At 60.0% G+C, this 447,973-nt stretch carries 439 protein-coding genes, 17 tRNA genes, 6 rRNA genes, 1 other RNA gene, 2 pseudogenes and 1 riboswitch; of the genes and pseudogenes, 202 read left to right on the top strand and 263 right to left on the bottom strand.

All coding sequences use genetic code 11. The features are described from left to right. Position 1: 1 nt before the first annotated feature. The 6 genes from SynRS9902_RS00310 to tig form a co-directional block, all read right to left on the bottom strand. A complete protein-coding gene (locus SynRS9902_RS00310) occupies positions 2–1,525 on the bottom strand; it encodes a VCBS domain-containing protein (RefSeq protein ID WP_186509549.1) in 1,524 nt (507 codons plus the stop codon). Between the two features lie 30 nt (positions 1,526–1,555). Then, positions 1,556–3,526, bottom strand: a complete 1,971-nt coding sequence (locus SynRS9902_RS00315) for a DNA polymerase III subunit gamma/tau (RefSeq protein ID WP_186509550.1) — start codon at positions 3,524–3,526, stop codon at positions 1,556–1,558. A 23-nt stretch (positions 3,527–3,549) separates the two neighbouring features. After that, the gene (locus SynRS9902_RS00320; protein ID WP_186509551.1) at positions 3,550–4,188 is read right to left on the bottom strand and encodes a lecithin retinol acyltransferase family protein; all 639 of its coding nucleotides are present in this window, start codon (positions 4,186–4,188) and stop codon (positions 3,550–3,552) included. Between the two features lie 4 nt (positions 4,189–4,192). Next, the gene (gene clpX, locus SynRS9902_RS00325; RefSeq protein WP_186509552.1) at positions 4,193–5,542 is read right to left on the bottom strand and encodes an ATP-dependent protease ATP-binding subunit ClpX; all 1,350 of its coding nucleotides are present in this window, start codon (positions 5,540–5,542) and stop codon (positions 4,193–4,195) included. A 90-nt stretch (positions 5,543–5,632) separates the two neighbouring features. After that, on the bottom strand, positions 5,633–6,307 hold the full coding sequence (gene clpP, locus SynRS9902_RS00330) for an ATP-dependent Clp endopeptidase proteolytic subunit ClpP (RefSeq protein WP_186494226.1): 675 nt from the start codon (positions 6,305–6,307) through the stop codon (positions 5,633–5,635). Positions 6,308–6,348: 41 nt separating this feature from the next. Beyond that, entirely contained in the window at positions 6,349–7,758 is a 1,410-nt protein-coding gene (gene tig / locus SynRS9902_RS00335; RefSeq protein ID WP_186509553.1) for a trigger factor, read from the bottom strand. A gap of 157 nt (positions 7,759–7,915) precedes the next feature. Between tig and SynRS9902_RS00340 the strand changes: the two genes are divergently transcribed. The 3 genes from SynRS9902_RS00340 to SynRS9902_RS00350 are packed head-to-tail and all read left to right on the top strand — an operon-like array spanning position 7,916 to position 11,934. Then, positions 7,916–8,938 carry an aspartate-semialdehyde dehydrogenase gene (locus SynRS9902_RS00340; protein WP_186509554.1) on the top strand — a complete coding sequence of 341 codons (1,023 nt, stop codon included), beginning with the start codon at positions 7,916–7,918 and terminating at the stop codon, positions 8,936–8,938. Next, on the top strand, positions 8,938–9,846 hold the full coding sequence (gene dapA, locus SynRS9902_RS00345; protein ID WP_186509555.1) for a 4-hydroxy-tetrahydrodipicolinate synthase: 909 nt from the start codon (positions 8,938–8,940) through the stop codon (positions 9,844–9,846). The genes SynRS9902_RS00340 and dapA overlap by 1 nt, the downstream gene beginning before the upstream one ends. Before the next feature lie 51 nt (positions 9,847–9,897). After that, positions 9,898–11,934, top strand: coding sequence for a ribonuclease J (locus tag SynRS9902_RS00350; protein WP_186509556.1), 2,037 nt, complete (start codon positions 9,898–9,900; stop codon positions 11,932–11,934). Here the strand turns inward: SynRS9902_RS00350 and SynRS9902_RS00355 are convergent. From SynRS9902_RS00355 to holA, 3 genes are read right to left on the bottom strand one after another with little or no spacing between them, the layout of a single operon-like run. Beyond that, positions 11,920–12,705 (bottom strand): hypothetical protein, encoded by a 786-nt coding sequence (locus SynRS9902_RS00355; RefSeq protein ID WP_186509557.1) that lies wholly within the window; start codon positions 12,703–12,705, stop codon positions 11,920–11,922. The genes SynRS9902_RS00350 and SynRS9902_RS00355 overlap by 15 nt on opposite strands. Before the next feature lie 33 nt (positions 12,706–12,738). After that, positions 12,739–14,544, bottom strand: coding sequence for an aspartate kinase (locus tag SynRS9902_RS00360; RefSeq protein WP_186509558.1), 1,806 nt, complete (start codon positions 14,542–14,544; stop codon positions 12,739–12,741). A 47-nt stretch (positions 14,545–14,591) separates the two neighbouring features. Beyond that, the gene (gene holA / locus SynRS9902_RS00365; protein ID WP_114988869.1) at positions 14,592–15,557 is read right to left on the bottom strand and encodes a DNA polymerase III subunit delta; all 966 of its coding nucleotides are present in this window, start codon (positions 15,555–15,557) and stop codon (positions 14,592–14,594) included. A gap of 9 nt (positions 15,558–15,566) precedes the next feature. On the opposite strand from holA, the gene SynRS9902_RS00370 reads away from it, so the two are divergent. After that, the gene (locus tag SynRS9902_RS00370) at positions 15,567–16,214 is read left to right on the top strand and encodes a precorrin-8X methylmutase (protein WP_186510462.1); all 648 of its coding nucleotides are present in this window, start codon (positions 15,567–15,569) and stop codon (positions 16,212–16,214) included. Here SynRS9902_RS00370 and tilS read toward each other — a convergent pair. Beyond that, positions 16,162–17,166, bottom strand: a complete 1,005-nt coding sequence (gene tilS / locus SynRS9902_RS00375) for a tRNA lysidine(34) synthetase TilS (RefSeq protein ID WP_255446157.1) — start codon at positions 17,164–17,166, stop codon at positions 16,162–16,164. The two genes, SynRS9902_RS00370 and tilS, sit on opposite strands and share 53 nt — an antisense overlap. A gap of 35 nt (positions 17,167–17,201) precedes the next feature. Between tilS and SynRS9902_RS00380 the strand changes: the two genes are divergently transcribed. From SynRS9902_RS00380 to ribH, 3 genes are all read left to right on the top strand, one after another. Further along, the gene (locus tag SynRS9902_RS00380; protein WP_186509559.1) at positions 17,202–17,960 is read left to right on the top strand and encodes a DUF561 domain-containing protein; all 759 of its coding nucleotides are present in this window, start codon (positions 17,202–17,204) and stop codon (positions 17,958–17,960) included. A 113-nt stretch (positions 17,961–18,073) separates the two neighbouring features. After that, positions 18,074–18,262, top strand: a complete 189-nt coding sequence (gene psbZ, locus SynRS9902_RS00385) for a photosystem II reaction center protein PsbZ (RefSeq protein WP_006850156.1) — start codon at positions 18,074–18,076, stop codon at positions 18,260–18,262. Positions 18,263–18,325: 63 nt separating this feature from the next. After that, positions 18,326–18,808 carry a 6,7-dimethyl-8-ribityllumazine synthase gene (gene ribH / locus SynRS9902_RS00390; RefSeq protein ID WP_115009674.1) on the top strand — a complete coding sequence of 161 codons (483 nt, stop codon included), beginning with the start codon at positions 18,326–18,328 and terminating at the stop codon, positions 18,806–18,808. Between the two features lie 4 nt (positions 18,809–18,812). On the opposite strand, the gene mutS is transcribed toward ribH, so the two are convergent. Further along, positions 18,813–21,518 (bottom strand): DNA mismatch repair protein MutS, encoded by a 2,706-nt coding sequence (mutS, locus tag SynRS9902_RS00395; RefSeq protein ID WP_186509560.1) that lies wholly within the window; start codon positions 21,516–21,518, stop codon positions 18,813–18,815. A 52-nt stretch (positions 21,519–21,570) separates the two neighbouring features. Then, positions 21,571–22,026, bottom strand: a complete 456-nt coding sequence (locus SynRS9902_RS00400) for a GNAT family N-acetyltransferase (protein ID WP_115009672.1) — start codon at positions 22,024–22,026, stop codon at positions 21,571–21,573. Positions 22,027–22,097: 71 nt separating this feature from the next. Between SynRS9902_RS00400 and uvrB the strand changes: the two genes are divergently transcribed. From uvrB to SynRS9902_RS00420, 4 genes are all read left to right on the top strand, one after another. Then, complete coding sequence (uvrB, locus tag SynRS9902_RS00405; protein WP_186509561.1) at positions 22,098–24,137, top strand: excinuclease ABC subunit UvrB; 2,040 nt, start codon at positions 22,098–22,100, stop codon at positions 24,135–24,137. A gap of 91 nt (positions 24,138–24,228) precedes the next feature. Next, positions 24,229–24,300, top strand: a tRNA-Gly gene (locus SynRS9902_RS00410). 78 nt (positions 24,301–24,378) lie between these two features. Further along, the gene (gene secA / locus SynRS9902_RS00415; protein WP_186509562.1) at positions 24,379–27,195 is read left to right on the top strand and encodes a preprotein translocase subunit SecA; all 2,817 of its coding nucleotides are present in this window, start codon (positions 24,379–24,381) and stop codon (positions 27,193–27,195) included. Positions 27,196–27,233: 38 nt separating this feature from the next. Next, a complete protein-coding gene (locus SynRS9902_RS00420) occupies positions 27,234–28,115 on the top strand; it encodes a glycosyltransferase family 2 protein (RefSeq protein ID WP_222929470.1) in 882 nt (293 codons plus the stop codon). Positions 28,116–28,352: 237 nt separating this feature from the next. On the opposite strand, the gene cysE is transcribed toward SynRS9902_RS00420, so the two are convergent. Further along, on the bottom strand, positions 28,353–29,105 hold the full coding sequence (cysE, locus tag SynRS9902_RS00425) for a serine O-acetyltransferase (protein ID WP_186509564.1): 753 nt from the start codon (positions 29,103–29,105) through the stop codon (positions 28,353–28,355). Between the two features lie 10 nt (positions 29,106–29,115). Further along, entirely contained in the window at positions 29,116–30,117 is a 1,002-nt protein-coding gene (locus SynRS9902_RS00430; RefSeq protein WP_115081444.1) for a GntR family transcriptional regulator, read from the bottom strand. Positions 30,118–30,334: 217 nt separating this feature from the next. On the opposite strand from SynRS9902_RS00430, the gene SynRS9902_RS00435 reads away from it, so the two are divergent. Continuing rightward, complete coding sequence (locus SynRS9902_RS00435; protein WP_370586312.1) at positions 30,335–30,964, top strand: dienelactone hydrolase family protein; 630 nt, start codon at positions 30,335–30,337, stop codon at positions 30,962–30,964. On the opposite strand, the gene infC is transcribed toward SynRS9902_RS00435, so the two are convergent. Both infC and miaA read right to left on the bottom strand, forming a co-directional pair. Beyond that, positions 30,961–31,614 carry a translation initiation factor IF-3 gene (infC, locus tag SynRS9902_RS00440; RefSeq protein ID WP_011363124.1) on the bottom strand — a complete coding sequence of 218 codons (654 nt, stop codon included), beginning with the start codon at positions 31,612–31,614 and terminating at the stop codon, positions 30,961–30,963. The genes SynRS9902_RS00435 and infC overlap by 4 nt on opposite strands. Before the next feature lie 57 nt (positions 31,615–31,671). Beyond that, entirely contained in the window at positions 31,672–32,571 is a 900-nt protein-coding gene (miaA, locus tag SynRS9902_RS00445; protein WP_186509566.1) for a tRNA (adenosine(37)-N6)-dimethylallyltransferase MiaA, read from the bottom strand. A gap of 152 nt (positions 32,572–32,723) precedes the next feature. Here miaA and gyrB point away from each other — a divergent pair, with 152 nt between their 5' ends. Genes gyrB through SynRS9902_RS00465 form a run of 4 tightly spaced genes read left to right on the top strand, consistent with a single transcriptional unit; the run spans position 32,724 to position 35,763 of the window. Continuing rightward, entirely contained in the window at positions 32,724–34,691 is a 1,968-nt protein-coding gene (gyrB, locus tag SynRS9902_RS00450; protein ID WP_186509567.1) for a DNA topoisomerase (ATP-hydrolyzing) subunit B, read from the top strand. Further along, entirely contained in the window at positions 34,691–35,011 is a 321-nt protein-coding gene (locus SynRS9902_RS00455) for an SH3 domain-containing protein (protein ID WP_186509568.1), read from the top strand. The genes gyrB and SynRS9902_RS00455 overlap by 1 nt, the downstream gene beginning before the upstream one ends. Further along, positions 34,992–35,372 (top strand): CrcB family protein, encoded by a 381-nt coding sequence (locus tag SynRS9902_RS00460; RefSeq protein WP_186509569.1) that lies wholly within the window; start codon positions 34,992–34,994, stop codon positions 35,370–35,372. Before SynRS9902_RS00455 ends, SynRS9902_RS00460 begins: the two co-directional genes overlap by 20 nt. Continuing rightward, the gene (locus tag SynRS9902_RS00465) at positions 35,365–35,763 is read left to right on the top strand and encodes a CrcB family protein (protein WP_186509570.1); all 399 of its coding nucleotides are present in this window, start codon (positions 35,365–35,367) and stop codon (positions 35,761–35,763) included. The genes SynRS9902_RS00460 and SynRS9902_RS00465 overlap by 8 nt, the downstream gene beginning before the upstream one ends. Here SynRS9902_RS00465 and SynRS9902_RS00470 read toward each other — a convergent pair. After that, a complete protein-coding gene (locus tag SynRS9902_RS00470; RefSeq protein ID WP_186509571.1) occupies positions 35,729–36,202 on the bottom strand; it encodes a glutathione peroxidase in 474 nt (157 codons plus the stop codon). The genes SynRS9902_RS00465 and SynRS9902_RS00470 overlap by 35 nt on opposite strands. Before the next feature lie 72 nt (positions 36,203–36,274). Between SynRS9902_RS00470 and mgtE the strand changes: the two genes are divergently transcribed. After that, positions 36,275–37,735: a magnesium transporter gene (mgtE, locus tag SynRS9902_RS00475; protein ID WP_115081452.1), complete on the top strand. Its 1,461-nt coding sequence runs from the start codon at positions 36,275–36,277 to the stop codon at positions 37,733–37,735. A 54-nt stretch (positions 37,736–37,789) separates the two neighbouring features. Then, positions 37,790–38,797 carry an RpoD/SigA family RNA polymerase sigma factor gene (locus tag SynRS9902_RS00480; protein ID WP_115081453.1) on the top strand — a complete coding sequence of 336 codons (1,008 nt, stop codon included), beginning with the start codon at positions 37,790–37,792 and terminating at the stop codon, positions 38,795–38,797. On the opposite strand, the gene SynRS9902_RS00485 is transcribed toward SynRS9902_RS00480, so the two are convergent. Next, entirely contained in the window at positions 38,782–39,645 is an 864-nt protein-coding gene (locus tag SynRS9902_RS00485; RefSeq protein ID WP_186510464.1) for an alpha/beta fold hydrolase, read from the bottom strand. The two genes, SynRS9902_RS00480 and SynRS9902_RS00485, sit on opposite strands and share 16 nt — an antisense overlap. 159 nt (positions 39,646–39,804) lie before the next feature. Between SynRS9902_RS00485 and mutT the strand changes: the two genes are divergently transcribed. Both mutT and SynRS9902_RS00495 read left to right on the top strand, forming a co-directional pair. Next, positions 39,805–40,923 carry an 8-oxo-dGTP diphosphatase MutT gene (gene mutT / locus SynRS9902_RS00490; protein ID WP_186509572.1) on the top strand — a complete coding sequence of 373 codons (1,119 nt, stop codon included), beginning with the start codon at positions 39,805–39,807 and terminating at the stop codon, positions 40,921–40,923. Positions 40,924–40,944: 21 nt separating this feature from the next. Then, positions 40,945–41,901: a carbohydrate kinase gene (locus SynRS9902_RS00495; RefSeq protein WP_186509573.1), complete on the top strand. Its 957-nt coding sequence runs from the start codon at positions 40,945–40,947 to the stop codon at positions 41,899–41,901. On the opposite strand, the gene tsaE is transcribed toward SynRS9902_RS00495, so the two are convergent. Further along, a complete protein-coding gene (tsaE, locus tag SynRS9902_RS00500; protein WP_186510465.1) occupies positions 41,868–42,383 on the bottom strand; it encodes a tRNA (adenosine(37)-N6)-threonylcarbamoyltransferase complex ATPase subunit type 1 TsaE in 516 nt (171 codons plus the stop codon). The two genes, SynRS9902_RS00495 and tsaE, sit on opposite strands and share 34 nt — an antisense overlap. Before the next feature lie 7 nt (positions 42,384–42,390). Here tsaE and ahcY point away from each other — a divergent pair, with 7 nt between their 5' ends. Beyond that, positions 42,391–43,821, top strand: coding sequence for an adenosylhomocysteinase (ahcY, locus tag SynRS9902_RS00505; RefSeq protein WP_186509574.1), 1,431 nt, complete (start codon positions 42,391–42,393; stop codon positions 43,819–43,821). 71 nt (positions 43,822–43,892) lie between these two features. Continuing rightward, positions 43,893–44,552, top strand: a complete 660-nt coding sequence (locus tag SynRS9902_RS00510) for a DedA family protein (RefSeq protein WP_186509575.1) — start codon at positions 43,893–43,895, stop codon at positions 44,550–44,552. A 34-nt stretch (positions 44,553–44,586) separates the two neighbouring features. Here the strand turns inward: SynRS9902_RS00510 and SynRS9902_RS00515 are convergent, their stop codons facing one another. Then, on the bottom strand, positions 44,587–44,964 hold the full coding sequence (locus SynRS9902_RS00515; RefSeq protein ID WP_114988041.1) for a single-stranded DNA-binding protein: 378 nt from the start codon (positions 44,962–44,964) through the stop codon (positions 44,587–44,589). Between the two features lie 142 nt (positions 44,965–45,106). Here SynRS9902_RS00515 and SynRS9902_RS00520 point away from each other — a divergent pair, with 142 nt between their 5' ends. The 7 genes from SynRS9902_RS00520 to SynRS9902_RS00550 all read left to right on the top strand — a co-directional run bounded on the left by SynRS9902_RS00520 (position 45,107) and on the right by SynRS9902_RS00550 (position 51,436). Continuing rightward, complete coding sequence (locus tag SynRS9902_RS00520; RefSeq protein ID WP_186510466.1) at positions 45,107–46,159, top strand: rod shape-determining protein; 1,053 nt, start codon at positions 45,107–45,109, stop codon at positions 46,157–46,159. Between the two features lie 4 nt (positions 46,160–46,163). Beyond that, positions 46,164–46,910, top strand: a complete 747-nt coding sequence (mreC, locus tag SynRS9902_RS00525) for a rod shape-determining protein MreC (RefSeq protein WP_186509576.1) — start codon at positions 46,164–46,166, stop codon at positions 46,908–46,910. A 14-nt stretch (positions 46,911–46,924) separates the two neighbouring features. Then, positions 46,925–47,434, top strand: coding sequence for a rod shape-determining protein MreD (locus SynRS9902_RS00530; protein WP_186509577.1), 510 nt, complete (start codon positions 46,925–46,927; stop codon positions 47,432–47,434). Then, on the top strand, positions 47,431–48,738 hold the full coding sequence (locus SynRS9902_RS00535; protein WP_186509578.1) for an ABC transporter substrate-binding protein: 1,308 nt from the start codon (positions 47,431–47,433) through the stop codon (positions 48,736–48,738). Before SynRS9902_RS00530 ends, SynRS9902_RS00535 begins: the two co-directional genes overlap by 4 nt. A 92-nt stretch (positions 48,739–48,830) precedes the next feature. Further along, a complete protein-coding gene (gene rpaB, locus SynRS9902_RS00540; RefSeq protein WP_186510467.1) occupies positions 48,831–49,592 on the top strand; it encodes a response regulator transcription factor RpaB in 762 nt (253 codons plus the stop codon). Positions 49,593–49,636: 44 nt separating this feature from the next. Continuing rightward, positions 49,637–51,145 (top strand): lysine--tRNA ligase, encoded by a 1,509-nt coding sequence (lysS, locus tag SynRS9902_RS00545; RefSeq protein ID WP_186509579.1) that lies wholly within the window; start codon positions 49,637–49,639, stop codon positions 51,143–51,145. Positions 51,146–51,172: 27 nt separating this feature from the next. Beyond that, positions 51,173–51,436, top strand: coding sequence for a hypothetical protein (locus SynRS9902_RS00550; protein ID WP_186509580.1), 264 nt, complete (start codon positions 51,173–51,175; stop codon positions 51,434–51,436). A gap of 1 nt (position 51,437) precedes the next feature. Here the strand turns inward: SynRS9902_RS00550 and SynRS9902_RS00555 are convergent, their stop codons facing one another. Beyond that, the gene (locus SynRS9902_RS00555) at positions 51,438–51,917 is read right to left on the bottom strand and encodes a hercynine metabolism protein (RefSeq protein ID WP_186509581.1); all 480 of its coding nucleotides are present in this window, start codon (positions 51,915–51,917) and stop codon (positions 51,438–51,440) included. Then, on the bottom strand, positions 51,914–52,147 hold the full coding sequence (locus SynRS9902_RS00560) for a hercynine metabolism small protein (protein WP_114988048.1): 234 nt from the start codon (positions 52,145–52,147) through the stop codon (positions 51,914–51,916). Before SynRS9902_RS00560 ends, SynRS9902_RS00555 begins: the two co-directional genes overlap by 4 nt. 112 nt (positions 52,148–52,259) lie before the next feature. Here SynRS9902_RS00560 and SynRS9902_RS00565 point away from each other — a divergent pair, with 112 nt between their 5' ends. After that, positions 52,260–53,921 carry a serine/threonine protein kinase gene (locus SynRS9902_RS00565; protein WP_255446158.1) on the top strand — a complete coding sequence of 554 codons (1,662 nt, stop codon included), beginning with the start codon at positions 52,260–52,262 and terminating at the stop codon, positions 53,919–53,921. On the opposite strand, the gene smpB is transcribed toward SynRS9902_RS00565, so the two are convergent. After that, positions 53,915–54,415 carry an SsrA-binding protein SmpB gene (gene smpB, locus SynRS9902_RS00570; RefSeq protein ID WP_186509583.1) on the bottom strand — a complete coding sequence of 167 codons (501 nt, stop codon included), beginning with the start codon at positions 54,413–54,415 and terminating at the stop codon, positions 53,915–53,917. The two genes, SynRS9902_RS00565 and smpB, sit on opposite strands and share 7 nt — an antisense overlap. A gap of 50 nt (positions 54,416–54,465) precedes the next feature. Between smpB and ruvB the strand changes: the two genes are divergently transcribed. The 6 genes from ruvB to thiC all read left to right on the top strand — a co-directional run bounded on the left by ruvB (position 54,466) and on the right by thiC (position 59,878). Beyond that, a complete protein-coding gene (ruvB, locus tag SynRS9902_RS00575) occupies positions 54,466–55,512 on the top strand; it encodes a Holliday junction branch migration DNA helicase RuvB (RefSeq protein ID WP_186509584.1) in 1,047 nt (348 codons plus the stop codon). Further along, the gene (locus SynRS9902_RS00580; RefSeq protein WP_186509585.1) at positions 55,509–56,273 is read left to right on the top strand and encodes a tetratricopeptide repeat protein; all 765 of its coding nucleotides are present in this window, start codon (positions 55,509–55,511) and stop codon (positions 56,271–56,273) included. The genes ruvB and SynRS9902_RS00580 overlap by 4 nt, the downstream gene beginning before the upstream one ends. A gap of 1 nt (position 56,274) precedes the next feature. Next, the gene (locus SynRS9902_RS00585) at positions 56,275–57,456 is read left to right on the top strand and encodes an amidohydrolase (protein WP_186509586.1); all 1,182 of its coding nucleotides are present in this window, start codon (positions 56,275–56,277) and stop codon (positions 57,454–57,456) included. Then, positions 57,453–57,680, top strand: a complete 228-nt coding sequence (locus tag SynRS9902_RS00590) for a DUF3188 domain-containing protein (RefSeq protein WP_186509587.1) — start codon at positions 57,453–57,455, stop codon at positions 57,678–57,680. Before SynRS9902_RS00585 ends, SynRS9902_RS00590 begins: the two co-directional genes overlap by 4 nt. Next, positions 57,677–58,291 carry a HEAT repeat domain-containing protein gene (locus tag SynRS9902_RS00595; protein WP_186509588.1) on the top strand — a complete coding sequence of 205 codons (615 nt, stop codon included), beginning with the start codon at positions 57,677–57,679 and terminating at the stop codon, positions 58,289–58,291. The genes SynRS9902_RS00590 and SynRS9902_RS00595 overlap by 4 nt, the downstream gene beginning before the upstream one ends. 31 nt (positions 58,292–58,322) lie before the next feature. Then, positions 58,323–58,429, top strand: a riboswitch (TPP riboswitch). A 45-nt stretch (positions 58,430–58,474) separates the two neighbouring features. Next, on the top strand, positions 58,475–59,878 hold the full coding sequence (gene thiC, locus SynRS9902_RS00600; RefSeq protein WP_186509589.1) for a phosphomethylpyrimidine synthase ThiC: 1,404 nt from the start codon (positions 58,475–58,477) through the stop codon (positions 59,876–59,878). A 283-nt stretch (positions 59,879–60,161) separates the two neighbouring features. Here the strand turns inward: thiC and SynRS9902_RS00605 are convergent, their stop codons facing one another. Further along, positions 60,162–60,881 (bottom strand): hypothetical protein, encoded by a 720-nt coding sequence (locus SynRS9902_RS00605; protein WP_186509590.1) that lies wholly within the window; start codon positions 60,879–60,881, stop codon positions 60,162–60,164. A 197-nt stretch (positions 60,882–61,078) separates the two neighbouring features. On the opposite strand from SynRS9902_RS00605, the pseudogene SynRS9902_RS00610 reads away from it, so the two are divergent. Continuing rightward, positions 61,079–61,564, top strand: a pseudogene (locus SynRS9902_RS00610) (phosphomethylpyrimidine synthase ThiC); the annotation flags it as partial. Positions 61,565–61,701: 137 nt separating this feature from the next. Here the strand turns inward: SynRS9902_RS00610 and tkt are convergent. From tkt to acpP, 3 genes are read right to left on the bottom strand one after another with little or no spacing between them, the layout of a single operon-like run. Beyond that, positions 61,702–63,711: a transketolase gene (tkt, locus tag SynRS9902_RS00615; RefSeq protein ID WP_186509591.1), complete on the bottom strand. Its 2,010-nt coding sequence runs from the start codon at positions 63,709–63,711 to the stop codon at positions 61,702–61,704. Between the two features lie 54 nt (positions 63,712–63,765). Continuing rightward, on the bottom strand, positions 63,766–65,013 hold the full coding sequence (fabF, locus tag SynRS9902_RS00620; RefSeq protein WP_186509592.1) for a beta-ketoacyl-ACP synthase II: 1,248 nt from the start codon (positions 65,011–65,013) through the stop codon (positions 63,766–63,768). 8 nt (positions 65,014–65,021) lie between these two features. After that, positions 65,022–65,264 carry an acyl carrier protein gene (gene acpP, locus SynRS9902_RS00625; RefSeq protein WP_186510468.1) on the bottom strand — a complete coding sequence of 81 codons (243 nt, stop codon included), beginning with the start codon at positions 65,262–65,264 and terminating at the stop codon, positions 65,022–65,024. Between the two features lie 146 nt (positions 65,265–65,410). On the opposite strand from acpP, the gene psaC reads away from it, so the two are divergent. Together psaC and glmS are read left to right on the top strand one after the other, a co-directional pair. After that, positions 65,411–65,656: a photosystem I iron-sulfur center protein PsaC gene (gene psaC, locus SynRS9902_RS00630; protein WP_006850103.1), complete on the top strand. Its 246-nt coding sequence runs from the start codon at positions 65,411–65,413 to the stop codon at positions 65,654–65,656. 54 nt (positions 65,657–65,710) lie between these two features. After that, positions 65,711–67,600: a glutamine--fructose-6-phosphate transaminase (isomerizing) gene (glmS, locus tag SynRS9902_RS00635; protein ID WP_186509593.1), complete on the top strand. Its 1,890-nt coding sequence runs from the start codon at positions 65,711–65,713 to the stop codon at positions 67,598–67,600. Between the two features lie 3 nt (positions 67,601–67,603). On the opposite strand, the gene SynRS9902_RS00640 is transcribed toward glmS, so the two are convergent. Together SynRS9902_RS00640 and rimM are read right to left on the bottom strand one after the other, a co-directional pair. Next, on the bottom strand, positions 67,604–69,064 hold the full coding sequence (locus tag SynRS9902_RS00640; protein ID WP_186509594.1) for a mannose-1-phosphate guanylyltransferase/mannose-6-phosphate isomerase: 1,461 nt from the start codon (positions 69,062–69,064) through the stop codon (positions 67,604–67,606). A 70-nt stretch (positions 69,065–69,134) separates the two neighbouring features. Further along, a complete protein-coding gene (rimM, locus tag SynRS9902_RS00645) occupies positions 69,135–69,668 on the bottom strand; it encodes a ribosome maturation factor RimM (protein ID WP_186510469.1) in 534 nt (177 codons plus the stop codon). A 55-nt stretch (positions 69,669–69,723) separates the two neighbouring features. Here rimM and SynRS9902_RS00650 point away from each other — a divergent pair, with 55 nt between their 5' ends. Next, complete coding sequence (locus SynRS9902_RS00650; protein WP_114988059.1) at positions 69,724–69,909, top strand: NAD(P)H dehydrogenase subunit NdhS; 186 nt, start codon at positions 69,724–69,726, stop codon at positions 69,907–69,909. Between the two features lie 4 nt (positions 69,910–69,913). Then, entirely contained in the window at positions 69,914–70,741 is an 828-nt protein-coding gene (locus SynRS9902_RS00655) for an ion transporter (protein WP_186509595.1), read from the top strand. Here the strand turns inward: SynRS9902_RS00655 and rnc are convergent. Both rnc and rnpB read right to left on the bottom strand, forming a co-directional pair. Next, the gene (gene rnc, locus SynRS9902_RS00660) at positions 70,699–71,424 is read right to left on the bottom strand and encodes a ribonuclease III (RefSeq protein WP_186509596.1); all 726 of its coding nucleotides are present in this window, start codon (positions 71,422–71,424) and stop codon (positions 70,699–70,701) included. The two genes, SynRS9902_RS00655 and rnc, sit on opposite strands and share 43 nt — an antisense overlap. A 27-nt stretch (positions 71,425–71,451) precedes the next feature. Next, an RNA gene (rnpB, locus tag SynRS9902_RS00665) (RNase P RNA component class A) lies at positions 71,452–71,842 on the bottom strand. A 38-nt stretch (positions 71,843–71,880) separates the two neighbouring features. Here rnpB and SynRS9902_RS00670 point away from each other — a divergent pair. The 3 genes from SynRS9902_RS00670 (at position 71,881) to SynRS9902_RS00680 (ending at position 72,879) form a co-directional block, all read left to right on the top strand. Further along, a tRNA-Arg gene (locus SynRS9902_RS00670) sits at positions 71,881–71,954 on the top strand. 93 nt (positions 71,955–72,047) lie between these two features. Then, a complete protein-coding gene (locus tag SynRS9902_RS00675) occupies positions 72,048–72,374 on the top strand; it encodes a hypothetical protein (RefSeq protein ID WP_025362017.1) in 327 nt (108 codons plus the stop codon). Between the two features lie 37 nt (positions 72,375–72,411). Beyond that, on the top strand, positions 72,412–72,879 hold the full coding sequence (locus tag SynRS9902_RS00680) for a hypothetical protein (protein WP_186509597.1): 468 nt from the start codon (positions 72,412–72,414) through the stop codon (positions 72,877–72,879). A gap of 60 nt (positions 72,880–72,939) precedes the next feature. Here the strand turns inward: SynRS9902_RS00680 and SynRS9902_RS00685 are convergent, their stop codons facing one another. Next, positions 72,940–75,462, bottom strand: a complete 2,523-nt coding sequence (locus SynRS9902_RS00685) for a glycogen/starch/alpha-glucan phosphorylase (RefSeq protein WP_186509598.1) — start codon at positions 75,460–75,462, stop codon at positions 72,940–72,942. Positions 75,463–75,673: 211 nt separating this feature from the next. On the opposite strand from SynRS9902_RS00685, the gene SynRS9902_RS00690 reads away from it, so the two are divergent. Beyond that, positions 75,674–77,050: a cation:proton antiporter gene (locus SynRS9902_RS00690; protein WP_186509599.1), complete on the top strand. Its 1,377-nt coding sequence runs from the start codon at positions 75,674–75,676 to the stop codon at positions 77,048–77,050. A gap of 1 nt (position 77,051) precedes the next feature. Here SynRS9902_RS00690 and SynRS9902_RS00695 read toward each other — a convergent pair whose 3' ends face one another. After that, positions 77,052–77,402, bottom strand: a complete 351-nt coding sequence (locus SynRS9902_RS00695; protein ID WP_186509600.1) for a hypothetical protein — start codon at positions 77,400–77,402, stop codon at positions 77,052–77,054. 20 nt (positions 77,403–77,422) lie between these two features. Here SynRS9902_RS00695 and SynRS9902_RS00700 point away from each other — a divergent pair, with 20 nt between their 5' ends. Both SynRS9902_RS00700 and SynRS9902_RS00705 read left to right on the top strand, forming a co-directional pair. After that, positions 77,423–78,334, top strand: coding sequence for an alpha/beta fold hydrolase (locus SynRS9902_RS00700; protein WP_186509601.1), 912 nt, complete (start codon positions 77,423–77,425; stop codon positions 78,332–78,334). 26 nt (positions 78,335–78,360) lie between these two features. Continuing rightward, the gene (locus SynRS9902_RS00705; protein WP_186509602.1) at positions 78,361–79,215 is read left to right on the top strand and encodes a galactose mutarotase; all 855 of its coding nucleotides are present in this window, start codon (positions 78,361–78,363) and stop codon (positions 79,213–79,215) included. On the opposite strand, the gene SynRS9902_RS00710 is transcribed toward SynRS9902_RS00705, so the two are convergent. Continuing rightward, on the bottom strand, positions 79,200–80,351 hold the full coding sequence (locus SynRS9902_RS00710; RefSeq protein WP_186509603.1) for an FAD-binding oxidoreductase: 1,152 nt from the start codon (positions 80,349–80,351) through the stop codon (positions 79,200–79,202). The genes SynRS9902_RS00705 and SynRS9902_RS00710 overlap by 16 nt on opposite strands. 14 nt (positions 80,352–80,365) lie before the next feature. On the opposite strand from SynRS9902_RS00710, the gene SynRS9902_RS00715 reads away from it, so the two are divergent. Then, positions 80,366–81,712: a four-carbon acid sugar kinase family protein gene (locus SynRS9902_RS00715; protein ID WP_186509604.1), complete on the top strand. Its 1,347-nt coding sequence runs from the start codon at positions 80,366–80,368 to the stop codon at positions 81,710–81,712. Here SynRS9902_RS00715 and SynRS9902_RS00720 read toward each other — a convergent pair. From SynRS9902_RS00720 to SynRS9902_RS00730, 3 genes are all read right to left on the bottom strand, one after another. Beyond that, positions 81,611–82,990: a (Fe-S)-binding protein gene (locus SynRS9902_RS00720; RefSeq protein WP_186509605.1), complete on the bottom strand. Its 1,380-nt coding sequence runs from the start codon at positions 82,988–82,990 to the stop codon at positions 81,611–81,613. The two genes, SynRS9902_RS00715 and SynRS9902_RS00720, sit on opposite strands and share 102 nt — an antisense overlap. Before the next feature lie 106 nt (positions 82,991–83,096). After that, positions 83,097–83,819, bottom strand: a complete 723-nt coding sequence (locus SynRS9902_RS00725) for a sulfotransferase family 2 domain-containing protein (RefSeq protein ID WP_186509606.1) — start codon at positions 83,817–83,819, stop codon at positions 83,097–83,099. Between the two features lie 21 nt (positions 83,820–83,840). Continuing rightward, a complete protein-coding gene (locus SynRS9902_RS00730; protein WP_186509607.1) occupies positions 83,841–85,265 on the bottom strand; it encodes an NADP-dependent isocitrate dehydrogenase in 1,425 nt (474 codons plus the stop codon). A gap of 82 nt (positions 85,266–85,347) precedes the next feature. Between SynRS9902_RS00730 and SynRS9902_RS00735 the strand changes: the two genes are divergently transcribed. Beyond that, positions 85,348–86,298 (top strand): glycosyltransferase family 2 protein, encoded by a 951-nt coding sequence (locus SynRS9902_RS00735; protein WP_186509608.1) that lies wholly within the window; start codon positions 85,348–85,350, stop codon positions 86,296–86,298. Here SynRS9902_RS00735 and SynRS9902_RS00740 read toward each other — a convergent pair. Next, the gene (locus tag SynRS9902_RS00740) at positions 86,281–87,486 is read right to left on the bottom strand and encodes a ChbG/HpnK family deacetylase (RefSeq protein WP_370586313.1); all 1,206 of its coding nucleotides are present in this window, start codon (positions 87,484–87,486) and stop codon (positions 86,281–86,283) included. The genes SynRS9902_RS00735 and SynRS9902_RS00740 overlap by 18 nt on opposite strands. Continuing rightward, entirely contained in the window at positions 87,486–88,241 is a 756-nt protein-coding gene (locus SynRS9902_RS00745) for a 5'-methylthioadenosine/adenosylhomocysteine nucleosidase (RefSeq protein ID WP_186509609.1), read from the bottom strand. The genes SynRS9902_RS00740 and SynRS9902_RS00745 overlap by 1 nt, the downstream gene beginning before the upstream one ends. Before the next feature lie 113 nt (positions 88,242–88,354). On the opposite strand from SynRS9902_RS00745, the gene SynRS9902_RS00750 reads away from it, so the two are divergent. The 10 genes from SynRS9902_RS00750 (at position 88,355) to SynRS9902_RS00795 (ending at position 99,240) form a co-directional block, all read left to right on the top strand. Further along, the gene (locus tag SynRS9902_RS00750) at positions 88,355–88,762 is read left to right on the top strand and encodes a hypothetical protein (RefSeq protein ID WP_186509610.1); all 408 of its coding nucleotides are present in this window, start codon (positions 88,355–88,357) and stop codon (positions 88,760–88,762) included. Positions 88,763–88,834: 72 nt separating this feature from the next. After that, positions 88,835–89,548 (top strand): heme oxygenase (biliverdin-producing), encoded by a 714-nt coding sequence (locus SynRS9902_RS00755; protein WP_186509611.1) that lies wholly within the window; start codon positions 88,835–88,837, stop codon positions 89,546–89,548. A 17-nt stretch (positions 89,549–89,565) separates the two neighbouring features. Continuing rightward, complete coding sequence (locus tag SynRS9902_RS00760) at positions 89,566–90,603, top strand: glycosyltransferase (protein ID WP_186509612.1); 1,038 nt, start codon at positions 89,566–89,568, stop codon at positions 90,601–90,603. Between the two features lie 66 nt (positions 90,604–90,669). Then, the gene (locus tag SynRS9902_RS00765) at positions 90,670–92,508 is read left to right on the top strand and encodes an ABC transporter ATP-binding protein (RefSeq protein ID WP_186509613.1); all 1,839 of its coding nucleotides are present in this window, start codon (positions 90,670–90,672) and stop codon (positions 92,506–92,508) included. After that, positions 92,508–93,695 (top strand): glycosyltransferase, encoded by a 1,188-nt coding sequence (locus SynRS9902_RS00770; protein ID WP_186509614.1) that lies wholly within the window; start codon positions 92,508–92,510, stop codon positions 93,693–93,695. The genes SynRS9902_RS00765 and SynRS9902_RS00770 overlap by 1 nt, the downstream gene beginning before the upstream one ends. A gap of 221 nt (positions 93,696–93,916) precedes the next feature. Then, positions 93,917–94,864 (top strand): hypothetical protein, encoded by a 948-nt coding sequence (locus SynRS9902_RS00775; RefSeq protein ID WP_186509615.1) that lies wholly within the window; start codon positions 93,917–93,919, stop codon positions 94,862–94,864. Further along, the gene (locus SynRS9902_RS00780) at positions 94,861–96,000 is read left to right on the top strand and encodes a glycosyltransferase (RefSeq protein WP_186509616.1); all 1,140 of its coding nucleotides are present in this window, start codon (positions 94,861–94,863) and stop codon (positions 95,998–96,000) included. The genes SynRS9902_RS00775 and SynRS9902_RS00780 overlap by 4 nt, the downstream gene beginning before the upstream one ends. Beyond that, positions 96,000–97,262 carry a glycosyltransferase gene (locus SynRS9902_RS00785; protein WP_186509617.1) on the top strand — a complete coding sequence of 421 codons (1,263 nt, stop codon included), beginning with the start codon at positions 96,000–96,002 and terminating at the stop codon, positions 97,260–97,262. The genes SynRS9902_RS00780 and SynRS9902_RS00785 overlap by 1 nt, the downstream gene beginning before the upstream one ends. Continuing rightward, positions 97,259–98,383, top strand: coding sequence for a glycosyltransferase (locus SynRS9902_RS00790; protein ID WP_186509618.1), 1,125 nt, complete (start codon positions 97,259–97,261; stop codon positions 98,381–98,383). Before SynRS9902_RS00785 ends, SynRS9902_RS00790 begins: the two co-directional genes overlap by 4 nt. After that, entirely contained in the window at positions 98,380–99,240 is an 861-nt protein-coding gene (locus SynRS9902_RS00795; protein WP_186509619.1) for a sulfotransferase, read from the top strand. Before SynRS9902_RS00790 ends, SynRS9902_RS00795 begins: the two co-directional genes overlap by 4 nt. A gap of 5 nt (positions 99,241–99,245) precedes the next feature. Here SynRS9902_RS00795 and SynRS9902_RS00800 read toward each other — a convergent pair whose 3' ends face one another. From SynRS9902_RS00800 to SynRS9902_RS00810, 3 genes are all read right to left on the bottom strand, one after another. After that, a complete protein-coding gene (locus SynRS9902_RS00800) occupies positions 99,246–100,076 on the bottom strand; it encodes a sulfotransferase family protein (protein ID WP_186509620.1) in 831 nt (276 codons plus the stop codon). A 24-nt stretch (positions 100,077–100,100) separates the two neighbouring features. After that, positions 100,101–100,949: a 3-deoxy-8-phosphooctulonate synthase gene (gene kdsA / locus SynRS9902_RS00805; protein WP_186509621.1), complete on the bottom strand. Its 849-nt coding sequence runs from the start codon at positions 100,947–100,949 to the stop codon at positions 100,101–100,103. 65 nt (positions 100,950–101,014) lie between these two features. Then, positions 101,015–102,823, bottom strand: coding sequence for a hypothetical protein (locus SynRS9902_RS00810; protein WP_186509622.1), 1,809 nt, complete (start codon positions 102,821–102,823; stop codon positions 101,015–101,017). A gap of 103 nt (positions 102,824–102,926) precedes the next feature. Here SynRS9902_RS00810 and SynRS9902_RS00815 point away from each other — a divergent pair, with 103 nt between their 5' ends. The 3 genes from SynRS9902_RS00815 to kdsB are packed head-to-tail and all read left to right on the top strand — an operon-like array spanning position 102,927 to position 106,832. Next, entirely contained in the window at positions 102,927–105,317 is a 2,391-nt protein-coding gene (locus SynRS9902_RS00815) for a UvrD-helicase domain-containing protein (RefSeq protein ID WP_186509623.1), read from the top strand. Positions 105,318–105,342: 25 nt separating this feature from the next. Continuing rightward, positions 105,343–106,053, top strand: coding sequence for a hypothetical protein (locus SynRS9902_RS00820; protein ID WP_186509624.1), 711 nt, complete (start codon positions 105,343–105,345; stop codon positions 106,051–106,053). Then, positions 106,053–106,832: a 3-deoxy-manno-octulosonate cytidylyltransferase gene (kdsB, locus tag SynRS9902_RS00825; protein WP_186509625.1), complete on the top strand. Its 780-nt coding sequence runs from the start codon at positions 106,053–106,055 to the stop codon at positions 106,830–106,832. Before SynRS9902_RS00820 ends, kdsB begins: the two co-directional genes overlap by 1 nt. Positions 106,833–106,834: 2 nt before the next feature. On the opposite strand, the gene SynRS9902_RS00830 is transcribed toward kdsB, so the two are convergent. Both SynRS9902_RS00830 and SynRS9902_RS00835 read right to left on the bottom strand, forming a co-directional pair. Further along, positions 106,835–107,386: an HAD family hydrolase gene (locus tag SynRS9902_RS00830; RefSeq protein ID WP_186509626.1), complete on the bottom strand. Its 552-nt coding sequence runs from the start codon at positions 107,384–107,386 to the stop codon at positions 106,835–106,837. Further along, the gene (locus SynRS9902_RS00835; protein ID WP_186509627.1) at positions 107,383–108,396 is read right to left on the bottom strand and encodes an SIS domain-containing protein; all 1,014 of its coding nucleotides are present in this window, start codon (positions 108,394–108,396) and stop codon (positions 107,383–107,385) included. The genes SynRS9902_RS00830 and SynRS9902_RS00835 overlap by 4 nt, the downstream gene beginning before the upstream one ends. An 18-nt stretch (positions 108,397–108,414) precedes the next feature. On the opposite strand from SynRS9902_RS00835, the gene SynRS9902_RS00840 reads away from it, so the two are divergent. Together SynRS9902_RS00840 and SynRS9902_RS00845 are read left to right on the top strand one after the other, a co-directional pair. Further along, positions 108,415–109,626: a CCA tRNA nucleotidyltransferase gene (locus SynRS9902_RS00840; RefSeq protein ID WP_186509628.1), complete on the top strand. Its 1,212-nt coding sequence runs from the start codon at positions 108,415–108,417 to the stop codon at positions 109,624–109,626. Then, a complete protein-coding gene (locus SynRS9902_RS00845) occupies positions 109,623–111,050 on the top strand; it encodes a hypothetical protein (RefSeq protein ID WP_186509629.1) in 1,428 nt (475 codons plus the stop codon). Before SynRS9902_RS00840 ends, SynRS9902_RS00845 begins: the two co-directional genes overlap by 4 nt. On the opposite strand, the gene selD is transcribed toward SynRS9902_RS00845, so the two are convergent. Together selD and galE are read right to left on the bottom strand one after the other, a co-directional pair. After that, complete coding sequence (gene selD / locus SynRS9902_RS00850) at positions 110,995–113,022, bottom strand: selenide, water dikinase SelD (RefSeq protein WP_186509630.1); 2,028 nt, start codon at positions 113,020–113,022, stop codon at positions 110,995–110,997. The genes SynRS9902_RS00845 and selD overlap by 56 nt on opposite strands. After that, entirely contained in the window at positions 113,019–114,053 is a 1,035-nt protein-coding gene (galE, locus tag SynRS9902_RS00855) for a UDP-glucose 4-epimerase GalE (protein WP_186509631.1), read from the bottom strand. Before galE ends, selD begins: the two co-directional genes overlap by 4 nt. A 101-nt stretch (positions 114,054–114,154) precedes the next feature. Here galE and SynRS9902_RS00860 point away from each other — a divergent pair, with 101 nt between their 5' ends. From SynRS9902_RS00860 to SynRS9902_RS00895, 8 genes are read left to right on the top strand one after another with little or no spacing between them, the layout of a single operon-like run. Further along, positions 114,155–114,937, top strand: a complete 783-nt coding sequence (locus tag SynRS9902_RS00860) for a peptidylprolyl isomerase (protein WP_186509632.1) — start codon at positions 114,155–114,157, stop codon at positions 114,935–114,937. After that, positions 114,937–117,867: a peptidase domain-containing ABC transporter gene (locus SynRS9902_RS00865; RefSeq protein ID WP_186509633.1), complete on the top strand. Its 2,931-nt coding sequence runs from the start codon at positions 114,937–114,939 to the stop codon at positions 117,865–117,867. Before SynRS9902_RS00860 ends, SynRS9902_RS00865 begins: the two co-directional genes overlap by 1 nt. Next, entirely contained in the window at positions 117,867–119,120 is a 1,254-nt protein-coding gene (locus SynRS9902_RS00870) for an HlyD family secretion protein (protein WP_186509634.1), read from the top strand. The genes SynRS9902_RS00865 and SynRS9902_RS00870 overlap by 1 nt, the downstream gene beginning before the upstream one ends. A 4-nt stretch (positions 119,121–119,124) precedes the next feature. After that, positions 119,125–120,375 (top strand): glycosyltransferase family 4 protein, encoded by a 1,251-nt coding sequence (locus tag SynRS9902_RS00875; RefSeq protein ID WP_186509635.1) that lies wholly within the window; start codon positions 119,125–119,127, stop codon positions 120,373–120,375. 41 nt (positions 120,376–120,416) lie between these two features. Continuing rightward, the gene (hisS, locus tag SynRS9902_RS00880; RefSeq protein ID WP_186509636.1) at positions 120,417–121,709 is read left to right on the top strand and encodes a histidine--tRNA ligase; all 1,293 of its coding nucleotides are present in this window, start codon (positions 120,417–120,419) and stop codon (positions 121,707–121,709) included. A gap of 2 nt (positions 121,710–121,711) precedes the next feature. Continuing rightward, positions 121,712–122,662, top strand: a complete 951-nt coding sequence (locus SynRS9902_RS00885; RefSeq protein WP_186509637.1) for a UDP-glucuronic acid decarboxylase family protein — start codon at positions 121,712–121,714, stop codon at positions 122,660–122,662. Further along, positions 122,659–124,062, top strand: a complete 1,404-nt coding sequence (locus SynRS9902_RS00890; RefSeq protein WP_186509638.1) for a nucleotide sugar dehydrogenase — start codon at positions 122,659–122,661, stop codon at positions 124,060–124,062. Before SynRS9902_RS00885 ends, SynRS9902_RS00890 begins: the two co-directional genes overlap by 4 nt. Continuing rightward, positions 124,062–125,084 (top strand): NAD-dependent epimerase, encoded by a 1,023-nt coding sequence (locus SynRS9902_RS00895; protein WP_186509639.1) that lies wholly within the window; start codon positions 124,062–124,064, stop codon positions 125,082–125,084. The genes SynRS9902_RS00890 and SynRS9902_RS00895 overlap by 1 nt, the downstream gene beginning before the upstream one ends. Positions 125,085–125,170: 86 nt before the next feature. Here the strand turns inward: SynRS9902_RS00895 and SynRS9902_RS00900 are convergent, their stop codons facing one another. The 6 genes from SynRS9902_RS00900 to SynRS9902_RS00925 all read right to left on the bottom strand — a co-directional run bounded on the left by SynRS9902_RS00900 (position 125,171) and on the right by SynRS9902_RS00925 (position 127,383). Then, on the bottom strand, positions 125,171–125,371 hold the full coding sequence (locus SynRS9902_RS00900; RefSeq protein ID WP_011363231.1) for a photosystem II reaction center protein J: 201 nt from the start codon (positions 125,369–125,371) through the stop codon (positions 125,171–125,173). A gap of 10 nt (positions 125,372–125,381) precedes the next feature. Then, positions 125,382–125,501, bottom strand: coding sequence for a photosystem II reaction center protein L (locus SynRS9902_RS00905; protein ID WP_006852026.1), 120 nt, complete (start codon positions 125,499–125,501; stop codon positions 125,382–125,384). A gap of 8 nt (positions 125,502–125,509) precedes the next feature. Continuing rightward, positions 125,510–125,650 carry a cytochrome b559 subunit beta gene (psbF, locus tag SynRS9902_RS00910; RefSeq protein ID WP_186509640.1) on the bottom strand — a complete coding sequence of 47 codons (141 nt, stop codon included), beginning with the start codon at positions 125,648–125,650 and terminating at the stop codon, positions 125,510–125,512. A gap of 3 nt (positions 125,651–125,653) precedes the next feature. Beyond that, positions 125,654–125,902, bottom strand: a complete 249-nt coding sequence (gene psbE, locus SynRS9902_RS00915; protein WP_006850675.1) for a cytochrome b559 subunit alpha — start codon at positions 125,900–125,902, stop codon at positions 125,654–125,656. Positions 125,903–125,973: 71 nt separating this feature from the next. Beyond that, complete coding sequence (locus tag SynRS9902_RS00920; RefSeq protein ID WP_186509641.1) at positions 125,974–126,975, bottom strand: photosynthesis system II assembly factor Ycf48; 1,002 nt, start codon at positions 126,973–126,975, stop codon at positions 125,974–125,976. A gap of 9 nt (positions 126,976–126,984) precedes the next feature. Further along, complete coding sequence (locus SynRS9902_RS00925) at positions 126,985–127,383, bottom strand: rubredoxin (RefSeq protein ID WP_186509642.1); 399 nt, start codon at positions 127,381–127,383, stop codon at positions 126,985–126,987. Between the two features lie 83 nt (positions 127,384–127,466). Here SynRS9902_RS00925 and SynRS9902_RS00930 point away from each other — a divergent pair, with 83 nt between their 5' ends. The 3 genes from SynRS9902_RS00930 to SynRS9902_RS00940 are packed head-to-tail and all read left to right on the top strand — an operon-like array spanning position 127,467 to position 129,135. Next, positions 127,467–127,829, top strand: a complete 363-nt coding sequence (locus SynRS9902_RS00930) for an NAD(P)H-quinone oxidoreductase subunit 3 (RefSeq protein WP_038551549.1) — start codon at positions 127,467–127,469, stop codon at positions 127,827–127,829. Between the two features lie 2 nt (positions 127,830–127,831). Further along, positions 127,832–128,572 carry an NADH dehydrogenase subunit K gene (locus tag SynRS9902_RS00935; protein WP_115131570.1) on the top strand — a complete coding sequence of 247 codons (741 nt, stop codon included), beginning with the start codon at positions 127,832–127,834 and terminating at the stop codon, positions 128,570–128,572. Beyond that, entirely contained in the window at positions 128,569–129,135 is a 567-nt protein-coding gene (locus SynRS9902_RS00940; RefSeq protein ID WP_186509643.1) for an NAD(P)H-quinone oxidoreductase subunit J, read from the top strand. Before SynRS9902_RS00935 ends, SynRS9902_RS00940 begins: the two co-directional genes overlap by 4 nt. Here SynRS9902_RS00940 and yvcK read toward each other — a convergent pair. Further along, positions 129,129–130,484, bottom strand: coding sequence for a gluconeogenesis factor YvcK family protein (gene yvcK / locus SynRS9902_RS00945; RefSeq protein WP_186509644.1), 1,356 nt, complete (start codon positions 130,482–130,484; stop codon positions 129,129–129,131). The genes SynRS9902_RS00940 and yvcK overlap by 7 nt on opposite strands. A gap of 149 nt (positions 130,485–130,633) precedes the next feature. On the opposite strand from yvcK, the gene SynRS9902_RS00950 reads away from it, so the two are divergent. Together SynRS9902_RS00950 and SynRS9902_RS00955 are read left to right on the top strand one after the other, a co-directional pair. Continuing rightward, entirely contained in the window at positions 130,634–131,392 is a 759-nt protein-coding gene (locus SynRS9902_RS00950; protein WP_186510471.1) for an ABC transporter ATP-binding protein, read from the top strand. A 5-nt stretch (positions 131,393–131,397) separates the two neighbouring features. Beyond that, positions 131,398–132,258, top strand: coding sequence for an MlaD family protein (locus tag SynRS9902_RS00955; RefSeq protein ID WP_186509645.1), 861 nt, complete (start codon positions 131,398–131,400; stop codon positions 132,256–132,258). Between the two features lie 50 nt (positions 132,259–132,308). On the opposite strand, the gene SynRS9902_RS00960 is transcribed toward SynRS9902_RS00955, so the two are convergent. After that, a complete protein-coding gene (locus SynRS9902_RS00960; RefSeq protein ID WP_186509646.1) occupies positions 132,309–134,417 on the bottom strand; it encodes a magnesium chelatase subunit D family protein in 2,109 nt (702 codons plus the stop codon). Between the two features lie 38 nt (positions 134,418–134,455). Between SynRS9902_RS00960 and folK the strand changes: the two genes are divergently transcribed. Continuing rightward, a complete protein-coding gene (folK, locus tag SynRS9902_RS00965; RefSeq protein ID WP_186509647.1) occupies positions 134,456–134,941 on the top strand; it encodes a 2-amino-4-hydroxy-6-hydroxymethyldihydropteridine diphosphokinase in 486 nt (161 codons plus the stop codon). Here the strand turns inward: folK and SynRS9902_RS00970 are convergent. Further along, positions 134,883–136,613, bottom strand: a complete 1,731-nt coding sequence (locus tag SynRS9902_RS00970) for an ATP-binding cassette domain-containing protein (RefSeq protein WP_255446160.1) — start codon at positions 136,611–136,613, stop codon at positions 134,883–134,885. The genes folK and SynRS9902_RS00970 overlap by 59 nt on opposite strands. 61 nt (positions 136,614–136,674) lie before the next feature. On the opposite strand from SynRS9902_RS00970, the gene SynRS9902_RS00975 reads away from it, so the two are divergent. Both SynRS9902_RS00975 and SynRS9902_RS00980 read left to right on the top strand, forming a co-directional pair. After that, on the top strand, positions 136,675–137,235 hold the full coding sequence (locus SynRS9902_RS00975) for an NUDIX hydrolase (protein ID WP_186509649.1): 561 nt from the start codon (positions 136,675–136,677) through the stop codon (positions 137,233–137,235). Next, complete coding sequence (locus SynRS9902_RS00980) at positions 137,235–138,671, top strand: FAD-binding domain-containing protein (protein ID WP_186509650.1); 1,437 nt, start codon at positions 137,235–137,237, stop codon at positions 138,669–138,671. Before SynRS9902_RS00975 ends, SynRS9902_RS00980 begins: the two co-directional genes overlap by 1 nt. A 3-nt stretch (positions 138,672–138,674) precedes the next feature. Here SynRS9902_RS00980 and SynRS9902_RS00985 read toward each other — a convergent pair whose 3' ends face one another. From SynRS9902_RS00985 to SynRS9902_RS01005, 5 genes are all read right to left on the bottom strand, one after another. Continuing rightward, positions 138,675–149,258: a PA14 domain-containing protein gene (locus SynRS9902_RS00985; RefSeq protein WP_186509651.1), complete on the bottom strand. Its 10,584-nt coding sequence runs from the start codon at positions 149,256–149,258 to the stop codon at positions 138,675–138,677. 233 nt (positions 149,259–149,491) lie between these two features. Then, positions 149,492–150,970, bottom strand: coding sequence for a tetratricopeptide repeat protein (locus SynRS9902_RS00990; protein ID WP_186509652.1), 1,479 nt, complete (start codon positions 150,968–150,970; stop codon positions 149,492–149,494). 15 nt (positions 150,971–150,985) lie between these two features. After that, positions 150,986–151,576, bottom strand: a complete 591-nt coding sequence (locus SynRS9902_RS00995; RefSeq protein WP_186509653.1) for a 2OG-Fe(II) oxygenase — start codon at positions 151,574–151,576, stop codon at positions 150,986–150,988. A gap of 189 nt (positions 151,577–151,765) precedes the next feature. Beyond that, complete coding sequence (locus SynRS9902_RS01000; RefSeq protein WP_186509654.1) at positions 151,766–153,007, bottom strand: DegT/DnrJ/EryC1/StrS aminotransferase family protein; 1,242 nt, start codon at positions 153,005–153,007, stop codon at positions 151,766–151,768. Positions 153,008–153,026: 19 nt separating this feature from the next. Beyond that, complete coding sequence (locus tag SynRS9902_RS01005) at positions 153,027–153,611, bottom strand: thioredoxin family protein (protein WP_186509655.1); 585 nt, start codon at positions 153,609–153,611, stop codon at positions 153,027–153,029. A 57-nt stretch (positions 153,612–153,668) separates the two neighbouring features. Here SynRS9902_RS01005 and SynRS9902_RS01010 point away from each other — a divergent pair, with 57 nt between their 5' ends. After that, entirely contained in the window at positions 153,669–154,187 is a 519-nt protein-coding gene (locus SynRS9902_RS01010) for a hypothetical protein (protein ID WP_186509656.1), read from the top strand. On the opposite strand, the gene SynRS9902_RS01015 is transcribed toward SynRS9902_RS01010, so the two are convergent. Continuing rightward, complete coding sequence (locus SynRS9902_RS01015; RefSeq protein ID WP_186509657.1) at positions 154,169–154,609, bottom strand: hypothetical protein; 441 nt, start codon at positions 154,607–154,609, stop codon at positions 154,169–154,171. The two genes, SynRS9902_RS01010 and SynRS9902_RS01015, sit on opposite strands and share 19 nt — an antisense overlap. A 14-nt stretch (positions 154,610–154,623) precedes the next feature. Further along, positions 154,624–155,535 (bottom strand): FAD-binding domain-containing protein, encoded by a 912-nt coding sequence (locus tag SynRS9902_RS01020; protein ID WP_186509658.1) that lies wholly within the window; start codon positions 155,533–155,535, stop codon positions 154,624–154,626. An 83-nt stretch (positions 155,536–155,618) separates the two neighbouring features. On the opposite strand from SynRS9902_RS01020, the gene fabI reads away from it, so the two are divergent. From fabI to SynRS9902_RS01035, 3 genes are read left to right on the top strand one after another with little or no spacing between them, the layout of a single operon-like run. Then, positions 155,619–156,401 (top strand): enoyl-ACP reductase FabI, encoded by a 783-nt coding sequence (gene fabI / locus SynRS9902_RS01025; RefSeq protein WP_025362030.1) that lies wholly within the window; start codon positions 155,619–155,621, stop codon positions 156,399–156,401. Positions 156,402–156,430: 29 nt separating this feature from the next. Continuing rightward, positions 156,431–157,039, top strand: coding sequence for an imidazoleglycerol-phosphate dehydratase HisB (gene hisB, locus SynRS9902_RS01030; RefSeq protein WP_186509659.1), 609 nt, complete (start codon positions 156,431–156,433; stop codon positions 157,037–157,039). Between the two features lie 60 nt (positions 157,040–157,099). Then, positions 157,100–158,566 (top strand): carotenoid oxygenase family protein, encoded by a 1,467-nt coding sequence (locus tag SynRS9902_RS01035; protein ID WP_186509660.1) that lies wholly within the window; start codon positions 157,100–157,102, stop codon positions 158,564–158,566. A 474-nt stretch (positions 158,567–159,040) separates the two neighbouring features. Here the strand turns inward: SynRS9902_RS01035 and SynRS9902_RS01040 are convergent, their stop codons facing one another. Both SynRS9902_RS01040 and SynRS9902_RS01045 read right to left on the bottom strand, forming a co-directional pair. Further along, positions 159,041–159,583 carry a toxin-activating lysine-acyltransferase gene (locus tag SynRS9902_RS01040; RefSeq protein WP_186509661.1) on the bottom strand — a complete coding sequence of 181 codons (543 nt, stop codon included), beginning with the start codon at positions 159,581–159,583 and terminating at the stop codon, positions 159,041–159,043. An 11-nt stretch (positions 159,584–159,594) separates the two neighbouring features. Continuing rightward, complete coding sequence (locus tag SynRS9902_RS01045; protein WP_186509662.1) at positions 159,595–169,335, bottom strand: Ig-like domain-containing protein; 9,741 nt, start codon at positions 169,333–169,335, stop codon at positions 159,595–159,597. Positions 169,336–169,989: 654 nt separating this feature from the next. On the opposite strand from SynRS9902_RS01045, the gene SynRS9902_RS01050 reads away from it, so the two are divergent. Next, the gene (locus SynRS9902_RS01050) at positions 169,990–171,051 is read left to right on the top strand and encodes a hypothetical protein (protein WP_186509663.1); all 1,062 of its coding nucleotides are present in this window, start codon (positions 169,990–169,992) and stop codon (positions 171,049–171,051) included. A gap of 30 nt (positions 171,052–171,081) precedes the next feature. Here the strand turns inward: SynRS9902_RS01050 and SynRS9902_RS13555 are convergent, their stop codons facing one another. After that, positions 171,082–171,363 (bottom strand): hypothetical protein, encoded by a 282-nt coding sequence (locus SynRS9902_RS13555; RefSeq protein ID WP_255446288.1) that lies wholly within the window; start codon positions 171,361–171,363, stop codon positions 171,082–171,084. On the opposite strand from SynRS9902_RS13555, the gene SynRS9902_RS01055 reads away from it, so the two are divergent. Then, positions 171,298–171,873, top strand: a complete 576-nt coding sequence (locus SynRS9902_RS01055) for an SIMPL domain-containing protein (RefSeq protein ID WP_255446256.1) — start codon at positions 171,298–171,300, stop codon at positions 171,871–171,873. The two genes, SynRS9902_RS13555 and SynRS9902_RS01055, sit on opposite strands and share 66 nt — an antisense overlap. A 12-nt stretch (positions 171,874–171,885) precedes the next feature. Here the strand turns inward: SynRS9902_RS01055 and SynRS9902_RS01060 are convergent, their stop codons facing one another. From SynRS9902_RS01060 to SynRS9902_RS01085, 6 genes are all read right to left on the bottom strand, one after another. Further along, positions 171,886–173,439: a BCCT family transporter gene (locus tag SynRS9902_RS01060; protein WP_186509665.1), complete on the bottom strand. Its 1,554-nt coding sequence runs from the start codon at positions 173,437–173,439 to the stop codon at positions 171,886–171,888. An 18-nt stretch (positions 173,440–173,457) separates the two neighbouring features. Beyond that, positions 173,458–174,648, bottom strand: coding sequence for an FAD-dependent oxidoreductase (locus tag SynRS9902_RS01065; RefSeq protein WP_186509666.1), 1,191 nt, complete (start codon positions 174,646–174,648; stop codon positions 173,458–173,460). After that, positions 174,645–175,700 carry a Glu/Leu/Phe/Val dehydrogenase dimerization domain-containing protein gene (locus SynRS9902_RS01070; RefSeq protein ID WP_186509667.1) on the bottom strand — a complete coding sequence of 352 codons (1,056 nt, stop codon included), beginning with the start codon at positions 175,698–175,700 and terminating at the stop codon, positions 174,645–174,647. The genes SynRS9902_RS01065 and SynRS9902_RS01070 overlap by 4 nt, the downstream gene beginning before the upstream one ends. Next, entirely contained in the window at positions 175,700–176,737 is a 1,038-nt protein-coding gene (locus SynRS9902_RS01075) for an SAM-dependent methyltransferase (RefSeq protein ID WP_186509668.1), read from the bottom strand. The genes SynRS9902_RS01070 and SynRS9902_RS01075 overlap by 1 nt, the downstream gene beginning before the upstream one ends. Before the next feature lie 69 nt (positions 176,738–176,806). Continuing rightward, the gene (rdgB, locus tag SynRS9902_RS01080) at positions 176,807–177,388 is read right to left on the bottom strand and encodes an RdgB/HAM1 family non-canonical purine NTP pyrophosphatase (RefSeq protein ID WP_186509669.1); all 582 of its coding nucleotides are present in this window, start codon (positions 177,386–177,388) and stop codon (positions 176,807–176,809) included. Continuing rightward, a complete protein-coding gene (locus SynRS9902_RS01085) occupies positions 177,385–178,848 on the bottom strand; it encodes a phosphoglucomutase/phosphomannomutase family protein (protein WP_186509670.1) in 1,464 nt (487 codons plus the stop codon). Before SynRS9902_RS01085 ends, rdgB begins: the two co-directional genes overlap by 4 nt. 53 nt (positions 178,849–178,901) lie before the next feature. On the opposite strand from SynRS9902_RS01085, the gene SynRS9902_RS01090 reads away from it, so the two are divergent. After that, positions 178,902–180,377 carry a TM0106 family RecB-like putative nuclease gene (locus SynRS9902_RS01090; RefSeq protein ID WP_186509671.1) on the top strand — a complete coding sequence of 492 codons (1,476 nt, stop codon included), beginning with the start codon at positions 178,902–178,904 and terminating at the stop codon, positions 180,375–180,377. Here the strand turns inward: SynRS9902_RS01090 and SynRS9902_RS01095 are convergent. Both SynRS9902_RS01095 and pyrE read right to left on the bottom strand, forming a co-directional pair. Next, positions 180,359–181,153: a glycine cleavage T-protein gene (locus SynRS9902_RS01095; RefSeq protein ID WP_186509672.1), complete on the bottom strand. Its 795-nt coding sequence runs from the start codon at positions 181,151–181,153 to the stop codon at positions 180,359–180,361. The two genes, SynRS9902_RS01090 and SynRS9902_RS01095, sit on opposite strands and share 19 nt — an antisense overlap. Further along, a complete protein-coding gene (gene pyrE / locus SynRS9902_RS01100; RefSeq protein ID WP_186509673.1) occupies positions 181,150–181,722 on the bottom strand; it encodes an orotate phosphoribosyltransferase in 573 nt (190 codons plus the stop codon). Before pyrE ends, SynRS9902_RS01095 begins: the two co-directional genes overlap by 4 nt. A gap of 56 nt (positions 181,723–181,778) precedes the next feature. Between pyrE and SynRS9902_RS01105 the strand changes: the two genes are divergently transcribed. The 4 genes from SynRS9902_RS01105 to SynRS9902_RS01120 all read left to right on the top strand — a co-directional run bounded on the left by SynRS9902_RS01105 (position 181,779) and on the right by SynRS9902_RS01120 (position 184,706). Further along, a complete protein-coding gene (locus tag SynRS9902_RS01105; protein ID WP_255446161.1) occupies positions 181,779–182,279 on the top strand; it encodes a hypothetical protein in 501 nt (166 codons plus the stop codon). Positions 182,280–182,291: 12 nt separating this feature from the next. After that, a tRNA-Ile gene (locus tag SynRS9902_RS01110) sits at positions 182,292–182,364 on the top strand. A 13-nt stretch (positions 182,365–182,377) separates the two neighbouring features. Further along, positions 182,378–183,661 (top strand): hemolysin family protein, encoded by a 1,284-nt coding sequence (locus SynRS9902_RS01115; RefSeq protein ID WP_186509675.1) that lies wholly within the window; start codon positions 182,378–182,380, stop codon positions 183,659–183,661. Positions 183,662–183,698: 37 nt separating this feature from the next. Beyond that, positions 183,699–184,706 (top strand): Gfo/Idh/MocA family protein, encoded by a 1,008-nt coding sequence (locus tag SynRS9902_RS01120; RefSeq protein ID WP_186509676.1) that lies wholly within the window; start codon positions 183,699–183,701, stop codon positions 184,704–184,706. Between the two features lie 15 nt (positions 184,707–184,721). On the opposite strand, the gene SynRS9902_RS01125 is transcribed toward SynRS9902_RS01120, so the two are convergent. Continuing rightward, on the bottom strand, positions 184,722–187,910 hold the full coding sequence (locus SynRS9902_RS01125) for a glycoside hydrolase family 15 protein (protein WP_186509677.1): 3,189 nt from the start codon (positions 187,908–187,910) through the stop codon (positions 184,722–184,724). Positions 187,911–187,946: 36 nt separating this feature from the next. Between SynRS9902_RS01125 and SynRS9902_RS01130 the strand changes: the two genes are divergently transcribed. Further along, a complete protein-coding gene (locus tag SynRS9902_RS01130) occupies positions 187,947–188,681 on the top strand; it encodes a WecB/TagA/CpsF family glycosyltransferase (protein WP_186509678.1) in 735 nt (244 codons plus the stop codon). A 4-nt stretch (positions 188,682–188,685) separates the two neighbouring features. Here the strand turns inward: SynRS9902_RS01130 and SynRS9902_RS01135 are convergent, their stop codons facing one another. Both SynRS9902_RS01135 and tgt read right to left on the bottom strand, forming a co-directional pair. Beyond that, positions 188,686–188,829, bottom strand: coding sequence for a photosystem II reaction center protein K (locus SynRS9902_RS01135; protein WP_025362038.1), 144 nt, complete (start codon positions 188,827–188,829; stop codon positions 188,686–188,688). Between the two features lie 31 nt (positions 188,830–188,860). Further along, on the bottom strand, positions 188,861–189,979 hold the full coding sequence (tgt, locus tag SynRS9902_RS01140; protein WP_186509679.1) for a tRNA guanosine(34) transglycosylase Tgt: 1,119 nt from the start codon (positions 189,977–189,979) through the stop codon (positions 188,861–188,863). Between the two features lie 29 nt (positions 189,980–190,008). Here tgt and cobS point away from each other — a divergent pair, with 29 nt between their 5' ends. Next, positions 190,009–190,779 carry an adenosylcobinamide-GDP ribazoletransferase gene (gene cobS / locus SynRS9902_RS01145; protein WP_186509680.1) on the top strand — a complete coding sequence of 257 codons (771 nt, stop codon included), beginning with the start codon at positions 190,009–190,011 and terminating at the stop codon, positions 190,777–190,779. On the opposite strand, the gene SynRS9902_RS01150 is transcribed toward cobS, so the two are convergent. Then, positions 190,739–191,860, bottom strand: coding sequence for a sensor histidine kinase KdpD (locus SynRS9902_RS01150; protein WP_186509681.1), 1,122 nt, complete (start codon positions 191,858–191,860; stop codon positions 190,739–190,741). The two genes, cobS and SynRS9902_RS01150, sit on opposite strands and share 41 nt — an antisense overlap. A gap of 340 nt (positions 191,861–192,200) precedes the next feature. Between SynRS9902_RS01150 and SynRS9902_RS01155 the strand changes: the two genes are divergently transcribed. Then, complete coding sequence (locus tag SynRS9902_RS01155) at positions 192,201–192,569, top strand: DUF3155 domain-containing protein (RefSeq protein ID WP_011363271.1); 369 nt, start codon at positions 192,201–192,203, stop codon at positions 192,567–192,569. Here the strand turns inward: SynRS9902_RS01155 and SynRS9902_RS01160 are convergent, their stop codons facing one another. Further along, entirely contained in the window at positions 192,570–193,142 is a 573-nt protein-coding gene (locus tag SynRS9902_RS01160) for an alpha/beta hydrolase (protein ID WP_186509682.1), read from the bottom strand. Positions 193,143–193,198: 56 nt separating this feature from the next. Here SynRS9902_RS01160 and purH point away from each other — a divergent pair, with 56 nt between their 5' ends. Together purH and SynRS9902_RS01170 are read left to right on the top strand one after the other, a co-directional pair. After that, positions 193,199–194,761 carry a bifunctional phosphoribosylaminoimidazolecarboxamide formyltransferase/IMP cyclohydrolase gene (gene purH / locus SynRS9902_RS01165; RefSeq protein ID WP_186509683.1) on the top strand — a complete coding sequence of 521 codons (1,563 nt, stop codon included), beginning with the start codon at positions 193,199–193,201 and terminating at the stop codon, positions 194,759–194,761. A 54-nt stretch (positions 194,762–194,815) separates the two neighbouring features. Next, a complete protein-coding gene (locus SynRS9902_RS01170; protein WP_186509684.1) occupies positions 194,816–195,274 on the top strand; it encodes a DUF4079 domain-containing protein in 459 nt (152 codons plus the stop codon). Positions 195,275–195,281: 7 nt separating this feature from the next. Here the strand turns inward: SynRS9902_RS01170 and SynRS9902_RS01175 are convergent, their stop codons facing one another. The 4 genes from SynRS9902_RS01175 to sfsA all read right to left on the bottom strand — a co-directional run bounded on the left by SynRS9902_RS01175 (position 195,282) and on the right by sfsA (position 199,601). Next, positions 195,282–195,890 (bottom strand): DUF1997 domain-containing protein, encoded by a 609-nt coding sequence (locus SynRS9902_RS01175; protein ID WP_186509685.1) that lies wholly within the window; start codon positions 195,888–195,890, stop codon positions 195,282–195,284. Positions 195,891–195,951: 61 nt separating this feature from the next. After that, on the bottom strand, positions 195,952–197,151 hold the full coding sequence (locus SynRS9902_RS01180) for a 4-hydroxy-3-methylbut-2-enyl diphosphate reductase (RefSeq protein WP_186509686.1): 1,200 nt from the start codon (positions 197,149–197,151) through the stop codon (positions 195,952–195,954). A gap of 110 nt (positions 197,152–197,261) precedes the next feature. Next, the gene (locus SynRS9902_RS01185; RefSeq protein WP_186509687.1) at positions 197,262–198,734 is read right to left on the bottom strand and encodes an ammonium transporter; all 1,473 of its coding nucleotides are present in this window, start codon (positions 198,732–198,734) and stop codon (positions 197,262–197,264) included. 102 nt (positions 198,735–198,836) lie between these two features. Then, positions 198,837–199,601, bottom strand: coding sequence for a DNA/RNA nuclease SfsA (sfsA, locus tag SynRS9902_RS01190; protein ID WP_186509688.1), 765 nt, complete (start codon positions 199,599–199,601; stop codon positions 198,837–198,839). Between the two features lie 68 nt (positions 199,602–199,669). Here sfsA and murJ point away from each other — a divergent pair, with 68 nt between their 5' ends. Continuing rightward, a complete protein-coding gene (murJ, locus tag SynRS9902_RS01195; protein ID WP_186509689.1) occupies positions 199,670–201,277 on the top strand; it encodes a murein biosynthesis integral membrane protein MurJ in 1,608 nt (535 codons plus the stop codon). Here the strand turns inward: murJ and SynRS9902_RS01200 are convergent. Genes SynRS9902_RS01200 through SynRS9902_RS01210 form a run of 3 tightly spaced genes read right to left on the bottom strand, consistent with a single transcriptional unit; the run spans position 201,264 to position 202,133 of the window. Beyond that, positions 201,264–201,527 carry a hypothetical protein gene (locus SynRS9902_RS01200; protein ID WP_011363280.1) on the bottom strand — a complete coding sequence of 88 codons (264 nt, stop codon included), beginning with the start codon at positions 201,525–201,527 and terminating at the stop codon, positions 201,264–201,266. The genes murJ and SynRS9902_RS01200 overlap by 14 nt on opposite strands. Before the next feature lie 27 nt (positions 201,528–201,554). Continuing rightward, a complete protein-coding gene (locus tag SynRS9902_RS01205; RefSeq protein WP_011363281.1) occupies positions 201,555–201,845 on the bottom strand; it encodes a DUF3181 family protein in 291 nt (96 codons plus the stop codon). Between the two features lie 42 nt (positions 201,846–201,887). Beyond that, positions 201,888–202,133 (bottom strand): hypothetical protein, encoded by a 246-nt coding sequence (locus SynRS9902_RS01210; protein ID WP_186509690.1) that lies wholly within the window; start codon positions 202,131–202,133, stop codon positions 201,888–201,890. An 88-nt stretch (positions 202,134–202,221) separates the two neighbouring features. Between SynRS9902_RS01210 and SynRS9902_RS01215 the strand changes: the two genes are divergently transcribed. The 7 genes from SynRS9902_RS01215 (at position 202,222) to SynRS9902_RS01245 (ending at position 208,757) form a co-directional block, all read left to right on the top strand. Further along, positions 202,222–202,295, top strand: a tRNA-Arg gene (locus SynRS9902_RS01215). 95 nt (positions 202,296–202,390) lie between these two features. Next, positions 202,391–203,680, top strand: coding sequence for a serine hydroxymethyltransferase (glyA, locus tag SynRS9902_RS01220; protein WP_255446162.1), 1,290 nt, complete (start codon positions 202,391–202,393; stop codon positions 203,678–203,680). Positions 203,681–203,796: 116 nt separating this feature from the next. Continuing rightward, positions 203,797–204,939, top strand: a complete 1,143-nt coding sequence (locus SynRS9902_RS01225; protein WP_186509691.1) for a glycosyltransferase family 4 protein — start codon at positions 203,797–203,799, stop codon at positions 204,937–204,939. Continuing rightward, positions 204,932–206,191 (top strand): competence/damage-inducible protein A, encoded by a 1,260-nt coding sequence (locus tag SynRS9902_RS01230; RefSeq protein WP_186510473.1) that lies wholly within the window; start codon positions 204,932–204,934, stop codon positions 206,189–206,191. The genes SynRS9902_RS01225 and SynRS9902_RS01230 overlap by 8 nt, the downstream gene beginning before the upstream one ends. A gap of 26 nt (positions 206,192–206,217) precedes the next feature. Continuing rightward, entirely contained in the window at positions 206,218–207,636 is a 1,419-nt protein-coding gene (leuC, locus tag SynRS9902_RS01235) for a 3-isopropylmalate dehydratase large subunit (protein ID WP_186509692.1), read from the top strand. Beyond that, positions 207,636–208,250, top strand: a complete 615-nt coding sequence (gene leuD / locus SynRS9902_RS01240; RefSeq protein WP_186509693.1) for a 3-isopropylmalate dehydratase small subunit — start codon at positions 207,636–207,638, stop codon at positions 208,248–208,250. The genes leuC and leuD overlap by 1 nt, the downstream gene beginning before the upstream one ends. A 63-nt stretch (positions 208,251–208,313) precedes the next feature. Next, positions 208,314–208,757: a pentapeptide repeat-containing protein gene (locus SynRS9902_RS01245; RefSeq protein ID WP_186509694.1), complete on the top strand. Its 444-nt coding sequence runs from the start codon at positions 208,314–208,316 to the stop codon at positions 208,755–208,757. On the opposite strand, the gene SynRS9902_RS01250 is transcribed toward SynRS9902_RS01245, so the two are convergent. Together SynRS9902_RS01250 and SynRS9902_RS01255 are read right to left on the bottom strand one after the other, a co-directional pair. Further along, positions 208,758–211,628 (bottom strand): DUF3769 domain-containing protein, encoded by a 2,871-nt coding sequence (locus SynRS9902_RS01250; protein WP_255446163.1) that lies wholly within the window; start codon positions 211,626–211,628, stop codon positions 208,758–208,760. It lies immediately after the preceding gene. Between the two features lie 74 nt (positions 211,629–211,702). After that, positions 211,703–211,822 carry a photosystem II reaction center protein I gene (locus tag SynRS9902_RS01255; RefSeq protein ID WP_006042333.1) on the bottom strand — a complete coding sequence of 40 codons (120 nt, stop codon included), beginning with the start codon at positions 211,820–211,822 and terminating at the stop codon, positions 211,703–211,705. Between the two features lie 64 nt (positions 211,823–211,886). On the opposite strand from SynRS9902_RS01255, the gene SynRS9902_RS01260 reads away from it, so the two are divergent. Then, complete coding sequence (locus SynRS9902_RS01260) at positions 211,887–214,826, top strand: glycoside hydrolase family 38 C-terminal domain-containing protein (RefSeq protein WP_255446164.1); 2,940 nt, start codon at positions 211,887–211,889, stop codon at positions 214,824–214,826. Here SynRS9902_RS01260 and psbN read toward each other — a convergent pair. Beyond that, positions 214,814–214,954, bottom strand: a complete 141-nt coding sequence (gene psbN / locus SynRS9902_RS01265; protein WP_011363291.1) for a photosystem II reaction center protein PsbN — start codon at positions 214,952–214,954, stop codon at positions 214,814–214,816. The genes SynRS9902_RS01260 and psbN overlap by 13 nt on opposite strands. A gap of 84 nt (positions 214,955–215,038) precedes the next feature. Between psbN and psbH the strand changes: the two genes are divergently transcribed. From psbH to SynRS9902_RS01285, 4 genes are read left to right on the top strand one after another with little or no spacing between them, the layout of a single operon-like run. Beyond that, entirely contained in the window at positions 215,039–215,239 is a 201-nt protein-coding gene (psbH, locus tag SynRS9902_RS01270) for a photosystem II reaction center phosphoprotein PsbH (RefSeq protein ID WP_186509696.1), read from the top strand. A gap of 9 nt (positions 215,240–215,248) precedes the next feature. Beyond that, positions 215,249–215,479, top strand: coding sequence for a TatA/E family twin arginine-targeting protein translocase (locus SynRS9902_RS01275; protein WP_186509697.1), 231 nt, complete (start codon positions 215,249–215,251; stop codon positions 215,477–215,479). Between the two features lie 14 nt (positions 215,480–215,493). Next, positions 215,494–216,111: an aminoacyl-tRNA hydrolase gene (gene pth, locus SynRS9902_RS01280; protein WP_186509698.1), complete on the top strand. Its 618-nt coding sequence runs from the start codon at positions 215,494–215,496 to the stop codon at positions 216,109–216,111. After that, a complete protein-coding gene (locus SynRS9902_RS01285) occupies positions 216,111–216,368 on the top strand; it encodes a DUF3146 family protein (RefSeq protein ID WP_011363294.1) in 258 nt (85 codons plus the stop codon). Before pth ends, SynRS9902_RS01285 begins: the two co-directional genes overlap by 1 nt. Here SynRS9902_RS01285 and SynRS9902_RS01290 read toward each other — a convergent pair. The 4 genes from SynRS9902_RS01290 to rph are packed head-to-tail and all read right to left on the bottom strand — an operon-like array spanning position 216,346 to position 219,486. Then, positions 216,346–216,792 (bottom strand): resolvase, encoded by a 447-nt coding sequence (locus SynRS9902_RS01290; protein ID WP_186509699.1) that lies wholly within the window; start codon positions 216,790–216,792, stop codon positions 216,346–216,348. The genes SynRS9902_RS01285 and SynRS9902_RS01290 overlap by 23 nt on opposite strands. Next, positions 216,789–217,940, bottom strand: coding sequence for a DUF3084 domain-containing protein (locus SynRS9902_RS01295; protein WP_186509700.1), 1,152 nt, complete (start codon positions 217,938–217,940; stop codon positions 216,789–216,791). The genes SynRS9902_RS01290 and SynRS9902_RS01295 overlap by 4 nt, the downstream gene beginning before the upstream one ends. Before the next feature lie 27 nt (positions 217,941–217,967). After that, on the bottom strand, positions 217,968–218,684 hold the full coding sequence (gene ntcA / locus SynRS9902_RS01300; protein WP_186509701.1) for a global nitrogen regulator NtcA: 717 nt from the start codon (positions 218,682–218,684) through the stop codon (positions 217,968–217,970). Positions 218,685–218,742: 58 nt separating this feature from the next. Beyond that, the gene (gene rph / locus SynRS9902_RS01305) at positions 218,743–219,486 is read right to left on the bottom strand and encodes a ribonuclease PH (RefSeq protein ID WP_186509702.1); all 744 of its coding nucleotides are present in this window, start codon (positions 219,484–219,486) and stop codon (positions 218,743–218,745) included. Positions 219,487–219,631: 145 nt separating this feature from the next. Here rph and SynRS9902_RS01310 point away from each other — a divergent pair, with 145 nt between their 5' ends. Continuing rightward, a complete protein-coding gene (locus SynRS9902_RS01310; protein WP_186509703.1) occupies positions 219,632–220,231 on the top strand; it encodes a cob(I)yrinic acid a,c-diamide adenosyltransferase in 600 nt (199 codons plus the stop codon). Continuing rightward, on the top strand, positions 220,231–220,824 hold the full coding sequence (gene dcd, locus SynRS9902_RS01315) for a dCTP deaminase (RefSeq protein WP_186509704.1): 594 nt from the start codon (positions 220,231–220,233) through the stop codon (positions 220,822–220,824). Before SynRS9902_RS01310 ends, dcd begins: the two co-directional genes overlap by 1 nt. 11 nt (positions 220,825–220,835) lie before the next feature. On the opposite strand, the gene thyX is transcribed toward dcd, so the two are convergent. Next, positions 220,836–221,558, bottom strand: a complete 723-nt coding sequence (gene thyX / locus SynRS9902_RS01320; protein WP_186509705.1) for an FAD-dependent thymidylate synthase — start codon at positions 221,556–221,558, stop codon at positions 220,836–220,838. Between the two features lie 44 nt (positions 221,559–221,602). Beyond that, entirely contained in the window at positions 221,603–222,178 is a 576-nt protein-coding gene (locus tag SynRS9902_RS01325; RefSeq protein ID WP_186509706.1) for a thioredoxin domain-containing protein, read from the bottom strand. 63 nt (positions 222,179–222,241) lie between these two features. On the opposite strand from SynRS9902_RS01325, the gene SynRS9902_RS13560 reads away from it, so the two are divergent. Beyond that, positions 222,242–222,745: a hypothetical protein gene (locus SynRS9902_RS13560; protein WP_255446165.1), complete on the top strand. Its 504-nt coding sequence runs from the start codon at positions 222,242–222,244 to the stop codon at positions 222,743–222,745. Positions 222,746–222,832: 87 nt separating this feature from the next. Here SynRS9902_RS13560 and SynRS9902_RS01330 read toward each other — a convergent pair. After that, a pseudogene (locus SynRS9902_RS01330) lies at positions 222,833–224,512 on the bottom strand (transglycosylase SLT domain-containing protein); the annotation flags it as partial. Positions 224,513–224,860: 348 nt separating this feature from the next. Here SynRS9902_RS01330 and glmM point away from each other — a divergent pair. Next, a complete protein-coding gene (gene glmM / locus SynRS9902_RS01335; protein ID WP_186509707.1) occupies positions 224,861–226,255 on the top strand; it encodes a phosphoglucosamine mutase in 1,395 nt (464 codons plus the stop codon). Here the strand turns inward: glmM and SynRS9902_RS01340 are convergent. The 4 genes from SynRS9902_RS01340 to SynRS9902_RS01355 are packed head-to-tail and all read right to left on the bottom strand — an operon-like array spanning position 226,242 to position 230,542. Beyond that, positions 226,242–227,195, bottom strand: a complete 954-nt coding sequence (locus SynRS9902_RS01340) for a BadF/BadG/BcrA/BcrD ATPase family protein (RefSeq protein ID WP_186509708.1) — start codon at positions 227,193–227,195, stop codon at positions 226,242–226,244. The two genes, glmM and SynRS9902_RS01340, sit on opposite strands and share 14 nt — an antisense overlap. Continuing rightward, the gene (locus tag SynRS9902_RS01345) at positions 227,192–228,508 is read right to left on the bottom strand and encodes an IctB family putative bicarbonate transporter (protein WP_186509709.1); all 1,317 of its coding nucleotides are present in this window, start codon (positions 228,506–228,508) and stop codon (positions 227,192–227,194) included. The genes SynRS9902_RS01340 and SynRS9902_RS01345 overlap by 4 nt, the downstream gene beginning before the upstream one ends. Before the next feature lie 9 nt (positions 228,509–228,517). Continuing rightward, positions 228,518–229,222 (bottom strand): tRNA (guanosine(46)-N7)-methyltransferase TrmB, encoded by a 705-nt coding sequence (trmB, locus tag SynRS9902_RS01350; protein WP_186509710.1) that lies wholly within the window; start codon positions 229,220–229,222, stop codon positions 228,518–228,520. A 24-nt stretch (positions 229,223–229,246) separates the two neighbouring features. Further along, positions 229,247–230,542: an FIST N-terminal domain-containing protein gene (locus SynRS9902_RS01355; protein ID WP_186509711.1), complete on the bottom strand. Its 1,296-nt coding sequence runs from the start codon at positions 230,540–230,542 to the stop codon at positions 229,247–229,249. A gap of 69 nt (positions 230,543–230,611) precedes the next feature. Here SynRS9902_RS01355 and SynRS9902_RS01360 point away from each other — a divergent pair, with 69 nt between their 5' ends. Together SynRS9902_RS01360 and SynRS9902_RS01365 are read left to right on the top strand one after the other, a co-directional pair. After that, positions 230,612–231,223 carry a DUF3177 family protein gene (locus tag SynRS9902_RS01360; protein WP_186509712.1) on the top strand — a complete coding sequence of 204 codons (612 nt, stop codon included), beginning with the start codon at positions 230,612–230,614 and terminating at the stop codon, positions 231,221–231,223. Beyond that, positions 231,223–231,516, top strand: coding sequence for a hypothetical protein (locus SynRS9902_RS01365; protein ID WP_186509713.1), 294 nt, complete (start codon positions 231,223–231,225; stop codon positions 231,514–231,516). Before SynRS9902_RS01360 ends, SynRS9902_RS01365 begins: the two co-directional genes overlap by 1 nt. Here the strand turns inward: SynRS9902_RS01365 and ileS are convergent. Both ileS and SynRS9902_RS01375 read right to left on the bottom strand, forming a co-directional pair. Then, positions 231,501–234,425, bottom strand: coding sequence for an isoleucine--tRNA ligase (gene ileS / locus SynRS9902_RS01370; RefSeq protein ID WP_186509714.1), 2,925 nt, complete (start codon positions 234,423–234,425; stop codon positions 231,501–231,503). The genes SynRS9902_RS01365 and ileS overlap by 16 nt on opposite strands. Positions 234,426–234,452: 27 nt before the next feature. Next, the gene (locus SynRS9902_RS01375) at positions 234,453–234,947 is read right to left on the bottom strand and encodes a Ycf66 family protein (protein ID WP_186509715.1); all 495 of its coding nucleotides are present in this window, start codon (positions 234,945–234,947) and stop codon (positions 234,453–234,455) included. A 54-nt stretch (positions 234,948–235,001) separates the two neighbouring features. Between SynRS9902_RS01375 and SynRS9902_RS01380 the strand changes: the two genes are divergently transcribed. Together SynRS9902_RS01380 and crtR are read left to right on the top strand one after the other, a co-directional pair. Continuing rightward, a tRNA-Leu gene (locus tag SynRS9902_RS01380) sits at positions 235,002–235,083 on the top strand. A 54-nt stretch (positions 235,084–235,137) separates the two neighbouring features. Next, positions 235,138–236,169, top strand: coding sequence for a beta-carotene hydroxylase (gene crtR / locus SynRS9902_RS01385; protein ID WP_186510476.1), 1,032 nt, complete (start codon positions 235,138–235,140; stop codon positions 236,167–236,169). A gap of 7 nt (positions 236,170–236,176) precedes the next feature. On the opposite strand, the gene gatC is transcribed toward crtR, so the two are convergent. From gatC to SynRS9902_RS01405, 4 genes are read right to left on the bottom strand one after another with little or no spacing between them, the layout of a single operon-like run. Continuing rightward, positions 236,177–236,470: an Asp-tRNA(Asn)/Glu-tRNA(Gln) amidotransferase subunit GatC gene (gatC, locus tag SynRS9902_RS01390; protein WP_114988151.1), complete on the bottom strand. Its 294-nt coding sequence runs from the start codon at positions 236,468–236,470 to the stop codon at positions 236,177–236,179. Further along, the gene (locus SynRS9902_RS01395; protein WP_115081579.1) at positions 236,467–237,255 is read right to left on the bottom strand and encodes a creatininase family protein; all 789 of its coding nucleotides are present in this window, start codon (positions 237,253–237,255) and stop codon (positions 236,467–236,469) included. The genes gatC and SynRS9902_RS01395 overlap by 4 nt, the downstream gene beginning before the upstream one ends. Before the next feature lie 43 nt (positions 237,256–237,298). Further along, entirely contained in the window at positions 237,299–237,442 is a 144-nt protein-coding gene (locus SynRS9902_RS01400) for a hypothetical protein (protein WP_170950905.1), read from the bottom strand. A 14-nt stretch (positions 237,443–237,456) separates the two neighbouring features. Beyond that, complete coding sequence (locus tag SynRS9902_RS01405) at positions 237,457–238,215, bottom strand: queuosine precursor transporter (RefSeq protein ID WP_186509716.1); 759 nt, start codon at positions 238,213–238,215, stop codon at positions 237,457–237,459. A gap of 28 nt (positions 238,216–238,243) precedes the next feature. Here SynRS9902_RS01405 and SynRS9902_RS01410 point away from each other — a divergent pair, with 28 nt between their 5' ends. Both SynRS9902_RS01410 and SynRS9902_RS01415 read left to right on the top strand, forming a co-directional pair. After that, positions 238,244–238,885, top strand: a complete 642-nt coding sequence (locus SynRS9902_RS01410; protein ID WP_186509717.1) for a DNA-3-methyladenine glycosylase — start codon at positions 238,244–238,246, stop codon at positions 238,883–238,885. Beyond that, positions 238,882–239,931, top strand: coding sequence for an aspartate carbamoyltransferase catalytic subunit (locus SynRS9902_RS01415; RefSeq protein WP_115009533.1), 1,050 nt, complete (start codon positions 238,882–238,884; stop codon positions 239,929–239,931). The genes SynRS9902_RS01410 and SynRS9902_RS01415 overlap by 4 nt, the downstream gene beginning before the upstream one ends. On the opposite strand, the gene SynRS9902_RS01420 is transcribed toward SynRS9902_RS01415, so the two are convergent. The 5 genes from SynRS9902_RS01420 to SynRS9902_RS01440 form a co-directional block, all read right to left on the bottom strand. Beyond that, positions 239,871–241,385 carry an NAD(P)/FAD-dependent oxidoreductase gene (locus SynRS9902_RS01420; protein WP_186509718.1) on the bottom strand — a complete coding sequence of 505 codons (1,515 nt, stop codon included), beginning with the start codon at positions 241,383–241,385 and terminating at the stop codon, positions 239,871–239,873. The two genes, SynRS9902_RS01415 and SynRS9902_RS01420, sit on opposite strands and share 61 nt — an antisense overlap. Positions 241,386–241,456: 71 nt before the next feature. Continuing rightward, positions 241,457–241,837 (bottom strand): DUF565 domain-containing protein, encoded by a 381-nt coding sequence (locus SynRS9902_RS01425; RefSeq protein ID WP_186509719.1) that lies wholly within the window; start codon positions 241,835–241,837, stop codon positions 241,457–241,459. A 176-nt stretch (positions 241,838–242,013) separates the two neighbouring features. Next, positions 242,014–242,214: a hypothetical protein gene (locus SynRS9902_RS01430; protein WP_011363323.1), complete on the bottom strand. Its 201-nt coding sequence runs from the start codon at positions 242,212–242,214 to the stop codon at positions 242,014–242,016. Positions 242,215–242,256: 42 nt separating this feature from the next. Continuing rightward, positions 242,257–242,394, bottom strand: coding sequence for a hypothetical protein (locus SynRS9902_RS01435; RefSeq protein WP_186510688.1), 138 nt, complete (start codon positions 242,392–242,394; stop codon positions 242,257–242,259). An 8-nt stretch (positions 242,395–242,402) separates the two neighbouring features. Then, positions 242,403–242,475 (bottom strand) — tRNA-Ala (locus tag SynRS9902_RS01440). A gap of 45 nt (positions 242,476–242,520) precedes the next feature. On the opposite strand from SynRS9902_RS01440, the gene SynRS9902_RS01445 reads away from it, so the two are divergent. Together SynRS9902_RS01445 and coaBC are read left to right on the top strand one after the other, a co-directional pair. Further along, a complete protein-coding gene (locus SynRS9902_RS01445) occupies positions 242,521–242,742 on the top strand; it encodes a DUF2555 domain-containing protein (protein WP_114988156.1) in 222 nt (73 codons plus the stop codon). Continuing rightward, positions 242,732–244,030: a bifunctional phosphopantothenoylcysteine decarboxylase/phosphopantothenate--cysteine ligase CoaBC gene (gene coaBC / locus SynRS9902_RS01450; protein WP_186509720.1), complete on the top strand. Its 1,299-nt coding sequence runs from the start codon at positions 242,732–242,734 to the stop codon at positions 244,028–244,030. The genes SynRS9902_RS01445 and coaBC overlap by 11 nt, the downstream gene beginning before the upstream one ends. Here coaBC and SynRS9902_RS01455 read toward each other — a convergent pair. Next, positions 244,003–244,308 carry a hypothetical protein gene (locus SynRS9902_RS01455; RefSeq protein WP_186509721.1) on the bottom strand — a complete coding sequence of 102 codons (306 nt, stop codon included), beginning with the start codon at positions 244,306–244,308 and terminating at the stop codon, positions 244,003–244,005. The genes coaBC and SynRS9902_RS01455 overlap by 28 nt on opposite strands. 120 nt (positions 244,309–244,428) lie before the next feature. Between SynRS9902_RS01455 and SynRS9902_RS01460 the strand changes: the two genes are divergently transcribed. The 5 genes from SynRS9902_RS01460 (at position 244,429) to SynRS9902_RS01480 (ending at position 249,636) form a co-directional block, all read left to right on the top strand. After that, positions 244,429–245,259 carry a photosystem II manganese-stabilizing polypeptide gene (locus SynRS9902_RS01460; RefSeq protein ID WP_186496953.1) on the top strand — a complete coding sequence of 277 codons (831 nt, stop codon included), beginning with the start codon at positions 244,429–244,431 and terminating at the stop codon, positions 245,257–245,259. Positions 245,260–245,365: 106 nt separating this feature from the next. Beyond that, complete coding sequence (sat, locus tag SynRS9902_RS01465; RefSeq protein WP_186509722.1) at positions 245,366–246,538, top strand: sulfate adenylyltransferase; 1,173 nt, start codon at positions 245,366–245,368, stop codon at positions 246,536–246,538. Between the two features lie 44 nt (positions 246,539–246,582). Beyond that, positions 246,583–248,433 (top strand): ATP-dependent zinc metalloprotease FtsH, encoded by a 1,851-nt coding sequence (gene ftsH, locus SynRS9902_RS01470; protein ID WP_186509723.1) that lies wholly within the window; start codon positions 246,583–246,585, stop codon positions 248,431–248,433. Positions 248,434–248,461: 28 nt separating this feature from the next. Beyond that, entirely contained in the window at positions 248,462–249,106 is a 645-nt protein-coding gene (locus SynRS9902_RS01475; protein ID WP_255446167.1) for a bifunctional 4-hydroxy-2-oxoglutarate aldolase/2-dehydro-3-deoxy-phosphogluconate aldolase, read from the top strand. A 62-nt stretch (positions 249,107–249,168) separates the two neighbouring features. After that, a complete protein-coding gene (locus SynRS9902_RS01480; RefSeq protein ID WP_186509725.1) occupies positions 249,169–249,636 on the top strand; it encodes a hypothetical protein in 468 nt (155 codons plus the stop codon). Between the two features lie 19 nt (positions 249,637–249,655). On the opposite strand, the gene aroC is transcribed toward SynRS9902_RS01480, so the two are convergent. From aroC to psbA, 3 genes are all read right to left on the bottom strand, one after another. Next, on the bottom strand, positions 249,656–250,750 hold the full coding sequence (aroC, locus tag SynRS9902_RS01485) for a chorismate synthase (RefSeq protein ID WP_186509726.1): 1,095 nt from the start codon (positions 250,748–250,750) through the stop codon (positions 249,656–249,658). A gap of 39 nt (positions 250,751–250,789) precedes the next feature. Beyond that, complete coding sequence (locus SynRS9902_RS01490) at positions 250,790–251,248, bottom strand: cupin domain-containing protein (RefSeq protein WP_186509727.1); 459 nt, start codon at positions 251,246–251,248, stop codon at positions 250,790–250,792. A 332-nt stretch (positions 251,249–251,580) separates the two neighbouring features. Then, complete coding sequence (gene psbA, locus SynRS9902_RS01495) at positions 251,581–252,660, bottom strand: photosystem II q(b) protein (protein ID WP_006850357.1); 1,080 nt, start codon at positions 252,658–252,660, stop codon at positions 251,581–251,583. Between the two features lie 171 nt (positions 252,661–252,831). Between psbA and SynRS9902_RS01500 the strand changes: the two genes are divergently transcribed. Then, positions 252,832–254,421 carry a photosystem II high light acclimation radical SAM protein gene (locus SynRS9902_RS01500; RefSeq protein WP_186509728.1) on the top strand — a complete coding sequence of 530 codons (1,590 nt, stop codon included), beginning with the start codon at positions 252,832–252,834 and terminating at the stop codon, positions 254,419–254,421. On the opposite strand, the gene SynRS9902_RS01505 is transcribed toward SynRS9902_RS01500, so the two are convergent. From SynRS9902_RS01505 to SynRS9902_RS01515, 3 genes are read right to left on the bottom strand one after another with little or no spacing between them, the layout of a single operon-like run. Beyond that, positions 254,361–255,233, bottom strand: a complete 873-nt coding sequence (locus SynRS9902_RS01505) for a CPBP family intramembrane glutamic endopeptidase (protein WP_186509729.1) — start codon at positions 255,231–255,233, stop codon at positions 254,361–254,363. The two genes, SynRS9902_RS01500 and SynRS9902_RS01505, sit on opposite strands and share 61 nt — an antisense overlap. Before the next feature lie 4 nt (positions 255,234–255,237). After that, positions 255,238–255,558, bottom strand: coding sequence for an ATP-dependent Clp protease adapter ClpS (gene clpS / locus SynRS9902_RS01510; RefSeq protein ID WP_186510477.1), 321 nt, complete (start codon positions 255,556–255,558; stop codon positions 255,238–255,240). Positions 255,559–255,605: 47 nt separating this feature from the next. Next, on the bottom strand, positions 255,606–256,832 hold the full coding sequence (locus tag SynRS9902_RS01515) for an LL-diaminopimelate aminotransferase (protein WP_186509730.1): 1,227 nt from the start codon (positions 256,830–256,832) through the stop codon (positions 255,606–255,608). Between the two features lie 53 nt (positions 256,833–256,885). Between SynRS9902_RS01515 and SynRS9902_RS01520 the strand changes: the two genes are divergently transcribed. The 3 genes from SynRS9902_RS01520 (at position 256,886) to SynRS9902_RS01530 (ending at position 262,351) form a co-directional block, all read left to right on the top strand. After that, on the top strand, positions 256,886–259,549 hold the full coding sequence (locus tag SynRS9902_RS01520) for a TIGR03960 family B12-binding radical SAM protein (RefSeq protein WP_186509731.1): 2,664 nt from the start codon (positions 256,886–256,888) through the stop codon (positions 259,547–259,549). A gap of 256 nt (positions 259,550–259,805) precedes the next feature. Continuing rightward, positions 259,806–261,746, top strand: coding sequence for an Rne/Rng family ribonuclease (locus SynRS9902_RS01525; protein WP_186509732.1), 1,941 nt, complete (start codon positions 259,806–259,808; stop codon positions 261,744–261,746). Positions 261,747–261,751: 5 nt separating this feature from the next. Then, positions 261,752–262,351, top strand: a complete 600-nt coding sequence (locus tag SynRS9902_RS01530; protein ID WP_186509733.1) for a ribonuclease HII — start codon at positions 261,752–261,754, stop codon at positions 262,349–262,351. Here SynRS9902_RS01530 and SynRS9902_RS01535 read toward each other — a convergent pair. Then, a complete protein-coding gene (locus tag SynRS9902_RS01535; protein ID WP_186509734.1) occupies positions 262,298–262,894 on the bottom strand; it encodes a DUF1997 domain-containing protein in 597 nt (198 codons plus the stop codon). The two genes, SynRS9902_RS01530 and SynRS9902_RS01535, sit on opposite strands and share 54 nt — an antisense overlap. A gap of 31 nt (positions 262,895–262,925) precedes the next feature. Between SynRS9902_RS01535 and pheA the strand changes: the two genes are divergently transcribed. Continuing rightward, complete coding sequence (pheA, locus tag SynRS9902_RS01540; RefSeq protein ID WP_186509735.1) at positions 262,926–263,768, top strand: prephenate dehydratase; 843 nt, start codon at positions 262,926–262,928, stop codon at positions 263,766–263,768. A gap of 3 nt (positions 263,769–263,771) precedes the next feature. On the opposite strand, the gene SynRS9902_RS01545 is transcribed toward pheA, so the two are convergent. The 9 genes from SynRS9902_RS01545 to SynRS9902_RS01585 form a co-directional block, all read right to left on the bottom strand. Beyond that, entirely contained in the window at positions 263,772–264,704 is a 933-nt protein-coding gene (locus tag SynRS9902_RS01545; RefSeq protein ID WP_186509736.1) for a methyltransferase domain-containing protein, read from the bottom strand. After that, the gene (locus SynRS9902_RS01550; protein WP_114987187.1) at positions 264,704–265,339 is read right to left on the bottom strand and encodes an LON peptidase substrate-binding domain-containing protein; all 636 of its coding nucleotides are present in this window, start codon (positions 265,337–265,339) and stop codon (positions 264,704–264,706) included. The genes SynRS9902_RS01545 and SynRS9902_RS01550 overlap by 1 nt, the downstream gene beginning before the upstream one ends. 56 nt (positions 265,340–265,395) lie before the next feature. Next, on the bottom strand, positions 265,396–265,716 hold the full coding sequence (gene rpsJ / locus SynRS9902_RS01555) for a 30S ribosomal protein S10 (protein ID WP_011363346.1): 321 nt from the start codon (positions 265,714–265,716) through the stop codon (positions 265,396–265,398). A 121-nt stretch (positions 265,717–265,837) separates the two neighbouring features. Beyond that, the gene (gene tuf, locus SynRS9902_RS01560; protein ID WP_186509737.1) at positions 265,838–267,037 is read right to left on the bottom strand and encodes an elongation factor Tu; all 1,200 of its coding nucleotides are present in this window, start codon (positions 267,035–267,037) and stop codon (positions 265,838–265,840) included. A gap of 44 nt (positions 267,038–267,081) precedes the next feature. Next, positions 267,082–269,157 carry an elongation factor G gene (gene fusA, locus SynRS9902_RS01565; protein ID WP_186509738.1) on the bottom strand — a complete coding sequence of 692 codons (2,076 nt, stop codon included), beginning with the start codon at positions 269,155–269,157 and terminating at the stop codon, positions 267,082–267,084. Between the two features lie 89 nt (positions 269,158–269,246). Beyond that, positions 269,247–269,717, bottom strand: a complete 471-nt coding sequence (rpsG, locus tag SynRS9902_RS01570; protein WP_006849937.1) for a 30S ribosomal protein S7 — start codon at positions 269,715–269,717, stop codon at positions 269,247–269,249. A gap of 41 nt (positions 269,718–269,758) precedes the next feature. Beyond that, positions 269,759–270,133 (bottom strand): 30S ribosomal protein S12, encoded by a 375-nt coding sequence (gene rpsL, locus SynRS9902_RS01575; RefSeq protein ID WP_006850614.1) that lies wholly within the window; start codon positions 270,131–270,133, stop codon positions 269,759–269,761. Between the two features lie 72 nt (positions 270,134–270,205). Beyond that, positions 270,206–270,532, bottom strand: a complete 327-nt coding sequence (locus SynRS9902_RS01580) for an AIR synthase (RefSeq protein WP_186509739.1) — start codon at positions 270,530–270,532, stop codon at positions 270,206–270,208. A 34-nt stretch (positions 270,533–270,566) separates the two neighbouring features. Beyond that, positions 270,567–272,252, bottom strand: a complete 1,686-nt coding sequence (locus SynRS9902_RS01585; RefSeq protein WP_186509740.1) for a phosphodiester glycosidase family protein — start codon at positions 272,250–272,252, stop codon at positions 270,567–270,569. Positions 272,253–272,354: 102 nt separating this feature from the next. Here SynRS9902_RS01585 and gltB point away from each other — a divergent pair, with 102 nt between their 5' ends. Then, the gene (gene gltB / locus SynRS9902_RS01590; RefSeq protein ID WP_186509741.1) at positions 272,355–276,956 is read left to right on the top strand and encodes a glutamate synthase large subunit; all 4,602 of its coding nucleotides are present in this window, start codon (positions 272,355–272,357) and stop codon (positions 276,954–276,956) included. A gap of 15 nt (positions 276,957–276,971) precedes the next feature. Beyond that, entirely contained in the window at positions 276,972–277,280 is a 309-nt protein-coding gene (locus SynRS9902_RS01595; RefSeq protein WP_114987204.1) for a YciI family protein, read from the top strand. Here SynRS9902_RS01595 and lipA read toward each other — a convergent pair. After that, positions 277,258–278,127, bottom strand: a complete 870-nt coding sequence (gene lipA / locus SynRS9902_RS01600) for a lipoyl synthase (RefSeq protein ID WP_114987206.1) — start codon at positions 278,125–278,127, stop codon at positions 277,258–277,260. The genes SynRS9902_RS01595 and lipA overlap by 23 nt on opposite strands. An 86-nt stretch (positions 278,128–278,213) precedes the next feature. On the opposite strand from lipA, the gene SynRS9902_RS01605 reads away from it, so the two are divergent. After that, positions 278,214–278,287, top strand: a tRNA-Pro gene (locus SynRS9902_RS01605). A gap of 67 nt (positions 278,288–278,354) precedes the next feature. Here SynRS9902_RS01605 and cobJ read toward each other — a convergent pair. Then, on the bottom strand, positions 278,355–280,094 hold the full coding sequence (gene cobJ / locus SynRS9902_RS01610) for a precorrin-3B C(17)-methyltransferase (protein ID WP_186509742.1): 1,740 nt from the start codon (positions 280,092–280,094) through the stop codon (positions 278,355–278,357). A gap of 69 nt (positions 280,095–280,163) precedes the next feature. Further along, positions 280,164–281,522 carry a hypothetical protein gene (locus SynRS9902_RS01615; RefSeq protein ID WP_186509743.1) on the bottom strand — a complete coding sequence of 453 codons (1,359 nt, stop codon included), beginning with the start codon at positions 281,520–281,522 and terminating at the stop codon, positions 280,164–280,166. A 404-nt stretch (positions 281,523–281,926) separates the two neighbouring features. Here SynRS9902_RS01615 and psaA point away from each other — a divergent pair, with 404 nt between their 5' ends. The 3 genes from psaA (at position 281,927) to SynRS9902_RS01630 (ending at position 287,363) form a co-directional block, all read left to right on the top strand. Further along, positions 281,927–284,230, top strand: a complete 2,304-nt coding sequence (gene psaA, locus SynRS9902_RS01620; protein ID WP_186510478.1) for a photosystem I core protein PsaA — start codon at positions 281,927–281,929, stop codon at positions 284,228–284,230. A 22-nt stretch (positions 284,231–284,252) separates the two neighbouring features. Continuing rightward, positions 284,253–286,466: a photosystem I core protein PsaB gene (gene psaB / locus SynRS9902_RS01625; RefSeq protein ID WP_114987216.1), complete on the top strand. Its 2,214-nt coding sequence runs from the start codon at positions 284,253–284,255 to the stop codon at positions 286,464–286,466. Positions 286,467–286,643: 177 nt separating this feature from the next. Further along, positions 286,644–287,363 carry a DUF3598 family protein gene (locus SynRS9902_RS01630; protein WP_255446170.1) on the top strand — a complete coding sequence of 240 codons (720 nt, stop codon included), beginning with the start codon at positions 286,644–286,646 and terminating at the stop codon, positions 287,361–287,363. Between the two features lie 11 nt (positions 287,364–287,374). Here SynRS9902_RS01630 and SynRS9902_RS01635 read toward each other — a convergent pair whose 3' ends face one another. The 4 genes from SynRS9902_RS01635 to SynRS9902_RS01650 form a co-directional block, all read right to left on the bottom strand. Further along, positions 287,375–288,355 carry a cupin gene (locus SynRS9902_RS01635; RefSeq protein WP_255446171.1) on the bottom strand — a complete coding sequence of 327 codons (981 nt, stop codon included), beginning with the start codon at positions 288,353–288,355 and terminating at the stop codon, positions 287,375–287,377. A gap of 17 nt (positions 288,356–288,372) precedes the next feature. After that, positions 288,373–291,489 (bottom strand): efflux RND transporter permease subunit, encoded by a 3,117-nt coding sequence (locus SynRS9902_RS01640; RefSeq protein WP_186509744.1) that lies wholly within the window; start codon positions 291,487–291,489, stop codon positions 288,373–288,375. A 108-nt stretch (positions 291,490–291,597) separates the two neighbouring features. Beyond that, positions 291,598–292,089, bottom strand: a complete 492-nt coding sequence (locus tag SynRS9902_RS01645; RefSeq protein ID WP_011363361.1) for a photosystem I reaction center protein subunit XI — start codon at positions 292,087–292,089, stop codon at positions 291,598–291,600. 43 nt (positions 292,090–292,132) lie between these two features. Then, complete coding sequence (locus SynRS9902_RS01650; protein WP_006851672.1) at positions 292,133–292,249, bottom strand: photosystem I reaction center subunit VIII; 117 nt, start codon at positions 292,247–292,249, stop codon at positions 292,133–292,135. 90 nt (positions 292,250–292,339) lie between these two features. Here SynRS9902_RS01650 and SynRS9902_RS01655 point away from each other — a divergent pair, with 90 nt between their 5' ends. Next, positions 292,340–292,807: a HEAT repeat domain-containing protein gene (locus SynRS9902_RS01655; RefSeq protein ID WP_186509745.1), complete on the top strand. Its 468-nt coding sequence runs from the start codon at positions 292,340–292,342 to the stop codon at positions 292,805–292,807. On the opposite strand, the gene SynRS9902_RS01660 is transcribed toward SynRS9902_RS01655, so the two are convergent. Together SynRS9902_RS01660 and SynRS9902_RS01665 are read right to left on the bottom strand one after the other, a co-directional pair. Then, positions 292,765–293,727 (bottom strand): glycosyltransferase family 2 protein, encoded by a 963-nt coding sequence (locus tag SynRS9902_RS01660; RefSeq protein WP_186509746.1) that lies wholly within the window; start codon positions 293,725–293,727, stop codon positions 292,765–292,767. The genes SynRS9902_RS01655 and SynRS9902_RS01660 overlap by 43 nt on opposite strands. A 60-nt stretch (positions 293,728–293,787) precedes the next feature. After that, on the bottom strand, positions 293,788–294,516 hold the full coding sequence (locus SynRS9902_RS01665; protein ID WP_186509747.1) for a C40 family peptidase: 729 nt from the start codon (positions 294,514–294,516) through the stop codon (positions 293,788–293,790). A 17-nt stretch (positions 294,517–294,533) separates the two neighbouring features. Here SynRS9902_RS01665 and SynRS9902_RS01670 point away from each other — a divergent pair, with 17 nt between their 5' ends. Then, entirely contained in the window at positions 294,534–295,418 is an 885-nt protein-coding gene (locus tag SynRS9902_RS01670; protein WP_186509748.1) for a serine hydrolase, read from the top strand. 46 nt (positions 295,419–295,464) lie between these two features. Here SynRS9902_RS01670 and SynRS9902_RS01675 read toward each other — a convergent pair. Then, a tRNA-Ser gene (locus SynRS9902_RS01675) sits at positions 295,465–295,553 on the bottom strand. Between the two features lie 37 nt (positions 295,554–295,590). Then, positions 295,591–296,721, bottom strand: a complete 1,131-nt coding sequence (alr, locus tag SynRS9902_RS01680; RefSeq protein WP_186509749.1) for an alanine racemase — start codon at positions 296,719–296,721, stop codon at positions 295,591–295,593. 69 nt (positions 296,722–296,790) lie between these two features. Here alr and SynRS9902_RS01685 point away from each other — a divergent pair, with 69 nt between their 5' ends. Further along, a complete protein-coding gene (locus SynRS9902_RS01685) occupies positions 296,791–297,291 on the top strand; it encodes an HNH endonuclease (RefSeq protein WP_114987236.1) in 501 nt (166 codons plus the stop codon). Between the two features lie 3 nt (positions 297,292–297,294). Here SynRS9902_RS01685 and prfA read toward each other — a convergent pair whose 3' ends face one another. From prfA to rplC, 30 genes are all read right to left on the bottom strand, one after another. Beyond that, positions 297,295–298,392, bottom strand: coding sequence for a peptide chain release factor 1 (prfA, locus tag SynRS9902_RS01690; protein WP_186509750.1), 1,098 nt, complete (start codon positions 298,390–298,392; stop codon positions 297,295–297,297). Between the two features lie 15 nt (positions 298,393–298,407). Further along, positions 298,408–298,659 (bottom strand): 50S ribosomal protein L31, encoded by a 252-nt coding sequence (gene rpmE, locus SynRS9902_RS01695; RefSeq protein ID WP_006851595.1) that lies wholly within the window; start codon positions 298,657–298,659, stop codon positions 298,408–298,410. A gap of 11 nt (positions 298,660–298,670) precedes the next feature. Next, entirely contained in the window at positions 298,671–299,072 is a 402-nt protein-coding gene (rpsI, locus tag SynRS9902_RS01700; protein WP_006849745.1) for a 30S ribosomal protein S9, read from the bottom strand. Then, entirely contained in the window at positions 299,069–299,521 is a 453-nt protein-coding gene (gene rplM / locus SynRS9902_RS01705) for a 50S ribosomal protein L13 (protein ID WP_114987243.1), read from the bottom strand. The genes rpsI and rplM overlap by 4 nt, the downstream gene beginning before the upstream one ends. 155 nt (positions 299,522–299,676) lie before the next feature. Beyond that, positions 299,677–300,558, bottom strand: coding sequence for a tRNA pseudouridine(38-40) synthase TruA (gene truA, locus SynRS9902_RS01710; RefSeq protein WP_186509751.1), 882 nt, complete (start codon positions 300,556–300,558; stop codon positions 299,677–299,679). 25 nt (positions 300,559–300,583) lie between these two features. After that, on the bottom strand, positions 300,584–300,934 hold the full coding sequence (gene rplQ, locus SynRS9902_RS01715; RefSeq protein ID WP_006851925.1) for a 50S ribosomal protein L17: 351 nt from the start codon (positions 300,932–300,934) through the stop codon (positions 300,584–300,586). Between the two features lie 49 nt (positions 300,935–300,983). After that, positions 300,984–301,922 (bottom strand): DNA-directed RNA polymerase subunit alpha, encoded by a 939-nt coding sequence (locus tag SynRS9902_RS01720; RefSeq protein WP_114987249.1) that lies wholly within the window; start codon positions 301,920–301,922, stop codon positions 300,984–300,986. A 47-nt stretch (positions 301,923–301,969) separates the two neighbouring features. Then, complete coding sequence (rpsK, locus tag SynRS9902_RS01725; RefSeq protein ID WP_006850182.1) at positions 301,970–302,362, bottom strand: 30S ribosomal protein S11; 393 nt, start codon at positions 302,360–302,362, stop codon at positions 301,970–301,972. Positions 302,363–302,396: 34 nt separating this feature from the next. Beyond that, positions 302,397–302,762 (bottom strand): 30S ribosomal protein S13, encoded by a 366-nt coding sequence (gene rpsM / locus SynRS9902_RS01730; RefSeq protein ID WP_006850466.1) that lies wholly within the window; start codon positions 302,760–302,762, stop codon positions 302,397–302,399. A gap of 71 nt (positions 302,763–302,833) precedes the next feature. Continuing rightward, positions 302,834–302,947 carry a 50S ribosomal protein L36 gene (rpmJ, locus tag SynRS9902_RS01735; RefSeq protein WP_006850859.1) on the bottom strand — a complete coding sequence of 38 codons (114 nt, stop codon included), beginning with the start codon at positions 302,945–302,947 and terminating at the stop codon, positions 302,834–302,836. A 46-nt stretch (positions 302,948–302,993) separates the two neighbouring features. Then, a complete protein-coding gene (locus SynRS9902_RS01740; protein WP_186509752.1) occupies positions 302,994–303,545 on the bottom strand; it encodes an adenylate kinase in 552 nt (183 codons plus the stop codon). A gap of 52 nt (positions 303,546–303,597) precedes the next feature. Beyond that, the gene (gene secY, locus SynRS9902_RS01745) at positions 303,598–304,917 is read right to left on the bottom strand and encodes a preprotein translocase subunit SecY (protein WP_186509753.1); all 1,320 of its coding nucleotides are present in this window, start codon (positions 304,915–304,917) and stop codon (positions 303,598–303,600) included. Positions 304,918–305,021: 104 nt separating this feature from the next. Continuing rightward, on the bottom strand, positions 305,022–305,477 hold the full coding sequence (gene rplO, locus SynRS9902_RS01750) for a 50S ribosomal protein L15 (RefSeq protein WP_186509754.1): 456 nt from the start codon (positions 305,475–305,477) through the stop codon (positions 305,022–305,024). Positions 305,478–305,483: 6 nt separating this feature from the next. After that, positions 305,484–306,128, bottom strand: a complete 645-nt coding sequence (rpsE, locus tag SynRS9902_RS01755; protein ID WP_186509755.1) for a 30S ribosomal protein S5 — start codon at positions 306,126–306,128, stop codon at positions 305,484–305,486. Between the two features lie 14 nt (positions 306,129–306,142). Then, positions 306,143–306,511 (bottom strand): 50S ribosomal protein L18, encoded by a 369-nt coding sequence (rplR, locus tag SynRS9902_RS01760; protein ID WP_114987264.1) that lies wholly within the window; start codon positions 306,509–306,511, stop codon positions 306,143–306,145. Between the two features lie 33 nt (positions 306,512–306,544). Next, positions 306,545–307,084, bottom strand: coding sequence for a 50S ribosomal protein L6 (rplF, locus tag SynRS9902_RS01765; protein ID WP_186509756.1), 540 nt, complete (start codon positions 307,082–307,084; stop codon positions 306,545–306,547). A gap of 14 nt (positions 307,085–307,098) precedes the next feature. Further along, a complete protein-coding gene (gene rpsH, locus SynRS9902_RS01770) occupies positions 307,099–307,500 on the bottom strand; it encodes a 30S ribosomal protein S8 (protein ID WP_006850769.1) in 402 nt (133 codons plus the stop codon). 19 nt (positions 307,501–307,519) lie between these two features. Next, positions 307,520–308,059: a 50S ribosomal protein L5 gene (gene rplE, locus SynRS9902_RS01775; protein WP_006851706.1), complete on the bottom strand. Its 540-nt coding sequence runs from the start codon at positions 308,057–308,059 to the stop codon at positions 307,520–307,522. A 40-nt stretch (positions 308,060–308,099) separates the two neighbouring features. Further along, positions 308,100–308,456, bottom strand: coding sequence for a 50S ribosomal protein L24 (gene rplX, locus SynRS9902_RS01780; RefSeq protein ID WP_186509757.1), 357 nt, complete (start codon positions 308,454–308,456; stop codon positions 308,100–308,102). 2 nt (positions 308,457–308,458) lie between these two features. Further along, positions 308,459–308,824: a 50S ribosomal protein L14 gene (gene rplN / locus SynRS9902_RS01785; protein ID WP_006851211.1), complete on the bottom strand. Its 366-nt coding sequence runs from the start codon at positions 308,822–308,824 to the stop codon at positions 308,459–308,461. After that, on the bottom strand, positions 308,821–309,117 hold the full coding sequence (rpsQ, locus tag SynRS9902_RS01790) for a 30S ribosomal protein S17 (RefSeq protein WP_006850241.1): 297 nt from the start codon (positions 309,115–309,117) through the stop codon (positions 308,821–308,823). The genes rplN and rpsQ overlap by 4 nt, the downstream gene beginning before the upstream one ends. A 17-nt stretch (positions 309,118–309,134) precedes the next feature. After that, positions 309,135–309,344 (bottom strand): 50S ribosomal protein L29, encoded by a 210-nt coding sequence (rpmC, locus tag SynRS9902_RS01795; protein ID WP_115010469.1) that lies wholly within the window; start codon positions 309,342–309,344, stop codon positions 309,135–309,137. Between the two features lie 2 nt (positions 309,345–309,346). Further along, complete coding sequence (gene rplP, locus SynRS9902_RS01800) at positions 309,347–309,823, bottom strand: 50S ribosomal protein L16 (RefSeq protein WP_006851743.1); 477 nt, start codon at positions 309,821–309,823, stop codon at positions 309,347–309,349. A 16-nt stretch (positions 309,824–309,839) separates the two neighbouring features. Then, positions 309,840–310,568 (bottom strand): 30S ribosomal protein S3, encoded by a 729-nt coding sequence (rpsC, locus tag SynRS9902_RS01805; RefSeq protein WP_186509758.1) that lies wholly within the window; start codon positions 310,566–310,568, stop codon positions 309,840–309,842. A gap of 20 nt (positions 310,569–310,588) precedes the next feature. Beyond that, positions 310,589–310,954 carry a 50S ribosomal protein L22 gene (rplV, locus tag SynRS9902_RS01810; RefSeq protein ID WP_011363387.1) on the bottom strand — a complete coding sequence of 122 codons (366 nt, stop codon included), beginning with the start codon at positions 310,952–310,954 and terminating at the stop codon, positions 310,589–310,591. A gap of 3 nt (positions 310,955–310,957) precedes the next feature. Next, entirely contained in the window at positions 310,958–311,233 is a 276-nt protein-coding gene (rpsS, locus tag SynRS9902_RS01815; protein WP_006849645.1) for a 30S ribosomal protein S19, read from the bottom strand. 35 nt (positions 311,234–311,268) lie between these two features. Beyond that, positions 311,269–312,132 (bottom strand): 50S ribosomal protein L2, encoded by an 864-nt coding sequence (rplB, locus tag SynRS9902_RS01820; RefSeq protein WP_006851794.1) that lies wholly within the window; start codon positions 312,130–312,132, stop codon positions 311,269–311,271. 15 nt (positions 312,133–312,147) lie between these two features. Beyond that, on the bottom strand, positions 312,148–312,450 hold the full coding sequence (locus SynRS9902_RS01825; RefSeq protein ID WP_006850625.1) for a 50S ribosomal protein L23: 303 nt from the start codon (positions 312,448–312,450) through the stop codon (positions 312,148–312,150). Beyond that, positions 312,443–313,078, bottom strand: a complete 636-nt coding sequence (gene rplD, locus SynRS9902_RS01830; RefSeq protein ID WP_114987276.1) for a 50S ribosomal protein L4 — start codon at positions 313,076–313,078, stop codon at positions 312,443–312,445. Before rplD ends, SynRS9902_RS01825 begins: the two co-directional genes overlap by 8 nt. Next, positions 313,078–313,734, bottom strand: a complete 657-nt coding sequence (gene rplC / locus SynRS9902_RS01835; RefSeq protein ID WP_115010470.1) for a 50S ribosomal protein L3 — start codon at positions 313,732–313,734, stop codon at positions 313,078–313,080. The genes rplD and rplC overlap by 1 nt, the downstream gene beginning before the upstream one ends. A 381-nt stretch (positions 313,735–314,115) precedes the next feature. Between rplC and ndhN the strand changes: the two genes are divergently transcribed. The 6 genes from ndhN to recA all read left to right on the top strand — a co-directional run bounded on the left by ndhN (position 314,116) and on the right by recA (position 319,379). Further along, complete coding sequence (gene ndhN / locus SynRS9902_RS01840; RefSeq protein WP_186509759.1) at positions 314,116–314,577, top strand: NAD(P)H-quinone oxidoreductase subunit N; 462 nt, start codon at positions 314,116–314,118, stop codon at positions 314,575–314,577. After that, complete coding sequence (locus tag SynRS9902_RS01845; protein ID WP_186509760.1) at positions 314,544–315,575, top strand: LdpA C-terminal domain-containing domain; 1,032 nt, start codon at positions 314,544–314,546, stop codon at positions 315,573–315,575. The genes ndhN and SynRS9902_RS01845 overlap by 34 nt, the downstream gene beginning before the upstream one ends. Positions 315,576–315,597: 22 nt before the next feature. Further along, a complete protein-coding gene (locus SynRS9902_RS01850) occupies positions 315,598–317,238 on the top strand; it encodes an AAA family ATPase (protein WP_186509761.1) in 1,641 nt (546 codons plus the stop codon). 102 nt (positions 317,239–317,340) lie between these two features. Beyond that, positions 317,341–317,412 (top strand) — tRNA-Gln (locus SynRS9902_RS01855). Between the two features lie 9 nt (positions 317,413–317,421). Further along, positions 317,422–318,171 (top strand): HAD family hydrolase, encoded by a 750-nt coding sequence (locus SynRS9902_RS01860; protein WP_186509762.1) that lies wholly within the window; start codon positions 317,422–317,424, stop codon positions 318,169–318,171. Between the two features lie 86 nt (positions 318,172–318,257). Continuing rightward, entirely contained in the window at positions 318,258–319,379 is a 1,122-nt protein-coding gene (gene recA / locus SynRS9902_RS01865) for a recombinase RecA (RefSeq protein WP_186509763.1), read from the top strand. A gap of 2 nt (positions 319,380–319,381) precedes the next feature. On the opposite strand, the gene SynRS9902_RS01870 is transcribed toward recA, so the two are convergent. The 3 genes from SynRS9902_RS01870 to SynRS9902_RS01880 form a co-directional block, all read right to left on the bottom strand. After that, positions 319,382–319,726 (bottom strand): DUF1815 family protein, encoded by a 345-nt coding sequence (locus SynRS9902_RS01870; RefSeq protein WP_186509764.1) that lies wholly within the window; start codon positions 319,724–319,726, stop codon positions 319,382–319,384. Positions 319,727–319,796: 70 nt separating this feature from the next. Beyond that, entirely contained in the window at positions 319,797–320,045 is a 249-nt protein-coding gene (locus tag SynRS9902_RS01875) for a DUF2839 domain-containing protein (protein WP_115080391.1), read from the bottom strand. Between the two features lie 35 nt (positions 320,046–320,080). Continuing rightward, positions 320,081–321,526 carry a helicase gene (locus SynRS9902_RS01880; RefSeq protein WP_186509765.1) on the bottom strand — a complete coding sequence of 482 codons (1,446 nt, stop codon included), beginning with the start codon at positions 321,524–321,526 and terminating at the stop codon, positions 320,081–320,083. Positions 321,527–321,609: 83 nt separating this feature from the next. Here SynRS9902_RS01880 and SynRS9902_RS01885 point away from each other — a divergent pair, with 83 nt between their 5' ends. Beyond that, the gene (locus tag SynRS9902_RS01885) at positions 321,610–322,491 is read left to right on the top strand and encodes a prephenate/arogenate dehydrogenase (protein ID WP_186509766.1); all 882 of its coding nucleotides are present in this window, start codon (positions 321,610–321,612) and stop codon (positions 322,489–322,491) included. On the opposite strand, the gene crtD is transcribed toward SynRS9902_RS01885, so the two are convergent. Further along, positions 322,475–323,977, bottom strand: coding sequence for a C-3',4' desaturase CrtD (gene crtD / locus SynRS9902_RS01890; protein WP_186509767.1), 1,503 nt, complete (start codon positions 323,975–323,977; stop codon positions 322,475–322,477). The two genes, SynRS9902_RS01885 and crtD, sit on opposite strands and share 17 nt — an antisense overlap. A 50-nt stretch (positions 323,978–324,027) precedes the next feature. On the opposite strand from crtD, the gene SynRS9902_RS01895 reads away from it, so the two are divergent. Next, positions 324,028–324,915 carry a fructosamine kinase family protein gene (locus SynRS9902_RS01895; RefSeq protein WP_186509768.1) on the top strand — a complete coding sequence of 296 codons (888 nt, stop codon included), beginning with the start codon at positions 324,028–324,030 and terminating at the stop codon, positions 324,913–324,915. 3 nt (positions 324,916–324,918) lie between these two features. Here SynRS9902_RS01895 and SynRS9902_RS01900 read toward each other — a convergent pair whose 3' ends face one another. Next, the gene (locus SynRS9902_RS01900) at positions 324,919–325,305 is read right to left on the bottom strand and encodes a CAAD domain-containing protein (protein ID WP_114987298.1); all 387 of its coding nucleotides are present in this window, start codon (positions 325,303–325,305) and stop codon (positions 324,919–324,921) included. A 55-nt stretch (positions 325,306–325,360) separates the two neighbouring features. Here SynRS9902_RS01900 and SynRS9902_RS01905 point away from each other — a divergent pair, with 55 nt between their 5' ends. Further along, positions 325,361–325,822, top strand: a complete 462-nt coding sequence (locus tag SynRS9902_RS01905; protein WP_255446172.1) for a M67 family metallopeptidase — start codon at positions 325,361–325,363, stop codon at positions 325,820–325,822. After that, complete coding sequence (moeB, locus tag SynRS9902_RS01910) at positions 325,815–326,951, top strand: molybdopterin-synthase adenylyltransferase MoeB (RefSeq protein ID WP_186509770.1); 1,137 nt, start codon at positions 325,815–325,817, stop codon at positions 326,949–326,951. The genes SynRS9902_RS01905 and moeB overlap by 8 nt, the downstream gene beginning before the upstream one ends. Before the next feature lie 9 nt (positions 326,952–326,960). Here moeB and SynRS9902_RS01915 read toward each other — a convergent pair whose 3' ends face one another. Further along, positions 326,961–328,109 (bottom strand): cob(I)yrinic acid a,c-diamide adenosyltransferase, encoded by a 1,149-nt coding sequence (locus SynRS9902_RS01915; RefSeq protein ID WP_115160560.1) that lies wholly within the window; start codon positions 328,107–328,109, stop codon positions 326,961–326,963. A gap of 53 nt (positions 328,110–328,162) precedes the next feature. On the opposite strand from SynRS9902_RS01915, the gene larE reads away from it, so the two are divergent. Beyond that, the gene (larE, locus tag SynRS9902_RS01920) at positions 328,163–328,990 is read left to right on the top strand and encodes an ATP-dependent sacrificial sulfur transferase LarE (protein ID WP_186509771.1); all 828 of its coding nucleotides are present in this window, start codon (positions 328,163–328,165) and stop codon (positions 328,988–328,990) included. A gap of 16 nt (positions 328,991–329,006) precedes the next feature. Here the strand turns inward: larE and speD are convergent, their stop codons facing one another. Together speD and recF are read right to left on the bottom strand one after the other, a co-directional pair. Further along, complete coding sequence (gene speD / locus SynRS9902_RS01925; RefSeq protein WP_186510481.1) at positions 329,007–329,474, bottom strand: adenosylmethionine decarboxylase; 468 nt, start codon at positions 329,472–329,474, stop codon at positions 329,007–329,009. 31 nt (positions 329,475–329,505) lie between these two features. Next, positions 329,506–330,600 carry a DNA replication/repair protein RecF gene (gene recF, locus SynRS9902_RS01930; RefSeq protein WP_255446257.1) on the bottom strand — a complete coding sequence of 365 codons (1,095 nt, stop codon included), beginning with the start codon at positions 330,598–330,600 and terminating at the stop codon, positions 329,506–329,508. A gap of 103 nt (positions 330,601–330,703) precedes the next feature. Between recF and SynRS9902_RS01935 the strand changes: the two genes are divergently transcribed. Next, a tRNA-Arg gene (locus SynRS9902_RS01935) sits at positions 330,704–330,777 on the top strand. A gap of 17 nt (positions 330,778–330,794) precedes the next feature. On the opposite strand, the gene SynRS9902_RS01940 is transcribed toward SynRS9902_RS01935, so the two are convergent. From SynRS9902_RS01940 to SynRS9902_RS01975, 8 genes are all read right to left on the bottom strand, one after another. Continuing rightward, positions 330,795–331,250 carry an N-acetyltransferase gene (locus SynRS9902_RS01940; RefSeq protein WP_186509772.1) on the bottom strand — a complete coding sequence of 152 codons (456 nt, stop codon included), beginning with the start codon at positions 331,248–331,250 and terminating at the stop codon, positions 330,795–330,797. A 6-nt stretch (positions 331,251–331,256) separates the two neighbouring features. Continuing rightward, positions 331,257–334,286 (bottom strand): phosphoenolpyruvate carboxylase, encoded by a 3,030-nt coding sequence (gene ppc, locus SynRS9902_RS01945; protein WP_370586316.1) that lies wholly within the window; start codon positions 334,284–334,286, stop codon positions 331,257–331,259. After that, positions 334,283–335,425, bottom strand: a complete 1,143-nt coding sequence (gene gshA / locus SynRS9902_RS01950; protein ID WP_186509773.1) for a glutamate--cysteine ligase — start codon at positions 335,423–335,425, stop codon at positions 334,283–334,285. Before gshA ends, ppc begins: the two co-directional genes overlap by 4 nt. Continuing rightward, positions 335,422–336,939, bottom strand: coding sequence for an anthranilate synthase component I family protein (locus SynRS9902_RS01955; RefSeq protein WP_186509774.1), 1,518 nt, complete (start codon positions 336,937–336,939; stop codon positions 335,422–335,424). Before SynRS9902_RS01955 ends, gshA begins: the two co-directional genes overlap by 4 nt. Before the next feature lie 60 nt (positions 336,940–336,999). Then, positions 337,000–337,431, bottom strand: coding sequence for a photosystem I reaction center subunit II PsaD (locus tag SynRS9902_RS01960; protein WP_186509775.1), 432 nt, complete (start codon positions 337,429–337,431; stop codon positions 337,000–337,002). 102 nt (positions 337,432–337,533) lie between these two features. Next, the gene (locus SynRS9902_RS01965; protein WP_186509776.1) at positions 337,534–338,883 is read right to left on the bottom strand and encodes a sensor histidine kinase KdpD; all 1,350 of its coding nucleotides are present in this window, start codon (positions 338,881–338,883) and stop codon (positions 337,534–337,536) included. Next, positions 338,880–340,118 carry a rod shape-determining protein RodA gene (gene rodA, locus SynRS9902_RS01970; RefSeq protein WP_186509777.1) on the bottom strand — a complete coding sequence of 413 codons (1,239 nt, stop codon included), beginning with the start codon at positions 340,116–340,118 and terminating at the stop codon, positions 338,880–338,882. Before rodA ends, SynRS9902_RS01965 begins: the two co-directional genes overlap by 4 nt. 2 nt (positions 340,119–340,120) lie before the next feature. Continuing rightward, positions 340,121–341,197: an Mrp/NBP35 family ATP-binding protein gene (locus SynRS9902_RS01975; RefSeq protein ID WP_186509778.1), complete on the bottom strand. Its 1,077-nt coding sequence runs from the start codon at positions 341,195–341,197 to the stop codon at positions 340,121–340,123. A gap of 115 nt (positions 341,198–341,312) precedes the next feature. Between SynRS9902_RS01975 and hemF the strand changes: the two genes are divergently transcribed. Then, complete coding sequence (gene hemF, locus SynRS9902_RS01980; protein WP_186509779.1) at positions 341,313–342,401, top strand: oxygen-dependent coproporphyrinogen oxidase; 1,089 nt, start codon at positions 341,313–341,315, stop codon at positions 342,399–342,401. On the opposite strand, the gene SynRS9902_RS01985 is transcribed toward hemF, so the two are convergent. The 3 genes from SynRS9902_RS01985 to SynRS9902_RS01995 are packed head-to-tail and all read right to left on the bottom strand — an operon-like array spanning position 342,398 to position 344,235. Next, on the bottom strand, positions 342,398–343,243 hold the full coding sequence (locus SynRS9902_RS01985) for an N-acetylmuramoyl-L-alanine amidase (RefSeq protein ID WP_186509780.1): 846 nt from the start codon (positions 343,241–343,243) through the stop codon (positions 342,398–342,400). The two genes, hemF and SynRS9902_RS01985, sit on opposite strands and share 4 nt — an antisense overlap. A gap of 3 nt (positions 343,244–343,246) precedes the next feature. Then, on the bottom strand, positions 343,247–343,801 hold the full coding sequence (locus tag SynRS9902_RS01990; RefSeq protein ID WP_186509781.1) for a cofactor assembly of complex C subunit B: 555 nt from the start codon (positions 343,799–343,801) through the stop codon (positions 343,247–343,249). Between the two features lie 50 nt (positions 343,802–343,851). Then, positions 343,852–344,235, bottom strand: coding sequence for a helix-turn-helix transcriptional regulator (locus tag SynRS9902_RS01995; RefSeq protein ID WP_186509782.1), 384 nt, complete (start codon positions 344,233–344,235; stop codon positions 343,852–343,854). Between the two features lie 115 nt (positions 344,236–344,350). On the opposite strand from SynRS9902_RS01995, the gene SynRS9902_RS02000 reads away from it, so the two are divergent. After that, positions 344,351–344,995, top strand: a complete 645-nt coding sequence (locus SynRS9902_RS02000) for a ribonuclease D (protein WP_115160574.1) — start codon at positions 344,351–344,353, stop codon at positions 344,993–344,995. 9 nt (positions 344,996–345,004) lie between these two features. Here SynRS9902_RS02000 and SynRS9902_RS02005 read toward each other — a convergent pair whose 3' ends face one another. Both SynRS9902_RS02005 and SynRS9902_RS02010 read right to left on the bottom strand, forming a co-directional pair. Further along, a complete protein-coding gene (locus tag SynRS9902_RS02005) occupies positions 345,005–345,262 on the bottom strand; it encodes a hypothetical protein (protein ID WP_186509783.1) in 258 nt (85 codons plus the stop codon). A gap of 19 nt (positions 345,263–345,281) precedes the next feature. Beyond that, positions 345,282–346,502, bottom strand: a complete 1,221-nt coding sequence (locus tag SynRS9902_RS02010) for a lipid-A-disaccharide synthase-related protein (RefSeq protein ID WP_186510484.1) — start codon at positions 346,500–346,502, stop codon at positions 345,282–345,284. A 54-nt stretch (positions 346,503–346,556) separates the two neighbouring features. Between SynRS9902_RS02010 and SynRS9902_RS02015 the strand changes: the two genes are divergently transcribed. Next, a tRNA-Cys gene (locus SynRS9902_RS02015) sits at positions 346,557–346,627 on the top strand. A gap of 11 nt (positions 346,628–346,638) precedes the next feature. Here SynRS9902_RS02015 and SynRS9902_RS02020 read toward each other — a convergent pair. After that, complete coding sequence (locus SynRS9902_RS02020; protein WP_186509784.1) at positions 346,639–347,097, bottom strand: hypothetical protein; 459 nt, start codon at positions 347,095–347,097, stop codon at positions 346,639–346,641. 14 nt (positions 347,098–347,111) lie between these two features. After that, positions 347,112–347,270, bottom strand: coding sequence for a hypothetical protein (locus SynRS9902_RS02025; protein ID WP_186509785.1), 159 nt, complete (start codon positions 347,268–347,270; stop codon positions 347,112–347,114). On the opposite strand from SynRS9902_RS02025, the gene SynRS9902_RS02030 reads away from it, so the two are divergent. Further along, the gene (locus tag SynRS9902_RS02030) at positions 347,269–348,285 is read left to right on the top strand and encodes an aldo/keto reductase (protein ID WP_186509786.1); all 1,017 of its coding nucleotides are present in this window, start codon (positions 347,269–347,271) and stop codon (positions 348,283–348,285) included. The two genes, SynRS9902_RS02025 and SynRS9902_RS02030, sit on opposite strands and share 2 nt — an antisense overlap. A gap of 9 nt (positions 348,286–348,294) precedes the next feature. Here SynRS9902_RS02030 and SynRS9902_RS02035 read toward each other — a convergent pair whose 3' ends face one another. Further along, the gene (locus SynRS9902_RS02035; RefSeq protein ID WP_186509787.1) at positions 348,295–348,927 is read right to left on the bottom strand and encodes a histidine phosphotransferase; all 633 of its coding nucleotides are present in this window, start codon (positions 348,925–348,927) and stop codon (positions 348,295–348,297) included. Between the two features lie 120 nt (positions 348,928–349,047). After that, positions 349,048–350,085 carry a phosphoribosylformylglycinamidine cyclo-ligase gene (purM, locus tag SynRS9902_RS02040; protein ID WP_186509788.1) on the bottom strand — a complete coding sequence of 346 codons (1,038 nt, stop codon included), beginning with the start codon at positions 350,083–350,085 and terminating at the stop codon, positions 349,048–349,050. Positions 350,086–350,405: 320 nt separating this feature from the next. On the opposite strand from purM, the gene SynRS9902_RS02045 reads away from it, so the two are divergent. Next, positions 350,406–350,945 carry a septal ring lytic transglycosylase RlpA family protein gene (locus tag SynRS9902_RS02045; RefSeq protein WP_186509789.1) on the top strand — a complete coding sequence of 180 codons (540 nt, stop codon included), beginning with the start codon at positions 350,406–350,408 and terminating at the stop codon, positions 350,943–350,945. Further along, on the top strand, positions 350,942–352,459 hold the full coding sequence (locus tag SynRS9902_RS02050) for a bifunctional pantoate--beta-alanine ligase/(d)CMP kinase (protein WP_186510485.1): 1,518 nt from the start codon (positions 350,942–350,944) through the stop codon (positions 352,457–352,459). The genes SynRS9902_RS02045 and SynRS9902_RS02050 overlap by 4 nt, the downstream gene beginning before the upstream one ends. Here the strand turns inward: SynRS9902_RS02050 and SynRS9902_RS02055 are convergent. From SynRS9902_RS02055 to SynRS9902_RS02100, 10 genes are all read right to left on the bottom strand, one after another. After that, entirely contained in the window at positions 352,443–352,922 is a 480-nt protein-coding gene (locus tag SynRS9902_RS02055; protein ID WP_186509790.1) for a low molecular weight protein-tyrosine-phosphatase, read from the bottom strand. The two genes, SynRS9902_RS02050 and SynRS9902_RS02055, sit on opposite strands and share 17 nt — an antisense overlap. Further along, a complete protein-coding gene (locus SynRS9902_RS02060) occupies positions 352,919–353,551 on the bottom strand; it encodes a HEAT repeat domain-containing protein (protein ID WP_186509791.1) in 633 nt (210 codons plus the stop codon). Before SynRS9902_RS02060 ends, SynRS9902_RS02055 begins: the two co-directional genes overlap by 4 nt. Then, positions 353,551–354,324, bottom strand: a complete 774-nt coding sequence (locus tag SynRS9902_RS02065; protein WP_186509792.1) for a HEAT repeat domain-containing protein — start codon at positions 354,322–354,324, stop codon at positions 353,551–353,553. The genes SynRS9902_RS02060 and SynRS9902_RS02065 overlap by 1 nt, the downstream gene beginning before the upstream one ends. Next, positions 354,324–354,917 carry a chromophore lyase CpcT/CpeT gene (locus tag SynRS9902_RS02070; protein ID WP_186509793.1) on the bottom strand — a complete coding sequence of 198 codons (594 nt, stop codon included), beginning with the start codon at positions 354,915–354,917 and terminating at the stop codon, positions 354,324–354,326. The genes SynRS9902_RS02065 and SynRS9902_RS02070 overlap by 1 nt, the downstream gene beginning before the upstream one ends. A 74-nt stretch (positions 354,918–354,991) precedes the next feature. Next, on the bottom strand, positions 354,992–355,480 hold the full coding sequence (gene cpcA / locus SynRS9902_RS02075; RefSeq protein WP_115080337.1) for a phycocyanin subunit alpha: 489 nt from the start codon (positions 355,478–355,480) through the stop codon (positions 354,992–354,994). A 37-nt stretch (positions 355,481–355,517) separates the two neighbouring features. After that, on the bottom strand, positions 355,518–356,036 hold the full coding sequence (locus SynRS9902_RS02080) for a phycocyanin subunit beta (RefSeq protein ID WP_038551074.1): 519 nt from the start codon (positions 356,034–356,036) through the stop codon (positions 355,518–355,520). A 136-nt stretch (positions 356,037–356,172) separates the two neighbouring features. After that, the gene (locus SynRS9902_RS02085) at positions 356,173–356,988 is read right to left on the bottom strand and encodes a phycoerythrobilin:ferredoxin oxidoreductase (RefSeq protein ID WP_186509794.1); all 816 of its coding nucleotides are present in this window, start codon (positions 356,986–356,988) and stop codon (positions 356,173–356,175) included. Next, positions 356,985–357,692 (bottom strand): 15,16-dihydrobiliverdin:ferredoxin oxidoreductase, encoded by a 708-nt coding sequence (locus SynRS9902_RS02090; protein ID WP_186509795.1) that lies wholly within the window; start codon positions 357,690–357,692, stop codon positions 356,985–356,987. Before SynRS9902_RS02090 ends, SynRS9902_RS02085 begins: the two co-directional genes overlap by 4 nt. Positions 357,693–357,697: 5 nt before the next feature. Then, positions 357,698–358,309: a phycobiliprotein lyase gene (locus SynRS9902_RS02095; protein WP_186509796.1), complete on the bottom strand. Its 612-nt coding sequence runs from the start codon at positions 358,307–358,309 to the stop codon at positions 357,698–357,700. Positions 358,310–358,371: 62 nt separating this feature from the next. Continuing rightward, entirely contained in the window at positions 358,372–358,605 is a 234-nt protein-coding gene (locus tag SynRS9902_RS02100) for a hypothetical protein (RefSeq protein ID WP_115080475.1), read from the bottom strand. Positions 358,606–358,914: 309 nt separating this feature from the next. Between SynRS9902_RS02100 and cpeB the strand changes: the two genes are divergently transcribed. From cpeB to SynRS9902_RS02125, 5 genes are all read left to right on the top strand, one after another. Further along, positions 358,915–359,469 (top strand): class 1 C-phycoerythrin subunit beta, encoded by a 555-nt coding sequence (cpeB, locus tag SynRS9902_RS02105; RefSeq protein ID WP_006850931.1) that lies wholly within the window; start codon positions 358,915–358,917, stop codon positions 359,467–359,469. A gap of 61 nt (positions 359,470–359,530) precedes the next feature. Then, complete coding sequence (cpeA, locus tag SynRS9902_RS02110) at positions 359,531–360,025, top strand: class 1 C-phycoerythrin subunit alpha (RefSeq protein ID WP_006851808.1); 495 nt, start codon at positions 359,531–359,533, stop codon at positions 360,023–360,025. Positions 360,026–360,159: 134 nt separating this feature from the next. Beyond that, on the top strand, positions 360,160–360,594 hold the full coding sequence (locus SynRS9902_RS02115) for a DUF2656 family protein (RefSeq protein WP_186509797.1): 435 nt from the start codon (positions 360,160–360,162) through the stop codon (positions 360,592–360,594). Between the two features lie 498 nt (positions 360,595–361,092). After that, positions 361,093–362,418, top strand: a complete 1,326-nt coding sequence (locus SynRS9902_RS02120; RefSeq protein WP_186509798.1) for a HEAT repeat domain-containing protein — start codon at positions 361,093–361,095, stop codon at positions 362,416–362,418. 69 nt (positions 362,419–362,487) lie between these two features. Beyond that, complete coding sequence (locus SynRS9902_RS02125; RefSeq protein WP_186509799.1) at positions 362,488–363,126, top strand: HEAT repeat domain-containing protein; 639 nt, start codon at positions 362,488–362,490, stop codon at positions 363,124–363,126. Here SynRS9902_RS02125 and SynRS9902_RS02130 read toward each other — a convergent pair. The 6 genes from SynRS9902_RS02130 to SynRS9902_RS02155 form a co-directional block, all read right to left on the bottom strand. Continuing rightward, entirely contained in the window at positions 363,123–363,479 is a 357-nt protein-coding gene (locus SynRS9902_RS02130; protein WP_186509800.1) for a Nif11-like leader peptide family natural product precursor, read from the bottom strand. The genes SynRS9902_RS02125 and SynRS9902_RS02130 overlap by 4 nt on opposite strands. Positions 363,480–363,586: 107 nt before the next feature. Then, a complete protein-coding gene (locus tag SynRS9902_RS02135) occupies positions 363,587–364,486 on the bottom strand; it encodes a HEAT repeat domain-containing protein (protein WP_186509801.1) in 900 nt (299 codons plus the stop codon). Between the two features lie 137 nt (positions 364,487–364,623). Continuing rightward, positions 364,624–365,490: a phycobilisome rod-core linker polypeptide gene (locus SynRS9902_RS02140; protein ID WP_186509802.1), complete on the bottom strand. Its 867-nt coding sequence runs from the start codon at positions 365,488–365,490 to the stop codon at positions 364,624–364,626. Positions 365,491–365,829: 339 nt separating this feature from the next. After that, the gene (gene mpeA, locus SynRS9902_RS02145) at positions 365,830–366,327 is read right to left on the bottom strand and encodes a class 2 C-phycoerythrin subunit alpha (RefSeq protein WP_006850994.1); all 498 of its coding nucleotides are present in this window, start codon (positions 366,325–366,327) and stop codon (positions 365,830–365,832) included. Positions 366,328–366,373: 46 nt separating this feature from the next. Further along, complete coding sequence (locus SynRS9902_RS02150) at positions 366,374–366,910, bottom strand: bleomycin hydrolase (RefSeq protein ID WP_186509803.1); 537 nt, start codon at positions 366,908–366,910, stop codon at positions 366,374–366,376. A 180-nt stretch (positions 366,911–367,090) separates the two neighbouring features. After that, positions 367,091–368,287, bottom strand: coding sequence for a HEAT repeat domain-containing protein (locus SynRS9902_RS02155; RefSeq protein WP_186509804.1), 1,197 nt, complete (start codon positions 368,285–368,287; stop codon positions 367,091–367,093). A gap of 248 nt (positions 368,288–368,535) precedes the next feature. Here SynRS9902_RS02155 and SynRS9902_RS02160 point away from each other — a divergent pair, with 248 nt between their 5' ends. From SynRS9902_RS02160 to SynRS9902_RS02170, 3 genes are all read left to right on the top strand, one after another. Next, the gene (locus tag SynRS9902_RS02160) at positions 368,536–368,856 is read left to right on the top strand and encodes a hypothetical protein (RefSeq protein WP_186509805.1); all 321 of its coding nucleotides are present in this window, start codon (positions 368,536–368,538) and stop codon (positions 368,854–368,856) included. Continuing rightward, the gene (locus tag SynRS9902_RS02165) at positions 368,856–369,140 is read left to right on the top strand and encodes a Nif11-like leader peptide family natural product precursor (protein ID WP_186509806.1); all 285 of its coding nucleotides are present in this window, start codon (positions 368,856–368,858) and stop codon (positions 369,138–369,140) included. The genes SynRS9902_RS02160 and SynRS9902_RS02165 overlap by 1 nt, the downstream gene beginning before the upstream one ends. Positions 369,141–369,201: 61 nt before the next feature. After that, positions 369,202–369,435, top strand: a complete 234-nt coding sequence (locus SynRS9902_RS02170) for a Nif11-like leader peptide family natural product precursor (protein WP_186509807.1) — start codon at positions 369,202–369,204, stop codon at positions 369,433–369,435. A gap of 8 nt (positions 369,436–369,443) precedes the next feature. Here SynRS9902_RS02170 and SynRS9902_RS02175 read toward each other — a convergent pair whose 3' ends face one another. The 11 genes from SynRS9902_RS02175 to SynRS9902_RS02225 all read right to left on the bottom strand — a co-directional run bounded on the left by SynRS9902_RS02175 (position 369,444) and on the right by SynRS9902_RS02225 (position 378,085). Further along, entirely contained in the window at positions 369,444–369,749 is a 306-nt protein-coding gene (locus SynRS9902_RS02175; protein ID WP_071823038.1) for a CpeR family transcriptional regulator, read from the bottom strand. Between the two features lies 1 nt (position 369,750). Continuing rightward, positions 369,751–370,365, bottom strand: coding sequence for a chromophore lyase CpcT/CpeT (locus tag SynRS9902_RS02180; protein ID WP_186509808.1), 615 nt, complete (start codon positions 370,363–370,365; stop codon positions 369,751–369,753). A 9-nt stretch (positions 370,366–370,374) separates the two neighbouring features. Next, positions 370,375–370,917 carry a phycobiliprotein lyase gene (locus tag SynRS9902_RS02185; protein WP_186510486.1) on the bottom strand — a complete coding sequence of 181 codons (543 nt, stop codon included), beginning with the start codon at positions 370,915–370,917 and terminating at the stop codon, positions 370,375–370,377. Positions 370,918–371,205: 288 nt separating this feature from the next. After that, positions 371,206–371,940 carry a phycobilisome rod-core linker polypeptide gene (locus SynRS9902_RS02190; protein WP_186509809.1) on the bottom strand — a complete coding sequence of 245 codons (735 nt, stop codon included), beginning with the start codon at positions 371,938–371,940 and terminating at the stop codon, positions 371,206–371,208. Between the two features lie 75 nt (positions 371,941–372,015). Next, entirely contained in the window at positions 372,016–373,665 is a 1,650-nt protein-coding gene (locus tag SynRS9902_RS02195; RefSeq protein WP_186509810.1) for a phycobilisome rod-core linker polypeptide, read from the bottom strand. Between the two features lie 48 nt (positions 373,666–373,713). After that, on the bottom strand, positions 373,714–374,598 hold the full coding sequence (locus SynRS9902_RS02200) for a phycobilisome linker polypeptide (RefSeq protein WP_115080295.1): 885 nt from the start codon (positions 374,596–374,598) through the stop codon (positions 373,714–373,716). 172 nt (positions 374,599–374,770) lie between these two features. Next, positions 374,771–375,490, bottom strand: coding sequence for a pentapeptide repeat-containing protein (locus SynRS9902_RS02205; protein WP_186509811.1), 720 nt, complete (start codon positions 375,488–375,490; stop codon positions 374,771–374,773). Position 375,491: 1 nt separating this feature from the next. Continuing rightward, complete coding sequence (locus SynRS9902_RS02210) at positions 375,492–376,250, bottom strand: phycobilisome rod-core linker polypeptide (protein ID WP_186509812.1); 759 nt, start codon at positions 376,248–376,250, stop codon at positions 375,492–375,494. Between the two features lie 71 nt (positions 376,251–376,321). Next, the gene (locus SynRS9902_RS02215) at positions 376,322–376,897 is read right to left on the bottom strand and encodes a phycobilisome polypeptide (protein ID WP_186509813.1); all 576 of its coding nucleotides are present in this window, start codon (positions 376,895–376,897) and stop codon (positions 376,322–376,324) included. Continuing rightward, on the bottom strand, positions 376,894–377,319 hold the full coding sequence (locus SynRS9902_RS02220) for a hypothetical protein (protein WP_186509814.1): 426 nt from the start codon (positions 377,317–377,319) through the stop codon (positions 376,894–376,896). Before SynRS9902_RS02220 ends, SynRS9902_RS02215 begins: the two co-directional genes overlap by 4 nt. A gap of 109 nt (positions 377,320–377,428) precedes the next feature. Beyond that, entirely contained in the window at positions 377,429–378,085 is a 657-nt protein-coding gene (locus SynRS9902_RS02225; protein WP_186509815.1) for a TVP38/TMEM64 family protein, read from the bottom strand. A 119-nt stretch (positions 378,086–378,204) separates the two neighbouring features. Here SynRS9902_RS02225 and SynRS9902_RS02230 point away from each other — a divergent pair, with 119 nt between their 5' ends. Continuing rightward, on the top strand, positions 378,205–378,642 hold the full coding sequence (locus SynRS9902_RS02230; RefSeq protein ID WP_255446173.1) for a hypothetical protein: 438 nt from the start codon (positions 378,205–378,207) through the stop codon (positions 378,640–378,642). Here the strand turns inward: SynRS9902_RS02230 and SynRS9902_RS02235 are convergent, their stop codons facing one another. Beyond that, the gene (locus SynRS9902_RS02235) at positions 378,643–378,882 is read right to left on the bottom strand and encodes a hypothetical protein (protein ID WP_186509817.1); all 240 of its coding nucleotides are present in this window, start codon (positions 378,880–378,882) and stop codon (positions 378,643–378,645) included. It abuts the gene before it with no gap. 215 nt (positions 378,883–379,097) lie between these two features. On the opposite strand from SynRS9902_RS02235, the gene SynRS9902_RS02240 reads away from it, so the two are divergent. Further along, the gene (locus tag SynRS9902_RS02240) at positions 379,098–380,531 is read left to right on the top strand and encodes a hypothetical protein (RefSeq protein ID WP_186509818.1); all 1,434 of its coding nucleotides are present in this window, start codon (positions 379,098–379,100) and stop codon (positions 380,529–380,531) included. A 96-nt stretch (positions 380,532–380,627) separates the two neighbouring features. Here SynRS9902_RS02240 and SynRS9902_RS02245 read toward each other — a convergent pair whose 3' ends face one another. Continuing rightward, the gene (locus SynRS9902_RS02245) at positions 380,628–380,912 is read right to left on the bottom strand and encodes a hypothetical protein (RefSeq protein ID WP_222929472.1); all 285 of its coding nucleotides are present in this window, start codon (positions 380,910–380,912) and stop codon (positions 380,628–380,630) included. A 747-nt stretch (positions 380,913–381,659) separates the two neighbouring features. Between SynRS9902_RS02245 and SynRS9902_RS02250 the strand changes: the two genes are divergently transcribed. Beyond that, positions 381,660–381,929: a hypothetical protein gene (locus SynRS9902_RS02250; RefSeq protein WP_186509820.1), complete on the top strand. Its 270-nt coding sequence runs from the start codon at positions 381,660–381,662 to the stop codon at positions 381,927–381,929. Positions 381,930–381,978: 49 nt separating this feature from the next. Here SynRS9902_RS02250 and SynRS9902_RS02255 read toward each other — a convergent pair whose 3' ends face one another. Beyond that, positions 381,979–382,161: a hypothetical protein gene (locus tag SynRS9902_RS02255; RefSeq protein ID WP_186509821.1), complete on the bottom strand. Its 183-nt coding sequence runs from the start codon at positions 382,159–382,161 to the stop codon at positions 381,979–381,981. Next, positions 382,155–382,754 carry a recombinase family protein gene (locus SynRS9902_RS02260; RefSeq protein ID WP_186509822.1) on the bottom strand — a complete coding sequence of 200 codons (600 nt, stop codon included), beginning with the start codon at positions 382,752–382,754 and terminating at the stop codon, positions 382,155–382,157. The genes SynRS9902_RS02255 and SynRS9902_RS02260 overlap by 7 nt, the downstream gene beginning before the upstream one ends. Before the next feature lie 221 nt (positions 382,755–382,975). On the opposite strand from SynRS9902_RS02260, the gene SynRS9902_RS02265 reads away from it, so the two are divergent. The 6 genes from SynRS9902_RS02265 (at position 382,976) to SynRS9902_RS02290 (ending at position 391,761) form a co-directional block, all read left to right on the top strand. Next, positions 382,976–384,859 (top strand): type I restriction-modification system subunit M, encoded by a 1,884-nt coding sequence (locus SynRS9902_RS02265; RefSeq protein WP_222929473.1) that lies wholly within the window; start codon positions 382,976–382,978, stop codon positions 384,857–384,859. After that, the gene (locus SynRS9902_RS02270; protein ID WP_186509823.1) at positions 384,852–386,045 is read left to right on the top strand and encodes a restriction endonuclease subunit S; all 1,194 of its coding nucleotides are present in this window, start codon (positions 384,852–384,854) and stop codon (positions 386,043–386,045) included. The genes SynRS9902_RS02265 and SynRS9902_RS02270 overlap by 8 nt, the downstream gene beginning before the upstream one ends. Then, on the top strand, positions 386,045–389,017 hold the full coding sequence (locus tag SynRS9902_RS02275) for a type I restriction endonuclease subunit R (protein WP_186509824.1): 2,973 nt from the start codon (positions 386,045–386,047) through the stop codon (positions 389,015–389,017). The genes SynRS9902_RS02270 and SynRS9902_RS02275 overlap by 1 nt, the downstream gene beginning before the upstream one ends. Further along, complete coding sequence (locus tag SynRS9902_RS02280; RefSeq protein ID WP_186509825.1) at positions 389,014–389,721, top strand: M48 family metallopeptidase; 708 nt, start codon at positions 389,014–389,016, stop codon at positions 389,719–389,721. The genes SynRS9902_RS02275 and SynRS9902_RS02280 overlap by 4 nt, the downstream gene beginning before the upstream one ends. A 306-nt stretch (positions 389,722–390,027) precedes the next feature. Beyond that, positions 390,028–390,276, top strand: coding sequence for a DUF1651 domain-containing protein (locus SynRS9902_RS02285; RefSeq protein WP_186509826.1), 249 nt, complete (start codon positions 390,028–390,030; stop codon positions 390,274–390,276). A gap of 552 nt (positions 390,277–390,828) precedes the next feature. Continuing rightward, on the top strand, positions 390,829–391,761 hold the full coding sequence (locus tag SynRS9902_RS02290; protein ID WP_186509827.1) for an HNH endonuclease: 933 nt from the start codon (positions 390,829–390,831) through the stop codon (positions 391,759–391,761). 222 nt (positions 391,762–391,983) lie between these two features. Here SynRS9902_RS02290 and SynRS9902_RS02295 read toward each other — a convergent pair. From SynRS9902_RS02295 to psbB, 10 genes are all read right to left on the bottom strand, one after another. Then, positions 391,984–392,056 (bottom strand) — tRNA-Phe (locus SynRS9902_RS02295). Positions 392,057–392,086: 30 nt separating this feature from the next. Next, positions 392,087–392,731: a ComF family protein gene (locus tag SynRS9902_RS02300; protein ID WP_255446175.1), complete on the bottom strand. Its 645-nt coding sequence runs from the start codon at positions 392,729–392,731 to the stop codon at positions 392,087–392,089. A 54-nt stretch (positions 392,732–392,785) separates the two neighbouring features. Continuing rightward, a complete protein-coding gene (locus SynRS9902_RS02305; protein ID WP_186509828.1) occupies positions 392,786–393,061 on the bottom strand; it encodes a DUF2470 domain-containing protein in 276 nt (91 codons plus the stop codon). Positions 393,062–393,241: 180 nt separating this feature from the next. Further along, a complete protein-coding gene (locus tag SynRS9902_RS02310; protein ID WP_186509829.1) occupies positions 393,242–394,480 on the bottom strand; it encodes an FGGY-family carbohydrate kinase in 1,239 nt (412 codons plus the stop codon). Positions 394,481–394,484: 4 nt separating this feature from the next. Then, complete coding sequence (gene metK / locus SynRS9902_RS02315; RefSeq protein WP_114987395.1) at positions 394,485–395,720, bottom strand: methionine adenosyltransferase; 1,236 nt, start codon at positions 395,718–395,720, stop codon at positions 394,485–394,487. A gap of 23 nt (positions 395,721–395,743) precedes the next feature. Then, positions 395,744–396,517 (bottom strand): HAD family hydrolase, encoded by a 774-nt coding sequence (locus SynRS9902_RS02320; protein ID WP_186509830.1) that lies wholly within the window; start codon positions 396,515–396,517, stop codon positions 395,744–395,746. 5 nt (positions 396,518–396,522) lie between these two features. Beyond that, positions 396,523–397,614 carry a 30S ribosomal protein S1 gene (locus tag SynRS9902_RS02325; RefSeq protein WP_115010536.1) on the bottom strand — a complete coding sequence of 364 codons (1,092 nt, stop codon included), beginning with the start codon at positions 397,612–397,614 and terminating at the stop codon, positions 396,523–396,525. A gap of 172 nt (positions 397,615–397,786) precedes the next feature. Then, positions 397,787–398,269 carry a transcriptional regulator NrdR gene (nrdR, locus tag SynRS9902_RS02330; RefSeq protein ID WP_186510489.1) on the bottom strand — a complete coding sequence of 161 codons (483 nt, stop codon included), beginning with the start codon at positions 398,267–398,269 and terminating at the stop codon, positions 397,787–397,789. A 213-nt stretch (positions 398,270–398,482) separates the two neighbouring features. Beyond that, positions 398,483–398,578: a photosystem II reaction center protein T gene (locus SynRS9902_RS02335; protein ID WP_011128841.1), complete on the bottom strand. Its 96-nt coding sequence runs from the start codon at positions 398,576–398,578 to the stop codon at positions 398,483–398,485. Positions 398,579–398,599: 21 nt separating this feature from the next. After that, a complete protein-coding gene (gene psbB, locus SynRS9902_RS02340) occupies positions 398,600–400,159 on the bottom strand; it encodes a photosystem II chlorophyll-binding protein CP47 (protein WP_114987403.1) in 1,560 nt (519 codons plus the stop codon). Positions 400,160–400,341: 182 nt separating this feature from the next. Here psbB and SynRS9902_RS02345 point away from each other — a divergent pair, with 182 nt between their 5' ends. Beyond that, positions 400,342–400,818 carry a 2Fe-2S iron-sulfur cluster-binding protein gene (locus SynRS9902_RS02345; protein ID WP_186509831.1) on the top strand — a complete coding sequence of 159 codons (477 nt, stop codon included), beginning with the start codon at positions 400,342–400,344 and terminating at the stop codon, positions 400,816–400,818. Positions 400,819–400,877: 59 nt separating this feature from the next. Then, positions 400,878–400,982 carry a photosystem II reaction center protein PsbM gene (gene psbM, locus SynRS9902_RS02350; protein ID WP_025362091.1) on the top strand — a complete coding sequence of 35 codons (105 nt, stop codon included), beginning with the start codon at positions 400,878–400,880 and terminating at the stop codon, positions 400,980–400,982. 1 nt (position 400,983) lies between these two features. Here psbM and SynRS9902_RS02355 read toward each other — a convergent pair whose 3' ends face one another. Then, positions 400,984–401,832 carry a universal stress protein gene (locus SynRS9902_RS02355; RefSeq protein ID WP_186509832.1) on the bottom strand — a complete coding sequence of 283 codons (849 nt, stop codon included), beginning with the start codon at positions 401,830–401,832 and terminating at the stop codon, positions 400,984–400,986. A gap of 82 nt (positions 401,833–401,914) precedes the next feature. Between SynRS9902_RS02355 and SynRS9902_RS02360 the strand changes: the two genes are divergently transcribed. The 5 genes from SynRS9902_RS02360 to SynRS9902_RS02380 are packed head-to-tail and all read left to right on the top strand — an operon-like array spanning position 401,915 to position 405,127. Then, positions 401,915–402,319: a thioesterase family protein gene (locus tag SynRS9902_RS02360; protein ID WP_186509833.1), complete on the top strand. Its 405-nt coding sequence runs from the start codon at positions 401,915–401,917 to the stop codon at positions 402,317–402,319. 55 nt (positions 402,320–402,374) lie between these two features. Then, a complete protein-coding gene (locus tag SynRS9902_RS02365) occupies positions 402,375–403,445 on the top strand; it encodes a DNA-processing protein DprA (protein WP_370586317.1) in 1,071 nt (356 codons plus the stop codon). Further along, positions 403,442–404,329: a peptide chain release factor N(5)-glutamine methyltransferase gene (prmC, locus tag SynRS9902_RS02370; RefSeq protein WP_255446176.1), complete on the top strand. Its 888-nt coding sequence runs from the start codon at positions 403,442–403,444 to the stop codon at positions 404,327–404,329. Before SynRS9902_RS02365 ends, prmC begins: the two co-directional genes overlap by 4 nt. Positions 404,330–404,357: 28 nt before the next feature. Then, entirely contained in the window at positions 404,358–404,957 is a 600-nt protein-coding gene (locus SynRS9902_RS02375; RefSeq protein WP_186509835.1) for an L-threonylcarbamoyladenylate synthase, read from the top strand. After that, positions 404,954–405,127 carry a hypothetical protein gene (locus SynRS9902_RS02380; RefSeq protein ID WP_186509836.1) on the top strand — a complete coding sequence of 58 codons (174 nt, stop codon included), beginning with the start codon at positions 404,954–404,956 and terminating at the stop codon, positions 405,125–405,127. Before SynRS9902_RS02375 ends, SynRS9902_RS02380 begins: the two co-directional genes overlap by 4 nt. 9 nt (positions 405,128–405,136) lie before the next feature. On the opposite strand, the gene SynRS9902_RS02385 is transcribed toward SynRS9902_RS02380, so the two are convergent. The 7 genes from SynRS9902_RS02385 to ctpZ all read right to left on the bottom strand — a co-directional run bounded on the left by SynRS9902_RS02385 (position 405,137) and on the right by ctpZ (position 409,817). Beyond that, positions 405,137–405,208 (bottom strand) — tRNA-Thr (locus SynRS9902_RS02385). Further along, positions 405,199–405,453 (bottom strand): helix-turn-helix transcriptional regulator, encoded by a 255-nt coding sequence (locus SynRS9902_RS02390; protein ID WP_186509837.1) that lies wholly within the window; start codon positions 405,451–405,453, stop codon positions 405,199–405,201. Before SynRS9902_RS02390 ends, SynRS9902_RS02385 begins: the two co-directional genes overlap by 10 nt. After that, the gene (minE, locus tag SynRS9902_RS02395; RefSeq protein ID WP_006851856.1) at positions 405,450–405,758 is read right to left on the bottom strand and encodes a cell division topological specificity factor MinE; all 309 of its coding nucleotides are present in this window, start codon (positions 405,756–405,758) and stop codon (positions 405,450–405,452) included. The genes SynRS9902_RS02390 and minE overlap by 4 nt, the downstream gene beginning before the upstream one ends. Positions 405,759–405,762: 4 nt before the next feature. Further along, positions 405,763–406,575: a septum site-determining protein MinD gene (gene minD, locus SynRS9902_RS02400; protein ID WP_006849989.1), complete on the bottom strand. Its 813-nt coding sequence runs from the start codon at positions 406,573–406,575 to the stop codon at positions 405,763–405,765. Positions 406,576–406,631: 56 nt separating this feature from the next. Further along, a complete protein-coding gene (gene minC, locus SynRS9902_RS02405) occupies positions 406,632–407,270 on the bottom strand; it encodes a septum site-determining protein MinC (protein ID WP_186510491.1) in 639 nt (212 codons plus the stop codon). A 7-nt stretch (positions 407,271–407,277) separates the two neighbouring features. Then, positions 407,278–408,543, bottom strand: coding sequence for an HD domain-containing protein (locus tag SynRS9902_RS02410; protein WP_186509838.1), 1,266 nt, complete (start codon positions 408,541–408,543; stop codon positions 407,278–407,280). Next, positions 408,540–409,817, bottom strand: coding sequence for a carboxyl-terminal processing protease CtpZ (gene ctpZ, locus SynRS9902_RS02415; protein ID WP_186509839.1), 1,278 nt, complete (start codon positions 409,815–409,817; stop codon positions 408,540–408,542). Before ctpZ ends, SynRS9902_RS02410 begins: the two co-directional genes overlap by 4 nt. A 67-nt stretch (positions 409,818–409,884) precedes the next feature. Between ctpZ and petB the strand changes: the two genes are divergently transcribed. Together petB and petD are read left to right on the top strand one after the other, a co-directional pair. Continuing rightward, positions 409,885–410,541, top strand: a complete 657-nt coding sequence (petB, locus tag SynRS9902_RS02420; protein ID WP_011363493.1) for a cytochrome b6 — start codon at positions 409,885–409,887, stop codon at positions 410,539–410,541. A 39-nt stretch (positions 410,542–410,580) separates the two neighbouring features. Further along, complete coding sequence (gene petD, locus SynRS9902_RS02425) at positions 410,581–411,063, top strand: cytochrome b6-f complex subunit IV (RefSeq protein ID WP_006851144.1); 483 nt, start codon at positions 410,581–410,583, stop codon at positions 411,061–411,063. Positions 411,064–411,139: 76 nt separating this feature from the next. Here petD and SynRS9902_RS02430 read toward each other — a convergent pair whose 3' ends face one another. Next, positions 411,140–412,597, bottom strand: coding sequence for a glycoside hydrolase 100 family protein (locus tag SynRS9902_RS02430; protein ID WP_186509840.1), 1,458 nt, complete (start codon positions 412,595–412,597; stop codon positions 411,140–411,142). A 681-nt stretch (positions 412,598–413,278) separates the two neighbouring features. On the opposite strand from SynRS9902_RS02430, the gene SynRS9902_RS02435 reads away from it, so the two are divergent. From SynRS9902_RS02435 to rrf (SynRS9902_RS02455), 5 genes are all read left to right on the top strand, one after another. Then, positions 413,279–414,764 (top strand): 16S ribosomal RNA (locus SynRS9902_RS02435). Positions 414,765–414,948: 184 nt separating this feature from the next. Continuing rightward, a tRNA-Ile gene (locus tag SynRS9902_RS02440) sits at positions 414,949–415,022 on the top strand. A gap of 9 nt (positions 415,023–415,031) precedes the next feature. Next, a tRNA-Ala gene (locus SynRS9902_RS02445) sits at positions 415,032–415,104 on the top strand. A 435-nt stretch (positions 415,105–415,539) separates the two neighbouring features. Further along, positions 415,540–418,407: ribosomal RNA gene (locus tag SynRS9902_RS02450) — 23S ribosomal RNA — on the top strand. 110 nt (positions 418,408–418,517) lie between these two features. After that, positions 418,518–418,634, top strand: a 5S ribosomal RNA gene (gene rrf / locus SynRS9902_RS02455). A gap of 176 nt (positions 418,635–418,810) precedes the next feature. Here rrf (SynRS9902_RS02455) and SynRS9902_RS02460 read toward each other — a convergent pair. Continuing rightward, on the bottom strand, positions 418,811–419,206 hold the full coding sequence (locus SynRS9902_RS02460; protein WP_186509841.1) for a nuclear transport factor 2 family protein: 396 nt from the start codon (positions 419,204–419,206) through the stop codon (positions 418,811–418,813). Positions 419,207–420,143: 937 nt separating this feature from the next. Between SynRS9902_RS02460 and SynRS9902_RS02465 the strand changes: the two genes are divergently transcribed. From SynRS9902_RS02465 to SynRS9902_RS02495, 7 genes are all read left to right on the top strand, one after another. Beyond that, a 16S ribosomal RNA gene (locus tag SynRS9902_RS02465) occupies positions 420,144–421,629 on the top strand. A 184-nt stretch (positions 421,630–421,813) separates the two neighbouring features. Then, a tRNA-Ile gene (locus SynRS9902_RS02470) sits at positions 421,814–421,887 on the top strand. Between the two features lie 9 nt (positions 421,888–421,896). Beyond that, positions 421,897–421,969 (top strand) — tRNA-Ala (locus SynRS9902_RS02475). A gap of 435 nt (positions 421,970–422,404) precedes the next feature. Next, positions 422,405–425,272 (top strand): 23S ribosomal RNA (locus tag SynRS9902_RS02480). A 110-nt stretch (positions 425,273–425,382) separates the two neighbouring features. Then, positions 425,383–425,499 (top strand): 5S ribosomal RNA (gene rrf, locus SynRS9902_RS02485). The 16S, 23S and 5S rRNA genes sit together here with 4 tRNA genes alongside, the layout of an rRNA operon. A 130-nt stretch (positions 425,500–425,629) precedes the next feature. Further along, entirely contained in the window at positions 425,630–426,562 is a 933-nt protein-coding gene (locus SynRS9902_RS02490; RefSeq protein ID WP_186509842.1) for a YihY/virulence factor BrkB family protein, read from the top strand. 53 nt (positions 426,563–426,615) lie between these two features. Further along, positions 426,616–426,966 (top strand): hypothetical protein, encoded by a 351-nt coding sequence (locus SynRS9902_RS02495; RefSeq protein ID WP_186509843.1) that lies wholly within the window; start codon positions 426,616–426,618, stop codon positions 426,964–426,966. Here SynRS9902_RS02495 and SynRS9902_RS02500 read toward each other — a convergent pair. The 8 genes from SynRS9902_RS02500 to SynRS9902_RS02535 all read right to left on the bottom strand — a co-directional run bounded on the left by SynRS9902_RS02500 (position 426,942) and on the right by SynRS9902_RS02535 (position 432,644). Further along, positions 426,942–427,295, bottom strand: a complete 354-nt coding sequence (locus SynRS9902_RS02500) for a DUF2834 domain-containing protein (protein ID WP_115009326.1) — start codon at positions 427,293–427,295, stop codon at positions 426,942–426,944. The genes SynRS9902_RS02495 and SynRS9902_RS02500 overlap by 25 nt on opposite strands. After that, positions 427,288–427,557 (bottom strand): exodeoxyribonuclease VII small subunit, encoded by a 270-nt coding sequence (xseB, locus tag SynRS9902_RS02505; protein ID WP_186509844.1) that lies wholly within the window; start codon positions 427,555–427,557, stop codon positions 427,288–427,290. Before xseB ends, SynRS9902_RS02500 begins: the two co-directional genes overlap by 8 nt. Further along, positions 427,557–428,720, bottom strand: a complete 1,164-nt coding sequence (gene xseA, locus SynRS9902_RS02510; RefSeq protein WP_186509845.1) for an exodeoxyribonuclease VII large subunit — start codon at positions 428,718–428,720, stop codon at positions 427,557–427,559. The genes xseB and xseA overlap by 1 nt, the downstream gene beginning before the upstream one ends. Then, positions 428,710–428,886: a hypothetical protein gene (locus SynRS9902_RS02515; RefSeq protein ID WP_186509846.1), complete on the bottom strand. Its 177-nt coding sequence runs from the start codon at positions 428,884–428,886 to the stop codon at positions 428,710–428,712. The genes xseA and SynRS9902_RS02515 overlap by 11 nt, the downstream gene beginning before the upstream one ends. Positions 428,887–428,999: 113 nt before the next feature. Then, a complete protein-coding gene (locus SynRS9902_RS02520; RefSeq protein ID WP_011365253.1) occupies positions 429,000–429,140 on the bottom strand; it encodes a chlorophyll a/b-binding protein in 141 nt (46 codons plus the stop codon). 87 nt (positions 429,141–429,227) lie between these two features. Next, a complete protein-coding gene (gene hrpB, locus SynRS9902_RS02525) occupies positions 429,228–431,732 on the bottom strand; it encodes an ATP-dependent helicase HrpB (RefSeq protein ID WP_186509847.1) in 2,505 nt (834 codons plus the stop codon). Between the two features lie 222 nt (positions 431,733–431,954). Next, entirely contained in the window at positions 431,955–432,338 is a 384-nt protein-coding gene (locus SynRS9902_RS02530; protein WP_006851931.1) for a hypothetical protein, read from the bottom strand. A 33-nt stretch (positions 432,339–432,371) separates the two neighbouring features. Further along, the gene (locus SynRS9902_RS02535) at positions 432,372–432,644 is read right to left on the bottom strand and encodes a DUF2973 domain-containing protein (RefSeq protein ID WP_186509848.1); all 273 of its coding nucleotides are present in this window, start codon (positions 432,642–432,644) and stop codon (positions 432,372–432,374) included. Between the two features lie 204 nt (positions 432,645–432,848). On the opposite strand from SynRS9902_RS02535, the gene SynRS9902_RS02540 reads away from it, so the two are divergent. Next, complete coding sequence (locus SynRS9902_RS02540; protein WP_370586330.1) at positions 432,849–433,919, top strand: trypsin-like peptidase domain-containing protein; 1,071 nt, start codon at positions 432,849–432,851, stop codon at positions 433,917–433,919. A gap of 10 nt (positions 433,920–433,929) precedes the next feature. Here the strand turns inward: SynRS9902_RS02540 and SynRS9902_RS02545 are convergent, their stop codons facing one another. Both SynRS9902_RS02545 and abc-f read right to left on the bottom strand, forming a co-directional pair. Next, entirely contained in the window at positions 433,930–434,118 is a 189-nt protein-coding gene (locus tag SynRS9902_RS02545) for a hypothetical protein (RefSeq protein ID WP_006849805.1), read from the bottom strand. Positions 434,119–434,232: 114 nt separating this feature from the next. After that, a complete protein-coding gene (abc-f, locus tag SynRS9902_RS02550) occupies positions 434,233–435,957 on the bottom strand; it encodes a ribosomal protection-like ABC-F family protein (RefSeq protein WP_186509849.1) in 1,725 nt (574 codons plus the stop codon). Between the two features lie 70 nt (positions 435,958–436,027). Between abc-f and SynRS9902_RS02555 the strand changes: the two genes are divergently transcribed. Continuing rightward, entirely contained in the window at positions 436,028–436,204 is a 177-nt protein-coding gene (locus tag SynRS9902_RS02555; RefSeq protein WP_186509850.1) for a hypothetical protein, read from the top strand. Here SynRS9902_RS02555 and SynRS9902_RS02560 read toward each other — a convergent pair. Together SynRS9902_RS02560 and SynRS9902_RS02565 are read right to left on the bottom strand one after the other, a co-directional pair. Next, positions 436,182–436,412 (bottom strand): hypothetical protein, encoded by a 231-nt coding sequence (locus SynRS9902_RS02560; protein WP_186509851.1) that lies wholly within the window; start codon positions 436,410–436,412, stop codon positions 436,182–436,184. The genes SynRS9902_RS02555 and SynRS9902_RS02560 overlap by 23 nt on opposite strands. A gap of 47 nt (positions 436,413–436,459) precedes the next feature. Next, positions 436,460–436,759: a hypothetical protein gene (locus tag SynRS9902_RS02565; RefSeq protein WP_186509852.1), complete on the bottom strand. Its 300-nt coding sequence runs from the start codon at positions 436,757–436,759 to the stop codon at positions 436,460–436,462. A 105-nt stretch (positions 436,760–436,864) separates the two neighbouring features. Between SynRS9902_RS02565 and SynRS9902_RS02570 the strand changes: the two genes are divergently transcribed. After that, entirely contained in the window at positions 436,865–437,158 is a 294-nt protein-coding gene (locus SynRS9902_RS02570; RefSeq protein ID WP_115160740.1) for a hypothetical protein, read from the top strand. Here SynRS9902_RS02570 and SynRS9902_RS02575 read toward each other — a convergent pair. From SynRS9902_RS02575 to SynRS9902_RS02600, 6 genes are read right to left on the bottom strand one after another with little or no spacing between them, the layout of a single operon-like run. Continuing rightward, positions 437,155–438,294 (bottom strand): anhydro-N-acetylmuramic acid kinase, encoded by a 1,140-nt coding sequence (locus SynRS9902_RS02575; protein ID WP_186509853.1) that lies wholly within the window; start codon positions 438,292–438,294, stop codon positions 437,155–437,157. The genes SynRS9902_RS02570 and SynRS9902_RS02575 overlap by 4 nt on opposite strands. Positions 438,295–438,298: 4 nt before the next feature. Continuing rightward, positions 438,299–439,003 (bottom strand): TrkA family potassium uptake protein, encoded by a 705-nt coding sequence (locus SynRS9902_RS02580; RefSeq protein ID WP_186509854.1) that lies wholly within the window; start codon positions 439,001–439,003, stop codon positions 438,299–438,301. Positions 439,004–439,027: 24 nt separating this feature from the next. After that, complete coding sequence (locus SynRS9902_RS02585) at positions 439,028–440,443, bottom strand: TrkH family potassium uptake protein (protein WP_186509855.1); 1,416 nt, start codon at positions 440,441–440,443, stop codon at positions 439,028–439,030. 29 nt (positions 440,444–440,472) lie between these two features. Next, positions 440,473–442,290, bottom strand: a complete 1,818-nt coding sequence (locus SynRS9902_RS02590; RefSeq protein WP_186509856.1) for an SLC13 family permease — start codon at positions 442,288–442,290, stop codon at positions 440,473–440,475. Next, positions 442,278–443,954 carry a GTPase HflX gene (hflX, locus tag SynRS9902_RS02595; RefSeq protein ID WP_186509857.1) on the bottom strand — a complete coding sequence of 559 codons (1,677 nt, stop codon included), beginning with the start codon at positions 443,952–443,954 and terminating at the stop codon, positions 442,278–442,280. Before hflX ends, SynRS9902_RS02590 begins: the two co-directional genes overlap by 13 nt. Further along, on the bottom strand, positions 443,951–445,096 hold the full coding sequence (locus tag SynRS9902_RS02600; RefSeq protein ID WP_186509858.1) for an NAD(P)/FAD-dependent oxidoreductase: 1,146 nt from the start codon (positions 445,094–445,096) through the stop codon (positions 443,951–443,953). The genes hflX and SynRS9902_RS02600 overlap by 4 nt, the downstream gene beginning before the upstream one ends. Before the next feature lie 67 nt (positions 445,097–445,163). Between SynRS9902_RS02600 and SynRS9902_RS02605 the strand changes: the two genes are divergently transcribed. Together SynRS9902_RS02605 and SynRS9902_RS02610 are read left to right on the top strand one after the other, a co-directional pair. Then, the gene (locus SynRS9902_RS02605) at positions 445,164–445,931 is read left to right on the top strand and encodes a phosphoadenylyl-sulfate reductase (protein ID WP_186509859.1); all 768 of its coding nucleotides are present in this window, start codon (positions 445,164–445,166) and stop codon (positions 445,929–445,931) included. Beyond that, on the top strand, positions 445,932–446,657 hold the full coding sequence (locus SynRS9902_RS02610; protein WP_186509860.1) for a type III pantothenate kinase: 726 nt from the start codon (positions 445,932–445,934) through the stop codon (positions 446,655–446,657). Here the strand turns inward: SynRS9902_RS02610 and bcp are convergent. Beyond that, positions 446,635–447,102 carry a thioredoxin-dependent thiol peroxidase gene (gene bcp / locus SynRS9902_RS02615; protein ID WP_186509861.1) on the bottom strand — a complete coding sequence of 156 codons (468 nt, stop codon included), beginning with the start codon at positions 447,100–447,102 and terminating at the stop codon, positions 446,635–446,637. The genes SynRS9902_RS02610 and bcp overlap by 23 nt on opposite strands. Positions 447,103–447,194: 92 nt before the next feature. Here bcp and SynRS9902_RS02620 point away from each other — a divergent pair, with 92 nt between their 5' ends. Further along, positions 447,195–447,698, top strand: a complete 504-nt coding sequence (locus SynRS9902_RS02620) for a thymidylate synthase (RefSeq protein ID WP_186509862.1) — start codon at positions 447,195–447,197, stop codon at positions 447,696–447,698. Positions 447,699–447,973 lie beyond the last annotated feature (275 nt).

Here is a 447,973-nt window from a genome sequence, read left to right on the forward strand (position 1 = left end):
TTTATGCAAGTTGTGGATTATGCGCAATGATTGTCTCAAGATCTGTGTTCAGAAGGGTCGTATGAATTGAATTCGATTTGTTGATCAAAATGATATTTTTGCCAGTATCTGTGATCGATAGTTCAAGATGTTTAGGGAAAACAAGTTTGTCGCCTTCGGTTGGATTGTAGTCAGTAATTGAATCTTTTCCTGCGGAAATTTCAAATCGATCGGCTCCCTTTTCGCCGCTGAGGATGTCCCTGCCGGGGCCACCATTAAGTCTGTCGTTGCCTTCTCCTCCCCGCAAGCGGTCCTTTCCGCGCTCTCCCCTGAGGATGTCGTTGTGTGCGCCGCCGAAGAGTCGTTCCTTGCCACTGTCGCCGATCAGGGTGTCACTGCCATCGGCTCCGCGTAGAGCATCGTGACCGCGCCCTCCTATTAGCAAATCGCGATTCGCGCCTCCGTTCAATCGGTCCTTGCCCTTGCCGCCTTGGAGGCGGTCATCGCCCTTACCACCAAAAATCGAGTCGTGACCTTCACCACCGATGAGGAGGTCATCGCCTGCAGCGGATCCGATGGTGTCATTGCCCCCCCCACCATCGAGGGTGTCATCGTCTTCTCCGAGCACGATGAGTTGTTCGGAATTATCCCCGATTACAACGTTGCTGCCCGTGCCACCTGTGATCACCGCTGGTCCGACGATGACGGCGAGATCGATGTTGTGAAGCTCCAACTGCGTGGTTGTAGTCAAGGGCATCTGGGTGAGATCGATCACGAACGCGTCTTTCTGGGTGTTGCTTTCGCTATTGCTGTTGGATCCTGAACCGGTGCCTGTTGGTTGAGCGGTGGTTCCTGAGATGACGATGGGTTGTCCCGGCGTTGTGGATACAGAGGTGGGGATGATGGTCCTTACATCGATATTGGAGGTGCTGGGCAGGCTGTTGATGAAGCTTTCCACCCCTTGGATCAGGCCTTCTGCTTCAGCTGCGGAGGTGTCTCGCATGCTGATGGCTTGAACAAGGGACTCCTCTGCCTCGTTTGTGGATTGAGTCTCTGCCGATCCCTCTGATGTGATTGACACACCAGAGGGAAGCGTGGCGGTCACAACGTTGCCGTTGTTGCCGGAGTTTTCAACGAGTGGGGCAGAGCCGCTTTTGCTGGAGGACGTGTTGGAGATGGTCTGGGAGGCATCACTGGTTGCTGTAGGAGTGGGGGTGATGACGATGAAGCCCTCGTCAGCGCCAGTGAGGTTGACGGTGTAGGTGGCTGAAGTTGTTTCAGTGCCGTCAGAGGCGGTGACGGTGAAGGAATCGGCGACGGAATCGCCGTCATCGAGAGCTTCTACGGCGTCGGAGTTTGGTGTGTAGGAGTAAGCGCCGGTGGAGGTGTTGAGGGAGAGGGAGTCGTAGGAACCAGCGAGTGTGGATGTTCCATCAGTGGTGGAGCCGCCCGTGATGGCGAAGGAGAGTGTGTCTCCATCGGCATCGGAAAGGATTGATTGCTTGTTAATAGCTGCTAATTGTGCTTGCTCTGCAGCCGCAAACATCCCCCTTGCACCGTTGGGCCTGGCGTTCTGTTATCGCAGCTGCTCAGGATTTTTTTCTTCGCTTTGTTGTTTATTGGTTCCTGTTCCAACTTCTTCAACGGCCAGAACCTCCCCGTTGAAGAAGTTGGCCAGAGTTTTCGCATGGCGGTCAATATCAGTAGCTGCGGTGGGTGGTGCCTGAGGCTCTGGCTTGGGCCTTTCTTCGCTTGGCCGGGCGATTGGCTGTTCACGTTGAGGCGCTTTCGCTTCAACCGCTGGCTTGGGAGATGCAACTGCTCCTGCGACTCGAGCTGGTGGCGGAACCGGGTCAGCCTCTGGGTTGGGCTGAGGCTTTGGTGGGTTGGTTGCCGCTGTTGGTGTTGCAGGGGGCGCGATTGGTGGAATCACAGGAGGCGTGACCGGTTTCGGAGTGGGAGGAGACACCACAGGGGCAGGCGCCACTGATCCGCTGCTGGCTTCCAGCACCAATTGCCGATTGCCGCCCAGGGCTTTGGCCACCGCTTGTTCCAAGAGGTTGGAGCGGGTTTGCACCATGCTCATCCAGTTGCCCGCCACCTGCACCACGGCACGGTTGGCATCGAGCCGCACCAACTGCGCCTGCTGCGACAGCAGCATCCGTGTCGATGGCAGTTCGAGGCTGCCGAGGATCTGTTGCCAGAGTTCCGCCAGATTGACCTCACCTCCTGAGAGGTTGGGCAGTTGCGGTGAGGCTGCTGCAGGTTCTTGGGCGGCCTGCGGAGATGCCGGCGCTTTTGTGTGGGCTGGGGGCGGTGGAGGAGTCTCGGCCTGTGCAGTGACCGGAGGAGTGACTGCTGGCGCTGCTGCCACTGGTGGCTGTGCTGCTGGCGCTGCAACCCCCTGGTTTGGACGGGGGGCAGCGGTTGTGGATGCTGCTGCGGTCGTGGTTGGTTCCGCCAGCAACCCCAAAAGCAGCACTTCCAGCCACAGGCGCGGCTGCACGCTTTGGCGCAGTTGTTGCTCGGTGCCGCGCAGTTGGGCCTGCCATTGCAGCAAGTGGGCCCGGCCGATGGCCTTGGCGAGGGCGGGCAGCTGCTCGCGGAACTGGGGCGAAACGCTGGTGAGTTCCAGTCGGTCTGGAGCGGCCGCCATCAACACCAGATCCCGCAGCATTCCGGCCAGACCCTGCAGCACGGCCCCGGGATCCCGCCCCCGGTCCAGCAGGTTGCGGGTGGCCTCCAGCAGTTGCACAGGTTCGGCGCTGCTCATGGCCCCCACCAGTTCCAAAAGCTCCTGTTCGGGCACGGCCCCCAGCAGATCCCACACCGCAGCGGCTTCGATGGGCGGCGGCAGCAGGCTCAGCTGATCCAGCAGGCTTTCCGCATCCCGCAGGCCTCCCTGGGACCGCTGGGCCACCACATGAATGGCCTCAGGCTTGATTTCGATCGCTTCCTGTTCGGCGATCCAGCTGAGATGTTTGTTGAGGGCATCCAGAGGAATGCGCCTGAAATCAAAGCGTTGACAACGGCTCAGGATCGTCGGCAGCACCCGTTGCGGGTCGGTGGTGGCGAGCACGAACACCACCTGCGGCGGTGGCTCCTCCAGGGTTTTCAGCAGGGCGTTGAACGCTGCGGTGGAGAGCATGTGGCACTCGTCCACCACGTACACCTTCCAGCGGGCCTGCACCGGGGCGAAGCGGGAGCGTTCGATCAGTTCGCGGATGTTGTCGACGCCCGTGTTGGAGGCGGCGTCGATCTCGATTACATCCAGGGCTGTGCCTGCGGCGATCGTGGTGCAGAGCTCGCAGGTGCCGCAGGGTTCCGGTGTGGGTCCGTTGCTGTTCAGGCAGTTGAGCGAGCGGGCCAGGATTCGCGCGCTCGAGGTTTTGCCCGTGCCCCGGGGCCCACTGAACAGATAGGCCGGCGCAATGCGGTTGGTGGTCAGGGCATGGCTGAGGGTGGCGGCGATCGCCTCCTGCCCCACCAGCTGATCAAAGCGCTGGGGCCGATATTTGTGATGCAGCGGCTGGTAGGCCGAACTCATGCGCCGCGAGCGTTGAGAGGAGATTACTCAGAGGAATCGGAGCCTGGAAGGGCGGGGTGCTGCTGGAGCAGGGCATCAATCCGTTGTTTCAGATCTTCGACGGCGGTCAGTTCATCGGCCAGGCTCTGGCCGGTGAGCAACAGCCGGCGATCCGTTCCCTCTCCTGCCCGTTCCAGCAGACCCTCCAACTTGTGCAGCAGCGAGAAGCGCAGGCGTTCCAGCTTCTCCACCCCCCGCCTGGCCATGGCGCGGGCGTCGTCATCGAGCAGGCCCCGTTGCACCAGGAGCTCCAGGCCCCGCATCAGCGCCGAAGGCATCAGCCCGCTCCAGTGACGGGCCCGCTCCAGCACGGAATCCACCTGGGCACTGCGATGACGTCCGGTTTTGCACCAGGTGGCGAAGTGCTCGCAGTTGTTGAACAGCAGGTTGTAGTCCTGTTCCCCCAGACGCCCCATGGCCCGGCGCAGGGTCACACCCTGCGGAGACGCCTCGACGTAGTGGATCACCCGCAGCGGTTGCCCCTGGCTGAACTCCTCCAAGGGGCTGCGCAGGATTTCACGCCCTTCCAGATAGTGGGCGACGGTTCCGTCGCCGAGGTCGATGCCGTGGTGGTTGAACAGGCCGTGCTGACGCGGCACCTCCAGGTGGTCAGCGGCAGCCAAGATTTCAGGCGGTCTTCTGTTGTTCCGTGCCAGGCAGGGGGAGCACCTTGCCGCCCGTGTGTTCCTCCACCATTGCCCGGGTAACGGTGAACTCCTTCACCGATGTCTGCGATGGCAGGTCGTACATCAGGTCCAGCATCAGCTCCTCAACGATGCCGCGCAGGGCGCGGGCACCGGTCTTGCGCCGGTGAGCCTCCTGGGCAATCGCCTCGATGGCGTCATCGGCGAACTGCAGCTGCACGTTGTCCATGCTCAGCAGGGTGCGGAACTGCTTCACCAGGGCATCGCGGGGCTCGGTGAGGATCGATTGCAGGGCGCTTTCGTCCAGGGGCTCCAGCACGGCACTCACCGGCATCCTGCCGATGAATTCGGGGATCAGGCCATAGCGCACCAGATCATCCGGCTCCAGGTGCCGCAACACCTGGGCGGCCTGAAGGTCGCGGTTGGCGCGGCTGCGTCCACGGCCGTCGCTGGGCATGAAGCCGATGGCATTGCGGCCCATGCGTTTCTGCACCACGTCTTCCAGGCCGACGAAGGCACCACCGCAGATGAACAGAATCTGGCTGGTGTCGATCTGGATGCAGTCCTGATAGGGGTGCTTGCGCCCGCCCTGTGGCGGCACGTTGGCCACCGTGCCCTCCAGCATTTTCAGCAGGGCCTGCTGCACACCTTCGCCGGACACATCCCTCGTGATCGAGGGGTTCTCGCTCTTGCGGGCGATCTTGTCGATTTCATCGATGTAGATGATCCCCCGTTGGGCCTGGTCGACATCCATGTCGGCCTTCTGCAGCAGCCGCAGCAGGATGTTTTCCACGTCCTCACCCACGTAGCCCGCTTCGGTGAGGGTGGTGGCATCGGCCACGGCGAAGGGCACGTCCAGCATCTCGGCCAGGGTCTGGGCCAACAGCGTCTTGCCGCAGCCAGTGGGTCCGATCAGCAGGATGTTGCTCTTGTGCAACCGGGTCGCCGTTTCCTCGGTCTCGACCTGGCCGTCCCCCTGCCAGGCCAGACGTTTGTAGTGGTTGTAGACCGCTACAGACATCACCTTCTTGGCCGCGTCCTGGCCGACCACCTGCTGATCCAGGAAGCTCTTGATGTCCTGAGGCCTTGGAATGGAGGCCAGGGTCGGGGCCGGTTTGCTGCTTTTGCGAGCAGCGGGTGTGGCCTTCCGGCTCGGCTCATGGCTGTGGCGGGGGTTGCCCTGGCCATCCACCAGCTCCTCATCCAGGATCTCGTTGCAGAGATCGATGCATTCGTCGCAGATGTAAACGCCAGGTCCGGCGATCAGCTTGCGCACCTGGTCCTGGGATTTCCCACAGAACGAGCACTTCAGATGGGCGTCGAACTTGGCCATCGAACGCTGGGCACCAAACAGGAGAACAATTCAGGAATCAACCGATGGGGTCTCCCTGAACACACAGGATCGAGAACGGAAGGGCGTCTGTCAGCCCTCCGTAATGATTCCTCCGTCCCCGGAACTGTCCACCACGCGATCGATCAGGCCGTATTCAACCGCTTCTGCCGGAGAAAGGAAGTAGTCGCGGTCGGTGTCTTCCGAGATCTTGTCGAGCGGTTGGCCGGTGTGCTCCGCCATCAGCCCATTCAGGGTTTCCTTGAGGTAGAGGATTTCCTTGGCTTGGATCTCGATGTCCACCGCCTGCCCCTGGGCGCCACCGAGGGGTTGGTGAATCATGATCCGGGCATTGGGCAGGGCGAGACGCTTGCCTTTAGTGCCTCCGGAGAGCAGGAAGGCACCCATGCTGGCGGCGAGGCCGTAGCAGATGGTCACCACATCTGGAGCCACCTGCTGCATCGTGTCGTAGATCGCCAGACCAGCGGTGACCGAACCGCCTGGTGAGTTGATGTAGATCTGAATGTCCTTTTCGGGATCCTCGGCTTCGAGGAACAGCATCTGCGCCACCAGGGCATCAGCAACCGCGTCATCCACACCAGTGCCGAGGAAGATGATCCGTTCCCGCAGCAGACGGGAATAGATGTCGAAGGCACGGTCGCCGCGACCGGACTGTTCCACAACCGTTGGCAGAGGCCCCGGCGCCGAGACGGGCATGGCGGCCCGCCAGCGGTTCTGGATGGGGTGGTGACTGCGGGCGTCGATCACGCGATCCGGGCGGTGAAGTTGGGCCAATCTATGGGCGTTGCTCAGTCCTTGGCGTCCGCCTTGGACTTGCTTTTGGTCGGGGCCTTCTTGGCGGTGGGCTTTTTCTTGGCTTCAGCCTTGCTGTCGTCCGCGGCCGGGGCCTTTTCGGTGAGGGTGCTGTTCTCCTCGAGCCAGCCCATCAGGCGGTCCTGCATCAGGTCGTCCATCACGGCCTGGCGCAGGCGCTCGGGAGCGATCTTGGCGTCGGCGGAGAGCTCCTTCTTCACCTCCCTGATTTTGGCGTCCACGTCCTTGTCGTCGAGCTTGATGTCTTCCGCTTCAGCCAGGGCGGTGAGGGCAAAACTGCGGCGCAGACGCTCTTCGGCCTCGGGGCGGGAGTTCTGCATCAGGTTGCGCACCAGGTCGGGCGTAAACAGCGACTTCACATCCATGCCCTGTTGAGCGAACTGGGCTGCGGTCTGCTCCAGCAGGTTGCGGCTTTCCTGTTGGATCAGGGCTTCCGGCAGCTCCACCTCGAGCTGCTCCACCAGCGCAGCGACGAGGGCATCGCGGCGGTTGCTGGTCTGACGGCGTTCGGCGTCGTCCTTGAGGCGCTGCTCCAGGTCCTTGCGCAGGTCCGCCAGGGTCTCCTGTTCGCTGGCCTGCTTGGCGAAGGCGTCGTCCAGCTCGGGCAGTTCGCGGGTCTTGAGGTCCTTCAGTTCGATCGCGAAGGCGGCCTTGCGTCCCCGGGCGTCCTCCTTTGGGTAGTCGTCGGGGAACTGGCAATCCACGGTTTTGGTCTCGCCGACCTTCATGCCGATGACCCCTTCGATGAAGCCGGGGATCATGCGGCCGTTCTCCAGGTCCACATCCATCGAATCGGCACTGCCGCCCTCGATCTCGCTGCCGTCATCGCTGTAGGTGCCCTTGAAGCCGAGCACAGCGATGTCGCCGTTCTGGGCGGCGCGACCTTCCACGGGGACCACCGTGGCCATCTGTTTGCGGGAGTCTTCGAGCATCGCGTCGACCCGGGAGGCGTCGTAGGCGACGGTTTCGAATTCCGCTTTCAGGCCCTTGGTGGTTTTCAGCTTCGGCGTGGGGGCGACGTCGGCTTCCAGGGTGAAGGTGAGTTCCTTACCGGGCTCAAAGCTCTCCAGCAGCCCATCGAAACCACTGCTCAGATCAGGCTGACTGATTGGTTCCAGCGATTCCTGCTGGATGGCGTCACGCCAGGCGTTATCGATCAGCTTTTCCAGGGCCGTGGCTTTGATCCGCACGCCTCCCAGCTGTTGCACCAGCACCGTGCGCGGCACCTTGCCCTTGCGGAAGCCCGGCAGGTTGATGCTGCGGCTCAGGCTGGTGATGGCGTCTTCGTAACTCGTCTTGCAGCGCTCCCCGGGAACGGTGACCGTCACCGCCAGGCGGCTGCTGGGGCGGGCTTCGGTGGTCACCTTCAGGGCTGCAGCGCTCATGGGGGAAGGGAAAGGGCAGCCCAGCACTTTATGCAACGGGTGAATTCAGGCTGGATCGGTAAGCTGAGCGCGTCGCTAGGTCGGCATCACGTTCTCTACGCAGTGATGTCGGATTCGAGAAACGACGGGTTTTCGTTCAGATCGTTCACTCCACCGCTTGTCTTCGACCCTTCCCAATCGCCCTCTCAACGTTGCTGTTCTTGGTGCCAGCGGTGCTGTTGGCCAGGAACTGCTGCTGCTGCTTGAAGAGCGCCGTTTCCCCGTTGGCGAGCTGAAGCTGCTGGCGTCGCCCCGTTCGGCCGGCCAGACCCAAACCTGGAACGGCCGCACCCTCACGGTGGAAGAGGTTTCGGCCCAATCCTTTGAAGGGGTCGATCTGGTGCTGGCCTCAGCCGGTGGTTCTGTTTCAAAGCAGTGGCGCGAGGCGATCACCGCTGCCGGTGCGGTGATGGTGGACAACTCCAGCGCCTTCCGAATGGAAGACGGTGTGCCGCTTGTGGTGCCTGAGGTGAATCCCGATGCGGCCCTTACCCACAAGGGCGTGATCGCGAACCCGAATTGCACCACGATCCTGCTCACCCTGGCTTTGGCTCCTCTGGCGGCCAAGCGGGCGATGCGCCGGGTGGTGGTGAGCACCTACCAGTCCGCCAGTGGTGCCGGTGCTCGGGCCATGGAGGAGCTGAAAAACCTGTCGCAGACGGTGCTGGATGGCGGCACTCCGAAGGGAGAGGTGCTGCCTTACTCCCTGGCGTTCAACCTCTTTCTGCACAACTCTCCCCTGCAGGCCAACAGCTACTGCGAGGAAGAAATGAAGATGGTCAACGAGACCCGCAAGATCATGGGTCTGCCGGATCTGCGCTTCACCGCCACCTGCGTGCGGGTGCCCGTGCTGCGGGCCCATTCGGAAGCGGTGAACATCGAGTTCGAGTCCCCCTTCCCGGTGGAGGAAGCACGTGAGCTGCTCGCGGCTGCACCCGGTGTGGAGTTGATTGACGACCCGGCAGCGAACCGTTTCCCGATGCCGACGGATGTGACCGGTCGCGACCCGGTGGCGATCGGCCGGATCCGTCAGGACATTAGTGATGCCAATGCTCTGGAACTCTGGCTGTGTGGGGACCAGATCCGTAAGGGAGCGGCGCTTAATGCTGTTCAGATCGCTGAACTGTTGATTCAGAAGTGATGACCCAGGCCGCCACCCTCTCGCCAACGCCCTTCGGTCGTGTGGTCACCGCGATGGTGACCCCCTTTGATGCCAGCGGTGCTGTGGATCTCAGCGTTGCCGCAAACCTGGCCCGGCACCTCGTGGAACAGGGCTCCGATGGATTGCTGGTGTGCGGCACCACCGGTGAATCGCCGACCCTCAGCTGGGACGAGCAGTTGCAACTGCTGCAGGCAGTGCGTGATGCTGTAGGCGATAACGCCAAGGTGTTGGCGGGCACGGGCAGCAACTCCACAGCGGAAGCGGTGGAGGCCACCAAGGAAGCGTCGGCGGCCGGCGCCGATGGCGCTCTCGTGGTTGTGCCCTACTACAACAAGCCTCCCCAGGAGGGGCTGGAGGCCCATTTCCGAGCCATCGCTGAAGCGGCACCTGAGCTGCCGTTGATGCTTTACAACATCCCCGGGCGCACCGGCTGCAGCATCGCCCCGGCCACCGTGGCCCGGCTGATGGACTGCCCCAACGTGGTGAGTTTCAAGGCCGCCAGCGGCACCACGGAAGAGGTCACGGCCTTGCGGCTGGCCTGTGGTCCGCAGTTGGCGATCTACAGCGGTGACGACGGCCTCACCCTGCCGATGCTTGCGGTGGGTGCCGTGGGCGTGGTGAGTGTGGGCAGCCATGTGGCGGGCCCTGAGATCCGCGCCATGATCGAGGCCTATCTGAACGGCGATGGTGCCTCCGCACTCGCCCTGCACGACGCGTTGATTCCTCTGTTCAAGGCCCTGTTCGCCACCACCAATCCGATTCCTGTCAAGGCTGCCCTGGAACTCAATGGCTGGTCTGTCGGTGCACCCCGTCCGCCCCTGTGCCCCCTCTCTGACGACATGAAACGTTCGCTTTCCAACGCCATGGCCGCCCTCCGTCAGACCTAGTTCGGTCCGGCTTATCGGCTTACGCAACCCGTTCTTTTACACATCGTTTTCATGGCCAACAACGCACGATCCAGCAAGGGTCAGGAGCCCTGCCTTCGGGTGATCCCCCTGGGTGGCCTGCACGAGATCGGCAAGAACACCTGTGTGTTCGAGTACGGCGATGACCTGATGCTGGTGGATGCCGGTCTGGCCTTCCCCAGCGACGGCATGCACGGGGTGAATGTGGTGCTGCCCGACACCAGCTTCCTGCGCGAGAACCAGAAGCGGATCCGCGGCATGATCGTCACCCATGGTCATGAAGACCACATCGGTGGCATCGCCCATCACCTCAAGCACTTCAACATTCCGGTGATCTACGGCCCGCGGCTGGCCCTCTCGATGCTCACCGGCAAGATGGATGAGGCCGGTGTCCGCGACCGCACCACCCTGCAGACCGTCGGTCCGCGCGATGTGGTGAAGGTGGGTCAGCACTTCTCTGTGGAGTTCATCCGCAACACCCACTCGATGGCCGACAGCTTCTCGCTGGCCATCTCCACACCGGTGGGAACCGTGATTTTTACGGGTGACTTCAAGTTCGACCACACCCCGGTCGACGGCGAAAACTTCGACATGGCCCGCCTTGCCCACCACGGCGACAAGGGCGTTCTCTGTCTGTTCAGCGATTCCACCAACTCCGAGGTTCCTGGCTTCTGCCCGCCGGAGCGCTCGGTGTTCCCCAACCTGGATCGCCACATCGCCAATGCCGAAGGGCGGGTGATCGTCACCACCTTCGCCAGCTCGATTCATCGCGTGTCGATGATTCTGGAGCTGGCCCTGAAGAACGGCCGCAAGGTGGGGCTGCTGGGCCGCTCGATGCTCAACGTGATCGCCAAGGCGCGGGAACTGGGCTACATGCGCGCGCCGGATGAACTGTTTGTGCCGATCAAGCAGATCAACGATGTGCCCGATCGCGAAACCCTGCTGCTGATGACCGGTAGCCAGGGTGAGCCGCTGGCTGCCCTGAGCCGCATTTCCCGCGGTGAGCATCCCCAGGTGAAGGTGAAGACCACCGACACGATCATCTTCTCGGCCAGTCCGATCCCCGGAAACACCATCTCCGTGGTGAACACCATCGACAAGCTGATGATGCTGGGCGCCAAGGTCGTGTACGGCAAGGGCGAAGGCATTCACGTTTCCGGCCATGGCTTCCAGGAAGACCAGAAACTGATGCTGGCCCTCACCCGGCCCAAGTTCTTCGTGCCGGTGCACGGTGAGCACCGGATGCTGGTGCAGCACTCCCGCACCGGTCATTCGATGGGGGTTCCGGTCGATAACACCCTGATCATCGATAACGGTGATGTGGTGGAGCTCACCCCGGATTCGATCCGTAAGGGCGATGCGGTGAAGGCAGGCATTGAGCTGCTGGATCAATCCCGCAACGGCATCGTCGATGCCCGGGTGCTGAAGGAACGCCAGCAGCTGGCGGAAGACGGCGTGGTGACGATCCTCGCTGCCATCAGCACCGATGGCGCCATGGTGGCTCCGCCGCGGGTGAATCTGCGGGGTGTGGTCACCACAGCCGATGCCCGCAAGATGTCGTTGTGGGTGGAGCGCGAAATCAAGTGGGTGCTTGAAAACCGCTGGAAGCAGCTCTGCCGCAACACCGGTGGCAAGGCACCGGAGGTGGACTGGATGGGTGTGCAGCGTGAAGTGGAGGTGGGCCTTGGTCGCCGGATGCGCCGTGAACTGCAGGTGGAGCCCCTGATCCTCTGTCTGGTGCAGCCTGCCCCTGGTGGCACACCGGTCTACAAGGGCCGTGCCGATGCTGAGCCCGATGACCGTCCGGCTCCCCGCGGTCGCGGTGGCCGTGGCGGTGGCTCTCCCTATGGCCGTCGCAACGGCGGTGGCGGTGGAACCCCCGCTCCGGTGCGGAACAATCAGGGCAATGGTCGCTCTGGCTCGGCCACCCCTGCCCCTGTGCGTGCAGTGGCGGCCACCGCAGTGGTGGAGAAAGTGGCTCCTCAACCGGTGGCTGAAAAGGCAGCCCCTGCCCCGGAGCCAGAGATGCCTGCAGGCCGCACCCGTCGTCGTCGTTCAGCGGCCAGCTGAGCGGGCGAAGACCCCTTTGATCCTTTCGATCAGTCCCATCGGCTCCACGGAGTTGGTGGGGCTTTTGGTTTCAGGCTGGAGTTGAACGCGGAGCCATGAGTGTTCCAAAAGCTTGGTGCCTGCAGGCTCCTGGGGTTGGGGCGCTGGCTCGATGGTGTCGAGGGGTGGTTCTTCTGCAGTGGGTTCTGGTTCCTGGTTTGCCATTGCCACGTCTGAATTGGCTTCTGGGGTGAGCGTTGGCTCTGGGCTTTGCACAGGAGCCGGGAGAGGAGTCAGAGGAGCAGAGGGATCCGGAGTCGGCATGGCCCGGGGTTCCGCATCACCGGACAACCACGGCATCGCGGTGATCGCATCAACTGGTGCTGGCCTGGTTTGATCGGGATCGTTGCTCAGGAAGGGATCCTTGAGCAGATCTGAGATGGCGCCACTGGTTGCGGGCGTCGAACCTGCTTCGCTGGCCATGTCTTCTGATCGGCAGCGCTGCAGCCCCTGTTCCGCGAGGGCTGCGATGGTGGCGTCCACGTCACCCAGCAGCACCCGTTCGTAGGAGATGGCGGCTTGCTCCGGTTGCTGGAGCCCATGCAGCTGGATGTGACCCAGGAGCAGCGACACCACCGCCCGCCAGCCCAAGACAAGGCTTGGGTCGTGCTTGTCTGATGCGCTTTCGAGTTGATCGCACAACGCTGAGGCGAGGGCGTGGGCCTCGGCGTAGTCCCCAAGGCCATAGGCCCGTTCCGCGGCTTGGTAGTGCTGCTCGAAATCGGCGTCCACGCGTTGGGGGGCCAGTCCCCCCGTTGTAGACCGTTAGTCGGGGTCGTGCGGTGAAGCGGTGCCTTGGGCGGTGTGACGTTCTTCACCTCCCAGTCCGAATCCGGCGTGCACCACCTGGAGTGCCTGAACGCCAGCATCTTCGGCCACCACACAGCTGGTTCTGATTTCGCTGGTAGCGATCAGGCCGATGTTGATGCCTGCATCCGCCAGCGCACGGAACATGCGCCCTGCCGTCCCTGGCGTTGCCGGCATCCCAGCGCCGACGGCACTCACCCGGGCAATAGCCTCGCCGTCTTCAAGGGCGGCACCGGTCCACTGGGCCAGCAGGGGGGCCAGGGCCACATCGGCGCGGGTACGGTCGTCCTTGCGCAGGATGAAGGTGATGTCCCGCGATCCGTCGCTGTGCTGACGTTCCGATTGAACGATCGCATCGAGGCTGATGCTGTTGTCTGCCAGGGCTGAACACAGCGCCGCTGCGGTGCCGGGTCGATCGGGCACGTGGCGAACACTCAGTTGCACCTGGTCGCGGTCGAGGGCGACGCCGCGCACTTCTGGTTCCCCGCTGCCGTTGTCGGTGGGATTGATGCGGATTTGCGAGTCCTCCAGGGCGAAGGCCTCTTGCACGGCTTGAACCGCCTTGCTGCCGGCGCCGGAGTCGATCACGCAGCTCACCTTCACCTCACTGGTGGCGATCAGGCGCAGATTGATGCCCTGCTGACACAGGCAGTTGAACAGGCCGGCGGCAATGCCAGGGCGCCCCATGATTCCGGCCCCGCTGATACTCAGCTTCGTCAGCCCTGCTTCGGATGCCAGATCGCCGCCCAGTTGATCCAGAACCTTCTGGCTTACAGCGCGGGCCAGCTCGAGATCCGCTTCCGCCACCGTGAAGGTGATGTCGTTGCTGTTGCCCTCATGGGTGGCCTGAATGATCAGGTCCACATTGATTCCGGCCTCGGAGAGGGTTTCAAACAGGCGTGCGGCAATCCCAGGCTGATCGGGAATCTGGGAGAGGGCGACCACGGCCTGTCCGTCCACTTCCTCCATCCCATCCACAGGGCTGCCGAGCTCGAGGCCACTGCTGCTGATCGGACGGGCTGAACGGCTGGTGATCCGGGTGCCGGGGGCATCGCTCCAACTGGAGCGCACCACAAGGTTTACGCCGTAGTTGCGGGCGATCTCAACGGCCCTGGGATGCAGCACGGAGGCCCCAAGGCTGGCGAGTTCCAGCATTTCGTCGCAGCTGATCGTCTCCATCAGCTGGGCATCGGACACCTTGCGCGGATCGGTGCTGAGCACACCTGGAACGTCGGTGTAGATCTCGCAGGCATCGGCACCCAGGGCCGCCGCCAGGGCGACAGCGGAGGTGTCGGAGCCCCCGCGCCCGAGGGTGGTGATTTCGTTGAGGCCATCGCTGCTGGTGGTGGTGCCCTGGAAACCGGCCACCACCACCACCTGGCCAGCCGCGAGGCGGTTGCGGATTCGGTCGGTGCGAATCCCGAGGATTCGGGCCCGGCCATGGGTGGATTCCGTGGCGATGCCCACCTGTGGACCGGTCATCGACGTCGCACTGACCCCCTGGGCGTTCAAGGCCATCGCCAGCAAGGCGATCGACACCTGTTCGCCACTGGCCAGCAGCATGTCCATCTCCCGCTGGGTGGGAGCGGAGGTGATGGCGTTGGCCAGACCGGTCAATTCATCGGTGGTGTGGCCCATGGCGGAGACCACCACAACCACGTCGTGCCCCTCCTCCCGGCAACGTCCGATCCGATCAGCCACCGCCTTGATGCGTTCCACGCTGCCGACGGAGGTGCCCCCGAATTTCTGCACCAGGAGGGCCATGGACCGGGCTTCAGCAACGCTGGATTTTCTCACCTGGCGGGCAGCGATCAGCCCAGCAGGCCGTCGCGGAAGGCGTCGCCCGGTTGAGCGCCGCGTTTCAGTCGGGCTTCCACCTCCAGGAGACGGCCGAGCAGCGAGAGAAAGCGCTTGGGCGGACGACCCTGCAGCTGCTTCCGCATCACGTAGATGCGTTTGGGGTTACCGATCCCAGCGGCTTTGGCGATCACCGCCACATCCCGTTCCCCCTGCTGTTCCAGCAGGCTCACCCAGAGCCAGCCGCGGATCTGACCGGTGAGGGTGGCCACAATGCGCAGGGCTGGTTCCCCGGCTTCTATCAGGGCATCCCAGCGGGCGATCGCCTCGCCGGGGTTGCCCTCCAGCAGGGCGTCGCCCACGGCCAGGGCGTTGGTGGAGCGTCCTCCCACCAGCTCCTGCACCCGTGCGGCGGAAATGCTGGTGTCCCGCAGGGAAAGCTTGCGCAGTTCCGATTCCAACCGGGCGCTGTCGGTGCCGATGGCCTCCACCAGGGCATCGATGGCATCCGGCTCCACCTTCAGGCCCAGGGCTTCGGCCGTGCGTTGCACCAGCTGGCGCTGGCCGTTGCCATCCCAGGCGGCCGGTAGTGGAAAGCTCTGCTCCTGATCGAGCCCGCTTTTGATCCGTTTCTGCAGGGCTTTGGTGGTGCGCAGGCGACCATCGGGTTTGGCCGGGTTCACCAGCACCAGGTGGCTGCTGTCGGGGATGAGCTCGAGGGCGGCCTCAAACCGGTCGGCCAGCTCGCTTGGGCAGCCATTGCAGAACGGACTGCGCTGCAGCAGCACCAGCCGTTCGCCCGTGGCGAAGGGAGGGGTGCGGGCCTCCTCGAGGGCCTGCAGGGCCTGACCAGCGTCGGCCCCATCCAGGCGGCTGAGGTTGAGGCTGCTCCAGCTGGGGTCGACAACCTTGCCGATAAGGGCATCGATGGCCCGGTCCCGCGCAGCGGCGTCATCACCCCAGAGCAGATGGATCGGCATGGGTCGATGATGGCGTGGATGGCCCAGGACCACCCGATCTTCACCGAAAGCATCCGGCGGATCCGGGCGGCACTGGGGGACACGGGCCTGCCGCCGCTGCAACAGCAGGTGCTGGAACGGCTGGTGCACAGCAGCGGTGATCTCTCGTTGGGAACACTGCTGCGGTTCAGCGAGGGGGCCTGTGAGCAGGGTTTGGCAGCGCTGAAGCAGGGGGCGCCGATCCTGACGGACACCGCGATGGCGGCGGCGGCGGTGGCCCCGATGGCCCAACGCACCCTCGGCAGTGCGGTGCACACGGTGCTGGAGTGGGCACCTAAGGCGGCGCCGGCGGGTTCAACGCGCACGGCGGCGGGCATGGAGCAGGCCTGGCGCGCGCTCGCGGCGGCGTCACCGGCTCCGGTGGTGCTGATCGGCAGTGCGCCAACCGCCCTTGAGGTGCTGTTGCAGCAGGTGGCCGCCGGTGCTCCAGCCCCCAGCCTGGTGATCGGCATGCCGGTGGGTTTTGTGGGGGTTGCCGAAAGCAAGAAGCATCTGGCGGCCAGTGGCCTGGCCCAGATCCGTTTGGAGAGCAGCAGAGGTGGAGCGGGTCTGGTGGCCGCGGCGGTCAACGCTCTGCTGCGCGCTGCTGCAGCACCAGTTCACCCGCCCTCCAGCTGAGTTGCCAGCCCCCGGCAAGGTCGGCCGCACCGCCGGGGGCACCCCCTTCCAGTCGCCTGCTGAGCTCGTCCAGCTGGCTGGCCGGCAGGGCTGGCACCCCCTGCTGTTGCAGCCACTGCGCCAGCAGCAGGCGGCGGCTGGCTGAGCTCAACGCCCCCAGGCCGCGGCGGTCCAGGCCGGCAGCGGTTTGCAGAAGCTCCAGCGCCATCTGGCTGAGTTCCGTCTGACTGTCCCGCACCTGGGACACCCGTTCGGCCAGATCGCTCATTCGCTGCGTGCTGCCTGGATGCAACGCCTCCAGCACCGGCAGCACCTCCTGGCGGATCCGGTTGCGGGCGAACTCGGGGGATTGGTTGCTGGGGTCCTCCCAGATCGGCAGGGCCAGGTCCCGGCAGATCTGGAGGGTGTCGTGGCGCTGCAGGTGCAGCAGCGGCCGGCGCAGGAGGGGCCCTTCCGGGCTGAGGCGGCGGACGCTGGGCAGGGCCGCCAGGCCGGCCAGGTCGCTGCCGCGGGCCAGCTGCAGCAACATCGTTTCGGCCCGGTCGCTGGCGGTGTGGCCCGTCACCACATCGGCGCCTGCTTGGCGGCCCCGTTGTTCCAGTCGTTCGTAACGCCACTGCCGGGCCTTGGCTTCGCTGGGCACGTCTCCAGCCGCTGCCTGGTCCACCAGCAGGGGGAGCTGCCGCTGCTGGCACCAGCTGCTCAGTTCCGCGGCGATTCGGCTGGAGTTGTCGTGCCAGCGGTGGTCGCCGTGCCAGAGGCTCAGGATCCAGCCATGCAAGGGCGCCAGATCCTGCAGCAACGCCAGCAGAGCCATGGAGTCCTGTCCGCCGGACACCGCCAGCAGCAGGGAGCTGCCCTGGGGCAGCAGCTGCGGCTGCATCAGCAGGCGCCGGTGCAGGCGGTCATGCCAGGACGTCCAGCCCAAAAAGGAGGGGTGCGTTTCCCCCACGGTGTGAGAATCAGGGGATCGCTGTCCAGTCCCCCATGACCCGTCTTCAGCAGCTGCCCGTTTCTCTGCAGCGCAGCCTTGACCAGCGCTCTGCGCTCAAGGTGATCGCTGGCCTGATGAATTTCGATGCCGCCAGTGTGGAGCGGGTCGCCCGTGCCGCCGGGCGTGGCGGTGCTGATCTGATCGACGTGGCCTGTGACCCCGCCCTGGTGCGTCTGGCGATCGAGGCCTCCGGTGGTGTGCCCGTGTGCGTGTCGTCGGTGGAGCCTGAGCAGTTCCCCGCGGCGGTGGAAGCCGGTGCGCTGATGGTGGAGATCGGCAACTACGACGCCTTCTATCCCGAGGGCCGGATCTTTGATGAGGCTGAGGTGCTGGAGCTCACCCGCCGCACCCGCCAACTGCTGCCCAACGTGGTCTTGAGCGTCACCGTGCCCCACGTGTTGCCGATGGATGAGCAGGAGCAGCTGGCCATCGATCTGGTGGCTGCCGGTGCGGATCTGATCCAAACCGAGGGCGGCACCAGTGCCAAGCCCTTCAGTGCTGGCCACCTGGGCCTGATTGAGAAGGCTGCCCCCACCCTGGCGGCCGCCCACAGCATCAGCCGCGCTGTCGATGTGCCGGTTCTCTGTGCTTCGGGTCTGTCGGCGGTGACGCTGCCGATGGCCATCGCTGCCGGTGCGGCCGGTGTGGGCGTCGGTTCAGCCGTGAACCGCCTCCAGGATGAGCTGGCGATGCTGGCCGTTGTTCGTGGTCTGCGTGATGCCCTCGGCAGCGCTGTCGCGACCCGCGTTTGAACCTGAATCTCCGCTGAGCGGAGGCCTCTTCCCCTTCATGGTGTGAAGAGTGCTCCGCTCGCTCGCGGGAGCAACAGCTCTCGTGTGAAAATCGACTCCTGACTTCCAGCTCCATGCAGTTCATCAACACGCTGACCGTTCTGGCCCTGGTGGTGGCGTCCTTCGCTTTGATCGTTGCGGTGCCGGTGCTGTATGCCTCCAGTGAGGACAGCGGCCGCTCCAACCGTCTGATCCTGTTGGGCAGTGCTGTGTGGGTGGCACTGGTGCTGCTGAACTGGGGTGTGAGCTTCTTCGTCGTCTGAGCTCAGCCTCAGGCAGAACCTGGCGGGTGCCACGATGGCTGAGATTCAGTCGGCACCTTCCCAATGGCCACGTTTGAAGGACGTTTCTCTGACGCAGCCGGACTGCGCGTCGGTATCGTCGTGGCCCGTTTCAATGATCTGGTCACCGCCAAGCTGCTGAGCGGTTGTCTCGACTGCCTCAAGCGTCACGGCGTGGATGTGTCGGAGACCAGCTCCCAGCTGGACGTGGCCTGGGTGCCGGGTTCGTTCGAACTGCCGATCGTGGCCCAGCAGATGGCCCGCTCTGGTCAGTACCAGGTGCTGATCACCCTGGGTGCTGTGATCCGCGGCGACACGCCCCATTTCGATGTGGTGGTGGCGGAGGCCAGCAAGGGCGTGGCTGCGGTGGCGCGCGACACGTCCGTACCGGTGATCTTCGGCGTGTTGACCACCGACACGATGCAGCAGGCCCTGGAGCGGGCGGGCATCAAGAGCAATCTCGGCTGGAGCTACGGGCTGGAAGCCCTGGAGATGGGCAGCCTGATGCGGGCTTTGCCGTCGGCTTGAGGCTTCAGGCCGCCAACTGATCGAGCACCTGACGGGCCCGTTGAACCACGGGCTTGGGAACGCCGGCCAGGCGTGCCGCTTCGATGCCGTAGCTGCGGCTGGCGCCGCCGGCCTGCACCTGATGGAGGAAGACCAGATCTTCACCGGTCTCCTCCACCAGCACCTGGAAGTTGGCCACGTTGTCGCGTTCGGCGGCTAGGTTGTTGAGCTCGTGATAGTGGGTGGCGAACACCGTGCGGCTGCCCAGGTCGCCCGCCAGGTGCTCGCTCACGGCCCAGGCGATCGAGAGACCATCGAAGGTGGCGGTGCCCCGCCCGATCTCATCGAGCAGCACCAGGGAACGATCGCTGGCGTGGTGAAGGATGTTGGCGGTTTCGGCCATCTCCACCATGAAGGTGGACTGGCCGGCGGCCAGATCATCCACGGCACCCACCCGGGTGAAGATCCGATCGGCGATGCCGACTGTGGCGGAGCGGGCCGGCACCCAGCTGCCGATTTGAGCCATCAACTGGATCAGGCCGATCTGGCGCAGATAGCAGCTTTTGCCACTGGCGTTGGGGCCTGTGAGCACCACCAGGTCGGTGCCCGCACCCAGCTGCACATCATTGGGGGTGAAGGCGGTTTCCACCAGCCGCTGCTCCACCACCGGATGACGGCTGGCCTCCAGCTGCAGCCCCCGGCCGTCGATGATGGTTGGTGCGCAGTAGCCACCGCTGGCGGCCACATCGGCCAGGCCGGTGAGGGCATCGAGGGCAGCAACGGCGCGGGCCGCCTGGCGGATTGGGGCGGCCATGGCCCCCACCTGCTCGCGCAGTTGGCAGAACAGCTCGTATTCCCGCTGGCAAGCCCGGGCCCGCAGCTGGAAGATGCGACCCTCCCGCTCCTTGAGATCGGGGGTGATGAACCGTTCTTCGTTGGCCAGGGTCTGGCGCCGGATCCAGTGGTCCGGCACGGCGGTGGCCTTGGCTTTGCTCACCGCCAGGAAGTAGCCGAAGGTGCGGTGGTGCTGCAGCTTCAAGGTGCTGATGCCACTGCGTTGGCGCTCCTGCTGCTCCTGGTGGCTGAGCCAGGCGTCCTGATCGTCCAGCTGGTTGCGCAGCCCATCCAGCAGCGGGTCGACGCCGTCATGGATCAGGTCGCCCTCGGAGAGGGAGAGCGGTGGGGCCTCCACCAGCTTGTGGCGAATCGTTTGGGCCAGCTCCGCCAGGGCTGGATCGGGGCTGAGCAACTGCTGCAACCACTCCGGCCCTGCGCTGATCGCAGAGCCCAGCCGAGCGGTGAGCTGGGGTAAGCGTTCCAGGCCATCGGCGATGGCCACCAGATCGCGGGCACCGGCATGGCCCGCTCCGGCCCGGCCAGCGAGTCGCTCCAGGTCGCCCATCGGCCGCAACAGCTGGCGGATCGCCAGCCGCAGGCTGCGTTCACCCACCAGGTTGCTCACCAGATCCTGGCGCTGCTCAATCGCCTGACGGTCCATCAACGGTGCTTCCAGCCAGCGGCGAAGGCAACGGCCGCCCATGGCGGTGAGGGTGCGATCGATCGCCCAGAGCAACGATCCCTGCAACTGGTTGTCCCGCTGGGTGGCGGTGAGCTCGAGGTTGCGGCGGGTCTGAGCATCCAGCACCAGGGCATCGCCGCGGTGCACGATCGTTGGCACCTCCAGGGGAATGCGGGTGTCCTCCTCCAGGGGTTGGGTGTCCTGCAGGTAGCGCAGCAGGCCACCGAGGGCCTGCAGGGCCAGGGGGTGCTCCGGCAGGCCGAGGCCATCCAGGCTGCTGAGGCCGTAGTGCTGCTGCAGGGTGCGCTCCGCCTCTGCTGGGCTGAAGGGGGTGCTGGCCATTGGCGTCAGCCGCAGCCGTTCAGGACACCAGGCCGGCCGCTCAGCATCGAGAGCGGCCGCCCAGAGCAGTTCGGAGGCCTCCTGCTGGGCCAGCTGCTGGTGCAAGTCGCTGCTGTCTTCCCGTTGCATCACCTGCACCTCGCCGGTGCTCACATCGGCGCTGGCCAGGCCCCAGCGCAGCGGTTGTTTTCCCTGGGCCGGCTCCACCACCACAGCCGCCAGCCAGTTGTTGCGGCGGGCGCTGAGCATGCCCTCCTCCAACACGGTGCCGGGGGTCAGCACCCGGGTGATGTCCCGCTTGAGCAGGGCGCCCTTGGTGGGGGTGGTCTCGAGTTGATCGCAAAGGGCCACGCTGTAGCCCTGCTTGATCAGTTCAGCGCAGTAGCGCTCGGCGGCGTGGTGAGGGATGCCCGCCATCGGTACCCGCCCAATCGCCTTGCCGCCTTCCTTGCCGGTGAGGGTGAGCTCCAGCACCCGGGAGAGTTCGATCGCGTCTTCGAAGAAGCACTCGAAGAAGTCGCCCAGGCGGTAGAGCAGCACCCGCTCGGGATGGGCGGCCTTGAGCTCCACGTAGTGGCGCAGCATCGGTGTGAGCTGCAGCGGGTCCAGCTGGCTGTGGTGGGCCCAGGCCGGTGCGTCGCTGCTGGGTTCGGAATCGTTTGCAGCCGGGGAGTCGCTGCTGGCCTCGCTTGCCGTGGCCTGTCGCTGGCGGGGCCTGGCGGCGGCATCGGCGCCGAGCTCGTCGTCGCTGAGATCGTGGCTGGCCGCCTCAGGTTCGCTGGTGGGTGCAGTCGGTGCGGCCGGCTCAGGCGCCCCGAACAGATTGCCCTGCAGGGCGTCGTCAGGGGACTGGGACGCGGACCGGGGCATCGGCTGATCTGACGGATCCGGATCGTACCGGGCCTGACCGGATTGAGATGCCTCAGCGGCGCAGCACCATCAGCTGCTGGGGGTTCGCATCCTGGAAGCCCAGTTGCCGGTAGAAGCCGGCGCTCTTGGTGGTCATCAGATACACCCGTTCCACGCCCACCACAGGCGGGGTGTGGAGCAGTTCTTCGATCACCCGGCGGCCGAGGCCATGGCCCTGCAGATCGCCGGCCACCACGATGTCCCAGAGCACAGCTCGGCTGAAGCCATCGGAGGTGGCTCGGCCGAAGCCCACCAGCCGCTTGCCGCGCCAGAGGCTCACCACGGCATCGCTACCGGCCAGCAACCTCCGCAGCTGAGCAAAGCTGCGGCCGCGGGCCCAGAAGGCGTGGCGATCGAACAGCCGTTGCAGCTTGAGCAGGGCCCGACTGGGGCGCAGATCCGGCCCGAGGCCCAGCCAACGCAGGCCGGGGGCACCGGGGGCATGGTGAACCAGCCGGATCGGGGTCACGGGTTGGGGAGCCGCAGCACTTCATCTTGCTCCCCGGCGATAATTGATGGCCGCCGTCTGGCCCCGCACCCATGCCCGCCTACGACCTCACGGCTCCGTATTCGCCGAAGGGTGATCAGCCGACGGCGATCAAGCAGCTGGTGGCGGGGGTGAATAGCGGAGAGCGCTATCAGACGCTGCTGGGGGCGACGGGAACGGGCAAGACGTTCACGATGGCCAACGTCATCGCCCAGACCGGCCGGCCGGCACTGGTGCTGGCCCACAACAAAACCCTGGCGGCCCAGCTCTGCAACGAGCTGCGGGAGTTCTTCCCGGAGAACGCCGTTGAGTACTTCATCTCCTATTACGACTACTACCAACCGGAGGCCTACGTTCCGGTCAGCGACACCTACATCGCCAAGACGGCGTCGATCAACGAGGAGATCGACATGCTGCGCCACTCGGCGACGCGGTCGTTGTTTGAACGGCGCGACGTGATCGTGGTGGCCTCGATCAGCTGCATCTACGGCTTGGGGATTCCGAGTGAGTACCTCAAGGCGGCGGTGAAGTTCGAGGTGGGCGAGACCCTCAACATCCGTAGCCAGCTGCGGGAGTTGGTGAACAACCAGTACAGCCGCAACGACACCGAAATCGCCCGCGGCCGTTTCCGGATGAAGGGAGATGTGCTGGAGATCGGCCCCGCCTACGAAGATCGCTTGGTGCGGATTGAGCTGTTCGGCGATGAGGTGGAGGCAATCCGCTACGTCGACCCCACCACCGGCGAGATCCTGCAGAGCATGGACACGGTGAACATCTACCCGGCCAAGCATTTTGTGACGCCCAAAGACCGGCTGGATTCCGCCATCAGCGCCATCCGCTCAGAACTGCGGGAGCGGCTGGATGTGCTCAATGGCGAAGGCAAGTTGCTGGAAGCGCAGCGGCTGGAGCAGCGCACCAAGTACGACCTGGAGATGCTGGGCCAGGTGGGCTACTGCAACGGGGTCGAGAACTACGCCCGCCATCTGGCCGGCCGTGAGGAGGGCACGCCGCCGGAGTGCCTGATTGATTACTTCCCGGACGACTGGCTGCTGATCGTGGACGAGAGCCACGTCACCTGCTCGCAGTTGCAGGCGATGTACAACGGCGACCAGGCCCGCAAGAAGGTGCTGATCGAGCACGGCTTCCGCCTGCCCAGCGCAGCGGATAACCGGCCGTTGAAGGGGGCCGAGTTCTGGGAGAAGGCGCGGCAAACAGTGTTCGTCTCCGCCACACCGGGGGATTGGGAGATGGAGGTGAGCGGCGGAGAGGTGGCTGAGCAGGTGATTCGCCCCACCGGGGTGCTCGATCCGGTGGTGGAGGTGCGGCCCACCACGGGCCAAGTGGACGATCTGCTGGGGGAAATCCGTGACCGGGCCGCCAAGAACCAGCGGGTGCTGGTCACCACGCTCACCAAGCGGATGGCGGAAGACCTCACCGATTACCTGGCAGAGAACGAGGTGCGGGTGCGCTACCTCCACTCGGAGATCCATTCGATCGAGCGGATCGAGATCATCCAGGATCTGCGCCTGGGGGAATACGACGTGCTGGTGGGGGTGAACCTGCTGCGGGAGGGTCTCGACCTGCCGGAGGTGAGCCTGGTGGCGATCCTCGATGCCGACAAAGAAGGCTTCCTGCGGGCTGAGCGCTCCCTGATCCAGACCATCGGCCGGGCCGCCCGCCATGTGGAGGGGGTGGCGCTGCTCTATGCCGACAACATGACCGACTCGATGGCCAAGGCCATCTCCGAGACCGAACGACGCCGGGCGATTCAGCAGACCTACAACGAGAAGAACGGGGTGGTGCCTACGGCGGCGGGCAAGAAGGCCAGCAACTCGATCCTCAGCTTCCTGGAGTTGAGCCGCAAGTTGAAGCAAGACGGCCCGGACGCGGATCTGGTGGAGGTGGTCGGCAAGGCCGCTAAGGCCCTGGAGAACGATCCCGATGCCGGCTTGGCGCTGGAGGCGCTGCCGGAGTTGATCGATCAGCTCGAAGCCAAGATGAAGGAGGCGGCCAAGAAGCTCGACTTCGAGGAAGCCGCCAACCTGCGGGATCGGGTGAAGCAGCTGCGTCAGAAGATGGCCGGCTCCTGTTGAAATTCACGGTGGGAACCCTTGGCAATTGACCATTGGTCCCTCCGTAAGGCAGAGTCTCCAAGTCGTCAGGGACACGCCCGCGTCGACACCTGCGGATGTAGCTCAGTGGTAGAGCATCTCCTTGCCAAGGAGAGGGTCGAGAGTTCGAATCTCTTCATCCGCTTGATTGAGAACCCAGTCCAGAAGGGCCTTCTGCGAGTGAGCCTCCATTAGGCTGAACCCGATTCGGTTGCTGCTTTCCATGCTCAAGCTCCTGCTGGGTGATCCCAATGCCCGCAAGCTGAAGCGTTACCAGCCGATCGTTTCGGATATTCAGCTGCTTGAAGAGGAGATCGCTCCGCTCTCCGACGACGAGTTACGTGGCAAAACCGCTGCCTTCCAGGAGCGTTTGGCCAATGCCGGCAGTCTGGCGAACCAGCGGCCGATCCTCGACGAGATCCTGCCTGAGGCCTTTGCCGTTGTTCGTGAAGCCGGCAAGCGTGTGCTGGGCATGCGTCATTTCGATGTCCAGCTGATTGGCGGCATGGTGCTGCATGAAGGTCAGATCGCCGAGATGAAAACCGGCGAAGGCAAAACCCTGGTTGCCACCCTTCCGAGCTATCTCAATGCCCTCACTGGAAGGGGCGTTCACGTCGTGACGGTGAACGACTACCTGGCTCGTCGTGATGCCGAATGGATGGGCCAGGTGCATCGTTTTCTTGGTTTGTCTGTCGGTTTGATTCAGCAGGACATGCGTCCTGAGGAGCGCCGGCGTAACTACAACTGCGATATCACCTACGCCACCAACTCAGAGCTGGGCTTCGATTATCTGCGCGACAACATGGCCGCCGATATCTCGGAGGTGGTGCAGCGGGAGTTTCAGTACTGCGTGATCGACGAGGTGGATTCGATCCTGATCGACGAAGCCCGAACTCCACTGATCATTTCTGGTCAGGTGGAACGTCCTCAGGAGAAATACCAACAGGCTGCCGAGGTGGCCAATGCTTTGGCTCGCGCCGCTGAGTTGGGCAAAGACGGCATTGATCCAGAAGGTGATTACGAGGTCGATGAAAAGCAGCGCAGCTGCACACTTACCGATGAAGGCTTTGCCAAAGCCGAGCAGATGTTGGGGGTGGCGGATCTGTTTAACCCTCAGGACCCCTGGGCTCACTACATCACCAACGCCCTCAAGGCCAAGGAGCTGTTCGTCAAGGATGTGAACTACATCGTGCGCGACGGCGAAGCGGTGATTGTGGATGAGTTCACCGGTCGGGTGATGCCGGGTCGCCGTTGGAGTGACGGCCAGCATCAAGCCATCGAGGCCAAGGAGGCCCTGCAGATCCAACCGGAAACACAGACTCTCGCTTCGATCACGTATCAGAACTTTTTCCTGCTCTATCCGCGCTTGGCCGGTATGACCGGCACGGCAAAAACTGAAGAGGTCGAATTCGAGAAGACCTACAAACTCGAAACCACAATCGTCCCCACCAACCGGGTCCGGGCGCGTCAGGACTGGGCCGATCAGGTGTACAAAACCGAGGCTGCCAAATGGCGCGCTGTGGCCAACGAAACAGCTGAGATCCACAAGAACGGACGGCCTGTGCTCGTGGGCACCACCTCGGTGGAGAAAAGCGAACTGCTGAGTTCGCTGCTGGCGGAGCAGGAGATCCCCCACAACCTGCTCAACGCCAAGCCGGAGAACGTGGAGCGCGAATCGGAGATCGTCGCTCAGGCCGGTCGGGCTGGCGCCGTGACCATCGCCACCAACATGGCGGGCCGTGGCACCGACATCATCCTTGGCGGCAACAGCGACTACATGGCCCGCTTGAAGTTGCGGGAGGTGCTGCTGGGCCGTCTTGTGAAACCGGAGGAAGATCACAAGCCGCCCGTCCCTTTGCAGCGCAGTGCTCCGGGCGGGTTCGCTGATGCTGCGGCGCCTTCGCTGCCCCGCAGCGGTGAGAGCCTCTATCCCTGCCCCCTCACTGATGACACTGATCAAGTCCTCGGCCAGTTGGCGCGTGATCTGGTCAAGGCCTGGGGCGACCGTGCCCTCACGGTGATTGAGCTGGAGGAGCGCATCGCCACTGCTGCGGAGAAAGCTCCCACTGAGGATCCCCAGATTCAGGCGTTGCGCGAGGCGATCGCCCGGGTGAAGGGTGAATACGACGCCGTGGTGAAGCAGGAGGAAAGCCGCGTTCGCGAGGCCGGTGGCCTGCATGTGATCGGCACGGAACGGCATGAGTCCCGCCGTGTCGATAACCAACTGCGTGGCCGTGCCGGCCGCCAGGGCGACCCCGGTTCCACCCGCTTCTTCCTCTCTTTAGGAGACAACCTGCTGCGGATCTTTGGCGGTGACCGTGTTGCCGGTTTGATGAATGCCTTCCGCGTGGAGGAGGACATGCCGATTGAGTCCGGCATGCTTACCCGCTCGCTGGAGGGGGCCCAGAAGAAGGTGGAGACCTACTACTACGACATCCGCAAGCAGGTGTTCGAGTACGACGAGGTGATGAACAACCAGCGGCGTGCGGTGTATTCCGAACGCCGCCGGGTGCTCGATGGCCGTGCCCTCAAGAAGCAGGTGATCGGCTACGGCGAACGCACCATGGGCGAAATCGTTGAGGCCTATGTGAATCCGGATCTGCCGCCGGAGGAATGGGATCTGGGCCAGCTGGTGGGCAAGGTGAAGGAATTCATCTACCTCCTGGAGGATCTCACCCCTGATCAGGTGCAGGGCCTTGGCATGGAGGAACTCAAGGCATTCCTTCAGGAGCAACTGCGCAACGCCTACGACCTCAAAGAAGGCCAGGTCGAACAGCAACGTCCGGGGCTGATGCGGGAGGCCGAGCGCTTCTTCATCCTTCAGCAGATCGATACCCTCTGGCGGGAGCACCTTCAGGCGATGGATGCCCTGCGTGAATCGGTGGGTCTGCGTGGCTACGGTCAGAAAGACCCTCTCATTGAATACAAGAACGAGGGCTACGACATGTTCCTTGAAATGATGACCAATATGCGTCGCAATGTGATCTATTCAATGTTCATGTTCCAGCCAGCTGCACCACAGCAGTCAGGGTCCACTTGATTGACATTGGTGTGATCTGAATGTCTACTCGTGTGGTGATGACTCTTCTCGTTCGTAACGAGGAGGATGTTATTGCTGAAAACATCCTATTTCACTATGCCCAGGGTGTTGAGTCTTTTTTGGTGATGGATAATCTGTCTACGGATGCAACGTCTGCGATCTTGCGGCGGTTAGCCCGTTTTGTTCCTATTACTTATATCCAGCAGACATCTGATACGTATGATCAAGCACAGTGGGTTACGGAAATGGCCCGCTCTGCTTATCAAGATCATGGGGCTGATTGGGTCATCAATAATGATGCTGATGAGTTTTGGTTGTTCCCCGATGGAGATGCGCCATCCTTTTTGGATTCTGTTGCTCCAGGCATAGCTGGGTTGTTTGTTCAGCGTTTTAATGCTGTTCTCCCAGAGAGTGGTCGGCGTCGTGATGGTTTGGCTCACCCTTCACAGAGTTGTTTCTTCTGGCGTGAAAGTGTTAATGCGCTTCACCGTCCTTTGCCTCCTAAGTGCATGCATCGTGCCTTTGCTGATGTAACTGTTGATCAAGGCAATCATGAGATTTTTGGTCATCAGGGGTCACTTGAGTTCAGTGATCAGGTATCCATCTTTCACTTTCCGTACAGGCGTTTTTCCTCCTACCAATCAAAAATTCGACTTGGCGGTGCTGCCTACCAACGCAACAAAGGTCTTCCTCGAACTTGGGGCGATGCTTGGCGACAGCAACGCCGGCTTTTGCGTCGTGATGGTCTTTGGGAATTCTGGCGTGGCTTGCAGACAACCCCCGAGGCCCTTGCTCAAGGTTTGAAAGAAGGCAACATTTTTGAGGATGCTCGGCTTTTCGTTGCTGTGAAGTCTTTGCGGGCCAAGCACCGCTGGTTCTGGTTGAAGTGTCGAATCTCTCGTTGGCTGAGTTGTAAATAGTCTCATGTATTTGCTAGATTTTTTGAATTTTTGAGGTCAATAATCAATGCAGTCATGCTCCTTGTGGTTTGTAGGGTGCGGCGTTGAGAATGCCTGTTTTTGGATGCGTTAATGCTGATGTTGGTGTTACCGCTTTGAGTTCATTTATTCGCAATTGGGTTCATTGCTTTTAAAAAGCAATTTTTGTTGCGCTGATTAAAGTTGAAGATTTGCCGTTCAATCAATTTCAGATCTTGGTCAACCCTCGCTGGAGGTCTCGCCGAGGAACTCCAGGATTTCCCGGTCTTTGAGATTCTGAGCTTCGCCAGCGCATTCATCAAGCAACTGTCGCCCTGCCGCAACTTCTTGCAGGCAGCGCTTGAGGTTCGTCACCGTGTTCTCAAGATGGTCGATCCGTTCCATCAGGTTGCGGATCACGTTGGCCTCGGCGTCCGGCAGAGCGGAGTGGGCCAGGGGGTTGATTCGCACGCCGCTCTGGTGGATCACCCGGCCTGGGATGCCCACAACGGTGCAGTCGCTCTCCACATCGCGGACCACCACGGATCCAGCGCCAATGCGGGTGTTGGTCCCGATCGTGATCGCACCCAACACCTTGGCGCCTGCACCCACCACCACATTCTCCGCCAGGGTTGGGTGGCGCTTGCCGTGTTCCTTGCCTGTGCCTCCCAGGGTGACGCCTTGATACAGCAGGCAACGGTGGCCGATTTCGGCGGTCTCGCCGATCACCACTCCCATGCCATGGTCAATGAACACGCTGTGGCCGATCCTGGCGCCGGGGTGGATCTCGATGCCGGTGAGGGCGCGGCTGACTTGGCTGAGGCAGCGGGCAGCCAGCTTCAGGGGCAGACGGCAGGTCCAGAGGCGATGGCTAATCCGGTGCAGGCTGATCGCCTGGAAGCCGGGATAGCAGCACACAATCTCCAACCAGCCACGAGCAGCCGGATCACGCTCGCGAATGATCGCGAGGTCGGCACGGATGTGATCAAACATCGCAGGAGAATTAGCTGGCGGCGGCCGGAATTTGCAGACCAATCTCCTTACGGAGCAAATCGATCGTATCGGTGCTGAGGTAGCTCTCGGCGCAATGCACCTGGGGCATGCGCATCAGCTGGGAGCGATTCTGGCGCAGGCTCTGTTCCACCAGGGGAAGGCTGGGTCGATCGCAGAGCACGTGGCTTGAGGCCCGTAGAAGGGCCAGCAGGCGGCTGCCCACATCCGGTGTGGCGGTCATCAGCAGCAATTCATTGCCACGCATTGAGTGGAGAATCACTTCCGCGGCCCGCAAAATGCCGGGGCTGATGCTCACCAGGCCCACGCAGCTGCCGGGGCGCAGTTCCTTGAGCATGGCCAGTTCCTGGCGGAAGTCGTTGAGGTCAACCGCCACGGCCCGGACGCTGTGTTTCTTGGCCAGCTCCTCCACTGGTTGGAGGAAATAACGGCTGGTCACCACGGTGCCATTGCTGGAGTTCTCCAGCACGCTTTCCAGCTCTTCCAGCGGCACCACTTCCACCGGTACATCCAGGCAGGGTTCCAATTCCTCTGCGATCAGCATCGAGGCGCCGATGTCTTCCCGGGGTGTGCTGACCAGCACGCGGGCGCCGCAACGCAGCCGCCAGTCGATCTCACGGGTCAGTAATTCGCGGGTTTGCTGCAGGGTGCATCCTGCATTGAGCAGGCCATCCACGCACTTGCGCACTTCCCGGTCGAGGTCGGTGACGCCCCGGTTGCGGATGTGCGGAGGCGTTTTGATTTCCCGGGGTTTCTGCTGGTCGCGCACGTAGATGCCAGAGCCGGCCATGGCCTCCACCACGCCATCGGTTTCCAGTTGGCGGTACACCTTGCTGATCGTGTTGCGGTGCAACCCCGTTTGCATGGCCAACTGGCGGGTGCTCGGCAAGCGATGTCCCGGCGGGTAATGCCGCGCTGCGATGGCAAAACAGATCTGGTTGTAGAGCTGCGTCGATGCCGGAATGTCACTTTCCTGTTGGATATGGAATCGCACGCCGGTGGGACAGGTCTGAATGCGGCCACCATACGGACCGATTCCTTTGGTGACAATTGCCTGTGTGTCCTATGCAGTTATGGAAAGTTCTGAGTCCACCTGGGGCTTTTGGGTTGAAGTTCGGAATGGCTCGGTTTGCTTGCGTTGCTGGCGGGCAGAACCGCAACGCAGTGCGAACGATATTGACTCAAGAGCGTGCATAAATCGTGTCTATATCGTGCTGCCTGAGGTGTTTGGGGTGAACGCTTGGGTGCGCAGCGTGGCGGATCGCTTGGCCGCCCAGGGGCATCCGGCCCTGGCGGTGCCGTTGTTCTCCCGCACGGCTCCTGATCTGGAGTTGGCCTACGACGCCTCCGATCTGGCTGAAGGGCGCCGCCACAAGGACGCCACCACCAGCGAGCAAATCCTTGCTGATGTCGCGGCTGCAGTCAGCTGGTTCAGGGCTCGCTACCCGCAGGCCGCCATCCATGTGGTGGGCTTCTGCTTCGGGGGGCATGCCGCTTTTCTGGCGGCCACGTTGCCCGGGGTTGAGCACGCCTTTGATTTTTACGGTGCCGGTGTGAGCCGAATGCGGCCTGGTGGTGGTGAACCTTCGTTGGCCCTGCTGCCTGAAATCAAGGCGCGACTCACCTGTGTCTTCGGCACGGCCGATCCCTTGATCCCCGCCGAGGATCGCGAGGCGATCGTGGCAGCCCTGCAAAAGGCTGACCAAGCAGGCGAGCGCTTGCGTTCCGTGGAGATTGCCGGCGCAGATCACGGCTTCATGTGCGACGCCCGCAGCAGCTACAACTCCCAGGCCGCAGCCCGGGGATGGCGGCTTCTGCTTGGTTGCGACCCTGTGATTTAGCCCTGGGGGCTGGCCACCTTGGCGGCGGTGGGCCGGGGCGGTGCCGGGATGGTGCGCACGGCCTTGTTGGCGGCCTGCTCCTTTTCCTCTTTCTTCACCAGCGGCGTTTTGCGCGGGGTGAGGAACATGATCATGTTCCGGCCTTCCCTCTTGGGCGCCTGCTGGATCTCGGCTTTTTCCTCCAGATCTTTGGCCATCCGCCGCAGCAGGGTTTCTGCCAGAGCGGTGTGCTGAATCTCGCGGCCGCGGAAGATCACGGTGCACTTCACCTTGTCGCCTGCCTTGAGGAAGCGCTGTGCCTGACCGATGCGCACGTCGTAGTCATGCTGATCAATCTTGTAGCGCATCTTGACCTCTTTGACTTCGGTCTGATGCGACTTCTTCTTGGCCTCTTTGGCTTTCTTTTCCTGCTCGAATTTGAACTTGCCGTAGTCCATGATCCGGCAGACCGGCGGGTCGGCCTTCTCGCTCACCAGCACCAGATCCAGTTCCCGATCGCGGGCCACATCGAGAGCTTCTTCCCGGCTGATCACGCCCAGCTGAGCGCCGTCTGAGTCGACCACCCTCAATTGGGGGTAGTTGATCCGGTCGTTGATGTTGGGCAGCTCCCGAACCGGGGCACGACGGTCAAAACGGGGACGTGGGGGCATTCAGGCGGTGACGGGGACAGGTGCAGACAACTTCAGTGAATACAACGTCTGCATCCTTCACCTTAGATGTTGCTCGATCAACGTCATCGCATCCGTCAGCGTTGCCTGGTCGGGCAGCCAGTGGGGGTTGTGCTGACGGCGGAACCAGGTGCGTTGGCGTTTGGCGAACTGGCGGGTGCGCTGACTGGTGATCCGCACTGCCTCTGCTGGGGTGAGGCTGCTAGCGATCACCTGCAGCGCTTCGCCGTAGCCGATGGTTTGCAGCAGGGGCAGATCAGCGCCGTAGCGCTCGCTCAGGCGTCGGGTCTCGTCCACCAGCCCATCGCGGTAGAGCTGCTCGGTCCGCTGCTGGATGCGCTGGCGCAGGTTGGCGGGATTGAGGCCCAGTTCCAACACCCGCCAGGGCGGAGGGGTGGCCGTGGCCTGACGACTCATCGGTTGCCCGGAGGCATAGAGCACCTCCAGGGCTCGCTGGGTGCGCACCGCATCGGCCGGGGCGATTTTGGTGGCGGCCTCGGGGTCGGCGGCCCGCAGCATCGGATGGCAGATGCCCTGGCCTAGGGCTGTCAGCTGCTGGCGCAGCTGCGGCTGGGGGGGCACCGCCGGAGGCTGCAGTCCGCTAGTGAGGGCCTTCAGATAGAGGCCACTGCCGCCCACCAGCAGGGCGACGCCCCACTGCTCCAGCTCACGGTTGATGCAGGGATTGGCCTCCGCCTGGAACTCCTGCAACGTGATCGGCTGGTCTGGTGTGCGTAGGTCCAGCAGATGGTGCGGCACCCGTGCCTGTTGCTCCGCCGTCGGCTTGGCGGTGCCCAGATCCATCTCTCTGTAGAGCTGGCGGGAATCCACGTTGATCACCGGCAGATCCAGCCGTTCGGCGATGTCCAGCGCCAGGGCGGTCTTGCCGCTGGCGGTGGGCCCGAGCAGGGTGATCACCAGGGGATGGGAGCTGTTCAAAAGGGTGAGGGGGTGCAGCCCGGCTTGAAATGGGCCCTCAGAGGCCTCTGCAAGCCTCTATAGACAGCCGGTGGTAAATTGACATTGTCAGGTCGAGGTTTAGAGCCGTTGCGCCCGCCCATGACCCGGTTTCCTGGCTTGAGACTTTCTGAATGAGCGACGCTTCCAAGGTCCAGAACGCCTACGGCGCTGAGCAGATTCAGGTGCTGGAGGGGCTTGAGCCCGTTCGCAAGCGCCCCGGCATGTACATCGGCTCTACGGGGCCGCGGGGCTTGCACCACCTGGTGTACGAAGTCGTTGATAACTCGGTTGATGAGGCGCTAGCGGGCCATTGCGACCGCATTGTTGTTGTGCTCGGTGAAGACGGCTCCGCCTCGGTGAGCGACAACGGTCGCGGCATTCCCACGGATGTGCACCCCCGCACCGGCAAGAGTGCCCTGGAGACGGTGCTCACCGTGCTGCACGCTGGTGGCAAATTCGGCGCCGGTGGTTACAAGGTGTCCGGCGGTCTGCACGGCGTTGGCGTGTCGGTGGTGAACGCCCTAAGTGAATGGGTGCAGGTGACGGTGCGCCGTCAGGGTCAGATTCATCGCCAACGTTTTGAGCGCGGTGCTGCCATCGGGTCGCTGGCTTCCGAGTCCCAGCCTTCAGCGGAGTCCGGCGAGACCGGCACCACCGTCTGTTTCAAGCCCGATCTGGAGATCTTCACCGGCGGCATCGTTTTTGATTACGCCACTCTCTCGGCCCGGCTTAGGGAACTGGCTTATCTCAACGGCGGTGTGCGGATCGTCTTCCGTGATGAGCGGGAGTCGGCCCGGGATGAGGAGGGCAACCCCCATGAGGAGACCTACTTCTACGAAGGCGGCATTAAGGAATACGTCGCATATATGAACAAGGAGAAGGACGCCCTTCATCCGGACATCATTTATGTGAATTCGGAGAAGGATGGCGTTCAGGTGGAGGCCGCCCTGCAGTGGTGCTCCGATGCCTACTCCGACAGCATCCTTGGCTTCGCCAACAACATCCGCACCGTGGATGGCGGTACCCACATCGAAGGCCTGAAGACGGTGCTGACCCGCACCCTTAATGCCTTCGCCAAGAAACTGGGCAAACGCAAGGAATCTGATTCCAACCTGGCCGGGGAAAACATCCGTGAGGGCTTGACTGCAGTGCTTTCGGTGAAGGTGCCGGAACCGGAATTTGAAGGTCAGACCAAGACCAAGCTCGGCAACACCGAGGTGCGCGGCATCGTCGACAACCTGGTGGGTGAAGCCCTGAGCCAGTTCCTCGAGTTCAATCCTTCCGTGATCGGCCTGATCCTCGAGAAGGCAATCCAGGCGTTCAATGCCGCTGAAGCGGCTCGCCGGGCTCGGGAACTGGTGCGCCGCAAGAGCGTGCTGGAGAGCTCAACCCTGCCTGGAAAACTGGCCGACTGCAGTTCCCGCGATCCCGGCGAATCCGAGATCTACATCGTGGAGGGTGACTCCGCTGGTGGCTCTGCCAAGCAGGGCCGGGACCGTCGCTTCCAGGCGATCCTGCCGTTGCGGGGCAAGATCCTCAATATCGAGAAGACCGACGACGCCAAGATCTACAAGAACACCGAGATCCAGGCGCTGATCACCGCCCTGGGCCTGGGGATCAAGGGGGAGGACTTCGACGTGAAGAACCTCCGCTACCACCGGGTTGTGATCATGACCGATGCCGACGTGGACGGCGCCCACATCCGCACCCTGCTGCTCACCTTCTTCTACCGCTACCAGAAGGAGCTGGTGGAGGGTGGCTACATCTACATCGCCTGCCCGCCGCTCTACAAAGTTGAGCGCGGTAAGAACCACACCTATTGCTACAACGAGGGCGATCTGCAGAAGACTCTGGAAGGCTTCGGCGAGAAGGCCAATTACACGATCCAGCGCTTCAAGGGCCTTGGCGAAATGATGCCCAAGCAGCTTTGGGAAACCACCATGGATCCCACTACGCGCACGATGAAGCGGGTGGAGATCGAGGATGCCCTCGAGGCCGATCGCATCTTCACGATCCTGATGGGCGACAAGGTGGCTCCCCGCCGGGAATTCATCGAAACCCACAGCGCCGAGCTGGACATGGCAGCCCTCGACATTTGATGAAGGCTGTTTCGACGAGCAATGTTCTGCGTTGGAGTTGGCTGTTGGGGGTGGCCCTGATGGCTCCAGCTGCCCTGCCGGCCGGTGGTGCCGACCGGCGTCAACCGCAGCCCCGGCGTCGCGCGGCCTCCGGGCCCCTGCACATAAGTTCCGATCAACCTCTTCGCCTCAGTCCGCTGGCCATCGCTCCACGCCTGAGCACCCTCAAGGCGGGATCCTCCCTGCGTCTGCTGCGGCGTTGGTCTGCCGCCGACGGCCAAGACTGGCTGCACGTGCAAACTCTCTCTGGAGATCAACGCCGTGGCTGGCTCCGCGTCTGAGGCTCTGTTGGTTGGGCTCGGGGCGATCCCCGGAGCCTGGCTGCGCTTGAAGGTGGTGAACCACTTTCAGCCGATGGTGCCCAAGAAGCACTGGGGCACCTTTCTCGTGAATGTGGTGGCCTGTTTTGCTCTTGGGCTCGTGCTGGCCCTCAATGAAACCTGTGCTGCCAGCACCGGCATTGCCTTGCTGATGGGTGTGGGCTTTTTCGGCAGCCTCAGCACCTTTTCCACTTTCGCCGTGGAGCTGCTGAACGAGCTCCGGGCCGGCCAAACGCTCACGGCTGTGGTGCTGGCGCTGGCCTCGATCGGGGCGGGCTTGCTGGCCTCGGCAGTGGGTTATGGACTGGGGATCCATGCCTGAAACCCAACCAAGCCTGCAACTGGAACTTCAGGAGCTCCTGCTTGTTGGCGTGGGCGCTGTGCCCGGAGCCTTGCTGCGCTGGCAATTGGCCCTGCATCTGGGGGACCAGAACGTGCTGGTGAATGGTCTCGGGGCAGCCCTCCTGGGCTTGTTGGCCGGGCTCCCGGCGGCCCCACGGCGACAGTTGCTGCTGGGCATTGGCTTCTGCGGTTCGCTCACCACCTTCAGCAGCTGGATGCTGGCGGCCATGAAGCACCTGAGTTCCGGTGACGGGGCCGCCGCATTGGGCTTGATCGGGCTGACCCTCGGGCTGGGACTGGGTGCCGCAGCCCTGGGGTTCAGCCTGGGGCGACGGCTCAAGCCGCCAGCGCCGCCTCAATCGCCGACTTGAGGTCTTCAGGGGCGATGCCGCTCTTGAAGCGGGCGATCACGGTGCCGTCCTTGCCCACCAGGAATTTCTCGAAGTTCCACTCCACATCACCTGCGGGATCCATCTGATTGAGCGTGGTGTATGGCTCTGTGGTGCTCCCCTTGGCGTGCACCTTGTCGAACAGTTCGAAGTCGGCGCCGTAGGTGGTGGAGCAGAAGCTCTTGATCTCGTCCAGGGTGCCGGGCTCCTGGGCGCCGAAGTCGTTGCAGGGGAAACCCAGCACCGCCAGCCCCTTGGCGGCGTAGGCCTCGTTCAGGGCCTGCAGCCCGGCGTACTGCTTGGTGAAGCCACAGCGGCTGGCCACGTTCACGATCAGCAGCACCTTGCCGGCGTAGTCGCCCAGGGATTTGCTGCTGCCGTCAGGGGTGGTGACGGAGACGGAGCTGACGCTGATCGCCATGGTGAAACAGGGAATGAGCGCAGAGGTTAACCGGCTCTAACGGCCATACACTGGGCTCCCGGCCGGAGGGGCATGACGGAGGCATCGGGGCTGAGCAGTGCTGGCGTGAGCGTCGAACCCGACTTGCTAGCCGAAGCGGTCTCCCAGGAACTCGCCGCGATGCTTCAGGCGGGCAATTACGACGCCGTGAAACTGCTGCTGGAACCGGTGCAGCCGGTGGACATCGCCGAGGCGATCGGCAGTCTTCCGGCCAATCTGCAGGCGATTGCCTTTCGCCTGCTCAGCAAGGATGAAGCCATCAGTGTTTACGAATACCTCGACACCGCCACGCAGCAAAGCCTGCTGAGCCTGCTGCGCTCTGGCGAGATGCGGGAGGTGATGGAGGAGATGTCGCCGGATGATCGCGCCCGATTGTTCGAGGAGTTGCCGGCCAAGGTGGTGCGGCAGTTGTTGAGCGAGCTCAGCCCGGATGAACGCAAGGTGACCGCTGAGTTGCTGGGCTACCGCTCCGAAACGGCCGGTCGTTTGATGACGACCGAATACATCGCGTTCAAGGAAAACCAAACCGCCGCAGTGGCGCTGGAGATCGTGCGGCGCCGTGCTCGCGACACTGAGACGATTTATTCCCTCTACGTGACGGACGCCGAGCGACGCCTCACCGGCATCCTTTCGCTGCGGGATCTGGTCACAGCAGACCCCCAGGCCCGTATCGGTGATGTGATGACGGAGGAGGTGCTCAGCGTCAGCACTGACACGGATCAGGAGAAGGTGGCCCGCACGATTCAGCGCTACGACTTCCTCGCTGTTCCCGTTGTGGATCTGGAGCAGCGTCTTGTAGGCATCGTCACGGTGGATGACGTGATCGACGTGATTGAGCAGGAGGCCACCCGTGATCTCTACGCGGCCGGCGCGGTGCAGGCCGGCGATGACGACGATTACTTCAGCAGCAATCTGTTCACCGTCGCTCGCCGCCGTGTGGTGTGGCTGGCGGTGCTGGTGCTGGCCAGCTTTTTCACCTCAGAGGTGATCGCCGCCAATGAAGATGTGCTGCAACGGGTGGTTTTGCTGGCGGCGTTCATCCCCTTGCTCGGTGGCACTGGCGGCAACGTGGGGGCCCAGAGTTCCACGGTGGTGATCCGTGGTTTGAGCACCCAGAGCATCTCCAGTCTCGGCCCCCTGCGGGCGATTGGCCGGGAAGCCATGGCGGGGGCGTTGCTGGGGGTGTTGATGATGCTTCTGGTGGTTCCCTTCGCCTGGTGGCGCGGCGAAAGCGCACTGGTGGGCCTCTCGGTGGGGATGAGCCTGCTCGCGATCACCACCCTGGCGGCTACGGCCGGTGCAGCGTTCCCACTGCTGTTTGACCGCATGGGCCTGGATCCTGCGTTGATGTCCACACCCTTCATCACCACCTGCACGGATGTGGCGGGAACGCTGATCTACTTGAAGACGGCGGGGTGGCTGCTGATCCACCTGCCGCAGCTGGTGCAAGCCGCAGGTATTTCTACCCATTTCTTTGTTTTCGGGGTTTTCTGAGAGCTTGTTTACGTTTCTTAGGAGTACTCTTCACATAACTCAAAGAAGCGCCCCATGGCTCCGGCTGCGACCGCTGCTTCCAAGCCCAAAACCGCTGCCAAAGCTGCGAAAACCATTACGGCAGACGTCGATCTGGTTCGTTCTTATTTACGAGACATCGGCCGGGTCCCTCTGCTGACCCACGAGCAGGAAATCACCTTGGGTCGCCAGGTGCAGGAACTGATGGATCTGGAATCGCTCGAGTCTGAGCTGGAGAGCAAGGCTGGTGAAAAGCCCAGTCGTGACCAGCTGGCCAAGGCATCAGGTCTGTCCTCGATGCAGCTCAAGCGCAAGCTGCAGCATGGTCGCCGCGCCAAGGAGCGGATGGTGGCCGCCAACCTCCGGCTGGTGGTGAGCGTGGCCAAGAAGTACACCAAGCGGAACATGGAGCTCCTGGACCTGATTCAGGAGGGAACCATTGGATTGGTGCGTGGTGTTGAGAAGTTCGACCCCACTCGGGGCTACAAGTTTTCCACCTACGCCTATTGGTGGATCCGCCAGGGCATCACGCGGGCCATTGCTGAGAAGAGCCGCACGATTCGGCTGCCGATTCACATCACGGAGATGTTGAACAAGCTCAAAAAGGGCCAACGGGAGTTGAGCCAGGAGCTGGGACGCACCCCCACGGTGACCGAGTTGGCTGAGTTCGTTGAGCTGCCGGAAGACGACGTCAAAGATCTGATGTGTCGTGCTCGTCAGCCCGTCAGCCTTGAAATGAAGGTGGGTGATGGTGATGACACCGAACTGCTGGAGCTGCTCTCCGGCGATGGCGATCTGCCCAGCGATCAGGTGGAAGAGGATTGCTTGAAGGGTGATCTGCGCAGTCTCCTGGGACAGCTGCCCCATCTGCAGGAGCAGGTGTTGCGGATGCGCTACGGCATGGATGGAGAAGATCCGATGAGCCTTACGGGCATCGGCCGGATCCTGGGGATGAGCCGTGACCGTGTTCGTAACCTCGAGCGTGATGGTTTGGCCGGCCTGCGCCGGGTCAGTGATCAGGTGGAGGCTTACGTCGCCTGCTGAATTGATTTTTTGTTGATCAGCTTTTGCAGCACCGGATTGACCTGATCCGGGGCTTCGTCGTGAGGACAGTGGCCTGCGTTTTGAATCACTGAGAGGGATTGAACGCAGTTCAGTTTTTGGGCCCAGCGCTCTGCTTCAGCAATTGGCTCCCAGGGATCCTGCTCACCCCAGATCAGATCCACAGGAAGGCTCAGCTCTTCCATCAACTGTGGGGCGAGATAGTCGTCGAACAGGTTGATGAATCCGCGGAATGCCTCGGCGGCACCGTCGCGTTGCGTGGGTTGAAACAGCAGATCCACCAGGTCGTCGTCGATGTTGCTGCCACTGGGGTAAGCCTGCTTCAACACGCTGAGGATCACGCCGGGCCGTGCGGCATTGCGGAACAGTGCGGTGCTGAGCCAGCGCTGCCGCACCATTGTTTTCAGTAGTGGCCGGATCCAGGTCATCCAAGCCGGTTGTGTGGCCAGTTGCTTGTCGTCCATCAAGCGCTGGGCGCAGTCGATCAGCACCACGCCACGGCAGCGCTTGCCAAGCAGTTGTGCGGCTCGCAGGGCAACAACCCCGCCGATCGAGTTGCCCACCAGTCGCACCGGGCGATCGATGACTTGGCGGCAGAAGTCAGCCACCTGTTGGCCCCACAGATCAAAGCCGTAATGAACGGCATCGGCAGAAACGGGTTCATCCTTCAAGCGAGCCCGAGGCTGATCGCTGCGCCCGAAACCGAGCAGATCGATGGCGTAGGTGGGCATCAGTTCGGCCAGCACCGGTTGGTTGAAACGCCAGTGGTTGGTGTTGGCCCCGAAACCATGAATCAGCAGCACGGCCTCTTCGGCATTGGGGTCGCCCATCAGGCTCCAACCGATTGTTCGCTGGTTCCAGCTCCAGAGGCTGTTGCTTGGGCTCACGCCTTGGCTTGCTGCGCCAGTGCATCCTGGCGAGCGAAGCACTTGGATGGACGGTCGTTGCACGGGTCCTGTTCTGACACCAATCGCGAACCAATCGATGCGTTGACCGAGGCCAAAGCTGCTCCTCTATCGACAGCCTTGCTGGTTTGGTGGGAGCGCCATGGCCGCGGCGGACTCCCGTGGAAGCTGTTGTCTGGTGGTGTGCCTCCAGCGCCGGATGATCAGCTCGATCCATACGGCATCTGGATTGCTGAGGTGATGCTGCAGCAGACCCAGTTGGCCGTGGCGCTCCCCTACTGGACGCGCTGGATGGCGGCATTTCCCACTGTGGAGGCCCTGGCCGCGGCGTCTCTGGATGAGGTGCGGTTGCAGTGGCAGGGCCTGGGGTATTACTCGCGGGCGCGTCGGCTGCATGAGGCAGCGCAGCTGCTGGTGGGCCACCCGTGGCCGCACAGCTTGGAGGGTTGGATGGCCTTGCCGGGCATTGGCCGTACCACCGCCGGCAGCATCCTTTCCAGTGCCTTCAATGTCCCGTTGCCGATCCTGGATGGCAACGTCAAACGGGTGCTGGCGCGCTTGATGGCCCATCCGCTCCCGCCAGCCCGCGACGACGCCCTCTTCTGGAGCTGGAGCGAGGCCCTGCTTGATCCGCTGCGGCCTCGTGACACCAACCAGGCCTTGATGGATCTGGGGGCCACGCTTTGCACCCCCCGCCAGCCGGACTGCCCCCGCTGCCCCTGGCAATCCCACTGCGCTGCTTACGCTGCCGGCGACCCCCGCCGCTGGCCCGTGACCGACTCCCCAAAGCCCTTGCCCTTTCAGGTGATCGGTGTGGGGGTCGTGCTCAACTCGGCAGGAGAGGTGTTGATTGACCAGCGCCTGGAGCAAGGCTTGCTGGGGGGCATGTGGGAGTTTCCCGGTGGGAAACAGGAGCAGGGCGAAACAATCGAAACCTGCATCGCCCGCGAGCTCAAGGAGGAGCTCGGCATTGCAGTGACGGTCGGGGCTGAACTGATCACTGTGGATCACGCCTACAGCCACAAGAAGCTGCGCTTTGTGGTCCATCTCTGCAACTGGGGCTCGGGAGAGCCGCAGCCCCTTGCCAGTCAGCAGGTGCGTTGGGTGCGCCCGGATGACCTAGGGAACTACGCCTTTCCAGCCGCCAATGCGCGGATCATTGAGGCGTTGCTTGGCAGGTTGGGCTGCTCTGCCCACCCTTAAGCAAGGTTCTGCTGCGATCGGATGACGCTTGGTTCCGTTGTCGTCTGTCTTGGTGAAGCCCTGATTGATCGGCTCGGCCCGCCTGGAGGTGACCCGGCGGTCGATCAGCCGGTGGACGATCGTCTGGGCGGTGCGCCCGCGAATGTGGCCTGTGGCTTGGCCCGCTTGGGCACCCCCGTTGCTTTTGCCGGACGACTTGGCCAGGACGCCATTGGTGAGGCGTTTTCAAAATTGTTTGTTGAGCGTGGGGTTGAGACTGCGTTGTTGCAGCGGGATGCCGTGCGTCCCAGTCGCATCGTGCTGGTCCGTCGTTCGCTGGAGGGTGAACGGCAGTTTCAGGGTTTTGCTGGGGATGAAGGGGCTGGCTTCGCGGATCAGGCTCTAGAGCTGGCTGCGTTGCCTCAGGCCCGATGGTTGCTGATTGGCACCCTTCCGTTGGCAGCCCCAACGTCGGCTGAAGCTTTGTTGTCGGCTGTGCGCCAGGCCCGGAGCCAAGGAACGGCGGTTGCCCTCGACGTGAATTGGCGTCCCACGTTCTGGGATCCCGTGGCTGATCCCGCGGCGGGACCGTCGGCTGCGGCGAAGGCTGCGATCCAACCGCTTCTGGATCAGGCGGCTCTGATCAAGCTGGCGCGGGAAGAAGCCCTTTGGTTCTTCAATACCGATGATCCTGGCGCGATCCAGCAGGTCTTGCTCCAGCGGCCGGACGTGGTGGTGACCGATGGCGCGGCCCCAGTGCGCTGGCAGTTGGCTGAGGAATCGGGCCAGCAGATCGCCCTTCAGCCTCCCACTATTTTGGACACCACCGGTGCTGGCGATGCCTTTACCGCCGGTTTGCTGCACCGCTGGTCGGCGCCGCCTGGCGAACGGGTTCGATTTGCGGCCGCCTGCGGGGCCCTGGTCTGCGGCGGGGCCGGTGGGATTGATCCGCAGCCCAGCGAAGCTCAGGTGGAGCAGTTCCTTGGTGGGGTGAGCTGAGCCAGTCGCCCTTCGTCTTGATGGCGCAGCTCCAGGTGCCAGGCCTCGGCCAGATCGAGCCCCAGCCGTTCCGGCCACTCCACGGCCATCAACGCTCCGGTGGCGCGGGCTTCCTCCTCCTCCTGAAGAAACAGTTCGTCGGCAGAGGCCGGTTGCTCCAAGCGGTAGAGATCAAGGTGCACCAGTTGTGGCTCCCCCTGGGGGTAGTGCTGCGCCAACGCGAAGGTGGGGCTGGTGATCGCTTCGCTGATCCCGAGGCCTTCGGCCAGGCCCTGCACCAGCGATGTTTTGCCGGCCCCAAGGGGGCCGCTCAACAGCAGGATTGCTCCCGTCGGAAGCTCGCGCGCCAGCAATCGGCCTAGGCCCCGGGTCGTCTCAAGGGTCTCAAGGGACCAGACATGCCCTGTAGAGTTAGGTTCTGGCGAGCCCGAAGCCTCGGCGTCTCTGCAGAGATTCAACTCCAAGATTGCTTTAGGGAGCATTAGATCCATGGTGGCAGCGCCCACGTCCCCGGCTGAGCTGAAGCTCGGCGTTGATTGCGTCATCGCCGACATCAATCAGGCCGACTTCGGCCGCAAGGAACTCGACATCGCCGAGACCGAGATGCCCGGTCTGATGGCGTTGCGCGAGAAGTACGGCAGTGAGAAGCCGTTGAAAGGAGCCCGTATCGCTGGCTCCCTGCACATGACGATTCAGACCGCTGTTCTGATCGAGACCTTGGTGGAACTCGGGGCCGAAGTGCGCTGGGCCTCCTGCAACATTTTTTCGACCCAGGATCACGCTGCTGCGGCGATCGCCGCTCAGAGCATCCCCGTGTTCGCCGTCAAAGGTGAAACCCTCGAGGAGTACTGGGAATACACCCACCGCATTCTTGAGTGGGGTGACGGCGGTTCCCCCAACATGATCCTGGATGACGGTGGCGATGCCACCGGTCTGGTGATGCTGGGCAGCAAGGCCGAGCAGGACATCACGGTTCTCGACAACCCCGGCAACGAGGAGGAGACCTTCCTGTTCGCCTCGATCAAGAAGAAGCTGGCTCAGGATCCCAGCTTCTACAGCCGCACCAAGGCGCAGATCCAGGGTGTGACCGAGGAGACCACCACGGGTGTGGCACGTCTCTACAAGATGCAGAAGAGCGGTGAGTTGCCTTTCCCCGCCATCAACGTCAACGACTCGGTCACGAAGAGCAAGTTCGACAACCTCTACGGCTGCCGTGAGTCGCTGGTGGACAGCATCAAGCGAGCCACCGATGTGATGGTGGCGGGCAAGCAGGCCCTGGTCATCGGCTACGGCGATGTGGGCAAGGGTTCGGCCCAGTCCCTGCGCGGCCTCGGTGCCACCGTCTGCATTGCGGAAGTGGACCCGATTTGCGCGCTGCAGGCGGCCATGGAGGGCTACCGCGTCGTCCGTCTCGAAGACGTGGTCGAGGAGATGGACATCTTCGTCACGGCCACCGGCAACTACCAGGTGATCCGCAATGAGCACCTGGTGAAGATGAAGGACGAAGCCATCGTCTGCAACATCGGCCACTTCGATAACGAGATCGATGTCGCCTCTCTCAAGGAGTACGAGTGGGAGAACATCAAGCCGCAGGTGGACCACATCACCCTGCCCAGCGGCAACAAAATCATCCTGCTGGCGGAAGGCCGCCTGGTGAACCTGGGCTGCGCCACTGGCCACCCCAGCTTTGTGATGAGCAACTCCTTCACCAACCAGGTGTTGGCTCAGATCGAGCTGTTCACCAAGGGTGATGAGTACGCCAAGGAGGTGTATGTGCTGCCCAAGCATCTCGATGAGATGGTGGCTCGTCTACATCTCGGTCGCATTGGCGCCAAGCTCACCGAGCTCAGCAAGGACCAGGCCGACTACATCAATGTGCCTGTGGAAGGTCCCTACAAGCCGGACCACTACCGCTACTGATCACGATCCAGTGGATCGGAACCTGATCCTTACGGCCCCATGGAAGACTTGCGCGTTCAAGCGCAGTCTCCATGGGGCTTTCTGATCTGATCACACAACTGCCGGAGTTGATCGGCCAGGCGGTGGAGGCGAATCAGTGGCTGGGTTACATCGCGATCTTCGCGGCGATGTTTCTTGAGAATCTCTTCCCGCCGATTCCGTCCGAGCTGATCATGCCCCTCGGGGGGTTCTATGTGCAGCAGGGTCAGCTGGATCTGGTCCCCGTTGTGCTGGCGGGTTTGCTGGGCACGGTGCTCGGTGCCCTGCCCTGGTACGGGGTCGGTCGCTTGATCAACGAGGAACGCATCGAAGCCTGGTTGCAACGCCACGGTCGTTGGATCGGCATCAGTGCCGATGAGTTGGCCCGCAGCCGCCGCTGGTTCAGCCGCTACGGCACAGCCCTGGTGTTCTGGGGGCGCTTGGTGCCTGGCATTCGCACGCTGATCTCGGTCCCAGCGGGCATTGAAATGATGCCGATGGCGCCGTTTCTGGTCTGGACCACCGCCGGCAGCCTGATCTGGACGGCCCTGCTCACCGTGGCCGGCATGGTGCTTGGAGAGGGCTACAGCAACGTTGAGCTCTGGATTGACCCTGTTTCCAAGGCTGTAAAGGTGTTGCTGGTCGTGGCGGTGCTGGCGGGCGCGATCTGGTTGGGTCTGCGCATCTGGCGCCGGCGTCAGTCGTCCGACTGAGCACCGGCGCTGGGGGGGTGGCTGGGATGGAGGCTCAGAAGGGGATGTCCTCATCGGAGGCCTGGCCGCCAAAGCTGCCGGCGGCCTCCTGGTTGTCCCGTTTGGATCCGAGCAGTTCGAGCCGATCCACACGGACCACAGGCTTGCTGCGCTCTTCCCCGCTGGCACGGTCGGTCCAGCGGTCCAGCTTGAAGCTGCCGATGATCCCGAGCAAGGAGCCCTTCTTCACGTAATCCGCAGCAACCTGTGCCTGCTTGCCCCAGATCTCGAGGTTGAACCAGTCGGGTTCATCGTCGCGGCTGCGACGGTTCACCGCCATGGTGAGGTTGGCCACCATGCTGCCGGACTCGAAGTAGCGCACTTCGGGATCGCGGCCGGCACGGCCGACGAGGGTGACGGAATTAACGCCCATAGACGATTCATCTCCTGAATTTGAATTCATGATGCGGCACCGATTGGGTAACTGCTTTTAAGGAGTTCCACCCAAGCCGCTGGGCGTAACAGGCAAGGTCTGAGAACGCCCCTATGATCCGGCGGTCATAGCTGCGGTGTCTGTGTTCTTTCGTCGTTTCCAGCTGTCGCGCGACATCGGCATCGACCTGGGCACCGCCAATACCCTGATCTACGTTTCCGGTCGGGGCATCGTGTTGCAGGAGCCCTCAGTGGTGGCTCTTGATCTCGAGCGTGGTACCACCCTGGCTGTGGGTGATGAAGCCAAGTTGATGCTTGGCCGCACCCCTGGAAACATCCGGGCCGTCCGCCCGTTGCGCGATGGGGTGATTGCCGATTTCGATGCCGCTGAGCAGATGCTCAAAACCTTCATCACCAAAGGTAGTGAGGGCCGCGGCATCATGGCCCCTAGGCTCGTGGTGGGGATTCCCAGTGGTGTGACCGGTGTGGAGCGTCGCGCAGTCCGTGAAGCGGGCATGGCTGGGGCCCGTGAAGTTCATCTGATTGATGAGCCGGTGGCAGCTGCCATCGGCGCTGGCCTTCCGGTCACCGAGCCCGTTGGAACGATGATTGTTGATATCGGCGGCGGCACCACTGAGGTGGCGGTGTTGAGCCTGGGCGGAACAGTACTAAGTGAATCCGTTCGCGTTGCCGGTGATGAGATCAGCGATTCCATCAGCGTCTACCTCAAAAAGGTGCACAACATGGTGGTGGGTGAGCGCACGGCCGAGGAAATCAAGATCCGCATCGGCTCCGCCTTCCCCGACGACGAGTTCGATCAGCAGTCCATGGATGTGCGGGGTCTGCACCTTCTTTCTGGTTTGCCGCGCACCATCAATCTCAAAGCCGGTGATCTGCGGGAAGCCATCGCCGAACCGCTCAATGTGATTGTTGAAGCGGTGAAGCGCACCCTGGAGCGCACACCCCCTGAGCTGGCGGCCGACATCGTGGATCGCGGCATCATGCTGGCTGGCGGTGGTGCATTGGTGCGGGGCATCAGCGACCTGATCAGCCATGAGACCGGCATCTTTGTGCACATCGCCGAAGACCCTCTGCTCTGTGTGGTGAACGGGTGTGGTCAGGTGCTGGAGGACTGGAAACGCCTGCAGCGGGTAGTGGATACCCCGGAATTCGTCCGAACCGCGGCAGGCGTCTGAAGCGATGGCGCCGACGCTCCGTCCCGGCAAGAGCCGCTGGCGCGGATTGTGGCAACTCACCCCCTGGTTGCTGCTTGTGGCTGGGCTTCTGATGGTGCGTCTGAGCAAGGGTGCTGGCTTCACCGATGCCTATGCCCTGCTCAGCCGTCCTTTTTGGCCTGGTTCTGCCCAGCGGGAATGGGTCATGGCTGCAGCGGATTTGGAGGCGCGGTCTCGCCTTCAGCTGCTGGAAGAGGACAACCGGCGCTTGCGCGCTCTGCTGGAGCTAAAGCAACAAGGATCAGCGCAAGGAAACGTTTCCGCTGCTGTGATCTCCCGCTCGCCGCGGGGATGGTGGCAGCAATTGCAACTGGGTAAAGGCTCCCTGGAGGGCATCGGAAAGGGTGACGCTGTTCTGGGTCCTGGCGGTCTGGTGGGTCGCATCGACAGTGTGACCCCCGCCACGGCGCGGGTGAAGTTGCTCACCGCCCAGGGCCATGAGATCGGTGTTTGGCTGCCCCGCAGCCGCCGTCATGGCTTGCTGGTGGGCCGCGGCAGCAGCCGTCTGTCGCTCCGTTTCATCGACAAAGACCCCGACGTGCGTCCGGGGGATCTTGTCGCCACATCCCCGGCCAGCACCCTGTTGCCCCCCAATGTGCCGGTGGGGGTGATCCAGTCGGTGGATGAACAGGCTGTTCCTGCACCGGTAGCGGTGGTGCAGTTGATCGCAGCACCGGAGGCGATCGACTGGGTGCAGGTGCAGACCCGTTGAGATGAACCACTGACATGACGCGTCTGCACCGACAACCGATCTGTGTGACCTCAGCTTTGGTGGTGCCGTTTCTGGCCTTGGCGTCGCCGCCTTGGTTGGCCATCGATGGGGTTGGTCCCGCCTGGGCTGTGCTCTGGCTGTTGCCCTGGGCTCTCGTGGATGGTCCGGTGTCGGGGGCGTTGTCGGGTGTGGCGTTGGGGTTGGTGCTGGATGGTCTCAATCTGGGCGGTGTCAGCCAGGTGCCGGCGCTGCTGCTGCTGGGCTGGTGGTGGGGACGGCTGGGGCGGCGTGCAGCCCCGATCCAACGCAGCCTGAATCTGGGCTTGTTGGCCTGGCTCGGGTCCGTGGGTCTTGGTTTGTCGTTGATCCTTCAGCTCTGGTGGCGTCAAGGCGGAGTGTTGGATCCCCTCACCCAGAGCTGGGGCCTGCAGACCCTCTGGTGCCAGGCCCTGGTGACGGGATTGCTGGCGCCGGTGTTGGTGTCGTTGCAGTTGCTGCTCTGGCGCAGGAGGGTTCCCTCATGAGGCTGACGCGTCGGGATCTGCTGCTGGGGACAGCGGCCATGGGGTTGGCGGCCTGCGGCCCGAAGACCCCACAGGTCAGGACCCTGGAGTTGTGGACCCTGCAATTGGCTCCCAAGTTCAACCCCTATTTCGCCGATGTTCTGGGGGGCTGGGGCGGCCTCCATCCCGATGCGCCCGTGCGTTGGACGGATCTGCCCTGGGGGTCCGTGGAACGCAAGTTGCTGGCGGCGGTGTTTGCGCGCACGGCCCCGGATGTGGTGAACCTCAATCCGCCCTTCGCAGCCAATCTGGCCAGCAAGGGGGGACTGGCCGACTTGATCCCGTTGCTGCCGGCTGATGCCGCTGGTCGCTATCTGCCCTCGGTGTGGCAGGCCTGCCGTGACCCCGATGTCGGGCAGATCGCTGTGCCCTGGTACCTCACGGTGCGGCTGAGTCTGGTGAACCGGTCGCTGTTGGATCAAGCCGGCATTGCTGCTCCGCCCAGCTGCTGGGATCAGGTGCCGGCCTTCGCCCGTCGGATCCGCGAGCGCACGGGCCGTTACGGCCTGTTCCTCACCACCGTTCCGGATGACTCTGCCGAACTCCTGGAAACCCTGGTGCAGATGGGAGTGACCCTGCTGGATCCCCAACGCAGGGCCGCCTTCGACAGCCCTGCGGGGCGCCGGGCCTTTCGTTTCTGGAGTGATCTCTACAGGGAGGGGCTGTTGCCCCGGGAGGTGGTGAGTCAGGGGCAACGCCGGGCGATCGAGTTGTTCCAGAGTGGTGATCTGGCCCTGGCTGCCACGGGGGCAGAATTCCTGCGCAGCATTCAGACCAATGCGCCAGGGGTGGCCGCGGTGACGGAGCCCCATCCCCCGGTGACCGGTGCAGATGGCACAGCCAATGTGGCCTTGATGACGTTGGCGGTGCCGCGTCAGAGCCGTCGCGCCCGAGAGGCCGTGGATCTGGCGCTGTTTCTGACCAATGCCGATCAACAGGCGCGCTTCGCTGCTGAGGCTCGGGTGCTGCCGTCGTCGTTGGAGGCCTTGGCTCGGGTGCGTGAGGCGTTGGAGCAGGAGGAGCCCTCGACCACCGCGGAGCGCCAGATTCGCCAGGCCCGTTTGTTGTCGGCCAGCACGTTGGACCGGGCCCGGGTTTTGGTGCCGGCGCTGCCGGGGATCAAGCGCCTGCAGAAGATCCTCTACACCCAGATGCAGAGGGCGATGTTGGCCCAGATCAGTCCTGAGCAGGCGTTAACAGCTGCGGCATCGGAATGGAACCGTTATGCCCGTTCCCGCTGGCCTGAGGTCGCCGGCAATTCTTAAAACAATCGGTAAACAGGCTGCGCGCCAGGGTGTTTGCGTCGGTGTCCAGGCCCTGACCAGTAAGGTTGCTGCTCGTTAAGGGTTTGATTCGGATGATGGGCGACGTGCCCTCACAACCGAAAGCGACCATTCTTGTCGTTGATGACGAGGCTGCAGTCCGGCGCGTCTTGGTGATGCGCCTGCAGCTGGCGGGCTACCGCGTCATCTGTGCTGAGGACGGTGAACAGGCCCTGGAAATGTTCCACAACGAGTCCCCCGACCTGGTGGTGCTCGACGTGATGCTGCCCAAGCTGGATGGCTTTGCCGTCTGCCGCCGCCTGCGGGCTGAATCCTGCGTGCCGATCATTTTCCTCTCCGCGGTTGAAGCGATCTCGGAACGGGTGGCTGGCCTGGATCTGGGCGCTGACGACTACCTTCCCAAGCCCTTCAGCCCCAAGGAACTCGAGGCACGCATCGCCACGATTCTGCGTCGGGTGGGTCGGGGCAATGCGGTAGTTGAAAGCCGCGAACTACCCACGGGGCAGGGTGTTTTACGTCTCGGCGATCTGGTGGTGGACACCAATCGACGCCAGGTCACCCGTGGATCGGAGCGCATCAACCTCACCTACACGGAATTCAGCCTGCTCGAGCTGCTGTTCCGCGACCCCGGCCATGTGGTGCCCCGGGCCGAAATACTGGAGCAACTCTGGGGTTATCCCCCTCGCCGTGCCGCCGATCTGCGCGTGGTGGATGTCTATGTGGCGCGGTTGCGCGGAAAACTGGAGCCTGATCCCCGTAATCCCGAGCTGATCCTGACGGTGCGCGGCATCGGTTACGCCTCCCAACGCATGGGCGAGGCCTCTGCTTCCGGTTGATCAACCCGCGGGCGGGCAGGATGGCGCCCGACTGACCTGCTGCTGTGTCTGAGCTGCGCGACACCCGTCTGGACAAGGCCAAGACCTTGGAAGAGCTGGGGCAGGGCCCCTATGCCCTCACCTTCAGTCCCAGCCACCGCATGGCTGAGCTGCAGGAGACCCATGCCGATCTGCCCAAGGGGGAAGAGCGGGACGTCAGCGTTTCCGTAGCGGGACGTGTGATGACCCGCCGGGTGATGGGAAAGCTGGCCTTTTTCACCCTGGCCGATGAGACGGGCTCCATTCAGCTGTTTCTGGAGAAGGCGGGCCTCGAGGCCCAGCAGGAGGGCTGGTTCAAACAGATCACCTCGCTTGTGGACAGTGGTGACTGGCTTGGGGTTAGCGGCACCCTGCGTCGCACTGACCGTGGCGAGCTGTCGGTGAAAGTAAGCGACTGGCGCATGCTCACCAAGGCGCTGCAGCCCCTTCCCGACAAGTGGCATGGATTGGCCGACGTGGAGAAGCGCTACCGCCAGCGCTATCTGGATCTGGTGGTCTCCCCCGACAGCCGTGAGACCTTCCGGCGTCGGGCCCGCCTGGTGAGCGGCATTCGCCGCTGGCTCGATCAGCGTGATTTTCTCGAGATCGAGACCCCCGTGCTGCAAAGCGAACCCGGTGGCGCTGACGCGCGGCCGTTCGAAACCCACCACAACGCTCTCGACCTGCCACTCACCCTCCGGATTGCGACAGAACTGCACCTGAAGCGCCTGGTGGTGGGCGGCTTTGAGCGCGTGTATGAGCTGGGCCGGATCTTTCGTAACGAGGGGGTCAGCACCCGCCACAACCCCGAGTTCACCTCGGTGGAGATCTATCAGGCCTACAGCGATTACCTCGGGATGATGGAGCTCACCGAGCAGATGGTCAGCGCGGTGTGTGAGGAGGTCTGCGGCACGACCACCATCACCTACCAGGGAACCGAGATCGATCTGGCACCGCCGTGGCGGCGCGCCACGATGCATGAGCTCGTGCAGGACGCCACGGGGCTTGATTTCAACAGCTTCGGCAGTCGGGAGGAGGCGGCTGCGGAGATGGCCGCCAAGGGCCTGCATGCGCCTGAGCTGGCCGACTCCGTGGGCCGTCTGCTCAATGAGGCCTTTGAGCAAGCGGTGGAGACAACCCTGATTCAGCCCACCTTCGTCACCGATTACCCGGTGGAGATTTCTCCCCTGGCCCGGCCCCATCGCAGCAAGCCCGGCTTGGTGGAACGCTTTGAGTTGTTCATCGTTGGCCGTGAGCACGCCAATGCCTTCAGTGAGCTCACCGATCCCGTGGATCAACGCCAGCGCCTGGAGGCCCAGCAGGCGCGCAAGGCGGCAGGTGATTTAGAGGCCCAGGGGTTGGACGAGGATTTCGTCACGGCCCTGGAGGTGGGCATGCCCCCCACCGGAGGTCTGGGGATCGGCATCGACCGGCTGGTGATGCTGCTCACCGACAGCCCTTCGATTCGGGACGTGATCGCCTTCCCGCTGCTGCGGCCGGAGTCTCGCCAGGGAGAATCACCCTCAGTGGAATAATGGGATGAGTGGCATGGTCCTATCCCCATGAGTGGAGAACGCGTCGGGTTTCGCTTCAAGCACGCTGATGCCGTGGTCAAGCGGAATCCCCAGGGCCGTTCCCGCCGGGGATGGGTGATGGAGCCGGTGGAGCAGACCACCAGCCGTGGCACCAAAATGCCTGCGTACCGCATCCGCTGGCGTGACAGTGAGCGCCCGGAAATCGTGCTACAGCACATGCTGATCTCCGATCCGGATCCCACTCCTCCGCCCGAGGGTGTAAGCCTGGAGCCCCCAGCACCCAAGGCCTGATTCAACCCAGCCCAGCGTCGCGGCGCAGCTGTTCAAGCTCTTGTTCCGCTTCAAACAACGCCCAGTCCTTCTCCAGTGTTGAGGGGCCGGGCGTTTCCTTTTGCTGTTGAAGCTCCTGCAACTGTCGCTCAACCTCGTTGAAGCGGCGTCCCAGATCCTCCAGGTCGGCCCAGAGGGCACGGCCCTGGTTCATCAGGCTGTTGAGGTGTTGTTCGGCTCGCCCGGCCAGATCGGCTGCGCCGGCTGCCCTGGCCCGCTCTACCCGGCTGCGCCAGGCCCGTACGTCCCCGGCCAGCCTCAGCAGCTGCTGGCGTTGTTGCTTCGCTTCGCCCTGCAGTTGCTGGCGTTGCCGTTGCAGGGCTGCCGCCCGATCCTTCTGGTGCTGCTCACTGAACAGGTGCTCCTGGACGGGGTTGTTGCGCAGAAAGGCGGAGAGCCGGGCGTCCAGCTCCCGCTCCAACTGCTCCAGCCAGCTGCTCATGCCTCGCCTGGGGTGGTGATCACCGGTTTTTCGATCTCTTTCTCCAGGGGCTCGATCGCGGCCGTTTTGGAGTTGAGGATCATCTGGGTGAGTTGCGCTGCTTTCACTTCTCCCACTTCACCTTCCAGGTCTCCCAGGCGATCGAATGCGGCCATGTAGACCGCTTCGAGGTCTTGGATCAGCTGCTCACGCTGCCGTTTGATCGCCTGACGCCGTTCGTCTGATTTCATGCCGCCTGAGTTCCTTGGCTCTGTGTGTGGGATGAGTCTGTGAGCTCAGTTTGCCGGCAAAAACAGATGCAGAGCGATCGTTACCATCTGCTCATCGATGCGGCTGAATGCCTTGAGCGGTTCCGGCACGGTGCTGGTGCAGCGTTACCGCCTGGAGGAGCGCTTGAGCGGGCCCGACCCGCTGAAGGGATCGCTCTGGCGCGCCGTGGATGTGATGGCCGGCGATCTTCCGGTGGCCATTCGACAACTGGAGACCCCGCAATCCCAGGAGCGTTTGCAGGTGTTGTGGCCGCAGTTGCAAGCCCTGCTCCATCCCCAAGTCCCCCGCTGCGGCGAGCTGTTGGAGTTGGATGGCTCTATCTGGCTTATTCGCGACTGGCAGGACGGCGTCACCTATGACGTTCTGCTGGAGCAGAGGCGCTTCGCTGCCGGCGAGGTGCTGCAGTTGATGCGCCAGATATTGCCGGTGCTGGCGCTGTTGCATGGCTGCGGCTTGGTGCACGGTGAACTGAATCCCCGCCATCTGCTGCGCCGCCGCAGCGATGGCCTACCGGTGCTGCTTGAGGCAGGTGTGGCCCAGCGGGAGGGCGTGACGTCGACGGATGGTCCCTGGCGTGAACTGCATGATCTTGGGGTCACTGCTCTGGTGTTGCTCGGCGGGACAGCAAGTGATGACGGCGGCTGGCCAAAACAGCTCGAGTTGGACGCAGGATTCCGGCAGGTGCTGGAGCGCCTGCTGTCGGAAGAACCGGAGCGGCGTTTCAGCCAGGCCTCCGAGGTGCTGAAGGCGCTGGAGGAGGTGGCGTTGCCCGCGTCCGAACCGGATGGCGTGTCGGTGCGAACCAGTCGTGCGCTAGCTCGCGAGCAGGGAGCGGAAGGTCGCCTCTGGCCCGTGGTGATCGCGCTGGCTTTGTCGGCTCTGGTGGGTTCCGCCATCGGTTGGTTTCTGCTCCCGCGCAGTTCCACCGCAGATAGGGCATCTCTCACCGGTAGGGAGGGGGCGACTTCAGCCCCATCCGACAGCCTGCCGCCGGTGGAGTTCGATCAACGCCAGCAGCTGTTCAGCCGGCTGCGGGCGCTTCAGGTGGATCGCAGCTGGTTCCTGAAGCTGGTGGATGCCAGTTTGTTGAACCGCTTCCCTGAGCGAGCCGACAGCCCTCCCACCAAATCATCTGAGGATGCGCAGCTGCGAAGGGTCTGGACCGAGCTGGCGAAGCATTGGCTGGCCCGGATCGAGCAGCTGCGACCCGCGATCCGGGCCCGGTTGGGGCGTCTAGGTGCAGGGGACTGGGAGCAGCCGCGTCAGTCGCTGGTGCAACAGGGCATTCATCCGGACGTGGTGGAACAGCTGGTGAGTGCAAGCTCCCAGTTGCTGCTGCCGGAGTTCATGCAGGACAGCCAACCTGCCGAACCTTTTCGTCAGCTCTGGATTGCAGCGGCCATGCAGAACCTCGATGACGTGGAGATCGTGCGGCTCAAGGCGGGCCCCCTGGAACCCACAAACACGTCCTTGCGTATTCCTGCCGGTGGCGCGCGTTTGGTGCTGGTGGAGGTGCCGGAAGACCATGTGTTCGCCCTGGGCATCAACGGCACACCGTTGATGCAAATGCTGGTGTTCGGTGCCAAAGGGCAGGTGGTGGAGCAGCGAGGACCGCTGCGGGTGGTTCGGATTCCAGCGGATGTGGGCTTGCCGCTTCACGTGTTGGTCACCAACGAGGGGGTCTCCTCAAGTGCGTTCACCCTGTCCTGCCTGGCCGATCCAATGGATCAGTAGCGCTCCATCGCTGCTTTCACGTCCTTCCTCGATTGCTTTTCCTTTTCGGCGGCGCGCTTGTCGTGCAACTTGCGCCCTTTGCCCAGCCCGATGGTGAGCTTGATCCAGGACCCCTTGAGGTGAATGTTGAGGGGGATCAGCGTCAGGCCTTTCTGATCCACCAAACCGCGCAGCTTGTCGATCTCACGGCGGTGGGCCAGCAGTTTGCGGGTGCGCAGTGGGTCGTGGTTGAAGTAACTGCCGGCGTGGGTGTGGGGTGAGATGTGCACGTTGTGCAACTGCAGCTCTCCATTGCGGATCAGACAGAAGCCATCGCGCAGGTTGGCCTTGCCGTTGCGGATCGACTTCACCTCGGTGCCCACCAGCTCGATGCCGGTTTCGAGGGTTTCGAGGATCTCGTACTGGTGCCGTGCCTGCCGGTTGTCCGCCAGCATCCGATTGGCGGCGGCCCTTGCCGCGGCTGCGGCTGCTTTTTTCGCTCCTCCCTTGGCCATGGCTGCGGCTGCGTCTTCCGACCCTATCCAGGTCTGGGTACCCTGCCCGCATGGCGATTGTCTCCTCCAGCTCCGGTCGCAAGCCACCGCGCCGCCCCGAAGCGCTGGTGGACCCCCAGCCGGCACCTGAAGAGGTAGTGAGCCGGCCGGAAGACAAGCTTCGGCCCCAGCGCCTAAACGACTACATCGGTCAGAGTGAGCTCAAGCAAGTGCTGGGCATTGCGGTGGAAGCGGCGCTTGGCCGTGGCGATGCCCTCGACCATGTGCTGCTCTATGGCCCACCGGGCTTGGGCAAAACCACCATGGCCATGGTGCTGGCCGAAGAAATGGGGGTGCAGTGCAAGGTCACCAGTGCACCGGCCTTGGAACGCCCCCGCGACATCGTTGGCCTGTTGGTCAACCTGCAGCCCCATGATCTGCTGTTCATTGACGAGATTCATCGCCTGAGCCGGGTGGCGGAGGAGCTGCTCTATCCGGCGATGGAAGACCGTCGCCTCGATCTCACCGTGGGCAAGGGCAGCACGGCGCGGACTCGATCCCTCGACTTGCCTCCCTTCACCCTTGTGGGGGCCACCACCCGTGCCGGATCGCTGAGCTCCCCGCTGCGGGATCGCTTCGGCCTGATCCAGCGGTTGGAGTTTTACGGCCAGGACGATTTGGAAGCGATCGTGGAGCGCACCGCCGGGCTGATCGGGGTCACCCTCACACCGCAGGCCCGCAGCAGCATTGCCGCCTCCTGCCGCGGTACGCCCAGGATTGCCAACCGCCTGCTGCGCCGGGTGCGGGATGTGGCCAGCGTGCGAGGCGGTAGTGGTGGAGCCATTGATCAGGCCCTGGTGGGAGAGGCCCTGAGCCTGCACCGCGTGGATCATCGGGGCCTCGATGCCAGCGATCGGCGTTTGCTGCAGCTGCTGATCGACCACCACGGTGGTGGCCCGGTGGGCCTGGAGACTCTGGCGGCGGCCCTCGGCGACGACCCCGTCACCCTGGAGACCGTGGTGGAGCCATTTCTGTTGCAACAGGGGTTGTTGGTGCGCACCCCCCGCGGCCGAATGGTCACGGATGCGGCCCGCAGTCATCTGGCCGAGGCGGCATGAACCGGTTTCTCGTCCTGTTGATGAGTTTGGTGCTGGCCCTGCCAGTGCAGGCCCTCGATCTGCAGGGGCTTTATGAGCAGGCGCTGACGGCAAGCCGTCAGGGGGATTTTGTGGAGGCGTTGCCCCTTTGGGATCGCTTTCTGGAGCAGGCTCCAGACGATGCAGCAGCGCTGAGCAACCGCGGCAATGTGCGTCTCGCTCTGGGTGATCCTTCCGGGGCCATCGACGATCAGAGCGCCTCGATTGTGCTGGCGCCTGAGGAAAGCGACCCGCATCTGAACCGGGGCACGGCGGAGGAAGCGCTTCAGGACTGGTCCGCGGCAGCGAACGACTATCTCTGGATTCTGGAGCGCGATCCGCAGGATGCCTCAGCCCTCTACAACCTGGCCAATGTGCGTGGCTCGCAAGGGGACTGGCCTTTGGCGCGAGAGCTTTATGGCCAGGCTGCTCTTGCCCGCCCTGGCTTCGCCATGGCCCGCTCCAGCGAGGCGCTGGCGGCCTGGCAAGCAGGAGATCTCGATTGGGCGGAGGCGGAATTGCGCAAACTGATTCGTCGCTATCCCTTGTTCGCCGACGCTCGGGCGGCCCTCAGCGGCCTGCTCTGGCGCGAAGGATCCAGTGGTGAAGCCGAAAGCCACTGGGCCGCGGCGGCCGGCCTGGATCAGCGTTATCGCCAGGCCGATTGGCTGGAGCAGGTGCGCCGCTGGCCACCGCAGCCGACGGCGGATCTGATGGCGTTCCTGGCCTTGGAGGCGTCCTGAGATGACCCAAGCGGCGTCCCTGTCCGATCGACTCCGCCGGGAGCTGCCTGAGCTGCTGCAGCTGCGCCGGCATCTGCATGCCCACCCTGAGCTCAGCGGTGAGGAACATCAGACGGCTGCTCTGGTCGCCGGTGAACTGCGTCAGCTGGGTTGGCGGGTTCGTGAGGGAGTTGGCCGCACGGGCGTGGTGGCCGAGTTGGGGCCTGATCACGGCCCCACGGTGGGTCTGCGGGTGGACATGGATGCGCTTCCGGTGGAGGAGCGCACCGGGCTGAGCTATGCCTCCACCCGTCAGGGTCTGATGCATGCCTGTGGCCACGACCTTCACACCTGCACGGGCCTTGGTGTCGCGCGCTTGCTGGCTCAGGAGCCCCACTTAGGGGCTCGAGTGCGGCTGCTGTTTCAACCCGCCGAAGAGTTGGCCCAGGGGGCGGTGTGGATGAGAGATGCGGGGGCGGTGGAAGGCCTCGATGCGTTGTACGGCGTGCATGTGGTGCCAAATCTGCCGGTGGGCACGGTGGGGATCCGGCGGGGCTGTCTCACGGCGGCGGCCGGAGAGCTGGAGATCCTGGTGCAGGGAGAAGGTGGCCATGGTGCCCGTCCCCATCAGTCGGTGGATGCGGTTTGGCTGGCGGCTCGGGTGATCACAGAGCTTCAGCAGACCATCGCCCGTCGCTTGGACGCCTTACAGCCGGTGGTGATTAGTTTCGGCAAGGTGGAAGGCGGTCGCGCCTTCAACGTGATTGCCGATCAGGTGCGTTTGCTGGGCACGGTGCGCTGTCTGGATCTGCAGCAGCACGCTCAGTTGCCGGCCTGGATTGATGAGACGGTGCAGGGAATCTGTGCCAGTGGAGGGGGTACGGCTGTGGTGAATTACCGCTGCATTGCACCACCGGTGCACAACGATCCGCAGCTCACGACCCTGCTCGAACGCTGTGCGGTGGAGTGTCTGGGGCGCGACAAGGTGCTGCCGGTGGAGCAGCCCTCCCTGGGGGCGGAAGACTTTGCTGAGCTGCTTCGCGATGTGCCGGGAATGATGGTGCGGCTGGGTGTGGCCGGGCCCGAGGGGTGTGCGCCGCTGCACAACGGAGCGTTCGCACTGGAGGAAGACGCCCTCGGTGTTGGCATTGCGGTTCTCACGGCCACCGTGCTGGCGTGGATCACGGAGAACACCTCGGCATGAACCAACGTCGTGCGGTGATTTGGGTTTCCCTCGGGGCTCCGTTGCTGATCCTGCTCGCGGTGCTGGCCACAAACCAGCGCCAGGGCAAGGACCGGGTGCAGGTGTTGCCCCCCATCTTGGTGGGTTCGGGTCTCATCATCAGCAGCGCTCTCGGTCGGCAGCGTCGCCGCGCCAGGCTGTTGGCCGATCTTCAACGGGCGCGCACCCCCGGCAGCAACCCATGAGCGAGACCGATCCGCAACGTCCTGATCTCGAGGTGGTGCGCCAGGCCATTGCCAGTGGAGATCCGGTGAAGGCGATGCCGGCGATCACACAGCTCCGCCATTGCTCGGACGCTGAGGCGGTGCCGTTGCTGGTGCTGGGCACGGAGCAGAAGCCTTTCCTGGTGCGTTCCTTGAGCTGCAGTGGATTGGGCTACAAGCGCACCGAACAGGGCTGGACCGTCCTGAGTGCGTTGATCACTGCCGATGAAGACCCCAATGTGCGGGCTGAGGCAGCCAATGCTCTGGCCAGCTACGGGGTGGATCGGGCCTGGCCCTTGCTGCGTTCGGCCTTCGAGGCCGATGCCGCCTGGCTGGTGCGCTGCAGCATCCTTTCTGCCCTGGCGGAACAGCCCGCCATTGATCTGGGTTGGTTGCTGGAGTTGGCCACCATGGCAATCGCTGATGCTGATGCGATCGTGCGGGTGAGTGGAGCTGAGATCCTCAGTCGGATCGTGCGGGAGGGGGGGGGCGATCCCAGTGCGGTGCAGGCCAGAGGCTTGTTGCAATCTCTGCAGCAGGACAGCGATCACCGGGTGGTGGCTGCGGTGCTCAATGGCTTGCAGGCCAGCTGAACGAGTTGTTGAGCAACGCTTGCTAGCGTTCAAACATCACTAGGGGTGTCCGGGTTTTCTCATGAACCCAGACTGAGATCACACCCTCCGAACCTGATTCCGGGTCATGCCGGCGCAGGGAAGTGCTTGAGCGTGATCCACGGCCAAAAGTCGACCCCTGGGCTGTCCGTCGCACCTCAGATCATGCGCGCTTCCTGGGTTGAGTCCCGCAAGGGTCAGGCCAACGTCTCTCAGATGCACTACGCCCGTCAGGGCGTGGTGACCGAAGAAATGGCCCATGTGGCGAAGCGGGAGAACCTGCCCGAATCGCTGGTGATGGAAGAGGTGGCCCGAGGGCGGATGATCATCCCGGCCAACATCAACCACACCAATCTGGAGCCGATGGCGATCGGCATCGCCAGCAAGTGCAAGGTGAACGCCAACATCGGCGTCTCTCCGAATGCGTCTGATGCCGCTGAGGAGGTGAAGAAGCTGAAGCTGGCGGTGAAGTACGGCGCCGATACCGTGATGGATCTCTCCACCGGCGGCGTCAACCTCGATGAGGTGCGCACCGCGATCATCGGTGCATCCCCCGTTCCGATCGGCACCGTGCCTGTTTATCAGGCTCTTGAGAGCGTCCACGGATCGATCGAGAAGCTCGATGAGGACGACTTCCTCCACATCATCGAAAAGCACTGTGAGCAGGGTGTCGACTATCAGACCATCCACGCTGGCCTGCTGATTGAGCACCTTCCCAAGGTGAAAGGCCGTATCACCGGCATCGTCAGCCGCGGCGGCGGCATCCTGGCTCAATGGATGCTGTATCACCACCGTCAGAACCCGCTTTATACGCGGTTTGACGACATCTGCGAGATCTTCAAGCGCTACGACTGCACCTTCTCCCTTGGCGACTCGCTCCGTCCCGGTTGCCAGCACGATGCATCGGATGCTGCTCAATTGGCTGAATTGCACACCCTCGGTGAACTGACCCGTCGCGCCTGGAAGCACGACGTCCAGGTGATGGTGGAGGGTCCCGGCCACGTCCCCCTTGACCAGATCGAGTTCAACGTGAAGAAGCAGATGGAGGAGTGCAGCGAAGCACCCTTCTATGTGCTCGGCCCCTTGGTCACCGACATTGCTCCCGGTTACGACCACATCACCTCTGCGATCGGTGCGGCGATGGCCGGTTGGCATGGCACGGCGATGCTCTGTTACGTGACGCCGAAAGAGCACCTCGGTCTGCCCAACGCTGAGGATGTGCGCGAAGGCCTGATCGCTTACAAGATCGCTGCCCATGCTGCAGACATCGCTCGCCATCGCCCCGGCGCCCGTGACCGTGACGACGAGCTCAGCCGCGCCCGCTACAACTTCGACTGGAACAAGCAGTTTGAACTGTCCTTGGATCCTGAGCGGGCCAAGGAGTATCACGACGAAACCCTGCCGGCTGACATCTACAAGCAGGCTGAGTTCTGCTCCATGTGCGGACCGAAGCACTGCCCGATGCAGACCAAGATCACTGATGCAGACCTTGAGGGCCTTGAGAAGGTGCTCGAAACCAAAGCCGGAGCCGCCGAGCTCACAGCGGTCAAGCTCGACAAAGCTGATTGATTGTGTTGACTGAAGTCAGTTGTTGGCCCGGCGTCCATTAAGGCATGGGCCTTTTAGTTGCAATCTTTAAGCTTATTTGCAAATTTAGCTTTTGTCCCAAAGTGCGATGAGTTATTTTTGCTTGTTTAAATTTAATCTGTGTTGAGGAAGCTTCTATTTTGTCTAAACAGTTATTCGCTATATTTCTTCATGAGGTTCTTTGAGGTGATTAATAGGCTTGAATTGTTTTTCTTTATGGAATGAGTCGAAATGAATGTATTGACCGAGTTGGATTGGGGATATGTTATTTCATCAAGAAAGACATGGTTTTAGAGTAAAAGGCATTCGACTTTAGTCGATGCGCTGTAATTCTTTCAATGGACTGATCGGCTCTATCGCTTGATCTGCCTGAGTCTGTTTCGTAAATTAGTTTTATTTTTTTTTGGAGAGAGCCCGGCTTGCAATATACCATTTTATCGCAAAAAGAATAATGGCCTGAGGAGAAAGGGATGCAAATTGTAGGGACTGAAAGTAAATATGCCCAATACATTGCATGATAGGAGTTAGTTATTAGAATGGATGTGCTGGAAATAAAGTCTATGCATTCTTCAATCGTCAGGGGGTCGTTGGAGATCAAAGGGAAGTTATTTGGGTTTGGGATTGGCACTTTCTTGTGCTGAAGTATTTTGATTCCGTTTGGTTTGGTTTTGAAGTTATTATTGAAAATAGGATGATTGCAACTAGCGCAAGGGAGCCATTCAATTCCTGGCTCTAGGCTGCGCATGCTCGGCAGGTGTAATGCCGTATCAAAAAAACTAGGCTTGATGTTCGTTTTTTCTTTGCGGCTTATCCAGCCATTTTTCAGGTTTTGATTTAATCTTTCTCCTATGCCCCAAAAGGCTATATGGCATTCTTTTGCGAACAAAATATCTAGCGATGCATAAAATGTGTTTTTAATTAGCCCTCCTCCTCCGACGACGCATTTCGATCCAGGAGGAATTGAGCCAAGTTTTTTCTTGTTCAAGATGTCAATAGTTGCGTAATTCTCGAAATCAAAATAGTGCCTTGGCGATGACCACAAGTCTCCCGGATTTTTGTCGATTCGATGAATATGAAAAATCATATTATGGTGTTTCCAATTTTACTTTTTAATTCTAGGCTAAGCTCCAGTTCAAGTCCAGGTGTGCGATGTAGTCCTTCTTTTTTTGTTTGTTCAGGCTTTTGCTTGTCGACATTGCTCCCGGCTACGACAACATCTCCACTGCGATCGGTGCGGCGATGGCTGGTTGGCATTGCACGGCGATGCTTTGTTACGTGACTCCTAAGGAGCACCTCGGTCTGCCTAACGCTGAGGATGTGCGCGAAGGCCTGATCGCCTACAAGATCGCTGCCCATGAGGCTGACATCGCCCGTCACCGCCTAGGTGCCCGGGATAGTGACGACGAGCTCAGCCGCGCCCGCTACAACTTCGACTGGAACAAGCAGTTCGAGCTGTCCCTGGATCCTGAGCGGGCCAAGGAATATCACGATGAAACCCTGCCAGCTGACATCTACAAGCAGGCTGAGTTCTGCTTCATGTGCGGACCCAAGCACTGCCCGATGCAGACCAAGATCACTGATGAAGATCTCGAAGGTCTGGAGAAGGTTCTGGAAACCAAAGCAGGTGCTGTTGAGCTCACCCCGGTCAAGCTCGATAAAGCGGATTAATTGTGTTGACTGAAGTCAGTTGTTGGCTCGGCGTTCGTCAGGACGTCTAGCTTTTTTGTAAGGCCATTGATTGGGTTGGCAACAAAAAAAGACCCCCTGCCAAAGCAGGAGGCCTTGTTGTTGAAGTGTTCTGGCGATCAGCCGAGCAGAGCCTTGGCTTTGGCTACCACGTTCTCCACCGTGAAGCCGAATTCCTTAAGGCAAGTGCCACCAGGGGCTGATGCACCGAAGCGGTTCATGGTGACGCTATCGCCATCCAGTCCGATGAAACGGTGCCAGCCGAAGGACTCAGCGGCTTCCACCACCATGCGCTTGCGCACGGCATTCGGGAGCACTTCTTCCTTGTAGGCATCGGTCTGCTCGTCGAACAGCTCCACGCAGGGCATGGAGACGACTCGCACCTTCTTGCCTTCGGCGGTGAGTTGCTTGGCAGCCTGCACGCAGAGATCCAGCTCGGTGCCGGTGCCGATCAGGATCAGATCAGGGGTCCCGGCGCAGTCTTCGAGCACGTAACCGCCCAGGGCCACTTTGTCGATCGAGGAGTTGGCCTGGTTGGCCATCCCCTGGCGGCTGAGGCAAAGGGAGCTGGGGCGCTTCCGGTTTTGGATGGCCACCTTGTAGGCACCGCTTGTTTCGTTGCCGTCACCAGGACGGAACACCAGCATGTTCGGCATCGCCCGCAGGGAGGGGATGGTCTCGATCGGCTGGTGGGTGGGGCCGTCTTCGCCGACACCGATGGAGTCGTGGGTCAGCACATAGATCACGCCCAGCTCGCTCAGGGCCGACAGGCGCATCGAGCCGCGCATGTAGTCGGCGAACACCAGGAAAGTGCCGCCGTAGGGAATCAGGCCGCTGTTGTGATACGCGATGCCGTTGAGGATCGCGGCCATGGCGTGCTCACGCACACCGAAGTGCAGGTAGCGCTTTTCAGGGCTGCTGGCCTGATATGAGCCGGTCTCACCCTTGATGTCCGTGTAGTTGGAGTGGGTGAGGTCGGCAGAGCCTCCGATCAGCTCGGGCAGGTTCGGGCCCAGAGCACCCAGGCAGATCTGGGAGTGCTTGCGGGTGGCCAAGCCGCCGTCTTCGGGGGTGTAGGTGGGCAGGTCTTTGTCCCAGCCTTCGGGCAACTCGCCGCGCAGCATCCGCTCGAACTCTGCGGCTTCGCTGGGGTACTTGGTGCGGTAGGTGGCCAGGGTCTGGTTCCACTCGGCCTCGAGGCTGGCTCCGCGGTCGATGGCCTGGCGGAATTGGTCGTAGGCGTCCTGGGGAATTTCGAAGGGGGCGTAGTCCCAACCCAGTTGCTGGCGGGTCAGGGCTGCTTCCTCTTCACCCAGGGCAGCACCGTGAACACCGGCAGTGTCGGCCTTGTTGGGTGATCCGTAGCCGATGGTGGTGGTCACCTTGATGATCGACGGCTTGTCGGTCACGGCCTTGGCGGCTTCGATCGCCTTGGCGATGGCATCCACATCAGTGTTGCCCTCGGCCACGTGCTGCACGTGCCAGCCGTAGGCCTCGTAGCGCTTCAGCACGTCCTCGGTGAAGGACACATCGGTGCGTCCATCAATGGTGATGCTGTTGTCGTCATAGAGAGCAATCAGCTTGCCCAGCTTCAGGTGTCCAGCCAGGGAGGCCGCTTCAGAAGACACACCCTCCTGATTGCAGCCGTCGCCCATGATCACGTAGGTGTAGTGATCCACCACGGTGGCGTCGGCCTTGTTGAACTTGGCCGCCAGGTGGGATTCAGCGATGGCCAGGCCCACAGCGTTGGAAATACCGGCACCCAGGGGGCCGGTGGTCACTTCAACGCCAGGGGTCTCGAAGGTTTCGGGGTGGCCGGGAGTTTTGGAGCCCCACTGGCGGAACTGCTTAATGTCCTCAATGGAGACCGAGTCGTAACCGGTGAGGTGCAGCAGCGCGTACAGCAGCATGCAGCCGTGGCCGGCGGACAGCACGAAGCGGTCGCGGTTGAACCACTTGGGGTTCTTGGGGTTGTGCTTGAGGAACTTGTCCCAGAGGGCGTAACCCATGGGTGCGCAGCCCATCGGCAGGCCGGGGTGGCCGCTGTTGGACTTGTTGATGGCGTCGACAGCCAGCATCCGAATGCTGTTGATGCAGAGCGTGTCGAGAGACGCGGGCGCAGCGACCATGGTGTTAAGAGGAAAAGTTGGAGCGATTTTGACGCACGACGTGAGCGCGGAGGCTCAGCTGGCGCGTTTGAAAGCCAGGCAGACGTTGTGGCCGCCGAAGCCGAAGGAGTTGGACAAGACGGTTCCCAGTGTCTGATCCCGCGCCTCGTTGGGCACGACATCCAGATCACAGTCGGGATCCGGGGTGGTGTAGTTGATAGTGGGGGGCACTACCCCGTGTTGCAGCGCCAGCACGCAGGCCACCGCTTCGATGCCGCCGGAGCCACCCAGCAGGTGACCGGTCATCGATTTGGTGGAGCTCACCGGGATCTGCAAGGCCTGTTCGCCCAGGGCACTCTTGATGGCTGAGGTTTCGTTCTTGTCGTTCGCCGGGGTGCTGGTGCCGTGGGCGTTGACGTAGTCGATCTCGGACGGATCAATGCCGCCATCGGCGAGGGCCAGGCGCATGGCTTCGGCACCGCCGACGCCGCCGGGGGTGGGGGAAGTGATGTGGTGGGCGTCGCAGGTCATCCCGTAACCCACCACTTCGCCGAGGATCGTGGCGCCACGGGCCTGGGCATGCTCGAGGGTTTCGAGCACCAATACCCCAGCACCTTCCCCGATCACGAAGCCGTCGCGCTCTTTGTCGAACGGACGGCTGGCCGTGGCCGGGTCGTCATTGCGGAATGACAGGGCCTTGGCGCTGGCGAAGCCGGCCACCCCAAGGGGAGTGATCGCTGATTCGGCGCCACCGCACACCATGGCGTCGGCTTTGCCCAGCTGCAGCAGCCGGAAGGCATCGCCAACGGCATTGGAGCCAGCAGCACAGGCGGTGGCCACTGCGGAGCTGGGACCCTTGGTACCCAGGGCAATGGCGGCAAGGCCTGTGGCCATGTTGGGGATCATCATCGGCACCGTGAACGGACTCACCCGTCCAGGGCCTTTGGCTTCCAAGACATGGGCCTGTGTCTCCATCGTCAGCAGACCGCCGACGCCGGAGCCGATTATCGTGCCGATCCGATCCGCATTTGCGTCGTTGATCTCAAGGCCGGCATGGGCCACAGCCTGCTTGGCTGCCACCACGCCGAACTTGCAGAACCGATCCCAGCGCTTTGCTTCCTTCGGTTCGATGAAGCCGGACGGATCGAAATCCTTCACCTCCGCCGCAAAGCGGCAGGCGTGTGCGGATGCATCGAACAGGGTAATGGCATCAACTCCGTTGCTGCCGGAGGTGAGGCCGTTCCAGTAGTCCTGAACCGTGTTGCCGATCGGTGTGACCGCGCCGAGGCCGGTGATGACGACGCGATGGAGACCATCCATCATTGCGTTGCTCAGGCCTGCTTGTCTTCGATGTATTTGACGGCGTCACCAACGGTGGTGATGCCTTCAGCTGCTTCGTCGGGAATCTCGATGTCAAAGGCCTCTTCAAGGGCCATCACGAGTTCCACGGTGGCCAGAGAATCAGCTCCCAGATCATTCTGGAAGTTGGATTCGGGCTTCACTTCGCCGGAGTCAACACTCAGTTGCTCCGCAACGATTGAGCGCACCTTTTCGAGAATCGCTTCCTGGGACATAGCCGTGGCAACGGGACGCTGCATCTTACGGGCACGCCTTCGTGGTCCCTTTCTCAACGACCGCGCCGTTAACAACGGTGACGGCCTGGTCATGGACCGGCGAAGGACGGGTACGTTTGCCGCAAGCCTTCGAATGCATCGGGCACATGTCCCACGCCGTCAAGATCTACGACACCTGCATCGGCTGCACCCAGTGTGTGCGTGCCTGCCCTCTCGACGTGCTTGAGATGGTGCCCTGGGACGGCTGCAAGGCCGGCCAAATTGCCTCCTCGCCCCGCACCGAAGACTGCGTAGGTTGCAAGCGCTGCGAAACCGCCTGCCCCACCGACTTCCTCAGCATCCGCGTTTACCTGGGAGACGAGACCACGCGCTCCATGGGTCTGGCCTACTGATTTCCCCCATTTCACCTCATAAGCTCGGCCCGGCTTCAGCCGGGCTTTTTTTGTATGTGCGGAATCGTTGCCCTGGTGGGTTCCCGAGAAGCGGCACCCCAGCTCCTGGAGGGTCTCCGGCAGCTGGAGTACCGCGGTTACGACTCCGCAGGGATCGCCACGGTGGCAGCCCAGGGGCAGCTCACCTGCTTACGGGCCAAGGGCAAGCTGCTCAACCTCACTGCCTGTTTTGAAGCCGAGGGCGCCCCTGGGCAATGCGGCATTGGCCACACCCGCTGGGCGACCCATGGCAAACCGGAAGAGCGCAATGCCCATCCACACCGCAGCAGCGATGGGGCTGTGGCTGTGGTGCAGAACGGTATTATTGAGAACCACCGGGCCCTGCGGGAGCAACTGGAGGCTTCCGGGGTTGTCCTCCAGTCGGAGACCGACACCGAGGTGATTCCCCATCTGCTGGCGGCAGAACTGCAGCAGCTGCAAGCTGCGGGTGGAACCCCTGGCGGTGGGCTGTTGCTGCAGGCCCTGCAGCGGGTGCTGCCCAAGCTGCAGGGGGCCTATGCCCTGGCCGTGATCTGGGATCAGGCGCCGGGGGCTTTGGTGGTGGCCCGCAAGTCGGCCCCGCTGTTGATCGGCTTGGGGGAAGGCGAATTCCTCTGTGCCAGCGACACGCCGGCCCTGGCGGGCTTCACCCGCACGATCCTTCCCATGGAAGACGGCGAGGTGGCCTTGCTCTCACCTCTGGGGGTGGAGCTCTACGACGCCGCGGGGGTGCGCCAGCAACGCATGCCCACCCAGCTCAGCGGTGTGGCCCACGTGGCCGACAAGCGTGAGTTCCGTCACTTCATGCTCAAGGAAATCCATGAGCAACCGGAGACCGCAGAGCTGTGGGTGGCGCGTCACCTGCCTCAGGGACTGCCGGCGGAGCTGCCGGTGGCGCTGCCGATGGACGATGCCTTTTACGCCGGGATTGAGCGGATTCAGATCCTGGCCTGCGGCACCAGCCGCCATGCCGCGATGGTGGGTGCCTACTTGCTGGAGCAGTTCGCTGGGATACCCACGTCGGTGCACTACGCCAGTGAATTCCGCTATGCGCCGCCTCCGCTGGCCCCCCACACCCTCACCATCGGCGTGACTCAATCTGGTGAAACGGCAGACACACTTGCGGCTCTGGCCATGGAGGCGGAACGGCGCTTGGCCCATGGAGATCCAGCTTTTGCCCCCCGCCAGCTGGGGGTGACCAATCGTCCGGAAAGCTCCCTCTCACGTCAGGTGTCCCACATCCTCGACATCGGGGCTGGTATTGAAGTCGGAGTGGCGGCCACCAAGACGTTCCTCGGCCAGCTCCTGGCCTTCTATGGCTTGGCCATGGCCTTTGCGGCCCGCCGTGGTGCTCGCCCCGCTGCTGAGATCAAGGCTCTGGTAGACGAACTGCGCGGTCTGCCCCAGCAGTTGCGCCAGCTGGTGGATCTGCACGACCAGCGCTCCGAAGCCTTGGCCCCTCGCTTTGCCGACACCCAGGATGTGATCTTCCTGGGCCGGGGAATCAATTATCCGATCGCCCTGGAGGGGGCATTGAAACTCAAGGAGATCAGCTACATCCATGCCGAGGGCTACCCGGCCGGGGAGATGAAGCATGGTCCGATCGCCCTGCTTGATTCCCGGGTGCCGGTGGTGTCGATCGCTGTCCCCGGCGTGGTCTTCGAGAAGGTGCTCAGTAATGCGCAGGAGGCCAAGGCTCGCGACGCCCAGCTGATCGGTGTGGCGCCCCAGGGGCCCGACACCGATTTGTTTGATCAACTGCTGCCGGTGCCCTCTGTGAGCGAGTGGGTCAGCCCTCTGCTCACCGTGGTGCCGATGCAGTTGCTGAGCTATCACATCGCAGCTCATCGCGGCCTGGATGTGGATCAGCCCCGCAATCTGGCCAAGAGCGTCACGGTGGAGTGAGCCTCAGCTGGGGCTGAGGCTGAGATCGCTACGGCCATAGCAGTCCTGGAAACGAACGATGTCGTCTTCGCCGAGGTACTCGCCGCTTTGCACCTCAATCAGCTCCACGGGGATTTTCCCTGGATTTGACAGGCGGTGCTTGCAGCCCAGGGGGATGTAAGTGCTCTGGTTCTCACCCAGCAGTTGCTCTTCTCCATCCCGTTCGACGATGGCTGTTCCGCGCACCACAATCCAGTGTTCGGCCCGGTGGTGATGCATTTGCAGCGACAGGCTGGCGCCGGGTTTCACGGAGATTCGCTTCACCTGCCAGCGGCTGTCCTCCACCACACCCGTGTAAGAGCCCCATGGCCTGTAGATCTTCCGGTGGGCCTTGCCCTCCGGGCTGCCTTCGGCCTCTAGCTGCTTCACCACGGTTTTGATCTCTTGCGCTTTCGAGCGGTCCGCAATCAACACGGCATCGTCGGTTTCCACCACCACCAGGTTCTCCACCCCCAGCCCCACCACCAAGCGGTGTTCGCTGCGCAGGTAGCAGTCGCGGCTGCCTTCGGCGATCACATGGCCCTGCAGCACGTTGCCTTGAGAATCCCGCTGTTCTGAGGTTTCCCAGAGCGCGCTCCAGCTGCCCACATCGCTCCAGCCCGCATCCAGCGGCAGCACACTGCCCAATTCCGTTTTCTCCATCACGGCCACGTCAATGGCCACGTTGGGACACTTGGCGAAGGCCTCCCGCTCCAGCCGATGGAATTCCAGGTCGGCCGTGTCTTGCTCCAGTGCTGCCCGGCAGCAGCTCACCACTTCCGGGGCCAGTCGCTCCAATTCCGCCAGCATGGCGCTGGCGCGGAACAGGAACATGCCGCTGTTCCAGGTGAAGCGGCCGGTGGCCAGGAATTGCTCTGCTGTGGCCTGATCGGGCTTCTCCACGAACCGCTTGATCGGCACATGGGCCGGTCCCCCAAGGGAGAAGGGTTCGCTGGCTTCGATGTAGCCGTAACCGGTTTCCGGAGCCGTTGGCACGATCCCGAAGGTCACCAGACGTCCCTCTTCGGCGGGTTGGCGGCCAGCGTCGATGGCCTGGCGGAACTGGGCGGCATCGCGGATCAGATGATCTGCCGCCAGCACCAGTAGCAGCGGGTCCTCGCCGTTGCTCGTGGCCTGCAGTGCGGCCACGGTCACCGCCGGAGCGGTGTTGCGGCCCATCGGTTCCAGCAGAATTGCGTTCGGCTCGACTCCGATCTGCCGCATCTGTTCGGCCACGATGAAGCGGTGGTCTTCATTGCAGATCAGCAGGGGGGCCGCCAGGGCATCAAGGCCATGGAGCCGCTGTTGGGTCTGTTGCAGCAACGTGGCCTCCCCCTCTCCGCTCAACGGCCAGTACTGCTTGGGGTAACTCGCCCGTGACAGCGGCCAAAGCCTTGTGCCGGTGCCTCCGCAAAGGATCACAGGGATCAGCGGTGTGGAGCCCATCACGTCCTGAGAGCGGTGACCCAGAATCGCTTGCCCTATGGGGTTCTGTCGATGCCCCGAGAGAGATCTGTCAGAGCTCCAACAGGCCTGGTGGTGGGGTGAGCAGCAGCCAGCCCTCCTCCAATTGCACTTCGGGCACGATTGCCTCCACGAAGGGAATCAGTAGCTTGCGGCCCTCCGATGTGGTGATTTCCAGCAGGTCGTTGCCGCCGCTGATCAGATCGCTCACGGTGCCAACGGCAGGGCCATCGGCCGCGAGCCGTGCCTCCAGGCCCAGCAGATCGAGCAGGTGAAATTCCCCCTCGTCCAATTCGGGCCGGTCATCCGCTGACACCAGCAGTTCATGGCCCACAAGGGTTTCGGCGGCGCTGCGGTTGTCTATCCCTTCAAGCCGCACTACAAAAAGCGACTTGCCGGGCAGTTGCCGGCCCTTCTTGAGTTGGATTTCCATCGGCTCACCCCCCTTGCGACTGCGCAGCCAGCGCGGCCCCGGCGCCGTGAATCGCTCGGGGAAATCACTGGCGGGATTCACCCGCAGTTCCCCTTGCAGCCCCTGGACCCCCACGATCTTGCCGACGCTGAGCCACTCATTGCTCTCAGCCATGCCATCCGTCGCGCACTCTGCCGATAATGGCGCCAGAACAGTCCGCGAACGAGCCATGGCGCCTGCAACCGCTCCGATCCTCCCTGGCTCCACCGTCACCGTGGCGGATGCCACCTCGATCTACAACGGCTACACGGGCTTTGTGCAGCGAATCAGCGGCGACCGTGCGGCCGTTTTGTTCGAAGGTGGCAACTGGGACAAGTTGGTGACCCTGCGGTTGAAGGACCTCCAGCCGGCCTGAGGCGATGGAGAAAGACCGAAGCCTGCGACAAAGGCTGCAGTCCACGGTGCTGGAAGCCAGCACCTCGGCGGGCAAGGCCTACAACGCTGTCATTTTCGGGGCGATTCTGCTGAGTGTTCTGGCCCTACTGCTGGAACCCGACCCCCTGGGCAACTCAGCCCTGCGCCAAACCAATGTGCCCTGGATCGATCTGGTTCAGAACGTTTGCTTGGCGGTGTTTGCGGCGGATTTTGTTCTTCATCTGGTCTTGGTGGAGAAGCCTCGCCGTTACCTGTTCAGCTTCACCGGACTGATTGACGCCTCGGCAGTCCTGTTTTTCTTCGTGCCGCAGGTGCGCAGTGAGTTGCTGCTCTGGGTGTTCAAGTTCGGCCGCATCCTGCGGGTGTTCAAGCTGCTCAAGTTCATCGATGAAGCCCGCGTGCTGGGGCAGGCCCTGCGGGGAAGTGCCCGCACCATCGGCGTCTTTTTGTTCTTCGTCTTCCTGCTGCAGGTGGTGCTCGGCTACAGCATTTTTGTGATCGAGAGTGCCCGGCCCGACTCCCAGTTCCAGACGGTGGCGAGCGGCGTCTACTGGGCGATCGTCACCATGACCACCGTTGGTTACGGCGATGTTGTCCCCCAGACGGAACTGGGGCGGCTGTTGGCCTCAGTGGTGATGCTCTTGGGTTTCGGCATCATTGCCATTCCCACAGGGATCCTGACGGTGTCGGGGGTGCGCCATCACCAGCAGCGGTCGGCTGAGCTGGTCTGCAGCAGCTGCGGGCGTCAGGGGCACCGCAGGGATTCCCGTCACTGCGATGCCTGCGGTGCGTCGCTGCCTTCCAGGGCCTGAAGAGCGGCTTTTGCCGCGTTCTGTTCGGCCTCCTTGCGGGATCGGCCTTTGGCCTCCGCCAGGTCTCGGCCTTGGATGCTCACCCGGCAGCGAAAGCGTTCGGGGTCGCCGTGCTGGCGGCTGCATTCTTCGGTGGCGTAGCTGGGCAGTCCCAGCCCCTGGCCCTGGCTCCACTCCTGCAGGGCTGTTTTGCCGCCGAACTGATGGGGAGTCGCCAGCACTGCCTGGGCGGTGGTGCACCAGTGGGGGGTGAGCCAGCGGTGAATCGCTTCAACGTTGCCGAGGGCGCTGTACAACGCACCGATCAGAGCTTCGGTGGCATCGGCCCGCAGCCTGGATTCGGCGGAACGATCCCCCTGGGCGTGCCGCCCCAGCAGCAGATGCTGTTCGATGCCAAGTGCTCCACCCACGTCCGCCAGCCAGCGATCGCTTACCAGCTGAGCCCTCAGGTTGGAGCAGGCACCCACCGCCAGATCGGCGTGGTGGCGATCAATGAATTCGGTGGCAGCGAGCCGCAGCACCGCATCACCAAGGAACTCCAGCCGTTCCAGGTTGGGGTCCCGGCCGCTCGACACGTGGGTGAGGGCCTGATCCACCAGGGCGAGTAGCTCAGAGTTGATGGGGATCTCAGCGTCGAGCTGCTGGATGAAGTCAGTGAGCTCTGCGGCGCGGGATGGATCCATCAGGACTCCTGAGCAACGCTGAAGAAGGGGTGAAAGCAGGACATAAGCCGGGTTCTGTTCACGCCCCACAGAGGTTCGTCTGCGGAGGGTGGGTGGCTATCTATCTGGGACCGCCGTTGCCGACGGCCTCGAGCGGCGCGTTCAAACGGAACGGGGCCAATGGCCAGCCGTCGTTCCTTGGCCTTGCTCCCAGCCGGGGTTTACCGAGCCAGCACCTCTCGATGCTGCTGGTGCGCTCTTACCGCACCTTTGCACCCTTGCCTGTGCCGGCGAACCGGCCATCGGCGGTGTGTTTCTGTGGCACTCTCCTCACGGTCACCCGCACTGGGCGTTACCCAGCAAGCCTGGCCATCAGGGAGCCCGGACTTTCCTCAGCCGACACTCAAAGAGATCGGCCGCAACCACCTCGCCTGCTTTCAGATCTCATCATGCCTCGTGGGCATAATTCAGAGGTCTGGGGCTGTAGCTCAGCTGGATAGAGCGACGGTTTCCTAAACCGTAGGTCGTGGGTTCGAGTCCCGCCAGCCCCGTGAGACTTACTCAAGAGGTAGTGAGCGCTACATCTGGTGGGGTGTTCAGATCGTTCACCACCGCTAGGGTTGGTACAACCGGGTTTGGGTGCCATGACCCAGCTTCACGATCTCCGTCTGCGGCTGTTGGTGCAGCAGGAAAGTGAGCGGATTGCGGAATCCCAGCCCACGGATCTGGATTTATCCGTGGTGCAGGCCCGCTGCCTGTGTTGGCTTGCTCTCCTGGCGGAAGCCCACGAAGACCAGGCCAGTGACGCGGAACGTCGCGGCGATACGGAACAGGCCATGGGCTGGTTCGCCGATTCGATGCGGCTGCGGGATGTGATCGGTGTGGTGTCCTCCATTGAGATCCCTCTGCCTGACACCGCTGGTGAGGATGGCCCCCAGGCCGAGGAGGATCTGGGGCCTCAGGCGGCTTGATCGGTGGCATAGTGGGGAATGACCGCGAGGGACTGCATTGCCGGAAGAGCCCTGCCAGTGCCCGGATTGCCAACGGTTTTACCGGGAGCATGACCGGCTGATCCGGGAGTCCCCCACGCTTCGTCAGCAGCAGGAGCTCAACTGGGCAGCACTCCAGTCGTTCCGCACCCTGTCGGGCCGGGTGCTCGAGGATCTGCAGAAGCAGCACGGGTCCCGCCCGACCGCCGATCCAGCCGCCTCGAAGCCTGCGGCATCCGGCGCGCCTGTGCCGGAAGAATCAGGTGATGGCATCCAGCAGGCCATTGCCGATCTGGAGAACATCAACGCCCATCTGTTCTCGATCGAGGCGTTGATGGAGCGGGTGTTTGATGTGCGCGTCCCGGAAGAAATCGAGCAGAAGTTCCGCGAACTGGCCGGTGAGCTGGCTCCTGATCCTTTGAATGTGGACCGTCTGCGGCTCAACCGCCTGTTGCATCAGACGCCTGATCTGCCTGATCGGAGCTGAAGCACTGCATCTTGGTTCCAAGCCCTGGACAGGATCCAGGGCTTTTTTTTGTGGCTGTTTTCAGCGCACGTCGCAGGTGATCTCCACGTTGAGAGGATCCACGGCCCAGATGTTCCTGCAGTATTCGCCGATGGAACGGTCGGAGGAGAAGAACCCGGTGCGGGCCGTGTTCAGCAGCGACATCCGATTCCAGTGCATCCGGTCGCTCCAGGCACGGCTCACCGCCTCCTGGGCCCGCAGGTAGTCGGCGTAGTCGGCCATCACAAAGAAGGGGTCGTTGCCGGTGAGGTTGTCGAGCAGGGGGCGGAACAGTTCGCCGTCGCCGTTGCTGAAGTGCCCCATCTCGATCAGCCGCAGGGCCTCCTGCAGTTCCGGCAGTGCGGCGATCACATCGCCAGGGCGGTAACCGTCCTGCTGCAGAGCCGTGATCTCTTCCACCGTCTTGCCGAACAGGAAGAAGTTTTCGCTTCCCACCAGCTCGCGGATCTCAACATTGGCCCCATCAAGGGTGCCGATGGTGAGGGCGCCATTCATGGCGAACTTCATGTTGCCGGTGCCGGAGGCTTCCTTGCCGGCGGTGGAGATCTGTTCGGAGAGGTCGGAGGCGGGATACACCTGCTCCCCCAGTTTCACGTTGTAATCCGGCAGGAACACCACCCGCAGCAGGCCATCCATGTCGGGATCGGCATTGATGGTGTCCGCGATGCCGTTGAGGAAGCGGATGATCAGCTTCGCCATGTAGTAGCCGGGAGCGGCCTTGCCGCCGAAGATCACGGTGCGGGGCGCCATGCCGTCGGTCTGGCCGTTCTTGATCCGCAGGTACTGGGTGATCACCTGCAGGGCATTGAGGTGCTGGCGCTTGTACTCGTGGATGCGCTTCACCTGCACGTCGAACAGGCTGGCGGGATCCACCAACACACCGGTGTTGCGGTGGATGTAGGTGGCCAGCTTGCGCTTCACCGACAATTTGGTGTTGCCCCAGAGCTCGAGGAAGCCCTGGTCGTTCTGCCGCTCCTCCAGCTTGCGCAGGCTCTCCATGTTGGAGATCCAGTCGGGCCCAACGTGCTGATCCAGCAGAGCCGACATCTCGGGGTTGGCCAGGGCGACCCAGCGGCGCGGGGTGACGCCATTGGTGACGTTGGTGAATTTCTCCGGCCACAGCGCCGCGAACTCAGGCAGCAGGTCGGTTTTCACCAGATCGGAGTGCAGCGCAGCCACACCGTTCACATGGTGGGCACCGATTGTGGCCAGGTGGGCCATGCGCACGGCCTTGCTGCCCTCTTCATCGATGATCGAGAGCTTGCGCTGGATCGCGTCGTTGCCGGGGTAGCGCAGCCTCACCTGCTGCAGGAAGCGTCGGTTGATCTCGTAGATCAGCTCCAGATGGCGCGGCAGCAGGCTGCTGAACAGGTTGAGGTCCCACTTCTCAAGCGCTTCGGGCAGCAGGGTGTGGTTGGTGTAGGCCACGGAGCGGGAGGTGATGTCCCAGGCCCGGTCCCACTCCAGATGCCGATCGTCAATTAGCAGTCGCATCAGCTCCGCCACGGCGATGGCCGGGTGGGTGTCGTTGAGCTGAACCGTCCAGTAGTTGGGGAAGTCCTCGACGGACAGTCCGCGGTTGTCGAGGCTGCGCAGCATGTCCTGCAGCGAGCAGCTGACGAAGAAGTGCTGCTGCTTCAGGCGCAGACGCCGGCCTTCGTCGGTGCCGTCGTTGGGGTACAGCACCTTGGAGAGGGTTTCGCTGCCCACCTTTTCCTCAACGGCGCCGTAGTAGTCGCCGATGTTGAAGGCATAGAAGTCGAAGCTTTCGGTGGCATCGGCACGCCAGAGCCGCAGCCGGTCGCAGATGTTCACCCGATAGCCCAGCACCGGCACGTCATGGGGAATGCCGATGGCGTGTTCCGCCGGGATCCAGCGGGAGCGGTAGTTGCCTTTGTCGTCGATGTAGCTCTCGGTGCGACCGCCGAAGCCCACGAAGCAGGCCTCATCGGGCTGGGGCAGTTCCCAGGGCCAGCCGCCCTTGAGCCATTTGTCGGTGATCTCGACCTGCCAGCCATCGCGGATCAGCTGATCGAAGATGCCGAACTCGTAGCGGATGCCGTAGCCGGTGGCCGGGATCTTCAGGCTGGCCAGCGATTCCATGTAGCAGGCCGCCAGACGGCCGAGGCCTCCATTGCCCAGACCCGGTTCCTCCTCCACATCCAGGATCTGCTGCAACGACTCGATGCCGAAATTCTTCAGGGCCTCTTCGGCTTCCTTCTGAATTCCCAGATTCAGCAGGTTGCTGTGGAGCTGCGGGCCGATCAGAAATTCCGCTGACAGGTAGGCCACCGATTTCTGCGGGCGGGCCCGCATCGCTTCGGTGGTGGCCAGGTAGCGCATCATCAGCCGATCACGCACCGCATAACTCAGGGCCATGTAGAGGTCATGGCGGCTGGCGGTGGGGGCGAGCTTGCCGAGCGTGAAGAACAGGTGTTCCGTCATGCCGTCGAACACGCTCTTGGCATCGAGGCCGGCTCGTTCTGGGTCGTTGTGACAGCCGGGGGTCGGCAGACGCAGATCGAACGGTTGTGACGTGGTCATGGGGGTTCAGCGAGCCATGGAGCGTGGAATCACCGTCAGGCCAGGGGTGCTCGGAGCCCAACTCAATGAATTACCCGGACCGTAGCCATCACAACTGGGGCTGCCTGAAAAAAAGCGCTTAATACAGCATTCCCGGTCAATTGGGATCATCCAGCGAACAGTTCAGCGGCGGAATCACCATTAAGGTTCGGCGTGAGACATGCCCGGCTTGATGCTGCTGCCCACTCTGCTGAGCGAAATCAGCAGTCACGACCTCGAATTGGCGGAAACGCTGATCGGCGTCCTTCGCTTCATGCTGATCTTCGTGGCGGCCCGCACCCTTGCTGAGGTGCTGGTGCGCTTTGAGCTCCCCACGATTCTTGGGGAACTCCTCGCTGGCGTGCTGATTGGTGCCTCTGGCCTTCACCTTCTGGTGCCGCCAGAGACCCAGGTGCAACTTTCCGGAGCGTTCTCCGAGGTGGTGGCCGGCCTTTCGCATGTGCCGGTGGAGGAGATTCCAGTCCTTTACAACGAGAGCTTTGGCGCCTTGCAGTCGGTGGCCACGCTGGGGCTTTATTCCCTGCTCTTCCTCACGGGTCTTGAAAGTGAGCTGGAAGAACTGATGGCGGTGGGGGCTCAGGCCTTCAGCGTCGCCGTGGTCGGCGTGGTGCTGCCCTTCGCCCTCGGCACCCTTGGCTTGATGGCGATCTTCCACGTGGATGCGATCCCTGCCATCTTCGCGGGTGCCTCGATGACCGCCACCAGCATTGGCATTACCGCCAGCGTTTTCGGTGAACTTGGCTACCTGCGCACCCGAGAAGGCCAGATCGTGATCGGTGCCGCCGTGCTCGACGACATCCTCGGCATCGTCATTCTGGCCATCGTGGTGTCCCTGGCGGCCGGCGGCAGCCTGGAGATCGGGCCCATCGTTCAGCTGGTGGTGGCGGCCGTTCTGTTTGTGGTGGTGGCCTTGTTGTTGAGCCAAAAGGCTGCCCCCGCCTTCGACTGGGTGATTGATCAGCTCAAGGCTCCCGGCGCCAAGCTGATCGGCTCCTATTTGCTGCTGGCCGTCAGCTGTTTTGTCGCTTCTGCCATTGGTCTGGAGGCTGCACTCGGGGCCTTCGCCGCTGGTTTGATCGCCAGCACCTCCAAGCATCGCCACGAGATTCAGGCGGCGGTCACCCCCATCGTTGGCTTGTTCGCCACCGTCTTCTTCGTGTTGGTGGGTGCCGGTATGGACCTCTCAGTGATCAACCCCTCTGATCCGGGGGCCCGTTCCGCCCTGGTGGTGGCAGCGTTCCTGTTTGTGGTGGCGATCATCGGCAAGGTGGCTGCCGGCTGGGCCATCTTCAGCAAGGAAAAGACCAACAACCTGGTGGTTGGGCTGGGAATGATGCCCCGCGGCGAAGTTGGCCTGATCTTCCTGGGCCTGGGCACCGCTTCTGGGCTGCTCAGCCCTGGCCTTGAGGCGGCGATTCTGCTGATGGTGATCGGCACCACGTTCCTGGCGCCAGTGCTGTTGCGCATCGTCCTCAAAGACAAGCCCCCTGAAGACGGCAATCAGGTTCCCGATGAATTCGCTGCCGATCCCCTGGCGGGTGCCTCCTGAATCAGTCGTCTTTTCCGGCATTGGCGAGGACGATCAGAACACTCCAGCCCACGGCCAAAACACCAAGGCTGGAGGCCCAGCTCGGACCCAGGACCCAACTGAATCCGAGCTGGGTGACAACGCCCACGACGAGGGCCAGCAGCAGGCTGCTGATCACCAGCACCGGTTGACGCACCGCTTCGGGAAGACCACCCTCCTCCAGGCTGGATTCCAACGTGCTGAGCGGTGCGCTCAGCGGCACGTAAAGAGCGATGGCCCAGAGCAAAGCTCCGCGCCAGACGGATGCGTCCGCCAGCGGTCCGCCCATCACCTCGTAGCTCACCATCCAGGCCGCTTCAGTGCTGCTTAGCATCGCGTCCCTCGCAGCCGGCTGTGGATCGCGTCACTTGGAGCCATCTCGGCCACGCCGTGCACACGGTGCAGCAGCATCCCGAGCAGGACAGCACCGATCATCCGGCGCTTCTGTTGGTGCATGGTTTCGGAGCATCCACCGATCACTGGCGTCACAACATTCCCGTGTTGGCCCAGACCCACGCCGTGCATGCGATTGATCTGCTGGGCTTCGGCAGAAGTGCCAAGCCGGCGGGTCTCAATTACGGGGGTGCCCTGTGGCGCGAACAACTGGTGGCCTATGTGCGCGAGCGGATCGGCCGCCCGACGGTGATCGCCGGCAATTCCCTCGGTGGTTTTGCTGCCCTTGCTGCCGGGGCCGCGTTGGGATCGGACTGTGCGGGAGTCGTGCTGCTCAATGCCGCCGGTCCCTTCAGTGATGAGCAGAAACCGCCGCAAGGCTGGGGCGCCATCGCCCGTCAGAGCATCGGCACGGCCCTGCTGAAAAGTCCGGTGCTGCAGCGGTTGCTGTTCGAGAACCTGCGCCGACCCGCCACGATCCGCCGCACCCTCAATCAGGTGTACGTCGATAAGACCAACGTCGACGATTGGTTGGTGGAGTCGATTCGGCGCCCCTCCCTGGATCCCGGCGCCTTCGGGGTGTTCCGCACGGTCTTCGATATCCCCCGCGGTCAGCCCCTCGATGAGCTTTTCGCGGAACTGACGGCGCCGCTGTTGCTTCTCTGGGGCATTCGTGATCCCTGGATCAACGCCCCCGGTCGCCGCTCCACCTTCCAGCGCCATGCTCCGGAGGCCACCACTGAGGTGGTTCTGGAGGCCGGGCACTGCCCCCACGATGAGGTGCCGGATCAGGTGAATGCGGCGTTGCTGCAATGGCTGGAGAGCCTGAAGTCGGCTGCGGCACCGACAAATGCGGATCTGCTGGCTAAGTGAATGAATGAGCCACCCCGCATCGGCGGATGCCCATGACCCTCACCCAGCAGTCGGCCCCCTACGCCCACTGGGACTTTGTGCATCCCAGCAGCGGTGATCGGTTGCGAATCATTCCTGAGCGGGGTGGTCTGGTGAGTGGTTGGTCTTGCGGGGGACGGGAGATCCTGTATTTCGATCAAGAGCGTTACGCCGATCCCAGCAAAAGCATTCGCGGCGGCATTCCGGTGTTGTTTCCGATCTGCGGCAATCTGCCCGGAGATGTGCTGCCTGTGGATGGCGTCGACCATCCCCTCAAGCAGCACGGCTTCGCCCGGGACCTTCCCTGGCAGCTTCAGTTGCTGGAGGATCAGAGCGGTGTGTGCCTCAGCCTCTCCAGCACCGACGAAACGTTGAAGGCCTATCCCTTCCCCTTTCGTTTGGAGATGGAGCTGCGCCCGGTGGCCTCGGCCTTGGAGATCTCAATCACGGTGCACAACTGCGGTGATGCCGCCATGCCGTTCAGTTTTGGCCTGCACCCGTACTTCAACGTGAGCGATCTGGCCCAGACCCGCCTCACGGGTCTGGCGGAGTGCTGCCTCAACCATCTGGAGATGGCGGAGGCCGCTACCGCCGATCAGCTCAAGCGGCTGCCCGAAGGGGTGGATTTCCTCTGCCGGCCTGCGGGTCCTGTCAGCCTGATCGACGATGCCACCGGCGTGACGCTGGAGCTGCAGCATCAGGCACCGCTGGACCTCAGCGTGGTTTGGACCGAGCCCCCGCGGCCAATGGTTTGTCTGGAACCCTGGACCGGTCCGCGGCAGGCCCTGGTGAGCGGTGATCGAAAACTGGTGCTCGAGCCCGGGACGAAGCAGACCCTGGACTGTCGCTACAGCGTCTCCTGATTCACCCCCGGCAGGCGGCCGCGGCTGAGCTGCTGCTTGGGGTCGAACTGGCGTTTCACCGCTTCGATCAGCGGTCGGGAAGGACGGTCAAGCCAGACCGGCACGGTTGACCCAGCCACGGGTTTTAACAGCGTCAATTCGCCGCCGAGGCGGATCACGCTGCGGCGCAGCGCCTCCAGCTGGTGATCCGGTGTTGTTGCATCGCACCAGCCATCACCGCAGCCGGCTCCTGCGGCCAGTTCCCAGGTCCATGGTTGGAGGGCCTTCATCGCCTCATCCCGCAACAACCGGTGCAACTGGGCCGGCGGTAGCACCAGCCGCACCAGCTGCGCAGAGGGGCTGGCATCGAAGGGTGTGGTGAGGGCATCGGAACAAGGCTGGCGTTCGGCGCTGAGCTGCTGGTTTAGCGCCAACGCCTCGAGCTGCTTCAGCTGATCGTCTACAGCCTGCTCCGACACGCTGCTCACCACCAGACGCAGCCGCCAGGCACCATCGCCGCCGTTGATCCAGTCACAGCGTTCCGGCGTCAGGCTGGAGCGCAGCAATTCGCTGCGAAAGGCCTCCTGGGCCTTCAGGTCGCCTTCCACAAATAGGCCGCTCCGGGCGGGCCGCAGCGGTTGCAGCCGCAGGGTGAGTTCGGTGATCAGCGCCAGGCTGCCCCAGCTGCCGCAGAGCAGCCGCATCAGGTCGTAGCCCGCCACGTTCTTCACCACCCGCCCACCGGCATGGGCTTCGACGCCATCCGCCCGCAACAGGCCGATGCCAATGATCTGATCGCGCACCCCCAGATGGCGCTGCCGCAGTCCCCCCGCCAGTCCACGGGCCACCAGGCCGCCGATGCTTCCGGGAGCGCCGGCCCGGGGCCAGTCAATGGGCAGCCATTGCCCCTGCTCCGCCAGCAGACCCTGCAGGTCCTGCAATGGCATGCCGGCTTCCACCGTGATGGTCAGATCGTCCACGGCATGGTCGATCACCCGGTTGAGCTGCCGGCAGGAGAGCACCTCATGGCGGGGATCCAGCGGCGGACCCCAGTCCAGGCGTGTGCCCAGTCCACTGGGACTCCAGGGGGTGCCGCTCTGGTGCCACTGGCGCACCAGATCAATCAGAGCACTGCGGCTGGCGGGGGAATGGCTCACGGCACGATGGTGCCATGAAGGTTGTGGTCATTGACGACGATCCCACCGGCTCGCAGACGGTGCACAGCTGCCCGCTGCTGCTGCGCTGGGATGTCGACACCCTGCGCCAGGGGCTTCGTCATGGGTCTCCGCTGTTGTTTCTGTTGGCCGACACTCGGGCGCTGATGCCCATGGATGCTGCGGAACGCAACCGCGGTATTGCTGTGGCCTTGGATCAGGCGCTGCAGCGGGAGGGATTGGCCCGTGATCAGGTGCTGCTGGTGAGTCGTGGGGATTCGACCTTGCGCGGTCATGGGGTGCTGGAGCCTGAGGTTTTGCAGGCGGCCTTCGGACCCTTTGATGCCACCTTCCATGTTCCAGCCTTCTTGGAAGGGGGCCGCACCACTGTGAACGGCGTGCATCTCCTCCACGGGGAACCGGTGCACACCACGCCGTTTGCTCAGGATCGGCTGTTCGGTTTCAGCAGCAGTGATCTGGCCCGCTGGTTGGAGGAGAAAAGTGATGGGTCCATTGCCGCGGCGTCGGTGCAGCGCATCAGCGGCCGGGAGCTTGATGCCGCCTGCGCTGCGGGGCTGCCGCTGTTGATTGAGCGTCTGCGTGGGCTCCAGGGCAATGCCTCTGTGGTGGTGGATGCCGAGCGCCAGGAGCAGCTCACCGCTTTGGCCGCAGCGGTGCGCGCCCTGCAAGGGCAGAAACGCTTTCTGTTCCGTTCCGCCGCCAGCATGGTGAAGGCCCTGGCGGATCCAGGCCCGCCGCCGCTTGATCCCAAGGGCTTAGCGGGGTTGCGACGGTTGGCTGACGATGGAACGCCTCTGCCGGGCCTGGTGATGGTGGGCTCCCACGTGCCCTTGGCGGATCAGCAGCTGGAGCTGTTGCTGCAGGAATCGGGTTGCCAAGGGGTTGAACTGTCGGTGCCGCGCATCGCCCGGGTGCTGGAGGGGCCGACACCCGATCTGTTGCTGGCGGATCTTGAGCGGGTCTGGTCGCAGCAGCTGCGGGCACTGCTGGATCAAGGTCTGACGCCGGTGTTGTTCACCAGCCGCGGTGAGCTGCGTTGTGCTTCCGAACAGGAGGGCCGGCGCTTGTCCTGCGCTCTGGCCGAGTTGATGGGGCGACTCGCGTCAGCCCTGGCTCCTGATCTGGGCTATCTGCTCAGCAAAGGTGGCATCACCACCCAGACGCTGCTGGCCCGGGGTCTGGCCCTCGAGTCGGTGCAGCTGGAAGGGCAGCTGCTGCCGGGTCTGTCGTTGGTGTGTCCTTCAGCGGGGCCCTTCAGCGGACTGCCGATTCTCACCTTCCCCGGCAATCTCGGCGTTGCTGGCACGTTGAGGGATGCCTGGCAGCGGATGGAGGCCGGCTGAGGCGGCCAGCAGTTCCATCGGATGCTGCACCCGGGCCCGATCTCCCAGGTGGCGCCGCAGTTGCAGGGTGCAACCGATGTTGGCGCTGGCCACCCATGCAGCGCCGGTGCCGCTGAGGTCGTCGGCCTTGATCCGGCCCAGTTCAGCGGCTTCCTCCGGTTGCACCAGGTTGTAGATGCCGGCACTGCCGCAGCAGACCCCAGCCTCGGCCGCTTCTCGCATCTGGATGCCAGGAATGGCGCGCAGCAGCTGGCGGGGCTGGGCCTGGATTCCCTGGCCGTGAATCATGTGGCAGGCGTCATGCATGGCCACCACGCCTTGTAGAGGTTGCAGTTGGGCGCGGAATGTCTCCAGAAGGCCGCGGTCTGCCAGGAATTCCTGCACATCCAGCACCGGAGCGCGGAAGGCAGCGTCGCCGTTCAGCAGCTCGCCGTAGGCCTTCATCGTGTGGCCACAGCCCGAAGCAGCCACCAGCACGGCATCCAGCTCTCCTTGGATCGCGTTCATGCTGCGGACGAGATCCGTCGCCAATTGGCGGGTGAGTTCCAGCTCTCCCTGGTGATGGCTCACCGCCCCGCAACATCCCTGGTCCGGTGGAATCACCACCTCAAATCCGTTGGCTTGCAGCACTTTCACCGTTGCGCTGCTGACGTTGGGGTCGAAGCAGCGTTGCACGCAGCCCAGCAACAGCGCCACGCGGCCGCGGCGTTCCCCGCTGGCGGGGTTGATCTGGGGCAGTCGGTCGTTGAAGCTCTCCGGCGCTAGGGGCGGCAGAAGTTGTTCCATCGCTTCGATTTCCGGCCCGAACAGACGAGTAAGCCCGGAGCGGCGGGCTAGCTGTTGCATCGGTGTGCCGGCGTAGGCCCGTAGGGGTTGCAGCAGAGCCCGCAGGCGCTTGGGGTAGGGCAGCACCTGCAGCAGCAGCTTGCGGAAGCTGGTTTGCCAACTGCTGCGCTGGTTGGTCTGATTCAGCTTGGGCCGGGTGGCTTCGATCAGCTGGTCGTAGCGGACTCCTGAAGGACACGCCGAAACACAGGCGTAACAGCCCAGGCAGGTGTCGAAATGGCTGGCCACCGTGGCATCCAGCTCCAGTTCACCGGCTTCGATCGCCCGTAGCGCGTGAATACGGCCGCGGGGAGAGTCCATCTCACTGGCCAGCACCCGATAGCTGGCACAGGTGGGCAGGCAGAAGCCGCAGTGCACGCAGGGGTCGGCAGCGCCGGGTGGCAGACCGGGAAGGGGGCTGGTCGCAGGCTCGGCAGGTGCTGGCTGGCTCATGGGCAGAGTCTGGATTTATCGGCTTTCGGACGGCTGGTTATGACAAAAAATCGTTGCTTGCCTGTGGTTGGCTTTTGCATTGAAGTGAATTTGTTTTTTTGGTTTTTTAGAATCGGTATTTTCCCCATTCAATTTCTTGAGCAAAAATGCGCTCGATGTTATTTCTTTGGCTGGAATTGAGTAAGTCTTTGTAGGGTCTTTTATCGGTGCGCAAGTTCGACTTGGCTCTTGGGAGTTGTGGATTTCCGGTCAGGTTGAGGTCGTTGAAAATGCTCTCGACCGTTTCCTGGAGATTTTCGTACCGATACAGGCGCTTCACAAGAATTGTTCCTTGATCGCTGTAGATCGATCGGCATGAACTTGCGAACTTGTCGAGCATTCCGCCTTCGATGAAGGTGTCCAAGTCGAGGGACTGCAGTCTCTGGTCTTTTTTGAGTTCAAAAAACTGGGAAAGAGCGTGGTCCCATGGGTTTCGAATGAAGCAGAAGCTGTAATAGCTCTCGAACGTCGATGCACTGATGTAGTTCTTGTCGAGAGCGGTTGTTGCTTCAATGTGCGTGTGCAGCCCAATGGATTTGAGATAGCGGCTGACACCTTTTTTCTGTATCTTGCATTTTGCTTTGATGGCAAAATAATTTAGTTTGTTCCACCAGGGAATGAAGTTTGTGGGCCCCTGATAGCCAAGCTCCTTGCGAATTTTTTCGTCTCGGCCTAGGGGCGTAATCACATCATTGTGATTGCAGCTGCTCGACAACGCAATGGCTGTTGATGTTGATGCTGTTTTTCGGTTGGCAAAAAATATGAACTTCTTCGAGTGATTGATGATCACGGATGGCCTGCTGGTGAGTGTTTAGAAACGGGCGATGACCGCTTCGGCAAAACCGCTGCAGCTCACTGGATCCACTTGGGGCTCCATCAGTCGGGCCAGGTCGTAGGTGACCTGCTTGTCTGCGATGGCGGCACTGAGGCCCTTGGTCACCAGATCAGCAGCTTCCTGCCAGCCGAGGAACTCCAGCATCATCACGCCGCTGAGGATCACTGAGCCCGGGTTGATCCGATCGAGGCCGGCGTGTTTCGGGGCGGTGCCATGGGTGGCTTCGAAGATGGCGGCGTTCTCGCCGATGTTGGCGCCGGGGGCCATGCCCAGGCCACCGACCATCGCAGCGGCGGCATCGGAGATGTAGTCGCCGTTGAGATTGAGCGTGGCGAGGATCGAATACTCCTGGGGGCGGGTCTGGATTTGCTGGAAAATGCTGTCGGCGATGCGGTCATCCACCAGCACCATCTCCTTCCACTTGCCGCCCCCGTGGCTGCTGCCGATGGCGTCGATCACCGCCTGGACCTCGGCATCAATTTCAGCCTTTTTCTCTGGGGTCAGGCTGTCGTAACCGGGCTCGATCATCCTGGCGTTGGCCTGAATGCTCAGGTTGGGATCCTTCTCGAGGTTGCCGAGAATCCAGCTTTCCCGCTCGGTGATGCACACGTCGCGGAATTCTGTGGTGGCCAGCTCGTAGCCCCAGTCGCGGAAGGCTCCTTCCGTGAACTTCATGATGTTGCCCTTGTGCACAAGGGTCACATGGCGCTTATCGCCCTGAAGACGCAGGGCGTGCTGGATCGCCTTGCGGATGTGGCGCTGGCTGCCAGCTTTGCTCACCGGCTTGATGCCGATGCCGGAACCCTCGGGGATCTGACGCTTGCCCAGCTTGCCGTTGGCTGGGATGACCACCTCGTTGAGATGCTTCCGCAGCTCTTGGCCGACGGCGTCATCGGCTTCCCATTCCACCCCCATGTAGATGTCTTCGGTGTTCTCCCGGTAGACGATCACGTCCAGATCCTGGGGACGCTTGTGGGGGCTTGGGGTGCCCTCGTAGTAGCGGCAGGGACGCACGCAGGAATACAGGTCAAAGATCTGGCGCAGGGCCACGTTCAGTGAACGGATGCCACCGCCCACTGGTGTGGTGAGGGGGCCTTTGATGGCCACGCCGTAGGCGCGAATTGCCTCAAGGGTGTCCTCCGGTAGGTATTGGTAGGTGCCGTAGAGGTCGCAGGCTTCATCACCGGCGTAAACCTTGAACCATTCGATGCTTTTGCTGCCGCCGTAGGCCTTGGCCACAGCTGCATCCAGCACCTTCTGCGTTGCGGGCCAGATGTCCACGCCGGTGCCATCCCCTCGGATGAAGGGGATGATCGGGTTGTCGGCCACCACGGGTTGGCCGTTCTCGAAGCGGATCGGTGTGCCCTGGCTGGGGGCGGTGAGCTTCTCGAACTGGGCCATGGCGGTTGGTCGGGCGTCAGCAGCCCGAGCCTATGACTGAGCCGGTAGCTCTACGGTTCCCAATAGTGCAGACCGTGCATTGATGGCCAGCGAGCAGGTGTGGGTGGTGGCGGCCTGCTTCAACGAAGCCGCGGTGATCAGCACCTTTATGGAGCGGGTTACGGCCTTGCCGGATGTGGACCATCTTCTGCTGATTGATGACGGATCGTCTGATGCCACGGTTGCTGTGATCCGTGACTGGCAGCGGAGCCATGTCAATCAGGCCGTCACGCTGTTGGAGCTCACCCGCAACTTCGGCAAGGAGGCCGCGATGCTGGCGGGGTTGGACTACGCCAACGGACGCTGTGCCGCTGCGGTGCTGATCGATTCCGACCTGCAGCACCCTCCTGAGCGGATCCCATCCATGGTCCAGGCCTGGCGAAACGGGGCTGAAGTGGTCACCGCTGTAAGGGATGACCGTGATGCCGAAGGGCTTGTGAAAGTGGCCACGGCGTCTTGGTTCTATCGGGTGTTCAACCGCCTGGTGGATTCGATCCAGCTTCAGGAGGGGGCCGGCGATTTCCGGCTCTTGAGTGCTCCGGTGGTGGAGGCGGTGACCCAGTTGCGTGAGGCCACGCGCTTTTCCAAAGGGTTGATGCCCTGGACCGGTTACCGCAGCGAGGAGATCGCTTACAGCCGGGTGGCCCGCGTCGGTGGCACCACGTCCTGGAGCTCCCTCAAGCTCTGGCGCTACGCCTTGGACGGCATCTTTTCCTTCACGGTCAAGCCCCTGAAGGTATGGGGCGTGATCGGTGTGCTGATTTCATTCCTGAGCTTTGTCTATGCCGCCCTGATCGTGCTGCGCACCTTGGTTTTCGGTGTTGACCTGCCGGGCTACGCCTCACTGATCGTGGCTGTTCTGTTCCTTGGGGGAATTCAGCTGATCGGCATCGGCGTGCTGGGCGAGTACATCGGTCGGATCTACATCGATGTCAAACGGCGTCCGCACTATTTCGTTCGAGCCGTACATCAGGGCTCAAAGCTGTTGCGCTGAGCTCCACTCTTTCTGGCGATTAGTGGAACTGAAAAAGGTCACAGACTGCTGAAACGCCGCCTGATCCATTCCCAACGCAGCATTAGGGAGGGCTGGGTGGATCAGAACTAGCGGCTGTGCAGCACGTTCCGGAGTGATTGAGCTGTAGGCCGTTTCCCAGCAGCGGCGAAAGGCTGTTCCGAACATTGATCCACTGAACAGCACTCCGGCGAAGCGCCGGTTGGTTTGAAGTCCGGCCCGGCGCAGGCGCGGGATGGCCAGCCTGCTCAGCAGTTGCAGAACCAGCCACTTGAGCAGACCTCCTGTTAGCAGGCTGCGCCACCAGAGCCTCAATGGCAGGCCTTCCGGCAGGGGCTCCCGTGTCGTACGCACCCAGGTAATTGATTCGTCGCTGGCCAGATCCAGCACCGCATCCAGCACAAGCGGAACCAAATGGATGTGTTGATGGCCATCGAGGTTGATGTGCCGCAGCCCCGTGAGCTGGCGGTAGCGGCTGATCTGCTGCAGCAAAACCCTGCGCAACTGGAGGGCGATGCGCCGCCGTTGCCATGGCAGGAGGGAGGCCAGCAGCAAGGTTCCGAATCCGGTTGGGATCTCTGGGCAGTTGGGTAGGCGATGCCCCTCCGTGAGACAGACATGCAGGCTGAGCGGCGGTGGGTCGGCCAGGTCATGCCACGCCTCCATGGCGGCGGTCGCACTGGGACCATTCACCAAAAGACTGGCCCCCTGAAGCCGCCCGCTTTGGGCCAGATCGAGGATGGCCGCATCGACGCCCTCCGCCAGGCCGAGGTCATCGGCATGGAGCAGCGGTGGATGCCCCTTCTGGTGCTCGCGGGCCTGGGCACTGAAGCGAGCCGCGCGGCTCCAGATCAGGGCATTCAGCAGCGTGGGTGTGAACACCAACACCAGCGTTGGCGCTTTCAGAAGCGGCAGCAGGGCACAGACACTGATGTTGACCACGTATTGCAGCAGCAGCCAGCGACGGGCGAACTGGCGTCCGCCGGTCTCTTCTCGGAACGTCAGCAGGGCATGGCCGAGATATCCCGCGACGGAGGCGGCCATAAAGGCGATGGGGTTGGCCAGGCTCAGGCTCATCCACTGGCCCAGCAGCAGCAGCACGCCGATGTGAACGGCTGCGGCAGTGCCACCCACCAGGCCGTAGCGCAGCATGCGGTTCAGCACAGGCATTATGCGCATCTTCGAGGTGCGTCTTTGCAGCGTTGCAGCAGGGCCTCAATCAGCCGCCAGGCCCGCTGTTCGTAGCACTTGACGAAGTCTTCGAAGCTTTGGGCGGCCGTTTCGTCGGCACCATCGGAAATCACCCGCAGCACCAGCCAAGGAACACCCTCCTGCTCGGCCACCTGCGCGACGGCAGCACCTTCCATCTCAACGGCTTGCAGGTCGGGCAGAGCATCCCGCAGCGCCTGCAGCACCGCTGGATCTCCGATGAAGCGATCGCCCGTGGCGATCAGACCGCTGCTGGGCTGTGCGAATCCGTCGAGCTCGCCTGCGCTGTGGGCCTCCAGAAGAGCGGTTTTGGCCCAGTCGAACCAGGATAGCTGCGGTTGGAGCTGGGCCTGGTTCAGTGCGGGCAGCGTGAAACGTGGGAAGAGGGGCCGGGCATCCATGTCGTGCTGCACCACGGCATCAGCCAACACCACATCCCATTGACTCAGGGCCGGATCTGCAGCGCCCGCAACGCCAGTGAATACCAGCAGATCGATGCTGGGATCGCTAGCGAGCAGGCGAGTGGCGGCCCGCGCAGCGCTCACCTTCCCCCAGCCGCTCCAGGCCAGGCTCAGGTGCACCTCGTCGCCCCATGATCCCCTGTGGATTTTCAGGTCGCCGTGGTCGCTGCAGCTCAGATCCTTGAGGTGGCTGAGATCAGAGCCGATCTCTTCCGGCATGGCGCCCAGCAGGCCCAGGTGCAGCGGTTGCGTCATGGTTTCGTGAACCTCGTGCAACCGTAACGGCGGCCTCTTGCATCTCCCTCCACACTGTGCGGAACGACGAGGTTGCAGTGAACGCGGGCGAATCGGTACACAGCGTGGGCCGGATGCGAGCGCTTGCATCCACGATCACGCTTGTGCGTCGCCAATTTCCCGCTGCACAGGCCAACCTCAGCCCCTGGCGGGACGACCCGCAGACCCGACAGTGGACTGAGACGGAATCGCTGGATCTCTCGTTTCACTTCCCTGGCTGGAGTCCCCGCCTCGAATGCCGCAGTTTGCTGATGCAATTGCGCATCAGCACGGACCGTGGTGACGACCAGCTGCGCCTGTTGGGGGTGTTGATGCGGGGCATGACCTACGACGGCGAACGCTGGCGCCTCGCCACGGTTGGTGAATGGTTGCCGGAAGGCCCCCACCTGCCTCAGCAGCAGCAGGTGAAGCAGCTTCAGCAGATCTGTCGCGAGCTGTTCGAGCTCTTTGAAGGAACTGCTGCGTCCGAACCAGCGGCGTAACCCTTCGCAACGCACAAAGCCGTCCTGCCTTGAACTCCTTTTAAGTTCGAAGTCAGGCCGTTTCTCGCAATCATGTCTGTCGCCCTTGCTGCCCAGCTCCGGGAAGGCACGAAAAAGTCTCACACCATGGCCGAGAACACCGGCTTCGTGAGCTGCTTTCTGAAGGGAGTCGTTGATAAGGCCAGCTATCGCAAGCTGGTGGCAGATCTTTATTTCGTTTACTCCGCCATGGAGGACGAGATCAGCAAGCTGACGGATCACCCTGTGGTTGGTCCTGTAGCCATGGCCCAGCTGAACCGTCGTGAGGCACTCGAGCAAGACCTCACCTATTACTTCGGTGATGGTTGGAAGGACGAGATCCAGCCCTCCCCCTCGGCAGCGGCCTATGTGGAGCGCATCCATGCCGTGGCCCAGGAGTCACCCGAGCTGTTGGTGGGCCACCACTACACCCGTTACCTCGGTGATCTCTCCGGTGGTCAGATCCTCAAGAACATTGCCCAGAAGGCGATGAACATGGAGGGTGATGCCGGCCTGCGCTTTTACGTCTTCGACGACATCGCCGATGAAAAGGCGTTCAAGACGAACTATCGCTCTGCGATGGACACACTGCCGATCGATCAGGCCATGGCCGATCGCATCGTTGAGGAGGCCAATCACGCCTTCCACCTGAACATGAACATGTTCAAAGAGCTGGAGGGCAACTTGGTGGCCGCCATCGGCAAGGTGCTGTTTGGTTTCCTCACCCGCCGTCAGCGGGCCGGCAGCACGGAGGCTGTTGCGGCCTGATTTCGCGGCCTAAATCTGTGGCTCCTGCGCTTGTCCGCTTTCTGGTTCCCGGCACCAGTGCCCGGTTCTGGTGTGGCGGACTGAGCGTTGAACAGCAGACCGCCCGACTGGTGGAGAATCTGTGCCCAACGGAACTGGTCACCTACCGCGAACGTTCCGTTGATCATCCCTACTTGGACGATTGCCTTCGCCAAGATCGTCCGGATGCGCAGGTGCTCTGGGTGGTGAGCTGGGGCTTTGATGTTCCTGGTTTGATCCATCGGCTCAAAGGCCGCCGGGTTGCTTACCACGCCCACAGCAGCCAGTACGGCTTCGGCTTGCCGCCGGGTGTTCCTGTGTTGGCCGTCAGTCGGAACACCATGGGCTATTGGGGGGACAAGGCTCCCCGCAATCCCCTGATCCTGGTGCCGAATGCTCTGGACCAGACCTGGCTCGACCGTGGCGACCGTTCTGTCGGCCAGCGTCGACCTATTGATGTGCTGGTGCAGGCTCGTAAGAGCAGCCCCTATGTGCTGGAGCAACTGGTGCCGGCGCTGCGACAGGCGGGCCTTGTGGTGGAGGTGCAGGCCGGCTGGGTGGATGACTTGGTCGATCTGTTCAACCGCTCCACGGTCTACCTCTACGACTCAGCGGAGTACTGGCGCGGTCGCGGCGTGACCGAAGGTTTTGGCTTGCCACCTTTGGAGGCCTTGGCCTGCGGCTGTGTTGTGTTCAGCAGCCTGAATCATGCTTTGGCTGACCATGGCGATCCCGGGCACACCGTGCATCAGATCGGATGTGGCCGGCTGCAATTCGACCTTGAGCGAATCAAGGCTGCCGTTGCTGTGCCGCAGCGCTGGCGGCCCGCGGGCGATCGTTTGGAGGCGCTCCTGCGGGAGTGTTCAGAAGCTGCGCTGTTGGAGCGCTGGCGCGACGCCTTCGCTCACCTGGATGCCCTGGAGGCTGCTTCCGGACCATCCCTGAGCAGTCCTCCCACGTGGAGGTTGCGACTGCAGCAACGGCTCGTTCGGCTGCAGCGAGTGGTCAATCGGTTGCCCGGCTGGCCTTCCCGATAGTTCAGCTTGATCCTTGACGCGTACGGTCAGATGACAGGTTGATGCGTCGGTTCTGGCTTGGGAAAGATGAGCCGCCAGTCTCCAAGAGTTTCGCTTCAGAGTCAGACCTGGAAAGATATTTCGACGTTGCTGGGCAAGTTGCCGGCACAGCGGAAGCGGTTGGTCGGTTTTGTTCTGCTTGCCTCGTTTTTCCAGGGCATTCTTGATCTTCTTCTGATTGCCTTTCTGGCCCGATTTGTGGGCCTTTTCTCAGGTGCAAAGCTGGCAGACCGTTTACCAGGTATTTGGGTTTTTGGGGGTGGAATTTTAGATCAAACAGGTTGGTTGTTGGCGTTGTTAATTGCCTCCTTCTGGCTCACTTCTTTTGTTCGTTTCTTTGTATCTTTGATGCAAAGTTTGTTGAGTGCGGAGATATGGAATGACCTTGTCAATCAGGTCTATCAAAATGTGCTTCAGCAGCGGTATGAATTTTTCATCGAAAACCGTACGGCCAATCTTTCTGAAAAATTCAATCGAATACTCAATAGTGTTTCAACGAAAGTTGTCATTCCCTTGATTGCGATTGCTGGCAATGCTTTGTCGGTGACGTCCCTGCTGATTGGGGTTGTTTTTGTTCTTGGCTATCAGGCCCTGGCTATTTTCGCGTTGATGCTGATGGCCTATGCAGTGGCTTCAGTGCTGATCACACCTTATTTGAGGTTGGCGACCAAGCAGCGCGTCCGTTATGGCCGCAGGATCAACCTTCTGCTGATGGAGTCGTTGCGCTCCATTCGTGATGTTCACCTTTATTCCGCTGATAAATATTTTGTGACTCGTTTTTCCTCGGATGGAGTCATCGCAAAACGGTACGATCGATTAACACGTTTACTGCCTGATGTTCCTCGTTTTTTGATCGAGCCTGCTGGGGTTTCGATTTTGTTCTTGGTTGGCCTTGCTCCTGCCGTTTTGAGTGGAGATTCAAGTGATGTGCGCAATGCGATACCTGACCTATTCGCAATCATGTTCACGTTGTTGAAGATCTCTGGGCCGCTTCAGAACACATTTCGAAGCCTCAACCGTTTGCGGGGCGGTCTCCCGGAAATTAAAGATGCGCTGGATTTGTTGGATTTGAAGCCAGAGAGGCTCCTGTTGTCATCTCCTGGTGTGCCAACCCCAGAAGGGTTGATGCCTCGTCGGCTGATTCAATTGAAAGATGTCAGTTTTTCATATCGACGTAGCGACAGATTGGTGATTGATGCAGTCAATCTCTCGATTCCGATTGGATCCCGTTTTGCATTGGTGGGGCGCACGGGAAGCGGAAAAACAACCATTGCCCATCTGCTTCTGGGTTTGCTCCAGCCGACCTCGGGCCAACTCATGTTGGATGGCATTCCTGTGAGTCCGCAAGATCTGCCGGCATGGCAGGCCAATTGCGCTTTGGTGCCTCAGGATATTCGCCTATTTGATGGAAGTATTCGCGACAACGTTGCTTTTGGATTAGACAACGATTCGATCGATGATGAAGATATTTGGTCGGCGTTGAAAACGGCTCAGTTCGATGATGTTGTTGCTCAAATGCCTTACGGCCTCTACACCATGATTGGTGAGAATGGCGTGAAATTGTCTGGCGGTCAGCGTCAGCGTCTTGCTCTTGCACGAGCTTTTTATCGTGGTGCCAAAGTTCTTGTTTTGGATGAAGCCACAAGTGCTCTCGACAACAGAACTGAGCATGATGTTCTTCAGGCCCTGGATCTGGTGGGGCGACGCTGCACAACCATTGTGATCGCTCACCGGTTGTCAACCGTCAAAAAGTGCGACCGAATTGTTGAGATCGAAAACGGCAGGATTCATGCTCAAGGTGATTTTGTCTCCCTTTGTGAGAGATCGGAAACCTTCAGAGATATGTATCGCATTGAAAACACTTGATGGCAGATGTCGTTCTGCTCTCCACGGCTGACTGGGACCACCCTCTCTGGACAAACAAGCAGCACGTTGCCTGTGCACTCGCGGCGGAAGGTGAGCGTGTTTTGTACGTTGAATCCCTTGGTCTACGCTCAGTGCAGGCCAAAACCCAGGATTTCAGAAGAATTCTTCGGCGGCTGATCCTCGGTCTGCGATTTCTTCGGGCTGTGCGACCGGGGATCTGGGTGTTGTCGCCGTTGGTATTGCCCGGTGGCTCCCACGGCTTGGCGCTTCGCCTTAATCGCTTGATCGTGCGTTTCAGCATTTCACTGGCGTGTTGGCTCCTGCGCTTCCGTTCCCCTTGGCTTTGGACCTACAACCCGTTGACGTTGCTTTATCTGCCATTGAAGGGGTTTGGGCTGTCGATCTATCACGCGGTGGATGCGGTTCAAGAGCAACCCTGCATGCCCAGGAGTTTGATCGAATCCCAGGAAGCCCGCTTGTGTCGTTCCGTCGACCAGGTCTTCACCACGTCTCCCTATCTCGCTGAGCGACTGGCCAGGCATACGGACCGAATCTGTTACGAACCCAACGTGGCGGATCGGGATCATTTTTCCGCCGCAATGGCACTGCGTCGGGATCCGGGCTTTGTAGATCCGCCGGAGTTGGCAGGAATCCCAGAGCCCAGAATTGGTTTTGTTGGTGCGATCAGCAACTACAAACTTGATTTTGGGCTGATTCGCACCGTTGCCCTCCTCCATCCTGACTGGCAATTCGTCTTCATTGGTCCACAGTCCGAGGGGGAGCCCAGCACCGATCTCTCCCAGTTGTGTGGTCTCAGCAATGTGCATTGGCTCGGTCCCCAGCCTTACCGCCAACTGCCGCGGTTTTTGGCTGCCTTTCAGTGCGCCTGGCTGCCATTGCAGTGCAACCCCTACACCCGGGCGATGTTTCCGATGAAGTTTTTCGAGTACCTCTTCGCTGGTTTGCCAGTGGTGTCCACACGGATTCACGCTCTCCGTTCGTTCGAGGCGATTTGCTGCCTTTGCCCACCGGATCCGTTGGAGTTCAGCCGGCAGCTTCAACGGGTTCTGAGAGGAGACGGGCCAAGCCTTGAGACACGATTGAGCGGGATCGAGGGGTACACCTATGCCGGTCGCACGCGTCGCATGCTGAAGTTGCTGCGTTCTCAAGGGAAATGCGCTGGATGAAGGAGCAGATCTCGCTCCAACTAGCTGCTGTCAAGAGATGGCTCAAACGCGTTGCTCCGCCGATTTTTGTGTTGCTCAAGGCTTTGAACCAGCGGCGTGAACGGCTTTGGACCAGTCCCTTGGCGTATGTCTGGCGCAACAGCCACCTTGGTCATGCTTTCGGCGTTGCTCTGTTTCGGCTCACGCAGGGGAGGCTCACGTCAGCATCAACGAGCTATCTCATGTTTGATGCCAGCCTTCGCCTTCACGACTATCAGCAGGCGTCTTGGATCGCTGATGCGGCGCGGCGCCGTTGGCCGGATGCCATCGATGTTGTTGCGATGCAGTGCACCTTGGCGCTGAGGGCTGGTGCCTTGCCCGAGGCGTTGGCCCTGTTGGAGCGCTGCTTGTTCGCTTCGGATGAACGGGCTGTGGATCGGGTGCTTTTTCGCACCGGATCCCGCCCCCGTGATCTTCTCCAAAGCGGTGAGGTCTTTCGTTGGCTCTCAGATCGTGCAGACCTTGACCTCACCCGGCGCTCCTATGCGCTGGTCGCGGAGGCCTATCTGATTCTTCGCTTGAAGAATGCAGCGCGTGCTCAGGAGTTGATTGCGGCATTGGAGGAGACAGCAAAGAAGCTGCGCAGCGATGAAGCAACAACCTGTTGTCCACAGTCCAATCGGCAGAACCTGGGGAAGCTGTACGTGTCGATCAGCAGTGCCCTCTATCACCTGGCTCTGCTTCAGGGGGACATGCCGTTGCTGGCGCGTTGTTGGCAACGCCTGGCTGAATTCAGTCGAGCGATCGACAGGGATCAGATGAATGCGGATGCGTTGTTCCGCATGTCCAGCAACCTCGGGCGCGGCCTTGCCCTTGGTTTTCTGCTGGATCCGCGTCAGTACGGCACGGTCCGCAGGGATGCGACGACCTTGTTGAACGCTTGGACGACCGCCAACGCTGCAGGGCTCGCCCCGAGGCGACGGGTCAGGGGACGGACGCCTCAGGAAAACCATCTGTTGTTTCTTCAGGAGTTGCAGAACAGTTGTGAGGAGCTTCACCAGGCGGGTGGCTCCGTGACGCCCCAGGCGTGCCGTCATTGGGCCCGACTGCTGAATCACTCCTCGGAGGGGAGCTTGACCGACACGATTGCGGCGTTGGTGCAGAGGCAATTGATCCAGCCCGAGCCATGACGGATTCAGCAAAGCCCCGCAGGTCGGCATTGCTTTTCATCGATTCGCTCAAAATCGGTGGTGCCGAGCGCGTCACCCTGCAGTGGGCTGAATGGTTGTTGGAAGGCGGTTGGAACGTCACCTTGTTGACCTCGAAGCCTGCCAGCCACGATTTCTATCCCGTGCCTTCTGGTCTCCGCCGCTTGCGGGAGCCTGGCCTGTTGGGCTCGTTGGATCGTGCCTTGTTTTGGCCGTTGAAGCTTTTGCGCCTGCGCAAGTTGCTTCGACGAGAGCAGCCAGATCTCTTGATCGGCATGACGACGCTGCCGTCGATCAAGTTGGCGCTGGCGGCGATCGGTTTGTCGTCGCGCTTGGTGATCTCGGAGCGCAACTACCCTCCGGCCCGTCCATTGGCTTGGCGTTGGCGCTTGCTGCGTCGCTTGGCCTATCCCAGAGCTGATTTGCATTTGGTACAAACGCAGGGCATTGCCCAATGGCTTCATCAACGCGGCTTGGCACGCCGCACCGCGGTTTTGCCCAATGCGATCCTTTGGCCGATCCCGCGACTTGCTCCCCAGCTCACTCCCGAGGCCTTTGTTCCGTCGGGGCAGAAGATGATCCTGGCGGTTGGTACCAAGCTCCATCAGAAAGGCTTTGACCGCTTGGTGGCCGCTTTTGCCGGTCTGCAGGCTGACTTCACCGATTGGTCGCTGGTGATTCTTGGCATCGAGGACGAGCCGTATCACGGCGTCAATCAGGCGGCTCGGCTGCGCCAGCTGATGGGCTCCGCGTCTTCGCGTCTGATCCTTCCGGGCAACGTCGGCAATGTGGGGGATTGGTACAAGGCCAGTGATCTGTTTGTTCTTGCCTCTCGGTTTGAGGGCTATCCCAATGTGTTGCTTGAGGCGATGGCCTCTGGTCTGCCTTGCCTTGCGGTGGACTGTCCAACAGGCCCTTCAGACCTGATTGATTCAGGCGTGAACGGTTGGCTCGTGTCCGAGCACGTCGCTTCCAGCGACATGGCACCACCCTTGCGTCGGGCCTTGGCAGATCTCGCAGCGCGCGCGGCTTTTGCCTCAAGGGCTAAGGCGGTCCGCCAACGCAATGCCCCGGAGAGCTTGCGACCTGTGTTTCTCGATTTAATGGGGTCGCTTTGATGGTCGTGCCGGTGCTGACGGATTCAGGCCGTGATGATCTGTGGCTGGTGTTGCCGCATCTGGGGGCGGGAGGCGCTCAGAAAGTGGCCTTGATTGCCGCCAGTTATTTCGCTGCTCAGGGGTTGAAGGTGAAGCTGGTCACCCTTATCCCTGGCCATCCCGTGGCCCAAGACCTCCCCGACGGGATCCCACTGCTGGAGCTGGGGGCGCCGACCCATCGCTCCTGGTGGGCCCGCGCTGGTCGTTTTGCCCTGGCCCAACTCGACAAGTTGATCCGCTTGCTGTTTCAGCTGCAGCTGCGTTGGTTCGCCGGCTGGTTCGAAGCCCGTGTCCATCCAGGGGGTCGGGGTCTTGCCATGCAGCTGTTTCGTCTCGGAACGGAGGCGACAGCTGGTTTTCGCTTCCGGCAGCTGCGACGTCAGTTCCGCTCTCAGCGGCCCCATCGGGTCTTGGCTCTGCTCACCCGCACCAACATCACCTGTTGTTGTGCCGCCTGGGACTTGCCGATTCACCTCGTGGTGTCCGAGCGCAACGACCCCTCGCTTCAGCTGCTGCCGGAGGTGTGGCAGCGCCTGCGGCCTTTGGCCTATCGCCGGGCGGATGTGGTGACCGCCAACACAGCAGGCGTTCTCACGGCTTTGGAAGCGATGGGGGCCTGGGAGCGTTTAGCCCTGCTGCCCAATCCGTTGCCCGCTGCGCCAGCTCCTGCGCTTGGCAGTGGGACGTCCAATGCCACCGGCTTCATCAGCGTGGCCAGGTTCGTACCGCAGAAGGGGCTGGATGTGTTGATTGCAGCCTTGCCCCAGTTGAGCGGACCTGCAGCGGCTTGGCCCGTCACCTTGGTGGGTGATGGTCCAGAGCGCGACAGATTGCAAGTGCAGGCGAAGGATCTTGGCGTGTCCGATCAGCTGCGATGCCTAGGGTTTCGCGCCGATCCGCAGCGCTTTCTGGCGGAAGCTGCTGTGTTCGTCTTGCCCTCCCGTTTTGAAGGCATGCCCAATGCCTTGCTGGAGGCCATGGCTGCTGGTCTGGCTGTGATCGTCACGGATGCTTCTCCTGGTCCCCTGGAGGTGGTGGAGCCGGGGGTGAGCGGTTTGGTCGTACCGAGTGATGATCCGGTCGCTCTGGCTGCAGCGATGGAGTCGCTGGCCTCGGATCCAGACCGTTGCAGGAGAATGGGCGATGCGGCCCGAGCACGAATCGCTGCCTTGGATTGGCCCCAGTTGGAGCCGCTTTGGCGGTCGATCCTGGCGTTGTCATGACAGCACGTGTTCTGGTGTTGGCGCCGACCCGGCGCGCACGGACGGAAACCTTCGTGCGCGCGAACCTGGCCCGCTTGCCGTTTGCGGTGGAGGCTTGTTTCGGGGACGAGTTTCCTTGGCGTGAGCCCCTCAAAGCCCTCTATGGCCTGGCGGTGCTCACCAGCAAGGTCTGCACCCGCTTGGGCTGGCTTCGGCTGGCCACCCTGCCTGCGTCTCTCGTGGCTGTGCTGTTGGTGCGGCGCCACCGGCCGGATGTGGTGATGGTGGAGTTCGGCTTTCATGCCGTTCGGGTGATGGAGCTGGCCCGCACGGGAGTGCCCCTGGCGGTTCACTTCCGCGGCGCCGATGCTTCAGCGGAGCGTTACGTGAGGCGTCTGGAGCAGCGTTATCGCCGTTTGTTTCAGCTCACCTCGGCTGTGATCGTCAAGAACCAAACGATGCGGAGTCGTTTGGTTGCCCTGGGTGCCAAGCCCGCACAGCTGTTGATCAGTCCATCCGGTGCCGATGAGCAGCGCTTTCAGGGGGCCACTCCCGCCTCCATGCCTCCTCGGTTTCTTGCGGTGGGTCGTTTTGTGTCCAAAAAAGGTCCGTTGGACACCCTGGAAGCCTTTGCCCTCTTGCGAGGCCTGACGGACCAGGCCAATGCCTGCCGCCTGGTGATGGTGGGTGATGGACCTCTGTTCCCCCTCGTGCAGGCCAGGGCTCGCCAGCTTGGCCTCGAGCAGTGTGTTCAGTTCCCTGGCGTGCTGTCACCCGATGCGGTGGCCCAGGAGATGCGTCGTGCGCGGGTGTTTGTCCAGCATTCCCGCACGGCGGAGGATGGGGATGAGGAGGGATGTCCGGTCTCCGTGATGGAAGCTCAACTTTGCGGTCTGCCTGTGGTGGCCACCCGTCATGGCGGGATTCCTGATGTTGTCGTGGATCAGCAGACCGGGCGGCTGGTGGAGGAAGGCGACCGTCGTGCCATGGCGGAGGCGATGGCCTTGCTGGTGGACCAACCGGATCTCGCGGCTGCTTGGGGTGCGGCTGGGCAGCTTCGGGCTCAGGCTCGGTTCACCGTGGCGCATCACGTGGATCAGATCACAATGCTTCTCAACGATTTGGTGGGCCGAAGCCGATGAGCAGCAAGCGATTGAAGTTGCTGCTGATCCGTGGTCTCGGCCACAGCGGCACAACAATGCTGGATTTGGCCCTGGGGGCGCATCCGCAGATCATTGGCCTGGGTGAGGCGGCGCGAATTCTGGTGATGCCAAAGCCGGGGGATGAGCATCGCGGGCCCAGCCAACTGCGCGGTGCTCACCGGTTTGAACGGCGTTGCACCTGTGGGGTCGTTGCCGCGGAGTGCCCAATCTGGGGCCCTCAGCTTGAGTGGCTGCGCCTGTATGACCAAGTGCCGATGCAGGAGAAAGTGCAGCGGCTGCTGTTGCATTCACCCCACGCGGGTGAGGCGGTGTGGCACGTGGACTCGTATCAGGACGATCTGGAGATGACGCGGTTGCCCGAGGCGATGTTTGACATTCGGATCATCCATCTCGTGCGTGACGTGCGCTCCTGGGTGCATTCCCGGGCCCAGGCCGGCCGTAAGGCAGGCCAACGCTGGCCGGCAGCGCGTCAGCTGGCGCGCTGGTGGCGTGTCAATGCCAAGTTTGAACGGGCCTTTCGCCAGTCTCCGTACCCGGTGTTTCGTCTGGGATATGAGGAATTTGCGCTTCAGCCCCAGAGCAGTTTGCAGTTGCTCTGCGACTGGCTGGCCATCGATTTCCAGGCGACGATGCTGGCTCCTGGTCTGAATAGCAGCAGTCACATCCTCGCGGGAAACCGGGTGCGTTTCGATGCGGATCGGAGTCGATCGATTGCTTATGACGGTGCCTGGTTGGGGGCGCAGGCGCCCACGGCTGCGCATCTCGGCTTGCTTATGCCGGGCGTTGCCCGCATGAACCGTCGGCTGGTGTATTCGAACAACTTGCTCTGCCGCTGATGGCTTCAGGCCTCCCGCCAGGTCATGGCGGTGGCCCAGTGCTGCTCAACCGCAAGATCTGGACAGCGCTCCTGAACAGCTGCCACCAAGGGAGAGAAGTGCCGGCCCAAGCGCTGCAGCACCTCCAGCGGAACCGATGTGGTGGCCTGGCTGGCATTCACCCGGTGGCTCCCGTCGGAGACCTGCTCCGGGATGCCGAGATACCGGCACAACTTCCGATGTGTCACTGCTGTGAACAGCGTTTCGTACAGACCGATGAAGATCTCCGATTTAGCCAGTCCGTCCCGCAATGCATCGAGGGTTGCGGGGTAGTCGTTGCGTGGAGATTCACGTTTGAGCAGCTTGAGGCTGGCTTTGTTCAGGTGTTCGATTTCATGCGCTGGTGTGAGCAAGCCCCGCTTGCGCAATTGCATTCGTTGCTGCGACAAGAACCGTTCCACCGGGTCGCGCATGATGAACACCGCCCGCGTTTGCACGCCGCGTTGCGCGAAGGCTTTCTGGATGCGCTGATAGCTCTCAGCGCTCAACCCGGCATAGGAGGGTGTGATGTCTCCCGTCAGGCGGATCTGGGGTGGCTTGAGCCGTGATGCGAAGTAGTCGAAGTAGCGCTCAGGACGCGCAATGAACCGCGCCCGACGCCAGGTGCGCCACTTCAGCGGTGTGGGCCGTTTGGGCCGGAAGTTGGCAAAGCGTTCCAGTTCGAGAGCATCGAAGATGTGGTATTCCTTCAGAAAACCAAAATCGGCGTCGCTGCGGCGATTGAGTTGATCGTGCAGCCAGGAGGTTCCCGCTTTCTGGGCGCCAACGCCGAGCAGAAAGGTTGCGTCAGATGCCAAAACGTTTTGCCGTTTGAATGGGTATCAGTTGATCTGCAGGTCTGGCATGGCCTTCACCAGATCATCGATGGCTTTGACCTGCGTGAGAAACGGTTCCAGCTGATCGAGAGGTAATGCGCTGGGGCCATCGCAACGGGCTTGCGCCGGGTCTGGATGTGCTTCCAGGAACAAACCGGCCAGTCCAACCGCCATGCCTGAGCGGGCCAGGTCCACCACCTGGCTGCGACGTCCGCCGGAGGCAGCACCGCCTGGATCCCTGCACTGCAGGGCGTGGGTGACATCGAAGATCAGAGGAAGGTCATCGCAGGTTCGCTTCATCACGCCGAACCCCAGCATGTCCACAACGAGATTGTCGTAACCGAAGTTGGTGCCGCGCTCGCACAGCAGCAGCTTCTCGTTCCCGCATTCGCGGAATTTGTCCACGATGTTGCGCATCTGTTCCGGACTCAGGAACTGTGGCTTCTTGATGTTGATCACCGCACCGGTTTCAGCCATGGCGCGGACCAGATCGGTCTGCCTGGCCAGAAAAGCCGGGAGCTGAATGATGTCGGCGACCTTGGCGGCAGCGACAGCTTCTTCCGGACTGTGCACATCGGTAATGACCGGAATGCCGTGGGTGTCCTTCACCGCCTGGAGGATCTGCATCCCTTCGTCGAGGCCGGGACCACGGAAGGAATGAATGGAGGAACGATTGGCCTTGTCGTACGACGCCTTGAACACCAACGGGATGTTCAGCCTTGTGCAGACGTCTTTGTAGTGGCCGGCGCAACGCAGGGCAAAATCGAGATCCTCGAGAACGTTCACGCCACCAAGAAGGGCGAAGGGGCGGTCGTTCGCGAAGGTGATATCTCCCAGTTGGATCTGATGCGCCACGGTTTCAATCACGTCCAGTGATCGGCGAGCCTACCCGCCTTCAATCCATTCGGTTCTTCGGTCGATCAGCGATGGCGGAAGATCCGTGCGTACTGACGGTTTGGATCCTCTTGATAGAGCACGTTGTAATTGGAGAGATCAATTCCATATTGGGTCAGTTTTTTGCCCGTATCGATGTCAACCAAAAAATCTCCCGATTGCGGTGTGTACAACTCCCCTTTCCCGATTCCTGCTTTGACGATGTAGCGCCTGGTGTCGATGTCGTAATACACAAGGCGGTCGTAGGTGAGAGCCTTCATCTGATCGGAATGCTTGAACCATCCTTTTGAGTAGATCAGGTTGACGGTTTCTCCGTTTTCTTTGGCACGTTCTGTGATGGCTCTGGCTTCGTTCAGGGTTGTCCGCCATGAACGTTGTTTCCAGCTGATCAGTTGTGCGCGTTTTCGGAATGTGTCGGCTTGTCGATCTTCGATGTTCAGCAGCAACAACGTGGTGCCGAGGGCCACAGCTTGAGCCTGGCGGCCGTTCATTCGGTTCTTCAGTTTTGGTGCGATGAGGCTCTCCCAAATCATCAAGATGTCGAGAACGGCGACAAACTGAATCGGCAGGCTCATGTAGTTGCTGCCTTCCAGTCCCACCAAGGCGAAAAGGGCGAATCCATAGGCCAGTGCCGCAAGGTTCAGACCATCGAGGGCGGTGACATCGGCTTGTCTGCGACCGATCAGCCAGAAGCGTGTTGTGATGAAGCCCAGGAAGACGATCAGGCGAATATCCAGTGCCAGCACTGAGAAGCCCAGATGTGCGTCATAGCGCGGCACATCAGCGGCAATGCTTGGAAGCGCACTGAGAATCGCAAACGAAGCCAGAAAAAAGAGTGCCAAGCTGACGATGGCGATCTCCAGGGCATAGGCCTGCATCCACTGGGAGGGCTGGACAGATCCCCATTTCGGGCGTCTGGGCATGCCGCCGAGGCTGCCCGCGACGATCGTTGTGGCGGCGGGGACCACGGCTAGCAGCACGGCTGTGTCTTTGAAGAATGGAATGAACAGCGCAGAGAGCAGGGCGAGTCGGCCGTTGCGCAGCTGGCCAGAGTCCAGGTAAACGCAGTAGTGATAGGCGTATAACGCCAGCAGAAATGTGAGAAAGCGTTCGCTGTAGATGAACTGGAAATAGTTGTAAGCCGATGCGCTGGTGAAGAGGAACAGCAGTGTTCCCATCAGGATGGGAGAAGCGCTTGTGCGGTTGTTGTTGACCCGTTCAATCAGCTTGCAGCCAACGATGATCGTGGCGATGAGTTCAAATGCGCTCACCAATGACCACACCTTGGTGTAAGGCGTGACCCAGCTGAGGGTATGAAGATCCTGGTGGGAGAGTGGAAAGAAGCGAAAATCGTTTCTCCCCATCGTTTCATTGATCAACCTTTGCCTGAGGCTGAAATTGTTCAGGAGCTGATCGCTTTGTATGTCGTTAAACCAGGTGAGAATTTCTTTATAGAACCAGCTGCTTTCCTGCACCATCAGCACCACGTAAATCGTGAGGATGATCGTCACGACTGGATGTTGCTTGACGAAATCTGTGACGATGAAGGGCCAGGGTTTTGGTGGTTTTGGTTGTGCGTCCTGTGTGTTTGCTTGAACAATCGAACGAATCAGCAGTCCAGCGAGGACAGCCAAAACAGCGAAAAATCCTCCATGGGCGATGGCGTTGTATTGGCTCAGCAGAGAGTCCCTTGTTGTTTCTGGAAGAGCGCTGAATCCGCTTGCGCCGGATTGAAGCCAGAGCGCTAGGCCCGCGCTGATGAGTAAGGCCGCACCAGATAGTGCTGACAGCCAGAAGCTCCAGCGTTGTTCAAAGACCGTGGTCGTCGTTCGCATGGCCTAGCGAATGTCTTGTTCGGGTTTGGACTTGAGCAGGTCCACGACCTTGGCCTGCAGCGCTGCGGCGTTGGAGGCATCTAAGCACCACTAATCTCCACCCATGAGCTTTTTGGCCGGCCTCAACGACGCCCAACGCCGGGCGGTGGACCATCACGAGGGGCCCCTGCTGGTGGTGGCAGGCGCCGGCAGTGGCAAGACGCGTGCCCTCACCCATCGGATCGCTCATTTGATCGGCGAGCACGGAGCCGATCCCGCCCAAATCCTGGCGGTGACCTTCACCAACAAAGCCGCCCGCGAGATGAAGGAGCGGCTTGAGCTTCTCCTGGCGCAGCGTCTGGCCCAGAGCCAGTACGGCCAGCCCTGGAGCACCTTGCCCCCGGTGGAGCAGCGCCAGCTGCGATCCCGCATTTACAGGGAGGTGACCAAGGAGCTGTGGATCGGCACCTTCCATGCCCTGTTTGCGCGGATGCTCCGCTACGACATCGACAAGTTCAAGGACGCGGAAGGACTCACCTGGACCAAACAGTTCTCGATCTACGACGAGGCCGATGCCCAGAGCCTGGTGAAGGAGATCGTGACCCAGGAACTGCAGCTGGATCCCAAACGGTTCGAGCCCAAAAAGACCCGTTGGGCCATCAGCAATGCCAAGAACCAGGGTTGGCTGCCGGACCAGCTCGAGGCGAATGCGGAAGGCCAGCGGGGCAAGCTCACCGCCGATGTCTATCGGCGTTATCGCAAAGCCTTAGCGGCGAACAACGCCCTTGATTTCGACGATCTGCTGCTGCTGCCGGTTCAGTTGCTGCAGCAGAACGAGCAGGTGCGCAGCTATTGGCACCGCCGCTTTAGCCATGTGCTGGTGGATGAATACCAGGACACCAACCGCACCCAGTACGACCTGATCAAGCTGTTGGTGACCGATGGCAAGGATCCTCAGGATGTTGAGGACTGGTCAGGTCGTTCGGTGTTTGTGGTCGGCGACGCCGACCAGAGCATCTACAGCTTCCGTGCGGCTGACTTCACGATCCTGATGGGGTTCCAGGACGACTTCGGTGATCAGGCGCCGGACGACTCCACCCGGACGATGGTGAAGCTGGAGGAGAACTACCGCTCCACCGCCACGATCCTTGAGGCAGCGAATGCCCTGATCGCCAATAACAGCGAGCGGATCGACAAGGTTCTCCGTCCCACCCGAGGAGAGGGAGAGCTGATCACTCTCACCCGTTGTGATGACGAGATCGCCGAGGCGGAAGCCGTGGTGCACCGCCTGCGCACGATGGAAGCTGCCAACCCCGAGTTGAGCTGGGGCGACATGGCGGTGCTCTATCGCACCAATGCCCAGTCCCGTGCGATTGAGGAATCGCTGGTGCGCTGGGGCATCCCTTACATCGTTGTGGGGGGATTGCGCTTCTACGACCGCCGCGAAATCAAGGATCTGCTGGCCTATCTGCGTCTGCTGGTGAATCCGGCTGACACCGTCAGCCTGCTGCGGGTGATCAACGTGCCCAAACGCGGCATCGGCAAGACCACGATTCAGCGCCTCACCGATGCGGCCAATCAACTGGGAATTCCGCTCTGGGATGTGGTGAGTGATCCCGAGGCGGTGCGCTCCCTCGGCGGCCGCTCCGCCAAGGGTCTCCTGCAGTTCTGTGATCTGGTGAATGACCTGAAGGCCCGCAGCCGTGACGAGGCGCCCTCGGCGCTGATTCAGCAGGTGATGGAGAAAAGCGGCTACGTCAGTGAGTTGATTGCTGATGGCACCGATGAGGCGGAGGAGCGCCGCCGCAACCTGCAGGAACTGGTGAACGCGGCCCTGCAGTACCAGGAGGAAAACGACGAGGGCGACCTGGAGGGATTCCTGGCCACGGCGGCCTTGTCCAGCGATGCCGACAGCAAAGACACGGCCGCTGATCGCGTCACCCTGATGACGCTGCACAGCAGCAAGGGCCTCGAATTTCCTGTGGTGTGCCTGGTGGGCCTGGAGCAGGGATTGTTTCCCAGCTACCGCTCTTTGGATGACCCCGCCTCGCTGGAGGAGGAGCGCCGTCTTTGCTATGTCGGCATCACTCGGGCCAAGGAACGGCTGTTCCTCTCCCATGCCTGTGAGCGTCGTCTCTGGGGCGGCATGCGCGAAGCGGCGGTGCCCTCGGTCTTTCTGTCGGAGTTGCCGGAAGCTCTGGTTCAGGGCGATCTCCCCCAGACCGGCGGGGCGGCGCTGCGGAGGGAACGGCGTCTTGATCGGCTCACCCGTGTGGACCGCGATAAGCCGTCAACGGCCCCAGCCAATGCTGTGCGTCGCCGTCAGGCTGGCCCAGCTCCCGGACGCAGCTGGCAAGTTGGAGATCAGGTGATCCACGCCAGTTTCGGGGTTGGCGAAATCACCCACACCTTCGGCAGCGGCGAGAAGGTTTCGATTGCGGTCAAGTTCGCCGGGATGGGTCCCAAGATCCTTGATCCGCGTCTGGCGCCGATCGAGCCCGTGACCACCGCTTAATCTCCTCACCAGCCATCGACGGCCTGTGTCGACCACCAGTCAGCCGATTCCAATTTTTATCGGCTACGACCCCAGAGAGCGGGCGGCGACCAATGTTCTGATCGACAGTCTTTATCAGAACAGCAGTGTTCCTCTGGCGATCACGCCGCTGGTGACGCCTCAGCTGGAGGCTCAGGGATTGTTTCGCCGCGAACGAGACCCCAAACAGAGCACGGCGTTTTCCTTCACCCGGTTTCTGGTGCCATACCTGATGGGCTACCAGGGCTGGGCTCTGTTCATGGATTGCGACATGCTGTGCCGGGCGGACATCAAAGCGCTCTGGGATCAGCGCGATGACTCCTATGGCGCCATGTGCGTGCAGCACGAACACGTGCCCGGCGAGACCGTGAAATTCCTCGGTGAGGTGCAGAGCGCTTATCCGAAGAAGAACTGGAGTTCTCTGATGCTGCTTAACTGCAGCCGCTGCACCAAGCTCACGCCCGACTATGTGAACACGGCCACGGGGCTGGAGCTGCACCGATTCCACTGGCTGGAGGGCGACCATGAGATCGGCGCTATCCAAGGCGGTTGGAATCATCTGGTGGATGTGCAGGCTCCGCCTGAGTCCGAGCAGGTCTCCCCGATGTTGCACTGGACTCTTGGTGGTCCTTGGTTTCGCGAACAGCGCACCATGGGCGGGCCTCTTGCGGCTGAATGGTTCAGCGCCCGCGACGATGCAATGAAACTCTGGGATTGATGGCGATTCGCAAGTGTGTGGTGGCCGTTCCGGCCCGGTTGCAGTCTTCAAGGCTGCCCAACAAGATGCTGGCGGACATCGGCGGCAAGCCGATGATCCAGCGTGTTCTGGAACGTTGCCGTGAGGCCCGCAGCATTGAAGCGGTGGTGCTCTGCACCGATAGCGCCGAGTTGCAGACCCGGGCCGAGGACTGGGGTTTTCCGGTGCTGATGACAGCGGAGTCCTGCAGTTCCGGCAGCGAGCGCATCGCATCGGTGGCCCACTCCCTCATGTCTCTAGCCTGGGGGGAAGCCGATTCCGTGGCTGAAGAGACCGCCGTGATCAACGTTCAGGGCGATCAACCCTTCATTGATCCTGCTGTGATTGATGCCATGGTCGAGGAATTTAGGCGTCAGGACCCTGTGCCTGCTGTGGTCACGCCCGTTTACGGGCTGACGCCTGAATCAGTTCACAACCCCAATGTGGTGAAGACCCTGCTGGCCCATGACGGCCGCGCCTTGTATTTCTCTCGCTCCGCGATTCCCCACGTGCGTGATGTGGCTGAAGCGGAGTGGCATCAGCACACCACCTATTGGGGGCATGTGGGGATGTACGGCTTCCGCGGAGATGTGCTGACTGCCTGGGACCAGCTGCCCGCGTCACCCCTGGAGGATCTGGAGCGGCTCGAGCAGTTGCGGCTGATTGAGGCGGGTCTCACCATTGCCACCTTCCCGGTGCAAGGAACCTCTCTGTCGGTGGACACCGCCGAGCAGCTGGAGCAGGCCCGGGCGATGGTCTGAGCTCAGTCGTTGCGGTCCTTCCAGCCGTCGCGACTCAGACGTCCCCAGCGTCCACGCGCCATAAGGATCTTCTCCGCCAGCTCGCGGACAGCTCCATGGCCACCGCGCCGGCGAAGCACAGCATCGGCTCCGCGGCGGACGGGCCGACAGGCATCAGCGGGGGCGAACAGCAGACCAACCACCGGACGAACGGCCAGATCGTTGAGGTCATCTCCCACGAATGCGGTCTGCTCGACACTCACGTCCAGTTGGTTCTGCAGGGTCGTGAGGGCGGCCGGTTTGTCTTTGACGCCCACAAGGCAGTGGTCGATGCCCAGTTGCCGGGCCCGCACCTCCGTTGCTCCTCCCTGGCCACCACTGAGAAAGGCGATCTGAAGCCCCGCCTGTTGCATCAGGCGAATCCCAAGACCATCGCGCACATCGAAGCGCTTGCTCAGATGCCCCTCAGCGTCAAACCAAAGGCCACCATCGGTCAGCACGCCATCCACGTCCAGTACAAGCAACTGAACTCTTCTGAGGCGGTGCCGCAGCAACCACCAGCGCAGTCCCTTCATGCGAGGCCGGCCTGAACCAGATCATGGAGCCGCAGGAGACCCATCAATTGATTCTCTTGATTCACGACTGGAAGCACTGAAATGGGTTTCCGCCGGTTGCGCTCCATCTGTTCGAGGGCCTTCACCACAAGAACATCGGCGTTCACCGTGATCGGATCTGCAGTCATCAGATCCTTCGCCGTCAGATGGGTCCAGGTTTCAGCGCCGTGATCCTGCAGGGCCCGCCGCAAATCGCCATCCGTGAGGATGCCCAGGAGGCCTCCGGGGCTGTCGGGATTTTCAACCCAGCCACTGCCGATGCCATCGCGCGTTAAACCGCCGATCACCTCAGGTAAGGGGGTGTTGGGCTGAAGGGGGTGCAGCTGGCTGGCGGGAACCATCAGGTCGGCGGCTGTGAGGGTCAGCTGTTTGCCCAACGATCCAGCGGGGTGATTCAGGGCAAAATCCGCCGGTGAGATGCCGCGGCGTTCCATCCACACCGCTGCCAGGGCGTCACCGATGGCCATGGCCACGGCGGTGCTGGCGGTGGGGGCCAAGTTCAGAGGACACACTTCACGGTCCACGCCGGCTTCCAGCACCACGTCACTGCCGCGGGCCAAGGAGGAGTCAGCCCGTCCAACGATGGCGATCCGCCCGGTTCCGCGTCGGGTCAGGTGGGGCAGCACCTCCAACAGTTCGGTGGTTTCGCCGCTGTTGGACAGCAGCAGGCAGACGTCCTCGGCGGCCACCACCCCCAGATCACCATGCAGTGCATCGGTGGGATTGAGGAAGAGGGCCATCAGCCCGATCGACGAAAACGTGGCTGCGATCTTGCGAGCCACGATGCCGCTTTTGCCCACACCTGTGATCACGAGCTTGGCCTTGCGATCTGCACAGCGCTCCAGCAGGGCCAAGGCGGCTTCCACCTGCTCGCTGCTCAAGCGTTCAGCAGCAGTGGCGATCGCTGAGGCTTCCTCTTCAAGGCAGCGGGTGAGAGCGGACAAGGACAGAATCCGTGATGATCGACGCATTCTCCTGCAAGCCCCGCAATGGATCTTCCGGGTGTGCCGTCTTCCGTTCTGGAGGAGTTGCAGGGAGCTGCCCGGTTGCTTGGGATTCCGCGTTTGGCCTTGGTCGGCGGGGTTGTGCGCGATCAGCTTCTTCATCAGCGTTACGGCCGTGCCTGGTCGGGTGTTCCCGATCTGGACTGGGTGGTGGAGGGAGATGCCGCTCCGCTTGTGGAGGAACTGAACCGTCAGCTGGGTTCCGAACGCATCAGCGGTGTTCAGGAGCATGGTGCTTTCGGCACGGTGGCGTTCCAGCTGGACGGGATCCCGTTGGATCTGGCCACAGCGCGCCAGGAGCATTACCCCGCCCCTGCAGAGAATCCCGTGGTGCAGGCGGGCACCCTTCAGGCTGACCTCGCGCGCCGGGACTTCACGATCAATGCCATGGCCCTCGATCTGGTGGCCAATGAGCTGATCGATCTCCACCATGGCCAGGAGGATCTGGCATCAGGCCAGCTGCGGTTTCTGCACGTCGGCAGTGTTCAGGACGACCCCACCCGGGTGATCAGGGCCGCCCGTTACGCCGCTCGGCTCGGTTTTCAGCTCGCGGAGGAGAGCAGCAAGCAGATTCGCAGCACCATTCAAGAGTGGCCCTGGGACTGGCGTCCGGGTGATGCCGCCACGGTGGCACCGCCGGCCCTTTCAACACGATTGCGGATGGAGTTGGAGCGACTGCTGGAGCGGGAACCCTGGCCGCAGGCGTTGGACCTGCTGGAGCAGTGGCAGGCACTGCCGCTGTTGGACTCCCAGCTTCAGAACGATCCATGGCGTACGCAGCGGCTGCACTGGGCACAACGCCTGGGTCTTCCCTTGATGTCGGCTCTTCTGTTGGGAGCAGCAGATCCGGTTGCTGTCGCGCAACGGTTGCAGATTCCTGGCAAGCAACAGCAATGGCTGCAGCAGTGCGGGGAATTGCGCGACTGGCTGGTCGAGACGCCTCCACCTTTGGAGGCCACCCCGTCGATCTGGTCAACGGCTATCGAACAACAGGGTTGGCCTCCGGAAGTGGTGGCCCTGGCGGTGACCCTCAAGCCCAAGCAATGGAAGCCCCTGCTGCGTTGGTGGGGCCGCTGGCGGCGGATTCAGGCCCCGCAAACGGCGCGCGATCTGATCGCCGCAGGCTGGCAGCAAGGGCCGGCGATCGGTGAAGAGTTGCGCCGGCAGCGCAGCGCAGCGCAGGACCGCAGCCGATGAAACGCAGTTGGCTTGTGCTGGTGCTGGCCCTTTGTCTGGCTTTTGGCCTCAGGGCCTTGCTGTTGATCGATGCCACGGCGCTGTGGAGCGATGAGCTGTACAGCGTCGGCAAGAGTTTTCAGCCCAGCTTCGGCAGCCTGCTGGGGATGCTTCGGGAGGACACCCATCCCCCGGCCTATTACTGCCTGCTCTGGCTCTGGGGGCATGTGGTCGGTCAGAGTCCGGTCAGCCTGCGCTTGCTGTCCTGGCTGGCGTATCTCGCCGGTGGTCTGGTGATAGTCCGTCAGGCGATGGCCCTTGGCCATACGGGCACTCAGGCCAGGGTGGGGGCAGTTGCAGCGCTCTTGGCCTTTTGCAGTCCTTATCCGATTCGGTTCGCGATCGAAGGCAAGAGCTATGCCGTGCTGGTGCTGCTGGTGGCTCTGGCCTGGTGGTGGCGCCGCTTGGGCCATCCCGTCGCCTACGGGGCGGTGGCGGGGCTGGCCGGTCTGACCCATTTCTATGGTTTGTTTCTGGTGATGGCGGCCGCGGCTTGGGATGGTTGGCGACGCCGCTGGAGCCTTTCCGCTGCCGCGCTGATCGGAGCTCTCCCGGCCTTGGCCTGGATGGCCTATGCCGCGGATTACCTGTTCAGCTCCAGGGCCGGCAGCTGGATTGGTGTGCCTGATTACGCTCTGTTTGAGGAGACCCTGGCCCGCGGCCTCGGCCTCTGGCCGCTGCCCAAATTGGCCCTTGTTCTGCTGTTGCTGGTGGTTGTGCGGCGCTGGGGAGGGCTGCTCCGTTGGTCATGGCCGGAGACATCTCTGCTTGATCGAAGCGGGCTGATGCCATCCCTGTTGATGGTGGTTGGAGTTGTTGTCGTGTCGTTTCTGAAGCCGATGGCTTTCAGCCGCTATTTCGTCGTGCTGTTGCCGGCTCTGGTGCCCGTCCTGGCGGTGCAGATCGGTGCTCTGGAGCTCAACCGATTTGGCCGCGGCTCTGCTCTGGTGGTGCTGGGGCTGATGTTGATCAGCTGGTGGGGGCCTGGATTTTCAGAGCTCGATGCTGGCGTCGGTGGTGTGCGGGAACAGGACCAGTTCCGTCTGATCAGCCAGCGCACCAGTGGTTTGGAGGAGCGCTACAGCCCCCGCCAGCGACTGTTCAACCTCAGCGATCGGATGGAGGCGGCGATGGGGCGGATCCCTTCGCCTTCAGCGCCATGGGGAGGCAAGGGAGATCTGAAGCAACGGCTGCAGGGGCTTGATCATCTGCCGCCGCAACTCTGGCTGGCCAGCAGTGGGCCGCCTCAGGCCATGGAGCGCAAGCTCAAACCCTTGAAATTGCAGGCTGAGCAGGCGGGTTACCGCTGTGAACCGCAAGCCAGTGATCTCAGCCATGCACGGCTGTTGCGCTGCCGATTTGAAGCCAGGAGCCGTTCTGAGTGAGTTTCGTCGCGGCTTCATTGCTGCAGGCCAGCAACAGCGGGCCGCAGGTTTGCGGGTCCACCAGCAGCTCCAGTAGGCCCGCGGAGGGGGGCTGTTTCAGCTGAACCGGGCCTTCCAGCCAGCGCCAGGCAGCTCGGTTGGAGGGGGCCAGGGTGCTGGAGAGACCGCGTTCGAGCAGCTCCAGTGCACCGGGGTAGGCCGGAATGGCAGAACCGTCCAGCTCGACGGTTAGTCCTGGGCTGTTCTGGAGCATCTCGCCCAGATGCCCGAGCAGGCCGAACCCCGTGATGTCGGTGCACGCATGAATCCCTTCGCGGATCGGCTCAATCTGCTCAATAAGCGTGTGCTGGCTGCAGGTCATGGTCTGAAGCGCAGCATCCAGCTCAGCCGCTTTCGTGGCGCCGCTCATGGCCCCTGCGAACAACACTCCGGTGCCAAGGGGGCGACTGATCAGCAGGGCATCACCGGGCTGCAGCCCTGATTTCAGCCAGGGTGATTGAGGGCTGTCGCCGTTCACCGTGAGGGTGATCTGCACCCCAAGGCTTGCTGGCACTGGTGAGGCGCTGCGGGATTCCATCGTGTGTCCACCGATCAGCTCGGCGCCCTGTTCGCCCAGCACTGAGCGGATGCCGGCCAGGGTCTGCACCAGCAGCTCCTGCTGCTCATTGGCTGAAACCATTGGCAACGTGACCGTTGCCATAGCGCTGGAGACATGGGCACCGCAGGCCCAGAGATCCGAGCAGGCATGCAGGGCTGTCAACCGGCCGTTGAGCCAGGGGTCACTCACCAGTGCTGGAAAGCCATCCATGCTTTGCAGCAGCCCTTTGCTTCCCGGCAGACAAGCGGTGTCTTCGGGCTGTCCCCCAAGCTCCACCCGCGCTAGGGCTGCGGCCAGGGGTTGGGCCGGCAACTTTGCGGCGCAACCCCGGCAAGCCATGGGCGCTGTATCGGCCATCGCTGCTGGCTGCTGAAAGCCGGCCATGAAGGCGCGATCGATGCGTTGTTTCAGCATCCAGAGCAGGGGGGATGGTCCCAGTCGCCAGCCACCCCAACGCGCCCAAGCGGCATCTTGATGGCTGCTAATCAATTGCAGTGCCTGGCGTTGTGGCTGCCAGGGGCGTAATGGTCTGCCTTGGCAGGCTGCTTCCAGATTGTCGGCCAAGGGGCGTCCTGCTCGCACCGCCCACACCCCAGACGCCGGCCGGGGTTCTGCGGCGATCACGGCACAGTCGCCACTGGCGAACAGGGATGGATGTCCTTCCACCCGAAGGCACCGATCGGTGCGGATCCGGCCATCGGGATCAAGCGGTAGACCGGTGCTCGCCAGCCAGGCCGGCCCCTGGCTCCCCGTGCAGAGCAGGCTGGGTCCGTTGTGGCTGCTGTCGTCATCGATCACGGCGATGCGGGCCCGTTGCAGGCTCGTCCTGGTGGCGGTATCCAGCTGTCGAGGGCGGTGTTGCAGCTGCAGGGGCCGCAGCGGCCAGCGGCGTCGCAGTGCCAGGACCACCTCCAGGCCGGCAGCGCCCGCTCCGATCACCCGCAGTGGCAGGGGATCGCTTGGGTCTTCGCTCTCGAGAAAAGCGAGCGAGGCTTCCAATGGCTTGATCGGAATTCCAGTGGCACTCGGTCTGCTGATGGCTCCCACATCCAGGCTGAGCCAATCGAAGTGGAGTGCAGGCCGATCGCGCAGCCTCAGACATTTGTCCTGCGGGTTCAATCCCGTGATTTCGGCTTCCAAGAAGGCCACTCCTGCCTTGTCACAGAGTTGGCGCAGGTCGATGGCGAGTTCGTCGCGCTGATAAAGACCAGCGATCAACCCCGGCACCATGCCGGAGTACAAGCCCGTGCTGGTGCGATTGATCAGCGTGATGCTTTGCTTCGGACGTTGCTCCGGCCTCATGGCCCAGCGCTTCAACACCAGAGCATGGCTGTGGCCGCCGCCGGCCAGGAGCAGCACACCAGCCGCAGTCATGGGTTCTCGCGATATCCCCCCGGATTGGCCTGCTGCCAGGCCCAGCCATCACGGCACATGTCGAGCAGTGAGCGTTGTGCGCTCCACCCGAGGGTGGCCTGCGCTTGCCTTGGGCAGGCCTCCAGCCGAGGCACATCTCCCGGACGTCGCTCCACAACCTCAAAGGGGATCTTGATCCCTGTGGCGTCCTCGAAGCCACGCACCACGTCCAGCACGCTCAGGCCCCGCCCGGTACCGATGTTTAGCGTGCACTGGCAGGGGGCTGGCTGGTTCAGGAGGTGGTCCAGGGTCATGCCATGGGCGTCTGCCAGGTCCATCACGTGCAGGTAATCCCGGATTCCTGTTCCATCGGGAGTGGGGTAGTCCTGGCCGAACACCCGCAGTTGATCGCGGCGGCCTGCGGCCACCTGCGTGATGAACGGGAACAGGTTGTTCGGAATGCCCAGGGGGTCTTCGCCAATGCGTCCGCTGGGATGGGCTCCCACGGGATTGAAGTAGCGCAGGGCGGCGATCCGCCAGGCTCCGGTGCGGCCCAGGGCCTGCAGCATCTGCTCCACTGCCAGCTTCGTCTGGGCGTAGGGATGAATAGGGGCTGTGGGGGTGTCTTCCCGCAGCGGGAAGGTGTCCGGTTCGCCGTAGACCGTGGAGGTGCTGCTGAACACCAGCGTGCGGCAGCCGTGCCGCTCCATGGCGGCGGTCAGCACACGGCTGCCGTTGAGGTTGACGTCCCAGTACCGCAGGGGATCGGCAACGGACTCTCCCACCGCCTTGAGCCCCGCGAAGTGGATCACTCCATCGATGGGAGTATTGCCGCTGAAGGCATGGTCGACCGCATCGGGGTCACGCACATCCCCTTCCACCAGAGTGATGGCTTTGGACCCCGCCAGCTCTTGAACCCGGTTCAGTGCTTCGGGGGAGCTGTTGTGGAAGTTGTCGAGCACTACGAGTTCGTGGCCTTGCTCTAGCAGCACAAGACAGGTGTGGCTACCGATGAAACCGGCTCCACCCGTGATGAGAACGCGTCTAGTCATGTCTTAAACACTGTTCGAGTTCTGACTATGGATCAGCTGATTTGTAAAAATTCTGAATCCAAAGGCGTTTGAACTTAAGGTTTGCGCGTTGCTTTGGATCTGTGAAGAGCGGAACGGTGGTTCCTGAGTTGCAGCGTGCGATTGGTGCCGAAGGTCGAGCCCTGCTCAACAAGTTCAATTTGCTCAGTCCTCTTGTAGAGGAGATGGTGACGCGTGAGGCGGTTGCTGCTGTTGCGGTCTCTGATCAACAGATTGAAGAGGCACGGGTTGGCTTGCTTCAACAGCGTGGTTACGACGGAGTCGAGCAGTGGGCGGAGCTGTTAGAGGAGCTTGGCCGAAGCGATGATGAGGTTTTAGACCGTCTTTGCTTTGGTATCGCTCGCTTGAGTTTTGCGCGCGAGCGTTTTGCGGCCAAGGCGGAGGCGCGTTTCCTGGAACGGAAAAGTGAGTTGGATCAAGTGGTTTACAGCCTGCTGCGTCTTGAGAGCAGCTTTCTGGCGCGCGAGCTGTACCTGCAGATCGAATCCGGCGAATCAAACTTTGCTGATCTGGCCAAGCGCTATGCCGAGGGACCGGAACGCAACACCAATGGAATTGTGGGCCCCGTCTCCCTTACTCAGGCGCATCCGACCTTGGTTGAGAAATTACGAGTCGCTCAGCCTGGCGTGTTGCTGGAACCCTTTCGTATCTCGGACTGGTGGCTAGTGGTTCGCTTGGAGCGTTACTCGCCAGCCACTTTCACCGATGAGGTTTCCGACCAGATGTGCCAAGAAATGTTTGATATTTGGATCAGCGAAGAAACTGCTGAAAGTTTGAGCCGGTTGCAGTCTAAGCCAATGGAATCTGTCCCAAAAAACGATTTCAGTGATTTCAGTATCTCCTGATGACCCAGAGATCGTCTTTCCCACTCCTGGACCATCCCGCGTTCCGTGGCTTGTCCGATGTCTCGGCTTCCTCTTTGGAGAGAGGCTGCAAGGTATTCCGCTTCGAGCTTGGGGGGCAGCTATGTGACCCCAATGACATCCCAGCTCGGATTCTTGTCATTCTTCAAGGCCAGGCCAGATTGGTTGGACGCCACAACGGACGTCTTACCACTGTGGGAAAGTTTGGCCCTGGCAGTGTGATCGGCGCTGCCAGCATGCTTTGCGGTGCTCCTTGCGAAAATGTGATCGCGGCAGAGGAGGTGATTGCCGCTGCTATTTCTGATGAACTGTGGCGTGAGCTTTACTCCAGCGAATCCTCCTTTCGTCAGTGGTGTGATCAGCAGCTATGGCCTCAGGAGCTGCTCAAGTTGTTGGAATCTCTTGAGCAGAACACCCCGGAGGCAGATAGCTCCGCTCTTGAAAAGCTTGAAGATGCTCTTCAATATTCTCAGCGCTGCTCCCCTGATCCAGCTGAAGTCGATATTGCCCTCGCTGCTGGAAAGAAGCTTTATGTCACCAGTGCATGGGGTGATTTGACATTTGGCCAGTCTGTTCCCTCTTCCGCAGAGCTGCCTTCTTGTGAAACGTTTTCGTTGCGTTTGGTGTCCATGCCAGCCTCGGCTGTATCAGGCAAAGCTGCCGATACGCAAGACCAAAGCAGTGGATCGATCCTTCCAATTGCATCCATTCAGGAGGCAGAAGATCTTCCGCCCATAAGTAGCTTCAGTCCTGAGCGGAATGTTGTCGATAGCCTGCGCCTGATCCGGGCTGAGGGTCCGCTCAAGGAAACTCTCGCCTGCTTCCAGATGTTGGCGCAGCTGATGAAGCTGCCGTTCCGCCGGGACTCAATTGAGAAAGTCCTGCAAGACAACCTCCGTCGTGGTCTTGCTCCCAACCTTCAGGTCTGCGGCCAGTTGGCTGCGAGCCTGGGATTGCATGTGATGGCTTCCAGGGTCCCGGCAGAAGCGGGAACTCGACTGCAGGTGCCTTCCATGCTGCCTTGGCAGGGTGGGTTTTCTTTGGTGATCGCCAGCAATGAGCAGGGGCTGAAGTTGGCTTCGCCCAAGCAAGGCCTGGTGATGATCGGCCCGGACGATTTGGCCGAGCAGTTTCCTGAAGGGATCGAACTGCTGCTGATGGAGCGGTCTAATGCCACTCCCGATCAGAAGTTTGGTCCAGGTTGGTTTTGGCCCGCTCTTAAGCGCTATCGCGGGGTGTTAATCCAAGTGTTGGCAGCCAGTTTCGTGGTTCAGCTCTTCACACTGGCCAACCCGTTGCTCATTCAGGTGATCATCGACAAGGTGATCAGTCAACGCAGCTTAGATACCTTGCAGGTGTTGGGGATTGCCCTTGTGGTAGTCACCATTCTGGAGGGGGTGCTCGGCAGCCTCAAGACTTTCTTGTTTGCTGAAACCACCAACCGAATCGATCAGCGCCTCGGTGCTGAGGTGATCGACCATCTGTTGCGTCTTCCCCTCGGCTACTTCGACCGTCGCCCTGTGGGTGAACTGGGAACTCGTGTGGCCGAACTGGAGAAGATCCGCAATTTCCTCACTGGTCAGGCCCTCACCACGATCCTGGATGCTGCTTTTTCGGTGATCTACATCGCGGTGATGGTGGTCTACAGCTGGCTGCTCACCTTGATCGCCCTCTCCGTTCTGCCGATCCAGATTGGTCTAACGATCCTGGGGGCCCCGCTCTTCCGCCTTCAGTTCCGTGCTGCTGCTGAAGAAAACGCCAAGACCCAGAGCCATCTCGTGGAGGTGCTCACAGGTATCCAGACCGTGAAGGCTCAGAACGTGGAGATGGTTAGCCGCTGGCGATGGCAGGAGTTCTACTCCCAGTACATCGCCCGCACTTTTGAGAAAACGATCACCGGCACAGCCCTAAACCAGACCAGTCAGGTGCTGCAGAAGATCTCTCAGCTGATGGTGCTCTGGATCGGTGCCTCGATGGTGCTGAGTGGTGATCTAACCCTTGGTCAGCTGATCGCCTTTCGGATCATCTCCGGTTACGTGACCCAGCCGCTGCTGCGTCTTTCCACCATCTGGCAGAACATCCAGGAACTGCGCGTCAGTTTTGAACGGCTTGCAGATGTGATCGATACACCGGAAGAATCCGATGAGGTCGACAAGTCAAAGGTGATGCTCCCACCGCTCCAGGGAGAGGTGCGGTTTGAGAACTTGTCGTTCCGCTTTCGCCCCGGGCAGCCACAAGTCCTGAAGGATGTGAATCTGGAGATTCCCTCTGGCACGTTCGTGGGGATTGTCGGTCAGAGTGGCAGCGGCAAGAGCACGTTGATGAAGCTGTTGCCTCGGCTCTATGACCCCGAAGAAGGTCGGATCCTGATCGACGGCTACGACATCGGAAAGGTCGAGCTTTATTCCCTGCGTCGTCAGATCGGTATCGTTCCTCAAGATCCTCTGCTGTTCAGCGGAACCGTGAGCGAAAACATTGCGCTCACCAACCCTGAAGCGTCAAGTGAAGAGATTGTGAAGGCCGCTCGCCTCGCCAATGCCCATGACTTCATCATGGATCTTCCCAGTGGCTACAGCACACCTGTGGGCGAACGGGGTGCTGCTTTGAGTGGAGGTCAGAGACAGAGAGTTGCCATTGCAAGGACCCTGCTGAGTAACCCAAAGCTTTTGGTGATGGATGAGGCCACCAGTGCCCTCGACTACGAAACAGAACGGAAAGTCTGCGACAACCTTCTAGAGAATCTGGATGAACAGACGGTGTTTTTCATTACTCACCGTTTGTCGACCATCCGTCGGGCCGACATGATCGTGATGCTCCATCAGGGAGCCGTCGTTGAAGTGGGAACACACGATGACTTGATGACGCATCGCGGTCGCTACTACGCCCTTTATCGCCAACAGGAGAGCTCCTGATGAAGATCCATCCGCAGAAATTGAAGGATCTCGTCAAGCAGGGTGCCAGCGGGTTGGTTTCAACGTCGCGCCACTTTCTTCGCCGCTTTGATCCCAGCGCCACGCAAGATGCAACCACACTCGACACTTACGACGAGTCGATTCTTCAGCAGGGGCGCTTCTGGATGCGCACCGTCACCTGGACCTTGATAGGTACCACTGTTTTTGGTGTGGGCTGGCTGGCCCTTGCGCGGACCGAGGAGATTGTTGTGGCCGCTGGTCAGCTTGAACCGGTTGGCTCCGTACAGGACATCCAGATGCCCGTGGGTGGTGTCGCTGACCAAATCCTCGTTGAGGAGGGAGATTCAGTCAAAGCCGGCCAGGTCTTGATGAAACTGGACACTGAAGCTACTGAGGAACAGCGTCTTAGTCTGGAAAAAACGATCAAGCTCAAGCAGGAGCAGTTGACGCTGAAGGAAGAGGAAAAACGCAACACCATCCAGGTGAATCAGGAGGAGGTGCTGATGCTCGAGAATAATCTCGAGCTTCAGGCTGAAATTCTGAAGCGATATGAGCAGTTGGAATCAGCTGGTGCTTTTTCAGAAGTGCAATACCTCAACCAGAAGAACGTTGTTGCCGAAATTCAGGGCCGACTGATGCAGAGAAAGGCTGATCGGCTGCGCCAAATCGCTCTTCTTGATCAACAGACTGCCCAGTTGAAGTCGGAACTCGCTGATTTAAATGGGAAGTTGGTGGAGACTAAGGTCACTCTGCGCTATCAGCAGTTGAAGTCGCCAGTGGATGGTGTGGTCTTTGACCTAAAGCCCACCTCTCGAGGTTTTACTGCTCAGTCCACGCAGACGGTTATGAAGGTGGTGCCGATGGGTTCTCTGGAAGCCAAGGTGGAGGTGCCGAGCAACAAGATCGGTTTCGTGAAGGTTCCTTTCGGTTGTCCTGAGGAGAGAGAAGTTTGTATGAATGCCGACATCAGTATCGACTCCTTTCCCTCTACTGATTTCGGGGTGCTTAAGGGGAAGGTGTCTCGAATCGGTTCTGATGCCCTAGAGCCCGATCCCCAAGAGCAGCGGCAGGAACTCAGTTTTCCGGTCACTATTCAGCTGGATAACCAGCAGTTGAAGCTGAAAAATGGAACTTCCTTGCCCTTGCAGGTTGGCATGAGCCTGACTGCCAATATCAAGTTGCGTAAGGTCTCTTACCTTCAACTTTTGCTCGGTGAGTTTCAGGACAAAGCGGAATCATTGCAGCGTCTCTGAGGCGGTGAAGATTCTCTTCGTCCACCAGAATTTCCCCGGGCAATATGTTCACGTTATTCAGCGCCTCGCTCAGCATGGGCGACATCAGTTGCTTGCCTTGGGTATTAACTCCCTTGGCAGTGGGCGTAGGGTTCCTGAGAAAATCAAATATTTTCAATATCATCTTGAGCGTGGTAATACCAATGGAATCCATCCCTTGGTGATGGAGACGGAAACCAAGATCATCCGAGCGGAGGGCTGCGCCCGTGCTGCTGAACAGCTCAAGCAGAAGGGCTTCGCGCCCGATTTGATCTGTGCCCATCCCGGTTGGGGCGAACCACTTTTTCTGAAGGCGATCTGGCCCGATTCGCCACTGCTTTGCTACCAGGAATTCTTCTACAACGAGTTTGGCTTCGACTCCAATTTTGATCCGGAATTTCAGGACGATGGTAGTTGGCAAGCGCAGGCGAAGCTCACGATGAAGAATGCCTATCTGCATCTCACCCTCGAGCATGCCGACTGGAACGTCTCCCCCACCCATTTCCAGGCCAGCAGCTTTCCTGAGCATTGGCGCCGAAAAATCAGCGTGATCCATGACGGCGTTGATCTTCAGCAGGCCCGTCCCAATCCATCACCGGCGCCGCTGAAGCTGCCTGATGGAACCGTGCTGGAGAGCGGCCAGCCGATCGTCACCTTTGTGAACCGCTGCCTGGAGCCCTACCGGGGCTGCCACACCTTCATTCGGGCTATCCCTGAACTGCAGCGCCAGCATCCCGAGGCCCGGATCGTTGTCGTGGGTCGAACCAAGGGGGTGAGTTACGGCGGTGCATGTCCTGATGGCGAGTGGGGGGAGCGATTCTTGGCGGAGATCGACGGTCAGTACGAACCCAGCCGGGTGCATTTCACAGGCCCCTTGCCCTATCGCCAGTTCATTCCGCTGTTGCAGATCAGTGCCTGTCATGTCTATCTCACCTATCCCTTCGTGATGAGCTGGAGCCTGCTGGAGGCCATGGGCTGCGGTTGTGCGGTGGTGGGGTCTGACACGGCTCCGGTGCGGGAGGTCATCCGTCACGGTCAGAACGGCGTGCTGGTGAATTTCTTTTCGCCCACCGATCTGGCCGCGGCGGTGGTTGAGATGCTTAACGATCCAGAGCGCGCTGCTGCGTTTGGTGTGGCGGCCCGCGAGACGGTGGAACGGACCTATGAATTGAATGCCTGCGTCACCCGACAGCTGGCCTTGATGGATCTGGTGGCGAGCCGCAGCATCGTGGCCTGAGGCCACCCGGCAGACTGAGTCGCCGTACTCGAATCCCGCACGTGAGTCAGCTCCAGAGCCTCAGGGGCATGGTGGATCTGCTGCCGGAAGCGCTGCAGCGCTGGCAGGCGGTGGAGGCGATGGCGCGGGAGCATTTCCAGCGTTCTGGTTTTGGAGAGATCCGGACGCCGCTTCTGGAGACAACAGACCTGTTTTGCCGTGGCATCGGCGAGGGCACCGATGTAGTGGGCAAGGAGATGTATAGCTTTCAGGATCGTGGCGATCGCTCCTGCACCCTGCGGCCGGAAGGCACCGCATCGGTGGTGCGCGCTGCTCTCCAGCATGGCTTACTCAGCCAGGGCGCCCAGAAGCTCTGGTATGCGGGGCCGATGTTTCGCTATGAACGGCCCCAGGCGGGCCGTCAGAGGCAGTTCCACCAGATCGGGGTGGAGTGGCTTGGGGCTGAACGGGCTAGCTGTGATCTTGAGGTGATTGCGCTGGCCTGGGATCTGCTGGCCAGCCTCGGCGTGGGTGGCTTGGAGTTGGAACTGAACAGTCTTGGCACGGCCGAGGATCGTCAGGCCTACCGGAGCGCCTTGGTGGCCTGGCTTGAGCAGCGTTCTGCAGCTCTCGATCCTGATTCCCAGGCTCGGCTGAGCACCAATCCGCTGCGCATCCTCGATTCCAAAAACAAAGACACCCAGGCGCTGCTGGAGGACGCGCCCACCCTCGCGGATGCCCTCTGTGAGGCCAGCCGCGAGCGTTTTGCAGAGGTGCAGCGGGGGCTGACAGCCTTGGGAATTCCCTTCCGGCTCAATCCCCGTCTGGTGCGGGGTTTGGATTACTACAGCCACACTGCCTTTGAGATCACCAGTGATCAACTCGGGGCTCAGGCCACCGTGTGTGGTGGTGGTCGTTATGACGGCTTGATCGACCAGTTGGGAGGAGCCCCAACACCCGCCATTGGTTGGGCTCTTGGGATGGAACGGTTGTTGCTGGTGCTGGAAGCTGCCGCTCAGGCTGATCCTCAGGGTGTCGCCGCCCGGCTGACCGCACCGATGTCCCCCGATGTGTACCTCGTGAACCGTGGTGGAGAGGCCGAGCCTGCTGCTCTGGCCTTGGCCCGGGACCTGCGTGCGGCAGGCCTGTGGGTGGAATTGGATGCATCTGGCTCCTCCTTCGGCAAGCAGTTCAAGCGGGCGGATCGCAGCGGGGCGCGCTGGGCCTTGGTGCTCGGCGACGAAGAGGTCGAGCGGGGTGAGGTGCGACTGAAGGCGTTACAGCAGAAGGCTGAGGAATCCACCGTTGCGCTTGCGCCAGTTGCCGCGATCGTGGAGAAACTGCTCACCCCCTGAGGATGCAGATCCACCTCGTCACCGGCGGTGCCGGTTTCCTTGGCTCGCACTTGGTCGACTGGCTGATGGAGGCCGGCGAAGAGGTGATCTGTCTGGACAACTACTTCACCGGGCGCAAGGCCAACATCGCCCGCTGGATTGGCCATCCCCGTTTTGAGCTCATCCGTCACGACGTCACGGAGCCAATCAAGTTGGAGGTGGATCGGATCTGGCATCTGGCTTGTCCGGCCTCGCCGATCCACTATCAGTTCAATCCGGTCAAGACAGCCAAAACCAGCTTTCTCGGCACCTACAACATGCTGGGCCTGGCGCGGCGGGTGGGCGCGCGGCTGCTGCTGGCCAGTACGAGTGAGGTCTACGGCGATCCTGAGGTTCATCCTCAGCCTGAGGCTTACTGGGGCTCCGTCAACCCCATCGGTGTGCACAGTTGCTACGACGAGGGCAAGCGCATCGCTGAAACGCTCTGTTTCGACTACCAGCGCATGAATGGTGTGGAGGTGCGGGTCGCGCGCATCTTCAACACCTATGGCCCGCGCATGTTGCTGGATGACGGCCGGGTGGTGAGCAACTTCATCGTGCAGGCTCTGCGGGGCGAACCGCTGACGCTGTATGGCGATGGCAGTCAGACCCGCTCCTTTTGTTACGTGAGCGATCTAATTGATGGGTTGATCCGCCTGATGAATGGCGAGCAAAGCGGCCCGATCAACCTTGGCAATCCGGAAGAGTTCACGATCCGGCAGCTGGCCCAACTCGTGCGGATGCAGATCAACCCGGAGCTGCAGTTGGTGGAGAACCCCTTGCCGGAGGATGACCCGCAACAGCGTCAGCCGGCTATTGACCTCGCCCGTCAGCAGCTCGATTGGCAGCCGACTGTGTCACTGGAGCAGGGGCTCCCCCCCACCATCGACTCCTTCCGTAATCTCCTCGAACATGCCGACGGCTGCGGAACGTGACCATTGAACGGATCTGCTGCATCGGTGCGGGCTATGTGGGCGGCCCGACCATGGCGGTGATCGCTGATCGCTGCCCTGAGGTTGATGTGCAGGTGGTGGACATCAACCAAGCGCGCATCGACGCTTGGAATGATGCTGATCTGAGCAAGTTGCCGGTTTACGAACCGGGGCTCGACCGTGTTGTGGAACGGGCGCGGGGACGCAATCTCAGTTTTTCCACCGATGTGGCGGCGTCGATCGCCGCTGCAGATATGGTGTTTATATCGGTGAACACGCCCACCAAGACGAAGGGGCTCGGTGCTGGACAGGCTAGTGATCTGCGCTGGGTGGAAGCCTGTGCCCGTGAGGTGGCTCAGGCGGCCACCGGTCACACGATCGTGGTGGAGAAAAGCACTCTGCCCGTTCGTACCGCCGCTGCGATCAAAACCATTCTGGAAGCGGCCAGTGATGGAGACGATCAGCGCACGTTTTCGGTGCTGTCCAATCCCGAGTTTCTCGCGGAAGGGACAGCCATCCGTGATTTGGAGGCTCCGGATCGCGTCTTGATCGGTGGTGATGATCCCGCATCCATTGATGCTTTAGCTGCGATTTATGCCCACTGGGTTCCGCAGCAGCAGATTCTGCGCACCAATCTCTGGAGCAGCGAGCTGTCCAAGCTCACCGCCAATGCCTTTTTGGCACAGCGAATCAGTTCGATCAACTCGATTGCGGCGTTCTGTGAGGCCAGTGGAGCGGATGTGCGTGAGGTTGCCAGGGCGATTGGCACCGACAGTCGCATCGGCCCGAAGTTTCTCAATGCTGGCCCTGGTTTCGGGGGCAGCTGTTTCCAGAAGGACATCCTCAACCTGGTGTATCTCTGCCGCCATTTCGGCCTGCCGGAGGTGGCGGATTACTGGGAGAGTGTGGTGGCTCTGAACACCTGGCAACAGCACCGCATTGCCCGGTTGGTGGTGGAGAAGCTCTTCGGCACGGTGACCGGGAAGCGGCTGGCGATTCTGGGTTTTGCTTTTAAGGCAGACACCAATGACACCCGTGAAGCGCCGGCAATTCGCATCTGCTGCGATCTTCTCGAAGAGGGTGCGCAGTTGGCCATTCACGATCCCAAGGTGGCTGCCCATCAGATGGCTCGGGACCTCCAACAGGATGCAGCACCGCAGGCGGATGCCCTTAGTGGAACCGGCACTTGGGCGGAGGCCGCCAGCGTTGAGGACGCCGTGACCGGAGCCGATGCCGTGCTGGTCCTCACCGAGTGGCAGCACTACAGGGATCTCAATTGGGAGGCTCTGGCCGGTCGGATGCGCAAGCCGGCGTGGGTTTTTGATGCGCGGGCCGTTGCGGACCCCGAACAGGTGAGAGCCGCGGGCCTCACCCTGTGGCGCGTGGGGGATGGAGAGGGTTGATGTCGCGGACGGTTTTGGTCACCGGTGCTGCCGGTTTCATTGGTGCAGCCCTGTCGCAGCGTCTCTTGCAACGCGGTGATCGGGTGGTCGGCCTCGACAACCTGAACGACTACTACGACCCCAGCCTCAAGCAGGCGAGGCTGCGTCAGATCGCAGCCGTGGCCCCCGAAGGCGCCTGGCAGTTCGAGCACCTGGCTCTGGAAGACGGCGATGCCCTTATGGCTCTCTTCGCGGCAGAAAACCCGGCTGTGGTGGTGAACTTGGCGGCTCAAGCCGGTGTTCGTTACTCCTTGGAGAACCCGGCGGCTTACATCCAAAGCAATCTGGTGGGCTTTGGCCATCTCCTGGAAGGCTGCCGCCACCACGGCACCGAAAACCTCGTCTACGCCTCGAGTAGTTCGGTTTATGGCGGCAATAGAAATCTGCCTTTCCATGAGCAGCAGCCCGTGAACCATCCGGTGAGCCTCTATGCCGCCAGCAAGAAGGCCAATGAGCTGATGGCGCACACCTACAGCCACCTTTATGGAGTGCCAGCCACTGGGCTGCGCTTTTTTACGGTGTATGGCCCCTGGGGTAGGCCAGACATGGCTCCGATGCTTTTTGCCAGGGCGATCTTGGCTGGAGAGCCGATCAAGGTGTTCAACCACGGCAAGATGCAGCGGGATTTCACCTACATCGACGACATTGTTGAGGGGGTGCTTCGTTGCTGTGATAAACCTGCCACCCCTAATCCCCTCTTTGATCCGTTGCAGCCGGATCCCGCAACGGCGGCTGCAACGCATCGGGTGTTCAACATCGGCAACAGTCAGCCCACTGAGCTGTTGCGCTTCATCGAGGTGATGGAACAAGCTCTGGGTCGGGAGGCGATCAAGGACTTCCAGCCGATGCAGCCTGGTGATGTGGTGGCGACAGCTGCCGACACCTCCGCCTTGGAGCAGTGGGTGGGCTTCAAGCCCTCCACCTCCATCGAGACAGGGGTGGACGCCTTCGCTCGCTGGTACCGCGACTATTTCAACGTTTGATCTGAAGTCTGTTCGTCTGCTCTGCAGGCAAAGGGCACAAAAAAACCGGCCCTATGGACCGGTTTGAAGCATTGAGTTGCCTGCAATCAGGCAGAACCAACGCCGGTGTAGGAACCATAGAAAAAGAGGCCTACAACGAACAGAACAGCCATTCCGCCCGCTGTAGCCACCAACCACAGTGGAAGGACGCCCTCGGTCCAGCGGCTTCTCCAGGGCACAGCCGGTGTGCCGTCAGGATTGCGATCGGGAATTCGACCGTCGGGATAGGGAGATTTTTTTCCGCTCATCGAATAATCCTCAGTTGAAGAAGTAGCTGGACATGAGCACGCCGGTCACAAAGACAAACAGCAGACCCAGGTACAGGCTGGTGCGGTTGAGCTCAACCGGAAGGTTGTTGGGATTGGGATTGCGTTCCATGGTTCGGATCAGCGACGGATGAACTGCATCGCGGCAAGGGCGCCCAAGAAAAACACCGTCGGAATGCCGAGGGTGTGCAACGCCAGCCAACGCACCGTGAAGATCGGATAGTTGCGTGGCGTTGTGGCGACAGGAGGAATTTGTGTCATGGCTTATTTCAGACGGATGTCGAGTTCAGACTTGCCCTCGTAGCGCTGGCTCACCACGGGAGCTTTGCTTTCCGAAGCCTGGAAATAGGCGTCAGGACGGGGTGTCCCGAAGGCGTCGTAGGCCAGGCCGGTGGACACAAACAGGAACCCTGCAAGGAAGATGGAAGGGAGTGTCACGGCGTGGATCACCCAATAGCGGATGCTCGTGATGATTTCGAAGAACGGGCGTTCTCCTGTTGAGCCGGCGGCCATGGCGTTGGGCGTGTCAGGACGATGATCTTAGGAGGTGGCTCAGGTGAGCTGAGGCTGAGGCGTTGCCGCAGTTACACAGCGTTGCCCACCCAGCGCAGCAGGTTGCCCCGCTCACCCAGCACAAAGGCGTGCTCCCCGTCGAACACCATGCGGGTGAAGTTGCTGGGCTGACGGTCCCCGACGGGGTCGTTTTCCCAGCTATCGCCGCCGTCGCGACTCACCAGCAGGGTGCCGTTGCCACCGCCGGCCCAGATGGCGCCGTCGTCATCCCAGGCCAGATCCATGTAACCGTAGCCATTGGTGATGGGGATGATGGCTTTGCTCCAGCTGTCGAAGTTGCCTAGCTCATCGTTGAGGCGGATCTGTGCGCCGCGGGCCACCATCCAGAGGTTGCCGTCGGGCTGGAAGCCGATGCTCTGCAGCCGCTGGCTGCTCACCCGCTGGTGCACCTGCCAGACGGAATCACCCGGCTCCCAAGTGGCGTAGAAGTTGCCGAGGCCACTCACGCTCACGTAGCTGCCGTCCCTGCTGCGACGCAGATCACGGACGGCACCGGCGGCATCGGTCACCTTGGCTTCCCAGCTGTTGCCGTCATTGTGGGTCTCGTAGACCGCACCCACGTTGGTGGCCAACTCTGCGGAATGGCTGCCCAGGGCGGTGATCAGGTAGGGCTCGCCGGGCAGTTTGGTGTCGAGGAATAGGCGGGTCCAGTTCTGGCCGCCGTCGTCGCTGTGCATCAGCAGCCCGGGCTGTCCGGCGATCCAGCCTTCATCGCCATCGAAATCGATGCTGATCAGGCGGAAGTTTTCTTCGTCGGGCAGATCCAGGCTGCGCTCATTCCAATGGGCACCCCCATCGTTGGTTTCCCGGATCATCCGGTTGCTGCCCACCAGGTAGCCGTGGCGGCTGTCTGTGAAGGCCACATCCAGCGGGTTGGCCTGGGTGTCGAGATCCTCGGCCTGCCAGGGGCTCGTGCTGGCCGTTGGCACGTGGGTGGTGACGCAGCCGCTGAGGCTGACCCCCAGCACAAGCACCAGCAGCAGCTGGCACAAAGAGTTCAACAGACGTTTCATGGCTGGGCCTCAGCGTAGGGAATAAAGGGACAGGAAAAAGGCGAAGCCGAGGGCGAGGCTGCCGAAGATCAGAACATTCTTCTGCCCCGGCGTCATCCGGTTCACCCCAAGGCCGAAGTCGAGGTTCTCGTCGAAACCGCTGGCCTTGGCACGCGGACCAATGTCGCGGAAGGCGGCCACTTTGCTGCGGCAGACGGGGCAGCGGAAAGCCAGCGCATCGAGATCCTCGAAGGCCGTGCCGGGGTCAATCCCAACCTTCTTGACCCCTTCGTCGGGGTCATATACGTAGCCGCAGCTCCGGCATTCGAAACGGTGGGTCCGTGGGTCGCTCTCCGGAACGGGTTCAACCGCTGGTTCCACTGCTTCGGTGGTTTCGACCGGCTGGACGGACTGTTGTTCGTCGCTCACCGCTGTGTTGCTGGGCTAAACGACTCTATCGACGACAACTCCAGGCGGTGAATGCCAGACTGGCCCGGTCTACGGGGACCTCCATGTTTGCCCTGCCCGGCTACGACGCCTTTCTGGGGTTTCTGCTGATTGCGGCTGCAGTGCCTGCCCTGGCGCTGATCACCAACAAATTGGTGGCGCCGAAAAGCCGTGCGGGTGAGCGCCAGCTCACCTATGAATCCGGCATGGAGCCCATTGGCGGGGCTTGGATTCAATTCAATATCCGCTACTACATGTTTGCGCTGGTCTTCGTCATCTTCGATGTCGAGACCGTGTTCCTTTATCCCTGGGCTGTGGCGTTCAACCGTCTCGGCTTGCTGGCCTTCATTGAGGCCCTGATCTTCATCGCCATCCTGCTGGTGGCCTTGGCCTACGCCTGGCGCAAAGGCGCCCTTGAGTGGAGCTAGTCATGTCTGAGAACACATCCCCCTCCATTGCTGCTGTTCGCGATCTGCGCGAAGCCAGTTGCGGCCCGATTGGTGCCCCAACGGTCACCAACGATCTCAGCGAGAACGTCATCCTCACCAGCCTGGATGACCTTCACAACTGGGCCCGTTTGAGCAGCCTCTGGCCTCTTCTCTACGGAACGGCCTGCTGCTTCATTGAATTTGCAGCGCTTCTCGGGTCTCGCTTCGATTTCGACCGCTTCGGTCTGGTTCCCCGCAGTTCCCCGCGTCAGGCCGATCTTCTAATTGTGGCCGGCACGGTGACCATGAAAATGGCGCCTGCCCTGGTGCGGCTCTACGAACAAATGCCGGAGCCGAAATACGTGATCGCCATGGGTGCATGCACCATCACAGGCGGCATGTTCAGCGCTGATTCAACCACTGCAGTGCGCGGCGTCGACAAGTTGATTCCGGTGGATCTCTATCTGCCGGGCTGTCCGCCCCGCCCTGAAGCGATTTTTGATGCCGTGATCAAACTCCGCAAAAAAGTTGGGGATGAGTCGCTGGCAGAGCGCCGCAAGCATCAGCAGACCCATCGCTACATGACGGTCTCCCATCAGATGAAGCGCGTTGAACCTGTCGTGACAGGTTCTTACCTTCGGGCTGAATCTCAGAAAGCCGCCCTGGCTGCAGCGCCGGCCGGTCAGACTTTGGCCACCGATGCCGCCGTGCTCACCCCTGCTGCTGAACCTGTCGAGTCATGAGCGAAACCCCTTCCAAGAAGACAGCCGCTTCGGATGACGCGGGTGCGGTTGTTGCTCCCGAGCCTGGTCCGGTGAGCCAATGGCTGAGCAAGCAAGGCTTTGATCACAACAGCCTCGACCCTGATCATCTCGGCGTTGAGCAAATCGGCGTTGACGCTGCCGTTCTTCCGATGATCGCTGCGGCGCTCAAAAGCAACGGTTTCGACTACCTCCAGTGCCAAGGCGGCTACGACGAAGGCCCCGGTGAGCAACTGGTTTGCTTCTATCACCTGTTGGCGATGGCTGAACAGGTGGAGGCCATGGCGGCCGATCCCTCAGCCAAGCTGCGGGAAGTGAGGATCAAGGTCTTCCTCGATCGTGAAGGCACCCCCTCGCTGCCGTCGATCTATGGACTGTTCCGTGGCGCCGATTGGCAGGAGCGTGAAACCTTCGATATGTACGGCATCCAATTTGAGGGGCACCCTCATCCCAAACGGTTGTTGATGCCAGAGGACTGGAAAGGATGGCCATTGCGCAAGGACTACGTTCAGCCTGATTTCTATGAAATGCAGGACGCCTATTGATCGCGTTCTCGTCGGTGGGTTCGGTAAAAGCGCATCACCGCAAGAGCAAGGCTTCTCGAATCATGGCGCAATGTTGCTGTTGGCCTCACCCCCTGCAGTGGTGCCTGAGTGACGTCGTAGCCGTCTGAGCGGAGCCCTTCCGCATCGCAACGCACGGGATCAGCGCCGCGGCTTTGGTAATACCGCACTAGGTCTGAATCGGGCAGATCGTCCTGGGCCAGGACGGCATTGAACAGTCTGGGCTCAATGCCAAGAGTGGCGAGCTGTGCCTCGATGGCCCGGATGTGACCGCGCACATCGAGGCCGTCGGTCTCGCCGGGTTGCGTCATCAGGTTGCAGATGTAAAGCCTGGGAGCCTTGCTGCGTTTGATGGCGCCCACCAGTTCTGGCACCAGCAGATTGGGGAGCAGGGATGTGTAAAGGCTGCCCGGTCCGAGCACGATCAGGTCGGCATTGGCGATCGCTTCGAGGGCCCGTGGCAGGGCCGGCGGTCGTTCAGGACTGCAGCCCAACCGAACAATGGGGCTGGGGGCGTGGCCGATGTTGCTTTCGCCTTCGATCCGTTGGCCGTTTTCAAGTTCGGCCCAGAGCTGCACATCCACGTTGGTGGCGGGCACCACCTGACCTTGCACGGCCAGCACACGACTTGATGCGGTGATGGCTGTTTCCAGATTGCCCGTGATCGCTGAGAGGGCAGAGAGAAACAGATTGCCGAAGCTGTGCCCCTCCAAACCGCTCCCGGCGGCAAAGCGGTATTGGAACAGGCGTGTGAGCAGTGGCTCTTCGGTGGACAGGGCGGCCAGGCAGTTGCGGATGTCGCCCGGGGGAAGCACCCCCAGTTCCCGGCGGAGCACCCCGCTGCTGCCGCCGTCGTCAGCGACGGTGACGATGGCGGTGATGTGGCTGCTGTAACGCTTCAGACCGCTCAGCAAGGTTGATAAGCCTGTCCCTCCGCCGATGGCCACGATGTTGGGCCCCCTGTTCAAGCGGCTTTTGGCCCGCAGGGCATCCACCAGCACGGTGTCTTTGTCGGGAACGAGAGCCTGTTGAATCGAACCGAAGCTGCGGCTTTGCCCCCAGAGCAAAAGACCGCTGCCGATGAGCACCACCAGCGGGCCGGTGATCTCCCGGGGCAACACGGTGGTGAGGCTGCTCAGCAGCCAGCTCAGGGTTTCCAGAATCCAGTAAATCGGTTTCAGGTCGGCCCAGACGGCGGCCCCCAGCAGCGCCATCAACAGGCCCAGGCCGGAGGTGAGCAGCCAGCGTTTGACGACGAGGCCAGGTTGCAACCAGCGCACGGCCCGTTGGGATCGGGTCATCAGGTCCCGTCGCCGCTGATCGCGCATCATCCGGGCTTGGCGTCTGCTTGTCGGGGGCTTCAGCGCCAAGGAACGGCTTGATTCGCAAGTTCACCGAACTGTACGGAGCTTGTGGAAAGGCGGCAGGATGTCTGTGTTTTTCGGCTCAGCCCTTGCCGCAGCTTCAATCCGTTGTGGAGATGCGGGACCTCACGATGCAGTGGGGACCTCGGCCTGTTCTTGATCGGGTCAACCTGACCCTGCGTGCCGGCGAGCGCTTGGCGGTGGTGGGTCCATCGGGGGCTGGCAAGTCAACGGTGTTGCGCCTGCTGGCTGGTTTGCAGTTGCCCACCAGTGGTGAGCTGCGTCTGTTCAACAAACCGCAGACCTACCTGCGGTTGGATCAGACCGATCCGCCGGACGTTCGATTGGTGTTCCAGAACCCCGCTTTGTTGGCATCGCTCACGGTGGAGGAGAACGTCGGCTTCCTGTTGCGGGAACGGGCGCAGCTGTCGCGGCAAGAGATTCGCGATCGTGTGCATGCCTCCCTGGAGGCGGTGGGGCTCTACGACGTGGCCCACCTCTATGCGGGTGAATTGAGTGGTGGCATGCAGAAGCGGGTGAGCTTCGCACGTGCCCTGATTGATGATCCCCAGCGGGGGGATCAGTCGATGCCCTTGCTGTTGTACGACGAGCCCACCGCAGGGCTCGACCCCGTGGCTTGCACGCGGATCGAGGATTTGATTGTGAAAACCACCACCGTGGCCCAGGGATGTTCGGTGGTGGTGAGCCACGTGCGCAGCACGATTGAGCGCTCTGCACAACGGGTGGTGATGCTTTACGACGGTGAGTTCCGCTGGGAAGGCTCGGTTGATGCGTTCCGCAGCACAGACAACCCCTATGTCGTCCAGTTCAGGACGGGTAGCCTGCGCGGACCGATGCAACCGGCGGAGCACTGACCACCATGCGACGCAGCGTTCGAGATGCCATCGTCGGATTCACGCTGATTGGCGGCATCATCGGATTTGCTTCAACGGCCCTTTGGCTCAGGGGGGTTCGATTGGTGTCCAGCCACTGGTCCCTCACCGCCCGTTTCAACGATGCGGCGGGCCTAGCGGAGCGTTCACCCGTTACCTATCGCGGCATCTTGGTGGGTTCGGTGCGATCCATTGTGGTGACGCCTGAGGCTGTGGTGGCGGAGCTTGAGATCAATAACCCAGATCTGCGTCTGCCTCTGCCTGTGACGGCAACGGTGGGATCGAGTTCCCTGTTGGGGGGGAGTGCCCAGGTGGCCCTGGTCAGTGGTGGTAGACCCCTGGCGAAGGATGCACCTCTTCCCCGTGGGGCCGATTGCCCGCCAACGCGTCAGCTCTGCAACGGTGGAACCGTGGTTGGACGAGAAGCCCCTAGCCTCTCCACCGTGACCGCAACAATGCAGGAGCTGCTGACACAGGTTCAGGACGAACGGGTGATTCCAAATGTGGCGGCCTCGCTTGAGCAGATTGAGGCCACCACGAAGGAATTCGAGGCGCTGACGTTGCAGCTGCAGGATGAACTGGCCAAGGCCGCTCCTGCGATTCGAAATCTCGAGACGGCAACGGCTCACGTGAACAACATCGCCGCCTCGCTCGACAATCCTGAGACACTGAATGAGCTCAAGCAGACGGCCTCTAATGCAGCTCAGCTCACCGCCAAGATCGATGCTGTGGGTGGCGATGTGGCTCAACTCACAAGTGATCCTGAGTTCATGAAGGGTGTGCGCAATCTCACCATCGGCTTGGGTGAATTGTTTGGAGAAATCTATCCAGCGCAAACCGCCCGATAGGCACGATATTGGCTCGAAATCAACACAATTTCGAGCCAATATCGTGTTGCTTAGATGTTGCTGATGGCGTCCATGGCAACCGCTGCAATCGCCTGGTCGCTGGCCTTGGGCAGCTGAACGTATTTGCCGCCTGCGGCTTCTGCGAGGTCTTTGCCCATGCCACTGCCGATGAACTTGCGTTCGGTGTCGATCACCAGCAGCTTGATCCCGAGCATCCGGTAGCGGGCGGCTACATCCAGCACCTCCTGCTTGAGATCGGGTTTTTCCTTGCCCTCCAGCTCCGGTTGGCCTAATGAGGTGCTCAAGGGGACGTTGCCGCGACCGTCGGTGATGGCCACCACCACCACCTGGCCGAGATCCCCGGTAGCCAGAGCATTGGCGCCGACGCGGGCCGCCTGGGTGAGCCCATGGGCCAGGGGCGAACCGCCGCCACAGGGCATCGATTCCAGCCGGCGCCGGGCCGCCGTGATCGAGCGGGTTGGAGGCAGCAGCACTTCGGCCTGATCCCCGCGGAAGGGGATCAGAGCAACTTCATCGCGGTTTTCGTAGGCCTCGGTGAGCAGGCGGATCACGGCGCCTTTAGCGCTCTGCATTCGGTTCAGGGCCATCGAGCCGCTGGCATCCACGAGGAACACCACCAGGGCACCGGCCTTGCGCTGCAGCAACTTGGCCCGCAGATCGCCCTCTTCCACGATTACGGAGCGGCCCGGTTCCCGCTCACGGCGAATCTTCTGGTACGGCGCCGCTGCCCGCAGGGTGGCATCCACGGCGATCCGGCGCACCGGCCCTCGGGGCAGCATCGGTTTCACATAGCGACCACGGCTGTCGCTCAGCACCACGGAGCGGCTGCCGCTGTTGCCGCTTTTCGCCTTGGCAGCATTGAACAGCAGCAGATCAGGGTCCACTTCGATCGCTTCCGGGTCGAGCATGAACTCCTCGGGCACTGCCGGAGGGGCATGGTCCTCCTCGCCGTCACCCTCGTCATCGTCGGTGTTGTCGTCTTCGCTGTTGTCCTCCGGTGGATCGTTGTCCTCTTCGCCGGATTCCTCCGGTGGTGGGGGCGGGTTGTCCTGCTGCTGATCGCCCTGGTCCTGGGGCGGCGGCGGTGGCTCCTGGTCCTGTGGTGGCGGTGGTTCCATCTGCTGGTCCGGGGGGGGCATCTGGGATGCCCGCGGCGCGATCACCAAGGCGACGGCCACCTGGAGGTCATCGGCTTCCACCTGATCCCGGCCGCTGAGGGCGGCATGGGCCTTGGCCACCCGCACCGCGTAGAGCTCGGATCGGTGCCCTTCGACGCCTCCGCGGATGGCCTCAGTCACCAGGTACTCGATCTGTTCGCCGCTGATCTGAACATCCGGCAACCATTGGCGGGCCAGCAGCAGCTGGGTGGCCAGAGCATCGGTTTCTTCGCTCCATTTCTCAGCAAAGCTGCGGCTGCAATGGCCATGGCTGATCACAGCGTTGGTGATCTCCACCCGCTGCTCGGTGCTCACGAGCTGGTTGGCGGAGAGCGCGATGGCGAATCGGTCCAGCAGGTGATCGCGGACGTTGCCCTCCTCAGGGTTGTACGTGGCGATTAGCAGCGGCCTGCAGGGGTGGCTGAGGCTGAGACCTTCCCGTTCGACTCGGTTTTCGCCGCTGCCCACCGCCGCCAGCATCAGGTTGACGATGCCGTCGTCAAGAAGATTGAGCTCATCGACGTAGAGCACGCCGCGATGGGCATCCGCCAGCAGTCCCGGCTGAAAGACTGCACTGCCGCTGGAGAGTGAAGCGGCCACGTCCACAGCTCCCACCAAACGGTCTTCGGTGATGCCAAGGGGGATCTGCACGAAGGGGGCGGGAATGACCGTGGACGGTGCTTCGCCTGTGATCCGCTCACGGGTGGTGTCGTCCCATTCCTCTGGGTTCTGGGGATCGAGGTTGCGGCCTACACCCCCCTCTGAATCGAGGATGTCGATCGGGGGCAGCAGGGCATGCAGCCCCCGAGCCAAAACTGATTTGCCGGTGCCGCGTCCCCCCGCGATCACCACACCGCCCAACCCAGGATCCACAGCCGCCAGCAGGAGAGCCAGCTTCAACGTGCCATGGCCAGTGATCGCTGCCAGCGGAAAGGCACGGGTGGCCTGGTCGTCCTTCACCGCTACTCCGGTTGCCACCATGGACGCGTTCAGCCCGTTCGTGCGCGCCAGTCTCGCTGATGCCCTCCATCGATGACGCTTCTGTTGCGGTGGCGCTGGGGGCGAACCAGCCCAGTGCGGCGGGATCGCCGCGCGAGACGTTGGTGGCGGTGCGGCCTTTGTTGGAGGACCTGCTCAAGTCCTGGTCCGCTCAGGAGCTGGTTTTCCGCTGGTCATCCCTGCACGACACCGCCCCCGTTGGTGGTCCCCCGGACCAGCCCTGGTACTGCAATGCCGTGATGCTGGTGGAGGGGCTGCAGGCCCCGCCAAGCGTGGCCGCCGCCCTGGAACTGTTGGATGCCCTACAGGGTTTGGAACAGCAGTTCGGCCGCAACCGATCGCAGGAGCAGCGCTGGGGGCCACGCAGCCTCGATCTGGATCTGCTGTTCTGGGGTGAGCTGCGGCTGGACCACCCGCGCCTGCAGCTGCCGCATCCACGCCTTCATCTCAGGCGCTTCGTGCTGGGGCCGTTGCTTGAGGTGATGCAGGGCTTGGCTCCAACGTGATCACCTGATCTGCCTGGGCCAGGAGCTCCGGGTCGTGACTGCTAATCAGCATCAGCCGTTGCTCGGCGCGTTCGCGAATCACCGAACGAACCTGCTCAGCGGCCTTGGCATCCAGGAAAACCGTCGGTTCATCGAGCACCTCGAGTGGCTTGTTGCGCAGCCAGGCCCGCAGCAGCCCCAGCCGATGAATCTCTCCGCCGGAGAAGGGTTCTTGCGCCAGGGCGAGCGGTGCATCCAGCCCACCCTGGCGCTGAAGCAGGTGGGCCAGGCCCAGCCGCTGTAGCCAGGTCTCGATGTCGTCCTCGTGGCGATTCGCCCCCAGCAGCAGGTTGTCGCGCAGGCTCGCTTCAAACAGCACCGCGTTCTGAGGGGCATAGGCAATCAGCTGATGCATCTGCCGCGCCCCGGCGAGCCCGCTCAGTCGCCAGAAGTCGTCGGCGCAGTTCAGCTGCCAATGGCTGTCTTCTTCGCGGAGCAACCCGCAGATCCGATCGAGCAGGGTGGTCTTGCCAGCTCCGGAGGGTCCGGTGATCGCGACCAGCCCGTTGGCGCGCAGGCAGAGGGAATCCAGGCTTTTTGTTCCGTCATCACGACGGCTCCACTGCAACTGATGCCAGCGTTGACGGCTGAGCCTCGACAGCGTGTCGTCAGTGATGGTGAGGTCGCTGGCTTCGCCTTGGCGGGGGATCAGCTGGTCGCGCCGTTGGCGCAGGGCCTCGTAGCCAGGCAGGTTGCCCAGGCAGAGCCGGCGGGCCTGCACCACCGTGCTCAGCGAAGCGCTGGCGCGGTAGGCCAGCACCAGGGTGGTGGTGAGCGCTTCGGCGGTGAGGGACTCCCCCTGAAGCAGCATCCACAGACCGGCGACGGCCACCACCAGGGTGTCGCGCCAGGCGTTGAAGCTGGCCCGGCGGCGCACCCGTTCCCGCAGCAGCCAGCGCCCTTCCGCTGTTTCCCTGGCGAAGCGCTGCAGCAGCCAGGCCTCCGCCGTTGCTGCGCGCAGGGCCTTGAGGCCATGCAGCCCATCGCCGACGGTGCGTTGCAATGCGGCATTGAGGCGGCTCTGGATCCGCCCCAGTCCCCAACTGCCGGAGCGCTGCAGCAACGCCGCTGCAGTGGTGGCCAACAGGGCCAGCAAAAGCGGCCAGGCGGTGGCCTGGCCCACCAGCAGCACGCTGGCGAGGTAGATCGCCATCGCCAGAAGCGACTGCCCCATGCGCACCGCCTGATCCAGGCTCAGTGCCGTGCGGTTGATGTCGGCCATCAGCAGGGCAAGCAGCTCACCGCGTCCCAGCCGGTCCAGTTGGGCCGATGAAGCCTCGAACACTTCATGCAGCAGCTGTTGCCGAAGTCGATCGGTGAAGCCGGAGCGCAGCCGTTCCCTGTTGATGTCGACCTGGGCCTGGATCAGACCCCGCAGCAGGATCAGGCTGACCAGCAGCCCGAGGCTGGCGGCAATAGGAAGGCCGCCGATCAGGGGTGCGGCGTCCGTGCTGGAGCCTGATCCCAGCAGCAGCGTTACCGCCAGGCCGAGGCCGGCGATATCGAGCAAGCTGTTGATGGTGCTCAGGCCATTCAGCAGAGCCAGATGGCGCCATCCCGCCTCGAGGGCCAGGGCCTTGAGCAGCTGGACCTGGCGCCGACGGGGCAGTGGTTGCGGGCCTGTTTCGGTCAAGGCAGACGACACGGGGGCTGGGTTTACCCGCCATGCTGGGCCCTAGCAATGCCCCTGAGCCATGGCGCCCCTGCCGTCGCCGGAACCGTTCGAGCTGCTGGACACCGTTGAAGTGGTGGATGCTCGCAAGCTCCGTTTCGAGCGCAACAGGATCAAGTTGCCGATGGGTGTCGAGGCCACCTTTGGGATGATCCGTCACCCAGGCGCCTCTCTGGCGGTGCCGATCACTAACGATGGCCAGGTGGTGTTGCTGCGTCAGTACCGCTTTGCGGTTCAGGCCCGCCTGCTCGAATTCCCTGCCGGCACGCTTGAAGATGGCGAAGATCCACTGGAATCAATGCAGCGGGAGCTGGGGGAGGAAGCCGGCTACAGCGCTGTGCAGTGGGATGTGCTGGGGCCGATGCTCCCCTGCCCTGGTTATTCCGATGAAGTGATCCATTGCTTCCTGGCCCGGGAGCTCACGCCCTTGGAGAACCCGCCAGCCGGCGATGACGACGAAGATCTGGAGGTGGTGCTGATGAGCCCAGCTCAGCTGGATGCAGCGTTGGCCTCGGGCGATGAATGGCTCGATGGCAAAAGCGTGACCGCCTGGTTCCGTGCCAAGCAGCTTCTCGGCCTCTGATGACCAGCTCTCGCGTTCTGTTCTGGCACCGTCGCGACCTGCGCCTGGCGGACAACCTTGGTTTGGTGGTTGCTACGGACATCAGTCCGGCGGTGACAGGGGTGTACGTGCTCGACCCGCAGCTGATCAACCCGCCGGATCATCTGCCGCCGATGGCGCCGGCCCGGCTGTGGTTTTTGATCGAGAGCCTGGTGGAACTGCAGCAGCGCTGGCGGGAGGCGGGCAGTCGCCTGCTGGTGGTCGAGGGCGACCCCGTGGCGTTGTTGCCGCAGCTGGCGCAGCAGATCGGTGCCGAAGCTGTGGTGTGGAATCGCGATGTGGAGCCTTATGCCCGTGAGCGGGACCGCCAGGTGGCCAAAAAACTGCAGGCCGATGGCCGCAAGGTGGTGGTGGATTGGGATCAGCTGCTGATCGCTCCGGAGCTGCTCAAGACCGGTGGTGGTGACCCATATCGCGTGTATGGCCCGTTTCTGCGCAACTGGCGCGGCCAGGTGCTGGCCAAGCAACCCAGCACCGTTGCGGCCCCCACTGGGCTGGTGGATCTCGATCCTGCTCAGCTGCCGGCCGTTGAGTCCCTGGAGGCTCTGCGGGAGAGCCATGGTTTCAAGGGCGCTGAGATCTGCCCCTGTCGCCCTGGAGAAGCGGCGGCGCAGGCTCAACTCAACAGCTTCTGTGATGGGCCGCTGCTCGGCTATGAGCCGGACCGCAATTTCCCCGGTACCGCAGGCACCTCCTACCTCAGTGCTGCCCTGAGCGTCGGCACCCTCAGCCCGCGCCAGGCCTGGTGTGCCGCCCAGGACTCCCGTGAGCAAGCCCGCAGCGAGGAGCACTTGCAGGCCATTGCAGTGTGGGAGCAGGAGCTGGGCTGGCGCGAGTTTTACCAGCAGGCCCTGTTTCATTTCCCGGAACTGGCCGATGGCCCCTACCGCGAGCAGTGGCGCCGCTTCCCCTGGGAGAACAATGAGGACTGGTTCGACTTTTGGAAGGAGGGGCAGACCGGCATGCCGATCATCGATGCCGCCATGCGCCAGCTCAACCAGACCGGCTGGATGCACAACCGCTGCCGCATGATCGTGGCCTCTTATCTGGTCAAAGACCTGATCTGCGACTGGCGCTGGGGCGAGCGCGCCTTCATGGAACTTGAGGTGGACGGTGACCTGGCCGCCAACAACGGTGGCTGGCAGTGGAGCGCCAGCAGTGGCATGGACCCCAAGCCCCTGCGCATCTTCAACCCCGCCACCCAGGCCTCCAAATTCGATTCAGCCGGCGACTACATCCGCCAGTGGGTGCCGGAGCTCCGCCATGTGAACACTAAGGATCTGCTCAGCGGTGAGATCGGAGCACTGGAACGGCGCGACTATCCTGAACCGCTGGTGGATCACAAGAAGCAGCAGGCAAAGTTCAAGGTGTTGTACGCCACCATCCGGTCGTCCTAGGAATCAAGCCAGAGGGTCTAATCCAGGAAGCAGCGAAAGGTCGTTCTGGTCGGTGAATGGATTCACCAGACGGCTGGAACGACCGGGGTCAAACGAGAGTGCATCACGCTGCTGATCGGTGAGGACATTGATGAAATCATCCGCTTTTTTGATCTGCTTTTTGCTGAGACCTGCTAATTGCGTGTCGTTCAAAGCTTGCGCCTGCTTCTTCCTGAGGGCGTTCAAGGCAGCAGGCTTAAGGCCAGAGATTGATTCAGAGGTAATTGATGTGATGCGTCCAACTTTGAAGGCTGAGATTTCGTCACTTGAAATAGTTTCTAGTTGAACTTTGCTGAGGCCTGTGATTGCATCCTTGCGTAATGATGCCAGTTGCTCGTGATCGAGCCCCTTGAAGGCATCTACGGTCATCTGTTTCGTCTGAAAACCAGTTAAACCACTGACGGCCTCTGCCGATAATTTTGAGGCCTGGGATTTGGTCATTCCAGTAATTGCTAAAGGGGGTAGCTTTTTGACTTGTTTTTTGCTTAGGACGCTTGCTGCATCATCAGAGAATTTGGCTATGTGGTCTGCGTTGAGACCTTTCATGGCGTTAGGGATTAGATCCTTGACTTGATCAGTGGTAAATGATTTGAGAACCCCGGGCATCAGTGATGCAATCTCATTTGCGTTGAGATTTGACGTATCAGCAAGTAAGTTATTTATGAAGCCGGTGCTGGCCAATTTGAGTCGTGATCCAAGAGATTTGCGTTGTTGTTTGGGATCTTTGATTCGATAAAGGCCTTCAGAGAGCATACTCGTCTTGCTATTGTAAGTGCTAAGAATTTCGCTCTTTAAGGTGTGAAGAGAAGAGACGAAGCTGTCCGGAGTGTCGCCTCCCCCGCCTGTTATGTGTTCTCGATTTAGTTGCTTTAGGCGTGCCGCCACTGCTGAGTTTGTAGTGGCTACAAAGTTGGCAATTTTATTGAGGTACTTGGTGTCATCCTTGGATGCATCTGGGTGCATGTTGCTGACGATCGTTAGCAGTGCACTGCTAATGGCTTTATCCCTCTCAATCTCTGTAGTAGTGTTTTCAAAAAGTGATTTTGTGAATGCTCGTAAGACCTCAATGTCATGCTGATTATTGTTCTCAGCGTCATGAAAGCTTTTTTTCAGTGCTCGTGTGAACAGATTTAATCCGACCATTAATTCGATGTGTGATGTATAAGCAGCGAGTTCTCCCCGTATTGCTACATCGTCAACAGATTTAGCCCGCTTGATTCCTTGAAGTGGGTCTTTGGTCAGGTAGTCAAAGTTGTTCAGATTGAAGATCTGATCTAATCGATCCTTGATCTCGCTGTCTTCATATCCTAGTTCCTGCGCGAGGGCATGAAGCGTGGTGAGTGGTGTCAGCATGTCGCCGAGCGGTGCCAACATCGGGATCCCCAATGGCAGGCCTGTGGAACTATCAATGCCTCCAAAGACAACAAGGCGACCTTCTGAGGGATCAATTGTGCCATTCCGATTGGTATCAAAATCTCGATGATCTACTTTTAGTTTGTAATGTGAATCGTCGCCGACGATCATGCTCGGCTCGAGGGAATCAATCCGTCCGTTAAAATTGGCGTCGAAGAAGATCGTGCTGCCGTTGAGATAACCGTTGCTGACGGTCCCTGAGCCGTAGCTGCCACCGACTCCAAACTCAAAAATAGGAATTTCAGCCAGTTTTTCTTGCCAGACGGTGTCCCAAATTGAGTAAAAGCCCATATCAATGCCGATCTTTACTTTGGCCTGCAGATAGGCAGATAGAGACCCGATCAGTTCAAATAGATCCAGTGGGTTGTCCAGTCGACTTGTGATCTCATCTCCATAGATTTTTCCATCATCAGTGCCCGCAATCTCACCTTCATCCAAAAGATCTAGGCTTGCTTCTGCTTCCAGGCCGCCGGTGATGTCAGCGCGCACGACGACGGCAGAGAATCCGAGACCAGCTCCCATGCTGGCATCTAGAGTGAATTCTGGAATGTCAACACCGTCATCATTTCGATCATTTACGTAGAACCCATTGAAGACTTTCCAGAAGTCTTCTGCCGCAAATTCATCATCCATCCATTCCTGTAGACCAGAGGTATCGAAACCGAAACCGATAGTGGCATCAACACCGAAGCCGCCTTCGATGATTCCGTCGACACCACTGTAGATCGGAAAACTTTCTTCGATCTCGGAAGACATGCCCATACTGGGCATTCTCCATGTGAATAGATCAACTTCGTTTCCGAGCAGCAAGTTAATTGCATTGGTTGGATCATCGATCAGCGGTATCGCGAATCCGAGCTCATCCAATTGCCCCATGATCTCGGCAAAACTGCTGTTGGATACCCCCTCTCCTGGATTTTCAGGATCACTGTTCCCGCCAGCATCGGCTTGCTCTTGAGTATTTTTGGATAGCCCTTCTGTACTTGGATCATCTGGATTTGTTGCCTGGTTGGGTACCACAGGTGTTTCAGCCTCAGGATCGCCAGCGCTGAAATCTGATAAGGCATAACTTCCAAATTCAACATAAAAGCTCCCCTCGTCCGCCATCTCTTCCAAGTCGCGCACAAGATCCATCACTCCTTTCACCACATCCAAGAATTCGATGGTGTCTTCAATGGATTGTTTCAGGTGTTCAGCTTGCTTGCCGGGCTGAATGATGGCGTAAAGATCAGCAAACCATTCAGCTAAATCAATCGGACTAACATGGCCATCTTTATCATTGTCAAAGGTTTTTGTCAGTCCAATTGTGTCGAAGATCTGTGTGTTGGCATAAAGGGCGTCAACGATTGGGTAGAGAGGATTTAAGATGTCGTCAATTCCATCCACAATTGGATTTAACATCTGTGTGATGTATGTTCCCAGGTCGAGATTAATGTTGTCGAAGTAAAAATCTGTCTTTGTTTCAGCACCTGCTTCCTCTTCTTCTTCAATATTTGAATAATCGAACAGTGGCAGCACACTGGAGAGGTCGAAACTCATTGACGGGATTGCCGCAGAGCCGTCGACACTGGTGACGACGCCAAAGGACATTGCTGCATCACCGTTAATCGTGTACTGAAAGAGTTCCTCCAGATCAGTATTGGAATCCGTCAGTTCTGTCCATGTCAGGGATCCATCGTCACCAGCACCACCAGCGAGATCCAGATTGAAATCAACGGACATTCCTGTGGTTTGGCCTTGCAGACCCTCCGCGACTTCATTGGGGCTTGGCTGGTTTTGTGCATCCAGCTGGAGGAAGCCAAGGCCGCCTGTCAGGCTGAAATCATCAGAAAGATTGGTGACGAAATTGGCACTGAGATAGGTTTCGTCCGGGTCTGTGATGAGCTCAGCTTCTCCTTCTCGTGGAAAGTGAAATTTGAGATTGGCATCGTAGTCAAAATCGGCTTCTATCGATCCCTGGCTTTGTAGACCCAAACCAGGTAGGCCAAAGTTGGCATCTAAGGGGATATCTAGGACGTCATACGAGTCAGCAAAATTAAAACCAACATCAATGGCAGCATCGCCATCATCATCGATCATTTCCAGTGTGACAGTGACATTTTCCAGGCCAGTTGCTTCGTTGATCTCATCACTGATTAGTTGACTGATTTTTGCCGGTGTTGGTGTGCCAATGGATCGGATACTGTTGGCTAAATTGGTAATAAATTTGCGTAGTCCGCTTCCGGTTTTACCATCTAGGCTGCCGACGATGGGTAGGGCCAGGCTGTCGATACCCTCTTGAAGATTCGTCAGTGCATTTTGCAGTGAGTCGGCAGTTGTCTCTGGTAGTTGGATGTCCAGTACATCAACATCCTGAATTGTGTTCGTGAAATGGGTCGCATCATCCGCATGGGAGTCAGTGCTGTAATCGCTGTCAGTGCTTGTAAATGTGTACTTCAGTTGCGCTGGATGCAGCCCCGAGCTCAGTAGTAACTCTGGATTTATGATTTCTGCGCCATTTGTGTCAACTGGTTTGCCGTTTGAATTGTATGTGACGAGGTCTCCGCTGCTGCTTGTATCTTCAATGATGTAGTCGTCATAGGCGGTGACGGAGACTGTTTGTGCAATGAACCAATTGTCTGATGTGAAGTTGAGTGTTTGGCTGAATTCTTCATTTTTTGAGGACCCCAGCTGCTTCACTGATGTGCCATTGATTTCGCTTTTCAGCTCTTCCAGTGTCAGGGAGACATCGCCGCTCGGTTGACTCAGCAAGGCGACTGAGAACTGACCAGGATTCCCAGTCTCGCTGACTTGCAGTGGATCTGCTGAGAGCAGGATGATGATGCCTGCAACATCATTGTTAATGATCTGTACCGTGGCTTGGTTGTTGAGGCTGGACTCATCCAGCACATAGCCGTCCCCGGAGCTCAGGCCAATCGTGAAGGATTTGTCGAAGCTGTCCGCAACAAAATCATCAATGGGGACCACAAAGACTTCGCTTGAGGTCTGCCCTGGTGCAATCCGAACTTGTCCCGTCGTGGAGCCCGGAAGCTGAGTTATTTGATCGATTGAGATTGGATCTGATGGATACTTGAGTTTTTCTGTGTCGAGTTGTACGTCGGTAATATTGTAATTAACAACGATGCCATTCGATCCCGATGAGTTAGGTGCTGGCTCTGATAATTCAATCCGAAACCGCCCTGGCCCCGCCGCTTCGGAGCTATCGCTGACAGGAATAATTGATGCTGTGGGTAAGTCGTTGTCGACGATTTTGATCGTGACGGGGTCAACATCTTTGCCGTCATAGTTCGGGTCTTCAGATGTAATATTGATTTCTAAAAGACTCTCGGTGATGTCCTCTACAGTGGCGTCGTCGACAGCTTTGAGTTCAAGGCTTTGCAGGACGTCCCAGTTGCTTGGCGTGAAGGTTAAAGTCTCGAGATGACCAATTCCGCGTTGATTGAGGGTGAATTGGTGATCAGAAGGCGTCAGCGAAATGACGACATTCTTGCTGGGTTTTGCAGTTAAGCTGAAATTAAGGAAACCGTTCTCAGCCTCATTGACAATGCTTTGTTGGAGTTCGATCTGGACATCGGCAATTTCGTTGTCTGCGATAATGACAGGAATGCTTGCTGCTTTGTCGACTGAATAGTGGTCAGTCTCTTGATAAAAAGGATCGCTGCTGTTGGTGCGGCTGAAGATCGCGGCGCTGATATCGCCATCATGAAGTAAGTCGTCGGCCGGTAAGATATTAAATGCTTGCGTTTCATTCCAGTTCTCTGGAGTGAAAGTTAGTGCGATGCGTGACAGTATGGGTGCATCGTCTATCTCTCCATTTTGAAGAAGGACTTCTGTTTTATCGTTTGTTTCGAGATATAGCGTGACGCTGTTGGTGGGTTGGCTTGTTAGTGCGGCATAGCGGGTTGCACCTTTTCCCTCCTCGATCAGATCGATGGTGGTGTTGCTATCAATTACAGTGCCGCCACCAGCATCGATCGTGAAATTAACTCCTGCTCTGTCATCATCCTGAATCTTGATGATGCTTGGGTTGTCTGGAGTAAAACTGCTGCTGATTCCAGGAGCGACGGTGGATAGATCTAGTCCTTCTGTGACATCCTTTGCTGTGACTGAAATTTGTTCGACTGGTTCATCGCTGAGAAGGGTTAGTTCTTCTTCCAGTTTCAACGAAAAGCTTTGTTGAATCGGGGTGCTGCTGGCTAAGCCTGACTGGATTGAGGTGATCTCCAGTGCATCGGAGGCATTGCTAATCAGGACAGTTGCGTCGTTCACGCTTTGACCAGCTTCAAGGATGATTGTTTCGTTGAGTGTGAGGTTGAAGGTTTGATCCTCATCCTTAAGGCTGTACATCAGTGTCGTGCCAGCCAGAAGTGTCGCTGGGCTGTTGTTTGTGTCGCTGCGTAATAGAGTGACTTCATATAGATCACTGTCGTCTGCATTGACTGTGAAAGGTGATGACAGTGTTAGCTCGACATTCAGATCTGGGGCCGTGTAGGGCAGAAGTGTATTGGCCGGTAGTGTGATTGATTCGCGATTTGTCTCTTCAAGTCTTAGCGTTGTGGTGTATATGTTTTGACTGTCTGATTGGCGAATGAGTTGGCTTTCTAGATTGATGTCTACATATGCATCAAGTACTTGATATTGCCCCTGATTTTCCGCGCCCACCATTCCGATTACCGATGATGCTTCGGCTGAGGGATCGGCAAGGACGAGAACTCCCTTCGTTTCAATATTTCGATCTCGGTGGATTCTCGTCTCTTCTGTAAGGGTAAATGTGGCGAGACTTTCTGATTGCTCACCATCTGCACCTTGGTCTTCTCCTAGGCTAAGTACTGTGTTGGCAGGTAGTGTGACGGATTCCACATCTGTGGTGCCAAGAGTGAGCCCGAGGGTGACGTTACCTAGGTCGTCTGTCGTTTGTGTGCTGACCTTGATTTCAACGCCTCGGGCTGCTAGGAGTTCGAACGCATAGGTTTCATTGTTCTCTTTAATATTGTCATCTTTGGCTGCCACAGTGAAACTGGTTGTTGTTTCGCCAGCCTCAAGAATGAGATGATGGCCTCCGATCCGGGATAGTGTGCCTGCGGGGAGTGTTTCTTCCGTGTATCCGCCACCATGATCATTGGGCCGCTCCCATAGCAGTTCAATCCTTGGATCTGGAGAGCCGAATGATCGATAATCAAGCTCAATGCTGACAAAATCTCCTTCTGTGAATTCAAGATATTGTGAGGTCCAGTGGGCATCTGCATCATAGTACTCGTCAATGATGAGTTTTCCGTTAATGCTTAGTCTTGTGCCGCCAGCTAGCGCCGTGCTGAAGTTGTAGTACCCGCTTTCCGGAATGTAAATATATCCAGACCAGGTTGTTGAGAAGTCCCCGGTCAGGTTGAGATCAGAAAATGTCTCTGCTGTTTCGTAGATTCCATCCAGATCAAGTCTTATGGTCTCTGGGCTGTCTGTGATCGCTTTAAAAAGAGTTAAGCCCCCTGCAACGTCATTGGGGCTGTCTGGTGTCAGAATCAGATTATTGGGATCTCCATCTGAAGCTTGGCTATCCAGATCAAGAAAGATAATGCGATCGATATCTGCAGCTTTTTCAACGCTGACGCGGAATTTGCTGCTGATGTCGCTGTCTTCAGCGAATTCTGATTCTGATGGAGCAGATAATACTGCCAGGGGATCACTACTATTAATCTCAGGATCGGCGAGATCATCATTGGCTTCTGTGGCGTCATTGTCGACGACTATTACTGATAGTGATGGTGCTAGTGCGCTGTAGCCTGGATCATCACTATCGACAGTGAAACTAACTTGAATTGTTTTATCATTGTCATCGATAGTTTCGTCGACTGCTTCCAGATAGAGTGTTTGGCTTTCATTCCAATTGTCGGGTGTGAATGTTAACGAAGGCTGGGTGTCTGGGCTGCTTGGGTTCGTGATGAGCAGATCATTCGTTGAGAATGACTCCGGATCCAGTGTCAGTGTGACCGACTTTGATGGGCGGCTCGTCAGTGCGAGCCCTACGCGGCTACGTTGACCGGCCGCAGTCAGTGACTCGCTTGTCCGGATCTGATTTGCTTCGGTCCATTCGTTATCAGTTTCAACGTTCTCATTAGTTGCGACCAGAAAACTGATCTCGGCTAAATCATTGTCAACCAGGCTTGCTATCGCACTGCTGGTCTCGCTACCAATGCTGTAGGTTTCAGAAGGAATTAATGTTGCCGTTATCGTTTCATCTCCTTCGGCAAGATTATCGTCAACTGGCACGAGTGCGATACTTACGTCTGTCATTCCAGCAGGAATGGTAATCGTGTATTGACCATCTGACTGTGATGTTGGTGCCTTCAGAACATCGGCATCAGGCCCAACGAGTTCAAAGCCACTGCCCTCTGTCAGGGTGTAGGTAATGCTGAGGTCATTCGAGAGTGCCGAGCTCAGGCGGAAGGTAAATCCGAGTTGGCTGTTGGCATCTTCACTTCCTTGAGTCGCTTGGACTGCGACGCTAGGAAGAATGGGATTGCTATCGCCTCCTTCCCATAACGTGACGATCAAGTCATCAGGCCAGCCGGAGGGAACGATTGTTTGATTGGCTCCCTTGTTGGCGTATGTGCTGTCTGATGATGATGCAACGGCAGACACTGTCGTGATCTCCTCTGCACTCTGACCAGTGAGAGAGATGGTTTGCGCTTCTGACCAGTTGGCAGGTGTAAATGTGATCGTATTGGAGGACAAGGAGCCACTGCTCGGTGTCAGTTGGATCGATACATCTGCTGTAGGCTCACTGATGAGATGCAGGTCTAAGGTCGCAGTTTGTACCCCATCGCTATTGATCGTGGAGCGAATCGTGCTTAATCCAGTGCGTCCTTTCGGTGTAATCACCACGGACTCGCTGTAGAGACCGCTGTCTGTGATGGTTAGTGTGGCAGCATCATTGCTGCCAACATTGTACATTTGGTAGCTGAATCCTTTGTCAGTAGTCTGAACATCTGGTAATAACTTTATTGTTACCGTTTCGTCGTTTTCGCGAATTGCATCTGCTAAGGCTGAGATGTAAATCTTGCCTGAGCTGGCATTGGGCTCCAGGAAAACATAATGCTGTGGATTGAAGGATGTGGTCGATAGTGTTGCTTTGGGTGCAAGGTAGTCATTGCCTTCCTTCGCTGTACTGTTTGTGCTGATTTCATACAAGACACGCATTCCGGATTCGGGTGCTGTTTTCCCTTCTCCGATGTCGATTGTGATCCAGCCCAGCTCGCCTTCCGTTGTGTTCTGAATGCCTCCCAAAGACAAAACAAAAGGATTATCAGCTATGTCAAGCGATTGACTTATCGTCGAGTCTATCTTTCCGTCGTTAAGGATTCCATATCCGCTCGATTCTTTGAGGCTCAGCGTTACATGCTCTGTCGCTTCGGCGTAGGGATCAGAAAGGACAGATGTAAATAAATTTTTGATATTATTCTGGCCTCCAGCATTTGGGGTCCAGCCGTAGTTGCCGGCATAAGAGCCGTTGATATCGATTAGATTTTCTAAAATGACGCTACCACTATCTGATAGCAAAATGTAGTCATCACCAACCTTTGTGCTGTCAAACTGTCGTTGCGCTGTGTCTGTTTCTGCAGGAACAGTTGTTGCATCCGTCTCGCTGCTGCTGGTCAGTTTGATGTTGAGCTCGCCACTATTTTGATTCGAAAAAATCTGAAAACCTGGTTCATTGGTCTTGCCGGACCATGGTTCTTGTTGGTCTGTGCCTGGATTGCTGCTTGCGCTGGCGAGTTGTCCGCTGGCAAGTTGCTGCGACAGGAACATCGCTGAGGCAGGAATGACTGCATCGCCAGATCCATCGTTCCAGAGCAGTTTTGCTGCCGTTCCCCCTTTGTTTTCGTAGTAATCAAGTTGAACCCAGACGACATCTCCTGCTTTGAGCCCGTTAACAGCGCCCGTGGAGTATGTGGTACTACCTTGATCCTTCCAGCAGCTAATATTTCCTAGCAAGCTGCCATTGGAATTGTTTTGTCTGACGGTGAGATTTGCTCCGTCGTCGCTTGTCAGTTTAAAAGTGTAATTTCCATCCTTTGGTATTCTTATGTAGGTTTCCCATTGAATTCCAAAGTTATCGTATAGGCCAAGGTTGCCGAAAGTTGTGTCATTTTCGTTGATTCCATCTTCGTCGAAGATGATCAGATCCCCTTGAATTGTTTGGTTGCTTGTGTAGTAGGTGTCAATGGTTTGCCAAGCGCCCTGGCCCAAGCTCAGCTGTGGCTCGTTGTCGAACAGCCAAACTTGACCGTCCCAGCCCGATGAAGTATTGGCATTCGTCCCAAATGTATAGATGTTTTCTCCCCCGTCGGCTCCCAGGCTGACGTCGAATCCCCGTAGTGGTTGCCACGTGTCATTGTCATTGTTGACGAATTCAACTTTGACTGTTCCGCCGTTGCCGACGTTGAGCAAATAAAGTCTGCCGTTTGAATAGTAACTGCTACCTCCCGTGACCTTGACTGAGTAATTACTGTCGTTACTTGTGACCGTTAAGGGTATGTCAATGAGTGGAGTCCCGTTGTAGATGTTTTTATAGTCTGATCGGATTTCACGTCCGGGACTGATTGTCAGGCTGGGATTGGATTGCCCTTCTGTACCGTTGCTGGTGCTGACCGTGAGGTAGTACTCAGCTCCGCCCTTCCCCCATTCTGTGATGTAGCCGCCAACGCTATCGGGATCGTAATCGTCCCAGTATCCCGACGTATAAAACTGCGCATAGTCTTGGTTGTGTTTGTTGTTTGGTTCCCCACTATTCCAGTTCGCGTAGCCATTGTTGCTCCCCGCTTCTCTGAAGACTGTTCCAGCCTCTGGGGCGTTTTGTCCGTACCAGATCCACCGTCCTTCCCATGTGCCACGATCGTTGTGATCTGTGCCGCCAATAAATGCGTTGTTAGTGATTGCTGATCCAGCTTTGCTCTTGTCTTGAATGAAGCTGTTTTCGCCGCTGGATGTGATGGTTGCTAGGTATCCCCATGTTCCATTGAGCGATGTTTTTTCGGATTCTGCTAGAGCATCCGGCCACTTGATTTTTTTGCTCGTGAAAGCGTAGTAATGGCCATTCCCTTCGTAGGGGCGTGCATTGCCAGTAGAAGGGGATCCCATGGTTGCAACGGTAAATTATCCCAATTTGACGCTTATCCAGTTGAGGTTGTCAAATCAATGCTATTTCCTAATTTTTTCGTTTATTTGTTTTCTGTCCCATTCGGCCTCCCTTTTTCTCTTTCCTTGGTGAATAAATCGAAGTGGTCGTTCTTTTTGTTTTAACTCTTGTGCCTGCCCTCGCACCTGCTTTGTTGTTGCTCTGGTGGGATTCAATCGTTGGTTGTTTTCAGTGCTCATGCCAGCAATGTTGTGTTCAGGATTAGTCCCAACTCTCGTCGCCATTGTCCCCGTCTGTGTTGCTGAACACATGTGATGTTCGGGTACCAGTTCCAGGACCCTTCCGTTGCGATGTAGCGCCACTCTCTTCGCTGAGGCACCAGCACACTCGCCTGTTTCCCGATCGCCCCTGCCAGATGAGCAATGGTCTGTCTGGTGGTTACAACATGGTCTAGCGCCGCAATTAATCCAACAGTTTCATCCAGATCTTCACCGGGTGACGCCAGCACCTCCTGGCACCCTTGGGCCCATTCGCTCCTGAGTTGTTCCCATCCTGTTGGTAGATACTGCAGATCGATACACATCAGGTCCTGGGATTCGGTGAGCAGTGTGAGGTCTTTGTCTGAGATGGCTCGTTCGCGCTGTTCCGCCCCGGTGCTCCCTCCAAGCCAGCCGATTCCGACACTGCGTCGTTCGCCCTTCATTGATTTCAGCCGTTGACGCCACTGCTGCGTCCGGGCTTTGTCGGGCTGCAGCCTCCATGATGCTTTCTTGCTTTTTATGCCGTCTTCGTCCCAGCAAAGTAGGGGCAGGCTTCCAGTGCCCATGATCAGGACTGGTTCTGTTTGGGGCAGGTCGAGTTCGCCGGGACCAAGGAGCTCGATCCCATCTGGCAAGGAGCGTCCGAGCAGTCGCTTGAGCCGCTGTGCCGGCTGCACGATTAGGCGGCGGCAGGCCTGGTGCAGTGTTGGTATGTAACGCGCCATCATGATCTGATCACCAATGCCCTGCTCCCCGATCACGATCACCGTGGTCTTGCTCAGTCCATTCAGTGGAGGAATGGACTCGGGTGGATTGTGTGCATGCTGACGGCGTGGATTACCGGGTCTCCATTCATATTGCTTCCAGCCTTCTTGCCAGCGCTCTTGGCAGAGAAGCGTCAGTCCGAGGTTGTGATTGGCTTCGGCTTGGTTGGGCTGAGCAGCCAAGATGCTCCGATATATCTCTTCGGCTTCCTGCCAGGCATTCAGCTGAATCAGGTGATTCGCTGCGGCCATCTTCCAGTGCAGTGTTCGCTCATGCACCGGCCATTGCTCGAGTTCTTCCCATGCCTCTTCGCTGCGCCCAATCGCACTCAGGGCCTGCACCCGTAGTTGTGTCGCTGGCCATGGATTGACCCCTGAATCCAGTGCTCCCGCCGCGGACTCCAGCAGTACCAGTGCCTGTTCGTGCCGCCCCATGCTGATGGCCAGTTCGGCGCAGCCCATGCGTGCTATCGGATGACCTCGACTCTGTCGCAGCGCTTCATCGGCGAGGACGCTCAGTTGTTCAGGAGTTCCCTGGCGATTCCTTTGCAGGCAGATCGCGAGATTGAGAGTGATTCCCCAATGGATGCCGCCATTCGCACGCCATTGCTTGCCGGTTGCAATGGCACGCGCCCAGTCCCCTTGGGACATGGCTTGCTGCATGGTGCGGATGACGGCGCTCTGTTGCATCACGTCGCAGCCGGTTCAGGGGAATTCCTCCACCCAGGAGGTCAGGATGTACTTATTTCCGCTGATTGGTGGATTGCCGCGGTGGGTATGGGTAAAGCCCGCCGGGAAGATGACGAGTCGACCTTGTTGCGGCTTGATGCGTCGTTTTTGATAAAGAAACTCGGTTTCTCCACCTTCAGTCACGCTGTTGAGATACAGCATGGTCACTAGTTTTCGGTAGGGAACATCACCGTTGTTTTCGAAATGCCAGGCGTGGTAGCCCTCGCCAGGGCGTGAGCGCTGAAACTTACAGTTCAGGTGTAAGTAGCGTCCATTTTTTAGGATTGGGAAGTGATCGAAGTAGCGTTCAAGGGCAAGTTCGCAGAGCCTCGAATACGCCTTGTAAACCGGAGCGATCAGGCGATCGTTGAAATACCGTGGCGCCACTCGATTGAGTAGTGCTTGTTGGTCGCGGGCCTCTTCTTGCCCTTGGTTGCGCTCAAGGATCAAGCCGTTTTGGGTGAGGTAGTTAAAGATCTCTTCGGCTGGTAACGCCGGGTGATTCGTCTCGAATATGCCGATGAAATCATCATCAATGGTCGATTTCAGGATGGTGGGTTCCTGCATCAACCAAGCATCAACAAATTGATTTTACTGGTGTGATCTGGCATGACATTGTTTGTTTGCCAACGTTGATATTGCTTTGGCCGCATGATCGAAATGCTCTGCACAGCGGGGGAAACGGTGCCCTTGAACGGCGGGATTACCTCAACCGCTGGAGAGTCACAAGAGCCAGCAGGCCAGGTTCAAAGCGCTTTACGCCACCATCCGGTCCTGATCACGGTTGTCGCCGCGGCGGAATTGAGCTGGTGCGTTGGATCCCAGCAACTGGCGCACGGTGTCGATCACTGCCTGTTGCTGGTCGACAGTAAGCTCCGGGAAGATCGGCAGGCTCAGCACCTGGCTGCAGAGCTGCTCCGTCACCGGTAGGGAACCCTGTTGCAAGCCCAGATGGGCATAGGCCGGCTGGCGGTGAATCGGAATCGGGTAATAGATGATCGTGCTCACCCCACGCTCCTGCAGGGTCTGCTTGACCCAGTCGCGGCAGCAGCTTTCCGGGATGCCATGGCGTGCACTGGTGGTGGAGGGAGTGCAGCTGGCGTTGCAGAGCGTCTGGCCGCTGGGGCAACTGCCGATGCGCACCACGAACTGGTTCCAGCTGTGGCCGTCCTCGGCCGTCGGCAGGGTGAGTCCGTTGAGATCAGCGAGGGCATCCCGGTAACGCTCAGCGATGGCGGTCCGTTTGCTGATCCACGCCTCCAGCTTCGGCAGCTTTATGTTCAGCACCGCCGCCTGGACCGCATCCAGGCGGCTGTTGTAGCCAAGGCTGGTGTGGAGGTAGCGCTCGGGCATGCCATGCACGGCCAGCTCACGCATGGCCTGGGCCAGTTGGGCATCACTGGTGGTGACGGAACCGCCGTCTCCCGCCGCACCGAGGTTCTTGGTGGGGAAGAAGCTGAAGCAGCCCGCATCGCCGAAGCTGCCCACCGCCTGGCCGTTCCACCGGGCTCCCGTCGCCTGAGCGCAGTCTTCGATCACCTTGAGCTGGTGGCGTTCGGCAATGGCCATCAGCCGTGTCATGTTCACCGCACGCCCGAACAGGTGCACCGGCATCAGTGCCCTGGTGGCGGGAGTGATCGCGGCTTCGATCTGATCGAAATCGATCAGGTAGGTGCTGGGGTCGACATCCACGAACACTGGCGTGGCGCCGACGGCGCTGATGGCCTCAGCCGTGGCGAAAAAACTGAACGAGCAGGTGATCACCTCATCGCCGGCGCCAATGCCCAGGCCGCGCAGGGCCAGAATCAGGGCGTCGGTGCCGCTGTTGCAGCCCACGGCCTGGTCGCAACCAACGTTGGCGGCAAAGGCCTCCTCGAAGCGTTTGATCTGCGGTCCACCGATGTACTGGCCGCTGCGCAAGACATCGAGCACCGCCTCTTCGAGGTCCACACCGAGATCATCGATCTGCTGGCTGAGGCTGAAGGGAGGTACCTGCATGAAGCAAAGCTTAAGTGGCTCAGCCGAACCACTCGGGTTCGTGTCCGGGGTTCCACTTCACATTGCAGCCCACAGAGGCGGTCTGGTCTGGGTTCACAGGAGATCCCGTCAGCACGGCATCGAGCGCGATCCGCAGGTCGCGGCCGTCGAGGGGCTGATCGTTGCCGGGTCGGCTGCCGTCCAACTGGCCGCGATAGCGCAGGCTCTGCAGGCCATGGCCATCGGGTGAAAACAGGTAGAACTCCGGTGTGCAGGCGGCCCTGAGAGCTTGCGCCAGGGTTTGCTGCTCATCCAGCAGGTAAGGGAAGCTCCAGCCGTGGCGCCTGGCCTGGTCCGCCAGTTTCTCCGGCCCATCCTGGGGGTGGGTGATCAGGCTGTTGCTGCTCACACCGATCAGCTGCACCGCATCGCTGAAGTCGTGGTCCAGCCGAGTGAGCTCGGGTTCCACGTGTTTCACAAACGGGCAATGGGCGCAAAGCACCATCAGCAGGATGGGCCGTTGGTCCAGAGAACGGCTGTTCAGCCGCCCCCCCGTGACCTGGGGAAGATCAAAACCGGGCAGGCCTGTGCCCAGCGCCAGCATCGTGGAGGGTGTGAGGGCCATAACGCGCGGGCAGATGCGGCGAATCTGCTTCAGGATGGCCACCTCCGGTGGTGATGGATGCCGCGCTTGCGTCTGCTTTGGGGAATCGCCCTGCTGCTGGGGGCCTGCGCTGCTCCGAAGGAGCCACCCAGCTGGCGCTTGTTCCCTCTGCAGCGCCATGTCCTCCATGACGGTGTGGCTGTGGTCAACCAGCCCGATGGCTACGGGCTCCACATCTATCTGGAGACAGACACCAGCTTCCCGGGGGTGTGTCGTCCTCGATGGCTGCCGGATCCAGCCCGCCTGTTCAATGGCAATGGATCCACTCCGTTCAGTTCCGGGCTGGCCACCCGTCAGGAGTTTTTCGATGCCGTGGCCCGGCGTGATGTGCGTGGCCTGCTGGAGATCGAGCTGAAGGCTCTGTGCCAGGCCCGCGCTCCGGACGACCGCTGGCAGTGGATCGAGCCGCCCCGGAACGACAACCAGGTGGTTCCTGTGCAGCTGCCCTCGCTCGAAGAGGAAGACCTCCTCACCAATCCCGTGGAGGAATTGAAGCGGGCCCGCCGGCTGCTGAGGGATCAACGGGCTGGTGAGTAGCCCTCCCACACGAAGGCTTCGGCCTCGCGCCAGTAGCGGCTGAACCGCCCCAGCCGGGGTGGCCGCGGCAGCGCCACGAACGGTTCGGGATCAAGCAGTTCCAGCGGCAGTTCTGCATCGATGGCCTCGCCGATCCGCTCCAGGCGTGGATCCACTGCGCTGCTGCTCACCACACCATCGGCCTGATGGCGGCGGGCAAAGGCCAGGACCTCAGTGGCCACATCCCCCTTGCGCAGCGTGAGGGGTAGGTCGAGGGCGTTTTCGTAGAGGAAGCCGAGCCGTTTGCGGCTGATTCGTGCCTCTTGGATCCAGCGGGTGTCGAACACGAACACCGCTGGTGCCTCGGGCCAGGCCTGCAGCGTTGGGTTGTTGGCACCAAGGGCCTCCTCGTGAATCCAGAGGATGGGGCGTTGAAAGGTCATGTGGAATCTCCTGCTTATCGCTTGGGACGGGCCAGGGCCGCACTGGCGCCTCCGCTGCTCCGGCGTTGGCGGTTGCGCTGCTGGTTGCGGTTGTTGCCGGTGTCCCGAATCGCCGGCATCGGGGCAAACAGCTGGTTCTCCAGTTGGTCGTAGCTGCCTTCGAAGGGGCAGCTGTCCGCACTGGGGCAGCTGTCGCAGTAGTGCCCGTCGCTGTAGCGCTCCAGGTTGCCGCGGTTGAAGAAGTAGGGCTTGTGGCTGAAGGTGCTGGCCACCCACTGCCAGCTCAGATGGTTGCTGGCCGGATCGCCATCCAGCAGGTGCTCAAGAAACCAGTCGGCTCCGGCCTTCCAGTGCACCCGTCGCCAGTGCACGAGCCAGGCGGCCATCCACATGCGGGCGTGGTTGTGCAGCCAGCCGGTGCTCACCAGTTGATCGCGGAAGCCGTCCATGCATGCCAGTCCCGTGGTCCCGTCGCGCACATCGGCCGGCAGCTCCCGGGCATAGGTCCCGGCGTCATGGCCCGTTTTGAACGGTTCCTGATCGTCATGGATGCCATCCCCCAGATCGAGCCACATCCGTTGCCAGAAGTCCCGCCAGCCGAGCTCGTTGATCAGCTTTCCGCCCTCATCGCGGTTGCGGATCCGTGCAAACACTGAATCGCGCACCTCCGCGAGGCTCAGCACGCCGTGGCGGATGTAGGGCGACAGCCCGGTGACCGCGCCCTTGAGGTGATTGCGGCTTTTGGCGTAGCGCCTTGCGTCGATGCGCCGCAGTTTGTCTTCGGCTGCTTCACGCCCACCGCGGATCGGGCTGAGTTCCCCTTCCGCCCCTGGGAACTCTTGCGCCAGCAGGGTGTTGAGGGCATCGCGGGACGCCAATTTCCGCGGCAGATCGCCGTTGATCGGGGGTGACGCAGCGCTGGGCACCGTCCTTTATCAGCAAAGGAGCAGTGATCTTGGCGGGGGATGGGGGAGAATCGCGCGAATTCAACCCGTTCCGGTCTGTCCCGATGCTGCTTGATCTCACCGGTAAGAAGATTCTCGTCACCGGCATCGCCAACAATCGTTCGATCGCCTGGGGCATCGCTCAGCAGCTGAAGGCGGCCGGTGCTGAACTCGGCATCACCTACCTGCCTGACGACAAGGGCCGCTTTGAGGCCAAGGTGCGCGAACTCACCGCTCCCCTCGAGCCCAGCTTGTTCTTGCCTCTGAATGTGCAGGATGCCGACCAGATGGCTGAGGTCTTCGGCGAGATCAAGGAGAAGTGGGGCGTTCTCGATGGTCTGGTGCACTGCCTGGCCTTTGCCGGCAAGGAAGAGCTGATCGGTGACTACAGCGCCACCACCGCCGAAGGTTTTGCCCGTTCCCTCGACATCAGCGCCTATTCCCTGGCCCCCCTCTGCGCCCATGCCAAGCCGCTATTCAGCGAGAAGGCCGGTGTGATCACGCTCTCGTACCTCGGTGCTGAGCGGGCGATCCCCAATTACAACGTGATGGGCGTCGCCAAGGCTGCTCTGGAGGCGTCCGTTCGCTACCTGGCGGCAGAGCTAGGCCCCGAAAAGCAGGTGCGCGTCAACGCCATCAGCGCCGGCCCGATCCGCACCCTGGCCAGCTCCGCCATCGGCGGCATTCTCGACATGATCCACAACGTGGAGGAGAAGGCGCCCCTGCGCCGCACCGTCACCCAGATGGAAGTGGGTGGTACCGCTGCTTTCCTGCTCAGCGATCTGGCCAGCGGCATCTCCGGTCAGACCATCTACGTGGATGCGGGGTACTGCGTTACGGGAATGTGAGGCACGATGAGGTCACTGAAGCTCGAGTGATGGCACGTCAGGGAACGATCCATCGGGTCACCGGTGAAACCGATGTGAAGGTGCGTCTGGATCTGGATGGCTCCGGCCAGTGTCAGGCCAGCACCGGTGTTCCGTTTCTCGACCACATGCTTCATCAGCTCAGCAGCCACGGCCTGATCGACCTGGAGATCAATGCGGTGGGCGACACCCACATCGACGATCACCACACCAATGAGGACGTGGGGATTGCCGTGGGTCAAGCCCTGGCACAGGCCCTGGGGGACCGGCGCGGCATCCATCGCTTCGGTCACTTCGTGGCACCGTTGGATGAGGCCCTGGTGCAGGTGGCCCTGGATTGTTCCGGTCGCCCCCACCTCAGCTACAGCCTGGCGATTCCCAGCCAGAAGATCGGCACCTACGACACCGAGCTGGTGAAGGAGTTCTTCGTGGCGGTGGTCAACAACAGCGGGCTGACCCTCCATATCAGGCAGCTGGATGGGGCCAACTCCCACCACATTGTTGAAGCCTGCTTCAAGGCCTTTGCCCGGGCTTTGCGGATGGCCACGGAGGTGGATCCACGCCGGGCTGGCGCCATCCCCAGCAGCAAAGGGGTGCTGGAGCAGGCCGGCGCCAGCTGAGCTTGGCTGCGCGCTTCACAGTCCGTTACGAGAAGATGGAGGAACGTTGATCGTTCGCCCGTGACCGTCGCCCCTGCCCGCAGCTACGACCGCAGCGACTGGGCCAGCGCCTTTGTGAACGTTGAGCAGGAACTCACCGACGTGGCGCTGACGCCGGCTCGTGGCGTGGTTCCTGCCGAACTTCAGGGCACGTTTTATCGCAATGGCCCCGGCCGTCTTGAGCGGGACGGACATCGCGTGCATCACCCCTTTGATGGCGACGGCATGATCGCGGCGATGCGGTTTGAGAACGGCAGCGTCTGCCTCAGCAACCGTTTTGTGCGTACTGAGGGTTGGTTGGCGGAGGAGAAGGCCGGCAAGGTTCTCTACCGCGGCGTGTTCGGCAGTCAGAAGCCGGGTGGTCGGCTGGCCAACGCCTTTGACCTGCGCTTGAAGAACATCGCCAACACCAATGTGGTGCGTCTGGGTGATCAGCTGTTGGCCCTCTGGGAGGCGGCTGAACCCCATGCGCTCGATCCCCGCAGCCTGGAGACCCGTGGCCTGTCACGCCTCGATGGTGTGTTGAAAAAGGGCGAGGCCTTCAGTGCTCACCCCCGCTTCGATCCCGGCCACAACGGACGGCCCTGCATGGTCACCTTCGGGGTCAAGACCGGGCCCCGCAGCACCATCCGTCTGATGGAGTTCGCCACCGATGGCCCGGAGGCGGGTGCCTTGCTGCACGACCGTTCCGACAGCTTCCCCGGCTTCGCCTTCCTTCACGATTTCGCCATCACCCCCAACTGGGCGGTGTTCCTCCAGAACGCCATCGCTTTCAATCCCCTGCCGTTTGTGACCGGCGAAAAGGGTGCGGCCCAGTGCCTGGCATCTCAACCCGGCGGCAAGGGGCGTTTCTGGCTGATTCCCCGCGATTCCGGTCGCTTCGCTGGTCAGAAGCCCCGCATCCTCGAAGCTCCCGACGGTTTCGTCTTCCATCACCTCAATGCCTTTGAGGATGGCGATCACGTTGTGGTGGAGAGCATCGTCTACGACGATTTCCCGTCCATCGGACCTGATGAGGATTTCGCTGAGGTGAATTTCGACACGGTGCCGGAGGGGATCCTGCACCGTTGCCGCCTCGATCTCAGTCGGGAATCGGTGCAGACTGAGCGGATCAGCGAGCGCACCTGTGAGTTCGCCATGGTCAATCCCGAGCGTCAGGGCCTCAGCGCCCGCTACGCCTGGATGGCGGTGGCGGAGCGGGAGAGGGGCAACGATCCGTTGCAGGCCATCCAGAAACTTGATCTGGATTCCGGGGAGACCCACACCTGGAGTGCGGCGCCCAGGGGCTTTGTGAGTGAGCCGTTGATGGTGCGTCGTCCCGGTGCTGAGGCAGAGGACGATGGCTGGGTGCTCGATCTGGTGTGGAACGGGGCCCGGGCCGCATCCGATCTGGTGATCCTCAACGCCCGTGATCTGTCGGAGGTGGCGGTGCTTGAGCTGCCGTTGGCCGTTCCCCATGGCCTGCACGGCAGCTGGGGGCCTTTATGAACATCTGAAGGCAAATTAATTGTTATGCCCAACTTTTTATTTAATCAGTAGCGTTTGAGCTAGTTTGTTGAGGTTTTAAAGCTAACTTTCCCCCGGATTGTGCAGCCAGCCACGCTTGCTTGCAAGCATTGAGTGATCCCAGTAAGCGCTTTCGGTTTTTTATTAAATACAAATCATATTCTCGGTCCGAAAATTGTGTATATTAAAGCGGATCCTCCGATTAGAGCATAAAATTGTTGATTCAATAATTAAATCTAAAATCTAATCTGTCTCGAGGAAAGCATCCTCGCCTGGCTTTGGAAATATTTTTCTTGAGAATTAAAAAATTTAGAATTTATTTTCCTGTATTTTAGCTTATCAAAATCTTTTTCACTGGTTCTGGTTGGTTTCTTGAATCTTTGGTGCAACATTGAAACATCAAAACAAATAATTGTTGTCACTTGAAATTTGTTCGGATTTAAGTTTTTGGTTTTTTTACTCTTGTGAGCAGTAATTTAACTTGAAAGCATTGTCGAGATCAGGATGAATGCGTAATGCAGTTTCTACATCTTTCAGTCTTTTCATTCGCAATTGAGTTGCTTCGTCTTTGGCTAAATTGACGCCGCAATATGTTACGATCTTTCCAACTTCTTCGTGTGGCTTTACACGCAATGCAGCACCAATATTGAGAGGGAATAAATCACTTAATTGTCGGCGAATTTTTAAAGTGTATTGTGTAGAAAAAGGGGATATAAAATCGATCAGCCATAGCCTATTGCCAATATTCCAACTACTTGGATGAATCTTTCCTGGTTTCAATATATAGTTTGCTTCGGCTGCTTGATCAAAGTATGCCCAAGAACAATATGCTACAGGATTTTGTTCTTCGTCGTACAAGATCAGGTATTGATTGAGCTTAATCGGGGGTATAATTAAATATGATTGCGTTCTTATTGACCAACTTAGATGCAGTTCTGAATTCGACCATAGCCAAGCTACTTCTCCGTACAACTCATAAATAGATTTTGTATCGTGCATCACAATATAGTTTAGGGCATCACTGCAGTATATGCTGCTCGATAACTTAAATCAAAAAGATACTCGTTGAATTCAATTTGATTGTTTGGTGAGAAAGGATTCCTTTCTGGACAAGTTGTAAGGGATCTATAACTTCGATAACCTCCCATACCATCTACATCTGCGAAAGTAATTTCGTTATTATATTCATCGTTTTCAAATCGCAATTTTGTGAGCGCTACGTTTTCTAGAGCGAGAGAATTATTTGAATTGTGACTGTCCATTCTAAAATCTGGCACCTCTCTAGAATCTCGAGAATATAAAGATTCTCTCTCGCGAGATAAAGATTTAAAGCCCAAACCAGACAAACCGCTCATTAATCTATTCAATTGATTTTGTGTTAGAAATTCGTCTAGTAAATAGGGCTTTGGGTTCTTCGTATCTTTAAAGTGCGTTATAATATCATTGGAAAGACGGTTGCTTTCCCAACATTTTTCGCATATCCCGGACGATTTTGATAAAAATGTTTTCAAGCTAGATTTGTTAATTTTGAGCGGTAATTTAGTTTTATTGTCTAGCTTAACTCCTGTAATGAAAAGTTTATGATGCCTGCTTGATTCACTGTAGTATTCGGAAGTTTCTTCACGATACTTATTTACTTCATCATGAATTGATGTCCCCATAATTCGGTTCCCGCTGTAGATATATTCATCAGTTCGTGGGAGGAAGCTCTGCAACTTGCCCCCAGCTTTTACATATTGATCATCTAAGTTTCCGTAGGAGAGGTTCAACTCATCTTTTTCGTATTTAAAAAAGTTTTGAATCGTTATCGAGTTGGCAAAAGAGTGATTAAAGAAGATTCCTTCTTCTTGTGGGTTTTCATAATTTAAAGTTAGATCAGCTACAATCAAATTATTTCCACGTTTGATGAAATCCAAGTACATTGTCGGCTCGCCATACACAAGAATAATATCATCCTTTAATTTAGTAATTTCATCGGATTTGAGGAAATAATGCTTGCCATTGTGAAAGTCAAATGTATGAGTTTCCAGGTTCTCTGTTGGTTCAATAACTTGTGCCGAGGTAGTCAATGCCAAATCTAATCCTCTTTTTGAGAGAGGTATATTTTTCACATTTTGAATTTCTCTGCACGCGCTAGATCGACTTGGAAGTGACACAGGAACATCGTAAACTTTTTTAGTCTTCAAACCAAATACACTTCTATTCTCATCTGATTTTGAAAATATGTTTATGTAATCACTGCTTTGTACATAATTCACGGCTTCTCTTAAAGATTCAGATGTTTCTGAAGAGCTGTTTTGAATGGCATGGTCAATATGATGAACGGTTGTCACATCTTTTCCGTGTGAGTGCCCTTCTTTGGCAAAAATATATTCTAATTGTTTTGTTGGCTGGCTTTTAAGGTCAGTACTTCCAATAATTTTCGTGCCGTTATCAAAAATATACTCCACATATTCGCCATCACCTATAGATTTTTTTGCACCATTTGGATTGGATGCTGGTGTGCTCAAAATGCTGTAATTATTTAATTGCGCCCCTTGTTGATTTGTATTCATCAGCATGATATAACCTTTATCTCTGAAGAAATCTACAAGGCGTATAGTTGAAATTATTGTATCTAAATCTGGGCCAGACTCAAGGTATAGAATTAGATCATTGTTCTCGTACGCATATTGCATTGGCGTATGTTGATTGTCGATACTGAGAGGTCCGAAGTTGTAAAGAATATCGATGATATCGCCGTTCAATTCGTCTGGGGAGGTGCCTGCGTGAATAATTGTATGTTTAGCTGGGAGTTTGATTTTGTAGTTATCAAGCCCTAATCCGCCGTTAAGGACATTGAATTTTCCCATCGCCATTAATACATCATTTCCATATCCTCCGAGGATGCGATTTACTTCACCTTTTCCACTAATTATTATGTCGTCATGCGAGGATCCAAATAGATTCATTGATGTATTGTGCTTTTCTGCATTGAATATCACATTGGTATTGCTTGATGATAATGAATAATTTAACAAATCACGATAATCTGCCAGAAAGTAGCTTTTATCTATCTCTGTATTCCCTGAGGAAACTCCATTCAATCTAGGTGTTAGGTATGACATGTCTATTTTTTCTCCTTTGTTTCTTTTCTCAGAAACAGTTGAAAGATTCGATCTAGAGAGGTTAAGCAAATAGTATTCAATGCTATCTGCAATTATTCCTAGTTTTGATTTATCTACAATCTGAGAGTTCATCGCGTTCTCAGTTGCTCGATCATCAATAACTCCTGCTATTGCGGCTGTGACCAAGCTTGAGAATATTTGTTCTTGCTTGTTAAGGCTGTGAAGTTCACGTAAGTGGTCGATACTCTTTGAATCCACTTCTAGTACATCAATACCAGATCCTCCCTGAATAATAATTGGTGCAATTGTATTACTTTGATCTTCACTCCCTTTAGTTTCCTCCGTTTTTTTCTGGTGTGACATTAAAGATTGAAACTTTATGTGGTCACCTCCCGCTCCCAAGGAGATGACCTCAGGAGTCACCCCAGTATTTTTATTATTTGATGATATGAATACATAATCAGAACCTCTACCCGTAAAAACTTGCTTTAGTCCACGTCCCAAATTCATAATTGTATCATCACCATCTAAGGTATTGAGCATTCTCACGACATCACTACCCGTTAAATCAACGAAGTCTTTTTGGTTCGTGGTTGTAAGGATTTCAACGCTTTGAAGGCGATCTTTAATATCAGTATCTGCTTTTAGTTTATCGACTATTGTTTCAGGGAATTGGATTCTATTCCGGCGTTTGTCACTTTCTCGTATTTCGACTTCGCTTATCTTTTGCTTAAATATACTTGCTCCTTCGCGAATTGTTTTCTGAACCCCAATTGTATTTGCGTCTTCCGCAAATACTCTAACACCACTCAGTTTGTATAGATTGTCTTCCAGACGTGGTGACGCATAACTTGCGGCATCGCTATCATTTTTATCCTCAAAGATGACTTCTACTTCACTTGTATTTCCGAAGAATGTATCATTTCCGGAGCCTCCCAATATCTTTAGTTTAATAGGTTCTTCCCTTCCGCCTTTTTCTTTTTGAGCAAATGACACCCATTGGTCGTCGAATGAGAAAGTCGTGTCTACGTTATTGTAATTTTTGTTTTTATTTTTTTTGTCATCGTTAAAATCTTTAAAGGTCCATCCTTCCAGTTTTTCAAACTTTAATTTTTTCACCCATGTTATTTTGTCGCCATCCGCCTTTTCGAAATTAGTTTTGAGTGCTTTCCCATTAGGTGACAATGGCAAAACAAACTTTGTTAGTCTTCTGGGGTTTGTCTTTCCGGTTTTTTCAACTTTTTCGAGATTTACGGTTGAAGTCGCGGGTTCTGCAATGGTCTTGTCGATGTTCCACTGCCCTTTTGTTGATTTATTTTTAGAGTCAAAGAAAGTTTTTGCTGAGTTGTCCAGGTCTTCGCCTATTCTCCCATGAGCTGCTATTTCTAATGCCTCTGCGGAATCACTCAGGGAGTATCCAATAACAACGTTGTCGTAGGAACCACCGGCTGGTTCAAAGTATTGATCAACCATTTTTTCATTATCTCCCCTGACCTCATTTCTTGCTTCATCTCTCCATTGATCAAAGACTTTTTGGACACCTTTTGCACCTCCTCCACCTTTTTCTCTAAGAGTCTCTTTCAACTCTTCTGCGGCTTTTGCAATTTCCCCTTGTTCTACTGCCAGTAGGATTCCATGGACTGCGGCTTGGACGGCAGCGAGAGCTATTGCCGCTGGCAATCCAACACCACTTGCTGCAAGTGCGGCTCCTGCCAACGATAACCCTGCATCTACTCCAGTCCTGACCCCATAATGTGTCTTTTCACGATTTAGAGAGTCCTGAAGGTGCTTGACAAGAATTTTGGATGCTTCATTCTTTTTAGGATCACGATCATCAATTGTATCTTGCATTTGTGTGAACGCGTCCCACTGCTGTGGATCAATTACCGAGGCAGCAGCTGCCAAAACCCCAAATAATGGACCTGCTTTCCCAAGCACCTTAATAGCGGTGGATCCGCCCAATCTTGCACCTAATGCTGCACCTTGAAGTGATCCTTTAGCCGCCAAGTGTGCAGCATTTTGTGCAGCCATTCTCGCAGCTACTTCCCCTGCCCCAGCCAGAACATCAAACGTTAATTCAGTTGCCCTCGCTGCTACAGCTCCAGCATTAGCTTCCTCTGATTTAGAACATTCTCCCTTCTCAACTTTTTCTTTTAGATCTTTTTTTGATACATTTAGGCAACTTGAAAGGCTTGCTATGTCGACTCCTAATGCTCCGATTGTCACTGCGCTTGAGATCGCTTCTAGACCTGCTCCAATCTGAGAAAACCCTTTTTTATATAAGTTTTTCTCAACTCCATTTATTTCCTTTCGTACTAAGCGTGTGTGGTTGGGATTTAATTTTTGTATTGGTTTAGCAACAGCTGGTATTCCAACTGTTGCAATTAAATCTAAAGCAGACCCTGTGAGCAGTAGTATTTCTTTAGCTGTTACCTCCTCGTTTTGATTCACAAGCGAGTTAATTTGGTAAATATCTGTCCCCAACGCTGCAATGCCGCCTATGCCTGCCCATGCTTTATAGAAGGTAGATCCATTACTCAACCCATCCCAAAAGAGCCTGCTCGAACTCGTGAAAGTATTTTTATTGTTCGCAACTGTTTTTAATCGCAAGACCTCATCCACACCTATGCTGCTTTGAAGTTCAAGATCATCAATGTGACGTATTAATACATTTTGCTCGTTTATCCGACTTCTCAATTTGTTTTCAAGGCTTTCTAGCTTTGATTTTTCTTTCTTTATTGCTTTTGCTGTGACTCGTCCCTGCCTTTTTTTATTTTTATAATAGCTAATATTTCTCTTTGTTCGCCTAATGCCTATTTCTAGGCGATGAATTTCTCTTAGCTGCTGCTTTTCTTTCCTTTTATCCTTCGATAAAATTGGTTTTATGCTATTCCTCTGTTGCTCTAGTTCACTGTTTATTTGCATATAGCTGCTTTTGCTATTTATGTCATTTATCGCCCTCTTGGTGTTGGATTTCAACACGCCTCTTGACAATAAGTCGTTTTCTGCTTCGGCTAACAAGTTCCTGATTTCGTTCTCCTCGATGCCGAGATGTTGAATAAGAAGACTGTGCCGTGCAATTAGTTTAGAATCGTCTATATTGTTGTTATCTGGAAGCAATGATTTTAGGATACTGATTAAGTTTTTGTTGTATCTTTGGCGTTGATAAGAGTCAATGATATTCATTGCTTCCTGAAACTGCTCTGTTATTCCTGCAGTAAACGCAAAGGCCGAATATAGTTTTTCATGGATCTCTTCTTCAACCCCTGTAAAGTTGTCCTGATTAACAATATTGATCAGGTTGCCTATTAGTTTTGTTGAATATCTTCCGGTTGACCATTTGTATTGTGCGACTTTTGTATAACCTGCATTAACATCACGAGTATATTCAACATGTCCGCTGGGAAGCATATGCCCAGGCTTGACAATTGCTTCATCTAGTTTCGTTATTAGCCGACTTGTTTTTGGAGAGGTGATATATTCTCTTGCTTTTTTCAAATTAGCAGCATAAGCCTCTTTTGAAACGCCAAACTCTTCTGTTTTTTGATTATCTATTTCAATGCTGTCCAATACAGCATATAACTCCAAAGGATTGGCGCCTACTTCTGCTAATGGTTGATATATACTGGTATCATTAATATTAATTTTAATCATCTCGTCGTTGAATACGTTGCCTGCAATGTCTACATATTTAATCTGTAATTCATGCGCTCCAGGAGGAAGCTCGGCTCCTGTGATTGTCCAGTCGTATCCCTTGTTGGCTTTTTGCTGATTCTGTGCATTGATTGTGCTTGTATGGCCTATGATTGTGTCTCCATCAAGTAGATAAATATCCATTTCTTCTTTGACCACCCCTGAAAAAATTGGCCTTCCATAGTTTGTTTTGTTTGTAAATACCAAAGGCCTCCAAACTTTATCTGTAATCTTTTCAGCAATATCTTTGCTCAGAGGAATTATTATCTTGTCAACATTTCCTTCTCTTACCGCCTCATCTTCATTGAATAAACCTAGATAATCACCATTGCTTGTAAACATCCAGTACTGTCCATTTTTCGCTCCTTCTTTTTCATTCTGGTCAATCAGAATTTCTAACTGTTCTTTTTCTGGGTTGAAAATCGTAAGTAAGTCTGGATGCGACGACGTTCCAATCGGGTAATAATAGGAGCGGTGATGTTGCTCACCAATTAGACTTTCAAGTCTTGCTATTTTTACTGTCTCGTCGACGACTACCTCGACATCGCTTTTTGAAGTTGTTATATTACCGGCGATGTCAGTTGCTTTGTAAGAAGTGTCGTATTGCCCTTCTGCCATCTTCTCTGCTGGTTGAGCACTTACGTTGCCTTCTTTGTCTACTAATCCACTAAATAAGATTGTAACGCCGGTATTTCTTTCTACGCATTTAAATTCTACGTTTGTCCCTTCAAATTTTGGGCTAAACGAAAGCTGAAAAACCGGTCTTCTGTTCTTTGTATGAATATTTATTCGTCCTTTGGTCCCATCTGCGATTGATAATTCTCGTTCAATCTTTTCGAAAACCCTGATTTGTCCGTTACCACTATTGACGGAGTGGGCCATCACTTGATTGTTTTTTGTTGAAGCGACTCCATCACCCAACTCATTCGCTTGATCTTGTTCTACCGTTTTTGAATCAAGTCTTTTTTCTTCCTTTCCCTTGATTGATCTTGTCAAACGACCTTCTATTTTCTCGTTCAAGTCTACTGTTAGTTCAGTGATTTTCTTGTTCAACGCATTTCTTTTTAAATTCAGATTACTCCCAATAATTAGTGTTTTGTTGTCTAAAAAGTCAAGTGTTTTCCCTAGGTTCAACGTTACACTTGTAGAGTGCTGATCTACTGCTAATTCAAATGTACTTTTTAAGTTCTCATTTTCTTTGATCGTCCAAATCCCGTCGGTTCCCTTTCTAAATATACTGACGTTTCCTCTACCTATCATCTTATTCGTGTCTTGATTCGGCGAGCCTACAGCTAGAGTTTTGCCATCGGGTGACAGAGCGATGGCTGCTCCAAATTCCCCATTATTGGTCGGGCCGTAAATTGTTTCTCCTACTAAATTCCACTTGTTTCCTTTCAGTTCATAAAGGTCAACAGATCCCCTTGTATCAAGCTCTTTTCTTTTTCCTGGCGAACCAACTGCTATCAACTTCACGTTATTAGCTAACGAAATGGCGGCACCAGTTTGATCAGATGGAAATTCACCAAAAATTGAATTTCCGATTTGCTTGAAAGATTTATCTTTTACAATTCCAACAGGACTTGAATGAGATACTCCCAGTACGTAGCTATGCTCCTGAGAGCGTTTTTTATTTCTATTTTCTCCAATCCAAGCAATATCAACGTAGCTCACTCCCTCAAATTCTGTTTTTAATGTTACGTCCCATTGCCCATCTGGTTTTATCTCTACTTCAATAATTCTTTGTCCAATTTGGTCTTGTTGGTCACTTTCACTGATTTCTAACCACTCTCCATTGTCAAGTTCGATTGCAGTGATAATATTTTCACTGGGTTTATTTGACCAGCGTAGTTCTATCTTCGCCCCAGGTTCATAATACGATCTTCCTGATATTCTTGTTTTTTCTTCTTTGCTTTGTAGGAGTATTTTTTCATTTCTTTCACCTGCGTTCGTATCTATTTTCTCAATTCGACTGATTTTTTGCCCATTAACTGTCTGTATTGATGGCTGCAGGTCGATTTCAATTTCCCTTTTCTCTAAGGAACTTTTGTTTCCGACCTCATCAAATGTATTGATTTCTACCCACCAGTCTTTGCTTGGATCCATTTGGTTGGTTTCTACTAGTACTTCCCACATGCCTTCAGGGTTATCGACAGTTATCAATTCCCCTTCCAATCTCTCGTTTTCGTTGTCTCTATTTATGAGGTTTACTTGTATTTGCTTGGCCCATATTTGCCCACCATCTCGTCTACTTGGCTTTGCAATGCCATTGATATGAATTAAATCACCATGATTGAAACTTAGTGTTGTGTGTTGGTTGTTATTTCCAGGTTTTTTTTGAGCTAGTTCGCCTGAAATCTTTGTGTCAAGACTTATGTCTGGCCCAATTTCTATGATATCTAAGTATCTATCGGCAGATCGGTCTGACGTTGGTATGTTCAATTCATCAACAATTGTTGCTGTTACGGACCATCGGCATTGTATGCAAGCATTATCATCACTTACAAGTGGATCTTCCTCTTCGAATGTGTACGACCATCTGCCATTCAAATCTGGCTTAATTAATTTCACTTTTTTTTGCGTGCCATCCATTTTTATTGTGGTCAGCCGAATATTCTGCTCTGGCACCAAAGTGATTCCACTAAATGTTGGATATCTATTGTTGATTGCATTTGGATCTCTTCCTTGAACTTCTTCTATATTTAGAGTAATTGCTTCGCTAAAAATACCGTCTTCATTTAGGTCTTGCCAAGATCTTGATTCGAGTAGTTTGAATTCGGAAGTTCCTTCCTCATAAATGCTCTTCCTGCCAGTTAATCCCCAGTCTTGATTTAGTTCCCATGCCTCATATTCGTGGAATTTCCCGCCTACGATGAGATAGTTCTTGCTTTCTATTTTTTCTATACCTAGAAGCGTCTTGCCATCTAGGGGCCCTGTTCTTTTTTTGAGTTGTTTCCCGTCTTCTCCGTATATTGGCTTAGGTTTTGAATCAAATGGAAATTCAGTAAACTGCTGACGGTAGAGCATATCTGTCTTCTCGCCGATAAACAGATGGATATACCCGTCTGGATCGATAGCTGTTTTCTTTTCACCAATATGTGCATCGATGTCTAAGTCTTTATCGAATAATTCTTCTACTTCGTCGTGTTTGTTGCTATTTTTATCCGTTATCTTTTCTATTGTACGTAGTTTTCCATTTTTTCTAAATATCCATTTCTCTAACTCCTGTGTTGAGTCCAATCTGCTCCATAGTAATACCATGTTGGTGTCTAGCGTTGTTTCAATCCCTATTATTTTTTTGTTATTTCTGTTTTCTTCGCTGATCAAGTTTATTTTTGTTCCGTCCTCGTATCTAAGTTCTATTAAATTTTCGTGTGTCTGTGTCTCTTCTTTCCCTATTGCGTATAAGTCATTATCACCTGAGTCTCTATACAAGAGGGTGTTTCCTTCGTTTTCAATTGCAGCATAGATATTCTCGTCTATCTGCTGTTTCCTTCCGATATACCCATCCATATTTAGGTCTTTATTCTCTAGTATTTCTAGGTCTTCAACCGGTAACAGATGTTCTGTTTCATACGTTTCGATCTTGTCCGTCAAGTTATGCTTTTCGTCGAGATGTATCAGTGCGTAACCAAATCCTTCGTCGACGCCTGTTTCGATTTGAACGAGTAATTTTCTGGTGTTTTCTGTCTCTCCAACTGCCAGTATTTTGGCATTGAACCATCCTAGTGTTGAGACAGCAGCTTGAGATCCGTCTGGAGCAAGTAATGGATATATTTCCTCAAATATACCTTCTCTGGCATTCTCCTCTTTGTAGAGCAAGCCCTCAATTATCCAAATTCTTATGTTGTCCCCTTTAATGACTTCCATCGCTTTTTTTATGTATTTTAATTCTACTCCTCTTTTTTGGGGTAAGCGTGTCTCTATTATGATTTCGTAGTATGTTGGGCTCATGTCTTTTCTTTTTTCTCCATGTGTTGTTATTCGTTGATACGTTTACCCCTTTTTTGAGGTTTTATTTTGCTTAGTAGATTTTCGCTTTTCTATTCTGCGGGGTTTCTCTTTGTCTTTTGTTATTGGCTCGTGATGGGTCTTTTGATTTGATTTTTTGGTGTATATCTTTTACTTTTCGTGTTTTGATTGTTATTATTTGCGGGATACTGTAATTGTGTTTTCGGCTGCGGGCATTCTATTGGGTTAGTTCGTTCTATGCTCTTAATTGTGTTTTTCGCTCCTGGTTCATGTGAATTTTTGTTCCGCTGCAACGTGGCCTATTGATTTTATTGGTCTCTCCTCCGCGGCGGTTGGATTTTTGTTCTGCTTAGGGCCTTGCCTTCTCTAGAATTGTTATTCTGCTGATCCTGGCTCCTCGTGAGTTCAGAACATCTGATTTGATTGTTTCGATCGGCCGGGATTTGATTTTTTTCTGATCTTTGCGGTCTGCTTCTTCTCCTTTCGGCTTGTATTTCTCTTGCATTTGACTGCTTTGATCTTTGTGCTTTTGTGTGCTAGTTGTTTTGATCTGTGTCGCCCCATTTTCAGGGGGAATGTTTTGTCTTTATTCATGTCACGATTCCTGTTAGATTAGCTCGTAAAGCGAATTGAACTGTGTCAGAAGAATTTTTCCGGACGCAGATCAATCGTGACGAGCGGATGCTGTGGATCCATGCCGGTCCCCACAAGGCAGCCAGCAGTTATGTCACAGAGCGGCTTCGACAAAACCGTGAGCATCTGTCCGTTCAAGGTGTCTTGATGGATGGTGATAACAACCGTCTTGCTAATGCCATTGCTGAAAGGAACTATGGCCCTGTCGAGGAGGCTCTTGCCACGCTTCCTTCCCATTTGAACAGGGTTTTGCTCAGCAGTTCTTCTTTGGATGATCGGATTCTCAGTCGAACTGTTTTGGGAAAATTACAGGCTCTGGTTGAGCGGCAAGGATTTAAGCTAGGCGTCAGTTATTTTGTTCGAGATCAGCAGTCTTGGTTGAATTCTGTTTACGCGCACCGGGTGCGAAGGTTTCGTGAAACCCCTGATTTTGCGCAATATTGTGATTACATCATGCACGATTCAGAATCGTGGAATATTGCTTATCCATCCAAGTTCCGTGTGTTGAGTCGCTTCCCTGCGATTGCGACCTTGTTTCTGCCGTTGTCAAGGCAGGTTGCAATCACGGACCCTTTTCTGGCCCTTGTTGAAGCCCTTGATCTGGATACGCCTGCGGGTGAACAGGGTTGGCTTGCGGGCCGTCCCTCCAAGCAGAACATCCAGCCTGGGGCACGGGGGATCTGGATGTCGGCCATCTGCCGTCGCTTGATGGTGGAAACGGGTTTTGACCCGGAAGTGCTGAAGCGGAAGGGCAAGGTCATCCGTGATCTCGCCATTGAGCTCGGTTGGGACCGGGAGAAATTTGATGGCTTCGATCAACCGCTTCAAGACCGCGTCTCGGCCTTTTACGCCAGCTCCAACGAAGCGTTTGCCCAAGAGCACTGGGGCGTCAGTTGGACCAGCCTTTTCCCGCTGCGGCCTGCTGCGCAACGGGTGTACGCGGGTCCTCAAACCGAGGCGGAGCGCAAGGAGATGCGAACTCTCATGGTTCGTGTACTGCGGGAGTTGCGCTTCCCCTGGTGGTTGCGGCGTCGTTTCTTTGCTCTGTACGACGCCGCCATCTGAGCCCAACCGTTTCATCCTTTTGCTTTTTGGTCAGTCACGGCTTGACACAGGCCGGTCATGGTTGAGCAGGGTTTGTCGCTCCAAGCTCGCCAGCATGGAGATCCCAACAGAAGGCTCGGCATGACTTCTCGACTCTTGGGCGCTGACAAGGTCGTCGCTCACGTTCTGTTGGGGATCAGTGTTTTGACGCCATCCCCGCTGCTGGCTGGAGAGCGTGCTTGCAATGGAACTCTGCTGCAGATCCAGGTGAATGAGCGTGGAACGAGCCGAAGCGATCACTTTCGCTTTTCGCTCGGGCTCGATGCTGAACATGCCAGTAAGGACGCTGAGATGAGCGCCCTTAACGCCCGTTTGGCGAAGGTGCGTCAGGTGATTCAGCCCTTGGTGATGGGGCGGCTCAAGATTCCTGCACCCCGCAGCTACGCCGTTGGTGGCGGTACGTCGGGACCACGGCTGGAGCGGGCGCGCACCACCATCATCGGCGAGGTCAGCCGTGACGATTACGACGCGCTGATCCAGGCCGCCGGTCGCTTGCCCGGAGTGCGACTGCAGGGAATGACGTCCTTGGCATCGAGCGAGAGCCGTGCCTCATTGGCGGATCAGTTGCTGAAACAAGCCCTGGAGACGGGGCAACGTCTCGCCCAGGCCACAGCCCGGGCTCTCGGTCTGCGCAAGGTGGAGCTGTTGCTGATTGACCAGCGGGGGTCGATTCATCGACCCATGCAGATGGCTGCGCGCATGGGGGAAGCAGGCTTCAGGCCTGGGGAGGCTCCCAAGCCCAGACAGAGCCTCACCCTCAAACTGAACTACTGCCTGCGTTGATGGGCATCGGGATCACTGCGGCGTGACCGTGGTGCGCCGCCATTCCTTCCAGGCCAGGCGAGGCGCCGTCCAGAGCGTGAACAGCACCAGCGGGGTGACCGGCACCGCGGTGATCACGATGAAGGCCTGCAGGGCATCGATCGAGGTGCTGTCCCCCAGGCCCGAGCCGATGCGCAGCAGCACCAAGGTGAGGCTGCCGATCATCAAGGCCCAGAACAATCGCAGCAAGGCCGGCGGCTCGTTGCGGCCGCTCACCACCATGGCCGCGGCGTAACTCATTGAGTCGGCGCTGGTGCACATGAACAGCACCACCAGCACCAGGCCGACCGGAATCAGCAGACCGGCCAGTGGGAGTTGGCTGAGGATCGTGAGTAGGGCAGTGGCGGCTCCGTTCTGGGCCAGGGCTTCGCTGATGCCGCCCCCTGCCAATTCGAGATGCAATCCGGTGCCCCCCAGCAGGGTGAACCAAAGGTTGGTCACGATCGGGCAGAGGATGCCCACCGCCAGCACTAGTTCACGGATGCTGCGGCCGCGGCTGACGCCGGCGGTGAACAGCCCCATCAAGGGCGCATAGCCGAGGAACCAGCCCCAGTAGAACACCGTCCAACCGTTCACCCAGTTCGCCGGCACGGCATTGGGCGTGAGGGCCATCTGCGGCAGGTGGATCAGGTAGGTGATGAAGCCGCTGAAGAAGTGCTGCATCAGCCAGAGGCCCGGGCCCAAAAGCAGCAGGCCCGCCGCCAGGGCCAGGGTGAGCCACACATTGAGTTCCGACAGCCACTTGATGCCCTTCTGAATGCCGCTGACGGTGGAGGTCGCGAAGACGGCGGTCAGCAGCACCACCACCAGGGATTGCAAGCCGGCACTGTCGCTGAGCCAGGGCAGTTGCCCTGCGGCATTGCTGAGCTGCAGCGAGAGGAAACCCAAGGGGCCAACCGTGCCGGCGATGGCGGCCACCACAGACAACCCATCCGCCAGGTGACCGAGCGGACCATCCACCCAGCTGCGCGGCACGATGTTCACCAGCAGGGTGCGGGGACGCAGGGGTTCACCGCGTCGCTCCAGGATCGAGAAGGTGATCGTGGTGGTGGTGGCCACCAGGGCCCAGGCGAGGAAGCCCCAATGCAGAAAACTCACCGCCAGGGCGGGATCCACTGCTGCGGCTGTGCTGCCCTCGACCCCCGCAAACACCGGTGATGGGGTCTGGAAGTGATACAGCGGTTCGGCTGCCGACCAGAACACACCACCCCCCGCCAGCAGGGTGCAGATCAGCACTGCGCACCAGTCGAAGAATTTGAGACTGGGCTTGCTCTCCGCGCCTCCAAGCCGGAGTTTGCCGACTGGGCTGATGGCCAGGATCAGCGCGATCAGAAACAGCAGCACCACCATCCACTGCCAGACCCCGCCGAGGGCATCACTGATCACGGCTTTGCCGTTGTCGGTTAATTGCTTGGCCAGCGCCAGGTTGATGGCCGACACCAGCAGAAAGATCAGCAGTGGAGCAGCCCCCACCCAGAGGGGGGGCTGGCGCCACCAGGAGCGCTGGTTCGCGGGGGTGTCAGACATCGGAGGAGGGGTGAGGGGTCAGGCGCGGACGGCGGCGCGTTGGTGGCTCCAGCAGGAGAGATCCACCGTTGGTTGCTCTCCACTGGCCAGGCGTGCCAGGGAATCACCGATTAGGGGGGCGAACTTGAAGGCCTGGCCGGAGCCTCCTGCAAACAGGCTCAGCTTCGGGGTGAGCCGGTCCAGTACGAAGTTCACGTCGCTGGCCATGGAGTAAGGGCTGATTACGGTCTCCACCCGCTCCTGCACACCCTCCAGTTCGTTGAACAGGAAGGTGTCGAGTAGCTCCACCAGGCGAGCGGGTGGCTCGGTCACCATGGCGTTGGGTTCGGCGACGCGCAGCTCCCGCGGAGCCCAGTCGATGCCCGCCTTGATCCGGGGGCGGCCATCCGCCGTTTGGCTGAGGACGGGGAATCCGTAGTAGAGGCCACCGTCATCGCCGCGTTCCTGCTGGAAGCAGAACCACTGGGGGTAGCGATCGGCCAGTGCCGGGTCGACCGTGTAGTGGGCCCAGAGCATCGGCCACACCTCCAGTTTGGGTGAGAGGCCAAGAGGGGCCAGCAACAGCTGGCTCCAGATCCCACAGGCCACCACCAGCTGTCCGGCGGCGATGTGTTCGCCGCTTTCCAGGGTGACGCCACCGCCATCGGCATCGAGGCCCGCCACGGGGCAGTGCTCGATCAGCTGATGGCCGGCCTTGCGGGCGGTGTTGATCCAGTGGGCCACGACCCTGTCGCTGCGCACGGCTCCGGCGGTGGGCTCGAACAGTCCGGTGAAGCCCGGCCTCGGCTTCAGCGGGAAACGGGCCGCGATCTGGTCGGCGTTGAGGGCCTCATAGGGGATGCCCTGATCGTCCATGACCCGTCGGGCCCCAGGGATCGACCCCTCGATCGTCTCTTCATCCCAGCTTTCGCCGTAAAAGAGCAGGCCGTGGGTCTCCCGCAGTTGCTGACCGGCGTGGTTTTCTTCCTCGCGCCAGAGGCGGTTGGCCTCCTGGGCGAGACGGCAGAGCACCGGGTCGGAATACATCTCCCGGAACATTCGGGTTTCGCCATAGCTGCTGGCTTTGGCGTGGGCCAGGGTCTGGGCTTCCAGCAGCACCACATCGCGCACGCCACGGCGGGCCAGGGATGCAGCGCAGCTGAGGCCGGCCATGCCGCCGCCGACGATCACGACGGCTGCCCGGCTGGGCAAGGACGCTGGTGCGGTCATTCGCTTTCTCCAAAGCTGAGGCCGATGGGCTCGGTGGAGGGTGTTGCAGCCACCTCCTTAAGGGCTGCACCCACAGACAGGCCCTGTTCGCGCTGATTCAGATAATCGCTGGCCCGTCGGCGCACTTCATCGCGAACGAAGGCATAGACGTCCTTGGCACCAGCGTCTTTCCAGGCGTCGGGGGAGAACCGCTCGATTGAGTCGGCGATCACAGCTCCTGCATTCACCAGGGGGTCTGGCAGCACCCGCACACCGCGGCGACGCAGGTCATCCGCCAATTGGGGTTGCTGGAAGGGGGCATTGGCGGCAGGCACCACGGCGGGGGTTTTCAGCGCCGACGCCATTTCGGCGTTGATCAACCCGGAGATCGAGCAGGGCAGCAGCAGGTCGAGGTTCAGTTCCCACCAAGCGCAGCTCTCCGGCAGCGGCGTTGCGCCAGGAAAACTGGCTTTTTCTCGGTCCAGATCCACGGTGAACACGGTCCAACCGTGCGCGACGAGATGGCGGGCAACGGTGCCACCAACGGCACCGCAGCCGTGCACGAGGGCCCGGCCGGGGCGGGCGTCGTTGAGGTCCTTGTCCAGAACGGCCTCCACAGCACCGAGGGTGCCGTGGGCGGTGGCGGCACTGGCGTCCACAGGGCTGCCGACCGCCGCCAGCACATGGGGGGTGAGCGCCGTCAGACGCTCCATGTCCTCCAGGCTGGTGTTGAGATCGCAGCCGGTGATCATCGCGCCGTCAAGCGACTCCAGTAGCTCAGCGGTGACGTTGATCAGCTCATCCTTGACGGCATCGGGCTCAGCGGCCCGGGCAACGATCTTGCCCCCGGCGAAACCGGTGCCGTAAAGATCGTGCTTGTGGGTCATCAACCCCGCCAGTCGCTGGCCGTCTGCGATGCAGGCCTCGTCGCTTGGGTAATTGAGCACCCGCAGGCCTCCGTTGGCGGGGCGCTTGGCATCGGTGTCTTCCGCCACCACGAACACCGAGAGGTGATCGGAGACGTGTTCCGCCAGCACCGACACGGTCGGCGCTGTTTTCTTGCCGCTGCTCATCAGGCCACCTTCTCCATCATCTGGTGGTGTTCGACGTAGTCGAGGCTCCATTCGCTGGGGGCTTCGGCGATGCGCTGCTGCAGCCGTTCGAACACCGTGTCTGCTGCGGTGTCGCCGGCAGCACTGGCGAAGCTGTGGCGGCTCCAGCTGCGGATCGTCGCCATCAATCCGGCGGCGAAAGTCGCCGTGTCACCGTTCTCGTTCCAGCGGCGTCGGTAGGGGCACTTCACGTAAACGGTGCGCTCGTCCACCAGCCGCAGGCCGTTGCGGTAGGCGGCGCTGCTCTCGTCCTTCAGCGGAGCCATGAACTCCTCGGGGGACTTGTAGAAGTTCAGAACCGTGCCTTGTTGGTACTGCTCCTGGCTGATCAGGCCTTCCTCGGCCATGCCCCGCCAGATCTGGTGCAGCTGGTCGTGCACGTTGCGGGTTTCGCCGCCGTTATGGCCGAGATAGAGCCCTGCTTCATCACGGGAGAGATTCACCGTCAGCAGGCGCCCGCCCACTTTCAGTTCGCGGCTGCGCAGCTCGAGGATGTGGTTCCAGTCCTTCATCGCCTGGGCGGTGAAGCGCTGAAGCGCGTCGGCATCACCGGAGGCCAGCACATGGGTGTGGCTGTTCAGGGGGCCGGGGGAGACGCTCAGCCAGTGCATTGCCGTGGCGGAAAAACCGAAGCTCACCGAGTTCGGCGCCACAGAGGGCTCGTAGAAGCTGCGGGCACTCACCAGCACCGTTGGTTTCGGATCCCGGGGGATCTGCAGGGCCAGGTTGTTGGCCAGAGCAATGTTGTCGTTGCTCGGCAGGTCGTTGCCGATCAACGTCAGGTGGGCCTTCGGCTGGTTGGCATGCAGGCGATCCAGCACCTGGTTCCAGAGCCCAACGGCGGTTCCACCATCGGCAGCTCCGTAATCGATCAGGACATGGCTGTCAGCGACAGCCAGTTGATTCACACAAGTCAGGGCCCAGTCCGAGGCGGCTTCGATGCACAGAAGAGCGCCCTCGGTCTGCGCGCTGTAACCCGTGGTCATGGCGATGGCCATGGACCTCGTCAGCGGCAGGCCTCACCGTACAGACCATGCCCCGAGAGCCTTTGTATCCCAGGTTCTTCTTCAGCTTGCTTCGAGCAACTGGCGCAACTTGGGTTCCAGGAGGCTGAAGGCTTTGCCCCGGTGGCCGTGCTGCTTTTTCTCCGCCAACGGCATCTCCGCGAAGGTGCGGCTGGTTCCAGCAACTTCGAAGATCGGGTCGTAGCCGAACCCCTGATCTCCCCGGGGTGCGGCCGTGATCAAGCCGTCGCAGCGGCCTTCCACCTCCAGCAGGATCGTGCCGTCTGGGGCGGCGACACAGAGCGCGGCGCAGAAATAGGCCTGGCGTTGGTCTGAGCCGTTCAGGGCCTTCAGCAGCCGGGCAATGCGTTCCGGGTCGGTGGGGGCGTAGCGGGCGGAATGAACACCCGGAGCGCCATCAAGCGCATTAACGCTGAGGCCTGAATCGTCGGCCAGGGCCCATTCCCCTGTGGCGGCGGCAACCGCTTGAGCCTTGAGCCGGGCATTGGCGGCAAAGGTGGTGCCCGTCTCCTCGACCTCCAAGCCTTCTGGCTGGGGTTGCACGCTGACGGGCAGGGCCTGCAGCAGACCCTGGAATTCACGAATCTTGCCGGCGTTGCCGCTGGCGATCACAAGGGTCTTCATGCGGCCTCCGCAAACTGTCGGGCCCAGGCGAGAACCTCGTTCACCCGCTCGGCATCCGGCCCTTCGCAGTAGAGCCGCAGCAGCGGTTCCGTGCCGGAGAAGCGCAGCATCAGCCAGTGGTTCGGCCCCATCCTCAGTTTGATCCCGTCGGTGCTGATCACTTCCAGCACGTCTGCGCCGGCTACGGTCGAGGGCGTGCTCTGGTCCAGCAGCGTCTCGAGACGTCGGCGTGCCTCCATGTCGGCCAGGCGCAGGTCGAGTCGGTCGTAGTGACTGCTGCCTCCATGCTGTTGCTGGAGTGCATCCAGACGCGCACCCAGGGGTTGCTTCCCTTCCACCAGGGCTTCCAGCACCAGCATCGCCGCGAACAGGGCGTCCCGCTCGGGAAGGTGCATGCCGAAGCCCACACCACCGGATTCCTCTCCGCCGATCAGCACATCCCCGGCCAGCATCTCTGCGGCGATGTACTTGAAGCCCACCGCGAGCTCCAGAACCTCGCGTCCCTGGGCCTCCGCCACCAGCCGCATCAGATCCGAGCCGCTCACGGTCTTGACCACGGTGCCCGGCAGCTGGCGGGCGCGGGCCAGGTGATCGATCAACAGGGGCATCAGCAGCTGGGTGCTGCAGAACCGGCCGGTTTCATCCACGGCAGCGATGCGGTCACCATCGCCGTCGAACACCAATCCCACCGCAGGAGTTCCGGCGGCCGTTGAGGCTTTCACGGCCGCGATCAACGCCCCGAGGTAGGGCGCAAGGGGTTCCGGCGGATGACCGCCAAACAGGGGATCACGGTCGCTGCGGATCTCGTCCACAACGCCAGCGGCTTCAGGGCCGAGCAGCTCCGTCACACAGCCGGCGGCTGATCCATGCATCGGATCGACGATCACCTTGAGGTTGATGGCCTTGAGGCCATCAACCAGGGCACTGAGATCCAACTTGCGGCGCAGCCCTTCCAGATGCTCGCCGCGCCCATCAAACCGGGGGACTTCCGCCTTGATCGGTGCCGTGATGCCGCCGGCCGCCAGACGTCGTTCGACTGCGGCTGTGAAGTCTCCCTCGACCGATCCACCAAAGGGTCCTTTGATCTTCAGCCCCAGCCATTCCGGTGGGTTGTGACTGGCGGTGATCACCAACGCGCCCAGGGCTTTGCGCTCCACCACGGCCCAGCTGCAGGCCGGCGTGGGCACAGCGGTGTCGGTGAGCAGGGGTTCCAGTTCACAACCCCGCACAGCGGCTGCGATGGCTTCCGCCAGTTCTGGAGCCAGAAAGCGCCGGTCGTAACCGATCACCACCGTTCGGCTGTTGAGACCTTCGGGGGCGCGATGGGCGAGCTCCTGAGCCGCGGCAGCGGCAACGGGCAACAACCGCTCAACTGTGATGTCGACGCCGGTGATCCCGCGCCAGCCATCGGTGCCGAACTTGATCGGAGCTGGACTCAGAGGGATGGGAGTCGATGCCATGGCACAGCCTGCACTTCAGTGGATCTAGCAGCTGGCAGCCGTAGGGTCGGCGGATGGGTGACACCCCGGCTGCCGACAACGCTCTCACCGACCGGTTGCTGCGCAGTTGGCTGCGTTGCCGTCGCAAGGCCTGGCTCGATCGCCACGGGAATCCTGCCGAGCGGCGTTGGACGGCCCATCGCAATCTCCTGCTGGACGACCAGCAGCGCTGTTTTGTGGCCTTGCTGCCCCGCAAGCCTGGCCATGGCATCGCCGCCTGTGCTGCCGGAGCCGAGGCCGTGGTGGGTCTGCGCCTGAAGGGGCTTGGCCCATCCGGTGAGCCGTTGGAGGCACACCCTCCACTGCTGCGGCGGGTCAAGGGGCAGAGCCGCTGGGGTGACTTCGCCTATCAACCGGTGCTGGCCCGTCAGGGCCGCCGCACCACCCGGGAACATCAGCTGCCGCTGGCGCTGATGGCCCTGTTGCTTGAGCAGCATCAGCAGGGGGACGTTCCGTCGATGCTGGTGCTCGGCGGTGGTGGCCGGCGCCTGGAACAGGAGCGGCTGCATCTCTCAAGTGGTCTGCGCCGACAGCTGTCGGAGGGGCTGCGCAAACTGCGCTCTGACCTCGAGAGCCCGGTTCCTCCTCCGCTGGCCGCTGACCGCCGCAAGTGCTCACTTTGCAGCTGGCGTGTCGCCTGCAATGCCGTGGCGGCGGAGGAAGGGCATCTGAGCGAGGTCAGCGGCATCGGCGCCAAGCGGCGCGAGATGTTGCTGGAGCTTGGGATTCGCGGCTTGTCCGATCTCGCCGGGGCTGATCCGTTGCAGCTCGCCAAGCAGCTGCAGCGTTTTGGGGATCAGCATGGTGAGGTGGCCGCATCCCTGGTGGCTCAGGCCCGGGCGCAGCGGGATGGACGGGTGGAGCGTTTGGATGCCTCAGCGGCACTGCCGGAACTGCAGGACTGTGCTGGTGTGCTGCTCTACGACATCGAATCCGATCCCGACGCCCGTCACGACTTCCTTCACGGTTTTCTGGTGTTGCCCAGAACCAAAAGCGGAAATTGGGATCTGGCATCCGTGGCGTATCACCCGATCCTGGCCCTGGCGGAGCATGGTGAAGCCCGTTGCTGGCTTCGTTTGCAGCGGTTGCTGAATCGCTATCGGGGTTGGCCGATCCTCCACTACGGGGAGACAGAAAGCCTGGCCTTAAGGCGGATGGCTGAGCGGCAGGGTGCTGCCGAGGCCGAGGTGCTGCAACTTCGTCAGCGGTTGGTGGATGTGCATGCCCGGGTCAGACATCACTGGCGCCTACCCCTGGCCAGTTATGGCCTCAAGGCCGTGGCTGTTTGGCAGGGGTTCCAATGGAGTCAGGCCGGTGTGGATGGGGCCAGGGCCCTGCTCTGGTGGCGGCAGTGGCAGGGAGAGGGGCCCGACCGACGCGGCACCAGGCACGGGCTGCGCTGGATCTTCGATTACAACCGCGACGACTGCCTGGCCACCTGGGCCGTAGCCGACTGGTTGCTTGAACAGGATCAGGCGTCGGGATCCTGAAACGCCTCAGGTTGACGGATCTGGAGCTGTTCTCCGTTGGGACCTTCCAGCGTTGGACTGGCCAGGCACTGGCGGCGCACCAGGGCCAGCCCAAGCCAAGTGCCATCGCGTTCGAGCGCACTGGTGATCACCCCGGCTCGCTCGCCATCCAGCGTGAGCTTGGCGGCGGCCGCCAGCGGACTGGGGCAGCTCCAACAGCGCAGCTGTTGCTTCACCCCTGCCTGGCCGATGAGTTTGGCCATGGTTTCCTGGCCGAGGTAGCAGCCTTTCTCTGTGCTGACCTGAGCGATAAGCCCAAGCTCCAGGGGGTTGGTCTCGCCATTGAGTTCACCGGGTCCCGGGGGGAATCCGCTTTGAAGCCGCCATTGCTCTAGAGCCGTCGCGGTGGCTGCTTCCCCTGATGCCCAGGGCTCCGGCAGGGCCGCATCCGGATCGCACCACACGGCTGCAGCCATGGGCTCGAGCCACTGCAGTCGGCGCAACTGGCCCAGGGGTTGGAGGCGAACCCGATCGGCTGGAAAGATCACCTGATCAAATCCAGCGTGAACGGCAGAGGCCTCTCCCGCCAGAACGATCACATCGGCTCCTTCTGCATCGAAACGAAGTTCCAGCACGGCCCGCAAGCGTCCCGTTGCGGTCAGCCAGCAGGTCTGAAGCAGATCCCCGGATTGGAGTGCGTTGAGGTCAGCACTGGTCTGCCCCTGAAGAAACTGGCGAGCTCCGCTGCCGTTCAAGCGCAGCCAGGGAACCTGGGCGTCCCAAAACAACTTGCTCATGCCGGCACGAAGGCGGCGATTTCAGACAGCTTGAAAAGGCTGATTAGTTCAAGATTGTCTGCCGCCATTGCGGCGTCACCGCCTTCCTCACGGTCGACGATGGTGACAACCCGGTTCACCTCGTAGCCGGCGTCGCGCAGCTGCCGCACTGCCTTGAGGGATGAGCCTCCTGTGGTGACAACGTCTTCCAGCACGGTGATGCGTGCTCCGGGGGCGGGGAGCGGACCCTCCAGCCAGGCACCGGTGCCGTGGCCTTTGGCTTCCTTGCGCACGATCAGTGCATCCAGCTCCCGACCTCGATCGGCGGCGGCCATGGCAACACCGCTCACCAGTGGGTCTGCTCCGAGGGTGAGACCAGCCACGGCCAGCGCATCGGCCTCCACGTGGGTGAGCATCGCCCGGCTGATCAGCGCCAGGCCGGAACCGCTCAGGCTCACGGGTTTGCAGTTCACGTAGTGCTCGCTCTTGCGGCCTGAAGCCAGGGTGAAGTCTCCGCGTCGGTAGGCCAGGGTGGCCAGACGGTTCAGCAGTTGCTCCCGCTCAGTCGGGACACTCGACGATTCAGACATGGGGCTGGCCGCGCTTCGCAGATGTCCTTAGTTTGCGCTTAGAGCTGATTCATCCGGTGCTGCTGCGGTCGTTCTTTGGTTCGAGCCTGCTCCTGCTCGCCGGCCCATCGGTTTTGGCGGGTCCGTTGGTCTGCACCACCAGTGTTGAGGCGCCTCCGCCCGGCAGTGGTGGTACTCCCGTCGAAGTCACGGTGTGCCACCCCACGGAGACCACAAGTGAGCTGGTCAACCGTCGCTTCTACACCTGGACCTCGCCCATGGCCCGGGGCGTGGACCCCCTGCATCAATTGACCGATGTTCTGGGGATTGCTGTTGGCGGTATCGAGGGGAATCGGGTCATGGGATTCGGCTTCCCCGACCAGACCCTGATCTGGGATGGGTCGGCACTTCAGAACACGACGGGAGCCCTGCTGGAGGAGCAAAGTCCGCCGCTGCCGATGCGAACCCTGGATATCTCGAGCGGTTTCAACGGCAGCCTGGCGGCCACCGAGACCATCGAAGCCGTGCCGGATGCGCCCTCAGACGATCACTTCCCCGGCGTGACTCCCCTGTGGTAACACTCTCCCCATGGGGGTCTAGCAATCTGGTGAATGCAGCGAACTCATAATTCGCCTAAGGCGAGTTCGATCCTCGCGACCCCCATTCCCCCCTGTTGATGCGGCTTCTTCTGCTGGCTGTTCTGCTGGTTCTGCCGGCCTTCTTCGCGGCTGCAGAGGTGGCCTTGCTGCGGCTACGCCCCAGTCGCGTTGAAGTGCTCGTTGAGGAAGAGCAGGCCGGGGCCCGTTCCATCCAGCGTCTTCAGCGACGCTTGCGGCGCGCTCTGCTGGTGTCTCAACTGGGTGCAACCCTCGCTCTGGTGGCCCTTGGCTGGGCTGGCCGTGGTCTGGGGGGGCGGCTCTGGTCGGATGGGTCTGTGGGTGTCGCTTGGCGCGACACAGCCTTGTTCCTCAGCATCGTGTTGCTGGCCACGCTGGTGGCTGGTTTGCTGCCCAAGGCCTGGGTGTTAAACCGTCCGGAATCCTCGGCGCTTCGCCTGGTGCCGCTGCTGGAGGTGGTGATGCGCTGCCTGGCCCCACTGCTCAATCTGCTTGAGGCGCTGGCGGGCCTGTTGATGCGCCTGCTTGGCCTGGCTCCCCAATGGGATGTGCTGGTGCCAGCCCTTTCCGCTGGTGAGCTGGAAACCCTTGTGGAGTCTGGACGGGTCACGGGCTTGTTCCCGGATGAGAAGAACATCCTGGAAGGTGTCTTCGCCCTGCGGGACACCCAGGTGCGGGAGGTGATGGTGCCGCGCTCTGGGATGGTCACTCTGCCGGCCACGGTCCGTTTTGCGGAAATGATGGAGGCCGTGCATCACACCCGTCATGCCCGCTTTCCGGTGATCGGCCAGTCGTTGGATGACGTGCGTGGCGTGCTGGATCTGCGTCAGATGGCCGAACCGATCGCACGGGGTGAGCTCCAGGCCGATTCGTTGCTCGAGCCGTATCTCCAGCCTGCGGTGCCCGTGCTGGAGACCTGCACGCTGGCGGAACTGCTGCCGATGATCCGCAGCGGTCAGCCGCTCCTGCTGGTGGTGGATGAGCACGGCGGCACCGAGGGTCTGGTGACCGCAGCTGATCTCACCGGAGAAATCGTCGGTGATGAGGATCCCGCCCAGACCGATGAACCGGATCTGCTCGAAGAGAAGGACTGCCCCGGTGCCTGGCTGGTGGCCGGAGATCTGGAGATTTTCGAACTCAATCGACAGCTCGATCTCGATCTGCCCGAGGCCGATGACCATCACACCCTGGCGGGCTTCCTGCTGGAGCGGCTCCAGCACATTCCGTCCGCGGGGGAAGGGCTTCATTTCAACGGCCTGCAGTTCGAGATCACAGCCATGGCCGGGCCGCGGATCGAGCGGGTCCGGCTTGTTCTCCCCAGCCCAGAGGAAGATTCCGACTGAAGGCCGATAGTCTTCCCCCAATCGACCGCCTGCGCTGATGTCTCCCGACCCCATGGTCCCAGTCAAGGTCGGGGTGATCGGCATCGGCAACATGGGCTGGCACCACGCGCGGGTGCTCAGCCTTCTGCGGGATGCCGATCTGGTGGGCGTCGCGGATCCGGATGCTGAGCGCGGCAAGCTCGCCACTGAGCAATTCGGCTGCCGCTGGTTCGCCGACTACAACTCCATGCTCTCGGAGGTGGAGGCCGTCTGCATCGCGGTCCCCACGCTGCTGCACCATCCCGTCGGTCTGGCCTGCCTGCGTGCGGGTGTGCACGTTCTGATTGAAAAGCCGATTGCGGCCAGTCAGGACGAAGCCACTGCACTGATCGAGGCCGCTTCAGCGGCGGGGTGTCTGCTGCAGGTGGGCCACATCGAGCGGTTCAACCCTGCCTTCCGTGAGCTCACCAAGGTGGTGGCCAACGAGGAGGTGGTGGTTCTTGAGGCGCGTCGCCACAGCCCCCACTCCGATCGGGCCAATGATGTTTCTGTGGTGCTGGATCTGATGATCCATGACATCGACCTCGTGCTGGAGCTGGCGAAGGCACCGGTGGTGCGGCTTGCCGCTGCCGGTGGTCGCAGTGCCGAAGGCCCGATCGATTACGTCAACGCCACGTTGGGTTTCGAGAACGGTGTTGTGGCCAGCCTGACGGCGAGCAAGATGAGCCACCGAAAAATCCGCAGCCTCAGTGCCCATTGCCGTTCGAGCCTGGTGGAGACGGACTTCCTCAACCACACCCTGCACATCCACCGCCGGGCCCACGAGTGGTATTCAGCTGATCACGGCGAGCTGCTGTATCGGAATGATGGCTTCATCGAGGAGGTGAGCACCACCTCGATCGAACCGCTCTATGCCGAGCTCGAGCACTTTCTGCAGTGCGTTCGCGGCCGGGAGACCCCTGCGGTGGATGGTCTTCAGGCCTCGCGGGCTCTCAAGCTGGCAGACCTGATCGAACAGGCCGTTGAACACCCGGATACGGGAGCGCCCCTGTGCGCACCGATCTGAAGGCTTTCACTGGGATTACACCAGCCCCTGCTCTTCGGCCAGTTCCCGCAACGCCGTGACCTGCCAGCGGCGGCAGTCACCGGGTGAGGACCGATAAAACTGCCCCCAGGCCTGGGCCTTGTATTGCGGGTAGTTCTCTGGACGAAGAGAGGGATGGCTCCGCTGCCAGCCCACCCTGACGGCATGACCGATCACCACGTCGAGGGCCAGGTCATCCTCGAAGCGCACCTCTGGATTGGCTTCGACAAAGGCCATCAGCGAAAGCAGGCATTCGCTGCAGAGTTGTCGGTATTCCGGTGCCTTGATCCGACTGAGCAAATGGTCGACCTGGGCGGCAAAGTTGCGCTCCCCTGGCGTCTTCTCGAGGACGAGGCTGCTGTTAAGGCGATTGCGCCGCTCCAGCTTGTCGCCAATCACCAGGCCGCGGCAGTGCTGAAGCAGCGACCAGATCCCGGCATAGAAATCGCGGGGAACTTTCTGTAAGGAACCCAGGCGGATGCGGTGTTGAAGCCAATCCCCACCCCCCGGTGTTTCCTCCAACGGGTCAGGCACTGACCACTGCACCCGGCCGCTCACGTGCAGCTGTTCGCCGCGTTGCAGGGCTGCTCTGGCATGGTCCACATCGGCGAGCACGGCGCGCAAGCGCTTGCGAATCGCATGGGGTGCTTCGCTGCAGAGGGCTTCAAAGGCTTCGTCCTGACTGAGCGTTTTCTCCACGGCCAGCTCTGATGTCAGCAGCAACATCAGCTGCCCCAGCTGCAGGGTGAGGCTCCCCTTCAGCAGCGCTGGCTCCCGCCGCGCCACGCTGTCGAGGGCGAGCAGGAGTTCCTGTTCGAGCATGCATTCACGGCCGTCGATTCCGCTGGTGGTTTCAATCCGCTCGGCGATGGCGGCACTGTCCATCGGCTGACGCAGCCGGGAGTCGCCGGTGTAGTTGCGCCCCACTACCACCTGTTTCTGGCGCACGAGGAGATCGGTGAGGGCATCTTCGAGTTGGGGATGCACCATCCCCATGGCGCCAGCACAGCGCCGCACCACATTCCAGTCTTCACAACGCAAGCCCCGTTGATAAACCTCCTCAAGCAGGGTGCGCAGGGCCACCGGATGGCCCTCAGGGCTGTGTTGAATCCCCTGGGGGCCGAGACGCCGTTGCAGCAATTCGAGCACTTCCGCCTGTTCATGCAGCAGCGCACTGTTCCAGAGGCGCTGGCTCAATTGTTCGATCGGTGTGTCATCGAGCTCCTGCTCCTCTGCGGCGGTCAGATCCCTCAGATCGGTGGCGTCGCGCAGAAGCGGTTTGGCTGGCTCGGAGCATGGAACCGGTTTCTGTTGGAGCGGCGGCAGCTGCACCTCCTGCGCCTGATCCACCAGTTCACTGAGGCAGCCCAAGCGGACAGGGATGCTTTCAATGACGCCGCTGCCGAGTTGCCGGGCCAGTTTGAGAATGACGTCGCGGTGCTGCTGCAGTGCTGCGTCGCGAATGGGGATCACCAGAAGGGGATGTCCCATGCCGCGCCAGTGTCGTTGCAGCAGATGCAGCTCGTCCACAACGGTCTCCAGCAGCTCCTCCGGGTCATCGGCCAGATAGCTGCTGACGTCTTCCAGCACGGACGGGGTGAACACACTGATGGCGCCGTCCTGGCGGTAGACCCGAGCCGTGTCTTCGGTTTCCACTCGGTGCCCCGGGCGTCCGCTGAGCTCCAGCCGCGGGTTGGTGCCGGCGGCTTTCAACCGTTGCTTCAGGTCGTCGGACGACTGCACCGAAATCATTGAGGTTGGGTCGATCGGCACCTCTGCAGCCAGCAGTGCCTGGCGCACGTCATCCGTCTCCGCAGCCATCGCCACAAGAACCCTGTCGGCGCCGAGCGACTGCGGCTCCCTGCGTCCACAGGGGTCAATGTCCTCGGGACGGATCAGATCGTCCAGCAGCATTTCCCCGAGCCACACCAGGCTCTGGGTCCAGATCAGCGGCAGGTTGGTGTTGGCCACCCGCTCCTGGCTGCCTGGATTGAGCCGTTCCTGATCGACGGCACTGGCCGGCACCTGATAGAGCTCGGGGTAGAGACGTTCGCCGTCCTGTTCAACGGCCAGCGTCTTGAGCTGGCTGTGCAGGCGCCGGGCCTCCTCCCAGCGCCTTTCGCAGCAGGCGGTGACCAGTTCGAAGGCCAGAAACAACGGCCACTCCGACTCGATCCCTTCAAAGGCGGCGAGCTCCTCCGGTTCATAGTGCAGGCGGTTGACGTCTTCCACCGCCGTCTGGTGACCATCCCGGAGGAAGCGTTTGTAGCCATAGGGACCGCCGAGTTCCCGTCGAATCCGACGGCCGGTGCGCTCCACCAGGGCGGCATCCTCCACGGCCCAGGCGGGATAACCAATCACCGAGAGGCAGGCACTGTCGGCTTCCTTGCTGGCGGATTCCCGCGGCAGGAGCCCTTGCAAGGCCCGCCGGAGCCGTGCGATGGCCCCCTGGGGAATCAGCAGGATGCAGCTGCCGTCGCCATGGGGGCCGTAGAGGTCAACCCCATCCAGGGCCTCCAGGGCGGCTTTGGCCATGCCGATCGAGCTGGCATTGCGCTCCGGCAAACCATGGTTGCCTTTGTCGCCCCGTTCCCAGATCCCGTAGTCGGGGGTGCGGTAGGCCCTGGCGATGTAGTGCACCAGGTTTTGGAGGAAATCCACTTCGTCACGGCTCTGCACCACGGCGCAGCCGCCCTTGGTCAACTGCGCCAGCTGCAGCAGAAACAACGAGGTGGCATCCAGTTGAAGATGGCCCCAGGCGTCATCGGCCACCACCGGCTCGCCGGTGCAGCTGTCGTACTTGGCGTGGAGGGCATCGAGGGGGTTGAGGCTCTCCTTGAAGCGCTCCACCTTCTCGGCCTGTCGCATCATCGAGCGCATCAGGCCGCGCATGAGGGCCACCACCCGCTGTTCCAGTTCCCAGAAGCGCAGGTTGTGCTGCCCCTGCTGACGGCGGTGTGCCAGGGCCAGTCCCCAAACGCACTGCACCGAATAGACGCAGTCCCGCACCCAGGCATCGCCGTAGTTGCCATGGATGGTGTGGGCGGTGCTGGCGGGCAGCAGGCCGCTGATCGGGTCCTGCCGATCGAGAACCACCCGTTGGATGGATTGATCCAGGCGCTGAAGGGTTGTGGCGTGGTTCTGCGGAAGGGTCTCCTTCGTCGTCACAACTATGCCCTCATCCATTACCGCCCCTAAATTCTCCAACGCAGCCCCACGGCCATGGACTCTGTTAGCACCGCTCCCGATGACCGTCGCCGCTGCCACGTGCTCGGCGTGCCGGTGGATGCCTGTCGTGATGTTTGTGCTGCAGCCCTTGGTCTGCATGCCCGGGGTGGCGGACGCATCGTCACCCTCAACGCTGAGATGACGATGTCGGCCCGGGCCGATGCAGCCTTGGGGCAGGCGATCGCAACGGCTGATCTGGTGATCCCCGATGGAGCGGGCGTGGTCTGGGCCCTGGGTCGCCAGAAGGTCCGGGTGGTCAAAACGGCAGGGATTGAGCTGGCCTGGACCTTGCTCGAGTACGCCGCTGCCCATCGATGGCGTGTGGCGCTGGTGGGGGCAACACCTGAGGTGATGGCAACGCTGCGTGCGGAGTTGCCACAACGCATCGGGGGCCTCAACCTGGCGCTCGCGGTGGACGGCTATCAAGCGCCCGAGGCTTGGCCGGGCATTGAGGCTCAGCTCAAGGCCTTGAAGCCGGATCTCGTGCTGGTGGCCCTGGGGGTGCCGCGCCAGGAAACATGGTCGCAACGCGTGGCGGCCGGTCAGCATGGATTGTGGATGGGTGTCGGCGGCAGTTTTGACGTCTGGGCCGGCATCAAGAAACGTGCCCCCGGCTGGATGTGCCGGATGCAACTTGAATGGCTCTATCGGCTCATTCAGGAGCCATCACGCTGGCAGCGCATGCTGTCGCTGCCGGCGTTTGCTCTGAAGGTGATCCGGATGGGCTGAGGCTTCAGCGGAAGCCCACAGAGGCTTGCCAAACGAAGGCCAGCAGCAGGAAGAAGACCGGGATCAACGGAAGAATGTCGATCAGCGGAGAGAAGGCCTGATAGGCCTCGGGCAGCTGTGCCAGCAGGTCGAGGGTGAAGGCGGCCATCCCTTGCATCAAAAAGGCGTTGGGCTGGACGCTACCACGTGTGATGGGCTGGCGAGTCTGGCTCCCAGGGAGCGAAATCCTCTGAAAAACAGCCGTCGCGGATGGCTTGTGCCATGGCCGAGGTGAAACGCACCAGATGGGTGATGTTGTGAATGCTCAACAAGGTGAGGCCCAGAAGCTCCTCGCTGCGAATCAGGTGATGCAGGTAGGCCCGGGTGTGACCGGTGCATGCCACACAGGAGCAGCTCGGATCCAGGGGGGTGTGGTCGTGGCGGAAGCGTGCATTGCGCAGGTTCCAACGTTCACCGCCCACCAGGGCGGTGCCATGACGGCCGAGTCGGGTGGGCAGGACGCAGTCGAACAGGTCGATCCCGTTGGCCACGGCAATGGCCATCTCGCGCAGGGTGCCGATGCCCATCAAGTAGCGCGGTTTGTGTGAGGGAAGTAGGGGCGTGACATCGCGCACGATGCGATGCATCTCCTCTGCGGGCTCACCAACGCTGACGCCACCGACGGCAATGCCAGGCAGATCAAAGGAGGCGACGGCCATGGCGCTCTCCCGCCGCAGATGGGGGAAACAGCCGCCCTGAACGATGCCGAACAGCGCCTGATCTTCGCGGGTGTGGGCTGTGACGCAGCGCTCGAGCCAGGCATGGGTGCGGCGACAGGCATCGATGACGTCGTTCTCCGTCGCCGGATAGGGCGGGCACTGGTCGAAGGCCATGGCCACATCGGCCCCGAGGGCCATCTGGATCCGGGTGGCATGCTCCGGCGTCATGTCGATGGTGCGTCCATCGCGGGGGTTACGGAACACCACGCCGCGATCATCGATTTTGTTGAGGTCCCCCAGGCTGAACACCTGAAAGCCTCCGGAGTCGGTGAGCATCGGGCCGTCCCAGCCCATGAACCGGTGCAGGCCGCCGGCCGCCGCCACGATCTCCTCGCCGGGCTGCAAATGCAGGTGGTACGTGTTGGAGAGCACCATCTGGGCTCCTGTGCGCCCCAGTTGCTCCGTGCTGATGCCCTTGACGGTGGCCAGGGTTCCTACCGGCATGAAGCGTGGTGTGTGCACCGGCCCATGCGGGGTCTGAAAGGCGCCGCACCGGGCTGATGTGTTGGCGCAATGCGCGTTGATCTCGAAGCCGAACACCGCTGATCTGCCCCTGCAATGACCCTACGGTGAGGGCCGATTGCATCCCTCGCGCCATTCCCAGGATTGTTCCGCCCTGGCTTTCCGATCTGGCGGGAGCCTGGATCTTTTACACGGTGCTGCCCGCATGGCCCTGGCCGCAGCCCTCGTTTCAGCGCATTGCCCGTTTCGCCCCCTGGATCGGGCTGCTGATCGGTGCACTGCAGGGGCTGCTCTGGCTGGCTTTGTCCGGGCTGGGTTGGCCTCCTGCTGCCTGTGCCCCCTGCGTGGTGGCTCTCGGCATCCAACTCAGTGGTGGGTTGCATCACGACGGCTTGATCGACACGGCGGATGGCCTCGGGGCGCCAGCGGAGCGGCGGCTCGAGGCCATGGAGGACAGCCGGGTGGGTGCCAGTGGGGTGCTGGCTCTGGTGATGGTGCTGCTGCTGCAGGTTGCTGCATTGATCCAGCTGGGTGGGCAGGCCCCGCTCGGGCTCTGCCTGGCGGCGTTCTGGGCCCGCGTGGCACCGCTCTGGGCCATGGCACGTTTCGACTACCTCCGTTCTGATGGAACTGCGGCGTTTCATCGCGAGCACGGCAGGCCGCTCTGGGATGCCCTGCCCTCACTTCTGGTGGTGGTTCTCTTGGCCGGTTGGGCGGGGGCCATGCCCCTTCTCCTGGGGGGCGTGGTGGCGATCCTGGTCGCCCAGAGCCTTGGGCGACGCCTGGGGGGGCACACCGGTGACAGCTATGGAGCGGCTCTTGTGCTCACCGAGATGATCACGTTGTTGGGTCTGGCCTTGCTCCTGCCGGCCAGCTGAGCACGAATGCATTGCCCTGAGCGGGCAGATCCGTAGCGATCGTGGAAGGCTCCACGCAGAGCGTGAGCTTGCGGCCCTGCTGCTCCGCCAGGGAGCGTGCAAGGGCCAGCCCAAGGCCGGTTCCCGCCCGGTCCTGTCCGGTGGACCCCCGTGCTCCCCGCTCGAAAATCAGGTCGCGCTCCTCCAGGGGAATCGGCGGCCCGTTGTCCCAGACGCAGAGACCATCGGGCAACAGGCACAGCCCCACGCTGCAGCCCGCTGGGCTGTAGCGGAAGGCATTTTCAAGCAGGTTGGCGACGATCTCCGCGATCGTTCCGTCCTGGGAGGGTTGATCAATCCACTGGGGCCACAGGTTCGGGCCCCGCCAGGGGCGGCCCTGCAGGCTTGCCGTCGCTTCCGCCCGCTCCAGCAGAGGCATCAGCAGGGTTTGCATGGTGGCCTCACCTTCGGCAGGCCCGGGGGGCAACAGGGTGGGGCCAAGGGGTTCCTGTTGGGGGAGACGTTGTTGCCCGAGGCCATCGAGCACATCGATGTACTGGCCGAGTTGGCGTTGTTCCGAGAGCATTCCCTCCACGAGTGGGCGGTGGGAGCTGTCGGCTTCGAGCCGCCGCAGTAGCAGTTGGGCGTAGGTGCGCAGGGCAGCCAGTGGATTTCGCAGCTGATGCACGAGGGTGCGCAGCTGGTCGTTTTGTTGGCTGAGTTCCTGGCGAAGTTGCAGGCATTCCAGGTCACGCCCCAGGGCGTGGCTGATGGCGGCGGCACTGCGCCGCATCCGTTGGTCCAGGGTCTGCGTCCAGCTCCGCTGCGGATCCAGGTCCGCGCGCAGGGCTCCCAGGATCAGACCGGCATCCTGGAGGGGATACCAGCGCCGTCTCTGGTGTGGCAGGCGCAGGTTCGGGTCGGCGTCGGCCGGAGGGAGCGACCGTTCATTGGCTGACCATTGCCGGATCAGCAGCAAGGGCGGGCCTTGCTGATTGGGTGGCGCACTGACGTACAGGCCCAGATGCTGAATGCCTTCTTTGGCGGTCAGATCAGCCAGCTGTTGATCAGCGAACTCGAAGAATCGATCGGTGAGCTGCATCAGATCCGACCGGTCAATTCAGGTGTTTGGGCAAGCCTGCGCCAGGGGGACTTGAAAAATCTGGGAAAAGTCTTAAGATCCTCTTATCGACCGAGGCGCTGTTCACTCTGAACAGACGCCCGCTAGCACTCACAACGGTTGCATTTGTTATGCGACCAAAGCTACAGCAGAGGTTGCAGTGTCCTCCGCTGGGTCCCGCTTGGGTGTTGGTTCCTGCCGGTGATTGTGGTGTGTCTGCAATTGCCTCGACGCGCTCCCTTGCGTCTGGCGTTTTCGCGCCGACGGCACCTGTTTGTTCTGACGATCCACCCCGTTCTTCCTTTCGTACCGGAGCCCTTCCATGTCCAAGAAGCGCAAGCGCATTAGCCGTCGTCGCCTGGCAGGTCAGCGGGTCCTGGCCCATGTGCCAACCCATCACCTCGAAACCGGTGAGTACAAGCCCGTGACGGCCGCTCGTCGTTACATCGCCGAGGGTGGACTGGTGCCTCCGGCGCTTCTGAACGTGCGCCGCAATGAGCACACCACCGACCGCTTCTTCTGGGGTGAGAAGGGTCTGTTCAGCGCTCAATACGCTGAAGAGAACCATTTCCTCTTCCCGTCATTGCGCACGATCGTTGATTCCATCGGTGAAGACAAGCTGTTTGAGGGTCTCGAGCTTGGCGCTGATGATTGGGAGGAAATGGAGGAGTACGAGTACGCCTTCGTTTGATCAGGCGTTCTCCAGAACACGCTCGATAAACATCAGAATCGGCTGCACCGTCTCATCAGGGATGGTGTGGCCGTTTTGGAATGAAAGCGTCTGACATTGATCGGGCTGCAACTGCGCAGCGATCGATTGCATGGCCTGGAACGGCACCACGGGATCGTCTGAACCATGCATCAGCAACACAGGGGGGTGTTGCTGGGGCGGAGCCCAGTTGGGGTGTGGATAGCCGCTGCAGCTGATCAGCCCTGCGATCGGCAGGGCGCAGCCGCCTTCCAGGGCCATGGCTCCTCCCTGGGAAAAGCCGAACATCACCGTTCGTTCGAGTCCAAGGCCTGAGCTGCTCAGGCTCTGAAGTTGAGTCTTGAGGCGCTCAACGGCCGCGGGCACGGCATCCCACTGGGCTGGGAACAGGCCATACCACTGACGCCCTCCCGGTTGGTCGGGATGGAGCTCAGGAGCCTCCAGGCACACCACATCAAGAGTCTTGGAACACTCTCGCGCCAGGCGATCGCCCAGGGGCTTGAGATCCTCTCCGTTGGCTCCCCAGCCGTGGAGCAGCACCAGCCGGCCATCCATGGGGCATGAGCATCACTGCTGCGTAGGTTGGCTCACGACCCAGTCACGACCCTTCGATGGCTCCTGTCGCTCTGCTGAGTGTTTCCGATAAGTCCGGGCTGGTGCCCTTGGCGGAGGCCCTGCATCGGACCCATGGCTATCAGCTGCTCTCCAGTGGGGGCACGGCCAAGGTGCTCGAGCAGGCCGGCCTTCCGGTGACCCGTGTGTCGGAGCACACCGGGGCTCCAGAAATTCTTGGCGGTCGTGTGAAAACGCTCCATCCAAGGGTGCATGGCGGGATTCTGGCCAAGCGGGGTGACGCGTCCCACCAGGCTGATCTTGAGCAGCAGAACATCGCCCCCATCGATGTGGTGGTGGTCAACCTCTATCCCTTCCGCGAAACGATTGCGCGGGCTGACGTCACCTGGGATCAGGCAATCGAGAACATCGACATCGGTGGCCCCGCCATGGTTCGGGCGGCCGCCAAAAACCATGCTGATGTGGCTGTTCTCACCAGCCCTGACCAATACGACCGTCTGTTGACCGCCATGGCGGAGTCGGGCGGGAGCGTGCCTTCGGAGCTGCGGCGCGAACTTGCCCTGGAAGCGTTTCAGCACACGGCGTCGTACGACACGGCGATCAGCCGCTGGATGGCCGACCAAACCGCCGCAGAAGACAGCCCCTGGCTGGAGGCGGTGCCGCTGCGGCAGACCCTTCGGTACGGCGAAAATCCCCACCAGAAAGCGCGTTGGTTCAGTCATCCCAAACAGGGTTGGGGTGGGGCCATTCAGCTGCAGGGCAAGGAGCTGAGCACCAACAACCTGCTGGATCTCGAGGCGGCCCTCGCCACGGTGCGGGAGTTCGGCTACGGAGCCGCTGGTTCCGCACCGGCCTTGCAGCCTGCCGCCGTGGTCGTCAAGCACACCAACCCTTGCGGTGTGGCGATCGGAGCTTCGATTCCTGCTGCACTGACGCGGGCCCTGGATGCCGATCGGGTGAGTGCCTTCGGCGGCATCATCGCCATCAATGGTGTGGTGGAAGCCACGGCGGCCCGTGAGCTCACCAGCCTGTTTCTGGAATGCGTTGTGGCACCGGGCTTCACGCCCGAGGCACGGGAGGTGCTGGCGGCCAAAGCCAATCTGCGCCTGTTGGAACTGGCTCCGCAGGCCATTGACCTGGCCGGCCCCGATCACGTGCGCAGCATCCTGGGTGGTCTCCTGGTTCAGGATCTCGATGACCAGGCGATCACGCCGGCCGACTGGACCGTGGCCAGCCAGCGGCCGCCCACGCCGCAGGAAAAGCAGGACCTGGAATTTGCCTGGCGATTGGTGCGTCACGTTCGCTCCAACGCCATCGTTGTGGCCAAGGATGGCCAGAGCCTCGGCGTGGGTGCTGGTCAGATGAATCGCGTGGGCTCAGCGCGGATTGCCTTGGAGGCTGCGGGTGAGAAAGCCCAGGGGGCTGTTTTGGCCAGTGATGGTTTCTTCCCGTTTGACGACACGGTGCGTCTGGCCGCCAGCCACGGCATCATCGCCGTGATTCATCCCGGCGGGAGCATGCGCGATGCCGATTCAATCAAAGCCTGCGATGAGCTCGGCCTGGCCATGCAGCTCACGGGGCGCCGCCATTTCCTGCATTGACGCTGGTGGGGGCCGCCGGCCCCCTAGCCTCGCGGCACTGAAGAGTCCCCTTCAATGCTCGCCACCCTCCCCTTCAGCCTCAATTTCGCTCACCCCCTAGCGGAGTGGGGCCTGCTCGCCGTTGGTGGGTGGGCTCTCTACCTGGGGATCAAGGCCAAGAAAACGCGCACTGGTACCCCAGAGCAGCGCAAGGAACTGGTGCCGAAAAAGTTCGCCCAGCGCCATTACCTCTGGGGCAGCATCCTCCTAGCCGTGATGACCCTCGGGACCCTGGGTGGCATGGCGGTCACCTATCTGAACAACGGCAAGTTGTTTGTTGGTCCGCACCTGCTGGTGGGTCTTGCCATGACCGGGATGATCGCCATTGCCGCCTCGCTCTCACCCCTGATGCAGCGGGGCAATGTGATTGCGCGCAAGGCTCATGTGGGCTTGAACATGGGCATGCTCACGTTGTTCCTCTGGCAGGCCGTCAGCGGCATGGAGATCGTCAACAAAATCTGGACCAACCGCTGAAGATCCTTCAGAAGGCTGCCCGCTGACGCGGTGGGCAGCTCAGGCCATGGGCGGCATGGAAATCTTCCTGGACCTTCCAGGTGAGCCGTCGTGAAATCTGACGGACAATCTGCTTGAGCAGATGATCACCACTGCTCTGGACCAACTGATCCGGGAGCATGGTGATCACCTTGGGCAGACGGATCCACACCTTTAGATCCAGGTCCCATTGGACGGAGGTGTGCTCCTGTTCGGGGATCAGGCGCATCCCCGCGCGGAAGTCGACGTCGTAGTGATCGCGCAGGGCGAGCGACTGCGGCACGGTTCGAACGGTTTCAATGCGGTAGATCCCTTCCTGCTGTGGCAGCAGTCGCAGAGCGATCGTGGGTTCCACCTCGAAGCCGAAGTTGCCGAACCGGCCCAGGGTCAGGCTGTAGGACTGCCGATCGATGGCCTCGACCTGCATCGGCCTGGCGCAACGTTCAAACCAGCTCTGATGGTCATCCAGGTAGCGAGCCACCACCGCTTGGGGCGCCAGCATCTGCATCGAATCCTCGAAGTGGCTGCTGTAGCAGCGCACCTGCGGGTCGGCACCGTGCAGCTGATTGTCGGTTTCAGTGGGCGACAAGACAGTCACGGATGGGGGAGCTGCCGGCGGAGGGCGATTAAAGATGAACCAATGTAAAGCTCTCTGCGCTTCAGTTTTCGCTCAATTGCATCAGTTTTTCGATCACCTCTTCCACCGCCCGATCCGGGGTTGAGGCACCGGAGGTGATGCCCACCCGAACGGGGCCCTCAGGCAGGAAATCGCCCTCACGACAGAGGTCGGCTGCCAGTGGTTTGTGCTCGATCGAATTGCTCCCAACGTCGATGCGCTCGGGCGTGTCGATGTGGAACGAGCGAATGCCGCGGCTCACGGCAATCTCCTGCAGGTGGGTGGTGTTGGAGGAGTTGAAACCACCGATCACCACCATCAGGTCCAGTGGTTCATCCACCAGGGAGAACATGGCGTCCTGACGTTCCTGGGTGGCGTCGCAGATGGTGTTGAAGGCCAGGAAATGGTCGTTCAGCTGGGTCGGGCCGTATTTGCTCAGCATGGTGCGTTCGAACAAGCGTCCGATCTCCTCGGTCTCGCTCTTCAGCATCGTGGTCTGGTTGGCCACCCCCAGACGTTCGAGGTCCCGATCGGGATCGAACCCTGGAGAGCAGGCTTTGGCAAAGCGTTTGATGAAGTCATCTCGGTCCCCTTTGCCGAGGATGTAATCCGCGACGTACTGGGCTTCCTCCAGATCGAGCACCACCAGATAGGTGCCGGCAAATGAGCTGGTGGCCAGTGTTTCCTCGTGCTTCACCTTGCCGTGAATGATCGAGGTGAAGGTGTGCTTCTTGTGTTTCTCCACGGTGTTCCACACCTTGGAGACCCAGGGACAGGTCGTGTCAACGATGTGGCAGCCCCGTTCATTCAGCAGCTGCATTTCCTGAACGGTGGCACCAAAGGCCGGCAGGATCACCACATCACCGGAGGTGACACCTGAGAAGTCCTTCACTCCCTGTTCAACAGGGATGAACTGCACATCCATCTCCCTGAGGTGATCGTTCACGGAGGGGTTGTGGATGATCTCGTTCGTGATCCAGAGACGCTCGCTGGGGTAGTGCTTGCGGGTCTCGTAGGCCATCGCTACGGCCCGTTCAACACCCCAGCAGAAGCCGAAGGCTTCCGCCAATCGGACGTTGAGCCGGCCGTGTTCCAGTCGGTAGCCGTTGTCCCGGATGGTACCGATCAGGCCGCTCTGGTAAGCCTGCTCAAGGCTTTCGGCCACTTCCTCAGCGCGCCCGAAGCCTCGCCGGTTGTAACGCTCGGAATGGTGGAGGGAGCGCTTGAAGGCGTGGGTGTCCATGGAGGGCGCTGGAGTGAGGCAACTCTATGTGGCCTGAAGCAGCGCTTCAGGCAGAAAAAAAGCCCGGCCAGTCGGCCGGGCTTGAGATCAGCAATTGATCCGAATCGGAATCAGTTGTTGATGGTGGAGAAACCGGCGTAGGCCTCCATGCCGTGTTCGCCGATGTCCAGACCTTCGGACTCTTCCTGTTCGGTGACGCGGATGCCGCCGAAGAGGGAGCCGATGATCTGCCAGGCGATGAAGCAGGTGACCACGGTCCAGATGGCATAGGCAGCAGCACCCAGAGCCTGGATGCCGAGCTGCTCAACGCCGCCGCCGACCAGAAGGCCGAGGCCAGAGCCGTCGCCCTGGACGTCGTAGCCCCAGAGACCGATCACGATCGTGCCCCATACGCCGCACACACCGTGCACGGAGAAGGCGCCGACGGGGTCATCAATGCCTGCGGCATCGAGAGCGGCAACGGAGAAGACGACGATGATGCCGCCCACTACACCAGCCACCCAGGAACCCGTCAGGGTGAGGTTGCCGCAACCGGCAGTCACGCTCACCAGGCCGGCCAGGATGCCGTTGATAATCATGGTGAGGTCAGGCTTCTTGGAGGTGAGCGTGGAGATCACCGTGGCGCCGATGGCACCACCGGCTGCACCGAGGGTGGTGGTGACGGCCACGTAGGGAACCCACTGGTCCATGGCCAGCTGGGAACCGGGGTTGAAGCCGTACCAGCCGATCCAGAGGATCAGAGCGCCAAGGGTGGCGATGGACATGTTGTGGCCAGGGATCGCCTGAACCTTGCCGTCGACGTATTTGCCGATGCGAGGTCCAAGCAGCATGGCGCCGACCAGGCCGGCCCAAGCTCCGACGGAGTGCACGATCGAGGAACCAGCAAAGTCGATGAATTCGACGCTGCCAACACTGTTGAGCCAGCCACCATTCCATTCCCAGCTGCCAGCAACTGGATAGATGAAGGCGGTGAGGACCAGGGCGAAGATCACGAATTCGCCGAACTTGATCCGCTCAGCCACAAGACCGGAAACGATCGTGGCAGCGGTTCCGGCGAAGGCCGCCTGGAACAGGAAGTCAACGGTGGGAACCAGGCCTGCATCGCTGATGGTCTCAGCGGTGACGGTCGGGTCGAAGAAGAGGCCCCCGAAATACAGCCAGCCGTCGATGACGGAGTCGCCGTACATCAGGGAGTAGCCCACGAACCAGTAGGCGGTCACCGCGAGGGCGAACACAAACAGGTTCTTGGCGAGGATATTGACGGCATTCTTTTGCCGGCACATGCCTGCTTCGACCATGGCGAAGCCGGCATTCATGAAGATCACCAGGATGGTGGCGACCAGAAGCCAGAGGTTGTTGGCCAGGAAAGCAGCGGAGAGCTCAGGCAGCTCTTCGGCCTTGGCCGACAACGTGAAGATGCCAAGGCCCATGAGCGCCAGGGGCGCGCAGGCGAGCCAGGTCATGGCGCGGTTGGAGCTGAAGCCACGGATGCCCTTCAGGAGCAGCATCGGGCCTTCCAGGAGGCTTGCCTCCTGCAGTGTTTTGCGCCGCCTTTGTGGTGGCGCGTGGAATGCAGTTGTCATGAACGAGGGTGCAGAGCTGCGTGACACGCCTAGTTGTAACTAGGCGAACCAGCCCACGCTGCACGTCAATCTCGTCTTTCTATGTTCGATCTGCTACCAAAATCAATCTAGGTGGACTAGGCGTGTCCCCTGCCAGTGCACCGCATCGGCGCTGAAGCTGAAGCAGCACGGCAGAACTTCCACGCCGCTGTTGGTGGCCTGACGAAACAGCTCCCCGTAGCGCGGATCAGCGCTGTCACCGGGAGCAAAGGCAGTCACGTCAGGTCGGCTGAGGCAGGGAACCAGCACCGCCCGCGCGTCCGGAAGGACCCCCATCAGCTCAATCAGATGCTTCTGCCCCCGTTCGGTCACCGTGTCGGGGAACAGGGCCGTGCTGCCGTCGGTCCAGGTGGTGTTCTTCACCTCCAGGTAGATCGGTCGTTGATCAGGGTTCTGCGCGGATGGCGTCAGCAGGAGGTCGATCCGGCTGCGTTTGTTGGTGCCATAGGCCACTTCAGCGCGGATCCCCTCAATGCCCCCGAGCTGGGCCTCCAGGCACCCCGCTTCGACCGTGGCACGAATTAGTCGGTTGGGCAGGGCCGTGTTGATGCCCACCCAGCAAGGTTGGCCATCGGCACCTGGCACCTCGGCTTGCTCCCAGGTCCAGGCCAGCTTGCGTTTGGGGGAGGGGGCGTAACGCAGACGCACCCGTTGGCCAGGGATCAAGACTCCGCTCATCGGGCCGGTGTTGGCGCAATGGGCGGTGACGGTCTCGCCGCTGCTCAGCTCCACATCGGCCAGGAAGCGTTTGTAGCGCTTCAGCAGCACGCCCTCCGTAAGGGGTTCAAAGCGCAGCAGGGCATCGCCCGGAGAGGGAAGGCCAGTCATGGCAGCAGCCGAGATTGGCCCATGGTCTCGTGTGGTGCCTCCACAATGCGCCCAATGCTGGGGGCCGAATGGCGCGTTCACTAAAGGGGATCGCACTTGTGGTGACCCTCGGCACCTTGCTGAGCAAGGCGGGTGGCCTGATTCGGCAGCTGGTGATCGCAGCGGCCTTCGGGGTGGGCGCTGCCTATGACGCCTACAACTACGCCTATGTGCTGCCTGGATTTCTCCTGATCTTGCTCGGGGGAATCAATGGCCCCTTCCACAGCGCCATGGTGAGCGTGCTGAGCCGGCGCCCCCGAGCGGAAGGGGCGCACATCCTTGCGGCGCTCAACACCAGCGTCAGTGCTCTGTTGCTCCTGGTCACCATCGTTCTGGTGCTGGCGGCGGATCCCCTGATCACCCTTGTGGGCCCTGGCCTTGCTCCTGAGCTTCACGCCATCGCACGGGTCCAGCTGCAGGTGATGGCGCCGATGGCACTGCTGGTCGGGCTGATCGGGCTGGGCTTCGGGTCCCTCAACGCCGCAGACGAATTTTGGATCCCTGCGATTTCACCGCTGATGTCCAGCGGGGCCTTGATCCTGGGGGTGGGACTGCTCTGGTGGCAGCTCGGTGCTGACATCGCCTTGCCATCCGCCGCCATGACAGGTGGTGTGGTGCTGGCCTTGGCCACGTTGGTGGGGGCCTTGCTGCAGTGGTTGATCCAGCTGCCGGCGTTGATCCGGCAGGGGTTAGCCCGTTTCCAACTGGTATGGGACTGGCGACACCCGGGAGTGCGGGAGGTGTGGCGTGTGATGGGGCCGGCGACGTTGTCGTCGGGAATGCTTCAGATCAATGTGTTCACTGATCTGTTTTTCGCCTCCGGCATCCTCGGTGCGGCGGCGGGTCTGGGGTACGCCAATTTGCTGGTGCAAACCCCCCTGGGCCTGATCTCGAATGCACTGCTGGTGCCCTTGCTGCCCACTTTTTCCAGGCTCACGGCTCCGCAGGATCGTCCTCAGCTGATCGATCGGATCCGCCAGGGGTTGATGCTGTCTGCGGCATCGATGATCCCGCTGGGGGGACTGTTCATTGCGTTGGGTGGCCCCATCGTCGCCCTGGTGTACGAGCGTGGTGCCTTCGATGCATCAGCCGCACAGCTGGTAACGGGCCTATTGATGGCCTATGGGCTGGGCATGCCGGCCTACCTCGGCCGGGATGTGCTGGTGCGCGTCTTCTATGCCCTGGGGGATGGAACGACGCCTTTTCGGCTCTCGCTGGCGGGGATCGGTCTGAACGTGGTTTTTGACTGGCTGCTGGTGGGTGGTCCGACCCCTTGGGGGAATCAGTCACCGTTCAATTTCGGTGCGCCCGGGTTGGTGCTCGCCACGGTTGCCATCAACCTGCTCACCTGCCTCGCCCTGTTGGTGGGTCTGCAGCAACAGGTTGGAGGCCTGCCACTGCGGCGCTGGGGGATGGATCTGCTGCGGCTCGCCATCGCAGGAGTTCTGGCAGCGGGGTGTGCGTGGATCCTGGTGACCGTCGTGCCCTGGCCCGCAGGGTTGCTGGGCCTGCTGCTGCAGGTGTCTGCCCCTGGCCTGCTGGGCTTGGCTTTGTTTGCCTTAATCGGTGCACAACTCAAGGTGCCGGAAGTTCGTGAGATCACGCAGTTGGTGGTTGGCCGATTCAGGGCTCGCTGAGACGAACATCGAGTTCTTCACGCACCTGGATGGGCAACTCCAGCTGCTCGCGACCCACGAGTTGAGGGCCCTGAACAGACACAATCCGGGCCTCGATGCCGAACTCTTTGAACGCGGTTTCCAGTTCCTGAATCAGAGCTTTCTCAACTTGAGCCTCCGCATCCACCACCCGGCCGATCAGCCGTTCACCCAGGCGGCCAATGCGTTGGCGCACCAATTCTCTTGAGTTGGTGACTTCAATGATCAGCACACCAACGGCGGCGGATGGAGTGCAACCTTATCCGCAGTATGGCTCGAGGATCTCTTCAAGATCACGCAGCTGGGCTGGGGGGATCAGCTTGGAGAGGGGAAGTTGACTCGCCCCACCCGCCAGAGGCACCTTGACGGCGTCGAGGGCCTGCCGGGCTGCCACCTCAGCACCTTGATTGACGCGGGCACTGCATTCGATCGCCAGGGCTGAGGCCAGGTCGGCATCGCCGAGGTAAAGATGCCAACCGCTGATCTGAACGTAGAGGCGGTCAGCCAGAGCACTCTGAAGGTCCTGCAGGTCGCTGGCGGAGAGGGACATCAGCCCAGAAGGATCGTGGTGTGGATTGCCTCCATGCTGGCTTTATTCCTCAGGCTTGGGTCGCTGAAGAATCACCCAAATCAACTGGCCCAGCCACAGGGTTGCCCAGAGGCTGGTGATCCAGACCAGGCTTCCGCCAGTGAAGGGGTGGCGCATCTCCTGTAGAAACCAGCCGCCGCTGTTAACCGCGGCGAACACGCCGCCGTGCAGGCACAGGTTCACGATGCGCTCGAAATGCCGGTAGGTCGGATCCTCAGGGTCAGCGGGGCCATACCAGCGGATCGGCATTGCTCGGGGTCAGAAACACCTGAATCCTGACGCGCCCCGCACCCGGTTGACGAGCGGACCCTCGATGGGGTCTGATGGTTTGGCGCAAGCGCTTGTAGCTCAGCGGATTAGAGCATCTGACTACGGATCAGAGGGTCGGGAGTTCGAATCTCTCCAGGCGCGTTTCAACTGCCCCCGAAGGGCAGTTTTTTTTTGGTTGATCGGTCGGGCTGATCGCTGCGGTTTCTTACGATTGGTCAAAGCTTTGCTGACATTTCATGGGCCAGGCCTCTGGACGCGCCATCGACGCTGATCTGGCTCAGTCGGATCCCGATATCGCGGCGTTCATTAACCAGGAACGGCAGCGTCAGGAAACCCACCTCGAGCTGATCGCATCCGAGAACTTTGCGTCCCGTGCGGTGATGCAGGCCCAGGGTTCCGTTCTCACCAACAAGTACGCCGAGGGTCTGCCCAGCAAGCGGTATTACGGCGGTTGTGAGCACGTTGATGCCATTGAAGAACTGGCCATCGAGCGGGCCAAGCAGTTGTTTGGTGCCGCCTGGGCCAATGTTCAGCCCCACAGTGGGGCCCAGGCCAACTTCGCCGTCTTCCTGGCGCTGCTGCAGCCCGGCGACACGATCATGGGGCTGGATCTGTCCCATGGCGGTCACCTCACCCATGGTTCCCCGGTCAACGTCAGCGGAAAGTGGTTCAAAGTCGTCCAGTACGGCGTCGACAAGCAGACCCAACGCCTCGATATGGAGGCGATCCGCCAGCTGGCTTTGGAGCACAAGCCGAAGCTGATTGTCTGTGGCTATTCCGCCTATCCACGCACCATCGACTTCGCTGCCTTCCGTGCCATCGCTGACGAAGTGGGTGCCTATCTGCTGGCAGACATGGCCCACATCGCTGGCCTCGTGGCCGCTGGAGTGCATCCCAGCCCGGTGCCCCATTGCGATGTGGTGACCACCACCACCCACAAGACCCTGCGCGGCCCCCGCGGCGGCCTGATCCTCTGCCGCGACGCCGAGTTCGCCAAAAAGTTCGATAAGGCCGTGTTCCCTGGCAGCCAGGGCGGCCCTCTGGAGCACGTGATCGCTGCCAAGGCTGTGGCCTTCGGTGAAGCGTTGCAGCCTTCGTTCAAGGCCTACAGCCAGCAGGTGGTTGCCAATGCAGCTGCCCTCGCCGAACAGCTGATCGCTCGCGGCATCGATGTCGTCAGCGGCGGCACCGACAACCATGTGGTGCTGCTGGATCTGAGGGGTATCAGCATGACTGGAAAGGTGGCTGATCTGTTGGTGAGTGATGTGCACATCACGGCCAACAAAAACACCGTTCCCTTCGATCCCGAATCTCCTTTCGTCACCAGTGGCCTGCGGCTGGGAACCGCTGCCCTCACCACCCGTGGTTTTGATGCGCAGGCCTTCCGGGAGGTTGCTGATGTGATTGCTGATCGTCTTCTCAATCCTGAGGATGATGCGATTCGTCAGCGTTGCCTCGACCGGGTGGCTGCTCTCTGTGAGCGCTTCCCTCTCTACGCCGACAGCAAGCAGCCTGTTCTGGCGTGAGGCTTGGCCCTGGCTCTCGAATGGGGTCGGGGCGGTGTCTGGTTGAACGGTTGCAGGCTCCCTAGGATTGGGGTGACTCCTTCTGACCGGGGGATCGTCTCTTTCCCGGAGCCTGCGTGAACCTCTTGGCCAGCCCTATCGCGGTCGCCTCGGTCAGCTTTCTTTTGGCTGCGGTGACCACCACGGTGCTGGTGCCCCAAGTGCGCCGGATGGGGCTTCGCTTCGGGTGGACCGATCAGCCCGATGAGCGCAAGCAGCATGTCACCCCCATGGTGAGGCTGGGGGGCATTGGCATGGTGCTGGGCTTTGGAACGGCTTTGGCGGCGGTCTGGTCCATGGGGGGCTTCGGCCTGCTGGCACCGGCCAAAGATCAGCTGATCTGGAGCACCCTGGCCGGTTCGCTCTGCTTTTTTCTGATTGGCCTGGCGGACGACCTCTTCGCCCTCTCTCCCTGGCCGCGGTTGGCTGGACAGGTCGCCGTGGCTTGTGCCGTCTGGAGCCAGGGCGTTCGGATTGGAGCGATCGATCTTCCCTGGTTCACCGCTTCAGCCGGTCCGATTGCTCTGCCCGACAGCCTCAGCCTGCTGGCCACCGTTGTTTGGCTGGTGGGAATCACCAACGCCATTAACTGGCTGGATGGCCTCGATGGCCTTGCTGCGGGAGTGGCTGGCATTGCCGCCGTCGGCCTGGTGTCTGTCAGCTTTTCGCTGCATCAGGTGGCTGCCGGATTCCTTGCCGCAGCGCTGGCGGGCTGCTGCCTGGGCTTCCTGCGCCACAACTTCAACCCCGCCCGCATCTTCATGGGGGATGGGGGCTCTTACTTCCTCGGCTTCACCCTTGCCGCCGTGAGCATCGTGGGACCTGCCAAGGGGCTTACGACGGTGAGCCTGCTGCTGCCGTTGCTGATTCTTTCGTTGCCCCTGGCCGACATGTCGGCCGTGATCATGGGCCGTCTGAGGGAAGGCCGTTCCCCCTTCTATCCCGATCGGCGTCACCTCCATCACCGCCTGTTGCGCGCTGGGTTCAGTCATCGGCGCACGGTGCTGTTGATCTACGTCTTCACCCAGTGGCTTGCTGCCCTGGCCCTGGTGGTGGCCAATGCGGAGATGCGCTTCCTCTGGCTGGCTTTGGCCACGGCCATCCTCGTGGCCACGGTGGTGATCAGCCGTCGCCAGCTGCAACAAGAGCGAGCTCTTTTGAACACCAACCCTTGTTCCACCCCTGTTGATCCTGCGGCCCTTGGCGAACCGCGTGGCTGAATCGGGTGTTGAAATCCTGTGCGTGGGCACAGAGCTGTTGTTGGGAGACATCCTCAACGGCAATGCCCGATGGATTGCCGAACAGTTGGCGGGGCTGGGGCTGCCGCATTACCGCCAAACCGTTGTTGGCGACAACAAAGAGCGTTTGATCTCTGCCGTACGCGAGGCATCGCAGCGCTGCAGGGTTCTGGTGACGACAGGGGGTTTGGGCCCAACCCCCGATGACCTCACCACCGAGGCCCTGGCCGCTGCTTTCGACACTCCCTTGGAGGAGCGGCCCGAACTCTGGCTGGAGATCCAGCAGAAGTTATCGGCAGGTGGCCGGCCGGTTGCTTCCAGCAACCGCAGCCAGACTTATCTGCCCCGTGGCGCGGAAGTTCTTCCCAATCCAAAGGGGTCGGCACCGGGAATGATCTGGTCTCCCCGGCCTGATTTCACGATTCTCACCTTCCCGGGGGTGCCTGCGGAAATGCGGGCGATGTGGATGGAAACGGCCGCCCCGTGGCTTCAAGCCAATGGTGGGGCTTCCGGTGTATTCGTGAGCCGTCAGCTCCGCTTCAGCGGCATTGGCGAATCCGATCTGGCTGAGCGCGTTGCCGATTTATTGGAGTCGACCAACCCAACGGTGGCTCCCTATGCCTCCCTCGGCGATGTGAAATTGCGGCTCACGGCCTGTGCGTCCAGTGCCGATACCGCCGCAGAGCTGTTGGTGCCGCTGGAGGCTGAGCTGCGTCGTCGCACGGGCAATCACTGCTATGGCGTCGATGCGGACAGCCTGGCGTCGGTGGTGATCGATCTGCTCAAGCAACGGCACCAGACGCTGGCGGTAGCGGAGTCCTGCACCGGTGGTGGATTGGCGGCAGCCCTGACGTCTGTTCCAGGCTCCTCGTCGGTTTTCCAGGGCGGCGTCGTTGCTTACAGCAATGCGGTGAAACAGGCTGTGCTTGGGGTTTCGCCAGATCTGCTCACTGCCCTTGGCGCTGTTTCACAGCCTGTGGTCGAGGCGATGGCGCGGGCAGCCCGGGAGAAACTCAATTGCGATTGGGCGATTGCCGTCAGCGGCATCGCCGGCCCTGGCGGTGGCAGTGCTGAGAAGCCGGTGGGCTTGGTGCACCTGGCCTTGGCTGGTCCCGATGGCTGTGAGGCCTGGGTGCAGCATTTCGGTGAGCGGCGGGGCCGTGAGGCCATTCAGAAGATGAGCGTGATCCGCGGCTTGGACCGTCTGCGTCTTCGCTTGCTCGCTCAGGTTTAGGGTCAACGGTTCTTGCGGCTGAACTGTTGAGTTCCGGCACCCTCTACGACAAGGTGTGGGACCTGCATCGGGTGGCGGAGCTCCCCGGCGGATCCACCCAACTGTTTGTCGGTCTGCACCTGATCCATGAGGTCACCAGTCCTCAGGCCTTCTCGGCGTTGAAGGACAAGGGGCTGACGGTGCGCTGTCCTGAGCGCACGGTGGCCACGGTGGACCACATCGTTCCAACCACGTCTCAGCAACGGCCGTTCGCCGATCCGTTGGCGGAGGAGATGCTCAGCACCTTGGAGCGGAACTGCCAGGAGCACGGCATCCCTCTCAACAACATTGGCAGCGGCCGGCAGGGCATCGTTCATGTGATTGCCCCGGAGCTGGGCCTGACCCAGCCGGGCATGACGGTGGCCTGCGGTGATTCCCACACCTCCACGCACGGCGCCTTCGGGGCGATCGCCTTCGGGATCGGCACCAGTCAGGTGCGCGATGTGTTGGCCAGCCAGAGCCTGGCCATGAACAAGCTCAAGGTGCGCCGGATTCAGGTGAATGGCCGTCTCGCCGAGGGCGTGTCGGCGAAGGACTTGATCCTGCATGTGATTCGCCACCTGGGGGTGAAGGGCGGCGTTGGCTACGCCTATGAGTTCGCCGGTTCCGCCATCGAGGCGTTGTCGATGGAAGGACGGATGACCCTCTGCAACATGGCGATCGAGGGGGGAGCCCGATGCGGTTACGTCAATCCCGATCAGGTCACCTTTGACTATCTGAAAGGTCGTCCCCATGCCCCCGAGGGTGAGGCCTGGAACCGTGCTGTCGCCTGGTGGAGCTCCTTGGCCACTGATGCCAACGCAACGGTCGACGATGAGGTCGTGTTTGATGCCGCTGCGATTCCACCCACGGTGACCTGGGGCATTACCCCGGGCCAGGGACTGGGGATCGATGAAACGGTGCCAAGCCTTGACCAGCTGGATCCAGGTGAACGGCAGATTGCAGAGGAGGCCTACCGCTACATGGATCTCCAGCCGGGAACGGCCATTTCAGGGGTGCCTGTGGATGTCTGTTTCATCGGCAGCTGCACCAATGGTCGTCTCAGCGATCTGCGTGCGGCTGCCGATGTGGCCCGTGGGCGCCAGGTGGCTGCAGGCATCAAGGCGTTTGTGGTTCCAGGCTCGGAGCAGGTGGCGAAGGCTGCTGAAGTGGAAGGGTTGGATGCGGTGTTCCGTGCCGCAGGTTTTGAGTGGCGGGAGCCCGGCTGCTCGATGTGTCTGGCGATGAACCCGGATCGGCTGGAGGGGCGTCAGATCAGCGCCAGCTCCAGCAACCGCAATTTCAAGGGTCGGCAGGGCTCGGCCAGTGGTCGGACGTTGTTGATGAGTCCAGCCATGGTTGCCGCAGCTGCTGTTAACGGTCGTGTGACCGATGTCCGTACTTTGATTTCTCCGTCCGCATCGTGATGGCTCTCTTCCCGACTGGTCCGATTCAACAGGTGAGTGGAACGGCCATCGCCGTCCCCGGTGAAGATATCGATACCGATCGGATTATTCCGGCACGGTTCCTGAAATGCGTCAGTTTCGAGGCGCTGGGCGACCAGGTGTTTGCCGACGATCGTCTTGAACTCTCCGGTGAGCATCCCTTTGATCAGGCCCGTTATCAGGGGGCCTCGATCCTGGTGGTGAACGGCAATTTCGGCTGCGGTTCCAGCCGTGAGCATGCTCCTCAGGCGTTGATGCGCTGGGGAATTCGCGCGGTGGTTGGGGTGAGTTTTGCCGAGATCTTCTACGGCAACTGCCTCGCCCTTGGCATTCCCTGTGCAACGGCCGCTCCAGAGCAGATCAAGGCGATTCAGGCCCAAGTGGATGGCGATCCCGGGCGCTCCTGGGGCCTCGATCTTGCCGCTTTGCAACTGACCTCAGCCGACTCCAGTTGGCCTGTGTCGATCGATCCCGGCCCTCTGGACATGCTGCGCAGCGGTCGTTGGGATGCCACGTCCCAGCTCCTGGATCATGGCCCCCAGGTTGCGGAATTGATGCAAACACTGCCCTACATCAACCAGTTCGCCGCCAAGTAACAGCCAAGCGCGACTCCTGTGTCTATGAAGGAGATAGGAGTCGCGCTCGGAGGTTGGATCTCAATGGCCCATTTGCTTTCGCGGTTGTTGTTGCCGTTGGCGCCCCTGTTGGTTGTTGCCGGAGTGGCTTCCGTTGGTGCTGTTCCGCTTCAGATTGAGCCCCATGATCCGTTGGACCGCAGCTGTCCAGGCTGTGACCTCCGCCAGGCGGATTTCCGTCAGGCCCATCTGATCGGCGTTGATTTCCGAGGCAGTGACCTACGCGGCGCAGATCTTAGGGAGGCGAATCTGGAAGGTGCTGACCTGACGGGAGCGTTGCTGGAAGGTGCTGACCTGCGGGGAGCCAACCTCACCAATGCTGAGCTGTCCGGCGTGGACTTGCGCAATGCCGATCTGCGGGAGGCTCAGGTGATCAATGCCTATGCACCGAGCGTGCGGACCTCCGGCATGCGCTATGCCGGAGCTTCACTGTTCGGAAGCGATCTGATCATCGGGGGCGGTGATTGATCAGAAGGGTCGATCCGCGTTGGTCGTTTCCATCCAATTCGTTGGGGTGTAAGGCACAAACGGCACACCTGTTCCCTTGAAGTCAAAGTCGTTGAGCCGGAAGCGAACGCCACCAATGCCCTTGTAGGGATTGAAGTAGACCCCCACGTCGTAGCTGCGCCGTTGCCAGCGCAATTCGATGTTGGAGTTGACGGTGCTGCCGTAGAACTTCGAACCGGGATCGACGTTGTAGCTGACGCCGGTGCTCAGCACGACCGGCCCAACAATCTGTTGGGTGAGGCCAACCCCAAGTGTGGCGAGATCGACGTTCCGATCAAAGGCGAACGGGCTGTCGCCGTTTTTCAGGGAGCCGCTGCCGACGATGGAGATCTGCGTGAAATCGAGGAAGGGCTTGCTGAAGTTGCCCAGGGTGATGGTGGGGCCTCCGCTGAGACTCAGGGTCTCCTGGTGGCGGCCATCGCCATAAACGGCAATCGTGGTGTTGACATTCGTATTCAGGCTTAGCCCCGGAACGATGGGAACGGGGGAATAGCGGTAAGCCGCGGTTGGGATGAGCTCCGCTGTCTTCCCCTTGAGCAAAGGAATCTTGCTGGTGATGGATGCGAAAAAGCTGCTCCGCCCACTGCGCAAACGGCGGTTGCTGTTGAAGCGATCGGCGTCGTAGTCCCCGACGGCACCGCGAATGAGGTAGTCGTGATCCACTTCGCCTGTCGACCAGCTGCCCTTGGTCTGGGCATAGACGCCGTAGGCCGCATTGATGTCGGTTTCACCTAGGGAGCCATTCCACGTGCGGTAGCGGTAGGCCCCGAACAGATTGGTGCTCAGCACGCCCAAGCTGCCCATGTCGATGTCCCGGCCAAAACTTCCCCAGTAGCGGCTGCTGTTCAGGATGTCTGCGGGGTCAAAGCTGCTGATGTCGGCGTCGCCGTTCAGTTTGTAGTTCCCGTAGCGGCCGCGCAGTTTGGCGTCCAAGCCAAACAAATCAGCGGCGCTGTTGAAGTCGCCGTCGATGGCGCGCTGCACCATGAACTGGGGTTGAACGGACAGTTCCGTGCTCGTACCGATGGTGAGTGGCTTGAGGTTGCGTCCCACAAAAAGGCCATCACGGTCCCTGTTGTCGATGCCAAGAACGAAGCGGTTCTCCACTTCCTCTTCCTTCTGGATGAGCTGTCGACGGGTGACCGGGATGGGCAGCCGCTCCTCAATGATCAGCCGGTTGCGTCGCGCCGAGATGAGCACATCGCCATTGGCTTGCTCGCGGGCGATCACGTCCTCTGCATCGATTCTGGTTTGCGTCGGCGTGAAGGGATCGTTGCTGAAGCCCATGCGATCAGCCTCCCATCCATCCGCTGTGATCAGGATCTTCGAGGCCTGCACCCTCCAGCGGCTGATAGTGCCGTTGAGGAAATTCGTGCTTCCCAGGCTCTTGAGTTGGGGAACTTTGACTACACCGAAGCGGTTTTCATCCCTGACGGAAGAATTCAGGCGTTGAACGGGGATGCCACTGCGCCGTTCGATGCTGAAGCTGCCCTGGAGGTCGACGTCTGAGATGCGCTGGTCGATCTTGGCGATCGCCTCAGTGCGCATGGCCTGCTGCTTGGCTGGCGGGATTGCTGGCTGTTCGCTTTTGGTCTGAGTGGGAACATGACGCTGGGGATCACCTCCGTCGCCCAGGGCAATCGATTCGAGGCGCTCGGAGAGAGAAGAGGGCTTGACGCGTTGGTCGTGATCCGCCGGGTCGTCGCACTCCGGTAGGGGAGGGATAATGGCGCTCACAGGCTTGGGTGTCTCCCGTCCCCAGCGGTAGCGCAGGCCCAGCAAGTAGGCATTGCTTCCCTCAGAGACTCCTCCATAGGTGCCGAAGGCGCCCGAGCGGTGGTGAATCCGGCCAACGACTGACAAGTCGGAGGAGATGGCCGCTTCCAGTTCGATGCCCAGATAATTAAGCAGTTGGGTGTAATTTTTCCGGTGTGTTTTCTCATAAAGGCTCACAGTGCTGTTGTAGCTGATTCCCTCCAGGACGCTGAAGCTCAGCCAAGGTTGTAGCCAGATGCGAGCCCCGATCCCAAAGATCCCTTCTCCAAAGTTCTGTTTGGCGAGATCGGCATAAGGCTTGTCCTGATTGAATTTCCCTCCTGATTGCTGTTGAGAGATGTGGCCGAACAAGTCAGCCTCAAGTTCAATGGCAAATGGACCAGCACGCATGATCCGTTTCTGTACGCCGACGCCCAGCACCGCTTCGGGACGCATGCGACCGTTGAACAGGAAGGTGTCACCGAAGTTGGCATCAATCATCTGCCCGCCCCAGGCAGTCACTGCCCACGGTTGTGGATGCCAGTCGGGAACCGGAGGAAGCAGTGGCGGGCAGGCCACGGTCGGCATGCCTTCACGGCTGGCTGGCGTGGGTGGCTCCGGTGGGGCTGATGCCGTTCGAGACGTGGTTAATGGGTTGGCGAGGGGCTCTTCAAGGTCGATGACCCCGTAGACATCGTTGAGCTGCCCTTCGTTCTGGACGAGGTTGTAGCGGAAGCTCGACGCTTGGAAAAACTGATTGCCGCGCCTGAAACGGACGGCGCCTCGGGCGTAGAGCGTGCGGTAGGCCGCATCAAATTCGATCCGATCGGCGTGCAGTTCGGCGTTCCCGAGCCGAACAGAAACGTTGCCTTCGGCAATCGTGGCCTTCGACTTGGTGTCGGTGTATTGGCGGTCAGCTCGAACGTTCAGGCTCGCTGGTGCTGAAGCAACTTTCTCTGGCGTTGATTCAGCCGAACCTGCCGCTGCGGGCAACACGGACATCGTCCCTGTGATCAGGGTTCCGGTCAATGCAAAAAGAAGGCGGTGCGCCGCCAAGGCAATGCTGCTGCGGCCCATGAGCTTGGCAGCTCATTTCAGAAATAACGCTCCGCTCAGACCAGTGTGTGGCGCGGTCTGAGCGGAATGTTGAATCAATCTTCCAGGTCTTTGCGGCTGGGGGTGCGGCTTGGATCGCTCGCAAGGAACCCGAACACGAAGATGCCGAGGAAGAAGAAGACGACCGAGTAAACGGAGATCTTGAGGGCGAGCATGGAGACCGACCGGCGTCTGTGACAAGGGCATCATCCTATGGGGCATGACAGCGTCTGCAGGGGAATGAACCCTGATCAAGTCGGTCGATCGGAGTGGATTGAAACGTTTCGCAGTCGCTCGCGGCGTGATCTGCGTGCCGGTTGGCGCCGCTCAGGCGCCACCCAGGCAGGGTTTTTTCTCGACGAAAGCTGGGGAGCAACGCACCGGCCGGACTGGGCCAAGCGCGGCCTGTTGATCTGGCCCAGGGGACGCCAATGGTTGCGTCTTGAGCAGCGGTTGAGCTGGCCTGATGGCTGGAGTAACCGTGATTCCTACCGTGCCCGGCTGGTGCTGAGCTGGTGGGCCGAGCAGATGCGTCTCTGGGTGGATGGCGTGCTGGTGCATGAGGGGGATCTGTTCGATACCGCCTGTCGCTGGCCGCTGCCTGGGCGTTGTCGTCAGGGGGCTGCACTGGATCTTGTGCTGGAGCTCTGCAGCCCCCTGCATGACGATGGAGCTCTGATCAGCAGCCATCTCGACCTGGAGCCGCAGACCGCAGGCCCCGATCCCGAGGGCACGCTGTTGCCTGCGGCACTGGAGCTGCATCTGGCGGCGGACGGAGACCTGCCGCCGCATTGGGCGGAGCTGGATCCCAGCGGTGCAAAGGCGCAGGCTGCTGTTGCAGCTCATCTGCACCAGGCAGAGCCGCTACGAGGGTTGTTGCATTGGCTGGGTCATGCTCATCTCGATCTGGCTTGGCTTTGGCCGGTCGCTGACACCTGGCAGGCCGCTGAACGCACCTTCCGATCAACGTTGGCTCTGATGCGTCGCTGGCCCGAGCTGCGCTTTGCCCATTCCACGCCGGCGCTTTATGCATGGATGGAGCAACATCGGCCTGCTCTATTTGCGGAGATTCAGGCGGCCAGCCGGGCCGGCCGCTGGGAACCGATCAATGGCCCCTGGGTGGAGACCGACTGTGTGCTGGTCAGCACGGCGTCGTTGTGGAATCAGTTCGCTCTCGGTCAGGACGACAGCCGCCGCCGTTTCCCGGAGTGGACCCATGAGTTGGCCTGGTTGCCGGACAGCTTTGGCTTCGCTGCTGGTCTGCCTGCCGTGGCATCAGCCACCGGTGTGCGCTGGTTCTGCACCCACAAGCTGGCCTGGAATGCTGACAACCCTTTCCCCCACCGCTTGTTCCGCTGGCGCGCACGGGGACGTTCGGAACTGCACAGCCTGATGCTGCCGCCGATCGGACGCCGCGCCGATCCCCTGGAGATGCTGGACGAGCAGCGGGCCTGGCGTCAGACCACAGGGCTGGAGGCGGCGCTCTGGATTCCAGGCGTTGGTGATCACGGTGGTGGTCCCACCGAGGAGTTGCTGGAGCAGATCGAGCTCTGGGAAGGGCAAGCGGCGGCCTTGCCCACCCGAGCCGGCACGGTGCGGGAGTTCTTGGCCGAGCTGGAGCAGGGTGATCAGGCCTGGCCGGTGTGGCGCGACGAGCTTTTCCTGGAGTTGCACCGCGGTTGCGCCACAAGCCGTCCTGATCAGAAGCGCCACAACCGAACGCTTGAACGGCTCTTGCGGGAGGCTGATGCAGTCTCAGCCCTGTTGGCGATTGCAGGTCGCGACAGCGGCAGCAGCGATTGGCGCCCGCTGTTGTTCCAGCAGTTTCACGACATCCTTCCGGGAACCTCGATCCCGGAGGTGTTTGACCAGGCGGAACCGGTCTGGCGCTCGGCCCGGCGCCAGGCCCGCCAGGAACGCGATCGGCGGCTGGCAAGGCTGCCGCGTGCGAAGGACACAGCAGCGGCGTGGAGTTGGTGGGGGCTGCAGCCCTTGGCCTCCTGGTCGCCTCTGGTTCGCCTTCCTGCGGGATCGTGGTCAGCGGATGCCGTTTCACTGCCGCAGCAAAATGCCGCTGCTGGTGGTACCTGGGTGCAGCTACCGCGTCAGCATGGGATTTGTTCGGTGCCGCTCCGGCGTGAACCAGGCTTGACGTCCTGTGCGGCTGAGCCCCGTCAGGCTGTGGTCATCACGTCGCTGGGGGCGGGAGCTTGGCGTGTGGGCAATGGTCTGATCGAGCTCGATATCTCCTCGGCCGGACTGCTGGCCTTGCGGGATCGCGATGGACGGGACCAGTTGTCGTCTTCCCTGCAGTTGGAGCGCTATCGGGACCGGGGCGAATTCTGGGATGCCTGGGATCTTGCGGCGGACTACCGATCTCAGCCCCTGGGGGTGCTCTGTACGGATTCCCTGGAGTGGCTCGATCAGGGGCCCCTGATGGCGCATCTGGTGCTACGGCGCCAGCTCGGTGCCAGTTGCATGCGTCTGGACCTGCGGCTGAAGGCGGACACGCCCTGGCTGGAGCTGATCTGCGGTATCGACTGGCGCCAGACCCATGAGTTGCTGCGTCTTGAGCTGCCGCTGGCGACCCCCGCCGTCCGCATCGCTGCCGACACCAGTGGAGGGGTGATCGAACGCCCCGCTGCACCGATGACGGCTCGGGAGCAAGCCCGTTGGGAAGTGCCTGTGATCTCCTGGTTCGCCTCGCAGTCGGCGGCTCCCGGAGGCGGGATGGCTGTGTTGCTGGACGGCCCCCAGGGTGTGGATTGGTCTTCAGACCGACTTGGCATTTCGCTGCTGCGGGGCCCAACCTGGCCAGATCCCAGCGCTGATCAGGGGTGGCATCGCCAGCGCTTGGCCCTCATGCCGTTCGCCGGCTCATGGAGCGATGCCGGTGTGTCGCAGGCGGCCATTGCCTTTCGTGAGCCCGGGTGGTGTGCGGACTTGCCGGCGGAGCAGCGTCAATGGTTTCCACCGCTGCCGCTTCCACTCACGCCGGTGGGGTTGGAGCGCCATGCCGATGGTTGCGTGCTGAAGCTGCTCAATTCGGGATCAGCCCGCTGTCGCTGGACCCCTGGAGCGGGGTGGCGGGTCCGCAGGGAAGCCGACTCAATGGCCGCCTCTGCCGTGGTGATCACTCCAGGAGAACTCGTCTCCGTGGTGGTGGATCAGTCCTCGTGATCGTCGAACGGGTCGTCGAGTGCTTTTGATGGTGGGCCAAAAGCCTGATACACGCCAAATCCGGTGAGTCCGAACAAAACGGCGAGCACGCCAATGGCGACGGACAGGGCTGGGGACGACGTTTCCATCACATCTCTCGACAGGATCAACCCCGAACCGGAGTCGGCCCCTACAGTATCGAGACTTCAAACCACCCGAGACCCGGCGTCGCCATGGCACAACGCACCCGTCTGGGAGACCTTCTCCGCCCACTGAACTCCGAGTACGGCAAGGTGGTTCCCGGATGGGGCACCACTCCCGTGATGGGCATCTTCATGGTGCTCTTCATGGTGCTGTTCCTGGTGTTTCTTCAGCTGTACAACAAGTCCCTCATCCTTGAGGGCATCAACGTCAACTGGAACGGCCTCGGCTGATCTGCACCCATGAACATCTTCGGCGTCGGTCTCCCCGAAATGGCGGTTATCGGCGCCGTTGCCTTGTTGGTTTTCGGGCCGAAACGCCTGCCCGAGCTTGGTCGGACTCTTGGTAAAACCCTGAAAGGCTTCCAATCCGCCTCCAAGGAATTCGAACGCGAGATCAACAAAGCCATGGCTGATCCGGAAGTCCCCGGTGAGGCTGCGAAGCCGGTTGAAGAACTTCCCCCCAGCGACTGAGTCGTTCCAGCGGTATGACCACTGATCTCAAGCTGGTGGTGGGTCTGGGAAATCCGGGTGCGAAATACGCCGGTACCCGTCACAACATCGGCTTCATGGCCCTCGAGCTTTTGGGTGAGCGCTCTGGTTTCAGTTTTCGTCAGCAGGCCAAGTTGCACGGTCTTGCAGCCGATACAGGGGGTGGTGAGCAGCGGCTGCGCTTGCTAATGCCTCAGACCTATATGAATGACAGCGGTCGTGCCATTCGTGCGGCTCTCGATTGGTTTGGCCTGGAGCCTCACCAATTGCTGGTGCTGGTGGACGACATGGATCTTCCGCTGGGTCGTTTGCGGTTGCGGGCCCAGGGCAGTGCCGGCGGGCACAACGGTTTGCGCAGCACCATTCAGCATCTCGGAACCCAGGCGTTCCCCAGGCTGCGGATCGGCATTGGTGCGCCGGCTGAGAACCCTGCAGAACGCCGCGCCCGAACGGTGTCCCATGTCCTTGGTCCGTTCAGCAAGGCGGAGCAACCCTGTGTGGGCGCTGTTCTCGATGCTGTTCTGGATGGAATTCAACGTCTTCAGCGCCAGAGCTTTGAGCGCGCTGGAACCTGGATCAACGGGTTCCGCTATGACCTGGAGTCGGACGACTGATGCCGGCACTTCCGGCGACAACGGCCCATTTGCGGGTGCTCCGCCAGTGTTTTCAAGCCAAGTGCGTGGAGGGTGAAGTTTCTGCTGGAGGGTTTGAGTGGCAGTTTTCCTGGGCCTTTGATCGCGGTGAACTGGTGGTGGAGCCATCCCTGGGACGTGCCCTGATCGAGGATGCCCTGCGCCGGTTTCTGGTGCGTTCTGATTACAGGCTGGAACCGGGGGGTGATTACACCTTCATGGTCCGGGCCAGGTTCTGAGCGAGAACGTGGGATCAGGCTCAGGCCATTTCAGGCGGCATTGCAGGTGCTCCTCAAGCATCACCAAAGCTGCAACAGCATCCAGATCCACCGGTGGAATGCGCAGTCCTGCTGGCAGCATCCGTCGCCAACCTCGAGCCGGCCACAGCGCCCAGTAACGCTGTCTCGCCCTCAGGGTTGTTCCCTGCTCCGGAACCACAGTGAGATGGCCCAGCCGTTCCAGTCGCTGGATCCAGGCTCGGCTTCCCGTGCCATCGCCGATCAGGATGCGATCGAGAGCTTGGTCTTGATTCCACTGCTCCAACCAGGGTTCGACGGCCTCTGGGGCCAGCACATGCCCTTCGCGCACGAGGCCGAGCTGAAGATCGGCCAGCACAAGACCACATTTGCAGCGGCCTGGATCGAGAACGGCCACCCGTTTCATGGGGAGGCCTCAATGGTGACGACGACAGGATCGGCACTGTCGCTGACCCCTGCGGAAATCACGTCCAAGACCACGCTTTGGCTGGGCCCTTCCATCAGGGTCTGGGCCAGTTGGGAGAGGGCTGATCCATCGAACTGAAGGCCTTCGGTCAGGGATCCCCGCCGCTGCACTTCGGCATAGGCCGAGGCCAGGAGAAGGTTCAACCGTGTGCGAATGCCCTCTGGAGTGCGTTCATCGGGTTGCAGTGTGGTGGTGGCCAGCAAGTCTCCGCGTTGGGTTACCGGCCGGTTCGGACGCACCTCGGGGAAGGCATACACAGCTGTTTCGCCCCGCAGCACATTGGTGGCTGAGCGCAGCGAGATCACCCAGGTCTCCGGTTTGCGGATGATGCTTTGCAGGCGTTCCACATCGCTGCGCGGAACGCGGATCAACTGGCGTTCGGGTGCCTCGCCAGGTCGCACTTTCCCGTATGCGTTGAGATTGGCCTCCTGCAACAGCCTGTCGACAGCCTGTTTGGCCTGGTCCGGAGCATCGAGTCGAACCGTTGCTCTTGCCAAGGTCTGTCCGCTGCTGATCACCACCGATCCACGCCGTAAGGCGACCAGATTGCGTTCCAGTTCTTTGAGTTCCTTCTCACCGGCTCGGATGCGGCTGCGAACGCTGTTGAGTTCGGCTTCCGTGCGCTCGATGTCCGCATCGCGGGAGGCGATGTCCTGGCTAAGGCGTTCACGTTCGGCTTCGAGTTGGGCCAGCTCCTTCTGAAGAGGAGCCAGTTCGAGGCGCAGGGTGTTGGCCCGTTGCTGTGATTGCTCGAGCTCAATGGCGATCCGTTTGGTTTCCGTTTGGGTCTTGTCCCGTTCCCGCTCGGCTGCCTTTAGCTGCTGACGGCTGTCTTGGAGTTTCTCCTGTAGGGCATCCAGTTCAAACAGGCCCACCCGCAACTGCCGGCTCACCAGAAGCATCAGGCCAAGTGAGAGTGCGCTGATCAGGCTGCCGGTCAACACCGTGATCAACACTGCGGTGCGCCGTGGGCGCATGCTGAACAAACTCAGTCGCGCTTTGCCGACGCGGCTGCCCAAGCGGTCGCCCAGGGTCGACAGCACGCCCCCGAGCACCAACAGAACCAGAATCAGTGCCCAGCCGCTCATCGCTGCACAAGTCGGGCGATGGCAGGCCTAGCTGAAGCGTTTGGCCAGCGCGATCGGATCCAGAACCGTGATTTTCTTGCGGTCAATCTGAACCAGACCGGATTGACGCAAGTCTCCCAGCAGACGCGTGATTGTGACGCGTGTTGAGCCAATTGCTTCAGCGATGGCCTGATGGGACAGGCGCAGGTCGATGGTGATGCCCAGCTCATCGGCCACGCCGAAGTCCCTGCAAAGCACCAGCAGGAAGCTCACCAGCCGGGATGACATGTCCCGATGGGTGAGGGTTTCAATCATTGTCTCGGTCTGCAGAATCCGGCTGGAGAGACCCTGAAGCAAGCGCAGGCCAACGCTGGTGTCGGCTTCGATGGCGGCCTTCACGGAGGTCGCTGGTGCCGTCACCATTTCAACCCGGGTGAAGGCCACAGCGTGATAGAAGCGGTCGGACCGTTGACCAGTCAACAACGACAGCACCCCGAAGAGGCTGTTCTCGCGCAGCAGGGCCACGGTGATCTCTTCCCCCGATTCGTAGACGCGGGACAGACGAACAGCTCCCCGGCGGATCAAATACACCCGTTCTGCGGGATCTCCGGGGAAGAAGATGGTCTTGTTGCGATCCACCAGTTCACTGCTGGCGCCATCGAGATCCCTAATGATCTCCAGAAGGGAACGGTTGGCCGGTTCTGCGCTGGGAGCTGGAGCCACCATTTGCGGGGTGTATCGGCTGAAACCTCGGCTACTGGTCATGACAACCCCCTGGTGAAGCGAAGCTACGGAGCAAGCGATGCTTGCCATGTAGCGGTTATTACCTATTAATGCTGTGTTCGCCTGCGGCCTGGCGTTGTGCCTGCATCAGGGATGACAATCCCGGCTCAGCCAGATCCAGCAGTTCATTGAGTTGCTTGCGGCTGAATGGTGCTCCCTCCGCAGTGCCTTGGATTTCCAGCAAACGGCCATCGCCGGCCTGCACAACGTTCAGGTCCACCTCAGCTCGGCTGTCTTCGCTGTAGTCCAGATCCAGCAGGGCGTGGCCATCAACCAAGCCCACGGATACGGCCGCTACCTGATCGATCAGGGGCGATTGCTCCAGGACTCCTTGCTCCACCAGTGATCGGCAGGCCTGGTCCAGGGCGAGCCATGCTCCGGTGATCGAGGCCGTCCGGGTGCCGGCGTCCGCTTGGATCACGTCGCAGTCGATCAGCAAGGTGCGCTCCCCTAGGCGCTCCATGTCGATCACGGCGCGCAGGCTTCGGCCGATCAGCCGCTGAATTTCCTGGGTGCGACCCGAGAGTTTCATCAGCTCTCGTGATTGCCGCTGTGGGGTGGATCCGGGCAGCAACCGGTATTCGGCGCTGAGCCATCCCAACCCTTCTCCCTTGCGCCAGCTGGGGACCTTGTCCTCCAAGCAAACGCTGCAGAGAACCGCGGTTCGGCCTGTATGAACCACAAGGGAGCTCAAGGCAAACCCCATCGGATTCCAGGTCACCGAGAACGGTCGCAACTGTTGCGGGCGACGGCCATCAGTGCGTTGTTCAGGGGATTGGCTCATCGGTGGTGTGCAGTTCGTCAAGCCTCGCAGGCGGTTGGTTCTCGCCCTGTCCAAACACCATGGGTGGTGTCAATCCCCTTGTGGAATGTGATCTCGCCGCTACATTCAAGGTCTTGCCGGGGTCGCCCGGACAGATGCTTCCGTGATGACCACAAGCCTCGCCGACCCCCAATCCTTCCCGAATTCCCTGGATCGGGATCAGCAGGCCTTGCAGCGGGCGGGCCTGAGGCCCTTGCCTGCCGTCTCTGATCCGCCACCCCTACATCTGGTGGCTCCCGAAGGGCAGCTGCAAGTGCATACGGCGCCTTATCGAGGCAGTTTCGCCAGTGTTCTCAGCCAGGCCATGCGAGCTGCAGGCTTGGGCAGTCGTGTTCTGATCAGTCAGTTCCTCAAAGGCGGCGTGCAGCAGGGACCGGCCGGCCGGGTGCAGCTCTGCGGAGGCCTCGTCTGGCTGCGGCCGGCAGTGCCCCTCTGCCTCTCCTCGCCGGGGCATCCCGGTGGCGCAGAGGCGGTGGCTGAGGTTTGGTCCATCTGCCGCCAGCATCTGATCCAGGGAGATCTCGACCAGCTGGTGTTGGATGAAATCGGCCTTGCAGTGGCCTTCGGATACCTGGATGAAGCGGACGTGATTGCAGCCCTTGAGCAGCGGCCCGCTTCGATGGATGTGATCATCACTGGACCTGCAATCCCCGCCGGTGTGGTGGAGATGGCAGATCAAGTCACGGAGTTGCGCCGAGGTTTCTGATGCTCAAGTGCGATCGCTGGATCACTGAACAGGCCGGGCAGGGAATGATCGAGCCATTCCAGAGTGGTCTGGTCCGTCACCTGGAGCCGGAGCAGAAGCTGCGGCCAGTGCTGAGTTTTGGTTGCTCCTCCTACGGCTACGACCTACGCCTTTCTCCCCAGGAATTTCTGATCTTCCGGCATGTTCCGGGCACGGTGATGAATCCCAAGCGGTTCAACCCTGCCAACCTCGAACCCACTCCCCTTCATGAGGATGAAGACGGGCGTTACTTCATTCTCCCGGCCCATTCCTATGGCCTGGGTGTGGCCTTGGAGAAGTTGCGGGTTCCCCCCAATATCACTGTGATCTGCTTGGGCAAGAGCACCTATGCCCGCCTTGGAATCATCGTGAACACCACCCCGGCAGAAGCGAGCTGGGAGGGTCACCTCACCCTTGAATTCAGCAATAGTTCCGGTGCTGACTGCCGGATCTATGCCAACGAGGGCATCTGTCAGTTGCTGTTTTTTGAGGGTGATCCCTGCTCGACCACCTACAGCGATCGACAAGGCAAGTACCAGCACCAACCGGAACGGGTGACGCTGGCCAAGGTCTAGTTCTCTATTAATTAAGGGGCCAAACGCGCCCGGTGCAGCCTGCTCTTTTCGTACCAGGCTGCAAATTCAGGGGCCCACTCCACCATGTGGGGCCACATCAGATCACAGAGCTGGCGGATCTCCAGCTGGGCATCGAGCTTGGCCCGCAGATCCATGAAGTGCAGGAACGCCCGCAGGCTGAAGCTCACTACAAAATGCTGGCGGTAGTCGAAGGGAAGGATGCCGCGGGCATGCTCCTCGGCGAAGCCGGCCTTGAGCAGATCCCTGTAGCGCTCGGCGGAGCTCCGGCAGAGATCTAGATCCTGTTGGCGTAGTGCTTCGGTGTAGGCGTATTTCTTGCCCTGCCGATCGCTGTACTCGCCGATGGGCCGCAGATAGAACACCTCTTCCAGATCCAGGGCTCCATCCGCTGCACGGCAGATGCGTTCACCGGTGTAGCGCATCGATTGCACATCGAAGCTCACCCCAACCCGGTGGGTGCGGGCCTGCTGCATCACCGAGTGCGGGAACCAGCCCACGTTCAGCACGATCTGTGCATGCTCCATCGGGCCGTAGTGGCCGCGCTCTCCAGACAGCAGGCGTTTCACACAGATCTCTCCAGCCCGCTGCTCATCGGGCCAGTTGGCACGATCTCCGGCCACGAATCCTTCGCTGTAGTCCTGATGCATGGCGGCGTACACGCATTGCTGCGGGTTCGGCGTAGCTGCGATCAGATCGACCCGAAAGCGGTCCATGGGAGCGTCAGAGTGACGAGTTGTGGTGATCATGGCGAGGCGTGTCAACCATGGCTGCGGGGCCCCGCGTTGGCTGGGCTCGAGGCACCTGCCATCGCCTTGTTCTCAGAGGGGGGCGTCAGCAGCTGGCTGATGTTCCCGACACCAGGCAAGGCCGGCAACGGCTGATTTTCAAGCAGTGCTGTGGTGAGCAGCTGGAGTTCCTCAGCGCTGCGCAAACCGAGGGATCGCCCCTTGGCTTCCCCCTCAGAGTTGAACAGGTTCAACTGGGGAATGCCGTTGACGTCGTAGCGATCAACCAGATCTTGCCAACGGGGGTTGTCGACGTTGACCAGAACAACATCGAGTCGATCTCGCGATTGCTTCTCCAAAGCCAGCATCGAAGGTGCCATCTCTCTGCAGACCTGGCACCAATCGGCGTAGAACTCGATCAGCGTTGGGCGTCCGTTGGTTAACGCTGTCTGTGGGTCGAGGGATCGTCTCGCCAGCTGCTCCATCGGGCTTTCGCTCTGAATGCCACCGCGTAGGACAACCAGGCCAATGGCCAGAGCCACCGCAATCAGCACCAGCACCCATCGCTGCGCTGTGCCCAGGGGCGAAGACTCCGGGGTGCCTGTCATCGCACGTCAACCGCAACGATCACTCTGGCAGCTCCTTTGAAAGGCCGCCGCTACCTTGACGCTATGCCAATTTTGCGACTGCTGAGCCTTCCGGTTCGGGCGCCGTTGCTGACGGTGCTGTTTCTCGTTGCGGTTGTGCTCGGCAACAATTGGCAAATTGTTCAGCCCTCCTTCACGTCTCTCTATGGCGTGAGTGCGGCCTGGTTCTGGTGTCTCGTGCTGTTGCAGACGCAGGTGGTTGTCGTCTTCTGCACCATGCCCGATCTGCTGTTGCGCCAGGTGTCGTTGCTGATTGCGTCGAGCCGGGTGATGACGTTGGTGGTCACGCTGCTGGTGGTGATCACCGGTGGCATCTATCTGCTGAAGCTCAATGTGCTCACCGACGTGTTGATCCTGGCCTCAGCCGTGCTGTTGGCCAGGATCGATCTCATCCGCATCGGTGTTCTGCCCGCCGCCGGGATCTGCCTGCTTCTGATGAGTTTGGTCGTGATCACTGGCATCGTCGCCGGCACGCTTCTGCCCCATCCCACCGCCAGTCTCGTTGCAGAACGATTGATTGCCGCCTAGGTAGCCGAGCAGATTGTCCAGCACTTTCTTGGTGTAGAAGCGTGTTTCCGGGTAGGGAATGCGTTCCACCCAGAGCGCATCGTCGTCTTGATCCGTGGGTTGTGCCCAAGAGGCCACAGCACCTGGCCCGGCGTTGTAGCTGGCAATGCTGCGAAAGGGGTCGCTTTCCCATTGCTCCAGCAAGTGGTGGAGGTAGCGCGCGCCCAGTTCGAAGTTGTCGGCGGGATCCTTCAGCATCAGCGTGCTGGTTGGTGCGTCAGCCATCTCTGTGGCTGTGGAGGGCAGCAATTGCATCACGCCAACGGCCCCAGCAGGGGAGACGACACCGGGAGCAAAGCGTGATTCCTGTTTGGCGATCGCTCGCAGCAGATTGGCCTGAACACCTGCTTGCTCTGCCGCTGTCTGTATTTCAGCTTCGAAGAGGCGAGGGAATTGGCTGCGATGCAGGAGAGTCCGTTGATGGCAGCTCGGATTACGCCAGCGGAGGCTGAGCCACCAGAGCTGGTCCAGTCCCATCCAGGTGTCCCCGACGGCAAGGCGCAGCCTGCCTTCGGCGAGACGTTCTTCAGGTGGCGGCGGGACTGCAGGGTCCGCCTGAGCCTGCCAGGCCTCCCAGGCGGCGTGCACCTGGCCCAGGCGCCAAAGCTCGTTCACCAGGCGGTGATGGCTGTTGAGCGGTTGCCAGGCTGGCGGCTCCTGCTGCGGGTCTGGGGATCGCAACGCCAGGGGTTCGGCCACACCCAGGTGCTCCATGGCGCGCCAGCGGTAGTAGCCCCCCGGGAAGGCCCCGATCAGGCGGCGCCAGCTGCGTTCTGCCTTTGTCGTTTCGCCGAGTTGCTTGTGGCTAAGCCCCAACCAGAACAGCCGCCGCGTCTCCAACGGTGGAGGCAGGGGACCATCCTCATCGGGGCGTTCCAGCAGGGCACGGGCACGATCCCAATCTCCAGCCAGAAATGCCTCGCGGGCGAGGTCCCATTGGAGTTGCCAGATGTCGGGGTCGTTGGGCCAGCGGCTCAGGGCGGCATCCGCCCCATCGCCGCCGGCGAGTCGCACGCGAGCTGCTGCAACAGCGGCTGAGCGCTCCTCAAGGGCAGCCGGAAGCGCATCCAGAACCCCAGGCTGGGCATCGAGCGGTTCACTCAAGATCCGTGCTGCTTCAAGGCTGGCGGGGTGGTTTGGGTGGTTCTGCGCCAGGGTCAGCAGCCGGGCTGTACCTGCATCAGGGTCGCCATGCAGCAGCAGGGAACGACCGATGGCCAGCTGGGTCTCAGGGGAGGCCTCAAGCTCCTGAAGACAGGTCACTGCGGTGTCGGCATGGCCTTGTTTTGCCAGTGCTTGCGCCAAGGCTTGGCGTTGGTCGGGTTGAGGTGCCTGCGCCCCCGTGGCCTCGCAGGCGCCACGCATCAGCCCAAGGGCGCCGGCTCGGCGCGCATTCCAACGGGCCAGGTGCACGGCGCCTTGATGGCTTGCTAGCGCTTCGGAGCCATCCCGAGCCGCCAGGGTCAGTGCTGCGGGGTGTGCGGGTTGCTGTTGGAGCAGCTGCTGATGAAGAACGGGATTGTTGTTGCCAAGCGCCAATCGAGCCCAAGCTGAGCCGGGTGCTTCGGGAAAGCGATCCAACAGGCGCTGCCAGGTCTCAGCAGCGTCCGCTGGCTTGCCCTGTGCGGCAGCGGTGAGGGCGGCCCGTTCGAGCACCACGGCCGCCATCGGATCGCGCCCCCAGCCTTGGCCATGGAGCAGTTGCGGTGACCCATCCCTCGCCACCATCAACAGGGCGGCCTCTCGACGGGTCTGCGGATCGATGGCCCAGCGGTAGTGCTGCCAGAGCTTTGCTTGCGAGACCTCAGGCGTGAGGCGCTGATGCTGCTTGTTCAGAAGCAGCTGCCCGCCCCATGCAGCCAACCCACTGAAACCAGCAACCGAAAGCAGCAGCAGCGTTCCGATTCGCGGCCCTGCCTGCACAGCCAACCTGGAGCTCGTTTCATTCTGATGCTTCAAAGAGAGTTGGCGAGCCTCTGATCGCCTGTGGGCCGTGGAGGGCAGAGCCGCACCTGTCACGTCTCTGGGAATCAGCCTCAGAGGTGCTTCCTATGGTGCTGTCCACGATTGAGACCCATGGTTCAAAAGGCGTGCTCCCCGATCGGCCCCGCTCTCGGTGACGCTGCGCCAGGGTTTGGAACCGATGGAATCCGTGGGCTTGCCGGCACGGTTCTCACCCCCGCCCTGTGTCTTCAGATGGGCTATTGGGTCGGTCGGGTTCTGCAGGCGGAAGGTCCTGTTCTGATCGGAATGGACTCCCGGACCAGCGGCAGCATGGTGGTTGCTGCCCTGACGGCCGGCTTGACGGCCGCTGGTCGCGATGTGTGGACCCTTGGGCTCTGTCCGACGCCGGCGGTTCCGTTGTTGATCCGCCAGCTGGGGGCCGCCGGCGGCCTGATGGTCTCCGCCAGCCATAACCCCCCTGCAGACAACGGCATCAAAGTGTTTGGGGCCGATGGCGCCAAACTCAGCGCATCCCGTCAAGCCCAGGTGGAAGCCGGTCTGCAGGGGCAGACACCCATGGCTGAGCAAGCAACATTCCGCTGCGGTGTGGCGCGATCCAGCGCCGATCTCCTCGATGGCTACAGAGAGGTGTTGCAGCAATCGGTGGCTGAACGGCGACTGGATGGCGTTCCCATCGTTTTGGACCTCTGCTGGGGATCCGCGACGGCTTGCGGTGCCGATGCCTTCCGTGCCCTGGGGGCTGACCTCACCGTGCTCCATGGGGAACCCGATGGCTCCCGCATCAACGTGGCTTGCGGGTCAACCCATCTGGAACCGCTGCAACGGGCTGTGATCGCGCGCGGCGCGGCGATGGGTTTTGCCTTTGATGGTGATGCCGATCGGATGCTGGCGGTGGACGGCCGCGGCCGGATCATCGACGGCGACCATGTGCTGTTTCTCTGGGGATCCGTGCTGCAGGAGCAGCAGGCGCTCCCCGATCAGCGGTTGGTGGCCACTGTGATGTCGAACCTTGGCTTCGAGCGTGCCTGGCAGCAGCGGGGCGGCACCCTTGATCGCACGCCGGTGGGAGATCAGCATGTCCATGCCGCGATGGTGGCCAGTGGCGCGGCCCTCGGCGGAGAACAATCCGGCCACATTCTTTCGGCCTCCCACGGACTCTGTGGCGATGGTGTTCTGACCGCCGTGCAGTTGGCCACCCTCTGCCATTCCCAGGGCATCTCCCTCAGCGATTGGTTGGACCGCAGTTTTCAGGCCTACCCGCAGAAATTGGTCAATGTGCGGGTGATGGACCGTTCGCGTCGCAAGAACTGGAGTGCCTGCACTGCTCTCACCGACGCCATTGCTTCAGCGGAGCAGTCGATGGGCGAGAACGGTCGCATTTTGGTGCGAGCCAGCGGTACCGAGCCCGTGCTCCGGGTGATGGTGGAAGCCGAGCAGTCGGACGCTGTGGAGCATTGGACGGGGCATCTGGCCGCCGTTGCCGAGGATCATCTCAACGCGGCCTGAGGCTTAAGCCCTCGGCCATCAGGAGGGCGCCATCACAGGCATCGCCCTTGGCCTTGCCCCATCGGGCTTCGGGAATCGACTGATCGATGGCCTGTTGCACGGCTGTGCGGAACCCCTGGAGATGGGTGACGGCTCCTCCATGGCAGACCACCAAGGGGGACCGCAGGGAAAGCTGCTGGGCCACGGTGCTGATGCAGCGGGAGAGGGCTGCTGCCGATCCCTGAACGATCTCCTCCGCGCCAGGGCAATCCTTGGCTGCGGCTTCCACCACCAGTGGAGCCAAGGCTGCAAAGTCAGCCGTGCCGAAGTCCTGCTGCACCACCCGGGCTTTCACTGCGGCGTGGCTGTCGCAGCCAATCTGATTCCAGATCTGCAGGCGCAGCGGATGGTCGGGCAGGCGTCCATCGGCCATGCGCAGGGTCAGCTGCAATCCCTGGTGGCCCAGATCAAAGGCCGAGCCGGCTCCATCGAGCAGCCATCCCCAGCCGCCACAGCTGTGTTCATGGCCGTTCTCGTCTCGGCCCAGCACGATCATTCCGGTGCCGCTGATCGCCAGGATTCCTGCGCCTTCAGGGATCGCACCTCGCAAGGCGGTGCGTTCGTCTCCGGTGACCAGCACCTTGATCACCCCTGTGGCATCACCGATGGCCAGGGCTTGACCCACCAAACGTTCAGCGCGCTGTTGCAACGCTGTTCCGTGTTCGATGCCGCTGGCTCCCACAACGGCCGCCTGGATCACGCCATCGGGGTGATGTTTCAGGGCCTGCTGCGCACTGGTGCTGATCGCCTCGAGGAAACGACGTTCACCCTGGGGGGCATCCAGGTGGCTGACTCCGGGCCCCTCGCCTTCTCCAACAGGCTGGTGCACGCCGTTTTGAACCACGCTGAGTCGGCAGCGGGTGTGCGTCTGTCCGGCATCGAATCCAGCGAGCAGTCTCATGATTCCCTGGGTCGACTCACCAGGCTGGCCAGAGCAAACCAGCCGATCAGCTGCACTTCGGGGCGGAAGAAGATTGTGTCGGTGCTGCCCTGCATCAATAGGCCAGCGATGGCAGCGAGGCTGGCGATGGATGCCAAGGCGCTTGCAGCATCGGCATGGAGCTGCTTGAGGCCCTGCCTCAGGCTGCTGGCCAGCAATCCCATGCAGGCCAGCAGCCCGGGAATGCCGGTTTCCACCAGGATTTCCAAGGGAACGGAGTAGGCACTGAGGGCGTTGAACTTCGGTTGCTGATACAGGGGATAGATGCTGTTGAACGCCGTATTGCCAGGGCCGATGCCCAACCAGGGACGGTCTTGCACCATCTGGATGGCCGCCATCCAGACGTTGATGCGGAAGTTGTTGGAACTATCCCCCCGTCCCGCCAGCAGGCTGGTGATGCGCGTGCGGATCGGATCGATCTGGGTGGCCGCCACCACAAGGCAAGCGGCTCCAACCAGCAGCACGGCCAGAGGCACCAGACGTCTCCAGAGCGGAGGCCAGTGGCGTGTCCAGCGCAGCAGCAGCAACAACAGCAGCACGGCACCGGCAGCAACCATCCCCAGCCAGCCGCCGCGGCTGTAGGTGAACAGCGTGGCTGTTGCTGCCAGCACCAGTGTGGTTCCGGCAAACAGCTGGGCTCCCACACCACGCCAGCGCACCAGTGCGATTGCTGCAAAGGGAATCAGCGGCAGCAGGTAACCCGCTAAGAGATTGGGGTTTCCCAGGGGGGCATAGATCCGAATGGTGCCAGCACTGATGGAATTCGGATCGGCCCAGCCCGCCAGTTCCACGCTGGAGGCATACAGCTGTCGCAAAGCCAGAACACTGCTGAAGAGGCCGCCACTCAGCAGTCCGGCGATCAGCCGGTCCCACCATCGGCTGTTGCTCAGCAGCAGTTTGCAGAGCAAGGCATAAACGCCCAGGTAGCTGAGCAGTTTGATCAGGCCTTTGCTGGCGGCGATTGGAACTGGAGAACACCCCGTGGCCACAATCGCGATGGCCAGAAAAAGCATCAGCCAGCGCGAGATGGTTCCGATGCGCTGTGGTGGCGGACTGCAGAGGCACCAGAGCAGCCACAGAACGCCGCAGGCTGCAATCACCAGGGCCAGGCCTGTGCGTGTGAAGAAAGGAAGACCCGTGAACAAGGCCAGCAGCAGGAGTCCCGCCAGCCCTTCAAGGCGTTTCAGCACCGCCTGATCCGGAGTGATCACCCCCTGCCAGCGCACCAACAGGGCCCCACTGCTTGCCGTCTGGGTTGCATCCGCAGAGGCCATCGTGGGGCTTCAGGTGGTGAGTGCTTCCGCCGGATTATCGATCTCCTGCCAGCGCTGTTCCAGATCTGACACGGAAGGAAGTGGATTCTGGTTCCGGCGATAGAGCACCCGGTAGACGGGGAGGTTTTGCTCAAGCACGTAGCGCTCCCGCTCCGTGGGAACCGAAAGCGGGTTGCTGGCGCGCCAGGGACGTTGATCCTCGGCGGGGCGGTCGAAACAGTCGCTGAGTTCGGTGAGAGCCACCATCGGCTCAATCACGTCCAGAACATCGCTCTGCAGAAACAGCTCACGGCCTGGTTGGAGTGCCGTTGCGATGGCCAGAAGCAGCGCGGGTTGCAGGACACGGCGCTTGTGGTGCCTTCGTTTGAACCAGGGATCGGGGAATTGGATCGAGACTCGTTGCAGTCGGTCCTGCTTCAGGGCCTTCATCCAGCCTTCCAGGCTGATGTTGGCGTTGCAGAACAGGATCCGAACATTGCCGTGCTCCGAGGCGAGCGCGTCTTGATCGGCAGACGTCACAAGCGGTCGGCGGATTTCAACGCCGAGATGATTCCAGTGGGGATCACGCTCGGCCAGGCCCAGCAGGCACCGTCCACGGGCACAGCCGATATCAAGATGGATCGGCTGATCAGGCACGCGAAACAGCTGCTCGGGTGGTGGTAGTTCCAGCGGCAACTGGAAGAAGCTGCTGAGGGGATTGACGTGCTGACGCAAGGTTCTGAAGCGGTGCGATCCGGTTCAACTGAGATTGTCAGAGCCACTGCCGGAGGAGCTGTCGGGGTCCTGGCGCAGCAAGCCCCAGCAGGCGGTGTAGCCATGCAGATGCGTCGTGCCGCCGACGGGCCCGATCTCCCCGTTGCAGAACGCTCCCGCCACAGGCAGGTCTGGCATCAGTTGGCGCGCCAGGCTGATGTCGCCATCGGCTCGACCAAACAGCCCCTGGCCCCGTCCCAGGCAGGCCATGAGCAGTCCGAAATGGACCGTGTCGCCAGAATCTGTTGTCGCTGCTTTGAGCAGGGCAACGGCTTCGTCCTGAGAGGCCGTGGCTTCGCGCAGGTGAAATTGCACGTTTTGGCCGGCGCGCACCCGCTCAGCAACGGCCACGGCGCCATTGTTGGGATCGACTCCGATCAGGTTGCGGATCAGGAAGGCACTCGCTTCTGAGGTTCCTCCGTTGGCGTTCAGCCGCAGGCTGCTGCGTTCCACACCGAGGAACAACGAGTGACGCACCAGTTCGCGCTCCCGTTCGCTGAGGTCCGCCAGAACCCGTTGCAGGCAATTGATGGGGCTGGCCTTGGTGCTGCCATCACTCAGTTCCAGCAACACGTTGCGCTGCACCTGCTCGATTGAGAAGACCGGGCCGATGGGGCGGCAGCCCTGAGCCACAACGGTTTCGAACCGCCAGCTCCCCCCGATGGAACACACCACTGCGCCAGTGACGACCTGGTCATCCAGCAGCAGCGATCCGTGCGGACTGTTGTGGGGTGCGGCGATGCCGCCAATCTTTTCGGCACTCGGATAGGCGTAGTCCAGCCCGCTGATCAGGTCATTGATTCCACTGCTGGTGGGGTCGATCAGCAGGATCTGGCTGCGGGCAGCCTCGGGGGTGATGCCAACCCAGTCTTGCCATTGCTGGGCGGCTCCATCCAGATCAGGCAGCTCCTCTGTGCTCAGGTGTTGAGTGGCGATCGATGCCCCCGGCAGGGAGAGCAGCGTCACGCTCAAAGCAGGTGTCTGCTCCAGTTCCGAGGCGCTGCCATCGCCGCGGGTGCCCACCACGCCGCCACCGGTGCATCCGATCCAATGCTTCGCGCTGATCTGGGCGCGCAGCATCGGCAGCAGCCGCGGCAGGTCGGTGGCGTAACCCGTGGAGGTGAAGACGAGGGCGAGATCTGCCTCGCCCCTGGATCGACCCAGTTGCTCGACCACATCCCGAACGGCTTCGTCCAGGGACGCTTTGCCAGAAAGTCCTGACCGGCAACTGGCTTCAGCGCCCCTGGAACGGAACCAGCTGAACGGTGCGAACGGTGCCATGAAGCGGACCTTATCAACCCTGGGGCTCAGCTCGGGACGTTGATAATGGCGGCACTGTGACAGTCCCCAGTGAACGAGCTCACGTACCGCGCTCTGGTGTGGCTGACCTATCGCCTGGCCGCCACCTTTGCCGTTGGTGTGCCTTTGGTCCTGTTGATCTGGTCGGCCTGGCGTCGCGAGCCGTTGGTGCTGCGGCTGCTCGGGATCTATTGGAAAGTGGCCAGCCTGATGGCGATCAGCCTCTTGCTGCTGACGGATCAGCGGCCCTTGGGCTACGCCATGGCGGTTGTCGCACCGGTGTTGATGGTGATCAGCCTGTGGTTCTGGGTCGACATCAATGAGGAGCTGGCCGACCAGCCGCCCTGGCGTCCGCTGCCCCTTGCCGTGAAGGTGTGGCGTTGGGCATTCAGTGGGTTTGCTCTCATCAGCCTGGGCATGAGCGTGACGGGTTTGGGCTGCATGCAACAGCTGGAGTCCTCGGCATGCCTCACCTGGCTGGAAGCTCCTCAGGGCATCCATGGTCTTGCGGCCACAGTGTTCAATTTTCTGTTCGGTGGTTTGTGGACCGAGGCCGTTGCTGCCTTTGTGGGGTACGTCGCTCTGGTGGCTTACCTGGCTGGTTTGCTGCAGTGGCTGTTGGTGCGTTTGCCCCGTTACGGCCGCGTGGCGGGGGATTTCTGATGACTGACCAGGCGCTGGTTCAGGCTCTGGAACAGCGAACGCGTGTTCAGCCCCAGCGAGTTGTCCGCCTACGGGGTCAGGTCGTGGATGAGCCGTTTGAGTTGCTGATCTTCCGTGGGTTCAGCAGCAGCACCACCCATCCAACCGCCTTTGACCCTGATGCCTCCGTTCTCCCTGAGGGAACCAGCCTCGATCAGGCTGAGCTGCTGCAGGGGCCCTTGTCGCCAGGTCAAGAGGTTGTCCTGGCTGGACCGATGCCGCCGAACGATCTCCTGGCTCAAGCTAACTGGTGAGTCCGGCGTTCCAGAACCCCAACACAGCGCCCACAGATGTGGGGATGTTCCGGGTGCTGACCCACATCCCCCTCGTAGTGCCAGCAGCGCTCGCATTTGGTTCCCCGCGCTCGGCTCACCTCGATCGATGCGAGCTCGTCGTCCTGGCTGGCCAGCACTTCGGCCCAGGGCTCGCCGCCAATCTGCAGTTGTGAGACCAGCAGCCAGTCCCGCAGACCGTCCACCTCGGGATCCCCCGTCTCACTCAGCCAGGAGAGAGCGGCCTGGAGTTCCGGACGGCGGGCGTCAATCCGCACGGCTGCCTCAAGCGATGCGCCAAGTTCCTGACGGCCGCGGCAATCTTCAAGCACTTTGTTGACGGCGGCGCGGAGCTCCCGCAGCTCTTGAACCGGAGCGCTGAGAGCAGCATCACGCCACTCGACTGGAACCGTCGGCCAGCCGCGGTGGAAGACCGATGTCTCCTCCACGGGGTAAGGCAGGTTCTGCCAGATGTCTTCGGCCATGTGGCACAAGACAGGAGCGATCAGTCCGGCCAGGCGTTCGATGATCAGGGCCATCACGGTCTGGCAGCTGCGCCGGCGCTGGTCGGCGGGGGCACTCACGTAGAGCCTGTCCTTGGCGATGTCGAGGTAGAAGTTCGACAGATCGGTGACACAGAAGTTCTGCAGCAGCTGGAAGAAGCGGAAGAACTCGAAGCTTTCGAAGGCTTCTGTGATGTCGTCCATCACCTCGGCCGTGCGCTGCAGCATCCAGCGGTCCAGCAACGGCAGTTCCGCAATCGGGATCGCGTCGGTTGCCGGATTGAAGTCGTGCAGGTTGCCCAGCAGATAGCGGCTGGTGTTGCGCACCTTGCGATACACATCGGCCAGCTGGCGCAGAATCCCGGCTCCGATCGGCACATCGGCGGAGTAATCCACCGAGCTCACCCAGAGCCGCAGCACATCGGCGCCGTAGGGCGGTTCCTGTTTCTGGTTTTTGCCCCCCTCGATGATCACCATCGGGTCGACCACATTGCCGAGGGATTTGCTCATCTTGCGGCCCTTCTCATCCAAGGCGAAGCCATGGGTGAGCACCCGCTTGTAGGGAGCGTGGCCATTCACGGCGACCGAGGTGAGCAGTGAACTCTGGAACCAGCCGCGGTGCTGGTCGGACCCTTCCAAGTACAGGTCGGCGGGATAGCTCAGGTTGTCCCGCTGGCTGGCGACGGCAGCCCAGCTTGAGCCGGAGTCGAACCACACGTCCATGGTGTCGGTGCCCTTGCGCCACTGATCGGCCTGGTCGGCGTAGGCGGGCGGCAGCAGATCCGCTTCGTCTTTCTCCCACCAGACGTCGGCACCGTGCTCGGCGATCAACGCCTGGATGTGCTCCAGGGTGTCGGCGTTCAGCAGCACTTCGCCGTTGCTGCAGTGATAAAAGACGGGGATTGGCACCCCCCAGGTGCGCTGACGGGAGATGCACCAGTCGCCCCGCTCCTTGACCATCGATTCGATCCGGTTGCGACCGGAAGCAGGGGTCCACTCCACGGCGGCGATCGCATCCAGGGCCTGTTGACGGAACCCTTCCACGGAGGCAAACCACTGTTCCGTGGCCCGGAAGATGGTGGGTTTCTTGGTGCGCCAGTCATAGGGGTAGCGGTGGCCATAGGCCTCCTGCTTGAGCAGGGCCCCGGCGGACTCCAGCGCCTCAATGATCTTGGGGTTGGCATCCTTGAGCACATTCAGGCCCGCGAACGGCCCGGCCTCGTCCGTGAGGTTGCCGGCTTCGTCCACAGGGCAGAGCACCGGCAGGCCGTTCTTTTGGCCGGTGTGGAAGTCGTCGACGCCGTGACCAGGTGCGGTGTGCACGAGGCCTGTGCCTGATTCGGTGGTGATGTAATCGCCTCCGATCACCACCGGACTGGTGCGATCCAGCAGCGGGTGGCGGTAGGTCAGCCCAGCGAGCAGAGCACCTTTGACGGTGGCGCGCCGGCTCAGTGGGCGCGCCAGGGTGCCGCTCAGCGTCTCGATCAGATCGGCAGCCACCAGCAGCAGTCGGCCTTCGCCGTCGTCGGCCAGGGCGTATTCGAGCCTTTCATTCACAGACACCGCCAGGTTGGCCGGCAGCGTCCAGGGGGTGGTGGTCCAGATCGCCACCTGCAGGGCCTTCCCAAGGGCCTCCGTCTCCGTGGGCAGGTCCAGGCCTTCGGCCTTGAGTGCATTCCGCAGCGCCGCTGGAAGCTCCACGGCTGGGAAGGCGGCGTAGACGCTGGGACTGGTGTGGCCGTCGGGGTACTCCAGTTCCGCTTCGGCCAAAGCGGTGCGTGAACTCGGGCTCCAGTGCACCGGTTTTAGACCCCGGTAGATGTGCCCCTTGAGCACCATCTCGCCAAACACCCGAATCTGAGCCGATTCGTACTCCTTTTGCAGAGTCAGATACGGCTGCTCCCAGTCCGCCCAGATGCCCCAGCGCTGGAAGCCTTTCATCTGGCCATCAACCTGTTTGCGGGCGTAGGCGGCAGCCTTTTTGCGCAGCTTGATCGGTGTCAGCGCCTTGCGCTGCTCCTGATCCATCGACTGCAGCACCTTGAGCTCGATCGGCAGACCGTGGCAGTCCCAGCCCGGTACGTAGCGCACTCGACGCCCGTTCAACACCTGATATTTGTTGATGACGTCCTTCAGCACCTTGTTGAGGGCATGCCCCATGTGCAGCGCACCGTTGGCGTAGGGCGGACCGTCATGGAGTGTGAAGGTTGGGCCGCTGTTGTTCAGGCCCAGCTCGCCGTCGATGCCGTGGTCTTTCCAGAAGCCCTGCAGTTCAGGTTCGCGTTGGACGGCATTGGCGCGCATGCCGAATCCCGTCTGCAGCAGATTGAGGGTGTGTTTGTAGGAGGGGCGTTCCTCAGCGGCGGCGTCGCGCGTCTCCTTGCTCACGGGGTCCCTGCTCTTGCCTCGGGATTATCAGTCTTCGCCCTCTGGAGATGTGACCTTGGCGGCTTCGGCTGATTCGGTGTCGCTTGCGTCAGTGGTTTCGGGGGACTCGGGACGCACCCATTTTTTGCCCGTAACCCCTGATTTGCCGGCCGGTTTGAGTTGTTTGGCGATGCCGCCGATGCCTTCGCCCACCCGGCCCGTGGTGATCAGAAGTTGTTGAAGGCTGGTGCGCCAATGATCGAGCGAGGTGAACCGCTGCTGCTCGGTTTCGCTGAGGCTGTTCCAGCGGGCCTGTCCGACCTCGGATCCCAAGCGTGCGATCAACAGGCCGGCGCAGAGAACCGCCAGCATCGGCGCTCCCCGCAGACGGTCCGTGCTGGTGACCAGAACGAGACCAAGCAGCAAGACCACAGCGCCCCAAACACCATCGCGGGGACGACTGAGTTCAACGGCCAGAAGGGGAAGCAACAGGAGTGCCAGGCCGAGCAGGAGGCAGAGATCGCCGCTGAGGGTCGCAAGCATCCGAGGTGTGGCGGTCTGCTCCCATTCTGGTGCGATCTCTAAAGTCGGGGCGTTGCCCACCTGGCGGAATTGGTAGACGCGCTGGTTTTAGGTACCAGTGGCTTTGGTCGTGGGGGTTCAAGTCCCCCGGTGGGCATTCCTTTCCCTACCGTGGTTCGGGATCGTTACAGACTTGTTGCCTGACCTCCGGATGCATCAGAGCCCTGCTCAACAACAGCAGCCTCGTCCGGTTGGAGTGGGCTATCGCTCGGTTCCGCGCGAATTCGTTGACCCGCCGGCCTTCTGGAACCCCACCGTCGGGCTCTTTTTAGGCGGTTATGCCCTGGCGGCTCTGACCATTTGGGGCTGGTTTGTGGCGGCCTTGCCCCTGCCGGTGCTGCTGTGTACGGGCTTTCTGGCGCTGCATCTGGAAGGGACGGTGATTCATGACGCCTGCCACAACGCAGCCCACCCCAATCGATGGATCAACCAGGCCATGGGCCATGGCTCGGCGCTGTTGCTCGGGTTCAGCTTTCCCGTGTTCACGCGGGTGCATCTTGAGCATCACGCCCATGTGAATGACCCGAAAAACGACCCGGACCACATCGTCAGCACGTTCGGGCCGCTCTGGCTGATCGCCCCGAGATTTTTTTATCACGAGTGGTTTTTCTTTCAGCGTCGCCTCTGGCGCCGCTGGGAGTTGATGCAGTGGGGGCTGGAGCGCAGCATTTTTGTGGTGATTGTGCTGGCGGCGGCACGCTTTGACTTCCTGCCGTTCATCTTCAACTGTTGGTTTGCCCCTGCCCTGATGGTGGGCGTGACGCTGGGTTTGTTTTTCGACTACCTCCCGCATCGGCCGTTCACCTCCCGCAACCGCTGGACGAACGCCCGGATCTACCCAGGCAGGCTGATGAACTGGCTGATCATGGGGCAGAACTATCACTTGGTTCATCACCTCTGGCCATCCATTCCCTGGTTCGAATACAAACCGGCCTATGAGGCAACCAAGCCTCTGCTTGACGCCAAGGGATCTCCCCAACGGTTGGGCATTTTTGAAACCCGCCGGGATGGTTACAACTTCCTCTACGACATCCTTGTGGGAGTGCGCAGCCACAAGCGCCGCAGCGGAAAGATGAGGCGCGCAGCCCGTTTCATGCCCGGTCGGGGGCTGCGTCGCCACTGGCTCGGTTTTGTTGATCGCATCGCGATCAAAACCGAGCCCAAACGTTCGCTGTCCCGCTGATCTGGGTTCAGTCGGCCAGGATTTTCGGAACCCGGAAGAAGTCACCTTCTCTCTGGGGTGCCTGGTTGAGAATGTCGTCCCGAACGGGGGTCGGCTGCACGCCATCGGCCCGGGTGACGTTGGTCACCTCCACGGCTCGGGTGGTTTCCGGAACGCCTTCGGTGTCCACCTGCTGGAGCTGACCCACGTACTCGAGGATGGACTCGAGCTGACCGGTGTAGGTCGCAATCTTGTCCTCGGGCAGATCAAGGCGGGCGAGCTGGGCCACCTTGCGGACGTCGTCGCTGGAAATCTGGCTCATGACTCGCCGAGGAAAGTGCGCAGATCCTCGCTCAACGCGGTGGCGGCTGTCTCCAGCAAGGCCTCACCGTGCTGGGCGGTGGCCAAGGAGGGGTGGGACCCCATGCGTCCATCGGGGTGACGGCGCCGGAAGTCGTCCGGTCCATGGATGGGCCCTGCTGGCGCGGGGTCGGGCAGCGGTCGCTGCTTGCTCTGCAGGCTCGGCTCCATGGCGAGGGTGACAGCGATTTCGCTGGGCGTGGCGTGATGGCCTTCTTTGTCGCCATACAGATCGCGCGCTTGGCGCATCACGGGGCCGGCCATGAACCAGTTGGCCAGGCGACAACGCAGCTGCGGGGCAACGGGGAGATTGCGGGTGGCGGCGGTGCCGTGGGCCTGGGCAAAGGCGGCTTTGGCCGTTGCAATGTTGCCGCCATGGCCATTGATCACGAACACCCGTTCGAAGCCATGCCGGCCCAGGGACAACACCAGGTCGTGCAGAACGGCCAGAAGCGTTGCTGGCTGCAGGCTCATCGTTCCCGCGAAACCAAGGTGGTGTTCCGCCATGCCAAAGGCCTGGGCTGGGGTGACCAAGACGCCGGTGCGACGACCCACCTCCAAGGCCACCGCTTCTGCGGTGAGGGCGTCGGTGCCGATGGCGCCCGTGGGACCGTGCTGCTCGGTGGATCCCAGGGGAATGATCACCCCCTTGCAGCCTTGGAGGTAGCTCTCCACTTCAGGCCAACTGCGCAGGGCGAGGCGAATGGCGTCCGTGCTGTCGACAGGACCGGGAGTTGCAGCGGTCATTCAGGCTGAACCAGTGACCCGATGATCGCTCAACTCCAGCCGATCAGTGGGCGGTGCCGTTGCCGTCGTACTGATCGGTGTTGTAGTAGCCGCCGCGCGTTCCGAAGAACAGGCAGGCCAGGGGGAACAGCACAATGCTGGCGAGAAGCACAGTGCCGAGGTTGAAGCTGGAGGTGGCTGCGTCCATCACCTGGCCTGAACTCACCTCAGTTTGGAGTGGATGCGCCCTTCATGCATCGATGACGGGGCTTCTGTTGTGAGTTCGCCTTCCTCTTCAGGAATGTCCAGCCACTCCCTCAGCCATCCCGTGAGCCAGATGAAGGGAAGCGTGTCGGTCAACGCCGCCAGCACTTTGAACAGATACCCGCTGCCAATGAAGCTGATCAGCTGGGGCAGCACGGACTGTTCTGGCTGCACAGGCAGCACATGGGCGCCGTAATGGCTGATCAGAACCACTGCACTGGTGTCCACCAACTGGCTCACCAGGGTGGAGCCGTTGTTGCGCAGCCAGAGCGCTTTGCCCTTGGTGAGCTGTTTCCAGAAATGGAACAGCCGCACGTCCACGAACTGCGCAGTGAGGTAAGCCACCATCGAGGCGCCAACCGAACCGAAACTGAGCTGCTGAATGGTGCGAAATGTGCTGTCATCGCTGCCGCTCATGCCCGGCAGAACGCCCCCCAGCCAGAGGATCAGCAGCACCCAGCCGTTGAGCAGCAGCCCGACCCACACCACTTGATTGGCTTTCTGTTCTCCCCAGAGTTCGCTGATCAGATCAGTGCAGAGGAACGTGATCGGGTAAGGCAGTGCACCAACGGCCACCACGATCGGCCAGCCGCCGATGCTGCCCAGTTGCAGAAAGCGCGTCAGGCCCAGGATGTTGAGCATGCCGAGGGTCCCGAGGAACAAACCCGCCAGCACCAGAAACACCCCATCACGCCGTGCCTGGAGGTTGCTGTCCACAGCCTGCAACGTTCAAGCTGAAACAAGCGTGGCCGCCAGCCGGCAGCCTGTCATCGATTTCGTTTCGCTTCCGCTCAATTTTTTTGCCCGTCCGGCTCAGATCGTGGGCCCCGATCTGGTGGGCTGCAGGTTGGTGAAACGCCAAGATGACGGCAGCCTGCTCTGGGGCGTGATCGTTGAAACCGAGGCCTATTCCCAGGACGATCCCGCTTGTCACGGTTACCGCCGCCGTTCACCGCAAAACGAAACTCTGTTCGGTGAGCCAGGGCGGTTTTATGTGTATGTCAGCTATGGCATCCACCATTGTGTGAACGTGGTCACCGATCGGGCCGATTGGGCCAACGGCGTGTTGCTGCGTGCCGTGGCACTTCCCGATGAACCGGAGCGGATTGCTGCAGGGCCCGGCCTGCTGGCACGACGTTTCGGGCTTGATCGCTGTGATGACAGCCGTCCGGTGACGGGCGAACATGACGTGTGGATGGCCCGAAGGTCAGACACATTTGCCAGCCAGGATCTTGTGACAACCACCCGGATCGGCATTTCCCAGGGCGCTGCAACCCCATGGCGCTGGTACCTAAGGAGCAGTCGCAGTGTCAGCAAACGAGCTCGGGGTGATCGCATGCCACCCAAGGCACAGTGCTGGGCGCCATCGCTGGAGTCGTCGTCATGAGTGGCTGGCCGCATCGACACGTGCTGGATCTCGCCTCGTTTTCGCGGGAAGACTTTGCTGCGGTGCTTGAGCTGGCCCAGCGGTTTCGTTCACTGCCCGTCACTGGTGCCCGCAAACTGCCCGCCTTGCAGGGCCGTCTGGTGGCAACGCTGTTCTTTGAGCCCAGCACTCGAACTCGCAGCAGTTTTGAGTTGGCGGCCAAGCGTCTGTCGGCCGACGTGATGAGCTTTTCACCCTCCAGCAGCTCACTCAGCAAAGGGGAAAGCGTTCTCGACACAGCGCGCACCTATGTGGCCATGGGAGCCGACGTTCTGGTGGTGCGCCACCGTTCCACTGGTGTGCCGCAGCAACTGGCGCTGGATCTGCAGCAGATGGGTGAGCGCACCGTGGTGCTCAATGGGGGCGATGGACTTCACAGTCATCCCAGTCAGGGACTACTGGATCTGCTCACTCTTGCCCGGCATTTCTCACCCCAGTACCCCATGCCTGAAGCGCTGCAAGGACGCCGAATTGTGATTGTTGGAGACATCCTTCACTCGCGGGTGGCCCGTTCCAATCTCTGGGCTTTGACGGCCTGTGGCGCGGATGTGGTGTTGTGCGGTCCTCCCAGCCTTGTTCCCGAGGATTTTTCGGCTTTCGTGGATGCTCCGCCCCCGGGTCTGCTGAAGGATCCGGTGCCGCAACGGGGCAAGGTCAGCGTGGTGCGGCGTTTGGAGCACGCGCTGCCGGGCGCCGATGCTGTGATGACCTTGCGGCTTCAGAAGGAACGGATGGGCCAGCAGTTGCTCACCAGCCTGGAGCGCTATCACCGGGACTTTGGGCTGAGCCATGAGCGCATGCAGCTCTGCGGGGAGAACGTTCCCGTACTGCATCCCGGCCCGGTCAATCGCGGCGTTGAATTGAGTGGGTCGCTTCTGGATGACCCGCGCGTCAGCCTTGTGGAAGAGCAGGTCAGGAATGGCGTGCCCACCCGGATGGCCTTGCTCTATTTGATGGCAGCTTCCGAATCTGCAACTGAGGCCTCCTTGGTGTCGAGCAGCTCCTGAGTTTGGGGGAGTCCACTGAGTTGATGGGCGTAGTAATCCATGGCTGCCTTGAGGGCGGCATCGGGTTCTGCGATGGAGCGACCTTTGCCGCTGGCCATCGGGAAGTGGGCATCCTCAGCATCAAGCGCCAGATGTTGGCTTGGCATGCCGGTTAGCAGAACCGAGGCCCGTTGCCGGGTCGCGAGTGCGTACAGCCATTTGATGCTCAAGGTGATCCGGTTCTCTCTGTTGGGGATCAAGGCCAGGTGAACGATGGCCCACAGCAGCAGGCCCAGGCGTCCGGAAAATTTGAAGCCATGCAGGTCGGCCACTGCACTGGCGTGCACCACAGCCATGCTGCCGAAATCGACGTAGCGGAAGGTGGGACGTGAACGTCCGTCGACGATTGCAGCGATGTCTTTGCCGATGAATGTTCCGGCCTGTTTGGCGGGAGCCGCCATGCCCGGCAGCGGCTTTCCATTCACGGTGTGGCTGTAGCTGCAGAGATCACCGGCGATGCGGATCTCGGGATGGCTGGGAATCGAGAAATCGGGGCTGACGATGACCCTTCCACCACGATCGACGTCGCAACCAGTGGCTTCCGTCAGCTTCTGTCCCAGATGGGATGGCTTCACGCCAGCGGTCCAGATCACCGTGGCCGCCTGAACCCGGACATCACTATCGGGGCTGCTGATCACCACCTCTCCGGGCCGCATGGTTTGGACGCGGCCTTGGGGCAAAAACTCGATGCCGTCGCGTTCGAGAGCCACAAGGGCTGCTTCGGAGAGCTCCTCTGGCATTGCTCTCAGAACTCTGTCGCCGGGGTCCACCAACACGATCCGTGTTTTTTGGGGATCCAGCTGTTTGAAGGCATTGTTCAAGGCCCAACGCATCAGCTCTGAAACGGCACCAGCCATTTCGCAGCCGCTGGGGCCGGCACCAACGATCACTACCGTCTGAAGAAACTGGCGCGCCTCGGGGTTCGGTGTCTGCTCCGCCTGCTCCATCGCCATCAGCAGACGGCGGCGTATTTCCTCGGCGTGCTCGAGGATTTTCATCGGGGGCGCAAAGGTGCGCCAGTCTTCGTGCCCGAAATAAGTGCTGCCTGATCCTGTGGCCAGGATCAGATGGTCATAGCTGTAGGCCTTGCCGTTGAAAACGATCTGTTTGCCTTCGGGGTTCACGGTGGTGACCTCCCCCAGCAGCACCTGCACGTTGTCTTGCTTGCCCACCAGTTCGCGCAGAGGCGTGGCCACATCACTTCTTGAGACCAATCCGGTGGCCACCTGATAAAGCAGGGGCTGGAACAGGTTGAAGTTGCGCTTGTCAATCAGGGTGATGCGCACATCGGCCTTGGCCAGGGCCTTGCAGGCATGCACCCCTGCAAAGCCGCCGCCGACGATGATTACATGCGGCGCATGACGCAACCGCTCCGCTGGCGGTTCAAGCTCCAGGAAGCACTGGTTGCTCGCCATGTGCACCCCATCGGATTCTTTCCGAAGGGTATGAATCGCAATTTTGGTTGGCTGTTTTGAACGGTTCTGCTTCAGATCAGCTTGAACCCTTCGAGAAAGAGGCCGTAGAGAAAGCCAATACGACCAAGATCCAGGAGCTGTTGGGGCAACTTCAGTGATGGTTCGGAACTGCGTCGGCGCCGAATTGTGAGTTCAGTGCCAAGAACCACCACAAGCGCAGCCACGGGGTCCATCTGCCCGAGAACGCCTGCGACTGATGTGATGGCGCTACCGATCAAAAAGCCAATGAGTCCGGCAAGGGCCAGCAGGGAGAATCGGCGCCAAGGATTGCGCGCCCATCGATCCAGCCTTTGAAGTGCTGCTCCAACGTTTGTTTGCAGCCGGGTGGATTGAAGCCGTCGCACGGCACTGGTTTCAGGGGAAGAGGCAGGGTTGAAACCAGTGATCCCCATCACCCGGCCATGCCCCTGCCAGCCCCTGTTTACACCACCCCTAGGCAATCTGCAGGCATCAGACACTACGGATAGGAGATTTCAACAAAAAAACCCGGGGCGAGCCCGGGCCAGGTGATGGGGATTGGCGCAGCAAAGCCTGAGACAAGGGCTTTGACAACGGCTTGCGCTGAAAATTATTTGGACTCAGCCTTCGCTTTTCTGGACGCTTTGCCTTCGAGAAGCTCCAGCAGGGCTTCCATTTGTGCCATCACACCCCGAACTTCACCCGCTTCGGGAAGAAGGCCGTCTTCCATGACTCCTTGGTGCATCTCGCGCAGCTCTTGGCGGATGTAGCGCAGGTGGCTCACGACCTGCTCGCGCTTCGATTGCGACATCGGCTACGGGGGAGTTCAACACCCCTTTTACCTCATGGGGGGTCAGGTGCGGCGTGATGGTGCGCGACTTATCGCACCGGCTGCAGCCAGGAGTGTGAAGGTGAGCAGGGCTGAAGGTCGTGCCACGGTGCTGAACACCACAAGGGCGAACAGGCCAACAAGTGGCAGGCGACGCTGCAAAAGCACAGTGGAGAATAGGGGATTCGAACCCCTGACCTCTGCGGTGCGATCGCAGCGCTCTACCAACTGAGCTAATTCCCCGGTCAGCTAACGCTAGCCGGCACGGCCTGCGTCAAACTGCCATGGATGGGGTCTGAGGACGGCTCGATGCTTACGCAGGAACGGCTCGAAGCTTTTGACGAGGCCTCGACGGCTGAACTCGCCCGCCGGCTTGAAGAGGACGATTACCCCTCTCCTTTCGACAGCCTTTCGGATTGGCACCTGCTTCGGGCGCTGGCCATTCACCGGCCCGAACTGATCCTTCCGTACCACCATTTGGTGGACCAAGAGCCTTTTGATGAAGACTGAGCAGGCGTCGCCACTGTCGTCGCCACTGTTCGGGCGGCGTGTGCTTGTGGCCGTCAGCGGCAGCATTGCTGCTGTTAAGACGCCCTTGCTCGTCAGCGCGCTGATTAAGGCCGGCGCTGAGGTGCGCTGTCTTGTGACCACCAGTGGTGCTGCCTTGGTGAGTCCCGTGGCGCTCGCCAGCCTCAGTCGCCATCGCTGCTACCTCGAGGCCGACCAGTGGGACTCCGCCTCATCCAGGCCGTTGCACATCGAGTTGGCGGAGTGGGCGGAGTTGGCCATCGTTGCGCCCCTGAGTGCCAGCAGCCTGTCCCGCTGGAGCCAGGGTTCAGCCGACGGTCTGCTCGCCAGTGTTCTGCTGGCCATGGAAGCTCCTGTTATCGCGGCTCCGGCGATGAACACGGCCATGTGGCGTCACCCTGCGGTGCAACGCAACTGGCAGCAGGTTCAATCCTTCCCTGGGGTGATCCCCCTCGTGCCGGCGTCCGGTCTCTTGGCCTGTGATCGCGTCGGCGATGGGCGCATGGCCGATCCGCTGTTGATTGAGTTGGCGGCTGCGTCCGTGTTCAGCCGCGGTTCGGGAATTCCTGACGTGACCCTTGATTGCTCGGGGATGACCGTTCTTGTTTCGGCTGGACCGACGCAAGAGTCGATTGATCCGGCCCGTTTCCTGAGCAACCGCAGCAGCGGCCGCATGGGTGTGTTGCTGGCGCAGGCGGCACGCTTCCGGGGTGCCACCGTTCATCTGGTGCATGGTCCATTGGATCTCCCCGACGCCTGGCTTGAAGGCCTGGAGTGCACTGCGGTGGAGAGTGCCGCCGAACTCGGTTCAGCTCTGCAGTTGGCTCAGTCCAGATCCGATGTGCTCGTCATGGCTGCTGCCGTCGCTGACCTGCGGCGCGATGCCGCTCCCCCAAGCAAGCTGGCCAAGCACGATCTTCAGCAGGCACTTGTTTCCGGTTGGGCCGAAGTGCCTGATTTGCTGTCGAATCTGACCCGCCAACGCCGTCCCGGACAGTTGGTTCTCGGTTTCTCAGCGCTCACAGGCAGCGATGCCCGTTTGCTGGAGCGGGCTGAAAGCAAGCGGCTGGCGAAGGGCTGCGATCTGATGATGGTGAATCCCGTGGACCGCGATGGTCAGGGTTTCGGGGACCAACCCAATGGAGGCTGGTTGCTTGGAGATGGCTGGAGACGAGAGCTGCCTGTGACGGCAAAGCTCTCTCTGGCCCATCAATTGCTAGATGCTCTGGTTGAGGCTCGGGATCAGGCCGCGGCGTCGATGGAGTCCTGACCGAGCAGGTCGATGAAGGTGCGCAGTTGAAGACGAGGGATGTAGGGCCAGCCTCCGTTTTTCTCCATTCCCTGCAGAAGTGTGAACAATTTCTGGCGGTTTTCTGGAAGGCTTTGACGAAACGGACCGTCCTGAACGTCGCGATGCAGGGCCTCTAGCTCACGGAGCAGGGTGAGCAGTGCTTCGGGATTTCCCCTCAACTCCTCTGCCAGCTCGCCTAGGGCGGCCATTGCCGGAGCCATCCGTGTCTGGGTCGAATCGGGATCGTTGGATGTCACGCGCTTTCGACAAGTTGTTGAGAGCTGCAAAAGGCTAGCCCTGACGTCATTTTTCGCCCTGTAAGATCCAGATCTGACGGCATTCCGTCCCCATTAGCGTTCAGCCGATCGGCTCCTTCCATGCGCATTCGTCCTCTGCTGGCCGTCGTGCTGGCGCTCTGCCTCGCGTTCTTCACTACGGCCTGCAGTGGCGACAGTGATGCAGTCCAGCGTGGTGGATCCAACGTCACCTACGACGACATCCACAACACCGGCAAAGCCAACGATTGCCCCACGATCGGGGATTCAGCCCGGGGCTCGATTCCTCTGACGGCCGGTGGCAGCTACGAGCTTCGTGAGATCTGCATGCACCCTGTGCAGGTCTATGCCAAGGAGGAGCCCAAGAACATTCGTCAGCAAGCTGAGTTTGTTGAGGGCAAGATCCTCACCCGTTACACCTCCAGCCTCGACTCCGTTTTTGGCGATCTGAAGGTGACGGAATCAGGCCTGCAATTCCAGGAGAAAGGTGGCATCGACTTCCAGCCGATCACCGTTCTGGTGCCCGGTGGCGAAGAGTTCCCCTTCACGTTCTCCAGCAAGTCCCTCAATGCCACTGCTGAGGGTTCGGCTCTGACCACCAGCACCGACTTTGAAGGCACCTATCGCACCCCCAGCTACCGCACCAGCAACTTCATTGATCCCAAGGGTCGTGCTCTGACCACTGGTGTTCAGTACGCCCAGGGTCTTGTGGCACTTGGTGGTGATGACGAGCAGCTCGAGAAGGACAACAACAAGCGCTACATCGATGGTGTGGGAACCATGAGCCTCTCCATCACCAAGGTTGATCCTGAAACCGGAGAATTCGCTGGTGTGTTCAGCGCCATCCAGCCCTCCGACTCCGACATGGGTGGTCGTGAAGTGGTCGACATCAAGATCACTGGCGATCTCTACGGCCGTCTTGAAGAGGCCTGATCGAAGTCATCACAACAGGTTGTAAGGGGGCTTAGGCCCCCTTTTTTGTGGCCCATTGCAATCCTCCGGCGATCTGGGAGAATCTCCCGATCTTTCTCTAGGCCTCATGACTGCCAGTGCTTCCGCTCCCGCCCAGCGATCCGGTGTGATTGCTCCCTACGGCGGAACGCTGGTCGATTTGATGGTGGCCGAGGCGGATCGTGCCGCTGTGAAAGCCACCGCGACCAAAACGCTCGAGTGTTCCGATCGCAACGCCTGTGATGTGGAGCTGCTGTGTGTTGGTGGCTTCTCTCCCCTGCGTGGCTTCATGCAGCAGGAGGACTACGACGCCGTGGTCAGTGGGCATCGTCTGGCTGCGGGCCAGTTGTTCGGTCTGCCGATCGTGATGGACACCGACCGCGATGACGTGGTGGTCGGCGACAAGCTGCTGCTCACCTACAAGGGCCAGGAGCTTGCCGTTCTCGAGGTGGAGGACAAGTGGGAACCCAACAAAGTGGCTGAAGCCAAGGGCTGCTACGGCACCACCTCCATCGAGCACCCTGCGGTTCGGATGATCACGATGGAGCGCAAACGCTTCTATCTGGGTGGAAGCCTCAAGGGCCTTGCTCTGCCCGAGCGTGTGTTCCCCTGCAAGACCCCTGCTGAGGTGCGTGCAGGCCTGCCTGAAGGCGAAGACGTGGTGGCGTTCCAGTGCCGTAATCCCATTCACCGCGCGCATTACGAACTGTTCACCCGTGCACTGCATGCGCAGAACGTCAGTGACAACGCTGTGGTGCTTGTTCATCCCACCTGTGGTCCCACCCAGCAGGACGACATCCCTGGTGCCGTTCGCTTCCAGACCTATGAACGTCTGGCGGCCGAAGTGAACAACGACAGCATTCGCTGGGCCTACCTGCCCTACGCCATGCACATGGCCGGTCCGCGTGAAGCGTTGCAGCACATGATCATCCGCCGCAACTACGGATGCACCCACTTCATCATTGGCCGGGATATGGCCGGCTGCAAATCGTCTCTCACCGGTGACGATTTCTACGGTCCTTACGACGCTCAGAACTTCGCCAAGGAGTGTGCCCCTGAGCTCACGATGGAAACCGTTCCCTCCCTGAACCTGGTCTATACCCAGGAAGAGGGCTATGTGACTGCCGAGCATGCTGAAGCTCGTGGCCTGCACGTGAAGAAGCTCAGCGGCACCCAGTTCCGCAAGATGCTGCGCGGTGGTGAGGAGATTCCCGAGTGGTTCGCCTTCAAGAGCGTGGTTGAGGTGCTCCGCGCCGCCTGAAGACTGAGAACCCGTTTAACATTCCTTCATCTACGAGGCGACCTGTGAACAAGCGTTGGCGAAATATCGGTCTCGGAGCCCTTTTGGTTCTGGCGATCGTTGTGATTGCACCAGCGTTCTTTGGTGGCGGCGGTGGCAGCCAGCCCCAGGTGAACACCATCCGCTACAGCGAGTTCGTTGAGGCGGTGAAGGATGACCAAATCAGCCGTGTGCTGATTTCTCCGGATCAAGGCACCGCCCAGGTGGTTGAAAACGACGGCCGTCGTGCTCAGGTCAACCTGGCCCCCGATCGTGAGCTGCTCGGTTTGCTGACCGAACACAGCGTTGATATCGCCGTGCAGCCCTCCCGTCAGACCCCTGGCTGGCAGCAGGCTGCTGGAAGTCTGATCTTCCCTCTGCTGCTGCTTGGTGGTCTGTTCTTCCTCTTCCGGCGCGCCCAGGGCGGTGGTGGTGGAAACCCAGCCATGCAGTTCGGCAAGAGCAAGGCGCGGGTTCAAATGGAGCCCTCCACCCAGGTGACCTTCACCGATGTTGCCGGCATTGAAGGGGCGAAGCTTGAGCTGACCGAGGTGGTCGACTTCCTCAAGAATCCTGATCGCTTCACGGCGGTTGGCGCCAAGATCCCCAAGGGTGTTCTGCTTGTGGGGCCTCCTGGCACCGGTAAGACCCTGCTCGCCAAGGCTGTGGCTGGTGAGGCAGGTGTTCCCTTCTTCTCGATCTCCGGTTCTGAGTTCGTTGAGATGTTTGTTGGCGTTGGTGCCAGCCGCGTTCGTGACCTCTTCGAGCAGGCCAAGAAAAATGCTCCCTGCATTGTCTTCATCGACGAGATCGATGCCGTTGGCCGTCAGCGGGGCGCAGGTCTAGGAGGTGGTAACGACGAGCGTGAACAAACGCTGAACCAGCTCCTGACGGAGATGGATGGCTTCGAGGGCAACACTGGGATCATCATTGTGGCGGCCACCAACCGTCCGGACGTGCTCGATGCCGCTCTGATGCGCCCCGGACGTTTCGATCGTCAGGTCACCGTTGATCGGCCTGACTATGCCGGACGCCTCCAAATCCTCGGCGTTCACGCTCGCGGCAAAACCCTGGCCAAGGATGTCGATCTCGACAAGGTTGCCCGCCGGACACCTGGTTACACCGGTGCTGATCTCGCCAACCTTCTCAACGAAGCCGCCATCCTTGCGGCCCGTCGCGAGCTAACCGAAGTGAGCAATGACGAGATCAGTGATGCCATTGAACGGGTGATGGCGGGTCCGGAGAAGAAGGACCGTGTGATGAGCGAGCGTCGCGCTCGCCTGGTTGCTTATCACGAGGCTGGTCATGCCCTTGTGGGCGCTCTGATGCCGGACTATGACCCCGTTCAGAAGATCTCGATCATTCCCCGCGGTAACGCCGGTGGTTTGACCTTCTTCACCCCCAGTGAAGAGCGGATGGAATCGGGTCTGTACTCCCGGGCCTACCTCCAGAACCAGATGGCCGTTGCCCTTGGCGGCCGTGTGGCTGAAGAGATTGTCTATGGCGAAGATGAGGTCACCACTGGTGCATCCAACGACCTCCAGCAGGTTGCTTCAACGGCGCGTCAGATGATCACCCGCTTCGGCATGAGCGATGAGCTGGGTCCCGTCGCCTTGGGGCGCGCGCAGGGTGGCATGTTCCTTGGCCGCGACATAGCGGCGGAGCGTGACTTCTCTGAGGAAACCGCCGCCATGATTGATAAAGAGGTCTCCGAGTTGGTTGATGTGGCCTACAAGCGCGCCACCAAGGTTCTGGTCGACAACCGAGCCGTTCTGGATGAATTGGCTGAGATGCTCGTTGAGCAGGAGACTGTTGATGCTGAAGAGCTTCAGGAGCTGCTGATCAAACGTGACGTCCGGGTCGCCGAATACGTCTGATTTCGATTCGTCTTCCAACCCTTGGCTGGTGCGGCAGGAGCTCTTGGTGGCATCCCTGCGGCATCAGCCTCTTTTATTGGTGATTCGTCCTGAGCCCGACGACCTCTTGGCTTCGGGTTCAGGCTCTGGTTTGTTGGAGCAGGTGCAGCAACTTCATGCCGCAGGACTTCGACATCTTGAGGTGGCATGGCTTGACCAGCCAGGTTGGATGGGGTTCATGCAAGGGCTGCAGGACCATTGCCCTGGATTGAATCTGGGGGCGGCCTCGGTAACGGCCCCCAAGGCGCTCAACGATCTATCGCGGCTAGATCTCAGTTATGCGATGGCACCTTGCTGGTGCCCGGAGCTCGTGGAGCAGGCCAGAGGGCTTGGAGTCTTGCTGGTGCCTGGGGTCTTCAGTCCCACCGAGGTTCATCAGGCCCTGCGGTTCGGCTGTCGTGTCGTCAAGCTGTTTCCCGCTGCCAATCTGGGGCCGGGCTACTGGAGCCGCTTGCAGGCGCCCCTCGGCCCATTGCCCTTTGTGATTGCCGCTGGTGGCCTCGAGGTGAGTGATCTCCCCCTATGGCTGGAGGCTGGGCATGGGGCCGTGGCCCTGGGCCGCAGGGTGGTGGGATCGCCTCCTGCCTTCCAGGCACTTGTCGACTGGTTGCACCAATCGACAAGCCAGGATTGATATCTACCACTGGGCGGCATGCGTCCAAGATGCTACAGATGAGATAGCTATCCAACTGCGTCATGTCGCAGCTCACGATCAAGCTCAGCGACAAGGCCGATGCCCTGATCGCTCAGCTTCAGAAGGAGATTTTCAATCGCCGGCGCAAGAAGGTTTCGGCTGCTGGGGTCGTGGAGACCCTGGTGGAGAGCGGAGCGAAATCGCAGTCTGACAAGCGTTTTGCCACGTCCTGGACGAATCTGATCAAGGACATCGAGAAGGCGGCCAAGCTGTCCTATGCCCATGGCAGCAAGCCATCCACCCTCAGTGATGAGGAGTGGGCCCTGGTGTTGAGTCATCGCAGCCGAGGAACGACAACTCGAGCACGCCGGACCGTGAAGAAAACGATGGCTGCCAAGAAACCGGCCTCAGCCAAGGTTCAAGCCAGCAAAAAGCCCGCTCGCCGCACCCGCACCCGCAGCGCGGCAAAGACGAAAGCGGCTGCAGCGGCGGTGAGCTCTAACGCCAGCACAGCGGTGGGTTCCGTTTGATCTGATTGGAGGGTGGTGCTCACCACAGGCTGCATTGCCCCCGCTGTCTCAGGAGGTGATCAGCCAGAACGAGTGCCACCATCGCTTCCACCATCGGTACGGCCCGCGGCAGAACGCAGGGGTCGTGCCGTCCTTTCCCAGCGAGTGTGGTGGCCTTGCCATCGGAATCGATGGTCTGCTGCTCTTTGCGGATCGTGGCCGTTGGCTTTAAGGCCACTCGGATCACAATCGGCTCACCATTGCTGATCCCTCCTTGGATGCCCCCGGAGTTGTTGGTGGCGGTCTTCAGCCGTCCATCGTCGGTCGGCACAAAGGCGTCGTTGTGCTCGCTGCCTTTCAACAGCGTTCCATCGAAACCGGACCCAATTTCAAATCCTTTGGTGGCCGGCAACGACATCACAGCCTTGGCGAGGTCGGCTTCGAGTTTGTCGAACACCGGCATGCCCAGCCCAATGGCGGGATGGCGCACCACGCATTCGATCACCCCACCGCAGGAATCACCCTCGCGGCCAATGGCTTCGATGCGCTCAATCATCCGCTCGGCGATCGCTGGCTCGGGACACCGAACGATGTTGGCCTCAACATCACTCAGCTGAACCTGCTGTGGGTCAATGCCTGAGGCTTCGATGGTGTGGATCCGCTTCACCCAGGCCAGGATTTCAGTTCCGGCTGCTTGTTTCAGCAGTTGTTTTGCGATTGCACCTGCAGCGACACGGCCGATGGTTTCCCGCGCTGATGCACGTCCACCACCGCTGCGGGCCTGGATTCCATACTTCGCCTGGTAGGTGGCATCGGCATGGGAGGGCCGAAAGGCGACCGCCATGTCCTTGTAATCCCCGGGCCGTTGGTCCTTGTTCCGCACGACCATGGCAATCGGGGTGCCAAGCGTGGTTTCGCCATCCAGCAGGCCACTGAGAATTTCCACCTGGTCCGCTTCTTTGCGCGGTGTGGTGATGTGGCTTTGGCCTGGTTTGCGTCGGTCCAGTTCGGCCTGAATCGACTCGACGCTGAGGTTGAGCCGTGGTGGACAGCCCTCAACGATGACACCCACCCCTCCCCCGTGGGATTCACCGAAGGTGCTGATCCGGAAGAGGTCGCCGAAGCTGCTGCCCATGGCCATTGATCGATGCGGTGAGGCTACGAAGCCATCGGTTCAGATCAACTCCGGATGGGGCAATTTCGGACGTTCTGTCGCGGGATGCTGCCGGGCCATCTCGAAATCGCAGAAGTCAAACCCCGGCCCGACACAACAGCTCATCAATGAGTAGTCACCAAGACTCCGCGCCGCCTGCCAGGTGTTGGCGGGAACCACCTGGATGGGGTTGGACTCATGCAAAGCATCACGTTTCAGCCCTGTGCCATCGCCCTGGCATTGAAAGAGCTCCAGCGTGGCCCCATCAATGTGCGTCCAGATTTCGTCTCCACCGATCACCCGATGCCAGCAACTGACGGCACCGGCGGGCAGCAAAAACAGAATGGCCGTCAAGGCAGATCGCTCGGCACCGTCCTGTCGTTGAACTCGGTCTGGACTGCGATGCAACTCGCGGTACCAGCCCCCCTCTGGATGGGGCTTTAAGCCGTGGTGCTGGATCAGGGTTTGCATTTTTCTCATGGATGTACAGCGCGTCGTCTCATCCGTTTTGGTTGCCTCTTAACCCGGCTCGTCCACAGGACTGTTTAGTAAACGCCGACAAGCAAAAGCGGTGTGTTCTTGTGATGTCGAAGTTGCCTCGCTCCCACACTGCTGATTCGAAGTAGAGCGTTGCCGAGGTTCAGATCACACTGAGTTGTGCAGTGAGAATCTCAGATGGCTCTTCTCTGTTGATGGTTGATTGGAGCTCAATTCTGAAAGCACAACAAAAAGCCCCCTCCGAGGAGGGGGCTTTCCGATTCAGTTGATCTGAATCGTTTTTGCTGTTCCAAAAGGAACAGGTTGATTCCAGATCAACCGATGGCAGGAGCCTGCAGAGCCACAGGAGTGGACTCAGCAGCAGCCAGGTCGAGGGGGAAGTTGTGAGCGTTGCGCTCGTGCATCACTTCCATGCCGAGGCCGGCACGGTTCAGCACATCAGCCCAGGTGTTCAGGACGCGGCCCTGACCATCAAGGATGGACTGGTTGAAGTTGAAGCCGTTCAGGTTGAAGGCCATGGTTGACACGCCGAGGGCGGTGAACCAGATGCCGACAACAGGCCAGGCAGCCAGGAAGAAGTGAAGGCTACGGCTGTTGTTGAAGGAGGCGTATTGGAAGATCAGGCGACCGAAGTAACCGTGGGCAGCCACGATGTTGTAGGTCTCTTCCTCTTGGCCGAACTTGTAGCCATAGTTCTGAGACTCGCTCTCGGTGGTTTCACGCACCAGGGAGGAGGTCACCAGGGAGCCGTGCATGGCGGAGAACAGGCTGCCGCCGAAAACACCTGCGACGCCCAGCATGTGGAAGGGGTGCATCAGGATGTTGTGCTCGGCCTGGAACACCAACATGTAGTTGAAGGTGCCAGAGATGCCCAGGGGCATTGCGTCAGAGAAGGAACCCTGACCGAAGGGGTAAACCAGGAAGACAGCGGAGGCTGCAGCGACAGGTGCGCTGTAGGCAACGCAGATCCAGGGGCGCATGCCCAGGCGGTAGGAGAGTTCCCACTCACGACCCATGTAGGCGTAGATGCCGATGAGGAAGTGGAAAACAACCAGCTGGAAGGGGCCGCCGTTGTACAGCCACTCATCGAGGGAAGCAGCTTCCCAGATGGGGTAGAAGTGCAGGCCGATGGCGTTGCTGGAAGGAACAACAGCACCAGAGATGATGTTGTTGCCGTAGATCAGGGAGCCAGCGACGGGCTCACGGATGCCATCGATGTCGACCGGAGGAGCGGCGACGAAAGCGATGACGAAACAGATGGTGGCAGCCAGCAGTGTGGGGATCATCAGCACACCGAACCAACCGACATACAGACGGTTGTTGGTGGAGGTGACCCACTCACAGAAGGCCTGCCAGCTGGAAGCGCCGGAGCGCTGCTGGAGGGTGGTGGTCATGAGAACGGAAAGAAATGTTCCCGAAGGAACGGTTTAAGGAAGGGCAGGAAAGCCCTGCCTGATCGGGAGTGTAAAGGAAGTTTGCGCTGTGTGTCGCTGGCTTGATGAAGTTGTTGTGAAGAGGCCTTCGGCTCCTTTGGCGGCAGCGCTTGTTAGCGTCCCGGCAGCCTCATGGCAGCTGACGTGGCACCACAACAAGAACGGGTGTTGCTGGTGCGGCTGCCCTGCAATCCGATCTTTCCGATCGGGCCGATCTACCTCGCTGACCATCTCCACAAATGCTTTCCGGAGATGCCTCAGCGCATCCTGGATCTCGCGGCTCTGCCGGTTCTGGATGTCCATCGCGTGCTGGACGCCACTGTTGACCAGTTCCAGCCGACGCTGCTGGTGTTCTCGTGGAGAGACATCCAGATCTATGCGCCGGTCGATGGGCGGGGGGGCAACCCTCTTCAGAATTCGTTCGAAGTCTTCTACGCCCGAAATCCTCTGAAGCGTCTGCATGGAGCCTTGGGTGGGCTTCAGTTGATGAGCAGTCATTACGGCGAGCTGCGCAGGAATCAGCGTCTGGTGCGTCAGGGTCTGAAACGTGCGCGCCGCCACCAGCCGGCGGCCAGAGCAGTGCTTGGCGGTGGAGCTGTCAGTGTGTTTTATGAGCAACTTGGCAAGTCGCTCCCCAAAGGAACCGTTGTCTCCATCGGTGAGGGTGAGCCGCTGCTGGAGAAGTTGATCCAGGGTCACTCCCTCGAGGGCGAACGATGCTTCGTGGTTGGTGAGAAGCCACGTTCAGGCCTGATTCATGAGCAGCCGGAAAGTCGGCCCAAAACCGCCTGCAATTACGACTACATCGCTTCGATCTGGCCCCAGCTCGACTGGTACCTCGAAGGCGGCGACTTTTACGTGGGAGTTCAGACCAAGCGCGGCTGCCCCCACAACTGTTGTTATTGCGTTTACACGGTGGTGGAAGGCAAGCAGGTGCGTCTCAACCCCGTGGATGAGGTGGTGAAAGAGATGCGCCAGCTGTACGACCGCGGTGTTCGTGGTTTCTGGTTCACCGATGCTCAGTTCATTCCTGCGCGGCGCTACATCGAAGACGCTAAAGAACTGCTGCGGGCGATCAAAGCTGAAGGGCTGACTGGCATTCGTTGGGCCGCTTACATCCGTGCCGACAATCTGGATCCCGAATTGGCTCAGCTCATGGTGGAGACGGGCATGAGCTATTTCGAGATCGGCATTACATCCGGCTCGCAGGAGCTGGTCCGCAAGATGCGCATGGGGTACAACCTGCGCACCGTTCTGGAGAGTTGCCGGATGCTGGCGGATGCGGGCTTCCGGGATCACGTGTCGGTGAATTACTCCTTCAACGTGATCGATGAGCGGCCGGAAACGATCCGCCAGACCGTGGCGTATCACCGAGAGCTAGAGGACATTTTTGGCGCTGATTTGGTGGAGCCCGCGATCTTCTTCATCGGTTTGCAGCCTCACACCCACCTCGAGCAGTACGGGTTCGATCAGGGCTTGATCAAGCCGGGTTACAACCCGATGAGCATGATGCCGTGGACGGCGCGCAAGCTTCTCTGGAACCCTGAGCCGATGGGGAGCACCTTCGGACGGGTGTGTCTCGAGGCGTTTGATCGCAACCCTTCAGATTTCGGGCGCACGGTGATGTCGCTCCTCGAAAGGGATTACGGCGTGGCTTCGCTTCAAGACGCTCTTCGCGCTCCGGTGGAGGGCCGCAAGGCCTTGGCAACGGCTGTGCGCTGAATCAGCAGCAGGATCAGCAAACTGATGATTCCGACAGCTCCGCCCAGTGGGTTGGGGGCATTCCCCCCCGGGCCCACCACCCACGACGGGGCATTGGGTGACAGCTCAAGCAAGCCGCTCTGCAGCAAAAACCATCCAGCGACAAGTCCGCCATGCAGGCCGATGCAGCTCCAAAGTGACCCCCGGTCCGATTGACGCTGTCTGGCCAGCACCATGCCTAGAAGAAACAGGCCGACCAGCAGGCCACTCATGGCACCGAACCCCAGGTTGAAGCGTGTGTGAACGAGGCTGAAGACGCCTGCTTGAGCCAAAGCTGCACGACGCGAGCTCATCCTTTGATGCAGTTCCGTCCAGAGCCAGCTGCGGAAGATCAATTCCTCTGCGAAGCCAACGCCCAGGCAGAGCAACACGGCATTCGTCAGCTGAGTTGCATCCACTTCGCCCCGCCAATCTCCCGAGCCTTCGAGCAGAACGACGCTTGTGATCACCGTCAGCAGCCCTGCGGCAATGAGCAGACCTTTGAGAAGAGCAGCTGCAGGTGTGGGTCGTTTCTGTGGGGTGGCCCCGCAGATTCCCAGGGCCGCCCAAGGCCGTGATTCGGACCAACGCAGTGCTGCCCAGCGGGGCAGCACAAGGAGGAACAGCGCAAAACTCAGCACCGTTCCGGTGAGTGAGAGCTGATCCATTGGCAGGCCAAGCAGCGTCAACGGAACAGCGGCAAGCCAGCCCAGTGCATAGAGCAGAGGGATGAACAGAACCGTGGGCAGCCAGGCTGGCTGAAGCAGGAGGAACCTGTTCAGCGGTTGCTGCATCGTTCTAGTTCTCAGGCTCGATGGAGCTTGTCAGGCCTTTGGATTTCAGCGTCTCGCAGTAAAACTCAGCCGGTTCGATGTCGCAGACGATCACCAATCCCACTCCAGTGTTGTGAGCCTCCAGCATCACGGCCATGCAGTCCTGTTCGCTGAGTTGAGGCACGACCTGCTGCAGGGTGGCCACCACGTATTCCATGGAATTCACCGGATCGTTGTGCAGCAGCACCTTGTAGCGAGGCGAGCGCTTGCGAACCCGTTCCGGCGCTTTGTCCAGAACAGCTGCACCACCTGGTTTTTGGCTGGGAGAGTCCACCGCCATGACCATTGATCCGAAGGCTTTGAAATCTAAAGGGAATGGGGAGAGGGAGCGGCTCACAGCGCCTTGATGCGAGCCATGGCTTCATCCACATTGGCCCGGCTGTTGAAGGCCGACAAGCGGAAATACCCCTCTCCAGCTGCACCGAAACCACTGCCGGGTGTGCCCACCACGTTGGCTTTGTTGAGCAGATGGTCGAAGAATCCCCAGGAATCCATGCCCTCAGGGGTCTTGATCCAGACGTAGGGAGCGTGTTCGCCGCCATAGACGGTGAGGCCCGCAGCACTGAGTTCGCGACGAATGATCGCGGCGTTCTCCATGTAGAAGCTCACCAGCGCCTTCACTTCGGCCTGACCGGCTTCGGAGTAAACAGCCTCAGCTCCGCGCTGAATGATGTAGCTCACACCGTTGAACTTGGTGCTCTGACGTCGGTTCCACAGCCCCCAGAGTTCCACCGCTTCGCCGTTGGCCGCTTTGCCTTTCAGCCCTTTGGGCACAACGGTGAAGGCACAGCGGGTGCCGGTGAAGCCAGCGTTTTTGGAGAAGGAACGGAATTCGATGGCACAGTCGCGGGCTCCTTCGATCTCGAAGATGGAGTGAGGGAGTTCAGGGTTCTGGATGAAGGCCTCATAGGCAGCATCGAAGAGGATCAGTGCGCCATTGGCGCGGGCGTAGTTCACCCAGGCCTGGAGTTGTTCCCGGGTGGCGACGGCACCGGTGGGGTTGTTGGGGAAGCAGAGGTAGATCAGGTCGACCGGTTCACTGGGAATCTGGGCTGCGAAGCCGTTGTCCGCGCTGATCGGTAGGTAGGTCAGTCCCGCGTAGCGACCGATCTCTCCGGCTTCCCCGGTGCGGCCAGCCATCACGTTGCTGTCCACGTACACCGGATAGACGGGGTCTGTGACGGCCACCTTGTTGCCCTCGCCGAGGATGTCGAGGATGTTGCTGCTGTCGCACTTGGAGCCGTCGGAAACGAAAATTTCCTCGGCACTGATGTCACAGCCTCGGGCTTGGAAGTCGTTTTTGGCGATGGCTTCCCGCAGCCAGCCGTAGCCCTGTTCCGGGCCATAGCCGTGGAAGCCTTCGGCGGTGCCCATCGCATCGATGGCGCTTTTCATGGCTTCACGGCAGGCCAGCGGCAGGGGCTCCGTGACATCCCCAATGCCCAGGCGGATCAGCGCTGCGTCGGGATTGGCGCTGCTGAACGCCTTGACGCGTCTGCCGATCTCAGGGAACAGGTAGCCCGCTTTGAGCTTGAGGTAGTTGCCGTTGACCTGAACCACGGAATCGGGAGCTATTTATGCGGGGCATCCTGCCGTGTCGGCAGCTCCATACGATGACCTCAGGAGTCAGGACATCCGACGTGGTCGTCTCATCCCTGGATCACCCGGTTGATTTTCATGCCCTGGTGGACAGCGGCATCAACAAACCGGCCCGCTACATGGGGCACGAGTTAGGGGTTGAACCACGGGACTGGCAGACAGCCTCGGTTCGCTGGGCGCTCACTTACCCCGAGATCTATGAGGTTGGCTCCAGCAACCTGGGCCACATCATTCTTTATTCGATCCTCAATGCCGTTCCCGGGCAGTTGTGTGATCGCGCCTATCTTCCAGCGGCTGATCTGGCAGGCCGCTTGCGGGAACGCTCCCAGGCGTTGTTTGCCGTGGAAAGCCGTCGGCCCTTGCCGGCCTTCGACATCCTGGGTTTCAGCCTCAGTTACGAACTGGGCGCCACCAACATCCTTGAGATGCTGGACCTCGCGCAGGTGCCCATCCGCGCTGCTGATCGGGGCGACTTGCCCCTTAGTGATCCTGCAGCACCTCCTCTGATTTTCGCTGGTGGGCCTACCGCCACCAGTAATCCAGAGCCTTATGCCGCGTTCTTCGACTTCATCGCGCTGGGTGACGGCGAGGAGTTGTTGCCTGAAATCGGTCTGGTGGTGGCGCAAGCCAAAGCGGATGGATTGACGCGATCGCAATTGCTGCGGGATCTGGCCCAAGTTCCCGGCGTTTACGTGCCTTCGCTCTACGAAACGGGCTCTGATGGGGTCACCCTCGAGCCGCTTCATCCTGATCTTCCAGCGCGGGTTCTTCGCCGTGTGGCGACGCCAATGCCCCACTACGCCATGGGTCTTGTGCCCCATGTGGAAACGGTGCATGACCGTCTCACGGTGGAGATTCGCCGCGGTTGCACCCGGGGTTGTCGCTTCTGCCAGCCGGGAATGTTGACGCGACCTGCTCGGGATGTGGAACCCGAAGCGGTGATCGAGGCAGTGGAGACCGGCATGAAACAAACCGGCTACAGCGATTTCTCACTGCTCTCCTTGAGCTGCAGCGACTATTTGGCGTTGCCGGCGGTGGGAGTTGAGTTGCGCAACCGCCTTGCCGATCAGAATGTCACGCTTCAGCTGCCCAGTCAGCGGGTTGATCGCTTCGATGAAGACATCGCCCACATCCTTGGTGGTACGCGGAAAGCGGGTCTCACCTTCGCCCCGGAGGCCGGAACACAGCGCCTCCGCGACATCGTCAATAAGGGCCTCACTGATGACGACCTGCTGCATGGCATCCGCACGGCCATGCAGAACGGCTACCGCAAGGTGAAGCTGTACTTCATGATCGGCCTCCCTGGTGAGACGGATGCCGACGTTCTCGGCATTGCCGAGACCTGCGTGATGCTCCAGCAGCGCTGCCGTGACCTGGGTCGGCTGAACCTGAACATCACGATCAGCAATTTCACGCCCAAGCCCCACACCCCTTTTCAGTGGCACAGCGTTTCCACGGCTGAGTTTGAGCGCCGCCAGGCCCTGCTTAAAGAGGCCTTCAGGCGTTTGCGCGGCGTCAAGGTGAATTTCACCGATGTGCGGCTGTCGGCCATGGAAGATTTTGTGGGCCGCAGCGACCGGCGCCTTGCCCCGGTGATCGAGGCGGCCTGGCGAGCCGGTGCCGGCATGGATGCCTGGTTCGAGTCGCTGGATCGGACCTACGCCGCCTGGACCGGAGCCATCGCGGATGCCGGCCTGGAGGGCCGTTACAGGGAGATGGAGGTGGGGGGCTGGAGTGCCGTGGCTGCCTTGGATCGGGAGGATCTGGAAGCGTTCTGTGCGCAGCCGCTGCCCTGGGATCACATCGACACTGGCATCGACAAGGCCTGGCTGGCGGACGATCTGCAACGGGCTCTGGCAGCGGCGGTTGTGCCCGACTGCTCCTTTGATGGCTGCAGCAGTTGTGGGGTCTGTGGTCCGGATCTCGGACACAACGTGGTGGTTCCCGCTCCCGAGGTGCCAACCCAGGTGCCAACCCAGGCGCCGCCCAGTGAACGGGTGTGCCGGATTCGGGTGCAATTCGCCAAAACGGGATCGATGGCGCTGCTCAGCCACCTTGATCTGATGCGCATGCTCGAGCGGGCCCTGCGTCGCAGTGCGCTTCCGATCAGCTTCACCGGTGGGTTTCACCCACTGCCGCGGATTCAGATCGCTTTGGCACTTCCCCTTGGCGCTGAGGCCCAGAGCGAGTGGATGGATCTGGAATTCACCGAGGCTCTGGATCCCAACCACTTCCGCAAGACGCTGCAGCCGTTGCTGCCGGAGGGCATTCAGCTGCTGGCGGCAGCCGAGGTTCCCGTCAGTGGCAAAAGCCTCTCGCAAGAACTGACGGGGGCCATTTGGTGTTTCGATCTCGTGCCTGAAGAGCAGGCTCCAATGCCATTGGATTGGAAGGTGGCGGTGGATCAGCTCCTGCAGGCAACAACCTTGGTGTGGCACGACACCGATAAGAAGGGCCGCCCCCGGGAGCGGGATTGCCGCCCTGCTTTGAAGGCGCTGCAGGTGACGGATCAGAACGCCAACGGATCCATTCGGCTTCGCTTGGAAGCGGCGGTGGATGAGATGGGCCGAAGCTTGCGCCCTGCTCAGATTCAGCACTGGCTTGCCGAGACCGTTGGCCAGCCCTTGCAGGTGCAACGCTTGGCGCGAGAGGCCCTGCTCCTCAATGCGCAGTGCTAATTTGACTACAGAACAGGTGTTACGTCCGTCGGGACCAACCTTGTTCCGGTCTTGTCTGATCCAACACGGATATCGAGGTCCTTATCACGGCTTGCACGGCGGTCTTTTCGGAACCCCCAAGCCTGAGTCATAGGAGTTTTTGCTCCGCAACCTTTTGGTCTTACTGACCAGCTCAGATCTTTCCATCAACCCGTAAGGGAGAACCGGTAGGTTCCTCAACGGATTTGGCCCTCAATCGGGCTCAACCAGTCCTCTTATGCCCCAGCAAATTGTCATCGCGGAGCAGCTGCGCATCGCAGCAGTGCTGACCGATGAACGCGTTGATGAACTCATCGTCGCGCAGGGTCGTTATCAGATCGGAGATGTCTATTTAGGAACGGTAGAAAATGTTCTGCCAGGCATCGATGCCGCCTTCGTCAATATTGGTGAGAGTGAGAAAAACGGGTTCATTCATGTCACCGATCTTGGGCCGCTGCGTCTGAAGAAAGGTTCGGCTGGGATCACTGAACTTCTGGAGCCTCGCCAGAAGGTTCTGGTTCAAGTGATGAAAGAACCGACCGGCACCAAAGGCCCACGGTTGACCGGAAATCTTGCTCTGCCAGGTCGCTACCTGGTGCTTCAGCCCCATGGCCAGGGGGTCAATATCTCCCGGCGCATCAGCTCCGATGCAGAACGGAACCGACTGCGTGCCCTTGGTGTTCTGATCAAGCCTCCTGGAGCTGGCCTTCTGATCCGTACGGAAGCCGACGGCATCAGTGAAGAACTGTTGATTGAGGATCTGGAATCTTTGCTGCGCCAGTGGGATGCGATTCAGCAAGCTGCTGAAGCGGCTGCACCGCCGGTGCTGCTCAACCGCGACGAAGACTTCATCCATCGGATTCTGCGGGACCACATGGGTCCGGATCTGGCCCGGGTTGTGGTGGACGATGCTGCCGCTGTGGGCCGTGTGAGCAGTTTCCTCGGTGCCGAAGCCGGCAATGTGCTGGTAGAAGCGCACAGTGAACCCAGTGAGTTGCTTGAGCACTACAAGGTCAATGCCGCCATCCGCGATGCGCTGAAGCCGCGGGTTGATCTGCCGTCCGGTGGCTACGTGATCATCGAGCCCACCGAAGCGCTCACGGTGATCGATGTGAACTCCGGCTCGTTCACACGATCGGCCAATGCGCGCGAAACCGTGCTGTGGACCAACTGTGAGGCGGCGATCGAAATCGCTCGCCAGCTCAAGCTTCGCAACATCGGTGGGGTGATCATCATCGACTTCATCGATATGGATTCCCGTCGTGATCAGCTCCAGCTGCTGGAGCACTTCACGACAGCCGTCCGTGATGACTCAGCCCGCCCGCAGATCGCACAGCTCAGCGAACTGGGCCTGGTGGAACTCACCCGCAAGCGTCAAGGGCAGAACATCTATGAACTGTTCGGTCGAGCCTGCCCCAGCTGTGGTGGTCTGGGCCATGTGGCCGTTCTTCCCGGCAAAGATCTGCTTCAACCTCTGGCGATGGCCACGGGATTGGTTCGCTCGGCGGCTTCCGCCCGCGCCGAAGTTGTTGCGCCTGGAGAGAACGGTGGCAATGGCCGGCGGCGGCGCGGTGGTCGAGGGCGCGGTAGTCAGGATGCCGTCCTTCCTGTCGAAACGTCCGACACCACGGCCCCTGAGGTGTCGACCCAAGAGGCTCAGGAGCCCGCGACCGCCCGTCGTCAGGACCCTGAATTGGTTGCCGTCCCGATGACCGATGATCAACAGCAGCTGTTTGGTTGGCTGGGATTGAATCCTGCCCTGTTGCTGGATGAGCCCCCTGCATCCGACAACGTCGTGGTCCGGGTTGTGCGTCCTGGCGAGGACGAGCAGGAGGTGCTGGAGGCGGCGCGTCAGCAATTGGCGGCCAGTTCCGGACGCCGCCGTCGTCGTGGCGGACGGGGTGGTCGTTCAGGGTCCCGCAACGGGGCGAGTCAGCCCACTGCGACTCCTGCCGCTGAGACGCCTGTTGTCGTCACCTCATCCGCTCCGGATGAGTCGGCTCCCCTGATGGTGGAGATCACCCCCTTGGAGGCGGTGACCAACCTGACGATCACCGAACCAGAATCTGCCCCCATCAGCGAACCGGCTGAGCCCGAGCCTTTGGCCGTGGCGGAAACAGCTGAGCCTGATGAGCCTCGCCGTCGCCGTCGCCGCTCCTCGGCTGTCGCCACGGTCTGAGTCGGATGACCGCGCAGGACTCCCTCCTAATCGGGCGGGACGTGGCTGGTGTGGATGAAGTTGGTCGCGGTTGCTTGTTCGGTCCTGTGTTTGCGGCTGCTGTTGTGCTCGAAGGCTCAGCTGCCGAAGAGCTGTTGAAGGCAGGGCTGACCGACAGCAAAAAACTGTCAGCCAAGCGTCGGGCTGCTCTGGTTCCGGTGATCCAGTCGCTGTGTGTGGCATCCGGTCTGGGCCAGGCGTCAGCGCGCGAAATTGACGCCTGCGGCATCCGCGTTGCCACGGAACGCGCCATGTTGCGGGCTCTGCAGCGACTGCCCCAGAGCCCTGGGCTCGTGCTGGTGGATGGCAATCTTCCCCTTCGGCTGTGGCAGGGCCCGCAGCGCACGGTGATCGCAGGGGACAGCCGATCAGCGGCCATTGCGGCGGCCAGTGTTCTGGCCAAGGAGGCCAGGGATGCACTCATCCGTCGCTTGTCGGCTCGCTTCCCTGGTTACGGCCTCGAGCGCCATGCGGGCTATGGCACGGCGCAACATCGTCAGAGCTTGATGGCCTCAGGCCCCACGCCCCTGCATCGGCACACGTTCTTGAAGCGTCTGCTCGGTTGAGCCTTGCTCATCTGTTTCCCGGCACCAGCTGCGGTAGTCGTCGATCAGCTGCTGGCCAACCCGGGCTTTGATGCCGATGAGGATGCCACTCAGGATTGATTCGCCCGTTGATTCCAACACCCGTTTGGGGATGAGCTTGAGCAGCGATGGCTGGCTGACGCTCACCGACAGATGGGCATGTCCCTGAAGTCCGTCGGGTGTGGAGGTGAGCCGTGCTTCCAGGTTCAGGGCGAAGTCATCAACGATTCCCAGACCCTCCAATTCGCAGTCGAGGGCCTGCATCACCAGCGTGTCGCCTTCCATGTGGATCTGGAGGGACACCACGGGTTTTACGTGGAGCTGGAAGACCTGCAGGCTGGTCACCACATAGCGGTAACGCCCTGGCTGCAGGCGGGTGAGCTGTTTGGCATCCAGCAGGGCTCCGAGGACGCGCTCCTCCTCCAGCAGGTAGGTGGGCAGCCGATCTGCTGCGGTTTTGACTGGCAGATCAAGCTTTTGACTGGCTTCGAAGGCCAGGGGCATGGTCTTCACCTGACGCGGCATGATCTTATCGAGTCCATCCAGTGCGGCTTCGATGCCTACACGTCTCGCATTCCTTGGCCCAGTGGGGACCTATGGCGAGCAGGCCGCCCGGGTGTTGATCGAACAGGACGCTCTCGAGGATGTTCAGCTTGTTCCCTGCGTGGGGCTTCGATCGGTTGTGGAACAGCTGGCCGGAGGGCAGTGTGATGCAGCCGTTGTCCCGATTGAGAACTCGGTTGAAGGGGGTGTGACAGCGACCCTCGATGCGCTGTGGTCCCATCCCGAGCTTTGTATCCGCAGGGCTTTGGTGCTGCCGATTCGGCACGCTCTGCTGGGGAGCGGGCCGCTCAGCAGAGTCACCGAAGTGCTGTCCCACCCGCAGGCCCTGGCCCAGTGCAGTGGCTGGTTGGCCCAGCATCTGCCCGATGCGCTGCAACTACCCACCTCATCCACGGCTGAAGCAGCTCGCATGGTGGCGGGGAGTCCCTTCCGTGCTGCGATCGCCTCCCAGACCGCTGCACGGGAACACGGGTTGGATGAGCTGGCGTTTCCTGTGAACGATGTTGCGGGCAATCGCACCCGTTTTCTGCTGTTGCGTCGTGGGCAGCGCAGTGAGCATGGCGATGTGGCCAGCCTGGCGTTCTCGCTGCATCGCAATGCGCCTGGGGCCTTGCTGGAGGCGCTGGCCTGTTTGGCTGAGCGGGGCCTGAACATGAGTCGGATTGAATCGCGACCGTCCAAACGGGAGCTGGGGGAATACGTCTTTTTTGTGGATGTGGATCTTCCTCCGGATCCGTCAACGGCCCTGCAGGATCTGATTGCCCAGTTGCAGCCTCAGTGTGAGCATCTTGCCCATTTCGGTGCCTACCCCAGCAACGATTTGAGTGGCTCTTGAGGATCAGTCTTTGCTGATTCGGAAGACGCCGAACTGCATCAGCCCGGTGGCGAAGGCCCAGTGCATCAGCAGCAACGTCGGCGTTTCTCTCAGGCCTTGAAGGACAGCTTTCGGCCCCAGGCTGAGCACGGCCCAGGGGCGTCGGATGCCCTCGATGATCGAGTCAATCCATGAGGGGAGGGTGGCCTGGGTCCAGTCGCCGGTGACGATCTCGCCACGGTGGTGGACGCTGTTGTCGAGGTTCTGGCGGAACCCCTTGATGCTGGCGAATTCAGGGTGGGCCCACTGGTTGAGCAGCTGACGCATCACCCAGCGTTCGGTTCTCGTCATGCCGCCATCAGAGGGGTCTCGGCGGTTCCAGTCGGCCACAGCAAGCAGACCCCCCGGTCGCATCACCCGCAGCAGCTCATCGGCATAACGCTGCTTGTCCGGCATGTGGGGACCGGCCTCCACACTCCAGACCGCATCAAAGCTCTGATCGGGCAGTTGAAGATCCAAGGCGTCCATCACCTGGAAGCGGCAGCTCAGGCCTGATGGGGTGAGTTGTGTGGCTCGTTCCACCTGGGCTGGGCTGATGCTGATGCCGAGAACGTCCAATCCGTAATCCTGCGCCAGGATTCGGGCGCTGCCACCGATGCCGCATCCCACATCCAGCACCCTGCTGCCAGCGGGGAGTTGGTCCAGACCGCTCCATCGCACCAGCTCGTGGACGAAGGCTTCCTTGGCTTCGCGGAAGTCGCAGGAGCCTGGCGGGGTCCCGTAATGGCCGAGATGGACATGTTCTCCCCAGAGCTGCTCCAGCAAACGGTCTTCCGTCCAGGCGTCGTAGGCGGAGGCGACACTCTCCGACGATTCGTAGCGCCGGTCGCGGCGAAGCCACAGCGCAACTCCGGTGGCTCCAACGGCGCCGGCTACCACTAACAGAGATCCCAACATCACTTCAGATCCATCAACACAGTGCGGGCTGCCAGTTGGCGTCGGGTGTGATCCAACATTTCAAATTGCTGACTCAACCTTTCGTGGGTGTCGGTTAGTTCCAGAAGACTCTGTTGCTCCGAAGCGGCCTGATCAAGATGGGCGCTGATCCAGAAGGAGAGTTCCCGCGGTAGATCAGGCAGATCGTCAGGCAGTTCCACCTCTCGGTTCTGCAGTTTGCTGGTCAGCTGAACGACGTCGCTCAAGGCTTCGCTCACCTTGTCCCTCAGGCTGTTGAGCTGGTCGGTGTCGGCCACGGGCTCATCCTCCAGCCAGCTCACCATCCCTGTTCGGTAGGGCGTTTCACGCGTGATGTTGAGCAGCCGGAACCGCTGTTGGCCCAGCGAAACGATGTAGCTGCGACCGTCTTCGGTTGTTTGGTGTTGAAGCACCTCAGCGCAGCAACCGATTTCGGCCATTTCGCCGTTCTCGGGGTTGATGCGAACGATGCCGAATCGTTTGTCGGTCTCCAGAACCGTCTGGAGAAGCATCCGATAACGCGATTCAAAAATGTGCAGCGGCAGGAGCTGCTGCGGGAACAACACGACGTCCGGCAGGGGGAACAGGGGAAGCTCCCTCACAGAAAAATCGGACACGAACGCCGTGTTGTAGGCAACTGAATCCTAGGAAAATGAAGTTCTGATCGAACGGATCAGAGCTTCACTTCGATGTCCACACCACTGGGGAGATCAAGCTTCATCAGCGCATCGATGGTTTTGGCCGATGGGCTGTAGATGTCGATGATCCGACGGTGGGTGCGGGTCTCGAAGTGCTCGCGGGAGTCCTTGTCCACGTGGGGAGAGCGCAGAACGCAGTAGATCTTGCGTTTCGTGGGCAGGGGGATCGGACCGATCGCGGTTGCAGCGGTGTTATCGGCCGTTTCAATGATTTTCTCGCAAGAAAGATCGAGCATGCGGCGGTCGAACGCCTTCAGGCGGATGCGGATCTTCTGCTGAGCGATGGCAGTGGACATAGGAAGGGAGCGAAAAAGCTTCGAGCTCGAAGCAGGACTTCAGTTGTCGAGGTTCTGAGAAATGTAGGAGATGGGGGGCCGAGCCCCTCCATCTCCTGCCGTGTGGTTCAGCTTGCGCTGATCACTCGATGATCTTGGAGACCACGCCAGCACCGATGGTGCGGCCGCCTTCGCGAATAGCGAAGCGCATGCCTTGCTCGATGGCGACGGGGCAGATCAGCTCACCGGTCATCTGGATGTTGTCACCAGGCATCACCATTTCCACGTTGGAACCGTCTTCCGCGGTGAAGGCAGTGATTTGGCCGGTCACGTCTGTTGTACGGATGTAGAACTGCGGGCGGTAGCCAGCGAAGAAGGGAGTGTGGCGGCCGCCTTCTTCCTTCTTGAGCACGTACACCTGCCCCTCGAACTTGGTGTGAGGGGTGATGGAACCAGGCTTCACGAGCACCATGCCGCGCTCGATCTCTTCCTTCTGGATGCCGCGCAGCAGCAGACCAACGTTGTCGCCAGCCATGCCCTCATCGAGCAGCTTGCGGAACATTTCCACACCGGTGACGGTGGTCTTGCGGGTGTCCTTGATGCCGACGATTTCGATCTCTTCGCCGACCTTGACGATGCCGCGCTCAATACGGCCGGTGGCCACGGTGCCGCGACCGGTGATGGAGAAGACGTCTTCCACAGCCATCAGGAAGGGCTTGTCCACTTCCCGCTCAGGCTCAGGGATGCTGGCGTCAACAGCCGCCATCAGTTCCTCGATCTTGGCTTCCCACTCAGCCTCGCCCTCGATGGCCTTCAGGCCGGAGACCTGAACAACGGGGATGTCGTCGCCGGGGAAGTCGTAGCTGGAGAGCAGTTCGCGGACCTCCATCTCCACCAGTTCGATGATCTCCTCGTCATCGACCATGTCGCACTTGTTCAGTGCAACCACCAGAGCGGGAACGCCCACCTGCTTGGCCAGCAGGATGTGCTCCTTGGTCTGGGCCATCGGGCCGTCGGTAGCGGCACACACCAGGATCGCGCCATCCATCTGAGCGGCACCAGTGATCATGTTCTTCACATAGTCCGCGTGGCCAGGGCAGTCCACGTGGGCATAGTGACGAGTCTCGGTCTCGTACTCAACGTGAGCGGTGTTGATGGTGATGCCGCGCTCACGCTCTTCAGGGGCGCCGTCGATGTCGGCGTAGTTCTGAATTTGCGCCTGACCCTTCTTGGCGAGCACGTTGGTGATCGCAGCGGTGAGGGTGGTCTTGCCGTGGTCAACGTGGCCGATGGTGCCGATGTTGACGTGGGGCTTGTTCCTTTCGAACTTCTCGCGTGCCATGGGTGTTTAAAGAATCGAGGGTTGGATTTGGAGGTGTTTAGAGATCAGGAATTGCCCTGATTCTTGGAAATGATGGCCTCGGCCACATTGCGAGGAACTTCGGCGTAATTGTCGAATTCCATCGAGAAAATGCCCCGGCCCTGGGTCATGGAGCGGAGCTGGGTGGCGTAACCGAACATCTCGGCAAGGGGCACCTTGGCCGAGATTTTGGACGTACCGTCATCGACGGACTGGCCCTCAACCTGACCTCGACGGGAGGACAGGTCGCCGATGATCGAACCGAGGAAATCCTCGGGAGCTTCGACCTCGACCTTCATCATCGGCTCAAGCAGCACAGGGTTGCACTTCTTGACGCCGTCCTTGAAGGCCATGGATCCGGCGATCTTGAACGCCATCTCCGAGGAGTCGACGTCGTGATAGGAGCCATGCACCAGGGTGCATTTCACATCGATGAGGGGGTATCCGGCGATCACACCGGATTCGCAGGTCTCCTTCATGCCCTGCTCGGCGGGCTTGATGTATTCCTTCGGAACGACACCGCCCACGATCTTGTTGACGAATTCGAAGCCGGAGCCGGGCTCGCCCGGTTCCATCTCGATCACAACGTGGCCGTACTGGCCCTTACCACCAGTCTGACGGGAGAACTTGCCCTCGCCACCTGCTGAACCACGGATGGTTTCGCGGTAGGACACCTGAGGTGCGCCGATGTTGGCTTCCACCTTGAACTCACGCAGCATGCGGTCCACCAGGATTTCCAGGTGAAGTTCGCCCATGCCGGCGATCACGGTCTGGCCGGTCTCGGCGTCGGTGTTGACGCGGAAGGTGGGGTCCTCTTCAGCCAGAGCAACCAGGGCCTTGGAGAGCTTCTCCATGTCGCCCTTGGTCTTCGGCTCAACAGCCACGGAGATCACCGGTTCAGGGATGAACAGGGTCTCGAGAACGATCGGATCGTCCTGGGTGCAGAGGGTGTCACCCGTGGTGGTGTTCTTCAGTCCGAGAACAGCACCGAGGTCGCCGGCACGCAGTGCGTCGACTTCCTCACGGTCATCAGCCTTGAGCACCACGAGGCGGGAGATGCGCTCCTTTTCACCTTTGGTGGAGTTCAGCACGTAGCTGCCCTTCTCGAGGATGCCGGAGTACATCCGCACGAAGGTGAGCTTGCCGTAGGGATCGGCCATCACCTTGAAGGCGAGGGCACTGAAGGGGGCGCTGTCGTCGGACGGACGCACCGCTTCGCTGCCGTCGGGAAGTACACCCTGGATGGGGGGAACGTCGACGGGAGCAGGCAGGTAGTCGATCACAGCGTCGAGCACCAGCTGCACACCTTTGTTCTTGAAGGCGGAGCCGCAGAGCATGGGCACCAGACCGTGCTTGAGCACGCCCTCACGGATGCCTTCCTTGAGCTCATCAACGCTGAGTTCGCCGGTTTCGAGGAACTTCTCGATCAGAGCTTCATCGGTTTCGGCGACGGTTTCCATCAAGGTGTTCCGCCATTCGGCGACCTCATCGGCCATGTCGGCCGGAACGTCGGCTTCTTGGATGTCGGTGCCGAGATCGTTTTTATAGATGTAGGCCTTGTTGGCAACGAGATCGATGATGCCGCTGAGCTCACCTTCAGCACCGATCGGAAGCTGAATCGGAACAGCGTTGGCTTTGAGGCGATCCTTGATCTGGCCGTGAACCTTGAGGAAGTCCGCACCGGTGCGGTCCATCTTGTTCACGAACACCATCCGGGGAACGGAATAGCGATCGGCCTGACGCCAGACAGTCTCGGATTGGGGCTGAACGCCACCAACAGCACAGAAGACGGCAATCACGCCATCCAGCACGCGCATGGAGCGCTCCACCTCAATGGTGAAGTCCACGTGGCCAGGCGTGTCGATGATGTTGATCCGATGGTCCTGCCAGGACGTCGAAATGGCAGCTGCGGTGATCGTGATGCCACGCTCCCGTTCCTGGGCCATCCAGTCGGTCACGGCGGCGCCGTCATGCACCTCGCCGATTTTGTGCACCACACCGGAATAGAACAGGATCCGTTCTGTCGTGGTGGTTTTGCCGGCATCAATGTGAGCAGCGATACCAATATTTCTGACGCGTTCCAGGGGGAAGTCGCGGGCCACAGGAAATTCTCCGGGGGTGGGGCGTGAAAAGGCGGGGAGACTCTACAGGCCAGCCATGAACATCTGTGTTGATGACTGGCCCGCGATGCTCAGTAGCGGTAGTGGGCGAAAGCCTTGTTGGCTTCGGCCATCTTGTGGGTTTCTTCGCGCTTGCGAACGGCGTTGCCAGCCTCGTTGGCGGCATCCATCAGTTCGCCAGCCAGCTTCTGGGCCATGCTCCGGCCGTTGCGGGCGCGGGAGAAGCTCACCAGCCAGCGCAGGGCCATGGCGGTGCCGCGCTCCTGGCGCACTTCCATGGGCACCTGGTAGGTGGCACCACCGACACGGCGGGCTCGTACTTCCACCAGAGGGGTGGCGTTCTTGACGGCTGTCTCGAACAGTTCGAGCGGATCTCCGCCGGTGCGCTCGTTGATCAGGCCGAACGCGTCGGACAGGATCCGTTGCGCTGTCGACTTCTTGCCGTGCTGCATCAGGCGCACCACCATCATCGTGGCGAGGCGGCTGTTGAACTGCGGGTCGGGAAGAATCGGGCGCTTCTCAGCGGCGTTACGGCGTGACATTAGGGATCAGAACTTGATGGGGATGGGTAAGAAACCGGTGATCACTCCTTCGGAGCCTTGGCGCCGTACTTGGAGCGGGACTGACGCCGGTCTTTCACGCCAGCGGTATCCAGGGTTCCGCGGATGATGTGGTAGCGGACACCAGGGAGGTCTTTGACACGACCGCCGCGGATCAACACCACCGAGTGCTCCTGCAGGTTGTGACCGACACCGCCGATGTAGGCCGTGACCTCAAAGCCAGAGGTCAGGCGTACACGAGCCACCTTGCGCAGCGCCGAGTTGGGCTTTTTGGGCGTTGAGGTGTAAACGCGGGTGCAAACACCGCGACGCTCAGGGCACGACTTCAGGGCTGGGGATTTGGTCTTGGCCTTGAGGCGTGAGCGCTCAGTGCGGATCAGCTGTTGGATGGTTGGCATCGATGGTCGGTGAGCGGTCGGACTCCCGACCTGATTCGACAATCGACCACGATACCGGGTGACGGTCCCCCCTCAAAGGCGGCTGAAGGCACTGCCGCAGGCACAGGGTTCAACCCCATCGCTGTTGCGGATCAGAAAACCACCACCACTGAGGTCGCCGCGGTAGTCCAGGCAAAGGCCTTCAAGCAATTTGAGCTGTTCTGCAGGGGCGTGCAGGGTCACGCCATCGGCCCTTGCGATCGCAACGCCAGCCAGATGTCCTGCCCGGATGCGCAGCACATGTTGTGCGCACTCGCCGGGCGTGAGATCGAGATGCATCTGCCCCGGTGTTCCCGCAACGGACGCCTGTCGCCCAAGCTCGGCAGCAGCGGCAGCGGTCAGCCGCAGATTGGCAGCCATGCTCAGTTCTTCGGGGCCCCCACTGTCGCAGGTCTCAGAGGGGGATGAGCCCCAGGCCGTTGTGGACTCTCGGGGTGCTGCTTCGGCCATTCATCACGGTGCGTCCGGCCACCACGAGGGTGGTGGAGCTGCCGCCATCCATGTTCAAGGCATCGCGCAGCCCCAGTTGCTGGGCTGCCAGGGCTGTTTCCACAAGGGTGGGATCACTGCCGGCAGCGCCACGCAAGGTCATCAGCCACTGACCGCTCGGCCCCTGGGCCACCACCGTTCTTGGTGCCGCCAAGCTCATGAAGCCAGGGCTGAATCCCTCCTGACGTCCATTCAGCACCACGTGGCCGTTTTGCATCAGCAGTGGACCGCCGCCCAGAACATTGGGTTGTTGCGCGAGGGGGGAGAGTGATCTTTCTGTCACCTGGATTCGATCACCAGGCCGTGCTGGCAGCGGCGTGCGTCCCCGGGCCACCACCAATTCAGCGTCTTTGGGGATGGCGATGCCGCGTTGCAGGCTGTTCTTGTCGACCGTTGCTTCGACGCGGCCGCCGCGAATCAACAGTGCTTCCTCCTCGCCGCTAAGGGCCCGGTAGCGGGGCCCCCATGCAGGTGTGTAGAGGCTCAGCCCCTTCTGGACGTAGCCGCTGTTGAGAGCCATGAGGCTCCAACGGCGACCGTTGTTCACCTGCAGCGTCTGATTCAGACGCAGCCGGCCGAACTGCAGATCCCCTGAGGATCCCCAAGCGATCACACCGCGGTTCAGGATCGGACCGGACAGCCAGACCCCCTGATGCCGCACGGCCCCCAAGGGGAGTTGGTTGATCCGGTTGAAAAAGCCTCCGTTCACTGCGACCAGTGCCCCGGCGGGTTGGGAGAGCTGAGGCAGAAAACGCAGACCCTGTTGCTGCTCGGCTTTGACCAGAGGCTGAAGGGTGATGCCGAGACGGCTCAGCCGTCCGCCGGCACGGAACACCTGAATGGGTTTCACCCCCACCTTGATGGTGCGTTGCTCCAGGACGAAGCCCCGCCTCAGCCATTCGGCTACGGCTGGGTTGCGGAGGGGGAGACGTGCGCGCTGGACCGGACGGCGACCACCGGTCTGCACACCATCCAGCACCACCCGCCAAGGGGACGCCAGGCTCAGGCTCCTCAGCTTGGTGGCTTGTCCCTTCAGCACAAGGCCGCCGTGGCGATGCAGCTGTGGCGAGAGCCCCCATGCCTTGAGTTGACGTTGCTGGGTCCGCGACAGCTTGAGCTCCAGCAAAAGGTCGCCGTTCAAGCGCTGCACCAGGGCGGGACCGTTCAGGTCCAGCACCAACCGATCGGCTGTTGAACCCTTGCCGCGGCGCAGGTTGTTCACCTTTGGTAGGGGCAGCCGAAGCTCCAAGGTGTTTCCTCTCACTTGGGCGCTGACGCCAGTGGCGGCCAGCCAGTCGCTCACTTCGAGGCCGACTTCATCACCGAGTGAACGGGTCGCCAATGCGGTCAATGCGACCGTTCGACCAAACCATTCCAGTGCCTCTCCATCGAGGCGAGACACCCGCCGGAAACCCAGACGGGATTCCAGAACCTCCAAGGGCAGCCACAGTTCTTCCGGGTTTGCGTCGCTGCCCCGCCAGAGCCAAACCGCTTTGCTGCGCTCTCTCCCGATCAGCACCTCCTCACCGCTCTGGTTCGGCACTGGGCGAAGCTCAGGCGGTGGCGCGGGAAGTGGGGCAAAGGCCAGCATGAAATGCCTTGGCGGAGAGGCGCCTGCCTAGGATCGTCCCTCGAGATGGATTCTGCAGAGCTCGAAGCTGCAGGCCCATGCGATCGTCCGGTTGAGTTCCCTATGTCTGACGCCATCCGTTCCGCTGTCTGGCCTTACTGCGACAGCCCTGCACCCGAGGTTGTTTCGGGCGAGAAGGATGCGTGTGGCGTTGGTTTCCTGGCTCAGCTCCAGGGGCAGGCCAGTCACTGGGTGCTGGAGCAGGCCCTGCGTGGTCTGGGATGCATGGAGCACCGTGGCGGTTGCGGGGGAGATGGCGACTCCGGAGACGGCGCGGGTGTGTTGTGTGAAATTCCATGGTCGTATCTGAAAGCCGTCTGGCCCGAGGCGGCTGCAGCATGGGGCCTCGGCATGATGTTCATGCCGACCGATGCCAGCCGTCGTGCTGAGGTTCGGGGCCTGTGTGATGAAGAGGCCAAAGCCCTTGGCTTGCAGCCTCTGGGGTGGCGAACGGTGCCTGTCGACCCTGCGGTTCTCGGGCCTTTGGCTCGTGCCACAGCCCCCGTGATCGAGCAGTGGGTGCTGAATGGTGATGCCGACGACGCAAGCTTTGATGGCCAGCTGCTGCGGTTGCGGCGCCGTATCGGTGCCCGTGTGCGGGCCGCTCTGGGTGCTGAGGTGGCCCAGGACGTTTATGTCGCCTCCCTGAGCAGCCGGACGGTTGTTTACAAGGGAATGGTGCGATCCGAGGTGCTGGCGCAGTTCTACGCCGACCTGCAGGACCCACGATTTGAGGTGAGCTTTGCGGTGTATCACCGCCGTTTCAGCACCAACACCCTGCCGCGTTGGCCCCTGGCTCAGCCGATGCGGCTTCTGGGGCACAACGGCGAAATCAACACGCTGCTGGGCAACCTCAACTGGGCCAAGGCTTCAGAAGCCAGCCTCGAGAACGTCTGGGGTGAGGCGGCTGATGACCTGATTCCGGTGGTGAACCCTGCCTTCAGCGATTCCGCCAACCTGGACGCCACTCTGGAATTGATGGTGCGCAGTGGGCGGTCGATCACCGACAGCCTGATCACACTGGTGCCCGAAGCGTTTCGCAATCAGCCTGATCTCGATAGCCGTCCCGATGTGACGGCGATGTACGAATTCAATGCGGGCATTCAGGAACCCTGGGACGGCCCGGCCCTGTTGGTGTTCGCCGACGGCAAGCGCGTGGGTGCAACGCTCGATCGCAATGGGCTGCGTCCGGCGCGTTGGTGCACCACCGCTGACGGCTTCGTGATCATGGGATCGGAGACCGGCGTGGTGGATCTCAGCGGCAAGACGATTGTTCAGAAAGGTCGTCTTGGCCCGGGTCAGATGGTGGCCGTCGATCTTGAACGCGGCGAGTTGCTCGACAACTGGTCGGTGAAGGAAGACGCGGCGCAGCGCTTCCCTTATGCCGATTGGCTGCAGAAGCATCGCCGCGGCGTGGCCCCCCAGCCCTGGACCCAGGACCGGCAGGTGGGCGAACTCGATCTGCTGCGGTTGCAGACCGCGATGGGGTTCACCGCCGAAGACTTTGATCTGATCATCGAGGACATGGCTGCCCTCGGCAAGGAGCCGACCTACTGCATGGGCGATGACATCCCCCTGGCGGTTCTCTCCGACAAGCCCCACCTGCTTTACGACTATTTCAAGCAGCGTTTCGCCCAGGTCACCAACCCTCCGATCGATCCCCTTCGGGAAAAGCTGGTGATGAGTCTGGAGATGCATCTGGGTGAGCGCCGGCCCGCCCTGAAGCCCCAGCCGGAAGCTGCCTCCGTCATCCATCTGGAGACGCCCGTTTTGAACGAGGCGGAACTGGCGGCCATCAGTGAGCAGGGTTTGCCCGTCAAGACGGTCTCCACCCAGGTGGCTGTGGAGTCGTGTGCGGGAGGCCTGCAACAGGCCATCGCGGCGCTGTGCAGCGTTGCGGAACAGGCGGTGCGTGACGGAGCCCAAGTTCTGGTGCTGTCCGACCGGGTCGATGGCACGGGGGCGGCTGCCCCGCTGACCCCCACCACGGTGGCGATGCCTGCCTTGCTGGCCGTGGGTGCTGTTCATCACCATCTGCTGCGCCAGAAGCTGCGGCTGCAGTGCTCTCTGGTGGTGGATACGGCCCAGTGCTGGAGCACCCATCACATGGCCTGCCTGATCGGTTACGGCGCCAGTGCCGTCTGCCCCTGGCTCACCTGGGAGACCACCCGCCACTGGCTGGATCACCCCAAAACCAAGAAGCGGATCGAACAGGGCAAGTTGCCCGCCCTGGATGCCAATCAAGCCCAGGCCAACGTTCGTGAGTCACTGGAGAACGGCCTGCGCAAGATCCTCTCCAAGATCGGAATTTCATTGCTGGCCAGCTACCACGGCGCTCAGATCTTTGAAGCGATCGGCCTGGGAGCGGATGTGGTGGAGACCGCCTTCACCGGAACGACCAGCCGTGTTGCCGGCATGACGCTGGCCGAGCTGGCGAACGAAACGCTCTCGATGCACGCCAAGGCTTTCCCTGAGCTCAACCGCAGCAAGCTCGAATTCATGGGCTTTGTTCAGTACCGCAGTGGTGCTGAGTACCACCGCAACAATCCCGAGCTCTCGAAGGCGCTGCACAAGGCGGTGGCTCAGGGCCCTGGTTACGACCATTTCTCCACTTACCAGGCCTTGCTGGAGAACCGCCCGGTGATGGCCCTGCGGGACCTGCTGGAGTTCAAGTTGGCTCCCACCCCAGTGCCACTGGATCAGGTGGAGAGCGTCGAGAGCATCTGCACCCGCTTCTGCACGGGCGGCATGAGCTTGGGCGCTTTGTCCCGCGAAGCCCATGAAGTGTTGGCCGTGGCGATGAATCGCATCGGCGGCAAGAGCAACAGCGGTGAAGGCGGTGAAGACCCTGCTCGTTTCCAGATCCTCAATGATGTGGATGGCGAGGGCCGTTCGGCCTCATTCCCCAGCATTGGTGGTTTGCGCAATGGGGACACCGCCTGCTCGGCAATCAAACAGGTGGCTTCAGGTCGTTTCGGTGTGACAGCGGAATACCTGCGCAGCGGCAAGCAGCTCGAGATCAAGGTGGCCCAGGGCGCCAAGCCCGGTGAAGGCGGTCAGCTGCCAGGGCCCAAGGTCGACAAGTACATCGCCTGGTTGCGCAACAGCAAGCCAGGTGTGGCCTTGATTTCACCGCCGCCACACCACGACATCTATTCGATTGAAGACCTGGCGCAGTTGATCCATGACCTGCATCAGGTGCATCCCGCTGCTCCCGTGAGCGTGAAGCTGGTGGCCGAGATCGGCATTGGCACCATCGCTGCGGGTGTGGCCAAGGCGAACGCCGATGTGATCCAGATCTCTGGTCACGACGGTGGCACCGGTGCCTCTCCCCTGAGTTCGATCAAGCACGCCGGCAGTCCCTGGGAACTGGGCCTCACCGAGGTGCATCGTTCCCTGGTGGAGAACGGTCTGCGCGATCGGGTTTTGCTGCGCGCCGATGGAGGCCTGAAAACAGGCTGGGATGTGGTGATCGCTGCCCTGTTGGGGGCGGAGGAATACGGCTTCGGCTCGATCGCGATGATCGCCGAGGGCTGCGTCATGGCTCGCGTTTGTCACACCAACAACTGCCCTGTGGGTGTGGCCACGCAGAAGGAGAACCTGCGCAAGCGCTTCACCGGCATTCCTGAGCACGTCGTCAATTTCTTCTGGTACGTCGCCGAGGAAGTGCGTCAGCTGATGAGCCTGCTCGGCGTCACCCGCCTCGAGGAGCTGATCGGTCGCACCGATCTGCTCCAGGCTCGCTCGGTTGATCTGGCGAAGACCAAGGGTGTGGATCTCTCCAGCCTGCTGGCTCCGATCAGCGGCGCCGAAGACCGCTCCTGGCTGCGCCACAGCGACCAGGCCCATGGCAATGGACCGATCCTTGAGGATCAGCTCCTGGCTGACGCTGAGCTGATGGCTGCCCTGGACAGCCACGCTTCCATCAGCCGCAGCATTGAGATCATCAACACCGATCGCAGTGTCTGTGCCCGTCTGGCCGGTGAAATCGCCCAGCGCCATGGCAATCGAGGCTTCAAAGGACAGCTCGATCTCACCTTCCGGGGTGCCGCAGGCCAGAGCTTCGGGGCCTTCATGGTGCAGGGCATGCAGGTTCGTCTGGAAGGCGAGGCCAACGACTACGTGGGCAAGGGCATGAACAGTGGTTGCATCACTCTTGTGCCATCAGACGGTTGTGCCTCTCCAGGGGATCAGGTGATCCTCGGCAACACCTGCCTCTACGGGGCCACCGGAGGTGAGTTGTTTGCCCATGGCCGGGCTGGCGAGCGCTTTGGTGTTCGCAACAGCGGTGCCCGCACGGTTGTTGAGGGAGCTGGTGACCACTGCTGTGAGTACATGACCGGTGGTGTCGTCGTCGTTCTCGGCAGCACCGGCCGCAATGTCGGCGCTGGCATGACCGGTGGTGTGACCTTCCTGCTGGATGAGGAGGGGCGTGTCGCTCCTCGGGTGAACCCGGAGATTGTGGAGGTCTGCACCATCACCACCCATGAGCAGGAGTCGCTGCTGAAGGGTCTGCTGGAACGGCATGTGGCGCTTACGGGAAGTGAGAAAGCTGCTGCTCTCCTGGCCGATTGGTCTGCGGCGAAGGGTCGCTTCAAGGTGTTGGTCCCCCCCAGTGAGCGGGAGGCGATGGGATTGGCCGATAAGCAGGCTGTGGCGGCCTAGCGCCGACCCCAGTCCGTGGCCTGGTTCGTCAAGACCGAAACCTTCACGGCCGTCGCCGCCGCTCTCTCCGTTGAGCAGAGGCGACCCACCCTGGAGGCTCACCGCCATTGGGTTTCAGAGGAAGCTGCAGCAGGCCGCCGTCTACGCAGCGGTTACCTGGTGGATGGCGATCGGCGTCCGGGTGGCGGGGGTTTGTTGATCTTTGAAGCGTCGTCCTATGCCGATGCCCTGGCGTGGGTCCAGAACGACCCGATGATCCGCGATGGCCTCGTGGACTGGCAGGTGCAGGAATGGATCCCCGTCAGCGGGGATGGCTGGCCATGAGCCGTTGTACTTCGCCGGCGTGGTAGCTGCTGCGGGTGAGTGGTGTGCTGACCACCTGGAGGAAGCCCAGCTCCTTTTCTCCCACTGTTCTGTAGGTCTCGAATTGCTCCGGGGTGACAAAGCGGTCGACGGCCAAGTGCTTGGGGCCAGGTGAGAGGTACTGACCGATGGTGACGATGTCGACCTTGTGTTTGCGCAGATCCCGGAGCGTCTCGATTACCTCTTCATCGGTTTCCCCGAGCCCCACCATCAGGCCCGACTTGCTGTAAGCCTTGGGCCATTGGTCCCGCACCCGTTGCAGCAGCTCGAGGGAGCGTTCATAGATGCCCTGGGGCCGCGCCAGGCGGTACATCCGCGGCACCGTTTCAATGTTGTGGTTCAGCACGTGGGGGGCGGCGGCCATCACCGTTGCCAGGGCATCCCAGTTGCCGCAGAAGTCGGGGATCAGCAGCTCAATCGTGGTGAGCGGTGAGCGTTGCTTCACCTGTTCTATGCAGGCCACGAACTGGGACGCTCCACCATCGGCGAGATCGTCGCGGTTCACTGAGGTGATCACCACGTGCTTCAGGCCCAGACGGGCCACTGCCTCCCCAAGCCGTTGCGGCTCGGTGGGATCGAGCTCGCGCACGCTCTTGTCGAAGTCGATGTCGCAGTAGGGGCAGGCGCGGGTGCAGCCGGGCCCCATGATCAAAAACGTGGCGGTGCCGCCTGCAAAGCATTCGCCGATGTTGGGGCAGCTCGCCTCCTGGCAGACCGTGTTCAGGTTCAAGTCCAGCAGCAGGTCGGCCACAGCGCCGATTCGCTCGCGCTGCGGAGCCTTAACGCGCAACCACTCCGGCTTGAGCACGGCGAAGCATCTTCAATCCATGACCCTAGTCGCTGCTGAGATCTGCCTGAATTTCGCTTCGCTGCGATCTTTTAAGATTGCAGAGCCGGGATGTGGCGCAGTTTGGTAGCGCACTTCGTTCGGGACGAAGGGGCCGCAGGTTCGAATCCTGTCATCCCGATTCTTGGTTTGCATGGCACTGCCTGGTCTTGATGGAGGCCTGAGCTAGGCCGAAAAAGACTTGGCGCTCATTGGAGACTCGCCCCGGGGTAGCCCCGCGGCGTCACCATCCAGCCATCCTCTGCACGGCTGCTGCTGTTCCCGATCAGAACCAGCGTGAGCATGTCCACGGATTCCGGCTTCAAGCGCTCAAGGCTCGTGAGCTCACGGGATTCCTCTGCGCGGCCCAGCTGCCGAGCCAGCGTCACCGGGGTTGTGGGGGGGCGGTGTTTCAGCAGGATTTCCTTGGCGTGTCCCAGCTGCCAGTCCCGGCCCTTGGAGCGTGGGTTGTACAGAGCGAGCACAAAATCTCCAGCGGCGGCGGCCTCCAGTCGCTTTTCGATCACGACCCATGGCGTTAGGCGATCGCTGAGGCTCACGCAGCAGAAGTCATGCATCAGGGGTGCCCCGGCCCGGGCGGCGGCCAGCTGGAAGGCTGAAATGCCTGGATGCACCGCGAAGCTGGGCCGCTCCTGCTCGGGTTGCTGAAGCAGCAGCTCCAGAGCCAATCCCGCCATGCCGTAGATGCCGCTGTCGCCGGAGGAGATCAGAGCAACCTTGGCCCCTTGTTGGGCCAAGCGCAGCGCTTCGGTACAGCGGTCCCATTCCCGGGTGAGCTGGCCATCGAATCGGACCTGATCCGGCCGGCGCAGGGGCTCCAGAAGATCGAGGTAGAGGCTGTAGCCAACCCAGGCGCAGCAACGGGAGAGGGCCGCTTTGGCGTCTCCGCTGAGCAGGGACAGATCCCCTGGACCGCTCCCCACCAGATGCAGCTCGCCCCTCTCTGGCGCATAGGGGAGGGCTGCCTCGGCAATGGCCACCGTCACGGCACCCTGTTCCCCTGTTGACGGACGGCTGATTCGCTTGGGCTGGATCAGATGGCCTTGTTCGCCCGCAGCCAGCAAGGCCGCTGCTTCAGCCACCGACGCGGTCCCCATTTCCTGGCGCACCACTTCGGAGGGATTGGGCACGTCGATGGATGCAAGGGCATGCTCCGCAAAGGTTCGGAACGGCCATGCCCTGGTGCGGCTTAGCTCTTGCAGGGCCGGTTCATCGGATTTCCGCGCTGCGCTGGCGATGCCGGCGATCGCCTCTTCCGCCAGTCCTGCTGTTCCCAGGGCCTCGGCAATGGCCTTCTCCACCAGTGAAACACTGGTGTTGCGCTCACAGCCGATGCCGATCCAGAGCGTTCCTGGATGCCACTGGCAATCACCCTGACGGCGCGCTCCGATCACGAGATCAGCGGCGTCTGGCACCCCTTTGGGATCGATGTTTTGCAGCAAGGGATGGCCTTCAGGGCCTCGCCATGCGGTGGATCCACTGCTCTGGTGAACGCTGATGCTGGATCCCTGGGATTGCCGCACCATCAGATCGCGCCAATGGGCCACCGATCCGCTGCGTTTCCAGCCCCAGCCCTCGCCAAAAGCATCCAGGGGGAGACGTCCTTCATGTGCACAGGCGCCCGTGATCACCGCCTGCCCGCCGAGATCCATGGCAATTTCCCGGGCGCGTTGTTCGGCCCCTGCGGAATGGCCTCCCAACAGCGGAATGATGAATTCTCCTTTCGGGTCAAGCACCAGAACGGCCGGATCCTTCTCCTTGCCTCGGATCCGAGCTGCAATCAGGCGCGTCACTGCTCCCACGGCGCCGACGAACAACACGACGTTCTCTGCCGTCCAGTGCCCATCAAGGGCGGTGCTGATGTCTTGATCGGCTGGCTTGATCCGGTCGATGTGGCCGCGCAGCAGCAAACGCTCCAACAGCGGCATGGCGCTGGGGCTCAGTCCTAGGCCCAGAGCGGGAGCGGCAGATGTGGGGTTCAGGGCAGGAAATCCGGATCAGGGCTTGCGCAAGCGCCCATCGCTGTTGAGCAACTCACGAGCTGATCCTCCCAGGCTGCTGCTTGGCTTCAGTTTGGGTTCCTGGTCGGCTGGCTGCTGAGGCTTCGCTTGCTTTTCCTGGGCAGGAGGGGCAGGAGTGGGCCGATCAGCTTCTGATTTGGATGGCTGTTCAGCAGGTGGCTGTTCAGCACGTGGCTGTTCAGCAAGCGGCTGGGCAACAAGGGCCGGCTCAGACTCCTGCTCTTCGTTTTCCTCTGGTGCCGCGGGCTGGGGGGTGGCCTCAGCCTTGGTTTCAACCTCGTCCTTGACGCCGGCCACGGCTTTGAGCTCAGCCTGAGGAAGGTCTCGGGGCTGTTCTGTCTTCTCCTGTTGTTTCTCCTCAGTCTTTTGAAGAGGCTCTGGCGAGGATTCGACCACCTCCAGAACATCAGGCTCAGGGGAGCCGCTCAGGCGCGCGAGCTGGCTTTCGGTGAGGCGTGGGCGCATCCAGCCCGGCTTGGCACCGGATGCGGCTTTCAGATGAATCAGCTGATTGTTGAAGACAGGTGTAATTGGCTCGCCCAGCCCATTCAGCAGTTCCATCTGAATGTCATGGCTGCCTGAGCCGTTCGATCCTTTGAGCCAAAGGGCTTCCTGGTGATCAACCAAAAAGCTGTCCCCATCAATGCTGATGCGGAGTCGCCAGCGGCCATCGCCCTCCCGCAGGTTTTGCAGCGGAGCATTCCAGATCAGCCAATCCACCAACAGGGGTTGCAGGCCCTGCTCTCCGGCTGGTGAGACAGGGACCAGCCAGGGGGCATCACGTTCGGGTTGTGTGCCCTGCAGTTTTTGCCAGAGGTGCACGTGTCCCTGGACTGAGGCTCCCGGTGCTTGAACGGCTTCTCCCCAGGGGTAAGCAGCCCAGGCGCTGAACCGGTGACTGCCCGCCTCCAGGTCATCGATGCGGACCTTCAGGCCGTTTCCATCGCTTTTGCTCAGTCGTAGGGGAGCGCGGTTGTCGATTTGGAGCACCACATGGGGCCCCAGGCCCAATTCGGGGTCGCTGCTGAGGGGCCAGTCGTCGATTTCGAAACGCAGCTCAAGGGCGTCAGAAGAAACGATGCTGTCGTCGCTTGGATCGATCAGCCGCAGGGAGGGGCGGTGCTGTTGCAGCTTCTGGCGCAGCTGTTGCACTGCCCCTGGGGGAGCCACTTCCTGGAGTTTCCCGCTGGGGGCTGAACTCGGCAGCGGTTTGGCAGCGGACCCTGCATCGCGATTGAAGAATCCAGGGCGCGCATGAACAGGTAAGCCGGCACCAAGAAGCAGCACTGCTGCCAGCAGAACAGCCCATATCGACTTCAGGCCAGGGCGACGCATCGGGCATGAACAGATCCGATCATTCTGAACAATCCGCCCTTCACTGTCAGAGTTTTAGTTATTTAGGAAGGAAATATGCGTGAAATTGTATTGCTTACTGCCTGGGATCTTTGTTGTTTCGCTGATTCTCAGCCTTCTGCAGACGCCTGTCGCTGACTGGCTCGCCACGGGATTGAACCTTTGTAACTCAGGGCCCTTTAACCCCCTTCTCCGCCCCTATGCTTCCGCCAGCGGTCCCCTCTTTGGGGCCCCAGCTTCAGTGCAGGCAAGGGGTTTCGACCCCTTTGCAGTACTGACGCCCGAACGCCGATTCCTTGCGAATCCTTGTTCGGGGCCCCGATTGGCTTCGGCCCTTCGGAGGGGTGGCCCACCACCTCGAAACCCGTCCCTCGAGGAACGACTCGATGACCATCAGCCCACCTGAGCGTGGGAGTGACGCGAAAAGCCAGGTCGAGAAGGTTGACAATCCAGCAACCTTCGAGCTGTTCGGTAAGCCCGGACACTTCGACCGAGCTCTCGCGAAAGGTCCCAAAACCACCACCTGGGTTTGGAACCTTCACGCCAACGCTCACGACTTCGACGCTCACACGAGCGACCTTCAAGAGGTCTCTCGGCGGATCTTCTCCGCTCATTTCGGCCACTTGGCCGTCATCTTCATCTGGCTCAGCGGTGCCTTCTTCCATGGCGCCCGCTTCTCCAACTATTCCGGTTGGCTTGCTGACCCCACCCATGTGAAGCCAAGCGCCCAGCAGGTCTGGGCCGTCTTCGGCCAAGAAGTCCTCAACGGCGACATGGGTGCCGGTTTCCAAGGCATCCAAATCACCTCAGGCCTCTTCCAGATGTGGCGGGCCTGGGGCATCACCAGCGAAACCCAGCTCATGGCTCTGGCCATCGGTGCCCTGGTGATGGCCGGCCTCATGCTCAACGCCGGTGTTTTCCACTACCACAAGGCTGCGCCGAAGCTGGAGTGGTTCCAAAACGTTGAGTCGATGCTGAACCACCACCTGGCAGGTCTGCTGGGTCTCGGTTCACTGTCCTGGGCTGGTCACGTCATCCACGTGTCTGCCCCTGTCACCAAGTTGATGGATGCCATCGATGCCGGCCAACCGCTGGTGCTGAATGGCAAGACCATCGCTTCGGCTGCAGACATTCCGCTGCCCCACGAGTTCTTCAATCAGGACCTGCTGGCGCAGCTCTATCCCGGCTTCAGTGCTGGTGTCGGCGCCTTCTTCTCCGGCGACTGGGCTGCCTACAGCGATTTCCTCACCTTCAAGGGTGGTTTGAATCCTGTAACGGGAAGCCTCTGGATGACCGACATCGCCCACCACCATGTGGCGATTGCCGTGATGTTCATCGTTGCCGGTCACATGTACCGGACCAACTGGGGCATCGGTCACTCCATCAAGGAGATCCACGAAGGTCAGAAGGGTGATCCCCTGCTGTTCCCTGCCACCAATGGTCACGACGGTCTTTACGACTTCATGACCAATTCCTGGCATGCCCAGCTGGCGGTCAACCTCGCCATCGGCGGTTCAGTGAGCATCATCGTTGCTCAGCACATGTACGCGATGCCTCCGTATCCGTACCAAGCGATCGATTACCCCACCCAGATCGGGCTCTTCACCCATCACATCTGGATCGGGGGTTTCCTCATCGTTGGTGCCGGCGCTCACGCCGCCATCGCCATGGTTCGCGATTACGACCCCGCCAAGCACATCGACAACGTGCTGGATCGGGTGCTCAAGGCTCGCGACGCCATCATCAGTCACCTCAACTGGGTCTGCATCTGGCTTGGAGCCCACAGCTTCGGCCTGTACATCCACAACGACACCATGCGTGCCCTGGGTCGTCCCCAGGACATGTTCAGCGATTCGGCAATCTCCATTCAGCCGATCTTTGCTCAGTGGATTCAGAACGTGCACGCCGCAGCAGCCGGCAGCACGGCTCCCAACGCCCTCGCGGGTGTGAGTGAAGTGTTCAACGGTTCCGTTGTCGCCGTCGGCGGCAAGGTTGCCGCTGCCCCCATGCCGCTCGGCACCGCCGACTTCATGGTTCACCACATCCACGCCTTCACGATTCACGTGACGGTGCTGATCCTGCTGAAGGGTGTCCTGTATGCCCGTAGCTCCCGCCTCATCCCTGATAAGGCCAACCTGGGCTTCCGCTTCTCCTGCGACGGCCCTGGTCGTGGTGGTACTTGCCAGGTCTCCGCTTGGGACCACGTGTTCCTGGGCCTGTTCTGGATGTACAACTCCCTGTCTGTTGTGATCTTCCACTTCTCTTGGAAGATGCAGAGCGACATCTGGGGAACGGTGAATGCCGACGGTTCCGTCGCGCACATCACCAACGGCAACTTTGCTCAAAGCGCCATCACCATCAATGGCTGGCTGCGTGACTTCCTGTGGGCTCAGGCCGTTCAGGTGATCAACAGCTATGGCTCGAACACGGCCGCCTACGGAATCATGTTCCTCGGCGCCCACTTCGTGTTCGCCTTCAGCCTGATGTTCCTCTTCAGTGGCCGCGGCTACTGGCAGGAACTGATCGAGTCCATCGTCTGGGCTCACAACAAGCTGAAGGTGGCTCCCGCCATCCAGCCCCGTGCTCTTTCCATCATCCAAGGCCGTGCCGTGGGTGTTGCCCATTACCTCTTGGGCGGAATTGCGACCACGTGGGCCTTCTTCCACGCCCACATTCTTGTGGTCGGCTGACCTCACCTGACCTCTCCCTCTAATGGCAACGAAATTCCCTTCGTTCAGCCAGGGTCTGGCCCAGGACCCGACAACCCGCCGTATTTGGTACGGGATCGCCACGGCTCACGACTTCGAGAGCCATGACGGAATGACGGAGGAGCGCCTCTACCAGAAGCTCTTCTCCACCCATTTCGGTCACCTCGCGATCATCGGCCTGTGGGTTTCGGGAAACCTGTTCCACATCGCCTGGCAGGGCAACTTCGAGCAGTGGGTCGCCGACCCCCTGCACGTGCGCCCCATCGCTCACGCAATCTGGGATCCCCACTTCGGTCAAGGCGCCATTGACGCCTTCACCCAAGCGGGTGCTTCCTCCCCGGTGAACATCGCCTACTCAGGCCTTTATCACTGGTTCTACACAATCGGCATGAAGACGAATGCCGAGCTGTACCAGGGTTCCATCTTCATGATGATCCTGTCGGCTTGGGCCCTCTTCGCCGGCTGGTTGCACCTGCAGCCCAAGTTCCGTCCTTCCCTGGCCTGGTTCAAAAACGCTGAATCGCGTCTGAACCACCACCTCGCTGTCCTCTTCGGCTTCAGCTCCATCGCCTGGACCGGTCACCTGGTTCACGTTGCGATCCCCGAAGCCCGCGGTCAGCACGTTGGTTGGGACAACTTCCTCAACGTTCTGCCTCACCCCGCCGGTCTTGGACCCTTCTTCACAGGTAACTGGGGTGTGTACGCCGAAAACCCCGATTCTCTGAATCAGGTCTTCGGTAGTTCCGAAGGTGCCGGCACCGCCATCCTCACCTTCCTCGGTGGCTTCCACCCTCAGACAGAAGCTCTCTGGCTGACGGACATCGCCCACCACCACCTGGCCATCGGTTGCCTTTTCGTGATCGCCGGCCACATGTACCGGACCAACTTCGGTATCGGTCACTCCATCAAGGAGATCCTCGAAACCCACAACCCCCCGAAGGGCACCCCTGGTGACCTAGGCGCTGGCCACAAGGGTCTCTACGACACCATCAACAACAGCCTGCACTTCCAGCTTGGTCTGGCTCTCGCCTCCCTCGGCGTGGTCACCAGCCTCGTGGCGCAGCACATGTACTCGATGCCGTCGTATGCCTTCATCGCGAAGGACTACACGACTCAGGCAGCCCTGTACACCCACCACCAGTACATCGCCATCGCGCTGATGTGTGGTGCCTTCGCCCACGGTGCGATCTTCTTCATCCGTGACTACGACCCCGAAGCCAACAAGGACAACGTCCTGGCTCGGATGCTCGAGCACAAGGAAGCGATCATCAGCCACCTGAGCTGGGTGTCCCTGTTCCTTGGTTTCCACACCCTCGGCCTCTACGTCCACAACGATGTGGTCGTTGCCTTCGGTACCCCCGAGAAGCAGATCCTGGTTGAGCCCGTGTTCGCCCAGTTCGTTCAGGCCGCCTCTGGTAAGGCCATGTACGGAATGGACGTGCTGCTCTCCAACGCCTCCAGCTCCGCCAGCCTTGCTGCCCAGAACATTCCTGGTGAGCACTACTGGCTGGACGCGATCAATGGCAACACCGATGTGTTCCTGCCCATCGGCCCTGGTGACTTCCTGGTTCACCACGCCATTGCTCTGGGTCTGCACACCACCACCCTGATCCTTGTGAAGGGTGCCCTGGATGCCCGCGGCTCAAAGCTGATGCCCGACAAGAAGGACTTCGGCTACTCCTTCCCCTGCGACGGCCCCGGCCGTGGCGGCACCTGCGACATCTCTGCCTGGGACGCCTTCTATCTGGCTGTCTTCTGGGCTCTGAACACCGTGGGTTGGCTGACCTTCTACTGGCACTGGAAGCACCTGGCCATCTGGTCCGGCAACGTGGCCCAGTTCAACGAATCCAGCACCTACCTGATGGGCTGGTTCCGCGACTACCTGTGGCTCAACTCCTCCCAGTTGATCAACGGCTACAACCCTTTCGGCAGCAACAACCTCGCCGTCTGGGCTTGGATGTTCCTCTTCGGACACCTGGTTTGGGCCACCGGCTTCATGTTCCTGATCTCCTGGCGGGGTTACTGGCAGGAACTGATCGAGACCATCGTCTGGGCTCACCAGCGCAGCCCCATCGCCAACATGATGGGTTACCGCGACAAGCCTGTGGCACTGTCCATCGTTCAGGCCCGTGTCGTCGGCTTGGCTCACTTCACGGTTGGCTATGTCCTGACGTACGCCGCCTTCCTGATTGCCTCGACTTCAGGGAAATTCGGTTGATTCCTTCCTGAATTAACCCGCGACGAGTCGTTCCTCGTTTCAAACGTCCCCATCCGGTTCGCCGGGTGGGGATTTTTGTTGTCTGTGCTTCGCAGTGGTTCTGTTGGACCGCGTTGTTGTTCTCGTCTTGGTCGGGGCTCTGCCTAACCTCAGGCCTCGATCGGGATTGGGCTGAACGTGGGCGAATGGGAGCACCTGCAGCGCAACGTTGGTGAGTGGCGCGGCTGGTTCGACAGCCTGGACCGGACGCTTCAACGCACCAAGCGTCAGCCCTCCCTGCTCACGCTTAAACCGGCTCCCTCCGGTGTGCCACTGAATCTGACTCTGCTGCTCTGGCCTGAGGGAGCGGGATCGAGTTCTCCCCATCAACCGCCTACCGGCGAGCCTGAAAAGCGGATTGTTCAATGCTTCACGCGGCTGGATCCCGACATGGGGGTCTTCGGCACCGGTAGTTTTTCAAGGGGGACGCTGCACCGCTCCACCTGGACCAAGCTCTATGCCGAGTTCGGGTTCTTGCATGAGCAACGCCGTCATCGCTTGGTGCTGCTTTGGGATGGTGCGGGGCAATTGGATCGGATTGTGCTGATCCGTGAGTTCCTCGCCGGAAGTTCAGCCCTGGAACGTCCACCCCTGGAGCCAGATCAGCTGATTGGCGACTGGCGTTGCGACCACCCTTCTCCAGGGGACAACATCTGTTTTGCCGCAGGCGATCTTGATCGCTGGATCTTTTTGCCGGATGGAGGAGCCTTTGTGGCGCCTGCCCAGATTGATCCCCATCAGCCCTTCAACATCGAAGCGCTTTGGCTGTCGAGTGCGACACGTCTCGAGCGTATTTCACGTCGTTATTCCGAACACGGTGCCCTCAGCTCGGTGAACCATCAATTGCTCACCCGTTGAGGTTGGGTTGGCTATGGGGTGTGGCTTAAGTCAGCCCGGCCGCTGTTGCTGAAGGCAATGTCGAGAGTGCGCAGATAGGTGTGCAGGCCGGCATCCTGAATGGGCAGCACGTAGGCGTCGGCGCCGGATTCGTTGTGGTGAGAGTGCCAGTAGCCGGGAGGGGTCACGAAGGCTGCGCCGGCTGCCCAGTCTTCCCGGTGCCCATTGCGGATCATTCCGTTCTCATCCAGCTCGGTGCCGATCATCGTGTAGCAACCCGGTTGGCAGGCCACCGCAAAATCAAGGGCGATCGACTGGTGTCGGTGGGGCCGCTGCACCTGGCCTGCGGGGAGGATTCCCAACATGGCCCAGAGGGTATGAGTGACGGTGCGTGTCTGCGGGAAGGCGTTGTTTCCCAACAGCACACTCACGCGATTGGCGTTGGCTCCGCGGGGATTGCTGGCGATGGCATCCAACTGCGCGCGAGCATCCTGGTGGCTGTAGAAGCAGGGTTCGAACACCGGTTTCACTGTGCTCACGCCCAGATAACGAAGCAGGGGAGCATCGTGCACCCAATACAGGCCTGCGTGGGTATCGCTGCTGTGAATGGCTTCACCGCCAGCCGGAAGCACGAACGTGTCTCCCTCGCTCCAGTGAAAAACCTGACCACAGGCTTCAGTTTGTCCATGGCCCCGGGCCACGAAGAACAGCTGACTGGTCGCATCCGCATGGGTGCGCAGGGATCCCTGATTCAGCCGGATGAAGTTGCCGCAGAGCGATGGACCGGTGGCCGGGCCTTCGCAGTGCAAGTCGGCACTTAAATCAAGAGGTTGCAGGGCCGTTCCGGCTTGATCAAAAAAACTGGCCGAAAAGCTGCGGTAGGGGATCGTGCTGATCAGCCCCTGTTGCAGGGGATTGGCTGCTGAGGCGTAATCGAAGAACTGCGCCTGGGAACTGGTTGCCGTTGTCGCCCGTGGGGTGATGGTCATTGTTCCCTCCAGCAGCAGAACCATTGGATCGAGAGCGCACCCTACGCGGTGGGCCTTCGATCGCGTTTCAGCATCAGGTAAACGGCAGGGACGGCAAAGAGGGACAGCAACGAGGCCACCAGCAGTCCGCTGAACACCACGGTGCCAATGCTGACCCTGCTGGCGGCTCCCGTGCCCTGGGCAAACAGAAGGGGCACGAAACCCGCCAGGGATGTGACCGCTGTTAGCAGGATTGGGCGCATCCGGTTCACGGCTGCATCCACAACGGCCTCGCGCAGGGCCAGGCCTGCCGCCATCCGCTGGTTGGCGAATTCCACGATCAGAATTCCGTTCTTGGCCGCCAGGCTTACCAGCACCAGGAGTCCCATCTGGCCGTAAACATCCAGTGGAAGGCCCCGCAATTTCAAGCCGATCAGAGCTCCGAGCAGGGCCATCGGCACCGTGAGCAGGATGATCAACGGGTCGATGAAGCTCTCGTAGAGAGCGGCCAGCAGCAGATAGACCACCGTCACGCCGAGGGCAAACAGCACCCAGGTCACCTGCCCAGCCCGTTGTTCCTCTAACGCCAGGCCAGTGAAGGCCAGGCCGATGTTGCTGCCTCCAATGCGATCACCGGCCTGAGTGAGGGCATTGATGGCTTCACCGCTGCTGACCGTTGGCGCGGGGATGGCGGTGATCCGAATGGCCCGGTTGAGTTCGTAGTGGCGGATGTTGTTGACGCCCTCCTCGAGGGTCAAGCTGGCCACGCTTGCCACCGACACCAGCTCACCGCCGCGATTGCGCACCATCAGCCCCGTGAGATCTTCCGGCCGACGTCGCTCGCGGCCATCCAGCTGAAGAACAATGGAGCGGATTCGACCGTCGTCGTAGGTGTCATCGATGTAGCGGCCGCCGAAAGCGGTGCCGATCTCCCGTAGCGTTGTGCCGTAGTCGAGGTCGAGAGCAGCCAGTTGGTCGCGGTCGAGCTCCAGCCTCCAGCGGGGGAAGCTGGCATCAAAGCGGGTGCTCACCCGTTCAAATCGGTCTGTCGCCTTGGCCGTCTGGATGAAATTCTGGGCGACTTGGCCGAATTGCTCCAGGCTGAGTTGCCCTCCGCTGCGGTCCAGCAGTTCCAGAGAAAGTCCTGATTCACTGCTGAATCCCCGCACGGTTGGCGGTGTGATCAGCACGACCCTGGCATCACCAACACGTTGCTGAATCTTTTGATTGAGACGGCGTTTGATGGCGTTGCTGCTCTGCGCTTTGCCAGGTCGGTCCTTGAGTGGCTGAAGGCGCAGGTAAAACGATCCACGGTCTTCTCCGCTCTGTCCGAAGGAGCTCCCGGCATAAAAGTTGCCGGTGCGCACCAAGGGCTCTTCGCTGACGACGCGTCGGATGTCGTCCATCACGGCCACGCTGCGCTCAAGGCTGGCGCCGTCGGGGAGGGTGAAGTAGCCGCGGATCTGGCCTTGGTCGTCATCAGGGATGAACGCCGTTGGCATCACCGCCAATCCTGAGGCCGTGATGACAAGGCCGCTCAGCAGTACGAGGGCGATGCGTCGCTTGTGCTGCAGCCAGTGCTCGAGTTGTTTCGCGTATTGGGATTGCAGGGTTTGCATGCCCTGCCGAAGCCAGCGGCTGATCCTGCTAATGGCCCCAGGAAGACGGCCGCCCCCTGGGCCTAACACCTGGGCGCAGGCCATCGGGGTGAAGCTGAGCGCATTCAGGGTGGAGAACAGAATTGCTCCGCTGATGGCCAGGGCGATCGGTTGATAGAGGCGTCCGATCGATCCAGGAATGAGCAGCACGGGCAGGAACACGGCTGCCAGCACCAATGAGGTGGCCACAACGGCGGTCGCTAGCTCGGCCATGGCGTCTTCGGCCGCCTGTTCGGGGGGTGTGCCCCGTTCGATGCGTCCGGCGATGTCCTCGCTCACGACGATGGCGTCATCCACAACGATTCCGGTGGCCAGCACCAGGCCAAACAGGATCAGGCTGTTGAGATTGGAACCGCTCAGTTTCACCAGGCTGAGGCTTCCCACCAGCGCCACCGGCACGGCAAGGCCAGGGATCAGGGCGAGACGCCAACGGCCCAGAAACAGCACCAGCACCACCAGCACCAGCAGCACGGCATCGCGCAAGGTGATGAAGGTGCGATGGAGGTTGGCCTGAACCGTGTCGGCCACATCCACGATCATTGAGCGCTCGATCCCCGGGGGAAAGCTCGCTTCCAACTGTTTCAGCTTGCGCTTGATCGCCTTGCTCACCTCCAGGGCATTGGCCCCATCGCGCTGGTAGATCCCCATGGCCACCGAACGCTCGCCAGCCAGATTCATGGCCTCGCGTCCGTAGTTGCGCTGTCCGAGTGCAACCCGTCCCACATCCTTCAGGCGCAGTAGCCCGCCGTTGTCGAGCCGGCGCAAGACGAGATTCTCGAAATCCGATTGGCTGCGAAGACGCCCTTCCGCTTCCACCGGAAGGCTCAGCACTTGCCCCGCTGGGACTGGGGCAGCCCCGATGCTGCCAACGGCAGCTAAAACGTTCTGTTCAGCCAGGGCTCGGCTGACATCGCCAAGGGTGAGGTTGGTCTGTTCGAGGCGTTGCGGATCCAACCACAGGCGAAAGGAGATTTCACTGCTGCCGAAGATCCGCACATCACCGATGCCTGGTGTGCTGAGCAGCGCGTCCCGCAGGGTCTGGTCCAGCCAGCCGGTGAGGAAGGTGGGGACGTATTGATCCGGTGGATGGCTGAACCCCAGGATCATCAATAGGTCTTCCGAGGAGCGCCGGACCTGGAGCCCCTGGCGCGTTACGGCCTGGGGCAGCCTGCGGCTGGCCAGGTTCACCTCGTTCTGAACCTTGATCGCATTCAGCTCGGGATCACCCGCGTTGAAGCGCAAGGAGATGCTGGCGCCGCCCTGCCTGCTGGTTGAGCTGATGCTTTCGACCCCTTCAAGGCCATTCAGCTGTTGTTCCAACACCCGGGTCACGCTCTGCTCCACCACCTCCGGTGAAGCCGCCGGGAAGCTGGCGCTCACACTCACGCGGGTGGGAGCGAGGGGCGGAAGATCCTCCAGCCCCAGGCCGAACAACGACGTGCAGCCTGCCAAAAGGATCAGCAGGCTGCAGACGACCGTCAGAACAGGCCGCTGAAGAAACGGCTGGGAGATCGACCGCACCGGGACGTCTCAAATGTGAATGAATCCTGCCAGGAAAAATCCCCCGGCTGCCTGGAATCAGGCAACCAGGGGATGAATGATTTGGGTTGGCTGTTTCAGTGGATCGCTTCAGCCGACGCTCCACACACCAGCAGCGATCTTGAACAGTTCCTGCACGTGAACGGTGTTGCAGAGGAACCAGGCGAAGACGGCACCGCCGCAACCACCGAGCCAGAACCCACTGGTGAAGTCAGCCCAACCGGTGCGGGTGAACAGGTCAGCGGGGGGGTTCTCAACCGTCACATCTGCAGGGGGGATGTTGGGTTGTTTGCCGGGCTGGTTGTAGAGCAGAAACAGCAGGCTGAGGATGTGCACGGCGCCAATGGCAGCCAGCAGACCAGCGGTTTGCTGGTACTCCGTGGCACGCAGGGGACCACAGATGGTGAAGGGGCCGTAGAGCAGATAGCCGAAGGCTGCACCGGTTTCTAGGCCACGGAAGTTCGGGGAAATCCCGGGGCGGTACAGGGGCAGGTTGTTGATCAGGCCCTTGATGAAATAGCCGCTGTTGACGGGTGTCGCAAGGTTGCCGACGCAGGGATCAGCAGCAGGAGTGACGGTCATGAGGTACGAGTGCTGAGGGGTTGAAACGGTCCGCAGGTCGCGGTCACTCGGCAGCGGTGATCACTCGACCAACAAGGACGATGAACACTGCGGGGAACACGATTCCGGTGATGGGCACGAAAATCGCAGGCAGCCAGGCAGCAGCGAAATCTCCAGTCATGTCGAGGCCAAAAGCTTCGCAGCTACTGTAAGTAGGTCCGTTCTGACGGCCTGCTTTAGGCCCCGACGGCGACATAAAAGTTCAATCCGCATGCAGAACGTTCTCCTCCCCGGTGCCGTCGTGCTGCTCACGGTGGTGCTCTGGTTGCGCAGGAAGCCGGTGAAGCCGATGCTTTCCAGCACGGATGCCAGCCGTGTCGCACAGATCAATCGTGCCCAGTTGGAACTGGTGATTGAGCCTGCAGTTGATGGGGAATCTGCTGAGCTTGCGCTGGAGTCCTGGACGGCGCCGAGCAGTCCCTTGGAGCGACTTGCCCTGGAGCGTCGTCTCAAGGCTGATCTGGAGGCTGGACCCGAGGAGCGTTTGCGCGCTGTTCGTTTGGCCGGCCGATGGGGACACCGTTCGGTGCTGCCCCTGCTGCGCCAGGCGCTGCGGGACAGCGATGCGCGTGTGGTGGAAGCAGCTGCTACTGCGATCGCACCGTTCCGCGGCGCGCCGGCCGCTGCCCCGATCCGTCAGCCGGCTCGGCCGCCGCGCAATGTTTCGCGGATGCGATAAATCGGGCGATCCTGGCTTTCGTGGTACGTGCGGATCAGCAGTTCGCCCAGCAGTCCGAAGCAGAACAATTGAATGCCAGCTAAGCCAAGCACCACCGCCAGGGTGAGCAGTGGGCGATTGGCAATGTCGCCTCCCATCACCTTGATCACCAGGAGATAGGTGCTGGTGATCAGGCTGGCGGCGATGGCCAGCAGCCCTCCGAAGCCGAACACGTACATCGGCCGGGTCAGAAAACGCTTCATGAACCAGACGGTGAGCAGATCCATCAGCACACGGAAGGTGCGATCGATCCCGTACTTGCTGCTGCCGAACTGACGCGCCCGGTGGTTCACCTTCACTTCGGTGATCCGTGCACCCTCGATGAAGGCCAGGGCGGGAAGAAAGCGATGCAGCTCTCCATAGAGCCGCATGTCTGAGAGCACCTCGCGGCGGTAGGCCTTGAGGGAGCAGCCGTAGTCATGCAGCCGCACCCCAGTCACCCGGCCGATCAAGCGGTTGGCGATCCGGGAGGGAAGTTTGCGCTGGAGAGCGGCGTCCTGGCGCTGATGGCGCCAGCCACTCACGAGGTCATACCCCTCTCGCAGTTTGGCCAGCAGCATGGGGATATCGGCCGGATCGTTCTGCAGATCTCCATCGAGGCTGACGATCACCTCTCCGCCAGCCACATCAAACCCAGCCGCCATGGCGGCGGTTTGGCCGTAGTTCTTCCGCAGCAGCACAGCCACCACCTCGGGCACTTCGGCGCTGAGCTTGGCCAGCACGTTCGCGGTGCGGTCGCTGGATCCGTCGTCGACCAGGACCAGCTCAAACGCTTCGTCGGTTGGACGCAGTGCTGTAAGGAGCTGCTCAACAAGGTGGGGCAGGCTTTCCTCTTCGTTGTACAGCGGCACCACCACCGAGAGATTCAGGGGTGCACTCATGCCGGTCGCGCTGTGAGGCGCTCAACTTAAGCCGGGGCCTGGTCGATCCGGCTTGCAGCGTCAGGAGAGATGCGATCCGTCATGGCAACGCACCACACGGCCTGCGCCGCGGAATTCAGCCCTGTAATGGCAAGCCACCGGGTGTTGATCTCTGCTGTGCAAGCTGTCGATGCCGATCCCATTGCGCCCATGGTCCTGGCCTGAGCTGTGGCGGTAGCGGCCTTCGCCGAGATGGAGCCCCACATGGGTGCAACGCCGCCGTGTGCCAAAAAACAGCAGATCTCCAGGGCGCAGCAGGCTGTGATCGTCGGGGAGAGCGGCAACAGGTTGGCAGAACCGCTCCTGCTGGTAGGCATCCCGCGGAATCCAAATGCCCTGGCTGGCGAAGGCCATTTGCATCAGACCGGAACAATCCATGTCCGGCTCGGTGGTGCCTCCCCAGAGGTAGACATTGGGACGCTGCTGGGCGGTTTCGCTCCAGGCGAGCACGCCGGGCAGACGTCGTTCAATCTCCGTTGCGCTCAGCGGCGACGGTCTCCAGGCTGCGCATCGCTTAGCTCGCCCCAGAACCGCATCGAGTTCGAGCCAGCAGCGGTAGCCATCCTCCAGCAGCTGAACAGCGATCCTCTTGCTCTGCCTCTCCAGAATGCGAAAGCGTCGTCCACGACAGGCCTGGGTGGTCAGACTCGCGCCGTCAGATCGCGAATAACCATTCACGTCAGCGCACAGCTGCCAACATGAGCCTGTCTGAATCAGGTCCGGGGCCAGCAGGGTGCCTAACGTCGCCATGGCCCAATCGAATCGCTATGGCGTTCTACCGTCCCGATCCCGCAATGGCGGCTCGGCTTGAGGCGGCCCTCGATGGGCTCGATGCCGACGGTCGCCCGGGGCTGCGCAACAGCCTCGCGATCACCTGGGTGCAGTACGACGACGCTGCACCGGAGGCGGGTCAGGGCCGTGGTGCTTCCTGGAACCAAGACCGGATTCTCTATCCGGCCAGCGTGGTGAAGCTGTTTTATGCCGTCGCCGTTGAGCAGTGGCTGCAACGGGACCTGATCCCTGAGAGCGACGAATTGCGGCGCGCGATGCGCGACATGATCGCCGACTCCAGCAACGATGCCACGGGGCTGGTTGTAGATCTGCTCACAGGCACCACCAGCGGCCCTGCCCTCCATGGCGAACGTTGGGAGCTTTGGATGCAGCAGCGTCGCTTGATCAATGGCTGGTTGCAGAGCCTGGCCTGGCCGGAACTTGAGGCGGTGAATTGCTGCCAGAAGACCTGGGGTGATGGTCCCTATGGCCGGGAAAAAATGTTCTATGGGGCCGACAACGGCAACCGCAATGGCTTGTCCACGGTTGCGACAGCCCGGATGCTGGAGGCGGTGATGACCGGTGCGGTGGTGTCGCCACCGGCCTGTCGTCGGCTGCAGGGTCTGTTGCGGCGCTCGCTCGATCAAAAGCAGCGTTGCGCTGATCCTGAAAACCAGGTGGATGGATTTCTGGGCGAAGGCCTGCCTGAGGACGCGCTCCTCTGGAGCAAGGCCGGCTGGATGAGTCAGGCCCGTCATGACGCCGCCTGGTTCCAGACGTCCGAACAGCAGCCCCCCAGCTTGCTGGTGGTGTTCACCACGGGGCCCGATCGCGCCAGGGACGCATCTCTTTTGCCGGAGCTGGCACGGCAACTCAACTAGTTCACCAGCTCCGAGGAACCGGCGGATTAAGTCAATGAATTTGGAACGGAGAGGGAGGGATTCGAACCCTCGACAGAAGTTGCCTCCTGTAACTCCTTAGCAGGGAGCCGCTTTCAACCACTCAGCCACCTCTCCAGCGGCGCACCCAGAGTACCAAGTGCTCGGCAGATGGTCAGACTTCAACACGGGGCAGGCGTCGTTTGAAACCACAGAGGATCTCCCAGGGAATCGAGCCGCAGTGGTTGCTCCAGTTTTGAGGGCTTAACTCCAGGTCACCGTCCTGGCCCAGCAGAGTGACGATGTCGCCTGGCTCCAGCTCAGCTGCATCGGTGGCATCCAGCAGGAGCTGGTCCATGGTGATGGCTCCCACCTGAGGCAGCTGGCGATTGCGATGCAGGGCGTGAATGTGTCCGCTGAGGGACCGCAGAACACCATCGGCATAGCCAATCCCCACCACGGCAAGCCGAGTGGGGCGCTGGGTGATGAAGCGATGGCCGTAGCTGACTCCTGTGCCAGCGGGCACCTCGCGGATCAGGCTGACCCGGGCGCGAACCGCCAGGGCGGGTTGCAGGGGAATGACGTTGCCCAGATGCCTGGCGGGCGCATGGCCGTACAGGGCCAGGCCAACGCGAACGAGGTCATGATGCAGCTCCCGGTTGAGCAGGGTTCCCGCCGAGTTGGCCAGATGACGGGTGATGCCGGCGCCGCCTCGCGGCAGGGCCGAGAGCATGCTCACGAAGCGCTCCTGCTGGAGGCTGGTTAAGGCATCGTCCGGCTCATCGGCACAGGCCAGATGGCTGTAGATGCCCTTCAGATTGAGGTGTTCCAGGCTCTGCAGCGCCACCGCGGTCTGATGCCCCTCGCTGAGGGAGCAGCCCAACCGTGCCATGCCGGTGTCGATCTTCAATTGCACGTCGAAACACCGACCGCTGTCGGCCGCCAGAGCGTTGCAGAGCTGGGCATCCCTGAGGCTGCTCAGGGTGGGCATCAACCGCCAGTGCAGGCAGGTGCGCAGGTCCTCCGGTTCATTGAGGTTGCTTAGCAACAGCACCGGTGCATCCAGGCCGGCCCGCCGCAGCTCAAGACCTTCCTGCAGCGTGGCCACGCCAAGGCTGGTGGCTCCCCCCTGAAGGGCAGCCCGTGCCACCGTCTCGGCGCCGTGCCCGTAGCCATCGGCCTTCACCACCGCCATCAGTTGGGTACGAGCGCCGAGGTGTTGGCAGAGCGCCCTGGCGTTGGCCCGAATCGCTGCAGGTGAAACCTCTACCCAGGCGCGCTGACGTGGATTCAGCTCCGGAATCACAGGCGGTGCTCGGCGCTACCGAGACAGCTTCACATCGCCGATAGCATGACCATTATTGAGTGAGCTGGCATGGGCCAGGTTCTCGTTCTCAATGCGTCCTACGAGCCGCTCAATATCACCACCTGGAGACGGGCTGTGGTGATGATGCTGAAGGGCAAGGCCGAGAGTCTGGAACACGACCCCTGTCGGCAACTGCGTCAGGGCACCCACCTGCCAACGGTGATCCGCCTGCGCCAGTATGTTCGCGTTCCCTTTCGTCAGCTGCCCCTGACGCGTCGCAACCTCTTCCAGCGGGACAACCACACCTGCCAGTACTGCGGCAGTCGTGACAATCAGTTGTCGATCGACCATGTGATGCCCCGCAGTCGGGGAGGTAGCGACACCTGGGAGAACGTGACCACGGCTTGCCTCAGCTGCAATGTGCGCAAAGGCAATCGAACTCCGAAGGAAGCCGCCATGCCTCTGCGCCATGTGCCGCGGCGACCGGCCAGCAGCCTCAGTTTTGAGGCCCGGCGCCAGATCCATTCCGGTCATCACCAGGAATGGGCGAAGTACGTGATTGGTGCTTGACCGTCAGGCCTCGGCCTGATCGCTCAGCGCTTCGAGTTTCTGACGTTGCTCTTCGGCGATGCAGGCACCAATCAGGTCTTCTAGCTGGCCCTCCAACACAGGTTCCAGGGTGAAGTTTCGGCCCAGTCGGTGATCTGTGGTTCGGTTGTCTTTGTAGTTGTAGGTGCGGATTTTTTCAGAGCGGTCACCACTGCCCACTTGGGCGCGTCGGTCGCTGGTTTCGCGTTCTGCGGCAGCCGCCTGCTCCCGCTCCAACAATTTGGCGCGCAAGATCTCCAGGGCCCGTTCCCGGTTCTGCAGCTGGGAGCGTTCCTGGGTGCAGAACACGCGGATGCCCGTGGGTTTGTGGAGAAGGTCCACAGCTGTTTCCACCTTGTTGACGTTCTGCCCCCCAGCACCGCCTGAACGCGCGGTGCTGATATCGAGATCCTTCGGGTCGAGCTGAACTTCCACGGCATCGGCTTCGGGCATCACGGCCACCGTGGCTGTTGAGGTGTGGACCCGACCCTGGGATTCCGTGGCCGGTACCCGTTGCACCCGATGCACTCCCGCTTCAAATTTCAGTTGGCTGTAGACGCTGTCGCCACGCACCGACAGGATCAGTTCGCGAAACCCGCCCAGGTCGGCCTCGGTGCAGCTGATGGATTGCACGGCCCAGCCCACTTTTTGGCTGTACCGCTCATACATCCGTGCCAGATCACCGGCCCAGAGACAGGCCTCGTCGCCGCCTGCGCCGGCACGAATTTCCAGCATCACACTGCGCTCATCGCGGGGATCCCGCGGCAGCAGAGCCAGGGTGAGCCGCTCCGTCAGCGTTGCGTGCTGTTCCTGGAGGCTGGCCAACTCATCCTGCGCCAGTTCCTCCATTGCAGCGTCACCGCGACTGTCTTTCAGCAGCTGACGTGCGGAATCACGCTCGGATTCGAGCTTCTGGAGTTCCTCGAAGTCGAGCACGAGTGGCTCAAGTCTTGATCGCTCCCGTGCGATCGATTCAAGCCGCTTCGGATCAGCGGCCACATCAGGATCAGCCAGCTGCCGCTCGAGGTTGCGGAAGCTGGCTGTGGCTGTTTCCAGCCGTGTGAACAAGGTCGAGGCGTCCATGCCCCGTTCTCACCCTCAGGCCTTGGACTCGGCCTTGGCAGAGTCGGCACCTTTTTTCTTGGTGCCCATGCCGTACTTCTTCATGAAGCGGTCCACACGACCCTCGGTGTCGAGGATCTTCTGGGTGCCGGTGAAGAAGGGGTGGTTGCCGCTCCAGACGTCGACGTGGATCTCCGGCTGGGTGGCGCCTGTGGTCATGACCACTTCGCCGTTGCAGATCACCTTGGCGTCGGGATACCAGGTGGGATGAATGTCGGGCTTTGGCATCGGTAAAAAAATCAGCGCTTGGAGAACTGAGGAGCCTTACGGGCTTTCTTGAGGCCGTACTTGCGGCGTTCCTTGGCACGGGGGTCGCGGCTGAGGTGACCTTCCGTCTTCAGCGGCTTGCGGTTGTCGGCAGACAGTTCGCACAGGGCGCGGGCTGCACCTTGCTTGATGGCGCCGGACTGACCGGTGAGTCCACCACCATGAACGTTGACGAGGATGTCGTACTCGCTGCTGAGGCCGAGGGTCTCCAAGGGAGCCTTCACCGCTGCGATGTACGAGGGGTTGTAGTTCAGATAATTGTCACCGGGACGACCGTTGATGGTGATCGTTCCATTGCCGGGGACGAGACGAACACGGGCGACAGAGGTCTTGCGACGACCGGTGCCCCAGTAGACGACGGAGTTGTTGCTCATTGGGCGGATGCGGAGGGGTTGAGCTGAAGAGGCTGGGGCTTCTGAGCGGCGTGGGGATGCTCGGTGCCTTTGTAGACCTTGAGCTTGCGGAACATCTGGCGGCCCAGGGCGTTGTGGGGAAGCATGCCTTTGATGGCCTTCTCCACGATCCGCTCGGGGATCCGCTCCTGCAGAGCCTCGAAGGTTTCCACCTTCATGCCGCCGGGACGACCGGAGTGACGGCGGTACAGCTTCTGCTGGGGCTTACGGCCGGAGACTTTGATCTTCTCGGCGTTCACGACGACGACAAAATCACCGGTGTCCAGATGGGGGGTGAAGCTGGGGTTGTTCTTGCCACGCAGCACGGCGGCCACTTCAGTGGCCAGACGGCCGAGGGTTTGATTCTCAGCGTCCACCACGTACCACTGGCGGTCGATCGAATCAATCGGGGGGAGAGAGGTCTTGTTCATCGCGCCGGCATGCCGGTTCGGTTATGTCCCGCCTGAAGAAGCGGAACTGGGCAAAGGGGTCGGTCCAGAACTGGACCTGACGGGGCTAAAGATCGAGCTTACTCTTCGGCCCTCCAGCTCCAGTGAGTTGGGCAGCTTTCGAAGTAGAGGCCCGTTTATCCCGGCGTTGAGGGTGGATCCGGAGGCGGATCGCTCTCGGCCAGAAAAAACCACGGCTGACAATCGTACCAGCCGGCTTTGGTGAAGATGGGCTCGGCATAGCCAGCCCGAAGCAGGCAGAGGCCCGTGGCCGGCGCCGCCTCTTTCACCTCATGGCGTCGTCGTTCCCTCCAGCGCTGTTCAAAGGCGGCAACACTGAGACGGTGCTCGCCAACGGCCACCAACTGGGCCATCAGCAGGCGAACCATGCCGTACAGAAAACCACTGGCCTGAATCTCAACCCGCAGAAGATCGCCTTGGCGCTCCACGAGCACCTCCTGCACGGTGGTTCGGGCATGGGCGCGACGGCTGCCTGCCTTCATGAAGGCGCTGAAGTCGTGCAGACCAAGCATGCTGCTCAAAGCGTCCCGCATGTGGGACTCATCCAGCCTGTGTTGGTAACGGTGCCAGCTCCAGGGGCTTAAAAACAAATTGGGGCGGCGCCCGTTATGAATCGTGTACCGGTACCGCCTGTAGGTGGCGGAGTAACAGGCATGCCAATCCAGGGGACGGGCGACGGATTCGCGCACACGAATGGTGCTCGGCAGGCGTCCGTTCAAGGCCGGGGCCCATTTGCGAGCTGGGATCGACCCACTGTAGTCGAAGTGCACCACCTGACCGGCGGCATGAACGCCGGCATCGGTGCGACCGGCTGCAAAGGTCTGCACCGGTCGGTGCGGATCAAGCTGGGCGATGGCGTCCTCCAGCACGGCCTGAACACTGCGACCGTTGCGTTGGCGCTGCCATCCACAAAACGAAGAACCCTCGTACTGAAGGCTGAGCGCGATCCGCTGAAGGGACGCTGGCTCAGGACCTGCAGACGAGGGTTGGGTGTTCAAACGTCAGAACTGACGTGAGGTCTGATCAGACCAGTTCAATGATGGCCATCTCGGCGTTGTCGCCACGACGGGGAACGGTGCGGGTGATGCGGGTGTAGCCACCCTTGCGATCGCTGTAGCGGTTGGGAGCCTTGTCGAACAGGGCATGCACCAGCTGCTTGTCGTAGATGTAACCCATGGCCCGGCGGCGGGAGGCGAGGCTGCCGTCCTTGGCCAGGGTGATCATGCGCTCGGCTTCGTCGCGAAGCGCTTTGGCCCGTGCCTTGGTGGTGGTGACCCGACCTTCGCGAATCAGCTGGGTGGTCAGGGCGCGCAGCATTGCCTTGCGCTGGTCAGCTGGACGTCCCAGCTGAGGAACTCGGCATTGATGACGCATGGTTCTGTCGGTGACGAAGACGAAAAAGGACGTTCAGGCCGTTCTGCAGTTATGCAGAAGTGCGGCTCTGGGGGATGGAGATGCCGATGCGCTCGAGGGCTTCGATCACTTCATCAGCGGATTTGGAACCGAAGTTCTTGATCTCCAGAAGATCCTCGTAGCTGAAGCCCATCAGGTCAGACACGGAGTTGACCTGGGCCCGCTTGAGGCAGTTGTAGGCGCGAACTGAAAGGTTCAGTTCCTCAAGAGGAATCTGTGCTTCCGCCGAGGGCTCGGGTTCAGCAGGAACTTCTTCCACGAGAGTGACCGTGGCCAGCGGCTGGAACAGCTCAATCAATTGATTGGCTGATTGAGCCAGGGCGTCGTCGGGGGTAATGGAGCCGTCGGTGACGATCTCCATCCGCAGGCGCTCGCGGGCCGAACCGCCTTCGGCAACGGCGGTTTCGTCGATGGTGAAGTTGACCCGGGTCACGGGCATGAACACGGCATCGATCTGGAGCAGATCGATAGCACTGGTTTCTTCGTTGTGACGATCCACCGGGCGATAGCCAACGCCGCGCTCAACGTGCACTTCCAGCTCGAGGCTGTGGCCGTCGGCCACGGTGGCGATCGGACGATCGGCGTCCACCACCTGCACCTGAGAGGAGAACTGAAGATCTCCGGCCTTCACTTCAGCGGGTCCAGCCACCACGAGACGACCGATCTCGAGTTCGGCCGAACGGCTGTTGACGGTGAGCTCCTTGCAGTTCAGCAGGATGTCGAGAACGTCTTCACGGACCCCAGGAACCGTGGCGTATTCGTGATTGACACCGGCAATCCGGATGGCGGTGACAGCACTGCCTTCCAGCCCACCCATCAGCACGCGACGCAGCGCGTTGCCCAGGGTCGTGGCCTGGCCACGCTCGAGGGGACCGATCAGGAAAACGCCGGACTGGGCGCGATCCTCGGCCACTTGATGCTCAATGCGATCAATCTGGTACTGCAACACGGTCTGAATCGGGGTAAGGGGAGAAACCGGACGGAAATCAGCTCGGTTCAGACGCGGCGGCGCTTGGGCCGGCGGCAACCGTTATGGGGCAGGGGGGTGACGTCGCGAATCAGGGTGATTTCGAGGCCAGCAACCTGGAGAGCACGGATGGCGGTCTCACGGCCTGAGCCAGGACCCCTCACCAGCACTTCGATCTGACGCATGCCTTGGTCAAGGGCGCGACGTGCTGCTGCTTCTGCAGCGGTTTGAGCCGCGAAGGGGGTGCCTTTGCGAGCACCTTTGAAGCCACTGGCACCTGCAGAAGACCAGGAAATCACCTCACCGGCGGTGTCGGTGATGGACACGATGGTGTTGTTGAAGGTGCTCTGGATGTGAGCAACGCCGTTAGGGACGTTGCGCTTGGCCTTCTTGGGGCCGGATTTTTTGACGGTTTTAGCCATGGCCGTATGCAGTCAGGGATAAGGATGTGGGGACTTACTTCTTCTTGCCGGCCACAGTTTTCCGCGCGCCGCGGCGGGTGCGGGCGTTGGTGCGGGTGCGTTGGCCACGAACGGGAAGGCTCATGCGGTGGCGACGGCCACGGACGCAGCCGATGTCCTGCAGGCGCTTGAGGGCCATGCCCTCCTGACGGCGCAGATCGCCTTCGAGGGTGTATTCCTCCATGGCGTTGCGGAGCTTCTGAAGATCTCCGTCCTCCAGATCTTTCACCCGGATGTCGGGGTTCACGCCGGTTTTGGCCAGGATGGCCTGTGAGCGGGTGAGACCAACTCCGTAGATGTAAGTGAGGGACACTTCGATCCGCTTGTCGCGGGGAATGTCAACGCCGGCGATCCGTGCCACGTTCGTTTAGTTGAAAAGGACAGATGCCTCCGAAGTCCTGGAGGCGAGGAATGTTTCAGAACAGCGGGGGATCAGCCCTGGCGCTGTTTGTGCTTAGGGTTGGCGCAAATGACCATGACCTTGCCGTGGCGACGGATCACCCGGCACTTGTCACACATTTTTTTCACTGAGCTGCGCACCTTCATGAGGCGTGGCTCTCCAAATTTCCAAACGGCAACGTTACCATGCCGGTCAACCGAGAACGGCCTCGATCCGCTTGGTGATCTCCTCGACTGTGCCCTGGGCGGGGACGGAAACGAGGAGACCCTTGTCGCTATAGAAGCGAATCAGGGGTGCGGTTTTCTCGCGGTAAACCTCCAGGCGATTGCGGATCACCGTTTCGTTGTCGTCGGCGCGACCGCGGGCCAACAGGCGTTCAATCAAAACGGCGTCATCCAGCTCCAGCAGAACCACGGCCTGGATGGGTTGCTGCAATTCGGCCAGCAGGGGTTCGAGTGCTTCAGCCTGGGGCACCGTGCGCGGGAACCCATCCAGCAGCCAGCCATCGGTGGTGAGAGCCTTCATCTGGCTTTCTACAATCGCCAGCACAAGGGCGTCGCTCACCAGTTCGCCGCGGTTCATCACCGCTTCAGCTTCTTTGCCCAGATCGCTGCCGGCTGCTACTTCAGAGCGCAGCAGATCGCCTGTGGACAGATGCTTCATGCTGTTGGCATCGCACAGCCGAGCGGCCTGGGTGCCTTTGCCGGCTCCGGGAGGGCCAAGAAAGAGCAAGCGATTTTTCATGGTTGCGTAAGCGTGAGGTGACGTGAACGGAAGGTGCGCTGCCCAGCAGCGCTCACTGGCGAACGAGGCCTTCGTAGCGTTGTGAGATCACATAGGTCTGCACCTGCTTGGCCGTGTCGATGGCCACACCGACAAGGATCAGTAGTGATGTGGCGCCAAGCCCCTGGAAGGTCTGCACATTCGTGGCGCGTTCGACGGCCGCGGGAATGATGGCGACGGCGCCGAGGAACAGACCACCCAGCAAGGTGAGGCGGTTCTGGACTCCTGAGAGATAAGTGGCCGTGGCGCTGCCGGGGCGAACGCCTGGAATCGCCACACCACCCCGTTTCAGGTTGGTTGCGATGTCAGAGGGATTCACCGTGAGCGAGGCATAGAAATAAGAGAAGCCCAGGATCAACGCAAAAAATGTGAGTGCGTATGGCCAGGGGTTCGCTGCCCCAGGATTCAGGGCACTGGCAGCACGGATCAACCACTCACTCTTGGTGAGGTTGGCGATGGTGACCGGCAGGAAAATCAGGGCTGAAGCGAAAATGATCGGCATCACACCGCCGGCATTCAGCTTGAGCGGCAGATAACTCTGACGCGTGGGGAGCACACCTGCTCCACCCACCTGGCGCTTGGCGCTGACGATGGGGATACGGCGAGCTCCCTCCTGCACGAAGATGATTCCAACGATCGTGGCCAGGAACACCAGCACCAGAACAATGATGCCCAGCACGGTGTCCCGGTCACCAGTTTGAGCGGCTTCGATCGTGGCGCCGAGGGTGCGCGGCAGGGTGGCGACGATGTTCAAAAAAATCACCAGGGAAGCCCCCTGGCCGATGCCCCGCTCCGTGATTACTTCACTCAGCCACATCACCACCATCGAGCCGGTCACCAGGGCCAGGGCCGTCTGAACCACAAAGGTCACTTCGCTGAGACCCTCCACGGCGTATTGGCGCAGGATCATGGCGAAGACGACGCTCTGGACGAGACCCCAACCGAGCGCCACATAACGGGTGATCTGGGCGATCTTGCGTCGGCCAGCCTCGCCTTCATTCTTCTGGAGGTCTTCCAGCTGCGGCAGCGCTGCGGTCAGCAACTGGAGGATGATCGAGGCGTTGATGAAGGGCAGGATCCCCAGGGCAAAGATGCCCAGGGTGGAGATCCCGCCGCCGGTGAAGATGTCGAGAAAACCGATCAGCTGTCCGCCTTGATCGATGAATTGCTTGAACGCTTCCCGATCGATTCCGGGCATTGGGATGTAGATCCCAAGACGCACCAACAACAGCAGGCCGAGTGTGGTGAGCACGCGACTGCGGAGCCCAGGGTTGGTGATCAGCTGGCCGATCACTTCGGAGGCGTTGGGGTTGCGACCCCGACTGACGAGCATGTCCGGAAGAAAGTGAAGTTGGGCGAAAAGCCAAGAAGCCGCCCGTGGATCGAAATCCAGCGGACGGCTCAGACCCTAGGGCTGACTTGGGGACGAGCCCTTGATTAGTCGAGGATTTCGCAGGTTCCGCCTGCGGCTTCGATCTTGGTGCGGGCCGAGGCGGTGAACGCCGCGGCTTGCACTGTCAGCTTTTTGGCTTTCAGTTCACCGTTGCCGAGCATCTTCAGAGGATGCTTGGGGCTGGTCACGCTGCCGTCCTTGACCAGGGAATCCAAGTTGACGGTGCTGCCGTCCTTCAGGTCGTTCAACGCAGAAACGTTGAGCACGGTGAAGAACTTGGGATTCACCAGGGGGAAGTGCTTCAGCTTCGGCACCCGGCGGTACAGAGGCATTTGGCCACCCTCGAAGCCGGGGCGCGTGGGGCGACCCGAACGGGATTTCTGGCCGCGCATACCGAAGCCGCAGCTGGCACCCTGACCAGCGGCGATGCCGCGGCCCTTGCGCAATTTGCGGCGACGAGCGCCCTTGTTGGATTTGAGGGAATTGAGTCGGAGAGTCATCGCGAATCAGGAATAGATCTGTTCGAGGGAGATTCCCCGTTCCTTCGCCGTCTCCTTGTGGGTGCGGAGAAGCGACAGGGCCACCATGGCAGCCCGTGCATTGTTCAGGGGGGTCTTGCTGCCCAGGCGCTTGGCCAGGACATTCTTGATGCCGGCGAGTTCGAGCACTGTGCGGATGGAACCGCCAGCGATCACACCGGTACCAGGGGCTGCAGGGCGGATGAGCACGCTGGCAGCACCATCACGACCATTGGAGAGGGTCGGAATGGAGTTGTGGCGGGTCAACGGCACTTTGACCAGGTGCTTCTTGCCATCGGCAACACCCTTGCGGACGGCACCGATCACATCACCGGCCTTGCCGACGCCAACGCCGACCTGGCCTTTCTCGTTGCCGACAACCACGATGGCCCGGAAGCTCATCTTCTTACCGCCTTTCACGGTCTTGGAGACTCGGCGGATCTGAACCACGCGCTCTTGCCATTCGGAATCGCGCTCCTGGCCGCGACGGCCACCACGCCGGTCGCCACGACGACCATCACGGTCGCCACGGCCGCGGCGCTGTTCCTGTTGCTGCTGCCCTTCGGCTGCCGCTGGAACGTCGGCCGCACCCGGCACGGCTTTGGGATTGGATTGGGGGGAGGAATCTGTCATGGGTTGAGCAGGAATCAGAACTGAAGGCCCGCTTCCCGGGCGGCATCGGCGAGGGCTTTAATCCGGCCGTGGTACAGATTTCCGCCGCGGTCGAACACCACCTGCTGAATGCCTTTGGCGATGGCGCGCTTGGCGACCAGTTCGCCGACGGCGACAGAGGCGTCGCAGCTGCCAGCCGGAGCCTTGAGGCCGGCGCGCAGCTCCTTGTCAACGGTGGAGGCGGAGCAGAGTGTGCTCTGGGCCGCGTCGTCGATGACCTGGGCGTAGATGTGGTTGTTGGAGCGGAACACGGCCAGCCGCGGACGGTCTGAGGTTCCGGTGATGTGACGACGCAGACGCCGGTGGCGTTTTTGCGTCTGCTGTTTGCGGGACAGTTGGGACATGGTGGGTGAAGGGAAGGAACGTCAGGACAAGGCTTATTTCTTGCCGGACTTGCCTGCCTTGCGCAGGATGCGCTCGCCCTCGTACTTGATGCCCTTGCCCTTGTAGGGCTCGGGCGGACGGATGGCGCGGACCTTGGCGGCTTCGTTGCCCACCAGCTCCTTATCAATGCCGGAGACGATCACCTTGGTGTTGTTCTCCACCTTGAAGGTGATGCCTTCAGGGGCTTCCATCTCGACGGGGTGGCTGTAGCCAGCACTCACCACGAGAGTTTTGCCTTTGACCTGGGCACGGGAGCCCACACCAACGATCTCCAGGGCTTTGCTGTAGCCGTTGCTGACACCCTCGATCATGTTGGCGACGAGGGTGCGGCTCAGGCCGTGGCGCTCACGGGAGATGCGCTTGGTGCTCGTGGGAGAGACCACGATGGTGTTGTTGTCCTGGCTGACGCTGACGCCTTCAGGAAGGGTGCGCTCCAGTTCGCCTTTGGGTCCTTTCACCTTGACGGTGAGACCGTCGAGAGAAACGGTGACCTTTTCAGGGACGGGAACAGGGGTTTTGCCGATTCGTGACATGGTTCAGCTCCGGATCAGTAGACGTAACAGAGCACTTCGCCACCGACGCCCTCACGACGGGCGTCGCGGTCGCTCATCACACCTTTGGAGGTGGAGATGATCGCCACGCCCAGTCCGCCGAGGACTTTGGGCAGGCCGCGAGTGTTCTTGTAGATGCGGAGACCGGGCTTGCTGACCCGCTGCATGGAGCGGATGGTGGGCAGCCTGTGCTTGCCGCTGTACTTGAGGGCGAGCACCAGTTCGGTGCGAACGCCTTCACCCTGCTCGCTGATCTCGGAGATGAAGCCCTCCTGCTGCAGCACCTTGGCGATGCTGCGGGTCATCCGCGAAGCGGGGATCTTGGTGGTTTCGTGACGTTTCTCACTCGCATTGCGAATGCGGGTGAGCATGTCGGAAATGGGGTCGTGGTTGGCCATAGGTGTCGACGGGGAGGGCTCAGTTGCTCTGGAACGGCATTCCCATCTCGCGGAGGAGGGCCCGGCCCTCTTCGTCCGAACGGGCAGTGGTCACGATGGTGATGTCCATGCCCCGGATCGCATCGATCTTGTCGAAGGAGATCTCAGGGAAAATGATCTGTTCGCGCACCCCAAGGGTGTAGTTGCCGCGGCCATCGAAACTCTTGGGGCTGACCCCGCGGAAGTCGCGGATGCGGGGCAGCGCCAGGTTGATCAGGCGCTCGAGGAAGGCATACATCCGATCACCACGGAGGGTGACGGCACAGCCGATCGGCATGCCCTGCCGAATCTTGAAGCCGGCGATGGCTTTTTTGGCACGGGTCACAACGACCTTCTGGCCGGTGATCTGTGCCAGCTCATTCACCGAAGCCTCGAGGGACTTGGCATTGGCGGCGGCTTCGCCGAGACCCCGGTTGACGGTGACTTTCACCACCTTGGGGACTTCATGGATGTTGGTGAGGGAGAGATCCTTCTGCAGCTTGGGCTGGATGGTCTCCCGGTAGCGCTTCTTGAGTGACATAACGGGTTGGGGTGCTTCTGGGCGTGGTCAGAAGTCGGGATCAGTCGAGGACTTCACCGGTTTTCTTCAGCCGGCGCTTCTTGGTGCCGTCCGTCTCGACGACGATTTCAACGCGGCTGGCCACCTTTTTGTCGGTGGAATACAGCATCACGTTGGAGGCATGCAGGGAAGCTTCCTCCGTCACGATGCGGCCGGTCTCGCCCTCCTGGGTGGGCTTTTCGTGGCGGGTGCGCATGTTCACGCCCTCCACGACGACACGGTTCTCGTTGGGCAGGGTGCGCAGAACGGCACCGGTTTTGCCCTTGTCCTTGCCGGCGATCACCTGAACGGTGTCGCCCTTGCGGATGCGCATCTTGATGCGCTCGGTGGCCTTGGCCTTGGTGGTTGCAGTCGCCATGGTCAGATCACCTCCGGAGCGAGGGACACGATTTTGGTGAAGCTGCGCTCACGCAGCTCACGGGCCACCGGTCCGAAGACGCGGGTGCCTTTCGGGTTTTTGTCGTCGTTGATGATGACGGCGGCGTTGTCGTCGAAACGGATCGAGTTTCCGGTTTCACGACGCATGGTGGCTTTGGTACGCACCACAACGGCCTTCACCACGTCGGACTTTTTGACGCCCATGTTGGGGGCGGCATCCTTCACAGCGGCAACGATCACGTCGCCCACGTGGGCATAGCGACGGTTGGTGCCGAGGACGCGAATGCACTGAATGCGCTTGGCGCCGCTGTTGTCGGCAACGGTGAGATAGGACTCCTGCTGGATCACTGCTTCACCTCCTGAGCTTCAGCCTTGTTGGCTTCCTCAGCTGCAGCTTTCGGGCTGTGGCTGAGAACCTCGGCGATGGCCCACCGCTTTTGGCGGCTCATCGGACGGGTTTCAGTGATGCGAACGCGGTCACCGACGCGACAGGTGTTGTCTTCGTCGTGAGCCTTGTAACGGGTGGTACGGCTGACCGTCTTTTGATAGATGGGGTGTGGGAAGCGGCTTTCCACCGCGACCACCACCGTTTTTTCCATCTTGTCGCTGACGACGGTGCCGATCCTTTCCTTGACTGCCATGGTTACGGAGTGGGGGATCAGGAGGCGGTGGAGCGCTGGCGCTCCGACTGCACCGTCAGCAGCTGGGCCAGCTTGATGCGGACCTCTTTGAAACGGTGCGTGTTAGCGAGCTGGCGCGTGGCCTGCTGGAAACGGAGTTGGAACAGCTCGCGGCGCAGGCCGTCGATCTGTTCGTTGATGTCCGAATCGGACAGGCTGCGCACATCGGCGGCGTTGGGACGGGCCATGGTCAGGACTCCACGGTGACGGCTTCAGAAGCTGCCGGAGCCTTGGCACCAGCTGACTTCTCCTGCTCATCCAGTTGGATGAACTTGGTCTTCACGGGAAGCTTGTATTGCGCGAGGCGCATGGCTTCCTTGGCGATTTCGGGGGTGATTTCATCACCGCCCATCTCGAACAGGATCCGGCCGGGCTTGATCACCGCCACCCAGAATTCTGGGTTGCCTTTACCGGAACCCATCCGGGTTTCGGCAGCGCGCATGGTGACCGGCTTGTCGGGGAAGATTCGGATCCAGATTTTCCCGCCACGCTTGACGTAGCGGGTCATGGCACGACGGCTGGCCTCGATCTGGCGCGAGGTGATCCAGCCACATTCCTGTGCCTGCAGCGCGAATTGTCCGAAGGCAATGGTGTTGCCCCGGGTGGCGACGCCGCGCATGCGGCCTCGCTGCTGCTTACGGAATTTGACGCGTTTTGGACTCAGCATGGTTCAGGCCTCCTGTTCAACCCTCGTTTGAGCGGTCTTCGAACTGTTGGGGCCGACGGCTGGCCCGGCGCCGGGGGGCAGCACCCACCGGCATGGGCTGAGCCTGTTCGCTCAGCACTTCGCCCTTGAACACCCAAACCTTGATGCCGAGCACGCCGTAGGTCGTGCTGGCCACCTTGGTGGCGTAGTCGATGTCGGCACGCAGGGTGTGCAGGGGCACCCGACCCTCGCGGGTCCATTCCGTCCGGGCGATCTCAGCACCGTTCAGGCGACCGGAGACCTGGATCTTCAGACCCAGAACGCCGGCACGCTGAGCGCGCTGCACAGCCATGCGGATGGTGCGGCGGAAGGCCACACGCTTCTCCAGCTGCTGGGCGATGTACTCGGCAAGGAGGAAGGCATCACCGTCGACGCGTTCGACCTCGACAACATTGATGCGCACCTGACGACTGGAGTCGCCGATGGTCTTCTGAATGCCGGAGCGAAGCTCTTCGATGCCGCTGCCTTGACGGCCGACCAGCACGCCGGGGCGTGCGGTCTTGAGTTCAACTTCCATTTGATCGGCCTTGCGGGCGATCAGCACATCACTGATGCCGGCGGAGCCGTACTTCTTGTGGATGAACTTGCGAATCCGGTCATCCTCCTGGAGGAGGGCCGGATAGTTCTTGCTGGAGGCGTACCAGCGTGACCGGTGTTCCTGGGTGATCCCCAGGCGCAGACCGGTTGGGTTGATTTTGTGTCCCATTGGGTCAGAGTCCTCGGGGGTCAGGAATCGGTCTGAGCCGCCACAGCAATGCTGATGTGGCAGGTCTGTTTCTTGATCTGGTAAGCCCGGCCCTGGGCGCGGGGGCGGTAGCGCTTCATGGAGGGGCCCATGTCAGCGGTCGCGCTCGAGATCACCAGAGATGAGGGGTCGAGACCGAGGTTGTGCTCAGCGTTGGCCACCGCAGACCGGAGCACCTTGGTGATCGGGCCGGTGGAGCGGTAGGGCATGAACTCGAGCATGATCAGCGCGTCGCGATAGGTGCGGCCACGGATTTGGTCGAGCACACGGCGCACCTTCGACACGGAGCCTCGGATGAAGCGACCGTGAGCCTGGGCGGTGGGTGCCGTTGGGGTTGACGATGTCATGGTTTAGCGGCCTCCTTTCTTGTCTCTGATGTGGCCCTTGAAGGTGCGGGTGGGAGCGAACTCTCCCAGCTTGTGGCCCACCATCTGCTCGGTGATGAACACCGGCACATGGGTGCGGCCGTTGTGAACCGCGATCGTGTGGCCGATCATCATCGGCAGGATCGTGGAGGCCCGTGACCAGGTCTTGATCACAGACTTGTCGTCGTTGTCGTTCTGCTTTTCAACCTTGCGAAGCAGGCTGTCGGCAATAAACGGACCTTTTTTGAGTGAACGTCCCATAACGGTTTAAGCAAGCGGATAAGTGATGGTTTGCATCAGGAATCGCGTCCGCCACGGCTCCGCTTGGAGGTCTTGCGACGCTTCCGGAGCACATATTGGTTGCTGGGTTTGTTCCGCTTGCGGGTCTTGAGACCGAGGGCGGGTTTGCCCCAGGGGGTCACTGGGCCGGAACGGCCGATCGGTGCACGACCCTCACCACCACCGTGGGGGTGATCGCAGGGGTTCATCACACTGCCTCGAACCTGAGGACGGCGACCGAGCCAGCGGCGACGACCGGCCTTACCCAGGCTGGTGTTGCGCATCTCGGAGTTACCGACCTCGCCGAGGGTGGCGTAGCACTCGCGGCGAACCAGGCGAACCTCGGTGGAGGGCAGCTTCAGAGCGACGTAGTCGCCTTCTTTCGCCATCACCTGGGCACTAGCACCGGCGGTACGGACCATCTGGCCACCACGACCGGCGTAGAGCTCAACGCAGTGAACCGCCGAACCGAGGGGCACCGAGGACAACGGCATGGCGTTGCCGTTTTCGATCGGGGCATCAGGGCCGGAGACCACGGTCTGGCCCACCTGAACTCCTGCAGGAGCAAGGATGTAGCGCTTCTCGCCATCGGCGTAGAAGAGCAGTGCCAGACGCGCGTTGCGGTGCGGGTCGTAGTGAATCGCGGCCACCTTGGCGGGGACACCGTGCTTGTTGCGACGGAAATCCACCACGCGATAGAGGCGCTTGTGGCCACCACCGCGGTGGCGGCAGGTGATCACACCGCGGTTGTTGCGGCCCTTGCGGCGGTGTTTGGCCACCACCAGGGTCCGCTCCGGCTTGCGGCTGGTGATCTCACTGAAATCAGTGACCACCCGGGTGCGGGTACCGGGGGTGTAGGGGCGGAAATTACGGATTGCCATGACGATTCAGACCCCTCAGGACTCAGGGAAGAGTTGGATCGAGTTGCCCTCCGCCAGGCGCACCACGGCTTTCTTCACCTGGGCACGTTTGCCGGCGAAGCGACCCATGCGACGGGAGCGTCGCGGGGGATTCATGGTGCTGATGCCGGTGACCTTCACATCGAAGAGCTGCTCAATGGCGGCCTTGATGTCGGGCTTTGCGGCGCGGTGGTCCACCTCGAAGGTGTACTGGTTGATTTCGAGGGCGCGGGTGGCCTTCTCGGTGATCAGGGGACGGCGGATCACATCCGCCAGGCGTCCTTGGAAACGTTCAGTCATCGCCGTAGACCTCCTGGATGGTTGCGAGAGCTTCCTCGCCCAGCACCAGAGCATTGGCGTGGAGCAGGTCGAAGACGTTCAGCTGATCTGCGGAGATCAACTTGACTTTCTCCAGGTTGCGCACGGAACGGCGCACAACATCGGAGGGGTTCGTCAGAACGATGAGCACCTTGGAGCCGGCAGCAACACCGAGGCGACCCAGAGCATCTGTGATCTCACGGGTCTTGGGGGCCTCCAGCGAAGCACCGAAGTCCTTCACGACGGTCACATCGTCAATGCGGGCCATCAGAGCGGTGCGCAGGGCCAGACGACGCTCCTTGCGGTTCATCGCAAGGTTGTACGTGCGGGGCTTGGGTCCAAAGATGATGCCGCCGCCGGGTTTCAGAGGAGTGCGGATCGATCCCTGACGGGCCCGACCAGTTCCTTTCTGCTTGTAGGGCTTGCGACCACCACCGCGCACTTCTGAGCGGGTGAGGGTGCTGGCGGTTCCTTGGCGTGCATGGGCCTGCTGACGCAGAACTGCCCGATGCATCAGGTCAACGGCGGTGGTCTCTTTGGCCACCTTCAGGTCCAGGGTTGCCTTGCCGGCTTCCTTGCCCTGCCAATCACGAACGACACAACTGGCCATCACTTACCTCCTTTGGCGGGCTTGGCGCCCACGCGCAAGGCCGGGCGGATGTTGAGCAGCGCACCAGGCTTGCCGGGCACGGATCCCTTCACCACCAGCAGGTTGTGCTCGCTGTCCACCTTGAGGATGGTCAGGCCGCGGGTGGTGATTTTCTTGCCGCCGTAGCGACCGGCCATCCGCTTTCCGGGATAGATGCGGCCCGGGGTCGTACCGGCACCGGTCGAACCGGGCTCGCGGTGATTCTTCGAACCGTGGGTCATCGGACCCCGGCTGAAGCCGTGGCGCTTCTGGTAGCCAGCGAAGCCGCGGCCGACGGTGTCACCGCTGACGTCCACCTTTTGGCCGGCTTCGAAATCGCCGACGGTGATGGCGCCACCGAGTTCAAGACCTTCAACGCTGTCGACGCGGTATTCGCGCAGATGACGTAGAAGGCCCTCACCGGATTTGTTGAGGTGACCCTGGGCGGGCTTGTTGATCAGCTTCTCGCGGGTTTCGCCAAAGCCGATCTGTACTGCGGAATAACCGTCAGTGTCGTCGTTTTTGAGTTGGGTGATGCGGCAGGGGCCGGCTTCGATCAAGGTGACCGGAACAGCTCTGCCCTGCTCGTCGAAGAACTGGGACATACCCAGCTTCTTCCCGAGGATGCCAATGGACATGGATGGGGAGGAAGCGCCAGCGTGGACAACCACCAGGCGGAGAACCGCATGGGGTCAGGTGCTGATCGATTGGACGCAGACGTGGTTCGAAGCGGAACTCCCGAAGGAGTGGATTCGAATGGGCTAGCGAACGATTCAGCGAGGCTGGGACTTGCATCTGCACGATGTGCTGTTGCAGTTTCCCGACGGAGATTTCCGAAGAAAGCTTCCGTACTGGCCTGGGGATTCGACGCAATCGTCGAATCTGTTCTGCCGACTGGAGGCCCGGCTAGCGGACGGGCACAGAAACACAGAACAAACAACGAACCTACAACACCGACCTTCCCTCTCCCCTGATCCCTCTGCCTGCTGCCAGAATCTCCTCCAATCCCTGTAGCTGCCATGCCTCTGCTTCTCACCGGTCAGGCATTTCGCCGTGATCTCGAAGCCAATGGTTGTCTGGCGGTGCAGGCTCCGCTCGAAGGCGGTGCAGAAACCCGTCTATTAAGACGTCTGCGCGGCGCCGGTTACAGCACCCGCATGACTTCGGCCCGTGGTCTTGGTGATCCGGAGGTGTTTCTCACCCAGAAGCACGGCATTCGTCCGCCCCATCTCGGCCATCAAAGCGTTGGTCGTGGTGCTGCTGTGGGAGAAGTGCAGGAGGTGGCTCCCCAGCTCGGCGACCTGTTTGAAGGTGATGCTCCCGTGGCTCTTTGGCTGCTGGAAGGCCAGGTGCTCTCGCGCTCCGAACTTCTTTCGCTCTGCGATCTGTGCAAGCGCGAACAGCGTTTACGCATCATCGTGGAGATGGGTGGTGCTCGTAGCCTGAAGTGGGAACCGATGACTACATATCTGAAGGCCTGACGCCTGACGACGCCCTCGTTCAGGGGCGCTGGGTCAAGCTGATCTGTGGGGCAAGCAACCAGGATCTGCCAGCCATTGCCGACCTGACCGCAGTCTTTGCGGCTGTTGGTGTTCATTGCGTTGATGTGGCGGCCGATCCAGCGGTTGCCCTGGCAGCGCGTCGCGGCCTGGACTGGGCTGAGGCGCAAACAGGGCGTCGCCCTTGGCTGATGGTGAGCCTCAGTGATGGCACCGATGCTCACTTCCGCAAGGCCTGGTTCGATCCTGGTCGCTGTCCGGTGGACTGTCCGCGGCCCTGCGAAAGGATTTGTCCGGCGGCAGCGATTCCGTCCGTTGCTGGCATCGACCAACACCGTTGCTATGGCTGCGGCCGCTGCCTGCCGGCTTGCCCCCATGGCTTGATCGAGGAGCGCGACCACCGTTTGGCCCCTGAGCAGGTGATCTCCCTGCTCCAATCGATTCAGCCCGATGCTGTGGAGGTTCACACCGCATCTGGGCATGACGAGGGCTTCGCAACGCTGATCCAAAGCCTTCAGCAGCAAAAGGTTCCCTTGCGGCGCTTGGCTGTGAGCTCCGGCTTGGAGGGCCACGGCGTGAAGGCCGATCAGTTGGCTGATTTGCTTTGGCGTCGCTACTCCCGCTTGCGGCAAGCCGGTTACAGACCCCTCTGGCAGCTGGATGGGCGTCCGATGAGCGGCGATGTGGGGGCTGGCACCGCGTGGGCTGCAGTTCAGCTCTGGCGTGCCATGCGGAGTCTGGCCCCGCCGGGCCCGCTGCAGTTGGCAGGTGGTACCAACGCCGCAACGCTGGAGTTCTTGCGTCCGACGGAGCGACCGGCTGGCATCGCCTTTGGTGGTGTGGCCCGTCGCTTGCTGATGCCTGTGCTGGATGAGGCGCAAACCCGTGGTCTTGCCCTGTGGCAATGGCCCGAGGGTTGGAAGCGTGCCCTCTCCCTCGCGCGTCCATTGGTGGCGCCATGGCTGCAGCGCTCTTGCTAGAAGGCTGAAACGCGCAGATCCCATGGGCACGCAACGGGTCACCGACGATCTGGATCGCCTTCTCGAGCTCCTGCCGGATGCCGTGCAGGAGCAGTTGCGGCCGGAAGACGCGCGAGAGCAGTTGCTTGAGGTGGTGCTCGATCTGGGTCGGGTTCCAGAAGCTCGTTATCCGGGCCGTGCCCTGGCGTTGGGTTCCACGCCTTTGTCCCGCCAGGATCTAACGGCTGTGGTGGCGAGGCTCGGTCAGTTTGGTGGCGACAACCGGGCGGGAATTGAACGAACGCTTCACCGGATCAGTGCGATTCGCAACCGTCAGGGTGAGGTGGTCGGTTTGACCTGCCGGGTGGGCCGAGCCGTGTTCGGCACCGTTGCCATGGTGCGGGACCTCCTGGATGGAGGGCAGTCCCTGTTGTTGATGGGGCGCCCGGGTGTTGGCAAGACAACGGCGTTGCGCGAGATCGCCAGGGTGCTTGCCGATGAGCTGGATCGGCGCGTTGTTGTCATTGACACGAGCAATGAGATCGCCGGTGATGGCGACATCCCCCACCCCGCGATTGGTCGGGCCCGCCGCATGCAGGTGGCCAGGCCTGAGCTGCAGCACCAAACCATGATCGAGGCGGTGGAAAACCACATGCCCGAAGTCATTGTGATCGATGAGATCGGCACGGAGCTGGAGGCGCAGGCCGCGCGCACCATCGCTGAACGTGGTGTAGTTCTCGTCGCCACAGCCCACGGCAATGCTTTGGCCAACCTGATCAAGAACCCCACCCTCAGCGATCTGGTGGGGGGCATTCAGGCGGTCACCCTCGGGGATGAGGAGGCCCGGCGGCGGCGCAGTCAGAAAACGGTGTTGGAGCGCGCCGCTGAACCAACGTTTCCGGTGGCGGTTGAAATGCACAGCCGGCAGCGCTGGGCCGTACACACCGACGTTGCCGCCACCGTGGATCAACTGCTCCGGGGCCTGAAGCCAAGGGTTCAGGAGCGCGAGCTGACGCCTGAGGGGGGCGTTCAGCTGGTGGACCCGCCTCAGGCTTCCGGTTTGCTGCGGCCTCCGTCCCAGCGGTCGTTTGCGGATCAGCCGGTTTCCGCTCCCGTGCCCATGCCTGCAGCCAGTGCCCGAGGGGCCAGTGCGGCAGAGGAACCACCTCCGCCGGAGACCAGCGCCGAGCATCTGCAGGTTCTCTGTTGCGGGGTTCCACCTCGTGTTGTGGAGGAGGCCATCCGTTCCCACGGTTGGAAGGCGCGGGTTGTGGAGGACTTGAGTGAGGCTGATGTGGTGTTGAGCGTTCGGCTGGGCCTTAGTCGTCAACCATCACTGCGCCGTCAGGTCAGGGATCTGGGGATCCCGATCCTGGTGATCAAGTCCGACACCCTGCCCCAGGTGACCCGTGCCATGGCACGTCTTCTGCGCCGTCAGGCCACCGAAACAGCCGCTGAGGTCACTCCGCCGGATCGGGCCTCTCAGGACGATGAATTGGCTGCTCTCGAGGAATGCCGGCTTGCGGTGGAACAGGTGGTGATGCCGCAAGGCAGGCCGGTGGAGTTGCTGCCTCGCAGTGAGCGTGTTCTCCGGATGCAGGCCGACCTTGTGCGCCGTTACCGACTGCGCAGTGATGTCTTCGGTGAGGCTGAAATGTCACGCCTGAGGGTTTTCCCCCGCTGATCGGCCGTCGGTTGGTTCGCCCGGTGGATTGACGAAGGGTTGGCTGCTGTGGGTAACTATGTGTACTCCGGTGATCCGCAGGTCGCGGTTCAAACGGATCAATGGGCCGTCGCCAAGTGGTAAGGCAGCGGGTTTTGGTCCCGCCATTCCTAGGTTCGAATCCTAGCGGCCCAGTTTTTGTCCATGAATGATCGCCCCCTCCTGGTCTTCGACTTCGACGGGGTCATCGTTGATGGCATGGCGGAGTACTGGTGGAGTGCTTGGCATGCCTGTCGTCGTCTTGAGGCTGCTCCAGAGGGCTTGACGCCTGATCAGGTGCCTGACGCCTTCCGACAGCTGCGGCCGTGGGTCCATCACGGTTGGGAGATGGTTCTGCTGGCCGCGGAGCTGCCGGTGCTGAACCTTCAGGATTGGCTGCGGTCCTACGGGGAAGCGCAGGCCTCGGCACTGCAACGGCGTGGATGGCGGCCGGAGCAGCTGCAGGCGGCCCTCGATGACGCCAGAGATCAAGCCGTTCAGCAGAACCGTTCGGCCTGGTTGGCGCTGCATCGACCTTTCCCCGGTCTGGTGGAGCGGCTGCAGCAGTTGGAGGCTGAGGGGGTGGACTGGTCCGTTCTGACCACCAAAACCCAGGCCTTCACAGCTGAACTGCTGAACAGCCTCGGCCTGCATCCTTGGCGCCTGGATGGCCGTGAGGCTGGCGCCAAGCCTCAGGTTCTGCTTCAGCTTCAGCAGCAGCGAAGGCTGTGTGGCTTCGTGGAAGACCGCCGGCCGACGCTGGAGGCGGTGCGCTCAACGCCAGGGTTAGAAAAGTTGCCCTGTTTTCTGGTGAGTTGGGGCTATCTTCGCCCGCAGGATCAGAGCCGTCTTCCCTCAGGGATTGCCCTGCTCCATCCAGATCGTTTTCGGGCCCCCCTGGCGCAATGGCCCTGATTCGTTACGGTACGCTTGTACTACCTGAGACGATTCGGCGCTTCTGTGGCATTGGATCTCTCGTTCCTTAGTTTCAGGTCCTTTTCATGCCTGCAGATATGAAATCCGGCGCTTCCGATCCCCGTTCCTCCGGCGAGAGGGACAAGGCGCTGAATCTGGTGCTGGGTCAGATCGAGCGCAATTTCGGTAAGGGATCGATCATGCGGCTGGGCGATGCCTCCCGCATGCGGGTGGAGACGATTTCCACCGGTGCGCTGACCCTTGACCTCGCTTTGGGTGGTGGATACCCGAAGGGCCGCGTGGTGGAGATTTACGGCCCTGAAAGTTCCGGTAAAACCACGCTCACCCTGCACGCGATCGCTGAAGTGCAGAAGTGTGGTGGTGTGGCGGCCTTCGTGGATGCGGAGCATGCCCTGGATCCCGTTTATGCCGCTTCTCTGGGCGTTGATGTGGAGAACCTGCTGGTCTCTCAGCCCGACACCGGCGAGATGGCGCTGGAGATCGTTGATCAACTGGTGCGATCGGCGGCGGTGGATCTGGTCGTTGTCGACTCGGTGGCTGCCCTCACCCCCCGCGCTGAGATCGAAGGTGAGATGGGAGATCTGGCGGTTGGCGCCCAGGCGCGTCTGATGAGTCAGGCGATGCGGAAGATCACCGGCAACATCGGCAAGTCGGGTTGCACCGTCATCTTCCTCAACCAGCTGCGTCTCAAGATTGGTGTGACCTACGGCAACCCTGAGACCACCACTGGAGGCAACGCGCTCAAGTTCTATGCCTCGGTTCGCCTCGACATCCGTCGGATTCAGACCCTCAAGAAGGGAACTGAGGAATTCGGCATCAGGGCCAAGGTGAAAGTGGCGAAAAACAAGGTGGCGCCCCCCTTCCGCATTGCCGAATTCGACATTCTCTTTGGCCGCGGCATCAGCACCTTGGGTTGTCTGCTGGATCTGGCTGAAGAAACGGGTGTTGTTGTCCGTAAGGGCGCCTGGTACAGCTACGAGGGAGACAACATCGGTCAGGGTCGCGACAACACCATCACCTGGATGGAGGAGAACCCGGATGCAACAGCCACCATCGAAACGCTGGTGCGTCAAAAGCTGACGGAGGGCTCTGAGGTGAAGTCGAATTCCATGCGGCCTTTGGCTGCCGCTGCGAAGGCGGCTGCTGACAAGCCCGTTGTGGCAAAGGCTCCGGAAGCCGCCGCCTGATCTCAGGCGGCCTGGGCCAGGGACTGCATGGCGCGGACCTGGCCTTCCTGGGCCAAATCAGCCATCCGCTGCAGTTCCTGGATGGCTTCTGCTCCCTCCAGCTTCACCAGTTCTCGGCCGTTGCGGGATTCCACCCAGCTGATGCCGAAGTCGGAGACAAGAAAGCGCACCATGTGGCCATCGCCGATGTCAGCCACAAACGAAGCTCCATGGCCATCGCGGCCGTCGCCACAGGAGTAGCAAGTGGCTGTCAAGCCTGCGCTTTGAAGGCTGCTGGCTAGGGCCTGCAGGCTCATTACCAGGTCTTCAACGACGGATCTGTAGTGCTCGGCGAGGCGCGGAAACATAACTGAGTCTCCATTGAGACCCAGTCTAAAGGTTTTCTTTGGTTTTCGTTTGTTGGGTTGAGAAGGTTGCTCAGGGGGTATCCGCAAGCGTCCACCAACCGGCGGCTGGGCCGATGAAGCGCACTGTGACCCATAGCACCACCATTCCCCCGATTCCAATCCAGGCGCCACGGGTGGTCACCGCCATGAACTGCTGCGTCTGATTGCGGGTCAGCGGAAGCCAGGACACCACCCGTGGGGAGGTGTCCACAGCTTTGGTGCTGGCTTTGGTTTGACGAGGGGGTAAGCCTTGGGCAGCCCGGCGGCGTGCTTCTCCCATGCACTTCTGAGCGTTGCAAGGAGGCTAAGTGTTGTTCACTCCGGCAGCAGTCGCTGCAATGGAATCCAAGGTTCCAGTCGATTCAGCACCTGATCACCCCAGCTGCGCCCTCGCAGGCGGCCATCGAGGATGGCCAGGCGACCACCGCTGCGGCGCAGCGGCGCTATGGCGGCAGGGATCAGGCTCAGAGCTTCCGGCAGCAGCAGGGTGCGGAACCAGTCCTCTCCCTGCTGTTTCAACCGCTCCACCCGAGCCGAGGTGAGCGGATTGTCCAGGCTGGCGATGGGGAGCATGCCGACAATCAGCTGTGCTGGGGCCGGCAGTTGCTCCTGATGCTCCAGCCACCAGTCCCAGTTGCAGGTCACCACGCCATTGCTTTCGGGTGCTGTCGACTCATGCACCACACGGCGTCCGAATTCCGCCGCCAGGGAGCTGGTCAGCTGCCGACGCAGCTGGTCGTCATTGATCAGAACAAGGGTGAGCCCCGCCTGGCCAAGGATGAGCCTTCTGCTCTCCTCCAGGAGATGTTGGGCGTAGATCCGGGTGTTCGGCAGCGGCTGGCGCCGCGGGGCATAGAGGGGGAGCGGTTCATTAAGCTCCCGTTCCCGCAGTGTTGCCCGCACGCCGGGAGCAACGCCGGCTTGTTCAAATTCCAGATCAAGCCTGGCGTTGTCTCCATTGCTGCTGAACATCAGGCAGGGGTGATCCAGCAGCACCCCTCGCAGCAGTTGGAGGGGTTCGAGGGGGGCCAGCTTCCAGCGCCACTGGAGCAGCCGGTGATCCAGTTCAGCCCACTGACTCCACTCCGCCGGGTTGATGCTGCGGAGGCTGTTCCACGGTTCAGGGCTGGCTGGCATCAGCTGGAGCAGGTCACGCAGGGCCTGCCCGGCTGAGCCCTCGAGTCGCACGGCGCCATACGGCCTCGTGGCATCAGCGAACAGCTGCCGGCTCATGCGGTCATGCAGCTCCAGCAATCCGGATTCCGCCTGGGGACAGGCCTGGCGCAGCTCATCCCAGTGCTGATGCTCGATCTCCAAGGTGAGAGCGTTGCGCATCCGCCGGCTCAACTGATCCATCTCCGGAATCAGCAGTTGCCGTTGGCCCAAGTGGCCGTCCCGATGGGCCTGAATCAGCTCGCCAACATCCATCAGCCAGAGCTGAGGACCCTCAGGAGGGGTCGGTCCCTGCCAGCAGGGGAGCCTCAGGCCCTGGTTGCGGAGACGGGGCAATTCCAGCTGGAGCAGACGCCGGCGCTGGGGGGCCGTCAGCACCAGCGCCCCCGCTTCGGGAGCCAGGCACAGCGGCACCAGCAGACCGAGCCACCAGCGTTCGCTGCTGCTGGGGGGGAGCTGAACGAGTGTTGTGTCGCGACGCCTCAGGCTTCGTGCCACCAGCCGGCTCAGGGTCAGGTGGTGGGGCCAGTCGGATTCCTCCTGACGGAGCAGGGTTTTGATCTGGTGGTGGGCCTGGGCTTCCAACATCGTCAAACCCTAAGCAGGGTTCCCCTGGCGATTGGTTCATGGCAATCCATCCATCAACATGGCTTCACGACCCTGCGGGAGAGATGGCGGTGCAACCGGGACGTGTGGGGATCGTTGGCCTTGGCTTGATCGGGGGATCCCTTGGTCTGGATCTGCAGGCGCGGGGCTGGACGGTGCAGGGCCTTGTGCATCGTCAGGCCACGGCGGATCGCGCCATGGCCCGAGGGCTGGTGGGCGCGGTGTCGACCGATCCCAGCTGCCTCTCGGGTTGCGACCTGGTGATCCTGGCGTTGCCCATTCCCTTGCTGCTGAACCCACCTGATGAGCTCATTGCGGCCCTGCCTGAAGCAGCGGTGATCACCGATGTTGGTTCGGTCAAACAACCTGTGTTGGAGGCTTGGCGCCAGCGGCATCCCCGCTTTGTGGCCAGTCACCCCATGGCAGGCACAGCTCAGGCGGGCGTTGAGGCCGGTGTATTGGATCTGTTCCGCGGCCGCCCTTGGATCGCGACTCCGGATCAAAAAACAGACCCCGCTGCCCTGGCTCACGTTCGTGATCTGGCCGTCAGCGTGGGTGGCCATTGGCTGACGGCCACCGCGTCCCAGCACGACCAGGCTGTGGCTCTGATTTCCCACATGCCTGTGCTGGTGAGTGCTGCACTGCTGCGGGCAGTCGGCGATGAACGGGATCCGGAGATCCGGCAGTTGGCGATGGTGCTGGCGTCCAGTGGCTTTGCCGACACCAGTCGTGTGGGTGGCGGGAATCCCGAGCTGGGGGTGGCGATGGCCTCCACCAATCGGGATGCGGTGTTGCGTGGCTTGGCGGCCTACCGCTGGAGCCTGGAGCAGCTCGAAGATGCCGTGCTCCAGCAAAACTGGTCTCAGCTCGCGTTGGAACTGCGCCGAACGCAGACCCTGCGCCCGGATTTTTTGAGGGCACCAGGGGAAGTCAGCTCCGAAAACTGAGGGGTTGACCCCGTTCGGCCCTGAGCTGCCGGCAGGCATTGAGGGCTGACAGGCTCACCCCCGCTGTGCCCTCGCCCGGATGAAGGCTGTCGCCGCAGAGCCAAAGCCCCGGTATGGGCGTTCGTCCTGCCAGGCCGAAGGGGCCGAACCGGCTTGGATGCTGTCCAAGGCCCCCGACCATGCCGTTGGGACGGCCCGTCCAGCCGGCGAAGCCACGTGGTGTTGCCAGTTCAGCGTGCAACCAGGCGTCGTCTTCGAGCGAGAGCCAGCGGTTCAATTCGGCTTGGATAAGGTTCAGCATCTCTGTTTTGCGCTGCTGGTACTCCGGCTCCGGCAAGCGGCACCAGTCACCTGTTGGGGTGAACACGCTGGCAATCAAGGTGGCCTGCCCCTGGGGCGCACGCCCATCGCCCTCGCGGCTGATGGAAACGAACAGAGGCCCTGGGGATGCGCAGCCCCGCTGGAGATGGCCTGGGCAGGAATGTGGCAGTGCATCACGCCGCACTGCTCCGTAAAGCACCAGCGCACCACTGGGTTCATGCAGGTTGTCCAGTCGCTTGCGGTACCCCTGGGGCAGTTGATCCGGTTCGATCAGCTCCTGCAGGCACTGGGGCGGCAGGCTGCAGACCACATCGCGGCTGTTGCGTTGGTGTTCCGTGCCCTTGCCGGTGCTGATCGTCACCTGCCAACCGGATGAGCGGGGCTGCAGCTTGGTGACCCGATGCTTCATCAGTACCGTTCCGCCGTCGCGCTCAATGGCTGCCACCAGCTGATTGCTCAACACCTGCATCGATCCCTTCAGATGCCAGAGCCCGAGCGGTGCTTGGGCCATATGCAGGACGGTTGCGCCGTACAGCGCCGCTGTGCCATCGGCTGGTTCCTGGGAGTACAGCTTCAGCTGGAGGTCGAGAAAGCGCCGCAGCCGTTGATCGTCACCGCACCCGCACAGCTGCAACAGATCGGCGATGGTCAGACCTGTGAACAGTCCCGATGCCAGCGTTGCGGGCCGAAGGGCCCGCAGCAATGTGCCGAGATCCCAGAGGGAGCGCGGCGTCACCACAGGGTCCTGGCTGGCGAACTGCCAGTTGCTGGCATGCAACTGATGGCAAAGGCTCCAGAAGCGCTGGCTGCCTGGGAATTGACGTTCACGCTCGGCGGCCCAGGCGTCCGGGTCATGCCAGAGCGAAATGGGAGGGGAGCCATCGCCAAGGTCGACCACACAACCTGGGTCCAGAAGCTCTGCGCTGGGCAGAGGCATGTCCAGATGCTTCAGCAGTCGCGCATGACTGCCTCCGGGCTCCAACCCAGCCACCTGGGTCGCCCCAACATCGAACACCCATGGACCACGCCGGAACGTTCCCGCACAGCCCCCCGGTTGTTGATGCGCTTCCAGCAGCGTGACCTTGACGCCATCGCGGGCAAGGAGTGCCGCTGCCGTCAAGCCAGCGATCCCACCGCCCACCACGATCACGCTGGAATCGCTCACTACGCCCTGAAGAATCGGGCCATGCTGGCAAGACAGGGGGCCTGCTGAGGATGAAAAGCGAACTGCGTCGGGATCTCACCGCGAAGGATGGGCCATTGGCGGGGGCTGTGATCACAGACGTCTCCCCCGTTGGTGGGGGCTGCATCCATCAGGCCTGGAAACTTCGCCTCCGTGATGGCCAGGTGTTGTTTGCCAAAAGTGGTGGCGCCAGCGCTCTACCCCTGTTTGAGGTGGAGGCGGAGACCCTCGAGGCCCTGCATGCCCAAGCTGATGCCTCGTTCCTGGTTGTGCCGCAGCCCATCGCTCTGGCAGCACTTCCCCACGGTGCGGTGCTTCTGTTGCCTTGGCTGGATTTTGGTGGCAGCGACCAAACAGCCCTTGGCCGGGGTTTGGCCTTGCTGCACCAGTCGTCGATGGCCTCCAGCCCAGCTCGTTTCGGCTGGCACCGGGACGGTTTCATCGGCGCTGGGTCTCAACCCGGTGGTTGGCGTGATGACTGGGGATCGGCCTTCGTGGAGCTCAGGCTGCGCCCGCAACTCGAGATCCTTGATGGGTTGCAGCAGGATTTGACGGATCTAAATCCGTTGTTGCTGCGCCTCGCACAGCATCTGAACGAGCATCAACCGTGTCCTGCGTTGGTGCACGGCGATCTCTGGGGTGGGAATGCTGCCAGCCTCAGCGATGGACGGGGGAGCATTTTTGATCCCGCCAGCTGGTGGGCTGATCGGGAAGTTGATCTGGCTATGACCCGGCTGTTCGGCGGCTTCGGTGAAGCCTTCCGCTCGGCTTATCGGGAGGTGATCCCCGATGCTTCAGACGCTGACGGTCGGGTGGAGATCTACAACCTGTACCACCTGCTCAACCACGCCAATTTGTTTGGGGGGAGTTATCTGAGCCAATGCCGAGCCAGTCTCAAGGATCTGGCTCGGCAGCTTTGAGGATCAGCCCAGGTACTCCTTCCGGAGTGTTTGAACACGCTGAACCAGGGCATTGCGCTTGTCGCTGGTGGTGAGGTTCTTCCAGCTCCATTGCCCCACCACGACCACGCCGAGCAGTTCCAGCAGACCAGGAACGATCGGCAGCAGATTGATCGTGTCGAGGATTCCCTTGATCAGGATCTGGGCAATGATCACGGCGGCAAAGATGCCGACGATCTTGCCGATGCGTCCCATCTGGCTCCAGTCGACCTGATCGAGCGTGTCGTTCACCTTGCCCAGCACGTCGCTGTAGCGCTCAGCGAAGGAGGTGGTGTCCTCCTGCTCAGGGGTTTCGAGGGGTGTCGTCACGGTTGTGGCGGCATCCTTAACTTCAGTGGTGGCGTCACTCATGAGAACGACTAAATCCCTCACAATTTCAGCTGAGCGTATCGGTGCGACGGGGTCTATGCCATCCGTGCTGCAAATTGATCACCGATGCCACACGGATCTGCACCGCATTTTGTTGGCGCCCCATCCCGAAGAAGGCTGCGCCTTGCTGCTGGGACAACGGACGAATTCAGGGTGTTTGAGGCTGACCACGACCTGGCCCTGTTGCAATGTCTGGGGACGGGGTGCATCCGGTCAGCAGCCTATCCACGACCGTCGCAGCAGGTTTCTGGTGGATCCGAGGGAGCAGTTGGCAGCCCAGCGATGGGCGCGGGATCGCCACCAACGTTGCCTTGGGGTGGCCCATTCCCATCCGGCATCCGCGCCCGTTCCCTCGTCCAGGGATCGGCGCTTGGGACAAACGGAGAGTCTGATGTTGATCCTCTCTGCCTCGCTTGGCCTGCGGGCCTGGTGGCTGCATGGGGACCGCAATGTGGATGAAATCCCGATTCAGCTCTGGGACACTCAAAACCATGCATGACCACGCGATGCTGAGTGCTGATGAGCTGGGGCGCTACGCCCGCCATCTGATCCTTCCCGAGGTTGGTTCTGCCGGTCAGCTCCGGTTGAAGTCTGCGTCGGTGCTTTGTGTTGGCAGCGGTGGGCTGGGATCCCCCCTGTTGCTGTATCTGGCCGCGGCAGGCGTGGGCCGCATCGGAATCGTGGATGGAGATGTGGTGGAGCTGTCCAATCTCCAGCGGCAGGTGATCCATAGCTCCAGCGGGGTTGGCGGCTCCAAGGCCCGCTCAGCCGCAGCGCGGATCCACGATCTCAACCCTCACTGCCAGGTGGAGGTGCATGAACACATGCTGGATGTGGGCAATGCTCTGGATCTCATCGGTGCCTACGACCTGGTCTGTGACGGCACCGACAACTTCCCCAGCCGGTATCTGATCAACGACGCCTGTGTGTTGCTCGGCAAGCCCCTCGTCTATGGCTCCGTGCAGCGCTTTGACGGTCAGGTCAGCGTGTTCAACCGCACGTCGACGAGCCCCAATTACCGCGATCTGCTGCCGGAACCACCTCCGCCGGACGCTGTTCCGTCTTGCTCGGAGGCTGGGGTGATGGGTGTGATGCCGGGGCTGATCGGTCTGCTTCAGGCCACCGAAGCGATCAAACTGATCACCGGCATTGGCGAGTGCCTGGATGGTCGGCTGTTGGTGGTTGATGCCCTGGCGATGCGATTTCGCGAACTCACCCTCCGCGTTGATCCCGATCGACCGAGGGTTGAGAACCTGATTGACTACCGCCAGTTCTGCCGCCCGGCGTCATCGGAGATGGAAGCCATCACTGTCATGGAGCTGAAGTCCCTGCTCGACTCCGCTCCAGACGAGATTGCGCTGGTTGATGTGCGCAATCCTGCTGAAGCAGAGGTGGCTTCGATTGAAGGGAGCCACTTGGTGCCGTTGGCTTCGCTGGAGAGTGGAGAGGCGATCGATCGCATTCGTGCATTGGCAGAGGGACGGCGCCTTTTGGTGCACTGCAAGCTCGGGGGGCGCTCTGCCAGGGCCGTTGAGCTGTTGGCTCAGAAGGGCATCGCGGCAACGAATGTGACCGGTGGAATTGATGCCTGGTCTCAGCAGGTGGATCCTGCAATCCCTCGCTACTGAACCTGAGGGTTAGTAATCCACCCCTCGCTTCAGGTCGACGCCCTGTTCGGCGTAGTGCTTGTGGCACACCATTTCGGAATGAATGCTGGCCAGATCGAAATAGGCCGGAGGGTTTTTGCAGCGCCCGGTGATGATCACTTCTGTTTCTGCCGGTTTGCGCAGCAGGGTTTGCAGGATCGGTTCGACGGGCAGCAGCTCCAAGTCGACTGTGGGGTTCAACTCATCGAGGATCACGGTCTTGTAGAGCCCGCTGGAGATGGCGGCCCGTGCGATCTCCCAGGCCCGCTCGGCTTCCACGTAGTCAATCGGCTCCTGCTGGCCCCGCCAGACGATGGCATCGCGGCCGGAGCGGAGGTGGTCCACCAAATGGGGATAGCTCTCGCGCAGGGCAGCAATGGCTGCATCTTCGGTGTAACCGCTGCCGCCTTTGAGCCACTGCAGGATCAAGACCCGATGGCTCTTGTCCTGGCTGATGCCCCGCCCGATGGCCTGCAGCGCTTTGCCCAGCGCACTGGTTGATTTGCCTTTGCCTTCACCGGTGTAGATCTCGATGCCGCTGCTCACATTGAGAGGCACCACCCGGTTGTCGTTCATGCCCGGACGGCGATGGGCCCGCATCTCAGAGTGGAGGTCGGCCTCACGTACCAAGGGGGCCGGTGCGGCGCGACCGGTGACGATGATCTCCATCCCCTCCGGCCGGTTGCTGAGGGTGCGCACCACGTCCTCCAGGTCCAGCAGGCCGAGATCGAGCACAGGATTCAGCTCGTCCAAGACCACCACCGAGTAGAGGGCACTGGCGATCGCGCCCTTGGCGATCACCCAGCCCCGCTGGGCTTCGTCGCGGTCGAACCGGGTGGCTTCATCAGCGGTGAAGTGATCGGCCCGTCCGGTGCGCAGATGGTCGATCAAATGGGGGAAGCCCTGCTGCAAAGCTTCGATGGCCGCATCCTCGTCGTAGGCCCGTCCTGGGCCCTTGAGAAAGCGCAACAGCAGCACCCGGGTCTGGCGCTGCTCGCAGATGCCGAGGCCGATGGTGCGCAGCACAACCCCTAGGGCTGCTTGGCTTTTGCCCTTGCCTTCGCCGTCATAGATGTGCAGCTGTCCATGGCTGCGCTCGCGGCTGTCCGCTGCGGTGACAATGCCGATGCTTCGAGGCATGGGGACAGCTCTTACCGTTGGAGCCTACCTAGCTCAACTGGTTTTCCCCGCTGATGTTTCGGTTGCAGGAGCCTTTGGCGGATCGAGAGCAGCAGCTGCTGGCGAACCTGCGGCAGTGGATGGCAGATCAATCTGCCCTTTGTGTGGCCTATTCCGGTGGAGTCGACAGCACCCTGGTGGCGGCGATGGCCTACGAAGCCAAGGGCGATGCAGCCCTGGCTGTAACGGGGGTCTCTCCGGCCCTGGCGCCGCACCTGTTGCGGGAAGCCCGTGATCAGGCCTCATGGATCGGCATCCCGCATCGGGAGTGTGCAACGGCGGAGTTGAACGACCCGGACTACAGCAGCAACCCCGTGGATCGTTGCTTTGCCTGCAAGCGCGAATTGCACATGCACCTTCAGCCCATTGCCGCAGCGGCTGGAGATGCCTTGGTGATTGATGGAGTCAATCTTGATGACCTCGGTGATCACCGGCCCGGCATTGACGCGGCCCGACAGGCGGGGGTTCGCTCCCCCCTGGCGGAATTGTCGATCGACAAAGCAGCGATCCGTGCCCTGTCGAGGGCCCTTGGTTTTCCCTGGTGGGACAAACCGGCGCAGCCCTGCCTGGCCTCCCGTTTCCCCTATGGCGAAAGCATCAGCGCCGAGCGGTTGAAGCGTGTAGGTCAGGCGGAAGCCTGGTTGATTGCTAGGGGATTCAGCTCCGTCCGTGTGCGATCCCATGGCCTGGCCGCACGGATCGAGGTGCCCAGCGAGCAGATCCGCGCTGTGCTCGCGCTGGCGGAGAGCGAGCCTCTGGTGGAGGCTTTTCGCTCCCTTGGGTTTACCTCCGTCAACCTGGATCTTGAAGGTCTGGTCAGCGGCAAGTTGAACCGCCGCTGATTTCGTCTGGGCCGGATCAGCTGGGGAGCTGGCTTGGCGTTTCAACAGGTTCTCTCACTCCAGTGGCAATGGCCGCAGGTGTTTCACGAAGAAAGCTCTTCAGCGCGTGCCGTTTCGCTTGGAGCTCACTGCAGAGAATCGCGCAGGCCTGCTCCGGCATGGTGTGGTCACCACAAGTGAACACATCGATCGCCGCGTAGCCGGATTCCGGCCAGGTGTGGATGGAAATGTGGGATTCCGCCAGCAGGGCCAGGCCTGTGACCCCCTGGGGTTGAAATTGATGGGTGATCAGGTTCAGCAGCGTCGCACCAGCTCCTTTGGCTGCTGAGGTGATCGTTGTGCGGATGAATGCTTCGTCGTCGAGCCGGCTTGGATCGCAGTCGTAGAGCTCGAGAATGCAGTGTTTGCCGACCATGTCGGTGGCATGAATCTCAGGTGCCCCCCATCCCGGGTTGGGATGCAGTTCAGAGAGGGTCTGCTCCATCAGGCGATGAGAGAAAAACAGGTCCGCCACCTTATCCGATCTTCAGGTCGGGTCTCAGGTCTCTTGCTCCGAGAATTTGGGCCTGTTGCTGCCATCCGCCGCCAAAGCCTTCCAGGTGCGTGGCGCTCACCAGGCATTGATGTGATTCGCCCACGGCCTCAAGCAGAAGCTGCTGGCGGGTTGGATCCAGTTCGGCCAGCACATCATCAAGAAGCAGCAGTGGAGGCTCCCCACAGAGCTGGGTCACCAGTTCCAGTTCAGCGAGCTTCAGGCCCAGCACCAGCGACCGCTGCTGACCTGCCGAGCCAAACCGTCGTGCCGGGCTGCCCCCCAGCAGCAGGGCGATCTCATCGCGGTGCGGGCCCACACGGCAGCTGCCGAGCCGTTCCTCCTCCTCACGCTGCTGGCGCAGTTGCTCTTCGATGGCGAGTCGCCAGGGTTCTTCGGCATCCTCCCCATCGAGCTTGCTGCCGGGCTTGTAGTGCAGTTCCAAGGCTTCCGTGCCCCCGCTGAGGTGGGCCTGCCAGCGTTGGGCGATCGGTTCCAGCCGATGCAGGGCCCGTTGTCGCCGCCGGTGAATTCGGGTGCTCACCAGCGCCATCTGAACGTCAAACGCGTCGAGCAGTGCATGGCGTTCGCCACTGGAGACCTGCCTCTGGCGCCAGAGCTGGCTGCGCTGCCGCAGCAACCGGTTCAGCCGCGCCATCAGATCGGCATACACAGGTTCGAGCTGCAGCACGACGCGGTCCAGCCATTGGCGGCGTAGGGCGGGTTCGCCCCGCACCAGATCAAGGTCCAGGGCGCTGAATCCGATGCAGCGCAGCGGTCCAATCAGGTCAAGCTGCCGATCCAACAGCTTGCCGTTCCGTTTGGCCTGACGGCCTCCCTGGCGGCGCAGTTCCAGTTCAAGACGATCACCATCCCCCACGTCAGCCCTGATCAGGGCCTGTGGAGCGTCCCACTGGATCAGATCGCGATCATTGCTGCAGCGATGGGAGCGCAGGCTGCCAAGCAGTTCAACAGCCTCGAGCAGGTTGGACTTGCCAATGCCATTGGGCCCGATCACCAAAAGGCGTGGCTGCGTCAGTTCCAGCTGCAGAACGGTGTGGTTCCGGAAGCCCTGCAGTTGGAGCCTGTGGAGCCGGATGGGTGCTGGGGCGACCAGTGAGTAAGGTACCTGTATCGGGACGGTTGCCGCTCGATATCACTGCGGCTTAATGCCGATCAGTGGGCATGTAGCTCAGTTGGATAGAGCATCAGATTCCGGTTCTGAGGGTCGGGGGTTCGAGTCCCTCCATGCTCGTGTTTGAACTCAATGTCTCAGCTCAGACTGAGGCCCATGGCGCGAATGCCATTGGGGTCAATCAGGAAACCCTGCTGTTTGAGAACGTCCAGCGCATCCGCAGGGGCCGAGATTGAAAGGCTGCAGCCCGGCAGATCCCGGCGCAGAATCTGCAGGGCTCGGTGCACCAGAACCGCGAAAAGGGCCCCTTGGTTCGGCCCTGGTTTGGCGGCCAGGTTCCAAAGATTGGCATTAAGGGCCAGATCACTGGTGGCCCGCACAAATCCGATCAGTTCCCCTGTTGATTCCTCCAGGATGCTGATCTGCCACAGGCTGCGCTGAAGGGCGAGCTCCCAGCGTTCCTCAGGGTGGGTTGATTCCCCGCAGGACATCAGCAACGTGTTGAGCTGCTGGGAGGTGGGAGGGGTTGATGTTTCGAGTCGCGTTCCCTCGGGCAAGGGTGGAATCGAGGGTTGTTGAAGGAACGACAGCACTGTGGATCAGCCGGTGTTGCGCATGCCTGCTGCAATGCCGTTGAGGGTGAGCAAGGCTCCCCGCAGCAGTTCACTGCGGCTGTAGGTGCGGGTGTCTTCGGGGGTACCTGGCGTCTCGCTCATGGGTGGTTGCCGATTCTGATCCCGCAGCCGCTTCAGCAGCGCCACCTGGAGAAAGCCCAGGGGAACGATGGTGCGGTTGCGCAGGTCAACAGACAATTGCAGCCCTTGATCAGCGCCCAGCAGTCGGTTTTGGCCTGTGATTTCCAGAACCAGTTTTCGGGTGAGTTCGTATTCCTTGGCGATCACCTGGAAGATCGCTTCAAAGGCTTCCCGCTGTTCGGGGTGCCCCAAGCTGTTCATGTAGTGATTGGCCAGGTCGAGATCCACCTTGGAGAGGGTCATTTCCACTTTGGAAATGAGCATCCGGAAGAACGGCCAACGTTGATGGAGGCGCCGTAGCAGGTCGAGCTGTTCGGCGTCGCCGCCCACTTCTTCCGACAACGCTGTGCCGAAGCCGAACCAGCTCGGCAGAAGGAATCGGCTCTGGGTCCAACCGAAGACCCAGGGAATGGCCCGCAGGCTGGAGAGGTCCTTGGCGCCGGTTTTGCGTCGGGCTGGTCGACTGGAGATCTGCAGCTTGCTGATTTCTTCGATCGGTGTGACCTGCTGGAAAAATGCCACCAGATCGGGATTGTCGTGAACCAGAGCGCGGTAATGATCCCGTGAGCGTGTGGCAAGACGACTCATCAGCTGGTTCCAGCTGGGGGTGGCATCGAGCTGGTTGGTCACCAGGCTGTTTTGAACCACCGCTGTGGTGACGGTCTCGAGGTTGTAGAGCGCTAATTCAGGCAGGCTGTACTTGGAGGCCAACACTTCACCCTGTTCGGTGATTTTGATCCGGCCCTGCAGCGTGCCGCTCGGTTGGGCCAGGATGGCTTGGTAGGCGGGTCCGCCGCCACGACTGACGGATCCACCGCGACCGTGGAAGAGGCGAAGCGCCACTGACTGGCGACTGGCGAGCTCCTGAAGGGCAATCTGAGCCTGATGAATCTCCCAGTTGCTGGAGAGGAAGCCGGAATCCTTGTTGCTGTCGGAGTAGCCCAGCATCAGCTCCTGCAGCGGCTGTTTTTGCTGCCCCACAACGGGGAGGAGTTCGCGGTAGAGCGGCGTCTTGAACAGCCCCTCCATCACCTCAGGGGCCCGTTGGAGATCCTCCACGGTTTCGAAGAGCGGCACCACCAACAGGGAGGCCCGTTTGTTGGGCGGGTCAACAAGACCCGCCTCCTTGGCCAGCAGCAGGACCTCCAAGAGATCCGATGCCGTGTGGCTCATGGAGATCACGTAGGAGTTGCAGATCCGCGGACCAAACTCCTCCTGGAGGCGCTGCAGCATTCGGAACACCGCCAGCGTCTCGGCCGTTGCTGCCGACCAGCTGGCGGCAGGTGGGATCAGGGGACGACGGGTCTGCAGTTCCTGCAGGAGCCATGCCATCCGCTCCGTCTCATCCATGTCCCCATAGGCCTGGGGCAGTTCAAGGCTGCGGGTGAGCTCGTCGATGGCATCGCTGTGGCGGGTGCTCTCCTGACGGATGTCGAGGCTGGCCAGTGAGAACCCGAAGATGTGCACCTGGTGCAGCAGGGTGTCGAGCTGTTCGCAGCTCAGTTCGGTGCTGACAAGGCTGTTGCGCACCAACTCCAGATCACTGCGGAACTGGTCCACCGAGGTGTAGTGGAGAACCTCAGCGTTACCGAGCCCATCCTTGGGATCGGCCAGAGCCTCACAGGGCATCTGCCAGCCCGCTTCCGACAGTTGGTTGTTGCGGGCGAGGGTGCGCTCCAGTTTTTCGAGCACGTAGCAGAGCTTCAGCCGGTAGGGCTCCAGTCGGTATCGCGCTGCTCTGCGCTCGTAGATCTCTGGGAACCGGAGCCGATCCATTTCCAGCGACTCCAGTAATGATGGAGCCACCTGACTCCACTGCATGGAGATGCTCAGCTGCTGCCGGAGCGACTGCACAGAACTGATGTAGAGCTCCAGCATCAACTGACGCTGATAACAGGCGGTTCGCCAGGTGATCTCGGGTGTGACCGAAGGATTGCCGTCCCGATCGGAACCCACCCAGGAGCCGAAGGTGCAGAACGACGCCTGGGGCACCTGGACATCGGGGTAGTGCCGATGCAGGGCGGTGATCAGCCTTTTGCGCAATTGCGGCATCGCGTCAAACAACACCTGCTGGAAGTAGTGCAGAGTCGAATCCACCTCATCGATCACGGTGGGCTTGAACTGGTGGAGTTCATCGGTGCGCCACCACAGGCGGATTTCCTCCTCCAGTTGGTCGCGGCAGTCCTCCCGCAGCTGATGCGCCAGAGGGGCGTCGGATTGAAGTTGCTGGAGCAGGTTGGCCACCCGCCTCTGTTTGTGCCGCACCGTGTGCCGCACGATCTCCGTCGGGTGCGCGGTGAAGACCAGCCGGATGTCCAGTTCCCGCAGCAGTTGTTCCACCTGCGCGGGGGGAACGTTCATCCGCCGCAGCCGCTCGAACACCTCTCCAAAGGTGGCTGGATCGGTCTGGTTGGCGAGGGGCGGGGCGAAGGGATCAAAGGCGTCCCGTTGGGCCGCGTCAGCACTGGAATTGGGTCTCAGGCTGTCGAGATAGCTGTCTTCCTCGATCCGTTGCTCAAGGATGTTGATCAGCTGGAAATACAGCGAAAAGGCACGGGCGGCCGAGATGGCCTCCGAAAGGTCCATGGCCTTAATCAGCTCGACGATCGCCTCGCTCGTGCTGTCGCCATCTCGCCCTCCCATCGAAACGGGGTCGCTGAGTTGTTTGAGCCTCAGCAGGCGTTCGCTCTGCTCCGGTGGGCACTCGCTGCGCAGCACCGACTTCCAGAGGTCTTCAATCAGGTCCAGCCGGTGCTGAAGAAGCTGTCCTGCGCCGGATCCGCCACCGCTCAAGCGTGCAGTCTCTTGCTCGGAGACAGGGGTGGTGGACTCGGGCATGAAGTCTCCACGCTGCGACGAACTCGACATGATCATCCCAAACAGGCTTCCCCGGTGGAGATCCGTTCCTCCTCCTCCATCCGCTGGATCCCTTCCTGAAGCAGGTTCTCGATGGATTGCCCTTGGCCATGGGCCGCTTCCCAGCGCATGGCCTGATTGCCATGAACCAGCAGGGAATCCAAGGGCTTCAAGCAGGCGCTGAGCTGGAGCGATTCGGCCAGGGGAGTGAGCTGATCAATCAGCTCCAGCAGCCAGTCTTTGCAGTTGATGACACGGCCGTCCTGCCAATGCCTGAGTTCAGCATTCAGGCTGGATCGGGCCACGGCAGCGTCGTTGCTGTCGGCGAGTTGGACCAGTTCAGCGGCGCTCAGCGAACTGCTGCTGAGTGGATCAAGGCTTTCGATGTTGTTTTTAAGGGCCAGCAGCCGCAGCTCCAGCAGACAGGTGATCGCCAGCAGCTGATCGGGATTGGTGACCAGATCACAGATCCTTAATTCCAACCGGTTGAGGTCGTAGGGGCGCCGCGGACCATTGGGCCGAACCGACGTCCACAGGTGACGCTCGTTGCGCATGGCACCCGTGGACAGCTGCTCCTCCACCCACTCGATGTAGTGCTGGTGATCCCTAAAGAGAGGAACTGCAGCGGGCGTGAGCGGAAATTGATGCCATCGCTGGGAATGGTGGCTGGTGCTCTGCCCATCCAGGAAGGGAGAACTTGCACTCAGGGCCAGCAGCAGCGCCGCTTCGCAGCGCACGAGCCGCACTGCTGCAAACAACCAGTTGAGATCGGTGATCCCAAGGTTGATATGGATGCTGGCTGTCACGACCCTGGTGCCATACAGCTGTTCAATCAGCGCGTGATAGGCGTTCTCGGGGTCGGAGCGTTCGAATCGGCTGCTGTCACCCAGGCTCATGGTGCTGCCGGGGAGAAGCGTCAGCTCCCGCTTCTGCAGCCACTGCCGCAGCGTCCGCCGGGGAGCGAGCAGCGCCTCGGGCAGTTCGGCGTAATCCCGGATCGGGTCGGTGACATATTCGAGGTTGCGACGGTCTGGTTCCGTCACAAAGCCAGGCAGGTCCCTGGCCACGTCGGGGGCGACGCCCACGTTGGCTCCGTTGCTTCGACCGGTGAACAGTTCAACCTCGAAGCCTTTCAGCAGAAGGGGGTGCGCTGTCATCCCGGCGGATTCAGGCACGCCAGTGCGGTCAGCATTCCCCGGGCTTTGTTGAGGGTCTCCTCAAACTCCGCCGTCGGTTGTGAATCGGCCACAACGCCGGCCCCGGCTTGCACTTTCACCCGGCATCCCCCTCCATCACGAGGTTGCACCACCATGGTGCGGATCGTGATCGCCGTGTTGAGGGCCCCTGCCAAATCAACGGATCCGTAGACCCCGGAATAGGGGCCACGGGCATCGGGCTCCAGTTCGTGGACGAGTTGCATCGCCCGGATTTTCGGTGCGCCGCTGACGGTGCCGGCGGGGAACGCCGCCATCAGCAGATCCCACACGTCGTGCGTCGGGCCGAGGCGTCCTTCGACTTGGCTGACGATGTGCATCACGTGGGAGTAGCGCTCGATCACCATCAGGTCTTGCACGGCCACGCTTCCGGGCTGACAGACCCTGCCGAGGTCATTGCGGCCCAGATCCACCAGCATCACGTGCTCAGCCCTTTCCTTCGGGTCGGCCAGCAGGTCAGCTTCCAGTTCGCGGTCTTCCAGGGGCGTGGCGCCACGGGGCCGAGTGCCGGCGATGGGGCGAAGGCTGGCGTGGATGCCATCAGCAGCGGGTTCGGCTTGAACCATCACTTCCGGACTGGAGCCAATCAGTTGCCAGTCCCCAAAGTCGAAGAACGCCATATACGGGGAAGGATTCACCATCCGCAAACTGCGGTACAGCTCAAGGGGCGATTGAGGCACCTCGGTTTCCAGGCGCTGACTAATCACCAGTTGGAACACATCGCCGGCCGCGATGTGTTCCTTGGCGGTGTCGACGGCGGCTTCGAATTCATCGCGGCTGCGGTTGGAGCGCACCGCGGGAAGCTCTTTGCTTCTCGCGTCCCAGGTGAGTGGTTTGACGGCCGGCAGAGGTGCGTCCATCCGCTGGCGCAGGCCCTCAATCCGTCCGATTGCGGTTTGCCAGGCCTGCTCCTCATCCGCTCCGTTGGAGAGGTCGCCGAAGGCGACAGCAGTGATCTGTCGTTTCACCTGATCAAAGATCAGGATCGCGTCCATCAACATCCATATCCCATCCGGGGGATCGGCAGCAGCACGGGGATGAATGGCGACGGTGGGTTCGATCCACTGGATGAGTTCGTAACCCCAAACGCCATAGAGCTGCCCAAGCGGAGGGAGGCCAGGAAGGTTGACGCAGGAGTACGGCGCCAGGCAGTCGCGCAGGGATTCGAATGGATTGCCGTTGAAGGTTTCTTCGCGACCATCTCGCCAGGTGCGCGTCAGACGATCGTTGCGCGCTGACGCCGTCCAAAGCGGATCGCAGGCGATCACGCTCCAACGCCCCAAGGTTTCACCACCCTCAACGGACTCAAGCAGCACGCCTGGAGGCCTTCCGTCACCCACCTTGATCCAGGTGGTGAGGGGTGTTTCAAGATCTGCGGGCCAACTCTGAGCCAGAGGAATCAGGTTGGCGCCACTGCAAACAGCCTGATGAAAGGCGTCGCGATCGGGACTGAACATGACCTGATCATCGCAGCCGGGACCCGGAGATCATGACCTCCGGGTGTCGGTTTTGAGAGATCAGGCGTCGAAGGTGTTGCGGCCGCTGAACTTGATGTTGGCCGGGTTGACGTTCTGGCCAATGCGACGGGGGTTGTGGCCCACCATGGGACGTCCTTCGTTCACCTTTTCGGAGAACACGCCATCCTTGGGATGCAGGAACTCGGTGTCACCACCGGGATAGATCCGGTAGATCTTGTAGTCCTCGATCCGGGGCTTGAATTTCGTGCGCAGCTGGGTGCCGAGGGCGAGGCACTGTTCCTTGCGAGCGAAATACATCAGGTTCTCGCCTGAGTTCATCAGAGCGGAGCCACCGGTGGGCAGCTCAAAAGCTTGCTCTGTCTTGCTGGTCCAGGTGATTGCGTATTTCTCTTCAGTCTCCGCTGAATTCAGAAGGCCGCCAGTGCTGGCGATGTGCTGGGGAAGTTGACCGTTCAACGCCGTTGCTGCCATGGCTGAAAGAATCCACAAGAGCCGTTATGGCTGGAAAGTAGCACCGTCATTGGGGCCTGTTTTGAGCTCCGAAAGCAAGCTTCACACCCGTCAACAAACCCATCACTCTCCGAGCGTATGCACCGGGAAAAAAACGGTGATGTCGCGGTCGCGCCTGGGCTGATAGCGGCCTCCCAGGCTGGCCATCATCTGGCGGGTCGCATCCTGGCTTAACTGCAGGCTCCCGGTGCTGGGATCCCAGCTCAGGACGGTGCCCACGTCCTCGCGCTGGGGAGACGGGCCGGCCTCCGTGGCCTGGCCACTGTCGGGATGCTCCACGCGCAGCTGAAGCTTCACCCGCGGACCCGCTGCCTGGAGGTGAAGCGTGAGCTGACTTCCTGAGGGGAGCCCCCTGGTGCTGCGGTCGATCAGACCCCCCAGCATCGGTTCCAGTCGCCGGGAGTCACTGAGGATCGCGGGCAGGTCGGCGCTGAGATCCAGCTCCAAGGCGATCCCGCGACGGTTCAGCTGCTCCGTCCAGCTGGGTGCAAGGGCGCTCAGCATGGCCTCCAAATCTGTGCGGGCCAGATTGGCCTCGTTGGGCTCCCGTTGCAGTTCAGCGGCATGGAAGATCAGGCCAAATCGATCGATCTGCTCGCTGCATTCCACATCGATCTGCCGCAAGCGATTCACAACGACATCAGCCAGATCCTTCCGCCGCAGCAGAGAGCGGATCAGTGTTCGGATCGTGGCCAGCGGGGTGCGCACCTCATGGGTGATCGCTTCCAGCAAATTCAGATCTCCATGGCTGGGCGCTTCCGGTGGGCGCTCAGCCTGGATGGGTTGCAGCATCAGCCCAGGGGCTGTGCCGGTGAGCCGCTCCGTCAGACGTGGCCAGAACTGTTCTGACCAGGCTGCATTGCTCTGCAAGGAGCCGATCGATTCGAGCGCTTTGCGCAGCTGCTCGGCCTGCGCTGGTGACTGGTGCTCCAGCCGCCCCCCCAGCTGCACCAGTACATCACTGAGGGTTGCTGGGTCACATCGCATCAGCAGCTGCCGCTTCTGAGCCGGCCCATGCAGGGCAAGGGCCACCTGGACCTCGGGTGTGATCACCAGCAGCAGTGGGTCATCCCCGTCGTCGGGGCCCAGGGACAAGCGTTGGAATCCCCGCAGGGAACCGGGCTCATCGCTGCTGGACCGTCCCGGCAGTGCTGTTGGATGCGGACTCAGTTGATCCAGTTTATCTGGAGCCCACACCCATCCCTGCAGATGTTTCAGTAATTCCGGTTCGTAGAGAGCTGGCAGGGGGGCAGCCAGCCAGATGCCGCGTTCCAGGCCCCGCTCAAGCAGGTCCTGTTGCAGGGTTTCAAGAGCAGCCCACCAAAGCCGCCGGACACCAATCTCATCGCAGCGACCCTGGGGTACGTCCTGTGCCAGCCGTTGCCGCAGGTCGGTGAAGGAGGGACCTGTCAACGGAGGTGCGCCAAGGAGCGACGGCTTTGCCGGACCACCGACAGGCAGAGGCCGAGCGCGATGAAGTTCACCACCATGGCTGAGCGCCCATAGCTGAGGAAGGGCAGGGGGATTCCTGTGACAGGGCCCAGACCGATGGTCATGAAGATGTTGACTACCACCTGGAACATCAGCATCGTGCCGATCCCGATCACCACGAGTGATTCGAAGTCGGTGCGGGCATTGCGCGCGATCTGGAGCAACCGTGCCATCAACGCGGCAAAGCCAAGAACCACCAGAAGGCAGCCAAGGAAGCCAGTTTCCTCACCCAGGGCGCTGAAGATGAAATCGGTGTGCTGTTCAGGGATGAAACGAAGCTTGGTCAGTTGTCCTTGAAGAAGACCTGTCCCCAAGACGCCGCCTGAACCGATGCCAACGGTGCTCTGGAGCAGGTGATAGCCCCCGCCCAATGGATCCTGACTGGGGTCGAGGAACAGCACCAAACGGTCCCGTTGATAGTCCTTCAAACCATGCATCCAGAGCCATGGCGTCACAGCAGCCATGGCGCCGTGCATGGCCAGGGTTGCTGTGGCTGCCAGACGTTTCCAGGGCAGGGAGCGGTACGCGAGAACTCCCATTAATGGGATCCAGAGGGCCATGGCCCAGGGAAGAAGGCCTGAGAGCAGGGCCGTTACCAACGGTGATAACAAGAGAATCACCCACTCGACCGGCATCCCAGACCAATAGAGCATCGTGAGCATCAGGGCGCCGAACACAAGCGATGTGCCGAGATCAGGCTGGATGAACACCAACAGCCAAGGCACTGCAATCACGCCGAGCGGGCGCATCAGATCAACCGGTCGTTCCACCGGGTGTCGCGACAGGACTGCTGCCACGAGCAGGATCGCCGCGATCTTTGCGAATTCCGATGGCTGAACATGAACCCCGCCAATGCTGATCCAGCGTTGGGCGCCCAGCGCTGTGGTTCCAATCACGCGCACTGCCACCAGGCTGATCACCGTGAGGGCGTAGACGGGAACCAAAAGAGGCCGGAGACGCTGCAGCGGCAGCCGTTCCAGTCCAAGCGCCAGCAGCACTCCGAAGGCCGCGGTGATCCAGTGGTGATACCAGTCGGCATAGTCCGCCTGGCGTTGGGTGCTGGCGATCAGCACCCCGGCGATGGCGATCATTCCGAGCGGAACACCCCAGAGCACCCACTCCCGGTGCGATCTGCGGCGGTCACGTCGGCTGAACATCGTCAGACGGTCTGGGTGACGGCCTGGAGTACCGCGTCAGCAAGGCCCTTGAACTCGGCGGCGCTGGCGGAGTCGCTGCGGTTGATCACGATCGGGCGTCCCGTGTCACCGCCTTCCTGCACGGGCATTTCCATGGGGATCTGAGCCAGCAGGGGAACGTCGTAGTCCGCGGCCAGTTGGGCGCCGCCGCCACTGCCGAAGAGGGCGTAGCGGCAGTCGGGACGGTCTGGAGGAATGAAGGCGCTCATGTTCTCCACCACGCCCAAAACGGGAATGCCCATCTGCCGGAACATGGCGAGACCCCGTCGCGCATCCTGCAGCGACACTTGTTGTGGGGTGGTCACGATCACAACGCCCGCCATCGGCACCGCCTGGGCCAGGGAGAGCTGTGCATCACCGGTGCCCGGCGGCAGATCAACGATGAGAACGTCCCGCTCACCCCATTCGGCCTGATACAGGAACTGCCGAATGATGCCGTTGAGCATCGGGCCGCGCCAGATCACAGGCTGGTGATCGTCGATCAGCAGACCCATCGACACCATGGCGATGCCGCAGGTCTCGATCGGGACAATGCGCTGCTGATCGCCGCTGCCCTGCACCTCAGGTGTTTGGTCAGCGACGCCCAGCATGGTTGGTGCGTTCGGCCCGTAGATATCGGCGTCCAGAAGTCCGACCCGAAGCCCGATCTGGGCGAGGGCGCAGGCCAGATTGACCGCGACAGTGCTCTTGCCGACGCCACCCTTGCCGCTGCTCACGGCAATCACCTGGCGGACGCCGGGGATCGACTGGCGTTCCGCCGGCTGACCATGGCCGGCCTGGCCAATGCCCCCTTGGCTTGGCGGTTGGCCGATCTCGATCTGCACGTCGTCAATGCCATCGAGGGCCATAAGAGCGCCCCGTGCTTCGGCCACGATGCGGTCTCGCTGGCTTTGAGCGAAGCCTGGAAGGCTGAGGCGAAACACAGCCCGCGGCGGGGTGATGCGGATCTGTTCGATCCAGCCGAGCTCCAGGGCCGTTTTGCCACTGCCGGCATCTTTGACTTGCTGGAGGGCTTGGTTGGCCTGCTCGACCGGGGTCATCCGTTTCATCAAGGCAAGCCGGATCCTAGGGGCGCCGCCCGTGACAGTCCCTGACGGATGCTTGTCCAGGCCTGGGGTGACCTGGTTAGGTTTCGATGTCTTCAGTCTCTGACACATGGTCCGCTCCCTGATTCGCCGCGTCCTCGGACGCCAGGACGTGGGTGTCAGCAACGCTCCCCTTGAGCTGCCCCCCAGCGATTCCAGAGAGAGGGCCCGAGCGATGGTGATGGGGCTGCAGGATGAAATCTGTGCGGGCCTGGAAGCCCTCGACGGTGAAGGTCGCTTCGTTGAAGAGAGTTGGGTCAGACCTGAAGGGGGTGGGGGGCGCTCCCGGGTGATGCGTGAGGGCCGCGTCTTTGAACAGGGAGGCGTGAATTTCTCCGAGGTTCAAGGCGAAGAACTGCCCCCGTCGATCCTCAAACAGCGTCCTGAGGCCAAGGGGCATCCCTGGTTCGCCACGGGAACCTCGATGGTTCTGCATCCGCGCAACCCCTACATCCCGACGGTTCACCTCAATTACCGCTATTTCGAGGCTGGCCCGGTGTGGTGGTTCGGCGGCGGTGCCGACCTCACTCCCTACTACCCCTTCCTCGACGACGCCCGCCATTTCCATCGCACCCATCAGGCGGCTTGTGATTCGGTTCACCCGGATCTGCACAAGGTGTTCAAGCCCTGGTGCGATGAATATTTCTATTTGAAGCACCGTGGTGAAACCCGCGGCGTTGGCGGCATCTTTTACGACTACCAAGACGCCAACGGCACCCTCTACAAGGGTCAGGATCCCTCTGGGCCTGCGGCTCAGATGTCAGCCCGTTTGGGAGCTCGGCCGCTGAGCTGGGAGCAGCTGTTCTCCTTGGGGCAGGCCAATGGCAGAGCCTTCTTGCCCGCCTATGCCCCCATCGTGGAGAAGCGCCACCCGATGGCCTACGGCGATCGCGAACGGGACTTTCAGCTCTATCGCCGGGGCCGTTATGTGGAGTTCAATCTGGTGTGGGATCGCGGCACGATCTTCGGCCTGCAGACCAATGGACGGACGGAGTCGATCCTGATGTCTCTGCCCCCGCTGGTGCGTTGGGAGTACGGCTACACCGCCGAGGCTGGATCTCGGGAGGCCCTGCTGACCGAACTGTTCACCAAGCCGCAGGACTGGCTCGGTGATGCCTCGCTGGATGAGCGCTGCCGCCCCCATGGAGCGATCAGCTAACTGACGCCTTGAACGAGCGCGCTCACCACGCGCTCGGCCAGGCAATTCACCGTGTGCTCCCTTGAGCGTGGATCCCTCAGTTTTGTCTCGAGAGGGGGCTCAAGCATGGCGATTTCAAGAATTCCGATGCCGCGCCGCGGACCGCCAAGGCCTCCGCGGAACAGGCGTGGGTAGCGCCCGAATGCCTGGGCCAGGCTTTCATCGACGACATTCAGTTCACGCACATTTGGGAGCACCGGAATCAGGCCGGAGCCGAAGCCGTGGGGCCGGTAGGCATCGAAATGGATCTCCAGGACGTATTCACCACGCTCCGAAAAGACCTTGGCCTTCGACCAGTTGGTGCTGGGGTCGTCATCGTTCGCGATGCTGATGGACGGCGGGGTGTAGGCGCGGATGTTCAAGCCACGGGCCTGCCCTTGGCTCACCACAGCGGCCTGGACTTCGCGGTTCCAGAACAGCTCATCGCGAATGCCCGGTTGCATCGGCGGTCGCTTCTGCTGATCCACGGCATAACCAGGTGTTCCTGGACTGGCGGTGCCCTGGGAGTCGGCGTGTCCTGCCATGACGACGATTGGCAGGTTGCTTTGCACAGGGCTTCTGCCAACCCAGCTCCCGGGTTTTTTTGTGCGTGGGCCGAGCAGGGGATCTGGCGTGGCGGGCTCAGGACAGGGGGCTGGCTGTTTCGGTGCAGGTTGCTCTGCTGGTTCGTTGCTGGGCTCGGCTTTGCCAAGCCAGTTGTGCTGTTCCGCAGCCTTGGTCATCGCCAGGGTTGCCAGTGACAGGCCTGCGATGGCAAGCCCTGAGGCAACGCGACGCCGTCGCATCCAGCCCGGCAGACCCATGGTTCAGATGGGGGAGGAGAGCAGGGATCCGTCACTGGCGAGTTGCAGGGTCTCAGCCAGTTCCAGTTCGATGGCGATCAATTCGTCTCGATGCGCCCGCAGACGAATGGCGCTGCCGTCTCCCTCGGGAGCAGGAAGGAGTTGCAGTTCAAGGGCTTCTGTGCGAGCGGCCCGCCGTGTGTAGACAGCTCCTGCCAGAGGGCCGAGGCCGATCAGCAGCAGAGGCCACCAGTGCAGTTGCGGTGCCAGCTGACGCAGGACCAGACCGAAGCAGGCGGAGCCAGTGGCCGCCAGCACTGAGAGCAATACGGCAAGGGGTTGGCTGGAGGCCACTTTCCCCTTGAAGCGGAGCACCTGCCGCTCAGCATCGCCGCCATCCCGGCTCCAGCCGCGCTCTTCCAGCCAAGTGCTGAGCCCGTTAAGCACGGTGATGGGGGGTTGGGGGGACATCACGTCCACCACTGTGGTTCGGTCTTTGCTGGCTGCACGAAGAAAGAAGACCAGACCAATCGCCAGCAGAACAGTCAGCAGGAGGGTGGATTGAAATCCTGCAGGCATGGCATCCCTGTGGTGTTCAACCGTTTTAAGCCTTGCGCCGGCTGAATCGCTTAGTTCAAGGCGAACCGGTGGGAGTCCAGCCAGCTGCGCCAGGGCTGCATCAGTCGCTCGGCTTCGCCGCGCGCATCTGATTCAAGGTGCAGCATGCGCCGCGGCCGTCCGCGGCTCGGGCAGCGTTGGGTGTAACTCCTGATCGAGCCCTGTTGCTCAAGGAACTCGAGGGCCTGTTGCAGCACGGTTTCAGAAAGCCGCAGTTGTGGCTCCTCCCGGATCAGTTTCTGCAGGAGTCCGGAGGGGTAGTTGTCGTCTTTAAGCAAGCACTCGAGGATCCAGCAGACAGCTAACTCGAGATCGAGGAACTGCGGCGGCGGCTGATGGAAGTACTGCTCGATGTCTGCCAGACAGGTGCGCGAAGGCTTTCTGCGAGAGAACACAGGCGCGGGACGACTTCACCAATCAAAAGCGATCTTATTTCGAGATTCAAGAGGAGAGTCTTGAGACTTGCTGTGGAGGTGATTGGCCAAACTGGCCCTATCCCTTCCTGAAGTCATGGCTGAGAAGTCGTCATCCCCAGCGGAATTCGCCGTCTTTGATCGCGACCTCGATGCAGCTTGGACGGAGCGCTACCTGCAGTCCCCGCGGCTTGCCGTTGACACCGAAGCGATGGGGTTGATCCATGGGCGTGATCGGCTTTGCCTGGTTCAGATCGCCGACGCCGAGGACCGTGTGGCCTGCGTCCGCATTGGCCTGGGCCAGACCGAGGCACCGAATCTCAAGCGCCTGTTTGAGGCGCCCACGGTGGAGAAGGTGTTTCACTTCGCCCGGTTTGATGTGGCTGCGCTTGCCGCCGGTTTGGGGATCGACGTGAACCCCGTGTTCTGCACCAAGGTCGGCAGTCGACTTGGCCGCACCTACACCCCCCGCCATGGCCTCAAGGATCTGGTGATGGAATTGGTCGGCGTTGAGCTGGACAAGGGCGCCCAGAGCAGTGACTGGGGCCGGGTGGACGAACTCACGGATGCCCAGTTGGCCTACGCCGCCAACGATGTGCGCTATCTGCTGCCAGCCCGAGAGCGCCTGGAGCAGATGTTGCGGCGGGAAGGGCGCTGGGATCTGGCGCAACGCTGCTTTCAATGCGTTCCGGTGGTTGCCGAGCTGGATCGGCTGCGCTTTCACCAGATCTTTGAGCACTGAGGTTGGGGCTCAGTCTTCCAGCATGAAGTTGCCGTCGCCTTCGCTGTTCTCGAGCAACGCGTCCAGCTGACGGGCGTGGTCACCGTTGTCCTTGTCGAGGGCGGCCAGCATGGATTCAGCTATGGCTCGCCGTCCCTCCACATCGCGATGACCTTCTCGGGCCGCGGCTTGTTCCACCTGGCGTCGGGCACTGGCGAGGCTGATGCTCAGTCGACTCGCCAACTGGGCACAAAGTTTGACGAGGGTGGGGTCTTGAATCGCGGCCATCGCAACCAACCGGGGATCTTCAGTATCCGTTGAAGCGATCCAGGATCAGGCGTGCCAGCTGATCACTTCCCCCTGCCGGCCCCATCCTCTGCGTGCCGATCCGTCCCAGGTGGGAGCGGAGTGCCGGGTCGTCCAGGAGGAATTCGAGGCGTCTAGTGAGCTCGGATTCATCAGGGCAGGGACGAACCGCTCCCCCCAGCAGGCGGCTCTGACGGCGGGCGAAGCCCGGCTTGAACTGCGGTCCTGGTCCCGGCAGGGACAGGGCCGGAATGCCCAGCCCCACCAGTTGTTCCGTCGCCGTTCCGGCGGTGGCGATGCCGGCTTCTGCCCAGCCGGCCCATTGGTCAAAGCAACCTCGCCCGATCAGCAACAGGCAGGCTCCTTTCACCCAGCAGGCTTCGGCACCCAGTTGGTCTGAAGGCGGAAGGCTGCGTCGAAACCCCAGTTGTTCAAGACTGTCGCTCAGGGCCTCTGCATCGGGTTGGGCGCCCACGGCCACGAGTAGTGCCATCGGCACACGGCCGGGCAGCGCCATGGCACTGCGAACCAACCGCTGAAGGTTGCGCTGGGCCTCCGGCATGCGACTTCCGCAGAGCAGGAGCACTCGGCGGCAGCGGTCCAGGGCCGATGGCAGCGGTTGGACCTGAAGGCCATCCATCATCGGATTGCCCGGCGCAAGGGCGCTCACGCCCTTGCGTTGCAAGCCTCGGGCTGTGAGCCGATCACGCATCGCCACCAGCTGACAACGGCGCGAGCGCATCAGGCGCCATTCCCATGGATCCCACTCACTGCCTTTAAGCCGGTGGTAGCAGTCGCTCTTGGCCCGTCCGGGACCGCTGAGCCAGGTGTAGTCGCTTTTGGGAGTGCCGATGAAGCCGAAGGGGGCACCACTGCTCCAGGCCATCAGCAGTGGCAGCAAATCACCCACGGCAACGATGGGTTGGCGCTCATGTCCCAGGCGACGTACCAACTGCCATTGACTCCAGCTCAGGCTGGGGAGTCCAGCCCTGACGTCTGCCAGCAGACCTCTCAGGCTTTGGTTGCTGAAGCCACCACTGGGCAGGGCCGCTTTTGGCCCCAGGCGTGTCAACCATCCCTGTTGAACAGCAGCATCAAACACCCGTCCGGCACCCACCAGAGGAAGCACGGTCAGGGGGCGTCGCGGTGCGCGCCGATGCACGGCCTGGATGATCCGCAGGGTGATCAGGTCTTCGCCGTGGCCGTTGCAGAGAAACAGCAGAGAGCCAGGGGCATGGCTGATACGATCCCCTGATGGGGACAGCTGTTCCCGGGCGGCGGCATGGCCAAGTGGTAAGGCAGAGGATTGCAAATCCTTTATCCCCAGTTCGAATCTGGGTGCCGCCTTTCAATCCTCATCACAGTTGAGCCTCCGCGCTCATGCCGGCAACGTTGCGTGAGTGACTCTCGCAGCTCACGGTGTCCGCATCAATCCAGCAACGCCCCTGGGCCATATGGGTTGCAGGAAGGCCCTTGGGGAGGCCTCTGGCATCAAAGCGAACCCATGACGTGCTGAGCAGGGTTGCGCTCCAGCGGCGTGAATCCACGCGGCAGCCTGAGTTATCGCAGCTGAGCGGACTGCCTTGATCTCCATCCAGGCTGACGAAGCTCAACTGGTAGCTGCCCCCCGTTTCTTGATCATCTCCGATGAATCGAAGCCGCAGGCCACGGCTTCCGTTCGCGCTGATCTGCAAGCGCTCGCAGGCCAAAGAACGCCCACCGACGACGATGCGGCAATGCGCAGGCCTGTGCTCCAGACGGCCAAAAGCCTGGGCTGGACTGGCCGTTGCCGGTGCGGAGAGCAGCAGTGGCGCCATCCAGAGATGAATCATCAGTAATCGCTGTCGGCAACGCACATGCCCAGGCAGCGAATGCCATTGCTGGCGGTTCTGCGGCAGTGGTTGCAGAGGATGCGTTCCGCGTCCGCAGTCGATCCCTCCACGGCTTGATCGGTCGATCGCGCAGGTTCCTGCGTGGGGGATGCGGTCATGACGCAACGGGATGGGCTGGTGGCGATCATGGCTGGCAGCAGCATCGCCCCGTTGAACGGCATCGGTTTCGGCACCTGGGCCTGGGGCAACAAGGCGGTTTGGGGATACGACGCCCAGCGGGACGACGCTCGACTTCGTGCCACGTTTCGTCAGGCCCTCAGCTCTGGGCTCAACTTGATCGACACGGCGGATTCCTATGGAACGGGGAGCCTGAGTGGACGCAGTGAAGCGTTGCTTGGAGACTTCATGGCCGAGTTGCCATCCCTTCGTCGATCCCAGTTGACGGTGGCCACGAAGTTGGCCCCATTCCCCTGGCGATGGGGGCGTAGGGGCTTTGATGCCGCCTTTGAGGCCAGTCGAACGCGGCTTAAGGGGCAGCTTCGGCGGGTGCAGCTGCACTGGAGCACAGCGCGCTACGCGCCCTGGCAGGAGACAGGCCTTCTTGATGGCTTGGCTGATCTTGTTCTGTCTGGCCGGGTTGAGGAGTTGGGCCTGTCCAACCTGGGCCCCCAACGCCTGCTGTTGATCCATCGCCGTCTTTTGGAGCGGGGCGTTTCCCTGCGCAGCGTTCAGGTGCAGTGCTCGCTCTTGGCACCTGCGGATGATCAGCTGCGCGAGTTGGTTGCCGTCAGCAGGGAGCTTGGCGTGGAGGTGTTGGCTTATAGCCCTCTGGCTTTCGGCGTGCTGGGTTGTGCTCCCGGGTCTGAGGAGAGGCGTCCTGTCACCTGGTTGAGACAACGCCTGTTCCAGCGCCTGCTTCCGGCAAGTCTTGAGTTGCGCAGTGCGATGCAGGCCATCGCGATCGATCGCGGGGCATCGATGGTTCAAGTCGCTTTGAACTGGTGCAGATCTCTCGGCACAACGCCGATCCCGGGGCTGCGAACTCCAGAGCAGGCCAGGGATGTCGCCGCTGCGCTGCAGTGGTCGTTGTCACCGCAGGAGTTTCAGCGGTTGGATGCGGCCCGGCTCCATTGCAGCGATCGGATGCCAGCCAATCCCTTCCAGAGCCGCTGAGTGTTGTGCTCAGGCCTCCGAGGCGGATTCAGGGGCTGGACTCACCACCACCGGGAGGCTGTCGCCGTCATTGCGAATAGGAACGATTTTGTCTTGCGAGGGTTCCAGGCGAGTGGGGGCTGGGGCAGTGTCCTGTTGCTTGGCACAGGCGGCGAGGGCTTCCTGCAGCAAGGAATCGAAGGTTGCCCCAGGCAGTCGATGCCGGGCGACCTCCAGAAAGGTGCGCGGAAGCGATTCGCCAGCAGCGCTCCTCAGAGCGGGGTTGTTCTGGCGATGCTCCTGCTCGTCCTGAATGGCGCGGATGAACCTGCGCGTGACATCGCGCTTGGTGGACGCCTTGATCAGGGTGTCGCGCTCCTGAGGACCGTGACTGAGCTCCTGCTCCATGTCTTGAATCCGCCGTTCGAGGCTTTCCAAAACCTCCTGGGCTTCCTTGCCGATGTGAGCAAGCTGCCCATCCGAAAGGTGGGGCATATCGGCCACGAACACCTTGCCGTGATCCCGGAGCGTGAGAAAAGTTGGTCGTGGACCCTGCCTGTAGCCCTGTTGCCTGTCCTGGCCTGAAGGCAAAGGACGCCTTGGAGGAACAGGACCTGCAGACGATCGACGGCGCGTAATGCGCTGGGGCTTATCAAAAGGCATTGAAAAAAAAGATGTATTGACGCCGCTATCGGAAAAGGTTCCGATGTGCTTGAGAGCAGTTTATTCGATCCCTTCTGAGGCGGTGCTCGACTGCATCAAACCCGTCTGAAACTGACGTAATCAGGCGGGAACACCGTCCAGAACAGCCGCGCTGCCTGGGGTGTTGGAAGTCACGTTGCCAATCACCCAAGCCCGATGGTTCTTGTCGCGGCAATGCTCGATCACAGCGGCCTCGCTCCCAGCCGGCACCACCAGGCAGAAACCGATGCCGAGGTTGAACGTGTGCCAAAGGTCTCTTTCGGGAATGTCTCCGGCCTCCTGCAGCCATCGGAACAGGGGTGGTCTTGTCCAGCTGGAGGCGTCGATGCGCGCAGAGCAGCCATCCGGCAGGCAGCGCGGCAGGTTTTCCGGGAGTCCTCCGCCGGTGATATGGGCCATGCCGTGGAGCTCGCATCCGCTCTGCAGCAGGTGCTGCACCAGGTCGGCATACAGGGTTGTCGGCGCCAGCAGGTCGCCGATGAGAGGGCGCTGGTCGTCGCCATAGAGGGTGTTCGCATTGGCGTTGGCCTTCTCCAGCACCTTGCGCACCAGGCTGAAGCCGTTGCTGTGCACGCCGCTGCTGGCTACACCGATCACTCTGTCGCCAGGTTGGATGCGCTGGCCGTCAATGAGCTCGTCTTCTTCGACGACGGCCACACAAAAGCCGGCGAGGTCGTAGCGCCCCTGCGGGTAAAACCCCGGCATCTCTGCCGTTTCGCCGCCGAGTAGGGCGCAGCCGCTCTGCCTGCAGCCATCGGCGATTCCTTCAACGACCTCGGCCATTGCCGATGGCGCTAAGGCCCCGGTGGCCATGTAATCCAGGAAGAAGAGCGGCGCGGCTCCTGAGGTGATCACGTCGTTGACGCACATCGCCACCAGGTCGATGCCCACGCCGTGATGGCTGCCATGCTCCTGGGCCAGCTCCAGTTTGGTTCCGACGCCATCGGTGCCTGAGACCAGCAGAGGCTTGCGCAATCCAGCTGGAAGACGCATCAGCCCGCCAAAACCGCCAAGGCCGCCAATGACCTCCGGTCGGTGGGTGGCTTCCACAGACGCCTTGATGCGTTGCACGAACGCGCGCCCGGCCTCAACGTCAACTCCAGCGCTCTTGTAATCCATGGAACGAATCCGATGCATTGATCCTGCAATGCCGCGGAACCTGTGCTGATTGGCTTGTCGGCACAGCATCTGATTGGTTGTGCTTATCGGTTGTTCTCTCTCGGCTTATGCCCAGGGGCTTGCGTTCCGGCGTTGATCGGCCAGTCGGCATGCGGTTTAGCGAAAGAGGCGGGCCTGGGTGGCTGTGCCGATCGCGGTGATGGCGCCCAGTTTCTTTCCAAGAGCACCTTTTTTAAGTTCACAACAATCTTTTTGTGAGGCCTGCCAACGGCCGGGAACTGTGCGCGCTCAGTTCCAAGACCTTGGCCACGCCGTTCTGCATGCGAGTCCTCCTGACGTTGGCCACGCTCTCCGGAGCGATCTCAGGCAGTGCGGCCCTCCTGCCGGTCGTGGCCAGCGATTTCCTTTCGCTCAACGGTGCGGAGCCCCTTGACCCTCTGGATCTGGTGGTCGAGCCCCAGACTCCTGGGCTGCAGGCAACGCTTTCTCCGGCAGAGGTCAAACCAGTTCTTGCACCTCCTTCCCCTGAACTCCCCAAGCCGAAGCTGAAGGTCGTTCCAGAAGTGGTGAAGGTCATCACTGGTGAGGCCAGTTGGTACGGCCCCGGTTTTTACGGCAACCTCACGGCTAACGGTGAGATTTACAAGCGCGGCACGATGACGGCGGCCCACCGCACGCTTCCCTTTGGAACAAAAGTGCGCGTCACCAACCTCTGGAACGGGCGCACCGCCGTGATCCGCATCAACGATCGCGGACCTTTCATTGATCACCGGGTGATCGACCTGGGCCACGGCGCCGCCTCTGACCTGGGACTGACAGCCTCTGGAATTGCCCAGGTCAAGCTTGAGGTGCTGCGCTGAGCTGCGTCGTTCTCTCCACCCAGGCCGAGCTAGAACGCTTCCGGGCCAACCTCGGTGGACCTCTGCAATTCGTGCCCACCATGGGGGGGTTGCACCAGGGTCACGGTGAGCTGATCCGCCTCGCTGCAGCACGGGGTCCTGTGCTGGTGAGTGTGTTTGTTAACCCACTCCAATTTGGGCCAGCTGAAGACTTTGATCGCTACCCGCGAACCCTCGAAGCGGATCGCGATTTAGCCGAACGTTGTGGCGCCCATGCCCTTTGGGCTCCGGCGGTCGACACGGTCTATCCCGGTGGACCTCAGTCGGCGGTGTCGCGTTCAGCACCGGTAGACCTGCAGACCCATCTTTGTGGAGCCTCCCGTGCCGGTCACTTTGATGGGGTGGTCACGGTGGTGGCCCGACTGCTGCAGCTGGTGGAGCCGTCCTGCCTTTGGCTGGGTGAGAAGGACTGGCAGCAGCTGGTGATCCTGCGCCGGCTCGTGGCCGATCTTGATCTGGGCGTGGCGGTGCAGGGCGTTCCCACCGTTCGTGAATCCGATGGTTTGTCGTTGAGTTCCCGTAACCAATACCTCTCTTCTGTTGATCGGGCTCGAGCCGCTGCTCTGCCGGCGGCACTGCGTCGTGCCGATCCCAGTGATCCTGAGACTTCGGTGCGACAGTGCCTCGCTGAAGCAGGACTTGAAGTGGAGTATGTAGAGAGGGTCGATCCCCGCACCCTTCAGCCCTGTGGCGCTGAAACGGCCATCTCACTGTTGGCCGCGGCGGTGCGTTGCGGGACGACCCGTTTGATTGATCACGTCTTCCTGATGACCCGCCAGCCTCTTGTTGCCATCGATGGCCCTGCCGGTGCTGGCAAAAGCACCGTGACTCGGGCCTTTGCTGAGCGGATGGGGCTGGTTTACCTCGACACCGGTGCGATGTATCGGTCGGTGACCTGGTTGGTGCAACAGAACGGTGTGGACCCGCAGGATTCGGCTTCGATTGCACCGCTGTTGAACGACCTCGACCTTCAGCTGCGGTCGCTGCCCGGTGGTGGCCAGCAGGTGTTGGTGAATGGGCAGGACGTGAGTGACGCGATTCGCTCGCCGGAGGTCACCGCGTCGGTTTCGGCCGTGGCCGCCCACCGTTGCGTCAGGCAAGCGCTGACCGCTCAACAGAAAGCGATGGGTGCCAAGGGTGGTTTGGTGGCAGAAGGCCGCGACATCGGCACCGCTGTTTTCCCGGATGCGGATCTGAAGGTGTTCCTTACGGCCACGGTGGGCGAACGGGCCCGGCGCCGGGCTCTGGATCTGGACCAGCGAGGCTTCCCGGTGCCTGAGCGATCTGAGCTTGAAGCACAGATCGCCGAACGGGATCACCTCGACAGCACCCGTGAGGAGGCTCCTCTGGTGCAGGCGGACGATGCCGTTGAGCTCGTGACCGATGGCATGAGCATCGAGGCTGTGATCGATGCCCTGGTGGGGCAGTTCCGGTCTCGGGTGGCTGAAGAAGCCTGGCCTACGCCGGCGGGCTGAGCTCGTCGAGCAGGTTGGCGCAGGCATCCTCGAGCAGGTCGAGCACATGCTCGAAGCCCGCCTCGCCCCCGTAATAGGGATCCGGCACTTCCGTTTCAGAGAACCGGCCGGCGTAGCTGAGCATGGGCTTGATGCTGGCCGTTGCTCGGGGCCCGGCTTCGCGAGCCAGTACCTGGACGGCCGCGAGATTGTCGTCGTCCATGGTCAGCACCAGATCGAAACTCGAGAAATCGTCGAGGCTGATCTGCCTTGCTCGGCTGGGGAGGTTGATGCCGCGGCGGTTGGCGGCCGCCTGCATGCGTCGGTCTGCCGGGTTGCCCACATGCCATCCGCCTGTTCCGGCGGAATCCACCACGAACTGATCACTGAGGCCACGCTTTTCAAGCAGATGCAGGAAGACGCCTTCGGCTGCTGGTGAGCGGCAGATGTTGCCGAGGCAGACGAACAACAGTTTCTGGGTCATCCGGCGTTGAGGCGTTGGAGGGCTTTCAGGGCCCGCAGCCGCACCACCCTGACACCTTCCGCATCGGATGCGAGCTGGTTCAGTGCGGCACGGCCCTGTTCGGCGAGGTGCGCTGACACAGCAGCGCTGTTCAAGCGTTGCTCGAGTCCGTAGGCCGCTGCGTAACGCACCACCCACTCGTCGTCTCGCACGGCTTTGAACAGTCCCTCGAAACAGCGCACAAGCTGATCGTGCGCTGCATCTTCACTGAGCTCCAAGTCCGCCAGGCCACGGGTTGCTGAGCGCCGCACGCTCGGAGCGATGTCGGCCTTAAGGGCATGCTCCAGGAGGTCAAGACCCCGTGGATCCCGCAAGGCGGCAATCACCTTCACTACCCAGGCCCGTGCGCCGTAATTGCGGGCATCCAGGCTCACCAGAAGGATGGGAACGATGTCCTGTCCCAGTTGAATCAGCCCCTGTGTTGCCACGGCTGCCACCGCTGGATTGTTGAACCCCAGCACCTTCACGAGCGGTTTGGCGGCCTCAAGGTCGTTTAGTGCACAAAGGGCTTGCGTTGCTTGAACCAGCTCAGGAGTGCTGGTGGCCCGCTCGAGCGTCTGAAGCGCCTGGTCCAATGCTGTGCTGGTCATCAGAGCAGTCCGTCCATTGTGTCGAGAACGTCATCGGGGTCGACGTTGCGTTCCGCCACCTCTCGGAGTGCAACCAACTTGAGGCTGGGTTCCACCGCAGCCGAGCGGATCGAGGGCACGGCGCCGAGCCAGCCGGTGGCGCCAAGGTCCAGCAGCGCGCCGCGGCGTACCAGGGGTTCTGGATGGTTCAGCAGCTTTTTTAGTTCCATCCCCCATTGATCACGACCGGTCAGCTGCAGCAAGGCTCGGTAGGCCGCTGAACGGATCAATGGCCGCGGGTGCTCCGTAAACGGCTGAATCACAGCGAGATTTCTACTGCTTCCATCACCAATGTCACCGAGGGCTTCCAGCAACGCTTCACAGGGTTCGTTGAGCAAGGGGGATGAGGGTTGCTCAGCTCCTGCTCCCTCCAATCCACCGGCAAGCAAGGCGCGGATGCCCTCAACAGCCCCACAGCTGCCCATGGCACCAAGCGTGCGGACCACCTCCTCTCGCACGGTGTAATCGTTGGAGTGCAGCAGCGCCAGAAGAGGTTGTTCTGCTCTCATGTCCCTGAGCAAACCGAGAGTACGGATCGCGTTGAGAGCGACACCGCGCTGTTCTGGATCAATCGGCGTGGCATCCAGTGCTCCAAGAGCCTTGAGCAGAAGAGGGATGGCATCAGGATGCTGGCTGCGCATTTTTCCGAGCCACCAGGCGGCGTAGTACTGCGCCGAAGGGTCCTCCGTCTGGCGGAGGTTTTGGATCACCTGCGTTTCACTCAGCGGTTCCATCACACCCAGGCCGATGCCATATCGGCTGTCCAGCTTTCAGTTCGTTTGAACCGGAACGGTCCCGCCACCGAGCCCCAGCAACGCTCATTGGTTTCCGGGTCATGACCGCGATCGAGGGTCGCAAGGGAGTCTCCCTGCAAATGAAAGCTGCTCACCAGCACGGTGTCTTTGCCATTCCGTTGCACGATGCATTTGCAGCCTGGTTCCATGGCGCCGTGGTAGCCGTCTGGCTGTTCGAGCACTTGGTAGTGGCACTGATCCAGGCTGATCAGGTCGCTGTCCTGAATGGCAAGGCGCAGTTGTGGATCAAACGTGGCTCCGGCGAAGCGTTCCGGATCACGGAAGGTGTGATTCCAGAGCTTGATGGCGCCGGAGGCCTGCTCTTCAGCGCGGATCATGCGCAACCGATAGGGATGCTTGGGATCAACGGCATAGGTCTGTTCGAGCAGAATCGATCCTGGAAGGAGCTGTATGAGCGGGCGATACCTCAGAAAAATGTGGGCATAAAGGGGTGGGTTGTCGAAGGCTTGCTGCTGGTTGCTGTATTCGCCGCAGAGCAGGTTGAGAAAACGCCGAACGTTGAGGGTGATCACAGCGCTCTGATGGGGCCGAAAAAGAACAATAAAAAAAGCCCCCCGAGGGGGGCTTGGAATGCAACGTCAGCTGATCAGATCAGAGCGTTGATGGCGTAATCGATGTAGCTGTTGGCTTCGGTAGCAGCGTCGCCGCTGAGGCCGTGGTTGGCCTTGATGTGCTTCAGAGCTTCCACATACCAGGAGGGGGAGAGCTCGAAAGTGCGGTTGATCTCGTCCAGACCGGCGATCAGGTAGTCGTCCATGGGGCCGGTACCACCAGCGACCAGGCAATAGGTGATCATGCGCAGGTAGTAGCCCACGTCACGGGAGCACTTGGCTTTGCCTTCGGGGGTGGCTGAATAGTTCGGCCCAGCCATCTGGGTGGTGTAGGGGAACTTGGTGTACACGGCCTGGGCAGCGCCGTTCACCAGGGAATCAGCCTTGCTGGTAAGAGCCTTAGCAGCTTCGAGGCTGGCCTTGGCTCGGTTGAAACGACCGGAGGCAGCTTGAACTTCGGTGTTGCTCAGGAAACGTCCCTGAGAATCAGCTGCTGCAACAGCTTCGGTGAGAGGGGTTTTCATTGGTTAGGAGAAGTAAGACGTCGAATCAACGCGTCGATCAGGCGACGGAAGCTGCGGCTTTGTCGAAGTAGGTGCCGATTTCGCTGCTCAGGGAGGCGCAGTCACCAGCTGAGATGCCAGCTTTGTCGTTGACGAGTGCTAGAGCGGCTTCCTTCATCAGGTTGACTCCAGCTGCAACCGAAGCACCGGGGGTGCCGAGGGCCAGGTAGGTCTCGCGAAGGCCGTTCAGACAGCGGTCTTCCATCACGGAAGAATCACCGGTGAAAGCGGAGTAGGTGACGTAACGCAGGATGATCTCCATGTCGCGAAGGCAAGCAGCCATACGACGGGAGGTGTAGGCGTTACCACCGGGGGAAATCAAAGAAGGCTGTTGGGCAAACAGCTGACGAGCGGCCGAAGCAACGATGCTGGAGGCGTTGCTGGAGATGCGGTTAACGGCATCCAGACGCTTGTTGCTGTCGGAAACCATGGCAGCGAGGGCGTCGATCTCGCTGGTGCTGATGAATTGTCCCCGGGCATCGGCCTGGGCGACAACCTTGGTGAAGGCGTCGAACATGGTTGTTGTTCCTGTGAACTACGTCTGGAGCGGGAATCTCAGACTTGAAAGGGATGGTTGAAGGCTATTGCCTCCATCCCGTCGCCCGCGATTCTGGCCAACAGCTCGGGAGCGTCCCGAAAGCTGTTCATAATGCTTAACTCCCTTGCGGCGACAAGGAAGTGGCGGTGGCTTCTTCGAGGTCAAACAGCACGCCGTGGATGTACGACTCCGTCCATTCACTGCCATAAAAGCGCGTCAACATGCCGCGTGCTGGATCTTTCTCGGCGCGGTACGCCGTGTAGCGCTTCTGGCCCGAGAGCAGGTGTGCAGCACGCTCATGGTCAACGGGCTGCGCCTCCTCCACCAACGCCAGGTAGAGCTGAAGGTAGTCCGCAAAAGCCGGACGGATCACGCGGTCAATCAGCGCATCGCCTTCCTCCCCAAGAGGGATCCTGGTCCAGAGAAAGGCAGGTGAGAAATAGGGCTGTGCTTCGTCAGGAATGGGTCCCCCATCGGGCAGTTCGGCGCGCCAGCGCTCGAAAAGCGGCATCAGCCGCTGCCAAACCGGGTCCGTGTGCTTGGGATCTGTCTTGTCGACAGGTTGCAAATCCAGAGCGAGCAGGTGCCCGTTGGGCAGCGTTACCAGATCGGCTCCGAAGAAAGGAAGATCAAAACGACTGCTGGGGTTGATCACGAAGTTGAGCACCGATGCAGCCGCACCAGCCTCAACGCAGGCACAGCGCACTTGGCGCAGCTTTTCTGTTGAACAGGCCCAGGTTGCAGTGCTGACCGGCACTGGTTTTGCCTTGGATCCTGTGCTGCCCTCTTTTTGTAGAAAACGATCCGCAATTGGATAAGGATTCGGCTGCAGAGAGCTCAGTGCCGCAACGGCGGTGTCGAGAAAAGGCTGCCAGCGCCATCCGGGGATCTGGACAGGATCAAGACTCGTCGTGCGGAGAGGGAAGGTCATTTGGGCTGGCTGGCGGGGAAGAGAAATTCGTGCAGGAAACGATCAGACCATTCACTTCCGAAATGGCTGGTAAATAGGCCGTGTGCAGGATCTCTCTCTGCACTGTAGATATCATAATTTTTCTGAAGTTGTTCCACTTCGATTGGATTAATGGAAGAAGGGGTTTTAACTGCTTCGTCGTGTAAATCCCAGTAGGTTTTTAGAAAAGCGCTGAAAGCTGGGGGTAGCGATGATGTCGCCTGTTCTGCTCCGCCCCGGCAGAACAGCAGCCATGAGGAAAAGTATTGATTTGGATCAAAGGAACGCATGGTCTCTTCACCATTGAGATCCGGAAATTGAGCGTTGAGTGACTTCAGTCCATCGAAGTAGCGCTCCAAATAGTCCTTGTCTTGAACAAGTGGTTGGAAATCAAGAACAGCAACCAACTTCTGCTTGGCACCGAACCAGAGCAGATCAACTCCCATTAATGGATGGTCGTAGGTGTAGTCGGGATAGGCAACTGAATTCAGGACCTGCAAGCTGTCACCAGCATCCAACCGGGTAACGCGCCACCTCCGAAAGCCAGGCACGTCCCAAAGCCAGCTCTTGATGGTGCTAGAGCGTTTGGATGATTGATTGTGCTGAAGTCCAATAGGAACCTCAACGGGTACTGCGCCCCGGGCTTTGATTCCTGAAAGCAATTCCTCAAGAAATGGATCAAACATGGTGATCAGTTGTTAACTGTTGAAGACGCCATTGCCAGTTGTTGTGCCTGCTGGGTGATATCTGAAATTTCGGCATCAGTAGGGCACCGAAACTCGGTGCAGTATGTGGTCATTGCAACACCATCTAAGCACTGAACAGAACTCACTCTCATTCTGATCTGATCGGTCACAAACCAACAGCGTTCAATGCCAATATTGGTGTCGTATCGCGTCGTGATCGTCACGACGCCGTCGTCTGCGAAGCTGTAAGTGCTTAAAACAGATTGTTTTTCAACATATCCAACATCTCGAAGTAGAAACCCCTTTCGGGGATCTTCATGGTCAGGAACGTCGATAACCACTGCAGCGTAATCATCGTTGCGAACGCCCTTCTTGATATTGCTTTCCCACCAAAATCGTGCTCCACCTGAGCTGTCTTCGGTTTTAATGTTCAAAGAATTGCAGATCTTGGTGACGACCGGGTCATCAGCACTAAATGGTTCAATGACTAGATTGGAATCCGCAGCTTCGTCATCTTGATAGTCGTGGTGATGAACAGCGCGCCTGTTTAACCAAGTCCCTCGGCTGGCTTCGAAGAAATCCGCCATTGTCATCGGCGGGGAAAGTGTCTGCACCATTGGTTTGTGCTTTGAAGAAAATTAGTTAATACAGGCGAGCCGGTAAAAAATTTTTTTGCAATTCAAGACTTGCTCTGCTGTGCATTTCTCTGTGCAACCAGCTGTGACATCACTTCGTCAAGTCTTTGAAGCTCTGGATGTGCTGCAACAGTGGAGTCAATCTTCTTTTGTGATAAGCGCAGTTTTTTGCCTAAACCAACTACATCCTGAAAAAGTCTTTCCCTGTAGGCAGCTAATTCATCGATGGACGCTTGCAACTCTTCAAGGGTAGGTAAATCGGACGCTGCGTTGTCCATGAAGTTCTGATTGAGCCAAAAGATCCTAAGCCTGACAGATGCCTGCCCAAGACTTTTGTGAACCTTTGCTCGGGTTTGCGTCAATAAAGGAGAGATTGCCCTCGGATCGGCCTAATTCCTAGGGCGTTAACCGGGGTATTTGGCCCAAGGTGACAAACTTTTGCGTAAAGGGGGCTGTTTGACGAACCCTGCTGATAACTGAGTTTAGCTTGGGTCAGCGCTTCCATCACCCTTGGGTCTCCGGGCTTCTAAGGCCTGTTCACCCGGCGGTTTCCGAAGCACTGCATCCCCAAAACTGTCTGGCCCCCAATGCTCGACGCATTCTCCCGCACAGTCGTCAGCGCTGACGCCAAAACTGCACCTGTTGGTGGTAGCGATCTCGCTAGCCTCCGCTCCTACGTGCAAGATGGCAACAAGCGTTTGGACGCTGTGAATGCCATTACTTCCAACGCCTACTGCATCGTCTCCGATGCAGTCACCGGCATGATCTGCGAAAACACAGGTCTGATCCAGGCTGGCGGCAACTGCTACCCCACCCGTCGGATGGCTGCGTGCCTTCGCGATGGTGAGATTGTGCTTCGCTACATCAGCTATGCACTTCTGGCTGGTGACGCGTCCGTGCTGGATGACCGTTGCTTGAATGGCCTCAAGGAAACCTATATCGCTTTAGGTGTTCCTACCCAGTCTGCTGCCCGTGCTGTCGCGATCATGAAATCCGCAGCTACGGCTCTGATTGGTCAGACCAACTCTCCTGCCAGCGGTGGTGCTAAGTACCGCAAGATGGAAACCACTCAGGGCGACTGCTCTGCACTGGTGGCTGAAGCAGGTTCTTACTTCGATCGTGTGATTGGCGCGATCAGCTGATCTGCGGACGATCAAGTCTTTTCTCCTTACCTTCTCAGCACCTTTTACCTAAGGATCTCAAATGAAATCCGTCGTCACCACTGTTGTGACCGCAGCTGATGCAGCCGGTCGCTTCCCTTCCCAGAACGATCTTGAGGCTGTTCAGGGCAATATCCAGCGTGCAGCTGCACGTCTGGAAGCTGCCGAAAAGCTGGCCGCCGGTCTGGACAACGTCACCCGCGAAGCAGGTGATGCTTGCTTCAATAAGTATGCCTATCTGCGGCAACCCGGTGAAGCCGGTGATAGCCAAGTGAAGGTCGACAAGTGCTACCGCGACCTCGGTCACTACCTGCGCTTGATCAACTACTGCCTCATCGTGGGTGGTACTGGTCCTCTCGATGAGTGGGGTATTGCAGGAGCACGTGAGGTGTATCGCACCTTGGGTCTTCCCACCAACGCCTACATCGAAGCTCTGACTTACACTCGCGATCGTGCTTGCGCTCCTCGCGACATGAGCCCTCAGGCTCTTAACGAGTTCAAGAGCTATCTTGATTACGCGATTAACGCTCTGTCTTGATCAATTCAAGATCCTAGGGATAGGGGGGAGCAGCAGTTCCCCCCTTTTTTTGTGTCAGCCAGATGGAAGACCACCGATCATCCATCACAGACGAACTGAAATTCCATTAGATTCATCAAAGGTGTATTTTTTTGATGACAACGTTTGTTCTATCTCACAATTTGCAGGTTCAATCAGATCTAGTGCCTGCATTGAATTTTGAACTGCTTGCTCAAGAACTTAAATCTCTTTCGAAAAATATTTATTCAACGGAAGTTCTTGGCCATCCTCATTGGAAACTATCTGTATCATCTGATTTATCTCCGCAAGATATGGCTGTTGATTTAGTTCAGACTTGGTCTGATTACCGTCGTCAACTCGGACACGACATGAATCACGTTGTCCTGGCACTTGGTGGAAGGAAAGATTCCCCAGCTTCTCCTGGAGCTCCACTCCAGGAGGGATATTGGGGTGTTGATTTGGTTGAAACGCCCGATGAAAGCACTTTTCTTCAAGCGATCAACTGGGAAGCTCTCAAAGCTGGGCGATCCGAAGATGCGATTTTTGAAGTCTCTTCGAGAGCCTCATAGATTTTGATCAGGCTTGTTTCCGGCGATTCCTACGGCGGCTAGAGGTAGCTTTACGTTTGTTGGCCTCTGGCTTGTCGGAACCCGTTTTTTCTTTCTTGTTAGGAGTGGTTTCTTTTTGGGGTGTTAGTTTCTCTACTAGTTTCCGAACCTTGGATGTAGAAGGTTGCTTTTTGGGTGCTGGTATCGAAGGCTGATCTACCGCGCTCCAGCCAACAGATGTTATAGGTGTATTGCAATTTCTAAAAGATTTCATCCATTGCGCCATGAACCGGGTGTCAACGCAAACTGTGTGGGAAGTTGAGGGCCTGCAGCCGTCCATCACACCAGTGGAAACATGGATCAATCGTCCTGGGAAAGGTCCCATATTTTTTGTTGTGGCTCAGAAGAATTTTGCCTCCGGTGTCGTCTGATGGCAAGCTTGCTATTACTTTCTTATCCCGACAGGACCCATTGAATTACGAGCCTCAAGTAGAATCGTCCGAATGTTGACCATTACTGATGACTGGTCTTTTCGATAATATTCATGCTGGCTTGGATCAACAGGGAGCAGTTGATATCTTGTCTAAAGAAATTGATGTTCTTGAGAGTGAAAGCGATTATTATATGGCCGCTTCTCATTTGATTAATTTTCCTGGCCCGAAAACAAGCCAAGCATTATTGGCATTTTTGGATAAGTGTTCTGCGGATGTACCTGTAGGTCTTGCACAACGCAAAGCCGTAGAAGTTCTTGCGCGATTAGGGGTTGCAGAGGCTACGTCCAAAATTTCGAGTTTTTTAAGTAGCTCTGATGTGTATATGGTTGAGAATGCAGCTTGGGCATTGTCTCATTTGAACTGTCAAGATCCTGAAGTGCACCAACATATGATCGATTTGTTAGATGATGCTAGCCAGAATCAAAGAGTCCTAATTCAAAGTCTCTCAAAGCTTTCTGTTAAATCAGCAATTTCGTCTATTTCAGTACATACAGCTCATGAAAAGACTTCGGTCCGCGGTGCTGCCATCGCTGCCATGATTCATCTATCTGGAGATCAATCTCATCTGGCTGAGCTTTCAGATCATTTGTATGGCTCCAATCAAATGGATCGCCAGTCGGCTGTGCAGGATGTGATCGATGCAAATGCTGCAGAGCTTTTGTCTGATTTGATGCAAGCACCAATATCGCCTGCATTTCGGATGCGAGCTGTGAGATCTCTCTTGAATAACCCGTCAAACAAACTCTCAGACAGTGATTCACTATCAGCAGTAGATCAAGTTTTGTTTGACGATCCTCGTTTGATCACTGTCCTCCATCATTACGACGATCCTTTGCCTACAGAGCTACTGATTGACGGCTTGTTCCATCCCGATTTCAGTCGTTGCTATCTTGCGATGCAGACACTAATAAAACGTGATGCTCAAGAGATTTGGAGTGCTATTGAGAATTGCTGGCAAGATAAAGCTCACAATGACTATGGTGCACACTATTTTTTGATGCGATTGTTTGGCCTTGTTGAAGGTTGGACAGACGAAGCATTGCTTCATATTCGCAAAATTCTCTCAGATGCTATTATAGATAAGCGTCCTCAATTTAGAAAATCACCTCCAGCTGCTTTGCTTTCTTATGCTCGGCTGTTTCCTGAGCAATGCATGTGCTTCTTGGATCATTTTTTGTCTGGTGATAATAAGCTTAGTTGGGATATGCATTATGTCGGCCTCCTTGTGATCAATTCCGATCAGAGCGACCATCTCAAAAATCAATATCAATGTCAATTGCAAACGCTTGTCAATGCTGATGTTGATGATTTGGTGAAGCTCAAAGCGAAAAGCATTCTGGATCGTAGATAAGAACTAAGTTTGAACCCAAATAGCCTTAGTCAACAATGCTAGTATTAAGTACAGGTCATTATTTCTGAAGTGAACGGCGATTCGACTATCCCTTCTGTTGATGCACTGTTTGAAGACCTGATGCATCCCAACCCTAGGATTCAAGAAGAAGCTTGTTTGATTCTTTCTGAGAACTATCGGGAAGAAGCATTGCCAAGATTGTTAGACCTGTTTTGTCATCATGACCCTAAAGTTTATAGAGCAGCTGTTAAAGGCATTGGTTTCTTTGGAAGTGATGCATTCGATCCTTTGATCGACCTTTATGCAACAACAGTCAATCAAACTGCAAGGCGTTGTTGCCCCAAAGCATTCGTGCAAGTATTCAAGAATTTTCCCGATCAGCCGTTTCCTGATTCAGTCATGCAAATGTTGGAGCAAGGAATCGAAGATTCAGATATGGTTGTCGTACAAGGTGCGTTGATGTGTCTTGGTCAGATCGGCAAGCAACAATTCAAGTCTGAAGAGGCAATCCAAATTTTGGCCAAGTCTCTCAGCAGCCAAAATGTTGCTTTAATCTTCAGTGCATCTCAGGCTCTTGCCGATATTCCCAACCCTTTGGCTGAAGATGCTTTACGTTCACTGCAGGACAATAATACAGATCCTTTGATTCAGGAAGCAGCTCAATCTGCGTTGGCACGTCTTCAGAATCTGCTCAATTCAAAGCATTAGACTGTTTTTTGTCGAGCTACAGTTTCTACTCCTTCGTAATAACCTCCAGCGCGGAAGTCAAAACGTTCTACTTTGTCATCTTTAGCACAAGTCGTTTGCGAATAATGTAGCAGTGTGCTGAATCCTTCCGGTACCATCTTGGGGCATAGTCTTCCAACATCATTAGCAAATGGGCAGAAGTACACCCCTGCCCATCGATTAAGAAAACGCCCTTTTATTTCATCAGAAAAGATAAATCCATGTTGATCAGCGAGCTTGAGGATCTCCTCGGGCTCAGCCTCACGAAATAAAGACCTAAACGTGGTGTCTTCTTCGAGCACACCAAGAAAACGGATGAACTCAGCTCTTGACATCTGCCGGTGTATAGACTGCCTCTTCAACTATATCGATAACTTCACCTTTAAAGCTACAACGAGCTGAAACTTATTGATTGTTTGTTTGGACAAGCCTTTTGGGTGGTTTAATCATTTTTCGCTGATAAAATATTGATCGCGACTTTGAGAACGGCTTTCACGTCGGGATCATCTTCTTTTTTTTCTGCCATCTTTAGCTGCTCAATGGCCCCTAGTGCATCTAATTTCATCAAGGATAATGCAGTATTTTTCCGAACTTGTGTGTCTTCGTCGCTTAGTTTTTTCAGTAGTAATGTTTCCACATCTTCGGCGTCACATGATTTTCCTATGAGAGTCACTGCCTCTGCTCTGACGTCTGCTGAGACGTCCTCGAGTGCCTGAAATACTCTATTTTGTGCTCTTAAATTGTCACTCTTTTGTATTTGATCTCCCAAGGCTGAAATTGCAGCAACTCGAACTTCTGCCACGTCTGAATCGGCAGCCTCGAGCAATGCCTCCGGTGCCTTAGACCCGATAAAACTCAGTGCGAGATTGATTAATCCAACCTGAAATGGTGTGCAGTCTGGATTTTTTAGGATTCCAAGCAACGAATCCATGGCATCTGGACCAATGGTGGCCATTGCTCCAGCAGATGATCCAAGTACAACTGGGTCATCATCTTTTAAAAAGGCTTCAAGCAGATAAGGCAACGCGTCCTTGTTGCCAATCAAATTAAGTGTTTTGGCTGATGCTCGTCTTACGACCACATTTTGGTGTTGGCGAAGTGCTTTACAAAGAATGGGTAGAGCTTCGTACCCAACTGCCCCAAGACTTTTAGCAAAGGTGAGTCGTAAGGCGCCTCTCGCGTCCCCAAGTCCGGCGACCATCCGTTTAAGTGACTCGGCATCAGATTTTGGGATCTCACCTTCGCTTAATTTTCCACTGAGTTCATCAGCGAGCTGGAGTGCTTCTTCTTCCGTGAGTTGGCTTTTGCTGATTGATGAGATATCGGTGAAATCCTGGAGCACTGCGTACGTTCCTCTTTGTTGTGTAGCAATCTAAGCGACGCCGATCAGGCCCTTGCCATCCTGTGTTGTGCTGCATTAAAAAAGCCCCCTTCCTGGGAAGAGGGCAAGAGTTATTGCAAGAATTGCCTGAATTAACCTCAGGCAAACGGTTTAACCCCGAACGGTCGGAACGGAACAGCGCCAGTCCTTTTGGGAGGCTGTTGTGCACCATACTTTTGTTGGGGCAGTGTTGGGGCAGCTTTCAGGATTGGCTTCATCATGCTGATCGCGGCAACAGCCAGTTGCGTTGTAGTGCGACTACGGCTCCCTTGTGCATTGTCGCTGACGGCAACCTTTGTGCCGGCAAGTTCACGCATTAAGTTGAATGAGCTGGTCATCATCCCTGCGTAGGAATCGCCCGCTCGCATGTAAGGAACGATGTCTGATCCAAAAACCTCTGCATATTCTGCGGAATCTGTGAGGCTGTCAATCAGAGCATCAAAACCCTGTTCTGCTTGAAGTTTGATACTGTTTTGAACTTCTTCTTGATTGAGAGGAGCTCTCCCTAACAGGTGTTTGAAATTAAGCTCGATCCCACGTTGTGGGGCAACACTATGGAAGTAATTGTCCTTGTAGAAAGGGGATTTCGCTAATCCGTTGACAAAGTCGCGGACCGTAATTTCTCCGTTCATCAAGCGTGCTTCAAGGGAGCTGCACCGCTCGTTTTCGGTTGGAGGTAGGTTTCCGTAAACTTGTCTGTAGGCGTCATTAATTGTTCTCTCTAAAGCCCAGGAATCACTGGGGTGATACTCATCAAAAACTGAACCGAAGGGGCATTCGCTATGCAGCCTAGGGCCAATTCCGAGCCCCATCTGAGAACAAGTGTTGCGCTTAAATTCAGCAATTGATCCAGCTACTGTCCGATGAACAGTGTTTTTGCCAGCCTTGCTTGGCATGGCGTACGAGGCTGGTTTGGTGCGGCTAGCCGACGCCATTCCAGCGGGGCTGGTTTGTGTACTTAACATAAGGTTGGTGAGGGGAGGTGATTTGTGGTGACTCTTCCCAACATGCTTTAAAACAACTCTTTAAGCTGTTGTTAGTAAGCTTTGCCGAGAAAAATTCAGCGAAATTGAGTATTGATGCGTTTCGATGCCCATAATTCGCCAATTGCCACACAGAGTAAACATTGCGTCTTTGACTGTGGCAAAATTGTTTGTTAATTAGCCACGGATTTTCTGGATCGCTCCAGAATTGTTTACTCTTAATTGTCAAGAATTTGTGTTTTTTGATTTTGAAAACAAAAAGGGGTGGGCTTTTGGCCCACCCCTTGGTTAGATCAAAAAATCACTCAGCTTGACTGATGATCAGCCGAGGGAGTTGATCACGTAGTCGAGCAGCTGGTTGTAAGCGGTCAGAGCCTGAGCGCTCATGTCGCGAGGGGCGCAACCGCGGGAACGCAGGTGGGAGAAACCAGCCACGTAGGTGCCAGCGTCGATGCTGAGGGCCTTATAGACCTCTTTTTGGCCGTTGATGGCCAGCTCATCCAGAGGGCCGGTGCCGCCGGTGACCAGGCAGTAGTTGATCAGGCGCAGGTAGTGAACGAAGTCACGCTTGCACTTCTCTTTGCCTTCAGTGGCGCACTTACGGGGCTGACGGCCGGTGGCACCGTTGGGGTACTGGGCGTAGACAGCATCAACAGCTTCCTGGGCAACTTGGTCGTAGTTGCTGGCCAGCTTTTCAGCAGCTTCCAAACGAGCAGAGGCACGTTGGATGGAGCCCTGGACGGACTCCATGTCGGAAGCGGTGGGGAAGCGGGATGCGCTGTCGGCTGCGCCGACGACGGTGGTGATAACGGACTTCATGATTAAGAAGAAGGGTGTTCAGGTGTGCAGAAAATCGATCTCTGGCTCAGCTGATGGCGCTGATCACCATGTCGAAGTAGCTAGCAGCTTCACCAGACAGGTTTGCGCAGTCACCGGAGGTAACGGGCATCTTCTTGGGCTGGCTGTTGGTGTTGGTGATCAGGGCGCCAGCGGCAGCCTTCATGATTGCAACAGCACGGGCGGCGGAACCGGTGGGAACGCCCAGAGCGGCATAGGTCTCGCGGAGACCATTCAGGCAGCGGTCCTGCAGCACGGAAGCGTCGCCGGCAAGCAGTGCGTAGGAGACGTAACGCAGAACGATCTCGCCATCACGCAGGCAAGCAGCCATCTTGCGGTTGGTGTACACACCACCGTTGGGGGCGGTCAGGCCGGTGTTCTCGCAGCAGATGCCGGCGACGGCGTCAGACACGATGCAGCTGGCGTTAGAGGTGATGGCGTTCACAGCGTCCAGGCGCTTGTTGCCATCAGCAATGAAGGACTTCAGGGAAGCCAGTTCACCGCCACCAATGAAGGAGCCGCTGGAATCGGCCGAGACAGCAGCCCGGGAGAATGCGTCGAGCATGGGGTTGTGGAATACGTTGTTTGGGGAGATGCATTCCGCATCACGAATGACACTACCCCTGCTTCCCAGGCCGTCTTCCCGAAGGAGGACGTCAGGACACACAAGTTGACAAAGGCGAAATCAGTAAGGCCGTGTCGTCAACCAATGTCCGACAGTTCACCTTATTTATTGCTCGTCTTTTTATGACAACTGTTTAAGGACGCGTTGGCAGGTCCATTTAAGTGGTAGCCAGAAGGCATTGGCCGAAAGCTCCTCCAGAAGAGGCTTTTGGTCCACAAGGCCTAAGCGGAGGCACCCCCATGCAGCTGCAATGCGGGACTTGGTGTACTGAGGGATTGTTTCGGCTAAGGCAAGCCTGATTAGATCGCTTCGTTCTTCCAAACCCTGAAGACTGACGACGGCGGTTAGGTAATAGTGCGTAACGTAATCACTCCATAATTTTTCTTTAATTTCGTCAATTAAAATCATTCTCTCTGCTTTAGGCATGGCCATCAAGCTTGAGGCACCACCGTATTGGCGTGCTTCGTCGCGATGTTGAAGGTTATTTTCGATCTCTGTAGGCTCAATATCGCAAATCCACTCTTTCCTAAGTTTGAGTTGTTGAGGGTTATCTTGTAAGAGTTGTGTTATTAGCTCAGCATATTCTTCCGGTATCTGGCATTTCTTATCAGGATCGACCAACTGAAATGCACTTCTCGCCCGCAACGACATTGACACGGGAGCTGTGACAAGAGCTTCCAGCCTTGAAACGTCACCTGCATCGCCCAAATCAATCACGGCAGAGCGCCTTCGTCCTGCGATTGGATCAACAAGTTGCGGGATGAGCACATCAAGGCCCTCTGGCTGTTGAGCAACTTTCGACATGTATGCCCTTGCCGCACCAGCCACCAAGGGATTGGAATCATCTTGGAGGGGGCTGATGCTGTTGATGACAGAGGGTACTCCTAAACGACAAAATGCCTGTATGACAGCTCGCTTTTGAATATCCTCGCCCTCAAGCGCTCCCAATAATTTTTCATGATCTACTTCTGTTAACGGTGCTCCAATTTTTGTTATCGCGTCTACAGAATTAATCACCGCAGCTTCATCATCGCATTTTAAGGCTCGAAACAGTGATGGTAGGGCCTTTGGACTTTTTCGTCTGCCAAGGGCGTCAATCGCCTTGCGTCGCGTGATTCGATTAAAAAGATGCTCTGGATCCAGCTCTGCAGCCTGAATCAGCACATCAAGTGATTCTTCGCTCTTGCTTGCTCCAAGCCTTGTGGCTGCCATGTATTTATCAACGGGCCTCTCGAGCGAGTCTGGATCAGCCAAAATCACCGCCATGGCCCGCTCTTCCGTCAAGCCTTCAACCAAGTTGTCGAATCGCTCGGCCATGTTTAAAGGGTCATCAATGAAAAACCTGGATTTTCTGTCAGCTGGTGTTGAGCTGCAGCTTTAGAGCTGCTGACCTGATTCTGTTGAATCGTAGTGACGTTGAAATTCCATCATCTCTTTGACCATAGCATCAACGTCTTAATCTCAGTGATGATTTATGACTGGTTGATTGTCTTCTTTAATTTGCGCTGTCTTTTGATAAATACGTTCTCGCCATCTGTTACCGTGAGAAGAGGGGTTTTTGTATCATGCCAGTCTCTCCCGAGCTCGAACAGGCTCTTCCTAGGTTTGTTGAAGCTGTCCAGAAGTCAGCAGATGTACAAGATCAATTGAACCTGGTTTCTGATTTGGAGCAATTGAAAGCAATTGTTAATGATGTTGAGCCTTCATTGACTGGCTCGGCATTGATTCCCTATGAACAGGCTACGAGCCCTCCAAAAATTACCATCGATTCAGGTATTTTGGAAAAAAATATTCCATGGCGGTTGTTGCGTTGCCCGGGTGGACCTTTGGTGCTGCAGATGATATGTGAGAAGGTAAATTTTGCGCTTTGGATTGAAAGCTGCTGATGATGCCTGATTCTGTTATTGATGATTTTGTGCAGATGGTCATTTACGATCATTCTGTTGCAACAGGATTAAAGACTTGTAAGACAAATCAAGATATCGTGGATTTTGCGGCTTCTTGTGATTATGTTTTCTCAATCACAGCGTGGCTCAAGTATGTTGAATTAGATTCAGCTAGCTTATCTGAATCTGAAGCCATGGCGATTCAAGCCATCGCAAGCGATCACTGGTCATGGGCATTCCGTAAGATCGCCCCATGGAGAGCCATGTTGATGGATGGTGCCTAGTTTTACGGTCTCTTCATGAGAATTTCGTTTAGAATTATTTTTGAGATTTCATTGGGCTTTGATGACCGATTCTGCTCTTGCTGCAAATCAAGATCAAGTCTTGGAGGCTTTTATTATTCAAGTTCGCCAAAGCCCAGATCTAAAAGCTCAAATTAAGGCTGCACTTAATCAGGATCAAGTCATTGAGATCGCTGCCGCCAATGGTTTCGATATCGATTCAGCCGCTATTTTGAGAAAATGGAGCAAGCATACTGATTTCAGCCAAGACACTTGGATGGGCTGGTTTGAAGAATAAATTTTGATTCAAGAATTGATTTCTGAATATCTTGTAGTCTTACTACCTTTTTTTGCCCAATAAGTGACAAGATCTTCTCCTCCTGGTCTGGGTACGCTTGCTGTAGCTTGCAGTATTTTGAATGATCTTCTGGGGCCCATTGGCCAATTTCCAATTGCTTTGACTGTTCTTATTCTTCCTCCAATTGCTTGAACAGAAGCCTCAAACTTATCGAGTTGAGTTTGATCCACTGTTTCAAAGATAAAGTCTGTGCCAACACATATTAGATGTTGTGAGCGTATCCAAGACTTCATTTGTTTTTTTACGTCTTCCATTCTAGGTTTTCGAATTTAGCCACTCATCATTGATTTCCTCGGAGAAACTTTGGATTCTTTTGAATCTCAGAAGGCCATGTTCTGAACCCCAAATTTGTTCGTCTGTGTTTGGATCAAAGCCTCGATCGCGACTAATCCAATTTTCTTGGTCCACCTCAACTTCGCTCACAAGATAAGTGAGTTTTCCATCTCGTGGAACCAAACAATTTTTGCCTGGTTCAACTTTTCCGATGTAATGTCCTTTTTCTTTACGATGAAAGTGCATGGCACACCCACACCGTTCTTTTAGGGTTGTGGAATCGATTGCATTCATGATTTGGGGCTCTCGACCAGCCCCTGCCAATCTTCTGGGATTTGTGAACCCATAGTTCTCAACCACAAAAGTATCTTCATGCGTAGTTAATCGGTGAATGCCCTGCCGGTAGGGATCCCATGGTGCATAGTCATAACATTGTTCAGAATAAAAACCAGGACCTTCAAAAATATGCCAGGGTAATGGGCGGAAAAAGATATTGATTCGAGCAAAATCCTTCGGGTCTTTTTGTGACTGTTCGATGTTGTCGTAGATGCCCGCAAGAGTTTTGGCAAATTCGGCAAGGTCTAAATTCTTGTTCATCTTTCGGAATTATGCATTAATTCGTCTGACTTCTGATGCAAACGACGTTTGCAGCACTCCTGACCCGGCTGAAGTTCTTAAAACTGATGACCTGCAGCGCACATTCTCTGAGACAAACCAAATTCTTTCTTCGGCAATTGATTGCTCGTAGTTTGTTGTGAGCGTGAACGTACCGTCGTTGGAAAAGTTGTATTCCGAGATGGCTGCCTCGGCTTCTGCATAACCAACGCTTCTGATCAGCGTCCCCGAAGAAATGTCTTTGACAAATGGAATAATAATGCAATGGCCTGATGATACTTCTGATGGGTCATCAGGTTCCCAGTCACTTTCTGCGCACCATTCCATTTTGAATGGAGATGAAATTGTATCTAAATTAAATCTTTTCGCTAGAGGTGATTCGATTAATTGTTTAATTGCGGAATCTTCTCTGCTGATTTCTTCGATCGTAACTTCGCTCAGAACTTCTTCAAATTGCTGGAAGGCTAAGGAATGCCCAGATCTCATTGAGCGCCATTTGCCTGCACTTTGAGCAACAAATTGCTCAATCGTCATGCAGGCTTGTGTTGTTTTCTGAGCTGAGCTCATCCAGCGAAGGAGAGTTGATGTGCATCATGTTAACCATAGAGTCGACCATCATGGACATGGCCATGGGTGTTGATGAGACCGACTGCAGGAATGTTGTTTTCCTGTTGGGGTTTTCGCTTGATGGTGGACGCAGAATGGGCATGTCTGAAACTAAATTTTGCTTTGTACCTGTTGACTGGGGTGTATTGACCGGTTAACAGTCACTAGAAGATTATGACTGAGCCGCCAGTCAAATCTGCCAGATATTCCCAAGGGTTAAGCCTTCGCAATAGAAAGGATCTGCCCGCCCTGCGACAGAATTGATTTTATGGTGGCTGACATGGAGGTCTGAGTCACCACTGATTTTTGAACTGCCCGGCGGTTGGCGCCCACCTGACGACGTGATGTCCAGTTAATCGTCAACGCGTTTGCGTTGCCAACGCTTCTGCGATCCTGTGCCTCTGGTGAAATGTCAGTGCAGAGACTATTCAAGAGTTTCGAATCTGTTTCTGCGTTGTCGTATCCGGCATATCCGGCATCCAAAGCCTTCGCACGTGTGAAGTACAGCGTGCTTCCGCCTATCACGGTTTGGGTGGCACGATTGTATGGAACTTGGTCGATGCCGAAGGCAGAAAGGTATTCATCACTGTAGGTGTAACTGGCGATCTCTGCTTCGTATCCCTCTTCCTGCAGCAGTCGAACATGGCTCATCAACTCAGATTGGTCACGGGGAGGACGGCCTAGTAGATGTTTGAAGTTCAGTTCAACAAATCGGTAGGGGCTGTTGCTTTCCAGAAAAAGCTTTTTATAGGTTTCCGACTGGGCCAGAGCCGTTACCAATCCTTGAACCGTTAGGTCACCGTTCATGAACAGCGCCTCAATGGAGGGGTTCAGATCGAGTTCCATCAGGTGTCGATTGCCAAACACCTGGCGGTACGCTTGGCGAATAACATCCGCAGCATGTGATGTGTCGACGTTGGCTGCTGAGGAAAGAGTTGTTGGCCCAGTCATTGTTGTCTGAATTGAAAGTGATGTGAGTGAGCCACCCTTCAAAAGGTGGCTCCCTGTTGCAGCAATCGAATGCTCTTACATCACTTCAGTGATGGAAACGATTTTGCCTCCCCGAGCATGGATGTACTTCATCTGGCTGCTCATGTCTTTCCCGGACACGACGTAGCTGTTTCCAGCTGTGCGTTGGCGGGAACGAGCTGCCTGAGAAGCAACAACAATTCGATACCGCTTCTTGGTGGGATCAGTTGCACCAGACTGTGTACCTGTGCGGTTCGCCCGGCTGGTGGTTTTGCTCCAGCCACTTGGTGCCAGCCCTGTTGCGACCGAACTCACCAAAGCGGAGCTGCCGAGGACCGTATCGCTTGCGGCATACCCTTCTGCCAGGCTCAGTTGACGGTTGAAGTCAACTTGAGATCGGCCGCTTTCGGTGAGGATTCGAGCGAATGGAACTGTGTCTTCACCAAAGGTGTTCTGGTATTCCTGGCTATCCACGTAGCTGGAGATTTCAGCCTCGTAGCCACCTTCGGCAAGGATCTTGGTGTGCTCGCTGATTTCGGCTTGGGACCGAGGTGCTCTCCCCAGGAAATGTTTGAAGTTCAGCTCGATAAATCGATAAGGCGCGCTGGTTTCGAAGAAACGACGCTTGTATTCGGCTGAAAGGCCCACAGCACGAACGAATTCACGTGTGCTCAGATAGCCATCGATGAACTTGCTTTCCGCAGAGATAACCCGTTCGAATTCCATCAGATGGGGATTGCCCATCACCTGTTTGTAGGTCGAACGAATCAGCGCGGCGAGCTGATCGGGACCGTCACCAGGGCAACGTTGGAAAGTTTCTTGCTCCCGCTGGCCGAGGCCGAAGGTGACATACATATCACCGCGCATGGGCGCAGAGTCTTTGCCTGAGGTGATGCCAGGTGCTTTGCTGCTGAACTGCGTGGCTGTAAAACTTCCAGACGATGGACGCAGACCAACAGGCTGACTAGGCAGGCTGATTCGGGGAGCTACTCCATTAGCAAGGCTGCGGGTTAGCGCCGGGCCTGCGCCGCGGGCACTATCACTGCCGGCGAAACTCTTTTGCAGAGCGGCCAGCATTGGGAAGGCTGCTGTTGATAGGTCTGCGGGCGAACTCCATGAACGGGCATAGGGCACCACGTCGCTGCCGAAGACTTCGAGGTATTCCGCGGAGTCAACGATGCTGTCGACCAAGCCGTCGTGACCTTGTTCTGCCAGAAGCGCAATTTTGGACGAGATTTCAGCTTGTGTTTCAGGTGCACGACCCAGCAGGTGCTTGAAATTCAGCTCGACACCCCTCTGTGGAGCAACGCTTCTGAAGAAGCGGTCTTTGTAGAAGCTTGACTTGGCCAGGCCGCGAACGAAGTCACGCACGCTCAATCGTCCGTCCCGAAGCTGAGCTTCCAATTCCGAGCAACGCTCGAAATCCATCACGTGGGCGTTGCCAAAAATCTGTCGATATGACGCACTGATCACGGTCTCCAGAGACGCGTCATCCTCTGGCGAGTAACACTCGCTTGTGACGCGATGGGGGCAGTCAGCGTGACTCCGGGGACCAACCCCAATCGCCATCTGATCACACGACTGTTTTAGAAATTCGCCAATGGTGAGAGCAGCGCTGAGTTCTGCTCCTCCCTTTCGCTGGAAGCGAACGGGATCATTCCACTTAGTGGTTGCGCCGAAACCACTGGAGGATTGGGTGCTGGCCATTGTTTTGGTGAGGGGAGATGAGAGCGTCGAGATAAATGCGGAGCTGGCTTAAGTCACCGGCGTAATGCTGGCGATTTTGCCGCCTTCGTTATGAATGCGTTTGAACTGCTCGGAGAGCTTGTCGAACGGCACGTAGAAGATGCGGTTGCTTCGTGTGTAGCGGGAAATCCGCCTGACATTGTTTGCTTTGTAGGCCGTGACCTCGACTCGATACGTGATGCCTTGATCGCCTGCGCCAACCCCGAGACGTGTGGGTGCGTCCTGAAGGTTGGTCGAGGGACGGAAGCTCCAGCCAGCGGTCTCTTTGGAGGATGGGGGAACCACTGCGATGGCTCGGTTCAGATAAGCCGAACCACCCAGCTTGCTCCTGTTGCCTGCAAGGTCACCCTTGAGGCTGCTGCTGCTGTTGCCGCGCAGCAACTGGAAGCTCCAGGTGAATTCCTGCAATGTGGCACAGCTTTCGGTCTTCCAGCCCCGCTGATAGGGGACCGTCCATTCTCCGAAGGTGTTTTGGTATTCCGCGCTGTTCAGGAAGCTGTCGATATCAGCCTCATACCCTTGGCTGTCCAGGCGATCGGCGTGCTCACGCATTTCTGCGTAGTCAGCAGGTGCGCGACCGAGAAGATGGCGGAAGGCCAGCTCGATGTAGCGGTATCGCGCGCAGTTATCAAAGAAGCGGCTGCGGTACAGGTCGCTTTTGGCAATGCGGCCCACCAGCTCACGGACGCTGATTTCACCGAGCTTGAACTGCGACTCTTCGACGATCTGCCGCTCGCTGTCCATCACGTAAGCGTTGCCAAGCACTTGCTTGTACACAGCACGGATGATCTGTTCTTTCCTGGCGTCCTCATCGCCTGGGATCAGCTCGAGAGGGGCTTCACTCTCTTCAGAGAAGCGTTCGACCCCTAGAAGCGAGGCTGGACCAAAAGGCATGAATTCACACGCAGTGGTTGGACTAATAGTCCTTCAGAAGCTCACGTCCGAAGAGCATTCTTTATAAACCTCAATCAATTGTGTCCGACTGTTGCGTCACGCACTGATTCACCCGCCTCGACGGCGATCTCGGCGGGTTCTGTAGGAAAAGTTTGGATTCAAATGGCTCCCTTTAGGCGTCCTGCCCTTGCTCCTTGATCAGGGACTCAAGGCTCGCCCTCGTTGTGGAGCGGGTCATCGGATTCCAGCAGTCGAGTTCCTGGACGGATCGACTGAGCAGAGCACCAATTTGATCCTCCAGCCCGGTGCAGAGCGAAAAGTCCGCCCCGCGGATCGATGTAACGGTTTCGAGGGCTGCCCCCTCAAGGTTGGCGCCGCGAAGATCGGCCATGTCCATCTCACAGGTTCCGAACCGGGTCCCCCTGCACATGGCTCCGCGAAACGTGGCTGATCGCAGGTCAGCGCCTGCTAGGGAAACGCCATCGAGCAAAGCTCCACTCAGATCTGAACCGCTCAGATACGCGCCCATCAACACGCTCCCCCTGAGGTCCATCCCGCGCAGATCTGTGCTGTTGAGAAAAGCCCCATTCAGTTTCGCCCCGGGCCCAACGGCACCGCTTGTGTTTAGTGCAAAGCCCTCAGGCACCAGCGTGGTTTGGTCATAACGGGCAAGGCGTAAGTCAGCGCCTTCGAGTTGGCACTGGCTGAGATTTGTGCCGCGCAGATCACAGCGACAGAGCTTGGCGTCTCTTAGGTCGAGCTCACCCAAGTCCTGACCACTCCAGTCAGCCCCTCGAGCATCGACTGGATTTGTGGCTGAGCTTGTTGCTCCGCAGGTTTCGGGTGCCGTCCACTCACGCAGATTCAGAGCCCCAGTTTTGGGCATCGACATCTCAGTTGCGCAGCATTGCGCCAACGATGGTAAGGAGCACCCGCAAGATTTCGAATCCACCGACGGCAAACAGGCCGAGCCAGAGCTTGAGAGCGAAAGCAGGGGGTTCTTCGTTCACCCAAGTGGCAGCAACCTCCAGTCGCTCTGACGGCGCCCCTTGATTGATAGGCGCCCGATCTTGAAGGGCGTCGCGCCAGTCGGTTCCGTAGCGCGGGAATTGTTGGTAAATCGGGATTTCCCCAAGGGGCCGCCCGGGCAGCACGCGCGAGCGCTGCTGCGGCACTAGGTCGTAGCCGAAGCTTTCCATGTATTCAGGGCTGTCGAGCATCGTGTCGACAAAGGCTGTGAAGCCCTTTTCGCCGATCACGATCGACCAGGTCCGGCGTTCGGCGTCGCCATGGGTCGGGCGCCCAAGCACGCGTCCCACCACCTGATCCACCATCCGGTAGTTGGAGCTGCATTGGTAGTAGCCCTGCTGGAAGCGTTCAGAGAGCAGCAGGCCTCGGATGAAATCCCGCACCGTGATGTTGCCACTGCGAAGTTGTGATTCCAGGAATGGTTCGCGATCACTGCGCATCGCATGGAAGAAGATCTGGCGGTAGGCCTGTTCGATCACGGCATCCATGTCGCTGCGGCTGGTGTCGTCACCTGCTGCAGAGGAGGGATAGAGCTGGCTCTGAACGGTGCTGTTGTCGCCTGCGAGATTGCTAACGCGGCCGTTTTGGGTGTTGAGCGGGTACCCAAGAAGCGGGATGGCCATGGGGTGCTCCGTGAGTAGAAATACTTGGGTGTGATCCTCTCTTGATCAAAAGCTTTTGGTGGTGGTGCTTATCAGCTCTTAACTGCAGTTTTGTTGAGCTGATCTCTTAGGTGTTGGAAGCAGTCGTTGATCAGCTGCCGGTCGTTCGATCGCGAGACCCCCTCCAGGGCCTTCTCCTTGAGCTGACCGAGGGCGATGTTCATCCCCTCGATAGGCACGTTCATTCGTCTGTACAGCTCCCGTAGGGCAGCCATGCCACTCGGGTTTGTAAAGCAGCTCTGGTTGCAGGCCACCGCATACGTGATCACGCGAAGAAAGTTCCAACAGTCGCGCCAGCAGGCCTCTGCCCTGTCTTCTGGGTGCAGAGCCCCGCCCGGTTGCACCAAATGCGGCTGGGTTGCAATCAGATGTGCCCGTGCCTGGTTTACCAGTTGATCCGATCGTTGGATCAGGTTGTCGGCGAGCGATACATCAATGCCGGAGACCTGGCAGATCGTTGTGAGCTCATCGCTCGAGAGCTGGCGCTGGGCTTGATCAGCACGCTCAAGAATGCTGCGCGTGGCCTGTGGCAGATCTTGGTTGAGGCTCAGTCCTTGAACCTGGGCGGTCTGCACCAGGGTTTTGAAGTCGGTGTTTTGAAGGTTCAAGGGTTAACGCTGGCCACCGGTGTAGCGATCAGCCAGCCGTGGCGTTCCAGGTAAAAAGCCCAGACCAGGTTGTCCCCCAGGCCAGGACAACGGCTGATGGCTGCTTCCGTGAGTTCAGTTGGTACCCCCAACTGCGTCAACAGCCAGCCGACTGCGTCGGGGCTTGATGCCGTCGCTGTGCGGATGGCAGATCCCACCACCCAGGTCAGGCGGGTGTCTTTGAGGTCTCCGTTGCTTTCTTCGCAAGCCAGCAGAAGGTTGGCTGCTGTGGTGTGTTGATCAAATGTCTCCTGCCAGAGCGCGATGTTTTCATCACGGAGGTTGATCCGAAAACAACCGTCTCCCACCGGTAGATCCAGCTCACCGCTGCTGCCGGCCTGGTTCTGCAGGGTGGCAATTCTCGGATCTGCCAGTGCGCTCATCGAGAAACGCCGATCAACTCGAATGTAACCAGTGTCCAGGAATTTCCTCGACCCAGTCAGCGGTTCGTGGGAATCGACATGGATCGGCTGTCATCCCCCAGGGTTCCTTTCAGGATTGGTTGTTGGAGGGCGCCTCTGAGGATTTCTTTTTCAGCACACCGGTGATTGTGGCTAGAGCAAACATGGCCAGCAGAGCCAATCCCAGGGTGAGGCTGGCGCCCTGAGCGACTCCAGCTCCAACAGCCACGAGGATCGAATCGCTGATCAGCACGCTGATCAGCAGAGCCGGAGCAAAGAGTCGCCAGTGGGTGCGGCTGATCCCGATGGCATAGCTGAGGAAATCAAACAGCCCGGTCATCAGCAGGCCTGTCATCAGGAAGAAGTTGCCCTCCAGCTGGTTTTTGCTGAAGCCATCGATGCGTTTCATCGCGCTGGCCCCCACCAGACGGCTCACCGGTCCGCGTCCCCAGCGGCGGGCAATGAAGAAGGCCGCGCTGCAGAACACCAGGTCCGAAAGGATGATCGTGAGGTAGCCCGCTTTGAAGCCCAGCAGCGAGCCGGCCAGAAGGGAATACACCGAACTGGGCAGCGCCGGCAGGATGATGCTCACCCCCCGCAGCAGGAACAGGCCGAGTGGGGCCCAGATGCCCATGTCATTCACGGCGCTTTGCAGCGGTGCGATGCCGTATCGCTGCAGATAAACGACGGCAACAATGAAGATGGCGATCCAGGCGCTGACCTTCAGCCCCGTCTTCAGCCTGGACATCTCTTCAACCGCTCGCAAGCCCTGGGGAATGTAGGCCAGTCATGGCTTTTCCCAGAGCCGTGGACACGAAGCTCAGCATCGATACCATCAGCGAAATTTCTCAACACGAGGCCAGCCCGGTGACCACCACCTCCCCGCGCACCGCGTTCGAGCAACAGCTGTGCACCCATCTGCTCAGTCTCAGTGAGGTGGTGGAAACGCTGGCGGATCGGTTGATGGAGCTGGAGACGCGGTTGGTTGCCGTTGAGGGCCAGCAGCTGGAAGATGCGGAGATCGCCGCGGTCAGTGATGACGCCGGTGAACTGCTCCTGGCCAGCGAAGAAAAGGTGCGGATGCTTCGGGATCGTCTGAGCCCAGGTGAGGTCGTGGAGCTTCACGCTGATCCCCACGCCGAGGAGGCCTCAGCAGAGCACGATCACGACACTCCAGAAGCTCCTGAAATGGAGATGGGGGGGATGGATGACGACCGAGTCGAGGATGAGGCCTTCAGTGATGAGCCCCTCAGCGGTGACACGGAATATGTGGATGATCCCCAGATCGATCTGCTCTCCGCCTGATCAGGCCAGTTCCAGCAACCTGATCCGGAAGGCAGCCACCTGGCGTGCCATGTCTGGGGAACTGATCAGGAAGGGGTGATCAGCCATCGCCTCGAGCACGGCTTCGAGATGCTCTTCCTGGCTGAGTTCAGCCTTGCTGCTGCTTCGGAGTTGCTTCCAGGTGCGGTCAAACACCATGGCGAAACTGTCGGCGTTGTCGAAAACGCGATCTGTGCCTGCATCTGGGGAGATGAATGACACGGCAGTTTTGGCATCAATGTGATGCCAGGACCCAGATTTGAACTGGGGGCGTTGCGACAATTCGCCCCTTTAAGCGCTCAATCTGTATAGCAGCGATACCAAAAAAGACGTTTTGAGGCGCTTTTGCTTGCTGCTCCCATACCGCTCCCATACCATTGGGATGATTTGCGGTAGGTCCGAACCACTCCTGGAAGGTGTTTCGGTAGGGGAACTCTATGGGACGGTCGCTGCCACAGGAATGGATTGACGGCACCCTTCACACCCTCAACGTGGTGCGCGACCTGGGGGGGAAAGGGAACATCCCACACACGTCTCTATCGGTCGTTCGTCAGAAACCCAGCGCGAACAGCAGAAAGACCAAGAACCTCCAGTGGCGCTTCCTGCCGGAGAAAGCAGATGACCCTCGTCCGTTTGCTGGCAAAACCAATCGGGGGCGGGGAAAGCGCATCTATATAGAGGGGACTTGCGGGACCACCGACCCCTGGGAAGCAGCAAAGGTCGCGGTCGCTGCCTCTCAAAAGAAGTGGCAGGACCTCCTCTCACAGTCCCAAGTGCGGGAAGTTGAGAAGCAACACGCTCTGTCGGTCTATTGGGAGCGTTGGTATGCCAAGGCGGAACTGGAACCACGGAACAACCGAAGTCGTTGGTTGAGCGACAAGCGGAACCTTTGGAACGGGACCACAGGCATAGGCGTTCAACCTTGGGCGACGGTCAAAAGCGTTGAAGCGATTACCAGCAACGACTTTCTGGAGTTCTTCCGTCTTGTTAGGGAGAACTGTGAAGCGAAGGGCAACTCAGGAGAAGAGACCAGAAGGCAGTACAAGACCCTCATCCGAAACCTCTTCAAAGAGGCGAAGGCAGATTTCCCTGCTCTGTCCTGCCCTGAATTCCCTGCGATAAAGAAAACCGTCATTCAGAAACGGCACTTCTCCCATCAGGACTGGGAGAACCTGGTTCGCGTTGCTGCCGAATTGTCTGGTGGTGCTGCTCGTCGGTCTCTGACGCCGGAGGAATACAGGGAACTGCCTTGGACTCCGACGAACCGGCAGAACGCTCGCAACTGGGTGGATTTGTATGACGCGCTCCACTTGGAGTGGTTCTACTACCTCCGAAGTGAGGACGCTCCTCGGTTGAGAAGTGAGTGGTTCAGCGAGCGACTGACCGATGCGGGGGAACCTCAGATCATCTGCTTCCTTGAGAAAACGAAGGGCGACAGGGATAAGCACGACACCTATGCCTACCGATCTGATGCGTTGGAGAACGTCCGCCGCATCCTCAAGAGGAAACCAAAGGGGTGGTTGAACTTCCCCCACATAAAGAGGACGGAAGGCAGCGAAAACGAGAGCAACGTTGGAGAGACCATCAACTTCCTTCTCAAGAAGGCATGTGAGAAGGCAGGCATCTCAACCCAAGGGATTGATTGGACTACCTGTCGCCACACCGCATTCCGCTTGACCCTGGAGGATTATCCAGAACTCGGGACCACTCAATACATCCGGGATTTTGCGGACAACGGTCATACGTCGCCAAAGATGCTGGAGGACCGTTATTTGCGCTTTATCCAGCGCGAGCAGACAGCAGCAAAGGCGCGAGCAGTAATCACTCCAGGGAAGTGGTCTATGGTGAAACGTATAGGTCCAATTGACTGATCTAAGTAAGTCCCAAAGCGCAATATCTTCGCATCAACAGACCGCAATAGTCGCTGCTCCCATTGCTGAGTGATGCTCACTACGAATGCTTGCCGATCAGTCCAATGCCAGCGGCAAACTGGTAAGCGGGATCCCCTTTGATGCCAATAAGACGCCATGAACCAACAGGTATCTAAGGGTTTCGATCGCATCCAGCATTTCAGGATTGTGCTTGGTGATATAGATCAAGAGTTCCTTGAAGTCCGATAAGTCCTGCTTTCCCATGGCATCAACTTGATCTTTTGCGCAGATCTCCTTCTGGACCTCTTCTGCCATTGCTATAAACTCGTCATAGCAAAATGGTCGTGTGCGATTGGTCAAAATTGCTTTCGTTGTTCTCATCTTCTCAGTGGATTAAGGTCTGATGAGTGTTCTTGAGGGCATAGTGCTCTTTTTTGATCAAGAACTTGAGGAGATTGGATTTATCCAGTCGATAGTGCCTGCAGAGATCATCTCTTTGATCCAGCAGGTACTTCTCTTGCTGCTTGAACGACAGCGTGGTTCTGATCGGTCGTGCCGGCGTGGTTAAGTTCATGATGGCGATTTTATGCTCAGTCAGTAGTATTTAGGTTCGTTATTCTCATGAGTCACGTCTTAAGGTTGCTTAAGACCAGTTGCTTTTAGCGGTCGCTAATGAACCCAACCTCATTTTAAATGACCTTTATGGATTGGCGCTTTGCGCCAATGCTTGCTCCGCAAGCATTCCGCTGGTTTGATTGAGTTAATCAGGTTCACTAGAACCCGATTTTGGCATTATCGGGGACAAAGATATTTATGCATAAAGTGTTTGCAAGGTACACTATTGTCAGCGGTTGAAAACAAACCTATTCTAGCAATATTAAGGAGTTTTGTCAAGTCAATGCCGCGGCATATAAGTTGACAAATTTGCATTTAGTGCTTATTATATGCAGGCAAGATGATGTAATCAGTCAAATGTTTATCGATGAAAGTTATATCGACCGAAAGTATCGGTTGGAGTTGTTTAACTCATGCATATACGCCCCAAAACTGAAACGAATTAATCCGGCAAAACCCCTCTACGAACTTGAGTGTCCTCTTTGCGGCGCTCCTAAGTCCCATCTGGTCTGGATGCCCCACAAGCGCACCTGGAAGTTCCTCTGCAGCACCAAGTCCAGTGCCAACTGCCAGTCGCAGATGGAGTTTCCAGTCCTGCTCAAAGCATGGTGCCCGGAACTGTTCCTCAGTTATCAGCGGGAGCGGTTTGAGACGGGCACAACAGGTGCTGGATTCAACTGCCCTAGACCAACCAACCCGCTTTCAAGGCGACCTCCGCTGGAGGTGCTCCAGCGTCTTCAGGGACAACGACATCGCCGATCCGTTGGCATCGCTTCAACCTGAGCATCTCTGGCAATGGTGTCTTGTGAGGCGTCAGAAAAGCGTTGCGACCTTATTTGTCATCCAAAACCTTCTCCACCACGGCGTCCTTCACCCTGTCCTGAAAGGTCTTGCCGTCTTGCTCAGGGGCAATCGCATTGGCAGTTGCTCTCAACAGGTCTGCCGTGATCTGTCTTGCTTCTGGGTTGGTGAAGAGCAGGAAACCCAGTCCAACCCCTACAAGGATCTTCAGCACGACACTGCCTCCTGTTCAGCAATGATCCGGCGGATCGTTGAGAGCGCCAGTCCTGTTTGCTCCCTGATGGACCTGTAGGAGCACCCCTCATCCCGAAGGCGCAGCACCAGGCGTTCCTTTGCCTGATTGGTCTTGGGGCGACCGCCAATGGATCCGCCTGTTGCCTTTCGGTGCTGGATTGACTCCATCACGCGATCCCTGGTCATTTCGCGTTCCACCTCATTCAGACCAGTCAGAAGACCGATGAGGACTGGCGCCATTTTCCCCATCGCCTTCGTGTTCACCAGTCCATCCAGCGTTCTGACGTGGATTCCCTTCTCCTGAAGGTCGTGGAGACGGTTGATCACCTCACGCTGGGTTCTGCCTAAGCGGGAGAGAGCGGTAATTACGAGTTCGTCACCTTCCACGACGGCGTTGAGTGCTGCCTGGAGTTGGTGGCGGTCTTTCTCTGCGGTGCGGGTGCTGACGATCTCTTGGAAAACCACAGCGCAACCTGCATCCTTCAGCGCCTTGACCTGAACCTCCAGACCCGCCGCCTGCTTGGTGTCACCACCGCCGCTGGTTCTTGCGTAACCAATGCTTCGGGAGGTCACTGTTCCAAAAAGGGTTGTTCCAGAAACAATAGCAACAAAACACCGTTATTGGAACGACTGAATCTCAGTTGCAGCGGTTTGGGTTGGGTGTTCTCGTTTCCGATCGGTTGTTGGAACACCTGCAAGTCCATGCATCTTCGGCAATGACTACTGAGATCCCTCAACTGGGGGAGGCGTACTTGCCTAGATGGATCCAAAATCGGGGCAGGTAGAAGACCTCCGTGACGGACTCGGCGAATAACCCTCTTGCCCAAGGTGCAGATCAGGCACCTGCTGGTTTGGATGACCTGCTGGCATCTGTCATCTCAGGCGAAGACGAGCAACCCAAGAAGCGAGGGCGAAAGAAGAAGGTCGCTGCTGCTGAACCCGAACCGACCTTCCAGATCGGTCAAAAACTGACTCTCTCCCAACTGGAGTCGTTCCTTTGGAAGAGTGCCGACATCCTGCGGGGAAGCATGGATGCCTCGGAATTCAAGGACTACATCTTCGGGATGTTGTTCCTGAAGCGTCTGTCCGATGCCTTTGAGGAAGCACGGGAAGGAGTCATCGCCTACTACCTGGGCAAAGGCAAATCCCAGTCAGAGGCAGAAGACCTGGCAGACGACCAGGACGAGTACGACAAGACCTTCTATGTGCCTGAGAAGGCGAGGTGGCAGAACCTCAAGGACCTCAAGCACGACATCGGTGCCGAACTGAACAAGGCGACCGAGGCGATTGAAGAGCACAACAGAACCCTGGAAGGGGTGCTGGTGTCCATTGACTTCAACATCAAGAACAAACTCAACGACCGCAAACTCAGGGATCTGCTCTCCCACTACTCCACCTTCAGGTTGAGGAACGAGGACTTTGAGCGGGATGACCTGCTGGGTGCTGCCTACGAGTACCTGATCAAGATGTTTGCCGACTCAGCAGGCAAGAAAGGCGGGGAGTTCTATACGCCTAATGAGGTGGTCAAACTCCTGGTAGCACTGCTGAAACCCCATGCAGGGATGCGGGTTTATGACCCCACCTGCGGATCAGGCGGCATGTTGATCCAGACCAGGAACTACCTGGCAAGTCATGGCGAGAACCCAGCAAACCTGCAGTTGTTCGGGCAGGAGATGAACCTGAGCACCTGGGCAATCTGCAAGTTGAACATGTTCCTCCACGGCGTCATCAGTGCCGACATCAGGAAGGGCGACACGCTTGGCGATCCTCAGCATGTGGAGAACGGAGAGATCAATCGTTTTGATCGTGTGATCGCCAACCCTCCTTTCTCACTGAAGAACTGGGGTCGGGACCTTGCTGTGAACGACGGGTATGGGCGCTACCGCTACGGGGTGCCACCGAAGGACGCTGGGGATCTGGCATTCGTTCAGCACATGATCTCGTCGCTGAATCAAGAAGGCGTCATGGGTGTTGTCGTCCCCCATGGCGTCCTGTTCCGTGGCGGACAGGAAGGCGAGATCCGCAAAGGCATCCTTGAAGACGACCTGATTGAGGCAGTGATTGGTCTGCCATCAGGGTTGTTCTACGGAACGGGAATCCCTGCAGCACTGCTGATCCTCAACAAAACCAAGAGTGTTGAGCGGAAGGGCAAGGTGCTCTTCATCAACGCTGAACTGGACTACCAGGAGGGCAAGAACCAGAACACGCTGAGGGATCAGGACATTGAAAAGGTCGTCGGGTGCTTTGACTCGTACAACGACATCAAGCGGTTCTCACGGGTGGTGCCGCTGGAGGAGATCAGGGAGAACGACCACAACCTCAACATCCGACGCTACGCAGACACTTCACCACCACCTGAACCCTTTGATGTGAGAGGGATCCTTCATGGTGGGATCCCGATCAAGGAAACCCATGACGAGTACATCCAGGAAATCCTTGCTGGGTTTGATGTGAGTGCTGTTCTGGTTCAGAAAGATTCCGAGTACCTGAAGTTCAAGGGCGAAATCAAAGAGAAGTCCCAGATCCGTCAGTACCTTGGCGATGCCTCTGATTCAGTAATTCAGCAGGTTGAGCGGTGGTGGGATAAGTACGGAATCTCACTTGCTCAGATCGATGCAGAGGTCAAAGAAGCAGAAGTAGTGATGCACGGATTCTTGAAGGAGTTGGGATATGAGTGAGTGGAAGAAGGGATTCTTGTCCGACATGGTCACGGATCCCATTACCTATGGGATTGTCCAACCAGGCGATTTCAGGAAGGATGGCGTCCCTCTCATTAGAGGAAAGGATTACATGCAAGGTTGGACAGGGGAAGGAGACCTCTTTCGAGTAGATCCAGGTTTGCATGAGAAGTACAAGAGGTCGAAAGTAACTAAAGGCGATATTCTCCTGTCAATTGCAGGATATGTAGGCGAAACGGCAGTCGTTCCTGAATGGATTGAAGAGGCAAATATCACGCAGACATCCGCCCGGATTCGTTGCAATGAAGGAATTCTGCTTGGCAAATATCTTTTTTACTTCCTCCAGTCGAATGAAGGCAAGGAGATTACAAAAAGATTCTCCAAGGGATCTGCTCAATCTGGTTTGAACTTGGCAGATATAGGGAAGTTTGAAATTCCAGTCCCCCCGCTCCCAGAGCAGAGGAAGATCGCTGAGATACTCTCTGGGATAGATGATCTCATCAAGAAGAAAGAAAGGCAGATCGAAAGTTTGGAGAATCTTGAAGTGAGCGTTTTGGATTTCCTCGCCAATCAAGAAATCAAAAAAGGGACTGACCTTGTCTCACTTGGCGAAGTCGTGTCTCCAAATAGAAAGATCACTTATGGGATAGTTCAGGCGGGACCCAATATCAAAGGTGGCATTCCTTACATACGAGTCACTGACATGTCTGAAGAAAAATTGGACGTCAACAAGATGCTTCGTACAAGTCCCGAGATTGCTAAAAAGTTTTCCAGATCGGAAGTGCAAGAGGGCGATATCGTAGTTGCGCTAAGAGGAATAATCGGAGTAACGCATCTCATTGACGAGCAAACTTCTGGCGCTAATCTGACGCAAGGAACTGCATTGCTGTCTAGGTCCGAAAAATTCTCGCCTCTATATCTCAACACCATATTGAGATCTCAATTCTGCAAGCAGCAGTTCTCGCTTCTCTCTAAAGGAAGCACAATTGTTGAGATAACACTCTCTTCCCTTGCTACGCTTAGGATCCCTCTTCCTAGCATTAGCACTCAAGAGCGTATTGCAAAATCTGTTTCGTCGATCAGGTGTCAAATAAATGCATCAAAAAAATCACTTTTATCTATAAAAAGCATGAAAAGTGCTGTTTCTATTGACCTGCTTTCAGGTCGCAAGAGAGTTGGGGTCTAATGGCAGGACCTGAGCGCGAACTCGTAGAGGCGCCTGCCCTTGAGCAACTCAAGGGTCTTGGGTGGCAGTACCTGGATGGCACAACGCTGTATCCAGAGAAAACGGATAAACGCTCATCTCTCAAGGAAGTCGTCCTCACGCCCAACCTTGAGCAGGCAATCCAGCGGATCAATTCCTGGATTAGTGAAGACAACCTCCGCAAGGTCGTCAGAGAAGTCACCCTGATCCAGACCTCCACACTCATGGAGGCAAACAAATGGTTCTGGGAGCGTCTCACCCAATATTTCAGCGTTGATCAGGACCGAGGCAGTGGTCGTCGTGGTCAGACGCTCAAACTCATTGACTTTGACCATCCAGAGAACAACGAGTTCCTCTGCGTGGATCAATTCAAGATCCAGGGTCCAGCGCAAAACATCATTCCCGACATCCTGCTCTTCGTGAATGGGTTGCCGTTAGGGGTTATTGAGTGCAAGTCGCCCTTCGTGACCGATCCCATGGCAGAGGGGATCAACCAACTGCGGCGTTACGCCAACCTCCGCAACCCAGGCGATTCAGAAGGGTGCGAAAAACTCTTCCACTACAACCAGGTGATGATCTCCACCCATCGCGATGGAGCACGGGTTGGAACCATCTCCTCGCCTGTTGAGTACTACCTGGAGTGGAAGGACCCTTACCCGCTTGAGAGCAAGGACCTGGGTGAGTCGCCAACTGCCCAGCAACTGCTGATCCAGGGACTGCTCACACCCAAGAACTTCCTGGACATTATTCAGAACTTCACCATTTACGAACCCGACAGCGGTCGCCTGATCAAAAAGATCGCCCGCTACCAGCAGTTCAGGGCAGTTCAGAAAACGATTGAGCGCCTCAAGGCACCAGGGGATCGCAAGAGCAAAGGTGGAGTCATCTGGCACACCCAGGGTTCGGGCAAGTCCCTGACGATGGTTTTCCTCACTCAGAAGATCCGTCGTGACCCCGAACTCAGGGACTACAAACTCGTCTTCCTTACGGACCGCACCCAGTTAGACGAGCAACTCACCAAGACCTTCTCCAATGCCCAGGACGAGGCAGTTCTCAATGCCAAATCAGTCAGTCATCTCAAGGAACTGCTGGCGAAGGATGCCTCTGATCTTGTTACCGCCACCATCCAGAAACTTCAGGAGGACGAGGACTTTGGGTTCGCCTGCCTCAACGACTCAGATCGCATCATCGTTTTGGCAGATGAGGCACACCGCACTCAGTACGGAACCCTTGGTGCTGGCATCAACGCTGCACTACCCAATGCCCCGAAGATCGCCTTCACGGGCACCCCGCTGATCGCCAATCAGAAGACCACTGGCGAGTTCGGGACCTACATAGACACCTACACGATTGAGCAGGCGGTGGCAGATGGTGCCACCACTCAGATCCTTTACGAGGGCAGGGAGGCAGAGACCAAGGTCACGGGCGACTCCTTGGATGCTCTCTTTGATCGCTACTTCCAGGACAAGTCACCCGAAGAGAAGGAGGCGATCAAGAAGAAGTACGGCAATGAGCGGGCAGTCCTGGAGGCACCCCAACGCATTGAGTGGGTCGCCCTGGATCTTGTTGAGCACTACCGCAAGACGATCCTGCCCAATGGGTTCAAGGCGATGGTCGTTACTGCCAGCAGAGAGGCAGCAGTCACCTACAAAGAAAAACTGGATGCCATCCCGAACGCACCCGAATCAGCGGTGATCATTTCGGGAGACCACAACGACAAGCAGCGCATTGCCAAATGGACCAACCCTGCTGACCACAAGGCAGCGGTTGAGAACTTCAAGAAACCGATCGGCGAGCACCCGCTCTCAATCCTCATCGTCAAAGACATGCTCCTGACGGGGTTTGATGCCCCCATCTGTCAGGTCATGTACCTGGATCGCAAACTCACCGACCACACCCTGCTTCAGGCAATCGCCAGGGTGAATCGGACCAAAGCGAACAAGTTCAGCGGATACATCGTTGATTACTTCGGACTGACCGACTACCTCGCTGAGGCGTTGGAGGTCTTCTCCAACACCGATGTCCAAGGTGCTCTGAAGAACCTCAAGGACGAGATCCCTAAACTCCAAGCAGCACACACCAGGGTCAAGCAGCACCTGAAGGGAATTGATCTTCAGGACATTGATGCCTGCATTGCTGCCCTGGCAGACGAACTCAAGCGTCAGCAGTTTGAGGCGGACTTCAGGACCTTTGCCAAGCAGGTTGAGATCGTCCTTCCTGACGCTGCTGCCAACCCCTTCCTTGCTGACCTCAAGTCACTGGGCAAGGTAGTCATCGGTTCCCGCAACCGCTATCGGGACGAGCAGTTGGACATCGTTGGGTGCGGCGAAAAGGTCCGAGACCTGATTGAGGAACATGTCCGTGCCACGGGCGTTGATCCCCGTGTTCCTCCAACCAAACTCTTTGATGTGGAGTTTGAGCAGGTCCTTGCTGCTCAGACAAATGACAGAGCGAAAGCGTCAGAGGTGGAGAACGCCATCAAGGCGCACATCAAGGTCAAGTTGGACGAAGACCCCGAGTATTACCAGTCCCTCTCGCTGCGCCTCCAGGAGATCATCCAGAAGTGCGAGAACCGCTGGGAAGAGTTAGTTCAGCAACTGCTGCTTTTCCGTGACGGTATGGAGCAGGAGAGGACCCAGCAGGACACAGACCTTGGTCTCACGGATGAGGAGGGTGCCTTCTATCGGGTCCTGATGAAAGAGGTCACAGAGGCAGTCGGCGATGGAGCGATGGACGAGGAAACCCATCAGCAGGTGCTGGACCTAACGAAGGAGTTGGTCGCCGAGTTCCAGGAAGCAACGCAGATCGTTGGGTTCTTCCAGAGAGATGACGAAATCAGATCTGCTCGGTTGAAGATCAGGAGAGCAATCCTTGATCAACCCTTCGGAACCAGGGATCTCGTCCAAGCGGTGACTGATCGCTTTATGGACCTCGCCAAGGTCAGGTTTCAATGACCGCTGTTCCTGAGGAGGTGCTGGGTCTGAAGGTTGAGGTGGTTCGTTCCCCGAGACGAACTGCTGCTCTCCATATCGTTGGCAGCGACCTCCAGGTGCGTGTCCCTAAGGATCTTGGCGATGAGCGGGTGGCAGCAATCCTTCAGCAGAAGCGCCCTTGGATCGTCAGCAAGGTCGCTGAACTCAAGCGAATGCCACCCCAGAAGACCAAGGAACTGGTCAGTGGCGAGTCATTCCCATATCTCGGTCGCAACTACCGCCTAAAGGTGCAGGACGGGCATCAGGTGGGTGTCTGCCTTTCAGGGGGATACCTGCAGGCGACTGTCCGCCCCACTGAGCAGGGAGAACAGCGCCAGCAGCGAATCCAGCAGTACCTGGACTCTTGGTACAAGTCCCGAGCACTGGAGCGACTCACAGACAAGGCAAACCGCTATGCAGAGCAGATCGGCGTGTCGCCTTCAAGCATCAGCGTGCGCAACTTCAAGTCCCGCTGGGGATCGTGCGATTCCCGAGGTCAGTTGCTCTTCAACTGGAACATCATCAAGGCACCTCATGCCATCGCTGACTATGTGGTGGTCCATGAGTTGTGCCACCTAGTCCATCCCAATCACTCCAAGGACTTCTGGGCGTTGGTTGGGAGGTTTGATGCGGCGTTTCAGGAGCACAGAGATTGGTTGAAACGCATGGGAGGGTCCTTGCTCTGAATTTTCTGCTGGTCACCCCTTGAAAGGGACAGCGAACAGTGAGTAGAACATATGAACTACTCGCAAGGAGGGACCGATGGCGGAAGAGGAATGGGACTTCGTGGATGGTCTGAAGAGCACCAGGTCGTCGTGCGTCTGTATGACCTGCCAGCACTTCTCCTATGTCTGCGACCAGCACTGCCACACGTTGTTGACCTGCGGTCTTCAGCGTCGTCAGGTTCCCCACGGAGAGCACCTGACGAAGAGGTGCCGTAACTGGATGGTCCGCAGGCAAGCGGAAGTGGGTTGGTGCCCGGAGGTGGCGTGATGAAAGAGGGATGGTTGATTGATGCCAACGACCATTGGGTCTGGAGATTCCATCGGGACAACTCCGCCTGGGTCAGAGACCCCAAGGTCTTCATTGACCGTGGTCGTCAGATGCCGGAAGGTCCGCCACTGCTTAAGGAGCGTCGGTATCTGAGGAAAGACGCCGCAGAACAGTTGTGGAAGTCGCTTCAGGCGCAGGGATGGAAACCTCTGAAGACGCCTGCTTGGGGCGCTGCTGCTGACGTTTAAGACGTTCGGCAAACCGTAAGCACAAATACTCAACAGGCAGTGTTAGACCAGTCGTATCGCATGAGAGCGAGGAACCCAGGAGGTCAAACACTCCTGGGTCTTTTCTTGGAAAACGCTCACAGCACCCACGATTCCCCCTCCGAATTGGAGATGGTGGTTTTCGCTTGGCGTCGTCCCGCCTGGCGACACGTTCAGTTTCCGAAGGACCGATAGGGATACCGGTCCTTTTTTTGTGCTTTTAAGAGGTAGTTCCGCTCATGCCCTGGCGCTCTGACCCGCTTTAGAACAGTGATGAGGTCAGAGACCGCTGAAGCAGTTAAACCAGGTCTCAACGACCTTCAGGGGGGCACCGCTTGCCCCCCTTCTTATTGCTTACGGACGACCGAACCCTGACCGGTCCTCACCACCACTTCTGACGGTTCTCCCACTCCTCACGGGAGAACACCAGGAGGAAGGTGATGGGGCGTCAAACGAGGGGACGTGGAGACCTCTGAGGGTGGGATTCCTCAGAGGTCTTTTCTTGGCACCCTGTGAGAGCGGAGCGACCCTCAAGTGAGCACCTCGGCAGCGGTTGAAGCAGAGCGGAACCGTCGTGCGCGGATGTGGAAGGCGATAGAGGAAATACAGGCACAACGCCCTCTCAAGTCCGATGAGGTGCGGGAACTGGGTTGCTATGGCAGCGCCCGTGGCATTTGGAGAGACACCAAGGAAACGAAGCACCTGACGCCATCGGGATGTGGTGTCGCTGTAGGCATCAGCAGCAGGGGGAAATACGAGGACGAGTTCACCGATGAAACCGCTCTCTACCGCTATCCCCTGACCCAGCAGCGAGGGCAGGACGAGGGGGACATCCGGTCCTTGCGATGGGCGTTGGAGTTCAACCTTCCTTTGTTCCTCATCAGGAGCGCAAACGCCAAAGGGGATCTGACGCACTCGGGCAAGTTCCGAAAGGTGGACAAGGTGTTCATCCTTCGGGACCTTCCTGACGCTGACGGAGTGGATGGAGAGGTCTTGCTGACCTTTTCTCAAGGGGGGAAGCGGGACTACTCGCTGACTCCCGATGAGGGTGGTTCCTTTGAAGAGCGACAAACCGCACTCAGGACCACCAAAAGCAAAAAGCGCAGTCAGGCGCTCTTCGTGCGGCGTGTTGAGGACAGGTATGGACCCAAGCGTTGTGCTGTCTGTGGTGCCCTCCCAGCGGTTGTTCAAGCAGCGCACATCAGACCTGTGGCAGAGGACGGCAGCGACTGGGATGGAAACGGCATCTGGTTATGCCAGAACCACCACTCGTTGTTTGACGCAGGCATCTGGTCCATCCGACCTGGGGACCTTGCTGTTGTTCCTGCTGATGGATATGACCTGTCCTCTTTGCTGATGGACAAGTCCGACCTGAAGCACCTGAGTGCCGCTCCGTTCCCCGATGCCGTGGAGTGGAGGTGGGAGTGGTTTCAGAGGCGCGCAAACGCTGATGCCTCAGGCGACTGAAAGCAGTCCACCAGGTCCAAAGGGGTGGGCACTCCAGGGGGTCTTTCCCTGTCCGTGGGTAGGGGAAATCTGGGGACCTTGCCTTGTCTGACCGAAGCGGCGCGCTCCCCTACTGCTCCCCTACCGATGCGGCAAAAGTCAATTAGGTGTTTGGGGCACTAAAAAGCACGTGATAACACCAGATATGGTGCTTTCACGTGCCTTTTGAGGCGTTATGGGAAATGCCAGGACCCAGATTTGAACTGGGGACACGGCGATTTTCAGTCGCCTGCTCTACCAACTGAGCTATCCCGGCGTGCCGCCGAAGCGACTCAGGAATCTTAAATCACCGCCTGCGCTCCTTTGCGGGGGTTCGTCCCAGGCAGATCAATCCAGCCACGTGGTGGCCAGCAGCTTCAAGGGCCTGACGGGCAGCCAAAGCAGTGGACCCGGTCGTGAGGATGTCGTCCACGAGCCAGACCGAGCTGTGGGCTCCTTGTTTGTCCATGGGGACGGCCCGGAACGCCCCGATCAGGTTGGTTTGGCGTTGGCGTCTGTTCAGATGGTGTTGGCTCAACCCGGCACGGGTGCGGTGCAGCAGCTCTGCCGTCGGCCGGCCCAATCCCAGGGCAATGCGCTGCGGCAGGGGGTTGGATCGTTGCCGCTTCCAGCTTGGAATCGGCACCAGCACGGCTGTTGCAGGCAGGGCGAAGCGCTCAGACAGCAGCTGAACCAAGGCCGCAAGCGCTTTGCCTTGGCGCGGTTGACGCAGCTTCAGCAGCAGCTGGCGCAAATTGCCTGCATAAGGCCCGAGAGCGCACCACGGCAAGGGCAGCAAGCCCTTGAGCCCCTCACAAGGGAGAGCAAGGGCATCGAGGCACGTGGTGCAGGGAGCCGTCGGCGGCAGCGGACTGTCCCAAGGTCCATCACAGATCGGGCAGCGGGGCTCGATCAGCAGAGCTTGGGCAAAGCTCAGGAGCGCACGATGCACAGCAGGTGGGTCGCTGCAACGAGCGTTCCCCTGTTGGGCTAAATCGCTCCGAGATCAGGCGCCTTCTTTGGGCATCGCCCGCAGCATGGCCACCAAGGTGCGGTGGGCGTCTTCGCTGTCGGTGAGTGTGTGATCAAAGGCAATGCTGATGCTGGCGCCATCCACCTCCAGTTCCATGGTTTCTGCTTTCACAGACACCATGCGCGCTGCAGCTGGATTGCTGACGCCGCCGTAGTGCTTGGCATAGGCGAGCACCGCTTCGGCATGGTCGTCGTTCATGTGTTTGCAGATCCGTGTGCTGACGGCATCAGTGAGGGTGTCTGCAGGCATTGGGATCAAACAGGTGAGTGCAATCTTTGCAGTGATCGGCTCAAGCGAAGCGCTCGATCAACAAAAGGCCGAGGCGAATGCCACTGAAGCCCACGTACCCGGCCAGAACGACGAAAAGGCCGATGGCCAGACCATCGCGGAGCTTGGTGGGCATGGGGGTGGGGCGTGATGCCGGAATTCTCACCCGACCAGGGCCTGTTGGGCCAGTCGCGCCACCCCTGCAGCAGGGGGAGTTTGGCAACTCGTTACGGCGCAGCCGATGCGGCGTTCCCGCAGCCGTCGCCATTGGGGATTGCGCGCTCCACCGCCGATGCTGATGATCCGCCTGGGTGCGGCAGCACCCAGATCGTTCAGGCGCTGCCAACCCTGCGCCTCGATCTCGGCGAGACCTTCCAGCAGTCCATGCAGATACAGGGCATCGCTCACCGGCCGTGGTTCAAGCACCGGCTGCAGTTCTGGATCATCCACAGGGAAGCGTTCCCCCGGGGCGGGAAGCGGCCGCAGGCGGAGTCCGCTGTCGGTGTCGGGGTTGATCTGGCGGCTCAGTTCTCTGAGTTGGTCGTCGCTGTAAAACCGCCGCAGCACACCGGCCCCCGCGTTGGAGGCGCCACCACAGAGCCAGCGTCCACCGACGTGATGGCTGGTTACGCCAGGCGCTTGCAGGGGGGTGTCGGTGAAGCACTTCATCACCAGGGTGGTTCCCAGCACGGTGATCCCATCTCCGGGGCCGGGATCGGCGGCGAGCACGGCGGCATTGGAATCCGTTGTTCCGGCAACGATGAGCAGATCGTTCGCCAGGCCCAAGGCCCTGGCCTGCTCCGGTGCGATCGTCCCGAGAATGCTGCCGCTGGGACGGATTTCAGGCAGTGCCTGCCGCCAGGACTGTTCGGCAAAACGGGCTGGCCAGCTGTTGGTGATCAGATCCCAACCCAGTCGCAGGTTGTTGCCTTCTTCCCCCCAGCGCCAATCGTTCAGCAGCCATCCGCTGATCCAATCGGCCTGATGCCGCAGCAGGATCGCCTCGCCATGGCAGTTGAGGAGCCGCAAGGCCCGGGCCAGGCTGCCGCTGCAGCTGGCGGCTGGACTACCTGGATCCACCAAAGGCTGCAGGGCTGACTGCAGCTCAGGGCAGCTCTGGGAATAGGCCAGTGCCCCCCCCAGTGGGGAACCATCGTGATCACAGGCCAGCAGCGTGCCGGAGGTGCCATCCACGGCGAGTGCTTGCAGCTGGGATCGCAGCTGGGCTGGGATTGCCCTGATCAGATTTCCACAGCCTTCGCGCCAGCTGTGGGGGTTGGCGAAGTCTCCGCCGTAGGCCTGGGATCGGCTGTCGAGAACCGCGCCGTTAGCGGCAACAACGGCTGTGCGGATTCCGCTGGTGCCCAGGTCGATTCCGAGCACCAGCGGTGAATCCGTCATGGCTTCAGGCCGCGGCGACCTGCTTCAGCTCCTGGCTTTTCGCTGTCACGTCTTCCCAGGGCGCGTTGAGGTCGTTGCGCCCGAAATGGCCGTAAGCCGCAGTGTCCTGATAGAAACGGCCGCCCCGTTGCTGGGGAAGGTTGCGCAAACCGAAGGTCTCGATGATGGCGCCGGGGCGCAGATCGAAGTGTTCCTGCACCAAGGCGGTGAGGGCATCGTTGGCCAGTGCGCTGGTGCCGAAGGATTCCACCAGGATCGAAACGGGCTTGGCCACGCCGATGGCGTAGCTCAACTGCACTTCGGCCCGTTCGGCGAGCCCTGCGGCCACAAGGCACTTGGCCACGTAGCGCGCGGCGTAGGCGGCCGAACGGTCCACTTTGGTGGGGTCCTTGCCGGAGAAAGCACCACCGCCGTGGCGGGCATAGCCGCCGTAGGTATCCACGATGATCTTGCGGCCGGTGAGACCGGCATCGCCCTGAGGGCCGCCCACCACGAACTTGCCGGTGGGGTTCACCAGATACTTGGTGGCCTCACGGGAGGGCTTGAGGGCCAGATCGGCGGTCGCCGGCTCCACCACATGGGTCCAGAGGTCTTCGGTGATGCGCTCGCGGATGCCCTGCTCATCACTGATCCCGTCGACTTCAGCGGTGTGCTGGGTGGAGATCAGGATCGTGTCGATCGAGACGGGCTTGTCGTTTTCGTAGACGACGCTCACCTGAGTTTTGCCATCGGGAAGCAGGTAACCCAGGGTTCCGTTGTGGCGCACTTCGGCCAGGCGGCGCGACAGCCTGTGGGCCAGGCTGATCGGCAACGGCATCAGCTCGGGCGTCTCGTTGCAGGCGTAGCCGAACATGATTCCCTGGTCGCCGGCACCCACCAGATCCAGGGGATCACCGGCATGGTCGTCGGCCTCGTTCACGCCCTGGGCGATGTCGGGGGACTGTTGGTCGAGGGCCACCAGCACCGCACAGCTGTTGGCATCGAAGCCACCGGCCCGGGCGCCGCTGTAACCGATCTCCTTGATCACGTTGCGCACCAGGTGGATGAAATCCACCTGTGCCTTGGAGGTCACCTCACCGGTGATCATGCAGAGACCGGTGTTCACAACGGTCTCGCAGGCCACACGGCTGGCGGGATCCTGGGCCAGCAGAGCATCCAGAACGGCGTCGCTCACCTGGTCGCAGATCTTGTCGGGATGCCCTTCGGTGACGGACTCGGACGTAAAGACGTATCGGCTCATTCGGCGCTCCAGATCGCGAGATTTTACGCGGCTGTGCTGAGGGCGAGGTCGGTCCAGCTGTTGAGCAGATGCTGGGCTGATGGCAGTTCCGGAGCACGCTTCCAGCCACCGGTGAAGCCGATCACGCCGCCGATACCGGCCTCGAGGGCCATCTGAAGGTCGGTCTCTGCATCGCCAACCAAGGCACACCGTTGGGGTGGCAGGCCAAGCCTGTTGCACAGCTCCAGAACGGCCTGTGGATCGGGTTTGCGCGGATGGTCATCAGCACTCCAGATTCCGGCAATGCCTGCGCCGAGCTGATGGTGGGCCAGGAACTCTTCAATGCCGGACCGGGTGTCGTTGCTGATCACAGCTGCGGTGACGCCCTGCTGATGCAGGTTCCGCAGCAGTTGCCCAGCCCCGTTGATCAACGGGCTTGGGGTTGTGTCGATCAGGCCCTCCTGGTCAACCGCGTCGAAGCAGGTGTGGGCCAGGGAGAGAGCCTGGGGCCATGAGCAGCCCATCAGGCAGAACACCGTTGCCGTCGAGGCGATGTTGTCCTGCCTGGAGGCAACCGCCAGGGTTCCGCCGGGATCAAGCATGCCTCGATCAACACCAAACGCTCTGCGCAGGGTGTGGCTCAGCTCAGAGGGGTTCAGCGCAGGGGCTTGTTCCTGAGCAACCTTGACGGCTTTGTTGATGCGTGCGTCTGCCAAGGCCAGCAGATGCGGCTCGCTATGGGAAAGGGTGCCGTCCTTATCGAACAGCACCCCTTGGAAATTGCCGATGGGATGTCCCTTCAGCAGCAGTTGGGCCATCAGGCTCAGATCATCATGGAGCTGATCGGATCTTCGCCCTCTTCGGCCTGCTCCATCAGCATCTGCTTGTAGCGAGCAGCCATTTCCTCGGCCTTCTCGAACACCTTCTGGGGGTCTGTCAGCATGTCGCCGGGTTCGGGCTCGAGAGCCTTCGTGGACAACGAAATCCGGCCGCGCTCGGCATCCAGATCGATGATCATCACTTTCATCTGATCATTCACGTTCAGCACCGAGTGGGGGGTCTCGATGTGCTCGTGGCTGATCTCGGAAATGTGCAGCAGACCGCTGACACCACCGATGTCGATGAAGGCGCCGTAGGGCTTGATGCCGCGGACGGTACCCACCACAACTTCGCCCACTTCCAGGCGATTCATCTTCCGCTCCACCAGGGCGCGGCGGTGGCTGAGCACCAGGCGGTTGCGCTCTTCGTCCACCTCAAGGAACTTCAGAGGCAGGAAGTCGGCAACCAGTTCTTCCTTCGGCTTGCGGGTGCTTATGTGGGATCCGGGGATGAAGCCCCGCAGACCTTCCACGCGCACCAAGGCACCACCACGGTTGGTGGCAAACACTTCGGAGTAGATGGTGGCGTCTTCCTTCTGGAGCTGGCGGACCCGCTCCCATGCCCGCTGGTATTCGATCCGACGGATCGACAGCGCCAGCTGACCATCTTCGTTCTCCTCACTCATGATGAAGAACTCACGGATCTCACCGGGCTGGAGCACGTCGCTCAGACCCTCGACCCGGTTGATCGACACCTCTTGCAGAGGCATGAAGGCAGCCGTCTTGGCGCCGATGTCGATCATGGCGCCCTTCGATTCCAGGGCGAAGACCGTGCCGTTGACGATGTCGCCAGGCTTGAAGTTGTAGTCGTACTTGCTGAGGAGAGCCGCGAACTCATCAAGGGTGAATCCGGCGTCGTCCAGGCTGCGGCTGGCGGCGCGGCTGGTTGGATCATCCGCAGTGGGGACGTCTTCAGGAATGCTCAGGTCCTCACCCTCAAACGCCTGTTCGGCGGCGGCGGTTTCTGCAGAGGCTTCTGTGGCGTTCGCGTCCTGAACCTGATCCTGGATCTGATCTTCTGTCGGAGTCGCAGACATGGGGGGCTGGCGGTCTACCTCAGGTGGGTAGTTCGAGAAAATCGCGTGGAACGCCCGCCGACGTTTCACGGAGAACTTCTGACTTTACAGACACGACCAACGGCTTTTTTGCGCAGCGATGCACTGCACGGGTTCAACGAATCGATTCAGCGCACTGGTTCACCAAACCGATTCAACGAACAGTGGCCAGATGGTTCTGTTCCTGATCGGCGTTCAGTGTTTCCAGGGTCGAGACGAAGTCGTCGATGCCTCGGAACTGGCGGTAGACGGAGGCGAACCGGATGTAGGCCACTTCGCTGATCTGTTTGAGATCCTTCAGCACGAATTCACCGATCTCGGTGCTGCTCACTTCCTTGCCGGTGCGTTGCTGGAGTTTCAGTTCGAGTTCTTCAACGAGGGATTCGAGCCGAGAGGTGTCCAAGCCCGTTTTCTCGCAAGCTCGATTCAAGCCGTGCAGCAACTTGCTGCGACTGAAGATTTCCCGGTTGCCGTTGCGTTTGATCACCGTGATCGGAACGGTCTCCACCCGTTCATAGGTGGTGAAGCGAAATTCACAGTTGAGGCATTCACGCCGTCGTCTCACGCTGCGTCCACCATCCGCTGCCCTGGATTCGAGAACGCGACTATCTGTGTTTTGGCAGGAGGGGCACTGCATCCCCGAGGGCATCAATTAGTTGCACCAACTGTAGACACTGATTTGAGACTTGAGAAGGGCCTCGTGGACATCAGTCTCATTTGAGGATTGCGTTGACGGCTGTTGCTGACGTGAGACTGAAGTGATCCGCTCGCGCGGGCGAGACCGGCTTGCGACGGTGGGTGATGGAAAGCATGAAAAAACCCCGCCTCGGCGGGGTTTTGGGAGATCAAATCACTTACCGATTTTCGGCGGATCGCGGAAGGCGATTGCGAAGAAGAGGGTGGCAATCGCGAGGGTAAGGATGAGGACGTAAGCGAAGCTTTCCATCGTGTTGTTCCTAGAGGGCGATCAGTTGAGGGGAGTTCCAGCGGGGGGAACGTAGCCCTCGGGCAGGCGACGGGTGGTTTTGTCACCGAGCTTGGCGAAGAGGCCAAACTCCACCTGATCTCCGAGGTCGGGATCAATACCAGCGAACACGTCGCGGTACAGGGTGCGGGCACCGTGCCAGATGTGGCCGAAGAAGAACAGCAGCGCGAAGGTGGCGTGGCCGAAGGTGAACCAGCCGCGTGGCGAGCTGCGGAACGTGCCGTCAGAGTTGTAGGTCTCACGGTCGAAGTCGAAGGCTTCACCCAGCTGAGCCTTACGGGCAAGGCGCTTCACGTCGGCAGGGTCAGTGAAGGTCTGGCCGTCCAGTGCACCACCGAACACCTTGGCGGTCACGCCCTGTTGTTCGAAAGAGAACTTGGCTTCCGCACGACGATAAGGAATGTCGGCGCGGACGATGCCTTGCTCATCTTCCAGAACGACAGGGAAGTTCTCGAAGAAGTTCGGCAGACGACGGACTTCGAGGTTGCGACCTTCTTTGTCGCTGAATGCGATGTGGCCAACCCAAGCGGTTGCCAGACCATCACCGTTCACCATCGGGCCCACACGGAACAGACCGCCCTTGGCAGGGCTGTTGCCGACGTAGTCGTAGAAGGCAAGCTTCTCAGGGATAGCCTCGAAGGCTTCTTCCTGGGTAGCGCCATCGTCCATCGCGGTTTGTACACGACGGTTGATCTCAGTTTTGAAGTAGCTCTGATCCCACTGGTAACGGGTGGGGCCAAACAGCTCGACGGGAGTCGCAGCAGAGCCGTACCACATGGTTCCAGCCACGATGAAAGCGGCGAAAAAGACAGCTGCGATGGCGCTGGCCAGAACGGTTTCGATGTTGCCCATCCGGAGCGCTTTGTAGAGACGCTCGGGCGGACGCGTGGTGATGTGGAAGATGCCGGCAATGATGCCGACGATGCCAGCAGCAATGTGGTGGGCAACGATTCCACCGGGATTGAAGGGGTTGAAACCTTCGGGTCCCCAAGACGGTTGAACCGCCTCGAGATGACCTGTTAGTGCATAAGGGTCAGAGATCCACATGCCTGGCCCGAAGACGCCAGTGAGGTGGAAAGCACCGAAGCCGAAGCAGCCGAGTCCAGCGAGAAGTAGGTGGATGCCGAAGATCTTCGGCAGGTCGAGAGCAGGCTCGCCGGTGCGGGGGTCCTGCCAGATCTCAAGATCCCAGTAGGTCCAGTGCCAGATGGCGGCCAGCATCATCAGGCCGGAGAAAACGATGTGAGCGGCAGCGACGCCCTCGAAACTCCAGAAGCCGGGATCAACACCAGTTTCACCGGTGATGCTCCATCCACCCCAGCTGCCGGTCACGCCTAGGCGGGACATGAAAGGCATCACGAACATGCCCTGACGCCACATCGGGTTCAGGACAGGATCAGACGGATCGAAAATGGCCAGCTCATAGAGAGCCATGGAGCCGGCCCAGCCGGCTACGAGGGCTGTATGCATGAGGTGCACAGCCAGAAGGCGGCCCGGGTCATTAATGACAACGGTGTGCACCCGATACCAGGGCAATCCCATGGGTCAGGTTCGGGGGACAAGACTGCTTATGCAGTCAGACATGGGCGATCGTAAGGGCTTCAGTCCATGGGGCGGGGGAAAAGTGACCTGCCCGCAACGGTCAGTGACATGAAAGTCGGGGCCCTGCTGTTCACAAAACGCAATGCTTCAGCCCATGATGGGGGTTGGTTGCTTGTGAGCTCATGCCCGTTATCCGGTTTGTTCGCGAAGGGCGTGATGTGGAGTGTTACCCCGGTGAGAATCTGCGTGAGGTGGCCCGTCGCGAGGGGATCGAGCTCTACGGCCTGAAGGGGCAGCTGGGCAATTGCGGAGGGTGTGGTCAGTGCATCACCTGCTTCGTTTCCGTGGTCGACGAAGACAACGCCGATTCGCTGACGGCACGCACTGCCGTCGAAGACAGCAAGTTGCGCCGTCGACCTCAGGAGTGGCGTCTGGCATGCCAGGCCCTGGTGGAGAAGTCCGTCATGGTTCTCACCCGGCCTCAGGTGAGGCTCGCCAATGCCGATTCGAGATTGGCTGCGGCCAGGCAGGCCCCGCTGCCGGCGGGTCCCACGGCATGGCCAGCGCCTCCGGCCAGTGAGCTCGATGAGGAAGAGCAGGATGGGGGCGATGGCGACGGCCGAGATGCCAAGGCTGCTACCGCCGGTGACGAGGCCTAGGGCAGACGCTCCCCAGGCCTCTTGTCGGTGATACCTTCGCCTGGATCCCTCCAACGGCCATGGAAACCAACGATCTCGGATTCGTCGCCAGCCTCCTGTTCATCCTGGTTCCGGCGATCTTCCTGATCGTGCTCTACATCGGCACGCAGAACAACGAGGCCTGATTCAGCCTTGTTCAGGCTCACGCACCAGCAGCACAGGGGCTGGTGCGTGCACTCGGATGTAGTCGCTGACTGATCCGCCCAGAAGCTTGTCCAAATCCACCAGTCCTCTGGCGACAAGAGGACGTCGGTCTTGAGAGGCGATGACCACCAGGTCGGCGTTGCATTCCGATGCAGACAGGCAAACACTGCGACCGATGTCCTTCCCTTCGGTGTGGATGGCTTTCATGTCGACACCGAAACCCCTGGCCCGCTGAACAGCGGCGTCAAGAACCTCGTCTGCTTTTGTGCGGCCTCCCCGGGAGGGTGCTGACTCCTGGCGTACGACATGGACGCCGGTGAGCGTTCCGCCAGGGATTTCACGCACCAGTTCGCAGGCCGTGCGCAGAGCGTCGTCCCCAACGCCTGTTCCGTCGATCGTCACCATCACGCGGTTGACATGCTTGACGTAGAGGTCATCCCGCACCAGCAGCATCGGCCGCGTAGACAGTTGAAAGACGTATTGGCTGGTGCTGTTGGCCAGGATCGATTGAAGCCGTCCCAGGCCGCGGGATCCCATCACGATCAGGTCGGCCTGAACTTCATCGGCAACCTTGAGCACGGTCTGTTTGGTGTCGCCCTCGCGAATCAAGGTGCTCACGCTTGACGGGCTCAGGCCCATGCGCGTGATTGCGCTGTTCAAGAGGTTTTCTGCTTCGTCGCGATGGCCGTCGGATTGCGACTTGCTTTGCTCCGACACCACATGCAGCAAATTGATTTTTGCGGCCTTCAGGCTGGGAATGTCCTGGAGCATCCGGATCATTTCCTCGACGTGACCCTTGCCCGAGTCGGCAATCAGAAGGTTCCTGAACACAGGGAGATGAAGCAGCCTCTGCGGAAGCCTATGGGTGGTTGCCTCCGTGGAGAGAAGCTGATGTCACAGCGTTACGCGGATCATGTTCACCCTGATCAAGCGTGTGCTTCCGCAGCACACCGATTACGCCGGTGTGATGTGGCATGGGGCCTATGTGCAGTGGCTTGAGGAGGCCAGGGTTGAGGCCCTCCAGGCTGCGGGCCTTGGCTATGCCGCCATGACCGCGATGGGTGTCGATATGCCGGTGGTGTCCCTTCACCTGGATTACCGCCAGCCGCTCCAGCACGGCGACGAAGTGTGTGTTGAAAGCCGATGCCCTGGTCAGCAGGGGGTGCGCTGGCCATGGATCTCACGCTTTGTCTGCGGAGACGCGGTGGTTGCGGAGGCGTCGGTGAATCTGGTGATGGTGCGTGAGGGGCGCGTGCTCAGGCGCGTGCCGGCGCAGCTGCAGGAGGTGATGGATCGGCTGGTGCGTCAATCGCTCTGAATCGAACCCTGAGCCACCGCTGCCGTGCTAGTACGCATGTACTTGCTCGGGGCTGGTGCGGGGGTGGTGGTGGCTCTGGACCTGTTGCCCTGGCTTGGGCAACGCCCGCATGGCTGCTCTGCGCAGGCTTTGCCGCGACCAAGCCATCGGCCCTGATCAGCTTTGGGGTTGGCCGATCGAACGCTTGGGCCAGGCGCTGGCTTGGCCGGCGCACTGTTTGCGCGACGTTGAGCGTTACAGGTTCGAGCACGGGGCTGCTCCGAAGCTTGATGTGCCTGCTTGTGCCCTTTTGCCGGGTGATCCTGATTGGCCTCGTTGCCTGGATGATCTGCACTCACCCCCTTCAGGGCTCTACGTCGAAGGGGATCGATCGCTGCTCCGGCACATCCATGCCCGCACGGCCATCGCGGGGGTGGGCACGCGTTCCGCCTCGGACCATGGTCTTGCCATGGCTGAAGAACTGGGCCGTGGTCTGGCTGAGGCGGGTTGGCCCGTCCTTAGTGGTCTTGCGGAAGGAATTGATGCTGCAGCCCATCGCGGCTGTTTGGCCAGAAACGGTGCACCCATCGCGGTGTTGGGGACACCCTTGGACCGTGTCTATCCAGCCCACCACCGATCGTTGCAACAGCAGGTCGGCAGGCAAGGGCTGTTGATCAGTCCGAGTCGGTCCGGCTGCCGTGTGCGCCCAGGGCACTTCGCGGCGCGGAACCGTTGGTTGGTGGCCTTTGCCCAGGCGCTCGTGGTGGTGGAGTGTCCGCAACGCAGCGGAGCACTGATTTCGGCCCGCTGGGCGAGCCGGTTGCAGTGCCCCGTGTGGGTGGTTCCGGGGGATGCCCGCCGTTGGTCCTGTCGGGGCAGCAATGCCCTGCTTCGCGATGGTGCAACTGCCTTGATTCACCCTGAGGATCTGCTCGCTTCCATTGGCGAGGGCCCGTTGAAGTCAGAGGAGTCACGCGGCAAGCATCAGCGGTTGATGGAGGCCATTGGCTCAGGGGCGACCTTTGATCAGCTGGTGCTTCGTTTGCAGTGCTCCCCTGCTGAGCTGGCCCCCCAGCTTTTGGCGCTCGAATGTCGGCGCGAACTGCTGTGTGAATCTGGATTGCATTGGCGCAAGCCTCGGCCTTGAGAGACTGCACAACCGTTGCCGGCACTGATGTGTTGCAGTGGCGGCGCCAACAACTCGCCCGGGGTGGCACCGCGGCTGATCTGGATTGGTTGCTTGATCTGGCCGCTGGTCTTCGTTGGGCCAGCCTGCAACGGCTGTTGCTGGACCCCACGCGCACCGTCGCCCTGGAGCAGTCCCTTGAGGTGCTCTCTGAGCTGTGGGAGCGTCACCTTCATGGGAATGTTCCCCTCCAGCACCTGGTTGGGCTCTGCCCTTGGCGGGATGTGCTGCTTGAGTCGTCACCTGCCGCCTTGATTCCCCGTCAGGAAACGGAACTGCTGGTGGATCTGGCCATGAGCCAGTTCAAAGCCACCCCTCCCGCTCGTTGGGCTGACCTCGGCACTGGTTCAGGAGCCATCGCTGTGGCTCTGGCCCGTGCCTGGCCCACGGCACCAGGGCATGGCGTTGACCTCAGTTCCGATGCCTTGCAGTTGGCAGAACGCAATCTTGAGCGTTGCGCCCCGCATCACAACTGTTCGCTGCACCTCGGGTCGTGGTGGTCTCCCCTCAAGAGCTGGTGGGGAAGCCTGGATTTGGTGGTCAGCAATCCTCCATACATCCCCAGTGCTGTGGTTGACGGTCTTGAGGCTGTGGTGCGTGACCACGAACCTCACTTGGCGTTGCTTGGGGGAGCAGATGGCTTGGATGCGATCCGCAGCGTGGTGGATGGCGCCCTAATGGGGCTGTCGCCTGGAGGTTGGCTTCTGCTCGAACACCACCACGACCAGAGCGCTCAGGTGACGCAGCTGCTGCGGGATGCCGGCTTGGTGGAGGTCAGAGCGGCCGCTGATCTTGAGGGGACCCTCCGCTTTGCGCTTTCTTGCAAACCTGCCGCATCAAGCTGATGCAAAGCCTGCGATGAAGGAAGGATTCATGCCTGCTCCGGTTCTGGCCGCCTCCGACCTGACGCTGCTGCTTCGTGCCGGTGAAGCCGCCATCATTCCCACCGACACGCTGCCTGGCCTGGCGGTGCTTCCCGATCAAGCCCAGACCCTCTGGCGCTTGAAATGCCGACCAGCCGATAAGCCCCTCATTTTGATGGGTGCATCCGTCAATGACTTGCTCCAAGAGGTTGAGGGACCCTGCCATCGGGAGGTTGAAGCTTTGGCTGAGCGCTATTGGCCTGGAGCGCTCACGCTGGTGTTGCCTGCCCGTGATGGTGGTGCGGGCCGGTATCTCAACCCAGGTGGAACAACCCTGGGCTGCCGCATTCCGGCCTGTGAGCAGACCCGCGCGCTGCTTCAGATCAGCGGGCCGTTGGCCACCACCAGTGCCAATCGCTCCGGTGAACCCGCCAGCACGACCGCAGCAGAGGCGGCTCTGGTTTTCCCTGATGTCGCGCAGCTGGGTCCCCAGCCCTGGCCTCAACCCTCGGGCCAGGCCAGCACGGTGTTGGTCTGGGTGGAGGAAGGACGCTGGCGCCTGGTGCGCCGGGGTGCTGTGATTCCAGCAGGGGTTGAGGTGCTCGAGTGATCTCGCTTGTTGGGCTCTGCCTGCTGGTGATGGCCTTGCTTCATTGGGTGCTGGAACCCCTTGAAGCTGTCTTCACCTGGACGCTTCAACTGAAACTTCTCCCCTGGCTGTTGGGGTTGTTCTTCATCTGGCTGCTGGCAGGCGAATCAGACCGCAATACATCGCCCTAATCCAGGTCAAGCCGGCTAACGGATTTGAACCGATGGCCTTCGCTTTACAAAAGCGCTGCTCTACCGCTGAGCTAAGCCGGCATGGGCTGCATCGTACCGGCTGCAAGGCGATTCAAGGCGGGGTCTTGATCGCTAATCAGCCAAAGCACCAGCTCGAGTCGATTGCGACATCCGCTTTTCCGGAGTGCCCTGCTGATGTGGCACTCAACGGTGCGATGACTGATCACCAACCGCTGGGCGATGGCTCGGTTGTTGAGGCCTTCGAGCAACAACAGCACCACCCGCTGTTCAGCGGGGGTGAGGAGGTTCGGGATTCGAGGTTTCAAGCTTGAGCAGGTTGCTGCTCAGAGGGTTCCACCTTTGCGGGTTGGGCGATCGGGCGACGGATCGGCAGGTTGGCCACCAGGGCGGTGACGCGGTCTTCCGTCTCGAGGCTCACATCACCTTCAGCGAGGTCGATCTCCACGTAGCGGGCCACTACTTCGAGGATCTCGCGCCGCATTTGTTCGAGCAGCTCAGGATTGAGGTCACTGCGGTCGTGGGCCAGCACCAACTGCAGCCGCTCTTTGGCTGTTTCTGCACTGGCGGGCTGACGGCGCAGGAGTTTGTCGATGAATTCCTTGAGTGTCATCGCCTCAGAAAATCCGGGTTTGCATCAGCTTGCGCATCCTGGCGCGGAGGCCGCGGCGGGCCTGGGAGGGGTCCATCAGAGGTATGTCTTCACCCTGAAGCCGTTGAGCGATGTTGCCGTAGGCCTGGGCCGCTGGGGACGACGAATCACTCAGGGTCAAGGGTTCACCGCGGTTGGTGCTCACGATCACCTGTTCGTCTTCAAAAACAAGCCCCAGAAGAGGTAACGCCAGGATGTCGGTGACGTCGTCCACCGAGAGCATTTCCTGGTTCGACATCATCTTCGGCCGCACCCTGTTAAGCACGAGCTGCACCGGCTGCACGCCCTGGGTGTTCAGAAGCCCGATCACACGATCAGCGTCCCGCACGGCGGCCACTTCAGGGGTGGTAATCACCACTGCTTCTCGAGCTGCGGCCGCGGCATTTTTGAATCCGTCTTCGATGCCTGCCGGGCAGTCGATCAACACGTAATCGAACTGGCGTTCCAGCAGAGCAACGATGGCCTGCATGTCCTTGGGCTTGAGCCACTCGAGCATCCGAGGATTGCCCGCAGGGAGCAGGGCCAGATTGGGCTCCTGCTTGTGCTTCACCAGAGCTTGCTCCAGTCGGCAGGTCTCGGCCAGCACCTCCTGAGCGGTGTAGACGATGCGGTTCTCCAGGCCCAGGAGCAGATCGAGGTTCCTCAGACCGAAGTCCGCGTCAAGAACCACAGTTTTGGCGCCTTGGCGGGCAAGGGCGATCCCAAGGTTTGCCGTGGTCGTTGTTTTTCCGACACCGCCTTTGCCAGAACAGATGAGGATGGTTCGGGTCGTCGACACCAGAGTTCTGCTTTGGTGCGGCAAGAATAATCTGGCTTTTGAGCCTGACAACGACGTCAGCGTTTTTGAAAGCTCTGGATGACGGCGGGTTCAATGGCGATCACGCCATCCTTGAGCTCGGCCTGTTCGGCCAAACCTGCCTGGGGCAGATCCTCGGGGCCTCGGGCGACAACGTCAGCAATCCTTAGTTGCAGTGGCCGCAGCTGCAGGGCAACGATTTTCGCGGTTGTTGACCCCTCACATCCGGCATGGGCCACGCCCCGCAGGCGACCCCACACCAAAACATCAGCGGTTGAACTGATCCGCGCTCCGGGATTCACATCGCCATAGAGAAGGATGGTGCGCTCGCTTTGGAGATGGTCGCCGGAGCGAAGGGTTCCGTGGTGAAACAACAGCTCGGAAGGGGCTGCCGTCACAGGATTGGGCTGGAGTTCACGGTTGGACGGCGTGTTGGACCGGCTTGCGCCCAGTCCCAAGGCTGAAGCACTCACAATGGTCTCGGCTGCCTTGCCGGTGATGCGTCCGAGTTGATGGCCTGCCTCGCTCACGGCGGCGCACAAATCAGCGAGGTCGCTGCAGGTCAGGACCCAGTCCCCGCAATCGAGATCAACAATCGGCTGGGAACACCTGCTCAGCAGATCCGGCAAACGATCCCTCCAGTGATCAAGGCGCTGGTCGGGAAGCCTCAAGGTCATGGCTGCTTCACGCTGCTGCTGCTCGGGGCCATTCAACGTCCATCTCCTGCCTGAGTTCGTTGCTGATGTCGCGGGGGTGAATCAACCAGGAGGTTGCCGCCGAGGTCGCCAGACTTGCGACAAGGGGAGAGGCTTTCTCCAGGGCTTGGAGTTGTTGCCCGTCCCAGAGGCGCAAGCCGCCTCGATAGGGGTGGTATCCGCGCAGCTGTTGATGACGCAATCCGCAGCAGAGTTCAGGGTCGTGGCCATGACGATCGGCCAGGCGCCTGGCTGTTGCGAGCAATTGCAGTTGATCCGCCGGGGAAAGATGTTCAACGGCAGTTGCTTTGAGCAGGCGTCGATCCAGGAAACGCCCACTCAGTTCAGCCAGGGCTGCTGGCGCTTCGGCTTGCCAACGCTGGAGGTGGTAGCCGGTGCGTTGGTCATCGTTAGCGAGGAAGTCCTCCAAGCGGATCTGGTCTGGTTGCCAGAGCCAGGTGGCCATCACCTCATCAGCCCACACCTGGTCAGGCCCCAGTTGTCGAGCCGTCAGGATCAGTTTTTCCAGCAGCCAGTTGCACACCACATTCAACCGGTGGTTGTAGACGCTCCTGTACATGAGGTTTCTCACCACCAGGTAGTGCTCCACAGCCATCAGGCCCTTGGGATGAATGGCCATGTCCCCGTCAGGGGCCAGGGTCAGTGCTCCCAGGATGCGGTCGAGATCCAGTTGCCCGTAGCGCGTTCCGGTGCTGTAGCTGTCGCGCAGGAGGTAATCCAGTCGGTCACAATCCAGCTGACTGCTGACCAGGTGTTTGATCAGGGGGTGAGGGCTGCGTCCATGCTCCAGCAGGTTCGCCACCGCCTCAGCCGTGCCGGATGCATAGCTCTCAAGACAGTCATGGATCTCTGGGTGATGCCGGATCACCCGCGCTGACCACGCTTCATGGTGCAGGCCGAACATCTCTTCGCCGGTGTGGCTGAGGGGGCCATGGCCAATGTCATGGAGCAAAGCAGCTCCGTAGAGCAGCCCCCGGTACGTCTCCAACTCGGCTGCCAACGGCAGCATCCGCTCAAACGCACGGCGTGCCAGATGAAAGACCCCCAGCGAGTGGGTGAATCGACTGGATTCAGCGCTGTGAAAGGTGAGGTAGGCCGGACCCAGCTGGCGGATGCGTCGCAGGCGCTGGAATGGCGCCGTGTCCACCAGGTCCATCACCATTCCCTCGGCTGGGGCTTGGCGGTCAAGACCAATGCCGCGATGCAGAGGGTCGTGATAGGTCCGCTGGCTCATGCCTCGGTCTCTTCAGCGGGTTGTTCCAGCAGGGCCTCCATCCATTGCTCAGCTTCCGAGAGCCAGCGATCACCGTCACCGCCGGGGTTCAGGGGTTCCGGATCTGACAATCCACGATCGGGAGCGATGCCTTCCCCTTGGATGTCCCGTCCACTCGGTGTCACGTAGCCAGCAACGGTCACGGCGAGGCCGCTGCCATCACTGAGGTTGGTCAGCGTTTGAATCAGCCCTTTGCCGAACGTCTGTCTTCCGAGAAGGGTGGCGCGTTCGTTGTCCTGGAGGGCGCCAGCCAGGATTTCACTCGCACTGGCCGTTCCTCCGTTCACAAGGGTGACCATCGGTCCGTCGTACACCGTCTGAAGACTGGCCTGGATGGTGTCATTGATGCCCTCGCGGTTGCGGGTTTCAACGATGGCGCCACCGGAAAGGAAGTCGTCGGCGACCGCCAATCCAGCGCTCACCAATCCTCCTGAATTGTTGCGGAGGTCGAGCACCAATCCTTCGATCTCCTTGTTCTGCAGTTCTGTGAGGGCTTCTTTCACCTGTTCGGGGACCCCTTCGCTGAATTGGGTGATCCGCAGATAGCCAAGGGTGTGACTGTCGCTGCGCAAGCGCCTTGTGCGCACCGGCCTGAGGTCCACGCTGCGGCGTTCCAGGGTCAGCTCGCTTGTTTCTCCGCTGCCGTTGTCCAGCGTCAGCACCACCTGCGAACCCACGTCTCCACGCAGCGCTGCCACGGTTCCCTCCAGACCCAGATCCACCACGGCCCGGCCATCAACAGACAACAACTGCGTTCCACTGGTGATCTCCGCCTCGCCGGCGGGTGAACCCTCGAGGGCAGAAATCACCACAACGCCATTGCTGCTTTCATCCGGCCCGAGTTGCAAGCCCACACCGCTGAGGCTGCCGTTGGTGCTGTTCTTCAGCGCTGTGTAGTCCTCTGGACGAAGCAGCCGCGTGTAGGGGTCGCCCAGCTGAGCCAGCATCGATTCGATGGCTGCATAGGCATCGTTGCTGCTCTCGATGCTGCGTTCCATGGCCTTCTGCCGTTGACGCTTCCAACGCACCGCATCAAGTTGCTCTGGGTTCCAGAAGCCCTGGTTCACAAGCCTCCAGCTGTCCACCACGAGCTGTTGTGTGTCGCTAAGTGCAAAGGCTGTGCAGGCGCTGCCCAGCACCAAAAAGCAGCAAAGAGACGCTGCGATCAGTTGCCTCAGCGCCTGAAAACCTCTGCGCCGCAGCCAGTCTGAAAGATCGTTAACAGTTGGATACATCGCGGTGGGTTCGCCTCAGTGGCAGAAGCGTGCTCAGTAGACTTTCGCAACTCGAGCCCGCTTGTGCATGGCGAACTCATCACCGGTTTACGACTGGTTCCAGGAACGTCTGGAAATCCAGGACATTGCTGACGACATTGGTTCCAAGTACGTGCCCCCCCACGTCAACATCTTTTATTGCCTGGGGGGCATCACGTTGGTGTGCTTCCTGATCCAGTTCGCGACTGGGTTCGCGATGACCTTCTATTACAAGCCCACCGTTGCTGAGGCTTACAAGTCGGTCGAATACCTGATGACCGACGTCAGCTTCGGTTGGCTGATCCGGTCTGTGCACCGCTGGAGCGCATCAATGATGGTGTTGATGCTCATCCTCCATGTGTTCCGCGTGTACCTCACCGGCGGCTTCAAGCGTCCCCGCGAGCTCACTTGGGTCACCGGCGTGACCATGGCTGTCATCACCGTGTCCTTCGGTGTGACCGGTTACTCCCTCCCCTGGGACCAGGTTGGTTACTGGGCTGTGAAGATCGTTTCCGGCGTCCCTGCTGCCATCCCTGTTGTTGGCGATTTCATGGTGGAACTGCTTCGCGGTGGCGAAAGCGTTGGTCAGGCTACGCTCACTCGCTTCTACAGCCTTCACACCTTCGTGATGCCCTGGCTGCTGGCGGTCTTCATGCTCATGCACTTCCTGATGATTCGGAAGCAGGGCATTTCTGGTCCCTTGTGATCTGCGTTCCTACTGTTCCCTCAACACCTGGACTAAACGATGCACATTCTCAAGAAGCCTGATCTCTCTGATCCCAAGATGCGGGCCAAGCTCGCCAAGGGCATGGGCCACAACTATTACGGGGAGCCTGCCTGGCCCAACGATCTCCTCTACATCTTCCCGGTGGTGATCCTCGGCACCATCGCCTGTGTGGTTGGTCTGGCCGTCCTGGATCCAGCCATGCTCGCTGACAAGGCTGATCCCTTCGCCACCCCTCTGGAAATTCTTCCTGAGTGGTACCTCTACCCCGTGTTCCAGATTCTGCGGGTTGTTCCCAACAAGCTTCTGGGTATTGCTCTGCAAACCTTGGTTCCCCTGGGTCTGATGCTTGTTCCTTTCATCGAGAGCTTCAACAAGTTCCAGAACCCTTTCCGTCGTCCCGTGGCGATGACTGTCTTCCTGACCGGAACCCTTGTCACCATCTACCTCGGTATTGGTGCAGCACTTCCGATCGACAAGTCCCTCACCCTCGGACTGTTCTGATCTGTCCTTTGAGTTCAGCTCATAGACCCCGGCTCGTCGAGCCGGGGTTTTTTTGTGCCATGGCTGCTGTGGTTCGTCAGTGACCCATCGATTCGTCGAGGTTGAGCATCAGCACGTCGTCTGGGTTGACGTGGAGAAAGTGGTGCATCAGCAGAAAACCAACGATGGTCCAGGTCTGATAGGTGCGTGATTGCTGTCCAACCCAGGTTCCTGTGGGGCCATCGAAATATTCAGCCCACTGTTGACGGGGCAGTTGGTTGAGATGGCTCCAGTAGCACTCGTCCAACAGCGTTTTCATTTGCCCCATCAGCAACACGTCGGCCTGGGGATTCAGCCGTTCGTGCAGAAGGATGGACGCACCAAAAAACCAGAGCAGGCTCGGCCAGTGGCCACCGTTGTGATAACTCCAGGGCCAGTTCTTGGGGTCGGAGCCCGTTTTGTTCTCCCATTCCACGCCCTCCATGGGGGGATGACAGATGCGCATCGGCATCTGGGCCATGAGGTGGTCACGGTTGTGCAGCACCAGTCGGAACAGGGCCCGTTGCTGTGGCGCGGTCAGTAACCCGAACAGTGATGCCAGGGAATTTCCCAAGGAGTAGAAGCGGAAATCCGGTCGTCCGGTCCGCATGTTGCCGATCATGTAACCGCCACGATTTTCGAGCCAGTCCTGCAACCAGTCGGGTATGACCTGGGGTTGAACGTTGAATTCGTTGTGGTGCTGGTTTTCGCCGTACTGCTCCGTGGGGCGTCGCCGAAGCACTTGCATCGTTTTGCTGGTCACCCAGTAGTGCTTCAGCAGGAACTGCCGCAAGTCATGGGTCCACTGCCGGCTCAGCCGCAATCGTTCCCCCAGAAGAACGCTGTTCTCGTGGCGTTGGCAGAGTTCCATCAGCCCAACGCAGCTGCGCAGCGCTGCGAAGAGCAGCACCTCCACTTCCAGTGGAGCGCCCCACACGTCCATGGGGCGATCAATCATGAACGCGCAGTCGGGAACGAACAGCACCGGTGTGCCTTCGAAGCTGGGGTGAAGAACCAGATCGAGCAGCAGTTGTAAACCGCGTTGCACTTCTGGACTGCGACCGAAGTCGATGTCCCCACTGCGTTTGACGTAGATCCAGCAGAGAATCGGCCACCAGAGGCTTGCATCCACTGAGGTGATGCGACCGATCGAGCGCTGGCCATAGTCCGCAACCAGTTCTCCTTCTTCCTCCACAAAGCTGGTGGGGAAGACACCGCGGGTTTGAACGTTGGTGCTTTGGAGCTGAAGGCTGACGCTCAAAAACTGCTTCACGATGGCGAAGCGGCCTTCCAGCATCAGGTAGACCATCACGGGAACGTTGTCCCGCAGGAAGATTTCGCCGTAGTTGAGGGCGTCGTCAGCGCGGCGATGTTCCATCGCGGCAACGCTGCCGGCGAGTTCCCCCTGGACGCCAATCAGCGTGGCTTCGAAGTGTTCCCGTGCTTTTTGCAGCACCTGCTCTTCGTTTGAGTTGGGGCGGAAACGCTGGCTTTGTTCGGTGAAACGCGTTGGCATCGCGGTGACCTCCAACTGAAACGTAGTTCTGGCAATGGATTTCGCCAGTGGAAGCAACCCTTCAGATCTTCCGGGGGATGGGCATGTTGCGAGAAGAGGGCTCAGTGGGTTATGTTTTTGGACTGCGCGGGAGCCGAGAGGCTGCTGTGCAGGCCGAAGCGCTTGAGGCGAAAGCCTTGATGTGTCTGAGGCGACTTACGAGACCAGAGGGAGCGATCCCACGGTGTTGTAAGTTCATCAAGCGGTCGCGAGAGGCCGCGATGACCAGCCAACCGATCTCCTGAGAGGGAGTGAAGAGACGTTTGGTCGCACCTGGACAATTGAAAAGTTTAGGAACTGACGCTTTTATCGCGTTTGGTTCTGAGCCGAACCGCAAGGTGAGGTGAGGAACCGAATGATATTGCGATAAAGGTGTGAGGTCCCGTCAAAATATTTCGTTGCGAAGAAGCAATTCGCTGCAACGGGAGGGTTTTCACGAGCTCTCTTGTTGCCGGTGTGCGAATTGTGGAGCAACAACCGGATCTGAGATCCCGGAAAGTCATTGACAGAGAAATCTAGAGATGCACTCTTAAGAACCCTTTTGTGTCAGCGAAAGGAGGCCTCAACTGTTGCCAGTTTTACTGAGTAATGGGTGACGCAAATCATTTTGAGGACGTGAAAACGTCTAAGAGGAAATGATCTACAACGGAGAGTTTGATCCTGGCTCAGGATGAACGCTGGCGGCGTGCTTAACACATGCAAGTCGAACGAACCTTCGGGTTAGTGGCGGACGGGTGAGTAACGCGTGAGAATCTGCCCTCAGGAGGGGGACAACAGCTGGAAACGGCTGCTAATACCCCATATGCCGCGAGGTGAAATGAATTTCGCCTGAGGATGAGCTCGCGTCTGATTAGCTAGTTGGTGTAGGTAATGGCTCACCAAGGCATCGATCAGTAGCTGGTCTGAGAGGATGATCAGCCACACTGGGACTGAGACACGGCCCAGACTCCTACGGGAGGCAGCAGTGGGGAATTTTCCGCAATGGGCGAAAGCCTGACGGAGCAACGCCGCGTGAGGGATGAAGGCCTCTGGGCTGTAAACCTCTTTTATCAAGGAAGAAGATCTGACGGTACTTGATGAATAAGCCACGGCTAATTCCGTGCCAGCAGCCGCGGTAATACGGGAGTGGCAAGCGTTATCCGGAATTATTGGGCGTAAAGCGTCCGCAGGCGGCCCTTCAAGTCTGCTGTTAAAAAGTGGAGCTTAACTCCATCATGGCAGTGGAAACTGTTGGGCTTGAGTGTGGTAGGGGCAGAGGGAATTCCCGGTGTAGCGGTGAAATGCGTAGATATCGGGAAGAACACCAGTGGCGAAGGCGCTCTGCTGGGCCATCACTGACGCTCATGGACGAAAGCCAGGGGAGCGAAAGGGATTAGATACCCCTGTAGTCCTGGCCGTAAACGATGAACACTAGGTGTCGGGGGAATCGACCCCCTCGGTGTCGTAGCCAACGCGTTAAGTGTTCCGCCTGGGGAGTACGCACGCAAGTGTGAAACTCAAAGGAATTGACGGGGGCCCGCACAAGCGGTGGAGTATGTGGTTTAATTCGATGCAACGCGAAGAACCTTACCAGGGTTTGACATCCTGCGAATCTCTTGGAAACAGGAGAGTGCCTTCGGGAACGCAGTGACAGGTGGTGCATGGCTGTCGTCAGCTCGTGTCGTGAGATGTTGGGTTAAGTCCCGCAACGAGCGCAACCCACGTCTTTAGTTGCCAGCATTTAGTTGGGCACTCTAGAGAGACTGCCGGTGATAAACCGGAGGAAGGTGTGGATGACGTCAAGTCATCATGCCCCTTACATCCTGGGCTACACACGTACTACAATGCTACGGACAAAGGGCAGCAAGTTCGCGAGGACAAGCAAATCCCATAAACCGTGGCTCAGTTCAGATCGTAGGCTGCAACTCGCCTACGTGAAGGCGGAATCGCTAGTAATCGCAGGTCAGCATACTGCGGTGAATACGTTCCCGGGCCTTGTACACACCGCCCGTCACACCATGGAAGTTGGCCACGCCCGAAGCCGTTACTCCAACCCTTGTGGAGGAGGACGTCGAAGGTGGGGCTGATGACTGGGGTGAAGTCGTAACAAGGTATCCGTACCGGAAGGTGCGGATGGATCACCTCCTAACAGGGAGACAACACAATGATTTTGATGCCTGAGTACTTTTATTCTTAGGCCGAAATCCTGTCACCTTAGGTCGATCGGTACCTCAGCTTTGAAGTCAAGGATCAGCAGCAATGTTGATTGCTTGATGGAGATTTTCAGTTCCTAAACTTTGTCTAGGTCACACCCCAAAAGGGATGAGACTCCTGGGCCATTAGCTCAGGTGGTTAGAGCGCACCCCTGATAAGGGTGAGGTCCCTGGTTCAAGTCCAGGATGGCCCATTCGGTGTTGGGGGTTTAGCTCAGTTGGTAGAGCGCCTGCTTTGCAAGCAGGATGTCAGGAGTTCGAGTCTCCTAACCTCCACTGACCGAACTTGATTCCCATCTCCAATTTTTTTGGAGTTGAGCTCGATTGGAGTGTGATTTAGATGTGTCCGCTGGATGACCCCAGCTTCCTGTCATTCCAAGTTTTAGGTTGATGCCTTGAATTTGGTTGATAAGATGCTGGGCTCAGATCAAATGATCAAGCAATTGATAATTTGATTTGAAGTTCTAGCAGAACCTTGACAACTGCATAGGTGAGTCTGGAAAAAACAAAGCATCTTACAGATGCATTGTTTTGAATCTGATCTTCTGAAAGGGAGATTGGATCTAGAACAATGAAAATTCTTTTGAGCAAGAGCCGAGACTCTTGAGCGTTCTTTGATTGGTGTCGAGCCAATCAGAGTTTGATCTTGTTTTTAGCAATAAAAACTTGAGAATCTGCTTTCAACGGCGGTAAGCGTTCAGGAGGTTAATTGGTCAAGCTACAAAGGGCTCACGGCGGATACCTTGGCACACAGAGGCGATGAAGGACGTGGTTACCTGCGATAAGTCTCGGGGAGCTGGAAGCACGCTTTGATCCGGGAATTTCCGAATGGGGCAACCCTTAATACGGCCAGCTGAATCCATAGGCTGGCACGAGCCAACCCAGCGAACTGAAACATCTTAGTAGCTGGAGGAAAGGAAAGTAAAAACGACTCCCTAAGTAGCGGCGAGCGAACGGGGAAGAGCCTAAACCGATACTTTCGAGTATCGGGGTTGTGGGACAGCAACGTGTATCAGGGAAGTTAGGAGAAGTGCTTGAATGGCACGCCACAGAGGGTGAAAGCCCCGTAACCGAAAACTGAACTGAGCTAGCTGTATCCCGAGTAGCACGGAGCACGTGAAATTCCGTGTGAATCCGCGAGGACCACCTCGTAAGGCTAAGTACTACTGTGTGACCGATAGCGAAACAGTACCGCGAGGGAAAGGTGAAAAGAACCCCGGGAGGGGAGTGAAATAGAACATGAAACCGTGAGCCTACAAGCAATGGGAGCCCTACTTATAGGGTGACCGTGTGCCTGTTGAAGAATGAGCCGGCGACTTATAGGCACTGGCGGGTTAAACCGGAAATGGTGGAGCCATAGCGAAAGCGAGTCTGAATAGGGCGTTTGTCAGTGTTTATAGACCCGAACCCGGGTGATCTAACCATGGCCAGGATGAAGCTTGGGTGATACCAAGTGGAGGTCCGAACCGACTGACGTTGAAAAGTCAGCGGATGAGCTGTGGTTAGGGGTGAAATGCCAATCGAACCCGGAGCTAGCTGGTTCTCCCCGAAATACGTTGAGGCGTAGCGTCTCGTGCTCCAGCAGGGGGGTAAAGCCACCATTTCGGTGCGGGCTGCGAGAGCGGTACCAAATCGAGATGAACTCTGAATACCCTGTGTGTAGCGAGGCAGTCAGACTGTGGGGGATAAGCTCCATGGTCGAGAGGGAAACAGCCCAGACCGCCAGCTAAGGTCCCCAAATCAACACTAAGTGATAAAGGAGGTGGGATTGCATAGACAACCAGGAGGTTTGCCTAGAAGCAGCCATCCTCAAAGGAGTGCGTAATAGCTCACTGGTCGAGCGATCCTGCGCCGAAAATGAACGGGGCTAAGTGTTGTACCGAAGCTGCGGATTTTTATGGTAGGGGAGCGTTCTATGTGGGGCGAAGCGTTAGCGTGAGCGGGCGTGGACTGCATAGAAGTGAGAATGTCGGCTTGAGTAGCGAAAACATGGGTGAGAATCCCATGCACCGAAACCCTAAGGGTTCCTCCGGCAGGCTCGTCCGCGGAGGGTTAGTCTGGACCTAAGGCGAGGCCGAAAGGCGTAGTCGATGGATAACAGGTCAACATTCCTGTACCGGTCATGTTTTGGGAAGAGGGACGGAGAAGGCTAGCCAAGCCAGATGTTGGTTACTGGTTCAAGCGTTCGAGGCGTTGAGGAGCGGTGAAAACGTTCCGAGCTGAGGCGTGAGTACGAGCTGCTACGGCAGCGAAGTTGGTGACGTCAAGCTTCCAAGAAAAGCTCTATACCCGTTAAGGCATGACTGCCAGTACCCGAAACCGACACAGGTGGGGTGGTAGAGAATACCGAGGTGCGCGAGGTAACTCTCTCTAAGGAACTCGGCAAAATGGCCCCGTAACTTCGGGAGAAGGGGTGCCACCGCAAGGTGGTCGCAGTGAAGAGGCCCTGGCGACTGTTTACCAAAAACACAGGTCTCCGCTAAGTCGCAAGACGATGTATGGGGGCTGACGCCTGCCCAGTGCCGGAAGGTTAAGGAAGCCGGTCAGCGTAAGCGAAGCTGGCGACTGAAGCCCCGGTGAACGGCGGCCGTAACTATAACGGTCCTAAGGTAGCGAAATTCCTTGTCGGGTAAGTTCCGACCCGCACGAAAGGCGTAACGATCAGGGCGCTGTCTCGGAGAGAGGCTCGGCGAAATAGAATTGTCTGTGAAGATGCGGACTACGTACACCTGGACAGAAAGACCCTATGAAGCTTTACTGTAGCTTGGTATTGTGCCCGGGCTCTGAATGCGCAGGATAGGTGGGAGACGTTGATCTCATGGTTGCGGCTATGAGTTAGTCACTGGTGAGATACCACTCTTTCAGAGCTAGGGTTCTAACGTTCACCCGTTATCCGGGGAGCGGACAGTATCAGGTGGGCAGTTTGACTGGGGCGGTCGCCTCCTAAAAGGTAACGGAGGCGCACAAAGGTTTCCTCAGGCTGGTTGGAAATCAGCTGACGAGTGCAAAAGCAGAAGGAAGCTTGACTGTGAGACCTACAAGTCGAACAGGGACGAAAGTCGGTTTTAGTGATCCGACGGTTCTGAGTGGAAGGGCCGTCGCTCAACGGATAAAAGTTACTCTAGGGATAACAGGCTGATCTCCCCCAAGAGTTCACATCGACGGGGAGGTTTGGCACCTCGATGTCGGCTCATCGCAACCTGGGGCTGAAGTCGGTCCCAAGGGTTGGGCTGTTCGCCCATTAAAGCGGTACGCGAGCTGGGTTCAGAACGTCGTGAGACAGTTCGGTCCATATCCGGTGTACGCGCAGGAACATTGAGAGGATTTCTCCCTAGTACGAGAGGACCGGGAGGAACGCACCTCTGGTGTACCAGTTATCGTGCCAACGGTAAACGCTGGGTAGCCATGTGCGGAGTGGATAACCGCTGAAAGCATCTAAGTGGGAAGCCCACCTCAAGATGAGTGTTCCCATGGGGTAACCCAGTAAGGTCACGGGAAGAACACCCGTTGATAGGCTCTATGTGGAAGTCCAGTAATGGATGCAGCAGAGGAGTACTAATAGACCGAGGGCTTGACCAACATTTTGGTTCTTGCCTGAAGACTCATTTCTTTGTTTGATTCAGACGTGCAGCATTCGCTGCAGATCCTATGCAGTTCTCAGGGTTCATCCCTTGAGAATGTTCATCTATCCTGGTGTCCATGGCGGTGTGGTCCCACTCCGATCCATCCCGAACTCGGTTGTGAAACGCATCAGCGGCGACGATATTTGGGGGGTAGCCCCCTGAGAAAATAGCTCGATGCCAGGTAAAACATTCTCCAAATAGGTTGATGATGTGCTGATTGCTGTAGCGATCACCATCATCACCCGCGAAGAAGCCACCTCTCCTTGAGGTGGCTTTTTTGTTGGCTATTTTTCTCAAGAAGGCCTCCCAAGAGTCAACGTGTCGTTCAATGGAGGAGCCTTCTTTTCGTTTCCCAGGCCTCAGGAGCGGTGAACGTGCACTTGTAACCAAGTTCCTCCGCTTTGTTGCCATATCCTTGTCTCGCAACAACGGGATGTGATGGGTTCTCCGTTGTGGATTGTTTGAGTTAATCGGGTGTAACTCACCACGACTGCATCGTCGCTGAGCCAGCGCAGGTGAGGCCGAGCCATGGTGATGTTGACGGGACTCGGTGCGCTTTGGTTCTGGCTCGCTAGGTCGAAGTAATAGCGGTGAAAAGCATGCCCTTCGACTAGGTGTCCCTCGCTATCGGCTTCGAAGCAGCTGATCTCGGTACTGCATACCTGGGAGTAGTTCTCCCAGTTACCAGCTGCCACGCTTTCAAGGATGGCTTGGTTGATGGCGAGTATCTCCTTATCACGAGGCGAGACCGTCACTCAGTGTCGTTTGCGAAGTCAATCCGATTCTCCCAGAGTAAAGGCAGCACTGTCTCTGGATGTCGCGCATGCTGGTTTTGCACTCGTCTTGGCTTGTTTTAAGGCTGTAGCAGCAACGACATTATTTTGATTCGCTGACCGATCTCAGGTCGCGGTGTTTCACGAGTTGGGGCCACGGCGCGGCCATGCAAGCGGTTTCGTCGCATACATCGCAGTTCTGCTGAATGTCCACCTGTCTTCTCATGCCGGCATTGCTGGGAGTTGAAGGTGCCGAAACCTCAGTGCTCAGCACAGTTTTCCTGCGATTCCTTGCTGCGTCGCCAATTTCTCTTTCAGAGGTGGTTGCGAGAAGAGGGCTCAGTGGGTTATGTTTTTGGACTGCGCGGGAGCCGAGAGGCTGCTGTGCAGGCCGAAGCGCTTGAGGCGAAAGCCTTGATGTGTCTGAGGCGACTTACGAGACCAGAGGGAGCGATCCCACGGTGTTGTAAGTTCATCAAGCGGTCGCGAGAGGCCGCGATGACCAGCCAACCGATCTCCTGAGAGGGAGTGAAGAGACGTTTGGTCGCACCTGGACAATTGAAAAGTTTAGGAACTGACGCTTTTATCGCGTTTGGTTCTGAGCCGAACCGCAAGGTGAGGTGAGGAACCGAATGATATTGCGATAAAGGTGTGAGGTCCCGTCAAAATATTTCGTTGCGAAGAAGCAATTCGCTGCAACGGGAGGGTTTTCACGAGCTCTCTTGTTGCCGGTGTGCGAATTGTGGAGCAACAACCGGATCTGAGATCCCGGAAAGTCATTGACAGAGAAATCTAGAGATGCACTCTTAAGAACCCTTTTGTGTCAGCGAAAGGAGGCCTCAACTGTTGCCAGTTTTACTGAGTAATGGGTGACGCAAATCATTTTGAGGACGTGAAAACGTCTAAGAGGAAATGATCTACAACGGAGAGTTTGATCCTGGCTCAGGATGAACGCTGGCGGCGTGCTTAACACATGCAAGTCGAACGAACCTTCGGGTTAGTGGCGGACGGGTGAGTAACGCGTGAGAATCTGCCCTCAGGAGGGGGACAACAGCTGGAAACGGCTGCTAATACCCCATATGCCGCGAGGTGAAATGAATTTCGCCTGAGGATGAGCTCGCGTCTGATTAGCTAGTTGGTGTAGGTAATGGCTCACCAAGGCATCGATCAGTAGCTGGTCTGAGAGGATGATCAGCCACACTGGGACTGAGACACGGCCCAGACTCCTACGGGAGGCAGCAGTGGGGAATTTTCCGCAATGGGCGAAAGCCTGACGGAGCAACGCCGCGTGAGGGATGAAGGCCTCTGGGCTGTAAACCTCTTTTATCAAGGAAGAAGATCTGACGGTACTTGATGAATAAGCCACGGCTAATTCCGTGCCAGCAGCCGCGGTAATACGGGAGTGGCAAGCGTTATCCGGAATTATTGGGCGTAAAGCGTCCGCAGGCGGCCCTTCAAGTCTGCTGTTAAAAAGTGGAGCTTAACTCCATCATGGCAGTGGAAACTGTTGGGCTTGAGTGTGGTAGGGGCAGAGGGAATTCCCGGTGTAGCGGTGAAATGCGTAGATATCGGGAAGAACACCAGTGGCGAAGGCGCTCTGCTGGGCCATCACTGACGCTCATGGACGAAAGCCAGGGGAGCGAAAGGGATTAGATACCCCTGTAGTCCTGGCCGTAAACGATGAACACTAGGTGTCGGGGGAATCGACCCCCTCGGTGTCGTAGCCAACGCGTTAAGTGTTCCGCCTGGGGAGTACGCACGCAAGTGTGAAACTCAAAGGAATTGACGGGGGCCCGCACAAGCGGTGGAGTATGTGGTTTAATTCGATGCAACGCGAAGAACCTTACCAGGGTTTGACATCCTGCGAATCTCTTGGAAACAGGAGAGTGCCTTCGGGAACGCAGTGACAGGTGGTGCATGGCTGTCGTCAGCTCGTGTCGTGAGATGTTGGGTTAAGTCCCGCAACGAGCGCAACCCACGTCTTTAGTTGCCAGCATTTAGTTGGGCACTCTAGAGAGACTGCCGGTGATAAACCGGAGGAAGGTGTGGATGACGTCAAGTCATCATGCCCCTTACATCCTGGGCTACACACGTACTACAATGCTACGGACAAAGGGCAGCAAGTTCGCGAGGACAAGCAAATCCCATAAACCGTGGCTCAGTTCAGATCGTAGGCTGCAACTCGCCTACGTGAAGGCGGAATCGCTAGTAATCGCAGGTCAGCATACTGCGGTGAATACGTTCCCGGGCCTTGTACACACCGCCCGTCACACCATGGAAGTTGGCCACGCCCGAAGCCGTTACTCCAACCCTTGTGGAGGAGGACGTCGAAGGTGGGGCTGATGACTGGGGTGAAGTCGTAACAAGGTATCCGTACCGGAAGGTGCGGATGGATCACCTCCTAACAGGGAGACAACACAATGATTTTGATGCCTGAGTACTTTTATTCTTAGGCCGAAATCCTGTCACCTTAGGTCGATCGGTACCTCAGCTTTGAAGTCAAGGATCAGCAGCAATGTTGATTGCTTGATGGAGATTTTCAGTTCCTAAACTTTGTCTAGGTCACACCCCAAAAGGGATGAGACTCCTGGGCCATTAGCTCAGGTGGTTAGAGCGCACCCCTGATAAGGGTGAGGTCCCTGGTTCAAGTCCAGGATGGCCCATTCGGTGTTGGGGGTTTAGCTCAGTTGGTAGAGCGCCTGCTTTGCAAGCAGGATGTCAGGAGTTCGAGTCTCCTAACCTCCACTGACCGAACTTGATTCCCATCTCCAATTTTTTTGGAGTTGAGCTCGATTGGAGTGTGATTTAGATGTGTCCGCTGGATGACCCCAGCTTCCTGTCATTCCAAGTTTTAGGTTGATGCCTTGAATTTGGTTGATAAGATGCTGGGCTCAGATCAAATGATCAAGCAATTGATAATTTGATTTGAAGTTCTAGCAGAACCTTGACAACTGCATAGGTGAGTCTGGAAAAAACAAAGCATCTTACAGATGCATTGTTTTGAATCTGATCTTCTGAAAGGGAGATTGGATCTAGAACAATGAAAATTCTTTTGAGCAAGAGCCGAGACTCTTGAGCGTTCTTTGATTGGTGTCGAGCCAATCAGAGTTTGATCTTGTTTTTAGCAATAAAAACTTGAGAATCTGCTTTCAACGGCGGTAAGCGTTCAGGAGGTTAATTGGTCAAGCTACAAAGGGCTCACGGCGGATACCTTGGCACACAGAGGCGATGAAGGACGTGGTTACCTGCGATAAGTCTCGGGGAGCTGGAAGCACGCTTTGATCCGGGAATTTCCGAATGGGGCAACCCTTAATACGGCCAGCTGAATCCATAGGCTGGCACGAGCCAACCCAGCGAACTGAAACATCTTAGTAGCTGGAGGAAAGGAAAGTAAAAACGACTCCCTAAGTAGCGGCGAGCGAACGGGGAAGAGCCTAAACCGATACTTTCGAGTATCGGGGTTGTGGGACAGCAACGTGTATCAGGGAAGTTAGGAGAAGTGCTTGAATGGCACGCCACAGAGGGTGAAAGCCCCGTAACCGAAAACTGAACTGAGCTAGCTGTATCCCGAGTAGCACGGAGCACGTGAAATTCCGTGTGAATCCGCGAGGACCACCTCGTAAGGCTAAGTACTACTGTGTGACCGATAGCGAAACAGTACCGCGAGGGAAAGGTGAAAAGAACCCCGGGAGGGGAGTGAAATAGAACATGAAACCGTGAGCCTACAAGCAATGGGAGCCCTACTTATAGGGTGACCGTGTGCCTGTTGAAGAATGAGCCGGCGACTTATAGGCACTGGCGGGTTAAACCGGAAATGGTGGAGCCATAGCGAAAGCGAGTCTGAATAGGGCGTTTGTCAGTGTTTATAGACCCGAACCCGGGTGATCTAACCATGGCCAGGATGAAGCTTGGGTGATACCAAGTGGAGGTCCGAACCGACTGACGTTGAAAAGTCAGCGGATGAGCTGTGGTTAGGGGTGAAATGCCAATCGAACCCGGAGCTAGCTGGTTCTCCCCGAAATACGTTGAGGCGTAGCGTCTCGTGCTCCAGCAGGGGGGTAAAGCCACCATTTCGGTGCGGGCTGCGAGAGCGGTACCAAATCGAGATGAACTCTGAATACCCTGTGTGTAGCGAGGCAGTCAGACTGTGGGGGATAAGCTCCATGGTCGAGAGGGAAACAGCCCAGACCGCCAGCTAAGGTCCCCAAATCAACACTAAGTGATAAAGGAGGTGGGATTGCATAGACAACCAGGAGGTTTGCCTAGAAGCAGCCATCCTCAAAGGAGTGCGTAATAGCTCACTGGTCGAGCGATCCTGCGCCGAAAATGAACGGGGCTAAGTGTTGTACCGAAGCTGCGGATTTTTATGGTAGGGGAGCGTTCTATGTGGGGCGAAGCGTTAGCGTGAGCGGGCGTGGACTGCATAGAAGTGAGAATGTCGGCTTGAGTAGCGAAAACATGGGTGAGAATCCCATGCACCGAAACCCTAAGGGTTCCTCCGGCAGGCTCGTCCGCGGAGGGTTAGTCTGGACCTAAGGCGAGGCCGAAAGGCGTAGTCGATGGATAACAGGTCAACATTCCTGTACCGGTCATGTTTTGGGAAGAGGGACGGAGAAGGCTAGCCAAGCCAGATGTTGGTTACTGGTTCAAGCGTTCGAGGCGTTGAGGAGCGGTGAAAACGTTCCGAGCTGAGGCGTGAGTACGAGCTGCTACGGCAGCGAAGTTGGTGACGTCAAGCTTCCAAGAAAAGCTCTATACCCGTTAAGGCATGACTGCCAGTACCCGAAACCGACACAGGTGGGGTGGTAGAGAATACCGAGGTGCGCGAGGTAACTCTCTCTAAGGAACTCGGCAAAATGGCCCCGTAACTTCGGGAGAAGGGGTGCCACCGCAAGGTGGTCGCAGTGAAGAGGCCCTGGCGACTGTTTACCAAAAACACAGGTCTCCGCTAAGTCGCAAGACGATGTATGGGGGCTGACGCCTGCCCAGTGCCGGAAGGTTAAGGAAGCCGGTCAGCGTAAGCGAAGCTGGCGACTGAAGCCCCGGTGAACGGCGGCCGTAACTATAACGGTCCTAAGGTAGCGAAATTCCTTGTCGGGTAAGTTCCGACCCGCACGAAAGGCGTAACGATCAGGGCGCTGTCTCGGAGAGAGGCTCGGCGAAATAGAATTGTCTGTGAAGATGCGGACTACGTACACCTGGACAGAAAGACCCTATGAAGCTTTACTGTAGCTTGGTATTGTGCCCGGGCTCTGAATGCGCAGGATAGGTGGGAGACGTTGATCTCATGGTTGCGGCTATGAGTTAGTCACTGGTGAGATACCACTCTTTCAGAGCTAGGGTTCTAACGTTCACCCGTTATCCGGGGAGCGGACAGTATCAGGTGGGCAGTTTGACTGGGGCGGTCGCCTCCTAAAAGGTAACGGAGGCGCACAAAGGTTTCCTCAGGCTGGTTGGAAATCAGCTGACGAGTGCAAAAGCAGAAGGAAGCTTGACTGTGAGACCTACAAGTCGAACAGGGACGAAAGTCGGTTTTAGTGATCCGACGGTTCTGAGTGGAAGGGCCGTCGCTCAACGGATAAAAGTTACTCTAGGGATAACAGGCTGATCTCCCCCAAGAGTTCACATCGACGGGGAGGTTTGGCACCTCGATGTCGGCTCATCGCAACCTGGGGCTGAAGTCGGTCCCAAGGGTTGGGCTGTTCGCCCATTAAAGCGGTACGCGAGCTGGGTTCAGAACGTCGTGAGACAGTTCGGTCCATATCCGGTGTACGCGCAGGAACATTGAGAGGATTTCTCCCTAGTACGAGAGGACCGGGAGGAACGCACCTCTGGTGTACCAGTTATCGTGCCAACGGTAAACGCTGGGTAGCCATGTGCGGAGTGGATAACCGCTGAAAGCATCTAAGTGGGAAGCCCACCTCAAGATGAGTGTTCCCATGGGGTAACCCAGTAAGGTCACGGGAAGAACACCCGTTGATAGGCTCTATGTGGAAGTCCAGTAATGGATGCAGCAGAGGAGTACTAATAGACCGAGGGCTTGACCAACATTTTGGTTCTTGCCTGAAGACTCATTTCTTTGTTTGATTCAGACGTGCAGCATTCGCTGCAGATCCTATGCAGTTCTCAGGGTTCATCCCTTGAGAATGTTCATCTATCCTGGTGTCCATGGCGGTGTGGTCCCACTCCGATCCATCCCGAACTCGGTTGTGAAACGCATCAGCGGCGACGATATTTGGGGGGTAGCCCCCTGAGAAAATAGCTCGATGCCAGGTAAAACATTCTCCAAATAGGTTGATGATGTGCTGATTGCTGTAGCGATCACCATCATCACCCGCGAAGAAGCCACCTCTCCTTGAGGTGGCTTTTTTGTTGTAAGGTTTAAGTAGTCTTTTGCGCTCATCTGTGCCAAGACGTTCACTAGTTCGACGTTTAAGTGGACAGATTTGGAAGGCTTGTCAGCGTTGGAATAATGCTGAGTGTGTTGATTTAAGTGCTGCTTTTGCATATTTCGTTCTTCAGTCGTTCTTTCCGCTGCTTCTGATTGCGTTGTCTGTTGCCGCAAGGGTGTTTGGCAAAACAGACAGTGTGGATAATGTGTTGGCCTCGGTGACGCAGGTTTTGCCGCCGTCAGCAACCAGCCTTGTCGATTCGACCTTGCGTGGGTTGGTGGATCAAGGTTTTGGCGCTGGAATCCTCGGTGTTGTTGTTTTGCTTCTTACGGCGAGTAATGCTTATTTAACGCTCCAGCGTGGAGCTGATCGCTTGTGGTCTGAGATTCTGCCCGAGCCATCAATCGGTTTGTCGTGGTGGCAACAGGTTGGACAGTTTTGTAGAACGCGTGTTGAGGCCTTTCTGACGGTTTTTGCCATATCTGTTTTGATTGTTTTCCAACAGTTGGTGCTCAGTATTGGTCAGCTCCCTGAGGACATTCTTGGCTTATTGGATGGCGTCGTTCCTGGTTTGATGGGGATCGTGCGCTCCAGTCCCATTCTTCCTCTCGGGCGGATCCTTGTTCCCGCGTTGATCTTGTCCTTAATGGCTTGGTTGCTTCAGGTGGTGCTGCCCAGCCGTCGTGTCCCTACGATTCCTCTCATTCCTGGATCATTGTTGATCGGATTCGGCCTCGCTTTTCTCAATAAAATTCTAAGTTTGAGTATTGTTTCTCTGGGTAATCGCTATCAGGCCTATGGCGTGATTGGTGGTGTTTTGGTGTTAACGCTTTGGGTTTGGTTGGTGGGTGTGATTCTTTATTTTGGCCAGTGTTTAAGCGTGGAATTGGCTGCAGTTCGTTTTGCGAAACCACGGCTCGGGGAACCGAACAGCGCGGCGCCTTGAACTTTGATTCAATTCTGCGAAGCTGATTCAACGGACCTCTTCCGTTGAAACCCATGAATCGACCACCAGCAGTGTTGTGGATTGGAGTTGTGTTGCTCCTGCTGCTGCCAACCGCTGCAGGTCGTCTCTTGCTTGATCTTGCCGGTGGAGTGTTGCTGGCTCTTTTGGCACTTCCTTTGATCCTTTCCGGTCTTGGTTGGATTGGTTGGAAGCTTTTGCAGTCCCGGATGATCAGCTGTGCTGCCTGCGGTGCCATGGGTCTGAAGGGGGCTGTAGTTTGTGCCGTCTGCGGCACTCCCTACGCCAGTGCGGGAGGCAGCCCGGCCAGCGGTGCAGCCCCGTCTCCACCTGCCAGTGACCTCACCATTGAAGTGGTGGCTCAGGATGTGGATTCTGATTCCTGAGCCTGAAGCTGTCGTTCCCGCAGGAACAAGAAAAACGGAGCAGCGCAGGCAAAGGCCACACCGAAGCTCAGTGGGATGGCCAGCCACCAACCTTTGATCTTCTGACGTGGTCCTTCCACACAGATCCACAGCGTGACGGCACTGGCCCCCACCAGTAGATCAGCGCTTAAGGAGCGTGACGCGGCTGTGCTGCTGGCATCGGCGATGAATCGTGCCAGATCAAAGGCCTGTCCCCCGCTTTCGGCGATGAATTCCAGGTTGGCCTTCCAGGGCAGGATCGCTCCCAACACAGCAAGAAGCAGATAAATCCAAGGCAGGGCTTTACGCATCGGGTGTGGCTTTGAGAGTTGTGGGATCAAGCTCGACAATCGACTGCTCCACGCTGTCGAGCAGGCTCTGACACCGGTTCAGATACACCTCGCCATGGAGCACCTTTTGCTGCAAGTCCGCCAACGGAACACTGTCGTTCTGTAGTTCAGCAAGCAGCAGATCCAAAGCCTGCATGGCTTCCTCGTAGCTCAGTATCTCGGCATCCTTTCGCCACGCTTCGATGCGATCGCGTTGCTCTTTCTTGACTTGGCGCTTGCTCATCAGGCGGAGGTGGTGGGTGCACTGGGCTGGATCTGATCGACTCGAGCTTCAAGGCTTCCGTTGCTCATTCGAATGTTGAGCTGATCACCGATCTTGACGGATTCCAGGTCTGAAATGGGGTCGCCGGCGGTGTTGCTGATCAGAGCCAAGCCACGTTTCAGCCAGCGTTCCGGTGATAGTGCCTTGAGCAATTGGTGCCTTTGAGCCAGTGCCTGGCGTTGGCGTTTGATCTTTTCCAGGGGAGACTGTTGCTGAAGGGCAACGTCCCGAGCCTGGAGGCGCTGACGCTCGCGAAGGATTCTCCCCAGCAGCGCGTCTTTCAATCGGCTTTGCCGTTGCGCAACCCCTTGGCGTTCCGCCTCGCGGTCGGGCAGCAGTGCGACGATCGCCGCCGTGGGTGTGGCTGCACGATGGTCTGCCACCAGATCGGCGACGGTGAGATCATCCTCATGTCCCAGGCCTGTCACCACCGGTATGGGGTAGTTCGCCAGGAGGCGGCAAAGCGCTTCGTTGTCGAACACCGCCAGGTCTTCCCGGCTGCCACCGCCGCGGGCGAGCACCAAAGCGTCCAGTCCCAACTCATCTGTGCGCTCGGCCAAGGCTTCCAGGGTGCTGATGATCGTCGGTGCCACGGAACCCTGCACTGGAATTGGCACCACGATCAGCTGCGTCATGGGCCAGCGTTCCGCCGCGGTGCGGAGCATGTCGGCTAGGGCGGAACTGGGCACGCTGGTGAGCACCGCGATCGAGGCGGGTTGTCTCGGAAGCGGCCTCTGATGGCTTGGGTCGATCACCCCCTCCTGTTCCAGCAGTTGCCGCACCCGTTCAAAGTCGCGCAGCACCGTGCTGAGGCTTGGCCGGATGTCCAGCGCCTGAACGGTGAGGCTTGCTCGTGCTGCCCAGAAATTGAGCTTGCCCACCACGGTGACGCCGTCACCGTCTTTGGGTTGATAGCTCAATTGGGCCAGCTTCGAAGCCCACACCACACCGGAAATGCTGGCGGAGCCGTCGGTGAGGGTGAGCCAGAGGTGGCCCTTTTTGAGTTGAGGCCGGGAGACCGTGGCCTCCAGCAAAAAACGCGGCGCAAAGCCGCGTTCCAGCAGGCTGCCGATGGCTGTGTTCAGCTCAGCAACGGAATAGGTCGGAAGACGATCAACGCTCAAGGCGGCTGTAGGCGTAACCCCAGTAGATGCAGACAACGGCCGAGATGCTGGTCAGCAGAATGCCCCAGTGCTGGTGGATCTGGGTGGCACCAATCGTGCAGATCACCAAGGCGCTGCTGAGCAGCCTTGATCCATCACGTCTGTTCTGAACGTAAAGCGGTGCCAACGACTGCCTCAGCGGAATCCTCCCCACTGTGCTGCATCAGCGGTGGCTGGTGGAGAGGCAACAAAAAACCCCCCGGGCGAGCCGAGGGGTTCTGCGAATCAGCGGAGCTGAAATCAGCCGAGGCCGATCTGGGACAGGATGCCTTGGCCGGTCAGGAGCTCGGTGCCGAGGCCGATCACGATGCCCAGCATGGCCAGACGACCGTTCCAGGTCTCAGCGAAGTTGACGAAACCGAAGCGTGCGTTGTCAGACATGGGTTGAACCGGTTGGTTGTAAGTCAATGTAACAAAGGTTGGAGTTTTGTTGAGTGTGTTAACGGCTACGCGCCGGGCTTTTTCTGGTCAGGATTGCTGGCCATTTGATTTGCGCTTGGTGCGGGCCGTCGGCAGCGCCTGGCGGGGGTCTTCGGGCCAGGGATGCTTGGGGTAGCGGCCTCGCATTTCCCGGCGCACCTCCTGGTAGCTGCCTTCCCAGAAGCCTTTGAGGGCGCGGGTGCGTTGCAGGGGGCGTCCGGCTGGTGAGAGCAGCTCCAGCGTGACGGGGATTCGGCCATTCAGCACGTGGGGGCCGTCGTCAGATCCAAACATCTCCTGCAATTTCACGGCGAGGATCACTTCGTCGGCGGTGTAAAGCAGCGTGGCTTGCCGGCCGGAGGGGATCGGGATGCGGCGCGGCAGCAGGTCATCAAGCTGTTGCCTGAAGCTCCAATCCAGATCGCCCCAGAGTGCTTCTTCTAAGGCTGTCGCGCTGATGTCGCTCCAGCCCAGGCAGCCCTCCAGGCTTGGGCCCAGCCAGGTGTCGGCTTGCTCCAGCAGGGTTGTTAGGTCGCGATTAGGCCAGGGGACGCCCACTTGTTGGTGCATCCATGCCAGCCGTTGGCGCAGCTGATCGCTGTTGTCCGTCCAGGGCAGGGCATCAAGGCTGGCATCCTTCTTCAGCTGCTCGATCAGCAGGGTGCGGCACAGCGCTGCAGCTGGCGAAGGCTGTGGCGTTCGGCGCACCACCAACGCCCCCAGTTTGAGCTGGCGTTCGGCCCGAACCCGCTGGCGTTCGGGATCCCAGCTGGCCTCGTCCTGCCAGTGGCCGTCCCGCTCAGCGATGCTCTCCAGGGTGCTCTGGCTCAGGGCCACGGCCATCTGGATCTGAGTGTCCCGGCCGCCCATGTCGACCCTGGCGACGGCCAGGGCTGGACTGCCCTGGAGCGGATCCCAGGGCAGCAGCGTGGCTCCGCGGCCCTGACGCAGCTGATAGCGACCGACCTGGCCTGGACGCTGTTGCGCCAGCCATTCCGGAAAGGCCGCCAGGATCAGATCGCCAGCATTGACGGATGCGTCTCGTTTCTGGGGTGAGGCACCCAGTCGCTTCAGTTGGCGGCGAAGCTGCTGGCTGAGCGTTCGTAGGGATGGATGGCGCTGGATGCTGTTGAGCCGAGCTTCGAGATCGCTGCCGATCTGGCGGCGATTGAAGGGATCCCGTTCGCTGAGGATGGCCGCCAGATCACAGCCCAGCTGGGGGACGCCCTGTTCGTGGGCTTCCACCAGCAGCATGCCGAGACGGGGGTGAACGCCGAGGCCGCCGATCAGCCGCCCCCGCTCGCTGATCCGGCCGTCGTGCTCCAGCAGGCCGAGCTGCTGCAGGCCGTGCTGTCCCTCTTGCATGGCTGCTGAGGGGGGAGGGTCCAGCCACGGCAGCTCTTCCCCCAGTCCAGCCCCCCATTGGGCCAGTTCCATTAGCACGGGCTGGGGATCTGCCAGCAGCAGTTCAGGGGGGTGAAAAGGGGGGCGCCGCTGTTGCTCTGCCGGTGACCAGAGGCGGATGCAGTGGCCCGGGCATTGCCGGCCTGCCCGGCCCCGGCGCTGTTCCGCACTGGCCAGGCTGGAGACGGTGGTCTCCAGACCCTCCATGCGGGTGTTGGGGTCGTAACGCAGTTGACGGCTGAGGCCGCTGTCAATCACCAGGCGCACCCCATCAATCGTGAGGGAGCTCTCGGCAATGGCGCTGGCCAGGATGATGCTGCCGTCTTGGTTGGGCTCGCAGCGCTGCAGGGCTGAACTCTGCTGCTGCAAGGGCAGCTGACCGTGCAGCGCCTGAATCTTCCAGTTCTGCATGGACGGGGCGGCCGTCAGGATCTGTCTGCAGCGTTCAATCTCCGCCAGCCCCGGCAGGAAGACCAGAACCCCGCTGCCCTGCGGTTGGTCGAGGGCGTGTTGCTCGATGGCGCGCAACACCTGTTTTGGCAGGGGTTCGTCCGGCCGTGGTGGTTGGTGGTGCGTGTCCACCGGGTAACAGCGGCCCGGGCTTTCCAGCACCTTTGCTTCGGGCAGCCGTTCCCTCAGATCGGATAGATCCAGCGTGGCTGACATCAAGATCACGGCGAGATCTGGATTCAGTAGAGGCCTCGCCTCGCGCAGCAAGGCGAGGGATAGGTCCGCGTCCCGCCCCCGCTCATGAAATTCATCGAAGATCACGCACCCCACCCCATCGAGCGAGGGATCGCTCTGCAAGCGCCGCAGGAAGAGGCCGTCGGTGATCACTTCCACCTGGGTGCGATTGGATCGCTTCTGTTCCCCGCGCACGGCATAACCGATGCGCGCGCCGATGTCTTCTCCAAGGCTCTCGGCAAGACGGGCGGCGGCCGCTTTGGTGGCCAGTCGCCGCGGCTCGATCATCCAGATTTTCTGATGCTCTTCAAGAACGCTCTGGCCTTCCGTCAGGGCTCCAATCAGCGCCAGGGGGACCCGTGTGGTCTTGCCCGCCCCCGGCGGTGCCTGGAGCAGAACCGTTTCCCCTGGGCGGACCGCAGAACAGATCTGCTCCAACAGGGCGTCGATCGGGAACTGGTTCAACGCGGTGTTGCCGCTCGATTCACGGGATGAGATTCATCAGGCCGAACAGCACCAGGCTGCTGATGGCGCCGACGGCCGCCAACAGCCGCACCAGCGGGCCGATGGAAACGACAAGGGAGGCCATGAAGACTTTCTTAAAGGCCGGATTAATTCCGGTCTAGCCCCCTTGTCAGTGGCATTGCTGCATTCATTCGCACGCCTTTACAGAAAACCCGTGCCGGATCAGCGCACGTGGCGGGTCCCATCCACGGGGTGGTACTCCTCGCCGGTGAGTTCTTCAAACACGATGGCCGGGAGACCGGTTTCGAACATGGTCTGCAGGGCTTCCTTGAGATAGGGATTCCAGCCTCCGGTGCTTACCTGGCCGTGGCGGACGGTCCAGTCCCAGGTGCCCTGAAGGTCGCGGGGGATCCGGCCTTCCCGGTCACGACGGGCCACCAGATCAAGAGATTCCACAAGTCCCACGGTGATGGGGTCCTTGCCGTAGGCCGGAGTCAGGCTCAATTCCAGGCGGACGGGGTCTTCTTTCATCAGCCGAAGCCGAAACCGTGGGGGCAGCTTGAGGCCTTTGATGACCGCGGCAACGATGCGTGTTCTCTGATCCACTCAGGCGACCCCTGTCGACTTCAAGCGCCCAATTTATTCAGTGCCGGGTCCCGCGGCCGTCGAGGCTTCGTCATCGTCACCGCCGAAGCGCACCGTCAGCAGGGCCTCTTCCGTGATCCGTCCCTCGCTGTCCAGAAGTTCTGGGTGGACGGTGACCTGGCCTGTGCGGTCGTTCGGAGCGTTGCTGGGCGTGCTGTTGATCGGACCGCTGGCAGCGCGGAAACCCTTGCTCATCACGCGGAAGGCCTGCCACAACAGGGCCACGAACAGCGCTCCGTAAATGAGGGGAAACAGCGAACCGAGCATGACCCTTCGACCCAGCTGAATATCTGCATTCTCACGCTATCGGGACCCCGGTCGCATGTGGTCACAGCTTTGACACGGAACTTGGCTGTTTTCGGATCTGCTCTGCGTAGCGTCGAGGCAGCCGATCGCCCTGAAGCTGTGGTCAACTCCCCGTCCCGCTCGCTGGTTGCCTCTGCTCTGGCGGGGGGATTGCTGGTGGCCGGCATGTCGTCGCTTTCCTTGATCGTTGGCTCTCAGCAAGCCGAGGCGCGCCCGGAGATCCGTCGCGGCTCGTTTGTGGCTGCCGCTGTAAAGCGCAGTGGTCCGGCAGTGGTCAGCTTGGAGACGGCGCGGACCGTCAATCAGTCCAGTGTTGCGGGTGTGCCGCCGGCCTTGATGCAGGACCCTTTGTTTCGCCACTTCTTCGGCTTCCCACGCGCCACGGCCCCGCGCTCCAGGGTGCAGCGCGGCCAAGGCAGTGGAGTGATCTTCGATGCCAAGGGCCTTCTGCTCACCAATGCCCATGTGGTGGAGGGGGCGGATCAACTCACCGTGGACCTCTCCGATGGCAGGAGGGTGCCTGCCCGAGTGGTGGGCAAAGACAGCCTCACCGATCTCGCGGTGGTGCGCCTGGAGGGCTCCGGGCCCTGGCCGGTCGCGGATCTGGGGGATTCCGACCGGCTCAGCGTGGGCGACTGGGCGATTGCCGTGGGCAATCCCTTTGGCCTGGAGAGCACGGTGACTCTGGGAATCATCAGCAACCTCAACCGCAACGTTGCCCAGTTGGGAATTTCCGGCAAACGTCTTGACCTGATTCAGACCGACGCGGCGATCAATCCTGGTAATTCGGGTGGGCCACTGCTCAATGCCGATGGTGAGGTGATCGGCATCAACACCTTGGTGCGATCAGGGCCTGGGGCGGGTCTGGGTTTTGCCATTCCGATCAATCGGGCTCGAACCATTGCCCAGCAGCTGGTGGCCAGCGGCAAGGCCCGTCATCCGGTGATCGGCATCCGTCTGTCGCCGGTGCCCCGGCCGACGCCCACTTCCCCGGTGCCGCCAGGTGCGGTGATTCGCGCTGTTCAACCTGGGGGGCCGGGGCACCGCGCCGGGCTCAAGGTGGATGATGTGATCCTTCGCTTCGACGGCCAGGTGGTTGACGGCCCAGCTGCGGTGGTCAGTGCCATTGAACGCCGCGGTGTCGGTGCCACGGTTGTGCTCGAGGTGCAGCGAGCTCAGGAGCGGGTCTCGATCAACGTCAAGCCCGTCAATTTGTCGGCCTTGGCCCCTGGCTGAAGCTTTTGGCTCAGGCGTCGTCGGCGTCCCTCAGTTGTTCGACGCATTGGGTGATGCAGTCGCCATCGTCGAGCGAACAGGTGGTGATGCACTGGAAATAGGTTTCCACGGCGTCCCAGGTCTGCTCATGGGGGGCCGGACCGGGGGCTGTTGAACCGCCAACGGGTTCGCTGTTGCCGGGGCCGGGAACCATGCTCATCGGGGCTGGAAGGTCAGTTTTGTCAGCCTATGCAGATGAAAACAGCAGGTAAAGAGAAATAAGTCTTCCTGCCTAAACCTGTGTGAAGTTTTCGTTGCCGTCGCCTGATGCCAGTCAGGCCGCCTTTTTACGGCGGGCATCGCGTGCCTTCTGCTTCTCCTTGTTGGCCTTCCGCTTGGCTTCCCGTTCTGCAGCCAGTTCTTTCTCCTTGGCGGCTGCCCTTTCCTCCTCTTTTTTCTCGAGGTAGTAGTTGTAATCCCCTCGATACATCACCAGTTCGCCGTCCCGCAGTTCCACGATGCGGTTGGCGACGCGGGAGATGAAATAGCGGTCGTGGGAGACCAGCAGCGCGGCTCCCTCGTAGGCCATCAAGGCGTCCTCGAGCATCTGCTTGGCGGGGATGTCGAGGTGATTGGTGGGCTCATCCAGAACCAGCAGATTGCAGGGGGTGAGCAGCATCAGGGCCAGGGCCAGACGGGCTTTCTCTCCGCCGCTGAGCTTCCCGACTTCCTTGAACACCGTGTCGTTGCTGAAGCAGAAACTGCCCAGCAGCGAACGAACCTGAGTCTGGGTCCAGTCGGGAACCGCTTCGTACATCGTGTCGATCACGGTCTTGGACAGATCCAGGGCTTCGGCCTGGTTCTGTTCGAAGTACCCCGCAATCACGTTGTGCTCCCCAAGCCGGGCACTGCCTTCATCAGGGGTCTCAACCCCCATCACCAGGCGCAGCAGGGTGGACTTGCCCGCACCATTGGGGCCCACGAAGGCAATGCGGTCACCCCGCTCCACCTCCAGTTCAGCTCCCAGGAACAGGATTTTGTCTCCATAGCTGTGGGTGATGTTGTCGATCAGGGCAACCTGGGCGCCGGAGCGCGGGGCAGGCGGGAACTGAAAACTCGGCCCGGCCACGGATTCGATCGGTGCCTCCACCCGTTCCACTTTGTCCAGCTGCTTCTCACGGCTTTTGGCCTGGGTGCTGCGGGTGGCACTGGCACGGAAGCGATCGATGTAGGCCTGTTGCGTGGCGATCTCTTTCTGCTGCCGTTCGAAGGCCGCCTGTGTGGCCTCCCGCTCCAGTTGTTTTTGCTCCAGGTGGGCGGTGTAGTTGCCGAGGTAGCTGCGGGACACCCCCCGTTCGGTGGAAACGATCTGATTGCAGACCCGGTCGAGGAAGGTGCGGTCATGGCTGATCACCACAAGGGCTGCGCTCTGCTCCAGCAGGTAGTTCTCCAGCCACTGGATGGTTTCGACATCCAGATGGTTTGTGGGTTCGTCGAGCAGCAGAAGATCCGGTTCCTGCAGCAGGATTTTTCCCAGGGCAATCCGCATCTGCCAGCCCCCGGAATAGTCCTTCACCTGCAGCTCAGCGTCCTCCGGGGTGAAGCCGATCGTGGGCAGGAGCTTGTCGATGCGGGCATCGAGTTCGTAGCCATGCAGTGCTTCGAAACGGCTTTGCAGCTTTCCCAGTTCTTGGATCAGCTGGTCCAGATGATCGGGATCTTCCGCAGCCCGTTCGGAGCCCATCGCCTCTTCAACCTGCTGCTGCTGGTTCATGACCTCGGCCGCTTCGCCGAAGGCTTGAAACAGTTCCTGGCGCACCGTGCGCTCCAAGTCCACGTCGAATTCCTGCTGGAGGTAGGCGATGCGGGGCTCCCCCTGCCGAACCACCTGGCCGCTTGTGGGCTCTTCGTGTCCGGCGATCAGACGCATCTGGGTGGACTTGCCGGCGCCGTTCACCCCCACCAGGCCGATTCTGTCTCCGGGTTTCACCTCCCAGGTCACGGCGCGGAGCACTTCTCCCGTGGGGTAGATCTTGCTGACGTTTTCGAGTCGCAGCACCGGCGGAAGGCGTGATGCCCCCCATCATCCCTGTCGGCAAACTGGTGAGGGTTCACGTAGGCTGGTCGCCGTGCTGAAACTGGAGCAGCTGGCCGCTCTTGTGGTGGCTGCAGGATTAGCGATTGTGAGTTACTTGCTCTTCTTCAGTTGGGCCGGAGGTGGCGGCTACGAACGCCGTGAACGCGCTGAGCCCCAGGCTCTTCTGACGCCCGAAGCCCCCGAGCTCACAGACCACCTCTCGCCTTAATCAGCCAGCGCTTGCTGTCGTCGTCATCAAGGCTGGCCAGATGGTCGCGCACTTCCTGGGTCGTGACGGGAAGCCCTAGCCGGTCGCCCAGGCTGCAGATGCTGGCCATGGCCCCGTTTGGATCCTGGAGCGCCTGACGGAACAGGGCCTGGGTCTGTTCCGGATTGCTGCTGATTCGGGCGTACAGCGATGCAGCGTTGGAAGCCATCGCGATCTGAGCAACTGCTCAAACGCTATTCAGCACCGAGAGTCTTGTCAGGCAGCTTGTTCGATGCCGTCATCGTGCTGCCCCAGGGCCGAGGCGTCTTTCATGCTGCGGGCGTCCATGCAGAGCACCTTGCGCAGTTGGGCGTAGTTGGCGGCCTGGGTGCTGCGCCCTTCCTGGGAAGCGCCGTATTCGGCCCGTTGCAACACGTGGTGCAGGTGGGTGAGCAGATAGGTGCTGATGACGGCTGACACCAGCACGTCGCTGTTTTCAGCGCTGCGACGGGGGCGTCGGGACCGAGCGCGGGTGCCGGCTGGGCTGCGACGGGAGCGAGGTGTGGCTTCGGTCATGGGGTACTCCGAGGAGGACCAATGCCCCCACCATAGTCATGGATACTACCCTTGACCATCTCTGTACACTTTTTAGTAGCAGAGCCTCTTCCAGGGGATCCGGTCGTGCCCACCCGTCAGACCTCATCCAGCGGGAAGCCCAAGTCCCCGAGAATTCAGGTGGTTCTGCCTGAGGATCTCTGCGCGCGTCTCACGGCGATGGCGGAGTTGGAATCCCGCACTGTGAGCAACATGGCGAGGGTGCTGATCCAGCAGGGAGTTCAGCGCCATGAGCAGGAGTTGGAGGCGTCCGCACCGGCTCCGTCCCGCGAGGAGCGCCTGCGGTCTGCCCTGGAATCACAGCAGCCCCGCCGTCTGCGGGGCGCCCCCCGGCGCCTGCGCTTGCACCGGCCCGGTTAGCCCGGCTCCACCCGCGTGCCGAGCACGGCCTCCCGAGAGGCTCCGGTGACGGCGGGCACATTGCCGGGATGTCCCCTGTGGTGCCACCAGCCCAGCAACGCGAAGACCAGCGCTTCTCGGGCTTCCGTCGGCACCCCCAGACTGCTGCTTGCATCGATCTGTGCGCCTCGGCAGCGCCGCCGCAGCTCATCGATCAACACTGGGTTTTGGCTGCCACCTCCGGCTGTGATCAATTCGATCGGTGCGATCCCAACGCTTTGGCGCAGACGTGCTAGATCCTCGGCAACCACAGCGGCGGAAAAGGCCGTCAGGGTGGCCATGGCATCTGCCGCCGAGGCTCCACCGAGCTGACGTAGCCGCCGGTTGAGGTCGTCCTGTCCGAAACACTCCCGTCCCGTGGATTTTGGTGGTGCCAGCTGGAAATACTCCTCCTGGAGCCAGCGCTGGATCCAGCCCTCATCCGCATGACCCTGCGCTGCCATCGCTCCACCCTTGTCGAAGCTTTGGGTGCCATTGGTGAACTGGCGCATGCCCAGGTCAATCAGGCTGTTGGCGGGGCCGCAGTCCCATCCCAAGATCGCGGCATGACGATCCACTCCACTGCAGGGGGGGATGAGGGTGAGGTTGGCAATGCCGCCCAGGTTCAGCAGGGCCCGCCAGCCCTGCGTGCTCCCAAGCAGTGCCGCATCGGCCCGAGGCACGAGCGGTGCTCCCTGTCCCCCTAACGCCAGATCAGCGGCGCGGAAGTCATGCACCACCGGCCTTTGCAGCAGATGAGCCAGCAGCGGGGCCTGCAGCATCTGCCAACTGGCCCCCCGTACCCCTGGGGTCGGCGGACGGTGCCAAACGGTCTGACCATGGCAACCGATCAGCTCAGCTGTTGCATCGGGATCGCAGGCCTGCACTGCTTTGGCTTGCACCTCCGTGATGGCTTCCGCCAGCTCCAGCCAGCAGGATGCCGGCATCGGTGCACCCTGGCCGGCTGCCACCACTTGCTGCTGCAGTTCGAGCGGATAGGGCTGGTGGTGGTGGCGAAGCAAGGACCACTGAGGATGCTGAGGTGGGCCGTCGAAGCGCACCAGCACCGCATCCACGCCGTCAGCACTGGTTCCGCTCATCAGCCCGAGGCAGTGCATCGGCTCAGTTTTTTGGGAGCCGTTGCAGGTCGTCCACTAGTCCCATCACCACAAGCAGGTGCCCCTCCTCCAGCACGTGGGATGCCGGTGGGTTCACCATCAGGCTGCTTTGCGGTCCTGCCGCCAGCACGTTCACCCTGAAGTTCTTGCGCAGATTCAGCTCCCGTAGCGACCGCCCCACAAACGGTTTCGGAACCTTGATCTCCTCGATGCAGTGCTGTTCATCCAGGGCCAGCCGCTCCATCAGGTTGGGGCGCACCAGTTCAAGACCCAGGCGCTCACCCTGCATGCGCGAGGGAAAGATCACCCGGTCGGCTCCCACCCGCTTCAGCATTTTTTCGTGGAGGTCGCTCGTTGCCCTCGCGATCACCTGGCGCACGCGGCTTCCCTCGCTGTCTTTGGCGATCAAGGTGGCGGTAATGCTGGCTTCGATCGGTTCACTGATCGCCACCACGACGGTGCCCATGTCGAGCACGCCGGCTTCTCGCAGGGCCTCTTCATCGGTGCAGTCTACGACGCGGGCCTCCACGCTGGGCTCCACCTGACGCAGTTCATCCACCGCCCGCTCAGAGCGGTCCACGGCCAGCACATCCGCTCCGTTCTGAAGCAGTTCCCGGCAAACGGCGATGCCGAAACGGCCCACGCCGATGATCGCGAAGCCGAGTCTTTCGCTGCCCTGGGCCGGGCTCCACTGCCACCACTCCTTCATCGCTGCCTCCCCCGCTGATCGCGCTCAGACATACAGATCCTCGCTGGGGTAACCGACTCGATTCTGGCGATTCATCTGGATTTGTTCCTGCGTCATCGCTTCCCAGATCGCACTCAGCAGCAACAGGATCCCCAGCCGTCCCACAAACATTCCCACCATCAGCACCGCCTGGCCGAAACGGGGGAGTTCAACGGTGACTCCCAGATCTAGGCCCACCGTGGCAAAAGCGGAGATGCAGGTGAACAGCATTTCCATGAAGGTGAATGAATCCTTCCCGTTCAAATTGCTGGCGATGCTGATCAGCATCGCCATGGCCATCACGAACAGCAGGGAGCCCACCGTGATGCCGACGGCCCTCAGCACCACCTTGTCGCTGATGCTTCTGTTTCGGATCACCACCACCTCACGGCCCCGCAGGGTGGAGCGGGTGGCCGCCATCAAGGCGGCCACGGTGGTGGTTTTGATCCCGCCACCGGTGCCGCCTGGGCTGGCCCCGATGAACATCAGCACCATCAGCAACAGCAGGCTCGATTCGGTGACGGTGTCGAGCGAGAGCGGAAGGGTGCTGAAGCCGGCTGTGCGTGCCGTGACGGATTTGAACAGGGCTGTGAGCCAGCGCTCAGACCAGGGCATGCCCGCGAAGATCTCACCCTGGTTCAACCATTCCGTCAGGGCCACCCCCCCTGCCCCGAAGACGATCAACAGCAGGGTGGTGCGCAGCACCAGGCGGGAGTGCAGGCTCAGACGCTGCCGACTTCGCCGTCTGCGCAGCAGCTGTGTGGTCAGATCGCTGGTGACCCGCCACCCCAGGCCGCCGGCAACGATCAGCAGCATCACCACGGCATTCACAACCCCATTGCTGCGGTAGCGCTCGAGGCTGTCGCTCCAGAGTCCGAATCCCGCGTTGTTGTATGCCGAGATGCTATGGAACACCGCAGCCCAGAGGCGTTCGCCCTGGTTCGGTATGTCATCGAAGCCGAAGTGATACAGGATCACAGCCCCCACCAGGATCACCAGCGTCGCGGTCAGGGCAATGCCACGAAACGTGCGCCCAACGCCCCCAACGCCGAATTCATCCAGGGCCTGCCCCCGATCCAGGCGGCGGCGCAGGGCTGTTCCCTGCACCACAAAGCCCTGGAGAAACGTGGTGATGGCCATCAAGCCAAGGCCCCCCGCCAGGATCATCAGGGCCAGCACCGCCTGGCCGAAGGTCGTGAGATCGGCACCGATGTCGATGATCGACAGGCCGGTCACGGTGATGGCCGATGTGGCCGTGAACAGAGCTTCCCAAAGCCCCACGCGGTTTGAGGAGCACAGCGGAGTGGCCAGCAGCAACGTGCCGATCAGCACCACCAGCAATCCAGTCACCACGGTGAACTGTGGAACGGTGAGCCGACGATGCCAGCCCTGGCTGCGTTCGATGGCCCTTCTGATCGGCACAGGTGCGCGCGAGATCTGACCAGTGTTGTTCAGGATCCGCCGTAATGCCAGAGGATCAAGGCCGGCACGAGGATGGTCATGATCAGCGTCAGGCCAAGTCCGTAGCGGGTGACGTCCAGAAAGCGATAACGGCCTGGACCGAACACCATCAAATTGGTCTGATATCCGACGGGGGTGAGAAAGGACTGACTGGCTCCGAACAGCACTGTGATCAGCAAGGCGGTGGGAGACAGCTGCAGGGACGGGGCCAGTTGCACTGCGACAGGCGCAAGCAGGGCCACCGAGGCCGCATTGCTCATTACCTGGGTCAAGAGCGTGGTGCCGATGAAGACCACCATCAAAGCGGCATAGCTCGGCCAGCCCGCCAGCTCCTGCTGGAGCACCAGGGCGAGGGCATCGGCGAGGCCCGTGCTCTGTATGGCAACGCTGAAACTGGTGAGGGATCCCAGCAACAGGATCACGTCCAGCCGGATCGAGCGCTGCAGTTCACCAAGGCGCAGGCAGCCGGTGGCCACCACGCTCACCATGGCCAACAGCACCGCCGCCACCAGGGGAATGGGGGTGAGCGTCGGCAGCAGCAGCATCGCCAGGGCAATGCTGACGGCCACGGGCTTGCGCCGCACGGTGGGCAGGTCATCCTCCAGTCGGTCCAGCACCAACAGGTCGTTGCTGGCCTGCAGACCGCGTATGGAGTCGATGGGTGCCTGCAGCAGCAGCACATCTCCTTCGCGCAGGATCACCTGGCCGAGGCGTTCCTGAACGGTCTCCTGGCCGCGGCGAAGGGCGAGCACCGTGGCGTTGTGGCGTTGCCGGAACCGCAATTCCCGCAGGCTGGCGCCGGCCAGGGTGGAACCAGCCGGCAGCAACACTTCCACGGTTTTCTGACCGCTTGACTCTTCGGTGTTTAAGCTGAATCCGGCGTTCTGCCCCTGGGTTGTTAGCTGAACCGTGTGATCCTGCTGGAGACGCAGCAGATCCGGGCGTGTGACCCGCAGCAGCAGGCGATCGCCGGCCTCCAGCCGTCGGTCCGCCAGGGGGGGCAGAAGTCGTTCTCCACTGCGCTGCAGTTCCAGCACGTCTACATCAAAGCGTCGTTGCAGTCGGCTGTTCAGCAGCGAGTGGCCCACCAGCTCTGAGTCGGGGGGGATGCGCACCTCCGTGCAGTAGCTGCTGTCCTTGGGGTTGCCGCCGAGCTCATCTGTGCTGACACCACGGTCCGGTAGCAGCACTCTCGGAGCCATCACCAGATAAGTGGCCCCTGCCAGCCAGACCGGCAGGCTGATCAGGGTGAAGCTGAATAGATCGAGGGAGCCGTAGCCCAGTTGTTGGCTGATGTCGCTCACCAAGAGGTTCACCGAGCTGCCCAGCAGGGTCAGGGTCCCCCCCAGAACTGTTGAAAACGACAAGGGCAGCAGCACCCGTGATGGCGAAATGCCGCGCCTTTGGCACCAGCCCTCTACCACGGGCAGCAGCGATGCCACCACCGGTGTGTTGGGCACAACTCCCGATACCGGGGCGATCACGAAGGCCATCAGCGCAACCAGACGGCGCGAGGAGCGGATCCGCTCCGACGCGATCAAAGCCCTCAGGCGATCCAGGGCACCGCTTTTGAACAGTGCAGCGGAGACCGGGAACAGGCCCAGCAGGGTGATCAGTGCAGGACTGCTGAATCCCGCCAAGGCCTCCTGGGGATTGAGCACCCCGGTGGCGATCAGCAGGCTCAGGCTCAGCAACCCCGTGAGCTCCGGGGCAATGACGCCGGTGATGAACAGCACCACCGCCAGGCCCAATACGGCCAGGGTGATCAACGCCTGGGGGTTCTGAAGAGCGCTGCTCAGCTCGGCCATGGCGGCGAGTCGCCGGTCGTCAATTGCGGCGATTCTGCCCCGGGATCAAAAAATTGCTCACGCAGCCACTGCTTGAGGCCTTGCAGCCCATCCCCCCGCACCGCTGAGAGAAACAGAGCATCGGGGTCCCGCTGATGAATCATTTCGATCTCCGTCGCTTCGCAGCGGTCGATCTGATTGGCGATCACCCGGCGCAGGGCGGTGCTGCCAAGCTCATCGAGCAGCCGATGCACTGTGTCCAGGTGGCCTTTCCAGTCGGGGTCAGCAAGATCGACCACCAGAAGCAGCACATCGGCATCCAGTGCCTCCTCCAGCGTGGCGCGGAAAGCTTCCACCAGTGGGGCGGGGAGATCGCGGATGAAGCCCACCGTGTCGGTGAGCAGCAACCGTTCGGGGCGTGCCCCAGGGCAGGGCAGGTCGAGTTTTCGGGTGGTGGGGTCCAGGGTCGCGAACAACTTGTTCTCCGCCAGCACGCGATCACTGGCCCGTTTGCCGCATAAGGCATTGAGCAGGCTGGATTTGCCTGCGTTGGTGTAGCCCACAAGAGCCACCCGCGGCAGGCCACGCCGCTGATCCCGCAAGCGGCTGCGGTGGGATTGAAGTTGGCGTTGATCTCGAAGCAGTCGTTCGATGCGTCGGCTGATGGCCCGACGGTCCTTTTCCAGCTGTGTTTCCCCTGGGCCGCGTGTGCCGATGCCACCGCCCTGCCGCGACAGGCTGCTGCCCCGTCCCAGCAGGCGCGGTAACCGGTAGCGCAGCTGAGCCAGTTCCACCTGAAGTCGCCCTGCAGCACTGCCGGCCCGCTGGGCAAAGATGTCGAGGATCAGCTCACTGCGGTCGGAGACCGGGCAGCTGAGCAGCCGTTCCAGATTGCGGGCCTGTACGGGGGTGAGCTCCCTGTCGGTGATGACAAGGGAGGCCTGGCAGCGGCGGATCTCGAGGGCGGCTTCCTGAAGTTTTCCGGAGCCCCAGAGCGTCTGGGGATTGGTTTGGCCCCGGCGCTGGCTGGTCCGGGCCACTGGCTCGGCACCGGCACTACGCACCAAGCCTTCCAGCTCAGCCAGATCCCGCTGATCGCGCTGTTCATCGCCACTGGTGAGCGTCAGCAGAAGCACCCGCTCGTCTCCGGCCGCGGCGTTGATGCTTTGGTGATGGGGTTCGTCCGGTGTGAGGACGCAAAGATCCCTCAGGTCGCCTTGTTCAAACCGTCTCCAGCCATCGGCTTGAGACGGGTCCGGAATCAAGAGTTCGGCCGGGCGAGCTCCATCGGCCGCCGGGCATGGTGCAAAGCGCAGCCAGTGCCGAGGGGCGATGTCGAGGGCGACCACGGCGTCGCGGGGATCTGAGTGCAGCCCTTTGCGGGCAAAAGGGCAGCTGATCAGTCGCCATCCCCCGCTGCTCCGCCGCGGCGTCGCCGGTAGGTGCTCTAACAGCGAATCGCTGCCGGTGAGAGGCCCCAGCCAGAGCAGGCGGCAGAGGCCACGGCCGTCCAGCACCAGATGCAATGCCATCTCCAGATCCAGCACCAGGTCGGCCAAGCGTTCGAGGCTCAGCAGATCGGCGCCGCACTCTTCGGGATGACGGCGATGGCTCAACCGCTCCAGCTGCCGTTGCTGGCTGGGGCGCAGACCACGGCAACGCCCGCCGAGGTGGGATTGCTTCAACGGTTCAACAACCAGGCGCCTGCCGAGCGCAGACCCAGAGAGAGGCCTGGCAGGCGAGTGAGATAGGTGGCCCGTCGCAACTGGAAGGCCAAGGGGCCGGCCAGGGTGAGTCCCATGCCGGTGAGGGTGGCTTCACCGACACCGAGGCTGAGCATTTCGCCGCGGTCCTCGAACTGGAAGGGTTGTGGCTCTTCCTCCATCCGCAGCTGCGCGATGGCTGCGGCAGTGGCATCGCCCTGTTGCATCGCTACCTGGGCGCTGGCGGGCCATGGGCTGCCTGGCCGGGCTGAGAGATCCCCGAGGGCGAACGTGTTGGTGCAGCCCACCAGGCGCAGGTCATCGTCAACGGCCAGGCGCCCCCGTTCCAGCACAGGTGTGGGTGAGATGGCGGGGATGGAGGGGCTGCTTCCTGCGGTCCAGATCAGGCCTGCATGACGCAGAACAGCACCATCGGCAAGAACAGCAGTGCTGGGCTTCACTTCGCGCACGCTGGTGTTGAGCTGGACCACCACCCCTTTGCGTTCCAGTGCTGCCTGGGCCCGCTCGCGATTGAACGCTGTGCTGCCGGGAAGGATTTCATCGCCCATCTCCACCAGGCGAACGCTGGCAGCACCGTCGACCAGATCCGCCAGCTTGCAGGCCAGTTCGACGCCGGTTGGTCCCGCGCCAACAATGATCAGCCCGGCCTCTCCATCCCGTTGCTGGTGCAGGTTGTTGAGCCATTGCTTGAGGCGGCTCACATCGCTGAGGTCACGGAAACCGGAGCTGTGTTCCTTGACGCCTGGAATGCCGAAGTCATTGGCTTTCGAGCCCGTCGCCAGCACTAGTTGTGACCAGCCCAATCGATCTCCAGAAGCCAACTCGATGCTTTGGCTGGTTTGGTCGATGCCAACAACGCTGTCTTGGATCCAGCAGATGCCGTTATTCAGCAGTTGGTCATAGCGGGGGGCCACCTCCCAGCCTTGAAGTTCATCACTGAGCAGTTCGTACAGCAGCGGTTGAAACAGAAAGCGATCCCGCGGTTCGACCAGAACGATGGGGCAGCTGGGTTGTCGACGCTGAAGAGCTAGTGCTGTGAAAAGTCCGCCGAATCCACCGCCAACGATCACCACGGCATCCGATGGGGACGAGGGTGAACGCATGAAGGGATCTGCTGGTTCTCAAACGATAGGAACCACACCCGGTCCCACGACAGGGGAAGATGGCGTGATGACGGAGGCTCCTGAGGCCATGGTGCCCATGGCGGTGCAAAACGAGTTGCTCGAAGGGCGCCAGTTGCTGGAGTCGATGGAGCCGCAGCAGCGTCTGGCCTGGGGATTGGAGCAGTTCGGCGGGAATTTTGCCCTCACCACGAGTTTTGGCATCCAATCGGCTGTGTTGCTGCACATGCTGAGCACCCTCCCTGGGGGTGATGCTGTGCCGGTGATCTGGATTGATACCGGTTATCTGCCTCCAGAGACCTACACCTACGCCGCTCAACTCACCCAGCTGCTCGGTGTTCGTCTGGTGGTGAGTCAGAGCGAAATGTCTCCGGCTCGGATGGAGGCCCTGCACGGGCGGCTGTGGGAATCCGGTCGCGTGGAAGACCTGGAGACCTACCACCGGATCCGCAAGGTTGAACCCCTGGAACGAGCGCTCAACGACCTAGAGACGCGCTGCTGGGCCAGCGGTGTGCGACGTGGTCAGACCGATCACCGCCGCTCCATGACCGCGTTGGATCCGATTCGGGAACGTTGGTCCCTGCGCCCCCTGCTCGAGTGGACGCAGCGCGATATCTACTACTACATGCAATCCAACAACCTTCCCCAGCACCCGTTGTTCGAGCAGGGCTATTCCACCGTTGGCGACTGGCACTCCAGTGGTCCTGATCTGGGAGATCTGAGTGGCCGGGACACCCGCTTCGGCGGGTTGAAGCAGGAGTGTGGAATTCATGTGCCCCAGGAGGCCAACGAAGGCCTGATGGGTGAAGGCATCTGAGTGACGGGGTCTGCACGGGGCGGCGGACGCGCTCTGCTGATTGGCAACAGCCGTTGGCATTGGGCCGAGCGCCAAGACCACGCTGTTCGTGTTGATCACGGGCCGCCCGACCCTGGTCGCATCGGCACCAAGCCTCCAGTTTGGGCGGCGGTGGGGTCGGTTCCCGAGCAGCTCATGGCCCACCAGGATCTGCGCATTCGCCTTGAGGATGTGCCTTTGCCCAAGGCTCCTCCTTGGTTAGGGGTGGACCGAGCTCTCGGGGCCTGGATGGCCTGGCGTTGCAGTCAGGAGCAACAGCTCGACTGTTCCAGGGGATTGCTTCTGGTGGATGCCGGCACCGTGTTGAGCCTTACCCGGGTGACGGCGGACGGTTGTTTTGGAGGTGGCCAGCTGATCCCGGGCTATCGGCTCCAGCTCCAGGCCATGGCCGAAGGAACCCTCGGTTTGCCATCAATCCCTGGGGAACTCGACAACGACGCTCTGCAGGAGGTTTTCCCACAGCAAACCGTGGCCGCCATGCAGCGCGGTGTGCTTGAGGCGATGTTGGCCTCCATTGCGGCGGCTCAGCAGCACGCCCAAGGCTTGCTGTGGATCTGCGGTGGTGACGCTGCCCTGTTGAAGCGTCATTGGTCCGGTGCAACGGAGTTGTTGCAGCTGGAGGGTGATCTTCAGTTGCAAGCACTGCTGAGCCTGGGCGATGGGCTCAGCTCAGGCCGAGATCGCTGATCAGCGTGTCGGCCATGGTGGCCGCTTTCACCTTGAGATAGATCCGCTCGAGTTTTCCTTCCTCATCAATCAGGAAGGTGTGGCGCATCATTCCCATGTATTCGCGTCCCATGAACTTCTTCAGCCCATAGCTCTCGTAAAGGCTGGCGACGGCACAGGGCTCCTCATCGGTGAGCAGGGTGAAGGGAAGGTCGTGCTTGTTGATGAATTTGTTGTGGGAGGTGGCTCCGTCCTTGCTGATGCCCAGAACGGTGATGTTGTTGGCTTTCAATTGCTCCCAGCGATCGCGGAAGTTGCAGGCTTCTTTGGTGCAGCCCGGGGTGTCGTCCTTGGGATAGAAGTACAGAACAACCTTGTTTCCGCGCAGTGAAGCGAGGCTGATGGGATCACCGTTTTGATCGGGAAGGGTGAAGTCGGGGGCGGCGTCGCCGATTTGCAGACTCACGGAAAGGGCTTGGTCAGTGGCGGCAGCGTACGGCCCTCAGGACAAGACTGTCTGTGCTGCCTACGTTGCATTCAACCTGCAGCTGTTGGGGCATGGCGTCGCGGATTCGGGTCGAGCAGATCGCACGCTCCCTGGCGGCTCTCAGCCTTTTGGCCATGGGCTTGAGCGCACTTGTTGCTCCGCGAGATGGTTTCTCGCTGGATCACGCTGTTCCACAGTCATCCCAGGCGAATCTCAGCCGGCGGCTGATGCAGCGCGAGGTCTCCCTGCATCAACGCAGCGAGGCCGAAACCCTGCTGAAAGCGTTCGCTCGTGCGCAGATGACGCGCCATTACTGGGGTGAATTCGCAGGCTCGCTCCCGGATCTGGGATTGTCGTCCGGGTCTCAGTTTCAGGCAACGGTGAATCGCGATGCTGTGCGGACCCGGCTGTGGCTTGAGCCCCATCACGGCACGGAGGCCTATCTGGCGGAGGTGGAGCTCTCGGGTGGTCGGCTGCGGATGCACCACTGCCGTGGTGATCGGAAAAGCAGCAGGCCAGGCCGCGGCGGGGCATTGTCCGGATGGCTGGCAACGCATCTCTTTGAAGTGATCTGAGCGTTCTGCTTTTGATTCTTCGTTAGGACGAACTGATCTCAAGTAATGGGTTTCAGGTGGCTCTCCCCGGCAAGATGGTTTTCACCTTATCCATGCTTTGTAGGTGGCCCAGTTCGGGCAAACTTCTCTGGCTTTTTTATTTCGAGCTGGTCCAGATCGAGCTGAATTAGCGAGTCTCGCGTGTCTCTTTTACTGGAAGCCGGTTCTCTCAATGTTTGCCAACTCTTAAGCAATTGGGTGATGTCGGTGTTTCTTATTGAGGGGGCTAATTTTTT

It is taken from the genome of Synechococcus sp. RS9902, assembly GCF_014279635.1.
GTDB lineage: Bacteria > Cyanobacteriota > Cyanobacteriia > PCC-6307 > Cyanobiaceae > Parasynechococcus.

Bases quoted from the DNA above. Each gene is read 5' to 3' on its own strand.
- SynRS9902_RS00310 (WP_186509549.1), bottom strand. From the start codon at position 1,525: ATGTTTGCGGCTGCAGAGCAAGCACAATTAGCAGCTATTAACAAGCAA.
- SynRS9902_RS00315 (WP_186509550.1), bottom strand. From the start codon at position 3,526: ATGAGTTCGGCCTACCAGCCGCTGCATCACAAATATCGGCCCCAGCGC.
- clpX (WP_186509552.1), bottom strand. From the start codon at position 5,542: ATGGCCAAGTTCGACGCCCATCTGAAGTGCTCGTTCTGTGGGAAATCC.
- tig (WP_186509553.1), bottom strand. From the start codon at position 7,758: ATGAGCGCTGCAGCCCTGAAGGTGACCACCGAAGCCCGCCCCAGCAGC.
- dapA (WP_186509555.1), top strand. From the start codon at position 8,938: ATGACCCAGGCCGCCACCCTCTCGCCAACGCCCTTCGGTCGTGTGGTC.
- SynRS9902_RS00350 (WP_186509556.1), top strand. From the start codon at position 9,898: ATGGCCAACAACGCACGATCCAGCAAGGGTCAGGAGCCCTGCCTTCGG.
- SynRS9902_RS00360 (WP_186509558.1), bottom strand. From the start codon at position 14,544: ATGGCCCTCCTGGTGCAGAAATTCGGGGGCACCTCCGTCGGCAGCGTG.
- holA (WP_114988869.1), bottom strand. From the start codon at position 15,557: ATGCCGATCCATCTGCTCTGGGGTGATGACGCCGCTGCGCGGGACCGG.
- SynRS9902_RS00370 (WP_186510462.1), top strand. From the start codon at position 15,567: ATGGCGTGGATGGCCCAGGACCACCCGATCTTCACCGAAAGCATCCGG.
- SynRS9902_RS00380 (WP_186509559.1), top strand. From the start codon at position 17,202: ATGACCCGTCTTCAGCAGCTGCCCGTTTCTCTGCAGCGCAGCCTTGAC.
- psbZ (WP_006850156.1), top strand. From the start codon at position 18,074: ATGCAGTTCATCAACACGCTGACCGTTCTGGCCCTGGTGGTGGCGTCC.
- ribH (WP_115009674.1), top strand. From the start codon at position 18,326: ATGGCCACGTTTGAAGGACGTTTCTCTGACGCAGCCGGACTGCGCGTC.
- mutS (WP_186509560.1), bottom strand. From the start codon at position 21,518: ATGCCCCGGTCCGCGTCCCAGTCCCCTGACGACGCCCTGCAGGGCAAT.
- uvrB (WP_186509561.1), top strand. From the start codon at position 22,098: ATGCCCGCCTACGACCTCACGGCTCCGTATTCGCCGAAGGGTGATCAG.
- secA (WP_186509562.1), top strand. From the start codon at position 24,379: ATGCTCAAGCTCCTGCTGGGTGATCCCAATGCCCGCAAGCTGAAGCGT.
- SynRS9902_RS00420 (WP_222929470.1), top strand. From the start codon at position 27,234: ATGACTCTTCTCGTTCGTAACGAGGAGGATGTTATTGCTGAAAACATC.
- cysE (WP_186509564.1), bottom strand. From the start codon at position 29,105: ATGTTTGATCACATCCGTGCCGACCTCGCGATCATTCGCGAGCGTGAT.
- infC (WP_011363124.1), bottom strand. From the start codon at position 31,614: ATGCCCCCACGTCCCCGTTTTGACCGTCGTGCCCCGGTTCGGGAGCTG.
- gyrB (WP_186509567.1), top strand. From the start codon at position 32,724: ATGAGCGACGCTTCCAAGGTCCAGAACGCCTACGGCGCTGAGCAGATT.
- SynRS9902_RS00455 (WP_186509568.1), top strand. From the start codon at position 34,691: ATGAAGGCTGTTTCGACGAGCAATGTTCTGCGTTGGAGTTGGCTGTTG.
- SynRS9902_RS00465 (WP_186509570.1), top strand. From the start codon at position 35,365: ATGCCTGAAACCCAACCAAGCCTGCAACTGGAACTTCAGGAGCTCCTG.
- SynRS9902_RS00470 (WP_186509571.1), bottom strand. From the start codon at position 36,202: ATGGCGATCAGCGTCAGCTCCGTCTCCGTCACCACCCCTGACGGCAGC.
- mgtE (WP_115081452.1), top strand. From the start codon at position 36,275: ATGACGGAGGCATCGGGGCTGAGCAGTGCTGGCGTGAGCGTCGAACCC.
- SynRS9902_RS00480 (WP_115081453.1), top strand. From the start codon at position 37,790: ATGGCTCCGGCTGCGACCGCTGCTTCCAAGCCCAAAACCGCTGCCAAA.
- SynRS9902_RS00485 (WP_186510464.1), bottom strand. From the start codon at position 39,645: ATGGGCGACCCCAATGCCGAAGAGGCCGTGCTGCTGATTCATGGTTTC.
- SynRS9902_RS00495 (WP_186509573.1), top strand. From the start codon at position 40,945: ATGACGCTTGGTTCCGTTGTCGTCTGTCTTGGTGAAGCCCTGATTGAT.
- tsaE (WP_186510465.1), bottom strand. From the start codon at position 42,383: ATGCTCCCTAAAGCAATCTTGGAGTTGAATCTCTGCAGAGACGCCGAG.
- ahcY (WP_186509574.1), top strand. From the start codon at position 42,391: ATGGTGGCAGCGCCCACGTCCCCGGCTGAGCTGAAGCTCGGCGTTGAT.
- SynRS9902_RS00510 (WP_186509575.1), top strand. From the start codon at position 43,893: ATGGGGCTTTCTGATCTGATCACACAACTGCCGGAGTTGATCGGCCAG.
- SynRS9902_RS00515 (WP_114988041.1), bottom strand. From the start codon at position 44,964: ATGGGCGTTAATTCCGTCACCCTCGTCGGCCGTGCCGGCCGCGATCCC.
- mreC (WP_186509576.1), top strand. From the start codon at position 46,164: ATGGCGCCGACGCTCCGTCCCGGCAAGAGCCGCTGGCGCGGATTGTGG.
- SynRS9902_RS00530 (WP_186509577.1), top strand. From the start codon at position 46,925: ATGACGCGTCTGCACCGACAACCGATCTGTGTGACCTCAGCTTTGGTG.
- SynRS9902_RS00535 (WP_186509578.1), top strand. From the start codon at position 47,431: ATGAGGCTGACGCGTCGGGATCTGCTGCTGGGGACAGCGGCCATGGGG.
- rpaB (WP_186510467.1), top strand. From the start codon at position 48,831: ATGATGGGCGACGTGCCCTCACAACCGAAAGCGACCATTCTTGTCGTT.
- SynRS9902_RS00550 (WP_186509580.1), top strand. From the start codon at position 51,173: ATGAGTGGAGAACGCGTCGGGTTTCGCTTCAAGCACGCTGATGCCGTG.
- SynRS9902_RS00555 (WP_186509581.1), bottom strand. From the start codon at position 51,917: ATGAGCAGCTGGCTGGAGCAGTTGGAGCGGGAGCTGGACGCCCGGCTC.
- SynRS9902_RS00560 (WP_114988048.1), bottom strand. From the start codon at position 52,147: ATGAAATCAGACGAACGGCGTCAGGCGATCAAACGGCAGCGTGAGCAG.
- smpB (WP_186509583.1), bottom strand. From the start codon at position 54,415: ATGGCCAAGGGAGGAGCGAAAAAAGCAGCCGCAGCCGCGGCAAGGGCC.
- ruvB (WP_186509584.1), top strand. From the start codon at position 54,466: ATGGCGATTGTCTCCTCCAGCTCCGGTCGCAAGCCACCGCGCCGCCCC.
- SynRS9902_RS00580 (WP_186509585.1), top strand. From the start codon at position 55,509: ATGAACCGGTTTCTCGTCCTGTTGATGAGTTTGGTGCTGGCCCTGCCA.
- SynRS9902_RS00585 (WP_186509586.1), top strand. From the start codon at position 56,275: ATGACCCAAGCGGCGTCCCTGTCCGATCGACTCCGCCGGGAGCTGCCT.
- SynRS9902_RS00590 (WP_186509587.1), top strand. From the start codon at position 57,453: ATGAACCAACGTCGTGCGGTGATTTGGGTTTCCCTCGGGGCTCCGTTG.
- SynRS9902_RS00595 (WP_186509588.1), top strand. From the start codon at position 57,677: ATGAGCGAGACCGATCCGCAACGTCCTGATCTCGAGGTGGTGCGCCAG.
- thiC (WP_186509589.1), top strand. From the start codon at position 58,475: ATGCGCGCTTCCTGGGTTGAGTCCCGCAAGGGTCAGGCCAACGTCTCT.
- tkt (WP_186509591.1), bottom strand. From the start codon at position 63,711: ATGGTCGCTGCGCCCGCGTCTCTCGACACGCTCTGCATCAACAGCATT.
- fabF (WP_186509592.1), bottom strand. From the start codon at position 65,013: ATGATGGATGGTCTCCATCGCGTCGTCATCACCGGCCTCGGCGCGGTC.
- acpP (WP_186510468.1), bottom strand. From the start codon at position 65,264: ATGTCCCAGGAAGCGATTCTCGAAAAGGTGCGCTCAATCGTTGCGGAG.
- psaC (WP_006850103.1), top strand. From the start codon at position 65,411: ATGTCCCACGCCGTCAAGATCTACGACACCTGCATCGGCTGCACCCAG.
- glmS (WP_186509593.1), top strand. From the start codon at position 65,711: ATGTGCGGAATCGTTGCCCTGGTGGGTTCCCGAGAAGCGGCACCCCAG.
- SynRS9902_RS00640 (WP_186509594.1), bottom strand. From the start codon at position 69,064: ATGGGCTCCACACCGCTGATCCCTGTGATCCTTTGCGGAGGCACCGGC.
- rimM (WP_186510469.1), bottom strand. From the start codon at position 69,668: ATGGCTGAGAGCAATGAGTGGCTCAGCGTCGGCAAGATCGTGGGGGTC.
- SynRS9902_RS00650 (WP_114988059.1), top strand. From the start codon at position 69,724: ATGGCGCCTGCAACCGCTCCGATCCTCCCTGGCTCCACCGTCACCGTG.
- SynRS9902_RS00655 (WP_186509595.1), top strand. From the start codon at position 69,914: ATGGAGAAAGACCGAAGCCTGCGACAAAGGCTGCAGTCCACGGTGCTG.
- rnc (WP_186509596.1), bottom strand. From the start codon at position 71,424: ATGGATCCATCCCGCGCCGCAGAGCTCACTGACTTCATCCAGCAGCTC.
- SynRS9902_RS00675 (WP_025362017.1), top strand. From the start codon at position 72,048: ATGACCCAGCTTCACGATCTCCGTCTGCGGCTGTTGGTGCAGCAGGAA.
- SynRS9902_RS00685 (WP_186509598.1), bottom strand. From the start codon at position 75,462: ATGACCACGTCACAACCGTTCGATCTGCGTCTGCCGACCCCCGGCTGT.
- SynRS9902_RS00690 (WP_186509599.1), top strand. From the start codon at position 75,674: ATGCTGCTGCCCACTCTGCTGAGCGAAATCAGCAGTCACGACCTCGAA.
- SynRS9902_RS00695 (WP_186509600.1), bottom strand. From the start codon at position 77,402: ATGCTAAGCAGCACTGAAGCGGCCTGGATGGTGAGCTACGAGGTGATG.
- SynRS9902_RS00705 (WP_186509602.1), top strand. From the start codon at position 78,361: ATGCCCATGACCCTCACCCAGCAGTCGGCCCCCTACGCCCACTGGGAC.
- SynRS9902_RS00715 (WP_186509604.1), top strand. From the start codon at position 80,366: ATGAAGGTTGTGGTCATTGACGACGATCCCACCGGCTCGCAGACGGTG.
- SynRS9902_RS00720 (WP_186509605.1), bottom strand. From the start codon at position 82,990: ATGAGCCAGCCAGCACCTGCCGAGCCTGCGACCAGCCCCCTTCCCGGT.
- SynRS9902_RS00730 (WP_186509607.1), bottom strand. From the start codon at position 85,265: ATGGCCCAGTTCGAGAAGCTCACCGCCCCCAGCCAGGGCACACCGATC.
- SynRS9902_RS00735 (WP_186509608.1), top strand. From the start codon at position 85,348: ATGGCCAGCGAGCAGGTGTGGGTGGTGGCGGCCTGCTTCAACGAAGCC.
- SynRS9902_RS00740 (WP_370586313.1), bottom strand. From the start codon at position 87,486: ATGCCTGTGCTGAACCGCATGCTGCGCTACGGCCTGGTGGGTGGCACT.
- SynRS9902_RS00745 (WP_186509609.1), bottom strand. From the start codon at position 88,241: ATGACGCAACCGCTGCACCTGGGCCTGCTGGGCGCCATGCCGGAAGAG.
- SynRS9902_RS00750 (WP_186509610.1), top strand. From the start codon at position 88,355: ATGCGAGCGCTTGCATCCACGATCACGCTTGTGCGTCGCCAATTTCCC.
- SynRS9902_RS00755 (WP_186509611.1), top strand. From the start codon at position 88,835: ATGTCTGTCGCCCTTGCTGCCCAGCTCCGGGAAGGCACGAAAAAGTCT.
- SynRS9902_RS00765 (WP_186509613.1), top strand. From the start codon at position 90,670: ATGAGCCGCCAGTCTCCAAGAGTTTCGCTTCAGAGTCAGACCTGGAAA.
- SynRS9902_RS00770 (WP_186509614.1), top strand. From the start codon at position 92,508: ATGGCAGATGTCGTTCTGCTCTCCACGGCTGACTGGGACCACCCTCTC.
- SynRS9902_RS00775 (WP_186509615.1), top strand. From the start codon at position 93,917: ATGTTTGATGCCAGCCTTCGCCTTCACGACTATCAGCAGGCGTCTTGG.
- SynRS9902_RS00780 (WP_186509616.1), top strand. From the start codon at position 94,861: ATGACGGATTCAGCAAAGCCCCGCAGGTCGGCATTGCTTTTCATCGAT.
- SynRS9902_RS00785 (WP_186509617.1), top strand. From the start codon at position 96,000: ATGGTCGTGCCGGTGCTGACGGATTCAGGCCGTGATGATCTGTGGCTG.
- SynRS9902_RS00790 (WP_186509618.1), top strand. From the start codon at position 97,259: ATGACAGCACGTGTTCTGGTGTTGGCGCCGACCCGGCGCGCACGGACG.
- SynRS9902_RS00795 (WP_186509619.1), top strand. From the start codon at position 98,380: ATGAGCAGCAAGCGATTGAAGTTGCTGCTGATCCGTGGTCTCGGCCAC.
- SynRS9902_RS00810 (WP_186509622.1), bottom strand. From the start codon at position 102,823: ATGCGAACGACGACCACGGTCTTTGAACAACGCTGGAGCTTCTGGCTG.
- SynRS9902_RS00815 (WP_186509623.1), top strand. From the start codon at position 102,927: ATGAGCTTTTTGGCCGGCCTCAACGACGCCCAACGCCGGGCGGTGGAC.
- kdsB (WP_186509625.1), top strand. From the start codon at position 106,053: ATGGCGATTCGCAAGTGTGTGGTGGCCGTTCCGGCCCGGTTGCAGTCT.
- SynRS9902_RS00830 (WP_186509626.1), bottom strand. From the start codon at position 107,386: ATGAAGGGACTGCGCTGGTGGTTGCTGCGGCACCGCCTCAGAAGAGTT.
- SynRS9902_RS00835 (WP_186509627.1), bottom strand. From the start codon at position 108,396: ATGCGTCGATCATCACGGATTCTGTCCTTGTCCGCTCTCACCCGCTGC.
- SynRS9902_RS00840 (WP_186509628.1), top strand. From the start codon at position 108,415: ATGGATCTTCCGGGTGTGCCGTCTTCCGTTCTGGAGGAGTTGCAGGGA.
- SynRS9902_RS00845 (WP_186509629.1), top strand. From the start codon at position 109,623: ATGAAACGCAGTTGGCTTGTGCTGGTGCTGGCCCTTTGTCTGGCTTTT.
- selD (WP_186509630.1), bottom strand. From the start codon at position 113,022: ATGACTGCGGCTGGTGTGCTGCTCCTGGCCGGCGGCGGCCACAGCCAT.
- galE (WP_186509631.1), bottom strand. From the start codon at position 114,053: ATGACTAGACGCGTTCTCATCACGGGTGGAGCCGGTTTCATCGGTAGC.
- SynRS9902_RS00865 (WP_186509633.1), top strand. From the start codon at position 114,937: ATGACCCAGAGATCGTCTTTCCCACTCCTGGACCATCCCGCGTTCCGT.
- SynRS9902_RS00870 (WP_186509634.1), top strand. From the start codon at position 117,867: ATGAAGATCCATCCGCAGAAATTGAAGGATCTCGTCAAGCAGGGTGCC.
- SynRS9902_RS00885 (WP_186509637.1), top strand. From the start codon at position 121,712: ATGCAGATCCACCTCGTCACCGGCGGTGCCGGTTTCCTTGGCTCGCAC.
- SynRS9902_RS00895 (WP_186509639.1), top strand. From the start codon at position 124,062: ATGTCGCGGACGGTTTTGGTCACCGGTGCTGCCGGTTTCATTGGTGCA.
- SynRS9902_RS00900 (WP_011363231.1), bottom strand. From the start codon at position 125,371: ATGAGCGGAAAAAAATCTCCCTATCCCGACGGTCGAATTCCCGATCGC.
- SynRS9902_RS00905 (WP_006852026.1), bottom strand. From the start codon at position 125,501: ATGGAACGCAATCCCAATCCCAACAACCTTCCGGTTGAGCTCAACCGC.
- psbF (WP_186509640.1), bottom strand. From the start codon at position 125,650: ATGACACAAATTCCTCCTGTCGCCACAACGCCACGCAACTATCCGATC.
- psbE (WP_006850675.1), bottom strand. From the start codon at position 125,902: ATGGCCGCCGGCTCAACAGGAGAACGCCCGTTCTTCGAAATCATCACG.
- SynRS9902_RS00920 (WP_186509641.1), bottom strand. From the start codon at position 126,975: ATGAAACGTCTGTTGAACTCTTTGTGCCAGCTGCTGCTGGTGCTTGTG.
- SynRS9902_RS00930 (WP_038551549.1), top strand. From the start codon at position 127,467: ATGTTTGCCCTGCCCGGCTACGACGCCTTTCTGGGGTTTCTGCTGATT.
- SynRS9902_RS00935 (WP_115131570.1), top strand. From the start codon at position 127,832: ATGTCTGAGAACACATCCCCCTCCATTGCTGCTGTTCGCGATCTGCGC.
- SynRS9902_RS00940 (WP_186509643.1), top strand. From the start codon at position 128,569: ATGAGCGAAACCCCTTCCAAGAAGACAGCCGCTTCGGATGACGCGGGT.
- yvcK (WP_186509644.1), bottom strand. From the start codon at position 130,484: ATGATGCGCGATCAGCGGCGACGGGACCTGATGACCCGATCCCAACGG.
- SynRS9902_RS00950 (WP_186510471.1), top strand. From the start codon at position 130,634: ATGCGGGACCTCACGATGCAGTGGGGACCTCGGCCTGTTCTTGATCGG.
- SynRS9902_RS00955 (WP_186509645.1), top strand. From the start codon at position 131,398: ATGCGACGCAGCGTTCGAGATGCCATCGTCGGATTCACGCTGATTGGC.
- SynRS9902_RS00960 (WP_186509646.1), bottom strand. From the start codon at position 134,417: ATGGTGGCAACCGGAGTAGCGGTGAAGGACGACCAGGCCACCCGTGCC.
- folK (WP_186509647.1), top strand. From the start codon at position 134,456: ATGCCCTCCATCGATGACGCTTCTGTTGCGGTGGCGCTGGGGGCGAAC.
- SynRS9902_RS00975 (WP_186509649.1), top strand. From the start codon at position 136,675: ATGGCGCCCCTGCCGTCGCCGGAACCGTTCGAGCTGCTGGACACCGTT.
- SynRS9902_RS00980 (WP_186509650.1), top strand. From the start codon at position 137,235: ATGACCAGCTCTCGCGTTCTGTTCTGGCACCGTCGCGACCTGCGCCTG.
- SynRS9902_RS00985 (WP_186509651.1), bottom strand. From the start codon at position 149,258: ATGGGATCCCCTTCTACTGGCAATGCACGCCCCTACGAAGGGAATGGC.
- SynRS9902_RS00990 (WP_186509652.1), bottom strand. From the start codon at position 150,970: ATGCAACAGAGCGCCGTCATCCGCACCATGCAGCAAGCCATGTCCCAA.
- SynRS9902_RS00995 (WP_186509653.1), bottom strand. From the start codon at position 151,576: ATGCAGGAACCCACCATCCTGAAATCGACCATTGATGATGATTTCATC.
- SynRS9902_RS01000 (WP_186509654.1), bottom strand. From the start codon at position 153,007: ATGCAGGTACCTCCCTTCAGCCTCAGCCAGCAGATCGATGATCTCGGT.
- SynRS9902_RS01005 (WP_186509655.1), bottom strand. From the start codon at position 153,611: ATGGCCCTCACACCCTCCACGATGCTGGCGCTGGGCACAGGCCTGCCC.
- SynRS9902_RS01010 (WP_186509656.1), top strand. From the start codon at position 153,669: ATGCCGCGCTTGCGTCTGCTTTGGGGAATCGCCCTGCTGCTGGGGGCC.
- SynRS9902_RS01015 (WP_186509657.1), bottom strand. From the start codon at position 154,609: ATGACCTTTCAACGCCCCATCCTCTGGATTCACGAGGAGGCCCTTGGT.
- fabI (WP_025362030.1), top strand. From the start codon at position 155,619: ATGCTGCTTGATCTCACCGGTAAGAAGATTCTCGTCACCGGCATCGCC.
- hisB (WP_186509659.1), top strand. From the start codon at position 156,431: ATGGCACGTCAGGGAACGATCCATCGGGTCACCGGTGAAACCGATGTG.
- SynRS9902_RS01040 (WP_186509661.1), bottom strand. From the start codon at position 159,583: ATGCACGATACAAAATCTATTTATGAGTTGTACGGAGAAGTAGCTTGG.
- SynRS9902_RS01045 (WP_186509662.1), bottom strand. From the start codon at position 169,335: ATGAGCCCAACATACTACGAAATCATAATAGAGACACGCTTACCCCAA.
- SynRS9902_RS13555 (WP_255446288.1), bottom strand. From the start codon at position 171,363: ATGTTCAGCATCGAGCCCGAGCGAAAAGCGAAAGTGATCGCTTCGGCT.
- SynRS9902_RS01060 (WP_186509665.1), bottom strand. From the start codon at position 173,439: ATGTCTGACACCCCCGCGAACCAGCGCTCCTGGTGGCGCCAGCCCCCC.
- SynRS9902_RS01065 (WP_186509666.1), bottom strand. From the start codon at position 174,648: ATGACCGCACCAGCGTCCTTGCCCAGCCGGGCAGCCGTCGTGATCGTC.
- SynRS9902_RS01070 (WP_186509667.1), bottom strand. From the start codon at position 175,700: ATGAGCAGCGGCAAGAAAACAGCGCCGACCGTGTCGGTGCTGGCGGAA.
- SynRS9902_RS01075 (WP_186509668.1), bottom strand. From the start codon at position 176,737: ATGGCCATCGCCATGACCACGGGTTACAGCGCGCAGACCGAGGGCGCT.
- rdgB (WP_186509669.1), bottom strand. From the start codon at position 177,388: ATGAAGACCCTTGTGATCGCCAGCGGCAACGCCGGCAAGATTCGTGAA.
- SynRS9902_RS01085 (WP_186509670.1), bottom strand. From the start codon at position 178,848: ATGGCATCGACTCCCATCCCTCTGAGTCCAGCTCCGATCAAGTTCGGC.
- SynRS9902_RS01090 (WP_186509671.1), top strand. From the start codon at position 178,902: ATGGGTGACACCCCGGCTGCCGACAACGCTCTCACCGACCGGTTGCTG.
- SynRS9902_RS01095 (WP_186509672.1), bottom strand. From the start codon at position 181,153: ATGAGCAAGTTGTTTTGGGACGCCCAGGTTCCCTGGCTGCGCTTGAAC.
- pyrE (WP_186509673.1), bottom strand. From the start codon at position 181,722: ATGTCTGAATCGTCGAGTGTCCCGACTGAGCGGGAGCAACTGCTGAAC.
- SynRS9902_RS01115 (WP_186509675.1), top strand. From the start codon at position 182,378: ATGCGGCTTCTTCTGCTGGCTGTTCTGCTGGTTCTGCCGGCCTTCTTC.
- SynRS9902_RS01120 (WP_186509676.1), top strand. From the start codon at position 183,699: ATGTCTCCCGACCCCATGGTCCCAGTCAAGGTCGGGGTGATCGGCATC.
- SynRS9902_RS01125 (WP_186509677.1), bottom strand. From the start codon at position 187,910: ATGGATGAGGGCATAGTTGTGACGACGAAGGAGACCCTTCCGCAGAAC.
- SynRS9902_RS01130 (WP_186509678.1), top strand. From the start codon at position 187,947: ATGGACTCTGTTAGCACCGCTCCCGATGACCGTCGCCGCTGCCACGTG.
- SynRS9902_RS01135 (WP_025362038.1), bottom strand. From the start codon at position 188,829: ATGGCCGCCTTCACCCTCGACCTGCTGGCACAGCTGCCCGAGGCCTAT.
- SynRS9902_RS01150 (WP_186509681.1), bottom strand. From the start codon at position 191,860: ATGCAGCTCACCGATCGATTCTTCGAGTTCGCTGATCAACAGCTGGCT.
- SynRS9902_RS01155 (WP_011363271.1), top strand. From the start codon at position 192,201: ATGTCCAAGAAGCGCAAGCGCATTAGCCGTCGTCGCCTGGCAGGTCAG.
- SynRS9902_RS01160 (WP_186509682.1), bottom strand. From the start codon at position 193,142: ATGGATGGCCGGCTGGTGCTGCTCCACGGCTGGGGAGCCAACGGAGAG.
- purH (WP_186509683.1), top strand. From the start codon at position 193,199: ATGGCTCCTGTCGCTCTGCTGAGTGTTTCCGATAAGTCCGGGCTGGTG.
- SynRS9902_RS01170 (WP_186509684.1), top strand. From the start codon at position 194,816: ATGCTCGCCACCCTCCCCTTCAGCCTCAATTTCGCTCACCCCCTAGCG.
- SynRS9902_RS01180 (WP_186509686.1), bottom strand. From the start codon at position 197,151: ATGGACACCCACGCCTTCAAGCGCTCCCTCCACCATTCCGAGCGTTAC.
- SynRS9902_RS01185 (WP_186509687.1), bottom strand. From the start codon at position 198,734: ATGACAACTGCATTCCACGCGCCACCACAAAGGCGGCGCAAAACACTG.
- sfsA (WP_186509688.1), bottom strand. From the start codon at position 199,601: ATGACTGGCCTTCCCTCTCCGGGCGATGCCCTGCTGCGCTTTGAACCC.
- murJ (WP_186509689.1), top strand. From the start codon at position 199,670: ATGGCGCGTTCACTAAAGGGGATCGCACTTGTGGTGACCCTCGGCACC.
- SynRS9902_RS01205 (WP_011363281.1), bottom strand. From the start codon at position 201,845: ATGTCCCTCTCCGCCAGCGACCTGCAGGACCTTCAGAGTGCTCTGGCT.
- SynRS9902_RS01210 (WP_186509690.1), bottom strand. From the start codon at position 202,133: ATGCCGATCCGCTGGTATGGCCCCGCTGACCCTGAGGATCCGACCTAC.
- glyA (WP_255446162.1), top strand. From the start codon at position 202,391: ATGGGCCAGGCCTCTGGACGCGCCATCGACGCTGATCTGGCTCAGTCG.
- leuD (WP_186509693.1), top strand. From the start codon at position 207,636: ATGGCTCTCTTCCCGACTGGTCCGATTCAACAGGTGAGTGGAACGGCC.
- SynRS9902_RS01245 (WP_186509694.1), top strand. From the start codon at position 208,314: ATGGCCCATTTGCTTTCGCGGTTGTTGTTGCCGTTGGCGCCCCTGTTG.
- SynRS9902_RS01250 (WP_255446163.1), bottom strand. From the start codon at position 211,628: ATGGGCCGCAGCAGCATTGCCTTGGCGGCGCACCGCCTTCTTTTTGCA.
- SynRS9902_RS01255 (WP_006042333.1), bottom strand. From the start codon at position 211,822: ATGCTCGCCCTCAAGATCTCCGTTTACTCGGTCGTCTTCTTCTTCCTC.
- SynRS9902_RS01260 (WP_255446164.1), top strand. From the start codon at position 211,887: ATGAACCCTGATCAAGTCGGTCGATCGGAGTGGATTGAAACGTTTCGC.
- psbN (WP_011363291.1), bottom strand. From the start codon at position 214,954: ATGGAAACGTCGTCCCCAGCCCTGTCCGTCGCCATTGGCGTGCTCGCC.
- psbH (WP_186509696.1), top strand. From the start codon at position 215,039: ATGGCACAACGCACCCGTCTGGGAGACCTTCTCCGCCCACTGAACTCC.
- SynRS9902_RS01275 (WP_186509697.1), top strand. From the start codon at position 215,249: ATGAACATCTTCGGCGTCGGTCTCCCCGAAATGGCGGTTATCGGCGCC.
- pth (WP_186509698.1), top strand. From the start codon at position 215,494: ATGACCACTGATCTCAAGCTGGTGGTGGGTCTGGGAAATCCGGGTGCG.
- SynRS9902_RS01285 (WP_011363294.1), top strand. From the start codon at position 216,111: ATGCCGGCACTTCCGGCGACAACGGCCCATTTGCGGGTGCTCCGCCAG.
- SynRS9902_RS01290 (WP_186509699.1), bottom strand. From the start codon at position 216,792: ATGAAACGGGTGGCCGTTCTCGATCCAGGCCGCTGCAAATGTGGTCTT.
- SynRS9902_RS01295 (WP_186509700.1), bottom strand. From the start codon at position 217,940: ATGAGCGGCTGGGCACTGATTCTGGTTCTGTTGGTGCTCGGGGGCGTG.
- ntcA (WP_186509701.1), bottom strand. From the start codon at position 218,684: ATGACCAGTAGCCGAGGTTTCAGCCGATACACCCCGCAAATGGTGGCT.
- rph (WP_186509702.1), bottom strand. From the start codon at position 219,486: ATGAGCCAATCCCCTGAACAACGCACTGATGGCCGTCGCCCGCAACAG.
- SynRS9902_RS01310 (WP_186509703.1), top strand. From the start codon at position 219,632: ATGACCACAAGCCTCGCCGACCCCCAATCCTTCCCGAATTCCCTGGAT.
- dcd (WP_186509704.1), top strand. From the start codon at position 220,231: ATGCTCAAGTGCGATCGCTGGATCACTGAACAGGCCGGGCAGGGAATG.
- thyX (WP_186509705.1), bottom strand. From the start codon at position 221,558: ATGGACCGCTTTCGGGTCGATCTGATCGCAGCTACGCCGAACCCGCAG.
- SynRS9902_RS01325 (WP_186509706.1), bottom strand. From the start codon at position 222,178: ATGACAGGCACCCCGGAGTCTTCGCCCCTGGGCACAGCGCAGCGATGG.
- SynRS9902_RS13560 (WP_255446165.1), top strand. From the start codon at position 222,242: ATGCCAATTTTGCGACTGCTGAGCCTTCCGGTTCGGGCGCCGTTGCTG.
- glmM (WP_186509707.1), top strand. From the start codon at position 224,861: ATGGTTCAAAAGGCGTGCTCCCCGATCGGCCCCGCTCTCGGTGACGCT.
- SynRS9902_RS01340 (WP_186509708.1), bottom strand. From the start codon at position 227,195: ATGAGACTGCTCGCTGGATTCGATGCCGGACAGACGCACACCCGCTGC.
- SynRS9902_RS01345 (WP_186509709.1), bottom strand. From the start codon at position 228,508: ATGGCCTCTGCGGATGCAACCCAGACGGCAAGCAGTGGGGCCCTGTTG.
- SynRS9902_RS01355 (WP_186509711.1), bottom strand. From the start codon at position 230,542: ATGGCACCGTTCGCACCGTTCAGCTGGTTCCGTTCCAGGGGCGCTGAA.
- SynRS9902_RS01365 (WP_186509713.1), top strand. From the start codon at position 231,223: ATGACTGACCAGGCGCTGGTTCAGGCTCTGGAACAGCGAACGCGTGTT.
- SynRS9902_RS01375 (WP_186509715.1), bottom strand. From the start codon at position 234,947: ATGCTTGCGACCCTCAGCGGCGATCTCTGCCTCCTGCTCGGCCTGGCA.
- crtR (WP_186510476.1), top strand. From the start codon at position 235,138: ATGCATCAGAGCCCTGCTCAACAACAGCAGCCTCGTCCGGTTGGAGTG.
- gatC (WP_114988151.1), bottom strand. From the start codon at position 236,470: ATGAGCCAGATTTCCAGCGACGACGTCCGCAAGGTGGCCCAGCTCGCC.
- SynRS9902_RS01395 (WP_115081579.1), bottom strand. From the start codon at position 237,255: ATGACCGCTGCAACTCCCGGTCCTGTCGACAGCACGGACGCCATTCGC.
- SynRS9902_RS01400 (WP_170950905.1), bottom strand. From the start codon at position 237,442: ATGGACGCAGCCACCTCCAGCTTCAACCTCGGCACTGTGCTTCTCGCC.
- SynRS9902_RS01415 (WP_115009533.1), top strand. From the start codon at position 238,882: ATGAGTGGCTGGCCGCATCGACACGTGCTGGATCTCGCCTCGTTTTCG.
- SynRS9902_RS01420 (WP_186509718.1), bottom strand. From the start codon at position 241,385: ATGGCGAGCAACCAGTGCTTCCTGGAGCTTGAACCGCCAGCGGAGCGG.
- SynRS9902_RS01425 (WP_186509719.1), bottom strand. From the start codon at position 241,837: ATGGGGATCACTGGTTTCAACCCTGCCTCTTCCCCTGAAACCAGTGCC.
- SynRS9902_RS01430 (WP_011363323.1), bottom strand. From the start codon at position 242,214: ATGTCGCAATCGAAGCGCGAGCAGGTCGTGAGCCACCTGCGCTACATC.
- SynRS9902_RS01445 (WP_114988156.1), top strand. From the start codon at position 242,521: ATGGGGTCTGAGGACGGCTCGATGCTTACGCAGGAACGGCTCGAAGCT.
- coaBC (WP_186509720.1), top strand. From the start codon at position 242,732: ATGAAGACTGAGCAGGCGTCGCCACTGTCGTCGCCACTGTTCGGGCGG.
- SynRS9902_RS01460 (WP_186496953.1), top strand. From the start codon at position 244,429: ATGCGCATTCGTCCTCTGCTGGCCGTCGTGCTGGCGCTCTGCCTCGCG.
- sat (WP_186509722.1), top strand. From the start codon at position 245,366: ATGACTGCCAGTGCTTCCGCTCCCGCCCAGCGATCCGGTGTGATTGCT.
- SynRS9902_RS01480 (WP_186509725.1), top strand. From the start codon at position 249,169: ATGTCGCAGCTCACGATCAAGCTCAGCGACAAGGCCGATGCCCTGATC.
- aroC (WP_186509726.1), bottom strand. From the start codon at position 250,750: ATGGGCAGCAGCTTCGGCGACCTCTTCCGGATCAGCACCTTCGGTGAA.
- SynRS9902_RS01490 (WP_186509727.1), bottom strand. From the start codon at position 251,248: ATGAGAAAAATGCAAACCCTGATCCAGCACCACGGCTTAAAGCCCCAT.
- psbA (WP_006850357.1), bottom strand. From the start codon at position 252,660: ATGACCACCACCCTCCAGCAGCGCTCCGGCGCTTCCAGCTGGCAGGCC.
- SynRS9902_RS01500 (WP_186509728.1), top strand. From the start codon at position 252,832: ATGGCAGCTGACGTGGCACCACAACAAGAACGGGTGTTGCTGGTGCGG.
- SynRS9902_RS01505 (WP_186509729.1), bottom strand. From the start codon at position 255,233: ATGCAGCAACCGCTGAACAGGTTCCTCCTGCTTCAGCCAGCCTGGCTG.
- clpS (WP_186510477.1), bottom strand. From the start codon at position 255,558: ATGGTCATGGCGGTGGACTCTCCCAGCCAAAAACCAGGTGGTGCAGCT.
- SynRS9902_RS01520 (WP_186509731.1), top strand. From the start codon at position 256,886: ATGACCTCAGGAGTCAGGACATCCGACGTGGTCGTCTCATCCCTGGAT.
- SynRS9902_RS01525 (WP_186509732.1), top strand. From the start codon at position 259,806: ATGCCCCAGCAAATTGTCATCGCGGAGCAGCTGCGCATCGCAGCAGTG.
- SynRS9902_RS01530 (WP_186509733.1), top strand. From the start codon at position 261,752: ATGACCGCGCAGGACTCCCTCCTAATCGGGCGGGACGTGGCTGGTGTG.
- SynRS9902_RS01535 (WP_186509734.1), bottom strand. From the start codon at position 262,894: ATGCCGCGTCAGGTGAAGACCATGCCCCTGGCCTTCGAAGCCAGTCAA.
- pheA (WP_186509735.1), top strand. From the start codon at position 262,926: ATGCCTACACGTCTCGCATTCCTTGGCCCAGTGGGGACCTATGGCGAG.
- SynRS9902_RS01545 (WP_186509736.1), bottom strand. From the start codon at position 264,704: ATGTTGGGATCTCTGTTAGTGGTAGCCGGCGCCGTTGGAGCCACCGGA.
- rpsJ (WP_011363346.1), bottom strand. From the start codon at position 265,716: ATGTCCACTGCCATCGCTCAGCAGAAGATCCGCATCCGCCTGAAGGCG.
- tuf (WP_186509737.1), bottom strand. From the start codon at position 267,037: ATGGCACGCGAGAAGTTCGAAAGGAACAAGCCCCACGTCAACATCGGC.
- rpsG (WP_006849937.1), bottom strand. From the start codon at position 269,717: ATGTCACGCCGTAACGCCGCTGAGAAGCGCCCGATTCTTCCCGACCCG.
- rpsL (WP_006850614.1), bottom strand. From the start codon at position 270,133: ATGCCAACCATCCAACAGCTGATCCGCACTGAGCGCTCACGCCTCAAG.
- SynRS9902_RS01580 (WP_186509739.1), bottom strand. From the start codon at position 270,532: ATGGCTGCCAATCTGCGGCTGACCGCTGCCGCTGCTGCCGAGCTTGGG.
- SynRS9902_RS01585 (WP_186509740.1), bottom strand. From the start codon at position 272,252: ATGCTGGCCTTTGCCCCACTTCCCGCGCCACCGCCTGAGCTTCGCCCA.
- gltB (WP_186509741.1), top strand. From the start codon at position 272,355: ATGTCTGACGCCATCCGTTCCGCTGTCTGGCCTTACTGCGACAGCCCT.
- cobJ (WP_186509742.1), bottom strand. From the start codon at position 280,094: ATGCCGCTGTTGGAGCGTTTGCTGCTGCGCGGCCACATCGACCGGATC.
- SynRS9902_RS01615 (WP_186509743.1), bottom strand. From the start codon at position 281,522: ATGCGTCGCCCTGGCCTGAAGTCGATATGGGCTGTTCTGCTGGCAGCA.
- psaA (WP_186510478.1), top strand. From the start codon at position 281,927: ATGACCATCAGCCCACCTGAGCGTGGGAGTGACGCGAAAAGCCAGGTC.
- psaB (WP_114987216.1), top strand. From the start codon at position 284,253: ATGGCAACGAAATTCCCTTCGTTCAGCCAGGGTCTGGCCCAGGACCCG.
- SynRS9902_RS01635 (WP_255446171.1), bottom strand. From the start codon at position 288,355: ATGGTTCTGCTGCTGGAGGGAACAATGACCATCACCCCACGGGCGACA.
- SynRS9902_RS01645 (WP_011363361.1), bottom strand. From the start codon at position 292,089: ATGACCGTCACTCCTGCTGCTGATCCCTGCGTCGGCAACCTTGCGACA.
- SynRS9902_RS01650 (WP_006851672.1), bottom strand. From the start codon at position 292,249: ATGACTGGAGATTTCGCTGCTGCCTGGCTGCCTGCGATTTTCGTGCCC.
- SynRS9902_RS01655 (WP_186509745.1), top strand. From the start codon at position 292,340: ATGCAGAACGTTCTCCTCCCCGGTGCCGTCGTGCTGCTCACGGTGGTG.
- SynRS9902_RS01660 (WP_186509746.1), bottom strand. From the start codon at position 293,727: ATGAGTGCACCCCTGAATCTCTCGGTGGTGGTGCCGCTGTACAACGAA.
- SynRS9902_RS01665 (WP_186509747.1), bottom strand. From the start codon at position 294,516: ATGGCGACGTTAGGCACCCTGCTGGCCCCGGACCTGATTCAGACAGGC.
- SynRS9902_RS01670 (WP_186509748.1), top strand. From the start codon at position 294,534: ATGGCGTTCTACCGTCCCGATCCCGCAATGGCGGCTCGGCTTGAGGCG.
- SynRS9902_RS01685 (WP_114987236.1), top strand. From the start codon at position 296,791: ATGGGCCAGGTTCTCGTTCTCAATGCGTCCTACGAGCCGCTCAATATC.
- prfA (WP_186509750.1), bottom strand. From the start codon at position 298,392: ATGGACGCCTCGACCTTGTTCACACGGCTGGAAACAGCCACAGCCAGC.
- rpmE (WP_006851595.1), bottom strand. From the start codon at position 298,659: ATGCCAAAGCCCGACATTCATCCCACCTGGTATCCCGACGCCAAGGTG.
- rpsI (WP_006849745.1), bottom strand. From the start codon at position 299,072: ATGAGCAACAACTCCGTCGTCTACTGGGGCACCGGTCGTCGCAAGACC.
- rplM (WP_114987243.1), bottom strand. From the start codon at position 299,521: ATGAACAAGACCTCTCTCCCCCCGATTGATTCGATCGACCGCCAGTGG.
- rplQ (WP_006851925.1), bottom strand. From the start codon at position 300,934: ATGCGTCATCAATGCCGAGTTCCTCAGCTGGGACGTCCAGCTGACCAG.
- rpsK (WP_006850182.1), bottom strand. From the start codon at position 302,362: ATGGCTAAAACCGTCAAAAAATCCGGCCCCAAGAAGGCCAAGCGCAAC.
- rpmJ (WP_006850859.1), bottom strand. From the start codon at position 302,947: ATGAAGGTGCGCAGCTCAGTGAAAAAAATGTGTGACAAGTGCCGGGTG.
- SynRS9902_RS01740 (WP_186509752.1), bottom strand. From the start codon at position 303,545: ATGAAAAATCGCTTGCTCTTTCTTGGCCCTCCCGGAGCCGGCAAAGGC.
- secY (WP_186509753.1), bottom strand. From the start codon at position 304,917: ATGCTCGTCAGTCGGGGTCGCAACCCCAACGCCTCCGAAGTGATCGGC.
- rplO (WP_186509754.1), bottom strand. From the start codon at position 305,477: ATGACTCTCCGACTCAATTCCCTCAAATCCAACAAGGGCGCTCGTCGC.
- rpsE (WP_186509755.1), bottom strand. From the start codon at position 306,128: ATGACAGATTCCTCCCCCCAATCCAATCCCAAAGCCGTGCCGGGTGCG.
- rplR (WP_114987264.1), bottom strand. From the start codon at position 306,511: ATGTCCCAACTGTCCCGCAAACAGCAGACGCAAAAACGCCACCGGCGT.
- rplF (WP_186509756.1), bottom strand. From the start codon at position 307,084: ATGTCACGAATCGGCAAAACCCCTGTTCCCGTCCCTGAAAAGGTCACC.
- rpsH (WP_006850769.1), bottom strand. From the start codon at position 307,500: ATGGCCAACCACGACCCCATTTCCGACATGCTCACCCGCATTCGCAAT.
- rplE (WP_006851706.1), bottom strand. From the start codon at position 308,059: ATGTCACTCAAGAAGCGCTACCGGGAGACCATCCAGCCCAAGCTGCAG.
- rplX (WP_186509757.1), bottom strand. From the start codon at position 308,456: ATGGCGACTGCAACCACCAAGGCCAAGGCCACCGAGCGCATCAAGATG.
- rpsQ (WP_006850241.1), bottom strand. From the start codon at position 309,117: ATGGCAGTCAAGGAAAGGATCGGCACCGTCGTCAGCGACAAGATGGAA.
- rpmC (WP_115010469.1), bottom strand. From the start codon at position 309,344: ATGGCCCGTCCCAACGCCGCCGATGTGCGCAGCCTGTCCGATTCGGAC.
- rplP (WP_006851743.1), bottom strand. From the start codon at position 309,823: ATGCTGAGTCCAAAACGCGTCAAATTCCGTAAGCAGCAGCGAGGCCGC.
- rpsC (WP_186509758.1), bottom strand. From the start codon at position 310,568: ATGGGACACAAAATCAACCCAACCGGTCTGCGCCTGGGGATCACCCAG.
- rplV (WP_011363387.1), bottom strand. From the start codon at position 310,954: ATGACATCGTCAACCCCAACGGCACCCACCGCCCAGGCTCACGGTCGC.
- rpsS (WP_006849645.1), bottom strand. From the start codon at position 311,233: ATGGGACGTTCACTCAAAAAAGGTCCGTTTATTGCCGACAGCCTGCTT.
- rplB (WP_006851794.1), bottom strand. From the start codon at position 312,132: ATGGCAATCCGTAATTTCCGCCCCTACACCCCCGGTACCCGCACCCGG.
- SynRS9902_RS01825 (WP_006850625.1), bottom strand. From the start codon at position 312,450: ATGACTGAACGTTTCCAAGGACGCCTGGCGGATGTGATCCGCCGTCCC.
- rplD (WP_114987276.1), bottom strand. From the start codon at position 313,078: ATGGCCAGTTGTGTCGTTCGTGATTGGCAGGGCAAGGAAGCCGGCAAG.
- rplC (WP_115010470.1), bottom strand. From the start codon at position 313,734: ATGTCCATTGGCATCCTCGGGAAGAAGCTGGGTATGTCCCAGTTCTTC.
- ndhN (WP_186509759.1), top strand. From the start codon at position 314,116: ATGCCTCTGCTTCTCACCGGTCAGGCATTTCGCCGTGATCTCGAAGCC.
- SynRS9902_RS01850 (WP_186509761.1), top strand. From the start codon at position 315,598: ATGGGCACGCAACGGGTCACCGACGATCTGGATCGCCTTCTCGAGCTC.
- SynRS9902_RS01860 (WP_186509762.1), top strand. From the start codon at position 317,422: ATGAATGATCGCCCCCTCCTGGTCTTCGACTTCGACGGGGTCATCGTT.
- recA (WP_186509763.1), top strand. From the start codon at position 318,258: ATGCCTGCAGATATGAAATCCGGCGCTTCCGATCCCCGTTCCTCCGGC.
- SynRS9902_RS01870 (WP_186509764.1), bottom strand. From the start codon at position 319,726: ATGTTTCCGCGCCTCGCCGAGCACTACAGATCCGTCGTTGAAGACCTG.
- SynRS9902_RS01875 (WP_115080391.1), bottom strand. From the start codon at position 320,045: ATGGGAGAAGCACGCCGCCGGGCTGCCCAAGGCTTACCCCCTCGTCAA.
- SynRS9902_RS01880 (WP_186509765.1), bottom strand. From the start codon at position 321,526: ATGTTGGAAGCCCAGGCCCACCACCAGATCAAAACCCTGCTCCGTCAG.
- SynRS9902_RS01885 (WP_186509766.1), top strand. From the start codon at position 321,610: ATGGCGGTGCAACCGGGACGTGTGGGGATCGTTGGCCTTGGCTTGATC.
- SynRS9902_RS01895 (WP_186509768.1), top strand. From the start codon at position 324,028: ATGAAAAGCGAACTGCGTCGGGATCTCACCGCGAAGGATGGGCCATTG.
- SynRS9902_RS01900 (WP_114987298.1), bottom strand. From the start codon at position 325,305: ATGAGTGACGCCACCACTGAAGTTAAGGATGCCGCCACAACCGTGACG.
- SynRS9902_RS01905 (WP_255446172.1), top strand. From the start codon at position 325,361: ATGCCATCCGTGCTGCAAATTGATCACCGATGCCACACGGATCTGCAC.
- moeB (WP_186509770.1), top strand. From the start codon at position 325,815: ATGCATGACCACGCGATGCTGAGTGCTGATGAGCTGGGGCGCTACGCC.
- SynRS9902_RS01915 (WP_115160560.1), bottom strand. From the start codon at position 328,109: ATGCCTCGAAGCATCGGCATTGTCACCGCAGCGGACAGCCGCGAGCGC.
- larE (WP_186509771.1), top strand. From the start codon at position 328,163: ATGTTTCGGTTGCAGGAGCCTTTGGCGGATCGAGAGCAGCAGCTGCTG.
- speD (WP_186510481.1), bottom strand. From the start codon at position 329,474: ATGGAGCAGACCCTCTCTGAACTGCATCCCAACCCGGGATGGGGGGCA.
- ppc (WP_370586316.1), bottom strand. From the start codon at position 334,286: ATGATCATGTCGAGTTCGTCGCAGCGTGGAGACTTCATGCCCGAGTCC.
- gshA (WP_186509773.1), bottom strand. From the start codon at position 335,425: ATGACAGCGCACCCCCTTCTGCTGAAAGGCTTCGAGGTTGAACTGTTC.
- SynRS9902_RS01955 (WP_186509774.1), bottom strand. From the start codon at position 336,939: ATGTTCAGTCCCGATCGCGACGCCTTTCATCAGGCTGTTTGCAGTGGC.
- SynRS9902_RS01960 (WP_186509775.1), bottom strand. From the start codon at position 337,431: ATGGCAGCAACGGCGTTGAACGGTCAACTTCCCCAGCACATCGCCAGC.
- rodA (WP_186509777.1), bottom strand. From the start codon at position 340,118: ATGTTCAGCCGACGTGACCGCCGCAGATCGCACCGGGAGTGGGTGCTC.
- SynRS9902_RS01975 (WP_186509778.1), bottom strand. From the start codon at position 341,197: ATGACCCCGGTCGAGCAGGCCAACCAAGCCCTCCAGCAAGTCAAAGAT.
- hemF (WP_186509779.1), top strand. From the start codon at position 341,313: ATGGTCCGCTCCCTGATTCGCCGCGTCCTCGGACGCCAGGACGTGGGT.
- SynRS9902_RS01985 (WP_186509780.1), bottom strand. From the start codon at position 343,243: ATGGGTCTGCCGGGCTGGATGCGACGGCGTCGCGTTGCCTCAGGGCTT.
- SynRS9902_RS01990 (WP_186509781.1), bottom strand. From the start codon at position 343,801: ATGCCTGCAGGATTTCAATCCACCCTCCTGCTGACTGTTCTGCTGGCG.
- SynRS9902_RS02000 (WP_115160574.1), top strand. From the start codon at position 344,351: ATGGCTGAGAAGTCGTCATCCCCAGCGGAATTCGCCGTCTTTGATCGC.
- SynRS9902_RS02005 (WP_186509783.1), bottom strand. From the start codon at position 345,262: ATGGCCGCGATTCAAGACCCCACCCTCGTCAAACTTTGTGCCCAGTTG.
- SynRS9902_RS02020 (WP_186509784.1), bottom strand. From the start codon at position 347,097: ATGGCGCCACTGCTGCTCTCCGCACCGGCAACGGCCAGTCCAGCCCAG.
- SynRS9902_RS02030 (WP_186509786.1), top strand. From the start codon at position 347,269: ATGACGCAACGGGATGGGCTGGTGGCGATCATGGCTGGCAGCAGCATC.
- SynRS9902_RS02025 (WP_186509785.1), bottom strand. From the start codon at position 347,270: ATGACCGCATCCCCCACGCAGGAACCTGCGCGATCGACCGATCAAGCC.
- SynRS9902_RS02035 (WP_186509787.1), bottom strand. From the start codon at position 348,927: ATGCCTTTTGATAAGCCCCAGCGCATTACGCGCCGTCGATCGTCTGCA.
- purM (WP_186509788.1), bottom strand. From the start codon at position 350,085: ATGGATTACAAGAGCGCTGGAGTTGACGTTGAGGCCGGGCGCGCGTTC.
- SynRS9902_RS02045 (WP_186509789.1), top strand. From the start codon at position 350,406: ATGCGAGTCCTCCTGACGTTGGCCACGCTCTCCGGAGCGATCTCAGGC.
- SynRS9902_RS02055 (WP_186509790.1), bottom strand. From the start codon at position 352,922: ATGACCCAGAAACTGTTGTTCGTCTGCCTCGGCAACATCTGCCGCTCA.
- SynRS9902_RS02060 (WP_186509791.1), bottom strand. From the start codon at position 353,551: ATGACCAGCACAGCATTGGACCAGGCGCTTCAGACGCTCGAGCGGGCC.
- SynRS9902_RS02065 (WP_186509792.1), bottom strand. From the start codon at position 354,324: ATGGAACCGCTGAGTGAAACGCAGGTGATCCAAAACCTCCGCCAGACG.
- cpcA (WP_115080337.1), bottom strand. From the start codon at position 355,480: ATGAAAACCCCTCTCACCGAAGCTGTTGCAGCAGCTGATTCTCAGGGA.
- SynRS9902_RS02080 (WP_038551074.1), bottom strand. From the start codon at position 356,036: ATGTTCGACGCCTTCACCAAGGTTGTCGCCCAGGCCGATGCCCGGGGA.
- SynRS9902_RS02085 (WP_186509794.1), bottom strand. From the start codon at position 356,988: ATGACCTTCCCTCTCCGCACGACGAGTCTTGATCCTGTCCAGATCCCC.
- SynRS9902_RS02090 (WP_186509795.1), bottom strand. From the start codon at position 357,692: ATGTTTGATCCATTTCTTGAGGAATTGCTTTCAGGAATCAAAGCCCGG.
- SynRS9902_RS02095 (WP_186509796.1), bottom strand. From the start codon at position 358,309: ATGGTGCAGACACTTTCCCCGCCGATGACAATGGCGGATTTCTTCGAA.
- SynRS9902_RS02100 (WP_115080475.1), bottom strand. From the start codon at position 358,605: ATGGACAACGCAGCGTCCGATTTACCTACCCTTGAAGAGTTGCAAGCG.
- cpeB (WP_006850931.1), top strand. From the start codon at position 358,915: ATGCTCGACGCATTCTCCCGCACAGTCGTCAGCGCTGACGCCAAAACT.
- cpeA (WP_006851808.1), top strand. From the start codon at position 359,531: ATGAAATCCGTCGTCACCACTGTTGTGACCGCAGCTGATGCAGCCGGT.
- SynRS9902_RS02115 (WP_186509797.1), top strand. From the start codon at position 360,160: ATGACAACGTTTGTTCTATCTCACAATTTGCAGGTTCAATCAGATCTA.
- SynRS9902_RS02120 (WP_186509798.1), top strand. From the start codon at position 361,093: ATGACTGGTCTTTTCGATAATATTCATGCTGGCTTGGATCAACAGGGA.
- SynRS9902_RS02130 (WP_186509800.1), bottom strand. From the start codon at position 363,479: ATGTCAAGAGCTGAGTTCATCCGTTTTCTTGGTGTGCTCGAAGAAGAC.
- SynRS9902_RS02140 (WP_186509802.1), bottom strand. From the start codon at position 365,490: ATGTTAAGTACACAAACCAGCCCCGCTGGAATGGCGTCGGCTAGCCGC.
- mpeA (WP_006850994.1), bottom strand. From the start codon at position 366,327: ATGAAGTCCGTTATCACCACCGTCGTCGGCGCAGCCGACAGCGCATCC.
- SynRS9902_RS02150 (WP_186509803.1), bottom strand. From the start codon at position 366,910: ATGCTCGACGCATTCTCCCGGGCTGCTGTCTCGGCCGATTCCAGCGGC.
- SynRS9902_RS02155 (WP_186509804.1), bottom strand. From the start codon at position 368,287: ATGGCCGAGCGATTCGACAACTTGGTTGAAGGCTTGACGGAAGAGCGG.
- SynRS9902_RS02160 (WP_186509805.1), top strand. From the start codon at position 368,536: ATGCCAGTCTCTCCCGAGCTCGAACAGGCTCTTCCTAGGTTTGTTGAA.
- SynRS9902_RS02165 (WP_186509806.1), top strand. From the start codon at position 368,856: ATGATGCCTGATTCTGTTATTGATGATTTTGTGCAGATGGTCATTTAC.
- SynRS9902_RS02170 (WP_186509807.1), top strand. From the start codon at position 369,202: ATGACCGATTCTGCTCTTGCTGCAAATCAAGATCAAGTCTTGGAGGCT.
- SynRS9902_RS02175 (WP_071823038.1), bottom strand. From the start codon at position 369,749: ATGGAAGACGTAAAAAAACAAATGAAGTCTTGGATACGCTCACAACAT.
- SynRS9902_RS02180 (WP_186509808.1), bottom strand. From the start codon at position 370,365: ATGAACAAGAATTTAGACCTTGCCGAATTTGCCAAAACTCTTGCGGGC.
- SynRS9902_RS02185 (WP_186510486.1), bottom strand. From the start codon at position 370,917: ATGACGATTGAGCAATTTGTTGCTCAAAGTGCAGGCAAATGGCGCTCA.
- SynRS9902_RS02190 (WP_186509809.1), bottom strand. From the start codon at position 371,940: ATGACTGGGCCAACAACTCTTTCCTCAGCAGCCAACGTCGACACATCA.
- SynRS9902_RS02195 (WP_186509810.1), bottom strand. From the start codon at position 373,665: ATGGCCAGCACCCAATCCTCCAGTGGTTTCGGCGCAACCACTAAGTGG.
- SynRS9902_RS02200 (WP_115080295.1), bottom strand. From the start codon at position 374,598: ATGCCTTTTGGTCCAGCCTCGCTTCTAGGGGTCGAACGCTTCTCTGAA.
- SynRS9902_RS02205 (WP_186509811.1), bottom strand. From the start codon at position 375,490: ATGTCGATGCCCAAAACTGGGGCTCTGAATCTGCGTGAGTGGACGGCA.
- SynRS9902_RS02210 (WP_186509812.1), bottom strand. From the start codon at position 376,250: ATGGCCATCCCGCTTCTTGGGTACCCGCTCAACACCCAAAACGGCCGC.
- SynRS9902_RS02220 (WP_186509814.1), bottom strand. From the start codon at position 377,319: ATGAGCGCACTGGCAGATCCGAGAATTGCCACCCTGCAGAACCAGGCC.
- SynRS9902_RS02225 (WP_186509815.1), bottom strand. From the start codon at position 378,085: ATGTCCAGGCTGAAGACGGGGCTGAAGGTCAGCGCCTGGATCGCCATC.
- SynRS9902_RS02240 (WP_186509818.1), top strand. From the start codon at position 379,098: ATGGGACGGTCGCTGCCACAGGAATGGATTGACGGCACCCTTCACACC.
- SynRS9902_RS02245 (WP_222929472.1), bottom strand. From the start codon at position 380,912: ATGAGAACAACGAAAGCAATTTTGACCAATCGCACACGACCATTTTGC.
- SynRS9902_RS02250 (WP_186509820.1), top strand. From the start codon at position 381,660: ATGCCCCACAAGCGCACCTGGAAGTTCCTCTGCAGCACCAAGTCCAGT.
- SynRS9902_RS02270 (WP_186509823.1), top strand. From the start codon at position 384,852: ATGAGTGAGTGGAAGAAGGGATTCTTGTCCGACATGGTCACGGATCCC.
- SynRS9902_RS02275 (WP_186509824.1), top strand. From the start codon at position 386,045: ATGGCAGGACCTGAGCGCGAACTCGTAGAGGCGCCTGCCCTTGAGCAA.
- SynRS9902_RS02280 (WP_186509825.1), top strand. From the start codon at position 389,014: ATGACCGCTGTTCCTGAGGAGGTGCTGGGTCTGAAGGTTGAGGTGGTT.
- SynRS9902_RS02285 (WP_186509826.1), top strand. From the start codon at position 390,028: ATGAAAGAGGGATGGTTGATTGATGCCAACGACCATTGGGTCTGGAGA.
- SynRS9902_RS02305 (WP_186509828.1), bottom strand. From the start codon at position 393,061: ATGCCTGCAGACACCCTCACTGATGCCGTCAGCACACGGATCTGCAAA.
- SynRS9902_RS02310 (WP_186509829.1), bottom strand. From the start codon at position 394,480: ATGACGGATTCACCGCTGGTGCTCGGAATCGACCTGGGCACCAGCGGA.
- metK (WP_114987395.1), bottom strand. From the start codon at position 395,720: ATGAGCCGATACGTCTTTACGTCCGAGTCCGTCACCGAAGGGCATCCC.
- SynRS9902_RS02320 (WP_186509830.1), bottom strand. From the start codon at position 396,517: ATGGCCCAACTGCTGCTGAAGGGACATCCCATCGGCAATTTCCAAGGG.
- SynRS9902_RS02325 (WP_115010536.1), bottom strand. From the start codon at position 397,614: ATGTCTGCGACTCCGACAGAAGATCAGATCCAGGATCAGGTTCAGGAC.
- nrdR (WP_186510489.1), bottom strand. From the start codon at position 398,269: ATGCAGTGCCCCTCCTGCCAAAACACAGATAGTCGCGTTCTCGAATCC.
- SynRS9902_RS02335 (WP_011128841.1), bottom strand. From the start codon at position 398,578: ATGGAAAGCTTCGCTTACGTCCTCATCCTTACCCTCGCGATTGCCACC.
- psbB (WP_114987403.1), bottom strand. From the start codon at position 400,159: ATGGGATTGCCCTGGTATCGGGTGCACACCGTTGTCATTAATGACCCG.
- SynRS9902_RS02345 (WP_186509831.1), top strand. From the start codon at position 400,342: ATGCCCGTTATCCGGTTTGTTCGCGAAGGGCGTGATGTGGAGTGTTAC.
- psbM (WP_025362091.1), top strand. From the start codon at position 400,878: ATGGAAACCAACGATCTCGGATTCGTCGCCAGCCTCCTGTTCATCCTG.
- SynRS9902_RS02360 (WP_186509833.1), top strand. From the start codon at position 401,915: ATGTTCACCCTGATCAAGCGTGTGCTTCCGCAGCACACCGATTACGCC.
- SynRS9902_RS02375 (WP_186509835.1), top strand. From the start codon at position 404,358: ATGCCTGCTCCGGTTCTGGCCGCCTCCGACCTGACGCTGCTGCTTCGT.
- minE (WP_006851856.1), bottom strand. From the start codon at position 405,758: ATGACACTCAAGGAATTCATCGACAAACTCCTGCGCCGTCAGCCCGCC.
- minC (WP_186510491.1), bottom strand. From the start codon at position 407,270: ATGACCTTGAGGCTTCCCGACCAGCGCCTTGATCACTGGAGGGATCGT.
- SynRS9902_RS02410 (WP_186509838.1), bottom strand. From the start codon at position 408,543: ATGAGCCAGCGGACCTATCACGACCCTCTGCATCGCGGCATTGGTCTT.
- ctpZ (WP_186509839.1), bottom strand. From the start codon at position 409,817: ATGTATCCAACTGTTAACGATCTTTCAGACTGGCTGCGGCGCAGAGGT.
- petB (WP_011363493.1), top strand. From the start codon at position 409,885: ATGGCGAACTCATCACCGGTTTACGACTGGTTCCAGGAACGTCTGGAA.
- petD (WP_006851144.1), top strand. From the start codon at position 410,581: ATGCACATTCTCAAGAAGCCTGATCTCTCTGATCCCAAGATGCGGGCC.
- SynRS9902_RS02430 (WP_186509840.1), bottom strand. From the start codon at position 412,597: ATGCCAACGCGTTTCACCGAACAAAGCCAGCGTTTCCGCCCCAACTCA.
- SynRS9902_RS02495 (WP_186509843.1), top strand. From the start codon at position 426,616: ATGAATCGACCACCAGCAGTGTTGTGGATTGGAGTTGTGTTGCTCCTG.
- SynRS9902_RS02500 (WP_115009326.1), bottom strand. From the start codon at position 427,295: ATGCGTAAAGCCCTGCCTTGGATTTATCTGCTTCTTGCTGTGTTGGGA.
- xseB (WP_186509844.1), bottom strand. From the start codon at position 427,557: ATGAGCAAGCGCCAAGTCAAGAAAGAGCAACGCGATCGCATCGAAGCG.
- SynRS9902_RS02520 (WP_011365253.1), bottom strand. From the start codon at position 429,140: ATGTCTGACAACGCACGCTTCGGTTTCGTCAACTTCGCTGAGACCTGG.
- SynRS9902_RS02535 (WP_186509848.1), bottom strand. From the start codon at position 432,644: ATGCTCGGTTCGCTGTTTCCCCTCATTTACGGAGCGCTGTTCGTGGCC.
- SynRS9902_RS02540 (WP_370586330.1), top strand. From the start codon at position 432,849: ATGTCGTCGCTTTCCTTGATCGTTGGCTCTCAGCAAGCCGAGGCGCGC.
- SynRS9902_RS02545 (WP_006849805.1), bottom strand. From the start codon at position 434,118: ATGAGCATGGTTCCCGGCCCCGGCAACAGCGAACCCGTTGGCGGTTCA.
- SynRS9902_RS02560 (WP_186509851.1), bottom strand. From the start codon at position 436,412: ATGGCTTCCAACGCTGCATCGCTGTACGCCCGAATCAGCAGCAATCCG.
- SynRS9902_RS02565 (WP_186509852.1), bottom strand. From the start codon at position 436,759: ATGACCGAAGCCACACCTCGCTCCCGTCGCAGCCCAGCCGGCACCCGC.
- SynRS9902_RS02575 (WP_186509853.1), bottom strand. From the start codon at position 438,294: ATGCACTGCCTCGGGCTGATGAGCGGAACCAGTGCTGACGGCGTGGAT.
- SynRS9902_RS02580 (WP_186509854.1), bottom strand. From the start codon at position 439,003: ATGAAGGAGTGGTGGCAGTGGAGCCCGGCCCAGGGCAGCGAAAGACTC.
- SynRS9902_RS02590 (WP_186509856.1), bottom strand. From the start codon at position 442,290: ATGGCCGAGCTGAGCAGCGCTCTTCAGAACCCCCAGGCGTTGATCACC.
- SynRS9902_RS02600 (WP_186509858.1), bottom strand. From the start codon at position 445,096: ATGCGTTCACCCTCGTCCCCATCGGATGCCGTGGTGATCGTTGGCGGT.
- SynRS9902_RS02605 (WP_186509859.1), top strand. From the start codon at position 445,164: ATGACGGAGGCTCCTGAGGCCATGGTGCCCATGGCGGTGCAAAACGAG.
- SynRS9902_RS02620 (WP_186509862.1), top strand. From the start codon at position 447,195: ATGGCGTCGCGGATTCGGGTCGAGCAGATCGCACGCTCCCTGGCGGCT.